A 461,373-nucleotide genomic window follows, 5' to 3' on the forward strand; every position below is an offset into this window, starting at 1 on the left:
CGATCCAACCGAAGCTTTCATGCAAATGGTTCCGCCTTATCGACAAATGGAAGGACCGCCAATGATGCACCAGCAACCGCCACCTCAATATCGACAGCAATATCAGCAACAATACCAACACCAATACCCGCAACAATATCAACAGCAATATCAACCATACATGCAGCAACATCCCGAGCAAATGATCCCTCCTCAAATGTATGAATCAAACGACACGCGCGGCGGTGCAGCAAATACAGACACATCAAGTAGCGGCATCGGTAGTTTTTTTTCGAATTTAATTTCGAATCCAACTAATATGATAAATAATATCGAAAAAGTATCACAAGTCGTTCAATCTGTAAGCCCTGTCGTCGAACAGTACGGTCCCATTATGCGTAACCTACCAAGCATTGTTAAAATTCTAACCTCTGGAAAAAGTACGGAAGAAAATCCAACCGAAGATCAAACTGAAGACGTAACAGAAAAGGTTGAGGTAGCAACTCCACATCCTCCATCCAAAAAAAGAAAAAGAAAAAAAATGGTGATTGAGCCAGTCATAGAAAAAGAAGTACGAGAGGAGCCTGTTCAAAAAATAGCAACAAAACCAAAACTATATGTGTAACAATCCTTTGTTTTCTATCCACTCCTCCTTTATAATGTAAAAGACTATGCACAAAAGTATCCCTTGTTTAGAAGGAGAGGATTACTCGTATGAAAATTGTTAAAATTTCCCCTCGTGGTTATTGCTACGGTGTTGTGGACGCGATGGTTATTGCACGTAACGCCGCATTAGATACATCATTACCAAGACCTATTTATATTTTAGGTATGATTGTTCACAACAAACATGTAACAGATGCGTTCGAAGAAGATGGCATCATCACACTAGATGGTCCAAGTCGATTAGACATTTTAGATAAAATCGATTCTGGTACTGTTATTTTCACTGCACACGGTGTTTCTCCAGAAGTTAAACAACGTGCAAAAGAAAAAGGTTTAACAACAATCGATGCCACTTGCCCAGATGTTACAAAAACACATGACCTTATTGAAGCAAAGAAAGCTGAAGGTTACCATGTCATTTATATTGGCAAAAAAAATCATCCAGAACCAGAAGGCGCAGTTGGTATCGCACCTGACATCGTTCATCTTATCGAAAGAGCCGATGATTTAAAAACATTAGAAATTCCAACGGATAAAATTTTAGTTACAAATCAAACAACGATGAGTCAATGGGATGTTCAACATTTAATGGAGGACATTCAGAAGAAATTCCCAACAGCAGAGTTCCATAAGGAAATTTGTTTAGCAACTCAAGTTCGCCAAGAAGCGGTTGCCAAACAAGCTGATGTTGCAGACTTAACAATTGTTGTCGGTGACCCGAAAAGTAATAACTCAAACCGTTTAGCACAAGTATCGCAAGAAATCGCTGGTACGAAAGCATACCGCGTTGCGGACGTAAGTGAAATCAAATTAGAATGGCTACAAGGTGTCGAGAACGTAGCTGTTACAGCAGGCGCTTCTACTCCAACACCAATTACAAAAGAGGTTATCGCTTTCTTAGAGCAATATGACCCAATGAATCCTGCTACATGGGAAAGAGTTCGAAAAGTACCGTTACAAAAAATATTACCTCGTGTAAAAGTGAAAAAAGAACAATAATAAAAACCGTTGCCTATATGAGCAACGGTTTTTTATTTTTCTTATACAAATGTAAATGGATCTGTATGTAACTGCGAAGCATGAATATGTACATTCAGTTTCTTTGCATCTGCTTTTTCTTGTAATTGCTTTTGTACACCTTGCTTCATTACCTTTTCAACGTTATGTCCTGGGTCGACGATATTTAAACCGAGCATCATCGCATCATGGGCAACATGATAATACATGTCACCTGTTACATATACATCCGCACCTTTAAATTTAGCTTGATTGATGTATTTGTTACCATCGCCACCAAGTACAGCTACTTTGCGCACTTTATCATCTAATTTCCCAACAACTCGCGCACCCTTTACATCTAACGATTGCTTTACATGTTCCGCAAACTGTCCAAGTGTCATTTCTTCTTGTAAATACCCTATTTTTCCAAGCCCTAACGTTTCACCTTTGTTATCAAGTGGATACACATCATAGGCTACTTCTTCATATGGATGTGCTGTTACCATTGCTTTAATCACTTTTCGTTGTAATGAAGCTGGAATAATCGTTTCGATCCGCACTTCTTCTACGCGCTCTAACTGTCCAGTTTCCCCGATATAAGGATTTGTCCCCTCTTGAGGTACAAACGTACCTGTACCCTCGCTATTAAACGTACAGTGACTATAATTGCCGATATGACCAGCACCTGCGTCTCCTAATGCTTTTCGTACTTCTTCTGCATGAGTTTCAGGCACAAACACAACAATTTTTTTCATTTCTTCTGCATATGTCGGTGCCAAAACTTCTGTATTTTGCAATCCTAACGCCTCAGCAAGTAAATCATTTACCCCGCCCTTAGCAACATCCACATTTGTATGTGCGGCATAGATTGCAATATCATTTTTAATACACTTTTCAATAATTTTCCCATATGCCTTATCTGTATGAATCGCTTTTAGCGGGTTAAAAATTAAAGGATGATGCGCAATAATGACATTCGCTCCTAATTGAATTGCTTCATCCACAACTTCTTCCGTTACATCTAACGCAATTAATACGTGCTGCACGGGTTTATTAAGCGCTCCAATCTGCAAGCCAATCTTATCTCCTTCCATCGCCAAATGCTTCGGATACATACTTTCAAATAACGAAATAATTTCATGGCCATTTGGAATTTTACTCATGATAAAACCTCCCCTATCATTTTCATTTTCGCTTCTACTTCCGCACGCTTCGCTTTTGTTTCTTCAGAATCAGCCGCACGTTCTAACTGCTTTAAAATATTTTGGAAGTTTTTTAATTCTCCTTCCCACTTTTCAACGAAAGCTTCACTTTTTTCTTTCATTAAAAATGGTCCCATAAATAATTCAGCCTGTTTATTTTCAGAGTAAGGAACCGTGATATTTCCTCGCTCCCCTACTAAAATCTCGTAAATTTTCCCATCTTCTTTTACGATTTTTTCATGGATAAGCTCCCATCCATTCGCAATAAACCATTCACGAATGTGATGCGCTGCAATATTCGGCTGTAAGATTAAACGTGTTACACCTTCTAATTTTTCTTTACCACTTTCTAAAATATCACGAATTAACGCTCCGCCCATTCCGGCAACCGTAATTACATCTACTTCTCCTGGCGCGATAACAGCTAATCCATTCCCTTTACGCACATCTACTTTATCTTGTAAGCCACTTTCAGCTACAGTTGCCTGCGCAGAGCGAAATGGTCCATCTACAACCTCTCCAGCAACTGCTTTAGTAGCAATATTATTTATAATTGTATAACACGGTAAATACGCATGATCCGATCCAATATCGGCAACTGTAGATCCTACTGGTATTTCACGCACAACTTCTTCTAATCGTTTTGAAAGCTTTACTTCATTCATGTATTTCCATTACTCCTTCTCTTGTCAGTCTGTCTCCATGATAATGAATTTATAGTAGTTGTTGCAAGCCTATAACAACAATTCACTTCTCTATCATTCATCGTATTTTAGAAAATATAGAAAAACAAGCCTTTTGCTTAAGCAAAAGGCTTGTCATACGGAACTTTATTTTTTCTTCGATAACCAATCAGCTACTTTAGCGGCTTGATCAGCTGGAACTATATTCGGTGGCATATTTCCTTTTCCTTTCGAAAGAATTTCTTTAATTTCATCCTTTGAAAGTTTCCCACCAATTTTTTGTAAATTAGGTCCTACCGCCCCTTGTAACTGATCACCGTGGCAGCTCGTACAGCTTTGCTTCACAATATCCTCTGGCTTGGATGCTGTTTGTGCTGGCTTCCCGCCATTTTTTGCATCAGCTAACTCTTTAGATTTATTTAGCCCCTGAAATGAAAATACAAACATAACGATAATACCCAATGCTGCAATAAGAGCGAACGGAATCAGCGGATTACGTTTCATATCTCTTCTCCCCCCTCTATACCCCTAAATAGTTAGATGATTCAGTCATTTCCATTGTACTTGAAAACGCTCTATCAGAAAAGAGTAAACTACTAATCGTTAAAAATATTCCATAAATTCAGTTTATTGTTTTTTATTGTTATATCGCTTATTATTTCGATAATTATTAACGTTTCTCATCATATTTTTCACTTTTCTACATATATTTTTGTATAGAATAAACAAAATTAATCGAAAAATCGAAAAATGAGCATTTGCAAATCAAAAGACAATTCTGTAAAATAAATTACAAGAAATTGTAATCGTTGCTGACAGCTAAAGTTTAACAAAAATTAACAAAATAAAAAAGTTTACTTCACAAAAGTGAAGTAAACTTAAAGGTAGCCTATTCTAAGAAATCCTTAAGACGCTTACTACGGCTTGGATGTCTCAATTTACGAAGTGCTTTTGCTTCAATTTGACGGATACGTTCTCTCGTTACGCCGAATACTTTCCCAACTTCTTCAAGCGTACGAGTTCGTCCATCATCTAAACCAAAACGAAGACGTAGAACATTTTCTTCACGATCTGTTAGTGTATCTAACACATCTTCTAATTGTTCTTTTAGCAATTCATACGCTGCATGGTCCGCAGGCGATGTTGCTTCTTGGTCTTCAATGAAATCACCTAAATGGGAGTCATCTTCTTCACCAATCGGTGTTTCAAGAGAAACTGGCTCCTGTGCAATTTTCAAGATTTCACGTACTTTTTCTGGAGCAAGATCCATTTCTTCACCAATCTCTTCAGGAGATGGTTCACGTCCTAAATCTTGTAATAATTGACGTTGTACACGAATTAACTTATTAATCGTTTCAACCATATGAACTGGGATACGAATTGTTCTTGCTTGGTCTGCAATCGCACGTGTAATTGCTTGGCGAATCCACCAAGTTGCATACGTACTAAATTTGAAACCTTTACGATAATCGAACTTTTCAACCGCTTTAATTAGACCCATATTCCCTTCTTGGATTAAGTCTAAGAAAAGCATACCACGGCCCACGTAGCGCTTTGCAATACTTACTACAAGACGTAGGTTTGCTTCTGCAAGACGACGTTTCGCTTCTTCATCGCCTTCTTCAATACGCGTTGCAAGTCGAATTTCTTCTTCTGCAGATAGTAAATCTACACGACCAATTTCTTTTAAATACATACGAACAGGATCGTTGATTTTAACCCCTGGTGGTACACTTAAATCATTGAGGTCGAATTCTTCTTCCGATTTTGCTATTTGGCGATTATTAGGGCCTTCGTCGTTGTCATTGTCGCCAACTAAGTCAATCCCTTGTTCACCTAAATATTCATAGTATTCATCCATTTGATCGGATTCAATTTCAAATCCATTCATGCGTTCTGCAATCTCTTCATATGTAAGAACGCCACGTTTTTTTCCGAGCTCAGTGAGTTGTTCTTTCACTTGCTCAAGGGTCATTTCAGTTTCAATTTGTTTAGAACGAGCTGGTTTGTCAGCCATCTGTTCCCCTCCTTACGCGAGATACAAACATTCATTATACTAAAAATTTATCAAAAAAGCTATTTTCTCGCTTTTTGATTTTGTAAATATGCTACATAATATTTAGCAGCCTCTACAGGATCTGTTTTTTCCATTTGTTTTATCTTGAAGATGATTTCCATCTTTTCAAGTTTTTCTTGATGACGTCTAAGCGTCTCCAAATGGCCTTGTAACACTTCTTCTGTGTATTCTGGATTAATAAATTCATCCGTCGAAATATCAGTAATAATATTTTTCAACTTTTCATCAGAGAGCCAACTTAAAAATGTTCCGACTGAAGGTTCATTTCCCTTTTCATAATATGCGTATAGTTCATATAAAATCCCTTTATGTTCTTCTGTATGAAAATCTTCTATGTGGGATTCCATACGAACGGCCACTTCTGGACTTTGCAACATATGGTAAATAATTTCTCTTTCTGCCCTTTCAAAACCTGTTAACTTCGGTTTTGTTTGAACAATTTGAGACGGCTTAGAAACCTGCTTTACTTGTTTTTGCTGTACCTTTTGTTCTTTGCGATATTGGTGCAATTGATTCAAAAGTGTTTCCATTGAATACGAAAATTCTTGCGATAATGACTTCAAATATGATTCTGCCTGCATCGCATCCTGTAACAACGATAACTCTTTTAAAACACTTTTCACATACTCTTCTTTGCCCGACTCATCTTGCAAATTTTTCCCTAAACGCAAATAATTTATTTTAAAACCAACAAAACTTATACTTGATTTCACAAGATTTTCAAAAGCAGTTGTCCCATATTGTTGCACATATTCATCAGGATCAAGCTTATCTGGCAAGGATGTAACTTTCACTTGGCAACCAACTTGCAACAATAATTGCCCTGCTTTCATCGTCGCTTCTCGCCCTGCTTTATCACCATCATAGCAAAGAACAACAGTTTCAACGTTACGTCGCAGAAGTTTTGCTTGTTCTTCAGTTAAAGCTGTTCCCATTGTCGCAACAGCTTCTTCCACACCACTTTTTACCGCAGCTAGTACGTCAGCATACCCTTCAAAAAGGACCACTTGCCCACGTTTTCTAATAAACGGCCTCGCTTGGTGGAAGTTATACAACAATTTACTTTTGTGAAAAATTGGTGTTTCTGGGCTATTTAAATATTTCGGAGTGTCATCTCCTAATGCCCTTCCACTAAACGCTATCACTTTACCTTGTAACGTATAGATTGGAAACATAACTCTTCCACGGAAGCGATCATAATGACTACCATCCTTCTCGCTTCTTATGAGAAGACCAGCTTGTTCCATACTTGATAGCGATAAACCTCTTTTTTGTAAGATTTTCGTTGCTGCATCCCAAGCAGGTGACGCATAACCAATTTCAAACTTCTCAATCATCTCTTTTGTAATACCACGTTTTAACAAATACGAAAGTGCTTCATTTCCTTCTTCTGTATTTACTAATAAATGATGATAATACTTTTTCAAAAGTTCATGAGCCTGTTGCATGATGACAGTGTCATCAGATATGTCTTCTTGTTGTCCTTGCCCTGATGTATACTCTGCAACCGCAATTCCATTTCTTTCACCTAGCTTTTGAACAGCTTCGGTAAAAGCCAGTCCTTCCATTTTCATTAGAAAGGAAAATACATTTCCACCTTCTCCACATCCGAAGCAATGAAAAATTTGCTTGTCAGATGAAACAGAGAATGAAGGAGAATTCTCACCATGAAACGGACAAAGGCCGAAATAGTTACGTCCCTGTTTTCTAAGTTGAACGTATTCACCAATCACTTCGACAATATCGGATGATGTCCGAATTTGTTCAACAACTTCTTCAGGAATTCTGTTCCCCATAACTCCATCTCCGTGTCGTATTTTGTATTCGATATAAATTAAAAAATTCCTTTATAATTCGACAATATTTTTTCTAAACTTATTAGAAAATGTTGTCGATCACGTTATCAAGCGATTTTGCAGACCCTTTTCTGCGTAAATTCGCAGATACGTACCTACTATATAAAATTGTATCCATTTGCTCATCTATTACAAATGTACCTCATGGAGACAATACATATGCACTTTTTCATAAGAAGACTAGCAAGCATCATATCCTATGTGATCACGAGATCTGTTTTTTGCATGTTGATACATATAAAGAAATCAACTTTTGCTTATTCAGCATCTACATAGATCCAAATTCCCTCGCTGCTTCCTTAAACGATGAGCATACGATGTGACAAACAAAATTTTGACATGAAATTTCGTTCCAGCTCGCACAATTGTCAGCCTTCACAGTATATGCATCTGCATCAACTCATACCATATTGATGTTTTGCATATTTCTGTATTCTACATCCCTTCTGCGAATCCTTCCATAATGTGCGTTTTCTTGTATAGATTTTGTCGATTTAACGTAATTACATGTCATTTCTTAAATCCTATCCCTAGTTTATTCTGAAAAATTAAAGTCTAAACGTAAAATATAGGTTTTTATCACAATTTTTTATTATAATATATTTTCTTCAACTACGCTACATATCCCTTTATTTTTTCATCTTCTATTTCAGGATAGCGAAACCCTACCTTTAGCATAATAAAAAGACCGAAAAATATAAGCATAACCACTTCGCTATCATCTATTACGAAATCAGCAGGCACTGTGTTTCTCACGAGCGAAAAAAGCACATTCACCTTTGGTAAATGTGCTAAAACATTTTTTGGTTTTGCACTGCATTCACAATAATGTTAGCTGTTTCTTCAATCGCTTTGTTCGATACATCAATTACTTGACAATTTATTTTACTAACTACATTCTCAAAGTGATCAATCTCTTCTTTAATACGATTAATATTGGCATATGTTGCTCCATCACTTAGTCCAAGTGATTTCAATCGCTCTTTTCGAATATGATTTAACTTCTCTGGCGTAATTTTCAAACCAAAGCATTTTTCTTTAGCCACTTGATATAATTCTTCAGGCGGATCTACTTCTGGTACTAGTGGTACGTTGGCAACTTTCAAACGTTTGTTATGAGCTAAATATTGAGAAAGTGGTGTTTTTGATGTGCGCGAAATCCCAATTAACACGATATCTGCTTTTAAAATACCCCGTGCATCTCTACCATCATCATACTTCACAGCAAACTCAATCGCTTCAATCTTTTTAAAGTATTCTTCATCTAACCTACGAACAACACCAGGCTCATATCTAGGCACTTGCCCGGTAATTTCTTCAATTTGATCGATTAGAGGACCAATAATATCATATGCCTCTACACCTTCTTTTGCAGCCTCTGTCACTAAATATTGGCGCATGTCAGGCTTTACTAACGTAAAACAAATAAGTGCTTGATTGCTCTTAGCAATCGAAATCACTTCTTTTAATGTCCCTGTATCTTCTACATACGGCACACGTCTAATATCAGGAGCAAATGGGAATTGCCCCATTGCTGCTCGAACAACCAAATCAGCCGTTTCTCCTACAGAGTCAGATACGACATATACGATTTTATTATCCATTACATTACCTCACTTTAAACAAATTACACTTATTCGTTATTTACTAAGTTTACAAACGCACGTGTAATATTTGTTTTTGTAATTCGTCCAACCACTTCTAAACCTTGTTTCGTATCTTTTACAACTGGCATCGCATCAATCTGTCTTTCTATTAATTCCATCGCAATATCATATAAAGAATCTTCTCTACGACACATCGCAATGTTTGGCATCCTTGTCATGATAATATTAACCGGAAGTGAGGTTAAATCCTGCTTCCCTAAGCTAGCTCGTAATAAATCTTTACGAGATACAACGCCTACTAATAGAGTCGATTGATCTACAACGAATAATGTACCTACATCCTCTAAAAACATAGTACAAATCGCATCGTATACCGATACATTTTTATCAATTACAACCGGTCTAGATTGATAATCTTGTACTTTAATTTTCTTAACAGCTTCAGATAATAACTGCCCCCCAGTTTTACCCGTATAAAAATAACCTACGCGTGGACGTGCTTCTAAATAACCAGCCATCGTTAAAATTGCTAAGTCTGGTCTTAGCGTTGCACGTGTTAATCCCAATTGCGCAGCAATTGACTCCCCTGTAATAGGACCGTGATCTTTTACAATCTGAATGATATGTTCTTGCCGTTTATTCAGCTCTATGATAATCACCACCTTTAATGCACAACGAAAAAAGTTATACTATCTCTTAAATATTATATACTAAATATGCTATTCGAAAAAGAAAGGATGTAAAAAGGACCGTATACGGCCCCAAATTATATTTGAAACTTATCAAGTTGTTCTAAGAAACGTCTTGATTTCAAATAAATCCCGCAATATTCATCATAATATGTATTCAATACTAAACGCATTTGTTTTTTTGTGCTATCCTTCACTGATACATTGCCAAGTCTATGTAAATCGAAGTGGTAGAAAAGACGTAATAATTTATGAACGGCTTCCCCCACTGGTATACGATACTGATCTTGCTCAGCATGACGTGAGCACAGAAAACCGCCCTCCCTAACAGAGAAGGCGACAAAATCTGTTTCTTGATGACAAATCGCACATGTATCAAAGTACGGGCGCATCCCTAATACCGGAAGCATTTTCGTTTGATAAATTAATGATAATACTTCTGGATCAACACCCTCACACATATAATGCAACGTTTGATATAACATTTCAAATAAATATGGATTATGTTTTTTATCTTCTGTTGCTTTATCAGTTAACTCAACAATAAATGATGCATAAGCAGTTAAAAATATATCCTCGCGAATTTCTTTCATAGTTGAAATAATCTCGCCTTGTTGCAAAGTTCCAAGTCCAGATCCCATTTGAATAAGAAAATGACCATGTGTCATAAGTTGCGAAACAGATGCTAACCGGCTTTTTGGTTTTTTCGCTCCTCTTGCCATTGCACTTACCTTACCCAATTCTCTTGAGAATATTGTAACAATCTTGTTCGTTTCTCCGTAATCTGTCGTACGGATAACGATGCCCTCAACTTTTTGAAACATGTTCGTCACCATCCAAGGTTTGAACAAAACGGGTCAAGAAATTGGAGAGTCTAGATGCGCTAGCTCCTCTTCATGTTGATCCATCTCATCGTTTACGTCTTTTTCCATTTCTTTCAAAAGCAAATACGTCTCAATGCTTCCTGTTTTGGAGAAAAACTTCCAGGTAAAATCTAGCATAAGAATCCACCTTTCTCAATAAGCGTAGCCTATAAACCAATTTCCTTTGTTGTTATTAAATTGACCCATTTTGTCCATTTTCATGTGAGAAAAATTTTTCCTAATTTATCAAAACTCGTAAAAACCAATAATCAGCGGATGAACAAAACATCCGCTGATTACAGCTTTACTCTATTTTAATACTCGTCTTCGCGGAAACCAAGGTCACGAAGCTGAGACATTTTATTACGCCAATCTTTTTGCACTTTTACCCATACTTCTAAAAATACTTTAGAACCAAGTAATGCTTCAATATCAAAACGAGCTCGCTTACCGACTTCTTTTAACATCTTCCCTTGTTTTCCGATAATAATCCCTTTTTGCGACGGACGTTCCACAACAATCGTTGCATTAATATAAACTGCCCCGCCCTCACGTTTTTGAATTGCATCGATAACAACAGCTACAGAATGCGGCACTTCTTCACGTGTTAAATGTAGTACTTTCTCACGAATAAGCTCTGCAATAATAAATCTCTCCGGATGATCCGTTACTTGATTATCTGGGTAGTATTGTGGTCCTTCCGGTAAATACTTTTTAATTGTACCAATTAGGGCCTCTACGTTATTACCGTCTAATGCAGAAATTGGTACGATTTCTGCAAAGTCATGTAATTTGCGATATTGATCAATTAGCTCTAATAATTGTTCTGGGTGAACTTGGTCAATTTTATTAATAACTAAAAATACTGGTTGTTTCGTTTCTTTTAACTTCTCGATGATGAATTCTTCACCACGACCAAAGCCTTCAACAGCATTCACCATAAATAAAACGATATCAACTTCTTTTAATGTCGTTTGCGCCATCTTCACCATGAAGTCGCCTAGTTTATGTTTCGGTTTATGTATTCCTGGTGTATCAATAAAAATTACTTGTGAATCATTTTCTGTATATACACCTTGAATTTTATTACGAGTTGTTTGTGGCTTGTCACTCATAATAGCAATTTTTTGACCAATAATACGATTTAAAAATGTAGATTTCCCAACATTCGGTCTGCCAATAATAGAGACAAAACCTGATTTATAACCTTTTCTATTCATGTAAATCCTCCGCTAAAAATGCTCCTGGTAACAATTCCCCGACTGTTGTCTCTTGAACGTCACCATGTAAATTTGATAGGTATACTTTCGTATCCTGTTTACATAATTCTACCATAACTTGTCGACATGCTCCACAAGGAGGTACTGGACGCTTCGTATCCGCCACAATTGCGATAGCTACAAACTCTTTATCTCCTTCAGAAACCGCCTTAAATAAAGCTGTTCTTTCTGCACAGTTACATAAGCCATATGAAGCATTCTCAACATTACATCCACGATATACTTTTCCATCCTGCGTTAATAATGCTGCACCTACTTGAAATTTAGAATATGGTACGTACGCTTGTTTACGCGCTTCGATTGCTTCTTGAATTAATTGTTGACCATTCATATTCCCGCATCCTTCCTGTTCACAGCTGTGAATAGATACACTCTCTTATTAAAGGCCTTTACGGCACCTTCAAAGCTTAAGAAAAGCTTTGGAATGCAACTATACCACATACGGTAAAAAGATAATAGCACCAATTATAACGGCTATTATCGCGAACAATAAAACCGCTCCCGCCGCGACATCCTTTGCGACTTTCGCAAACGGATGTATATCGGTAGTCGCTAAATCTACTGTTTTTTCCACAGCCGTATTTACCATCTCTAAACTCATTACAATTCCTATTACAATAAGTAATACCATCCATTCTACTTTTGTAATATGGAAATAAAAGCCGCAGCATATAACAACAACTGCGGCTAAATAATGAATTTTCATATTTCGTTCATGACGAAGACAAAAGAATATACCGACTATAGCATACCCAAAACTATCTATAAGTTTTCCTTTTTTCATCGTCCTAATCCAAATGCTTCTAAAATTTCTTTTTGTCTTCCGAACATTTCTTTTTCATCCTCTTCTGTCATGTGGTCATAACCAAGTAAATGTAAAAAGCCATGTAACGCTAAAAAGCCAAGTTCACGATCAAAAGAATGTCCATACTCTTCAGCTTGTTCTTTCGCTCTCGGAATAGAAATAATAAGATCACCTAACATACGCGGCATCTCTACACCTACAATTTCCATTTCTCCTTCTCCCATTTCTTCCATAGCAAAAGAAATGACATCAGTAGGCTGATCCTTATCTCGGTAATCACGATTAATCTCGCGAATGCGTTCGTTATCTACAAATGTTACTGATAACTCTGCACCATCCTCTATTTTTTCCATTTGAGCTGCTTTTCCTAATATCTCACGAATTAAATTCACATACTCTTCTTTCACTTCTTCTGTTTCATCAATGAAATCAATTAATAAACTCATTCTTTCTCCTTATCTTCCGGTGGTTCCGGATATGTAATACGCGAATGGAAAATACCATTTAACGTTTCACATAACGTTTTTCCAACGATTTGTAGTTCCTTAAATGTCAAATCACATTCACTAAATTGCCCATCTTGCAGGCGATCTTTAATAATACTTTGTACTAAATTATTAATTTGATCTGGCGTTGGGTGATTCATAGAACGTACCGCTGCCTCAACACTATCCGCAATACCAACGATTGCCGATTCTTTAGAAGTTGCTTTTGATCCCGGATAACGGAACATCTCTTCTGTATATTTTTCTTTATCTTCTTTAATCGCCTTATAATAAAAATATTTCAGGAGCGTTGTACCATGGTGTTGTCCAGCAATATCGATAATTTCTTGCGGAATATGGTATTCTTCAAGCATCTTTACTCCATCGGTTACATGAGCAATGATAATATCTTTACTCGTCACAGGATCTAATTTATCATGCGGATTTTCAATTCCCATCTGGTTTTCAATAAAGAATTGTGGTTGTACTGTTTTTCCTACATCATGATAGTAAGCCCCTACACGCGCTAATACACCATTTGCTCCAACTGCTTCACAAGCCGCCTCAGAAAGATTTGCTACCATTACACTATGGTGATATGTCCCTGGCGCTTCTAATAAAATTCTACGCAACAGCGGATGATTCGGACTTGATAATTCCATAAGCTTCATACTTGATACAATTCCAAGTCCACTTTCTAAATATGGTAATATCCCCATAGCCAAAACGGATGAGATAATTCCTGAAAGGGAAGCCATTAATAATTGGGTACCAATTTCAAGAGGCGAAAAATTCCCATTACGTAATAATAATAACGCCGCCAAGACGACTACATTTAAGATTGAAACGAGTATACCAGCTTGTAAAATCATCGTACGACGATTTTTTTCTCTTAAGAAAATGCTCACTGATAATGAACTTAATAAAACATAAATGCCTACACTATAATTTAGTGTACTTGTTACTCCTTCATTAAACATAATACTTCCGCACACAGAAAAAATCATACTTGTTAAAAATACAAATCGATCGCCAATCATTAGTTTTACAAGTATCGTTCCCATCGCAACTGGGACAACATACGCAATTCCTGCATATTCAAGCTTTTGAAACAAACTAATAATTTTCATTAAAACAATCGTGATAGACAAAATTGTAATATACGCTAAAATGTACGGTTTGTCTTCTCTTTTCCGCTGTAAAAATACTTCAAACTGTTTATGCATAAAGTATAGTAACACACCAATGAGCACCGCTAATCCAACATAAGGCTGAAAACTATTACCTTTTTCTAATAAACCGACTAATTTCAACTGATTATACATATCACTTGAAATTGTTTCACCTTCTCTAACAATAACTTGTCCTTGAAGAATATAAACAGGTGGAACTAAATCTTCTTCTGCTTTCTTCTTCTCTTTCGTTACAGCCGGGTCATAGAAATAATTTGCTGTAATCGCATATGATCCTAGCGCATTCACAGCTTCTTTCAATCCGCTATTCACATTCAGGCTTTTCATTTCATTAACAAATCGCTCTTTCGCTGCCATTTCTTCGGACATTTTAATATTTCCACCCATGATAACGCTAACAGACGTTAAAGCCGCATTCTTTGCTAATTCTAATTGATCCGGTTCTGCATTAATAAAGTATAATAAATTCTCATCCGATAATTCCTTCGTTAAATTAGATGGCAACTTCTTCTTCAACTTTTCTAATTTATTCGCATCGGTCATCTTTTTTTGCTCTTCAGGTCCAGCAGCTTTCATCTCCTGAATTACTTCATTCACCTTAGCAAAAACATCATTTACAATATCTACTCTATTTTGTTTATATTCACTTCTATATGTATATTGATCCCCGACTTTTTGAGCGGCCTCTTGTTTTTTTCTTTCCGTTATAACCTTATCTTCAATTTTAATAGGAGAATGAATTGTTTTTTTCGCAATAGAATACATATCAACATCTAATTGCTCTGGTTTCACATTATTCATAAGTGCGAAAAACAGCACTGCTCCTAATAAAACGTAAGAAATCCAACTTAGTTTTTTCGAATGTTGTAAATTACGAAACCACTTAGAAATTTCTTGAGATCTTAACATGATTTCAATACCTTCTCCTCTCTAGAAATAAAGTGAAACTATTTATAGCTTTCATTTCTTCTAGCCAACGATACTTTTAGGTAACATTTTTATACACCAGTACCTATAGTTTATTTCTCTTATCTTTTATGATAGTAAAAAATATGCCGTTCGCCAACCTTAATACAAAAAGAAATGATCCTGACAAATAGGATCATTCCATTTTATCATATGCCTCAATAATACGTTGTACCAGTGGATGCCTTACAACGTCCGTTTGTTCTAACGTAATGAATGAAAGACCTGATACACCAGATAAAATGTTAGCGGCTAGCGTAAGCCCTGATTTTACCCCCTTTGGTAAGTCTACTTGTGAAGGGTCCCCCGTAATAACCATTTTAGAACTAAAACCTAATCTAGTTAAAAACATTTTTATTTGTGCACCCGTTGTATTTTGCGCTTCATCTAAAATAACAAATGAATCATCGAGCGTACGTCCTCTCATATAAGCAAGAGGCGCGATTTCAATTACACCTCTCTCCATCATACGCTGCGTATATTCTTGTCCAAGAATATCGTGCAGAGCATCATACAATGGACGTAAGTACGGATCTACCTTCTCTTTCAAATCACCTGGTAAAAATCCTAAACTTTCTCCAGCTTCTACAGCCGGTCTCGTTAAAATGATTTTCTTTACATACCCTTGCTTTAAAGCTCTTACAGCCATTACTACAGCTAAGTATGTTTTCCCAGTCCCGGCAGGTCCTATTCCAAATACAATATCATTTTTCTTCATTGCATGAATATATCTTCTTTGTCCCATCGTTTTTACACGAATGGATTTACCTTTTGCCGTTTTAAAGATTTCTTCTTCATATAACTCTTCAAATTGAGCAATTTTCCCTTGTTGTGCGAGCTGAATTGCATACGCAACATCTCTTTCTGTAATTGACACACCTTTTCGAATAACAACAAGTAGTTGTTGTAAGATTTTTTCTACGAGTGTCACAGTTTCAACTGCTCCAGATGCATGAACAGTTTCACCTCTAGTTACGATTGATACATTCAGTTCCCGTTCAATTACTTTCAAATGAGCATCATTGACTCCAAAAAGAGCGATTGCTTCGTTAGTATTTTCCAATTGTTGGTTCATTTCTACTAATTGTTCTGCCATTACTCAGTCTCCTTGAATATCGGATTCGGATATTGGTTGTGGCTCTGCAATATTTTCAATCACAGTATAATGCAAAGTGACTTTTAGTTGATCCGCCTCAACCTCTTTACTCAAAATCTTATCACTTACAATCATAGCATGTTCATCCAATTTTTTCTTTAGTTCTTTTTCGGCCATTTCTTTCGCTACTTTCATTGCCTGTTTTTCTGTATATTCTCGGTTCGCCTCTTCCTCTTCTCGCACTACATCTTTTTCATATGCAATCGGCAGTGTAAAACCAAATAATTTCACATCATGTTTTACACTTTCCGTACGAGAACGTTTATACTTATCATGCTGAAATCCCCATATTTTTATTTTTGTACTCCCAAATGTAAGGTAATGCTCATTATACGTATTACCAGTATATACTTGAAATTGCGTCTTGAGTGGTACATTCACCTCAGATGTGTACCACGTTTCTCCATATACAATACCTTTCGCCGAAACAATGGTTGGACTCTCCTCATTACCGTATATCCCTGATACGAGAAGCTGCCCTTTTTCTACATGATCATTTTTTAAAACGACTGGTTTTCCAACTTCAACAAATGTTTTTGTAACAATCGCTTCTTTTTTTGCCACTAAATTTTGCGGCCTTTGTTCTTTTTCTTTTTTCGGCTCATTTTTTTCAACAATTTTAAAATGGTACGTCGTTCCCCTTACTTCTAGTCCTGCCCAAGTAATCGCATTAATATTGTCCGTCAAATGACGTTGTACATCTTCTACACTAGGCATTTGGAATTGTAATTTTCCTTTTTTAATACCCATTTTGTCCAATTCTTTCATCAATATATATTCTGTTTCAGGTTTCGCTCCCGTAATTTCAATTTTCCAAACCATATTCGATAATGCAATCATACCAAAGAAGAAAATTAAAAAACCAATTAAGAATCCACTATTTTTAATTAAGCGCTTATTCCAAAATGGAAAACCGTAACGCCCAATAAAATATAGTTTACACTCATTTTTTCTATAAATCGGCTTTATTTTTTTCACATCTCGTAATAGCATACAAAAGACTAACGTTTCATCGGCGATTTTCTTAACGTCCCAAACTAATAATTTTCTACGCACACATTCGTTAACAAACCGCTCCGCTCCTCTACCTTCAATTCGTACCTTCACATATCCAAGCCACTTTATAAACCATTTATTTTTCATCTACTACCTTCACTACCTTTCCAAAAGTAGACACACTACTTTTCACTTTAATTAGCAAAATAGCTCGTACGAAAATGAAATAAAGAGTTTTATTTTCCATAAATAGCGGGATAAAGTGAGACTTTAATCAGCCCTCACCAATTGGACTTTAATGGATAGCCCGACCCCCACCTAACTTCTTTGCTTTCGCTGAATTTTGAGGCGGGGGCTTACTGCCCATTAAAGCGGGATAAACTTAAATAGTAGGGACAAATCATTAGAATAAAGAAGAAAAACTTCACATACGGAAGTTTCCCTTACTTCTCTTTCTGTTCGTCTTCTAAAAACGTCACTTGCTCAATTATCCCTTCAAGCAAAAGTTCTTCCGGAAGGATTGTTTTAATAACAAAGGACTGCCCCTTAATCAATAACTGACCATGTTTTAACAACAATCTTACTTCTTTATCTGAAAACACTAATAAACCTCGATGATTTTCTATATAGATATGCACTTGCCCAACAAGCGTGATCCGAGGTAGATCCATTAGCACATCCACTGGTAGGTCTATTTGCTTCGTTAACCAATTCTTCATTTGTTCTAATTTTTTCATCCCAAAAGACCCCCTCTCATCCCATATGTATGAAAAAAGAGCTTGTAATATCACGTCCAAACTGAAAAAAGCATAAAAAAACGTCTCATACGAAATGAGACGTTTTTTTATGCTAATAGCTGGATAACCAGCTTATTCACAAGCGATCCATCTGTTTTACCTTTTACTTTCGGCATAACAGCAGTCATCACCTTACCCATATCTGCTTTAGACGTCGCACCAACTTCAGAAATAACTTGCTTGATTATATCAACTAGCTCTTCTTCCGTTAATTGCTCCGGCAAATATGCGCTTAAAATCTGAATTTCACTTTGCAGTTTATTAACAAGGTCTTCACGACCAGCTTTTTTAAATTCAAGGAGGGAGTCCTTATGCTGTTTTACTTCACGAGCTAAAACTGTTAGTTCCTCTTCTTCAGTAAGAGTATGCTGTAGTTTAATACCTTCATTTTGTAAAGCAGCCTTAACCATACGAATGACGGTTAATTTTTCTTTTTGTTTATTCTTCATCGCTTGTTTCATATCATCGTTTAAACGACCGAGAAGACTCATAACTTACACCCTCTCTTAGAATTTACGCTTTCTTGCCGCTTCAGATTTCTTCTTACGTTTTACACTTGGTTTTTCATAAAACTCGCGCTTTCTTGCTTCAGCAAGTGTACCAGTTTTAGAAACCGATCTTTTAAAACGGCGAAGTGCATCCTCCAAAGACTCGTTTTTACGAACGACTGTTTTTGACATTCTCTTTCCCTCCCTCCGAAACATCACACTTACATACTAACTCCAGCATGCAAAAAGAAACACTTCTTCAGCATGTCTTTTACGATTATAATACATTTTATCACTTCAGGTCAACTATTTGACAGAATAAAAGAAGAATAGATGCTCTTCCTTTTTCAAAAACTATGCAGATAGCTGTTATCTTTTCCCCTGAAGGCAACTATATTTTTGTCATTATACCTTTTTTCATGCAGAAACGTACGGAAAAACTACTCATTTCGTACATTTTCAGTACTTAACTTCTCCACTAAAAAAGAAAGCATGCAAATCGTTTCCGTTTGCATGCTTTTTTATCCCGATTGGTGCGGGCTAATAATGAGCGGGGAATGAATCCCACGCTCATTAAAGTTTCACTTTATGCGCTTGCTGATTCCTTTTTCACATCATCTTCAAGGACACGAACAAATTGCGCTTCGTTATATGGATAACCAGCTTTTGTGATTTTTACTTTCACTAATTTACCGATTAATTCTTCTGATCCTTCAAATACAATTTTCAAGTAGTTATCTGTATAACCTACATATAGGCCTTCACGGTCGCCCTCTTTAAATTGTTCTTCTGGAATAATTTCAAGTACTTCTCCTTCAAACTGTGATGCATACTCTTTCGCTAATTGATTAGATAGTTCAATTAAACGGTGAACACGATCATTCTTCACATCTTCAGGAACTTGATCTTCCATACGCGCTGCAGGTGTTCCTGTACGTTTTGAGTACGGGAATACGTGCAACTCAGAGAAGCGATTCTCTTTAATGAAATTGTATGTTTCCATGAATTCTTCTTCTGTTTCACCTGGGAAACCAACGATTACGTCTGATGTAATCGCAAGACCTGGTAACGCTTCTTTCAAACGATCTAAGCGCTCCTGGAAAAATTCCATCGTATATTTACGACGCATACGCTTTAATACAGTATTAGATCCAGATTGCAACGGAATGTGTAAATGACGTACAACTACTTCAGACTTATCTAACACTTCAATTACTTCATCTGAAATCTGACTCGCTTCAATAGAAGAAATACGAAGACGTTTTAATCCGTCTACTTCCGCTTCCATATCACGAAGTAATCCAGCTAAGTTATAATCTTTAATATCTTCACCGTATCCACCTGTATGAATACCTGTTAATACGATTTCCTTATAGCCTGCATCTACTAATTGCTGCGCTTGTTTAATAACTTCTTTCCCATCGCGAGAACGCATTAAACCACGCGCCCAAGGAATAATACAGAATGTACAGAAGTTATTACAACCTTCTTGTATTTTTAAAGATGCACGTGTACGATCCGTGAAGTAAGGTACATCCAGTTCTTCGTATACACGTGTTTTCATAATGTTGCGGACAGCATTAATTGGCTGACGCTCTTTACGGAATTCTTCGATGTATCCTAACATCTTTTCACGATCTTGTGTACCAACTACAATATCTACACCTGGAATCGCCATAATTTCCGCTGGAGATGTTTGTGCATAACATCCCGTTACACAAATAACCGCATCTGGGTTTTGACGAACAGCACGTCTAATAACTTGACGACTTTTCTTATCTCCCGTATTTGTTACTGTACATGTATTGATAACATATACATCAGCTTTCTTTTCATATTCAGTTCTTTCATATCCACCTTGTTTAAACAATTGCCAAATGGCTTCTGTTTCATAGTGGTTTACTTTACAACCTAACGTATGGAACGCAACAGTTGACATTGATCATCACCCCATCAATTCAAAATGATACGAAGCAGCACTTAACGCGTATAACGGCGCCGTTTCTGTTCTTAAAATTCTTGGTCCTAAACTACATGGTACAAATTTATGTTCACGAAGCGCTGTAATCTCTTCCTCAGCTAAACCGCCTTCTGGGCCAAATACAATCAATAGCTTTTGACCTGGTTTCATCATCGTTAAAGCTTTCGCAAAATTAGATTTCTCGCCTTGTTTCGCTTCCTCTTCGTAAGCAACAAGGCAAACATCATACTCACCACTCATTGACAGCAATTGTTTAAACGATGCTGGGGTGTGTACTTCTGGAATTTCACTTCTATGTGATTGTTCCGCAGCTTCTTTCACAATTTTTCTTAAACGCTCAACTTTTTTATCAGCTTTTTTCGCATCCCATTTTACGATAGAGCGAGATGCTTGAAATGGTAAGAATGCAGCTGCCCCAAGCTCAGTTCCTTTTTGAAAAATTAACTCTAGCTTGTCTCCTTTCGGCAGTCCACTTGCAATCGTCACGAAAACAGGAAGTTCACTTGACGTCTCTACCCATTCTACAATAGCCGTATGAATAAATTCACTGGTAATTTCATCAATTGAACATACGGCTGTTTTTCCGTTTACACAGCAATAAATGTGATCACCAGCTGACATACGCATCACTCTTGCTATATGATGTACGTCATCACCTACAATGCGAATACTTGTCTCATTTACATATTTCTCTTCTACAAAATAACGTTGCATATAATCACCTTAGTAGAGTTTCGTTCCTTTCGTAAGCCAATACTTACGAAAAGAACGAAACGTTATCATTTTTCATATAACAAACGGCAAGTCCCTCACCTTATAGTGAGAGACTCCCCTTTTCATTATAAACTAAAATCTATATTACGCATTTCGTGCAATAATTGCTACCCAATCTTCCATTCGCAACACTTCTTCAATTGTAAATCCAGCTTTTTCTAGCGCTTCAGAAATTACTTTTTCCTTTGCAGCAATAATGCCCGATGTAATAAATAATCCGCCTGACTTCACAACTCTTGCTGCATCTTCAGGGAATAAAAGAATAATTTCTGCTAATAAGTTAGCTACGATTAAATCAACAGGACCTTCAATACCCTCTAAAAGACTATTTTGTCCAACAGTCACGATATCATCTGTTTTATTTAAACGTACATTCATTTCTGCACTTTCAACCGCAACCGGATCTAAATCATATGCTTGAACAGAAGACGCACCTAGTTTTGCTGCTGCAATACTCAGCACACCAGAACCTGTTCCTACATCAATGATTGTGTTACCTGGCTGTACTGTTTTTTCTAAAGCACGGATACACATCGTTGTTGTTGGATGAGTTCCTGTCCCAAACGCCATACCTGGATCTAATTCAATAATTTTTTCTTCCGGAGAAGATGGTGTATATTCTTCCCAAGTCGGTACAATTGTGAATGTATCAGAAATTTGTACTGGATGGTAATATTTTTTCCAAGCAGTAGCCCAATCTTCTTCATTGACTTCGTTAACGGTAATATTTCCAGTACCAATTTCGATGTCGTAAGATGGAAGCACATCAATAGATGATTTTACACCTGCAATTGTTTCATGTAAAGAATCCGTTTGCGGGAAATATGCTTTTATTAACACACCTTCTGCCGGATACTCATCTGGGTTCAATGCATAAATTTCACCATATTGTTGCTCGCGCTCTTTCGTCAACTCCGCTGGGTCCTCAATCGCAACTCCACTAGCACCAGCTTCATGTAAAATATGAGAGACAGCTTCTACTGCTTCTTCTGTTGTATGAATACTAATTTCTGACCATTTCACAATTTACCAACTCCATTTTTTATTTCCATTATTCCCCTTTGAAAGCACGTTTAAGCTTTCCGAATAAACTATCATCCTGCTCTTCTTGTCCTGCAAATTCACGCAATAAATCTTTTTGCTGTGAAGTTAATTTCGTCGGTACAACAACACGCACGACTACATATTGATCTCCTTGACCGTATCCACGTACGTTCGGAGCACCCTTTCCTTTTAGGCGGAATTCTGTTCCTGTTTGTGTTCCTGCTGGAATTTTCAGCTTCACTTTACCATGAACAGTAGGAACTTCTACTTCATCACCAAGTGCCATTTGCGCAAATGTTAATGGCATTTCGCAAATAATGTGATCTCCTTCGCGCTCAAAGAATTCATGATTTCTTACATGAACAACAACATATAAATCTCCTGCTGGGCCGCCATTTACGCCCGCTTCACCTTTTCCAGATACGCGGATTTGTTGACCATTATCGATACCTGCTGGAATTTTAACATTGATTTTTTTACGTTTACGAACTTTACCAGAACCGTGGCATGTCGTACATTTTTCTTTAATGATTTGCCCAGTTCCTGAACAATGACCGCAAGCTTGACGGTTTACGATACGACCAAATGGTGTATTTTGTTCTACACTTACTTGCCCTGATCCTGAGCAATGTTTACATGTTTCTTTTGAAGTTCCTGGTTTTGCCCCGCTACCTTTACAAGTATCACATGGATCTTCTACTGGAATCTCAACATTTAACTCTTTACCAAAAATAGCTTCTTCAAAATCTAAAGTGACTTGATATTGTAAGTCAGCACCTTGGCGCGGAGCATTTGGATCACGACGTCTGCCGCCACCGCCGCCAAAGAATGAACTAAAGATATCTTCAAAACCGAAGCCACCACCGAAGTCTCCTCCGCCGCCAAAGCCACCGAAGCCTTGATTAGCACCAGCATGACCAAATTGATCATATTGCGCACGCTTTTGATCGTCGCTTAATACTTCGTATGCTTCTTGTACTTCTTTAAACTTTTCAATTGCATTTTCTTCTTTACTTACGTCTGGATGGTATTTTTTAGCCAAACGACGATACGCTTTTTTTATTTCATCTTTTGAAGCACCCTTGCTAAGTCCAAGGACCTCATAATAATCTCGTTTACTCATAAATTTACAACCCCCGAATCTTTCACATAAACGTAATTTTAACACCGAAAGAAAGTGCTTTGCAACAAAGTTTCCTCACTTACAGTATGCAAAGTAAAAAACTTAAGACCCTCACACATTCCTTCTCATTCGTGAAAAAAGCCAAAGCCAAGGCACGCTTGACTTTGACTTTTTGTCATCTTACTTATTATGTTTAAAGTTGAATTACTTGTCTTCTTTTACTTCTTCAAACTCAGCGTCTACTACATTGTCTTTCTTCGCGCCAGCATCTTGTGCTCCTTGTGCACCTTCTGCTTGCCCTGCAGCTGCTTGAGCTTGCTCATATAGTTTAACAGTTAGTTGTTGTACGATTTCTTGTAAAGCGTCTTTTTTCGCACGGATTTCCTCAAGCTCGTTCTTCTCAATCGCAGCTTGTAATGCTTCTTTCGCTTCTGTTGCTTTTGCAACTTCAGCTGCATCTACTTTACCTTCTAAATCTTTTACAACTTTATCTGTTTGGAATACAAGTTGGTCAGCTTCGTTACGAAGTTCAACTTCTTCCTTACGTTTTTGGTCAGCGTCAGCGTTTGCTTCTGCTTCTTTTACCATACGATCTACTTCTTCATCAGAAAGACCTGAAGAAGATTGGATTGTAATAGCTTGTTCTTTGCTTGTTCCTAAATCTTTTGCACGTACGTTAACGATACCGTTCGCATCAATATCGAATGTTACTTCGATTTGTGGAATACCACGTGGTGCTGGTGGGATATCCGTTAATTGGAAACGTCCTAACGTTTTGTTGTCAGCTGACATTGGACGCTCACCTTGTAATACGTGAATGTCTACTGCTGGTTGGTTATCAGCAGCTGTTGAGAATACTTGTGATTTACTCGTTGGAATTGTAGTGTTACGCTCGATTAATTTCGTGAACACACCACCCATAGTTTCAATACCTAAAGAAAGTGGAGTTACATCTAATAATAGTACGCCTTCTACATCACCAGTAAGTACGCCACCTTGAACTGCAGCACCTAATGCTACAACTTCATCCGGGTTTACACCTTTATATGGTTCTTTACCAGTTTCACGTTTAATAGCTTCTTGTACAGCTGGGATACGAGTAGAACCACCTACAAGGATAACGCGATCTAATTCACTTGCAGATAGACCAGCATCTTTTAAAGCACGACGAGTTGGTTCTAATGTTCTTTCAACAAGGTTTGCTGAAAGCTCTTCGAATTTCGCTCTTGTTAATGTTAATTCTAAGTGTAATGGACCAGCAGCCCCAGCACTAATGAATGGCAATGAAATTTGTGTTTGTGTTACACCTGAAAGATCTTTTTTCGCTTTTTCAGCTGCATCTTTCAAACGTTGAAGTGCCATTTTATCTTGGCTTAAATCAATGTTATTTTCTTTTTTGAACTCAGCTACTAAGTGATCAATGATAACTTGGTCAAAGTCATCTCCACCAAGACGGTTGTCACCAGCAGTTGAAATAACTTCAAATGTTCCATCTGCTAACTCAAGGATAGATACGTCAAATGTACCGCCACCTAAGTCATATACTAAGATTTTTTGCTCTTCATCTTGTTTTTCTAAACCGTAAGCAAGCGCTGCTGCTGTTGGTTCGTTAATGATACGCTCAACTTCTAAACCAGCGATACGACCAGCATCTTTCGTTGCTTGACGCTCTGCATCGTTGAAGTATGCAGGTACTGTAATAACAGCTTTCGTTACTGTTTCACCTAAATATGCTTCAGCAGAAGCTTTTAAGTTTTGTAAAATGATTGCAGAAATTTCTTGAGGTGTATATTCTTTACCTTCAATTTCTACTTTGTAGTCTGTACCCATATGACGTTTAACAGACATGATTGTATTTGGGTTTGTAATTGCTTGACGCTTTGCTACTTCCCCAACTTGACGTTCTTCATTTTTGAAAGCTACAACAGAAGGTGTTGTACGGTTTCCTTCTGGATTTGGGATAACCTTTGGTTCTCCACCTTCCATAACAGCTACACAAGAGTTTGTTGTACCTAAGTCAATACCGATAATTTTACTCATGGCGAATCCTCCTACTTTTATGTAAATTATTGATTTACTTTTACCATCGATGGGCGAATTACACGGTCTTTTAATTTATAACCTTTTTGGAATTCTTCCACAACCGCATTTGATTCAAATTCGCTGTCTTCTACTTGCATAACAGCTTGGTGTTCATGAGGATCAAACTGTTTACCAACAGCTTCAATCGCTTCTACACCTTCTTTTGTCATCGCTTCTAACAATTGACGATATACCATTTCCATCCCTTGTAATAAGGACTTCATTTGCTCATCAGTTGCTTCCACTTGCATCGCTCTTTCAAAATTATCAAGAGCTGGCAAAATATCTGAAACAAGACTTTGTGCTCTATATTTTTCAGCAGCCTGTTTATCCATTTGAACACGACGCTTATAATTTTCAAAATCAGCTTGTAGACGTAGCATACGGCCTTCCGTTTCCGTCAGTTTCGCTTGCAATTCATCTACTTTTTCTTGTAAAAGAGCAGCCTCACTTTTTTCTTCAACAGTTTCTTCGCTGTCTTCAGATGTTACGGCTTCTTCAACTTGTGCTTCTTTTACTTCTTCTTTCACTTCTTCTACAACTTGTTCGTTACGCTCTTCCACAATTTTCACCTCCTTAAAAGGTATTAGGTATCATGCATAGCATGATTACCTAAGTATAGTTATATATTACACACAGTGATGTATTGCTTATCACTTGAGCGAATGTATTCTTCTTTATTCTTTATTTTTTTAGTCCATCTGTAATTTGCCTTGTAAATAACTGCAACAAACTAATTACACGAGAGTATTGCATTCTCGTTGGACCTAAAATTGCAATTGTTCCAAGTTGTTCTTCTCCAATCGAATATGTTGCAGAAATCAAACTACAATCTTCCATGGCTGTCGCAGAGTTTTCCCTACCAATTTTCACTTGAATACCAACTTGTTTATGACGCAAAATATCATAAAACTCAGCTTCGTTATCAATCATGGTAAGTAAAGATCTAACTTTTTGAATGTCATGAAACTCTGGTTGCGAAAGCATATTTGCCTTCCCTCCAAAGTATATCTTTTCCGATAACGGAACTTGAAATGTACCATCCAATATTTTTATTGCACTATCGTAATTATGAACATACCCACGCAATACCGTAACAATCTCCTTAAAGATTTTATTATGGAGTTCCGACATTGGTACGCCTGATAGCTTTTCATTTAAAATATTAACCATTTTTTCTAAATCTGATAAATCAACAGATTCCGGAACGGTAATCGTTTTGCTTTGTACATGCCCTGTATCCGTTACAATAATAGCGACTGCGGTTTGACGATCAAGCGGAACAATTTGTACGTTTTTAAGTTTATTTGTGCTTAACTTCGGTCCAAGAACAATGGCCGTATAATTTGTAAGCTCTGATAAAATTTGAGCCGATTGCTGTGCAATCTTTTCCGCTTCAAAAATTCTTTCAGCAAATAAATCTTTAATTTGTACAATTTCATCGTTCGGTAAATTTTGCGGCGCTAAAAGATGGTCTACATAAAATCGGTATCCTTTTTCAGAAGGAACACGTCCAGAAGAACTGTGCGTTTTCTCAATAAATCCTAGTTCTTCTAAATCAGCCATTTCATTTCGTATAGTAGCTGAACTAAACGTAATTTCATCTTTTTTAGCCAACGTTCTTGACCCAACAGGTTGCGCTGATCCAATAAAGTCATCAATAATTGTTTGTAAAATTAAGAGCTGACGTTCCGTAAGCATCTCATCATCACCTCTGTTAGCACTCTTTGTCTTCGAGTGCTAAATCTATTAATAACTTACCAAAATTGACATTCAATTGTCAACGGAAACGTCACGAAATAATGAAACTTTTTCACGTTAATGGAACATTTAATTAGTCAATCAAAAATGATTGGAATACTTCATTCCCTAATAATTTCCCTTTTCGCGTTAAACGAACATATCCATCGCTCTCTTCAAGCAATCCTTGTTCTTGGTTGTTTTGTAACTGCTTCGCGAAAACTTGATCCATTTCCATATTAAATTTCTTTTGAAACGCTATTTTAGATACACCTTTTGTTTTTCGGAGTCCTAAGAACAATTCTTCTTCCATTTTTTCTTTCTCCGTCACCACGTGAACATCTAAATACGGAAATCCGGTTTCATCGATTTTATTGAAATATTGCTTGAGCGGCCCTACATTTTGGATACGTTCTCCATTTACATAACTATGCGCTCCAGCTCCAAATCCATAATACTCTTCATTATTCCAGTATGTGAGATTATGTCTACTTTCATTATTACCTTTTGAAAAATTACTAATTTCATACTGGGTATAGCCATGTTTCTCCATTTCATCCATTACCATTTCGTACATTTTCGCTTCGTGGTCTTCACCTGGAAGTCTTAATTTCCCTTTATTCATTAAGTTATAAAATACTGTTTTCGGTTCCACAATTAATGAATATGCCGAGAAATGTTGTACACCAAGCGTAAAAGCAATGTCTAATGTTTCTTTTACATCTTCTATCGTCTGTCCTGGCAGAGCATAAATAATATCTACATTTATATTTTTAAAGCCTACTTCCTGCGCTTCTCTAATTGCTACAAACGCATCTTCTCTCGTATGCTTACGTCCAATTTTCTCAAGCAATTCATCTCGAAATGTTTGCACCCCAAAACTAATTCGGTTCACTCCACCTTCTAGCAATACATTTAATTTCTCTTTCGGCAAATCACCTGGATTCGCTTCAAATGTTAATTCACAATTCGGGGCAAACGGACGTAAACGACGATTTATAATATTTAATAATTTCTTTGTCTGTTCCATATTTAATGCTGTTGGAGTTCCCCCGCCAACAAAAATCGTTTTCATACTATCAAACGGTACCTTTTGAACTGTATTTATTATTTCTTTCTCTAAATACTCTAAATATTGATCGACCGGCTGGCGTTCAATAAACACTTTATTAAAATCACAATAGTGACAAATATGCTGACAAAACGGAATATGAATATATGCAGCTTGCACCAAAAATAACTCCTACCTTTCTAAAAAGAAAACCTCCACGCTCGGGAGGCTTCTTTTACTTCTCTAACGTATTACGAATTTGTTCCATTCGCATTTTTCCCCAATCATACATCATTTCAACGATTGGTAAAAGCGACATGCCTAATTCCGTCATATAATATTCCACTCGCGGTGGAATTTCTGGGTATACTGTTCGATCAACAATCCCATCTTCCATTAACTCTTTTAATTGGTTTGATAAAACTTTATGAGAAATGCTCGGAAATAATCGCTGTAATTCACTAAAACGATGAGGCCCTTCCACACCAAGATGCCACAATATCACAACTTTCCACTTTCCACTAATAATAGAAAGCGTCAATTCCTTTTCACAATTAAAATTGCCATTTTGTATTTTTTCTTGAATATCTTTTCGAATATTTTCGGACATTAACAAACTCCTAACTTTATATGAACTAAAAAGCTCTCTCACTATTGTAAATGAGAGCTACTCAGATGTCTAAAAAGTAATTATACGTAAAAAAGAAGCCGCATAAACGACTTCTTTTTTCATTCCAACTATTAGTTGTCATCCATTTTCAGTACAGCCATGAATGCTTCTTGCGGTACTTCTACAGAACCAACAGACTTCATACGTTTTTTACCTTCTTTTTGCTTATCAAGAAGTTTACGCTTACGAGAAATGTCACCACCGTAACATTTCGCAAGTACGTTTTTACGCATCGCTTTAATTGTAGAACGCGCTACAACTTTGTTTCCGATCGTCGCTTGAATTGGCACTTCGAACTGCTGTCTTGGAATTAATTCTTTTAATTTTTCTACGATTACTTTACCACGGTCATATGCTGAATCACGGTGTACGATAAATGATAGAGCATCGACTTGCTCAGAATTTAAAAGAATATCCATTTTCACAAGTTTAGATGGCTTGTAACCAATTAACTCATAATCAAATGATGCATATCCTTTCGTATTTGATTTCAACTGATCGAAGAAGTCATATACGATTTCTGATAATGGGATTTCATATGTCAAAGTAACACGCGTTTCATCTAAATATTGCATATCAATAAACGTTCCGCGTTTACCTTGGCAGATTTCCATTACAGCTCCAACATAGTCATTCGGAACCATAATTGCTGCTTTAACAAATGGCTCTTCAACACGATCAATTGTCTGTGGATCCGGCATATTAGACGGGTTATCGACAATCATGTCTTCACCATTCGTTAAGAATACTTTATAAATAACACTTGGCGCTGTTGTAATTAAATCAATTTTAAATTCACGTTCAATACGCTCTTGAATGATTTCCATATGAAGAAGTCCTAAGAATCCACAACGGAAACCAAATCCTAGCGCTTGAGATGTTTCTGGCTCAAACTCAAGAGCAGAATCGTTTAATTCTAATTTCTCTAGCGCATCACGTAAGTCGTTGTAACGTGCAGAGTCAATCGGGTACAGACCACAGAATACCATTGGATTTAATTTACGGTAACCAGGTAATGGCTCAGCTGCTGGACGTTTCGCATGTGTAATCGTATCACCAACGCGTGTGTCACCAACATTTTTAATCGATGCCGCTAAGAAACCTACATCACCTACTGTTAACTCATCACGTTGCGTAGTTTTCGGTGTAAACACACCTACTTCTGTTACTTCAAATTCTTTTCCAGTTGCCATCATACGTACTTTATCGCCAACTTTTACCGTTCCATTTACAACACGGATATACGCAATTACACCGCGGTATGGATCATATAAAGAGTCAAAGATCATACATTGTAACGGTTCTTCTGAATCACCTGTTGGTGCTGGCACTTTTTCAACGATTTGTTCTAAAATCTCTTCGATACCAATCCCAGCTTTTGCCGAAGCAAGTACAGCTTCTGATGCATCTAACCCAATTACATCTTCCACCTCTTGGCGTACACGCTCTGGGTCTGCACTTGGTAAATCGATTTTATTAATAACCGGTAAAATTTCTAAATTGTTATCAAGCGCTAAGTATACGTTCGCTAACGTTTGCGCTTCAATACCTTGCGCTGCATCTACTACAAGAATTGCACCTTCACAAGCCGCTAAACTACGAGATACTTCGTACGTAAAGTCGACGTGTCCTGGTGTATCAATTAGGTGAAGAATATATTCTTCGCCGTCTTTTGCTTTATAGTTTAATTGTACTGCGTTTAATTTAATTGTAATACCACGCTCACGCTCTAAATCCATAGAGTCAAGCAACTGAGCTTTCATTTCACGTTGTGTTAACGCGTTTGTTTTCTCTAAAATACGGTCTGCTAACGTTGACTTTCCGTGGTCAATATGAGCAATGATAGAGAAATTACGAATTTTGGACTGTCTTTTTGCTCTTTCTTCTTTGTTCATCTATGTTCTCAACTCCTAATAGTCTCGCCAATATACACTAGCACTGATTATATCAATAGAGCAGCAAAGATTCAATGAAAACTCGTGCTGCTTACAATACAAATCATTCTATTTATATCTTATGCGAACAAACCATAAGAGACAAACCTTTTTCAAATTAAAGAACGGCTGTCTTACAAACCTGTAAAACAACCGTCCTCCGTTTGACTCTTAACTAAAAATCCCTTTTACTTTCCCAACAACTATATCTGTTCCAAACTTTGTTATTTCATAGGCAACGCTTGCTATCGCCCTACCCATTCCTTCTACAATATTAAAACTTTTTAAGCTTTCTAATTGTTTTTGTTTTTCAGTAGCGGAAAACGAACCTTCCAAAGTTTCTGATTCAGTGGCCTCACCTTTTGTTCCTGTCATATGAGCGATTTGTTCATACGACATTTGCTGATAACCTTTCATACTTTTCAACCCATGATTTGCAAGTGCCACCCCTGCTATTACCATAAGTAAGCATATAGCCACACTACATATACATAAAAGCGAAAAGCGGCTTACATGATTATCGTCACTTCCCATCAATGTGTATATGCTCCTGTATTATCTTGGTCAATTTGATGATGCAGCGCTGCATTTAAACCACTTGCTATTACATTTGCCATATCCTCTATGAAAGCATCCACTTCTTTCGGAGTCACCATTAAATTATGACCAAGAGGAGATAACACTTCATAAATTAATTTTCTCTTCTCTTCATCTTCCAGTGTACCTACAGCACCTAAAAACATATTCCGGCTCTTTTCATCCGGCATATCCTCTTCTGTTAATTTTTTCTTTTCTCCAAATGTAAAACCAGCTGGCAACAAAGATCGGGAAGGTTTGTTTCCCTCTTTCATCTCTCGGCCAAAATGTTTCAAAATAAAATCAATTGTATCGCTTGTAATCGAAACGGCATCCACCACAGTCGGAACACCAATTGCGATAACAGGAATACCTAATGTTTCTTTACTGAGTTCCTTACGTTTATTCCCAACACCCGATCCAGGATGAATTCCTGTATCAGAAATTTGTATCGTACTATTTACCCTTTCAATAGAACGAGCAGCTAATGCATCAATTGCAATGACAAAGTCTGGCTTTGTCTTCTCAATGATTCCATAAATGACATCGCTCGTTTCAATTCCTGTAATCCCCATTACCCCGGGCCGAATTGCACTAACAGGCCTAAAGCCTTCTTCTACACTTTCAGGCTGCAATTGAAATAAATGTCTCGTTACCAATACATTTTCTACAACTATCGGTCCAAGCGCATCTGGTGTTACATTCCAATTCCCAAGACCAACAATTAAACAGCTCGCTTCTTTCGTAACGCCAACCTCTTCTAAGAAATACGAAAATTCTTTTGCAAAAATACGCTCTACTTTTTGTTGCAGCTCCGTATCTTGTTGACGTATACCTTGTACTTCAAGCGTTAAATAATTTCCAGGTTTTTTACCCATCGATTCCGAGGCAACTTCATCAATCGTTACTTTTGTAATGGTAATACCTTCTTCTTCCCTCTCTTTTACAACAACTCCTTGTATCCCTTGTTGCTCTTCTTGGCGCTCTTGCAGCATTTGATGTGCCTCTACAGCAAGGTCCGTTCTAACACTATATTTACTTAAATCTAGTGGTTCTTTCATCGTATCTCCTCCGTCATTCATAGTAAATATCGTTAGATTTCCCAAAGTTATATAAGGTCATTCTTTCCTTTACGTGAAATTTCATGGATATACTATTGCAATTCTCTTCACCGTTTGATAGAATATCACTTGTTCTATGTTAAGAATCGAGTCATTCGATTGCACCAGGGAGGTGAAAAGTATGGCAAACATCAAATCTGCTATCAAACGCGCTAAACTTAGCGAAGAGCGTCGTGCACATAACGCTTCTATCAAGTCTGACATGCGTTCTGCTGTTAAAACTGTAGAAGCTTTAGTTACTAATAACGATCTTGAAAATGCTAAAGAAGCTTTCAAAACTGCTTCTAAAAAACTTGACAAAGCAGCTCGTAAAGGTCTTATCCACCAAAACGCTGCAGCTCGTCAAAAATCTCGCTTAGCGAAACAAGTAAACGCGTAAGGCGTTTAAAAAACGATCCATTCGGATCGTTTTTTTATATACAAAAAAGTTCACGCTCTTAGCACGTGAACTTTTTTTGTTTCATCACATATGATTTAACCGCATTAAGAAAAACTCGAGCACAAGTTTTTTATCCATTTTTCCCGTTTTCATACTATAATCAGCTTCCGCTAATTCCATTATCACTTTTTTTAATGCTTCAAAAGAGAAAAACTTCGTTTGATTCATCGCTAATTTTACACGATATGGATGCACACCAATATGAGACGCGATTTGATTTTGGCCGTAACCACGCTGCTGTAACTCTTTCACTTGATGCAGTAAACGGAATTGACTTACTAATAACGCAAGCAATTTAATAGGTTCCTCCTGCTGCGTAAATAATCCATCCAAAATTTGCATCGCACCCGCGATATCTTTTTTCACCACTTTTTCTGTCAAAGCAAACACATTTTGTTCAACTGATTTTGGTACAAGCTCTGCAACGAGTTTTGGTGTAATCTCTCCGCCCATACCGACGTATAACGTTAACTTGTCCATTTCCTTCGCCAACATTGTTACATTACTTCCCACAAGCTCTAACAACAAACTAACAGCCGCATGATCAATATGCACATGTACTTCATCCGCCCGAGCAACAATCCACTTCTGAACATCCTGCACTTGCATTGCATTCGCTTCTACTACATCCGCTGTTTTCTTTAATAGTTTTGTAATTTTTTTTCGTTCATCCAGCTTTTCGTAAGGCGCAACAAAAACAAGAATAGAAAAGGGAGAAGGTTCCCCGATATATTCTTCTAAAATTTTTATATTTTGTTCCAATTTTTCTTTTTGTGAAGTTAAAAAGAGTGGTGATTTTATTAATAACACTTTACGTTCTCCGAAAAAAGGAAGTGTACGTGCATCTTCAACCACATCTTCTAAATACGCTTCTTCTAAATCATATGTAACAACATTAAACTCGCGATCTTCCTCTTCAAGCGCTTCTGTTGTAATAAGCTTTACCGTTTCATTTATAAAAAACGCTTCCGTTCCATACAGTAAATATAACGGAGCAAACTGCTTCTTTTTAATCTTTTTATGTATATCACTCATACTTTTTCCTACTCCCTAACTTGGCAATATATATTTATACTAATGCCCTAGCTTTTGTTTTACAAGTACAAAGGAACAGGCAATATAACCCGTCCCTTTATTTATATTAAACGCCACGCAATAAGCCCCGGGTTTCTTATTGGTGTGCGGTAATCACCTTCCCTTTATTATTCGCAATAAAAATTCGAGTATAAGTGCCAACTGTTAACATGCTTGGAAACAAAAATTCACATTACTTCATGATCTAAAAGTAGTAAAAACGCTCTATTTCTCCTCACATGGAAATTGTAGATTTTTTTCTGACAATATTTTATACTAAAGTGGAATGTTGGGGAGGGATTCTAAATGAATGATTTTGAACAAAACGTTCAAAGTAAACGCAATGACGCTATTGATTCAGGGGTAGGATTTATCGTCTCATTTGGTTTTTTCGCAACACTTTTCATCATTGCAACTGTTATTAAATTTATCGGTTCTTAAAGACTGCTGCTTACTGGCAGTCTTTTTTATCTATTATGTGTTTCATCATATGTGATTTTGCTGCGAAAGGTTCCGTTTTCCCCTTTAAAAACATAGGAGATAGCCCCTTGCTTATCCGTACGCCATATTTCAATCCCCCTCTTCTCAAAACGCTCTATAACGTCCTTATGAGGGTGCCCATACCTATTACGCTCACCGGCAGAAATAACGGCTATATTAGGCTGTACGACACTCAGAAAAGTTGTTGTAGATGACGTATTACTCCCATGATGAGCAACCTTTAAAACATCCGCTCGCAACTCTGGATACGTAGCTACTAAAAACTTCTCACCTTCTTCTTCTAAATCACCTGTAAACAACCACGTTAGTCCTCCTAATTTTGCCAACATTACAATTGAAGCGTTATTTTCACTGCTCTTCTTCCCTGTTGGCGCTAATACGAAAAATTCCGCTCCATTTATGCTCCAACTTTCTCCTTCTCTCACTTCTCTTATTTTCACTTCCTTTTCTAAAGCCTGTTTCTTTACGATTTTTTCTAATTCCGCATCTTGTTCCTTTCGGCCAAATACAACTTCTTTTACGGTTATATTTGATAACAACTCTTGTGCAGCACCTATATGGTCCGCATCTCCATGCGTTATAATTAATTTATCGATCTTTTTAATACCTTCCTTTTGTAAATAAGGAATCAAAATATCATTTCCGACAGAAAATTCATGCTTTTTACGTTGCCATTCTTCCTTGTTTGGACGAATTGTTCCACCAGTATCAATAAGGTAAATCTCTTGATCATACGGGAGGCGAATTAATATTGCATCTCCCTGTCCAACATCGAGAAAGGTAACACTCCCACTTTCTCGAAAATACGGATATACATAATGGCATGTACTAATAAAAAGAAATACACCCGCAGATATAAACAGAATCCCCTTCGTCATTCGCCTTTCCCAAACCATCAATATACTAATAATACTCACGCAATATAGGGCTACAAGAAGTATAGGTGTTTGTCCGAAATTAAGACGGGTAAATGGTAAGTTTTCGCAATAACTTAAAAAATCATTAGAAAGATTCAAACCTATTGATAATACATTCCCAAGCCTTTTTGCCAGAAACGGAATGATCGGTATACATATCAAAATAACAATACTGCACGGCAATACAACGAGAGATAAAAACGGAACGTATAGGATATTTAAGAAAATACTATATGGAGAAAAATAACCGAAGTGATATAACAAAATCGGAGTACTAACGAGCTGTGAAATAAGAGAAATATAAATAGAATTTCGAATTACTCCATTACCACTCTCTAGTAAAAGCGGGGCAGATAAAAGTAAAGCAAAACTACCGACGAAAGAAAACTGAAAACCAATATTAAACACGAGATATGGATCAAATATAAGCATACATATAGCTGTTATACTTAAAGCATCTAAGCTAGATAAACGAATAGAACACATAAAAGCAATTAACATGAAAACTCCTGTTATAGAAGCTCTTATAACAGATGGTGACGCTCCTGCTAAAATCATATATAGAGGAATGCAGAAGATAAGACATACTGTCGCTACCTCCCTTGTCACACCGCTTCTTAGCAAAATAAAATACACGATTACCATTAACAATACGATATGCGATCCTGAAATCGCCAACAAATGCACGAGACCGAATTGTTGATATTGCTCTTCAACTTCAAATGTCATTTGTTGTCTATCACCAAATACTAATGCATTCATAAAAGCACCTGATTGTTCTGGAAACATTTCTGTAACTTCTGAGATTGCTTGTTGCCTCAAAAGAAGAATCCACTGCACCAGTGACAACGATATTTTATGGCATTCAGAAATATATGTAGCGTCCAATATGAAATGAATATTTTGCTTATATAAATAATCACGATAATTAAAACCATGAAAATTCCGAGCTATTTGTGGTTCTTTCCTCTCACCTTCGAATACACATGATACTCCTGCATGTAATTGTCGCATTTGTTTCTTTTCCGAGGCTGATTTCATTTTGTAACTTAACTGCACTATATTTTTATTCTGATCTTCAACTTGAAATGAGAGGCGATCGCCGTTAATAAGAGGTGTAGTATGTATCACTCCTCTTGTAGCTTCATAGGACTCTCTCAGAGGCTTGTTTTGCCCTTGAACATACGCGGTGTACATAGCGCCACTAAAACACGCTATCATACAATAAAAGAAGGTTTTACGCGAAGTACGATATAAACAAAAGAAAACATATACAACGAGACAACAAGTTAGCAATACAACTGAAGAGGAGAAGGCAATTGCAATCCCTATTATAAATGAGATTGCAACATAGCCCCATTGTCCTTGCAACTCATACCCACTCCTTATAGCATCATTTTTGCTTTCGTGAATACATGCTGTAATTCTTCCATTGATAAGTTCTCTTTTTCTAAAGATGCAAATAGTTCTTTTAACTCCATATGACGTTTTTGATCCTCTAATGCTGCAATATCATATTCTAGCGGAACGTGTTTCACCGTTACATTCGCTTTTTCAAATAACTCTACGGCATACGGATGATTTTTATAATCCTGTGCATAATAAACTGCTGTAATACCACTTTGAATAATCGCCTTACAACATTGTAAACAAGGAAAATGCGTAACATAAATTTCCGCTTCCTCCGTTTTCACACCAAATTTTGCACATTGTAATAAAGCATTCATTTCTGCGTGAATTGTACGAACACAATGATTGTCAATAACGTAGCATCCATCATCTATACAATGTACACCACCTTTAATTGAACCATTATATCCACCAGCAATAATTCGTTTATCACGAACAATTGTCGCTCCTACTGCAAGCCTTGTACATGTACTACGTAAAGATAACAAATGGCTTTGCGTCATAAAATATTGATCCCATGAAATTCGTTCCATATTCTTCACCTACTTTTTTGTCTACTTGTAGTGTAGCGAATGAAGAAAAACTTCGTCAATCTTTTACGGAATAATAATTTGATCTTTTATTTTCTCCAAAGACTTCACACCAATCCCATCAATCTCTAACAAATCTTCTATTTTTTGAAACGGACCATGTTCCTCTCGATATTTCAAAATACTTTCTGCTTTCCGAGAACCAATACCTGTAATTTTTTCAAGTTGTTCTTTAGAAGCTGCATTTATTTGAACTTTTCCCTCTCCCTTTGAAACAGCAGCTACTTCTTGCACTTGTTCGTTTTTATTCGGTACGTAAAGAATCATTTGGTCTTGTACCATTTGTGCTAAATTTACCTTCATCCTATCTGCCTCAGGCAAAAAACCACCTGCTTTTTCAATAGCATCCTTGACCCGGTCCCCTTCTTTCATTTCATACACCCCCTCTTTAACAACAGCCCCTTTCATATCAATTACAATTATTTTTTTCTGCTGCTTTGTATCCGATATTTTCGGTTTACTTTTCTTCTCTATATCTTTCGCTTGAACATCCGTTGCAATAACTGATCGCTCTGTATGCTCATTCGTTTTCCAGAAAATAAGAAAAAGCACAGTTCCAATAATAGCAACTAATCCTAACCATTTCTTTGGAAAATCCCACATCATTTTTCACCTCTAATCATAAATTTATAACATCATTCATATTGTTTAGGAGAAAGCTGTTACGAAGGAGGGATGAAACATTGAACATAGGAATTATAGGGACAGGAAACATGGGGAATATACTAATCGATGCATTTTTAGAAACCCGTGCTGTCAAACCTTCGTGCCTTACGATCATTAATCGGACGCCCGCCAAAGCATATCATATAAAGGAAAAACACCCTTCTGTTCATATAGCCAAAACTATTGATGAGGTAATCGAACGATCGCATCTTATTTTTATTTGTGTAAAGCCGATAGATATATACCCAATCTTACAAAAATACGCCGAACATTTTTCTGATGAAAAGTGCTTAGTTTCTATCACAAGTCCAATATCTCCATCACAATTAGAGACACTTGTACCTTGCCATGTTGCTCGTATTATTCCGAGCATTACAAACCGCGCCCTATCCGGCGCATCACTATTTACATTTGGAATTAACTGCTCTGAAGAATGGCAACAAAAACTATTTCGCTTATTCAAAAACATTTCTACTCCCCTTGTAATAGAAGAAGATATAACGCGCGTTTCATCTGATATAGCAAGCTGCGGCCCTGCATTCTTTAGTTATTTATTACAATGTTTCATTAATGCTGCTGTAGATAAAACAAATATTACACATGAAGAAGCCACTACTTTAGTAAGTGAAATGGTCGTCGGAATGGGGAAACTACTCGAAAAAGGAATTTTCACATTGCCTACTTTACAAGAAAAAGTATGTGTGAAAGGCGGCGTTACAGGAGAAGGTATTCGGGTTTTAGAAGAACATGTTGGAGATATGTTTCATAAATTAATCGAGCGGACACACGAGAAATTTGATGAAGATTTAAAATGCGTTGATCAGCAATTCAATAAACACACATAATAAATACGTCATCGTCATTCCAAATCCTTTTTATAAATACTTAATTTTTCACATTACATTTTACTTAAACTAGCATTTTCACAATTCACGTATGTCATTTTCTTATTATCCTAGAACTAAAATTACAGCTTCTTCACAAAACAAAAGCAACCTTCTCGGTTGCTTTTGTTTTATCCGTTTTTCTTCGCCATGAAGAAAATACGCTCTGTTTGTTCTGTAACTTCAAGTCGCTCAAAGTCACCAGTTACACGAAGCACTGTAAAACCAGCTTCTTCAAGCCATTTCGTTAACTCTTCAACCGGATATGCACGTTGTACGTGACATTCGTCAAAACGATGGTACACATCTTCTTCTGGGTCTTGAACAAAGAATGTTAAATCATGTTCTACACTGTTTGAATCTTCACCAGGGAAGCAATTCCAAATAAGAGATATTTCTTCTCCATTCACTGTGTATGTTTCATTTTGAAATACATGATGTATTTTATATAAAGAATGTACATCAAATAAAAACAAACCATCTTGACGTAAATGATGAAACACTCTTCGGAATGTTTCTTGCACTCCATCTTCTTGCAATACATAGTTTAATGAATCACAAAAGATCGTTACACAGTCAAACTCACCTGGAACATCAAGCTCCCGCATATCTTGTTGGTAAAAAGGAATAAAATATCCTGCCTCGCCTAGTTTTTGCTGTGCGACTGCTAACATTTCTTCCGAAAGATCGACACCGATTACATCGTAACCCTTTTGTACAAGCGGAAGCGTTACATTACCAGTACCGCATGCTACATCAAGAATCTTCGCCTCTTTCATATCCGCTTGCTGCAAGCTTTCCTCTGTGAATTCCACCCATTTATCATAAGGGACATCATTCATTAGTTCATCGTACAGCAACGCAAATTGTTCGTAGTTCATTGGCCTAACTCTTCTGTAATATCTTCACGTGGCACATCGCCCCATAGACGCTCTAAATTATAGTGATTACGCTCATCTTTATGGAATACATGAGCAACTACATCTCCAAGATCAACTAATACCCAGCGAGCTTCGTCAAAACCTTCCATACGTTGTACGTCGATTTGGAACTCGTGTGCTTTCGCTTTAATTTCACGTGCAATTGCTTGCACTTGCTTATCTGAGTTACCGTGACAAATAATGAAATAATCTGCAATTGGTGAAATACCTTGCATATTTAGGACAACCATATCTTCTGCTCTCTTATCATCAGCTGCTTTTGCTGCTAATACTAATAAATCTTTATCTTTCATTTACTCATTTCCTCCTTGATAACTGCATTGTATGTTTGGAATGTTAATGGATAAATCGTTTGATCTTTTTCCATTAAAAATTGAATTGTTCTCTTTAGCGCAAATAATAAAGCTTGATCTATATCCGTATATGCGAGTTTACGAGCTTCCTCCACCCCTGGAAACTTTCGCCCAGGCTCAATGTAATCAGCTACATAAATTACTTTATCTAACATCGTCATTTTCTCATGACCACTTGTATGATATGTAATAGCTTGCAGGATTTCAGGATCTGTAATACCTACTTCTTTTTCTACTAAGTATGCCCCAACAGGTGCATGCCATAACTCTTTGTTATAACAAAGTAAATCTTTCGGCAAACCTTCACTTTTAATGATCTCTTCCATCTCTGAAATCGCTCTACACTTCGCATAATCATGGAATATAGCTGCAACTTCAGCCTTTTTTTCATCCACACCGTATAATTTAGCAAGTTCAATTGCCGTCTCCATTACACCAATTGTGTGTATATAACGTTTTTCATGCATTTGTTGTTTCACAATATGAAGTGCTTCCTCACGATTCATACAACCCATTCCTCTCGATATATACCTGTACTTTTTCAGGAAGTAAATATTTGCATGTTTTCTTCTCTTTATATCTCTCACGTAATAAAGATGAAGAAACTGCAAACTCCGGAATTTCCACAGTGGTGATAGGATAAGGTGTATGCAATGTATAACCCGGTCTTGCAACCCCAACAAACGTTACAAGATCAAGTAACGCTTCAATGTTATACCACTTCGGTAAATACTCAACCATATCTCCACCAATAATAAAGTGAAACTGCACATCCGGATGCTTCTTCGTTAATTGTAGCATAGTGTCATACGTATAAGATGGGCCCTTCCTGCTTAGCTCTTCTAAACAAATAGAAAAATGTTCCTCTTCCTCAGTCGCAAGTTCTAACATTTGTAAGCGACTTTCTACACTTGTAATATTCCGCCCTTGTTTATGCGGCGGAATTTGGTTCGGTAAGAACCATACTTCTTCTAAATTCAAAGCATGATATACTTCATTTGCAATGAGCAAATGTCCATAATGTGGCGGATCAAATGTACCGCCAATGATGCCAATTTTTCTCAAAAGAAACGCCCCTTCCTTTTACATACAGCAACTCTCTTCATTTCCATCCGAAGAGAGTTTACTGTTAATAAAAGTTCAATTGGTTTCGATCTCTACACCATTACTAGTGATAAAAATAACATATACTATTTTTATCGAGGAAGTTTAATTTGCTTGTTTTCTCTTGATTCTTTGTATAAAACAATTGTACTTCCAATTACTTGAACGATTTCCGCACGTGCACCTTTTGCAAGCTCTTCTGCAACTTCACGGCGATCGAATTCACAGTTTTGTAGCACACTTACTTTAAATAACTCACGAGCTTCTAAAGTATCTGCAATTTGTTTAATCATATTTTCATTTACTCCGCCTTTTCCTACTTGAAAAATTGGTGTTAAATGATGTGCTTGTGCACGTAAAAATCTTTTTTGTTTTCCTGTTAACATATATGTTAGCCTCCAAGCTTTCTTATAACTAATTGTTTCATTCGTTCAATATTCGGTACGCAACCTGTCCACATTTCAAATGCAAGCGCTCCTTGATAAACAAACATATCAATACCATTTTGAATGATTGCACCTTGCTCTTTCGCCTCACATAAAATTTTCGTTTCAAATGGATTATAAATTATATCTGATACAATCGTTCCCTTTTTCAACGAAGAAATTTGTAACGGCGTATGTTCGACACGTGGATGCATACCTATCGTTGTCGTCTGAATGATAATATCATAATTCTCTTGTTCTTCTGTTGCTTCCTCTAACGATAAAGCAACAGAATGAACAGTAGCCGTACATGCAGTAATAAGTTCTTTCGCCTTATCTACTGTACGATTCGCTACATCAATCTCTTTCACACCTACATCAGCAAGTGAAAAATAAATAGCTCGACTAGCACCACCTGCGCCAAGCAATAAAATACGTTTCTCTTGAAGTGGTTCACTACTAATTGACTGTAGCGCTTTGACAAAACCAATTCCATCTGTATTGTAGCCAATCAATTTCCCATCCTTATGAACCACCGTATTTACTGCACCAATTTGTTTTGCTAGCGGGTCAATCTCATCCAAATAATCCATAATCGCAACTTTGTGCGGAGTTGTTACATTAAATCCTGAAATACCTAACGCTTTTAAACCTCTTACTGCTTCCCCTAGCACTTCCTCTTTAACAAGAAAGGCATGATAATGGGCATCCATATTCAAGTGTTCAAATGCATCGTTATGCATAACGGGTGATAATGAATGTCCAATTGGATTTCCGATTACACCATATAATTGTTTCATAAATCCCTCTCCATATTAAATTAAAGATTTACGCAATGAAACACTTACTCCTTTTGGTACGTGTGCAACAATTTTTGCTCCCGGTTCGTTCACAGTAACCCATCCTAATCCAGAGAATACAACATCCGTTTTTGGTTCACGAATATTAAACTCGTATTTCACTAGCTCTGGCATATTTTCTAATTCTTCTGGTGTTGGCGGGCTTAGTAAATCCCCTGCATGATTTTTATACAATTCATCTGCTTTCTCAAGCTTTGTACGATGGATTGTTAAACGATTTGAGAAGTGACAAGTAAATGCGCGACGACCGCCACTTACGTAATCAAAACGTGCCAATCCGCTAAAGAACAATGTTTGTTCTTCATTTAATTGGAATACCATTGGCTTAATTTCTTTTGTTGGTGTAATAAGCTTTAAGCTTTGTTTTCCAACATAATGAGCCATTTGATGGTGGTTAATAATACCTGGCGTATCATATAAAGAAGATTCTTCGTCTAACGGGATATCAATTAAATCAAGCGTTGTTCCTGGGAAATGAGATGTTGTAATTACATTTTCAGTCTCATCACTAAATTCTTTAATCATACGATTAATGAATGTTGATTTCCCTACATTTGTACATCCAACAACGTAAACATCTTTTCCGCCGCGGTAATACTCAATCGCATCTGCCAGCTCAGCAATCCCTTGTCCTTTCGCTGCACTAATTAAAAAGACATCTTCTGGCTTTAATCCTAGCTGCTTTGCACTATAGCGCATCCAATGCTTTACTTTATCATGTTTTACTGACTTAGGAATTAAATCCGCTTTATTCCCAACAAGTAATACTTTATTATTTCCCACGAAACGATGTAAGCCAGGTAACCAGCTACCATTAAAATCGAAAATATCTACAATTTTAACTACTAACGCATCCGATTTTCCAATACCGTTTAGAATACGTAGGAAATCATCATCTGTTAATGAGACATCTTGAATTTCGTTATAATGTTTCAATCGAAAACAGCGTTGACAAATTACTTGTTCTTTTTCTAAAGATGAGGCAGGAGCATATCCTACTTCATTTTTATCTTCTGTTTGAATTTCTACACCGCAACCAATACATTTAATTGTTTCAGTCAAACTTTATTCCTCCCAGTTAATTAAACCTTTTTTCTTCATGTTTCTCATAATTCTTCGTTCAATTTTTCGATTAAAGCGCGTTACTAATCCGTCTGTTTGTGCTACTGGTACAACTAAAATTGTATGCAGTCCAACTCGGTTTCCACCTAACACATCTGTCAGTAACTGATCCCCAATTACTACAACTTCATCTGGTTGCAACTGCATCTCTCGTATCGCACGCTTAAACGCACGGACAAATGGCTTACGCGCACTATGAATAAATGGAATGCCTAATGGATCAGCAAAATCTTTCACTCGTTGCTCATTATTATTTGAAACGACCGTTACTTGAATGCCTTGCTCTTTCATTTTCAAAAACCATTCTTCAAGTTGTGGCGTTGCATTTGGACGATCCCATTCAATTAAAGTGTTATCTAAATCAGTAATAACACCTTTAATTCCACGTTTCTTCAAATCTTCTGGTTGAACATGATATACATTTTTCACATATTCATTTGGTAAAAATAGTTTCAATTTCTTTCACCTCTTTGAGGAGTTTTCATAAAAATTTTTCGACAACATATTTCGATATATGGCCTGTGGATAAAATTGTACACATTTTCCACATTAATAGTTCAGTTAATTTGGAATTTACTAACAATCTATACACATTTTATCCACCTAGGTATGTGGATAACCACCCGTTTGTGACTGTCATATTTTTTTGGTACATTAAATGCAACAACGAATCAATCCTTATATTATTAGGAGGTGACTCACCTTGAAAACAAAACATATGGAACAGTTATCTACTGAGTTACTCACTGAGTCTTATTATAAAGCAAAAGAACTAAAATTAAATCCCGACTTCATTTTACTTATAAAACAAGAAATTATTAGACGCTCATTAGAGGACAAGCTTGTCAAATCGTCTTGATTACATATAAAGAGGAATTTTAATTAACTAACTTGTAAAAAGAGCCATCCTGCGATGGCTCTCGAATAAACAAGTACTCCCATCTAGGGAATTTCATCATTACGCATCTTTGTCCATAAATCTTGCTTACAGTTATAAAATCTTTTTTACTTATGAGCCAATCGAGTAGCAATCTTTTCACCAAGGCGAAGCTCTTGTCCACTCTTCAATTCTTGCACTACTTCTATCATATCTTTTTCAAACAATAACACAACTGTTGAACCGAATGTAAAGTATGCCATTTCTTCACCTTTTTGAACAGTGTCTCTTTCATGCAGCAGCTCAATACTATTTACAAACATAGCTCCTACTTTTACAAGCGCCATATGTTCACCGTCACTATTCACTTCTGTAACGGAGCGATAGTTTTTTGACAATGGTTCTTTCCCGTATTCCATACCAGCTGCATTTACCGGATATGATTTTCTACCGAGTACAAATCTTTCAGTCACAGAACCAGAAAGCGGACTATGAATACGATGATAATGACTTGGGCTTAAATAAATAACCATATATGTACCACCTGCATATCGCTGTGCACGTTCTTCATTACCTAGCATATCCACAATCGAATAACGCTTGCCTTTAATATCAAATGTTTTTGTGTCCTCAATAGGACCGTGATCAGCAAAAACACCATCAACAGGACTAACGATACTCGATGCATCTGTATCAATACTACGCTTTCCTTCTTTTAGCTTACGTGTAAATAATTCATGCAATGTTCTATATTCCTTCAAACCCTTTTCCATCTCATCTTGATTAATTTGAAACACTTTCGCATACGATGGAATAATGATAGAGCTCAAACGAGATTGTGCAAATTTACGTAATATATAAGAAGTAAAACGACCATTTGTAAGTTCGATCATAAGTCGATATAATGTACGTCGCAAATTGCGGAACCTCCTAATCAGTCTATAACTTTAGCTTCCCCTTCTTTTCCTTCTATATCATATGTAAAATTAGTTCTTATTCCCACATATCATATAGAACCGCCATATTATACATGCAGAAAACTAAGTACGGTATCATTCTTAAATTGTTTAGCACCTTCTAATATTACAGATAGAATCCGTCATTTTCAACAGTGAACATGGATTTCTTCTGAACACAACTCTTTTTCTTTCCTTATTTCCAAAAAGAAAAGCAGCCCATTTTAAAATACAGCTGCTTGTAATGTACATTATTCTTTTGCTTTTTTCTCTTTCTCTGCTCTTACAAATTCATGGAACATTTTCATTAAAGCGCGCTTTTCAATTCTTGATACGTAGCTTCTGGAAATACCAAGTGCCTTCGCAATCTCTCGTTGCGTCTTCTCCTTATCAAGCCCCAGTCCAAAACGCTTCACGATTACTTCTTTCTCTCGTTCGTCTAAAATATCGATATACTCTTTAATCTTTTCTAACTCCATACTAAGCTGGATCATATCAATTACATCTTCAGACTCTGATTTTAATATATCAATAAGCGATATTTCATTCCCCTCTTTATCTTGCCCGATTGGATCATGAAGTGAAACGTCCTTTTTCGTTTTCTTTAATACACGTAAATGCATCAAAATTTCATTTTCAATACAGCGTGCTGCGTACGTCGCAAGTTTTGTACCTTTTCCTGCCGAATAGCTCTCGATTGCTTTAATGAGCCCGATTGTACCAATTGAAATTAAATCTTCTGCATCTTCCCCTGTATTTTCAAATTTTTTAACGATATGAGCTACAAGCCGTAAATTATGTTCAATTAACAGATTCCTCGCTTGAGCATCACCTTGCTCCATTAACTCTAAGTACTTTCTCTCATCGTCTGATGATAATGGCTGCGGAAACGCATTGTTCTTCACATAAGAAACAAAAACAAACACTTCTCGAACCATATATCCAATTGCGGCGAATAGACTCAAACCTTTCACCTCCGCCAAAATAGTGGTCTTTACTAAGTGTATGTGGGCATGAGGTTGTTTGTGTCTGTACAGTTTATTTATAAAACTCAACACTTCCAACATTTAAAATATTTTATTGTTATATTATAATTATATAAAATTGTTATTTATATATGAATATGCTATTAAAGGGGACACTATTCATGCTCACATTAGATCGATTATTAAATGTAACAATTTATTTAGGGGTATTTTTACTTTTCATTTCATTCATTACTTTTGTTATTAAGAGAGGGCCTGATTTATTATTTTTTCAATTTGGAATTTCCTTGTTTTTTGGAGCTCAAATTATAATTGGAATGAAATTTTTTCATAACTATGGTTTCTCCTTTCACTCAAAATTAGAACTACTTATCTTTATTTTCTATGTAATTGGATTTATTACATGTATACTATCGTTCTTTCACTTTCAAAATCCCTATCGAATTTTTTTATTAATTTGTAGTTTTTTATTTTTAACTGGATCCAATTATTACTTTAAAGAAACATTTAAGTTTAGTGAAAAAATTCCAAAGCAACATAAAACTTTTTTAAGTACACAAGAAGAAGACTCTTTCCCAAAAGAAGTCCGTAAATTTTCAGAGGATTACAACAACATAATAAGGAATGATTTTTATGAAATACCGATGATTCCTACTGAATTACAGATTACAAGCAAAAAAGATTCTTCCCATAGTACATCTTTCTTAGTTGAACTTCATAATATGGAGGATGAAATTACTGATGACTCTGTACAATTAACTCCATCAGACCGTTTTTATATACTGTTAAATACACAAAAAACAAAAATATCAAAAATAGTATATGAAGGGCGAGATTTTTTCACATTAACAGTCACACTAAAGGCTCTTAATTTACAGCAGGAACCAGAAATTCATAATATGTTTTTAGAAATAGATAAACGTAGAGCAATGAATCTTCTTGATTTCGAAATTAAAGCCCACTCTAAAGAATGGAAAGTAACATTTAAAAGTGATAGTTCTCCTTCCAACCTTCCTATCACATTTACATTTGAAAAACGAACAGGCAAATTATAAAAATAAAAAGAGTTATTTTCTTTGAAAAATAACTCTTTTTATTTTACTTGCTCCAAATTTTCTCCCCAGTATGCGCATCAATATAACGAATTTCTCGACTACCGTCGAAGAATTCTTTATAATTTTCACCCGTTATTTGTTTATACAGCAATTGATATACCGTTTCCTCTACATCATGATCTATAGACCATTCTAATTTAACTCGGATAGCATCTCTGTATATTTCTAACGCTTCTTCTTTCGTTACTTTTGGTGTTGTTTCGTATGTAAGTAATTCTTTTATAAATTTGCTAGACTCTCCAGAGTAGTGCATCACAGCACCGTTTTCCGTATTGATGTTAATCATAAATTGGTTATACTCTGCCGGAATATCATTTATATATACAGAAAAAATAAATCTTTCAATCCCATCTTCAGCTTCTTCACGTTCCTCCCAAAGACGCAGATATTGTGTGATATCTGGAATAACTTGTTCCAAAAATTGAAGTGCTTTTTTTAAACATTCCTCTCTAGGCAGTATTTGCTTTACTTCTTTATCATCTGTCAATTTTATAAAACCAGTTAATTCATTGGTTAATTTATCAATTGTAACGCTAACTAAATTATTATATTTCAGCATCGGTAAATGCTTTTTAAAGAATTCATTCATTAAATATGAATTCTTTTCTTCTTTCTGTTTTTGTAATTCCTCTTTCGGAACAAATTTCATCCTTATTTCATTATTATTTTCCGTCTCATCTACTTTTGCAAAACTTTCTTTATCCCAGTCAAATAATTCGAATATGTCATCTTGCCGGTTACCTTCTTCTATTTTTTCAACAACTACTGTTGGCGGTAATTTATAATGTTCTGGCCCATATAAATCTTTACCTGTACTTGCATCAATACATGCATGGCTAGGATCTGGTTCATATACAAGATGGTACCCTTTTACTTCTTCTCCATTTTCATACTCACATGAGGAGTGTGTTAAATCTACAAATGCAAGTCTCATATCTTGTCTAGCCTTCAAATTTTCTAAGACGACGTTCTCCTCAACAATATCACTTGGCCATAACGGTTTTTTCTCGATAGCTTTTTGTCCATTATAATGAAAATGCATCACATCACCTAATGGATGTACTAGCACAACACACCCCGTATTCGGCAATGGATAGCCATTCACTTCTTGCATATAATTTACTTTTTTCCAACCGCGCCAATCATCCTTAACAGTTACATATGTATAAAATTCATATCCTTCTTTTGTATATTTTCTTAAGAATGTATTTGCAACCTCTCTTGCTTTATTCTCTTCTATCGCTTCCTTACCGCTCGAAAAAGCTTTTTCATCCTCTATCCTAAAGTCAATTAAATTACCAGTATGTCTATTCAACGTAATCTGTATCGTTCTCTCCCCATCCGCTTTATGCTCCCACCATAATAGATGATATGGGTCATCCACACCTTCTTGATCATCTACAACAAGCCTATAATCATCTGGAATGTTAATAATATGAGCCACTTGCTCTTTTCTTTCTTTATCTTTTTGATTCATCATACCGCTCCCTTTATTACAATTTAAGGTGATTATAACAAACAAAAGAAATATAAAGTGAAACTTTAATCAGCCCTCACCAATCGGGATTTTACGGGCAGTAAGACCCCCACCTACCTTCTTTGCTTTCGCTGAATTTTGAGGTAAATGTCTTACTGCCCGGCAAATAGCGGGATAAACGAAAAAAGACTAGAGATATCTCTAGTCTTCTACTTCGTTTCACGATGTAACGTTACTCGCTTTAATCGTGGACAATATTTTTTTAGTTCGATACGCTCTGGATTGTTTCGTTTATTCTTTTTAGAAATATAATTACGATCACCGCACTCCGTACAAGCTAGTGTAATATTTACACGCATATGTAATTCTCCTTTCTTTTAAAGATCGCAAACTAAATCGTAATGATTACGATTTATATATTATATAACTTCATTCTATTTGTCAATTGCAAAATAAAAGGGATCTAAATAGAACCCTTTTATTTAAGTAATCTATACCTTGTATTAAAATGTCTCATATGTAACAAACTCACTAATTGGTTTTCTATATCCTCGTGGGCGAATTTTAGTAGTATCACTTTTTCCTATCGTAATCATTAAAACAGGTACTACATGCTCTGGCATATTCAATTCACCTTGTACTGCTTTCTCATCAAAACCGATCATTGGACACGTATCATATCCATAATACTTAGCTGCGTACATAAAAGTCATCGCACTTAGCGAAGCATTTCTAATCGCTTCCTCTTCCATGAAGCGTTCTCCTTTTCCTTCATATAACCCTTTCGTTTGCTTAATTGTATCTTCATACTCACATTCATCAATCATCTTTAAAACCTTCATACCGAAATAAATATTTTCGACATTTTGGTATGCTCTCTTGTCACCACAAACAAGTATTACCGCAGATGCACTCGATACTTTATATTGTCCGAAGGCTAACTCTTTTAATCTTTCTTTGCGCTCTTGATCACGAATTACAACATAATGTGTATGTTGCAAATTGTAACAAGATGGAGAAAGCTTTGTGAGCTCAAATATTTTTTTAAAGTCCTCATCTGGGATTTCTATTCCTTGTACAAATTTCATTGCAGAACGTCTAGCAATTGCTAATTCTTCAAAGTTCACCGTATAGCCTCCTTAATAACTATAAATTCAAATATACATTAATTTATACAAATGAATAAATCAAATAAAAACACTTTAAATTATCGAGAATAATGATGATTTGCAAAAAAAAGACAAAAAGCTGAAACAATTAGTTCATACGAAATTCACACGAATCTATTACTATAGAAACTGTACATAGTGAACTTATTAACAATCACGTTTATTTATATAAAATTTTATTTGAAAGGAGTTGAAAGTATGAAAACTAAATATCGTTTTATGATCTCATCATTTGCTGCTTGCGCCTACATGATTTGGTGTTTAGTATAATAACAACCTCACTTGTAAATAGGAAAAGGTGTGTATATAAATGGAATATAATCAATCAACAGTTAACTACTGGAAAGCTTTTGTACTACCATATACATTTGCTTTAGAAGAGTTAAAAACTAAATTTGAAATTATGAACCGGGAAGCCCAATTTTTAGAGGATTACAACCCGTTTGAACATATAAAAACAAGATTAAAACAACCTGAAAGTATTATTAAAAAACTTGAGCGTAAAAATTTATTACCGACAGTTGAAAATGCGCAAACGCATTTACAAGACATCATTGGCATTCGTATTACATGTTGCTTCGTAGAAGATATCTATCATTTGAAAGAAGTCATTCAAAAGCGTGAAGATATGGAAATCATAGAGGTAAAAGATTATATCGCTAATCCAAAACAAAATGGATATAAAAGTTTACACATGATTATTAAATATCCTTTATCACTGAATTCTGGTACAAAAGAAGTCTTTGCAGAAATTCAGTTACGTACGCTCGCAATGGACTTTTGGGCAAGTTTAGAACATAAACTTTATTATAAATATGAAGGGAAAATACCTGATTATTTAAAAGATGAACTACATGATGCCGCAATGAAAGCTGAGGATCTTGATAATAAAATGGCAACCATTCGCCAAGATATTGATGATATCGAAGCATGCTCAGATCAAATTATGTTACCACTATAAAAAAAGGTTCTCGCCAATGAGAACCTTTTTGCGCTATTTACGGAAAATTTCACTTTATTTCTTCTCTATCGTGCGAACCTCTTCAATTTTCCAGCCATCCTCTTCTTTTCCAAGTGCATACTGTACTTTTTTCTGAAGAGTGATTTCTCCATCTATTTCCTTTTCTTTTGTTTCAACAACAACATACCCTGCTTTACTAGCTTTTATGTCTATATGTTCCAATTCAATTTTCTTATTTCCCTTTTGAAAAGCTGCTTCTTTTTGCGTTTTTAAGTCTTCGGCACTAGGCATCTTCTTTGAAAATAATTCTATATGTTCAGCAAGATTTTTTTCATTTGTTGTCCTTACAAATTTATCCATAACATCTTGAATCGATTTCTCTTCTTCTTTCGTTATTTGTACCTTTTCCTCAGCTTTTGTAGTAGTAGCTTTTTGTTCTATCTGATTCTCTTTGGATTGACATCCAACTAGCAATAATACACCTATTAGAAAGGGTCCTATCCCCCTGAAAAAAGCTCTCATCTTCCCATCTCCTAAAAAGAAAAGTGAGGCATTTCGCCTCACTTTCGTTTATAATTAGCGTCTTCCTTTATTCGGGTCGCCACCGCCAACAATATCAAAGACACGTTTCGCGATATTTGTATTCTCTTGAACGCCAGAGAACAAGTATTTACCAGGACCAAATGCATATACGTTTACATCCTCTCCTGTATGTCCACCTGTTGTCCATCCTGTAACCGAACGCTTATTGAAAATATCTTCAATCGCATTATCAATCTTTGTTACATCTTTTGAAGGAGCAATATCATTTACCGCTTTAATTTCTTCAGGTGTTAATTGTAAATCAATATATTTTTTCAATGTTTCTTCTACATTTGCACCGTTTGCAATCTCATTTGCCATAAAGTCTGGTGTGCGTTTTGCAGCTTTAATTGGATCTACTTTAAAGTTATACTCACCATTTGCACCTAAAGATAATCCACCAGTAGCGTGGTCTGCCGTTGCAATAACTAACGTATTTTTATCTTTTTTCGCAAACTCAATCGCAGCTTTAAATGCTTTTTCAAAGTCTTCCATTTCACTCATTGCACCAACGATATCATTATCGTGTCCTGCCCAGTCAATTTGACTTCCTTCAACCATTAAGAAGAAACCTTTTTTATTTTTGTTCAAACGCTCAATTGCTGCATTTGTCATTTCTTCTAATGAAGGTGTCTTCTCATTGCGGTCAATCATTTTATCTAAACCGCCTGGTGCAAATAAACCAAGAATTTGATCATTTTTATCATTTAACAATTGATCTCGATCTGTTACGTAACTATAACCAGATTTCTTAAATTCTTCTGTAAGATTGCGATCTTTTCTAACAAAGTTTTTTACGCCGCCGCCAAGCATAACATCTACTTTATGCTTCCCTTTAATTTTCTCATCAAAATAATCATTTGCAATTGCGTCCATATTTTTACGACTAATGTCATGCGCACCGAAAGCAGCTGGTGTTGCATGTGTAATTTCAGAAGTAGCAACTAGTCCTGTTGATTTCCCCTTTTCTTTCGCTTGTTCAAGAACAGTTTTCACTTCTGCTTTATCATTATCAACTGCAATTGCCGCATTATATGTTTTAATTCCTGCTGACATAGCTGTTGCTGCAGATGCAGAGTCTGTGATATTTTCATGTTCATCTTCTGGATATGTCTTTTGTGTTCCTACAAGATGTTTATCAAACTCTGTAGATTCCATCTCAAAAGTTTTTGGATTATCTTTCATATAACGATGAGCTGTCATATATGAAGGGCCCATACCATCCCCAATTAATACAATGACATTTTTAATCTTTGCATTGCTTCCGTTCTCATCTGCACTCACTTCACTAGAACGTGTAAAATTCCATGTTGCTACCGAAGTAACTGCTAATGATGCCACAACTGCAAATGGCCATGCTTTTTTCACAAACTTTTTCACTGTCTTGTCCCCCTAATTAGGTTATTCATTTCCCACTATCAAATTTAATAGAAGACTATTAAGAGAAAATTAGTTATATGTAAATTTTTTGTTAACTTATGTAAATATCAGTTATAATTTGTATAAGTTTGTCTTTTCATATCAACCATCTTCACCTTTACAATCAAAATATAAACAAGTTGGATTTCATTTAACGTAAATCTCTTATTTAACATTTTCCATCTACTTTTATGAAAATTAATAGAAATGTGGTGAGCATTTATGAAAATAATAAAGCTTGATGAATCTTTTATTTTTGATTTACTCGACCTTTGTAAAGCTATTGGATGGTTACAAAATAAAGCATTTATGAAAAAACAATTCGAAATGTATCTTTCTCTCGGTACACTTGTCGGTTATATGCATGAAAATAAACTGATTGCAGCTGGAGGAGTCTTTCCTTTTAAAGAAAGTTTTTCTACTATTGGCATGTTAATCGTCCATCCTCATTTTCAAGGCCGAGGCATCGGGCGTATTTTGCTTAATCACTGCTTAGAACACACTCTTACAAAACAACCAATTGCACTTATTGCAACAAAAGCTGGCGAGCCTCTGTATACATCATGCGGATTTCAAACAGTAACGACGATTCATCGTTTTGAAAAACAAACTACTAAGACACATATCACTCATACAAAACAAGTAAAAGAAAAAGATCTTATATCGCTTATTTCCTTCGATCAAATTACAACTGGTGCCGATCGTTCTTTACTTTATTCATTACTATTACCAAGAACGAGCCACTCTTTTAAAATTGAGAGACATAACTGTATAGAAGCTTTTTCCTTATGCATACAAAAAGATAGTATATTATGTATCAATCCACTTATCGCCAAACGAGAAGAAGATGCTATTCAATTACTACAAAACATATGTGAATGTTGGAATGGCACAGTAAGAATTGATGTCCCACATTCACAATTTTCATTTCGCAAATTTCTTCAAATAGAAAATTTCCAAGAAACGCTCCTTTCACCTCTTATGATAAAAAATGGTAGCAAACTTCCTGGAAATCGTAATATGCTATTTGCTATGATAGATACAGCGTTATGTTAGAAAGGGGACACCTAATTGAAGCGATTTAGCTATTTTATGGTAGGTTGTCTTACTCTTACACTATTAGTAGGATGTAGTGCAGCAGAAAAGCCAGTAGAACAAGTAAAACAAGTTAAAAATACACTTACAGCAAAACTAGCTACCGAGGAAAAAATGGTAGAAATAGATGGTCAAACCATTTACTTCAAAAAGATTGGCAATGAAAAACCACCTTTACTTATGATCCATGGATTTGGAGGATCGTCAGATGGTTTTCAAAAGATTTACTCAGACTTAGCAAAAGATCATACAATTATTTCTGTAGATGCTTTAGGATTCGGGCGCTCATCTAAGCCGATGGATTTTTATTATTCTTTCCCAACCCATGCAAATTTGTATTATAAATTAATGAAAAAACTAGGTTACGATTCGTTTGCAATATTGGGCCACTCAATGGGCGGAGAAATTTCTCTTAATTTAACATATTTATATCCAGAAGCCGTTACCCACCTTATTTTAACTGATGCTACGGGCGGTCCTCATACACTCGTTAATAAACAAGGATCACCAAGACCACAGTTGTCGACTGATTTAAATACCGTTTCTGCCATTGCAGATTATGATGAGAGCAAAGTGAAATTTAAACGTAATGATGAAGAACATTACAATAAAATGAAATTATGGCCTAGACGTCTTCAAATCAACGCAAATGAAATAAAACAACCGACCTTAATTATATGGGGAAGAAATGATAGTAGCGTTTCGTGGAAAGAAGGAGAAACGTATCATCAATTCTTAAAAAATAGCACTTTCCATATTATCGAAAAAGGTTATCACGCACCATTTCGTCAGGAACCACAGGAGTTTGTAGGGTATGTGAAAGATTTCTTTGGCAAAAACCCTATAATAACTGAAAAATAAACGGGTATCTCATTTTGAGATACCCGCTTTCATATATTAAGCAGCTTGCTTTTGGCGTTTTTGAGTTTTTGAACCTAATACTTTCGGAATAACGAAACCATCTATTCCAAATTTACCAGCATTCATACCAGAAACTAGAACGAACATTGATAGAATAACCATTTCAGGATTCACACCAATTGGCCCACTAAACATATAGGAAAAGTTCATTACAAGACCGAAAAAGACCGCTGTTTTTGTTAAACAGCCTACAATTAAACCAATTCCGACTAAAATTTCTCCCCACGTTACAAGTGTATTAAATAGATCAACGTTTGGAATTGCGAAATCTTGTAAAAATGATGCCCACCAAGATTGAACAGCCGGTTGTGCTCCTTTAGATTTTTCAATTGCACCTTGTAAATAACCCGTTGCATCGAATCCTTTTCCTTGTAGTTTACCGATTCCAGCCATTAACCATGTGTAACCAAGATATACTCGAATTACTGCTAATACAAAAGAAACTGCTTTGTTTTCTCTTAAAAATTGAATAACCATATCTTCCTCCTAAAGTTGTAATTAAGTTAGTTACAGGTAATATAATAACATTAGTTACTTATTTTTCAAACGTTAATTATGAATAATCCGTGACATGTGTAGGAAACATTAAAAACTAACGTTTATATAGTAACTTTTATTACCTGTAAAAACTTGAACATATCATACCACAGGTGATAATCATTTTCATTGAAAAAATTGTAAAAAAAATGTGAGTTAAATGTGAAACACATTTATTCGAATATAGAATAAACGTGTTTCACACTACTTATATAATCGAAATGTACGTGTCTCCTCATCAATTAAACTCGCTTCTTGAAACGCTTCTTCTAACGCTTTCCCATGGTTAATAACCCCATAAAATAAGCGTATAGTAAACATAAGTGCTGCATTTCCATCTACATAATCTATCGATCCAATATACGATTTCGCACCACTACGTAAGAAAGATTCTGCTAGTTTTTGTTCCCCTAACGTACACCCGCTATTTACAATATTTGTATTATGCAATTTTGCATATTTATAAATTTCTTCTGCACCAAAGTATCCTCTCGGTTCATCTTGTTCATATATATCTTCACCTAACTCTTCCATGACAAACTTTCCTTCCTCACCATGAAAGCAAAAGACGACATAATTAATATCGTTATATAAACCCTTTCCAGAAAGAATGTCGATGAATTCTTTCGGTCTACCAATCCAGTACGTTATAACTTTCGCCCCAAAGTATTCAAGTGATGCTCGGATTGATTGTGCCTCTAAATCAGAATTAAAGCCAACTACTAGTGCAACATTCCACATACACCCACCATCCTATAATTAGATCTCCTCAATCAAAATTTTAAGGGATACATCCATTTCATATATACCCGTTTCTTGCAAAAAATCAGCTCTAGTTAAAACGACTTTTTGTAAATATTGCCGATACGCAGTAATTGTCCCGTCGTGAGATACAATGCAAATTCTTTCAGCGCCCAGTTCATAACACCAAAGAAGAAATTCCTCTACTATTCGCTGAAAGCTATTTTCTGAAATAGTATTTATGCCTTCCGTCCATAGCTGTTTATTTGTACTTTTCTCTATCAAAAAATGTGGAAATAAATTTGTTATTACCCCCTGATCTACTATGTGATCACATGGTAATGTTGTCGCTCCTTCTCGATAAGGAAAAATACGTGGGGATACATATGGGTGGACAATTTTTTGACAAGCTACTTTCGCACTCCATATTGTTGCCGTTTGTAAAGTTCTAATTGTAGGACTAGCAATTAATATATCCGTTTCTTGCAAGGGTACATTGCATTGAAGTAATTTAGCCTGATTCCTTCCCTCATCCGTTAACGGTGGATGAGGCACTTGTAAACTTGATGGCGAATCTTTTGTATGTTCTCCTTCACCGTGCCGAACAAAGATGAGTTTCATCCCCATCCTCCTCTCACTATAAAATCCTCTTACATATTCCTTCCCTATTCCATCCTTTATTCCTGCTATATGAAACATCGATATGTAAAAAACATTTGACACAACGATTTGGAAAACATTACAATTATATGTGTAAAATACTTTTTACAAGAGAGAGGAGAAACATGCATATGAAATGGCTAACTATCTTAATTGGCATGATTATATGGGGATATATAAACGGATTTTTTAGCAGTGATAAAACTGCTAACCCTTGGATTACAGATGATGAACGCGAAACAAAAATTAAGCAAAAGGCAATTATTGCAAGCTGGTCCGGTGTTTTTATGTTTTGTACCATTAATCTCTTAAACAAATGGTTAGGTATAGAAACGAGTAATACATCACCATACTTACCAACTTCTGTCGCAACTATTTTAAAAGAAAATGTAGAGTTACAAATTTTATTTATATTATTTATTACGTATGGCATATTTTACGTATACTATCAAAGAAAACTAAGCGCTTAACTTTTTATCTCATGATTATCCTCCTAAATGGTTATAGTAATTAGGACAAGATGAAAGGAGCGATAGAAAAATGAGTAACTCGAATGACTTTTTAGATACACTGCATGAAAAACAAGCAAAAGATGAACAAAATAGAAAACGTCAAGGGAACGGAAACCCAGCGAAAAAAAAGCCAAATAAAACACATAAATAATAATAAAAAATCTGCTTAAAATTATCTTTTAGGCAGATTTTTTTATTGTTATTTCACCGATATAACATTTCCCCAATTCCATTTCTCATAATACCACTCTGGTACATCTATATTTTCAATCCACTTCATTTCATGCTTTCCATCTTTATGAGCAAGCCATACATCCGCTTTCTTACGGTCTGAACGTATCCATATTAATTGATTGCTCTTCTTCATAAAGATTGGATGATAATCACCCTGCTTATGAGGTGGCTTTGTGATTCGATGCTGTACATTGCTTGTACTATCAACCTCATATAAAGATGGTAGTGGCCTTTTTTCTGGCAATGTTTCAAATCCTCCCTCTTTTGCTCGAGAGACGATAATTACGTTATCGTTCTTCCATGCAAAATCCCAATCAACATATCCTTGCGGCGTAAATGTGTTCTGCTGAAGTGCTGGCAATTCTTTTACTTTTAAATGTTTATTCTCTAACGCAACTCTTCCGCTCCCTTCAATATAGGCCAATATATTGTTGGCTGGCGCCCATTTGAACCATTGTGTGTTTAATAACATTTGATCTACCTTTTCAAAACGACTGCCATCTGCACGAACTAAGCAAAGCGTATTGCTATCAGCTGACCATGAAGCTGTCGGTACTGCTAAAAATGAAATCCACTTTTGATCTGGCGACCACTGAAAGCCACTTGCAACTAATGCTAGGAAATCATCATGTTCATTTGGCAATGCATACAAATGTTTCATTTTATGAGGGTTCATATGGGCATCTTTTTGTACTTCATATAGCTGTGCTCCTGTCCATCCCGTTGGAAGCAAGTGTGCCTCAGAAGATACAAAAAACTTCTTTCCATCAGGGTACCATGCATAATCTCCTACACCTGCCGATACATTTTCAAAATCTGTATTCTTTTTTTGGGCATCAAACGTATTTAATGTATCCGCAAATACAAATGCAATTATATTTTCTTTTGGTGACCATTGATAATTCGATGCTTCTGAGTGAAACGGCGTAACTTTCTTTCCATCTTTCAGCCAATATAACTCAAGACTACTTTGTTTCTTTCCTTTTACATATGCCAGCCACTCTCCATCATGAGACCACTTTGGCCCTGTTATATACTCTCCTTTTGTAAGTTGCTTTTCTTTTCCATCAACTTTAATCCAGAGGTCATGATGACGAATAAAAGCAATTTTAAATTCATTATTTTCTGCGCTACTATTAATAGTTGAACATAAAAATACGACTAACATTGTACCAACGCTTACTATGAACCGTTTCATAACACCCCTCCATTCCCCTCATAGCATTCCTCAATGTCCACCTACAATATGTAAAAAATACCTATTCGACATAATCAGAAAAAATTTCCCAAGAAATTTTAAATTCATAGAGGATTGGTATGAATTATGTCGAAAATATAGTTTAGCTAACATCCGATTATGTAATTCGAGATCAATTTGTAAGATGTTTTTTCGGAATATTAGCACTTTTTATCAGGGGAAGTTTCAATGAAAAAAACTACATCTACACTATTAAGTATGGCGCTCGTCTTTTCCAGTTTTGGAGCTTTAAGCGCACATGCTGAATCGCTACAAAAGGAGAAGCAATTTAGTCCACAGTTAAAAACGAACATTGAACAATGGGGAGAAAACAAAATTGCGCAAAATGTTGAAACAAAAACATCAAAAGAAATTTCTGTCATTGTAGAATTGCAACATGCTCCACTCGCTTCACAAAGTAACATTCAGCATGCTCCAGATTTACAAAATAATCATGCACAGTCTTATCATACCGAGCTTAAAAAAGCACAAGAAGATACAACTAAGAAAATAAAAGAAAAAGCACCTGGTGCAAAAATTAAAGAAGTGTATAATACGTTATTTTCTGGATTCTCTATTTCAGTTCCTGGAGATCAAATTACCGCTCTTGCTTCTTTACCTGAAGTAAAAGCAGTCTATCCGAACTTAACATATAAATTACATGAAACATCAAAAAGTACTACTAATGAAGAAGCACCAAATATCGGCGGACCAACAATTGGTGCAACTGAAGCATGGAATTTAAAAGACCCATCTGGCAAACCGCTTGATGGAAAAGGTATGAAAGTAGCGATTATCGACTCTGGTGTAGACTATACACACCCTGACTTAAAAGCAAATTATATCGGTGGATACGACACAGTTGATGAAGATAATGATCCAATGGATGGTAACGTACATGGTACTCATGTAGCTGGAATTATTGCTGGTAACGGAAAAATTAAAGGCGTTGCTCCGAATGCTTCTATTTTAGCTTATCGTGTCATGAATGACGGTGGTACTGGTACAACAGATGATATTATTCAAGGTATTGAACGAGCAATTCAAGATGGTGCTGATGTGTTAAATCTATCCCTTGGACAAGATTTAAATGTACCTGATCAGCCTGTAACTTTAACGTTAGAACGTGCAGCAAAGCTTGGGGTTACTGCAGTCGTTTCCAATGGAAATGATGGTCCAAAACCTTGGTCTGTTGATGCACCTGGAAATGCAAGTAGCGTGATATCAGTTGGAGCATCTACAGTTTCTATTCCGTTTCCAACATTCCAAGTAGCTGGTTCCAGCAAAACATACCAAGGATTACCGTTATCAAAATCAGATTTCCCAATAGGAAATGATTCTCCACTTGTATATGTTGGCTATGGTAATCCAAGCGATTATGCAAAACAAGATGTGAAAGGAAAATTTGCACTTGTTTTACAAGGTACTTCTAGCACGTTAGTAAAAGCTGAACAAGCGAAGCAAGCTGGTGCAATTGGTGTACTATTCATTTCTATAGAAAAAGAAATCAATATTATGCCTGAATACTTTACACGTGAAAACCTAGCCCTTCCAGTTATGCAACTATCCAATGTAAACGGTGAAGAGTTGAAAAACTTAATTACAAAGCGTAAGAAAAATATAAAAATTGGTCAACCAAATCCAACCGAATTGATTGCTAACTTCAGTTCCAGAGGTCCGTCACAAGGAAGTTGGCTTATAAAACCAGATATAATTGCACCTGGCGTACAAATTACGAGTACAGTACCGAGAGGCGGCTATGAATCTCATAATGGTACAAGTATGGCTGCTCCACAAGTAGCTGGAGCGGTTGCCCTCTTGCGTCAAATGCATCCTGATTGGACGACAGAGCAATTAAAAGCATCCCTTGCCAATACCGCAAAAACTTTAAAAGATGTGAATGAAAATACATATCCTATTATGACACAAGGGTCTGGTTTAATTAACATCCCGAAAGCAGCTCAAACAGATGTATTAGTCAAACCTAACAATATGAGCTTCGGTCTTATTAAGCCAAACAGTGGGAAAGTAAAACTGACGCAAAATATTACGTTACAAAATCTATCTAGTAAAAAGAAAAGTTTTTCAACTCGTGTGGAATTGCTAGATACAAACACAAAAACAAAAGTAAAAACTTCTGTACCTTCATCGATTAGCATACAGCCGAATAGTAGTACCGAAAAACCATTTACTATCACTGTCGATAGTTCGCTACCCCAAGGTGTCTATACTGGAAATGTGTATATAAAAGAACAAGGTAAGAAGGAAGAAACTCGCATTCCATTTACATTTAGTATCGATCCTAAAGATTACAAACGTATAGATGGACTCGAAATTATTAATTCTACATTTAGTCCAAATGGTGACCAAATATTAGACGATAATCTCATCAACTACTATTTAGTTGCACCTGTGGATGATGTAACATTGCACGCAAATTTAGTTACAAAAGAACGTGTAACGTACCAAGGGATTATCCATCAAGCTAAAAATGAAACAGCTGGATACAAACCTTTCAAATGGAATGGTACAAAAGCAGATGGTACTCCGTTAGCTGACGGTCTATACCAAATCGAAGCAGTTGCCTCTAATTCTGGTGGGGAAACAAAACAAACTGCTGCTGTATTTCTGGATCGAACTGCACCTAAGTTAACATACGAAATTGACCAAGAAAACCTTGTAATCACAGGAAAAGTGGATGATATCTTACTAGATTGGATGACAGAATCTGGTTGGGTAGCACCTGGAATTCCAGTGAGACTACAGTATGAAATCAACGGAAATGGTGTATGGGAAAGTGCATTCCTAAATCCTTGGGAGAAAAATTACGGCATTTATTTAGATCGTACTCAATTACAAGAAGGTAAAAATACAATTCACATTGTAGCAACAGATGCAGCTGGAAATACATCTAATTTAAATGTTGATTTAGATGTGAAATAAGGTAGTAACCCGATTCTTTCGCCCCTATCGGATTTTCCGATAGGGGCTTTTTCTATTTCTCACAGAAACAAATATTAAATAATTCCGAATCTTATGATAAAATTTTATAAGCGCTTACAATTTTGAAAGGGGGTGATACAATCTATACGAAACCGATACTTAATTTTATTTTAAAAAAGGAGGATGTCTAAATGACAAAGAAAACAGAAATTCCATCGCATTTAAAACCATTCGTATCCACACAGCATTATGATCAATACACACCGGTGAACCACGCTGTATGGCGTTACATTATGAGACAAAATCATAGCTTCTTAAAAGACGTTGCTCATCCAGCCTATGTGAACGGACTACAATCATCTGGTATTAATATAGATGCAATTCCAAAGGTAGAAGAAATGAATGAATGTTTGGCGCCAAGCGGCTGGGGCGCTGTAACGATTGACGGACTTATTCCTGGCGTCGCATTTTTCGATTTTCAAGGGCACGGATTGCTACCAATCGCAACAGATATTCGCAAGGTAGAGAATATCGAGTATACACCAGCTCCAGATATTGTACACGAAGCTGCAGGACACGCACCTATTTTACTTGATCCTACATATGCAAAATATGTGAAACGATTTGGACAAATTGGTGCAAAAGCTTTCTCAACAAAAGAAGAACATGATGCATTCGAAGCTGTTCGTACATTAACAATTGTAAAAGAAAGCCCTACTTCTACTCCTGATGAAGTTACAGCTGCTGAGAATAATGTACTTGAAAAACAAAAGTTAGTTTCTGGCTTATCAGAAGCGGAACAAATTTCACGTCTTTTCTGGTGGACAGTAGAATATGGATTAATTGGAAATATAGATGCTCCAAAAATATATGGTGCTGGTCTCCTTTCTTCTGTTGGCGAAAGCAAATATTGCTTAACAGACGCTGTAGAAAAGGTTCCATTCTCTATAGAGGCATGTACAAGTACAACTTATGACGTAACAAAAATGCAACCACAACTATTTGTTTGTGAATCATTTGAAGAATTAACAGAAGCACTTGAGAAATTCTCTGAAACGATGGCCTTTAAAACAGGTGGTAAAGAAGGATTAGAAAAAGCAATTCGCTCTGAAAATCATGCAACTGCTGAATTAAATAGCGGCTTACAAATTACAGGTACATTTACCGAGACAATTGAAAACGATGCAGGTGAATTGATTTACATGCGAACGAGCTCGCCAACAGCATTAGCAATTCACAATAAACAGCTAGCGAATCATTCTACGTCTGTACACAGTGACGGGTTTGGAACACCAATTGGATTACTCACTGAAAATATTGCATTAGAAAATTGTACAGATGAACAATTACAATCATTAGGAATTACAATTGGAAATGTTGCTGAGTTTACTTTTGCAAGTGGTATTCATGTAAAAGGAACAGTAACAGATATTGTAAAAAACAATAATAAAATCGCTCTTATTTCCTTTATCAATTGTACAGTTACTTATAACGACCGCGTTTTATTTGATGCTTCATGGGGCGCATTTGATATGGCTGTTGGTTCAACAATCACTTCGGTATTCCCAGGTGCCGCAGATGCTGCAGCATTTTTCCCAATGGATGAAGAAATCCAAGAAATTCCTGCTCCACTTGTACTGAATGAACTTGAACGTATGTATCAAACAGTTCGCGATATCCGAAATGAAGGTATTTTACACGACGCGCATATCGAGCAATTAGTAGCAATTCAAGAAGTATTAAATAAATTGTATCCGAAAGAATGGTTACTTCGCCTTGAAATATTAGAATTGCTTTTAGAGCATAACAAAGGGCACGAAACATCAGCAGCATTATTACAACAACTTTCTACTTTCACAACGGATGAAGCTGTAACACGTCTTATTAACAATGGTCTTACGCTACTTCCAGTAAAGGATGTGAAAAATGATGCTACGATTAACTGAAGAGGAAGTTCAAGAAGAATTATTGAGGTTAGATAAATGGGTAGTAAAAGATGAAAAATGGATTGAAAGAAAATATATGTTTTCCGACTACTTAAAAGGAGTCGAATTTGTCTCTGAAGCCGCCAAACTATCAGAAGAACATAATCACCACCCATTCATCCTTATCCAGTATAAAGCAGTCATTATTACTTTGTCATCTTGGAATGCAAAAGGTTTAACGAAACTCGATTTTGAGCTTGCGAAGCAATTTGATGAACTATTTGTCCAAAATGAAAAAGCCATTATAAGAAAGTAAAAAAGAGAAGCCTTTATTAGGCTTCTCCTTTTATTTTGAAATGGATACAATGTCCAAATGGATCCTCTACTTGTAATATTCCATCTTTGTACGTAGCAATCTTGCCAATATTTTTTAAGCTTTCACATACTTGCTCTTTTTGTTTTTCATCTGCTAGTACAATTGTGAAATATTTCAAGCCAACAGAATTTGGCATTTGCGGTAGTATTCCTTCACCTTGCCACGTATTTAAACCGATATGGTGATGGTAGCCGCCTGCCGATACAAAGAGCGCCCCATTACGGGCTGGGATCGTTACTTCAAAGCCAAGACCATCCACATAGAAACGTTTCGCTTCTTCCAAATCAGCTACATGGAAATGAATATGTCCCATCACAGTACCAGCTGGAAACCCACTCCATTTACTTCCTTGCTGTAATAATTCTTCACCAGCTAACGGGTTACTAACAAATGGTAGCTCTCCATTCTCATCACGCCAAACTTCTTTTTGACGATCATGATAAATTTCAATCCCGTTTCCATCTGGATCAGCTAAATAAAGGGCCTCACTAAAGTAATGGTCAGCTCCGCCGTGCAGTGGATATACCATTTCTACAAGATGACGAAGGATATTCGCTAAATCCTGTCTGCTCGGTAATAAAATTGCGTAATGATATAAACCCGTTCTCCCTCTTTGCTTTGGTAAGGCTTCTTTCTTTTCTTCAATGATAAGGAGTGGTTCGTTATTTTCATTCCCAAATGTAACGACCATTTCATCTTCTTTTAGCACTTTCATACGTAGTACTTCTGTATAAAACTCTAGTGATTTCTTTATATTTGATACATATAAATGAACAACATCAAGTGTTGTATCGGGATGAAGTTGAAAACTCATCTTGTTAGCCTCCCATTTAAATTAGTTCTTCTTTGACATTTTCTCTTTTAAGAAATTATCTACAAAACCATCCGCTTTCGCAACAAATAAGTACGCACCCATTGCTAACAATGCAAGCTCTAATTCGAAACCAGGATTTTTTCCATCTCCTAATAAACCAGCTGACCATTTTACTTTTACAATTGCTCCAACCATAACTAGTGCAAATAATAATCCAATATATCTTACACCTAAACCTAGAATTAATAATAGACCGCCAACTAATTCAACTGTTGCTACACCGTATGCAAGTCCTCCTGGTAAACCAATGCTTGTGAACCACCCTGCAATATTGTCAATTCCCGATTGGAATTTTGTTAAACCGTGCATAAAGAACGTTACCCCTAACACGATACGAATAATTAAGTTACCAATATGTTGATTCATTTCCTTCTCTCCTTTATAGTTTTCTTATACAAAACTTTTATTTACATTACAAAACATACACTAATTTTTTTTATTCGTCAATTCATTTTCACTGGGAAAATATATATTTTTTTTGCTATGATACAAATAGTTGTTTATAAAAAGGAGCTTGATTTTATGAATATTGGTTCTGCAATACGTGAAATTCGTCAACGTAGAGGCATAACAATTGCACAAATTTGTGAGGGAACAGGTCTTTCTAAAGGGTTTATGAGTCAGGTTGAAAATAATAAAACATCACCATCTATCTCAACTTTAGAAACAATCTCCAATTTTTTAAACGTTCCTCTTCCCTATTTATTGTTAGAACAAAAAGATCGATTGAAAGTTGTCAAAAAGGTAGAGCGTAAATATAGTGTATACGGAAAAGATGAACAAAGAATTGAACATGTTGCAGAGCAAGGTGGCCTTCGCCTCAATCTCGTAGAAATTCCTGCTGGGTTTCCGAAAGAAAACACACCAAATGCCCATGAAGGAGAAGAATGTCACCTTGTATTACGCGGAAAACTAGAAGTTCAACATGGAGAAGATGTTGCAATTGTAGAAGAAGGAGATTCTTTCTCCTGGAATGCATGTGTTCCTCATATCGTTCGTAATATAGGAGAAGAAACTGCATTATTACTCATCTCTAGTCATGCAGAAAATCGAAAACGTGTTTATTAAAAAAAGAAGCCTGTAAATCAGGCTTCTTTTTATCCTCTTATAACTCCATAGCTTGTCCCAACTAGTACAGTCTTTTCGTGTTGATTACGATAAACTGACTCGATTGAAACCTTTTTGTATCCTTCCATCTGTTCAACATTCGTTAAAGTTAATTCACAAGTGATCGTATCTCCTGTAAAAACTGGTCTAATAAACTCACTTACTAATTCTCTTGCTATGTAATGTAATTCTTCGCCTACTTTCGTTCCAATACTAGCAGTCAATAAACCATGAACCATTAAACGTCCATTTTCATCATATTCCATATGATGCCTACCTTTATCCCCTGTAATATTTGCAAATTCAAAAACCTCTTCCTCAGTAAATCTTCTTTCGTATTTAAATACATCCCCAACTTTTATACTCATTTTTATCCCCCTAATAATAAACAGAATTTTCTTTCATTTTATCATAAAATGAATCTTAGTTCAGTTTATATTATTAAAATAGTAAGCCTTTTTCTGTTCTACTTTTTCTCCTTATCGGTGCCCCTCTTTTTTAGCTATTTGATATCCATAGTACGCACATGTTCCATTTCTCGATAACTCTCTCACCTCAAAACCACAACTTCTATAAAAATCAAAATTACTCGCAGAAGTATGCGCAAACCAGTCACCATGTGGCAATTTTTGCAAACAAAGAGCAACAAGTTTCTTACCTAGTCCCTTCCCTCTATATTCACATTTCACAACTAAATTTACTATGTTGGCGACCATGATTCCATCAGAAATGACTCTAACCATCGCAATCATCTCTTCTTCATCCCAAATTGTGAATGCCCATGTTGAATTTTCAAATGCTATCGTGAATTTTTCAATTTGCCAAGAAGGGATATTATCATTGCTCCAACCGGCATCTTCGAATAAAGTTTTAATTGCATATGCAGGTACACCATTCGTTCCCTCACGAATAATAAGTCCATTATGATAAATGTACATGTAATCCCCCCTTTATTTTTATATACCATTCTTCAAAAGATGCAATTCACCTTTTTTCATCCAATGCGCCTAATGGAATAAACGAGAACATCCATCCCATGAAATGAAGTTGTTTTCTCATAACTAAGCCCCGTTTTTCTAGCAACAAAGATTGAAGCGGGGTGATCCGGATTAATAAGAGAGATTAATTTATTCATTCGTAACGCTTGGAAGCCATAATCTCGAAATGCTGCCGCTGCTTCTTTCGCATACCCTTTTCCCCAATACTGAGGTAATAACCAATAACCAATTTCAATTTCCTCTTTTCCATCTATTTGCTGCTTTACTAATCCTGCATGACCAATTCGTATTCCCGTTTCCTTTTCAATCAATACAAATAAACCGAGACCGTTTTTATAGCTAGGAATCACCCACTCCTCCAAACTTTTTTTACACTGCATATATGTTTTTAACATCCCATTTCCAATATAGCGCATTACCTTCTCATTTCCCCATAGTGAAGCGTAGAACTGTAAATCATCCATTGTATATTTGCGAATTTGTAAACGATCTGTATGAAACATTTCTGCACTCCTTCCCACGAATTTGTACTTCATTACACGCTCACGTCTTGTATCCATACTAAATGTTACTATCTATTATAAATGAACTAACATTGAAATACAGAATATTCAATCTAAAAAGAATTAAAAAAGGCAGTAGACAAATATTGTCTACTGCATCCATATCATAACTAGCATAAAGAAAACTACAATTGAGGGGGGTGTAGGATTTTCAAATACACTAGATACTTATCCCGTTCTAACGGGCGGTAAACTTTCCAATTATATAAAAGTGAAAAGTTTACCGCACATAAGAACTTTGGCGGTCAGTAAGAAAGCACCGTTAAGTAGTCAAATACACGCTGTGCTTTTTCTCCACCCATTCGTGCATGTTGCAGAAGAGAAATACCATGTGGACCAGATGCACGTAATGCTTCTGGTTGTGCTACTAAAATAGCTTGTACAACTTCTAATTCCCCCAGCATAGCGGCCGCGAAAATATCCATTCGAGCACCCTTTTCTAATAAGTAAAGAGCAATATCTTTACGCCCTACATGTGCCGCTGCTCCTAACGCACTTTCCCAATCTGATCCACCCCAATTGTAAGAAGCATGAAGTAAACTTGGCGATTCAGCCAACAGTTCTTGTACTTTTTCTAAATCTCCGTGAGCTGCCATAACAAATTCCCTTACTAACTCAGTGGTAACACGTTCTTCTGTTCGCATTTTGCTCCTCCTTTTTTAGAAATTCGTTTCGGTGTAAAAAATGGCTTATCGCTTCCTTGAAAAATATCTACCTCTATGCCAAATACATGTTGAAACATTTCATGACATAACACTTCTTCTGGTATACCATCATACTGAAGCTTCCCTCGCTTTAATACGAGTAAACGATCACTATATTGAGCCGCTTGGTTAATATCATGTAAAACCATTATAATTGTCATGCCAAATTCCTCGTTTAGTCGTTTCACAAGTTCCATTACTTCCAACTGATGAACGATATCTAAAAAAGTTGTTGGCTCATCCAATAATAAGACATTCGTACGTTGTGCTAGCGTCATTGCAATCCAAGCGCGTTGTCTTTCCCCTCCTGATAAAGATTGTAAAAGACGATATTCATACCCTTCAAGATTTGTAACAGACAATGCCCAATCAACAATTTCTTCATCTTCTTTATTTAAGCGACCTCTCCATAACTTATGAGGGCCTCTTCCAAATTCGATTAATTCTTTCACTGTTAAATCTAATTGATGATCATGCATTTGTGGTAACATCGCTAATTGCTTCGCTACATCGGCACTTTTCATCGTATGAATACTTTTTCCATCTAAAACGATATCCCCTTCGCTTTGTTTAAGTAGTCTTGCTATTAAACGAAGCAACGTAGATTTCCCAGATCCATTCGGTCCAATCAAACTAACGACTTCTCCAGCTTTAATATGTACATTCATATTTTGCATTTGAAATCTTTCAGAATGTGCGTAAAACACTTTATTAACGGAAATCACGCTGTTTTCCCCCTCTATGAATTAAATATAAGAAGAACGGACCGCCTAAGAAGGATAATAAAATACCGACAGGCAATTCAATTGGATCAAACCAACTTCGAGCTATCGCATCCGCGAAAACAAGTAATATCCCTCCGCCAAGGCATGATAATGGCAGTAAATATTTATAGTCATTTCCAACTAATAAACGTAACATATGTGGTACGACAAGGCCGACAAATCCAATAAGACCAGAAACACTAACTGCTATTCCAGCTAATAATGTGCTTACTACTATTAAATAAAAACGACTTCTCTCCACGTTATGACCTAATAATTTCGCCATTTCATCTCCAAGCATTAATACTCGAATATGCTTGATACCGAAGAAGGCCAGTATAATAGCGAATATTGCATAATAAATAATCATGTTTAAATGTGCCCAACTTACACCGCCAATACCACCCGCTAACCACGGTAACACGGATTGTACTTTGTCACTATGTAATAACATTAATGCTGACGTCGCTGCACCTATTAATGCATTAATTGACACACCTACTAAGACAATTCTTGAAGGTGGCGCCCCTTTTTGCCATGATAAAGCATAAATGATCATCGCCGTTATGAAAGCTCCTAAAAACGCACCGAGTGGTAAAAACGCCATATGCTGAGGGAATAAAATCATAATTACAATTGCAACAAGGCCTGCTCCAGATGACACCCCGATAATACCAGGGTCTGCAAGAGGATTTCTCATCACCCCTTGCAGCATTGCGCCAGATGCAGCTAAACATGTTCCTACTATAAATCCAACGAGCACTCTTGGTATACGAAGGTCCCATACAATTCGATGAACTGTCGAACCTTCATCTTGTATCCCTGTTACAATATCTCGTAAAGAAAAGGATAGGCTTCCTGCGAAAAGACCGTAAAAAAGACATAAAACCGTTAATACAACTAAGGTAACTGCTATGATCCATCTTTTTTTCGCAAAAGGATGTTCCTTTTCCCTTACTACTTCACTACTTTCCATACTTATCATTTCCTTACATCTTGTATACTTTTATACATAAAGTCCATCGCTTCTGTAACTTTTGTTCCAGGATTTGATCCAAATAAGCCTGGTGGCAAAATAACTACGCGATTTTGTTTTACTGCATCTAAATTTTTCCACGCTTCATTTTTCATCATTTCACCTTCAAATGCTTTTTTAACGCTATTTGGATCTCCATGTGTAATTAAGTAAATCACATCAGGATTCGCCTCAATAATGCGTTCTACACTTAGCTGTGCATATTGCGGATATTCCTTCATTTCTGGAAAATCAGCGGCAATATTTTTCCCACCTGTTTTCTCTAAAATATCACCTGATAAAGAAGTTGGTAATGCTGCTAAATAAGTACCAGGTGCTCCATACACTAGCAATGCTTTCACATCACTCTTTTTCTCATATGTCTTCATTTGATTCGTAATTTTTTGGTTAAGTTCTTTTGCTTTATCTTCTTTTTTCATTATCGTTCCGTATAGTTCAATATTCTTTAGAATATCTTGTACAGAATTCGTAGAAGAAATCATTACTTTCGTTCCTTGCCCTTCAACCGTTGGAACATTCTTTTGGAACCCATTATTAGCAATAAGTACATCGGGCTTTAAGCTGGCAATTTGCTCAAAATTCGGCTGATGTGCATTTCCGATTACTTGTACTTTCTTTATATCCTCTGGAAGAGTTATTTTTGCATCCGGACGACCCACTATTTTTCCGCCTAAAGCATGAATAATATTCATGTCTCCCATACTTAATGTTGCAAAACTCTCTGGCACTTTATCGAATATTACCTTTCTTCCTGACAGGTCGGTAACTTCTATTTTCTCTTTTCCTTTTTCTGTTTTTGTTGCCGCTGCTTTTTCGTCTCCCTTTGCACTGCAACCTATTAATAAGAAAAAAATAGATAAAATCGCTGTAAATAGCGTAATAGATTTTTTCATTCTCCCACCTCTAATTGATAATGATAATCATTAACTACTATTCTACTTTAATTGATAAGGATTATCATTGTCAATATGAAACACATACATTTTCTAGAAAAAAACAAAAAGCGTTACAAAAAGATTCCTTCTTTTTGTAACGCACTATTTATCAATATTATTCACATTCGTTTCCCTCTAACTTGTCTCGCATCACTTTCACACGCTGAAAGAAAAAGAAAGATAAACTTAAAAATATAACGATGCTCCCCATCATAACAAAAAATTGTATCGTTTCTTTTGCTCCATTTGGAATCAATAAGCCAACCATTAACAATGTACTTACAGCGAGAAGAATTTGTCCGAACCGAGTATAATCTTCTATTTTCTCTTGTAATTCTTTCATTATATTCTCACTCCTCCATTTCACTGTATCATATTCTACTAAACTTAAAGACAAGTAAATACAGCCATTCTGGGAGATGTTTTCCAAAAGAAAAAGAGCCGCTTTATTGCGACTCTTTCATAACCATTACTCACCTTTATATGCTTTCATATAAATTTCTTTCAGCTCTGAAATGAGAGGTAATTTCGGATTAGCTGTTGTACATTGATCTTCAAAAGCTCTTTCTGCTAATAATCCAACAACCTCTTCAAATTGGTCTTTAGCAACTCCTTGTCCCGCAATACTCATATTTATATTTAAACTTTTTCCGAGATCAATAATTGCTTTGACGAGTGATTCTACACCTTCTGCCACCGAACTTGCTGGTAACCCGAGCATTCTCGCAATATGTGCATAGCGTTCATCAGCTACAAAATGCTCATATTTTGGGAACAATGCGTGTTTTCTTGGCTTAATAGCATTATAGCGAACTACGTGCGGCATAAGAATTGCATTCGCACGCCCATGCGGAATATGAAATTCTGGTCCAATTTTATGTGCTAAACTGTGATTAATACCTAGGAAAGCATTTGCAAATGCCATCCCTGCAATTGCAGAAGCATTATGCATTTTTTCTCGTGCTTCTTCATCATGTCCATCTTTAAATGCTCTTGGTAAATATTTAAATACGAGATCAATAGCCTTTAATGCTAATCCATCTGTATAGTCATTTGCTAAAACAGACACATACGCCTCGATTGCATGCGTTAATACGTCCATCCCAGTGTCTGCTGTTACATGTGGTGGTACTGTCATTACAAATTGTGGATCAACAATTGCTACATCTGGCGTTAATTCATAATCGGCAAGTGGATACTTTATATTATTTTTCTTATCTGTAATAACCGCAAATGGTGTCACTTCTGATCCTGTTCCAGATGTTGTTGGAATAGCAACAAACTGCGCCTTACTTCCTAATTCCGGATATTTACATGTACGTTTTCTTATATCTAAAAACTTCTGTTTAATTCCATAGAATGTTGTTTCTGGGTGCTCATAGAAAAGCCACATCCCTTTCGCTGCATCCATCGCTGAACCACCACCAAGTGCGATAATGACATCAGGCTGAAAACTTCTCATCATTTCCGCACCTTTAAACACAGTTTCATCTGACGGATCTGGCTCGACCTCAAAGAAAACTTCAACTTTCACATCATTTGCATGTTTACGTAAATAATGCGTAACCGTATCTACATATCCGTGCTCAACCATTCCTGGATCCGTTACAATAAACGCACGTGAAATGTTAGGCATATTTGCTAAATATGATGTCGCATGTTTTTCAAAATAAATTTTTGGTGGTAATTTGAACCACTGCATATTCTTTTTTCTATTTGCCAACCTTTTTATATTTAATAAGTGCGTCGCTGTTACGTTTTGAGAAACCGAGTTTTTCCCGTAGGAACCGCAGCCAAGCGTAAGTGATGGAATAAATCCATTATATATGTCACCGATTCCACCTTGTGATGAAGGGGCATTTATAATAAGGCGGCAAGCTTTCATACGTAATCCAAATTGCTTTTGCACTTCTTTATTTACAGAATGGATAACTGCTGAATGTCCTAAACCACCGAGGTTTAACATTTCTTCACAATATGTAAACCCTTCTTCTAATGAATTTGCTTTTACACAAGCTAATACTGGACTTAACTTCTCACGAGATAGTGGATATGCGGCTCCGATGCCTTGTATTTCAGCTACAAGCATTTTTGTATTTTTAGGTACAGTAATTCCAACTAATTCGGCAATATACTGTGCGGATTTCCCTACAATATCACTATTTACTGCACATGTATTTTCATTAATAACAAGCTTTTCTAATTTACTTCTCTCTTCCTCGGTTACAAAATAACAATCATTTGCAATCATTTCTGTTTTCACATCATCATAAATTTCCTTGTCTACAATAATTGCTTGTTCTGATGCACAAATCATACCATTATCAAATGTTTTAGATAAAATCAAATCATTAACCGCTCGTTTTATATGCGCTGATTTCTCTATATAACATGGTACATTACCAGGACCTACACCTAGCGCTGGTTTTCCAGTAGAATAAGCTGATTTCACCATACCAGCCCCTCCAGTTGCCAAAACAAGAGCAACACCTTCATGGTTCATTAATTGTTTCGTTGCTTCGACAGAAGGCTTTTCAATCCACTGTATACAATGTTTTGGTGCCCCCGCCTTCACCGCTGCATCATATACTGTTTTTGCGGCTGCAATAGAACAGTTTTGTGCTGAAGGATGAAATGCGAAAATAATTGGATTTCTCGTTTTTATCGCGATTAATGCTTTAAACATTGTTGTCGATGTTGGATTCGTTACTGGTGTTACCCCAGCTACTACACCGACGGGCTCCGCAATTTCTATTATTTCTTCATGAGGATCTTCGTGAATAATCCCTACTGTTTTATCTTTCTTTATGCTATGCCAAATATATTCAGTAGCAAAAATATTTTTAATACATTTATCTTCGTATACACCACGACCTGTTTCTTCAACAGCCAACTTCGCAAGCGGCATATGTTGATCAACACCTGCTAATGCCATTTCATGAACAATGTTGTCAATTTGCTCTTGTGTAAAACTTTCTAATGCTTGTAAAGCTCTCTGACCGTTATTCACTAACATATCAATCATCTCTTTTACTTCCTGCATTTCATTTACAACTTTCTCTTTGACTACCATGTAAATTCCTCCTATTCTGCTATCTTGGACTAAATAAGACCCTACAGGTCATAATTAGTCCTGATTAGCGCAAAAAAAATAGAATTGCTTTCCTACATGAACCTCATTGTTTGTGAAACATTTCACAAGTTTGTTCGTGGGTAACACTTCATGAACTTAATATACATGAATTTATTTTATTTGTGTTTGTCTAATTTGTGAAATATTTCACAAATTAATATAGTAAAAATGCACTGCCTATACTAGCAGTGCATTTTTACTATGCTAACGCTTGTGCTAAATCTTCAATTAAATCTTCTCCGTCTTCAATACCGACAGAAATTCGAATTAATGTATCTGTAATTCCTAATTCTTTGCGACGATCTGCTGGGATTGATGCATGCGTCATTTGAGATGGGATAGAAATTAAACTTTCTACTGCTCCTAAACTTTCAGCCAGTGTAAAGTATTGTAATCTCTCAAGTACTTTATTTAATGTTTCTTCGCTATCTACATCAAATGAGATAATCGCACCAAATCCATTTGCTTGTTCTGTTGCTAATTTATGGTTTTGATGTGACTCAAGGCCTGGATAATATACTTTATTCACTTTTGGATGATTATTTAAAAACTCAGCAATTGCGCGTGAATTCGTTTCATGCTCTTCCATTCGAATTCCTAATGTTTTTAAACCACGAAGTAGTAAGAAACTATCTTGCGGGCCAAGAATGCCTCCTGTTGAGTTTTGTACGAAGTGAAGGTCTTCTGCTAATTGCGGACTATTTACAACTACTAAACCTGCAACTACGTCACTATGACCTCCTAAATATTTCGTTGCACTATGAAGTACAATGTCTGCTCCTAAAGAAATCGGCGACTGCCAATATGGCGTCATGAATGTGTTATCAATAATTGTTAATAAATCTTTCTCTTTAGCAAGAGTAGATATTTTTTTAATATCAGTAATTTTTAGTAACGGATTCGTTGGTGTTTCTACATAAATCGCTTTCGTATTTGGACGAATCGCTTCTTCAACTTCCTCTAAGTTTGTTGTATCTACAAATGTATGCTCAATACCGAAGCGGTTTAACACTTTCGTAATCACGCGGTACGTTCCGCCATACACATCATCTGTTAAAATAACGTGGTCACCTTTTGAAAACAACATAATTGTAGCTGTAATAGCCGCCATTCCTGAACCAAATGCGAAACCAGCATGGCCGTTTTCTAATACCGCAATCATTTCTTCTAAAGCTGCACGTGTTGGGTTTCCTGTACGTGAATATTCATATCCTTGATGCTTACCAACTGCTTCTTGTTTGTACGTACTCGTTTGATAAATCGGTACATTTACAGATCCAGTTGAAGGTTCTCCTATGCGAATACCATGAATTAACTTTGTCTTTGCTCTCATTTTTTATTCCCATCCTTTGTATATGTCTTTACTTAAATAGCGCTCACTACTATCAGGAAAAATCGTTACGATATTTGTACCTGGCGCCGCTTTCTCTGCTTCAAGTAAACTTGCATGAAATGCTGCTCCTGAAGAGCTCCCAACAAGAAGTCCTTCTTTTTGCGCTAATTCTTTCACTCGTAAAAATGCATTTTGATCAGAAATCGTATGAATTTCATCAAAATAAGATGTTTTCAAAAATGGCGGGATGAATTCAAGGCCAATCCCTTCTGTTTCATGTGAGCCAGCTTTACCACCATTTAAAATAGATCCTTCTGGTTCCACAATAACCGTTTTTATATCTACATTTTTTTCTTTTAAATAAGATGCAGTCCCCATAAACGTACCGCCAGTTCCTGCTCCAGCAACAAATATGTTAATCTCTCCATTAAGTGCCGACCAAAGTTCAGGTCCTAATGTTTTAAAATATGCACGAGGATTTGCCTCATTTGCGAACTGACTTGGAGAGTATGAATTCGGTATCTCATTTACTAACTCTTTTGCTTTTGCAATTGCACCGGTCATTCCTTGCTCAGTCGGCGTATGCACGACCGTTGCGCCTAGTGCTTTCATTAATTCTTGTTTTTCAATGCTAAATTTCTCTGGTACACAAACGATAACGTGTAAATCATGTTGTAACGCTGCGAGTGCCAGTCCAATACCAGTATTTCCAGCTGTCGGTTCAATAATTGTTCCGCCCTCTGTAACAAGCCCTTTTTCTAGCGCATCTTCGATTAATTCTCTTCCTAATCGGTCCTTAACGCTTCCGCCTGGGTTATAAAATTCAAGCTTTGCAAATAAACGGACCCCTTCTGGAAGTGAAAAACGAGTAATTTCCACAATTGGTGTATGACCAATTAACTCATGAACTCCACGATATACATTCATCGTGTTCTCCCCCTTATTTGCCAATAAAGAAAAGGCAACTGTATGTATTTTCTTTATATGAGACAGTTGCCTTTTTGTTACATTACTTTAACTCTTCTAATACTTTTACGATAAAGTTTGTAGAATGAAGAGCTGCTTGATCTAAAAATTGATCAAATGAAACATTTGATTCTTTACCAGCAATATCAGAAAGTGCACGAATGATAACAAACGGAACTTCATATTGGTGGCATACTTGTGCAACAGCTGCTGCTTCCATTTCTACTGCATAAAGGTTTTCAAATTTATCACGAATGGCTGCAACTCGGTTCGGATCACTCATAAATGAATCACCTGTTGCAATCATACCTTTTACAACTTGAATATTTTCTTCTGCCTGCATACATTTTTCAGCTAATGCAACTAATGCTTCATCAGCTTTAAATCCAGGCGGCATTCCTGGTACTTGACCATACTCATAGTTAAATGCTGTTACATCTACGTCATGGTGACGAACTTCTGTTGAAATAACGACATCCCCAACATTTAGAGAATGATGGAATCCACCAGCTGAACCAGTATTAATGACTTTTTCAGGCTTATATCTTTCTAATAAAATTGTCGTTGACATCGCTGCATTTACTTTACCAATACCAGACTTTAACAAGATTACTTCATGTCCTGCTAATTGCCCTTTCGTAAATTCACAACCCGCAACCGTTTCTGTTTCTGCTTGTTCTAATTTATCACGTAAAATACGTACTTCTTCTTCCATTGCTCCAATTACAGCAATTCTCAATCTAATCCCTCTTTCTATTGCTTAGTTGCCTCCATTACCCACACGAAATGATTTAATCTCGTAAACGTTACATGGAAGCCATTGTTTTCAAAAATAGTCTGCATAACTGGAATACGTGTATAGTATTCCGTTTGCAAATCGTTTGCTAACTGATGAAAACCTCTTTGTTTTGCTGCTTCAACAGTTTTATCATATGCATCTTGATCTGCAAATATCGTATCAGCAAACACTATTTTACCACCTTTGTTTAGCAATTGACTATACTTCGCAATCGCTACATTTTTTTCATCATCTGTTAAATGATGAAATGCATAGGTGCTTACTATGGTATCAATGGAATTCGGGACTTCAAACGAAAGAAAATCACCTTCTGTAATGGAAAACTCTTTTGGCAATTTCTCTTTTGCAATCATGCGCATTTCACGTGACGGTTCTATACCGTAAACTGTGCGGCCAGCAAGTAATAATTTATTTGTTAAATTACCTGTACCGACACCAAATTCTAATACGTTACCAAATGACTTGTTAACTACATCCTCTAGAATGTCCTCATAATGGGCGAAAACTTCTTTATATTGTATATCTTCGCCTTGTACAAATGAGTCGTACGTATGAGCCCACTCATCAAATAAACCATTAAATTCTGTACCCATAAAAATTCCCCTTTTTCTTATCGGTTTTATCAGTATGATATTCCCTCTTTCTAAAAATGTCAATTGAAATGTACATGGTATTTCCTTCTTTTCTTTGTTACACTATAGTTGATTACATAGGAGAGGGGCCGTCTTCATGTCATTTACCTTTGAAATGTTAGAAGATAAAGTAGAATTTTTTGAAGCGGGAGACTTAGCTTCTTTAGAACGTAAAATCAGTGAACAAATCGATAATAATAAAGCACTTATGCTTGAAGTTCATCACATCTCGCATCAAATGGTTATGGATCCTGAAAGTAAAAGACCATATTATAGCGCGGTTGTTCATTTTAAATTAAAGAAATTACGCTAACTAAAAAAGAGAAGCTCCTAAGGAGCTTCTCTTTTTTAGTTTAGAGTTTGAACAAGTACTGGTTTCCAGCCTTCATTGTCTACCCAATCAATATTTACATAATATCTTTTACCTGTTTGTTTATCTTGTACGTTACCGTAAGCTTTATTCTTACCGTTATTTCCGATTCGATGAATAATTAATTGCTCTACTGGAACGTCAATTGCAGCTGAAATCGCTTGATTCATCTCATTCCAATCTGCTGTACCTTTTTTAAACGTCATCGCAGGTGTTGCACCTTGCTCTGTGCCTACTGGCTTCCAAGAAGGTTTCGTATAAGCGTCAGTTGCCTTCGGCTGTGTTTTTTCAGCTGGTACTTTCTCGTTAGCTTTTGCTTCTTCTTCAGCTTTTTTCTGTTCTTCTTCAGCCTTTAGCTTCTCTTCTTCTTCTTTCTTCTTAGCCTCTGTTTTCTCTTGTTCATTCTTCTTCGTCTCTTCTTTGCCTTTAGCTTTCTCAGACTTATTCTCTTTCGTTGTTTGCTGAGCTACCTTTTTATCGCTAGAAGACGCTTGCTCTTTCGTGTCAGGAACAAACAATTGATATGCTACAATAGCTACTGCTACTAGTACAATAGCGATTGCAATATTTAAAACACCGTTTTGACGACGTTTTTGTTGTTTCTGTTGGAATCTAGATCCTCCTGCCATTCTTCAAACCTCCATGCAGTTTTTCATACTTGCTATTGTAACATTAAATCTAGAAAGGTTGAACATTTACAATAATATTTTCATGAAATGAAAACATTTTACTATGAATTGCAAGATTACTTTTCATTCTCTAATTGATAGATTGATTCTACGATTGCTTTAAAAATAGGTGTAACTGCATTTACATTGCTACTCGTTTCTATATCCACGACAACTAAAGCATATCTTGGATTTTCATATGGAAAATAACCTGCAAACCAACGATTCTCTTTCGTTCCTTTTCCTGTTTGTGCTGTCCCAGATTTTCCAGCGACACTTAGTGGTAACGACTTGAATGCTGCTCCTGTGCCTTTCTCCGTTGTTACAACGCTCCTTAATAACTGTTGTAATGTTTTCACTGTTTCATATGAAAGCTGTTTCCCCCCTAATGTATGGTCTTCAAATGTATAAAAATCCGTTCCATTTTTGTACATTATTTTTTCAACAGCTTTCACTTCCATCTTTTCTCCACCTCTAGCAATCGTCGCCATCATATTTGCAATCGCTAGAGGTGACATACGTACATCTTTCTGTCCAATTGCTGTTTGCGCTACCGCTTTTTTACTATTCTTATTTCCTTCACTCTCCCAAATCGTAACACTTTTCTCCTCTGGCATTTGCTCAAAATGAGTTGTATGAAATACAGAACCTCTCCATCCAACCTTCTCAGCGCCTCCTAAAGCCTCTACATAAGTTTCTAACACCATCTTATCCTTTTGTATTAGCTCATTTCCTAACTCTGAAAATGTCCTGTTACAGCTTCTAGCAAAGCTCTCTTTAAAACTAAGTGTCCCCATCCTAACTTGTGGGTGATCTTCACCATATAAATCTTTATTACAATTAAATACGCGATTAAAAACATTTTCATTTTGATCAATCGCTGCGGCCGCAATTATTGTTTTAAAAACAGAACCGGGAAAGTGTGGTGTTAACATTTGATTTTCAAGTGTAGTTTTATATAAACTCTCATCTTTCACCTGTACAGATGGTTTGCTAACCATTGCTAAAATTTCATTTTTCTTTACATCAAGTAGCACTACTCCTCCCTTCTTAATTTCACTTGCTTCAACTACTTCTTCTGCTTTTTTCTGTAACTCGTTATGTAAAGTAGTTTGAATCGTCACTGGATAAAACGGATTTCCAGGCGATGTATATTTCGCTTGTTTTCCAAAAATCGGTTCTCCTTGCCGGTCCACTTGATACAATACTTTTGCCTCTCCATCGGTCAAAAGAAATTCATCAAATGATTGCTGCAATCCTGAAATGCCAATCGGTGTTTGTTTTGAAATTTTTCTAACTTCTCCGTATCGTTTTTGAAATTCTCGTTCATTCTCACCCACATCACCAATTAAATGATTCACCACGCTAGTTTGCCGCAAACGAACTTCAGCTGCTACAATGCCTAATACATTTAATTGATTCACCTTCTCCATCTGCTCTCGTTCCAAGCGAAGTGGTTCATTTCCTCTTTGCAGGATAAATGCACTTTTCTTATGTTTCATTTGACTTTCAATCTCTTGTCTCGACATACCAATGATATGCGCAATTTTCTCCAACATGTTATTTTTTAATTGTAGAAATGGAAAAACAATTAAAACAGGATACTTTTTCTCACCTATCTCCTTACCATTACGATCTATAAAATGGCCGCGTCCATCATCTACCGTAATGGATTGCGTCCGTTGTGTAACACTTTTTTCAATTAAGTTAATCTTACGATCCGTAAATGATTCCGTATCGATAATTTGTATTTGAATTAAACGACAAAGTAACATAAACATGACACATATAAAACAAATTAAAACAATTGTAATTCTCCGTTTTATTTCCATAAAAAAACACCTCGTCTAGTATAGTTTGGACGGAGTGTTTCATCTTTTATACAAATAAAAAAATCACTCGCTTTTACACGAGTGATTTTTAATTATTTTACAGAGATAATCTCTACTTGCATTTCTCCACCTGGAGTTTGGATTGCTACCTTCTCGCCAATTTGCTTACCTAATAAGCTTTTTGCGATTGGAGAATCGTTAGAAATTCTTCCTTCAAATGGATCTGCTTCTGCGCTACCTACGATTGTGTAAGCTTCTTCATCTCCATCTGGTAGTTCTTTAAATGTTACTGTTTTACCTAATGTAACAACTGTAGATTCTTCACCGTTATCTGTGATGATAACTGCGTTACGAATCATGTTTTCTAATTGTGTAATACGTCCTTCTACGAACGCTTGCTCATCTTTCGCTGCATCATACTCAGAGTTCTCAGAAAGATCTCCGAAGCTACGTGCAATCTTAATGCGCTCTACAACTTCTTTACGTTTTACCGTTTTTAAATCCTCAAGTTCATTCTCTAGCTTTTGCTTACCCTCTTGCGTCATAGGGTATGTTTTTTCTGTTGCCATATTTTCCACTCCTTTTATATACCAATCCCCCGAAAAAAAGAGGAGTTCCATATGAAAACTCCCCCGCTTATATGTAAAGCGGAGGTTTCTAGCACGCCTGTACTAGCGGAGTTGTCACATACAACCCCGTATTCCCAATTCTTCTTTATATAAAGAAGATATGTATGGAAAGTTGATATAAATATGCCCTCACCTATATATAGATGAGGTTGCATGTTTCATTGTATTCGATAGGAAGGGAAAAAATCCCTTCCTACCGTATATCTTTTACTATGCTATTACAAATTTACTTTTTGTTCAAGAATTGTTGCAATTTTTGTAACCATAATATCAATTGCAACGTGGTTTTGTCCACCTTCAGGGATAATAATATCCGCAAATTTCTTAGAAGGCTCAATAAATTGATTGTGCATTGGACGTACAACATTTACATATTGATCAATAACTGAATCCATCGTACGACCACGTTCTTTAATATCACGTTGCATGCGGCGCAGGATACGAAGGTCAGCATCTGTATCAACGAATAACTTAATGTCCATTAACTCACAAAGACGTGGGTCTTCTAAAATAAGAATTCCTTCTAAAATGATTACATCTTTCGGCTCAACTGGAATAATTTCATCTGAACGCGTATGCAATGTATAGTCATATACAGGTTTCTCTACTTGTTTATATGCAAGCAACTGCTGCAAATGTTCAATTAACAAATCATTATCAAACGCTAATGGATGATCATAATTTGTTTTTAAACGTTCTTCCATTGGTAAATGGCTTTGATCTTTGTAATAATAATCTTGCTCTAAGATTAAAATGGAATGACCTTTAAAATGGTCAAAAATCGCTTTCGTTACACTTGTCTTACCTGACCCTGAACCACCAGCAATTCCAATTACAACAGGCTTATTCGTCCCCATTCGACTATCACTCTTTCTTATTGAAGTATGCTTTTGCGCATCATATTATTCACATACACTGGTTGATCCACTTTGAATTTCACGATCTGCAACGGATGTCTCGCTGCATCTAATTCGTTTCCATCCTCATCCCAAATTTTCTCCACCGTCTGCGTAAAGTTTTCTATTTCTGGTCCAAAGAACTCCACTTCATGTCCTGGTTTGAAATGATTACGTTGCTCAATCGTTACGATGCCCGTTTCTTCATTATAATCTAACACTAAACCAGCGAAATCATACGTTGTTTTCTTACTATGATTTCCAAACATTTGCTCTTGATGTCCTGGAACCCCTTCAAAGAATGCAGGAGCTGTATCGCGATTTGCACATTTATCAAGCTCATCTAACCATTCTTGTTTAAACTCAAAGTTATCAGGATCCGCACAATATGCATCAATTACTTTACGATATACTGTCGCTACAGTAGCTACGTAATGGATTGATTTCATACGTCCTTCAACTTTTAAGCTATCAATTCCAATTTCAATCATTTTCGGAATTGATAAAATTAAATTTAAGTCTTTTGGACTCATTGCAAAGTGAGCATCTTCTTCTTGGAATAGAGGAAGCTCTTTTGCATCTTTATGTTGTGATACTGTTTGAACTAAATCATAGTCCCAGCGACAAGATTGACAACAACCACCACGGTTAGAGTCACGCGCTGTCATATGGTTACTTAGCGTACATCTTCCTGAATATGCGATACACATTGCACCATGGACGAATGCTTCAATTTCAATATCCACTTTTTCTTTAATCTCTTTCATTTCTTCATAGCTTGCTTCACGAGCTAATACAAGACGATGTAAACCTTCTTCTTTCCAATACTGTGCTGCTTTCCAGTTGGATAGTGATTGCTGTGTGCTTAAATGCACCTCAACAGAAGGCGCTACACGTTTACAAGTCTCAATGATAAGCGGATCAGCAACGATAATTCCCGTTACGCCAGCTTTTTCAATCCCTTTTAAATATTCCTCTAGCCCGTCCATATTTTCATTATGTGCAAAGATATTTGTTGTTACATATATTTTTGCTCCATATTTCTTTGCAAATTCCACACCTTCTGCCATTTCTTCCAGTGTAAAGTTACCTGCATTCGAACGAAGACCAAATTCTTGTCCACCTAAATATACAGCATCTGCCCCGTAATGGATAGCTACTTTTAATTTTTCTAAGTTACCCGCAGGGATTAACAGTTCAGGTTTCTTCACAATAACGCGTTTGCCATCGATCACTCGTGAAATTTCTTGTACAGTCATTTCCTACACCCTCCTCGTTTAGTAAACCGTCTCTTTAAAGAAGAATCCTGTATCTAACGGACGATTCACCGGTTGCATTTCTTCTATCTCTTTATATAAGTCGTCTTTCACGTCGTAATACGCATCACGATCTTCTACACATAAATCAATTGCTTTACGATATTTCTTCGTTACCTCAATAATGTATGCAGAGCTTTTTAGTACACCATCAACTTTTAAGCTATCAATTTCAGCATCAATTAGCTCTTCTAACTCATCAATGAAACAAATATCATTTGGACTCATAATGTGAGTACCATTTTCATCTTCATAAATTGGATATTTATTGTTACGCTCTGGGTCATATAAGAACATATTCTCTTCATATTTTTTCTTTTCAATGTCAAGATGACGTCCTTGATACTCAAAGTAGTTTCCTACTAGCGAACGCTTCGACTGGAACATACAAGTCATACCGTGAATTTGCACTTCAAGTTCCACTTCAGCATTTTCTTTTAATTCAACAATTTCATCTAAGCTAAGCTCGCGAGCTAATACAGCACGTTTTGCTCCTCTTTGTCCCCAGTAGTTACAAGTAAACCAGTTTGTTGCTGTTGTTTCTGTATTCCAGTGCAATTGCATATTTGGCGCTACTTCGCGAACCGCCATTAATACTGCTGGATCTCCGAAAACAATTGCATCTACATGTACTTCGTTTAAAAATGCAACATAGTCTGTTAATTCTTCTACTTTATCGTTGTGGAACATAGCGTTCATTGCTACGTATACTTTTACACCATTTTCATGTGCAATCTTCACAGCTTGTTTCACATCTTCACGTGAAAATTCCCCTGCTAAACGTAAACCAAACTTTTGCTCACCGATCATTACCGCATCTGCTCCTGCTTTCGCAAGAGGTTCGATATCCGCCACTGCTTTTGGTGTTACTAACAATTCTGGTTTCTTCATACCTTGGTCACCCTTTCTTTTTACTAACAGCTACTCCATCACCAATTGGGAAAATCGTTGTATCATATCCTTCATGGTTCATAAGCCATTCATTGTACGTCTTAATACGACGGATTAAACCACGTGTACGTCTGTTTTCAATTTTCTCTTTCGTCGTTACAAGGCCATGGTACATAACATTATCTGAAATAATTACGCCACCAGGATTTAATAACGGTTCATATAAGTCAAAAAAGCGACGATATTGTCCTTTTGCTGCGTCAATAAAAATAACGTCAAATGTTCCATGTTCTTCTACTTGCTCGCCTGTTTCTAACGCATCACCGTAAATAACGGAAATACGTTCTTTAACTGGTGAACGTTCTATATATTCAAGTGCTTTTTCATATCGATCGCGATTGCGCTCAACTGTCACAATGCGAGAATTTGGAATAGCTTGCATCATACGAATACTAGAATAGCCAATTGCTGTACCTAGCTCTAAAATGCTCTTCGGTCCAATTAAACGTAAAAATTGCAACATAAATTCCATTCCAAGTCGATCCATAATTGGCACATGATTTTCTTTCGCATAGTCTTCCATTTCAAGAATTAATTTATCTTTCGGATCAATAAATGATAATAGGTACTCGTTAACTGCATCCTCCATAATGGTCCTCCTTATTTACATGGAGAAGTGCCTCTATGACGTCTTTTCACACATAGAATGCAATAAAAATACAAGCCAGCTTTATCCTTAGCTTGTACGTCCCGTTTTGATATTAAAAACGATTCTTCTGCCAGTTTTTAACCCGATATATTTTACCACAAAAAAGAGGGATGTGCGACCTTTTTCGCTATCCCTCCCCATTTCACTGCTTTTTCGTAATATATTTTTGCTTTAGTGCATTATGCTCTTCCAATGTTTTCGCATAGTACACTTCACCAGTTGGTGCAGCTAAGAAATAATAATAATCTGTTTGCGCAGGCTCTAGCGCTGCTTCCACTGAATGTTTACCAGAGTTTGCAATCGGGCCCACCGGCAATCCTTTCACAACGTACGTATTGTACGGTGAGTTTATCTTTAAATCTTCGTATAATACACGTTGTTTATGCTTTCCAAGTGCATATAATACCGTTGGATCCGTTTGAAGCGGCATACCTTTCGCTAAACGATTATAAAAGACACTAGAGATCTTTTGACGATCTGTAAAGCCTGTTGCCTCTTCTTCAATAAGTGAAGACAATGTTAAAAGCTGATGCACATCCCAGTTTTTCGCTTTCATTTTTGCTTCGTTTTGAACAATGATTGCATTCGTTTTCTCAAGCATTTGGATAACAATTTCTTCTAAAGTTGTATCTTTTTTATAGAAAGAGTACGTCGCAGGATATAAATAACCTTCTAATGGATATTTAATATTGCTATCAAAGATTTTATCCGTTAACAGCTTGGGATACTTTTGCTGCATTTTTTGAATAAATGCTTTATCGTTTAATTGACGTACAACATCATCTTTATTCCACTTTAATTCGTTTGCAACCGTTTCTGCAATTTCAGTTACTTGTGCCCCTTCTTTTACCGTCACTTTATAAAGAGCTGGACGATGTACATTACCAGATGACATTTGCTCAATAACATCTTTTGCACTCATTGAAGGATTTAATAAATATGTACCCGCTTGTAAATTTTTAGATTTAGCCTTTGTATAAAAACTAAAAACTGTACCGTTTTTCACAGCACCTTTTTCTTCTAAAATCTCACCAATTTTACTAGTAGATGATCCCTTTGGAATTTCTACTTCAATCTCTTTTTTATTCCCGCTATCAACCGGTCCTAATGCGGATGAAATATACGCATAGACTGAACCACAAACTAAAAGCAGTGCAATTATCGAGAATAAAAAAATGCGTCTACGCTTCTTTTTCACTTGATTCTCTACCAAAACTCTTCCTCCTTATTCAATTGTAGGCCATATGTACATCTTTCTATACAAAACGATGAAAAATCACAATAAACTTACCTATCATTTTGACAGATACTTTATTTTTCTACAATCCGTCTCATTATACTACAAAGGATTACGCAGTTTCGACAAAAAATCTTTCATTTTACATATAAAAAAAGGTGGACTATATATCGTCCACCTTTTCAGTACTTATTATTCAGCTTCTTGCTCATCAGCTAGAGTGTTGAACATTTCTTGTACCATTTCCCACTCTTCTTCAGATTCGATTGGAAGTAAAGTTCCGCCCTCTTCTTCATTTTGCTCATAAGCCATTGCATCGTAAATTTGGTCTCCATCTTCGTCTACTTCACCGATTGGAGAGAAGACTACGTATGATTTTTTGCCAAATTTTTCAGCGTCAAAAGTGAAAATAATTTCACATAAATGTTCGTTACCTTTTTCGTCTACAATTGTAATTTGATTTTCTTCCATTTTGGTCACCTCTTATTTACTATCTAAAAATCCTTGTAAGATTACGACTGCAGCCATCTTATCAATTACTTGCTTTCGCTTCTTACGGCTTACATCGGCTGAAATGAGTAGACGTTCCGCTGCCATCGTTGACAAACGCTCGTCCCACATTACAACGTCTAATTGTAACAGCTCTCGTAGGTTTTCTGCAAATTGTTGGCACGCTTCACCACGCGGGCCAATTGTACCATTCATATTTTTAGGTAAACCTACTACTATCTTGTCCACATCATACTGCTTTACTAACTCAGAAATACGATCAAAACCAAAGTGACCTCGTTCTTCGTTAATCTTAATTGTTTCTAACCCTTGTGCTGTCCAGCCCATTTCGTCGCTAATTGCAACTCCGACTGTTTTTGTACCTACATCTAAACCTAATATCCGCATAAACTACTCCTCACGATGATGTTTCAAGTAAGACTTCACAAGCTCTTCAATTAATTCATCACGTTCAAGCTTGCGAATGATGCTACGTGCATCTTTATGGCGAGGTATGTATGCTGGGTCTCCACTTAATAAATAACCGACGATTTGGTTAATCGGATTATAGCCTTTTTCTTGAAGTGCATCATACACAGTTAAAAGTACATCATTTACATGGACACTCTGTTTTTCATCTTGAATGCTAAACTTCATTGTTTTATCAAAACCGTCCATTTCAAGCACCTCACTTATATAGTAAGTATAGGGAGAAGAACTTCTCCTCTCCCTACCATTGTACACTACTATCTCTTTATTTTGAAACAGATTTAACGTACTCTTGTACAAATGCTAAAGCTTCCTCAACTTGCGCTGGGTTTTTACCGCCTGCTTGTGCCATATCAGGACGGCCACCACCGCCACCGCCACAACGAGAAGCTACTTCTTTCACAAGTTTACCAGCATGGTAACCTTGGCTAATTAAATCTTTCGTTACGCCAGCTAAGATGTTTACTTTGTCATCATTTACAGACGCTAATACGACAACCGCAGATTCTAATTTATTTTTCAGATCATCCATCATCGTACGTAAGTTATTCATATCTGCAACATTTACTTTCGCTGCTAATACGTTCACGCCATCAACTGTCATTACAGAATCAGTTAAGTTTCCAGCTTCGATATTGCTTAATTTCGCAGCAAGAGATTCATTTTCTTTTTGCAATTGTTTCACTTCAGCAAATAGACCATCAACTCTTGTTAAAATGTCTTTTGGATTTGTTTTCATTTTTCCAGCTGCTTCTTTTAATAAACCTACTTGATCGTTCATTAATTCATAAGCAGACTTACCAGTTACTGCTTCAATACGACGAGTTCCTGCACCGATACCAGACTCAGCAACGATTTTGAAAATACCGATAGAAGCTGTATTATCAACGTGACAACCACCACAAAGCTCTAAGCTGTAATCGCCAACTTGTACAACGCGTACAACATCTCCGTATTTTTCACCGAATAATGCCATTGCGCCCATTTCTTTCGCTTCTTCGATTGCTTTTTGAGAAATCTCAACATCAATACTTTCCCAAATTTTCTCGTTTACGATACGCTCAATTTTTTCTAATTCGTCAGTTTGTACTTGACCGAAGTGAGAGAAGTCAAAGCGTAGACGTTCAGAAGTTACAAGAGAACCCGCTTGGTTAACATGTGTTCCAAGTACGTCTTTTAATGCTTGGTGTAGTAAGTGAGTTGCTGTATGGTTCTTCACAACGCTACTACGGTTTTTCGTATCGATAATAGCTTTTACAGCCGCATCTTTCGTTAATGTACCTTCTTCAACTACAACTTTGTGCAAGTTTTGGCCGTTTGGTGCTTTTTGTACGTCTTTTACAAGAACTTTCACGCCATCAGCAAGAAGATAACCACGGTCTGCAATTTGTCCACCGCTCTCAGCATAGAATGGTGTTACATCAAGCATTAATTGTCCTTCTTCACCAACTTGTAAGCTGTCTGTGTATTCACCGTTTTTCACAAGTGCAACAACATTACTTTCTGTTGCAACTGTACCGTAACCAACGAACTCGCTCGCTACTTTCACTTCTCCAAGGACACCGCCTTGAACTTGCATAGAATCAACATCTTGACGAGCAGCACGTGCGCGCTCACGTTGTTTTTCCATTTCATTTTCAAAACCTTCATGATCAACAGTCATACCAGCTTCTTCTGCATATTCTTCTGTTAATTCAATTGGGAAACCGTATGTGTCATATAGACGGAACGCATCTACTCCAGAAATAACCGTTGTTTTTTCTTCTTTCGCTTTTGCGATAACTTCAGCTAAAATTGCTTCACCATCATGAAGTGTTTCGTGGAAACGCTCTTCTTCATTTTTCACAACTTTTGCAATGAAATCTTTCTTTTCAAGTACTTCTGGATAGAAGTCTTTCATTACTTCTCCAACAACCGGTACTAATTCAAACATGAATGGACGGTTGATGTTTAATTTCTTCGAATAACGAACCGCACGGCGTAATAAACGACGTAATACATAACCACGGCCTTCGTTAGATGGAAGAGCACCGTCACCAACAGCGAATGTTACTGTACGGATATGGTCAGCGATTACTTTAAACGCCATATCTTTTTCTAAGTCACCATTACGATATTTCTCACCAGAGATTGTTTCTGTTGCACCAATCATCGGCATGAATAAGTCTGTGTCAAAGTTTGTAGGCACATCTTGAACGATAGATGTCATACGCTCTAGACCCATCCCTGTATCGATGTTTTTCTTAGGAAGTGGTGTATATGAACCGTCTGGATTATGGTTAAATTGAGAGAATACAAGGTTCCATACTTCTAAGTAACGCTCGTTTTCTCCGCCTGGATATAATTCCGGGTCACTAAAGTCATTACCGTACGCTTCTCCGCGGTCATAGAAAATCTCTGTATTCGGTCCACTTGGTCCTTCACCGATATCCCAGAAGTTCTCTTCTAAGCGGATGATGCGCTCTTTTGGAACACCCATTTTCTCATTCCAAATTGTGAATGCTTCTTCATCTTCTGGATGAATTGTAACGGATAGTAATTCTTTATCGAATCCAATCCATTTGTCGCTCGTTAAAAATTCCCAAGCCCAAGTAATTGCTTCTTCTTTGAAGTAATCACCGATTGAGAAGTTTCCTAACATTTCAAAGAATGTATGGTGACGAGCTGTTTTCCCTACGTTTTCAATATCGTTTGTACGAATTGATTTTTGAGCATTTGTAATACGTGGATTTTGCGGGATTACACGTCCATCAAAGTATTTTTTTAATGTTGCTACACCACTGTTAATCCATAGAAGAGATGGATCTTCATGTGGAACTAGTGATGCACTAGGTTCTACTGCATGTCCTTTTTCTTGGAAAAAGTCTAAAAACATTTGACGAATTTGTGCGCCTGTTAGTTGTTTCATTGTATTTTCCTCCTTAAATATAAAAAACTCCCGCCCCTATAAAAGGGACGAGAGTTAGCTCGCGATACCACCCTAATTATGAATTGATTGCTATAACAATCAATTCATCACCTCATGGTGCCGTAACGTGGCAAGACGGCAGTGATTAGCTGCTCTCAGGATTAGCTTTCTGTTACCCTTCATTTAAAGCTTCTTTCAGCCATATGGAAGCTTCTCTCTATAAATGGACTGTAACGTACTTGTTCCGTCATTGATTTAATGTATTATATGACTAAATATAATAGAATTCTCTTAAGTTTGTCAATGTAGATAATCATTTATATTATATCAATTGCTTATTAATCATAGCTATTCTACTATTCATTCTTAACAGCCTTTTCATATATTATGCATGTATTAATAAATTGCACTACTTCTACGAACTTTTCTGAACATTGTTTTTTTGTTATAATTAAATTATCAATAATAAAGGAGCGATTATAATGACAACCTTATTGAACGAAGCTAAAAATATGTTAACGACTGATGAAACAATATTATTTTACACAGCATGTTCACTAGAAATATTTATTTATCGTTCCGTCGCAAGGCCAGGATTGCTAATTTTAACGGACAAACGGCTCTTCTTTTATGGACCAGATGTAAGTAAGAACCCTTTATTTGAAGAGTACTCTTTCGCAAAAATTTCAAATTTAAAAGAGCAAAAGCGGCTTTTCAGCAATCAAATTGTATTTATGTATGATAATGAATGGAAAAAAATAAAACATATTCAAACAAATGATGTAAGCTCTCTCGTTCAAAAAATAAACGAGCAACTCTCTAAATAATGATAGCCCTCTACTTTTATAAGTAGAGGGCCTTCCTATTACACATCTTCTTTTTTCCAAAGAGGCCTTACATGAACGATCACTGTACGAATGACCGCTAAAATAGGAACTGATATTAATAACCCTACAATCCCTGCCACTTCTCCCCCAACTAATAATGCAAGCATAATAATAACAGGATGCATGCGAAGCGACTTACCAACGATATAAGGGGATAAAATGTTACTTTCTACGAATTGCAAAATAGCAATCGTAATCCCCGCTTTAATGAGTAAACTTGTTGATACCGTTGCTGCAATCATCAACGCTGGAATCGCTCCTAAAATAGGGCCAAAGTATGGGATTATATCTGTTATCCCGATGATGATGCCAAGTAATAATGGATATTTCATACCGATAAACCAAAAAGAAAGAACCGATACTCCTCCTAATACTAAACAAACGAATAACTGTCCTCGAATATAACTTCCAAGTGACTTATCAATTTCTTTCGCCAGCATTTGCCCCGTACTACGCCACTTACTCGGAACTAGTTTCCAAAAGATATGATAAAACTCGCCGTAATCTTTTAATATGTAAAATACAATGAACGGAATTAAGAAAATAATGAGTAACGAATCTAGTACACCACGAGCTGTGCTCATCACTTTATTTAAAAGTGCTTGTATCTTCGTCTCTACTCCGACAAAAATTTGTTTCACCTTTTCATGAATAAATGACGGGAAATTCGCTGTTTGTTCTGTAACACCATCCATCCAAGAATCATACATTTTTGTAAACTGCGGGAATTGTTCATTGATTTCTTGTAATTGCTTAATCACAACCGGCGTTCCTTTATAAATTCCATAACCAATCCCGCCAAAGAAAAGGATGTAAATAAGCAAAATAGCGAGTGTACGCGGCATCCCTTCCTTATGAATTTTTTCAATTAAAGGATGCAATAAATACGCAATGAAACATGCAATAAGAAACGGTGTAATGGCCACTTTACATACAAAAATAATCGGTGCCCATAGCGGCTTAATTTTTAAAAAGACGAGCAAACAAAGAAAGACAAGTAACAATAATCCTAAACGGTATATCCAAATGATTTTAAGATTCTTCACACGAAAAACCTCCTCCACCTTTATTGTGAAAATAAATAGGGTAGGTTATGTGCAAAAGTTTTAAAATCTTTTTGTGCAGACCATACTGTTTTGTAAAGACGCACATATATATACATAACAAGGACAACCACCCCTGAGAACGCGGCATGAAACAATATAATCAGGAGGGCTCATAATGGTTTTATTTATGCTCATATTATCTGCACTTTTTATGATTCTTGAATGGATTTGTATCGGGTTTGGTATTTGGAAAGGCTTCTTTGTTCGTTCCTCACGAAAAGAAAGGGCGAAGCAATTATTTCATTACGGCATGCTTGGCGTTGGATGTTACGGCCTATCTTATCTCTTCTCTGAAATTGGACTTTTATATTTGCATACAAATGCATAAAAAAACTCCCTTGTTGATGAAGGGAGTTTTTTACGCTTATAAATAAGATTTAATCATCTTACGTGCTTTTTTCATATTGCGTTTTGAAAAGACATCTTGTTTGCGAGCATATTGATATGCTGCCGCTCCAACACCTAATGCGATTAATGAATTGCGTAGATTCAAAGTAAATCCCCCTTTTCGTTATCCGATCGTTCTTTCATTCTCATCAAATAAATCATCAAGAGAACTTAACGAACCATCTTCTTCTACTTGATGCGTATGGATTTTCCCCTTTGAAACCGATAATTCGATATAACAATTCCAGCAATAAAATTGGTTGACACCTATTTTCCCAATGTCTTTTCCTTTGCAATTTGGACAAATAAACATATGGCGTTCATCTCCTTACAGTCTCCCGGATTCTATTCGCCATTATTTCCAAACTGCATTCATTTATACATTGCTGGAGCCTTTCAACGTTATACGTTTGAAAGTTTCACTATATAATTTTACCTTTTTACATGAAATCATACGGTGAAATGTTTTCCACGTCCATTTCTTCGCCATTAACCGTTACCATTTGTACTTCTCCTTGTGATTCTTGCAATCGGCTAGCTAAAGTCGTTTGACGCATTGCATCATCAAGGCGATTTACACCAGACTGAAAAGCAGCTTCCTCCCCGCAAATAATAAGGAACTTCTTACTTCTTGTAATACCAGTATAAATTAAATTACGACGTAACATACGATTATAACTTTTTACTATCGGCATAATTACAATCGGAAACTCACTACCTTGCGATTTATGAATGGAACAACAATACGCATGTGTAATTTGATTTAAATCTGGTTTTGTATATGTTACCTCAATTCCATCAAATGAAACGATAATCATATCTTGTTGCTCAACGTTTTCTTTCGCATAAAACACCGAAACAATTTCTCCGATATCACCATTAAAAACTTGACTCTCCGGCTGATTAACGAGTTGCAAGACTTTATCGCCTCTTCGATATACAACATCACCGTAAGCAATTTCTTTACTTTTTTCCCTTTTCGGATTAAACACTTCTTGCAACGCTTCGTTTAGTACATTAATACCGGCCGGTCCACGATACATCGGGGCCAATACTTGTACATCTCTTGCGCTAAAACCTTTTGTCTTCGCATTTTCACAAACCTTCTTAACAACCTCAACAATTTGAGCTCCTGTGCACCCGATAAATGAACGATCTTTTTGATTTTGCGCTAAATCTGGTGGGAGTGTTCCATTTTTTATCGCATGAGCAAGTTGAATTACTGATGAACCTTCCGCTTGACGATAAATTTCAGTAAGCTTTACTGTCGGAACTGCACCTGCATTCAATAAATCTTTCAGCACTTGTCCGGGTCCTACAGATGGTAATTGATCTTCATCGCCTACAACGATAACTTGAATGTTAGTCGGCAATGACTTAAACAGCTGATTTGCAAGCCAAATATCAACCATTGAAAATTCATCAATAATGAGTAATTTCCCTTGTACCGGATCTGTTTCATTACGCTGGAAAGACCCTTCTGGCGTCCATCCAAGTAAACGGTGAATTGTGCAAGCTGGAAGCCCTGTTGATTCACTCATTCGCTTCGCTGCTCTTCCTGTTGGAGCTGTTAATAGTATCGGAAATGGATTATCATCACTATATTCATTCGGATTTAACGATAGCCCGTGAAGTGACGCATACATTTCAACAATTCCTTTAATAACTGTTGTTTTTCCTGTTCCTGGTCCACCTGTCAATAACATCATCGGTTTATGAAGTGCCGTTTGAATTGCTTCTTGCTGAAGCGGCGCATATTGTACGTTCAGTTGTTCTTCAATTTCACCTAATGTTTTTAACACTTCTGCCTCTGGAAATGAAGGTGTTTCTTCTTGATTCATAAGCCTGCGAATGGACTTTACAACACCTTTTTCAGAGTAGAATAACGATGCCAAATACACTCGCTCTTCTTCGATGATGACTTTCCCTTCACTTTGCATCATTTCAATACAGCTTATAATGTCTTCCTCTGTCACTCTTCCTTCTTGATTATTTAAAAGTGACATCGTTTCTCTTACAAGTTGATCTTTTCTCATATAAACGTGACCAAGTTGTAATGACACATTCTCTAACGTATAAAAACATCCCGCACGTACACGATCATCATGATTACCCGATATCCCTAACGCACGTCCGATATCATCCGCTCTTCCAAATCCAATCCCATCCACTTCTTCAATAAGTTGGTACGGGTTATTACGAATTACTTCTAATGTCATCTCTTTATATTGCTGATAAATCTTAATAGAAAGCTTCGTTCCAAAACCGTAACCATTTAAAAAGCTCATTACTTTCTCTAATCCTTGATGTTCAATAATTGTCTCATATATTTCCTGAGCCTTTTGTTTATTAACAACACCATTTAAAGCCTCAGGATCATCCATAATTTTAGAAATAGCATGTTCTCCGAGATGATCTACAATTTTTTCAGCTGTACGCTTTCCTATCCCTTTAAATAAATCACTCGCTAAATATTGCACCATACCGGCTTTTGTTTGCGGCAATTCTTTCTTAAACGTTTCGACCATATATTGTTTTCCATACTTCGGATGGTCTTTAAAATGACCTGTCAACGTAAACACTTCATCTTCATGCATGCGAGGAAAATGACCGTTTATCATTACTTTCTTTTCGTCGTACGTTTCATTCGTTTCAATGACTTTCATACTGACAACGGAATAGAGGTTTTCTTCGTTGTGGAAAATGGTATGAAGAACTTGCGCTTTTATAAACTTTTTCTCTTCCTCAAACAAATCCATTGCATGTTGATTTCCCATCTTTCCTCTCCTTTCCGGTTTCGTTTCACTTTAATGAGCAGTACATCCCCCACCTATTTAGATGAGGGATAACTACTCATTAACTATATTTTCATCTTATTCAGCTTCTTGCTCTAATAAACGAACACCATTACCCGCTAAAAAGTGATCTGGCTGAATTTCAGTTGCTTTCTTAAATAAAGCGAGAGCCTTCTCATTTTTTTCCTCAAATACGTAGGCAACACCTAAATTATAATACGCATCTGCATGCTCTTCATCCATTTCTAATACCTTTTCAAAATAAGGTTTCGCCTCTTGAATATGTTCTAGTCGTGCAAAGCAAAGTCCGCACTGGAACAAAGCTTCTACATCGTTTTCATCTAATTCTGTTGCTCTTTGTAAAAACGGCAGTGCAAGACGATCATTTCCAAGTTGCACATGTGTAATACCTAACATAAACGTTACATCAGCTGATTGTAATCCAGCTTGCATCGCTTGTTCAAATACAGCTTTCGCCTCTGCAAATTGCTCTTGACCGTAATATACGTTTCCTAATCCATAATAAGCAGCCGCAGATTTATCATCTAACTCCAATGCACGTTTATAAAATAAAATTGCTCTCTCACTGTCACCTAGTACATCTAATAAGTTTGCAAAATTAATATATCCAAGCGCATCTTTCGGATTTTCTTCGATTGCTTCTGTGAAATTTTTAGCAGCTTCTTCCCAGTTTCCTTCTTGCATATATTGAATACCTGTTTCAAGTTTGTTTGACATGTCCTTCACCTCTACAACAAATTATAACAAAGAATGTATTTTCCAAGCGAACGAAAATTCGCCTTATGTAAAAGAAACCTCTAACCGCGAATCGGTAGAGGCTTCTCTTTTATCCTAAATAATCCAATTTCTTACCGCTACGGTACACTTCATCAATTGTAGCACCGCCTAAACACTCATCTCCATCATAGAAAACAACTGCTTGTCCTGGTGTAATTGCACGAATTGGCTCGTCACAAAGAATACGAACTGTATTTTCATCAACGATTTGAACCGTTACTTTATTGTCTTCTTGACGATAACGGAATTTCGCTGTGCACTTAAATTCTTTCTCTTTCGCTTTATTACTTACCCAGCCAACATTTGTAGCAATAACTTCGTCGCCATATAGAAGTTCGTTATGGAATCCTTGATCAACATATAAAATGTTTTCTTTCAAGTTTTTCCCAACAGCAAACCACGGATCACCGTTACCACCAATACCAAGGCCATGACGTTGTCCAATTGTGTAGTACATTAAACCGTCATGCTTTCCTTTCACTTCGCCAGATAACGTTTGCATCACACCTGGTTGTGCTGGTAAATAGTTACTTAAGAAATCTTTAAAGTTACGCTCACCAATGAAGCAAATACCAGTACTATCTTTCTTCGCCGCTGTCGCTAAACCAGCTTCTTTCGCCATTTCACGAATTTGTGGTTTCTTCAGTTCACCAAGCGGGAACATTGTTTTTGATAATTGCTCTTGGCTTAATTGATTTAAGAAATACGTTTGGTCTTTATTGTCATCAACGCCGCGAAGCATTTTATATTCGCCGTCCATATAAGCAACGCGTGCATAATGACCTGTCGCTACATAATCAGCACCGAGCGCAATGGCATGCTCTAAAAATGCTTTAAATTTAATTTCTTTATTACACATTACATCTGGGTTTGGTGTACGACCAGCTCGGTATTCATCTAAGAAGTACGTAAATACTTTATCCCAGTATTGTTTTTCAAAGTTTACTGCATAATACGGAATACCAATTTGGTTACACACTTCAATTACATCATTGTAATCTTCTGTTGCTGTGCAGACACCATTCTCATCTGTATCATCCCAGTTTTTCATAAAAATTCCGATTACATCATAACCTTGCTCTTTTAATAAAAGAGCCGCTACAGATGAATCGACGCCACCGGACATCCCGATGACAACGCGTGTTTCGTGAGGTAGTTTGTTCATCATGTCACCTCCCATGCTAATTTTGTGTTAATCGCTTCACGATTTTCACTGTTTCGTACGCCGCTTTCTCAACTTGCTCTTTCGTATTTCCAAGTCCGAAACTAAAACGTACGGATGAACGTATTTGATCGGAGTCTTTTCCGAACATCGCCACTAATACATGTGATGGATCAATCGAACCAGCTGTACAAGCCGAACCACTTGACACTGCAATGCCAGCTAAGTCTAAGTTCACAAGAAACGGTTCAATGTTCATTCCTGTAAAACTAATATTAAGCACATGTGGTAATCGATATTCTAAGTTTCCGTTTACCTCGAAAGTAATGTCTTCATTTTTGAAGACAGATACCATTATATCTTTAAACTCTTCATATTGGGCATTTTTTTGCTCACGAGTTTTTTCAGCTAGCAAAATTGCATGTTGCAACCCAACGATGCTCGGCACATTTTCAGTACCAGCACGGCGTTTTCTTTCTTGCTCCCCGCCTATTAATAACGGTTCAAATTTCACATTTGCACCAGCGTATAAGAACCCGACACCTTTTGGCCCGTTAATTTTATGAGCCGAAATTGATAATAAATCAATACAAAACTCTTTCACATCAATTTCTACTAAACCGTAAGCTTGTACCGCATCTGTATGGAAATAAGCTTGATGCTCTTTTAGCAGCTTACCTATTTCCGCAATTGGTTGCATCGTCCCAACTTCATTATTCCCAAACATAATAGATACAAGAATTGTCTCTTCTGTCAATGCCTTTTGTATGTCAGAAACTTGAACGCGTCCTGTTTCATCAACAGGTAAATATGTCACTTCAAATCCTTCACGCTCTAACAATTCACACGTATGCAAAATTGCATGATGTTCAATTTGTGTCGTTATAATATGGTTACCTTTATGACGGTTCGCACGCGCTACACCGATAAGCGCTAAATTATCAGCTTCCGTACCACCGCTCGTAAATATAATTTCATTCGGATTCGCATGAATGCTACGTGCACATGCGCGTCTCGCCTCATCTACTGCATGGCGCGTTTGACGTCCATAAAAGTGAATACTAGACGGGTTTCCGAATGTTTCTGTCATATATGGAATCATCTTTTCGACCACTTCTGGGTGAGTCGGAGATGTCGCAGCATGATCTAAGTAAATGCGTTCCATTAAATCTCCTTCTTTCCAAATCGTTTCACAAGGAATTAAATGTAAAACATATAGCCCCCGTGATTTTCTTCCTCATAACGTACTAAATCTTCTAATGTTGTACTATCTAACACTTCTTGCACCGCATCACGAACACGCATCCATAATTGGCGTTGTGCTGGTTCTTCTTCTTCTATCATTTCTACAACACTAATCGGACCCTCTAATACACGGATTACATCCCCAGCTGTAATATTAGCCGGCTGATCTGATAATACATATCCGCCATATGCCCCGCGTGTACTCTTTACTAGACGCGCGTTACGAAGTGGTGAAATTAATTGCTCTAAGTAATGCTCAGATAAGTCATGTGCCTGCGCAATTGATTTTAATGAAATCGGACCTTCACCAAACTTTTTTGCAAGATCGATCATAATTGTTAAGCCGTAGCGGCCTTTCGTTGAAATCTTCATCTATTTTGCACCTCTTTTCAAATTTTCACTTCTATTGGTTATATCTTATTTGTAAAAGAACACAATTTAAAATCCTATGAAATTATAGCATAATATAGTATTATAAGAAATTTCAACTTGTGTATCAAAATGATAACATAAAATCACATTGAAAAACTCGGAAATTATTACAATTGAAAGAAAAATGAAAATATTCATATTCATTTTTCCCACAAAACAGCATCCTATTTCAAATTCCACTAAAAAAAATGATACGATAGAAAGAGATTATACATTAAGGGAGACGGTAAAAATGAAACAACCACTCGCACATCGAATGCGCCCTACAAATATTCAAGAAATTATCGGACAACAACATTTAGTTGGTGAAGGAAAAATTTTATGGCGAATGGTCCAAGCAAATCATTTTCAATCTATGATTTTATATGGCCCTCCAGGCACCGGAAAAACATCCATTGCGAGCGCAATTGCAGGAAGTACCGGAACCCCTTTTCGCCTATTAAACGCTGTTACTCATAATAAAAAAGATATGGAAGTTGTCGTACAAGAGGCAAAGATGCATCGACACCTCGTTTTAATTTTAGATGAAGTACTTGTATAACGTTATCTGGTTTTAAATAAAAACTTTATAAAAAATATCAAACAAATCCTTACAAAAAAAGGATTTGTTTTTTTATCCACGAATATATAGAATGGATAAAAATAAATAGTAAATATTTTACACAGAATATAGATTATTAAAATTTTCTTTTGTTTATATAGGGGGAAGAGTGAAATGAGGTTTGAGCATGGCTATACATTTATAGTAAAAGAATATGACAACGTTCATTATATTAATGGAAGAGTAATAAAAGAGAGAGTTGTTGGTATAGGAATAAAGGACAAAAAAACAAATAGAGTATACCCTTCTCCTTTAACTCACTATATAAGAACATACTATAGAGGAACATCTAAATCTTTAAGTTCACAAAGAAATGCAGCATATGAATTGATAAAGTTTTTAAATTATATAAACAAGCAGATAGAAAATGAAGCAACAGAATTTGTGGATTTAAAACAGGAAGGCTTATTTGGATTAAGGCTTATTCATGGATCACAATTTATATCCTATTTATCATTAAAAGCCAGAAATGAAGAATTATCTTCTGATTATATATATAGGATAGAAAGCTACTTAATTAAATTCTATCAATGGCTATCCACTAACCAAATTATTTATGAAAAGATTAATGCAGAAAAAGATTCCCCTTTCAACAATCTAGAGTTAGGGACAATTTATCCTGGCCGAGACGAAAGAGTATCAGAAAAACTAGTGGATTTTGGTGAAAACAGATATGAACTAGTTCAAAGATTTATTAAGATTGCTCAAGACGTTGCACCCGATATAGCATTGGGGATTTGTTTTCAATTCTTTGGAGGTTTACGGACAGGAGAAGTCGTTAATCTAACTAAAGATGCAATCGAATCACCTTATTTTTGGGATGATACAAACTTAGGCGAAAGTAAATTCATTTTAAAAATAAGAGAAAGACACCTAGAATTATTCAAAGACAAAACAAACCTACAGCACGAAGGGGTAAAACGCCCTCGTAACCAAGCTTTATTAACAAACCCCTTACTTTCCCAAATATACAAAGAACATAAACAACATTTAGAAAGATTGAACAATCGGAAAAACATAAAAAATCAAAATGCATTGTTCATCGCCAAAAGAACAGGTGAAGCCATGTCGGGTAAAACTTATACAGAATTATTCAATAAAATCAAAAAGGTATTTTTACAGAGCCTAAGTGACGAAGGACGTGTGGATGATTATTTATTTCTTACCGACAAAAAATGGTCTACTCATATAGGAAGAGGTATTTTCACCAACTTTCTTCTTCAAATCAATGCTACTATTCCAGAAATCGCAATCGCTAGAGGAGATAAAAATTTAAGTTCGGTAATGAGTTATGTAGAAGAGAAAAACGCTCTACAACTAACAAAAGAAGCTATTGATAATATACGACTAGCGGCCGAAACACAGAATGCAGATATTAATAAAAAGAATATAGATACTTTTAATTTAGGGAAGTGAAAAAATGAAACTAGAAGCTACTTCTTATGTAGTTAAAGAACACGTTGCAAAAAAACTGGGTATTACTGCAGACAATGTTGAAAAAGTTGCAAAAGAATACAACATTGAAAAAATAAAAGAAACAGGTTCTGTATACACCTATTTTAAAAAAGAAGATGTATTATTTCTTATTGATAAACAAAATGAATTATGGGAACAAGTGCGCAATGATTACCTTACCACAGAAGAAACAATAAAAATACTCAGCATCGCTCATAAAACATTAGGACAAAAAGGTTTTAAAGAGCACATCCATTCAATATTCGTCCCTCCACTTTTATGTATAATTCGTGATGGACTCCATTTTCGTCAGGGTCGAACATTAATATATTTAAAAAAAGATGTATTATCTTTCAATGAAAAAAGAAAAAGAGAAAAAAATATAGAAAATATCATACATCAATCAGAAGCACCCATTTATGATGTATTACTAACTGCATTACAAGAAGCTGATATTGATTTCAATGATAACGGAAAGGAAACTGAACAATATTGGTTTACCTATGTAAAAAGAAAGAGTTCCAAAAGTAATGCTTCTCGTGCAACAACAAAAAAAGAAATACGCATGCTTTTTAATACCACCACATTACTAACTGAAATGACTAACTTGAAAGAGATTTTCACTTATACAGAAAGAGAATTAAATTTGGCAATATTTAATTCCAACGTAAACAAAACTGTACAAACAGAAATGTATAAGTTTTTAAGACAAGTTTCTGAAACAAGGGAAATTGCGGGTGTATCTACTAGTTATAATTTCAAAAAACTTAACAATGTTTATAAGAAACCAAATCGTATTCAAAATGAAAAAACTATTTATTCCATTGAAGAATATATTAGTTTAATAGATTATACAAAAGATATTGTCCAACATAAAAAACGAGCAATTGAGGATATTCAATTACAAATAAAGAAGGAGAAGCATTCACACCGAGACTCTTCTTGGCTATATGTACTATTACATTTAAATAATGCATGGAGACATTATGATGTAGCATCTTTTCCAAGAATTAATTTGCAACAAACACAAATTGGAAAAATGGAGACATTAGATGCATTGGAATGGATAGAAAAGAATAGTTTAAGTGAACAAGATATTATAACAATCATTAATCAAGTAAGAGCAATGTCATTTGTACATTCGAAAACAAAGAAAAAACGTCATTTCTTTTGTTCACAAGAACTTATGGCGGCCTTCGCACATGCTGCCGTATTATGCGAACTTCGCTGCCAAATTAGTCAGCCATTATCACATACATTAATAGATTTTAATAACCGCACAAAAACGTTTAAAGAAGTACTAAAAAAAGCTTTTTTTGAAGGATATGATAATAATTTTATTTTCAAATCTAAACAAATGAATCGCACATTAATTAGTTACGTTTATAGTGTGATCAAAAAGACAACCAATCGTAATCCTTTGGAAATCACCAAATTTATACGAAGCCATAGCAACGAAGAAACAACGAATATTTATATCGATATTCCCCAAGAGCAACTGGATTTTATAACAAACCAAATCTTTGACTTGGGTCACTTTGGCTATGCATATGATGCGTTAAGTGAATTGATACTGCAAGAACCAATTGATAATAGAGAAGAACGAACCCATACTTCTCTAGCATTAAAAGAGGTTTTTGGTAATGTATATCACATTGAACAAGTGGCTCGCTATTTAAATAGATTAAGCGAGGAACAACAAATCGTTTATAAAGTCATTCGAGGACTTTCACTTGAAGAAAGAAAAGAAATCTATAATTCTATAAAATTAGGGCAACAGCCTGCAAAAAAGGAATATTTTCAGTGCATTTATCAAACCTGTAAATTTCCGAATCGAGATTGTGAAAAATGCCAATTTGCGGTTCCAAATTTTTATGCATTATCACAATTAGAAGAAGAGTTTCAAATGAATTTCAATGAATTCAAAGAAAAGTTTGATTCAACAACTAAACAAGGTGAAAAAATTCGTCTTTCTAATCTTTTATATAATTACCTGTATTTAATAGAAAGTGCTGTGAAAAAATTCGGCAAAGACGAAGTATCTTCTTTCTTTAAAAATGGGTTAGAAGGGTTTAAAAAAGAGTTACTTTCAATTCCTAATCTTAAAGAGTATGTAACTATTCAACGTTGAGGTAGGTGTATAAGCATGTCTGTTATAGAAAGCAAAGCAATTGAAGAATCACTTGAAGAATTCAATGATTTTCATTTCGATGTAGATAATATGATTCAACAAGCAATTGAAATTTTAGGTGAACAAAAGTCGAAAGGATTACTGCTCGAAGGTACTTTCGAAGATGATGAGTGGCGTTTTATATGTGACACTCGTCATTCGAGAGTTTACTTTAATTTTGCAACTTTGAAAGAAAGAATGACATTCTGGAATGTAGATTCTACTCTTATCATTCAAGCTTTAAAATGCTGGGTCGCCACTTTAATTCCTTATCGTTCCTTAGAATCACTTAGCAAATACTATAAATATGTAGAGAATTTCCTTACATTCTCTCATGCGTGTAAGGAAGATTTATTAGAACGAACTAACGAACATCTTCTATACGAGTGTGACGATAGAACAAGGTGGAATCTATGTATTCCTACACTCAATTTCATTGATTTTTATGAAGAAATTGATGTTAAACAAACTTATAAAAAAATGCTTGTAGACATAAAAAAAGACATTAATGTTCAAAAGGTTGGTGGAATGGTTCGAAAGCTTCCTCCTTCAAACGATGTATTAACATTTTCATGGGTAGTTGAAAGCTTTTTTAAAGAACTTCCGAAAGGCAATAAACATTTTTTCAAGTACTATCCAATTTACTTGTGGTGGACATTAAGCAATTTGATTCCAATGCGTCCTGCAGAATTTTGTGATATTGATAGACATGCACTTAGCGAAGAAAATGGACGGTTTTATATACGTTTACCTCGCTTAAAACAGAAAAAAAACCATCATAAAATTCAAATCATTGATAAAATATCTATTCCTCAAAAATTGTATCGAGAAATAGAAGATTACATTACAATGACAAATAAATTTGGTTCATCAATAACATTAATTTCTGATGCATCAATTGAATTAAAAAGACAATATGATCGACCTGAATACTTTAAACAAAGATTTAGATATAACCATCTCCAACTTCTTTTAAATGAATTCTATGAGGAAATTGTAGAAAATATATATGAAGTAGCATATACACATAGAATTCGTCCTGGGGATACACGTCATTTTGCTTTTTTAAATTTAATGCGACAGGGCTACCACCCCATCGAAATCGCTCGCTTGGGTGGGCATACCTCTGTGCAATCACAATACCACTACCAACAGCATATGGAATATTGGGTAGACGTTGAAATTCTGCAATTGATGCAAAAATTCAAATTCCAGCAAGAAATAAATAAAGACGATTCTTCTACCTCCAGTTCACATCATAACTATTTAGATGATGATTTTGTAAGAGAAAAAGTATTAAAAAGTAATGATACAGGTTTCGAAATGGAACTTGACACAGGGTATTGTACAGACCCTAATGTATTTTGCCAAGTAGATAAATGCTATTTCTGTGAGTACTGGAAAATTAGTCAGGAAGAGTTTTTATTAAAAAAACAAAAAATAGAGCTTGAGTTAAGCAATTGTAAAAGTGAAGTCAGTTCACTCATAAAAACATTAAACAATCTTTATGGAATGGCTATAAGTGGGTCGTTTGAAGAGGATTTTTCAGAATTCAACCAGGAATTCAATAGAGATTTACTCATGACTAAAAATCAGTTAGATACAAGTGTGCACAAAATGTTGAACTTTTCTTCAAAGTTAGCAAATACAGTGAAAGGGACGAAATAAAAATATGGAACAAAGACGAGGCAGACCTAAAAAAACATTTCCTACAGAACTCATACAAGATATTATCTATCGTTACACTAAAGAACGAAAGATTACTGGAAAAATAGCGTATATGGATGTATATCGCTATTCCAAAGATTTGTTTGAAAATGGTGAGATTGAATACAACATTGGAGAGTTTTTTTGGCGCAAAGGTGAAGGACGCGACACAATTGACAAAACAAATCAAGTCATGCAACACCACATTCCTAATGAAGTTCAAGAAGATGAGTCAATTATTAACACAAACGATATCGTAAATAAGTTTTTCACAGGAAAAACTTCCGATAAAAATAAAATAATTGGAGCTTTAAAAATGAATGAATTAAAGCTCCAACAATATATTAAAAAGTGCAAGAAGTTGGAGAAAGAATTACTTGAAACAAAATTAGCTTTGGTACAAGCAAAAGAACAAAATAAAGACCTTAAAGATAATATAGAATCCTACCAAGACACCTTATTCCAATGGATGGAATTAAGCATGAACAAAGATATTCCACTAACAAATTTATTAACGGTAGGTAAAACACGAACACCAATCGCTGAAGAATTGTTAAAAAGTATGCTATCAGATAATCCTGTTGAGATTTTTAGTAAAATGAACGAACTCAAGAAAAATACTTCATTACGAGAAGTAAAGCAAAGTGAAGTAGTACCTTTAAATCCTCCAAAACAAAAAGAAGAAAGCATTTTGGATGATTTTGATTTCTAAATAGTTCTCCCCACCTATTCATAAATTGGTGGGGAGAACTATTTTTATTATTAATTTTGTTTTTTTAAATCAGTCAGTCTCTGGTAAATATGACCGAATTTCTTCTCTTCTCCAGCAACTTTTGGCTCATAATATATCGCATTTTTCAATTCATTCGGCAAATACTCTTGTTTCACCCATCCATTTGGATAATTGTGAGGATATAAGTACCCTTGACCATGCCCTAGTTTTTCTGCACCTTGATAATGGGAATCTTTTAGATGTGCAGGTATGTCACCTGTACGTCCTTTTTTCACATCGTCAATTGCTTTGTCCAAAGCTTTATATGCTGAATTTGATTTAGGAGATAAACATAATTCAATTGTTACAACGGATAAAGGTATTCTTCCCTCAGGCAACCCTATTCGCTCTACTGATTCTATTGCAGGTAAAACCCTTGCACAAAGTTCAGGATTGGCTAACCCAATATCTTCATACGCCATAACAAGTAATCTCCTACAAATAGAAACCAAATCTCCCCCTTCTAACAATCTTGCCAAATAGTGAAGGGCTGCATTTACATCACTACCTCTGACGCTTTTTTGAAAGCTGGATAGTAGATTATAAAAAATATCCCCTTTTTTATCATGAGAGAATCCTTTATTTTGAATACATTGTTTCACGGTATCTTTTGTCACAATAATTTTGTTATTTTCATCTTTTTCAGAACCGAATACAATATCTTCTAACAAATTAAGTGCAGAACGCGCATCTCCTGTTGTTTGAGCAATTAACGTTAGTAGCTCATCGGATATAGTAATATTCATTTTCCCTAAACCGTTTCCTTGATCTTCTAACGCCCTTCTTAATAGTTTTAGAATAGAAGACGGAGACAAAGTTTTTAATTGCTTTACTTGTCCAATTCTTGATAAAATCGCACCTCTCACACTATGGTAAGGATTTTCTGTTGTTGCCCCAATTAGAGTAAATACTCCCTCTTCTAATGCCTTGAGTAATGAGTCTTGCTGTGTGCGATTTAACAAATGAATCTCATCTATAAAACAAATCGCATTACGGGTTAATCTTGCTTCTTCGATAACAGCTTCTATTTCTTTTTTTCCAGCACTAATGGCATTTAGTGCATAAAATTCTTTCTTTGCTGTATTTGCGATTGCAAAAGCGAGAGACGTTTTCCCTGTACCTGGCGGCCCATAGAAAAGAAGGGATGGAATATGTCCATTTTGAAGCATACGATATAAGGCTGTTTTGGGACCTATTACATCGTCTTGTCCAACTACTTCATCGATTGTTCTTGGTCTCATTCTATGTGATAAAGGTTCATTGTAAAACATTATATATATCTCCCCTTTAGTTTAAAGAACACTATTAAATAAATTATGTCTTTAATAAATTTATCATAAAGTAGAATGCGTGAAAAATTTATTAAATCCTTATTTAAGGCTAATCAAAGTTAAAAAACGAAAAAGACCTCTTCATATGCTTTTGTTCAAAACATATGAAGAGGACCTTTTTAGTTATTTTTTATGCTAATAACTTGTCCACTTCTTCTTTTGTTATCTTATTGTGTACGCATAAATCTTTAATTACTTTTAATGCCCATTTTTTCCTTTGTTCTTCTTGGCTTTCAGCCCACTTGGCTAATCCTTTTTCTGCTACATAAAGATCAATTAACTTCGGAAAAGTTATACCATAAATAGCTCCTATAAAAAATGGTCTATCATCATCTATACCAATCATTTCTTCCTTTTCATTCGTATATAATGACCGATCAACATCTAATATACACTGACCTTCTGAATTAAAACGGAAAATCAATGTTAAAGAACCTATTTTAAATTTTACACCCATTAAATAAACGTCATTATTACAACCTAAACCCGACAAGGCGGTCAAAGACTCCGTTAATAAATCTGACCCCTCGTTACTGCTGTCATAAGAACTTCGATCTCCCAATAAAGAAAGTGCAGAAACATCCACAAGTTGCATGTTTACATCATTTTGTGAGTTTGTGTCGGTAAATTTAGCAAGAACAGATTCTTTTTTACCTAAAAGCCAATAAAAAAATTGACTACCAAAAGAAAATGGAAGAACCTTCTTATAAGTTATTTTCCCCCACGCCTCTATTTTATTACCTCGCTTTTGCCCCATTAGTACCGATCTAATACGACTCTCATTTGAAGCAGCGACTTCAAGTGTACAATATATACTACCAAACATCTCAAAGAATACTACTTTTGCTATATGATTGAATATACGATGGTTTCGCGGTAATACTTCACCATTTACAATAGAACGTTTTTCACCGTAACCAGTTTCAAAGATTGCGGTAACTTCTATATAGCGAAAAGCCTGTCCAAAAACATTTTTAGATTTTATTTGTATATCCGTTCCGCTACTCGGAATCCATTTATGTGTATACGTTTTCTCTTCTCTTGAAAGATGTTTGTATTTTTGTAAAAAATCAATCTCCTGCGAATAGTCTTTCTTCAATAATGGAATAATAGCTTCTAAGTTTGTTAATAAATTATCCATTTTCCAAACGGAGATGCGTGTAAATTTATCCGACATATACTCTGTTACCCCCTAAACACTTTTACCTCGTGAGTTTCAGTTTCATATTTTAATAACCTATTACATACAAAACGGTATAACCACTGTGGAGATCTTCCACTATTCTTTTTGATCTGAATAATAGGTTCTATCGTGTAAGTAGAAGCAGGTGGAAGTGTAATTTCTGAATGGTTTAAAACAAAAAACTCGTATTTTTTCATAATAGAAAAATCTTTTTTTCTTCTTGAAAGTTGGACAAAAATATCTCTTATAAATAAATCAAATCCTTTGTCTTCATTCATTTCAATTTCGTTTATTAACACATCATCATTAGCTTGCACATATATATCAGAAGGAGCTGCTTGTACACATACATACACATCATTATGTTTTAATACCCACTTCATCAATCTCCACCAAATACTTCCTCTTCTTTCTATGCTTACAGAAATCGAAATGGTTCTGCGATGTTGTGGCGTCTTGAGTTCTTCATCCTCAATGTCTATTACGGTACTTTTATCTTCTGTTCTCTTATTACTAAGAGCAATTTTCATAAAAAGAGGACGGAAGAAAAAGAAATTCCGCCAATAAGCCCAACCAATAAATACACCGATACCGTAATAACTAAATCGCGAAATTTATTCCCTAACCATTGGTCGAATCCTAAAAAGTAATAAAAAAAGACTAACACAATTGCTTGAACGACCTGTGTGATAAAAAATTTCTTCATGTATTTTATGCTCTCCTCTTACAGCAATGTCTTTTTAAGCCCTGTAATTAAAGCAATTGGAGAATTTATCAATAGGTCCTGCAATTCGTTCAAATTAGCATCAATTTCTGCAACTCCAAACTTTGTCACCCTAAATTCTCTACCTTGATATACAAATATTAAAGCTTTGATATCTGATCCTTCTTCTCGTATATCAGCAATAATATTAGAAACCTCTTTATAATCTCTTTGCTTTATTGCTTCTTTTAACTCTGCATTTAATTCATCGTCTATATATGCATCAAATTCAATAGAAATAATTCGAATGTTAAACTTATCAGAAGAACGAATTGTGTAATCATACAAGTTTTGTTGAATTTCAAACGGTCTCAATTTATATTTTTCAACTTTTTGTTTTTTTGTAAGCGCATATGGATCGTCGCTCTCGATGATAGCTACTAGCGGAGAATGCGATAAACGAAATATATTCTCATCTTCTATCACTTTATTCTTATCAATTAAGCGATACATATATAAAACGAAAGTTTTCATTCTCATCATCCCCCTTCCATAAACAGCTCTCATTTATATTTTAACTAAAATTTTACATCCTGTCACGAAATGTCATATTTTATCATCATAAATTTTGATAAAAATATACTTTTAATACTTTTATACTAACATCTTGTTCTTAATTATATGTATTTAAACGTAATATTTATTTGTTTCTATGAAAAAACATTTAACACTCCCAAAATTTTCACTATCTTCAGAATTATATGCTCTTAAAATCAGTAAATATGTTAGCATAAATATTATTATCACATTTTTAAATTGTAGGGGGAGCAATACAACGTCATAATTTAATGCTTACTGATACTGGATTAAGCAAAATAATCGAAAGTATTGAAGGGGAATTTACAAATAAACACTATTCTATTTCTGCTTTTTGGAATGAATATATGGCAGCAAAACAGTTTTTTTCTAATCGTTTTATAACTCTTATTGAAGTATATTAGAAATTACAGATACACTCTTCATTGGTCACTTTTAATTTCCCCTTGTGCCCCGTAGGTTATTTGTATTTCGCCCAACTCCTATTGGTCGAAATGGTTCGCTAACTCCTTCTAAAACCCCTATTTTTAACTCACTTTTAAGTACAAATACACATATACTATTATTGGACTGGGCATCCTGTATTTTGTTAGGATACTCTTTATTGGTAACACATATAATGTGTACTGTGGAGGTCCTGCATTAACACTGGGACACTTTTTACTGGTAACGCATATACTGTTACTGGGTTGGTCGTCCTGCATGACTAGGAGGGACTTTTTATGTCTCTTAATGAAGAGGACAATTTTCTAGAAGAAGACGAGGATGAAGGAATTGAATTAAAAACAATCCCAATTGCAGAGTATGTAAAACTACGACGCGAACAACGAAAACAAGAACAACAAGTATTTGAAGACAAACTAAAAGTCCTCAAAGAAAAAACAGCTAGATTAAAAAAAGAACTAGGATACTAATATTAAAATGCCTCCGAATAATTTAATTCGAAGGCATTTTTTCTTTTTATAAATTAATATTTTTTTCCATTGCCATAACATCAACAAATTCTCCGTCTAACTTACCTTGATTTTCAAAAACACCTACTTCACGATAACCCATAGAACGATATAAACTTTGTCCTAATGCATTAAAAGGAAATGTAAACAAAACAATTTTATAAAATGTATTTTGTACAGCAACCTCTTCAATCTTTTGTAATAGCCGTTTTCCTATCCCTTTTCCTCGTTGCTCTCGGTCAATATAAATAGATAAATCAGCAACACCGTTATACGCACAACGATGAGAATAGGGATTTAAAGACACCCACCCTACGATTTGTCCTTCCATTTCCGCCACTAATACCGCATATCGTTCTCCACGATTTACAAACCACTCTTCCATATCATGAATGGTCTTTTCATTTTCTTCTAATGTAGCAATTCGATCTTTTATTCCTTGGTTATAAATGCGTGTGATTGCTTCAATATCAGCACTTTGACACTTCCTTATCTCCATGTTCATACCCCTTTTTCAAATTTATAAGAAAATTATAAAGGAAAATAGTTGCATTTTGCAAATATTATTGTATAGTATAAATATAGCAAAGGAGGAATTCGTAATGAACGATGCAAGAGAACTATTTCAAGTATTCGCAAGACGTTTTGGTTTTTTAAATAAAAACTGTTGTAGTATTGGTGGGGTAGAGATTTCACTTGTTCAAAGCCATATTTTATACGAAATTAGCAAACGCGATCAACCCTCTATGCAAACCGTATCAGAAACTCTAGGCATGGATATTACAACATTTAGCAGACAAATCCAAACACTTGTGAAAGGAAAATTTGTTACAAAAACGCCTTCTCCACAAGACCGAAGAATTTATACCTTGTCCCTAACCACAGAAGGTACATTTGCTGTTGCTACAATCAATGAACAAATGAATCAATATTTAAATGAAGTGTTCTCAAAAATGAGTCCATTTGAAAAAGATATGATATTAAATTCTATTCAGTTGTTAAACAACGCAATGCAAGATACTGATGTTTGCTGTAAGCCACTTGCTTGAGCAAAGTATTTTGCTCTTTATTTTAAACTAATACTTGCAAAATGCAACTATTTTAAAAGGGGGAATTAACATGTGGGAAACCATTCTTCGCGATTTCTTTTCTATCGCACTTGAACTAACGCTCTTATTTGTTGGTATTTCATTCTTTATTCAAGTCATTCAAAGCTTTTTGCCATACGACAAGCTAGACGTATTGCTCTCTAAATCAAACTTTCTATACAGTTCTTTCATTGCTATCGTATTTGCTTTTATTACACCATTTTGTTCTTGTTCAACGATTCCAATTGTTGTGAACTTATTAAACAAAAAAATTCGATTTGGAACAGTTATGGTATTTCTGTTTTCTTCACCAGTCCTTGATCCAACGATATTAACACTTATGACCGCAACGCTAGGTGTAAAAGTGACGCTTACATATACGGTCATTACATCCCTATTATCCATTATCATTGGCTACACACTTGAAAAATTAGGATTCGAAACAGAAGTCAAACAGGTAATTATGAGTGGATATGAAGAAAAAACACAATCATTTAGCTTAAAAAATGCTTTTGTTGAAGTGTTTCAATTAATGAAGACAGTATATCCTTACCTAATCTTTGGTGCACTAATTGGAGCTGTTATTCACGGAGCTGTACCTACTGAATGGATTACAAACTATTTAGGAGGTGATAATTGGTGGCTTGTTCCGATTGCTGCTATTATTGGTATCCCATTATATATTCGTCTTTCTACGATGATTCCAATCTCGCAAATCATGATTGCAAAAGGAATGGCATTAGGTCCAGTTATGGCATTAATGATTAGTTCTGCGGGTGCAAGTTTACCAGAGATAACATTGCTAAACAGTATTTTCAAAAAGAAATTAGTCGTAGCATTTATTCTTTCAGTAATGAGTATGGCAACACTTTCAGGATTTTTATTTTATTTCATATAAAACAGAGGAGGAATTACCATGAGTATCTTTAAAAAACTATTTCAGAGCAAAGAAAAAGATTGTTGCAGTATTAAAATTGAGGAAGTAAAAGAAGAAAAGAATGATTCAACTTCTAAAAACACTGATAATAAATCAGAGTGCTGTAAATAAAATAATAAATATATAGTAAGAAAAACATCTGCCTATGCGTCAGATGTTTTTCTATTGCGTAATATCATTTCTTATATCATTACTCAATCATGTTTTAATTTACTTTTTTCCACACGAAAAAGAAAGGAATCCTGCTGTTTTGCACAACCACTTACAAAGAAATCCACTTGACCTTGTTCATTTTCTTTCTTAATTATTTCTGTGCAAACATCTTTTTCTATACCTTTATCGTTTCCAGCATATGCATCGTTTGAATTGTCGTGAGTATATTTCAAGACTTTCCCATCAAATTGCAAATCTTGAAATATGGGGTCTCCTTCATGTGTATAGCTTGTCACTCGTATCTTATCTTCTTTTTTATTAGAGAGGTTTGTTAAGAACTGTTCAAATCTTGTTAAATGAGCAACTTTGCTTTGTTGATACACAATGTCACCTCTTTTTACCGCTTCCTTGGAACTATAGCCTTTATTATTTGAACACCCGAAGGCAGTAATAACAATCAAAAATAGAATCACAGCGAAGAACAATTTTTTCATTTTCTCCTCCAAACTGATTATTTAGGTTCATCCTCTTAACCTTTTGATATAATATATTCCAACATGCATCCTTCATTGTTTTAATTCTAAAATATAATTACATTTCCCTTTAACCGTTTTAAATAATGATTTAATAACATTACCTTATTAAAAAGATACGAACTGGATTACAGACAATTACTTTTATTAATTTATCAGCAAAAAATAAAGACCAAATCGCATAATGATTTGGTCTTTATTTATATATGATTACTTTTGCTTCATAACAAAAGAACTATTTAATATTTAACAGCAGCTTTCTCCACCGCGGAAGACTAATCCTGACTCTTCACCTTTTCCTTCGAAATCAACAGTCAGTTTATCTACTGTATCTACAATCTTTTGATCTATTGCAATCTCTACCCCATTAATTGTTTGTACAATATCGTCTTCTTGTCCTGTAGCTAACGACATTCCCCAGCTCGGCCCGCAACATCCTGCACCTTCAAATGAAAAACGTAATGTGGATACACCGTGTTCTTTCATAACCTCTTCAATATATGCCTTTGCTCCATCTGTAATAATCATAGTATTCTCTCCTCTTCTTTTTTATTTTTACACTGTTAAGTGTTTCAAATTTTCATAGCCAACAATATCTTGTGCTTTCCAAGGAATCACCACATATTGTCCATTTGCTCTTTCTTCAACCTCACGCATCCATTCTATTTCGGATATCGCTCTACCATGTAAAATAGGGTCTTTTGTGTTTGTTGCATATAAACTTTGATTAATCACCCACCAAGTTGGTGTAATACTCGCACGTTTTAAATCTTCTTGTAAACGACTTGCTTCGAACACAGGTGTAGCTTCTGCTAACGTAACAATTACAACACCTGTTTCTTTCGGATTACGAAGACGTGGTAGTAATTGTTGTACTGAAACGGGCACTTCACCAGTAGAACGTTCAATTTCTTTATGATAGGAATGTGCCGCATCTAGAAGTAATAATGTATGTCCTGTTGGTGCTGTGTCGATAACAACAATTTCGTTATTTGCCTTTTCTACGATATTGGCAAACGCACGGAAGATTGCAATTTCTTCCGTACAAGGTGAACGTAAATCTTCTTCCAAATATGCTAATCCTTCTTCATCTAACAACTCGCTTGATTGATTTAGAATTTCTTCTCGGTAATTTTCTACTTCGACTTTTGGATCAATACGACTTACGGATAAGTTTCCGTGTAGGGATTCGTGGTGCATAACATGATCTAAGTGAGCTGCTGGATCAGTAGTCGTTAAATGAACCTTGTGTCCCTTTTCTACTAAACCAACCGCAATCGTAGATGCGACCGTTGTTTTTCCCACGCCGCCTTTTCCCATCGTGAAAATAACACGTTGACCTGTTTGGTGTATATTCTCAATCAAGTCTTTTAAAGGCTTTGTTTTTATATCTTCCACTTCTAACGTTTCTACATCAGATATAGCATTATCTATGAATAACCTGCGAAGATTTTCAATACCAGTGATGTTAAATGGCGCTAAAGGAACAGCATAAGTTGGAATTTGTTTTAATTTATTTGGTGTTTGTTCTAATGCTTTTGTTTGTCTCTCATAAAAGGCTTTTGATACTTCATCCTCTTTCACTTGATTTTGCATCATACCATTAATGAGTAACATTTGATTCTGTACACCAATGTCTCCAAGTTCTTTTGAAGCCCTTGCCGCTTCTTGTAATGGAGATATATCTGGACGGGTTACTAACACCAACGTTGTTTGTTTCCCGTTAGATAGAGCGTTAACTGTTGCCTCATAAAGCTTTTTCTTCTCACCTAATCCAGCAAGTGGTCCAAGACAAGAAGCACCATGTGTACTTTCTTCTAAAAACCCACTCCATGCCGTTGGAAGTTGAAGAAGACGTAATGTATGACCTGTTGGTGCTGTATCAAAAATAATATGATCGTACTGTTCTGTGAGTTCTTTATTTGTTAATAACGATGAAAACTCGTCAAATGCAGCAATTTCTATCGTACATGCTCCTGATAATTGTTCTTCCATTTGATTAATAACCGCTTCTGGAAGTTTACCACGATACGGACCCACCACACGCTCTTTATACTCGTTTGCCGCTGTTTCAGGGTCTAAATTTGCTACGAATAAATTGTTTACACTAGGAATTTCTACTGGATGATTCGTTAGTTCCATATTAAACACGTCTTGTAAGTTTGAAGCTGGGTCTGTACTTACAAGTAACACGCGTTTTCCTTTATCAGCTAATGTGACTGCCGTTGCACATGCAGTTGATGTTTTCCCCACACCACCTTTTCCAGTAAAAAATAAAAATGGTGTAAACTCCATCGTCTGTGGATTATATAAACGAGTCATGCCCATTCCTTCTTTCTCTTTACTTTTTCACGTTTAGCCCTAAACGTACACGAGGTTTTTGACTTAATTCTTCTTCTGTTAATCCTGTTAATGCAACAAACTCATCATTCGATAAGTGTGTTTGTTCTTTCACTACTTCACCATCAACAAGAGTAATAGGAAGTACTTCAGGACCTTTTTCCATTAACAATTTACTAATCATTTCATTTGAAGCAAATGCATCTGGTTCACTTGCTAGGTTATAACGTGTAATATCAAAACCTTTATTTTTCAAATTGTTTACAGCCACAGAAACTCGAATCAATTCAGGGTCTACACTTGGTCCACAAACACCTGTTGAACAACACATTGCTGGATCATAAATTTCAATTTTTTTCATGTTTCTTTCCCCTCCTATATAAGAAGCCGAGAACGAATTCTCGGCTATGTTTTTGATTACTCACCTGTTTCTGCAAATTTCTTAATGCGTGCACCAATCTCGTCACGCACACGCTGAAACACTGACCAATCTTGCCCTGCTGGATCATCAAATCCCCAATGCTCATGTTTTACATGTGGAGGAATTGTTGGGCATACGTCTCTCGCATGTCCACACAATGTCACAACAAGGTCTGCTGTATTTAAAATGTCACGGTCGATTATATCTGATGTTTGACCTGTAATATCAATATTTACTTCATTCATTGCTTTAATTGCATTTGGATTCACACCATGTGCTTCAATCCCTGCAGAGTATACATTCCATGTATCTCCTAAATATGTTTTTCCAAATCCTTCAGCAATTTGGCTACGGCAAGAGTTACCTGTACATAAGAAATAGATTGTTTTCTTTGTCATGTTTGTTCATCTCCTAATATTTCTGTTAGTTACAGCAGTTATCATCACAAGTAGTTGCACCATGAGGTAGGTCTACATGACGAATCATATCTTGAACCAATTCATAGTATTCACTTTCTATATTTATGGAGTAATAAATCCATTGTCCACGTCTTTCTTCTTTTACAAGCCCCGCATCTTTTAGCTTGCGTACATGCTGACTAATAGAAGGTTGGCTCATTTTAAATATATCTACAAAGTTACAAACACAATATTCTTGTTCATATACCATTCGCATTATTGCTAATCGCGTTTTATCTCCTAATAATTTCAGGATACTTGATACCTTTTCAATTTCTAATGTTGTTTTTTGCATATCTCAACCTCCTTTTCTACATCATAAGTATATAAGCATTTGCTTATATATTCAACCAAAAAGAACCCATTATTCACTAAAAAACGTTCTTATAAATTTATAAGAACGTTTTTATAAGGATTACCTTGACAATTCAATCCAATTAATTATTCTCAAAAAAAGGAGGGATGATTTTGAAATATATTTTATTATTCATTTTATTTTCTTTATATGCTTGTTTACTGTTCAGTTATTGTCGTATTAGGATTAATAACTTATATTTCAGTAGTTTATTCAAAGCAATGTATTACATTAGTATGTTATCCACATATTTTTTCATCCTCTATATTTATATCATTTATCAAAATCTAATATTTTTGGTTAGTTTCTTTTTATTGATATTTTTACACTTATTAATAACATTATATATAAAACTAAAATATTAATTACATGTTAGTAACATGTGCGATAACTAACCCTATCAAGGGTACTAGTGAGACAGCAGTAGTTATGACTCTATAATTATTTCGAAACTTCTTGCTTTCTTCCTGTAATACTTTTAAGGTACTGTTGTAGATTTGTAGTACATTTCCAGAATTCCCATAATGTTTGAGTGCATCCTTTAAATATTTATTAATTAACAATTCAGCATTTTGATCTGCAAACTCCTCATCTTTCGTTTTTATAGCAGCAAAATAACCACCCAATGTTACTGATACTAAGCTCATGACTACCAAAAAAACATACAATACATCATACGAGAATCCTTGTATATAAATATAACCTAAGTAAAAAAGAGCATAAATTATACTTATACCTGCAAAAGTAAAAAATAAGTATTGAAATAATAATAACTTTTTAAACCAACTGGGATTATTAATATTATTAACCAAATGCCCTACCTCATGTGCGATTGTTTTATAATTACCTGGTTTACTTCCCTCACTATCCATATCTGTTAAATTGAAAACTGATGTATGTTTAAGGCTATATTTTAAATGACTTTGTTTATTAGTCTTACCAATTTTATATGTAGCACTATTTTGATATTGCTGCACTAATATATAATCCAAAAATTCTTTTCCCTTCATGGATAACTCCCTTTACCGTTTTTAAATAATTATATCTCTTCCCTCCGATTAATAATATAAAAATCCGAAAAAACATTAGTTTCATATTTTACAATATTCATCTCTCTGACTAAAAATTTCTTGTCCATTCAAAATACTTGAAAAACATATAATCAAACGCTAATATAAGCGTATACTTATATAAGTGAACAACAATATGTATCAAGGAGGAGAATAGAGTGGGGAAAGTCAGTAAGAATTTATCTTTTCTAGACCGCTATTTAACGTTGTGGATTTTCCTAGCTATGGCATTAGGTGTATTCATTGGCTATGTATCACCAAGTTTTGTTAATCACCTAAATTCTTTACAAGTAGGAACAACGTCTATTCCAATTGCAATCGGACTCATTATTATGATGTATCCACCACTAGCAAAAGTTCGCTACGAGGAAATGTGGCGCGTATTTAAGGACTGGAAAGTGCTATTATTATCTTTATTTCAAAACTGGGTCATTGGACCGATTTTAATGTTTGTATTAGCAATCGTCTTTCTACAAGACTATCCAGAATATATGGTTGGTTTAATCATGATTGGTTTAGCACGTTGTATTGCTATGGTTATTGTTTGGAATGACCTTGCACAAGGCGACCGTGAATACACTGCTGGTCTTGTTGCCTTTAATTCCATTTTCCAAATCTTACTGTACTCTGTATACACATATGTATTCGTCACAGTAATACCGAAATGGTTAGGTATGGATAGCTTTGTTGTAGATATCTCAATGGGAGAAATCGCAAAAAGTGTTGGTATTTATTTAGGTATTCCATTTATTGCAGGTATGTTAACACGACTTATTTTTGTAAAAACAAAAGGGCGCGAATGGTATGAATCGACAGTCGTCCCTCGTATTAGTCCATTAACTTTAATCGCCTTACTATTCACGATTGTTGTGATGTTCTCTATTAAAGGTGAAATGATTGTTCAGTTACCAATGGATGTTGTACGAATTGCAATCCCATTACTTATTTACTTTATCTTAATGTTCTTTGTTTCGTTCTTCTTATCTAAGAAAATGGGAACAAGTTATCCTGTTGCAACTTCCTTATCATTCACAGCAGCAAGTAATAACTTTGAATTAGCTATCGCTGTTGCAGTCGGAGTATTTGGCATTCACTCAGGTGCAGCCTTCGCAGCAGTTATCGGCCCATTAGTAGAAGTCCCAGTATTAATTGCACTGGTTAATGTTGCTTTAAAATTACAAAAAAAATTTCTACAAGGTTAATTAAATAATCCTTCTAATAAAAAGGTTTCTCGATTATTGAGATACCTTTTTATATTGACAATATAATCATTTAGATATCACAAATATCCAATATTATACTTTAACAACCAAAAAACGCAGTCTAATTTTATCGGACCATAATTTTATCCGTCGAAATTTGGATAAAAATCATACAACCTTTTTAAAACAACATTTAACAATTTCATCCACATAAAATAAGTTATACAAAAGTACACCGTCTAGATAAAGCAAAACAGGATTTTCTATTACCTCATTTAGAAAGTGGACTCCTTACCTTAATTGGTGCGACGACGAGTAATCCGTTCCATGCTATTAATTCTGCTATTCGAAGTCGGTGTCAAATCTTCGAATTACATGCATTAACAGAAGATGATCTTTTAATTGGCTTAAAACGAGCACTTGAAGATAAAGAAAAAGGTCTTGGGGAATATGATGTAACTGTTACGCCTGAAGCATTACATCACTTCGCAAATGCATCAGGCGGAGATATGCGTTCCGCTTATAATGCACTGGAACTAGCTGTTTTATCTAGCTTTACAACTGATGACAAAGCTGCGGAAATTACGCTAGAAATCGCCGAAGAATGCTTACAAAAAAAGAGCTTCGTTCATGACAAAGGCGGAGATGCTCATTATGACGTATTATCGGCATTTCAAAAATCGGTGCGCGGAAGTGATGTAAATGCAGCACTTCACTATTTAGCACGTCTTATTGAAGCTGGTGACCTACAAAGCATCGGTAGACGTCTTCTTATTATGGCATATGAAGATATTGGACTTGCTAGCCCGCAAGCTGGACCGCGTACGCTAGCAGCTATAGAATCAGCGGAACGAGTTGGATTCCCAGAAGCACGCATACCACTTGCAAATGCCGTTATTGAGCTTTGCCTATCACCAAAATCAAACTCAGCTTATAAAGCACTTGACGCTGCCTTACACGATTTACGGAACGGTCAAACAGGCGATATTCCAAGTCATTTAAAAGATAGTCATTACAAAGGCGCAGAGGCACTTGGAAGAGGCATTGGATACTTATATCCACACGACCATCCAAATGGTTGGGTACCGCAACAATACTTACCTGATAAAATAAAAAACAAACAATATTATAAACCGAAAACGACAGGGAAATTTGAGCAAGCACTTTCTACTGTATATGAAAGATTACAAAGTTCGAATAAAACGAAAAATAAAGGGTAACATAAGCGAAAACGTCACCATTATGGAGGCTTCGCTTATGAAAACACGTCAAGATGCATGGACAAAAGAAGACGATCTCCTTTTAGCGGAAACTGTTTTACGACATATTCGCAGCGGCAGTACACAAATAAAAGCATTCGATGAAGTCGGCGATGCTTTAAACCGCACTTCCGCAGCTTGCGGTTTTAGATGGAATGCTGAAGTAAGACCGAATTATGAAGATGCGGTGCAGCTTGCGAAAAAACAACGTAAAGAATTAAAGCGTTCTGAAGCTAAAATAGAAAAAGATCAGTTCACAAAAACGAAACAACTCGTAATCGATGCTGAGTTTTCAGAAGATATTGTACCAAGTAAACAAGAACTTACAATGCAAAATGTCATCTCGTTTTTGCAAAACTTAGAGCACAATAATCCTTCACTCGCAAAGTTACAAACTGAAAATGAAGTATTACAAACTCAGCTCACTTCCTTGCAAAAAACGAATGATGAGCTTGAAACTAAATTAGCCGCACTCACAAAAAAACAACAAGCAATCGAAGAAGATTATGCAATGCTCGTTAGAATTATGGACCGTGCTCGAAAACTTGTTTCAGTTGAAGAACAAGAAGAACAAATCGCTCCCATTTTCAAGACAGATCAAAATGGAAATTTAGATATTATTTATTCTGCAGAGAATTAAAAAAGGATGTCACCTAGCCCAATTTTCCGGCTAAGTGACATCCTTTTTTTGTCTCTTCGGTGGATAGCATATTGGTAAATGAAATTATATCGACGATTTTTCGAATATATCTATCGTAACTTACAATATATCAACGATTTTTTAATTATATCGACTATTCGACAAGGAATATCGATTTACCGACAAATGCTGACAAAAAAAGTCGATTTGTTATAAAAATAAATACCTAAGATTAATTGGATATATTTTACTTAAATGTTAATATGAATATATACGATCGAAGGGAGATGATTGCTATTTCATTAATAGTCTTCAAAATAACGCTTGGCATTCTCGTCCTAATATTAGGTCTTTTTACCATTCATAGTTTAAAAAAGACGTCAGCTTATAAATCGAACAAATATGATTATTTTTTATTAGGATTACTTACACTTGAAGTATTAGTATTGCAAATATCAGCAGTTCTTTAAAATATAATAGAAAAGCATATATCCGAAATGGATATATGCTTTCACTTTATTCTTGCCCTACACGTTTCACTTCTACATTTTTAATGCGTTCACGTACAACGTGACTTGCCATAATTAAGCCTGCCACAGATGGTACGAATGCATTTGATGAAGGTGGTAATTTCGCTTTACGAATTTTTGCATTTTCGTCTGGTACAATTTCTTTACGTACCTCTTCACGAATTACGATTGGGTTTTCGTCAGAGAAGACAACTTTTACACCTTTTTTAATGCCCTCTTTACGAAGCTTCGTACGAATGACTTTCGCAATTGGATCTGTATGTGTTTTAGAGATGTCCGCAATACGGAAACGAGTTGGGTCCATTTTATTTGCTGCACCCATACTTGAGATAATTTTAATTTTACGACGTAAACATTGCTTAATTAAATGAATTTTGAACGTAATCGTATCAGATGCATCCACTACAAAGTCTAAACCGTACTTAAAGAACTCTTCATATGTTTCATCTGTGTAAAACATTTCTAGTCCAATTACTTCACACTCTGGGTTAATGTCTGCAATACGCTCTTTCATTAATTCTACTTTTGAACGTCCTACAGTAGATACTAAAGCGTGAATTTGACGGTTTACGTTTGTAATATCTACAACATCTTTATCTACTAATACGAGACGCCCAACTCCAGAACGTGCTAACGCTTCAGCTGCAAAAGAACCTACGCCGCCAATTCCTAAAATACCGACTGTACTATTTTTTAATATTTCAAGTCCTTCTTTACCGAAGGCTAATTCATTACGTGAAAATTGATGTAACATTCAGCTCTACACTCCTATTACAAAAATGGTCTACCATGTATTCTAGCGTTTTTCCGACTATTTGTATAGAAAAAGTTATAGAATTCCTAAAAATACATATTTCAAAAATAAAAACATAGTGTAAACCGGGATTTTGTTTCTTCCTAAATACACGTTTAAAAAGGAGGATTTAGATAACCGAGCAGATCGAGGCGCTGAAGCCAGGAGGAGCGCAGTGTAGCTTTACTACTCGAGCACCGGACTAGCATACGTAACGACGAGATGCGACAGTTATCTGAACCGGACTTTTTAAACTTCCTTCCAATACACGTTTAAAAAGGAGGATTCAGATAACCGAGCAGATCGAGGCACGTATGCTAGGAGGAGCGCAGTGTAGCTTTACTACTCGAGCACCAGACTAGCATACGTAACGACGAGATGCGACAGTTATCTGAACCGGACTTTTTAAACAACCTCTCAAAAAAAGCCTAGATGGTATTAGTATAACCATCTAGACCCTATTCTTACTTCTCTTCTTTTAAGCTTAATTTTAAGTTTAACTCTTCAAGCTGCGCTTCTGCAACTGGGCTTGGAGCTTCTGTTAATAAGCAGCTTGCGCTTGCTGTTTTCGGGAATGCAATTGTATCACGAAGGTTCGTACGACCTGCAAGTAACATAACAAGACGGTCTAAACCTAATGCAATACCACCGTGTGGTGGAGTACCGTATTCGAATGCTTCTAATAAGAATCCGAATTGCTCTTGCGCTTCTTCTTGTGAGAATCCAAGTGCTTTGAACATTTTTTCTTGTACGTCACGCTCGTAAATACGAAGTGATCCACCACCAAGCTCATAACCGTTTAATACAAGGTCATATGCTTGCGCACGTGCTTTTTCTGGTGCTGTTTCTAATAGCTCAACATCTTCACGGAATGGCATTGTGAATGGGTGGTGAGCTGCGAAGTAACGATCTGCATCTTCATCGTACTCAAGAAGCGGCCAATCCGTTACCCATAGGAAGTTAAATTTACTTTCGTCAATTAACTCAAGCTCTTTACCTAGACGTAAACGAAGTGCACCTAAGCTATCTGCAACAACGCTCTTCTTATCTGCTACGAATAGTAATAAGTCACCAGCAGTAGCTTCTAATGTATTCATTAACACGTTTGCATCTTCTTCACCGAAGAATTTCGCGATCGGTCCTTTTAAGCCGTCTTCTTCCACTTTAAGCCAAGCTAAACCTTTTGCACCGTATACTTTTACGAATTCAGTTAATGCATCGATGTCTTTACGAGAGTATTTGCTCGCAGCACCTTTTGCATTAATTGCTTTTACTTGTCCGCCGCTTTCTACAGCACTTGTAAATACTTTAAATCCACAACCTGCTGCAAACTCAGATAAGTCTGTTAGTTCCATTTCAAAGCGTGTATCTGGCTTATCAGAACCGTAACGAGCCATTGCATCAGCGTAAGTCATACGAGGGAATGGTGCACTAATCTCTACACCTTTCGCATCCTTCATAACTTTCGTCATCATGCGCTCCATCATATCTAAAATTTCTTCTTGTGTTAAGAATGAAGCTTCAATATCGATTTGCGTAAATTCTGGCTGACGGTCCGCACGTAAATCTTCATCACGGAAACAGCGTGCTACTTGATAGTAACGCTCAAATCCGCCGACCATAAGAAGCTGTTTAAATAGCTGTGGAGATTGTGGTAATGCATAAAACTCACCATCATGTACACGACTTGGTACTAAATAATCACGAGCTCCTTCTGGCGTGCTCTTCGTTAAAATTGGTGTTTCCACTTCTAGGAACTCTTCTGTGTCTAAGAAGTTACGAATTGTTTTTGTTACGTCATGACGCATTTTGAATGTATTGAACATTACAGGACGACGTAAGTCTAAGTAACGATATTTTAAACGCACATCTTCTGATGCATCTGTATCATCAGCGATAATGATTGGCGTTGTTTTCGCTGCATTTAATACGTTTACTTTCGTTGCTTGTACTTCAATACGACCAGTTGCCATATTGTCATTAATTGCGCCTTCACCACGCTCAACAACTGTACCTTCTACGTGTAATACGTATTCGCTACGAATTGTTTCTGCTACTTCTAGCGCCTCTTTTGATGTTTCTGGGTTAAATACAACTTGTACGATACCTGTACGGTCACGTAAGTCGATAAAGATTAATCCACCTAAATCACGGCGTTTTTGTACCCAACCTTTTAATTGAACTGTTTGTCCAACTGCTTCTACTGTTACTTTTCCACATGCATGTGTTCTTTCAGCCACTGTAAGTTCCCCCTATATTAATTTCTCTGCTACGTATGAAGCAAATACATCTAATGCTACTTCTTCTTGTTCGCCTGTTGCCATATCTTTTAAGTTGATGATACCTTTATCTAACTCATCTTCCCCTAATACAGCTACAAATTTCGCTTTTAGACGATCTGCTGATTTAAATTGTGCCTTCATTTTGCGATCTAAATAATCTTTTTCAACTGATAATCCAGCTTTACGAAGATCAAACGCAACTTTTGCAGCATGGTCTTTTGCTTTTTCACCAAGCGCTACAACGTAACAATCAATGCTATGTTCGATTGGCAATTCAATGTTTTCAGCTTTTAGTGCCATAATTAAACGTTCAATACTCATCGCAAAACCGATACCTGGCATTTCTGGTCCACCGATTTCTTGTACAAGTCCGTTGTAACGTCCACCACCGCTTAATGTAGTAATAGCACCGAAACCTTCTGCCTCACTCATAATTTCAAATACAGTGTGTTGGTAGTAGTCTAAACCACGTACTAAGTTCGGATCTTTTTCAAATGGAACATCCATCATCGTTAATAGTTCTTGAACTTTTTCGTAGTATACTGCTGAATCTTCGTTTAAGTATTCTGTAATAGATGGTGCTGTTCCCATTAATTCATGGTTACGGTCCTTCTTACAATCTAAAATACGAAGAGGGTTCTTTTCTAAACGAGATTGACAGTCAGAACAGAATTCGCCGATACGTGGCTCAAAGTGTGCGATTAATGCATCACGGTGTGCTTGACGGCTTGCTGCATCACCTAAGCTGTTTAATACAACTTTAATATTTTTTAAGCCCATGCCGCGGTAAAACTCTACAGCAAGTGCAATTACTTCTGCATCAATTGCAGGATCGTTACTGCCGATTGCTTCAATACCAAATTGTACGAATTGACGATAGCGACCTGCTTGTGGTCTTTCGTAACGGAACATTTGGCCGATATAGTATAATTTCGTCGGTTGTGTTGCGTCACCGAACATTTTATTTTCAACGTAAGAACGTACAACAGGTGCAGTACCTTCTGGACGTAATGTTAAACTACGCTCTCCACGATCTTGGAATGAGTACATTTCTTTTTGTACGATATCTGTCGTATCACCAACACCACGTAAAAATAGCTCAGTGTGTTCAAAAATTGGTGTACGAATTTCTTTGTAATTGTAACGACGGCAAATTTCGCGTGCTTGCCCTTCGATATACTGCCATAACTCAACAGTACCTGGAAGAATATCTTGCGTTCCGCGTGGGATTTGAATAGACATATTCAGTTCCTCCTCAAATTGTTTTAATCTTAATAAAAATAAAAAAACTCCCGCCTCTACTGTTTGAACAGTAGGGACGAGAGTATTATACCCGTGGTGCCACCCTAATTGAAGCACGTATGCTTCCACTTTTTTAATAACGCTTAAATGTGCGTTCATCCCTACTAAGCGTATACGCCGTTCAAGTTGAAACCTCTAGAGTGTCATTCAATCAGTCATCATGTAGAAATGTTTTCAGCCTAAGACATTTCTTCTCTTTCCATGTGTGTCTCATTTACTCTTCTCTATCAAAGGTTATATTCATATGTAAATATAAAATTACTATACGTTTGTTCAGTAGGATTGTCAAGTGCTCTAAGAGCGTTCAATCTGCTTCTTTAGACGCTTTACATCTTGAAGAGAAATGCCAAACTCAGAAGCAAGCTCCATTGAAGTATTGTTTTGCTCTTTTGAAATAAAATCATGAAAATTCACGTTAAACAGTTGATTTGCACCATTTGTAACAGAATGCCCTTTTTCATTCATACGCATACGTATATCCCTCACATTCAATATGGATGTTTTACTTTTTATTGTTCCATATTGATTAGAGAGTTATACATAAACGAAAAAGCTATTGACTCAAAATAAACATTAGTATTGGATTTATAACAATGAGCTAGTCCACTTGCTAGCATATGATGCTTCAAATAATATAACGATACGATACAATACCTACCCCAATTACGAGAATTTCTAACATTACATGTAATACAACTTGCGCGGCCATTTCTTCTATAGGAAGTAAAGCATACATTAAATTACTTCTACACTCTGATTCAATATACGGACCAATGCCTCTGGATTAGTTTCCATTACCCAATGCCCACCAACTTCAATAGAAAAAACCTCCCATTTTCTATCTCTTGCTTTTTTTGCTGATTCTAAAAAGATAGACGTCATTGGCCAATGTTCTGGATTATCCTTTACTTCTACGTATATATGCGGTATACATTGTGCTTTAAAGTTTTTTATTTCAACCGATTGTGTAAAAGCCAACAATGGCATCGCTGATTTTCTCTCATCTATTGTATTTCTAGGAAGAACACGCCATCCCTCCCCGTATACTTTTACTTCTTCTATAAAATGCGCGGCCATTTCCGGTCCAGAAATATCCATAACAGAATCACCATCTTCCGGAAGCATTGCATCCACGTATACTAGCTCCTTAATGAACTCGGGAATTACTTCTGCCACCCCTGTAATTACCATACCAGAATAACTATGTCCTACCAAAATTACATCTTTTAGACCCTGATATTTAATAGTATTAACAATGTCTTGAATAAATGTCTTCAACCCTATATTAGGTTGCATAAGATGTGTTCGTTCCCCTAGTCCAGTTAATGTAGGAGTATATACACTATGACCCTCTTCCCTTAAAAGTTCAGCTAGTTTTTTCCAAACATAACCGCCATCCCATGCTCCATGAACGAGTACAAATGTTTCCATAAGTTTTACCTCCCATAATCCCCCGATTATATCGTTTATTTTCTTAACTATCATAACAATAATTAACAAAATATACCATTAAAAACCATAAAAGAAGAGAGGGGCTCATCCCCTCTCTTCTTGCAACACTATTTACTTTCCACAATTAAGGTAACCGGACCATCATTGATTAAAGAAACATCCATCATTGCTCCGAACTTCCCTGTTTCTACATGCAATCCTTGCTTACGTACTTCTTCATTAAAGAAATCATATAAACGCTCTGCATAGTCAGGTTTAGCTGCATCCATAAAGTTTGGACGTCTTCCCTTGCGGCAATCTCCGTATAATGTGAATTGCGAAATGGATAGAACTTGTCCTTCTACATCAAGTACAGAATGGTTCATCTTTCCGCTCTCATCTTCAAAAATACGTAAGTTCGCAATTTTTTCTGCAATGTAAGTTGCATCTTTTTCTGTATCTTCATGCGTAATGCCAACTAGTAATGTTAAACCGAACGGAATTTGTCCTACGATCTCACCGTCTACTGTGACAGACGCTTCTTTTGATCGTTGTAAAACAACTCTCATCTTTTCTACACTCCCTATTAATGCATCATGCGTCGTACTGCATAAATTTCTGGAACACGTTTAATGCGTTCTACTACTTTTTTCAAGTGCTGTAAGTTACGAATAGAGATTGACATATTAATTGTTGCCATCTTATTACGGTCACTTCTACCAGAAACTGCTGAAATGTACGTTTTCGTCTCTGTAACAGCTTGTAATACTTCGTTTAATAAACCACGGCGATCGTAACCTGAAATTTCAATATCAACGTTATACTCAATTTCTTTTTCAGGGCTACCTTCCCACTCTACTTCTAATAAACGTTCTATAGCTTCTTCTGTATGAACATTTACACAGTCACGGCGGTGAATCGATACGCCTCGGCCTTTCGTAATATACCCAACGATATCATCACCAGGTACTGGGTTACAGCATTTTGATAAACGAATTAATAAATTATCTGCACCACTTACTTTAACGCCAGAATCCCATTTTCGAATTTTCATCGGTTTACGAACTTCTTTAACTTCAACAATCTCTTCTTCTTCACGTTGCTTACGGAACTTGTCCGTTAGTCGCGTAACAATTTGCGATGCAGTGATACCATTATATCCAACTGCCGCAAACATATCTTCTTCATTTGCAAAGTTGAATTTTTCAGCAACTCGTTTTAAATTGTCAGGCGCTAACACTTCTTTCATCTCATACTCTAGGCTACGCACTTCTTTCTCAACAAGTTCACGGCCTTTTTCAATATTTTCATCTCTACGTTGTTTCTTAAAGAACTGACGTATTTTGTTTTTTGCATGAGATGTTTGAGCAAGTTTCACCCAATCTTGACTTGGTCCATACGAATGTTTCGATGTTAAAATCTCAATGATGTCACCTGTTTTTAATTTATAGTCAAGTGTCACCATTTTCCCGTTTACTTTTGCACCAATTGTTTTATTCCCAATCTCTGAATGCACACGATATGCAAAGTCAATTGGAACAGATCCAAGTGGTAATTCCATTACATCGCCTTTCGGTGTAAAGACGAATACCATGTCAGAGAATAAATCAATTTTTAACGACTCCATAAACTCTTCTGCATTAGAAGCTTCATTTTGCCATTCTAATATTTGACGGAACCATGTAAGTTTCTTCTCTAATGTACCTGTTGTTTCTGCTGTTTTTCCTTCTTTATACGCCCAGTGTGCCGCGATCCCGAATTCTGCAATCTCATGCATTTCTTTCGTACGAATTTGCACTTCAAGCGGATCACCTTTCGGTCCAATTACAGTCGTATGAAGAGATTGATATAGATTTGCTTTCGGCATTGCAATATAATCTTTAAAACGACCTGGCATCGGCTTCCAGCACGTATGAATAATTCCAAGTACTGCATAACAATCTTTAATACTATTTACAACGACACGTACAGCTAATAAATCGTAAATTTCATTGAACTGTTTATTTTGCAGTGCCATTTTACGATAAATACTGTAAATATGTTTTGGTCTTCCAGAAATTTCAGGTTGAATTGCAACTTCGTCTAATTTCTCACGAATACCAGTCATTACTTCGTCTAAATACTCTTCACGTTCTGCACGTTTACGCTTCATTAAATTTACAATACGATAATATTGCTGTGGATTTAAGTAGCGAAGTGACGTATCCTCTAGCTCCCATTTAATAGTACTAATTCCGAGTCTATGTGCTAAAGGCGCAAAGATTTCTAACGTTTCATTCGCAATGCGACGCTGCTTCTCTTGAGGCAAATGTTTCAATGTACGCATGTTATGAAGACGATCAGCTAGTTTAATTAAAATAACTCGAATATCTTGAGCCATTGCAATAAACATTTTGCGATGGTTTTCTGCTTGTTGTTGCTCATGAGATTTATATTTAATCTTTCCAAGCTTTGTCACACCATCAACAAGCATAGCAATTTCTTTATTAAATTCCCGTTCAATATCTTCTAATGTAATCTCTGTATCTTCTACTACATCATGTAAGAAACCTGCTGATACTGTAGCTGGATCCATGTGTAAATCAACTAAAATACCTGCAACTTGAATTGGATGAATAATGTATGGTTCACCCGATTTTCTGTATTGTTCGCTATGCGCATCGCGTGCATATTCATAGGCACGTGCTACTAGCTCAATATCTTCATCCACTAAATATTGACTTGCTTTCTCGAGTACCTGTTCAGCTGTTAGTACCTGCTCATTTGCCATCGAATCACCTTTTATTGAAAATTGACTTTATCTTTATTAAATAGAATAAATTATATTCTATCATTATAACCCAATGATTGTGAATTGTGAAAAGGAAAAGATTTTACTGACATTTCACCATAATTTTTTGTTCAATTATACAAAAGTACCCGCTCCTCTCCAAGAGATTCACGGGTACTTCTTATCACCGTAGTTTTACCTATATAGCGATTAGTATTTTTCTAATACTAATACATCGTAACCATCTAACATTTTACGACCATCTAAGTAAGTAAGTTCTACTAAGAATGCAATTCCTGCTACAACTCCGCCTAGCTCTTCAACTAGCTTAATTGTCGCTTCGATTGTTCCACCTGTAGCTAATAGATCATCTGTAATTAATACGCGTTGGCCTGGCTTAATTGCATCTTTATGGATTGTTAAAACATCTTTACCATATTCTTTACCGTAGTCAACTGTAATTACTTCACGTGGTAATTTTCCTAATTTACGAACTGGCGCAAATCCTACTTCTAATGCGTAAGAAACTGGGCAACCAATAATAAAGCCACGAGCTTCTGGACCTACTACAAGGTCGATGTCTCTCTCTTTTGCATACTCAACGATTGCATCTGTTGCTGCTTTGTATGCTTTACCGTCGTTCATTAACGGTGTAATGTCTTTAAACACAATACCTTCTTTTGGATAGTCCGGTACAATTGCGATATGTTGCTTGAAATCCATATTTCTGAATCCTCCTCAGATCTAAAAGGTTTGTAAATACAAATCCTTTACCCTAACTGTTCTACTTCTTTATGATTACGAATCGTTTCAAACCATGTATATAGTTGCTGATATGTGCTATAAACCAATTCTTTTTCTAATTGTAAGTGGTTCATTTTCTCACGATATGTGTTCGATTCAATTAAATCACGCTTTTGTTTTTTGTCTGCCATAAAAATGACGCCATCTTTTATTGTAACAAATTCTAACTCAAAAAACACCTGTGTCATGAAATTTACTGTATCTTTTGACCAACCTTTATGTTGACATAGTTGTTCTCCATATTGTCTTAAAGAAAATGGTGATTTTTGGCTCAAGAATGAATAGTACCATTTAAAGTGATCCCTCGTTGGAACAGTACTAAATAAATGATTATTCTCTTGATAAAATAGCGTATAAATTCGCGACGGGAACCCAACTTTAAATAGATCTCGTAATTCATCTGTTCCTTTTGGTAAATCAAGTAACACGATGTATTGCTCATCTAACTCGGTTACTTCTGATGCATGCATCATATGCTCTTTATAGTCTTCTAAAGAAAATTTATGCAATACCTCTTTAGAAAAATACACCATCGTTATTTTTTCTTTCGGAAGTTCTGCTAAATTTGCTTCTACGTTACGCATACTACGCCAATCAAATAATTGCCATGCCTCTACAGCAATATCTTGCACCATTAATTGCGGCTTCTTAAAATTATTCCATTCATTAATAGACGCTTCCCCGATTACAGATACTTTTGCAACTGGAGAAATTTCTTTCGCATACGCTCCAAATCCAAACCCGATTGTATCCAGTGTTGCCTGTCCATCACGAAGAGCCATTTTTAAATGAGAACCGTCTGATCCGATTGCACGAATACTTTCTAACTCCGCATCTTTCACTGCAATACGTGGCTTTGGATTTCCAACACCAAATGGTGCTAACTTTTGCATATCTTCAATTGCTGCAAGTGTTACGTCCTCCACTTTGCAAAAAGCATCGACAGCTGTAATTGGAATAAAATCTTCTTCCGTTAAAATTGTATCTGCCTGTTCATTTAAACGGCGGCGTAATTCATCTACATCATTCATATGTAGCGTCATTCCCGCTGCCATCGGATGTCCTCCGAAGTGTGGCAATAACTCTCTACAATCTGACAAGTTTGCAAACAAATCAAATCCTGCAATACTACGCGCTGAACCTTTTGCAGTTTCTTTTACAGGATCAATGCATAATACAATCGTTGGACGATAAAAACGTTCAACTAATTTAGAAGCGACAATTCCAATTACACCTGGATTCCATCCTTCTTTTGCAAGCACTAATACTTTATTATCTTCAGGAGGGAAATTCGTTTCCACCTCAGCGATAGCTTCTTCTGTAATTTGTTTTACAATATCTTTTCGCAGTTTGTTCAGTTCATCAATTTCTTCAGCCAGCTCTTTCGCTTCTTCCGGATCCTCTGATAATAAAAGATGTACAGCCGGCGTAGCATCTTCTAAACGTCCAACTGCATTAATACGAGGTGCGATTGAGAAGCCAATACTCTCTTCTGTAATTTCACTTTGCGAAACGTTAGCAACTTTAAATAGCGCCTTTAGTCCAATATTTTTCGTCATGCGCATATGTTTTAAACCGCGCTTCACTAGCAATCTATTCTCACCGTGAAGTGATACTAAATCGGCTACCGTACCAATCACTGCAATTTCTAATAAATGTTCTGGTACACGGCCTAGTAGTGCATGTGCAACTTTAAACGCAACACCAACGCCCGCTAAATAGTGAAACGGATACACACCGCCATCTAATTTCGGGTGAATAATCGCAAGTGCTTCTGGCAATTCTGGTGGTGGCTCATGGTGATCTGTAATAATTAGATCTATCCCAAGTTCCTTCGCCACTTTCGCTTCATGTACAGCTGCGATACCAGTATCGACAGTAATAATTAATGAGAATCCTGCGCTATGCGCCCAACGAAATGCTTCTTCGTTTGGTCCATAACCTTCTGTAAAACGGTTTGGGATATAAAATTCTACATCTGCACCTAATTCTTGTAAGGCAAGATATAATACAGTCGTACTACTTACTCCGTCCGCATCGTAGTCACCAAATATTAATATTTGCTCTCCATTTTGAATCGCCTTATTTACACGTTCTACCGTTCTATCCATTCCTTCTAATAAAAATGGATCATGAAATTCTTGATTTTCTGTATTTAAAAAATCTAAAATCTTATCTTCTGTATCTAGTCCTCTACCGAGGAATAACGAAACGACAAGTGGTGATAATTGTAATTTACTTGCTAATTCACTCACTCGCTCGCCATTATATTCTTTTTCTTTCCAACGCGTCTTCGGTTGTAACACGAAATCACCCCTTAACCTGTTCATTATACAAGACAGATTAAGGGGTGACAATATCATGCAAACTACGATGCAATATCTATATACTAAAATGTTAATAATGTTTAATTTGGAGAATACGGATTTATATGTACAAACACATTTTGTACGTTATCTTGTTTCATAAGCGTTTCTTTCACATGCTTTCCAATGCGATGTCCTTCTTCTACAGTAATGTATGGATCTACAGAAACTTTAATATCAACAATAACGTAATGACCATGTTCCCTTGCGTATAACGAGCCGATTTTTTTCACACCATCTATTTGAAGTACGGCTTCTCTAAGCGGAATAACATCTTCCTCATGAAGAACATGATCAAGCGTTGCATGAATTGCTTCTGCCCCAATACTCCATGCCATTTTTGCAACAAGAAGTGAAACAAATAATCCTGCAATTGGATCGGCATACACAAGCCAATCTAACCCGAACTTACCACCAATAATCGCTGCACAAATACCGATTAAAGCTGCAATTGAAGAAAACACATCTGAACGGTGCTCATATGCATTTGCAATAATTGCATCACTATTTACCCTTTTCCCTAATCGGAATTTATATTGAAACATTCCTTCTTTCACGATAATTGAAAGAACGACAGCAAAAATTGTAATCCCTTTCGGCGGTTCTAGTTCCTGTGAAAAAGCTTTTATGGACGAAATCGCTATCTCGATTCCCACAATAAATAATAATACTGCAACAATAATCGCTGAAATCGATTCCGCTTTACCATGACCATACGGATGATCTTCATCGGGCGGCTGCTTTGCTGCTCGTAACCCAAACAGTACAGCTAGCGAACCAATTACATCTGATGCAGAATGCACCGCATCTGCTAATAGCGCTTTACTGTTCCCAATATAACCAATTACCGCCTTTATAATCGCTAATATAATATTACCAACGATCCCGACAATAGCACCAAACTCGGCCTGTTTAAAACGTTCATCTTTTTCCATCATTAAAATCCCTTCTTTTCTTAACCTATCTTTTTATCCCACTTTAATGGGCAGTAAGACCCCTACCTCAAAATTCAGTGAAAGCAAAAAATTTAGGGGGGATCAACTGCCCATAAAAGTCCGATTGGTTCAACTAATAATCAGTGGGGGATGAAGAAAACCCCCACTGATTAAAGTTTCACTTTATTGTAACAAAAACAGCGATAACATCACCACTTTCTTCCATTTCATCATTTCAAAGTAACTATCTTATTGTATCCACAAACGAAAAAAGAGATGCCTCATAAAGAGACATCATCTTTTTTATACTTGCGGTTCAGATTCTACTTTCTCAACCTTTTTCTTGTTTTTGCCCTTTTTCAAACGACGGTTTTCAAGCATTAACCAAATTTGAGAAGCAACGAAAACAGAAGAATACGTACCTACAACTAGTCCAACAAGTAACGCAAACGAGAAGTTACGTAGTGACTCACTACCGAAGATAAGCAGTGCAATTACTGGGAATAACACTGTTAATACGGTGTTAATCGAACGACCAAGCGTTTGGCGAATACTTGCATTTACGATTTCTTCTAAGTCTTTTATATCGCGAACTCGTTTTTTCTGTTTGTATAATTCACGGTTTCTATCAAACGTAACAATTGAGTCATTAATAGAATAACCGATGATTGTTAACACGGCAGCGATAAACGTTAAGTCTACCTCCAATTGGAAAATACTAAATATAACAATCATAACGAATGCATCATGTAATAATGCAAGCACTGCAGATAATGCGTACGTAAATCGGAATCGAATACTTACGTATAAAATGATAACTGCAGAAGCAATTAATACTGCGATAAATGCATTTCTTGCAATTTCTTTACCAATTGTCGGCGAAACTGTACTTACGTTTGGATCTGTACCATATTTATCGTGGAAGAATGTTTTTGTTTTCGCAATTTCATCTTTTGATAGAACACCTAATGTACGAACTGCGAATCCCTTATTGTCATCTCCAGTCGGTACAATGTTTTCTTCCTTCACGTCAATGTTCAATTCTTTAAAATCTTTATGAACATCAGACACAGTAACTGATTGTTTTGATTGCAGGTCGATACGTGTACCACTCGCAAAGTCAATACCAAGATTCATTTTGAAAATTGGTAAAATAATTGCACCTGCAATTACAACTACAATTGAGAAGATAAGGAATTTATGACCGACATTTACAAAGTTAATACGATCAAATTTCGTTGGTGGATGTACTACACCTTTTGTTAACGGAATAATATCCTTTTGTTTCACACCAAAGTATCCTGGTTTTTTATCGAAGTAACGGCTCTTTACAAGTAAACTTAGTAAGAAACGAGTACCGAATACGTTCGTAATAAAACCGACTAAAATACTTACAATTAAACTTGTTGCGAATCCTTTTACAGAGCTATTACCGTAAACGAATAATACACCAGCTGCTGCAAGTGTTGTAATGTTCGCATCTAAAATTGTTGCTAATGAACGATGGTTACCAGCACGGAATGCTGACATCATTGACTTACCAATTTTCAGTTCTTCTTTTAGTCTCTCGTACGTAATAATATTCGCATCAACTGCGATACCTACCCCGAGCACTAACGCCGCAATACCTGGCAACGTCAGAACTGCATGCATCCAGTTAAAGACAAGTAATGTAACGAAAATGTATAGACCTAACATAATAACCGCTACAAGTCCTGGTAAACGGTAGAATACAAGCATAAATAAGAAAATAAGAGCGATACCAATCGCACTAGCGAAAATCGTTTGCTCTAACGCTTGTTGACCAAATTTCGCTCCAACAGATGTTGAATACATTTCTTTTAAATCAACCGGAAGTGCACCTGCGTTTAATAAAGATGAAAGTTGTTTTGCACTTTCAACTGTGAAGTTTCCACCTACGATAGATACTTCAGCTTGGTTAAATACTTGACTTACTGTTGCTGCTGATAAGAATTTCGGATTCGGTTTTGCAGATTCTGCTTTATACGAATCTTTTCCTTCTTCAAAATCAAGCCAAATTACCATTAAATTCGTTGGTGGTGGCATTTTTGAAATTTTCTCAGTTACTTCACGGAATTTTTCAGCGCTTTTTAGTGTAAGACCTACACTCGCACGGCCTTGCTCATCAAATGTTTGCTTCGCTCCGCCGCCTTTTAAATCCGTTCCATCCATAAGAAGGTTGTCATCTACATCACGGAATGTTAATTTCGCTTGTGTTGATAACATTTCACGTGCTTTTTGCTGATCTTGTACACCAGCAAGCTGTACACGAATTCGATCTTGCCCTTCGATTTGAATGTTCGGCTCACTTACACCAAGAACATTGACACGATTTTCAAGAGCACCTACTGTACTTACAAGTACATCTCGATCGATTTTATCACCTTTTTTGGCTGGTTTTACTTCATACAGAATTTCAAAACCACCGCGAAGGTCTAGTCCTAGACTAATTCCTTTTGCTATGTCTTTTCCTGCCGCACCAATTACTCCACCGATTAATAAAACGATGAGGAAAAAGGCGGCAATTCTTGTACCACGCTTTGCCATATGTACCCTCTTTCCGCTACTAACACTTCAAATAAATCTTTTACGATTCACTTTTACACGTGTGCATACGCCTAGTTAGTAGACTTCCTTTCTATAATTTTGCTAGTTCCTCACCAGCTGTGTCGGTAAGTTTTTCACATTACCTACACTTTCATTATTTGTTTTCTCTCTTCACTACCTCCTTTATATATGATCTTAGACATAATTATTTCCTCATTATCAATACCTATCATTATACTGCAAAAGGAAGAACAAACCAATTGCAGTCGGTTATTTATTTTCATATTCATCAAATGACCAAAGCGGAGCTTGATATGCTTCAACAGTTAAATACGTCATATATTCATTAGCTGTTACTGTTAATACGTCATTAACTAATTCATACAATCTAACGTCACTGTCTATCTTCTTCCACTTTTTCACTTTAAGAAACTTCCAAATGTCATCATCTGTTACTCGGTCGTAGCCGAACATTTGGAACTCTTCTACTTTACTTTCTAAAACGACTTGTAACTGTCCGCGGTATGATTCTACCAAAGCCTCTCTATCTAACATATATAACATCTCCTTCTTATTTCAGCACGAAAAGTCGCTTTTAATCCCGCTCTAATGGACAGCAATAACTACTTTCAAGAGTACTCTCTTAAATGCTTGTCATTCTTGTCTCGTACGTGCATATAAATTATTGTAAATCATTCCACTGATTTTGAGAAGGTAGGAGAAGACCATGACGAGACAAAGCTTTTTAAAAGGCGCATTTATTTTAATGATAGCCGGCTTTATTACCAAAATTCTAGGATTTATTAATCGTATTGTAATGGCACGTATTTTAGGAGAAGAAGGCGTTGGCCTTTATATGATGGCCGTCCCTACATTTATTCTAGCAATTACATTAACACAAATCGGTCTTCCTGTCGCAATCGCAAAATTTGTAGCAGAAGCAGAAGCTGTGAATGATAAACAAAAAGTTAAAAAAATATTAACAGTATCATTAGCTGTTACATCTGTTATTAGTATCATTTTAACAATTGGAATTATGCTCCTCACACCTATTTTAGCAAAAACATTATTAACTGATGAACGAACGTACTATCCATTAATGGCCATTTTGCCTGTCGTTCCTGTTATTGCTGTTTCTTCTGTTTTACGTGGCTATTTCCAAGGGAAACAAAATATGAAACCTAGCGCTTACGCCCAAGTGATAGAACAAATTGTCCGCATTACCATTATCGCTATATGTATTCAATTATTTTTACCTTACGGCGTAGAATATGCTGCAGCTGGCGCTATGTTATCAGCCGTTCTCGGTGAAGTGGCATCGTTATTATTTTTACTTACTTTATTCCAGCGCGAAAAACATTTATCTATACGCTCTGGATTTTTCACTACTGTAAAGGAGAGCAAAGGAACATTTTATTCTCTTATGGATATTGCACTTCCAACTACAGGAAGTCGTTTAATCGGTTCCGTTTCCTATTTTTTTGAACCTATCGTCGTTATGCAAAGCTTAGCGATTGCCGGAGTTGCTGCCTCCGTCGCAACTCAGCAATACGGTATATTAAACGGGTATGCATTCCCGCTTCTTTCACTACCAGCCTTTATTACATACGCTCTTTCGACAGCACTCGTTCCATCAATTAGCGAGGCAATGGCAAAAAGACAACATAAATTAGTAGAACACCGCTTACAACAAGCTCTTCGAATCTCACTCATTACTGGCGGGTGGTCAGTCGTTATATTATACGTATTTGCTTCTCCTGTTTTAACTCTTATGTATGGGTCGGATAGTGCAACAGCGTTCATCCAGCTTCTTGCACCTTGCTTTTTATTTCATTATTTTCAAAGTCCACTTACCTCTGTCTTACAAGCTTTAAACTTAGCACGTGCGGCCATGATGAATACATTTATTGGTGCAATCGTGAAATTAATCGTTATTTTTGTACTAGCTTCAAGGCCAGAGTTTCAAATGATGGGGGTTGCCCTTGCAATTGCAGCAAATATCGTAACAGTAACATTTCTTCATTATGCTACTGTTTTAAAGAAAATTACATTTACCATTTACGCAAAAGACTATATTTTTGGCGGACTTGCCATCGGTATCGCAGGCTCCTTCGTTTTTTACCTTCATAAGTATATAGTTTTCTCTCATTCACTTGGCGTACAAACATTATGGGAAATCACTTTAACAACACTCGTTTATATTGTGCTCCTCTTCATTTTCAAGCTCATTCGAAAAGAAGAGTTAAGTCGTCTCCCTATCATTCGAAAACTTTCATTTTTGAAGTAAATAGGCTTACTATTCCATATAGTAAGCCTCTAGTTTTCTTTCAAATCAACAAAAAATTTTCCATTTTGAAAACTACAGTATAAAATTTGTGTTACATCGTTATAGCCTAAGTTTTTTAATTTTTCAACAAGCCACTCGTCTGTATGTTCAATCATTTGTAAATGATTCGATTGAATTTCTCCATCGATAATAAGGGGAAGAGTAAACTGCAATGCATCCTGCCCGCCTTTTTGTTTTTGAAAGACAGATAACTTCCCAGATGGTTCTAAAATAGCGTATTCTACATCCCTAATATCTCCGACTCCCTGCTCTCTTAATTGCATCATTAAATCATCTATATTATATCGCTGGTTTCTCATCTTTTTCCCATCAATTTTTCCAGCATTAATAATGATTGCTGGTTCTCCTTCTATTAAATGCCGAAATCGTTGAAACTTTAAAGAAATGACAGACAAAATGATCTGTATACACATAAGAAAGACCATCGGAACTAATTGATGCCAAAGTGATTTATCCGTATTTTCAATTGCGACTACAGCCATTTCACCAAGCATAATGAATACGACTAAATCTAATACACTTAATTCTCCTATCTCACGTTTACCCATAAGACGAAAAATAATTAAGATGATAATATACAACAGCATCGTCCGGCCAATTACTGATACCCATTCCATTTTTACATCTCCTTTTTACGTATAGACTCCCCTATAAAAAAGAAAATAGTCTAACTTAGGCAAAAGGAAAATATGCTTGTATTAAAAAGGGGGAATGTATAAATGGATGGAACAAAAAAATTATCAACTGCAATCGGCTTCGGTATCGTTATCCTATTAATTCTCGCAACAGTTACTAGCATGATTATGGCTCTTTTATTAAAATTTACAGATATGAATGAAGGAACATTAGCTGTTACTATTTTTATACTAGCACTTTTATCTATGCTTATATCTGGGTTTACTGCCGGCAAAAAAGCACAAGGGAAAGGTTGGCTAGTAGGCTTCTCAACAGGACTTACATTCACTATACTTGTTTTTCTAGTTAACTATTTAGGCTTCTCTCAAACTTTATCGAACTCGCAGTTACTTTACCAATTAGCATTAATGGGCGCGAGTACACTTGGTGGCATTTTCGGTGTAAATATGTCCAAACAAAATAACTAAAAAAAGGCCCTGCACATTTCATGCAGGGCCTTCCTCATTAGTTTTTCACAACTTCACGAATCGCATTACGATCGAAAGTTAAGTGTGAACCGCCAGATTTAATAACGATTTTCGTCTCATCTACTGATTCAATTGTACCGTGTAAACCACCGATTGTTACGATAGCATCACCTTTTTTTAACTCACTTTGCATTTGAGCAACTGCTTTTTGACGTTTTTGTTGCGGGCGAATTAATAAGAAATAGAAAATCGCAAACATCGCAACGATCATAACGATATTCATCATACCTGGATTCATCTTTTGTTCCTCCTTTTAAATTATGTATTAGAAGTTTTTAGCATTCGGTTTATTAAAGCCATACTGTTCAAAGAATTCTTCGCGGAAATCGCCAAGACGGTCTTCACGAATAGCTTGTCTCACCTGCTCCATTAAGTTTAACAGAAAATGAAGGTTGTGATAAGACGTTAAACGAATTCCGAACGTTTCATCACATTTCATTAAGTGACGAATGTACGCACGAGAGTAATTTTTACATGTATAGCAATCACAGTTTGGATCAAGCGGACCGAAATCTCTTGCGAATTTCGCATTTTTGACAACAAGGCGGCCTTCACTTGTCATACATGTACCATTTCGAGCGATACGAGTTGGAAGTACGCAGTCAAACATATCAATACCACGAATTGCACCATCGATTAACGAGTCAGGAGAACCTACTCCCATTAAGTAACGTGGCTTATTATCTGGAAGAAGTGGCGTTGTAAACTCAAGTACACGGTTCATAATATCTTTCGGCTCACCTACAGATAAACCACCTACCGCATAACCAGGGAAGTCCATTGAAACAAGGTCTTTTGCACTTTGGCGACGAAGCTCTTCGAACTCCCCACCCTGTACAATACCGAATAAACCTTGATCTTGTGGACGTTCATGTGCTTTTAAGCAACGCTCTGCCCAGCGGCTTGTACGCTCTACAGATTTCTTCATATATTCAAAAGTAGCTGGGAATGGTGGACACTCATCAAATGCCATCATAATATCTGAACCTAATGCATTTTGAATTTCCATCGCTTTTTCTGGTGATAAGAATAATTTATCTCCATTTAAGTGGTTACGGAAATGAACGCCTTCCTCTTCAATGCGACGGAAGTCACTTAAACTGAATACTTGGAAACCACCAGAGTCCGTTAAGATTGCACGATCCCAGTTCATAAATTTATGCAAACCGCCTGCTTCACGAATGATTTCGTGACCTGGACGTAGCCATAAATGATACGTATTACTTAAAATAATGCCAGAATCCATTGCTTTTAATTCTTCTGGTGACATTGTCTTAACTGTTGCAAGCGTACCAACTGGCATAAATGTTGGTGTATCAAATGAACCGTGTGGCGTATGTACACGTCCTAAACGGGCACCTGTTTGTTTACAAGTTTTAATAAATTCATAACGAATTGCTGTCATAATTTACTCCTTTTATTTGTTTCCCATTTTAGCGTGAGAGGCAACGAACATTGCATCACCAAAGCTAAAGAAACGATATTTTTCTTTTACTGCTTCATTATAAGCATGAAGTACATTATCTCTGTTTGCAAATGCACTTACAAGCATAATTAATGTTGATTTCGGTAAATGGAAGTTTGTAATTAAACCATCAATTGCTTTAAATTCGTAACCTGGGTACATAAAAATGTCTGTCCAGCCAGAAGCAGCACAAAGCTTGCCGTCATGATCTGTCGCAATTGTTTCTAACGTACGAGTTGAAGTCGTACCTACCGTAATAATACGTCCACCATTCTCTCTTACACGGTTTAATAATGCCGCCGTCTCTTCAGACATATGGTAATATTCTGCGTGCATATGGTGTTCTTCAATTGTATCAGCAGAAACTGGTCTAAATGTTCCAAGCCCTACGTGAAGTGTAATAAATGCTAACTCAACGCCTTTTTGTTTTAACTTTTCCAGTAACTCTTCTGTAAAATGAAGTCCTGCAGTCGGCGCTGCTGCTGAACCGATTTCTTTCGCATATACTGTTTGATAGCGATCGCGATCTTCTAGCGTCTCTTTAATATATGGAGGAAGTGGCATTTCTCCAAGTTCATCTAAAATTTCATAGAAGATGCCGTCATATGAAAATTCAAGCTGACGTCCACCTTGATCTGCAGTTCCTGTGCAAGTTGCTTTTAATTTCCCTTCGCCAAAAGAGATAACAGTTCCTTCTTTTACACGTTTCGCTGGCTTAACAAGCGTCTCCCACTTATCGCCTTCTTCTTGTTTTAAAAGAAGTACTTCAATGTGTGCGCCTGTATCTTCTTTCACACCATGCAGACGAGCAGGCATTACTTTCGTTTCATTTAAAACTAAGCAATCCCCCTCATGTAAGTAAGAAAGAATGTCTGTAAAATGTTTATGCTCAATATCGCCTGTTTCACGGTCTAACACCATTAATCTTGATGTTTCACGCTCTTCTAATGGGACTTGTGCAATAAGTTCTTCTGGTAAATGAAAATCAAACAGATTAATATCCATAACTATATCCACCTATTTCTTATTTGAATCGATTTATTATATACATAATAAAAGATAATACAATACTTAACACAATACATGTAATGATAGGAAAATAAAAGGTAACGTTTCCTTTTTTCACAAAAATATCGCCTGGAAGTCTTCCAATGAACTTCCAAGCTAAGCCAACAACGATAAGTAAGATCCCTGCTGTAATAAGCAATTTTGGCATCTCCGTCATACTTTTGGCATCTCCATTCCGAAATGCTCATATGCAAGTGGCGTTACAATTCGCCCCCTTGGCGTTCGTTGTAAAAAGCCAATTTGTAATAAATACGGCTCATACACATCTTCAATCGTATGAGATTCTTCTCCAATCGTTGCCGAAACCGTTTCTAATCCAACTGGACCACCACGGAACTTCTCAATAATACCAAGCAATAATTTATGGTCAATATGATCTAGACCTAATTTATCTACTTGCAGTAGTTCTAACGCCATTTGTGTAATTTCCATCGTAACCGTTCCGTTACCCCGAACTTGTGCGAAATCTCGTACACGTCGTAATAAACGATTCGCAATACGAGGTGTACCACGAGCACGTCTTGCAATTTCTAGTGCAGCTAACGAATCAATTTCAACTTCAAATACTTCTGCTGTACGTTCCACAATCGCAGAAAGCTGATCTACTGTGTAATACTCTAATCTTGAAAGTACACCGAAACGGTCACGTAATGGCGCTGATAATGCTCCCGCACGCGTCGTTGATCCAACTAATGTAAATGGCGGTAAATCTAAACGTACAGACCTTGCTGACGGTCCTTTTCCAATGACAATATCAAGGCAAAAATCTTCCATCGCAGGATATAGTACTTCTTCAATTGATCTATGCAAACGATGAATTTCATCAATAAATAATACATCCCCTGGTTGAAGCGATGTTAATACAGCTGCTAAATCACCTGGCCTTTCAATTGCCGGTCCTGAAGTTGTTCTAACATTTACGCCCATTTCATTGGCAATAATATTCGCAAGCGTCGTTTTACCAAGACCTGGTGGTCCATATAAAAGCACGTGATCTAACGTTTCTTCACGCATTTTCGCCGCTTCAATAAACACCTCTAAATTATGTTTCGCTTTATCTTGGCCAATATACTGACGGAGCGTCTGTGGCCGTAATGAATATTCTAAATCCGCATCTTCATATGCAGATTCCCCTGAAAGGAGACGTTCGTCCATTATACTCACCTCTTACCATTTAGTAAAAGACTAAGTGCCTTTTTAATATACTGATCCGTCGTTAATGATTCTTTTAATAACTCTGGTACAACGCGAGAAACTTCTCGTTCCGCGTATCCAAGTGCGCGCAGAGCTTCCAGCGCCTCATCAAGCTCAGCTGACGAACCTTTCTTCTCATCAAAACGTTCTTCGTCTGAGAATAAATCAACAAATGCATCTGGTACAACGTCTGCTAGTTTTCCTTTTAAATCTAAAATCATTTGGCGCGCTGTTTTCTTTCCTACGCCCGGGAACTTCACTAAAAACTTCTCGTCCTCATGTTCAATTGCTTGAACGACCTGTCCTGTTTGACCAGAAGCTAATATTGCAAGAGCGCCTTTTGGTCCAATACCAGACACACCTAACAACTTTGTAAATAATAAACGCTCTTCACGTGTTTTAAACCCGTAAAGCGCCATAATATCTTCTCTCACATAATGATATGTATAGACACGGATTTCTTGCTTACTTCTTTGAAATACATACGGATTCGGTGTGAAAATTTGATAACCAATTCCATTATGATCAATTACGACATATTCCGGTCCTACATACTCCACGTAACCTGTAACATATTCAAACAAAATACGATCTCTCCCTCTTAAATCATGTATTCCATTTTAACATATTTAATGATAGAAAAGCGAGACTGCCCCAACAAATGTTCTCTATTTGAAACTTCTGTTATTTTCATTGACAGAAAGGTTAAAGCACATTAATATACAGAGGTCGATAATGATTATCAATACTAATTAAAGGGGTTACATCAGGATGAAACGTAAGCTATTTATTTTATTTACTATTATGCTAGTTGTTCTTTCTATCGTTGGCTGTTCTTCTCAAAAAGAAGAATCAAAAGCAAAAGAACAACCGAAAACAAAAGTTGTAAAACATGCTAAAGGGGAAGCTACAATTCCAGTAAATCCAAAGAGAATTGTTGATTTATCGGGCTCAACAGAAGAATTATTACTTCTTGGACACAAACCTGTTGGTACAGCAAATACATATAAAGATAAAATCCAAAAGCATTTGACAGAAAAGCTAGACGGAGTAAAAGCAGTAGGTTGGTATTGGGCACCTAAAGTTGATTTAGAAGCTGTTACTGCTTTAAAACCAGACTTAATTATTTTGAACAATCGTCAATTAAAAATTTATGATCAACTAGAAAAAGTAGCACCGACAGTTGTTCTAGAAACAAACTTAGAAGACTGGCGCGGTAAGTTTAAAGAAGTAGGTAAACTATTTGACGAAGAAAAGAAAGCCGACAAATGGATTGCAGACTACGATAAAAAAGCCGACTCTTTATCTAAAAAGATTAAAGAGAAAACAAAAGATGAGAGCTTTATGTTCATCGCAGTTACACCACAAAACTTCCGTGTATACGGTAGCTTCGGGTACGGTGACATCATCTTTAACGACTTAAAACTTCCAGCAACAAAAGGTACAGATTTAAAACAAACGATGGCGCAAGTATCGCTAGAGGGTCTTGTTGCATTCCAACCTGACCAAATGTTTATTGTAAACTTTGGCGGTGAAGCTGATAAAGTTTACGAAGACTACAAAAACAGTGCCGTTTGGAAAGACAATAGAGCTGTAAAAAACAATCACGTATATGAAGTATCAAACGAAATCTTCAATACGAAAGCTTTCAATCCAATCGGAAAAGATATGCTAATCGATGAAATCGCAAAACAAATTTTAGATAAAAATAAATAAGAAAAAAAGCAGCTCACCATGAGCTGCTTTTTTTCTTATTTTGCACTGCATATTGTTTCATTTTTTCAATCGTCTTCACAAAACCTTCTTTTGATTTAATACGAATACCACGTTTCAATTTCGCACGCTCATAACTCTCAAGCTTTTTCATATCAATTTGAAAGAAGGAATGAATCGCATTATCGCTTTTCGGTACACCTTTGAAAATTTGTAATATCCCTTCCTCTGACACTCCAAAATAACCGCTCGTTTTTAATAACGGAGAAATATCGTCAACTTTCTTTTGTAATACGATTTGTACATCATCACGATCAACGAGCTGCCATTCTTTATATTGCTGTAAAAACTTTTCTAAGTCTGCTACTTTTTCTGTAAAGATTTCCTCACTTACTTCTCCATCAACATACATTCGCTCTAATAAAATTGTAACTTGAGGGTCTTTCTCTGTTACTTCTGGTACTGGCCCTTCCGCCTTCGCATTCGTTCCATAAACGAAACAAAACATCATAACGAAAGCTTGCATCGCAATCAGTATCCATTTCATTTCCGTTCACCTCTTTTAGGCAAGATCATACTTTCATTAGTAGTTTTTCCGGAAATGGGGGTTTTATCCCTAATTCATAGATTACTCTCATTAAGACTTATAGAGTCCAATGATTTCTACCTATTTCGAAACATATTGATTACTTGAAAGCTTTTTTATATCTTTATTGGATTGTACCGTCGCTATATAGACTCCAATTAATACGATTGCCATTCCAACTATCTGTTGCCACGTAACAGCTGCTCCATATAGGACAACTGATATACAAGTAGCTACAATAGGAGTTAGATTTAAATACATACTCGCTTTGCTTGCACCTAACTCTTCTACTCCTTTATTAAACACAATATATCCAATTAACGTCCCGCATATGACCATATACAACATTTCTATCCATCCCTGTAAAGAAAACGTCCCAACCTTTCCCCATCCATCTTCATATAGAGAAAGGCCTGCTAAAAACCCAGTACCCAATACCGTCATACTCATTGTAGTTAATAAAGGGGAGACACCACTCATAACTTTTTTCCTGTTAAGCTATATAACACCCCACAGATTAAAGCAGCTATAAATAAAAGATCGCCCTTATTAAATGACAAAGACATAAGTGTATTTATTGAACCGCTCGTAATAACAACTATTACACCGATAAGAGACAACATTAAACTTATTCCGACTTTTATACTCCAAGACTCTTTAAAAAATAATATTGCTCCTAAGGTTACAAAAACGGGCATTGTAGCAATAATAAGCGAGCCATTCAAAGTGGAAGTATAGTTAAGTCCCATAAAGAAAAAAACATTGTAGCCAAAAATACCTGTTAATGATACAAATAACAGCCCTTTCCAATTCTTTAATAACAAACTTGTATTCCACTCAGATTTCATAAAAACTATGCCCATTAAAATACAACCCGCTAAACCAAAACGAATTGTTGCCGCTGTAATCGGTGGAATTTCAGTAATAACATGCTCTGCTGTTGCAAAAGAGCCACCCCAAAATAAAGGAACAAGTAACATAATGACATACATACGATTTATTTTTTTCATTTTTATTACCCCTTTCAAGTAAACAAGTTCAAAAGTTTAAACTTGTTTACTTATTAGTTAAAAAAAATTAATAATTCGATTCTATTGCTTGAAGTAAATCCTTCACCTGTTTTAAAAATTCTCCGGCTATTATAGAATAAAAAATTTCTTTTCCATGTCGATCCGCTACAATTAGTTCTGCTTGTTTTAAAATTTTTAAATGGTGTGAAACAGCTGGTCTAGAAATCCCCATTTTATCTGTTATTTGCGTTACATTCATCTGTTTGTTTTCTAACAATAGCATAATAATTTGCTGACGATTCTCATCCCCCAACGCCTGAAATATAGGTGTTACGACCTGAAATTTCTCTAATACAACTTCTGTATTTCTACATTCAAAATTCTCCATATCCTATTCATCCCAACCTTTTATATATAAAAAACATGTAATATATTACCATTAAATAGTAACTCTTTCATTCGCAGTTGTAAATAACTTTATTTTCAGACTATTTGTCGATAAAAAAAGGAAGATTGGATTTCTCCATTCTTTCCTTTACATTCATACAAAATGAAAGACGCCTGCAAAGCAGGCGTCTTGATGCGTTTACGGCGAGAGACCAGGCGACCACATTCGCGTGTTTAGCACTTAAGCATATCTCTCGTCTTACGTAAATTAGCTCATCGCTTTGCTAATATAACATTAATAAAGTATAAGTGCAACATGTTTATAAAAATATTTTATTTCCTCTTTCATCCAAACAAATTATATGTAAATTATAAATTGATAAATGCAATATATATGTTACAATTAATGTAACAGCGAAATCATCATAAACAGGAGATGGATATTGTGAAAAAAATAAAAGATGAACGTCTCATTCTGCAAACATTAAAAAATATACGTATTGCCTTTCTTTTTCAATCACTTGGTATAATTGGAATTTTAGGCTATATCGGATTCACTGAAGGACTAGATCAAATTACGAAATCTCCATTATGGCTATTATTTATTCTTACGAGTATTGTGCTTAGTTATTTACAGTTAAGCGTTTCAATTGATGTAGAAGAAAGCAAAAAGGACATCCAATTAACTCCTTACTATAAACTTGTCTTTCGCTCCCTTATCGTTGGAATTATTATGGCTATTATTTATATTATTTTCAGTCCAGAAAGACCTCTCTTTGAAGCTATTTTAACAGGCAGCATTCTCTTCATATGCTTTTTATTATCTTACTCCGTTAGTTATTTTATAAAAAAGCGTCGTTTACAAGACAACAATGAATAAAGAGGAAGGGTTACCCTTCCTCTTTTATTTTGCTATCGCACTGTACCAGTTAAACCGTAACGAATGTCTCGGAACATATTCACTATGTCACGATTAAAATCGTTTGTAACTGTACCGTTACGCAAGCGTGTACTCATTGCATCGACACGAGTAAACATGTCATTTCTTACAGATACATATACGTTTCTGTTTCCAACTTCATTTGAAACCGCTTGACGAATTTCGTTCGCCATTGCCGTTTCATTTGTCACTGTGTTACGTGGTTTTACCGCAATCGCCACATCGTTTCCATATACAACTGTAGATACGCGGTCTACGTTATTCATACGTTTCACACGATTTGTAATTCTTTCTGCAGTTTTACCATCATTGTTAATGTATGAATTGTTCATTGTAATATTACGTGTTGGATGCGGATTAGCAATTTGACCGTTGTAATTTACATCACGGTAATAGTTATATCCTGTATCGTTACGACCATTTCTATATGTTACATAGTCTGTATAACGATCGTTACGCGTCACATTATCACGATACTGGTGTGTATCATTATAAGATGTACGCTCGTAATTGTAGTTACGTCCATCCATTGCATTGTTTTTTGGTGTACCACATGCAGCTAATGCACTAGTAACTAACAAAGAAGCAGCAATCACTTTTACTTTCGTATTCAATACAAAAACCCCCTCTGTTAGAATGAACTTCTCTTCTGAAAAGCTCCCTCTTATGATGAGTAACAGAGAAGGTTTTTACACTGTTAATATTTCACTGGGGATTTTCTAACATTTGGTGTAAATCTTCCGTTTCCAAAACCAATCTACATACAAAAAAGGTGGGAATCATCCCACCTTTTTTAAACTTCTTCTTCATCCTCTTCTTCTGAAACTGGCTCCCCAAATACATTTGGTGGATCTGGTTGATAATACATCGTTCCTGGCTGTGGTGCATATGCGGATTGAGTTGGTTGATAATATAAAGGATTCGCGTATTGTGGCCCTCCAGGTTGCGGACTATATAGCCTACTCTCTCCTCCGCATCCACAATCTTCCTCTCCTTGCACGAGCGGCGGCATATTATTATCTATCGGTATCATATTTGGATTTGGCATAGACGTATATTGCGGTCCAAACGGTGCTCCTTGCTGATATGGCATTTGATATGGATTTTGTTGTTGATAATACGGATTCGGTGGCATCATAGGCTGTTGGTACGTCATTTGATATGGCATCATATTCGGTGGTTGATTGTTATCCATGATTGGCATCATATTTGGCATTTGATTGTTATCCATAATTGGCATCATATTCGGCATTTGGTTGTTATCCATTATCGGCATCATATTTGGCATTTGATTATTATCCATAATTGGCATGATATTTGGCGGTTGATTGTTATCCATGATTGGCATGATGTTTGGTGGTTGATTGTTATCCATGATCGGCATCATGTTTGGTGGTTGATTGTTATCCATGATCGGCATCATGTTTGGTGGCTGATTATTATCCATGATTGGCATGATGTTTGGTGGCTGATTGTTATCCATAATTGGCATGATGTTTGGTGGCTGATTGTTATCCATAATTGGCATGATGTTTGGTGGCTGATTGTTATCCATAATTGGCATGATGTTTGGTGGCTGATTGTTATCCATAATTGGCATTATATTTGGCACTTGAATATTTGGTGGTATTACTTGCGGAATCACTACATTTTCTTTCGATACATTTGGCGACACTATGTTTCCTACATTTTCTTTCTTTACTTGCGGTGATACTATATTTCCTACGTTTTCTTTTTTTACTTGCGGTGATACTATATTTCCTACGTTTTCTTTCTTTACTTGCGGTGATACTATATTTCCTACGTTTTCTTTCTTTACTTGCGGTGATACTATATTTCCTACGTTTTCTTTCTTCACTTGTGGTGATACTATATTTCCTACGTTTTCTTTCTTCACTTGTGGTGATACGATATTCCCTACATTTTCTTTCTTTACTTGCGGTGATATTATATTGTCTTTTTTCGTTTGCGGAGAAATGATGTTATTAGGTTTCATTTTAGTAATTTGAGGAGCAATTAACTCGCTTCCTTTTTTAATTACATCTGAAATTTTATATTCTTTTTTCGTTTTTATTGGTGGTTGCGGCGGCTGCGGTAACACATTTACCGAAAACTTCGTATTTTCTTTTTCCGCTGGTTTTTGTTTTTCTATAACAGGTGGTTTTTGAATCACTGACGGTTTTTCAACTGGTTTTTCTTTTTGAATTGGCTGTTCTTTTTGCACCTCTTTTTGCGGTTTCACCTGTACTTCCTTTTGTGGCTTCACTTGTATTTCCTTCTGTGGTTTTACCTGTACTTCCTTTTGTGGCTTCACTTGTATTTCCTTCTGTGGTTTTACCTGTACTTCTTTTTGTGGTTTCACTTGCATTTCCTTCTGTGGTTTTACTTGCACTTCTTTTTGTGTTTGTTGCATGGCAGGCTCTTGTGTAATTGGTGCTGATTGATACGTAACTTCTTCCTCGTCTTCTATTCCAAGCGGCGTTGGCGTTGCTGCAAATTCTTTTTGTTGCACTTCTTTTACATATTGTTTTGGAGGTGCTGAACCTGCTCCAGCATGCTGTTTTACGTGTACACTGTTTGATGGTACTTTAATTTTCATACCTGGCATAATTAAATCTGGATTGCTAAGTTGTGTATTTGTTTTTTTCAACGTATCAAAATCCACTCCGTACTTTTTCGCAATTTTCCAAAGGGTATCCCCTTTTTGCACGATATGAATTTTCAAATTTTCCCCCTCCTGTATAACTTATCTATAAGTAACAAATCTCATGAAGTAACCCTTTCTAAATAACGTTAACCTCTTTTCACTTGTATCACTTCTTCGATTTTCGATATCATTAGAAGCGGAATAAGTATAAGATAATCGCAATGATTTCTTCAAAACAATGTATGCCCATTTTGTTCTCGTTATGATTATATGTACGAAAAAAAGCAACGGGAATCCGCTGCTTTACACACGCTCTAACATACGATTTAATGCAAGAACTGCCTCTTCAGTCACTTGTTTATCTACGCTAATGACGTTAATTTCTTCTCCTTTTTCTATCGTTTCCAGTGCCCATAATAAGTGCGGCAAATCAATTCGGTTCATCGTTAAACATGGACACATAAAGGGGTTAAGTGAAACAATTTCTTTATCTGGATGTTGTTGAATAATTCGGTTCACTAAATTCATTTCTGTACCAATCGCCCATTTACTTCCGGATGGAGCCGCTTCAATCATATCAATAATGTATTTCGTTGAACCTGCATAATCCGAAGCAGCTACAACTTCGTAGCAACATTCTGGATGTACAATAATGTTCATGTCCGGCTGATTTTTCCGTACGTTCTCAATGTTTTTCACTGTAAAATTTTGATGAACAGAACAATGTCCTTTCCATAAAATCACTTGGATTTCTTCTATATCTCCATCGTACTCTAATGAATCAGTATGTGGATCCCATACTGCCATTTTATCTAACGGGATACCTAAATCGTACGCTGTATTTCTTCCTAAATGTTGATCCGGTAAAAAAACGAGACGCTCTTTTTGTGTAAACGCCCAAGATACCATTTGTTTTGCATTAGAAGAAGTTACTGTTGCTCCGCCATTACGACCGCAAAATGCTTTAATTGCAGCCGTAGAGTTTACATACGTTAACGGAATCATCGTATCTCCAAATAATTTCATGAGCTCTTTCCATGCTCTTTCTGTTTGTTCAATATCTGCCATATCTGCCATCGAACAACCTGCACGCATATCTGGTAAGATGACAACTTGTTCATCTGTCGTTAACATATCTGCTGTTTCTGCCATAAAGTGTACACCGCAAAATACAATATATTTCGCCTCTTTATTGCTCGCTGCAACTTGCGCAAGCTGAAGTGAATCTCCTGCTGCATCAGAAAATTGTACCACTTCATCTTTTTGGTAATGATGGCCTGGAATAAATAGTTTTCCCCCCATTTTTTCTTTAATTTCACGAACCCGCTTTTCCATGTTTTCTGTTGACATCGTGTAATAACGCTCTGGTAACATCGTTTCAATCGGTTGTACTTTTTCTAAAATACTCATATTTCTTTCTCCCCCTCTAAACCACTTTCCTTACGCCTCAATATTGAAACTAATATCAAGTGCTTTCACTGAATGTGTTAACGCTCCAAGTGAAATATAATCTACCCCTGTTTTTCCGTATTTCGATAAATCTTCAATGGTAATACCTCCTGAAGCTTCTGTAACAATGGCACTTGGTACAATCTTTGAAAACTCTCGAATCTCATCTGGCGTACGGTTATCAAACATAATAATATCTGCACCAGCAGCTACAGCCTCTCTCACTTGCTCCTCTGTTTCTGTTTCCACTTCTACTTTCACCATATGTCCTAACTTTTCTTTCACTGATGTAACAGCTTTCGTAATAGAACCAGCAAAAGCAATATGATTATCTTTGATCATGACACCGTCATATAGGCCGAAACGGTGATTAAATCCGCCTCCGCACACGACTGCATACTTATCAAACATACGTAGCCCTGGCATCGTTTTTCGCGTATCACAAATACGTGTATGGCTGCTATCTAAGGCACGAACAGCCTCGTATGTCATTGTCGCTATCCCACTCATACGCTGGATAACGTTTAATATAACGCGCTCTGCCGTTAATAACGATGCGATTGGTCCTTGGACAGTTGCAATTATTTCGCCTTTTTCTACAAGATCTCCATCTTTTTTATGAAGCTCCACTTTAATTCTCTCATCAATTAATTTAAACCCTTCTTCAATGACTAAACGTCCCGCAAAGACTCCTGTATCCTTTGCAAGAAACGTTCCTTTTGAAAGTAAATTATCTGGAAAAATAAGCTGAGATGTTACATCTCTTTCTCCTATATCTTCTAGAAAAAATCGATTTAATGCTTCTTTAACCTTTATCGTATTCATAAAGCCCCTCTTCCCCTCATTACACAAGTTGTAGTTTTCTTTTCACTCGAACGATTTCTTTTTTTACGCTATTTCTATGTGGGTAATCACTTCGATAATGGCCACCAATGCTTTCTTCTCTTTGCAAAGCTGATACGACGATAAGCTCACAAACTGTTAACATATTCATAAGCGTTATCTCTTCATTTGTAAGAACATCATGTTGTAATATCATATTTCGAACACCGTACTTACTAAGCCATCTCTTTGCATAAGATAAACTTTGCTCTGTTCGCACAATCCCAACATATTTCATCATGCATTCTTGTATTTCTTCTTTCGTCGGCAAATGATTCAGAACGATAAACTTCTTTTCCTTCTCAGCAAAGTTGTTCAATCTGTCTTTTGTCGCTTTCGTTAAAAGATGCTGTCCTATTCTTTTTCCAAACACAAGACCTTCTAATAATGAATTACTCGCTAATCTATTTGCTCCATGAACCCCATTACAAGCTACTTCACCGACTGCATATAAATTTGGAATAGACGTCTCCCCATCAATGTTTGTTTTCACGCCACCCATATGAAAATGAGCACCGGGTACGACTGGAATGCGTTTTTTAGTAATATCAACACCATTCTTTTTACACAATGCTGATACAGTTGGAAAACGTTCTTCGAAATTTTGAATAGACTCGATATTCAAATACACTTTTTCACCCGACAAAAGCTGTTCATGAATCGCTCTTGCCACTACATCACGCGGTGCGAGATCATGATCTGGATGTATATCCATCATAAAACGCTGCCCTTTTCCGTTTATAAGGACAGCTCCTTCACCGCGGACTGCTTCAGAGACGAGACCGCAGCATCGCCCGCCCGCATATAACATCGTTGGATGGAATTGTACAAATTCTAAATCTACAAGCTCCCCACCCGCGCGGTACACCATCGCAAGTCCATCACCCGTAATTGTTTTGTCATTAGAAGTAAAAGCATACAAACCACCAATCCCGCCTGAGGCTAACACAGTATAATCTGCATCATAACGCTTCAACTTCCCTTCACTATCTCGCGTTAAAACTCCAGCACATTTTTCGTTTTCTATAATAAAATCAAGCACCATTTCCTGTTCCACTACCGTAACATGCGGAACTACTTCTTGAATGAAATGCTCTAATAAATTCTTTCCTGTTGCATCGCCACCTGCATGTAAAATACGCCGCTTCCGATGTGCACCTTCTTTTCCAAGGTGAGGGCCCGTTTCATCTCCATCAAATTTCATTCCATTTTCAATGAGATGATTCATTTCTTTCGGCCCTTCTTCAACTAAATAACGAACCGTATCTTCATTGTTATAATGACATCCTGCTACTAACGTATCTTCAAAATGATCATTTGGATTGTCATATGTAGCTACGGCTGCGGCAATTCCACCTTGCGCTAAATATGTATTATTATTACGATTTGTTTCCTTTGTGATAATAATCACATTCTTTTCGTGACAAATCTCTTTTGCAACACGAAGTGCCGCAACGCCACTTCCAATAATTAAGACATCTGCACTTGGCATAATTGTTGCCTCCTACTTTACACTTTTCAACTGTCTTGACACCTATATTTACATAGTTTTAAAATAATGACAAGAGTTTTTTTATAATTCTTATTTTCACTACCATTTAAAAAAATAAAAGAAATGTAACTCTTACTAGAGAGAGGAACTTACATGATGATATATCTTGATTATGCAGCTACTACACCTATGAGCGCGGAAGCATTACAAACATATACGAAAGCAGCATCGCAATACTTCGGAAATGAACAAAGTTTACACGATATTGGAGGAACGGCCTCTTCTTTACTACAAGTTTGTAGAAAAACATTTGCCGAAATGATTGGTGGAAAGGAACAAGGGATATTCTTCACGAGCGGTGGGTCAGAATCGAACTACCTTGCGATTCAGTCCCTTCTCAATGCCCAAAATAAGAAGCATATTATTACGACACCTATGGAACATGCATCCATTCGAAGTTATTTTCAATCCTTACAATCAAAAGGGTATACAATTACTGAAATTCCTGTTGATAAAAATGGACTCATTCGTTTAATAGATTTAGAAGAAGCCATTACAGAAGATACTGTTCTAGCAAGTATACAGCACGGAAACTCTGAAATCGGAACCGTTCAAAATATCGCAGAGATTGGGGCACTTTTAAAAAAATATAACGTTTTATTTCATTCAGATTGTGTACAAACCTTTGGTAAACTTCCTATCCATGTTTTTGAGATGGGGATTGATAGTCTTTCTGTTTCAGCACATAAGATATACGGACCGAAGGGTGTTGGCGCTTGCTATATCAATCCGCAAGTTCGCTGGACACAAATATTTCCGGGGACTTCTCACGAAAAAGGATTTCGTCCAGGTACAGTGAACGTTCCTGGCATCGCAGCTTTTTTAACAGCTGCTGAGAATATATTAAAAAATCAACAAGAAGAAAGTTTACGTTTTAAAGGGTTACGATCTTACTTTTTAGAGCAAATACGAACACTTCCACTAAAAATTGAAGTAGAAGGTCATTCTACTTCTTGTTTACCACATATTATTGGGGTTACAATAAAAGGAATAGAAGGCCAATATACAATGCTAGAATGTAATCGCCGCGGTATTGCCATTTCTACCGGAAGTGCTTGCCAAGTTGGTAAACAAGAACCTTCGAAAACAATGCTTGCAATTGGAAAAACGTATGAAGAGGCAAAACAATATGTCCGCTTCTCTTTCGGACAACAAACAACGAAAGATCAAATTGATACTACTATTCATGCACTACACACAATTGGAAATCAATTTTATAGAGGTGTTAAATCATAATGAAACAAAATGAACAAAAAAAGATTTTAGGTGAAGAAAGACGACAACTTATCCTTCAGTGGCTTCTCGCTGCAAATGAACCGTTATCCGGAAATGAGCTATCGAAAAAGACAAACGTAAGTAGACAAGTTATCGTGCAAGATATTTCCTTGCTTAAAGCACGAAACGAACCGATCATTGCGACTGCTCAAGGCTATTTATATTTAAAACCACAAGAAAAACAGCAAGCTTTCGAACGCGTAATTGTATGCCAACATAAACCAGCAGAAGTACGTCAAGAACTTACAATGCTTGTTGACCACGGCGTTACGATTAAAGATGTAAAAGTTGAGCATCCTGTATACGGTGACTTAACAGCATCCATCATGGTAAGTAATCGCTTTGATGTAGAGCAATATTTACAAAAAATCGAAAATACAAACGCTTCCTATCTATCGCAACTAACAGATGGTATTCACTTACATACAATTGAAGCGGATTCTAAAGAAAAATTAGACGCTGCTTGCGAGGCTTTAGATAAAGCAGGATTTCTCGTTTATTAATGTAAAGCACAGAGTTTTTTATCATTCTCTGTGCTTTTTTAATGATATAATATTGTAATCAATTGTAAAGGAGATCAAAGATGGGAATTGAACTCGTTCACTTTAGCATTGGCAAACCGAAACAAATGAAATATGGCGAAGATAAAGAAATGATAACAGGTATATGTAAAGATTCTACGGAAGAAGCTTTTCTCTCAAAAGATGGCTTCCTTGGTGATGACGTAGCGGATTTAAAACACCATGGGGGACCTGATCGTGCAGTTTGTGTGTACCCACACGAGCATTACGCACTATGGGAAGAAGAATTCCAAACAACACTCCCCGCTTCTGCATTTGGCGAAAACATTACCGTAACAAATATGTTAGAGCGTGATGTTTGCATCGGAGATACATACAAATTAGGTGAAGCAATCATTCAGGTGACACAAGCAAGAGTACCTTGTAGCACAATTTCAAAACGCCTCGGTATTCCTGGCATACTGCCGCGCATTGTAGCAACTGGATTTACTGGCTATCTATGCCGCGTTCTTCAAGAAGGTACTGTACGTAAAGATTCTAAAATTACTTTACTAGAACGTCAACCGAGCAATGTTTCTGTCTTGTTCTCTAACGAAATTTATTTTCATAATAGAAAAGATAGAGATGGCATCGAAAAGATTCTTGCTGTTCCAGAACTAGCTGATGTTTGGCGTGGTCAGTTAGAAGATCGTCTTGCGAAGTTAAAATAAAGAATCCCACCATTTATAGGTGGGATTTTATTGATCTATCACACGGTATAACCTAACTCCCCTTATAACCAATAAGAAGAATAACTCCCCAGCACCGTAACAGAAAAACCTAGTGCTTCAAGTTCCATCGTTACGCCTGGCAATAATACATCATCATATGCTTTATCGACATCGATTAAGAAAAAGTAATTTCCAAGTCCTGTTTTCATCGGGCGCGATTCGATTTTGGATAAGTTTAATTTTCTCCATGCGAAAGCTGATAACACTTGATATAGTGCCCCTGCATAATCAGCAGGTAACGTTATCATAAGCGTCGTTTTCTCTCCGCGGTTTTCTCCATTATTTGAGAGTATTGCTTTCTTTTTCTTATGGAGTACTAGGAAACGTGTATGATTATTTTTATGTGTATGAATGCTTCGCCTTACAATCGTTAATCCGTATTTCTCTGCAGCTGCTTCATTTGCAATGGCAGCGATTTTTTCTTCAGGATGTTCTTTCACATATTGCGCAGCAGCACTTGTTGATGTCATATCCCGGGCAGTTACCCCTTTTAATTCTTCATTTAAAAACTTATGACATTGGGCAATAGCGTGTGGATGAGAATGTACTGCATATACTTCTTCCCACACTTCTGCATACTGCGGATGTACAAGTAAATGTTGCTGAATGGGCACTGTAATTTCTCCTACAATAGAAAGTGGTTGCTCATGTACAAGATAATCAACCGTTATATTCACTGAACCTTCTATGGCATTTTCTAGTGGTACCACTGCATAATCTACATTTCCATTTGCAGCTGCATCCATACAATCTGGGATCGTTCGATACGGTACATGCTCTGCTTCCGGAAAAAAACGACTCACCGCCATATTTGTAAATGTTGCTTCTGGTCCTAAATATCCTACTCGAATCATCGTCTTTTCCCCTCTTTTTCGTTTTCTTACTGTTATACCATACTTTTTTATATTCTTCTATATAAATTTCGAATATTAAAAAAAGACTAGCATTTGCTAGTCTAAATGTTTCCTATATTCTCTTTGAGCAAAAAAGAAATAAACGATGCATGCAACAATATAAAATAGAATAAACAAGCCTACTTTTCGTAATGAACCATCCATAAAGATTGTATTATGAAATGTATATAACGCAACCGCACTATGCATACTTCCTACTATAATTGGCGCAAAAAATAGCATACACAATTGCCAGCGAGAAATCTTCCACACTTCTTCTTTCGTCATTCCAAGCTTAGAAAGCGCCCCGTACTGCTTTCGATCCGATGCAATATTATGAAACCATTTAAAGTATACGATACTACACGATGTAAGGAAAAATAATATACTAATGAATGAGCCTACAAATAGAGTAATATCGCCGCCCTTTTTCATAGTTACATAAAATTCCATATTACTTCGAAATGCATGATCTTTATCTTGTTTCATATGTTTCCGTAAATCTTCATTTAATTCTTTCGTATTTTCGATACTTGGTAATGTATAGCCTCTATATATCATTTTTTCAGAATCAGGAACCTGATTTGCTATACTGTCAAAGTCTTTATCATTCATGACGAAGAACAGACCGTTAATGTGCGAAGGATGATAGTTAAATTGGACCCCTTCCTTTTGACCGTTAAATACGAAGGAATAAGTTTGATTCATTACTTGTAGTTGAATCTCTTTTTGATCATATACATTCGGATGATTGTATTTATTATAATAAACAAGTGTGACTGTTCCTTTTTTAGGATGATACGTTTTCTGTTTTTGTTTTCTCGCCTCTTGATTGTATTCACTTTGTTTAATGAGTGGCGCTACTTCTGTTTCTCCCTTATTGGTCTGAAAAGATGCATACACTCCAACAAAACTCATAGATTGAAAGTCATCATATCTATATTGGTGCAGTAATTGTTCAACCGTACCTTCCTCAAAGACTTCATGGGTAGAAACACCTTTTTCTATGTATGAAAATGAGTGTGCGCCCCCATCTCGCCACATATCTTGCATGCTAGAAAAATATAAAAACACCGTACCTGTTGCTGTAACTACAAACGTCGTTGCCATAGACATCAGAAAGAAAAAGCGACCATTTTCCTTCATTCGATGTGACAATTGATTCACTATAAATAAATACGGATATGTATACATAATCTTTTTATTTCGTTTTATTATTTCTAATATTTGAGCAGTGCCGTGTGTAAAAGAAAAATACGTTCCGAAAGAGACAAGTATAGACACAGGGAAAAAATAGACCGCTATCGTTAGTATGGTCGCTTGTAACGCTAACGTATATCCTATACCTAAACAAATAAATCCAAATATACAAAGCCACATTGATGTTTTCTTCTCTTTTTTATCTGCTCGAAATTCTTTCAATAACCGAATGATTTTTATATTCCATATACGTAAAGCACTTATAAATGATAAGACAACAAATACGACCATATACGCAATAAATGTTCCCCCAATTGCTCTCAAGTCAAATATGACAGGGAGTTCTTTCGGAAGCCCCAGTAACATACTAAACACCATAAAGAAGAGCTTTAAAAAAATCATGCCAAGCCCAATACCAAAAATATTAGCAAATACCCCGATCAACATTTGCTCGGTCATAATTACGCCAATTACGTTAGATTTCGTTGCTCCCATTAACATATATAATCCTAATTCTTTCTTACGTGCCTCTATGAAAATAGAAGTAGAATACAAAATAAATATGACGAAAAAAGAAATGATAATAACATTACATATGATCAGTCCCCAGCGTACGTTTTGATACCACATCGTCTCTTGCATATACGGATGTACAATGACGGACATGTATGCAAAAGACGCAAATATCGCAAAACAACTACTTAAGAAAAATACTTTATAATTACGCCAATTTCCTTTTATATTTTGCAGCGCTAGTTGCCGAATGTTCATCTATCGTCCTCCTGTAACTTACTACATAGGCAAAAAGCTAGAGGTTCCCCTAGCTTTTTACGTGTTTTAAATATCCTCTTTGCGCGATCATAAAGTAAATCGCAGAAGCTAAAATGTATGCTCCAATTACAAGCGCACCTGATTTCCATAAATCGAGATAAAGCATTTTTCCTAACGTATGAAGAGCAAATCCACTATGAATAGCGCCGATGACAATTGGGATAAAGAAGATAACGCCCATTTGTCGAATTGCAATTTTACGAATTTCTTTATCTGTCATACCGATTCTCTTTAACGATTTAAATTGAATACGATCTTGTTCTTTATCGTTAAACCATTTAAAGTATGTCATACTACAAGCGAAGAAGAAGAATAGTACAGCTACGAAGAAACCGATGAACATTGTAATTGCACCACCTTCTCTTATAGCCTTATACGCAAACACTGAATTTCTCAATTCCCCTTGCTTTTCTGGTGCAATTTCCTTTTTCAAATCTAGCACAAGATCTTCGGTACTTTTCCAATCTTCAATATAATAACCATAATATTTCGTCTTTTCTTCATCTGGTACAAGCTTTGCATATTTCTCAAAGTCTTGATCATTCACAATAAGATATTCGCTATCGTTAAAAACAGAATATGACGTTGGCTCGTTTAATTGAACAGACTGCTTTTGTCCGTTAATCTTAAATTCATACGGTTTCGTACGATCTATTTTCATAAGTTCATTTGCTGCATCAACCATAACCATCGTCGCGCTACCTGGTGCATTATGAACCTCTGTAATTTGCTCTTTCTTTTGTTTACGCACTTCCGCGTTATATTCTTTTTCTGAAATAATCGCCATTGGTACTTCACGTTCACTGTTAAACAACATTATTTTCTGTGTTGCAGGTAGTTTTACATAGGTTACTTTTCGTGCATCTTCAAACCCATTTCTTTTTACAATCTCTTGTACTTTTTCTTCATTAATAAGGCTATGCGTATTTAATCCCTTTTCCTCATATGAAATAGCATGTGGCGTAAGCTCTATCGTTTTCGCACTCATATTTTCAAAATATACGTACAGTGTACCTACTGCTGAAGATACTACCGCCGTAATGATAGAAATTACAAATAAAAAACGAGCATTATCCTTCATTTTATAAATAAGATTGCTAAGTACGAACATATTTGGGTATGTATAAAAAGATTGTTTTCGTTTTTGCAATGCTTTTAATACAACTGTACTTCCTTGTGTAAATAGTAAATACGTTCCGCCAATGGTCAATCCTACAATTGGTAAGAAATATATAATAAAATTCATAATGGTTACTTGGAAACAAAGAACATATGCAGCAATAATACATCCTATACCAACTATACATAACCATGTAAATGCAAAAGGCTCTACTTTTTGTTTTCTTGCTTCTCTTAATAAATCAATAATTTGCAAGCGCCCTACTGTCCAAACACTAAACAATGATAGGATTAAAAAGAGAATAAAGTACACACCAGCTGTAATAAGAACTGCTTTACTATTCCATACGAGCGGTAGTGTTTTATCAATTTTTAGTAATACACTCAGTGCTTGGAAAAATAGTTTTGAGCAAAGCATTCCGACCCCAATACCAACTACAATTGCAATACTACCTAACATCAGTTGCTCTAATATAATCATTCGGCCGAGCTGCGATTTCGTTCCGCCTATTAATGTTAGTAGACCAAACTCTTTTTTTCTTGCTCGTAAAAACGTTGAATTTGCATATAAAATAAAGAGTGCCGAGAAGATGACGACAATATAATTCATCGATTCTAACCCTTTTGAAATCATCTCCCTCATACTAATATTACCGCCTACAACATCTGGATGATAAATGAAGGAAGCATACATGAAAAATACGACTATCGATAAACAACTACTTATAAGAAACGCTTTATAATTACGCCAATTTCCTTTTACATTATTAAGCGCGAGCTGGCGAAAGTTCATGATATTCCCCTCCTAGCATCGCAAGTACGTCCAGAATTTCTTGGAAAAAGGCTTGTTTCGTTCTTCCCTTATGTATTTCTGAGAAAATCTCTCCATCACGTATGAAAAGAATACGTTCGCAATAACTCGCCGCTACTGGATCATGCGTTACCATTGCAATTGTTACTTTCTTTTGTTCATGCAAATCTTGCAACGCGCTCATTAATGATTTTGCCGACTTAGAATCTAAGTTTCCAGTTGGCTCATCTGCTAAAATTAGCGTCGGTTCATGAATAATCGCTCTCGCAGCTGCTGCACGTTGTTGTTGGCCACCGGATACTTCATATACCTTTTTATTTAAAATGCCCTCGATATTTAAAAACTTTGCAATCTCAAGCACTTTTGCATCGATTTCATTTACAGATTTCTTCGCCATTACAAGTGGTAAAATGATATTTTCTTTAATCGATAACGTATCAAGTAAGTTAAAATCTTGGAAAATGAATCCTAAATGTGTACGGCGAAACTCCGCCAATTTTGCAGCACGCATTTGATTAATTTCTTCCCCATTTACAAGCACATGACCTGAAGTTTGCTTATCAATTGTTGCTAATAAATTTAAAAGCGTTGTTTTTCCGCTCCCTGAAGGACCCATAATCCCTACAAATTCGCCTTCTTCTATTTTAAAATTTATATCATTTAAAGCAGTCGTTGCTACTGAACCTTTCGATTGGTACACCTTCGTTAATCCTTTTACTTCAAGAACACTCATTTCTAATCCCCCTATGTGTTTTCTTCTTACATTTACTATAAGAAAAATAAGAAAAAGAAACGAGTGATTTCCCTTACAAAACGTTTTGTTATCTTACAGTTTTGTCATTTTTCTCATTAATGTATGATATTCTTCATCTTTTGCAAATTGGAACGTGAATGTTGTCCCTTCCCCTTCAGCCGATTGCACATACATACCGTGATGTAAATTATCACAAATTTCCTTCGTAATATATAAACCCATTCCAGTCGCTTCTCTCGTTTTCCGGCCATTTACCCCTGTAAAGAATGGATCAAATATACGCTTTACATCTTGCTCTGGAATACCGATTCCATTGTCCTTAATATGTAATAACACCTTTTGATCTTTCTCTTCAATTTGAAATTGAATTTCCTTTTTCTCTGCTTCCGAAATTTTTGTATACTTAATTGCATTTACAACAATTTGTCCTATAGCAATACTGAGCCATTTTCTATCAGAGGCAACCATACAAGTATCTTCCTCAAACATCACTTTCGGAAATACAGACGATTGAATGAAGGACTTTCTATTTTCATTAATAATACCTCTAATAATATCTATCACATTTACTACTTCTACTTTATAATCTTTCGCAAACTGCTCTAACCTTGCCATATGTAACGCTAAATCTAAACCATTTAGTATGCGATTATTTTCTTCACGAATACTTTCAACTGTTGCCCTTGCTTCACGATGCTCTTTACCAAACTTCTGTAATAGTAACTCAATAACAGATACCGGTGTTTTCATTTGATGAATCCATTGGTTCATAAATATCATTTGCTGTTGTTCTTTTGCATGTTGTTTATGAACTTCATTCATATATTGCTGTCTTAATAGCGTAAACGATTCAACGACCATCTCTTGCTCTGCCGTATAAGAAGTATCAATAAGTAAGGAATCATGTAATGTATTTCCGCCAGTAACATACTTTTTAATCCTCTTTAAAAACACACTCCGTTTTCGGTAATCGTAAATGAGATATACAGTAAAAACAACTGTCCCTAATAAAAGTCCGTATAACCACGTATTCCAATCAATAGATCGCTTTTCTAAAAGACTTTGCAACTGCAAAACGAGCCCAAATAAACAGAGGCTAACAATGTAAGAAAGAATTAAAGAAAAGCGGTCCATGAGGTAATCTTTAACCTTCATGGCCTTCTCCCCACTCTGTAAGAAGCGCATAACCGTATCCACGTTTCGTTACAATTGCATTTTTAATGCCTAGCTCCTCTAGTTTCTTTCTTACACGTTTTACATTTACGGTTAATGTATTATCATCAACAAAAGCTACCTCATCCCAGAGGGCTTCTAACAATTCTTCGCGCGTTACATATTGATCTGCTTGTTTCATTAAACACTCTAATAAGTAAAATTCATTTTTTGTCAGTTCTGTTTGTTGCCCTTGCCACTCAACAACGTGCTGAGATGGGAATAACAACAGTCCATTTACACCTAAACAATCGCTTTCTGCCGCAGAAGCATATTCACCATACCCACGACGAAGTGCACTTTTTACCTTAGCCATTACAATGTCTAAATGGAATGGCTTCGTAATGTAATCATCTCCGCCATTTTCAATTGCCATTACTTGATCCATTTCCCCCGTTCTTGCAGAAACAAAAATAATTGGTGCATTCGATACAGTGCGGATTTGACGACACCAATAGAAACCATCAAAATACGGTAAATTAATATCAAGTAACACGAGATGTGGATTTACTTTTACAAACTCATCTTTTATATGTCGTAAATCACTTGCTCGAAATGACTGATAGCCATACCTTTCTAAATGCTCCTCTAATATCCCCGCGATTTTTTCATCGTCTTCTACAATTAATATTTTATACATGTTCACTTTCTCCCCATAAAAAGTTCTTATAAAACCACTTCTTTTTCTATTATAAATTGAAAATTTAATTAGTGGGGATTTTTTCCTGTATAAATCAGACTTTTACGATATAAAAAAAGACTGCCATATTTCGGCAGTCTTAGTCGATAAATTCAAATTCATATTCAAGAATTTTTACAATATCTCCGTCTTTTGCACCACGTGCACGAAGCGCTTCATCAATACCCATTCCGCGCATTTGGCGAGCGAAACGACGTACAGATTCATCACGTGAGAAGTCTGTCATCTTGAATGTTTTCTCGATATCGTAACCAGAGATAACAAACGTGCCATCACTTTCACGTGTAATGTCAAATTTAACACCTTCAGTCTCAAGTTTGTACATTACACTTGTATCAGACTCATCCGCAACTTCATGTATTGGGAATTCAGGTGTTGTTTCTAATAAGTTCGCTACTTCAAATAGTAAATCACGAACACCTTGTTTCGTTACAGCTGAGATTGGGAAGATTTTTACTTCGTCTCCCACTTTCTCTTTAAATGCTTGTAAGTTTTCTTCTGCATCTGGCATATCCATTTTGTTTGCAACAACAACTTGTGGACGCTCCGTTAAGCGAAGATTGTATTCTTTTAATTCATTATTAATCGTTACGTAATCTTCATATGGATCACGGCCTTCTAAACCAGACATATCAATTACATGCACGATTACACGTGTACGCTCAATATGACGCAGGAATTGATGACCAAGTCCAACGCCGGCATGTGCGCCTTCAATTAGTCCAGGAAGGTCAGCCATAACGAAGCTGCGGTTATCACCTGTTTCAACAACACCAAGGTTTGGAACGATTGTTGTAAAGTGATACTCTGCAATTTTCGGACGTGCTGATGATACGACAGATAATAATGTAGATTTACCTACACTTGGGAATCCAACAAGTCCAACGTCTGCTAGTACTTTAAGTTCTAGAATGACATCACGTTCTTGACCTGGTTCCCCATTCTCAGCAATTTCTGGCGCTGGGTTCGTAGCTGTTGCGAAACGTGAGTTACCACGGCCACCGCGGCCACCTTTTGCAATTACAGCTGTTTGTCCATGTGTTACTAAATCCGCAAGAATTTGACCTGTTTTTTCATCTTTTACTACCGTTCCTGGCGGAACTTTAACGATTAAATCTTCAGCTTTACGACCGTGCTGCCCTTTACTCATTCCGTGCTGACCACGATCAGCTTTGAAATGACGTTGGTAGCGGAAGTCCATTAATGTACGTAAGCCTTCTTCAACAACGAAAACAACATCTGCACCTTTACCACCGTCGCCACCTGCTGGACCACCTTTTGGAACATACTTCTCACGACGATACGCAACCATTCCGTTACCACCGTCGCCGCCTTTTACATATATCTTGACCTGATCTACAAACATTATTTCACCACACTTTTTTCAATTGGTTGTAATATAACTGAGACTTCTTCGTCTCTTACTGTATAAGAAATGGAATACCATTTATTGTTTTGGTTCGCAAGCCAATTCTGTAGTTCTTCTACACTCGTTAGCTTACCACGAAAATCAAAAAAGAAACGAGCATTCTCCGCGTCACATTCAATTGTGATACAAACATAATTTTCAACATATACGTCTAAACTATGCTGAAGCATTGAGAAAAATTGATTCGTCCATGTACATACAGTCTCATCTAAGTGAGATAAGTTATGTAAATTCCCTAATACTTCGTACTCCAATAAGCACGGCTGCTGTTTCCAATTATATGTTAAAATCCACTCTGAAAATAAAGGCATTGATAGCCCCATCAGATTGGATTCTTGTCTCGCTTCTTGGACAAAACGATCGATGAGACTATGAATTTCTTCCACTTTTCCAAGGGAAAGGTTTCCTTTCACCATCTGCATACGATTGAGCCAATCATGTCTTGAATGGCGCAATGCATCTATAATTGTCCATTTTTTATTCATTTAGATACTCCTTAATATAGAAAAACTCTAACCTGCACTCAGGTTAGAGTTTTCCGTGAGTTCTTATGCTTCTTGAGCAACAGGATATACGCTCACTTGTTTGCGGTCACGGCCAAGACGCTCGAAGCGTACTACGCCGTCAACTTTCGCGTATAAAGTGTCATCGCCACCACGACCAACGTTAACACCTGGATAAATTTTTGTACCGCGTTGACGGTAAAGAATTGAACCACCTGTAACCGTTTGACCATCTGCGCGTTTAGCACCAAGACGTTTTGACTGAGAGTCACGACCGTTCTTTGTACTACCTACACCTTTCTTAGATGCGAAAAACTGAAGATCTAATCTTAACATACGTTACACCTCCTGCACTTTTTCTATTAAACGGATATACTTTCCGTAATCAAGTTCGATCGTCTTAAGCGAAACAACCAATCCTTCTAAAAGTATCTGTGCTTTTTCTGCTGTATGAACGTCTAAATCATTAGGCAATTCATACGTTAAGAATCCACCATCACTTCCGAGTTCAATAGTTGCCTGCACATTACAAAGTTCTTCCACAGCATTTATGGAACCAAACACAACCGCTGTAGTTCCAGCACAGACAAGATCTTGTCCATGTGGCGCATAATCGGCATGTCCAGTCATTTTAAATGATTGGATACTTCCTAATTTCGTGCGACTTATCGTAATTTTAATCATGTTAACCAGAATTAAGCGTTGATAGCTTCAACAACTAGCTTAGTGTAAGGTTGACGATGACCTTGTTTCTTACGATTGTTCTTTTTCGCTTTGTATTTGAAAACGATGATTTTCTTAGCGCGACCGTGTTTTTCAACTTTCGCAGTAACTGTTGCACCTTCTACAACTGGGCTACCAACTTTCACGTTTTCGCCACCAACGAAAAGAACTTTGTCAAAAGTAACAGTTTCACCAGCTTCAACATCTAATTTTTCAATGTAGATTTCTTGACCAGCTTCAACTTTGATTTGTTTTCCACCTGTTTCGATAATTGCGTACATACTTGCACCTCCTCTTAATTACTAAGACTCGCCAAAAACGAGGTAGACATAAATGCCTTTAAGGAACCTGTCTTGTGCGGTTGTAGCATATAGCCGTTTAGGTGCTATAAACTATAACATAAAGATGTTATCATGAATCATAGACTATTGTCAATGAAAGTTCTAATAACTATTTTTTCCGTTCTATAATTTCTTTTTTACTTCCAAAACGGATAATAGCGTACTTTTCGATCATATCATCTTTGAAATAAATTTCAAATGGAATATTTTTTTGTAATTCTTTTTGCAAAAATTGTTTTTGTAATTCTTTAGGTGCAGAGATTAATACTGCCTCATCTTCTATATTGCCATATGTAATTAGCTCTCTCTCTAGCTCATACGCAATCGTTTCATATGACATGACATAACCCGTCGCTTTGCACGGTGCACACTCTTCAAGTAATACGTCACGTAAAGAATGTTTTTTACGTTTACGTGTCATCTCTAAAATCCCTAACTCTGTGAACCCGAGCACTCTTGTATATGTGCGATCATTTTGCATAGCAGCGATGAGACATTCTCTTATCTTTTCTTTATCTTCTCTTCTTTTCATATTAATAAAGTCAATTAATATCATACCACCAATATCACGGAGTCTTAATTGACGCGCTATCTCTTCAGCTGCTACTTCATTTGTACGAAGGACTGTATCTTGTAAATTCTGTTTTCCAGTAAACTTACCCGTATTCACATCAATTACAGTCATCGTCTCCATTTGTTCCACAATTAAATAAGCACCATTTGGGAGCCAAACAATTTTTTGAAGTGCTTTCTCAATCTCACGCTCTATGCCAAAATGGTTAAATATTGAAGACTTTTCATTATAAAAAGATATTTTTTCTTTGCCGACTTTTTCTTCTAATTCTTTTACTATACTTCTTGTATCTACAACTACTTTTTCAATCGTTTCAATTGGATTCTCTTGAAATACACGATCTAAAAAGGTTGCTGGTCGATGGACTAGTAACGGTGCCTTTCCTTGGCCCTCTTTTCTTTTTAACTCTTCATATAACTGCTGTAACCTTTGCATTTCAGCTTGTATTTCTTCAATTTCTCCTTTTTCAGAAGCTGAGCGGAAAATATAACCTCCTTTCCCTTCTACTTCAATTTGGAGTAATTGTTGCCTTCTTTTATTGTTTTTTATTTTCCGAGAAACCGCACGCATTTCATCATATGGCATATAAACGACATATTTCCCGGTAAATTCTATATTTGCTGTCAATTTTGGCCCTTTCGTATCAATTGCCTCTTTTACAACTTGTACGAGTACCGCTTTTCCTTCATGTATATGATAAGAAGATGGTACATCATCGTACGAGAGATAAGCATGTTTTTCTAAACCTATATTTACAAAAGCTGCATTCATTCCAGCAATCGTTCTTACGATACGTCCAACATAAATATGCCCAACAATCTCTTGTTCTTCATTTCGTTTCCATAAAAACTCAACAATTTTCTTCTTCTCTTCAATTGCAACGCGTTTTTCCGATCCAGCGTAGTTTATATATAACGTTTTCAAAATACTTTCCTCACTTTATAATCTTCTTTGCTTTTACAATAATAAAAGGTTAGTGCTAACGTCAACACTAACCGATTAATTCTTCAACAGATGAAGTTGTTCGTTTTTCAGTAAAATACGCATAAAGCAATTCATTTTCATCCAATGTGTAATGTTCTTTATATTTTCCGCGGACGATAATAGAATGCTTATAGCCTCTACGAAATTTTGTGAATATCTTATATAAATGATCTTCTGATTGCACCTCAATCGGTGCAATCTTTTCAATTCCTCTTTTGTTCCCATAATAACGTTCTAATAAAAAACGCATAAAGGCATACCGTCTTTGCTTCCATTCTTGATATAACGACACCGCTAAAAATATGAGTAGTACCCACATCATAATATTGTTACTATTCCAAAGTAACTGCCATCCTAGTATGACACTAAAAAAAACACATGATAATTTCATCATCTTTTCATGTGCTTGTAAATAAGGAAAACGATATGATAGTACGTTAAACAATACTTTTCCACCATCAAGAGGCCAAATAGGTAGTAAATTAAACGCTAAAATAATTATATTATTCCACATAAAGAAATAATATAATTCCGCATGAAGCCAACCAGCTTCAAACAACATATAGCCTACCGCCATCATCCAAATATGTTGAATAGGTCCTGCAATTACAACAACTAGTTCCTCTTTCAATGATTTATTCCCATGTTCCTCAAGCTCAGCCACACCACCAAACGGCAAAAGTTGAATCTTCTTAATACGCCAATTATAATGTGCCGCTGCAAAAGCATGCCCAAGTTCATGGATGAGAACGATACAAAATAACAGTAGTAACTCTTTAAAACGTGCCGTGAAAATACCAATGACAATAATAACCCAAAACAACGGATGTACTGAAATCTTTGTTAAAACATCTCTATATTTAATCAAATGAAATCACCTGAATCGGATCAATAAATTTTTCATCCTTTTTTATTGCGAAATAAAACTTACCATTTTTATTATTCGCATCATTATTCACTGTTCCAATTTTTTGTTTCTTTGAAACGTAATCATATAATTTCACTGACATATCATTTAAATTTGCATACCATGACTCCGTACCATCTGCATGCTGAATTTGAACTGTATTACCAAGTTCCTCTTTCTTGCCCGCAAAAACTACTAGCCCTTCATTCACTGACTCAACAGTTGCATTTGTAGCTGTTTGTACAAATACACCTTGGCCATTTTTTTGAAACCCTTGCATCACCTTTCCGGAAGCAGGAATGGCATAATCTTTTTGCTGAATCTTTTCTTCTTTTTTCTCATTAGGCGAATAGAACACGAGCGGTTTTCCAAACTGTTTTTCGTACCATTTCGCTACAGTAGCAAACTGAAATTCTTCTTTCATCACTTTTTCTGTAACAGCTTTAGCACCGTCGAAAGAAGCTGGTGCATTCTTATATAAAATAGCGACAGAAAGAACTAATATTGCTGATAACAATACTTTGAAGAAAAACACTTCTTTTCGAAATAAAGGATGAATTTCCTTTTCTCCATCTTCAATAAACACTGTTTCACTATCAAAATTCCCTCCAGCAAAATACTGCTCTTCCTCCATCCTTTCTTGCTCTGCCTTCCTCTTCGCAATCCGTTTTTTAATTTCTTCTACACGTCTATTCTTCATACTGTCTCCTTTCTTTCGTTAAGCTAATGTACATAGAAACAGTTGTATACAGTTTGTACATATGTATGAGCTAGGTATGGAAGATATTCGTGTGAAGAAAAAGAAAGCACTCCGCAAATATGCGAAGTGCTTTTAACGGATTCCAAAGAAGTTTTTCACCTTTGTAAATACCGATACCTTTTCTTGTTCAAATGCTTGTAATGGGACATTCTCACCCAACAAACGTCTTGCAATATTACGATAAGCTAACGCTGCTTTTCCGCTCGGTTGCAACGCTACAGGCTCACCTGTATTTGTAGCACGAATAACTTCATCATCATCTTCGACAACACCAAGAAGCTCGATTGACAATGTACGTACGATTTCATCAACATCTAACATATCCTGTTCATGAAGCATATGACTACGCACACGATTAATAACAAGTTTCGGTGGTTCAATATCCTCTTTTTCTAAAAGCCCGATAATACGATCCGCATCGCGCATTGAGGATACTTCTGGCGTCGTAACAACAATTGCTTTATCCGCACCAGCTACCGCATTTTTAAATCCCTGCTCAATCCCCGCAGGACAATCAATTAATATGTAATCATAATCTTGACGTAATACTTGTATTAATTCATCCATTTGTTCAGGTGTTACCGCTGATTTATCACTCGTTTGTGCTGCAGGTAATAAATAAAGATCATCAAAACGTTTATCTTTAATAAGAGCCTGAGGTAAACGGCAACGCCCTTCAACGACATCAACAAGATCAAATACAATACGATTTTCCAGCCCCATTACTACGTCTAAGTTTCGAAGACCGATATCTGTGTCAATTAAGCACACTTTCTTTCCAGATAACGCTAGGGCTGTCCCAATGTTCGCAGACGTTGTAGTTTTACCTACACCGCCTTTTCCAGATGTAATTACTATTGCCTCTCCCACAGCTATACAATTCCCCTTTCTAACTTTGTTAAATTAGGTCTAAGATGAGTGAGAAGTTGCAGTCGATCGACAACAATGTGATTGTTCTCATTAATATACGCACATTCTGCCGCCTCCGCTCCGTCTTCTTTCTCTTCCGGAGCCCGCATTGCCACATCACTAATTCGAAGTTGCATCGGGTTCATAACAGATGCAGCGATTACAGCATCTGAATCCCCATAATAGCCCGCATGTGCAATTCCTCTTAATGATCCTACGACAAAAATATTCCCCCCAGCGATAACCGTTCCGCCTGGATTAACATCACCAATTAACAATAAATTTCCTTTTACATGTAAAACTTGTCCAGAGCGAACAATTTTGGAAATAGGGACGATTTCTGTTTCTTCTTTCCAAGCTATTGCTTCCTCTTTCGTTATAACATCACTTTCAATCGAATCCACAACGAGATTCTTTTTATTACGAATTAACGTACGAATCTCTTCTTGTTGGACTTCTGTTAAATAACGGTTTCCTACTTTCACATGCACTTCAATTAAAGAGCGTCCATCACCATCATAGTAATGTGTAGAAAGCTTTTCATCCAATTCCTTCAATAATTCAGAGAATGAACAACAATCATCTAAATGAAGGGTTATTCCGTCTTTTGTCCCTTTTATTGTTACATTTTGTTGCTTTTTTTCTTCCACTAAAGTTCACCCCACCGATTCAATTCGACATAAAATTAGAAAATCCTTTTTTCTTTTTCTTCCATCGCTTTTGAAAGACGCACTAAATATCGTCTCAGTGGGAAACAAACTATCAATAAGAAAATTGCATTTAGCAATAAAGTAGACAGGAGACGATCTGTGAAAAAGACATACGCCGACATATGAGTACGTCCTAACAAAGTTAAAAATCCATACACATAATACTCTAATGCTACTATGCTAGCTAGTACGATAGAAGTAACAATAAATAAATTCAATTGTAGTACCTTCATCACACTATAAACTAAATAAACTAAAATCGGATACGCAAAAATATATATACCAACAAGTTCCGTGTATACGGTATCAAATAAGAAACCAAATAATAGTCCGTAATAAATCCCTTGGACCGGACTATAGTACACAGTAATAAAACATAACACAATGATAAAGAAATGAGGTGATGCTATACTGTCTTTCCAAAAAACCTCTGTTGGAACAATAGTAGCAAACATATTTTCAAATAAAAAAGCAAAAAGGAGCAAAAGAGGAAGAGCTGCTCTTTTTAAAATCTTCATCATCTCTTCTCCCCCTCCTATTCTAATGGCGCTGAAGGCGTTTCACGTTTCGCAACTACAACATGCTCTACGTCATTTAAATCAGCGGCTGGCTTTACATAAGCTGTTTTTGTTAAACCGTATGGATCCTGCTGAACTTCAACGATTTTTCCAATTACAAGACCTTTCGGGAAAATATCACCGAGCCCAGATGTTACAACTAGTTGATCCTTATCTACCGGTGCATCAGAACCAATCTTTGTGAAAAGAAGTAAGTGCTTTTCTTTATCGTAACCTTCAATCAATCCAAAGATTTTCTCATTCCCTTGTACGATAGCAGAAACACGATTTGTTCGGCTCATAGAACTTAACAATTCTACTGATGATGTAAACTGAGATACACTTTTCACTCGTCCCACTAAACCTTGTGGAGTTAATACAGCCATATCTTTTTTTATTCCTTGCTGTGCCCCTTTATCAAGTCCAACTAAATCGTACCATTTATCTGGATTACGAGAAACAACAGTCGCTGGAATTTCAGTATAACCGCTATTTAACTTATCTTTACCCGTTAACTCTTGTAACTTCTTGTTATCATCTTCTAATTGTTTTACTTTCCCTGATAGACCTGCATAATTGTCTAATTTTGCTTTTAATTCTTTATTCTCTTCATACGTGCGCTTTACATCCTCTACATTTTCGAAGAATCCAGCTACGTATTTCGCTGGCTTTTGGAATACACGTTCTACAACACCGACAGTGTCTTTAACAAACTGCTCTGGCCATGTTAAACTGTTCCGTTCTTTCAATGAGATTCCAATCAATGCCACGAGAAGAATAATACTAACTAACAAAACAATTAATCTTTTGTTTAAGAAAAACTGTGGCACGTTCACACCCTCTTAATTTCATTGATTTTTATTTTGCAATATTATCGAGCAGCAGTTTTGAAAAGATCGATATTGTCTAATGCTTTACCCGTTCCAATTGCTACGCAATCTAATGGGTCTTCTGCAACAAGAACTGGCATATTTGTTTCTTCACTAATTACTTTATCTAAGTTACGTAGTAATGCTCCGCCACCTGTTAATACGATACCACGGTCCATAATGTCTGCCGCTAATTCAGGTGGAGTTTTCTCTAACGTATTTTTAACAGATTCTACAATGGCATCTACTGTATCTTTTAATGCATCTGCAATTTCTTCTGGCTGAATTAGTACTGTTTTTGGTAAACCACTTACTAAATCACGACCGCGAATTTCCATAGGCTCGATACCTTCTGGCTCGCCTGCAGAACCGATTTCTAATTTTAATGCTTCAGCTGTTCTTTCACCGATCATTAAGTTGTAGCTTTTCTTAATGTACTGAATGATTGAATCATCCATATCATCACCAGCAACACGAACTGATTGACTTGTTACAATACCACCTAAAGAAATGATTGCAACTTCTGTTGTACCGCCACCAATATCAACAACCATGCTACCAGTTGGTTCCCAAACAGGTAAGTTTGCACCAATTGCTGCTGCAAATGGTTCTTCGATAGGATAAGCATCACGAGCACCAGCTTGACGAGTCGCATCGATTACTGCACGTCTTTCTACAGCTGTAATACCAGATGGTACACATACCATTACATAAGGCTTACGTGAGAAGAATCCATTTGATTTTTGAGCTTGTTGAATGTAATATTTCATCATTGTTGCTGTCGTTTCGTAATCAGCAATTACACCGTCTTTCATCGGGCGAAGTGCCACAACGTTTCCTGGTGTACGACCAATCATTTGTTTTGCATCGCTACCTACAGCAACGATTTGTTTCGTATCAGTTTGTAACGCTACTACTGAAGGTTCACGTAAAACTACACCTTTTCCCTTTACATATACAAGCGTGTTCGCAGTTCCTAAGTCTATTCCAAGATCGCGAGTAAAGCCACCAAATCCAAACATATTATTTATCTTCCTTTCTTGTTTTCACGGACTCATTTTTTCTTACTTTATATTATAAAAACAGTACGTTTTTTATATCTTTATCCTTTTTGTAGATAATTTTCTACAAAAAACTCATAAATCACATTATAAAACAAAATAAGTAAAAAGCATAGTCTTAAATATGACCTTTTTCCTTTAAACTCACGAATTTATGGTCACCTATTATAATATGATCGAGCACTTCAATTCCGATAATCCGACCGCATTCTACTAAGCGTTTTGTTACTTCAATATCTTCTCGGCTCGGCGCAGGGTCTCCTGAGGGATGGTTATGAAGACATATGATAGAGGCTGCTGCACGGCGAAATGCTTCTTTAAAAACTTCCCTGGGATGTACAATTGAAGAGTTTAAACTTCCAATAAAAATCGTTTGCCTATGTATAACTTGATTCTTTGTGTTCAAATAGAGACATACAAAATGCTCCTGTTGCAAGAAGCGCATTTCTTCCATCATATATCTGGCGCAATCTTCCGGGCTTCGAATGCTGTATCTATTTTGATATTCTAAACGCACCATTCTTCTACCGAGTTCAAAAGCAGCGATGAGCTGTGATGCCTTCGCAACTCCAACACCATGTATACTCACTAACTCTTCTAGCGTTGCGTCTTTCAACATACGTAAACCATCAAAATGATGCAAAATTTTATCCGATAACTTTAAAACTGTTTCTTCTTTAGAACCTGTTCTGAGTAACACTGCAAGAAGCTCCCGATTGGATAAACTTCCAGCCCCTTCTAACAATAAACGCTCCCGTGGCTGTTCTTCTTTGACAACATCACGAATACCGTTCATTTCTCCACCCCTTTATTTGTTCTCTCAAAGAAAATCCCATGCAGTTTTACGCATGGGTTACATCAATATTAAATTGTTTTAATTCCCGAACAAGACGTGAAATTGGTAACCCAACTACACTATAGTAGTCCCCTTGAATATGTTGAACAAAAATAGATCCTTTACCTTGAATCCCATAACTTCCTGCTTTATCCAAAGGCTCTTTTGATGCAATGTATGTGTCAATTTCCTCTTCTGTTAATTCCCAAAACGTAACTTCTGTACGCTCGTAAAAAGTGACTGTTTTGTCCTTTGCTATAATTGCAACACCTGTATACACCTCATGTGTTTTCCCTGATAATAATTGCAACATTTCTTTCGCCTCAGCCCCATTAGATGGCTTTCCAAGAATACGCGACTCATATGTAACAATTGTGTCTGCACCTAACACAATATAATCACTGTTATTTTCTGCTACCGCAGATGCTTTTTGCAGGGCAAGGGACATAACAATATCAGAAGGCGATGAATACGCACCAATCGTTTCTTCTACTTCACTTACAACAATTTCAAATGGTACACCCGCTAACTCAAGCAATTCCTTCCTGCGAGGTGATCCTGAAGCTAAAATAATTTTTTTCATATTTTCTCCTTCCTTTCTCACATGAAGCAGAATCATTTATATCAATCGTATCAAAGGAATAGTTTGTCCACAAATAAAAGAAATATTATTTTCTCTAAACAAAATAATACTTCCTTACCAAAACACGATTATATTCCTGTCATAGAGAAAGCACTTTACTCTAAATTCAAAAGAAAAGAAAGAAGCCTCTACACTTCTTCCTTCGTCATTTCATTATCCTATTATTTCACCTTTTGTGAAACAATTTTTTCGTATGAAAGTATACCATCAATGATAACTTGATTTAATTTCGCTAATGATTCCTTATCATCTTTTCCATCCTTCACTGTTTGCACAGCTACCGACGTATACATATACAATTTCTTCGCTTCTTCCTGCTTCATACTTTTCCCTTCTTTTTCAATCGCTTTCCACTCTTTTTCGATTGCACTTATATCTTTTGCATTACTTTTTTCACTAGCTTGTACGCTAGAAGCATATTTTGCTAAATGAGTATATAATGGCTGTACTTTTGTTAAAAACGCCCCGATTTCTTTATCATCTTTAAGTAACGCTTTATCTGTTATATCCCAGTCCTTTTTCAATACGGAGACATTATCTTTTTTATACTGCGTCATTAATTGGTTTATGCCTTGTTCATCGCTAGCAATACCAACAACTAATGCATACTTATCACCGCTCGGTTTTAAGGCTGCTACACCTCCATTACCTTTCCACTCTTCAAGAGCGGCCTGTCCCTTTTCTTCAGAAGAATAGATTCCTCCTTGAACAAAAAATAATTTCATTGGATCTAATGACGTTCCTGTCTGTGCTTTTGTTTTTCCCTCTTTTGGTGCTGGTGTTTGTTCTGCCGCTCCACCCACCTTTGATTCTTCCTTTCGCATCTGCTTCGAAGCTGTTACTTCACTTCCTCCTGTCGCACCTTGTCCTTTCAGTAACTGTAGCATCCCCATCCCAAACGCCGTACCAATAATAATTGCAGTTGCAACGATTGCAATTAACGTATTGCTCCACTTCTTTCGATTTTTTTCCGTAGACGCTACTTTTGATTTTTGAAACGGAACAACGTTTTTTGGCCTTTCACTTTCTACTACCATCCAGTCAAATTCATCTTTCTTCTTCTCCTCATACTTCGCTTCTGTTCCATTCACTTTCACTGAGATCGTTCGTGATTGCTTGTCCATACACTCACACCTCACCTCTTATCGTTGTCCGCATCATATCATATTCATTTCACAAAAAAACGAGATATTTGTCAGAGGAATTCGCCAAATAACCCTATATATTTATCTTATATGTATGCATTTGACTTCATTTGTAGAACAAAAAAACTAGATAGTACAGACTATCTAGTTTTTTTCGCGAATATATTTTCGAACTTCCGAAATGAAATAAAGAGAACCTGTTATGATAAAAACATCATTTTCTCCAAGCATTTCAACCTTCGTATCAATTGCCTCTTTCCAATTTTCAAAAACTAATTTTGACTCTTCCTTTGCATACGATGCAAGCTCGCCTGCTGAAATAGCACGATCAAAGGCGAATGTTGTAAAAATAATTTCATCGGCGATGCTTTCTAATTGACCTACCATATTGTGCAATTGTTTATCACCAAGGGCAGTAAATAAAACTATTACATTTTTATCTTTGTAATGTGATTCTACCGTTTTCACAAGACTTTCAATACCTTCCGGGTTATGAGCACCATCTATAATAATATCCGGATTACTTTGCAGTTTTTCAAAGCGCCCCACCCAATACGCTTCCTGTAATCCCGTTCTTATTTCTTCTTCCTCAATTAAAAATGATAAGTATGTTTTTACATACATGACTGCCATAAGTGCAAGTGCTGCGTTTCCTACTTGATGGCTGCCTTTCATTGTGATTCGCACATCTTCAAAAGAGGCGAAAGGACAAGTGAAATCGAACTGTTCTCCATCTTCACTAGACTGTTTATGTAACGCTGTAAAATGGTTGCCCATCTCGTATAAGTTTGCCTGATTTTCCTTTGCAACTTTTTGAATGACTTGCAACGCTTCCTCATCTTGCACACCAGTAATAACCGGAACACCAGACTTAATAATTCCCGCCTTTTCATATGCAATTTCTCCTAATGTATTACCTAAAATATGCATATGATCGTGACCGATATTCGTAATAATCGTGAGAACTGGATGAATCACATTCGTAGAATCAAAGCGCCCTCCAAGCCCTGTTTCAAATAAAACAACATCACAGAAATTAACTTTACCGAAGTAACAAATTGCCATAACAGTAATAATTTCAAACTCAGTCGCTTCCCCTAAATCCGTTTCATCTAGTTTTTCAACGACTGGCTTTACCATCTTTACAAGTTCAGTAATCTCTTCATCTGCAATTGGTGTTCCATTCACACTAATACGCTCGTTAAATGTTTCAATATAAGGGGAGGTAAATGTTCCTACCTTATATTTTGCATTTTCTAACATGTAGCGCATATATGTTAACGTTGAACCTTTTCCATTTGTACCAGCAAGGTGAACACATTTTATGTGACGCTCCGGATTTCCGAGCTCTTCTAGCATCCATCTCATTCTTTCTAATCCCGGTTTAATACCAAACTTCAATCGGCTATGAATCCACCCTATCGCTTCTTCGTATGTATGTATCACGTATGCTTTCCCCTTTCAAAAAACAACCTTCATAACCCTATTATACGCAAAGAAAAGAGACTCACCAATATAGTGAGTCTCTAAAAAGCATTTTATTTCTCAAGATCTGCTAGACGTTGGCGAACTGCTTCGCGTTTTTCTAGGTAATCTTGCTCTTTCGCACGCTCTCCTTCAATAACTGCTGCAGGAGCTTTCGCTACGAAACCTTGGTTTGAAAGTTTCTTCTGTACACGTTCTACTTCTTTGTCGAACTTCTCAAGCTCTTTCTCAAGACGCGCTCTCTCTTCATCAAGATTGATAAGATCAGCTAACGGTAAGAATAACTCTGCACCTGTTACGATTGCAGTCATTGCTTTTTCTGGCGCTTGTAAGTCCGTTTGAATTGTTAATTCGCTTGGGTTACAGAAACGCTCAATGTAAGAGCTGTTTTTCGTAAGTTGAGCAAGTACAGCCTCGTCTTTTGCTTTAATTTGCATTTGAACTTTTTTGCTCATTGGCGTATTAACTTCTGCACGGATATTACGAACAGAACGAATGATATCAACTAGAAGGTGCATTTCTGCTGCAGCTTCTGCATCTTGTAAATCTTCGCGTACTGTTGGCCACGCTGCTACTGTAATAGATTCGCCTTCGTGCGGTAAATGTTGCCAAATCTTCTCTGTTACGAATGGCATGAATGGGTGTAATAGACGCATTGTTTGGTCTAATACGTAAGCTAAAATAGAACGAGTTGTTTTCTTAGCTGCTTCATCTTCACCGTATAGAGGAAGTTTCGCCATTTCAATGTACCAGTCACAGAAATCATCCCAAATAAAGTTGTATAATGAGCGACCAGCTTCACCGAACTCATATTTATCCATGTTACGTGTTACGCTTTCGATTGTTTCATTTAAGCGAGTTAAAATCCACTTATCTGCAACTGATTTTTCACCAGTTAAATCGATTTCTTCATATTTCATGTCATCCATGTTCATTAATACGAAACGTGATGCATTCCAAATTTTATTAATGAAGTTCCAAGTAGATTCTACTTTCTCCATGCTGAAGCGTAAATCTTGACCTGGTGCACTTCCCGTTGATAAGAAGAAACGCATTGCATCTGCACCGTACTTCTCGATAACTTCCATTGGGTCAATACCGTTACCAAGAGATTTACTCATTTTACGTCCTTGCTCATCACGAACTAAACCGTGAATTAATACATCTTTAAATGGACGCTCGCCTGTAAACTCTAAACCTTGGAAAATCATACGAGATACCCAGAAGAAGATGATGTCATAACCAGTTACTAGTGCATCTGTTGAATAGTAACGCTTGAAGTCTGCTGCATCTTCATTTGGCCAACCAAGTGTTGAGAATGGCCATAGTGCTGAACTGAACCATGTATCAAGTACGTCGTTATCTTGATTCCAGTTTTCAATATCTGCTGGTGCTTCTGTACCTACGTATACTTCACCAGTTTCTTTATGATACCAAGCTGGAATGCGGTGTCCCCACCATAATTGACGAGAAATACACCAGTCGTGAATATTTTCCATCCAACGTAAATATGTGTTTTCGAAACGCTCTGGTACGAACGTTACTTTCTCTTCTTCTTTTTGCTGAAGCGCTACTGCCTTCTCAGCAAGTGGAGCCATTTTTACGAACCATTGTGTTGATAAGTAAGGCTCAACAACTGCACCACTACGCTCACTATGACCTACTGAATGCATATGAGGCTCGATTTCTACTAATACGCCCGCTTCTTGTAAATCTTTTACTAACGCTTTACGGCACTCGAAACGATCCATACCGTTATACTTACCAGCTTTTTCGTTCATCGTTCCATCTTCGTTCATTACTAAGATACGTGGTAAGTCATGACGGTTACCTACTTCAAAGTCATTCGGGTCATGAGCTGGCGTAATTTTTACAACACCTGTTCCGAAATCTTTTTCTACATACTCATCAGCAATAATCGGAATCTCACGGCCTACGATTGGAAGTGTAACTGTTTTTCCGATTAAATGCTTGTAACGATCGTCTTCTGGATGAACCGCTACCGCTGTATCACCAAGCATCGTTTCTGGACGAGTTGTTGCAAGACGAATGTGGCCAGATCCATCTGTTAACGGATAGTTCATATGGTAGAATGCACCTTGAACTTCTTTATGAATTACTTCAATATCAGAAAGAGCTGTGCGTGTTGCCGGGTCCCAGTTGATAATATATTCACCGCGGTAAATTAAGCCTTTTTCGTATAATTGAACGAATACTTTATTAACCGCATCAGATAAACCTTCGTCTAATGTGAAACGTTCGCGAGAATAGTCTAGTCCTAAACCAACTTTCCCCCATTGTTGACGAATGTGAGAAGCGTATTCTTCTTTCCATTCCCAAGCCTTTTCAAGGAATTTCTCACGGCCAAGATCGTAACGTGAAATACCTTCTTCACGAAGTTTCCCTTCTACTTTCGCTTGTGTTGCGATACCCGCATGGTCCATTCCTGGAAGCCACAATACATCGTAACCTTGCATACGCTTCGTACGAGTTAAAATATCTTGAAGAGTTGTATCCCAAGCATGACCTAAGTGTAACTTACCAGTTACGTTCGGAGGTGGAATTACAATTGTATACGGTTGTTTCTTCTCGTCTCCTGTTGCTTCAAAATATTTGCCTTCTAACCACCACTGATAAAGGCCTTCTTCAACGGACATATGATCATATTTAGTTGGTAAATTCTTTTCCGTGTTTGACATTATTTTCCCTCCTTAAAATAAAAAATGCCCCTCATCCAAAAAAGGACGAGGGACATCGCGGTACCACCTTTATTTACAAACAAATTCAGGAATTTGCTTATACTCTTAATTTGATAACGGACAAATCCGTCTTTTCCTAATGAGAACTATTCCGTTCAGAAAAGATGCTCCAGGGCTACCTTCTAACATAACTATCTAGAGAATCTCCCAGCTAATGATTCTCCTCTCTGAAGACGTTTCTTGTTATACTCTTCCCCTTCAAGGCATTTATATGATTGTTAATTATTATATACAATAGTGTAAAAAACGAAACCTTATTCGTCAAGATAAATTTAATACTACAGCTTTTTGAGTAAAAAAAGAAGATAAGTAACATCCTCTACTTACCTTCTTTATCCGTTCCCTTGCTGGGCAGCTTGTAATTGCGAAAGGAAATATTCTATATTACTAACGAGCCAATGCGCTTGTTGCAAACTCTTTACCCCGAGAAGTTCATTTTCCTCATTACGACGCTCTCTTCTTTTCTTATAAGACTGGATTTGCCGAATAAATTGCGATGGATACGTCATATACGCAAACATGAGTAGTTGCTCTTCTTTCGTAAAAGGGAAATTTTTTTGATACATTTGATACCATTCAAACCGATCACTTCGCGCAATTGGATATGTGTTTAAAGACCGAGAATAAAACCCTACAATATCTTGCACAGGTGTTGCAAACTTCGATTTTTCTAAACTAATAAAATAGCCATTCCGTTCATAATCAAATAAAAAATGATTAAGCGATACGTTACCATGTACAAAAGTAATGCGCGTTGTTTCTTTTTCTTTCATTGCATCGTTCCACTCATTTAATTGCTTCGTCGCAAACTCACGCGCCCTCATTACATGATGATAGTACGTACAATATTGCAATTCAAACGGAGACATATACCACTTCGCTTCCGATTCTACAAGAAACTCTTCTAACATCTCTCCATCACTTTCCCAGCGATCGGATATATTTGTATAATGTTTTTCTAAATCCTCTTCTGTATACGTTTCTTCTTTTACCGTTTTTTGATGCAACGTTCCGAGAGTCTGAAACATTTTATGGTATTGATCATTATCCTCGCCGTTCCCTTCCGCACGCTCTAACCAAGGCATTAAATAATAATTATACGTACCGTCACTTAAAATATAATTTCCGTCCGTCGCATGATATATAGGTACATAATTTGAAAAACCTTTCTCCTTTAAATATTGAATATGATGCAAAAAGTTATTCCGCTCTAACTTCCTGCCTTCTATTTTCTTGAGCGCATATGGACCTTGATTCGTATAAATTTTCGTCACACTTCCGTGCTCTTCCATATGCTGCGTATCCAATCTATATTGCCTTACAATGGGTTCATAACGATTTCGTAATTCCATATCCATACGAATAACCCTTTCTATTCAAAACATAGCCTTTAGAAAAATAAGTGAGTGAAAACACTCACTTATTTCGCTTTTGCTCTTGAAACAGGAATATAAATAATTTGTCCTGTAGTTAAATATATATCTTCTGTTTGATTGACACGGTATAAGTTTTGTACAGATGTTTCATAACGTTCTGCAACAGATTCGATCGTATCTCCTTCTTGCACGAAATACATTCTTAACTTTGTAAATTCTTCTTCCGGTTCTTTCGTAAATAATTTCGTTAAATAAAGCGCATTTTCATCTCGCTGTGAATACGTTTCTTCTTCTTGCTCTTCTTGTTTTTTCGCTTTTTCTTTCTTGAAATCTTTTCGTCCGAACAATTCAAATTGCGGCGTTGTTTCTTTCTCCTCTTCACGCTCTACAAATTCATGTTCTTCTATTTCCTCTTCTTCTACTTCCTGCTCTTTTCTTTCTTCTAGTTGGAACGGTTCAAACGCGTAATCTTCCCACTCATCTGATTCCTTATAAGCTGGTTCTTCTACTTGCGGCGTCGGTCTATTTTCATCCTCTTGCGCTGAATCAACTTCCAACTCAGCATACGCCGTTTCTTTCTCTTCCTCTTCATCCTCGATGCGTTCTTCATCACATAATCCTGTAATAGATATATCCGCTAATAATTGTAAGCAACCATTTTCCTTTAATTCATAATCAAATTCCTCGATGGATACATATAGTTCTTCAATTACTTTCACACGGTTTCTTGGGATCGATATTTCAAGCGGAAAGGAATGAACAAGTTCATTAACCCCATCTTCTCTCGTTTCTACATAATCAATTGACTTCGCTGGCGATAAATCTCTTAATGAATAAGCTGAATCATCTTGCCTTGCAACATACTCTCCCGTTAAATCTAATTGCCCTCTCACAATAACCTCATGATCAAGCTCTTCTATCTCAACGTCTGGATCTAACGAAATTGACAAAAGTTCTTCGACTTCCTGTCCTTTTTGGAACCAAACAGATTCTTTTAATGAAAAACGTAATGAATGATCTGTTGCCACTTCTTTTCCCCCTCCCAAACTATATGTCATTACAGATTTATGTACGGAAAGCTGACTTTATGAATAAAAAATCGCTCTCCTTACGGAGAGCGATTTTCTTTATTCAATTAAGCTTTTAATTTTGACATTGCAATTTCAGCCGCTGCAATCGTCGCTTCAATATCAGCATCACTATGTGCTGTCGATAAGAATAAACCTTCGAATTGAGATGGCGGTAAAAATACCCCTTGTTCTACCATTTCACGATAGTAAGCCGCAAAGAACTCTAAGTTTGAAGATTTTGCTGCATCGTAATTAATAACTGGTTCATCTGTAAAGAAGATACCAATCATAGAACCCGCACGATTGATATGATGTGGAATGCCATGTTTTTCAGCCGCTTTACGTAAGCCAGCTTCTAACATTTCAGCTTTACGCTCAAATTCTACATACGATTCTGGCGTTAACTGTACTAACGTTTCATAACCTGCTGCCATTGCTAGTGGGTTACCTGATAAAGTACCTGCTTGATAAATCGGTCCGCTCGGTGCAACTTGGCGCATAATTTCTGCTTTACCACCGTATGCTCCTACCGGTAATCCACCACCGATTACTTTACCTAAACAAGTTAAATCAGGTGTTACACCGTAATAACCTTGTCCACAATTATAAGCAACACGGAATCCTGTCATTACTTCATCAAAAATAAGCAATGCGCCATTTTGCTCTGTTACTTCACGAAGACCTTCTAAAAATCCTGGTTGCGGAGGAACAACACCCATATTCCCTGCTACTGGTTCTACAATGACACAAGCAATATCATCACCGAATTGTTCGAAAGCGTATTTCACACTTTCTAAATCGTTATACGCTACTGTAATCGTATTTTTCGCTACACCTTCTGGTACACCAGGGCTATCTGGTAAACCTAGCGTTGCTACACCAGAACCCGCTTTAATTAATAACGAGTCACCATGACCGTGATAACAACCGATAAATTTCAAAATTTTGTTACGCCCTGTATAACCACGAGCTAAACGTAGCGCACTCATTGTCGCTTCTGTTCCAGAGTTAACCATACGCACAATCTCAATTGATGGAACACGCTCAATAACAAGTTTCGCTAATTTATTTTCAATTTCCGTTGGAGCACCGAAGCTCGTACCTTTTTCAGCAACAGCTTTTAAAGCCTCAACAACACGATCATTTGCATGACCATGAATTAACGGACCCCATGATAATACGTAATCGATGTATTCATTTCCATCGATATCATATACTTTAGAGCCTTTTCCACGCTCCATAAACAACGGATTCATACCGACAGACTTAAAAGCACGAACTGGGCTATTTACGCCACCAGGCATTAAATCTTGAGCCTCTTCAAACGCTGCAATCGACTTATCAAACTTTTTCATTATTTAGCGCCTCCTTCTTGTAACCATCTTGCTGCATCTTTCGCATGATACGTAATAATTAAATCTGCTCCTGCGCGTTTCATACTAATTAATTTTTCAAGTACAACTTCTTTTTCATTAATCCAGCCATTTTGCGCTGCCGCTTTAATCATTGAATATTCACCGCTTACGTTATAAGCAACGACTGGTAAATTAAAGTTATTTTTCACATCACGAACGATATCTAAGTAAGAAAGAGCTGGCTTTACAATTAAGAAATCTGCCCCTTCCATTACATCTGATTCTGCTTCACGGAATGCTTCCATGCGGTTCGCTGGGTCCATTTGATATGTTTTACGATCACCAAATTGCGGTGCACCATGCGCCGCATCACGGAATGGTCCGTAAAATGCTGATGAATATTTAACAGCGTACGACATAACTGGTACATGTCCAAAACCATTTTCATCTAATGCGTGGCGAATTGCTGTTACGAATCCGTCCATCATGTTTGATGGCGCAATAATGTCCGCTCCTGCTTTCGCTTGGCTTACAGCTGTTTTTGCAAGAACTGCAAGAGACTCGTCATTTAAAATAATACCATCTTCAATTACACCGCAATGACCATGGCTTGTGAATTGGCATAAACATGTATCCGCAACTACTACTAGATCAGGGAATTCACCTTTAATTTGCTGAATCGCACGTTGCACAATTCCATGATCACAATATGCTGATGATCCAACTTCATCTTTTTCAGCAGGTAAACCAAATACAATAACAGAACGAATACCTAAATCAACAACTTCTTGCATTTCAGCTTGCAATAAATCTAAAGATATTTGATATACGCCTGGCATAGAAGGCACTTCATTACGAACATTCTCTCCTTCTAATACAAAAATAGGGTAAATAAAATCTTCCGTATGTAAAAACGTTTCACGCACAAGCGCACGCATGCCTCCACTTTGTCTTAAGCGACGATGACGATTAAATTGTAAAGAGTTCATAGATTTCTATCCCCATTCTTTTATTTTATAGATTCACAAACACATTGTAGTAATGCTTCTACAGTGTACTCTTTCGGCATAATAATATGCGGAAAATAAAGGCTCGCCTCTTTTTCCGTAATAGGCCCTATACAAGCAATTGTACATTTTTTTGTCCATTCTCTCCAGTTTGTATCCTCAAGTAAACGAACAAAACTAGTAACAGTGGAAGGGCTCGTAAATGTAATAATATCTACTTTCCCTAACTTCAATGCTGCTATAAGCTCTTGCTTTTTCTCTACATTTTCTTTCGTACCATATACGATAAGCTCATCTAGAGAAACACCCATTTCACGAAGCGCAACTGGAATTACGTCTCTTGCTAAATTCCCTTTCGGAAATAAAATACGTTCGTTTCCACTTAATCTTTTTACAAACTCTTCTGCAAATACTTCTGCAACAAATGAAGTTGGAACAAAATCCACTCGATAGCCTCGCTTTTCTAACTCTAACTTTGTTTTCACACCTACTGCAGCAATTTTAGTCGTTACAGGTAGCTTCTGTCTCAAACGATCTAGAAAAAAAGCTACCCCATTTTTACTCGTAAAAATAACCCAGTCATACGAATGTAACTGCCCTGCTATATGTTGAATTTGCCTATGAGACATACCTTCCATACGCAAAAGCGGAATTTCCAATGGAATTCCGCTCTTTTTTTTCACCGCTACACTCATTTGTTTTGCTTGATGCTGGGCACGTGTAATCAATACCGTTTTGCCAGCGAGAGCGTTCATATTTATTGTTGCCCCTTATTTGCAGCAAGAATGAGTTCTTTTGCGCCTTGGTTAATTAAACGGTCCGCAGCCTCTAATCCTACTTTCTCTGGATCAGTTCCTACTACTGTCTCTTTCAATAAAACCGAACCGTCCATAGACCCGACAAGAGCTGTTAATTCGATTGCATCGTTTTCCGTAAGAGTTGCATATCCAGCGATTGGAACTTGGCATCCACCTTCAAGTTTATGAAGAAATACGCGTTCTGCTGCCACTGTTTTTTCTGTTACTCCATCATTCATATGAGCTAACAACTGCAGTAAATCTTTATCATCCTCACGACACTCAATCGCTAATGCACCTTGTCCTACAGCAGGTACACATAACGTCTCATCTAAATGTTCTGTAATAACTTCATTATCCCAGCCCATTCTTTGTAATCCCGCTGTCGCTAAAATAATTGCATCGTAATCTTCTTCTTTTAATTTGCGTAAACGTGTGTCGATATTTCCGCGAATCCACTTCACTTGTAAGTCTGGTCTCGCAGCGAGTAGCTGTGCACTACGCCTTAAACTACTCGTACCTAAAATAGCGCCTTCTGCTAACTCTTTAAACGACGCTCCGTTTTTTGAGATAAAAGCATCACGAGGGTCAACACGCTTTGGTGTACAACCAATCATTAATCCTTCTGGAAGTACGGCCGGCATATCTTTCATACTATGTACAGCCATATCAATTTCTTTCGTAAGTAGCGCATGTTCAATCTCCTTCACAAACAAGCCTTTGCCACCTACTTTTGAAAGAGTAACATCTAAAATTACATCGCCTTTTGTGACGATTTCTTTCACTTCAAATTCATATGGTAAACCTAGCGCTTTTAACTGATCAATAAACCAATTTGTTTGCGTTAATGCTAATTTACTCTTTCGTGACCCTACAATAATTTTGCGCATAATTTTCTCTCCTCATTATAAATACCAAAAGTGGAAGTTGGATAAACTGCTTAATAGAAAAATATTAATTAGCATTACGAGAAATGCTCCGATGTTCCACTGCACGATTTTCTTCCCTTGCAACACATCTGCCGCTCGTAAATATAGGCCAGCACAATATACAAATAGAACGACAAAGGACCCGATTACTTTCGTATCATACCAATGGAAATTGTCCAATTTTGTATATCCCCATATGCATCCTAATAAAATAGCTAGTAAGAAAAATGGAACAGAAAATAAATTTAATCCGTAAGACATCGATTCTAGCTTCGGTAAATTCCCTAACCTTCTTAATCTGGCATTCCATTTTTTCTTTTTTAATAGGCGATATTGCAATAAATACATAATAGAAAAAATGAACGATACAGTAAAAGTTGCATAAGAAATAATAGCCATACCGACATGTACATATACAAGCTCCGAAACTAATTGCTCTGCAAGTATCGGCGACATCTTTCCAAGCGGCGTAAAAATAGAAAAAGCGCTTACGCCAAATGCAACAACATTTGTAAAAAAGACTAAAAAATCGATTCTCATAAATCGATTAATGACTAACGACATCGTAATCAATAGCCAAACATAAAAATAAATACCTGATAATAAGGTTAAAAGGGGGTTCGTTTCTGAATCTGTAGCTCTAAGCAACATAAAAATAGAATGCAGAACCCATACAATCGAAAGTAACCAAAAAGCAAATCGGTTCGCCTTTCGGTTACTTTGGAAATAATCTATAAAATATAAACTAATGCTACAAGCATATAAAATAATTGCAATATGATAAATAATACTGTTATTTAAAAAACTCATCCGATCATCCTTCCAAATTATAAAGATGGAACGGATGGTGTCCACGCTCTTTTATGTTCTACTTCTTCCGCACGACTCTCTACGTCTTCCATTTCTAAATCGAAAATCTTTGCAAATAACGCTAATTTTTCGTCTGCTCCCTCTTCAGCAGCTATTTCTTTCGCTACCAAAATTGGGTCTTTTAATAATTGATTAATAATACTTTTCGTATGCTTACTAATTACTTTTCTCTCACGATCACTAAGATTCGGTATTTTTCGTTCCAGACTTTCCATCGTTTCACTTTGAATAGCAAGTGCCTTATCACGAAGAGCTGATATTAACGGAACGACACCAAGTGTACTTAACCACGTTTTAAATACAACAATTTCCTCTTCAATCATAAATTGAATTTTCTCTGCTTCTTTCAAACGCTCAGCACGGTTCGCTTCCACTACTCCTTGCAAATCATCAATGTCATACAAGAAAGAACCTTCTAGCTCATCAATTGCTGGATCAATATCACGCGGCACTGCAATATCAACCATAAATAATGGACGACCAGAGCGCATTTTCTCTACCTTTGTCATCATCTCTTTCGTAATGACATAATCCGATGCACCAGTTGAACTAATTAAAATATCAGCTTCTAATAATGCACATTGTAATTCACTTAAAGGTTTTGCGTGTCCCATATATTTCTCAGCCATTATTTCTGCTTTTGAAAGCGTTCTATTCATGACTGTTACTTTACGAGCACCACTTCCATATAAGTTTTGTAGTGCAAGTTCACCCATTTTACCAGCACCAAGAATAAGTACGTGACAATCTGTTAACTCGCCAAATATTTTCTTCCCAAGCTCAACAGCAGCATAACTAACAGACATCGCGCTTTCACCAATTGTCGTTTCTGAGTGAGCACGTTTCGCCAATGTAATAACTTGCTTAAACAATTCATTAAAAATTGTCCCTGTTGCTTTTACTTGTTGCGCTTCTAAAAAGCTATCTTTTATTTGACCTAAAATTTGCGTCTCTCCAACTACCATAGAATCTAAACCGCACGTTACGCGGAATAAATGATCGATTGCACCATCTTGTTCAAAAATAGTTAAATATGGTGCGACTTCTTCTATTTCAAGCTGAAACCAATCAGCTAAAAACTTCTTAATATAATACCGTCCCGTGTGTAATTGATCGACAACAGCATAAACCTCAGTGCGATTACAAGTTGATACAATGACATTCTCTAACACGCTCTTTTGATTTTGTAATGTAGTCATTGCTTGCTCTAGCTCTGCTGCCTGAAATGTGAGTTTCTCACGAAATTCTACAGGGGCTGTTCGATAATTTACACTAACAACAAGAATATGCACGCAGCATGTCCCCCTTCACCCGTTTTATCACTTTATCTACTATCATAATACAACTTTCCTCTTATGAATCTGACAATCGTGTGAACAACCGATTATTTTTTTATTTATTCTCCATATGTAAGAAAGGAGATTCAGTAAAATGAATAAAATTTTTCTACTTTATAATGATTATAAATTAATAACTCTATTTGTACGTTACCAAAAAAAGCCCTCATAATCAAGTGATGGAAACTATTCCATATAAATTATAACATCATCTTTCCTATCTTCTTTCATCATGAAGGAAAATATGTATGATTGTTCCAAATTGTAGCACAAACTTTCTCAATACAATGTATTTGACATTGTATTTCTTTTTCGTTATATTGATTTTACAAAATTAAATTGTGCACAACTTAATTAGAAAGGAGTCATTCATGACAGAAGATTCTTTGCATCTAGATAATCAACTTTGTTTTTCTATTTACGCTTGTTCTAGAGAGGTTACACGCTTTTACCGACCATATTTAGAAGAAATGGGCATTACGTATCCACAGTACATTACTTTACTCGTACTATGGGAGCAAGATGGATTAACAGTAAAAGAAATTGGAGAACGTCTATTTTTAGATTCCGGTACGTTAACACCTATGTTAAAACGAATGGAATCATTAAACCTTGTAAAACGCGTTCGTTCCAAAGAAGATGAGCGAAAAGTGTGTATTGAATTAACAGAACAAGGAAAAGATTTACAAGATAAGGCTTGTTCATTGCCGACAACGATGGCAACAAATTTAGGAATTACAGAACAAGAATATCGTTCTTTATTAATTCAATTAAATAAACTAATTGAAACAATGAAAACAATTAATGATAGAAAAGGGGAATAAACATGGATAAATTATATACTGCTTCAGTAACTGCTACAGGTGGAAGAAATGGAAAAGTAGTATCAGATGATGGCATATTAAATCTTGATGTGAAAATGCCGAAAGCACTAGGTGGTGCAGGCGGAGAGGCAACAAATCCAGAACAACTATTTGCTGCTGGTTATGCTGCTTGTTTTGATAGTGCATTACAACTTGTCATTCGTACGAAACGTGTGAAAGTAGAAAGTACAGAAGTAACTGCTCACGTTTCTATCGGAAAAGATACAGATGGTGGTTTCGGCCTATCTGCTGTACTTGATGTACATGTCGCTGGCGTTTCACATAGCGAAGCACAAGAACTTGTAGAAGCCGCTCACGGCGTATGTCCTTACTCTAAAGCAACACGAGGAAATATTGAGGTTACATTAAACGTACGCTAAAAGTGTATAAAGAAAAAAACGCGCGACATTCGTCACGCGTTTTTTGTTTTTGTAAATTTATGAATTGCTTTCCACGCTTCTTCTTTCCCAAGTCCTGTTTCAGAAGAGAATAGAACGACTTCATCGCCACTTTCAATATCAAGCGTTTCTTTTACAACTTTTAAATGCTTTTGCCATTTCCCTTTCGGAATTTTATCGGCTTTCGTTGCAATAATAATGGTTGGAATGTCATAATGCTTTAAGAAATCATACATCATTACATCATCATTTGTTGGTTTGTGGCGTAAATCAACTACTAATACAGCTGCATCTAATTGCTCACGTGTTGTAAAATACGTTTCAATCATTTTACCCCAAGCCGCGCGCTCTGTTTTAGATACTTTCGCATATCCGTAACCTGGAACGTCCACAAAGTGCATCATCTCATTAATTAAGAAGAAGTTTAATGTTTGTGTTTTTCCTGGTTTAGAAGAAATACGTACTAACTTTTTACGATTTAAAATTTTATTAATAAAGGAAGACTTCCCGACATTTGAACGACCTGCTAATGCAATTTCTGGTAAGTCACCGTCTGGATATTGTTCTGGTTTAACAGCACTAATTACAATGTCTGCTTTTGTTACTTTCATTGTTTCACTCCTACTAATGCGTGCTCCAATACTTCATCTAAATGAGATGCAAGCACAAACGTAAGGTTTTCTTTTACGCTCTCTGGAATATCATCTAAATCTTTCTCATTTTCCGCTGGTAAAATAATCTTTGTTAAACCTGCGCGGTGAGCACTTAATGTTTTTTCTTTTAAACCACCAATCGGTAATACACGACCACGAAGTGTAATTTCACCTGTCATCCCCACTTCTTTACTTACAGGAATACCTGTTAGCGCAGAAATAAGTGCCGTTGCCATCGTAATACCTGCTGACGGTCCATCCTTTGGAACTGCTCCTTCTGGAACATGAATATGAATATCATTTTTCTCATGGAAATCAGGATCAATCTGAAGCTCTTCTGCACGAGAACGAATATAGCTAAACGCTGCTTGTGCGGATTCTTTCATAACATCCCCAAGTTTCCCTGTTAAAATTAATTTCCCTTTACCTGGCGCTACGGACACTTCGATCGCCAGTGTATCGCCACCTGCTGCCGTATACGCTAAACCTGTCGCCATACCAACTTGGTCTGTTTTTTCAGCTTGCCCATAACGGAATATGTGCTTACCAAGTAAATCAACAACGTTTTTCTCTGTTACTACAATACGCTTACGTTCTGCTGTAACGATAATCTTTGCTGCTTTACGACAAACCTTTGCAATTTGGCGCTCTAATGTACGAACACCAGCCTCACGTGTATAATAGCGGATAATTTCAAGAAGCGCTTCATCACGTACTTGTAAATTACCTTTTCGTAAGCCATGCTCTTTTAATTGTTTCGGCAATAAATGTTCACGAGCAATGTGAACCTTTTCAAGCTCTGTATAGCCAGCAATCGAAATAATTTCCATACGGTCAAGTAACGGACCTGGAATACTGGAAAGTGTATTCGCAGTTGCTACAAACATAACTTTCGATAGATCATATGGTTCTTCAATATAATGATCACTGAAGTTATGGTTTTGTTCTGGGTCTAACACTTCAAGTAATGCTGCTGAAGGATCTCCACGGAAATCGTTAGACATTTTATCAATTTCATCTAATAAGAAGACTGGATTAACTGATTTCACCTTTTTCATACCTTGAATAATACGTCCTGGCATTGCTCCAACGTACGTACGACGGTGACCACGAATTTCAGATTCATCACGCACACCACCAAGGGATACACGGACAAAATTACGATTTAATGATGTTGCAATAGAACGCGCTAACGAAGTTTTTCCGACCCCAGGTGGTCCTACTAAACAAAGGATAGGCCCTTTTAATGAATTCGTTAACTTCTGTACCGCTAAATATTCAAGTACGCGCTCTTTCACTTTCTCAAGACCGTAATGATCTTTGTTTAAAATCTCTTCAGAATGAGCAAGATCAATCATATCTTCTGTTGCCTCTGTCCACGGAAGTGCTAATAACCAATCGATATAATTGCGAATAACACCGCTCTCCGCAGAACTTGCTGGTAACTTTTCATAACGATCTAATTCTTTCAGTGCGGCCTTCATTGTTTCTTCAGGCATTCCTGACTGTTCAATTTTCTCACGAAGTTCTTCAACTTCCCCGCCCTTACCTTCTTTATCGCCAAGTTCAGTTTGAATCGCCTTCATTTGCTCACGTAAAAAATATTCTTTTTGCGTGCGCTCCATTGAACGTTTCACTTTTTGTCCAATTTTCTTTTCTAAACTAAGTAATTCTTGTTCATCTTGAATAATTGAAATAAGTGTATGTAATCGTTCTTTCACAGATATGATTTCTAAAATCTCTTGTTTCTGCTTCGTTTTAATTGGCAAGTGAGAAGCAATTAAATCCGCTAATCTTCCTGGCTCTTCTACATCAGCTACCGTTGCAAATGTTTCATTTGAAACCTTTTTCGAAACTTTAATATATTGTTCGAAATGCTCCAGTAATGTGCGCATAAGAGCTTTCTCTTCTAAATCAGCTTCCACTTCTTCCGTTATCGTTTTAATAGAAACTTGCACTACATTTTCTTCTTCGATAAACTCTACTACTTCTGCTCTATGTAAACCTTCTACAAGGACACGAAGCGTACCGTTCGGCAATTTTAACATTTGCTTCACTTTCGCCACTGTACCTACACTATATATGTCATCTTCTTTCGGATCATCGATATTCATTTCTTTTTGCATTGCTAAAAAGATGATATTTTCATCCATTGCCGCCTGCTCTAGTGCTTGTATCGATTTATCACGTCCTACATCAAGATGCAGAACCATCGTTGGATATACGAGAACGCCTCTTAATGGTAGGAGGGGCACGATTCTTTCATTCGTATTCATACTAGACATAGCACCTCCATAATAAATTAAACTCCTGTTCAACTATTTTATATTACAATACATCTAGATGCAATTGCAGAGATTCTCCGCAACTGTAAATCCCTCGTTTTTTCTCCCTTATAAAAGAAAAAAGACTCCGCTTAAGCATACAAACTTAAACGAAGTCTGGCAAATACTATTATCGTTCATTCTCACATTGATTGTGCATCTGTTTCGTCTATCGTAGTATGTACATCGAGCTCTCGATGTATATTTTCCTGTATAAACGTTAGCTCAAATACTTCCTTCAACTTCCGAACAGGAATAATTTCAATTCCTTTTATTGTATACAAAAATGGTTGCATGTTTTCAGCAGGAATGATAACTTTCTTAGCTCCTGCCTTTTTCGCAGCTTTTATTTTTGCGTACACACCACCGATAGGTTTCACTTCCCCGTGTATACTTATCTCACCAGTCATCGCTACTTCATTATTCACATACGTATGATGCACTGCTGAATACACACCTGTTGCCATAGCAATTCCCGCCGAAGGCCCATCAATCGGGATACCACCTGGAAAATTAATATGTATATCGTACCCTTCTGGCAATACATCTAGAGATCGAAGCACTGTTAATACATTATCTACAGAACCTTTCGCCATACTTTTACGACGAATGGATTTCGTTTGACTACCAATACTTTCCTCTTCAACAATTCCGGTAACATTTACCGATCCTTTATCTTTCGCCTTGATTGCTGTTACTTCAATTTCTAATAACGCACCTGTATTTGGTCCGTATACAGCAAGTCCATTTACAAGACCGATTCTCGGAATAGGGTAAATGCGTTTTTCATACTTCGGTGTAAGTTGACTAGAGTGAACAACCCACTCTATATCTTCATCTTTAATGAAAGGACGTTCTTCATTTATTGCCATTCCAGCAGAAATTTGTACAAGATTAATCGCTTCTCGCCCATTTCTTGCATACATCCCGATCATTTCAATACCATTTTCACCGATTTGCATTTCCACTTTGTCAGCCGCATTCTTCGCTACTTTTTGAATTTCTTCTGTATCTAACTCACGGAAGAACACTTCTAAACAGCGCGACCGAATAGCAGGAGGTATCTCATCTGGCGAACGTGTCGTCGCCCCAACTAAGCGAAAATCGGCTGGTAAACCTTTTTGAAAAATGTCATGTATATACGTTGGAATCATCGTATTCTCTTCACTGTAGTATGCACTTTCCAAAAACACTTTCCGATCTTCTAGCACCTTTAACATTTTGTTCATTTGAATCGGATGTAATTCACCTATCTCATCAATAAACAAAATACCACCGTGAGCATCTGTTACCGCACCTTTTTTCGGTTGCGGAATACCTGCTTGCCCCATCGCACCAGCACCTTGATAAATTGGATCATGCACCGAACCAATTAAAGGGTCTGCAATACCACGTTCATCAAACCGAGCTGTCGTCGCATCCAGTTCAATAAATGTTGCATTTGTGCGAAATGGAGATTTTGGATTTCGTTTTGCTTCTTCTAATACGAGACGCGCTGCCGCTGTCTTTCCGACACCTGGCGGACCATATATAATCACATGTTGCGGGTTTGGACCACAAAGAGCCGCTTTTAACGACTTAATCCCGTCCTCTTGCCCTACAATATCTAAAAAGGATGTAGGACGCACCTTTTCCGCAAGCGGCTCTGTTAAAGAAATCTCGCGCATTTTACGAAGCTGTTCTAATTCTTTTTTCGATTCTCGATCAATTGAAACTTTTTGTGTTCTCTGATTTCGAAGTAAATGCCAAAAATACAATCCGACAATTACACCAAAAACAAGTTGAACAAGTAAAAATATATTTGTCCAGCTCATCATTTATTTCCTCCCGCAATGTTTTATCTCTTAGTATTTCCGCGGAGGAACATAGCTAAACATAAAGAAAAACAGCAATTATAAAAATTGCTGTTTCTCCTTCGCATTATGCAGATGTTTTTGTATCAAGTACAGTACCGTCTTGTAACACCAATTTTGGTGCTGCATTATCAGCTACTGTTTCTTTTGTAAGAATACACTTCTCGATATCTTTGCGAGATGGTAGCTCGAACATTACCTCAAGCATTAAGCCTTCAATAATAGAACGAAGTCCACGAGCACCTGTTTTACGTTCAATTGCTTTTTTCGCAATCTCAATTAGTGCGCCTTCTTCAAACTCTAACTCAACATCGTCAAGCTCCAATAGTTTTTGGAATTGCTTAACAAGTGCATTTTTCGGTTTCGTTAAAATATCAACAAGAGCATCTTCATCAAGCGGCTCTAGGTTCGCAATAACTGGAAGACGACCGATAAACTCTGGAATTAAACCAAATCTTAAAAGGTCCTCTGGTAATACGTGAGATAAAACATGCTTCTCATTTACATCAGCATTTTTCTTCTCAGAACCAAATCCAATTACTTTTTCACCAAGACGACGTTTAATAATTGGCTCGATGCCATCAAACGCTCCACCACAGATGAATAAGATATTCGTTGTATCAATTTGAATAAACTCTTGATGCGGATGCTTACGGCCACCTTGAGGTGGAACGCTTGCTACAGTACCTTCTAAAATTTTCAGAAGTGCCTGCTGCACACCTTCACCAGATACATCACGTGTAATTGATGGATTTTCGGACTTACGTGCCACTTTATCAATCTCATCAATATAAATGATTCCTTTTTCCGCTTTCTCTACATCATAATCAGCTGCTTGGATTAATTTAAGTAAGATGTTTTCTACATCTTCCCCAACGTACCCAGCTTCAGTTAAAGATGTTGCGTCCGCGATTGCAAATGGAACATTTAAAATACGCGCTAACGTTTGTGCCAGTAATGTTTTACCACTACCTGTTGGCCCGATAAGTGCGATATTACTCTTCGCTAATTCTACATCATCAATTTTGCTGTTAGAATTAATGCGTTTGTAATGGTTATATACCGCTACCGCTAGTGCTTTTTTCGCGTTATCTTGTCCGATGACATACTCATCTAAAATTTCACGAATTTCTACCGGTTTCGGTACATCTTTGAATTCTACTTCTTCGTCTTTCGCAAGCTCCTCTTGTACAATTTCAGTACAAAGTTCGATACACTCGTCACAAATGTAAACACCTGGACCTGCAACTAACTTTCGGACTTGCGTTTGTGTTTTACCACAGAAAGAACATTTTAATTGCCCTTTTTCATCATTAAATTTAAACATATTTTCACACCCCTTACAAAGTGCTAACCTCTTGCCTTCGTATGTACACGATAAATGTATCGTATGTAAATACATATTATGTCACTACGTGGCGAGAAATACAAATAATATGACTAGTTATGTACAAATAAAAAGTTTTTAAAACTTTTGAAATATGTATATTCGACTTATTAAGGAAGTTTTCCTTCTTCATCGAAAAGTTTTATAAATATATTTCTATATTTATAAAACAAGGCACGATTAAAATCGCGCCTTGTTATTTTATTATGCAGCGTTTTCTACTAAGAAGTCTACAGCTTTACGAACTTTAAGATCTTCAGCTAAAGCGTCTACGCTTCCAAGAGCTTGCTTGATAGCGTCTACTGGCATACCGTACATTTCAGCCATTTTTTCAACTTCTGCAGTTACTTCTTCTTCAGTAACTTCGATGTTTTCAGCTTCAATGATAGCTTCAAGAACAAGGTTGATTCTTACGCGTTTTTGAGCGTCTTCTTTCATTTGCTCTTTTAACTTGTCAGCATCAGTACCTGTGAATTGGTAGTAAAGCTCAAGGTTCATACCTTGTTGGCTTAAACGTTGCTCGAATTCACGAACCATACGATCTAACTCAGTGTCGATCATAGCTTCTGGAATGTCGATTTCAGCGTTAGCAGCAGCTAATTCTACTACTTCGTCACGTACTTTGTGCTCAGCTTCGTGCTTTTTGCCTTCTTCTAAGTTTGTGCGAAGTTTTGCTTTTAATTCATCAAGAGTTGCAACCGCTTCGTCAGCTTCTTTAGCGAACTCGTCGTTTAACTCAGGAAGTTCTTTTGTTTTGATTTCGTGAACTGTTACTTTGAATGTTGCTGGTTTGCCAGCTAATTCAGCAGCATGGTACTCTTCTGGGAATGATACTTCAACGTCTTTAGACTCACCAGATTTAAGACCAATTAATTGCTCTTCGAAACCTGGGATGAATGTACCAGAACCGATTGCTAGAGAGTAGTTTTCGCCTTTTCCGCCTTCAAATGCTTCGCCATCAACGAAACCTTCGAAGTCGATTACAGCTGTATCACCGTTTTCAACAGTTCCTTCTTCTTTAACAACTAGCTCAGCTTGACGCTCTTGTAAAGATTTTAATTCGTTCTCTACATCTTCGTCAGTTACAGTTGTTTCAACTTTTTCTACTGCTAAACCTTTGTACTCACCTAATTTAACTTCAGGTTTCACTGTAACTTTTGCAGTGAAGATAAGGTTAGCATTTTTTTCGAACTTCTCAATGTCGATTTCAGGATGAGCAACTGGGAAGATACCAGCTTCATCGATTGCTTCACCGTATGCTTTTGGTAAGATGATATCTAAAGCATCTTGGTATAAAGATTCAACACCAAAGCGTTGTTCGAATAACGGACGAGGCATTTTTCCTTTACGGAAACCTGGTACGTTGATTGTTTTTACTACTTTTTTGAACGCAGCGTCGATAGAGTTGTTTACTTCTTTAGCATCAACTTCGATTGTTAAAACGCCTACGTTACCTTCTAATTTTTCCCATTTTGCAGCCATTTATTCTTTCCCTCCAACTATAATAATGTATGCACATACCTCTATAGATTAAGATCTTCATTATCTCTTTTTTGAAATAACAAAAGTACAAATAATCCTCTAGCAAAAGCTTTCAGATATAATGTTCCAATCTACTAATTGCCTAAAAGACAACTACGGTATATTTTGTTCGAGAATAATATGAAACATATTAAGTAAGAGAATTACACTTCTCTTCTCTTACAAACAGGCAGATTTCTGCCTTTTGCAACCCTTACATTATAACATAGAATATGCTCGTTTCAAGAACCGAACGATTCTTTTTCATAATTATACGGGCAAATATCCTTCTCTTTCGACACGTAATAACCATTGATAGGCAATATGAAACTCTTCTAATTCAATATTATACGCTGTCATAAGCTCTTCTTCATCAATAGTCAACCCGAAACGCTTTCTACCAATTCTCTCTAAAACAGCAGCCCAAATCTCCACTTTATCCATTAATAGAGCGAATGGGAAAATGCTAATTTGCAATTCTTTCCAATATGTAACCATCGCATCAAATATATCAGGATAATTTTGCTCTAATCGACTTGATAATCTATGTATAATGTTATCGGATTGCTCCTCATTATGACCTGTAAATGCCGGAATTACCTTGATCGTATTCCCAAACTTTTCTACCTCTATCTCTTCTTCTATTTGATTTTCTATCATTTTATATAAAATAGAAGTTTTCAAATAAGGGTGCTGTTTTTCGTCTATTAAAAATTTCTTTAAAATAGGTAATGCAAGATCCAAGTCTTTTAACGAAAGTTGCTGAATCGCTCTTAGCTTTTGCCCAAAGTTTTCTCCAAATATTTCATTAGTAAATTCATCTAACTCAAAATTCGAATCAACTCGTGATGTATCTACTTCATGTAACATACCTTCTGCAAATAAAGCGAGCTGTGCTAATTTTTCCTTTTGCTCAGGCATTACATCTTTCGTTTGCAAAACTTTTTCAACAGTTTCAATAACGCCTTCATAATCATTTGTTTGAACTAAAATTGTCACATACGTTTCAAGAATATCACCAAATAAGACCGCTCCTGTTTCCAGTAACTGTTCACATTTCTCTTTCGCTTCTTCCATATGTTTTAATTCTAACAAACAAATAACCGAAGCTAGTTCCGTTTGTTCCGTTTCTGCATTATACTGACGTAATATTTCAAAGCAGCGCAATGCATCTTCGAATTTTCGCTCTTTCAGCGCTAAAAAACCTTCATCAATATAGCGCTCTGATAGTTGCGGAAACAATACGACCGTATTTTCTTTTTTATCCATACGTCCGCCTCTTTTTCTAGATTTTAATTATCTTTAAAGTAAATATATCAAATGAGTAATGAGAACACAACATCCCGAAACCCTTTGTTTGAAATATAGAAATATTTAATTTTTATATTTCAATACAAGTGAATTCCTACTCAAAATTAAAAATATGCAAATAAAAACCCTCAGCAATTCAAGCAGAGGATTCATCATTAATGGAAAGCTTTTATAATAGTGGGGTATATAACAAGGGTAATAATTTGGAGAACAATAATTGCCATAACAATCATGCTAAAGTAGAAGATTGGTTTACTTCGCTTCATTAAAAACATAATGATAAGCATCGTACAAGCAAACAAACTTAAGAAGAACAAACTCGTTGTCGAACTAAGTATACCACTCGGGACAAAGAACAATAACACTACACTACAAGTACCTATAATTCCAAATAACCATTCCATTCATTCACTCATTCCCTTTCCCTCTCATGGTAGTTTCCTCTAAGCGATTAAATGTTTTACAACATCAACTACATACGTTAATTTCTCATACGCTACAAATCCAAAAGCAACTGTTAAACCCGTTACGATTAATCCCTTCATTATTTCTTCCTCCTCGTTTTATCGTTGTTACCTTCATTATAGAGGATTAGCAATTTGTTACCATCGAACTACCTTACAGTTACCTTACAGAATTGTAAGATTTCAAAGAGAGATTGAAAAACACCCCATATCGCTTGAGGTGCTTTCACGGAATTTCTCTATAATCACTTGCAAAATTAACTTTTTTCTCTTGTTTATTTTTCGGAGAATCCACTCTTAAACTAATAGATTTACTAAATAATTTCGGATTGAAATAATAACAACAATCCGTTTGAGGACAATATACACAATACACGTCTATTTCTTCTTTATTCACTTCTTTTGTAGCGACTCCGCTTGCTGTAGAATAACTAGATCGGAATCTTACTTCCAGTATCCCTCTTGCATTCAACTCTCTATATTTCACTTGCACCCTTTTAAATACCCCGCCCTTATATACTACAAGATCAAAGGGCGAATGCTCTGTTTGTGGTATTAAAATCATATATCCTTTTTCATACAAATCAACTTGTGCCTTTAAAACAGCTAAATCTCCTTTTGTTTTTGTATGATGGTACACTTTTTCTCAGCACCTTTTTACATATTTTCAAAATAATATTCGTTCCTTTTCTTAACTTACCTCCCAACATTTTCTCATTAAAAGAAAACTCTTTGTTAAAACCATGTTAATATATTTTTGTATAATTAAGAATTTAATTTACAAGGGGGATTATATATGTTCAAAAAAGTAGCTGCTGATGTTTTAGGGTTAAGTGATGTAGGTTCTGTAATTACACCGAAAGATTATGACAAGGTCGATGCTGATGATTACGTAATGCATGAAGATGGAGAGAAAATTTATTTTCTAATTAAATCGAAATCAGATGAATATTGCTTCACAAACAAAGGATTACTTCACCTAGATGGTACAAGTGCGACAAGCAAAAAACGTACACTACGCCGCTTTAGCTATAGTAAATATCAAATTAAAAACGTAGCGCTTGAAACTGCGGGAACGATTGATTTAGATGTAGAAATTAAATTTCAAATGGGAGATGAACATTATTCAATTGATGTTCATAAAAAACATATCGAGGAATTAAAAGATTTATATAAAGCTTTACTTAAAATCGAAGAAATTTCATACGACAACGACATTACATTGCAGTATGCACATAAAAGTTTAGATATGGCATCTAACGCTTTTAGCCGTATTTCAAACGCACAAGTAAATTTAGCAGAGCAGTTTAAAGAAATGAATGAGATTGCCTTTAACTGGCTTGTTGATACGAAGAAACAATATAATGTGAAAGATTATGGTTTTGTATTTGAGAAGTTTATTAATAACTAAACAAGAAACCCTTGTTATCAAAAGATAACAAGGGTTTTTCAGCGTCCTAGAAGATGTTCAAACTCTCGGCCTGCCCATTTCCGTACTATTTTATATATTTTGATCGCAGTCTTAATATATCTTCCTCTTCTCGAATACCTGCCGATCCTTTCCTCACATTTTTTACGATAGTCCAATCCGGGTTGGTTTCATCACCGATGTTCTGTACTGTAAAGTTGCCATCACCATATTTTCGGTGACCTTCTGCCAATTTCTCCGTTAAATCGTTCTCATTTGATCTCGCCATCTTTGCGCCATCTCCCTTTTTTATACAACCTTCTTAAACTGTCTAACCAATCACAGGTCTAGTCAATTGGAGATTCTCGTTTTCCGCTTCTATTCATTGTAACACACTAACGGGGATAAGTTTCGATAACGGTTGCTCAATCGTACGAGGGCGGTAAAAAGTTTTATAATATTGTAAGTGAACAGTTAGGAGAATCTGGATATGGATTTGAGTTCCATCATAAACCTATTGATTCTTGAAATGAAATAAGAGGAATAGGGCGCATAAATGGCGCTCTTTTCTTCATGCACTTTAATCCGTTACACATAATAATTACCATATATTACGTCATATTTTTTACACCTTTTGCACATACATCAATTTGTAGACAAACAAAAAACCTTGTTATCAAAAGATAACAAGGTTTTTTTTAGCGTCCCAGGAGAGATTCGAACTCCCGACCGACGGCTTAGCTTACCACCATAGCTTTCGCTACCAGCAATTACTGTTTGTAGTCTGGACTATATCTTCACCATTTCAGGTGCGACACGTGTAGTCTCTACGGAACCTCACGATGATTTTCATCATACTTCAGAGTCTTTACCATTAAGTTTCACTTAATCATTCAAAACTCCTTAATCTTTTTCAAGATCGTAAGTTTCCTCGGTATTACCATCAGCCGAACTGTTAAGGCTTCACCGATATAGTGTCGTCCACTTTATAGGTTCTTGTTTCCCTATAAAGGCTCCTATTTTTCTTGAAGGCCGTTGCTCTATCCTGCTGAGCTACTGGGACATGGAGCGGGTGAAGAGAATCGAACTCTCGACCAGAGCTTGGAAGGCTCTTGTTTTACCACTAAACTACACCCGCATATGTTATTTTATTTTTCTTCGTTAGCGCCGTTGCCCTATCGACAATATTTATTATATGTATAACCATACATAAAGTCAACACCTTTTTTAAAAGAGGATAATTTTTCTTATCCTCTTTTAAAAACTGCTTGTTCAACTAGCTGTCCGTCTAGTGTTTCAAAACGAACTTCCATTTGATTTTCATCCATTTCTAATAAAGCAAATGTTTTTTCTACACGCTGACGCGGTAATAAAATACTGCCTGGATTAATAAATAAAACGCCGTCGATTAATTCCGCACCTAATACGTGAGAGTGTCCGAAGCATGCAACTTGCGCCCCTACCTCTTCAGCATGGTACGCTAATGTTTGTAACGTCATTTTCACGTTATGACGATGTCCGTGCACAACTATGAAACGAACACCATCTACATCAGTTACAATTTCGTCTTGAAAGTTAGCATAATCACAATTCCCTTTTACAACATGGAAACCTTGCAACTCTTCATGAGCAGGCGTTAGCTCTGAATCACCGCAATGAATCATGATATCTACTTTCCCTTCATACTTCTCTTTTAACTGCTGTAATTCCTTCACAGAGCTATGACTATCGCTTACGATTAAAGCTTTCATCAATCTCTCTCCCTTATTCTCCTAAAAACCATTCAGGGATTTTTTCTTCTAGCTTACGTAGAGCACGTCCGCGGTGACTAATAGCATTTTTCTCATCTGAACTTAGTTCCGCCATCGCTTTTTTATATTCTTCCACATAAAAAATCGGATCATATCCAAAACCGTTTTCCCCGCGGCGTTGTTCTAAAATAAAACCTTCGCACGTCCCATTTACAATGACAGGCTTTTTATCCCCTTCAGGGAAAGCCACTGCTAATGCACAGTAGAAACGAGCTTTACGCTTTTCAAACGCTACGTCATTTAATTCTTGTAAAACTTTATCAATATTCGCTTGATCATCTTTCGGCTCTCCAGCAAAACGTGCTGAATACACGCCTGGTTTCCCGTTTAAAGCATCTACAATAAGACCTGAATCATCCGCAATTACAATTGCATTCAATTGTCTACTCAAACTGTCCGCTTTTAAGATTGCATTTTCTTCAAATGTTTCACCAGTTTCTTCGACTTCTTCAATATGAGGAAAATCGTGTAATGATTTCACTTCTAAATCAAATCGCTCAAATAACTCAGCAAATTCACGTACTTTCCCCATATTTTTTGTCGCTACAACAACTTGTTTCATTTTTTCCACCTCTACTCTATATGAGATACGATGTCACCTAACGCTTCTTTTTGCATATCGATCAGTTGGAAAATGCCTTGTTCTGCAGCATCAAGTAATTCATTTAACTGCGCTCTACTAAACGTCGCTTCTTCTCCAGTTCCTTGCACTTCAACGAACTGACCTTTTCCAGTCATAATTACGTTCATATCAACGTCTGCTTTAGAATCTTCTGCATAGTTCAAATCTAAAACAACACCTTGCTCTTCAACAATCCCTACTGACGTTGCTGCTAAATAATCTTTTACTGGAATTTTAGATACTTTTTCTGCTTGTAATAACTTCTCAAACGCTAATACCATCGCTACGTATGCACCTGTAATAGAAGCAGTTCGCGTTCCACCATCCGCTTGAATAACATCACAATCAATCCAAACCGTTCTCTCACCAAGCGCTTCTAAGTCAACTACCGCACGTAATGCTCGTCCAATTAAGCGCTGGATTTCCATTGTACGTCCTGTTACTTTCCCTTTACTTGACTCCCTAATTGTACGTTGTTCTGTCGCACGTGGAATCATCGCATATTCAGCTGTTACCCAGCCCTTTCCTTCTCCACGCATAAATGGCGGGACGCGCTCTTCAATTGTCGCTGAGCAAATTACCTTTGTATCCCCAACCTCAATTAACACTGATCCTTCTGGATGTTTTAAATAATTCGTATGAATATGTATATGGCGTAATTCTGTTTTTTCTCTACCATCTACTCGCATAAAAATAACCTCCTCATAACTACTTGTTAGTATAGCCAAATTTAAATGTATGATATGTATACAATAAAAGAAGAGGAACCCAAAAAGCAATTCCCCTTTCTTACTTAAGTATATCAAATTATTGGCGATTAAAAACTACCTGTATTCACGTTTTCTGGACGATCTACAGGTTTTATTAACTTTCCGCCCTTTTCATCTATAAGATTTGCTTTACCATTTACTTCAATAGAAACGCTTTTCACGCCTTTCTTTTCTGTTAAAGATAAAACTAATGACTTCAATACGTAATTTGAAATCATATTTTTATCTGGGTTTATAAATATATTTTCATTAAAGTTTAATGTAAGATTTCCATCTTGTAATTTCGGATTCGTAATGAGCTTAACTCCTGGATTGAAATCGTTCAGAAGAGATTGATGAATCGGCCCTTTTACAAGTTCATCTACAATTGCTGCATAATCATTTTCTTTTCCTTCTACAACTCGGCGTGTTACTGGTACGTAGTATTGCTGTTTATTATTATTTTGTGCCATAAAATAAAGTGTTACTGGTTTTGTATTTGTTACATCCGCTACTTGCTCATCATCGAAGTTAATACCGTTCGCACGGCTCACCCCTTCACCAAGCGGTGTACCACCAACAGGCATCTTCGCTAATTTTTCACCATTTATTTGGAACTGCACTTGTTTTATTTCTTTAAATTGCGTCAACGTCCATGCAATAGATTCAACGATTTGACGTTCTTCCTCTTTTGCATAGTTTTTCATTTCTTTAGAAAAATCAATGACTGCCGTCCCATCTTTTTTCAAGTTTAGGGTCATCGATGTATTCGCCGGAATGACTGCACGGAACCCATTCGGTAACAAATTCGTTACCGGTCCATCTTTCACAAGGTACTCTAACGTTTGCTGAATAACCTCATTTGCTTTCGGAGTAGGTATAGCTAACGTTTGCGGTACAACATAGCCATTTTTATCAACAAGGTATAGTTCTCTATTCACCGTTTGTCCTTGCTTATCTTTCTTAGATACTTCTTTCTTTCCACCCTCTGTATACGTAACTTGTTTTGGCGGATCAATTTGCTCCGTTGCTTTCTCTTGATTTATAAAGCCACACCCTGTTAGTAAAACAGCGCTCACAGTAGCACCAACAACCCATTTAAAAGTGGATTTAGGCATGCCATTCCCCCCTAAAATCTAAGTTTGTACTATTATGTATACGAGCTGTTTCATGTTTTAGAACAAGCTGTGCTCCCTATAAACAAAAAAACTCCTGATTTCTCAGGAGTTCACTTATATGAATTCTATTATTATTCTTTTTCTAAATAAATATGTTTTACATTTTCAATCGGTTGACCGAACCATTTTGATGCAATTTCTTTAAATAGGCCTATTTTTCCTGTTGTTAAGAAGAGATGATCACTTTGTTCCTCTCCCTCATTCAACATTTTACTATGGTATAAAATGGTACTTACTTCACGTGCCGTTTCATCACCAGAACTAATGAGTTGCACTTTATCTCCCATTACTTGTTTAATAACAGGACCTAAAATTGGATAATGTGTACAGCCTAAAATAAGCGTATCAATATCAGTGTTTTTCAGCGGTTGCAACGTTTCTCTTACAACTTCATACGCCATTTCACTTTCGAAATTACCGCTCTCTACAAGCTCAACAAAAGGTGGACACGCTAAACTTTCTACCATAACACGATTATTAATAGACTTTAACGCTTCTTCGTATGCACCACTTTTCACCGTTCCAATCGTTCCAATAATCCCAACATGATACGTGTTTGTCATTTTTAAAGCTGTACGTGATCCTGGGTGAATAACTCCTACCACTGGAATTGGTAATTGTTTCTGCATCTCTTCTAATACAACTGCAGTTGCTGTATTACATGCAATAACTAACATTTTGATATTTAAATCTAGTAAATGCTCCGTCATTTCCCACGTAAATTGACGCACTTCTTCTCGAGAACGTGGACCATAAGGGCAACGTGCTGTATCCCCTAAATATATAATGCGCTCTTTCGGCAACTGACGAATTAGTTCCTTCGCCACTGTTAAACCGCCAACTCCTGAATCGATAACACCGATTGCTCTATTCAACTTCATCACCCGTTTTCTCATTCATCATCTTATTTTATCATTATATTTTTCACACTTTAAGTTCGCTCACTTAAACTGCTTCTATATGAAAATTTTCATTTGTACCTGTATAGACTAGGACCTTTTTTATTTTGCTCCTTTTTTTCATAATTTGCAAGACAGAAAAACAACCGACCTTCTATATGAAAGTCGGTTTCTTCTATAATAAAGTACATCTTTAATGCTCCATCTTTTTTTGGAAAGAAGACATTCCTATTAATAAGAAGAAATGAGCAGAAATTAACATGACGATTAAAATAAAATTGAAACGATAACTATTTGTAGATCCCATAATTTCGCTCGCAACAGCTGGTCCAAATGCCATACCGAAAAAGTTAATTAAATTATATAAGCCAAGACCGACTCCAACTTTAGCTGCATGTAATGTTTTCGGTATAAATGTGTTCAATGATACTTGAATGGCAGAATAACTCATAAATGTCAAAATAATCGCCAATACAATAACGACTATACTTCCATTCGGAATAAACCCTAAAATTAAAAAGCCAACAATCATAATGACAGACGCTACATAAATCATATTCACATTTCCAAACGAAGGGACAATCTTTCCAGTAATAAAACTAGACACAATACCAAAGAGTGATGCAACAAATAATACAATTCCGATAACAAATGGAGACAATCCGTGCTCTCTTCCTAACAGTAATGGCAACAATAATAAATTAGCACATAACGCCACATTAATTATAAATCCGACTGTTATTAAACGAAGAAATGCTTTGTTCGAAAACAACTCAATATCGATAAATGGATGCTCCGCTTTCTTCATACGAACCGTGAATAAAAATAAAGAAATTATCGATAACACAAATAGCCAACGATTCATATTGATACCTAGTAAAACAGTCGTAATGAATGCAAATAGTAACGCCGCTCCAATATAATCAAAATGAAACGTTTCATCCGTATGCTGCATTTCTTCTGGCATAAATTTTATAAGCAAGAAAATCCCCACTACTGAAATAACCATAAATAAAAATAAATATGGCCACCCTAGTGTATTTGTAATAGCCCCGCCAACTAAAGGGCCAATACCTACTGCTAATGCAATAGAAGAACTAATCATCGCTAACGCACCAGGCTTCTTATGAGGAATAACTAATTTGGCCACTGCAATCATACTAAGCGCAATAAACGCTGCACCCCCGCTCGCTTGCACTAATCTTGCAAGAATGGTAATCACATAAGATTGATTCATAAATCCAATAATAGAACCCACTACAAATATGATAATCGAAATAATTAATAGTTTTTTTACACTGTAACGATCAGCAAGCTTCCCATATATCATTGAACCAATACCGACAACTAAAGAATAACCTACTACAACCCAACTTACTTTCGATTGACTAATAGATAAATCATGAGCAATATCCTCTAACGCAACATTAAATAAAACCGCATTCATCGGTCCTAATAAAACGATAAAACATAATGTGAAAACAAACCATTTTGAATGATTGTTTATATCTTCCCCCATGTGTAACACCTCTCCTGATTGTAGTAATTGAAAACGAAAAATGAAGTTGTTTAGCTCTTCTATTATCACTAGACAACTTCATCAAATGTATACATTTATCGCGCGACAAATTGAATTCGAAACGAAACATGTACGTTGTTCGATATTCATGGAACTATCATAGTTTCAGTATTCCAGTTTGTCAACGAAAAATATACAAAGTAAACTAATTTAGTGTTTTTAGTTTACTTTGTTCAAAAATTATTATACACTAATTTCGAATCCGATATAAGGAGGGCTGGCATGGTTATTCAAATTTGCAATTTCTAGCTTAATAAAATAACGAATTTATATATAGAAGAAACATTACAGGAGGATTATGATGAAGAAAAAAATGTTAGTTGTATTAACGAGCTTTGAAAAATATCCAAATTTAAATCGAGCTACTGGTCTTTGGCTTGGTGAAGCTGTCCATTTCGTTAAAAAAGTTGAAGAAGCTGGTTACGAAGTAGATTATGTTAGCCCACAAGGTGGTTATACACCGATTGATCCGCATAGTTTAGCAATGGCGGAGAGCATCGATTGGGAATGGTATCAAAAGAAAGAATTTATGAATCGTCTCGGTTCTACAATGAAACCGAGTGAAGTAAATCAGGAAGACTACGCTGCGATTTATTACGCAGGCGGTCACGGTGTAATTTGGGACTTCCCTGAAAATAAAGAACTCCAAATGATTAGCCGTAGCATTTATGAAAATGGCGGAATTGTTTCCTCTGTTTGTCACGGAGCTGCCGGTTTATTTCATATCACATTAAGTAATGGGGAACGCTTAATTAGCGGTAAAAAAGTAACAGGATTCTCAAATGAAGAGGAAAAACTAGCTGAATTAGATCAATTCGTTCCATTTTTAACAGAAGATGAACTCATTAAAAATGGAGGACTTTACGAAAAAGCTGCACAGCCTTGGGAAGCTTTTGCTGTAGAAGATAATCGTGTTATCACTGGTCAAAATCCAGCTTCAGGCGGTCTAGTAGCTGAATTAGTATTACAACACATAAACAAATAACATGTAATAAAAAAGCAGATTTTCCATTACTATAGGAAAATCTGCTTTTTTTACGAAATCATTTGCAAAATAGCCATAACTTCTTTTTCAATTTCAGAATCATCAATTGCTTCTATATACTCCGGTTTAAACAGTTGATACTTCTTTAGTTGATAAAAATCAAGTATCGCTTTCTTTAACGTAATATCGTACTGAATACAAAAAGAATGATCTATTATACGTCTTAACATCACATCATCTTGCACCATAAATAATTGTGCGTTCATTTTATTAAAGTAACCTTGTTCCATACCAGCTTCAAAAAACATTTGCAAATTATGATTACGATTTTGTTGTGCAGCGACTAACCGATCAGATAAGTGCGGATATGCCTCTTTCAAATCTTGTAAAAAGACATCTGAAATGTATGTCACGCATTTTAAAGAGTGAATAAACGTCTTTTGGAAACGTTCTGCAAAAGACATACTTTCATCTTGATTATCCGCATCCCCTTCAAGAAGATAGTTCATAAAATCTTCTACCACAGCTTCAATAATCTCATCTTTTGAAGAAAAACGTTTATATAAAGTAGCTTTACTAATATCCATATACTTCGCAATTTCATCTATTTTCAATTGACTAAAACTCGTTTTTCTAATAACGGGCTTTATTTTATTAATATAAGTATTTGCACACGCAACTTTTCTCATTAAAAGAGCCTCCCCTTTTGTCCATACAAAATAGTATAGCAAATTCACGATTAATTATAAATGAAGTCACTATACTCAATACATCTTTTTAGTTTAAGGGGTCATTTATCCTATAGAAAAAGTGCCCGCTACCTTTATGAGTAACGAGCACTTTTTCTATACTTTATTTACAGCTCTTCTTATAGCTTTCCCTATTTCCATACTAGACTGCGGATTTTGCCCTGTAATTAAACGCCCATCTACTACGACGTGCGGCGTAAAATTTGGAGCAACATAAAACAAAGCCCCTTCTTCTTTCAATTTATTTTCTAACAAAAACGGCACTCGCTTTTCTAAATGTACAGCTTTTTCCTCATCATTTGTATAACCTGTTATATGCTTACCCGCACTAAAAAACGAGCCGTCCTTATTTTTCACACCGACTAAAGAACTTACTCCGTGACAAACAGCCGCTACAATTCGGTTGTTGTTGTACATATTCACAATTAAATTTGCAACATATGGATTACCTGGAAAATCTACAATCGCCCCGTGTCCACCACCAAATAAAACCGCATCATAATCCGAAAAATGAACATTTGAGATTGGTTTCGTATTTTGCAATAAAGAAGCGACATGCTTAAATTCACGAGGTATCCCGTTCGGAATAGAAACTCTATCAATCGGCACTCTACCGCCCTGTATCGACACAATATCAACATCAAACTTAGCCTTTTTAAACAAGTTATAAGGAGCTGCGAGCTCTTCCAGCCACAAACCAGTCGGGTGTCCATTCATATCATGAGCGCTTGTTGAAACTAACAATATCCTTTTCAACATATCCCCTCCTTACTACTTATTTATGTATGGAGTGTTCTTATCATTCATATAACGCATGAAACAAAAAAATAGCCGACTCTCTTATAAAAGTCGGCTTTCTTTTTATAACTCGAGCTCTCCCATACGAAGAAGCTCAACAACTGCTTGTGAACGTCCTTTAACCCCTAGCTTTTGCATTGCGTTTGAGATGTGGTTACGAACTGTCTTTTCACTGATAAAAAGTTCACCTGCAATTTCCTTCGTTGTTTTATCTTGAACCAGTAATTCAAATACTTCTCTCTCTCTCTTTGTGAGTAAAGGTTTAGATTGATACGCTTTTTCCTTCAACTGGTATAACCCTCCTTGCTTAAGCCAGAGCTGTGTATGTGTAAGTTGGGTGTTTATTTAGTCAAGATATTGTATGAACGAAATGTGCGGGTGGTGAATGAAAATGGGCTTTATTTCACATGTTATTTTAGACTTTTATACAGTGCGTTCACTCTTTGTATCCACTTACTTTTCGGTACGCCATATTTGTTCTAGTAATATGCTGACAACTGTACCTACGAACAAACCATTTCCAAATATATATTGTATGACAGACGGCAAGGACTGGAGCGCTCCAGACGGTAAAAACATAACGCCGCTACCAAATAATACTGCAACGCCTAAAATTGTTACATTCCTTTCATTAAGCTCCACTTGTTTTATATTATTTAACCCAATTCCAATTAACTGTACGAAAGAAGCCATTAAAACCGCAGATGCGACAGCGGATGGTAAAGATGCTAAATAACGAATAATACTTGGGAACAGCGACATTACGACTAGTAACATACATGCTAGTAAGAACGAACGTATATATTTTTGTTTCGTTAAACGTATAAATCCTGCCGTTGCCGGTAACGGCACGACACCTACAGTTGAAAATATGGAAGAAATGATGTGTGAAATGCCTCCAACCCACGTTCCATCCTTCAACTGTTTCTGTTCAATAGTCGCTTTTTGAATGGTAGCTTGATTAATCGCTATAATAGCTGCCACTGTATTTGAAACTAAAATACATACCATAACGAAACTTGATACTGCCATACCTGTATTCCATTTTGGAAGTCCCCAAGCAAATATTTGCGGAAGTTGCACAAAATGAGTTACTTGAGATGGAATCGTCACTTTTCCTGCAATGAGAAAAAGAATCCACCCACTAATTAATCCTATTAAAACCGCATAACTTTTGACAAAACCTTTCCCAAAATTAGATAGTATAATAACGAAAAGAAATATACTAAACGCAATTATCACTGTAAATGCATCAATTTGAGAAACAGTAGCAGTAATCCCTAGCATTCCTTTTAAAAATACACCGCTTAATTGTAAGCATAATAAAAGTAAAAACGTCCCTGTCACAAGTGGCGTAAATAAAAATAAAATACGTCCGATGAAACCAGTTACTCCTAGTCCTATTAAAATAACACCTGAGATTATCATTCCTAATTCTAAAATTTGCAATGTACTGTGTAATTGATCTTGCCCGACAGTTGCGTAAGCAAGTACGGTAAATACGCCAACCCATGATCCAGCTGGTCCATCCGCAATTGGAAGTCTATGTCCAAGCCACCCTTGTAAAAAAGAAGATATACCAACTACAAAAAATGTACGCTGCATTAAATAAAATATTTCCTCCGTCGTAAGATGAAATAATCCGCCAACGACAATTGGTAATGCGATTGAATTCGCTAATAAAAATATAAACCATTGCAAAGTTCCCATAATATGATTTTGGTTATGTTGATTGTCCAAATTTTTCATCCCTTCCATACATTTCACATAGAAATACACACTATACTATTACGTAGCTTTTCGAAACAAAACTTTTTGTCCCTTCGATTTCTTCCCGTATCCAAATGTCGCAGTGTACACTCCACAAACGATAAAAACAGCTCCGATTATTTGAATAGCTGTTACACTTTTCTGCAATATAATATAGCCTACCACCATCGTAACGAATGGTTCTAAATTTAAAAACATGGCTGCTGTTGATGCTTGTGCTTTTCTCAATTGATTATTCCAAGCCAATGTACAAATTCCATGCATAAGTATTGCTGTCACAATAAGAAGCGACCAACTCTCTATAGAGTATTTCAACGTTATGTGAGAAAAGGTAAAAGCAAGAAACGGTAGCATAATTAAAAAACCAAAAATTGAAGAAAAGAATGTAATCAAAAACATATCATCTCTGTTCCCAAATTTCCGAATTAAAACGATAGATAAAGAAAAAGATAGCATCGTTATAAAAATCCATATTAACCCTTCTGAAAAGACAAACCTCTGCCCAACACCAATTACAAAAAACACTCCAAAAGTAGCAATTCCCCCTCCTATTACTAACTTAGCTGTTAACGGTTCGTTTAAAATAAATACCGCTAAAATAGAAGTCATGACAGGAGTAAGTGCTAATATTAGCGCAGCTGTTGTTGGATCTGCTGTTTGTAACCCTTCATAAAAAGACCATTGATTAATCGCGACACCTATGACTCCAATTAATAATACACCTTTCATTTCATTCTTTTCTATATATAAGCCTTTCTTACACATAATAGCGTACGCTAGAAAAAACAAATTAATAAATAGTAAGCGAAGTGTCGTTAACAACACCGGATGAAATGTATTCACTAAAATCGCACCAAATATAAAATTACTCCCCCAAACTACTACACATATAAACAGTAATATATATGTACGTGTCATCTATTCCCCTCCTTTTCTCGTAAAAAAGAAGGATTCCTATTCTTTCATTAGGAACCCTTGAAAAAATATATATAAAGTGAAACTTTAATCAGTGGGGGTTTTGTTCATCCCCCACTGATTATTAGTTGAACCAATCGGACTTTTACGGACAGTTGATCCCCCACCTAACTTCTTTGCTTCCGCTGAATTTTGAGGTGGGGGTCTTACTGCCCGTTAAAGCGGGATAAATTAGGGAGATACGTAAATTAAATCAATACGCCTTGAACATGTTGCAAGGAACCTGCTACTATTTTTCCACCTTTCATCACAGCAGGTCGCTGTGCACGTCTAGCTATCGCTTCTGCTGAACAAGTAGCTTGTAAGAAAACAAAATCAGCTTTATCTCCTACTTTAGGCCAAACTTGATTTCCATCTTGATCCAATGGCGTTTTTCCACCTGTAATATAAGTTAAAGAAGAAGCTAAAGACTTTTCATCAATCCAGCGATACTTTTCCGCTAAACGCCCTACTCTTTCAAAAATATCAGCATTTCCAAATGGTCCCCATGAATCAAACATACTATCGCAACCTAAAGAAACGGAAACGCCCTTTTCTGTAAGTAATGGTACTGGCGGCATATTTCTGTTAATTGGTACTGTCGTAATAATAGACATTCCTCTTTCAGCTAATAAGTCTGCCATACCTGCTCCTTCTTCTTTAGATACATCTCCTAGGCTAAACGCATGACTGACCGCAACACGTCCGTCCCAACTAGCCTCCTCTGTATACTGAGCTAACTTTTTAATTGTATAAATACCTAAATGCCCTGCATCATGTAAATGCAAATCAACATCGGCATTTGCTTCTACAGCAATTTCCATCATATCAAAAAGTGATTTTTCAATATTATTATCTACAGTAGCTGGATCTACACCACCTACTAAAGTTGCGCCCATTTTCATCGCTTCTCTCATAAGAGAATGCGCTTCTGTACGAAGTAAACCATGCTGCGGGAATGCTACGATTTCATATGTAAACGCATCTTTCATATTCTCTAAAGTTTGACGTACAGATTCTAAGTTTTTAAGACCGATATACGGATCAATATTTACATGCGTTCGTATATGAGTCGAACCAGCATTTAAAATGTTGCTTAGTAATAACTCTGCTCTCTCTCCAGTTGTTTGAGCTAAAATTGGTAACTCTTGCTGTTCTAACTCTAATCTCTCAATAATATTTTTTACTGGTGTACATGCTTCCCATGGACCACCAAGTCTTGTCTTATCAAGGTGAAAATGATTTTCCACAAACGACGGAAGAACAAGCAATTCTTTCGCATCTTTCGTTTCATATTCCGTTTGAAGCGGTACATCCGCAAGTACAATCTTTGCAATCTTTCCATCTTGTATAAGTAAATGATGCAAAGCTGTTTCTGTACCTGTAACTACTTCATTATTAAACTTGTAACCTGTTTCTAATCGTACATTCGTTAACCAATACACATTTTGCATTTCAATCATCCTCTCAAACAAGATTATTTATAGCCGTTTTTTCCAAACTACCAGCAACAACATTCCCTTTATATAAAACTGCACAGCGCTCTGTTTGTCTTGCTACTACCTCGGCTGAACATGATGCTTCTGTAAAGACGATATTTGCTTCATCCCCAATTTTTGGCCATTGACGATTTCCTTGATCATCTAATATAGATTTCCCACCCGTAATAAACTGAAGTGCTTTCCCTAAAGAGCGCTCATCAATCCATCTAAATCTCTCCGCTAGACAATTTGCCTTTTGCAACATATCTCCTGTCCCAAACGGAGACCAATGATCAGTTATACTATCATTTCCTAGCGAAACTTTTACACCTTTACGATTTAATAACGGAACTGGAATTACATGTCTACTAATTGGAACTGTTGACGTTATATCAATACCTAATGCCGCAAGTCGTTCAGCCATTTCCTCCGCTTCTTCTACAGATACATCTCCAAGTCCAAGAGCATGACTAATCGTAACTCTTCCTTGCCACCCTGCTTCTTCTGTTAGTGCAGCTAATCTATTCATTGTAAATGTTCCAAGTTGATCCGCATCATGTAAATGAATATCAATGTCTGAATCAAACTCTACTGCAATATCCATAATTGTATTCAATGATTTTTCAATATTACCATCTACTGTGGCTGGGTCTACTCCACCTACTAAATGAGCTCCCATACGCATAGCATCTTTTACAAGCCCTACGGAATTACTTCTTAACAAACCATGTTGCGGGAATGCTACAATTTTTGCTGATAACTTATCTTTATATGTTTCCAGTGCCGCAATCGTTGCTTCTAAATTCCCAAGACCAATTACAGGATCAATATTGCAATGTGTTCGAATATTTGTCGCTCCATTTTCAAGAAGTAATTGCAACATTTTCTCCGCTCTACTCTTTGCAGTTTCTAATTGCTTCGGAAGAATAGTTTGCTCCTCATGAATACGAGTGAATATACTTTTTACTGGTGTACATGCTTTCCATGGTCCACCATAATACGTTTTATCAATATGAATATGCATTTCTTCAAATGCTGGTAATGCCAGTAAACCATTTGCATTTACTACTTCACCATCTTGCTCTGATACAATTCCAGGTAATATGTTCGTAATCTTTCCATCTTCAATAAATAAACTACAAATTTCTGTTTCTGTACTTGTAATTCGCGCTTCCTCATATACGTACCCACATTCAAGTTTTACATTCGTTAACCAATATTGTGATTTCACACTCACTTTGTCAATCTCCCTTCGCAATATGATTTTTCTACTTACAAACGAAACAAAAACAGATAAAAATTTCTATCAGTGTAAAATCATTTTTACACTGATAGAATTTTCTATTTTACTGTAGTTCTACACCTTCCAGTCGCAAATACCCAGATGGATCAATCCAAAATCCTTTTATATTTTTCGTAGTTGCCGCAATATGATTAATCCCTCGAATTGGTACTAGTAAAGCATCCTTTAATTCAATCTCTTGTAACTGTTTATACAATTCTTTTCTCTTCGTCTCATCTTTTTCTTTTCTAGCTTCTTCTATTAATTTATCTACTTCCGGATTACTATAGAAAAATTGGTTACCAGTTGCTCCGTGTGAACTAGAATGGAATAAATTATATTGATTATAGTCACCATCACCTGTTGCGTTTCCCCATCCTCCAACAAACATCGCATGTTCTGATTTATTCGTTGCAGCTAAAAACGCACCATATTCCATAACTTTAATTTCTACATCAACGCCAATCCCTTTTAATTGAGATTGAATTACTTCCACTAACGCCATTCTAACTTTGCTGTCATTCGTCCAAATTGTTGTTTTAAATCCATTTGGATAACCAGCATCTGCTAATAATTTTTTCGCAGTATTAATGTCATACTTATATCCTTTTACGTCTTTCGTATAACCGAACACTTTAGGAGTCATTACGGAGTTTATTTCAGTCCCAACATTGTTATATACCCCTTTTAAAATCCCTTTCGTTTCAATTGCATGTGCAATCGCTTGACGAACGAGCGGGTTGTCAAATGGCTTTTTCTGTACATTAAATCCAATATATTCTACACCTAAACCTTCATTTTCAATTAACTCCATAGATGGTGAATTTTTCACACGTTCTACTTCAGTTACAGGTAAATTCTCTGCAATGTGAGCTTCACTAGTTTCAATCATTCCAATACGTGTTGCATCTTCTGGTACTACTTTGAATACCACTTCATCAATCTTTGATTTTTCACCCCAATAATTTTTATTCTTTTCAAGGCGAATTTCTTCACCTGGTTTCCATGATTTAAAAGTATATGGACCTGTCCCAACCGGATGCTGCGCTAAGCCTTTCCCTTTTTCATCAATTGCCTTCGGACTTAAAATACTTCCTTCATTACTTGCGAAAATAGATAAAAGAGGTGAGTATGGGTATTTCAATACGAACTGTACTGTATATTCATCAATTACTTTTATTTCTTGAATCATGGAATAAACAGTTGCTCGATTTGAACCTACTTTCGGGTCTAATACACGTTCAAAGTTTTTCTTTACTGCCTCAGCATTAAATGGTGCACCATCTTGGAATGTCACTCCTTGTTGCAACTTAAATTCCCAATTTAAATCATCAATTTGTTTCCATTCCTTTGCTAACATCGGCTTAAAATCCATGTTTTTATCTCGCTGTACAAGATTTTCATATACTTTATGGTACACAACACTTGCGGAAGGGATGTTTGTAATAAAATGCGGATCTAAATTATCAGCATCTGACAGTCTAGCAATTGTTAAAACACCGCCTTCTTTTGTTCCATTGCTTCCTGATCCTTCATTTCCTGTCTTCGTATTAGATGAACACCCCGCTAGAAAAACTGAAAGACATAAAATTGTGATAAAACAAATCACAAGTCCCCTTTTGAATCTCATCGCCCTTCCCCCTCCACTTTCTTTTATCTCTACATCCTAAAGTGAAACCTTACATCTAGCTTTCTATCCCCTACTTTCTAATAGCAGATCATTCCACCACCCTTTCTTTTTCAATTTCGTCTATGTATTTGTAATTATAAATAACTTTGCGGAAAAAGTTTTTAAACATCTTTACTTCTATTTGCACTTTCTTTACTTATTGAATTTTCTGAATTATTTTGAAACATCTTTACTTCTATTTGCACTTTCTTTACTTATTGTTTTAAACCTGTTGACTCGTTTTAATTTTCTGATAATTTAATCATAAAGAAAGGGAGGTATGAAAAATGGAAGTTCGTCTTTCTAAAGAAGAAAATACTTCTTTGCAAACAATTCAAACGAAGAACACATCGAAATGGATCATTAGCTATCGAAAACTGAAAAAAAATAAGATGGCATTTATCGGGGGTATTATCGTTCTTTTCTATATTTTAATAGCTATATTTGCCCCATTGTTAGCACCCTACAATCCATTTGATATTCAGTTAGTTAACAAATTACAACCACCATCTATGGAACATTGGATGGGAACAGATGATAAAGGCAGAGATATTTTAAGCCGCCTTTTACACGGGACACACCTTTCGTTACTTGTTGGATTTTCTTCTGTATTTATAGGGGCATTGTTCGGCATTATTCTTGGTATCATTTCTGGTTATTACGGTGGATGGTTTGACACAATCATTATGCGAATCATTGATATTATGCTAGCTTTCCCTGGTATTTTACTTGCTCTTGCCATTGTAGGCGCACTAGGACCAAGTCTTGTGAACGTAATTATCGCTATTGGCTTTTTCTCAATCCCTATGTTCGCTCGTATCGTTAGAGCTTCTACATTAACAGTAAAAAAATTAGAGTATATCGATGCTATAAGAGCACTAGGGGCAAATGATTTTACTATTATTATGAAACACATATTCCCTAATATCTTATCACCTATTATCGTCCAAGCTACTTTACGCTTAGCTACAGCAATTTTATCTGCAGCTGGATTATCATTTTTAGGACTTGGAGCGCAACCACCTTCACCTGAATGGGGTGCCATGTTAAGTAATGGGCGCGACTTTTTATTTACCGCACCACATATTGCAATGTTTCCTGGAATCGCAATGTCTACACTCGTAATCGGTTTAAACATGTTTGGTGACGGATTACGTGATGCACTAGATCCGAGACTTAAAAAATAGAAAGGGGCATTATACATGCTAATGTTTATTTTTCGTAGAATACTACAATTAATTCCCGTTCTTTTCGGCGTTGTATTCGTCGTTTTCTTAATTATGCAAATGGTACCCGGTGACCCAGCTTCTCCTTATCGCTGGTGAAGGAGCATCAAAAGAAACTGTCGAGCAAATACGCCATCAATTAGGATTAGACAAACCCTTTATCATGCAATATTTCTCTTATATCGGAAATATATTACAAGGAGATTTCGGGGTTTCAATTCGTTCTAACCGCCCAGTGTTAGACGAAGTATTAATCCGCCTTCCAATCACTATTGAACTCGCACTGTGTAGTATCGTCATTACAGTTGTAATTGGGATGATTGCTGGTATCATCTCTGCTACAAAGCAATATTCTTGGACAGATGTTTCTATTATGATTATCGCTTTGTTAGGTGTCTCATTACCAAGCTTTTGGTTTGGACTTATGCTCATTTTCTACTTCTCTGTCCAAATTCAAATATTCCCGGTTTCTGGTTGGGGAACTTGGATGCACATGGTTTTACCAGCACTTACACTTGGTGCATCTGGCGCAGCAATTGTAGCACGTATGACTCGCTCAAGTATGCTTGATGTTATACGCCAAGATTATATACGAACAGCAAGAGCAAAAGGGGTAAAAGAAAGAGTTGTTATATATAAACATGCTTTGAGAAACGCATTAATTCCCGTTATTACTGTTGTTGGATTACAATTTGGTGCCCTTTTAGGCGGTACAGTTTTAGTAGAATCAGTTTTTGCTATAAATGGACTTGGAAGATTGATCGTAGACGCTATCCGAATGAGAGACTTACCAATGTTACAAGGAGGCGTATTAATCGCCTCGGTCATCTTCGTTCTAGTCAATCTTATTGTTGATATTTTATACCGTCATTTCAATAAACGTATTGAGCTTAATTAAGGGGGTGCACAAACATGAATAAAAAGGAAGAGGTATTACAAGTTAAAGATTTAAAAACACATTTCTTTACAGACGAAGGTGTAAGCAAAGCGGTTGATGGTTTAAATTTCTCTGTTTCTAAAGGAGAAACACTCGGCATCGTAGGTGAATCTGGTTGTGGGAAGAGTATCACTTCTCTATCCATTATGAGATTAATTGACCGAGAAAGCGGCAGTAAAATTGAGGGGAGCATTTTATTTAAAGGAAAAGATTTATTACAACAAAACGAAGCTGAAATGCGTGCAATTCGCGGAAATCAAATCTCAATGATTTTCCAAGAACCAATGACATCTTTGAATCCAGTATATTCTGTTGGGGAACAGATCGCAGAAGCAATTCGTATCCATCAAAAATTAAATAAAAAGGAAGCTTGGAATAAAGCCGTAGATATGTTGAAACTAGTTGGAATTCCTTCTCCTGAAAAGCGTGCAAAACAAGAGCCTCATGAACTAAGCGGAGGAATGCGACAACGCATTATGATTGCAATGGCACTTGCTTGCAATCCAGATTTACTCATTGCAGACGAACCAACAACTGCTCTTGATGTAACAATTCAAGCCCAAATATTATCACTTATGAAATCACTTCAAAAACAACTCGGTATGGGAATTATCATGATTACACATGACTTAGGAGTCGTGTCAGAAACATGCGATAGAGTCGCCGTTATGTACGCTGGAAAAATCGTCGAATATGCAGATATCGAGCATATATTTACTAGTCCAAAACATCCTTATACAATCGGACTTCTTCAATCTCTTCCAAGACTCGATACAGACCAAAAAGAGTTACAAACTATTCCTGGATCCGTACCGAGTCCATACCATATGCCGAGCGGATGTCGCTTTGCTGATAGATGCACACATGCAAAAGAACTATGTCACAATACTCTTCCAGAACTTCAACTCACACAAGATGGAAGTAAAGTTCGATGCTGGATGTTTACAGACCTTTGGGATAAATCATCTTCAGAAAAATTGGAGGTATTATAATATGTCTACTGCTACGCAAATAAATAAAAAAGAGTTATTACAAGTACAAAACTTAAAACAATACTTCCCTATAAAAAAAGGAATTCTAGGACGCTCTATTAACTATATTAAAGCGGTTGACGATATTAGCTTTACAATTTACGAAAAGGAAACTGTTAGTATTGTTGGTGAATCTGGTTGCGGAAAATCCACCACTGGGCGTGCAATATTACGCCTTGATGAAGCAACAAGTGGAAAAATTATTTTTCAAGACAAGGATTTACTAGAATTAAATAGCTCAGCAATGCGAAAGGTTCGAAAAGATTTACAAGTTATTTTTCAAGATCCCTTTGCTTCTTTAAACCCTAGGCAAACTGTAGGGAGCATTTTAGAAGAAGCTATAGCCATTCAAAACGTATGCCCAAAAGGTGAAAGAATGGCGAAAGTTATTGAGCTGCTCGGGAAAGTTGGTCTTCCACCTGATGCAGTGAAGCGCTATCCACATGAATTTAGCGGTGGTCAACGGCAAAGAATCGGAATCGCACGCGCCTTAGCTGTTAATCCAAAACTCATTATTTGTGACGAGGCTGTCTCCGCCTTAGATGTTTCAGTGCAAGCACAAGTTTTAAATTTATTAAAGCAGTTGCAACAACAATACGGGTTAACATATTTATTCATCTCTCACGACTTAGCTGTCGTTCGTCACATATCAGATCGCATCATTGTAATGTACCTTGGTACCATTGTGGAGATTGCCGACAAACATTCTCTTTTTAACAATCCGCAACACCCTTACACAAAAGCGCTTCTCTCAGCAATTCCTACCATTAGTGCAGGAACGAAAAAAGAACGCATTGAACTTAAAGGAGACCTCCCCTCTCCTCTAAACCCGCCAAAAGGCTGTCGTTTTCATACTCGTTGTCCGTATGCCATTGAAAAATGCGCTACGCAGCAACCAAGTTTTCAATCTATAAGCGAAGGTCATAAAGTAGCCTGTCATATCATTTGATCCGAGTCTGAATAATAGAAACATTTACAACGCTTTAGTATAATAATAAAAAACAAGATTGAGGTATGTATGTTAACTTATGAAGCATTTGCTGTATTAATAACTATACTTGTCTTAGCTCCAATTTTTGGAGCTATTATTTTATTATGTTTATTTATTTTTGAAAAACGAATCGATTTACTAGAAAGTGAAAAGAAAAAAATAGCACTGGAACGAGAGTTGCAACAGTCTTTATATCATCAACTTACGCAACAAATTCAGCCTCATTTTTTATTCAATACATTAAATACAATTTTGAGCTTAGCTCGTCTACAGAGAACAGATGAAGTTGTCAAATCACTCGAGATCTTTTCTCTATTTTTGAAAGGAAAATATAAAACAACAGATTTGTTAATTCCAATCTCTGAAGAACTGGCTTATACGAATTATTATATTGAGATTCAAAAAATGCGGTTTCGCTCGAGACTTTCAATAAATATTACTTCTTCTGAAGATTTACAGAATGCTTATATTCCACCTTTCGTTATTCAAACGTTAGTTGAGAATTCTTTTAAACACGGTCTTGAAAAAAGCTGGTCAAGCTATTTTAAATATTCATCTACACAATACAAATAACCGAATTACACTTCTAGTATCCGACAACGGTACTCAAAACGAACCATTTACTTCCCATACGGAAGAAAGCGGATACGGACTTGAAAATATAAAACAACGATTTCAGTTATTCTTTCAAGAACAAACTACATTCTCTTTCCTCTCTACAAAAGAGAATGGCACGAAAGTAGAAATCACATGGCCTTTCATCACAGAAAAAAACACAGAGGAGGTAATACAAAAATGAACGTGCTATTAGTAGATGACGAACCACTGGAACTGGAACAATTAGAATTTCTTATCCACCGTCAGTTCCCTAATTGGACATTACATCTAGCTTTAGATGCGGCTGAAGCTTTACGTATAAATGAAAAATTCTCAATTCATTTGGCACTTTTAGATATTCACCTTCCGGGCATATCCGGCCTACAACTAGGTGAGAAATTAAAAAATAATAACTCTAACCTCGATATCATTATTGTAACCGCATATCAAAATTTCGATTATGCAAAACAATCTATTCGTCTAGGCGTTATTGACTACATAACAAAGCCAATTATAGAGAAAGAACTCATCGATATATTACAAAAGTACAAAGGAGATGCTAATACCCCTTCCTACTCACGTATTATTCAAGATACATTAGACATCATCCATGAAACTTTTCATGACAAACTACACTTAGCAGACATCGCAACTAAAGTACATACAAATCCGACTTATTTAAGCCGAAAATTCCATGAAGAAGTAGGGGTTTCATTTTCCGGATATATCATGCAATATCGGATTGAAATGTCACAGAAATATTTAATGGAACACCCACATTGGTGTATCTCTCAAATCTCTGAAAGATCTGGTTTTAATAGTCAGCATTATTTCAGCACTGTTTTTCGTAAGATGACCGGAATGACTCCGAAAGAATATAGAGGCGAGGGATAAATTGTGAAGAAAAACAACTCAGCTTTCACACCTTTACAATTAGGCATTGGAACTGGTACTGTTCTTTTATTATCTAAATGGGTCGCAAGTATATCGACGCTCGCTTTACCTGAATCGATTATTAATTATGGGCTAATCGCTGGTATTCTTTATGCGATGATTGGCCCTTTTACTCTTATTTTATTGGGGATTTTAATAAAAAAAATACGTTCTACATTCCCAGAAGGAGAATCCATTCACGATTACTTATCTTATAAACTTTCTCGCAAAGGATATATAATTGTATGCTCTTTCCTTGTTCTATTAAGTATAGAAAGTATGTTCATTCAAACGAAAGTTGCTAGTATTTTACTTAATGTTTTTTTCCATATTCCATATACATTGGGTTCTTTCCTTTTCATTACCCTTTGTACAATATTCGTAATATTAAGTAACGCTAAGCTATTTACTAAAATGGCTATTATGCAAACTGTATTAATGTTTTCTACTATGATCATTATTCCAATTTATTTTTTTGTGCAAGATGGCATTACCCATGTATACGATGGAATCCGCTTATATCACCCGTACTTGCTATTTTATGAAAATAGAAATGGAATATATTTTCTTACTGCCGGTATTCTCATTGAAACAGGAAGAGTATTAATAAGCCCTGCATCTTGGGATAAAGCTTTCCGTATTCATCCTAAAAAAATTATTCCAACTTTTTTACTATCAGGATTTATATGGATTACTATCCCTTTGGCATTCGCTTCTCTAATTATGATAGTTATCTTTAGTGGGAGCTTAGATCATTTATACGATCTTCTAGTCCAGCTTCCAAAAAAAATAGAATTTACCATTTTATTTTATCTGCTCGTTATCGGTTCGTTAAGCGCAATAACTTCTAGTTTTATTTCTTGGATACATGGATTTACTAAACTCATTCGAGATTTTATACCGATGATACCTACAAAAATAAATTTCAAATTATATACAACTCATTTTATTTCTATCACTATCGGATTTTTAGCTTTTTTCATTACAATTACTACAAACTATACGATTTTAGAAATTATTTTTTTCTTTGGTATTCTTTATACATCTCTTATCATCACAATATTATTCGTTATTTTCAGCAAGCAAAAAATCAGCATCATTATACCGCTCATCTCGATTATTGGTGCTCTTACCGGTTATGTAGTTTACTTCTTAATCGGTCCTTTAACGAGCATTTGGGTTAGTATAGCGGTTACTCTTTCACTAAGTATTTGTTTTCTGTTTTCACATTGGATACATCAACAATTCAACTATAAAATGAAACAATAATATGAGGCCTTTTTGGTAGCTTAAATTTTGCTACCTAAGGCCTTTTTATTTTTATCGCAAACTATTATACTGCGCTATAAATTAGATTTATTGTTTATATGACCTCACATCTAAATTGTAAAATACGGTTCACTTTATAAAAAAATGTCATACAACCTCATAGTCTCCTCATAGATTTCCATATAGAATAGAAGTATATAGTTTGCTATAAAAAGGAGTTGATCGTAATATGTCAAAAAAATTATATAAATCCGAAACTGATAAAATGCTATTTGGTATATGCGGTGGTTTAGGAGAATATTTTGATATTAGCTCTACTCTCATTCGCATACTTTGGGTCATTGCAGTTTTATGTTTTGGGACGGGGTTTTTAGTTTATTTTATTTGTTTATTACTTATGCCACGCTCTTACTAATAACATTCTTTCGTATATTTGAGCATAGTGTATACAAAATCCCCTATAGATTTTTCTATAGGGGATTTTTTCATGAAGAATATTTCATCGTTAAATGTAATACCGCTACTTCATCTTCTTCATTCTTATAACTATGTTTCTTATTCGCTTCAAATTGAATAGAGTCAAACTCATTTAATTCGTAAACATCGCTTTCTACTTGAATCGATACTTTCCCTTTCATTACCGTTACAAGCTCAATAGCACCTTCATGATGAGCTTCTGGTTCATATATACTATTCGACCTTAAACAAGCACGGTGCATTTCCATACCCGTTTCTTTCGTATAACGGAACATTGTTTCTAAATGCCATGCTTGTCCTACGTCTACTGCAAATCCTTCTCCGCAGCGCGCAACCGCTACAGGTTCTCCAACAACCATCAATCTCGATAAAGGAATCGATAACCCTTTCGTTATTTTCCAAATGACAGCTAACGTCGGATTCGTTTCGCCTCTTTCAATCTTTCCTAATGTTAATTTACTAACCCCTGTTTTTTGAGCTAATTCTTCTAAACTTAATTTTTGTTCATTTCGAATTTGCCTTAATAACTGACCTACTTGCTGAATGACTTCTTTCGTTTGCATATCTTCATGTTCTTTCATCTATAAAACCACCTTAAAATATAAAATAGTTTACTTTTATCTAGATAAAGTATATTATACTATACATAATCATTAAATTCCGAAAGGAGTGCTATACTTCATGCGCGCAATTTTATTAGGCCTTTTATCATCAGCCTTTTTTTCCGCAACTTTTATTATAAATCGAGCGATGAATGTATCTGGAACGAGCTGGGCTTGGACAGCTTCCTTCCGTTTTTTATTTGCTCTCCCTATTTTATTCCTTATCGTTTTATTTCGCAAAAACTTAAGGGAGTTATGGGAAGAATTAAAGAAACATCCATTGGCTTGGATCGGGTGGGGTTCTGTTGCTGGGATTGGTTTCTATTCTTTATTAAGTTTTGCAGCTGTCTTTTCTCCAGCTTGGCTCGTTGCTGGAACTTGGCAAGTTACGATATTAGCAGGTTTACTACTCTCGCCATTATTTTTCGTTAAAATAGAAACGAAATCAGGAACAAAACTTGTACGCGGAAAAATTCCACTTCGTAGTTTATATGTCGCATTATTTATTTTACTTGGTGTAATTTGTATGCAAACAACTGCTGCAGGTCACATTACAATAACTCAGTTCATTTCAGGGTTTTTACCTGTCGTGTTAGCTGCTTTCTTATATCCGTTCGGTAACCGAAAAATGATGGAACTTGTTGGCGGGCGTCTTGATACATTCCAACGTGTATTAGGAATGGCAATAGGCAGTCTTCCTATAACAATTTTACTTGGTATATACGGATTTTCTACTACTGGTATTCCAACATCAAGCCAAATGCTACAAGGATTTTTGTTAGCATTATGTTCTGGCGTTATAGCGACAATGACATTTTTCTTTGCTACTGACTTAGCCAAAGATAATCTCGCTCTACTTGGAGCTGTTGAAGCAACGCAAGCTGGAACGATGGTCTTTACCGTGCTTGGCGAAATTGTTTTCTTAAATGGTTCATTTCCTGGCGGGCTTTCCCTACTTGGAATGATTATTATTATGTTAGGAATGGTTGCAAATAGCATTTTAAACCGTTCTGTTCCAGTCGTTAAACAGAAAAAAACAGCATAAAAAAAGAGTATGGTTCTGTAACAAAGAACTATACTCTTTTTTATTGTCTCCCTATTGCGCCTTATCAGAATAGTATTTCATTAACGGTTTATACTAAAACCTATGTTATAATACGGTTCATGCGCAACAATAGGAGGTAAATTATGTTAAAAAAAGCAATCGCTGAATTTATTGGTACGTTTGTACTAGTATTATTCGGAACTGGAGTAGCTGTCATTGGCGGCGGAATTGAAGGAATTGGAACATTAGGAATCGCTATGGCTTTCGGTCTATCTATTGTGGCTATGGCATATAGCATCGGAACAATTTCTGGATGTCACATTAACCCAGCAGTATCAGTAGCTATGTTCATCAATAAAAGAATGAACGCTATGGAACTTTGTTATTATGTATTAGCTCAAATTTTAGGTGGTTTATTAGGAACTGCAACGTTAGTAACAATTTTAAAATCTGCTAAAACACCTTTAGATAATTTAGGACAAAACGGTTTTGGAACTCTTGGTTTATCTGGAGCATTTCTAGTTGAATTTATTTTAACTTTCGTATTCATTTTAGTGATCGTTGCTGTAACAGGTAAAAAAGGAAGTTCTTCTCTAGCAGGATTAGTAATTGGTTTCACATTAGTTTTAGTTCACTTATTAGGTATTCCGTTAACTGGAACTTCTGTTAACCCAGCTCGTAGTATCGCCCCAGCTTTATTCGCTGGCGGAGAAGCCCTTTCTCAACTATGGGTATTCATCATCGCACCAATTCTTGGTGGTATCGTAGCAGCTATCGTAGGTAAATTCATTTTAAATACTGAAAAATAGAATTTTCAATATTTCTGAATAAAAAAAGGCGAGCCCTCATTATGAGGATGCTCGCTTTTTTACTCTTTCATTTTAGACTTTAAATTTGTAACTAGTTGATCTACCGTTACATTTGCAAGTACATTTTCCATCGCTTCTTGTGCTTGCATTAAAATAATTTCTAATACTGATTGAATATTAGCTCCTACTGGACATTCAATGTTGGGATTTTCATGGAAGGAAAATAGCTGTCCTTCTTCTACAACTTCCACTGCTTTATATACATCAAGTAATGTAATTTCTTCTAAATCACGAGCAAGTGTCGTACCACCTTTACCAGCTTGTACATCAACAAGTCCTGCTCTCTTCAACATTCCTGTAATGCGACGAATCACAACTGGATTTGTATTCACACTACCGGCAATCCATTCAGAGGTACAGCGAGAGTTTCGATCTATCGCAAGTAATGTCAGCATATGAACACCTACTGTAAAACGACTACTAATTCCCATCTGCACACCCTCCTTTTTATTCATTCTATTAAAAGACGACTCTTATTATTATATACTATTTTTAATTTATACATAAAGAAAAAGCATGATTTCATTAGGAAATCATGCTTTTCTCTCATTATTGACGCTTTATAAATTTCGCTAAGTCTTTAAATTTCACTTTGTCTGAGTAATTCATTACACCATTTACGTAAATGCGGCTTGTAACAGCACTTAATATACCGATTGTCGCTAAAAGCCCCGCCAATGTTATCATAATTTCTAACATACCAGTTTCGCCAGCTACAAAGCGAGAGAATGTAACCATCGGGGTAAAGAATGGAACATAAGAGCTTATAACAACGATAGTACTATTTGGGTCACCTAATGATTTAAGACTTATAAAGAATGCTGCAATTATTAAAATTGAAATCGGTAGCATTACACCTTGCAAATCCTCAGTCTTAGAAACAACCGCACCAGCAGCTGCATACATCATCGCATACAGGAAATATCCTGTAACAAAATAAATTAAGAACATACCGATTATTTTTGCATCTAACTTTGTAACATCAATTACGCCAAATAATGAACCATTTTCTAAATCTATCCACCCTAGTAAATAAGGAACTAAATAACCACATGCTAATATGATAAGTTGCAATAACGCCGTTGAAACAACCGCTAAAATTTTTGCATACATCATCGTAAGAGGTTTTACTTTCGGAATCATAACTTCCATAACGCGAGAAGCTTTTTCAGAAGCAATATTCATCGCAATTGTGCTTCCGAACGCAACAATAAACATATATAAAGCGAATATGAAGAAATATGCAATTCCGGCAGAGGCAGAACGATCTTTTATTGCTTCTTGTTTCACGGAAATGTCCGTTTGTAATTGTTGTGCAATTTCTGGTGAAACATTATGCTTAGCAACAGTTACCGCCATATATTGCCCCTTTAAATAACTACCTATAATTGTAGAAGTTGTTTCACTAGCGAACCCATTAAACATATACGTAATTTCTGGAACTCCATTCTTTTCAGTTACACGAAACAAGCCGTCTAACTCGCCTTCTTCTACTTGTTTATGTAGTTTATTGAAATCTTCTTTTGAACCAATTGTTAATTTAGCTGATGGTAATAACTTAGTTAACTCTTCTTTTTGGATTTTATATGTAGAACTCTCTGACACAACTGCAATTTTATCTTTATCCTTATTTTTATCATTATTTGAAGTAAGATGATTGAACGCAAAAATTCCAAAAACAATTAAAAATAAAATTGCGCTCATAATTAATGATTTTTTAGATAAAAATGCTTCTCTAAAATAAAATGAAAATACGTGAGAAAATTTACGCATCGTTATTTCGCCCTCTCTACAAAGATTTCGTTTAACGTCGGCTCTAACATCTTAAATTGTCGTAAGGTAACACCTTGTTCTTGTAATTGTTGTAAAATGTTTAGAGCTTCTGCATCATCTTGTACTCGCACATAAAGAAGGCCTTGTTGTTTTTCATACGATACATGTATAGATTCTAATCCCTTCTCATTCACTTCTGTATCTTCAATCGTTAAATTACGAAAACCATATTGTTTTTTAATATCACTTAACTGGCCTTTTACGACTGCTTCGCCTTTTTTCAAAATACATACATGTTGGCAAAAAGCCTCTACTTGTTCCATACGATGACTAGATAAAATAATTGTCTTTCCGCTCTGTACTTGTTCTTCAATAATGCTAGCTAACATTCCAGCATTCACTGGATCCAGTCCGCTAAATGGCTCATCTAAAATGAGAAGTTCTGGATTATGAAGAAGAGCAGCAATTAATTGAATTTTTTGCTGGTTCCCTTTTGAAAGCTCTCCTGCTGTTTTAAATTTATATTCTGGTATTGCTAATCGATCTAACCAATGATCAATAGCAAGATCTACTTCTTTTTTCGTCATTCCTTCTAATCTACCAAAATATCGCAACTGGTCTATTACTCTACTTTTAGTATATAAACCTCTTTCTTCTGGTAAGTATCCTATCGTTACCCCACTAGTCCCAAATGGTTTTCCATCCCATGTAATAGAGCCTTCATTAGGCGTTAATAATCCGAGAAGCATTTTGATTGTCGTTGTTTTTCCTGCACCATTTCGTCCAAGTAATCCTAACACTTCACCTTTTGGTAACGAAATTTGCAAGCCGTTAACTGCTTTTGATTCCCCAAATTGTTTCGTTAAGTTTTGAATTTGTAAACTCAAAGTATAAAGCCTCCCCTTTAGTATCATTCATACTCTCTTTCAAAGACTATGTTTATTCAGGATAAAATATAGCACTACACTCCATCCTCTTATTATGTAGCATCTCTCTAATCCATCATTTGTTTCATTTAGTTAAAATTGTAAATAAAATTACATAGTTTGTCAATTATTATTGTCATTTCGACAATTAAACTTGTCAAAATAATTCCCATCATTTTTTCTCATCTTTCTAATATAGGACATACTACTATATATACAAAAGACAATATGCAAATGTTCATACAAAAAATATTATTTTTCGATATATAATATTAACTGGTTTTCTAACATCAAGGAGGGTACATATGAAGATGAAAAGGGGCATTACCACTTTATTATCTGTAGCGGTTCTATCTACATCACTTGTAGCATGTTCAGGAACACAAGAGAAAACAGTGGCGAAAGAAGAGAAAGTAAAATTAACAGACCAGCAATTAATGGCTGATTTATGGTATCAAACAGCCGGTGAAACGAAAGCACTGTACTACCAAGGATACAATATCGGTCAATTGAAACTTGATGCAGCTCTTGCAAAAGGAACCGAGAAAAAACCCGCTATCGTACTTGATTTAGATGAAACTGTTTTAGATAACAGTCCTCATCAAGCAATGAGCGTAAAAACAGGAAAAGGCTATCCATATAAATGGGATGACTGGATTAATAAGGCTGAAGCCGAAGCCCTTCCAGGTGCAATTGATTTCTTAAAATATACAGAGTCTAAAGGTGTAGATATTTACTACATCTCAAATCGTAAAACGAACCAACTAGATGCAACAATTAAAAATCTTGAGCGTGTAGGCGCTCCTCAAGCAACGAAAGAACATATATTACTACAAGACCCGAAAGAAAAAGGAAAAGAAAAACGACGTGAACTCGTTTCTCAAACACATGATATCGTCTTATTCTTCGGTGATAACTTATCTGACTTCACTGGTTTTGATGGAAAGTCTGTAAAGGACCGAAACCAAGCAGTAGCAGATTCAAAAGCACAATTTGGTGAGAAATTTATTATTTTCCCTAATCCGATGTATGGTGATTGGGAAGGCGCTTTATATGATTATGATTTCAAAAAATCAGATGCAGAAAAAGATAAAATCCGTCGTGACAACTTAAAATCATTTGATGCAAAATAAAGAGGATGGCATTCGCCATCCTCTTTATTTTACTTTCTCTGTTAAAGGCAAGATAAACACTTCTACACGCCTATTTTTCGCCTTTCCTTCTTGTGTATCATTTGGAGCAATTGAACGGTATTCTCCGTAACCAATTGCACTAAATTTTTCTGGTTGTAATTCTTTATTTTGGAGCAATACTTGCATAAAATTAACTGCCCGCTGCGTACTTAATTCCCAATTTGATGCAAATTGGGAATTTGCAATAGGGACATTATCTGTATGACCAGATACTGTAATTTCACGAGGTGACGCTGAAACAAGTAAGCTAGACATTTCTTTCGCAATCCCTAGTGATTCTAACTTCACATCTGCTTTTCCGGAATCAAACAGTACATTCTCTAATATTGTCACCATTAATCCCTTTTCAGTTAATTTAGTTTGAAAAGAAGAGGATAATTGTTTCTCATTAATATATTGATCAATCTTTTTTTGTAATGCTTTCAATTCATCCATTTCTTTTTTTTCTTTTTCTCTAGCTTCTTCTTGTTTTTTTGCTTGTTCTGCCTCAAGGCTACTTGCTGATAATTCCTTTTCATCATTTGGCTTCTGATCACTTAAAAATTCTTTGTTACCTGTTCCACCTGCTAGTTCGCTTCGAAACGCTACTGCCATCTGTTTAAACTTCGCTGCATCTATACTACTCATTGCGAATAAAACGATAAACAGTGCAAATAACAACGTTAACATATCAGAATATGGAATTAACCACGTTTCATCGATATGTTCCTCATGTTTTTTCTTTTTGCCTCTTCTATTTTTCTTACTCCGCATTTTTCTCTGCTCCTTTTTCTAGCTTTTTACGCTCAGTCGCAGATAGTGAACCTAAAATGCGGTTCTTCATAATAAACGGATATGTACCTTCTTGTAACATTAATAAACAATCAATAATTAAACGCTTTTTTTCGATTTCAGCTGCAGATTTTTGTTTTAACTTATTAGCAAATGGATGCCATAATACATAACCTGAAAAAATACCAAAAATCGTCGCAATAAACGCACCTGAAATAGCATGTCCTAACTTTTCAATATCAGTTAAATTACCAAGTGCAGCTACAAGACCGATAACAGCACCTAAAACCCCTAATGTTGGTGCATATGTACCAGCTTGAGAAAAAATTGCAGCTCCCTTTGCATGCCTTTCCTCAATTGCTTCTAATTCAGCTTCTAAAATCTGTTCTAAATCTTCTGCAGATACGCCATCAATTACAAATTTCATACCACGTAAAAGAAATTCATCTTGAATTTTGTCTAATTGTTGCTCTAAAGACAAAATACCGTATTTTCTACTTTCTGATGTCCAATGAACAAATAATTCTAGCAACTGTTCATAACTTAAATCCTTTTTATTTGAACCAAAAAGAACTTTAAATAATTTTGGAACTCTTTTTAGTTGATTCATCGGAAAGGCTATACATACTGCAGCAAATGTACCGATAAAAATAATTAATGCTGCGGCAGGATTCAATAAGGCTGTTACGTCAGCGCCCTTGACGACCATCCCTACTACCACTGCTACAAATCCTAAAATAAGTCCAATAATTGTTGCAAAATCCATTCCCATTCACTCCTAGTCTATACAAGAAGTTCTTTATTCTCGATAATCGCTACATCTTCTTATGTATATATATTACATAAAAAATTCATTTCATGAAAGATAAGAAATGAATTAAATGAAAAAATACTACAATTTCACACATTTTCTGACATTTTCTTTGCATTTCTATTACGTTACGATTCTTATATTTCTTTTTCATTAAACTAGACTTATAATAAGAAACGATACACATTTTATTAAGAAAGGACTGTGATTACAAGGCATCATGAAAAAGATAATTATTATTTCTGCCACTACTATTGTAATCGGTATCACTTCTTTCGCTTACTTTAGTTCTAAATCACCATTACAAAATAATGCGAAAGCTGTCGAAAGTCAACAGCATAGTAACCACCAAAAAGAAGAGATTCCTGCTTTTCCAAAAGCTGATCATAATGCAAAGAAGCTAGACAATGATTTTTCCGTTGTAACAAATCCAGAGTCTAATCTTGTATTAGTTAATAAACATCGAAAACTACCAGACGGATACATACCTGAAGACTTAACGAGACCAAACGTACCATTTACTAGTCCAAAAGATAAAGAAAAAACATTGCTGCGCAAAGATGCTGCAAATGCGCTTGAAAGTATGTTTGAAGTGGCAAAGAAAGAAGGACTTGAACTTACAGCTGTATCTGGTTATCGTTCATACAAACGCCAAAAATCATTACATGATACATACGTTAGACGCCAAGGAAAAGCTGAGGCGGATTCAGTAAGTGCCATTCCCGGTACGAGTGAACATCAAACTGGTTTAGCAATGGATATTAGTTCAAAATCTGCTAAATTCCAATTAGAGCCTATTTTTGGAGAGACAAACGAAGGTAAATGGGTTGCAAAACATGCTCATGAATTTGGCTTTGTCATTCGTTATTTAGAAGATAAAACAGAAACAACAGAATACTCATATGAACCGTGGCATTTGCGCTACGTTGGAAATCCATACGCTACATACATATATAAACATCATTTAACATTAGAAGAGGCGCTGGAAGACAAAAAATAAGAGAGCAATTTGCTCTCTTATTTTTCTTTCACTCTATCATTGTATTAATTTTTCCTTCCACTCTTCAGGCCACGGTTCACCTCTTCCCGTTTTTTTCGACGCTTGGACCATCATTCCACGACCAACTAAACAAACCTCTCCTTCTGCATTCTTCACCATATAATGCAAATCTAATGAAGAATTTCCAACTGATCCCGCTTTTACATACACCTTCAACTGTTCATCAAAATATATTTGTTTAATAAAATTACATTGTAAATCCGCAACAACAATCATCGTTTCTGAAGATTCATGCGTCCATTCTTGCATAAATCCAAGTTCTTTAAACAATGCGATACGCGCTTCTTCAAAATAGGTGAAGGCAACGACATTATTTACATGTCCAAACATATCTACTTCACCAAAACGAACCTTTACAGGATTGTAAAACGAAAAACCACTTTCCCATTGCTCAAAGTCTTCAATATAAGAAATCCTCTTCATTGTTCCCTCTCCTTTTCGTTTTAAAATAAACAGAATAAACAGAAAAATATAGTTATAAATATTGCCCCTTCGAAATGAAGAGGCAATATTTTTTAATAGTTATTGTCGCTACCAAAGAAATCTTTGAACGATTGAATTGTTGTATCACGGTTTAACGCCGCAATTGAAGTTGTTAATGGAATACCCTTTGGACATGATTGCACACAGTTTTGAGAGTTACCACAGTTTGCAAGTCCTCCATCACCCATAATTGCACGTAAGCGATCTGCTTTATGCATTTCACCCGTTGGATGTGAGTTAAATAAACGAGCTTGTGATAACGGTGCTGGTCCAATAAAGTCCGATTTACTATTTACGTTTGGACATGATTCTAAGCAAACACCACATGTCATACATTTTGAAAGCTCATAAGCCCATTGACGTTTCTTCTCTGGCATCCTTGGTCCTGGTCCTAAGTCATACGTACCATCAATTGGAATCCAAGCTTTAACACGTTTTAGAGCATTAAACATGCGACTACGGTCAACTTGTAAGTCACGAACAACCGGGAATGTCTTCATCGGTTTTAAGCGAATTGGTTGTTCTAATTGATCGATAAGCGCTGTACATGATTGACGTGGTTTTCCGTTAATCACCATCGAACATGCACCACATACTTCCTCTAAACAGTTCATATCCCATGCAATCGGAGTTGTTTTGTTTCCTTTTGAATCAACAGGATTACGACGAATTTCCATAAGCGCCGAAATAATATTCATATTCGGACGATACGGAATTTCAAACTCTTGGTCAAACGCTTGCGCATCTGGTCCGTCTTGTCTCGTAATGATGAGGCGGATTGTTTTCTCAGACATGTTGTTTATCCCCCTTCTCTTCACTCTTAGCAGCTACATCGTGTTTTGAAGAATAATCACGTTTACGTGGTTTAATTAATGAAATATCCACGTCTTCGTAATGGAATGCCGGTGCATTTCCTTCTCCTTCAAATTTCGCCATCGTAGTTTTTAAGAAGTTTGCATCATCACGATTTGGGAATTCAGGTTTGTAATGCGCCCCACGGCTCTCATTACGGTTATATGCACCAATTGTAATAACACGTGCTAATTCAAACATATTTGCAAGTTGGCGTGTAAATGAAGCACCTTGGTTGCTCCATCTCGCTGTATCGTTAATGTTAATACGTTTGTAGCGAGCCATTAACTCTTCAATTTTTGCATCTGTTTCTAATAATTTTTTATTTTCACGAACTACTGTAACGTTATCTGTCATCCATTCTCCAAGCTCTTTATGAAGAACATACGCATTTTCGTTACCATCGAGCGTTAAAATATTGTTAAATTTCTCTGTTTCGATTAATTCATTTTGTTCATACACAGTAGATGGAACAGCATCTGATGATTTAGAAAGACCTTTCATATATTCAATTGCATTTGGTCCTGCTACCATACCACCGTAAATTGCTGATAATAGTGAGTTCGCTCCAAGACGGTTACCACCGTGCATAGAATAATCACACTCACCTGCTGCAAATAAACCTGGAATGCTTGTCATCTGCTTATAATCAACCCATAGCCCGCCCATTGAATAGTGAACAGCTGGGAAGATTTTCATTGGTAGTTTACGAGGATCATCACCTGTAAATTTCTCATAGATTTCAATAATTCCACCAAGTTTAATATCTAGTTCTTTCGGATCTTTATGAGAAAGATCTAAGTACACCATGTTTTCACCGTTAATACCTAGTTTTTGCTCTACGCAAACATCAAAGATTTCACGCGTTGCGATATCACGAGGTACAAGGTTTCCGTAAGCCGGATATTTTTCTTCTAAGAAATACCATGGTTTACCATCTTTATATGTCCAAACACGTCCACCTTCACCACGTGCAGATTCACTCATCAGACGTAATTTATCGTCTCCAGGAATTGCCGTTGGGTGAATTTGAATGAACTCACCGTTTGCATAATATGCGCCTTGTTGATATACAGCAGAAGCTGCTGTACCTGTATTGATAATGGAGTTTGTTGATTTTCCGAAGATGATACCAGGGCCCCCTGTTGCCATAATCACGGCATCAGCTCGGAAACTTCTAATCTCCATAGTTTGTAAGTCTTGTGCAACGATTCCTCGGCACACACCTTCATCATCAATAACAGCTCGTAAGAAATCCCAACCTTCATATTTCGTTACAAGTCCTGCTACTTCGTGACGACGTACTTGCTCATCTAATGCGTATAGTAATTGCTGTCCAGTTGTTGCACCAGCAAATGCTGTACGGTGATGTTGCGTTCCACCAAAACGACGGAAATCAAGAAGTCCTTCTTCCGTACGGTTGAACATAACACCCATACGGTCCATTAAATGAATGATACCAGGTGCTGCTTCACACATTGCTTTAACTGGTGGTTGGTTCGCTAAGAAGTCCCCACCATAAATTGTATCGTCAAAGTGGATCCATGGAGAATCCCCTTCACCTTTCGTATTTACGGCACCGTTAATTCCACCTTGGGCACATACAGAATGCGAACGTTTTACTGGTACTAAAGAGAACAGTTCAACATTTACTCCTGCTTCCGCCGCTTTAATCGTTGCCATTAAGCCAGCCAAGCCACCGCCGACTACTATAAGTTTCCCTTTCATGCTCTCCCACTCCTTACTGGTTTGCTAGCTGTGGATCGATGAACGCTAATAATGCACTCACACCTACATAAGATAGACCTAAGAAAATAGCTAATGTTACATAAGTAGAGATTCTTTGTGAACGTGGAGATACTGTAATTCCCCAGCTGATGCAGAATGTCCATAGTCCATTTGCAAAGTGGAAAATTGTTGAAACAACACCAACTAAGTAGAATGCAAACATAGCTGGATTGTTTAAAATATCTGCCATCATGTCATAGTTTACCTCTTTACCTAACGCTGCTTGAATACGAGTTTCCCAGACGTGCCAAGAAATGAAAATCAGTGTAACGATACCTGAAATTCTTTGGAAGACGAACATCCAGTTACGGAAATAACCGTAAGAAACCGCATTGTTCTTAGCTGTAAATGCAATATATAAGCCATATATAGCATGGTACAGTATTGGTAAAAAGATAATGAAAATTTCTAGCGCATACCGGAATGGAAGGAGCTCCATAAAGCCTGCAGCTTTGTTAAAAGCCTCTGCTCCTCGTGTTGCAAAGTTGTTTACAATTAAATGTTGCGTCAAAAAGACACCAACCGGGATGACCCCCATTAATGAGTGCCACTTACGAAACGTATACTCGCGGCCTTTCATGTCCCCATTACCCCCCTTGAATGATTGACTGCTGTTTTCAGATTAGTTTATGGCAATAATGTTTTTTCACTATTGGCATAAGAAAAACTGAAAAAATTATTCGAAATATTTCAGCATAATTTGATACCAAGTTCATTTTACTCCTATTTTTGTCGAAGCGTCAAGAAAACGTATACATAATTTGCATATAATTTGCCAATTCTTTTTTTCTTCTTATATATTCAGATTTTCCCAAAGAAAAATCTGTTTTTATAAATGAGAAATGTTATATAATAATCCCTATAGAAAGAGGGGAATATTGTGAGTAAAAATACAATCGATACAACATCTTTAGAAGATGTTTCATTGAACGCCTTCGCTTACGAATTGCTACGTGAAGAATTACTACCTGATTTAATCGGTAACGATCTAGATGGTATTTTATACTGGTCCGGTAGAAACCTTGCAAGAAAATATCCACTAGACACAATTGAAGAAGTCATTCAGTTCTTTGAAAAAGCTGGCTGGGGCACTTTAAGCATTATTGAACATAAGCGTCGTGAAATGCAGTTTCAACTTAAAGGCACACTCATCGCTGAACGTCAAAAACAAAAAAGACATTCTTCTTATCAATTAGAAGCTGGGTTCATCGCTGAACAAATTCAAAAGCAACGAAACGTCGTTGCAGAGTCCTACGAAGAAAAGAAAAAACGTTCAGACTCTATTACATTTCTCGTAAAATGGGATATAAAAGATCTCATTGAAGTGTAGCATTACCCGCGGTCAACTAGACATATCAGTTTAGTTGACTTTTTGCATTTTCATTCATTTGAATTTATTTTAAATCTTCAGAAATTATACCAAAAAATAGAAGACGTTGTAAACTACAACGTCTTCTTATCCGCTAAATAACTATAAATCGTCTCTGCGACATTTTTCGGCATACCCGCTTCGACAAATTCTGTTACAGAAGCCTCTTTCATCTTTTTTAGCGATCCGAAATGTTTTAACAATATCTTTTTTCGTTTATCTCCAATTCCAGGAATATCATCGAGTGCCGATTGAATGACAGATTTCCCGTGTAATTGACGATGGAATGTAATTGCAAATCGATGCACTTCATCTTGAATGCGCTGTAATAAATAAAATTCTTGGCTATTTCTCTCAAGCATCACAGGTTCAGGTGGATCTCCAATAATTAAATGAGATGTTTTATGTTTGTCATCTTTTACAAGACCTGCCATCGGAATATATAAACCGAGCTCATTTTCTAAAACATCACTTGCAGCCGCCAGATGACCTTTTCCGCCATCAATAATGATTAAATCTGGTAAAGGTAACCCCTCTTTCAGCGCCCTTGTATAACGGCGTCTCACAACTTCTCTCATAGACTCATAATCATCTGGTCCTTGAACTGTTTTAATTTTATATTTCCTGTATTCTTTCTTAGCTGGTTTCCCATCAATAAAAGCAATCATTGCCGAAACAGGATTTGTCCCTTGAATATTTGAGTTATCAAACGCTTCAATACGATAAGGCGTTTCAATTCCGAGCTGCTTCCCTAAATTCTCTACCGCTTTAATCGTTCGCTCTTCATCACGTTCAATTAAATAGAATTTCTCTTCCAAGGCAATCTTCGCATTTTTATTTGCCAGTTCTACAAGATCTTTTTTCTTACCGCGTTTCGGCTGTGTCGCTTCCACTTCTAAAAAGCGTTCTACTAACTCTGAGTCTATACTTCCTGGAACGACAATTTCCTTCGGCTTAAAATGACTGCTGTTTTCATAAAATTGACCGATAAACGTTAAGAACCCCTCTTCTGGTTCATCGTAGATTGGAAACATAGAAACATCACGTTCGATTAGCTTTCCTTTTCGAACGAAGAAAACTTGAACACACATCCACCCTTTATCAACTGCATAGCCAAACACATCACGGTCCACTAAATCACTCATAATCATCTTTTGTTTTTCCATAATCGCATCGATATGAGCGATTTGATCACGTAACTCTTTTGCACGTTCAAACTCTAGTTTCTCTGAAGCTTCATACATTTTTGTTTCTAATTCCGAACGAACTTCTTTATGTCCACCATTTAAAAACTTAATAATTTCATCTACAATTTCTTTATTTTGTTCTTCCGTAACTTCTTTCACACAAGGTGCTAAACATTGACCCATATGATAATATAAACAAACTTTATCGGGCATATTTGAGCACTTACGAAGCGGGTACATACGATCTAGCAGTTTTTTCGTTTCATGAGCTGATTGTGCATTCGGATAAGGACCAAAATACTTTCCCTTATCCTTTTTTACATTTCGCGTAATAAGTAATCGCGGTTGTTTCTCAGCTGTAATTTTAATAAAAGGATATGTTTTATCATCTTTTAATTGAATATTATATTTTGGGTCATGTTTTTTTATTAAGTTTAACTCCAAAATGAGCGCCTCTAGATTTGAGGAGGTTACAATATATTCAAAATCTACAATTTCCCCTACTAGCCGAAGTGTTTTTCCATCATGCGAACCAGTAAAGTACGAGCGCACACGATTTTTAAGCACTTTTGCCTTTCCGACATATATAACCGTTCCTTGCTTATCTTTCATTAAATAACAACCAGGTTGATCTGGTAAAATAGCCAACTTCTCTTTTAAATGTTCGTGCACTCGTTACCCTCCATTTCTACATGCTTAGCATTTTTATTTTCACATGAAAACATACTATGCCAAAACACCCAACATACGTTCTTTCATTGTAACGGAAAGGTGTAAAAAAGGAAAATAAAAAAGGCTACCAAATGGTAGCCTTTTTATTTTAGAAGTGTTTAGAAACTAATTCTACTAACGCTTCTTTCGGTTTGTAACCTAACGCTTGATCAACTACTTTACCGTCTTTTAATACGAAAAGAGCTGGAATGCTCATTACTTCGAATTGACGAGCAGTTTCTTGATTTTCATCCACGTCTACTTTTACTACTTTTACTTTTTCGCCTAGTTCTGCATCAATTTCCTCTAATACAGGAGCGATCATTTTACAAGGTCCACACCAAGGTGCCCAGAAATCTAATAATACAACACCTTCGCTAGTTTCTGCTGCGAAGCTTTGGTCATTTGCGTTTACAATTGCCATTTTATTTCCTCCTTCAAGTATATTCTACCAAGAGTATATCATTAACTTATATACGTGGCGAATAATATGTATCGTTATGTATTGTAACAAAAAAGTGTTCCTTTATACTATATAAAAATACGGATTAAATACTAAAAAGATGAGAGACAGGGGATCTCTCACCTTTTTCTATATATAGGGGTACTTCACTTGGAACTCAAGGGTACTCAAATCATGAATGTACTTTTAACTTTTTAAACTCTTCTGTTAAAAGAGGTACCACTTCAAATAGATCGCCAACAATACCGTAGTCAGCTACTTTGAAGATACTTGCTTCTGGGTCTTTATTAATCGCAACGATTATTTTTGAGTTAGACATACCAGCTAAATGCTGAATCGCTCCAGAAATACCGCATGCAATGTATAGGTCTGGCGTAACAACTTTACCAGTTTGACCAATTTGTAATGAGTAATCGCAATACTCAGCGTCACAAGCACCACGAGATGCTCCAACAGCGCCGCCTAATACATCAGCTAACTCTTTTAATGGCTTGAACCCTTCTTCACTCTTCACACCGCGTCCGCCAGCGATAATCACTTTTGCTTCAGAAAGATCAACGCCTTCTGCCGTCTTACGGACGACATCTTGAATGATTGTACGTAAGTCTTTCACATCTACTGTAATAGAAGACACGTCACCACTGCGAGACTCATCTTTTTCAAGCGTTGCGATGTTATTTGGACGCACTGTCGCAAATAAGATGCCGTCTGTTACAATCTTCTTCTCAAACGCTTTACCAGAGTAAATTGGACGAGTAAAGATAACATTTCCACCTTCAACTTCTAAAGCAGTTACGTCAGAAACTAGACCAGCTTCAAGCTTCGCTGCTAATTTTGGTGATAAATCTTTCCCAAGTGCTGTATGTCCAAATACAATTCCTTCTGGATTTTCTTCAGCATATACAGCTAAAAATGCTTGTGCATAGCCATCAGATGTATATGATTTTAATTTATCATTTTCAACTGTCACAACGCGATCTGCACCGTAATGAATCAATTCATTTGCAAAAGAAGCAACGCTATCTCCAACTAGAAGACCTACTACTTCACCGCCTTCTGCAATTGTTTTTGCTGCTGCTACCGCTTCAAACGAAACGTTACGTAGCGATCCATCACGAACTTCACCCATTACTAATACTTTACGAGCCATAGATTTTCCCTCCTGCATATATAATTTCGTATTTTATTAGATTACTTTCGCTTCTGTATGGAGCAACGATACAAGTTCTTTTACTTGATCTTGCAGCTCGCCTTGTAACACTTTTCCTGCATCTTTCTTAGGAGGCAAATAGATTTCAATTGTTTTTGTCTTTGCTTCCACATCATCTTCTTCTAAATCTAAATCATCTAATTCTAATTCTTCTAGTGGCTTTTTCTTCGCTTTCATAATACCTGGAAGCGATGGATAACGAGGTTCATTTAAACCTTGCTGTGCTGTTACTAAAACTGGTAATGAAGTTTCAATCACTTCTGTATCACCTTCAACATCGCGCTCAATCTTCACGTTTGTACCGTCAATTTCAAGTTTTGTAATTGTCGTTACGTACGGAATATTTAACGCTTCAGCTACACGCGGACCAACTTGTCCAGATGCACCATCAATTGCAACGTTTCCGCCTAAAATTAAATCTGCATCTTTATCTTTTAAATATTCAGCAAGCACTTTTGCTGTCGTGAACTGGTCACCATTTTCTACATCATCTTCAATATTAATTAATACCGCTTTATCGCAGCCCATCGCTAACGCCGTACGAAGTTCTTTCTCACTATCTTCGCCACCAACTGTTACGACAGTAACTTCTCCACCTTGTGCGTCTCTTACTTGAATTGCTTCTTCAATTGCATATTCATCGTAAGGGTTGATGATGAATTCCGCTTCGCCATCGTAAATTGCACCGTTTTTAATTACGATTTTTTCTTCTGTATCAAATGTTCGTTTCATGAGTACGTAGATGTTCATTCCATTTACCCCCTTGTTTTTCAGAAAGATTCTATCAATTTTAATTTTCTGTTAATTTATATTAAAAAAATAATTGAACTACCTGCCGCTAAATGAAGGCTTACGTTTTTCTAAAAACGCCGCTACACCTTCTCTTCCATCTTCACTCGTAAATACTTCACCAAAGATTTGAGCTTCGCGTTGTACACCTTCATAATAATGAGACGATTTCGTCGTTTGCAATAACTCTAGTACAGCACGAGTCGTCGCTGGGCTTTTTCCAGCAATCTGTTTTGCAACTTTAAGCGTATCATCTAAAAATGTTTCTTCAGCAAAAACTCCGTTAACTAGTCCCCATTTTAATGCTTCTGCACCAGTAATCGGTGTACTTGTTAACATCATTTCACAAGCTTTCGCTTTCCCAACATAACGTGGTAATCGCTGTGTACCTGCAAATCCAGGAATTAATCCAAGTGTTAATTCAGGTAAACCAAGTTTTGCACTTTCAGTTGCAAAGCGCATGTGGCAAGACATAGCAAACTCAAGGCCGCCGCCAAGTGCCGCTCCATGAATTGCCGCGATAACTGGTTTTGAACATTTTTCAACGCGCTCAAACGTAACTTGTCCAAGCTGCGCTAATTCAGTCGCTTGCTTCGCTTCAGTAACAGATGTAAATTCTTTAATATCTGCTCCCGCCGAGAAGAAGCGCCCTTCACCGTGAATAACAACAACACGAATGTTATCATCCTTCTCCACTTGATCAATTAATTCAGTAACGTCATGCATAACTTGTGAAGACATCGCGTTAGCTGGCGCATGATTTAACGTAGCCACCGCGATATGATCTTCAACTCTTACAGATAGGAATTTCAACATGATCCCTCCCATTATTGACGATAACCACAAGCTGCAATAAGTAGCCCATGTACCGTTTTTGAAAGTGCGACCAGATCATACTTATGATCGCTCATTACCCAATTGGTCACAACTTCATCTACTGTTCCAAAGATCATTTGTCTTGCCACGCGAACATTTAAATCCGCTTGGAATTCACCTTGCTTTATACCAGTCTCTAAAATCTCATCAATAACTTGTAAGTAGCCTTTTAATACTTCATTTATTTTCAGGCGTAAGTCTTGATTGGACTGTCTTAGCTCTAATTGCGTAACGATAGCAAGAGGATCATTTTGCGACAACAGCAAGAAGTGCGTTTCTACCAACATGAATAACTTCGATACAGCGCTTTCAATTCCTGCTGTTTTTTGACGAATTGTTTCGACAAATTCTCCCATCTTCTCTTGGAATAAGGATATTAATATATCTTCTTTATTTTTAAAATATAAATAAATCGTGCCATCAGCTACCCCAGCTTGCTTTGCTATTTTAGAAACTTGCGCTTGGTGGTACCCATTCTCCGCAATCACAATGACTGCCGCATCAATAATTTGATTGTATTTCGGTCTATTTTTCTTCACTTTACTGTCCCCTTCAAGAAGATGACTGAATGAATAGTCATTCATATTCTTATAATACTGACTATTTAGAAAAGTGTCAATCCCATTTTTTCAAAAAGAAAGGGCCTTAGCCCGTTTGCTCATCCTCATTCTTTCTTTTCTCTTCCTCAATTAGGACACGGCGCAAAATTTTCCCAACTGTCGTTTTCGGCAGTTCATCTCTAAACTCATATACTTTCGGAACTTTATAGGCCGCTAAATATTTACGAGCAAACTGATTTAATTCTTCCTCAGAACACTCTGTACCTTCTTTTAACACAACAAACGCTTTAACTGTCTCTCCCCTATACGGATCGGGAACTCCAATTGTCACTACTTCTTGCACTTTTTCATGCTCATATAATACTTCTTCTACTTCACGAGGATACACATTAAATCCACTCGCAACAATCATATCTTTCTTACGATCTTTCACATAGAAAAAGCCATCTTCATCCATGTAGCCAACGTCCCCTGTATGGAGCCACCCATCTTGCAGTACAGCTGCTGTTTCTTCTGGCTTATTCCAATATCCTTTCATAATTTGAGGGCCTTTTACTACAATTTCACCGATTTCTCCCGGTGGTAATGCCTCACCAGTTTCAAGCGACATAATCATTGCTTCTGTATCTGGCCACGGAACTCCAATGCTACCTGGCACTCGCTTTTCCCATAAAAAATTACTATGTGTAACTGGAGATGATTCTGTTAAACCATATCCCTCTACGAGTTTACCCCCTGTAACTGTTTCGAACTTTTCCTGTACTTCTACTGGCAGTGGTGCTGATCCACTAATACAAGCACGAATAGACGAAATATCGTATTCTTTTAAAAGCGGGCTATTTAAAAGAGCGATATAAATAGTTGGTGCCCCTGGGAACAATGTCACTTTATGCTTCTTAATCGCTTCAAAAACCATTTTCATATCAAATTTTGGAATAAGAACCATTTTGTATCCTTGCATAATACTTAAATTCATGACAGCCGTCATGCCATACACGTGGAAAAATGGAAGAACCCCAAGAACGACTTCTTCTCCTTCTTTGCAATTATATAACCATTGAACTCCCATCAAAGTGTTAGAAACGAGGTTTTTATGCGTTAACATAACGCCTTTCGGAAATCCAGTTGTTCCTCCTGTGTACTGTAAAAGAGCTAAATCATTTTCAGGATCACAAGGCACCTCAACATCCGTATTCACTTCTTTTTCTACTGAGTTCCAAAGGTGAATCGTTTCACTCTCTGATACTTTCACAACTAAATTTGACTGTTTTTTCTGCACAAATGGATACAATAGATTTTTAGGGAAGGGCAAAAAGTCCGCAATACGAGTTACGATAATATGCTCAATTTTTGTAGCAGATTGAACATTCGTTACTCTTGGGAACACTAAATCGAGGCAAAGAATGACTTTTGCTCCCGAGTCATGAAGTTGATATTCTAATTCTCTTTCTGTATATAATGGATTTGTTTGGACTACGATACCTCCCGCAAGTAATGTACCGTAATAACCGATTACAGCTTGCGGACAATTCGGCAACATAATGGCAACTCGATCACCCTTTTCCACACCGAGCTTTTGAAGATAATTTGCAAATCTCTTCACCTTATCATGAAAGTCTGAAAATGTAATATCCTTCCCTAAAAAGTGAAGCGCTTTCTTTTCTGGGTAGCGAGAAGCCATCTGTTCTACATATTTATGAAGCGGCTGAATATCATAAGAAATTGTACTTGGAATTTCCTCTGGATAATTTTTCAACCATGGTTTTTCCACCTTCATTCCCCCTTCAAATACATAAAAATAAATGAATGTTCATTCATGAGGTTGTTTTCATTATATTATAGTCACCATAACGTTACAATCATAATATTCTGACTTTTATATAACTATGCTTCACTCCATTAACTTCTTATTATATGTACAAACTCTCCTAATCTATAAAAAAATAAGAGAGTTATTATTTAGCTTAATCTTATTATCGTTAACACAGCTCCTGGTGTAGTTGTTGATAATGTTGCAACAGCTAACAAACCAAATAGTTGCAAACTAATAGCATCTCCTGCTGCAAGAGTTGTAATAATTGTTGCGCTAAATGATGTAGTTGCTAACGCAGGAGAATTGATCGTTCCAGCAAGTGGTGCTCCATTAATTGTAATACGAGAACTGACTAATAATGAAGCCGTTATATTAATCGTATATGAAATATAATAATTCCCAGCATTTGCAACCGTAAATACTGTATTTCCCCCGGAAACCGTAATACCAGGACCGATATTTTGATTATTCGGAAGCGGGACATTCGTTCCACCTAGAAGTACCGATATCGCTGTTCCTGACGTATTATTTGCAAATGCATACGTCGCCGTGATACTTGTACCTGTTACTCCCGTCGGACCCGTTGACCCTGTTATTCCCGTCGCTCCCGTTGGACCTGTTGATCCTGTTATTCCTGTCGCTCCCGTTGGACCCGTTGATCCTGTTACTCCTGTCGCTCCCGTTGGACCCGTTGATCCTGTTATTCCCGTCGCTCCCGTTGGACCCGTTGATCCTGTTACTCCTGTCGCTCCCGTTGATCCTGTTACTCCCGTCGCTCCCGTTGGACCCGTTGATCCTGTTGGGCCTGTCGCTCCCGTTAATCCTGTTGCCCCCGTCGGACCCGTTGGACCAACTTTAGGCACTGTCCCATCGCAACTAAAACAGCATGAATCAACATGTACACCATTTTGATTATTACAACTACAATATCCATTTGTATTATTGAGCCATGAAGACATGTTGATCACTTCCTTTACATTCGATCTTTTAAGTACAATCAACGAGTTAGAAAACAACTATCTAAATAACAAAGACATACTTTGCCTAGTGGGGATAAACGCAGATTTATTCCATACATTCTAGTAATTATTACATGCGATTTGCTCTCCTTTTGCTTGTACTTTCGCCTTCTTGCTCAAACGAAATTCTTTTTCTCCATTCTGCATATACATATAAATTTCAATCCAATTGGTATATTCATTGGTGGATTACTTGCAGTTGGAATTTTACTTTTCTTTTCATGAAAATTAGAGTTTAGCTCAACACCCCTTACTTTAATAGGAATCGGTATTTCAACTCCCGGCTCAGCGATTATTCACCCCTTTATTGTTAACACAGATTTGAACGTTGCTGTACTTGGATCAACTTATTTCCTATGGTTAATAAGGAAGAGTGGAAAGAAGATTAATTAAAAAAAGAGGCTTCTTATGTGAGAAGCCTCTTTTTTCATTCATTCTCATAAGCCCAAAGGAAACTATCTTTTTTTCACGAATTTAACCTATGAACATAACTAGGGGGGATAAATATGTATCAAACTATTGAAGGTTTCTTGCAATCATGGACATACGAGGCTGAGTCTACTCAAAAGATGCTCGATGCATTAACCGATGAGTCTTTATCACAAGAAATTGCACCTGGGCACTGGACGTTAGGCAGAGTCTCTTGGCATATCGTGACGGCAATACCAGTTATACTATCTGGTACGGGACTTAAATTTGAAGGAGAAACGAAAGATTATCCTGTTCCAACTTCAGCAAAAACAATTGCAGATGGATATCGTAAAGTGAATACAGCTTTTGTTGAAGCACTTCAAAGTAAATGGGCTGATAAAGATTTAGCAACTATTAATGACTTCTTTGGTCGTCCTATGCCAAATTCTATATTTTTAATGACACTTATTAATCATCAAAATCACCACCGCGGACAAATGACGGTATTAATGAGGCAAGCTGGCTTAACAGTCCCTGGCGTATATGGCCCTGCAAAAGAAGAATGGGCTGCCGCTGGAATGGAAGCTCCTAAAATGTAACAGCAGAAAAAGACAAGGTGTTTACACATCTTGTCTTTTTCTGTAACTTGTTTCATGTGAAACTATTTTACGTATTCTTATCATACAGTTATATCTTCCTTCTCTATATTTTTAATTCCGTAATATGCAATGGCAACTCCAATTGCTGCCAATGCTAGTTGAAGGGGAAGAAAAGTTGCTGTAGAAAACTCTGGGTTGCTATTCATTGCAATTGAGACAACGATAAGAGATGAAACAATTGTAGTTGGCACTGAACGTTTACGCATTCCGAAATATAGAGGGATTAAACTCATTCCCGCAGTTGCAATGGCTAAAGGAACCAGTTTTATTCCTTCTTGCACCAATTGATCTACTGTGAATGAATTAGGAAGAATTGAAAAATAGCTATCTATCCCAAAGAAAATTCCTACTACTAAAATGTTAGATACAATAACTGTTATAAATGTTACTATCGCTGTAATAGCCAACTTACTAGCCATCATTTTCTTTCGGTTAATAGGATAAGAAAACATAAGTAGTATTGTTTTATTTTTATATTCGCCAATTATTAACCTTGCGATTAATACACTACCAAAAATAATAAATGTTGCTCTTACTATTGTGCTAGCCATTAACAATATCGTCTCTGGATTCCTTATTTCTGCATCACCTTCTACTTGAGCGATGATGCTCACAAAGATCATTACTGCCAGTATAACAATATTCGCAATAATTGCCCTCTTCACGTACCAACCAAGCTTAAACTTTTTCAATTCTAGCTTCATTAAATGTAGCATGATAGTCCTCCTTCCTCCTAAGATTTAATCAATATAAATGACTCCTGTTTCACTTAAAATCTTCGCTTCATTTTTCGCATCACCAATTGTTCCTACTTTTATTTTTTCTGTACTTTTATCTTTCTTAAGTCCTTTTAAATCTACTATTACGTCAGCCGAATTACTTTTAGCCATAAGCTTCAATGATGCCGGGACACCTTTATACCGTACGCCAATATCCCCTGATTTTGTTTCTATAAATAATGATTTTCCTTCTATCATATCTTTCAGCAATACTTCCCCAGATGTTGAAGTGATGTTCATATTTGAGTTACTTACATTTGTTATATAGTTATCACCAGTCGTAGACTTTATATTTAATTCTTGTACTGAACTATCTTTTACAACTAACTCTCCACTTTGCGATATGAATTCACCTTTCTCGGCTGATAATCCTACAATCATTCCATCCCCAGATTTGCCTTTTGTCACGATGCTTTTTACTACTATATCGTTTATTTTCACATCACCCGATTTATTATTTACTACAATTTTACCTATCTCTTTCTTCGGAATAGCTATACATATACTATTTTTCTTTCTAAACGTAAAACCATTAAAAAATTTGGCTGCCTTTTGTTTTTGCTTAATCACAATTTTATTTTCGTCATTTTCTATTTTGACGGGATCTATCTCTTTATCTACTTGTTCACCTTGAGCGGAAATTACTATTTTATTAGCATCTGTACTTTTAAATTCAATATCCCAGTTTTCATTGTCTACTTCTATTTCTTTTATATTATTTATCTCAAAAGACTTTTCTTTCTTAAAATCTTTCCCCTGAAATACCTTAATACCAAAAACTACACTAGCAATTGTAATGAATACTATTGCAATTACTATCATTTTTTTCATTATTCATACCCCAGTTCGTTTTTGTTTTAAGCTTACTTCACGCCACATCGATCTTGTCGATTTTACGAAATGATAGATAACTAATGAAAATTCCTAATAAACAGAGCACGATTGGGATAGCTATAAAATCAAACATACTTACTTGACCGTTTCCAGCACCAACGTTACCACTAATCAGCATACCAATTATTACTGCCGAAGTAATCGTTGTCGGTGTCGATTTCTTTCTCATTCCAAAAAATAAAGGAATTAAACTTATACCAGATATCATAAATGCACTTATAATAGTACCTGGAACGATAGCTATTATTTCGCCTATCGTAGCAGGTGTTTCAATCAGTCCCATCATTGGACTCACAAAATATACGAGCAAGCTAATAATGAAAGTCGCGATAATCGTGCTCACAAAACAAAAACAGAAAACAATTGTTAGTTTCGCACTCATTAGCATTTTCCTTTGCAGTGGATACATAAATGATAGTTGTATCGTTTTGTTCTTATACTCATCAATTACTAAACGTGATAAAATGACCGAACTAAAAATAATGAATGTTACCCTAATAAAAATATTTACTAAAGCCATGTTCTGTGTGAAGTCAGAGAAGAGCACGTCTTCCTCGGCTTTCATTCCCACTGCCATAAGGCTTACTACAGCGAAAATTGCTATAATACAAATTGCTACACTTTTAAAGTAACTAGATAATTGATGTTTCTTCCATTCGAGCTTCATTAATCTAAGCATACAAAACCACTCCTCCATTCTTTATATAACTGTCTTTATGCTGCTAACATTCTAATTCCAGCAGTAACTACGCTTAACATTCCTATCATTAGTAGAATTAACAACCATTTCCGCTCTGGTTTCCTATAATATAAAATCCCGCTTATGAACATTACGACCAATCCACTTACTAGATTCACTAACAATCCATTAAGCATGAATGCCCTCTCCATCCATTACATTTAAGAAATATTCCTCTAAGGAACTATGTTTCTTATTCATACTTTCAATTTCCACATCGTTCATAATAAGCGCTTTTGAAATGGCTTGCTGAGACACTTCTGTATCATACACACGAATCATATTTCCACTCATTATTTTATAATTTTTTATGCCAAGTTTATCTTCTAAAATATAAGCTGCACGCTTCACATCAGGAACAGTGATTTCAATGTACTCTGTTTGTTTTCCGTTAATACTCTTCATTGAAACTTCTTTTATTAGTTTTCCATTTTGAATTACACCAATTGTATCCGCCATTAGCTCCATCTCACCTAAAATATGACTAGAGACTAATAATGTAATGCCATATTCTTTGCAGAGCATTTTAAATAAGTCTCTTAATTCTTTAATACCAATTGGATCTAAACCGTTAATTGGTTCATCTAAAATGAGTAATTCTGGCTTTGTTACGATTGCCCTTGCAATACCGAGTCGTTGTTTCATTCCTAATGAAAAATCTTTTACTTTTTTATTATCTATACCTTGCAGCTTCACTAAATGTAAAGCATGGTCAATTTCATTTTTATCGTAATAGCCCATATATTCACAATGTAATTCTAAGTTTTCTTTCGCCGTTAATTTATCATAAAAGATTGGGTATTCAATAATTGTCCCCATTCTTTTTAATACTTCATAAGATGTATCTGTTAATTTCTCACCGAAAATTTCAATCTCACCACTTGTCGGTTTTATTAAATTTGTAATCATTTTCATAATCGTTGTTTTACCAGCACCATTCGGTCCTAAGAAACCGTATATTTCTCCTTTTTTCACATGCATGTTAACGCTAGAAATAACTTCTTTTCCTTTAAACACTTTCGTTAACTGATTCGTTTTTAATATATAGGTCATATCACTTTCCCCTTTCGCACTACTTTATATTTCTATAATAGACAACGGAAATCTCTTTTTTCTTACCCGTTTCTTACAAATTCCTTACGCTGCAAAAAAGCTTGTAGAATCTACTTCTCTACAAGCTAAAACTGCATCTTTTTTAATGCAACTGTAAAAATTGTTTTTTCATACGGCTTACTAGAAAGATGAATTTTTCCATCCATCGCTTCCACAAGCCTTTTCGTAATCGTTAACCCTAAACCGCTCCCTTGGTACAATCTATTTCTTGAATCTTCAAGTGTGTACATACGCTCAAACACTTTATCAATATGCGATTCATCAATTCCTTTTCCTGTATCCCATACGTCTATATACACATTCGTTTCATCATCTCTTAACGTCATACCAAGTGTCTTTCCATCGTCTCCATATGTAATCGCATTTGATATAAAATTGTTCAATACCCTACCTAATACTTCTACATTTCCAAGTGCATATATATTTCTTTCTGGTATATCAATATGAACATGAAAACCTTTCGACGTCACTAAATCATAAAAAGATAAAATCTTCTCACGACAAACTTCATTCATATTCACTTTTGTCATCTCGATTGCTTTGTCACCAGATTCTAATTTTGCTAAATCAAAAAACTTATGAATTAGTTCCATCACTTCTAGTGTTTTCGTATGCACTTTCTCAAGTAATATTTGTTGTTCTTCTTCATTTATCGTTTTATCCTTATTTAACATTTCTGTATATCCAAGAATAACTGTTAGTGGCGTCTTCAAATCATGTGAAATATTTGAAAGCATTTTTCTCATCGAAATTTCTACTTTCGCATGATCTGCATTCGTTTTCTGTTTTGCATCTAACAATTGATTAATTGCCACTAACAATTTTTGCAATTCTAGATCATCTGTCATAACAAGTAACTTCTCACCTGTTTTTTCATTAACAATACTTTCTAACTTTTCATATGTGTATCGCAAATTTTTGCTACTATTTTTCCTCATTTTATATTGTATATAAATGACACATAACAATATAAAAATAATACCTATTAACAAATTGACCATATTACATCACTTCCAACTTATAGCCGATGCCCCATAACGTTTTAATGTATTCTGGATTAGATGGATCACTTTCGATTTTCTCACGCAATCTTCTCATATGAACATTAATAACGTTATCGTCACCGTAATACTCTTCGTTCCAAATTAGCGTATATATTTGTGCTTTTGTAAATACACGATTTTGATTCTTTACAAACAGTTTTAAAATCTCAAATTCTTTTAAAGTAAGTTTGAGAGGCTTCCTGTTTTTTTCCACAGTAAAATTAATTGGATCAATCGTTAAATCACCAATTTGAATCGTCTTTTCTGTTGTTTCTGTAGCCGAATATTTCGTAGACCTGCGAATACCTGCTTTTACACGCGCGGCTAATTCAATCATAGAAAATGGCTTACAAATGTAATCATCTGCTCCAAGCCCTAATCCGACAGCTTTATCAACATCTGTATCTTTTGCCGACATCATTAAAATCGGAACAGCACTTTTTTCTCGAATGATTCGCACAACCTCTAAGCCATCTAACTTTGGCATCATAATGTCTAGGATAATCAAATCAAATGAACCTTTTAAATATGTGTTCACGCCCTCTTCTCCATCAGACGCGATTGTAACTTGAAAGCCCTCTTTTATTAAATACTTTTCCACCATCTCTTGAATTGAGAGATCATCTTCAACTAATAATATATGATGTGACATATGTCTATCCCCTTTTTACAAACGTTAACAATTCAATTGTATCGTAACTACTACAGACTTGAAACAAATATATGAATTTTCAAACCAACTTCCCTTCCTTCCTTAACAATGATATGATGAAATTCACTACGATTGTTCATAATTAACTTTATATAAAGGAGACTTATCATGTCAGAAAACAAAAAAGTAAGCTTAGCTGATTTAATGCGCGAACAACTTGCAAAGAAAAAGCAAGGTAACGGTAATGGTCAAAATGCCAAAAACCAAAGCCAAGAAACAAAAAAGTTACAAAACCAACAAACGAAAAAGACAAACAACCAACGTAGACGTACAGGTGTATAAATGAACGGACAAAAACGTTCTAATATCGCACCCGGCCTTGAAGTTGATATTGTATTAAAACAAGATCAACGAACTGGCAAATTAACACGTGGCATTGTAAAAGATATTTTAACGAACTCCCCTTCTCATCCGCATGGCATTAAAGTGCGATTGCAGGACGGGCAAGTCGGTAGAGTACAAAATATCGTTCAATAAGAAAAGGAGCTCAAGTAAACTCGAGCTCCTTTTTCTTTATTATCCTTTAATTTTCTCGATGAAAACTACTTTTAAATAGTCTCCTTCTTTAAATTGATCGATTGTACGGAAATCTTCTGGTAAAGAATGTTCTTCTAATATTTTATATTTACCATTCATTTCTTTAAAGGCTGTATCGATAAAGCCTTTAAACTTTTTCATATCGAATGCGCTACAATTTGTTGAAGCAACGATAATCCCGTTATTTTCTGTAATGGCAATTGTTTCTTTTAATAAGTTTTTATAATCTTTCGCTGCACTAAATGTATATTTTTTTGAACGCGCAAAGCTTGGAGGGTCAAGTACGACCATATCAAATTTCATTTTTTTCTTCGCTGCATATTTGAAGTAAAGAAATACATCTTCTACAATGATATCTTGCGCTTCATAATCAACTTCATTTACACTAAACTGCTCAATCGTTTTACTTAAACTACGATTTGCAAGGTCGACACTCGTCGTTTTGCTTGCTCCGCCAAGCGCTGCAAATACAGAGAAGGCACCTGTATAAGAGAACATATTTAACACTGTTCTTCCCTTCGCATATTTATCACGAATTTGTTTTCGCACGTTACGCTGATCTAAAAATACACCAACCATCGCTCCGTCATTTAAATAAACAGCGAAATTCACACCATTCTCTTTTACGATAAGCGGGAACTCACCGCGCTCTCCTGCTACGAAATCATCGCCTTCAATGTATTTCCCTTTCGTATCAAAACGCTTCTTCTCATAAATGCCTTTAAAGTTTGCTACTTTTTGAAGAGCTGCTATAATCTCATCTCTGAAAGTATAAATCCCTTCGCTATACCAACTTACTACATAATAGCCGTCATAATAATCGATGATTAAGCCTCCAAGCCCATCACCTTCACCGTTTAGAGCGCGGAATGCTGTCGTATCACTTGATTTATAAAATTGCTTTCGTTTATGTAAGGCAGATTTAATTTTACTTTCAAAGAAAGATTGATTAATTTGTTCACTCTCTTTTCTCGTTAAAATCCAGCCGTATCCTTTATTTTGTTTTCCATAATAACCTTTTCCGACAAAATGGTTCTTCTCATCTACCACTTTAATGATTGTTCCTTCTTCCTGAACATCATTTAAATTTTGAATCGCATCTTTTAAAATAAGCGGATATCCACTTTTAATTTCTTTTATAAATTTCGGTTTTATTTTTACAGTTACTTCTGATCGCATATAAAAACTTCCTTTCCATTTGCATGCTTTCTCTATAGGAAGCACTTAAAAAACGAGACTGAAAAACAGCCTCGTTTCACTATACCATATTATTGCTTTGCTAGTACAACTAGCTCATCCCCTGGCATAACAGCTATATATTTATACAATGTTGAAAAAGTAAGACTACCATCTCTATGGCGAATAAATAATATTAAATCCTCTGAATCGATTTCTTCTTTATTAATCTTTTGTTCTTCTGCAACTTGTATCGTTTTAAACGTATAACCATCTTCAATTTTTCTATTTAATTCTTCATAAATTTCATTTTGACCAAACAGTAAATGAGCTTTTTTCGAAAGGGAAATGCGTTCTTGTTCAATCTTTTCTACATCATGGATTGGAAGTAAAAATGTATTATGATGTCCAAACTGTGGTACGTATGTATTTGCGACTAATACATTATAAGAATCCGTATCTGTAACTGCAATTAAGTATTCATACTGATTCATATCAACTTCAAATTGTAACTGTTCAGAGAGTACTTGACCATTATATGTATTAAGCCCTTTCACCTTTGCACATTGCAAATGCTCTTCTGATACATCTACAATTAAGCTCGGAATACCCATCTCTTTACAGTGCAATGCAAAAGCAGATGAGAATGTACTCGCACCTGAAATTAAAATTCCCGGTGGCTCCGTATTCGCCAATCCCAATCTTTTCGCTAAAAATCCAATTGAAAATCCATGAGCACAAACAGTCGTAATAACGAGTGCAAATGTAAGTGCCGTTAATATAGAAGCATCTTTATAACCTTCTTGTAATAACTCCGTCGCAAAGTAACTTGAAACCGTTAATGCAACAATACCTCGCGGCGCAATCCAGCCAACTAGCGCCCGTTCTGCTTTTGTTAACTCTGTGCCGATTGTCGATATCCAAATCGATAAAGGGCGTACAACAAATAGCATCATAAGTACGAAGCTTATAATAGGCCAGCTGAAAATCTCCATAATCGTTGTTCTTGGAAGGGATGCTGTTAATATGATAAAAACAGTCGACGTTAGTAGCACAGAAATATTTTCGTTAAAATGACGAATATCACCGATAGAAGAAATATATTTTTTCATCCGCGCAAGCGTAATCCCCATTACTGTCACAGCTAGCATACCTGTTTCATGCATCACTTCATCCGCAATGCCAAAACATAACAGTACCGTAACTAGCAAAATTGGGGCTTTTAAATATTCTGGTACTTTTCCCTTTAAAATCATATAGCTCATAAAAATACTAAATACATAACCGAGTACCATTGCAAATAATGAACCTGCAAAGAAGTACAGCAACGTATGTAATTGTACATTTTCTTTCGTTAAGAAATTTACAATTTGAAAGGCGAATACAGCAAGCAAAGCGCCAAATGGATCAACGATAATCCCTTCCCATTTTAAAATTGCAGCTGTTCTTGGTTTTAATCGCGCTTGGCGTAACAACGGAATAATTACCGTTGGACCTGTCACAATAAAAAGTCCTCCAATAATAAATGCAATCGCCCAATCTAATCCAGCGACGTAATGAGCTGCAAGTGAGCCAGCAATCCACGCGATAAACGCACCAAACGTAACGATACGAAATACTGGTTTTGATAGCCCCCTCAGTTCACGTATATCTAAACTTAAACTACCCTCAAACAATATAATCGCAACAGAGAGTGATACGAGTGGACTAAAAACATCCCCAAGCACCTCTTTTGGATTAATAATACCGAAAACCGGACCAATTAATAATCCAGCAACTGCCATAACAACAATCGCAGGAAGCTGGAAGCGCCATGCAGTCCATTGTGAAGCAATACCTAATGTAATAATAATAACGATACTAAGTAAAAGTGATTCAACCATAATGCCCTCCTTGTTCATAGTATTGCGACAGCAAAGTATAAACCATACTTTACTTCTATATATTTTCGATTGATTCTATTTACATAATATATAACTAAGTTAAATATATAGTCAACAGGAGGATATTATACTACATAAAGTGAAACTTTAATCAGCCCGCCCTCCACCTAACTTCTTCGCTTTCGCTAAATTTTGAGGTGGGGGTCTTACTGCCCAACAAATAGCGGGATTAAAAATATTATCATAATTTAAGATTACCATTGACAATGATAATGATTTTCATTATCATTTAATGTATATGAATTCTCGAAAATAAAGGCTACAACTTATAGGAGGAATAAACATGATTATTGTTACAAATACAGCTAAAATTACAAAGGGAAATGGACATAAATTAATTGATCGTTTTAATAAAGTAGGTCAAGTCGAAACAATGCCAGGATTTTTAGGATTAGAAGTTCTTCTAACGCAAAATACAGTTGATTATGACGAGGTAACAATTAGCACGCGCTGGAATGCAAAAGAAGATTTCCAAGGTTGGACAAAGAGCCCAGTATTTAAAGCTGCTCACTCCCATCAAGGCGGAATGCCAGATTATATTCTTGATAATAAAATCTCTTACTATGATGTAAAAGTTGTACGTATGCCAATGGCTGCAGCACAGTAAAAACTGTTTTTTTAAAGTATAGAATATGAGAAGTGTTACCACTTCTCATATTCTATACTTTTTTATTTACTGTCTTTTTACTAGTTTCGCATGTACGACTAATCTTCCTGCTTCTGGATCAAGTGCATAGTCACATGTAGAAAGTGTTATAATTTCATCATTAGCCGTCAATTTCGTATCCGTTTTGTAAAGGGATTTATCTTGAATTTGCTTTAAGAATGCTGTATACGCTGCATCGCTTTCAAAATCCGTTTCAATGTAATAAAAGTCCGTCGTTGTCGTATATACTGAAAAAACTTCAACGTCGTATCCTTCAAATAATGTATCGTAATACAATTTACGATGGGACATGAAGAAATCTTCATCCAACATCTTTTTTAAACTTCCAAACATAGAACCGTCCTTCATACGATGACCATATAAAATAGTATTTCGGTTTTGAGATTTCACATCATTACGATAATCCATAAAAATACTTCCCGCTCTCATATCCTCGCCTTTATAATTACGAAATAAATAGTAATCATTATCCTTCGCTTGAACGATTGGATAATTGATTTGTGTATCATCCATCGTAATCCATCCCACTATTTCTGGATTAATTTTTTGGAGAGCTTGAAACTGTTTACGTACTTCCCCATCTTCTGATTTTTCTTCCATTGGACTTCTCTTATAAATATGTTGCGCTTCAGCCATTACTTTACGATTTTCATAATAATCCATGAAAATCCCACCCAATTCATACATTGAATAGAAAAAGATTCCTAAAAATACAATTGTAAGTATTCGTTGAAAAAAAGAATTCTTTTTCCGTTCTTTCTTACTATTCAAATTATCACCTCAAAACGGATTATGCCCAGCCTTTAAATTCCCATTGGTACCATGTATAACCCTGTATCTTCGTCTTGTTTTACAACGACATCTACACCATATATTGCTTTAACCATTTCTTCTGTTATTACCTCATTAGGATTACCTTTCGTAACAATTTCCCCATCTTTCATAACGATAATATGATCACTATAACGAATGGCTTGATTAATATCATGTAGTACCATCACAATCGTTAATCCATACACTTCATTTAACTCTTTCACTAACTCTAATATTTCTAGCTGATAATAAATATCTAAATATGTTGTCGGTTCATCTAAGAAAAGCATTGGTGTACTTTGAGCTAATGTCATCGCGATCCAAACTCGCTGTCTCTCTCCGCCCGATAAAGCATGAATTGGCTTTTCACGCTTACTTTGCAAATTTGTACATGTTAGTGCACGCTCAATTGCTTCTCTATCTTCATCAGTTTGCGAAGAAAAAACATTTTTATATGGCATACGCCCAAAGCTTATTAGTTTTTCCACTGTAATATCTGCTGGCGCCTCATTTTGTTGATGGACAACAGCTAACTTTCTAGCAAACTCTTTCGGTTTATACTCACTAATCGTTTTTCCATCAAGTATTACTTCCCCACTATTAGGAGCATGATTTCTAGACATAACACCAAGTAATGTTGATTTTCCGCAACCATTCGGACCAATGATTGTTGTAATTTTCCCAATCTCTATTTCACTACTAACAGACTTTAAACGATTTGTTACATTATCGTATGAAAAGGTTACATTTTTAATTTCCATGAACTTTATCACTCTTTCTAAGCAAGAATATTAAGAATGGTCCACCAATAACTGCCATAATCGTCGCCGCTGGAATTTCGTTAGGTGGTACAATTAACCTTCCAATCGTATCCGCCGTCAAAATTAATAACGCTCCTGCAAGAGCAGAAAATGGAATTAATACTTTATGATCTGAACCGACTAATTGCCTTGAAATGTGCGGAACGAGTAATCCTACAAAAGCAATAACACCTGCAATCGCTGTTGATACTGCAGCTAAGAGTACTGCAATAGCAGAAATAATAAGACGAACTCTCGTCACGTGCAAACCTAAGTTTTTCGCAGTCTTATCTTGTAGCGATAATAAATTACACCAAGCTCCTACAAACAGTGCAAGAACCAAACCAATTGTTCCATACGTAACCATTATTTCTACATCGCCCCACGTCTTCATCGTTATATTAGAAGTCGTCGTTTGCTTAATACTCTTAATGAAATATCCACAAATCGTAATGAAAGATTCATTTAATCCAGTAAACATCGCATTAATAGCTATACCAACTAAAATAATACGAAGTGGACTTAACCCTGACTTCCATGAAAAGGCATAAACGAGATAACACGCAAACGCACCACCTAAAAAGGCGAATACTGGTGTCCAGAAAAAGAATTGCGGGAATAACGTAATAATAACAAGTGTCATAAAACTTGCTCCTGAAGATATACCGATTACCCCAGCATCGGCAAGTGGATTTTTCATTACAGCTTGAAAAAGAACACCAGAAACAGCAAGAGCCGCCCCAGTGAACAGTGCAATAATAATGCGCGGGAAACGTAAATCTTTAATGACCTCAACATCTTCATTTGCCCCTGTAAATATCCCTTGTACAAGGTCAACGATACCAACCTCTAAACTCCCTTTCATCGCTGACAATGACGTCATAACAATAAGCAATACAGTAACAATGAAGAAACTCCAAGTTTTTTTATTCATTTCACTCTTCCTTTATATGAAAATGCATCACGGATACATCATTTTCTTCAATTCATCTAAAGCTTCGATTGCTGCTAAATTTCCTGTCGTTCCAAATAAACGCTCTTCTAAATCGTAAACACGATTATTTTTAACTGCAGCGAAGTGTTTCCAAATATCATTTGTTTTAAATTCTTTATCAAACATTTTTACAACTTCATCAGGCATACCATGAGCTGCTCGTAAAATAATATCCGGATCAGCTTTCTTTAAATACTCTGTATTAGAAGCTAAATATTCTACTTGTTCACCTTGTACAATATTTTTACCACCTAGTTGTTTCACTAAATCACCAATATAGGAATGCTCAGTTGCTACTAAATAGCTCCCCGGTACACCTAATAAAATAAGCACTGTCGGTTCTTTCTTTCCTTTTACTTCTTTTTGAATGCTAGCAACCTTTTTATCTAACTTCGTTACAACTGCTTCAGCCTGCTTTTCGCGTCCATATTGCTTACCTAAATTACTAATGGAATTTTGCATATTTTTTAAACTAGTTAAGTCCACAAAATTTGCTTTCATACCTACACCGTCAAACACTGGCTTTAATTCATATTCAAGTGTTGTCACGGATAATACTTCTGACGGCTTTAACGACTTTACTTTTTCCATATCAGGACTCATCGGATTCCCGACTTCAGGTAAACCTTTATATCGCTTCGGTAAGGTTTTAGAACTAGTTGGAACACCAACTAAATCTACTTCTAACACATCCATAATTTCAGTAACAGCGACTGTCGTTGCAACAATTCGCTCTTTACTTTCACTCTTTACTTGCTTCGCAGTTTCTTTTTTAGGTGATGAGCACCCAGCTATACTCACTAATAAAATGATAGCCATTAGTACACTTGCAATTTTCCTCACTCTCAATCACCACTCCTTTCCAAACAATATGAAACAAGTCTTGATGCACGCGAACATGCATCAAGACTCCAAAAATTACAATCTACCTGCTCTATATTTACGAACTAGTAAAGCAAGTGAACCTAGCAGTAACATCATGTATAAACCAAGTTGTGCTGTATCTGCAGTTTTTGAGTTTTTCTCTTTTTTCGAATCATTATTTGTAGCTTCGTTTTTCTTTTTACCATCTGCATTTCGGTTAAAATCAGGAGTTCCTACTGTTTTTACATTATCTACTTTTGGTGTAGTTACTGGGTTTTTCGGTTCATTCTTTGGCTCTTCTTTTACCGTTCCTACAGCGCCAATCTTCGTCGTATCAAATTGAATTTGTACGTCGTAGAAATGATGGTAATTCATTGAATCGATATCTACTTTTACTTTTGCATTTAATTTTGCAAATAAATCATTAGCTTCAAATTCTACGACTCTTGTATTGGCAGCCTTATCTTCACTTACTACTTTTGCATCTGCAAATCCACCATTATTTTCTGTTTGGAATTTCGTAATCCAGTCACTATTTTTCAGTGTCATTGCAACATACTTCTTGCCATCTTTCACTGTTAATCTTGCTGGACTTACAACATATTGATTCATCATTGAAATTTCTTCTGTCTTATCTTTTAACACTTTAAAAGCAATATCGTACTGACCATCTTTTAAATTTTTCGGATCAACTGTTGGGTTTTCATTTAGATTATTCGTTCCATCTTGGTTGTCGTTTCCGCCTTGGTTGTCGCTTCCGATTTGATTACCATTACCATCTTGGTTAGTATCTCCACCTTGGTTACCTAAAGCTTTAATACTTCCTTTATCGAATGCAAATTGAATATCATAGAAATGATGATAATTCATTGCATCGATATCTACCTTCACTTTTGCATTTAACTTTTTCGATAAATCATCTACTTCCACTTCTACTACTCTTGTATCTTTCTCTTTATTTGTACCTAATACTTGCGCATCGACGAACGCACCATTCTTTTCAAACTCAAACTTCGTAATCCATGAGCTATTTGTTAATGTGAAGGATACATATTTCTTTCCATCTTTCACTTTTAATACACCTGGATTCTTCGTATATGTGTTCATCATTGAAATTTCTTCTGTTTTATCTTTTAACACTTTAAAACCGATACTGTATTCACCGTCTTTAAGAGCGTTTGGATCAATTGCTGTGTTATCGTCTTGGTTGTTGTTTCCACCTTGGTTGTTATTTCCGCCTTGATTGTTGTTTCCACCTTGGTTGTCATTTTCGCCTTGGTTGTTGTTTCCACCTTGGTTGTCATTTTCGCCTTGGTTATCGTTTCCATCTTGGTCGTTACTTCCGCCTTGATTGTTGTTTCCACCTTGGTTGTCTAACGGTTGAATACTATCGTTATCAAATGCAAATTGAATATCATAGAAATGGTGATAATTCATTGAATCAATATCTACTTTCACTTTTGCATTTAGTTTCTTAGATAAATCAGCTACTTCCACTTCTACTACACGTGTATCAGCTTTCTTATCTTCACTTAATACACTTGCATCAACAAATGAATTATTCTTTTCAAATTCAAACTTTGTAATCCATGAGCTATTTGTTAATGTGAAGGATACATATTTCTTTCCATCTTTCACTTTTAATACACCTGGACTCTTCGTGTACGTATTCATCATTGAAATTTCTTCTGTTTTATCTTTCAATACTTTAAAACCAATATTGTATTCACCATCTTTAATGGTATCTCCGTCTGATTGTTTATCTCCGTCTGGTTGTTTACCTCCGTCTGGTTGTTTGTCTCCGTCTGGTTGTTTGTCTCCGTCTGGTTGTTTGTCTCCGTCTGGTTGTTTATCTCCGTCTGGTTGTTTGTCTCCGTCTGGTTGTTTACCTCCGTCTGGTTGTTTGTCTCCGTCTGGTTGTTTGTCTCCGTCTGGTTGTTTGTCTCCGTCTGGTTGTTTGTCTCCGTCTGGTTGTTTGTCTCCGTCTGGTTGTTTGTCTCCGTCTGGTTGTTTGTCTCCGTCTGGTTGTTTGTCTCCGTCTGGTTGTTTGTCTCCGTCTGGTTGTTTGTCTCCGTCTGGTTGTTTGTCTCCGTCTGGTTGTTTGTCTCCGTCTGGTTGTTTGTCTTCACTTTTAATAGCTTCCAATTTGTCTTGTTCAAATACAAGTTGTACGTCATGCGTTTGTTTATAATTTCTTGATGCCATCTCAATAAATACTTTTGTATTAAGTTTTTTCGATAAATCAGCTACTTCAAACTCTACTACTCTTGTATCTTTTTCTTTATCTTCACTCACTACTTTTGCATCAACAAATGCACCATCTTTTTCCGTTTGGAAATTTTTAATTAATGAGCTACTTTTTAACGTTACAACCGCTTTTTTCTTACCATTTTCTACTTTCAATACTCCTGGATTTTCCATGTAACTATTCATTTTAGATTCTTCATCTGTTTGATCTTTTAACACTTTGAAAGGAATGCTGTACGCACCATCTTCAATTGTGTTAGAATTTGGTTGTTGATCTGGGTCAGGCTTTTGGTCGGGCTTCTGACCTGGATCCGTAGTTTCATTTGGATCTGGCTTATTAGCTGGGTCCTCTTTTTCATCTGGTTTTTCTACATGAATTGGTGTAATGCTATTTTGATCAAATGCAATACGAACATCATATTCATGATGATAGTTCAGAAAATCAATATCTACTTTTACTTTCGCTTTTAATATCTTCTCTACATCTTCCACATCGAATTCTACTACTCTTGTATCTTTTTCTTTATCTTCACTAATTACATTTGTCTCAACAAGTTGACCTGCTTTGTCTGTTTCAAATTTCGTAATCCATGAACTATTTTTTAATGTAAAGGACACTTTCTTTTTCCCATCCTTCACTTTTAAAGTTCCTGGACTTACAGAGTATTCATTCATCATGGATACTTCATCCGATGCGTCTTTAAGAACTTTAAAACCGATTGAGTATTCACCGTCAGCTAATTGAGTAGCTGCTTGAACTGCAAGTGGTTGTAGTGTTGATACGAATGTAAATATCATTAAAAACATAGCAACAACAATCTTAAGATACCTGTTCAATGAAATAACGCTCCTTTTTATTTATTTATTAAACTTCACGTTACGAATTAAGAAAACACCTGAAATAAGAATTAACACCGCAAATAATCCGATACGTGCTTCATCGCCTGTTTTAGGATTATCTGTTTTTTCAGCTTTACCATTTTCATTTTTTGTATCTTTATTTGTCTCTTTGTTCGCTTCTTTTGTTGTTTCTTTATTCTCTACTTTTGCTTTCTCTTCTTTAACTTGTGTACCTGTTTTCGTTTGATCATTGTTTTTTGTTGTAGCAGCCGCGCCGTTATCTCCACCTACAGCTTTTACATTTGCATCAAAAGCAAAACGAATTGTATAGTGGTGGTCATAGTTTGCACTTGGTACGACAACATGAATTTTTACTCCTAATGGTTTTGATAAATCATCAATTTTAAATTCAACCGTTCTTTTATCAGCAGCCTCGTCCTTGCTAACTACTTTTGCATCAACAAAATTCCCGTTTTCAGGTGCTTTAAATTCTGTAATCCAAGCACTATGATTCATCGGGATTTGCACTCTCATCTCACCATTTTTCACAATTAGCTTAGCTGGTTTTTCAAAATAATCATTTGCCATTGAAGCTGAATCATTTTCTGCTTTTTGAATGACATAGTTAATGTCATACGTACCGTCAGCTAGTTGTGCTGAAACTTTCCCATATGGCATGATAAGAAAAGCTAGCATACATACGAACGTTATAATAAAAGCGGGTAATACAGAAATCTTTCTCATTTGGCTTACTTCCTCCTTGTTTATCTTTCATCCATACTCTTTGAAAATGATAATTATTCTCATTATATTAGAAAAAAATAATAATCTTCTATCCTTATTTAATTGTAATTTGTTTATGTAATACAGATATTATTGATTATCATTCTCAATTCATGTTAAAAATAATATCCCTCTCTATTCTTTATAAAGAGCGATTCTTATTTTAACATAAGTCTCTATTTATTTTGTTGATTATCATTCTCAATGAATCTCAAAAAAAATAAAACTATCCATCTTCCTACTTGATCACCTCTATCTACAAAAATAATATTGTTATAGAAAACCTTATACCTTTCACTCCTCACTTTCCTTCCAATATTTCCACAACTAAGTCAATCTTAGCCTACTCATAATTTTTTTGTCAACTATATTACGTATAAAACTTTAAATATCTGAATTTCCTTATATGTGGCTTTTTCTACAAAAAAAAGAGGCTTTCTTTCATAAAAAGCCTCTTTTCTCTATTTTTCTACAGCAACTTCTTGCTTTTGAAACAATGAAATGACATATCCAATTACAATACCTACTAGAGCAGGAACGAACCAACCAATCCCAACACTATATAATGGAATTTTATTTAAAATTGGTGTTAATGCTGCAATCTCAAGATTTGCATTGTGTAATCCATCAAAGAAGCTAATCATGAATGCTCCTACAATACCACCTACATACATGACTAAAGGAAGACGAATATAGTTTTCAAACAGTGATAATATAATTAGCACGATACCAATTGGGTAAATTGCGATTAAGATTGGTAATGCTAATGCATTTAACTGAGTTAAACCAAGATTCGCTACCATAAATGCTAATACACAGAAAATGAAAACAACTTTTTGATAAGAAAGCTTCGGTAATAAAGAAGAGAAATATTCTCCGCAAGCTGCGACAATCCCTACTGAAGTTGTTAAACATGCTGCTGAAATTGCGATTCCTAATAATAAAGTTCCGTAACTACCGAATAAATGATTTACAACGTTTGTTAAAATAATTCCGCCGTTTGCCCCCATTCCAAGAGAGACACTAGAAGCTCCGAGATAAGCAAGCGCTAAGTAAACGAGTAGTAAACCAAGTGCTGCAATAAATCCTGCAAAAATTGTTACTTTTGCAATGCTATTTTTATTTGTAATACCTTTTTCTTTTAACGCATGAATTACAACATTTCCGAATACAAGTGCTGCAAGTCCATCTAAAGTTAAATATCCGTCAATAAAACCTTTAAATAGCGGAGCACTATATGCTTCTGTCGGTGCACCAAATTCACCCATTGGTGTAATAAGTGCTTTACCTACAATAATTGCAATAACAGCTAATAAAATCGGAGTTAATACTTTACCGATGCGGCCCACTAATTTTGATGGGTTTAAAGCTAAATAGAAAGTGAGAGCAAAGAAAATAAATGTAAAGATAACAAGTGGATACGATTGACCAGCTATTTCACTTGGTAAAAATGGTGCAACACTCATTTCATAAGCAACCGTTCCTGTACGCGGCACACTTACGAATACGCCTAAACATAAATAAATTGCAGTAATAAAAACTAGTGCGAATATAGGGTGTACACGCCCTGCTAGCTCATTAATATCTCCCTTTAAAGCTATAACGATAACTCCTAATAAAGGCAATCCAACGCCTGTTACGACAAAACCAAATAGCGCGATCCATACATCTGTTCCAGCGCCTTGTCCTAATGCTGGTGGAAAAATCATATTACCCGCACCGAAAAATAGTGCAAATAACATTAAACTTATTGCAAACATCTCAGAAAACTTTAAAGATGATTTCATTTCTACTAACCTCCTACATAATTATAAATTAACAAAATATTCTGAATTAAAATCCGTCATATATCCTCTTTCAAGCATACTTCCCCGTAAAAGAACGCAAAAAACACCCGTCCCTAACAAAGGGACGAGTGTTGAAATCGTGGTTCCACCCTTATTCTAATAAAATGAATTTATAGCGAAATAAGCTCATTTTATAGCTCGTGTAAATTGATAACGGTTTTATCCGCCAAGAATTACAATGCATCATGTATGCAGTTCACTCTTGAAGTTTAGAGGTGGTAAGCTTGTCTTTTCGTATTAGGAAGCTCACAGCCTAAGGCTTCCCTCTCTGAGAATCGTAAAAAACAACTCATGTCCTCATCATTACTTTTATAAAATATCTTGTCGAAACTTGTTGTTTTTTATTATATGGGCTATTTTTTAAAAAATCAATAGTTTTATTTTTTCTGACAAAAAAATATAGGGAGAAAATTCCCCCTCCCTATAACTGCCCTATTAAAATTTCTAACTCTTCAGCTGTAACGCTCCGCCACTTTCCAACTTCAAGCTCATTTAGCTCTATATTCATAATGCGTACTCGCTTTAACTTTGTTACAGTAAACCCGAAAGCTCGACTCATTCTACGAATTTGTCTGTTCATTCCTTGCGTTAAAACGATGCGAAATGTAGACTGATCCACTCTCGTCACTTTACATGGCTTCGTCATTCCATCTTTGATCTTTACACCGCTGGACATCTCATCAATAAACCAGTCCGTAAAAGGTTTATCGACTGTGACAACATATTCCTTCTCGTGCTCATGATCACCATGTAAAATTTGATTCGCAATCGCACCGTCATTCGTTAATAAAATAAGGCCTTCTGACGCTTTATCTAATCGCCCAACTGGAAAGATTCGCTCTGGGTAATTGATATAATCAATAATATTATCTTCAATATGATCAGCTGCTGTACAAGTAATGCCAACTGGCTTATGAAAGGCGATATACACCTTTTCTTTCTCTTCTTTTGCAAGAACCTGTCCATCAATCGTTACTACATCACCATCGCCTACGAGTGCACCGTGCGTACATATTTCGCCGTTAATAGCCACGCGTCCAGCTTTAATAAGGCGATCTGTTTCACGTCTGGAGCATGATTTTGCTTCGCTTATGTATTGGTTGATTTTCATAGCTTATTCCTTTTCATATATATTAAAAGCGTCAATCTATGGCAATATCATTATGCCACGATTGACGCTCGTTTACTTCGCAAAAACAACTAAATAAATAACCCCAATCACCAAAAATATTCCGCAACAAGCTAACAATACTTTTGCAAGTTTGTCCATAAACATATAATGGTTTCCCCTTTGTTTCGTTGTTTTCTATTTTAATTCGACAACTGTTACGCCTAGGCCTCCCTCGCCCATGTCACCGTAACGGAATGTTTTCACACCACGATGCTTCTTCAAGTAATCTTGAACACCTTGGCGAAGTGCTCCTGTTCCTTTACCGTGAATGATTGATACACGAGGATAGCTTGCAAGCTGGGCATCGTCTAAATATTTCTCGACGCGCGCCATTGCATTTTCAAATCGTTCACCACGAAGGTCAAGTTCTAATGAAACATGATAATCTCTACCTTTTACTGTTGCAACTGCTTTTTTCTCTGTTTGTTTCGGTGTATTAATGTATTCCATATTAGATTCTTTTACTTTCATCTTCAGAATACCAATTTGTACGCTCCACTCTGTATCGCTTACTTTTTCAAGCAATTGACCTTTTTGACCGAACGTTAATACTTTTACTTCATCACCTGCGCGCAACTGTTGTTTCGGCGCAGTATTTTTCACATTTACTTTTTGTTTCTTCACAAGCTCTGGTGCTGCGCCTTCTAGACGGCTCTTCGCTTCAATTAACTCGTGATCTTTCACGTTTGCAAGCTGTGCTTTACGCAACTGACGAAGTTCTTGAATAATGCCTTCTGCCTCTTTCTTTGCAGCTTCGACTTTTTCTTCCCCTTCTTTTTGCGCTTTTAATAATCGTTCATCACGCTCTTCGTTAAATTCAATAATTTGACGTTGTAATTCACGATGCAGTTTTTCAGATTGCTTACGAAGTGCTTCTGCTTCGTTCCAGTCACGCTCTGCATTCTTTTGACTTTCTTCTAACTTCGCAATCATATTTTCAATTTTGTTTGTATCTGTACTAATGTGATTGCGTGCTTGCTCAATGACACGATCAGATAACCCAAGGCGTTTCGAAATTTCAAAGGCATTACTACGTCCTGGTACACCGATTAATAATTTATACGTTGGACTTAATGTATTTACATCAAACTCAACGCTCGCATTGATAACTTGCTCACGATTATATCCGTATGCTTTTAATTCTGGGTAATGCGTCGTAGCAACAACGCGAGCACCGCGATTACATACTTCATCTAAAATTGAAATGGCAAGTGCAGCCCCTTCTTGCGGGTCTGTTCCAGCACCTAATTCATCGAATAAAACTAAGCTTTCAAAATCAGCTTTTTCTAAAATATCAACAATGTTCACCATATGTGAGGAGAACGTACTTAAACTTTGTTCAATCGATTGCTCATCACCGATATCAGCAAATATATTTTTAAATACACAAATCTCTGACTCATCCATTACTGGAATGTGAAGACCAGATTGCGCCATTAATACACAAATACCAACTGTTTTCAGCGTAACTGTTTTACCACCTGTATTCGGTCCTGTAATAACAATTGTCGTGAAATCTTTACCTAACATAATGTTATTTGGCACAATAACTTCTGGATCGATAAGCGGATGACGTGCTTGTTTTAAATCCATGTAACGCTCGTTATTTACGATTGGTTTCGTTGCTTTAATTCGCTTCGCATAGAAAGCTTTCGCAAAAATGAAGTCAAGATTTGCAACTACTTCTACGTTTGATAAAACGATATCGGCTTCTACTGCCACTTCTTCTGTTAACATTAATAAGATGCGTTCGATTTCTTGTTTTTCTTTCACACGTGCTTCTTGGAGCGCGTTATTTAACTCTACAATGACTTGCGGTTCAATAAATAACGTTTGTCCCGAAGCTGATTGATCATGAACAATACCGCCATATACGCCGCGGTATTCTTGTTTTACTGGGATTACGTAACGTTCATTACGAATCGTTACAATTGAGTCAGACAGCATCTTTTGCGCGTTTGAAGAACGCGTCATATTTTCTAACTTTTCACGAATACGGCTTTCCGCAGTACGAATTTGAGTACGAATACCACGCAGTTTATCACTTGCGCTATCGACTACTTCACCGCCATCACCGATGCAATTTGTAATTTTCTTTTCTAAATCATATAAAGATACAATTTGAGCGACATGAGTTTCTAAAATCGGAAGCTCGACACCATTATCAACCATATCTTCAATGAAACGTTTCATATTGCGACTACCATACATCGTATTCGCAATATCAAGTAGTTCATTCGGACTTAACATACTTCCAATCTTTGCACGCTTCACATTGGAGCGAATATCCGTAATACCACCTAATGGCGCACTACCTTTTAAACGAATGACTTTCGCTGCTTCATCCGTTGTATCTTGCATCTCTACAATTTCTTCAAAATCAGTGCTCGGCACTAAGTTCTTCACTTTGTCACGACCAAGTGAAGATGCTGTATGTTCAAGTAATTGTTCTTTTACTTTATTGTATTCTAATACACGCAACGTTCTTTCTAACATGTTGCAGGTCCCCCTTGTGTTACTTATTACGTTTAATATAGTCTAATAAACGTTCAATATCCCACGTGTTAATCACGTTATCTTTTTGAATCCAACCTTTACGTGCTGCCGCTACACCTGTTTCCATATCTTCTAACATTTCAAGTGTATGAGCATCCGTGTTAATCGCTACTTTTACACCAGCATCTTGTGCTTGTTTTAATAATTTCGCGCTTAAATCTAGACGGTTTGGATTCGCATTTAATTCTAAAACTGTATTTGTTTCTTTTGCGAGTTCGATTAATAAGTCTGTATCTACATCATAACCTTCACGGCGTCCAAGGAGACGTCCTGTCGGATGGGCAATCATTGTGACATGCTTATTCTCTAGTGCAGCACGAAGACGTTTCATAATCGTTTCACGGTCTTGTGAGAAGCTAGAGTGAATTGCTCCAATGACATAATCTAGTTCTGCTAATACTTCATCATCAAAATCAAGCGAGGCATCCGGTAAAATGTCCATTTCAATTCCGCGTAAAATTGTAATGTCTGGATACTTTTCGTTCATACGTTCAATTTCTTTCGCTTGTTCACGAAGGCGCTCTTTCGTTAAACCGTTCGCTACTTTCAAGTATTGTGAGTGATCAGTAATTGCCATAAACTTATATCCACGAGCACGGCACGCTTGTACCATCTCTTCAATAGAAAAAGCACCGTCACTCCATGTTGTATGCATATGTAAATCACCTTGTATGTCAGAGAACTGAATTAAGTTTGGATACTCTTTAATTAATTCAATTTCTTTTCCATCTTCACGAACTTCTGGCGGGATAAATGGAAGACCGAAATGAGCAAAGAATTCTTCTTCAGTCTCAAATGTTTTCACTTCCCCTGTTTCCAAGTTCTCTACACCGTACTCACTAATTTTCTCGCCTTTATCTTTTGCGATTTGACGCATTTTTACGTTATGGTCTTTGGATCCTGTGAAATGGTGAAGAGTTGTAATAAACTCTTCTGGTTTTACTAAGCGAAAATCAATTGAAATATCATATTCATATTGAAGACGAACAGAAACTTTCGTATCCCCGCTCGCGATTACTTCAATCATATTATCAAATTGTAGTAAATGCTCACGTACTGCAGCTGGTTCTGTCGTTGCAATAATAAAGTCTAAATCTTTTACTGTTTCACGAACACGGCGCAAACTACCAGCGCGAGAGAAACGAATTACCTCAGCAATATTCGACAATTTCTCCTCTATTTCCCCGGCAATAGGCAATACCATCGCGATTGGTAAACGCTCTGGACGAGATCCTACTTGATCGATTGCTTCTAATATTTTCTCTTCTGTTTTTTTGCCGAAACCAGCTAAAGCTTGTACTTTATTTTCCTCACAAACCGCTTTTAGCGATTCCATATCAACAACACCAAGTTCTTTATATAACTTAGCTACCTTTTTACCACCTAGGCCTGGCAATTTTAATAACGGTAATAAGCTACTTGGCACTTCTTGTTCAAGCTCTTGTAATACTTCAGATGTTCCCGACTCTATATATTCTTGAATAACTGCTGCTGTTCCTTTTCCAATGCCCGGAATCTTCGTGAAATCTTCAATCTCAGAAAGACTACGATCATCACTTTCTAATGCTGCTGCCGCTTTACGAAATGCAGATATTTTAAATGGATTCGCGCCCTTTAGTTCCATAAAAAGCCCGATTGTCTCTAATAATTTGATAACTTGTTTTTTATTTACTTTCATCATTGTCCCGCCTTTCTTTCATAGAAAAAAACTTCTCTTTCCGAAAAAAGAGAAGTTATACTCTGCTACCTGTCTGCCATAGTTCCTTCACCTTTTCAGAGAGAATCGGTGTATCGTCTACAATTATTTTGCTAATTGATGATTGTTGTAATGGTGTTTGTAATTGTTCAATCGGAAGAATGTTTCCAATGATAATTAAGACAAACAAAATAATATATACTTCTAAAAATCCGAGGAGTGCCCCCGCAAACGCATTTACTTGCTTTAAAACCGGTATTTCTGCAAACATATTTAACAAATTACCAAGTAATGAAAGTGCAATTTTTGTGATAATAAACAATATGATAAACGCAAGCGCTTGATAAAATACTGTCTCAATATTATTTGCATCAATCCATTCTGGAACAGATACATTTTTATCAAATGGATACGGAATAAATTTCGCAAGTGCTGGCGCTAAATCTTTACAGTACCAGTATGCAACAAGGTATGCGATAATAAAGCTTGTTAACTTTACAAGTTGCAGAATAAACCCTCTGCGTAAGCCGAGGAAAAATCCCATAACAAGCAGTAAAATGATAATAATATCAATCATGTTATTCCATTCCTTTTTTTGTCATACTTTCTTTCAATTTCTCATGTTCTTCTTTTAATTTTATGTAATCGTGTATGACGTTTACCGCCGTCAATACCGCTAGTCTACTCGTGTCAAGCGAAGGATTCTTGGCATTGAGTTCGCGCATTTTATCATCCACAATCGCTGCTACCATGCGGATATGACTTGTACTTTCATCGCCAACAACTGAATATTGCTGACCATAGATTTCTACATTAATTCGACTTTTCTTTCCCTTTTGTTGTGACAACTCACCGGCCTCCAATCACGTACAGAATCCTAAAGTTTATCATACCATGAACCTTCATAATATGGAAACAGAAAGAACAATCCGATATGATAAAAATAACAATATAAAAAAAGGGGTGACCATTATGTCAAATTCTATCGTAATTCAAACAAATTCTACAGTAATTGAAGACATGAAACAACAATATAAACATTCGCTTAGCCCGAAAACTCCACAAGGCGGAATCTTCATGGCAAAAGTGCCATCTTGCACAATCACAGCGTATAAATCTGGAAAAGTAATGTTCCAAGGTGGACGTGCTGAAGCAGAAGCTTCTCGTTGGCAAACTGTCTCTCAAACACCGAAAACAGCTGTAAAAAGATCTGTTGATTCACACCGTTATGCACCGCCTGCTTCCATCGGTACAATGTCGATCGTAGGGTCAGATGAAGTGGGGACTGGTGATTTCTTCGGACCGATGACAGTCGTTGCTGTATATGTGGATGCGAAGCAAATTCCACTACTAAAAGAACTTGGTGTAAAAGACTCTAAAAACTTAAATGACGAACAAATTACTGCCATTGCAAAACAACTTCTACACGTTGTTCCTTACAGCTCTCTCGTTCTTCATAACGAAAAATATAACGAGCTATTTGATAAAGGAAACAACCAAGGTAAACTAAAAGCTTTGCTACATAATAAAGCTATTACAAACTTATTAGCTAAAATGGCACCTATAAAACCTGAAGGCGTCTTAATCGACCAATTCACACAGCCTGATACATACTACAAATATTTAGCAAAACAAAAACAGGTACAACGTGAAAATGTTTACTTCGCAACGAAAGGCGAAAGCGTCCATTTAGCAGTAGCCGCCGCCTCCATTTTAGCTCGTTACTCATTCGTAAAACAATTTAACGAACTAAGCAAAAAAGCTGGTATGCCCCTTCCAAAAGGTGCTGGTAAACAAGTTGATATCGCCGCCGCTAAATTAATTCAAAAGCTTGGTAAAGAACGATTACCTGAGTTTGTGAAACTGCATTTTGCTAATACGGAAAAGGCGTTTCGCTTACTAAAATAGTATCGACAAAAACAGGAGCCTACAAACTCCTGTTTTTTGTTTCATCCTACTATTATCCTTATAGTTTTGTTATAATTATAATATACAGATTATTCTAACATAGGAGGGGATCCCTATTGCTACTTCTACAAATGATTCTAAATATTTTACTAGGTAATCCACACGAAAGACAGTTCGAAATTAGGGAAAACATTCATCTACTAAGCGAACAACGAGAGTTCAACGATTTAATAGAGCGCTATGGTCGATCTTTCTTATTAAACTTTCGGATTCGAAGATTTATCGGGAAACACGATGCCCGCTTGTTAATACATAATCCAGCAAAACTACAACACTTCTGTGAGGAACTTGAATGTATGATTAGAAAAAGGAGGTTTTTCATATGAACGCTGTAAAAGTTAAAAAGGTATTATATGCTTTCGTACACATCGTAGGTCCTCTATCTTACCTCACTATTTCTACCATTTGGGGAGCTTTTTTCACTACTAAATCTACATTTGAAAATATATCTGATAATCTTGGCGTGATGGCCATCTATTACGTGTTCATGAGTTTACTGTGGTTTTTCTATTTCGATCGATTAGACAAAGATGTAGATAAAGTGAAACTTTAATCAGTGGGGGTTTTGTTCATCTCCCACTGATTATTAGTTGAACCAATCGGGCTTTTACGGGCAGTTGATCCCCCACCTAACTTCTTCGTGTTCGCTGAATTTTGAGATGGGGGTCTTACTGCCCGTTAATGCGGGATAACATTACAAAAGAGATTCATGATAAAAAGATGTAACACATAAAAAGGAGAGTCGCCAAGACTCTCCTTTTTATGTTAGCTTTGTTTCTGCTTCTTATTAGATGAAGATACTTTATGAGAACCTGTTTCATGCGTCGTCGTTCCTTGTCCTTCTACTTCTGGAGAACCGAGGCCCGATCTTGAATGATCTTTTTTCACTTTTTTACTCATTTATATTCACCCCTTCGCGTTACTTTTTGCTACGAGGCAGTAAACTATACAAAATAAAAAGCGAGAGGAAATCCTCTCGCTTTTTTCATATTTTAGAATTCAGAAGAACCTGGAGTTCTTGGGAATGGAATTACGTCACGGATGTTAGCCATGCCAGTGATGTACATTAGGAAGCGCTCGAAACCTAGACCGAATCCAGCGTGTTTTGTACCGCCGTATTTTCTAAGTTCTAAGTACCACCAGTAGTCCTCTTCTTTCATGCCTAATTCTTTAATTCTGTCTACTAAAACGTCCATTCTTTCTTCACGTTGACTTCCGCCGATTAATTCACCGATGCCAGGAACTAGAAGGTCAGTAGCAGCTACTGTTTTACCGTCGTCATTTAAGCGCATGTAGAATGCTTTAATGTCTTTCGGATAGTCCGTTACGAATACAGGGCGTTTAAAGATTTCTTCTGATAAGTATCTTTCATGCTCTGTTTGTAAGTCAATACCCCATTCTACTGGGTATTTGAAGTCAGCACCTGATTCTTGAAGTACTTTAATTGCTTCTGTATAAGTGATGCGACCGAAGTCAGAGTTAATTACGTTGTTCATGCGCTCTAAAACTGTTTTATCAACGAAGCTGTTGAAGAATTCCATTTCTTCTGGTGCATGCTCTAATACGTATTTCATTGCATATTTCAGCATATCTTCTGTAAGGTTCATTACGTCACCTAGTTCAGCGAATGCAATCTCAGGCTCAACCATCCAGAACTCAGCAGCGTGGCGAGTTGTGTTTGAGTTTTCTGCACGGAATGTAGGTCCGAATGTGTATACATCACGGAATGCTAATGCATAAGCTTCAGCGTTCAGCTGTCCACTTACTGTTAAGTTTGTTTCTTTGCCGAAGAAGTCTTTTGATTCATCAACTTGTCCGTCTTCGCCTTTTGGTACGTTGTTTAAATCTTGCGTTGTTACACGGAACATTTCGCCCGCACCTTCTGTATCACTACCAGTAATGATTGGTGTGTGAACATGTACGAATCCACGCTCTTGGAAGAATTGGTGAATCGCAAATGCTGCGATAGAACGTACGCGGAACGTTGCAGAGAATGCATTTGTTCTTGGACGTAAGTGAGCAATTGTACGTAAGTATTCAAACGTATGACGTTTCTTTTGAAGTGGGTAATCAGAATCTGATAAGCCCTCAATATCAATTTTTTCTGCTTTAATTTCAAATGGTTGTTTCGCTCCAGGCGTTACAATTACTTTACCTTCTACTTTAACTGAAGAGCTAAGTGGAAGCTTTGCAATTTCTTTAAAGTTATCTAATTCTGTATCGAAAACGATTTGAACGCTTTTGAAGAAGCTACCGTCGTTTAATTCGATGAAGCCAAATGCTTTTGAATCACGTAAGTTACGAATCCACCCTGATACTTGTACTGTTTGACCTGCGTATTTATCTGTATCTCTATACAGACTTTTTACTAATGTGTTTTCCATAGTGAAATTCTCCTTTGCTGATATATTTAAATACAAAAAAACCTTTCATCCATAAAGGGACGAAAGGTTAAACTTCGCGGTACCACCCAATTTGTCATAAAGACCAACTTTAACTCGTATGTAATACATACTTCCCGGTTTGTAACAGGCCGGATTCCCGTCTAAGTCTACTCTTGAATACAAGATTCAATTTCGGTTAGCAACTCCAAGGTGTTCTTCACATATACCGCCTCATCAGGCTCTCACCGTCCCTGACTCGCTTTGGATTATAGTATATACTACTTTTCCTTATCATCGTCTTTCATTTTGTTAAACTAAAATTAATGTACTACATTCGAGAGAAAGATGCAAGATGTCGGAAAATATATTAGCGATTTTTGTAATATATCGATCGTAACTCCAAATATATCAGCGATTTTTATAATATATCGATCGTAACTCCAAATATATCGGCGATTTTTGTAATATATCGACCGTAACTCCAAATATATCGGCGATTTTTGTAATATATCGACTTACCGACATTTTCCGACAACCAATCCACTAAAAAAATTGCCGGAATAGATCCGGCAATTTCTTATTATTTACGTAACTCCGCACCAAATTTCTCTTCTACCGCTGTTAACACGCGGTTATGTGCTTCTGTTACTTCTTCGTCTGTTAACGTACGCTCTGCATCGAAGTAGTTCATAGAGAATGCAAGTGATTTCTTGCCTTCTTCCATTTTTTCACCTTCGTATAAGTCAAATAGTGTTACGTCTTTCAGAAGTTCTCCACCAGCTTCAGCAATAACTTGCTTCATTTCGCCAGCTTTTGTTTCTTTCGTTACGACAACAGCCATGTCACGTGTCATAGATGGGAAACGTGGAATTGCTGAGTAGTAAGTTTCTTCAGCGTCTGCACCGAATACTTTTACAAGAGATAGTTCGAATACGAATGTATTTTTCACATCTAATTGTTTTTCTGCTTCTGGGTGCAATTGACCGATGAAACCAATTACTTCGCCTTCTAATACGATGTCAGCTGTACGACCTGGGTGCATACCTTCACGTTTTGCTGGTGCATATGTGATTTGGTTTGAAACGCCAAGTACGTCAAATAGACCTTCTAGTACACCTTTCACAACGAAGAAGTCTACTACTTTTTTCTCACCTTGCCATGCATGGTGAAGAGCAAGACCTGTCATAACACCCGCAAGATGTTGTTCTTCTTTCGGAAGTTCTCCTTCTTCTGTCGGTAAGAAGATAGAACCTACTTCGTATAAAGCAACGCTATCGTTTTTACGAGCGACATTGTATGAAACTGCTTCTAACAATTGTGGCACTAAGCTTAAACGAAGTTGGCTGCGTTCTTCACTCATTGGAAGTGCAAGAGCTACAGGCGCTTTTTCGTTTGGCTCCACCATATATTGTTTCGCTTTGTCAGCGCTTGTTAATGAATACGTAATTGCTTCATATAAACCAGCACCTTCTAAGAAGCGACGTACTTTACGACGTTTCGTTTGCGCTGCTGTTAATTTACCACGAGTCATTGTTCCAGAAGGTAATGTAACTGGAATGTGGTCATAACCGTATAGACGGCCCACTTCTTCTACTAAGTCTTCTGAAATTGTAATATCAGGACGACGTGCTGGTACATTCACGTGGAATGTTCCTTCTACTTCTGTGAATGGGAATTTCAAGTTTGTGAATATTGTACCCATTTCACTCGCAGAAATATTTGTGCCTAATACTCGGTTTACTTTTTCAGCAGTAACAGATACTGTACGCTCCTGTACTTGTAAGTTATCAACTTCTACGACACCTTCAAGCGCTTCTCCGCCAGCATATTTCGCCATTAAAGCGGCTGCGTGTTGAATTGCTTCAAATGTACGTGTTGGATCGATTCCTTTTTCGAAACGTGCACTTGATTCACTGCGAAGACCTAAGTCTTTTGATGTACGACGTACTGTTTGACCTGAAAAGTATGCAGACTCAATTAGAACGTTTACTGTCTCATTTGTAACTTCTGAATCCGCTCCGCCCATTACACCAGCAACAGCTAACGCTTTTGTGCCGTTTGTAATAACAAGGTGGTGGCTTTGTAACGTACGTTCTTGATCATCTAACGTTTCAATTTTTTCGCCTTCTTTTGCAAGACGAACAACGATTTCTTTTGAACCTAATTTATCGTAATCGAATGCATGTAACGGTTGACCGTATTCCATTAGAATGTAGTTTGTAATATCAACTACGTTGCTAATCGGACGAATGCCAGCTGCCATAAGGCGAGTTTGCATCCACATTGGTGATGGACCAATTTTTACGTTCTTCACCATTTTTGCAATGTATAATGGATTTTCTTCTTTCGCTTCTACACTTACAGAAATGTAATCGGCAGTTTTTTCTGCTGTTTCTTGTAAGTCGATAGCTGGAAGTTTTACTTCACGGCCGTAAATAGCAGCTACTTCATATGCAACACCTAACATGTTTAAGCAATCTGCACGGTTTGGTGTTAAACCAAGCTCAAGTACTTCATCATGTAAGTTTAAAATTTCAAGTGCATCTGCACCAACTTCAGCGTCACTTGGGAAGATGAAGATACCATCTGCGTATTCTTTTGAAACTAACTTTCCATCAATGCCAAGCTCTTGAAGAGCACAAACCATACCGTGAGAAGCTTCACCACGTAGTTTTGCTTTTTTAATTTTGAAATTACCAGGAAGTACAGCGCCAACTTTTGCAACTGGTACTTTTAAACCTTTTGCAATGTTAGCAGCACCACAAATAATTTGAACTGGTTCTTCTTCACCAATATCGATTAAGCATTTGCTTAACTTATCAGCTTCTGGGTGTTTTTCACATTCTAATACGTGACCAACTACAACACCTTTTACACCTTTATTTAATACTTCAACACCTTCTACTTCAATACCACTTTTCGTGATTTTGTCTGCTAGTTCTTGTGCCGTTACATCTTTAATATCTACATACTCTTGTAACCAACGATATGATACGAACATACTTATCCTCTCCTTCCCTTACGCTCGTTTGAATTGTTGTAAGAAACGTACATCATTTGTATAGAAATGACGAATGTCATCTACGCCGTATTTCAACATTGCGATACGCTCTGCGCCCATACCGAATGCGAAACCTTGATATTCTTTCGAATCATAACCAGCCATTTCAAGTACGTTCGGGTGAACCATACCTGCGCCTAAAATTTCAATCCAACCAGTTCCTTTACAAGTGCCGCAACCTTTGCCATGACACATCATACAAGAAATGTCCATCTCTACAGATGGCTCTGTGAATGGGAAGAAACTTGGACGAAGACGGATTTCACGATCTTCACCGAACATCTTTTTCACGAATACTTGCAGTGTACCTTTTAAGTCACTCATGCGAATGTTTTTATCAATTACAAGACCTTCAATTTGCATGAACTGGTGTGAATGCGTCGCATCATCGTCATCACGGCGATACACTTTACCAGGACAAATAATTTTAATTGGGCCTTTTTCTTTATTATTTTCCATCGTACGTGCTTGCACAGAAGATGTATGTGTACGTAGTAACGTTTCTTCTGTAATGTAGAATGTATCTTGCATATCACGCGCTGGGTGATCTTTCGGTAAGTTTAATGCTTCGAAGTTGTAGTAGTCTTTTTCTACTTCTGTTCCTTCCGCTACTTCATAACCCATACCGATGAATACATCTTCAATTTGTTCAACAACAGCTGTTAACGGATGGTGACAACCTGTTTCAACAGGACGACCTGGCAATGTAACATCAATTGTTTCAGTTGCTAATTTCGCTTCAATTACTGCTTTTTCTAAGTTGCTGATTTTGTCGTCTAGACGCGTTTGAATCGCTTCACGTACTTCATTTACTAATGCTCCCATACGTGGACGCTCTTCTGCTGATAATTTTCCCATGCCGCGTAATACTTCTGTAATTGGACCTTTTTTTCCTAAATACGCTACGCGTACGTCGTTTAAGCCTTTTAGCTCTTTCGCTTCTTCAATAAGCTCTAACGCTTTTTGCTTTAGCTCTTTTAAACGTGCTTCCATTTGGAACCCTCCTAATTTTAAAAATAAAAAAACCTCGCTCCCAAAAAGGGACGAGGTAAATTCGCGGTACCACCCTAAATTGACAGAACATGTCTGCCCACTCATTAGTTATAACGATCAATTCTGACCGGAACGCCTTTACATATACATGGTCCTGGCGTCAACTCCAGAGGTGAATTCACTTCCGTCTACCATAAGAATGCTTTCAGTCTACGGCATTCTCTCCCTATATGGCGATTTTGTAAGCTACTCTTCTCTATCAACGTTTTTCGTTATTTAACTTTTAATATAATGTACTTCAACTTATTATAAGAAGTTTTTTATTTGTTCGCAACCGGGCTTTGCAAATAATACGTTAAAATCCCTGCTGCAACTGCAACATTTAATGATTCTGCCCCGCCGTAAATCGGAATATACAAGTTTCGATCCGTTTTTGCAAGAATTTCTTGGCGTACGCCGTTTCCTTCATTTCCTACAATTAATGCAAAGCTACCAGCTGGTGTTACTTCCCCGTACGGAACTCCATTTTCAAGAGCTGTTCCATATACAGGAACGTTATTTTCTTTTAGCTTGTCTACCCATTCTTCTAAGTTCCCTTTTACAATTGGTAAGTGAAAAATAGAACCTTGTGTAGAACGGAGTACTTTACTATTATAAACATCAACACAACCTTCTCCAAGCACAACGGCATGAATACCAGCTGCATCAGCTGTACGAATAATTGTCCCTAAGTTACCTGGGTCTTGCAGGCCATCTAATAAAAGAAACTTCCCATCAGCAAGAGCTACTTCCTTCTCATGCTTTTCACAAACAGCAAATACACCTTGCGTCGTTTCTGTTTCACGAAGTACTTTTACGATTGCTTCCGGTACGATATACATTTCTACATCATTAACTGTCCAATCTTTCGGAAGGTCTGTCTGATCTGAAACGATAAGTTCTGTTACAACTCCTGCTTTTAAAGCTTCCTCCACTAAATGGAATCCTTCTACAAAAAATAAACCTTTTTTATCGCGCTCTTTCTTCGTTTGCAGCTTTTTCCACTGCTTCACACGCGGATTTTGTACTGAATCAATGTTTTTCATAATATGTATTTCCCTCTCTTCTTGTCTTATCATTATAGCCTATTTTTCATACATATTTACATAAAAAAGAACAAAAACTAACGTCAGTTTCAATTCTGAAGAAGAGGTGAAAACAATGAGTTTTAATTTACGCGGTGCTGTATTAGCAAATGTATCTGGTAATACACAAGATCAATTACAAGAAACAATTGTCGATGCAATTCAAAGCGGTGAAGAGAAAATGCTTCCAGGTCTTGGTGTCTTATTTGAAGTCATTTGGAAAAACGCTGATGAAAATGAAAAGCATGAAATGTTAGAAACACTAGAGCAAGGATTAAAAAAGTAAACAATTTGAAAATCACCTTTGCATAAGCCAAGGTGATTTTTTTCTTCTCCTAAACATTTCTACTTTACTAACGCTACTCGATGGAGTACAATGTTCAAAATACATTTAAACCGATCGATTTTTCTTCATATACACCATTAGATAAAAGGAGTGAATGTTTTATGCACCGTATTACGCTTGAACAAATTTTTAAACACCACATTACACAAAAATACGTAAATCGTTCTGGGATGGTCCACGCGATCGCTGTCGCTTACCATGCGTTTCACTTAGCTAAAAAGCATCACGCCTCAGTCGATGCTGCGACAAAAGCTGGTTTCCTTCATGATATCGGACATCATACGTGGTACACAGGCGGCGAATGGGACTATGATTTATATAAAAAGAATGATATACACGCAATTAAAGGAGCAGAAAGAGCTCATAAATTGCTTATTAGATTAGGAGAGCATCCTAAACTAGCAAAAGAAATTTCTATCGCCATTCTTCTTCATACAGATTCTTTCTTAGTACAGCAAGAAATCGAAAGAACATCTCTGCAAAACATTATTAAATGGGCAGACGAAGCAGATGAAGAACCGGGCGGGGCGCATCATTATCGAACAATTTCTTATGAAAAAGCACTAAAAGCAATTCAACAGTTAGACCGATTGGTAGAACGTGAATTACAAATAGAGCAATCAAAATCCAACAACAAAGCAGAACATAGTTACCAATAAGAAAGAGGCATCACTATAGGGTGATACCTCTTTTATTATTTTATGGAAAATACACCTTTATATGTAATATTTAAATGTTACATTCAAAAATCAAATACTTTATAATTAAATATACAAATATAAAGAGGTGATTTTACAAATGCAACCCGCTACACAACTTTCTAATGAACAGAAATACTCTATGTCATGGTTACAATTTATTAGCTCCGTTTTATTCGCTTTTTTCGGAACCGGACTTATTACTGTGTTCCTCGCAATGCCATTAACAATTTATACAGCTGGTCTCACAAATAAAAAACAAATTGCCCTGTACGAATCTATTGCCAATACCGCAAGTACCGTATTACAACTAGCCGTACTGTTATTCTTCATTTTTAAATTCGAACCCGCAAAAAAATTACTACTAAAATCTTTTAACTTTAAAGCACTGAAAGAATGGCGCACATACGTATATTTACTTCTTTTCTTCGTTATAAACATCGTACTCAATTACATACTGTTAAATTATGTGTTCCAAAATGCAACGAAGCAGCAATCTTCCGCACTAAGCTTAGACGTCTTTAAGCAATATCAAATATTATTGCTTCTCAGCTTCGCCATACTCACACCCATTTTTGAAGAACTTATTTTCCGTGGTTTTATACTTCGCTTCTTCTCAGAACGCTTTCCATTTTGGATCGCAGCCATCGTAACAAGTTTCTTCTTCGGTATCGCTCATACATACTCACTTGGGGTTATGGTAATTACTTTCTTCATGGGATTATTAATGGCTATTTTATGTAAAAAAACAAAATCCATTATTCCAGCTATGTTATTTCATATTATGAATAATATGTTGGCGTTCTTGAGTTAAAAAGAGGTATCATCGCGATACCTCTTTTATTAATTCGTATGACCACTACTCATTTCTATCAAATTATACATATTCATTAATAATATCCAAAATAAACCTCATGTAGTAAAATATAACTGATTACACAGAAGGAGATTATATATGTTGAGCTTACTTTGGGTTATTTATATGCCACTTCTTGTTTTATGCGGATTTTTTGGTGGTATTTTTTTAATTGTTACTAGCGTGAAACACCGTAAATTATTTGTCGGTTTAATGGGGCTACTTAGCTTTTCCTTTGTCACACTACCTTTTGTTTTTTGGGGCATGGGAATGGAGGGCAATACAATCCTTCCTATTTCAACTACTTTATATTGGATACTGTTTTCTTTAACTGGATTATTAGCTGGAGTAAGTGGATTACAAGCAAAAATTAAAAGTATCCGTAATATGGGATTCATTATTTTTATCGCTGGTATATTAGGGGTTATCTTCTGGTTACTCATGACTGTGGGTGATTCATACTATATATAATATTTTTTGAAACTCACAAATCGGAGGTAGTACAGAAGTGTTCGGAATATTAACTTGGATGATTTTAGCTCTTACTTTGATGTTATGCCAATTCATCGTCGGTATTTTTTTAATTATTGGTGGCATGAAACATCGGAAATCACTTACCACTATAGCTGGTTTCATTAGCATATTCCTTATCGTTGTTCCTATCATTTGTATAGGTTCTGGAATAGATTTAGAGGGGATGGTTCCAATTTCGGGAACTTTATATTGGTGCTTCTTCTCTTTAGCTGGACTATTAGCTATTATAAGCGGAAGACAAATATCGAGTATTCGTTCTATGGGGACGATTTTGTTTATAGCAGGGCTTTGCTCCGTAACTGGTTATCATCTTTTATATGTAACTGCATAAAAAGCACAAAAAAGCAGGGAAATTAATTCCCTGCTTTTCTATTTGGTTTATTGCCTGATGGTAAGAAGAACGATAACACCCAAGCAATCCCTGCGAGTATCGTTGCAATTAAGAAGGCATCGTTAATACCGTTAATTGCAGATAACTTTGAAATTTGTCCGAATAATAGTTGCGTGCTCATCGCATCTCCTGCTTGTGCTGATCCAGCAATCGCTGCTAAGCTTTGCCCCATGCCGTGTACTTTATCAACTAAAATTGGGTTTGACGTTGTTAACATATTTCCATAATCTGCTACGTGCGCAGTCGTTTGTTGCGTCATAAGCGTGATTAATATCGCTGTTCCAATTGAACCAGCTACTTGCCTTGACGTATTTTGCGTTGCTGTACCGTGAGAAATTAATTTCATCGGTAGCGCGTTCATACCAGCTGTCATAATTGGCATCATAATGAATGACATACCAATTGAGCGTATAATATAATCCGTCATAATAACGCTATACGGTGTATCCATCGATAATTTTGTAAATTCATATGTCGCATACGTCGTAATTGCCAATCCAATTATCGCTAATGGACGAATGCCATATTTATCGAATAATTTACCCGCTACTGGTCCCATGATCCCCATAATTAATGATCCTGGAAGAAGTAGTAAACCAGATTCAATTGGCGTAAAGCCACGAATGTTTTGCAGATATACAGGAAGTAATAACATACCTCCGAATAATGCCATTGTAACAATTGCGTTAATTACTAAAGTGAAAGTAAATACTGGATATTTAAATACTTGTAAATCAAGCATTTTATTGTCCGTTGTTAACTCTCTCCAAATAAATAACGCTAAACCAATTACACCGATAATAAGTGAAATAACAACTTCTGCACTAGTCCAACTATTATTTCCAGCTTCACTAAATCCGTACAATAAGCTTCCTAGTCCAATACTTGAACTAACAACACCGAATATATCTAATTTTGTTTTAGACACTGGCTGAGCTAGTGTAAAGAATTTTAAAGATAGGAACGTAATAATTAAACCGATAATAAACATCGCATAGAACATTAAGTTCCAGCTGTAATTTTCAATTACCCAACCTGTTACAGTTGGTCCGATAGCTGGTGCTAAAATCATTGCTACGCCTAGTAATCCCATCGCTGCTCCGCGCTTATGAGGCGGGAATAATGTCATGAAGATATTCATACCAACCGGCATTAAAATACCCGCACCAACCGCTTGAATAACGCGGCCCGTCATCATCATTGTAAAGTTTCCTGAAGTAGCACAAATGATAGATCCTACCGTAAAGAATAACATTGCTGCTACGAATAATTTACGATACGTAAATCGTGAAACTAAAAAGGCACTAATCGGTACTAAAATACCATTTACAAGCATGAAGCCTGTAATTAACCATTGTGCTGTTGAAGTTGATACGTTAAATTCATTCATTAACGGAGGCAATGCAACGTTAATGATTGTTTGGTTTAAAATAGAAACGAACATGCCGAGAATTAATACAGCTACCACTGCTTTTACGTTCACATTCTCTACAGGCATAGACATTTGTTTTTTCGGCACTTCTTTTTCTTGTTTTACTTCTTCTTGCTTTCCTGTTTCCAACTCAACTACATTAGAAATTTCCGGTTCTTGCTTTCGTTCAATGTCTTTCTCTTCTGTTTCAACTTTACTTACTTCTATTTTACTTACGGCTGGGACTTGTTCTTCTCCCATTTTCGTTTTTTTCTTTCGTAAAAGACGATTTACAAGGAAGAAGACGATTATACAAAATAGTGCATATCCTGCAATTACAATTGAGGACATCTCATCTCCCCCTTACTTATGAATACGAACTGTCACATTCATGCCAGGAACAATATTTACTGATTTGCTATGATCTAAAGAAATTTTAACTGGTACTACTTGTGTTACTTTCGTATAGTTCGCTGTTGCGTTGCTTGATGGTAACATAGAGAATGTGTTCGCTGTTGTTAAGCCAACTTGTTCTACTTTTCCTGTTAACGTTGTATCTGGGTATGCATCTACATACACATCTACATCTTGACCTTTTTGAACATCATCAACATCTGTTTCTTCAATATTTGCTGTTACCCATAAATTGTTCATATCAAATGCATAAGCGATTGGGCTACCTGCTCCAACGAAAGCATTTGTTGTTGCGTTTGATTGTACAACTGTTGCATTTTGTGGAATTGTTACATCTACTGTTTGTTCTCCATTCGCTGCCGCTACAGTGACAGCACCTAATTTATCATTCTCGTTGTAGTTCTTACCTACTTCAGCTTTCCAGTCAGTTAATTTCCCTGCTACTGGTGATGCAATCGGAATTACCTTTCCATCAATTTTTGCATTGTCTGTTTTTAAGTAATTTTCCGCTTGATTGTAATAGTAATAACCGCCAATACCGCCACCAACTAGTACAATTAATGTGATAATGTTGATAATCACCATTCTTCGAAACTGATTCATTGCATTCCTCTCCTTATATCGCATATAATTTTTTTCTAGACTATTTACGTCCTTATTGTTTAGATTGTTTAATTGTTAATTATATTAACTTTTAAACAAAAAAATCACACCATCTGCGGTGTAAATCGAAATTTATCTACCTGCAAGCGGTGCTGATTTCTGAAGGACTATCGTTTATAATTATAAATAATTATTTCAAATCTACAACCGACAATTTACGTATGAAATGTCGCTTAAACAACAATATAATACCAATATGTTGTTTAAATACAGAAAATTAAACGAGGGGAAATAAAAATGTCTATTAAAAATACAAATGATCCACGTGTAAAACGGACGAGACAACTCATACAGGATGCTTTTGTCGCTTTAGTAGGCGAAAAAGGGTTTGAAAATGTAACTGTTCAACATATTGCAGAACGTGCTCCTGTAAATCGCGCTACGTTTTATAGCCATTACCACGATAAATATGACTTACTAGACAAAAGCATTGAAGAAATGTTAGAGAAGCTAACAGAAGTTATTAAACCGAAAAATAGAAATAAAGAAGATTTTCAACTTACATTTGATTCACCACATCCAAATTTCTTGTCTTTATTTGAACATATCGCAGAAAATGCGAACTTCTATAACGTCATGCTTGGTGATAAAGCTGCCGGAAACTTTACGTATAAAATGATGAAAGCCATTCAAACACATTTAACATTAAGCCTCTCTATTGCACAGCCTAACGATGAAAAACTAATGGTTCCACGTGACATTCTCCTTAGTTATGTTACTGGTGCCCATCTCGGCATGATTATGTCATGGCTAAAAAAAGGGATGATATATACCCCGCATTTTATGGCCATGCAATTAACTCGTTTAATCATTTTAGGGGCTCATACTGCCGCAGGATTAGAACGACCTTTTTAAAACACAAAAAAGCGAAGGAGAGGCTCCTTCGCTTTTTCTATTAATTAAATGTAATGTTATGTACAGCCTCTTTATCAAGACGTTTAATAACTTCTACAATTAACTTCACTGCATTTTCATAATCATCACGGTGTAACATTGCCGCATGAGAATGAATGTAACGGGTTGCAATCGTAATTGCCATAGACGGAATACCATTTACAGCAATATGAATTGCACCTGCATCCGTTCCACCGCCCGCTACTGAATCATATTGGTATGGAATTTGTAATTCATCAGCAACATCAACTACAAAGTCACGTAAACCTGTATGGCCAATAACAGAAGCATCATATAAAATGATCTGTGGTCCATCACCCATTTTACTTTGCGCTTCTTTTGACGTTACACCCGGTGTGTCACCAGCAATACCAACATCTACCGCGAACGCGATATCTGGTTTAATATAGTTTGCAGATGTTTTTGCACCACGAAGACCGACTTCTTCTTGTACAGTCCCTACGCCATATACAACGTTTGGATGCTTTTCATCTTTTAATTGTTTTAATACGTCAATTGCAATTGCACAACCAATTCGGTTATCCCATGCTTTTGCAAGTAACATTTTTTCGTTCTTCATCACTTGGAATTCAAAGTAAGGTACAACTTGATCTCCTGGTCGTACGCCCCACTCCATTGCTTCTTCTTGGCTAGAAGCACCAATATCGATGAACATGTCTTTAATTTCAACTGGCTTTTTACGCGCTTCTGGAGGTAAGATATGCGGTGGTTTTGAACCGATAACACCTGTTACATCTCCTTTACGCGTTACAATTGTTACGCGCTGTGCAAGCATAACTTGTGACCACCAGCCACCAACTGTTTGGAAACGAAGGAAACCTTTGTCATCAATTTGCGTAATCATAAAGCCAACTTCATCTAAATGACCTGCAACCATAATTTTCGGGCCGTTTTCTTCCCCTACTTTTTTCGCAACTAAACTTCCTAAATTATCAGTAGAAAGTTCGTCCGCAAACGGCTCAATATATTTCTTCATTACTTCGCGTGGTTCACGCTCGTTACCCGCAATACCACGTGCATCTGTTAATTCTTTTAGCATTGTCAATGTCTCGTCTAATTTTGTCATTGCCAACACCCTCCTTTTTCTTCAGTCACTTCATTATACAAAAGGAAATTGAAATATTCAAAAATTAACTTAGTATCCTTGTGTTTGACGCTGATGATTTACTTCGTTTTTATCTAAATATGCCTTTTCAATCTCTTCTTGTTCAAACTCAAGTGCTTGTCCAAGTCGAAGGTAGCTTGTAAATAATTCAATATAGTTCGTAATAGATGGTTGATCTGTAAAACGAATCACCTTCGCATACGTGTCTAAGAAAATTTCTACTTGTGTTTTATTCGTCTGTGCACACTTATAGAATAAGAAGTTTTTATCAATACCTAAATCAATTCCGATTGATAAAATAAAATGTAAGCCATCTACGTATTCTTCTAGTATGACTTCACGTTCTGATGCTGGTTTGTTGCTCCAATATTTAAAACAACGTGTTTCATTTGCAAGTTCTCCAATTTCTACAAGAAGAGCTAACATTTTCTCTTTTAACAATTTTTTCGGTTGTAAGTCATGTTCTTTCGCAATACGGTCATCTAATTCTTTTTGTAATTTAAATAGTTGTAGTAAGTCCACTCTATTGTCCTCCTCCAACATCGCATTTTACGCAACAATGTTGTTTCATCTCAAAGTTCATTATTATTTTTCGTTTCTTATTAATAAGTCAGCCATTTACCTCTTTACACAAAATAGCTTGTCCTTAATTTACAAATACGTTTCAATCATCACGATTAGATTGTTCACTCCGATTGGTGATAGTTAATAATTATCCAGGAATTGCCCACTATTAAAAATATTATTTTATCTGATGAAAGTTCCATATCATCTTTCCATTATAGCAGTGTCGTTTCAGGTAGGAAAGATACTCTTCTTTCCAGAGGATGATAATTAAAAGAAGCCAGGAGAATTCTCCTGACTTCATATGCATATTCTTCTATATTGCTATAACTTTTATATTGATTTTGTCATATCGATAACGACACACTTCTCTTTGCATACAAATAAAAAAACCTTAGAAGAAAAATCTTCTAAGGTTTCAACTAATTAATTAGTTAATGTTGTTTTTTGCAACTGTTGCTAATTCAGCGAAAGCTTTTTCGTCATGAACAGCTAAGTCAGCAAGCATCTTGCGGTTAACTTCGATGCCAGCATTTTTAAGACCGTGCATTAAGCGGCTGTAAGAAAGACCATTCATACGAGCTGCTGCGTTGATACGTGTAATCCATAATTTACGGAAGTCACGTTTCTTTTGACGGCGGTCACGGAATGCATACATTAGAGATTTCATAACCTGTTGGTTAGCAACCTTGAATAATGTATTTTTTGAACCGTAGTAACCTTTTGCTAATTTAATTACTTTTTTACGACGTTGACGAGTAACTGTACCACCTTTTACTCTTGGCATAATATTACCTCCTAATTGTTCTATATATCAGCCGAACTTATTTTAAGTTGTCAAGCATTTGACGAATGCGTTTGAAGTCACCAGCGCTTACTACACCAGCTTTACGTAGTTTACGTTTAGCTTTTGTAGATTTGTTAGCGAATAAATGGCTTGTGTAAGCGTGAGAACGTTTCAGTTTACCTGATCCAGTCTTTTTGAAACGCTTTGCAGCGCCGCGATGAGTTTTTTGTTTAGGCATAGGTATTTCCTCCTCTATCTATTACTTATCGTTTTTCGGTGCTAAAACTAAGAACATACTGCGTCCTTCCATTTTAGGCTTAGATTCGATTGTACTAACTTCAGCACAAGCTTCTGAGAAGCGATCTAAAACACGTTGACCGATTTCTTTATGAGTAATGGCACGTCCTTTAAAGCGAATTGACGCTTTAACCTTGTCGCCTTTCTCTAAAAACTTGATAGCATTACGAAGTTTTGTGTTAAAGTCGTGTTCATCAATTGTTGGACTTAAACGAACTTCTTTCATGCTAATTACTTTTTGATTTTTGCGCTGTTCTTTTTCTTTTTTCTGTTGCTCAAAGCGGAATTTACCGTAGTCCATAATGCGGCATACTGGCGGTTTCGCATTTGGAGCAACTAATACTAAATCAAGATTAAGATTTGCAGCTAAGTCTAAAGCGTCATTACGAGACTTGATTCCAAGTTGATCGCCATTTGCACCAACTAAACGTACTTCGCGTGCACGAATTTGCTCGTTAATCATCATATCCTTGCTAATAGTAAGCCACCTCCAAGGTTTTCTCAGAACATAGTTTGTAGTCATAGAACCCGACAAAAAAAGTGCGGGCATACGACACCCACACTTGTAAAATCTTAAGTAAGAAATACATTTACCTGTAAACTGCGAATGCGTCCATCAGGTGAGAAGCGGGTGCTTCTACTTGTTCCACAAAACAATATTCTATTATCCTTGATGAGTTTATCATAGGACATGACGTCTGTCAAGAAGACGCAATGTGTTTTACTAACAACAAGAAATATTGTAACAAACAACTAACATACTTGCAATACTTTTTTACGATAAGTGTTACATGGTTTTTTTTTCTAATTTCCCTTACTCATATTACATAGAAAAGCCGCGGTATACCGCGGCTTTTTCTTATCGTTTTCCTTCTACTTTAATCATATCAACAAAAGCATCTAATGCGATTGTTTCTGATTTTTGTTCACCGTATTTACGTACGTTTACGCCGTTTTCAGTTACTTCATTGTCACCTACTACAAGCATGTACGGAATTTTTTGCATTTGTGCTTCACGGATTTTGTAACCAATTTTCTCTTCACGAGTATCTAATTCAACACGGATACCAGCACGGCGTAATTCGTCTTGTACTTTCTTCGCATAGTCTAAATGTACTTGCGGAGAAACTGGAATTACTTGTACTTGAACTGGAGCTAGCCAAGTTGGGAATGCACCTTTGTATTCTTCAATTAAGAAGGCTACGAAACGTTCCATAGTAGATACAACACCACGGTGAATTACAACTGGACGGTGTTGTTTACCGTCTTCACCAACGTAAGATAGTTCAAAGCGTTCTGGAAGTAAGAAGTCTAATTGTACAGTTGAAAGTGTTTCGTCTTTTCCAAGAGCAGTACGAACTTGAACGTCAAGTTTTGGACCGTAGAATGCCGCTTCACCTTCAGCTTCATAGTAATCAAGACCCATTTCATCCATAGCTTCTTTTAACATACCTTGTGCTTTTTCCCACATCTCATCATCAGCATAGTACTTTTTAGTATCTGCTGGGTCGCGATAAGATAGACGGAATGAGTAGTTCTCTAAACCGAAATCTTTGTACACTTCTAGAGTTAAGTTTACAACACGTTTTAATTCTTCTTTAATTTGATCTGGGCGTACGAAAATGTGAGCATCGTTTAAAGTCATTCCGCGTACACGTTGTAATCCAGATAACGCACCTGACATTTCGTAGCGGTGCATTGTTCCAAGTTCCGCAATACGGATTGGTAATTCACGGTAGCTGTGAATATCGTTTTTATAAACCATCATGTGGTGAGGGCAGTTCATCGGACGAAGAACTAACTCTTCATTATCCATTTCCATTGATGGGAACATACCATCACGGTAGTGGTTCCAGTGACCCGAAGTTTCATAAAGCTCTCTGCTTCCTAGTACTGGAGTGTATACGTGATCATAGCCTAAGCTTGCTTCTTTATCAACGATGTAACGCTCGATAATGCGGCGGATTGTTGCACCCTTTGGTAACCAAAGTGGTAAACCTTGTCCTACTTTTTGGCTATTAGTAAATAGTTTTAATTCTTTACCTAATTTACGGTGATCGCGCTCTTTCGCTTCTTCAAGCATACGTAAATGCTCATCTAATTCTGCTTTCTTAACGAATGCAGTACCGTAAATACGTTGTAACATTTTATTATTGCTATCGCCGCGCCAGTAAGCACCCGCAACGCTTAATAATTTAAATACTTTAATTTTCCCTGTAGATGGAAGGTGGACACCACGGCAAAGGTCGAAGAATTCGCCTTGCTCATAGATTGAAATAACTGCATCTTCTGGAAGATCGTTAATTAAATCTAATTTTAACTCATCGCCGATTTCTTCAAAACGACGAATTGCTTCTGCACGTGGTACTTCATGACGAACGATTTCTAAGTTCTCGTTCACAATTTTTTGCATTTCTTTTTCGATTTTCTTGAAGTCTTCAACTGTAATTGCTTCTTCCATATCAATATCGTAGTAGAAGCCATTTTCAATTACTGGACCAATGCCAAGCTCAACCTTAACATCTTTATATAAACGTTTTAACGCTTGCGCTAAAAGGTGAGCTGTTGAGTGGCGTAAAATATATAAGCCATCTTCAGAATCTAATGTAATGATAGAAACTGCACCATCTTCTTCGATTGGTGTAACAAGATCAATCATCTCATCATTTAATTTTCCAGCCACAGCTTTTTTCTTTAAGCCTGGGCTAATAGAAGCTGCGATTTCTTCAGTTGTTACGCCTTTTGGAAACTCCTTCACAGCTCCATCAGGGAAAGTAATTTTAACTACATCTGCCATCACTGGTCACTCCTCTTTTTCTCAAAATAAAAAACACTCATCCCGTAAAAAGGGACGAGTGTTGAATTCGTGGTTCCACCCTTGTTCCAATTAACATAATTGTTAATTGCTCAAGTTCAACATAACGGTGTTGTCCGTTAGCAATTACTAGAAAAACCGTTCACTGCTAAAGTTTAGAGGTGGTAAGTAATAATCCCGTACTAGGAAGCTCACACCCTAAGGCTTCCCTCTCTGAAAATCGTAGAAAACTACTCATGTCCTCATCATGACATTTCAATATATTTCATTTATGTAGGTAATTATATGCTCAAAAACTTAGAAAATCAAGGGCGTTACCTTTATTTTTTAAATTTTTCACATTGCGCTCAAACTCATGTAATCCATGTAATTGTACCCGTTCTTGAAATACATTTCGCAAAGTAATAATCATATTATGGTCTTGTTCTTTCGTATACAAATAAATTTTTTTCGGCGAAATAGAAAGAAGTGGTGCAATTACTTTCGTATCAATATATACATCCTTTTGTTTTAATAAGTCTTCATCTATATATTGAACCAATTTCTCTTGTTTTAAACGTCTACCTTTATCATCATAGAAAATAAAACTTTCATCAAAAATAAGATGTACACATGACAAACGTGATTTCCGGCTACGGACTTGTTGCCGGAGCGTCTCAATAAACATTTGATATTCTTGTTCTAACTTATACTCATCAATTGCCACTTCAGCAAGCTTAGCTACCATTTCCCTATATGTACGAAGACGAAAACGAACATATGATGAAAACGAGAATGAAAGCGGATCACAAAGCCAGTTATTTAAAGAGGATTTAATATATGATTCAAATGTGTGACGTGTTAATTCACGAGCAATTCCTTTTCTTCTTCCTTTTAAAATCTCTTGTGCCATATGCAATATTTGATGGCACTCTTCCTCTTCTTCATAAAAAAACTTCTCTTTTAAGATTGTATATATCCACTCATTTTGTTTCACATTCACAATGAAATATACCATTACTGGCAATAAAATCTTTTCAATATAATTTGATTCACATACTGGTATGTGAATCACCACTTTTTGTTCCTGTAAATACACACTCGTTTCCTTATATAACAGTTCCGCTCTTTTCAATAGTTGTCTATATACGTGCATAGCATCATTTTTTTCTTCGAAGCAAATTTCAATCACTTTTGTCCCCCCTTTTATCCCTGCTCTAAAGGACTGTATCTATACGTTACAAATCCTATAAGAGTCCGTCCCGCGTGAAAGTTCACTCTTAGTAGAATTACATTTCTTATTGTTAGAAAATCCACTCGATATGGCTTGCTAATTTTATATATATTAAGGGAGGGAGAAAAAAATGATACAAGCTACTAGGAATTTTCAATAAGAACTTTTCATTTTATCATTCGGCTACTTTAAAAAGCGTTTAACTACAAAAGAAGAGCAAGCTTCTCAGCTTGCTCTTTACTTATGACGACGGTTTTTCCCGCCAATCGGAATTGGTTTCGCCAAATATTTAATTCGCTCCATAATACGAGCTGCTTTCATTTCTTCCGCTTCACCGCGCTGCGTATATGTTAAATGATGTTCTAGTTGTTTAAAATCAAAGTTAGACGTAAAGAACGTCGGTAAGTTTTCTAACATACGGAATTGCAAAATTGCACCGAGTACATCATCACGCACAAAGCTTGACATCGCTTCTGCTCCAATATCATCTAACATTAAAACTTGTACGCGTTTCACCGCATCAATCTTTTCCCCAATCGAATTATCTTGAATTGAACTTTTAATTTCACGTAAAAATTCAGGGAAATATACGAGCATTGAACTTATTTTCTTTCGAGCCAGCTCATTCGCAATTGCTCCTAATAAATACGTTTTCCCTACACCAAATTTACCGTACAAATATAAACCTTGTACTTTTTTACCAGGTTCATATGTACTTAAAAATTCATTAGCTGCACCAATTGCATCAATACGCGCATCTAAATCTGAAGGGTCTAAGTTTTCCATCGTTGCTTGTAAAATATCAGTTGGCATATATACACTTTGAACGAGCTTTTCATATTTCTTCCTCTCGTCATATGCTACTTTTCTAACGCAACGATCATATTGAATATCAATCATCTTCCCTTGGATAACGAGCTTTGGCTCATATCCTTGCAGCATGTTTTTACACGAACCTAGATCCGGACAATCCGCGCAACCTACACTTTGTCCAATATATTCGTATAATTTCACAAGACTGCGTTCAATCATAGACGTTGTTACTTCCCCTTTATGTTCGTCTATAAATTCTTTCACACGCGGATGTGCCATTACTTCCGCCTTTAATACTTCATATCTATTTTTAAAATTTTCATTTTCCATTAACTTTGCAAATGAATTTTGAATATGCTCCATTTTCTCACCTCAAAGAGCGTTCATTCTCTTCTATTAATCACGCTTATATTTTTTTAACACTTCTTCTAATCGTTTTCGTTCGTCCTCTAACGTACTCGCACCTTTTTCAGCACTTACATCTTTTTTCACAGTTTCTTTCTCTTGTTCTTTCGGCTCTTCTTTCAACCAATCTGGTACCATTTCTTTTCGTACCGTTTTCTTCGACGTACGGCCTTTCTTCTTCGTCTCAGCCCATTCTTGATATTGACGGTTTTCTTCTTTCGCTAACGCCATTGCTTCAGCTACTGTGCCGACCTTTTTACGTGCCCAATGTCCAGCAATCTTCTCCACATACGTTTTCGCAAGTTTCATATCTGAGCGTAGCATAACGTAATAAATAAGTACATTCACAACACCTGGTGTTAACTTTTGATTCATCATTACATCTTCAACGATTTGCAAGTCAGCCTTCGTTGCCTCTGCACCGCCAGAGATTTCTTTCAATAGTTGTTTTGGTGAGATTTCCTCTAACTGTTTGATTAACATCTCTTCTTGCGTAGAAGGCTCTTTTTCTTTCATCATACGTGCAGCGTGAGGCTGTACTCTTTCACTTAATACAGGTAACGCTTGGCCGTTTTCGAACTGATACCAATCACGCGCTCCTTTTCTAAGCCTTTCGATATCAATTGTCTGCAGCTCTGTCACCGCACCAAGAACGATATTTTGCATCGATAACACATCTACATCATACACGTAAGCAAGTGTAATGACACATTCTCGCACTTGATCTGTAATCGCCTTTTTAGGAACAAGAGCGGACAAGCCATCTACAAATAAGGAGAAATCAAAGAAATCATTCCAAACTTTTGGAGCGTCTCCCTTTTCATTACTTGGCATAGCTGTCGTTTTTGGAATACGAAGGTCTTCTTGCGCATGCTCAAGCTGCCCTGGATTAAACGAACCAAACACATCATTAAAAGAACGCGTAACATTTTCATAAGATGCAAAATCAAATTCTTCTTCTAAGAAATAATGCTTTACTTGATTATATTTTGTCCGACTCAATCGATTGTATAAAAAGATACTTAAAACAATATCATCAAAAAACTGCTTCGGAGATAAAGGTGGTTGCAGCTCATATATAAACATTCGAATATCTTTTTCTTTCTTAATATATACTTTCAAAAGTCCAATTGCCTCTAACTTTACTCGTTCCTCATATACTTCAGGAAGCTGCATTTGCATGGTCACCATAAGGGAATGATGCGTATTCTCTTTTCCAAATACACGATCTTGTTCTAACTCTCCCCATAGCGTCATGTACAAGCTAAAAGCTCTACTACCTATTAACGGCTGATATAACATCGTTAACACTTTTCGGTCGTAATTATGCAATAATCCTTTCGCACTTACTTTATAACGATCAATCGGCAATAGCTCCATCCATGACTGTTTTTCCATTCTTGCTTTCCTTTCTCTCATCCAATCTTCACTATATAATTTATTAGCGAAAAAGAGCTATTAGCTTTCGCTTCTAGCTCTCTTATCTCATTACTTACGGTATGTAAAGAGAATACGATACAGATTCTACTCTCTTTCTTTTTGCAGTATATCTTTTAATTCTTCAATAAATACATTTAAATCTTTAAATTGGCGATATACAGAAGCAAAACGCACGTAAGCAACATCATCGATATCACGTAGTTCTTCCATAACAATTTCACCAATCATATCACTTTTCACTTCTGATATACCTAAATTACGAAGTTCACGTTCCACACTTTGAGTCACTTCTTCTAATTGTCTTAAAGATACTGGTCTTTTTTCACACGCTTTAATTAAGCCACGTAAAATCTTTTCTTTATTAAACTCTTCTCGTGTTCCTTCTTTTTTTACAACGATAAGAGGTGACTCTTCCACTCTTTCAAATGTCGTAAAGCGGCTTAAACAGCTTTCACACTCTCTCCTTCTTCGAATAGAGCGCCCCTCGTCTACCGGACGCGAATCTAACACTCTTGTACCATTATGAGAACAGGATGGACAACGCAATATATTCACTCCTTTACACTATACTCTTTATTTTTTCTCTACTTACTTCATCTGACAATATATATACATTATTATATAACTCATTTTAACTCTCTTACCACTTTAAGTTTAAGCGCATTATTATCTCGTTTAAAAAAATACGATGATAGATGCGTTGTTAACTTATTCGTAAGAGCTCCATTTATTCAACTAACGAGTACATTATATTTTCCCTTTTTTATAAACTAAAAAAGAGGTGCATTATACACCTCTTTACATTTTAAATCAATTATGTTCTTTTTTAAAGAGCTTTTGTTTCTCTCTGCTTAATTTCGAAGCTACCAGTGCCTCGAGGAAGCTCGATGCTCTCACGCGTTTTCGCGTTTAAACCTTCTGCAATATATTCTGCAGCAACATTTGGATCAATACGATCCCCACAAGTATAAACATCAATACTTGCGTAACCGTGCTCCGGAAAGCTATGAATTGTTAAATGTGATTCCGAGATAATTACTACTCCACTTACACCTTGTGGTGCAAATTTATGGAAAGCAACCTCACGCACTTCAGCACCAGCTCTTAGTGCTGCATCCACAAATAATTGTTCAATATACGGCATGTCATTAAGCTTGTCGAAATCGCAATCCCAAAGTTCAGCGATCACGTGACGACCCATCGTATCCATAGTATCCATTCTACAGTTCCCCCTTGTAAATTTATTCTAACTGTTCGAATTGAAAACTAATTTGCAATTTGGCTTGCTCCACTACCACGGGGGAAAGTTAGTCCAGAGAGGTCCTAACCCTTTAAGTAGTGACTACGTACCTCAGCTCTTAAGTTTACGAGTGTTAGTATACTTTGTTTATTTTCATTTTGCAACAACAGTTTTTTCGATTTTCTGTCATATTTTCCTCTTTACTTTTCCCTAAAAAAAATAAATGATTCACAAATACAGTAACCCCAACGTTTCGTGGTATGTCCACTTTCAAAAATATACTCCTATAATTTTTTTCCTTTTCAGAAAAAAATAAAAAAGAGGGCAAATCTTCCACTTGCCCTCTCCCTTATTCACTTAAATATGTTGCACATTTTCTTGCTTCGCTAATTCGTCAACAACTAACGTTACAAGATCTACAACACGACGAGAGTAGCCCCACTCGTTATCATACCAAGCCAGCACTTTCACTTTACGATCACCCATTACCATTGTAGATAAACCATCAATGATAGCTGAGTGTGTATTTGTATTAAAGTCAATAGATACTAAAGGCTCTTCGCTGAATTCTACAATGCCTTTTAACGCACCGTTTGCAACAGTTTTGAATGCATCGTTAATAGCTTCAACTGTCACATCACGTTTTACATCTACTACTAAGTCAACAAGAGACACGTTTGGTGTTGGTACACGAAGTGCCATACCGTGAAGTTTTCCATTTAAATGCGGAAGAACTTTTGCTAGCGCTTTCGCAGCACCTGTCGTTGTCGGAATAATTGATTGTCCGCAAGCACGTGCTCTTCTTAAATCTTTATGTGGGTTATCAATATTTTTTTGGTCATTTGTATAAGCGTGAACTGTCGTCATTAAACCGTTTTCAATTCCAAACTGCTCATCTAACACCTTCACAACAGGTGCTAAACAGTTTGTTGTACAAGATGCATTTGAAATAACAGTATGTTTTGTAATATCTAATTGGTCTTCGTTCACACCTACTACAATTGTTACATCTTCATTTTTACCAGGCGCTGTTAAAATAACTTTTTTCGCTCCAGCTTCAACGTGAAGAATTGCTTTTTCTTTTGAATTAAATTTACCAGTTGCTTCAATTACAACTTCAACACCTAAATCTGTCCAAGGCAATTCCTTTGGATCGCGGTTGTTTAAAAGGCGAATCATTTTCCCATCAACTAATAAGTGATCTTCAAATGCTTCTACTGTTCCGTCAAACTTGCCGTGAACTGTATCATATTTAATTAAATGTGCTAACGTTTCAGATGGATAGCTTGCATTGATTGCTACAATTTCGAATGCGCTTTCTTTTATTGCCTGACGAAATACCATTCTCCCAATACGTCCAAATCCATTAATTGCCACACGAGTCATAATATGTTATCCCCCTTGAATGCGTTATACTATTTATCTCCAATCCCAATAATAGTATAACACAAAAAGGGGATATGTCACTAAGCATTTTCATTAATTTCACAATTTTTTAGTCAATAATGTTCCATTTCTTTAAAATCCCCTGTAATTGTGTTTTCGTTCCCATAATTGTGCCATCATTATTTATCACTTCATCTGCATGTTTCACTTTTTCTTCTAACGGCATTTGAGATTGAATACGAGCTGTCGCTTCTTCTTCTGAAAAATTATTTCGCTTCATTAAACGTTCTAATTGCGTATGTGGCTTAACTGCTACAACTAAAACGCGGTCAACGAGACTTGTTAATTTACTTTCAAATAAGAGAGGAATATCTAACACAACCGCTTGCATACCTTCTTTTATGTACATTTCCTTTTGCCTATTCATTTCCTCACGCACTGCAGGATGAACAATTTTGTTTAACTGCAATCGTTTCTCTTCATTATAGAAAACGACACTTCCTAGTTTTGGACGATCTAGTTCTCCATCTTCTTGTAATACTTCTGTTCCAAACACTTCTACAATTTTGTTATATGCTGGCTTTCCTCGTTCTACAACTTCTCGCGCAATAATATCTGCATCAATAACTGGTATATTTAGCTCGCGAAACATTTGAGATACTGTACTTTTTCCGCTTGCAATACCTCCCGTTAATCCAATTACTACTGTCATCATATAATCCTCCTCATAATTAAAGGCGCGAAACTAATGTTCCACGCCCGTACTTACATTTTCCAAATTCCAATAATAATGAGTAATACCCCAGGCAGGAATGTAAATTTTTGCAACCATTTCATATTTGATAAAACCGTTCCAAGTTTCATTCCAATAAATAAAAACAAAGAACTCATCACTGCAACTAATATCGCCATCATAGCAGGTGCATACCCTAATAAAGATGCACCAATTCCAGCACCAAATGAATCTACAGAAAGAGCGATACCAAGAAGTAACGCTTCTCCTGCAGAAATGGTGCCTGATTTATCGAAATCTGCTACAGTCGGTTTCCGTAAAATTTGAATGACTAACCCAAGCGAGGCAATCTCTAATTTCCATACCTTCTCCTCTTGCTTCGGTTCTTCTTTTTTCTCACTTCGAAAAAATTGGTATAATACCCAAATTCCTATTCCAATAAGAACAAGCCCACCGATACGCGTTGCGATAACAGGTGAAAATACTTTCGCGATCATATGTCCAATTCCCATTGAAACAAGCATAACAGCCGCTGAACACATTCCGATAATTACAATTGATCTTAGTGGAATTCTTACGCTTCTTAAACCATATGTTAGCCCTACACTACAGCTATCTAAGCTTAATGTAAAAGCTAATAAAATAAGAGATAAATAAAGGTACATCGGTAAGCTCCTCCCTTATACATAGCTCTGCTGTATGTATATGACAAATGCCTATCCGATGTTATCTCTTTTCTATATTCTTGGCTGACAAATTGGGCAGTAATGCGTTCCTCTTCCACCAACAACTGTTTTTTCTAATATCGTACCGCAAGTCACACACGGTTCTCCTTTTTTTCCATATACATTTAGCAGTTCTTGGAATGAGCCAATTTGCCCTTGTGAGTTGATATACGTTCGAATTGTACTTCCGCCACGCTTCACTGCTTCACCTAACGTTGTAACAGTCGCCTCATAAATTCGCTCAATTTCTTCTACTGTTAAAGACGACGCTTCTCGTTCTGGATGAATTTGAGAACGGAATAAAACTTCATCTACATATATATTTCCAAGTCCTACCAAAAGGCGCTGGTCTAATAATACAACTTTTATTTTACGATTTGTCTTTTGCAATCTCTCTTGTAAATACTGTGGTGTCAATTCAGCATCAAATGGCTCCGGACCTAAGTCAGCAAGAGGCATTTGATTCATTTCCTCACCTTTTTTAAAGAGATGCATCGTACCAAACTTTCTCACATCTTTATAATGTAATTCAGTTCCATCTGTAAATAAGAAACGGACGTGCGTATGCTTATCAATTGGCTCATCCTCTTGATGCAGTAAAAACTTACCTTCCATACGCAAATGTGAAACAATGACATAATTTGTTACATATAAAAGCAAAAACTTTCCTCTTCGCTTTATATTTTCAATCGTCTCGCCTTTTAGCATTTCTTTAAAGATTTCTGCATCATCCGGTCGTTTTACGATTTTCGGATAAGTAACAATAACATCTTCAATCGTTTTTCCTGTTACAAGATTTTCAAGTGTCCGTCTGACGTTTTCAACCTCTGGTAATTCAGGCATTTCATCACTTCCTTATTTTGCGTCGTACCAAGTTGGACCGTAAGAATAATCAACTTTCAACGGAACTGCGAGTTCAATTGCATGCTCCATTACTTCTGGTACAAGCTTCTCTAATTTTTCAATTTCTTCTTTTGGTGCTTCAAATATTAATTCATCGTGTACTTGCAATAGAAGACGCGCTTGTAATCCTTCTTCTTCTAAACGATCTGCCATAATAATCATCGCTTTTTTAATAATATCTGCTGCAGTACCTTGAATTGGTGTATTCATAGCTGTACGCTCAGCAAAGCTACGCAAGTTAAAATTACGACTCGTAATTTCCGGAATGTAACGGCGGCGATTTAATAATGTAGCTACATATCCTTTTTGTTTCGCATCTTTTACGATGTCATCCATGTATTCTTGTACACCAGGGAAACTTTCTAAATACTTTTCAATAAATTCCGCTGCTGCTTTTCTTGTAATTCCTAAGTTTTGTGAAAGACCATAATCACTAATACCATACACAATTCCGAAGTTAACAGCTTTCGCTTGTCGTCTCATATTTGAAGTTACTTCATCTTTTTCAACGCCAAATACATCCATAGCTGTTTTTGTATGAATATCCATGTCATGTTGGAACGCGTCGACTAGCCCTTTATCATTTGCAATATGAGCTAATACACGAAGTTCAATTTGTGAATAATCCGCTGCGTACATAATCCATCCTTCTTCTGATGGAACGAATGCCTGACGAATCTTTCTTCCTTCTTCTAATCGAATCGGGATATTTTGTAAGTTTGGATCCGTTGAACTTAATCGGCCCGTTTGCGTTAATACTTGATTGAAACGAGTATGGATTTTAGATGAATCTTCATGTACAACTTTTAATAAACCTTCAATATAAGTTGAATTTAGTTTCCCTAATTGACGGTAATGTAAAATGTTTGGAATAATTTCATGGTGATCCATCAGCTTGTCTAGTACATCAGCTGACGTAGAATAACCTGTTTTCGTCTTCTTAATAACCGGTAAGTTTAAATTCTCAAACAGAATAACACCAAGCTGCTTCGGTGAATTAATATTAAATTCTGTTCCCGCCAGCTTATAAATTTCCTGTTCCATTTCCTTTAATCTACCTGCAAGTTCTTCTCCCATATTACGAAGACGTTCTGTATCAACTTTTACACCTTTTACTTCCATATCAGCTAATACACGTGCAAGTGGTAATTCTAACTCTGTAAACAGTTCATATTGCTCATTCTTTTCTAACTCTTCAACGAATGTTTGCTTCACATCATATAATACATGCACTTTACGAGCTACATGCTCCGCTACTATCTCTAACTCTGGAACAGCACGCTTCGCACCTTTTCCGTAAACTTCTTCATCAGATTTCACAGCATGTGTTTCTTTCATTTTCGCTACAGTACGGAAATCTTTATCTGTATCAGCCGGGTCAAGTAAGTAAGCAGCAATTAATAGATCAAAGTCAATCCCTTGCATATCTATACCGTTCCATTTCAGTGCAACGATCGCACGCTTCGCATCAAATGTATACTTTCTCATTTCTCCATCTGCAAGCCACTCTTTAAAAGCATCTGACTTAAGTGCAATGTCTGTCTGAATAAAGTAACATCCGTTTTCATTTTGAATACCGAAACCTTGAATATCTGCTTTATGATAATTATCTTCTTGTACTTCAACGATAAGCGCACTATCTTGCTGAAGCATTTCTTCTGTAACTTCTTCCACAATATCAAATGTAATATCATCTAATTCAGCTGGAGCCGTTTCTTCTGGAGTAACACCTAATTTATTTAAAAGAGATGTGAATCCTAAATTCTCGAACATTGGAATGACATCACTTGGCTCATATCCTTTATACTCCATATCATCCACATGCACAGTAATCGGTGCGTCTGTAATAATCGTTGCAAGATCTTTACTCATAAGAGCTTGGTCTTTATTTGCTTCCAGCTTTTCTTTTAATTTCTTCCCGCTTACTTGATCTATATTTTCATACACTTCTTCAACCGTTCCAAACTGTGTTAACAATTTAATCGCAGTTTTTTCACCAACTCCTGGTACACCTGGAATATTATCTGATTGGTCTCCCATTAAACCTTTCATATCGATAATTTGCTTCGGTGATAAGCTGTATTTCTCAAATAAAGCTTCTTTCGTATATTCATCTACTTCCGTAATCCCTTTTCGAGGAATACATACAAGCGTGTTATCAGAAACAAGTTGAAGTAAATCTTTATCTCCTGAAATAACTTTTACACTAGCTCCTTGTTCACTCGCTTCTTTCGCTAGCGTTCCCATAATGTCATCCGCTTCATAATTTTCTAATTCATAACGCGGTACATTGAATGCATCAAGCATCTCACGAATAAATGGGAATTGCTCTGATAACTCAGGCGGAGTCTTTTGACGTCCTCCTTTATACTCACTATACGTTTTGTGACGGAACGTTGTTTTACCCGCATCAAATGCAACTAACATATGCGTCGGTTTTTCTTCCTCTAATATTCTCATTAACATCATTGTAAAACCGTAAATTGCGTTCGTATGTATACCTTTGTCGTTATTTAAAAGCGGTAGTGCAAAGAAAGCACGATACGCGATATTATTACCATCTACTAATACGACCTTTTTTTCCAAATCAGAAACCTCCCCATACAAATTTGAAATGATTTTTTTCACAGAAAAAAACCGTTTCTTTCCTCTCTCTATATTAACATGACTAATAGAGAGAAGAAAAATAACGGTTATTTTCTTTCATATATAAAACAGACTTATATTGGCATAAAGGGAAGTGACGAGAATAGCTTAACTATTCTCGTCCAAAATTACTCCTTGGATGAAGGGGTTTTCATGTATTATATTAACAGAGCTTTATTAATATTTAATTAAGCCATTGTTAATATATTGTAAACATCCTTCATCCTATTTTTCAGTTGCTGATTTTGGTAAAACAACTGTAAAGGTTGTCCCTTCTCCTACTTCACTATCCACTGTAATCGTACCGTGATGGGCCTCGACTAAATGCTTTACGATTGATAACCCAAGACCTGTACCACCAGTATTTCTACTCCTCGCTTTATCCACTCGGTAAAAGCGTTCAAAAATACGTGGAATTTCATCTTTACTAATACCAATTCCAGTATCCGACACTTTTATATAAGCATTATATTTATCTTCTGCTAATTCTACAGAAACAACGCCTCCAGCCGGTGTATATACGATTGCGTTATTCATTAAATTAATAAAGATTTGCTGCAAACGACTTGGATCTCCAATGACAGAGACACGTTTTAATGCATTTACTTGTAAAGAGATTTCTTTTTCTCCCGCTTTATTATCAAGCACCATATGAATATCTTCAAGAAGTCCCTTCATATCAACGGTACCCATATTCAATTTAAATCCTTGTTGCTCAATCTTTGATAAATCTAATAAATCTTCAATTAATCCTTGCATACGTTCACTTTCTTTTAAAATAATGTGCAAGAAATGTTCGCAGAATTTTTTATTATCCATAGCACCGTCTAAAAGTGTTTCTGAAAAACCTTTAATAGAAGTAATCGGCGTTTTTAGTTCATGAGAAACATTCGCTAAAAAGTCTTTTCTCATTTGTTCTAACTTTTTCAGCTCAGTAATGTCATGGAATACAAGGACAATCCCTTTCCATTCATGGTTCGTCCCGATAATCGGTGCTCCATATACCTCGAAATGCTTTCGCTCAATTCCAAGTGGCAATAACATTTGTTTGCGCACTTTCACTTCTGTCATAAAGATTTCTTCCACAAGCTCTATAATTTCCGGATGATGAAACGACTCATAATATAAACGATCTAAATATTCTTCATCTGTGACGTGGAAAGTTTCCTTATACGAACGGTTTACAAGGTTGATATAACCGCGGCTATCAATTAAAATCATTCCGCTTCCCATATTTTCAATTAACGTATGCAGACGATCTTGTTGCATTTCTTGCTCAAGTGTCATCTCTTGTAAATTACGAGCTAAAATATTAATCGCTTTACTTAACATTCCCGTTTCATCCGAATGACTTTCATAAGCGCGTGCTTTATAATTACCCTTCGCTAATTCGATGGCAACTTTCGTAACGGACTCAATCGGCCTAATATATTGCCCTGTAATTTTCATACCTAAAAATACGACTACAAGACACGCAATAACAAATCCGATAATTAATAATCCCCACGTTTTTTGATGAACGTCTTTCAAAGGCTCAATTGTGCTCTTCACAAAAATGTATCCTTGTTTCCCTGCTACATCTTGCACGAACACCGCATGGTAAAATTCATTATTTTGATCTGTTTCTTTCGTAATGACTTTATTTCTTTGTTTCGTTGTTTCAGAGGAAAGTTCTTTTATTATCCCTTGGCTAAAAGCAGACGGTTCTCCCCCGCTATATTGAACTTTCTTTTTCTCATCTACAAAGGCAATAGAAGCCTGAATTTTTTCTTCTAGCTTTTTAAATATATATGGATTTTTTAAAACATCATCAAAACCTTGTTCTTCTGCTAATACCGCAACATACTCTGTCTCTTTTACCATTCTCTCTTTCGCATGATCTATATAATAGTTTTCAAACACGGTTTCCAGCAATAAACCGAGTCCGACTAAAATAAAAACAATAAGAGAAACAAATGTAAAAAGAAGCCTGGAACGAAATTTATTCATCCCCTTTTGGCTCCTCTAATTTATATCCTAAACCACGTATCGTTTTAATGTACGTCGGTTTTTTCGTATTTTGTTCAATTTTATCGCGCAAATGGCTAATATGAACGTCAACAATTCGTGTATCACCAGCGAAATCATAATTCCATACAGCACTTAATAATTGATCACGCGTTAATACGCGACTTTTATTTTTCGCAAGATAAACAAGTAGTTCAAATTCTTTTGGTGTTAATTCAAGCTTTCTTCCTTGGAAATAAGCCTCATAAAACTCCGGTAAAATTTTAAGTTCAGCAATTGTAATGCTCTCTTCATCTGACGATTCTGTAACTTGCTCTTCTTGTTGTAATTTCGTGCGGCGTAAAATTGCCTTCACACGCGCGACAACTTCCCTTGGACTAAATGGCTTCGTCATATAATCATCCGCCCCAAGTTCAAGACCTAGCACCTTATCAAACTCATCATCTTTTGCTGTCAACATTAAAATCGGCGTCATAACGCGCTGCAATCGTAATTCTTTACATACTTCCATACCATCCATTTTTGGAAGCATTAAATCTAATATAATTAAATCTGGACGTTCTGTTGTCGCTTTTTGAAGCGCCATTTCTCCATCCATCGCTGTTATCACTTCAAAACCAGCTTGTTGTAAATTAAATTCGATTAAAGTTAAGATAAACTCCTCATCATCAACTACTAAAATACGATTGTTCATTCTTTTCCTCCAAGTTATAGACTTGAAACCTTCTTCATCCTAGTATTTTCCCCGTTATTCTCATCATACTAGAAAACAAGGTCCCTCTCAATATAATTGTCTATTCATGGATTCGGATTGCGCAATTAACTTGTAGTGATCCATACTTTATACACTTCTATATCTTTATTAAATTCAATACTCGTATGGATATGATATTCTCGACTTTGCGCTAAGAAAAAGATACAGCATACGCTATTTTATAATCTAGCGTTTCATATCCATCAAATAGTCTTCCATACATTTCATTCGCAACCCCGTCCGCCCATACTTCAGCTTCTCTTATCGTTTCAAAGATAACGTCTTCTCTCTTCCACTTCATCTTAAAAAAACCCTTTAATTGACTTTAATTACCAATTAATATATTATTAATTTTAATATATTAATAAATGCAATAAAGGAGCTATTATGCGAATATTACTATCTATTTTAACTTTATTAGTAACATGTTTCCTTACTTTTAACGTACCGAGCTGGGATACGATTAAAACGGGGTGTTCAGATTTTGCTGAAGGGTTCAAAGAGGGATTCTTCAACTAAAAATAGCGCTAGCCCCCTTATGAAAGGCATGCTAGCGCTATTCACATTTTCATGTTTTAAAAATTATCTAATGCTTTTTCCATAATAGAGACTGATTTGTAAGGTGGTGTTACTGTTAATGAGCCTTTCACAACAGTATCCCCTTTTTCATCATGAGCAGATACAAGCATATCAATTGTATGTTCCTCCTCAGAAACAGCCACAACTTCAAAGTGGATTTGTAACGTTTCATAATGGTGAACATGCTTCACGAACGTAAGGTCCTTTCTCGTAATATGACTACCTGGACCTGGTAAATATTTCGTAACTGCCGTTGTAATCATTCCAGTTAGCATAATGCTTGGTACAATCGGCTTTTCATACGGAGTTTGGGATGCGTAATCATGCTGAATATATAATGGATTGGCATCATTCGTTAACCCTAAGTACAATAACAAATCTTTATCCTCAATTTTTTCAGTGATAGATAATTTCTCTCCTACTGTAATTTCATCCATTTTACGACCAATTTGAACTTTTTTCTTTAACATGTTACAACCCCCTCCGATTTTTTCACCTTATTATCCTACTAAAAGCGATACTTGATCCGACATTTACTATGATGAGGGCAATGTATAGTATAAATCTACAGTTTCATTATAGGATATTACAAATGATAGCGTTTTCATGTTATTTCAAAAAAACATTTGTATAAATAGTAGAAAAAGATTCGGGGCCCCGAATCTTTTTCTACTTATATTTAATGATTAAACAAGAACCTTCATAACATTACGTACAGATTCTACAGAGCGATCTAACGCTTCTTTTTCATCTGCAAGAAGTTCTAATTCAATAATTTTTTCAATTCCGTTACCACCTAGAATTACTGGTACCCCTAAGTAAAGGTCACTATAACCGTATTCACCTTCAAGGTACGCAATAGCCGGTAATACACGGCGTTGATCTTTTAAGATTGCTTCTGTCATTTCAACTAAAGAAGCAGCTGGTGCGTAATATGCACTACCGTTTCCTAATAAGCCTACAATCTCGCCGCCACCTTTACGGGTACGTTCTACGATTGCTTCTAAACGCTCTTTCGGAATTAACGTTTCTAACGGAATGCCACCTGCATAAGAATAACGTACAAGAGGTACCATATCGTCACCGTGTCCACCAAGAACAAATCCTGTAATGTCTTTCACAGAAAGATTTAATTCTTGTGCGATGAATGTACGGAAACGAGCTGTATCTAATACGCCCGATTGACCGATAACACGCTCTTTCGGGAATCCAGCTTCTTTAAATACAGAATATGTCATTGCATCAACTGGATTTGTTAACACAACAATAATTGCATTTGGTGAATGTTTTGCAATGTCGCGCGTAATACTTTTCATAATTTTGGAGTTTGTTGCTACTAAATCATCACGGCTCATACCAGGCTTACGCGCAATACCTGCTGTAATCACAACAACGTCAGAATCAGCAGTATCTGCGTAATCAGATGTTCCAATAATGTTAGCATCAAAACCTTGTACTGGGCTCGCTTCTAACATATCTAACGCTTTCCCTTTTGTTGGATTTTCCAGCTGTGGAATGTCCACTAATACAACATCTGCAAGTTCTTTTTGTGCTAATAAGAATGCTGTTGTTGCTCCTGTAAATCCTGCACCGATGACTGAAACTTTCTTGCGTTTGATTGTCATAATTTACCCCCCACTTTAATTATGCGTTTTTGATTATCGCTACATCCATGTTTTTAATAAGTTCATTAGCGAACTCAGAACATTTCACTTCTGTTGCACCTTCCATTAAGCGTGCGAAATCATAAGTTACTACTTTTGAAGCAATTGTTTTCTCAACTGAAGCAGTTACTAATTTCGCAGCTTCGTTCCATCCTAAGTGTTCTAATAATAATACACCAGAAAGAAGAACTGAAGATGGGTTTACTTTATCTAAACCTGCATATTTTGGAGCTGTACCGTGCGTAGCTTCAAAGATAGCATGTCCAGTTACATAGTTAATGTTTGCACCAGGTGCAATACCAATTCCACCTACTTGTGCAGCAAGTGCATCAGAGATGTAGTCACCGTTTAAGTTCATTGTTGCAACAACATCGAACTCACGTGGACGAGTTAAAATTTGTTGTAAGAAGATGTCTGCAATAGAATCTTTTACGATGATTTTTCCAGCCACTTCAGCGTCTGCCATCGCTTTATTCGCTGCATCTTTACCATCTTTCTCAACGATACGATCATATTCAGCCCAAGTAAATACTTTGTCGCCGAATTCTTGTTCCGCTACTTCATAACCCCAGTTTTTGAAAGCACCTTCTGTAAATTTCATAATGTTTCCTTTATGAACTAATGTAACAGAAGAGCGTTTTTCGTTAATTGCATATTGAATTGCAGCACGAACAAGACGCTTTGTCCCTTCTTCTGAGATTGGTTTAATACCAATACCAGATGTTTCTGGGAAGCGGATTTTATTAACACCCATTGCTTCTTTTAAGAAAGCAAGAACTTTTTCTGCTTCTGGAGATCCTTGCGCATATTCAATTCCAGCATAAATGTCTTCTGTATTTTCACGGAAAATAACCATATCAGTATCTTCCGGACGTTTTACAGGTGAAGGAACACCTTCAAAATAACGAACTGGACGTAGACATACATATAAATCTAATTCTTGACGAAGTGCTACGTTTAGAGAACGAATACCACCGCCAACTGGAGTTGTAAGTGGACCTTTAATCGCGATTAAATATTCACGAATTAAATTTAAAGTTTCTTCTGGTAACCACTCGCCTGTTTGGTTGAATGCTTTTTCCCCTGCAAGCACTTCTTTCCAAACGATTTTCTTCTCACCATCATAAGCTTTTTCAACTGCTGCTTCTAGTACACGAGATGCAGCTGCCCAAATATCAGGACCAATTCCATCTCCTTCGATAAATGGAATAATCGGATTGTTTGGTACATTCATAACACCATTAGTTACAGTAATTTTTTCACCTGTCGTCAATGTGATAACCCCCATGTTTGAAATTTCATATGTATGAAACTGAGGGAATAACCCCTCAGTTCAAACCGTTAGTCAAATTAAAATATTCTAATCATTACATCTTTCCGAAAAAATCAGACTTTTGAAAGCGTATTTTCACTATCAAAATAGTGTTATTCGCTTATCGTTGTGCAATTGGAACATACACTTGATGTGTTGGTCCATTATAATCAGCACGCGGACGGATTAAACGGTTATTTTCATATTGTTCTAGAATATGAGCTAACCAGCCTGACATACGGCTAATTGCAAAAATAGGTGTAAATAAGTCATGGTCAATTCCTAAACAATGGTATACAGAAGCTGAATAGAAATCAACATTTGGTGGAAGACCTTTTTCTTTTGTTACAATGTCTTCAATTTTGATAGACATATTATACCATTTCTCTTCTCCTAAAAGCACGCATAATCTCTTAGACATTTCGCGTAAATGTTTTGCACGCGGATCACCCTGCTCATATACACGGTGGCCAAAGCCCATGATTTTCACTTTATTTTGAAGAGCATTATGAATATATGATTCTACATTTTCTTCTTCGCCAATTTCAGTTAACATCTTCATTACATTTTCATTTGCCCCACCGTGAAGAGGACCTTTTAACGCACCGATTGCTGCTGTAATGCCAGAATATACATCTGAAAGTGTAGCTACACAAACGCGTGCAGTAAATGTAGAAGCGTTTAACTCATGATCTGCGTGAAGTACAAGCGCCTTATCAAAAGCTTCAATTTCAACTTCATTTGGCTCGCGATCATTTAACATGTACAAGAAGTTTGCAGCTAATGATAAATCATTTCTAGGCTCAACAACATCTAAACCTTTACGGATTCTTGCGTAAGCAGCAACTAAAGTACCCACTTGAGCCTGTAATTTAACCGCTTTCAAATAATTGGACTTTTCATCCATAATTTCAGCGCTCTCATCGTATAATGATAGCATGGAAATTGCAGTTCGTAAAACAGACATCGGATGTGCGATTTTTAAATCTACTTGTTTCAAATATGCTAAAATCTCACCTGGAACTTTATAGTATTCCGATACAATCTCATTAAATTTCGCTAGTTCTTGCTCGTTAGGAAGCTTGCGATGCCATAATAAGTACACTACTTCTTCAAATGTAGCATTCTCAGCTAAATCATCAATATTATACCCAACATAAGTTAATGTATCATCAATAATAGAGCTCACAGATGATGTTGTTGCTACTACCCCTTCTAAACCTCGAATAACAGTCATGACATTCTCTCCTTTTCCTGAAAATTCTCCCAACCTTGCTCCTTATATCTATTTGCTCCCCTTTTGAATTATGAACGCCCGTTCACTCTTTAGGCAAGCAAAATGCACGATCATGCAAATTTGTTGCGATGTTCCCCCTCTTATTGTCCATTGTCTACATGGAAAGCATGAGCGTGAATGTCTCCCCGAATCCTCACGCTCAAAACAACAAGTTAGTGAGGAAAATGAATTCCGAAGAGTTTTATGATAAAAACAACATAAAACAATATCATTATAAAATTGTTTTATGTTGTTTTTATTTTATCTGGTGTAAAGTCTCTGCTGTTATGTAACTTTTCAAAGTTTCTAATCCTATTATAAACAATTATCTGACTTTTGTGAACAGAAAGAATTCAAAAATTTTATATTACTATAAAATTCCTTATTTAAACATCTGTATAATACTCATTACTGCATAGGCAATTCCAGCCCCAATTAATGGACCTACAGCGACCCCATTAAATAAAGCAACTGCTATAATTGTCCCGAAAACGAGCGCAGTTGTAATATGAGGATCTGTCGTTAATAATTGTACGCCACCTTTTGCTAACAGAGCAACTGCTACCCCTGAAGCTAAAGCAATCCATGCATAATACGATTTCGCTGCTTCTCCAAGTTGCTTAAATCCTATTTCCCCCGTCGCAATCGGTACGAGTACTGCTATTGTAATAACCGTAACACCGAGGTTAATCCCTTTCGTTTGTAGATAAGGAAAGACTTTATCCCCTAGAAATGTAAATTTTAATAGAAATAACACACCAATAGCTACAGTAAGCGATTGGTTTTTCGCAATAAGTCCTATAATAAGTAGTATGAATAAAAATAACGTTGACTGACTAATCATGTTTGCACTTCCTTTCTGAAAATAATGAACTCATTTCCAAACAAAAATACCTTTAAACCTATCGTTATACATGCTATATCGATGCCTATTCAACATGAATCACTTCATTTTTTTACGCATTTTAAAATGACAAACTGAGACTTTCACCATCCAAATGTAAGCATGTATACATTTTAAAAAACGGGCGTCTCTCCTTTCTTTTCTAATTAGAAACAGGTAAAATAAAAAGAAGAGAAAATGAAGTTTTTACCATATAGTAGAAGCATCAACACCAAGCTTTCACAGTCACTCACGTACTGAAAAAGCAGGAAAATCCATCATTCCACTATAACATAAAGTGAAACTTTAATCAGTGGGGCACACTCGTTACAAGTTGAACGAAATAGGATAATCCAAATTGGAATGGGAGGTATACATCTTTGAATCGAAACTTACTATATATGATATTGCGACTCGTATTTGTCATTATAGCGACGGTAGCCGGGTTCTATGCATTACTATATATGTCAGGGCTTATCTACCCTTTTATTATCGCTTTCGCATTTGCTTATTTAATTAATCCTGTCGTCAATTTCCTGAATCAAAAACTACAATTTCCTCGCGCACTCGCAGTACTCGTTAGCTTAATTCTCGTATTTGGAGCTATCGTCGGACTCGTTACATATCTTGTAACAGAAGCAATATCTGCCACAACATACTTACTACAACTTGTTACAGTAAAATTTCCGGATATCGTTGCATTCGCTCAGCAGTTTGCACTTAATCATATTATGCCTCTCTACGATGATTTAATCTCTAAATTTAATCATCTTGGGGAACCGCAGCGCTATACGATTACACAAAACATTCAAAACTTAGGAACCGAAGCAACGACGCAAATGAAAGAACTTTTAACCGCTATTATAAGCGGGTTAACAAATTTCATTAGTGCACTACCAACTACTTTAACTGTACTTGTATTCGTTTTATTAGCCACTTTCTTCATTAGTTACGATTGGCATCGCCTTGCTCAGAAAGTAAGAAAGTTTTTGCCCAACCGTGTTCATGGCTATGGAAAAACTATTTTTGTGGATTTAAGAAAAGCTTTATTCGGTTTTGTTAAAGCGCAACTTACACTCGTATCTATGACAACTGTTATTGTACTAATCGGACTTTTAATATTACGCGTACCATACGCCATTACTATCGCGATTATTACAGGGGTTGTAGATTTACTCCCGTATTTAGGAACAGGAGCTGTCTTCGTTCCTTGGGTTATATACGTATTTTTCACTGGCGACACTGCTTTTGCCATCGGTCTTCTCATTTTATACATCGTCGTGATTGTCCAAAGACAAATTATGGAGCCAAAGGTACTTTCATCTAATATCGGCCTTGATCCATTAGCAACACTGATTGCTCTATTTGTCGGCTTTAAGCTCTTTGGCTTCTTAGGATTAATCATCGGTCCAGTCACCTTAGTACTACTTAATACATTGCACAAAGCTCGTGTATTCCATGATTTGTGGAAATATATTAAAGGCTCACCTTCAAAATAATAGTTTCTAATTCATACACAACAAAAAACTTACATGTAATCAGTGGGAAATTCCCACTGATTATTCCTTGTACTTATTTTTCATACTCATTACATAAAACAAGAGAATTGCACTCAAAAAAGATAATTCTCTTGTTTTTTCGCATAAAAAACGCATATTTTGTGGTGTTTTTACATATTTATTCTATTAATTTTATAATTATTACTTACATTTATTACTTTTTATGTAAATGAATAAATATACAAAAAAGCACAGAATAAGACTTAAACTGACCATTTCCCTGCTCTTATTTAACTTTTTTCGTTCCAATTCATTCTTTTACATACAAAAACAATCTTAAGTTCAGATTCCCACTTTAAACACACTGATTAAGAGCTAATAACTCCTCAAATCGAAAAAATACACAACAAATACAACAAAGTAAAACTTTAATCTACAAGGATCCTATCCCCATCGATTATTAACCGTCACATTCGCCGCATATTAAAACACATCTTTCATTAACTGAACTTTAACCACTCTCTCATCCTTTTACAGACAAAAAAATAGTGCTTAGATTGCTATAATCTAAGCACTATTTCTGCACAATAATAGTTGAGTTTTTTCTAAACTTCCATTCCATCCACTTCATAACAAACGGCTTCAATAAAGCCCTCGTCATAGGGATAACAAAGATGAAACCTATTATATCCGTTACATATCCAGGAAGCACTAAAAGAATACCCCCTACAAAGATAAAAATACTATCTAAAACCGCTGCTCCTGGCATTTCTCCTCTATTCAACTTAGATTGAATCTCTCCAAGTACTTTAAACCCTTGTCTTTTCGCCAAATACACACCTACAACGCCTGTAAATACGATCATAGCGAACGTAGACCACAAACCTATTACATGACTCGATCCAATTAAGACTGTAATCTCAATAGCCGGTATTAATATAAACAAGAATAGTAACCACTTCATAGTTCTACACTCCTTTCATATCCTATCACTTTAAACACCCTCACAACGTCCATATACACCATATAAAAGCTAAACGCACTTTCACATCAAACTTCATAACAAACAGCTTTTAAAAGCAATTTCAGACGTTTAAAGCTAGTTTCACCTCATTTTTGTGTAAAAAAAAGAGAAGGACTCCGATCCTTCTCTCCGTATTACTTATAGCACTTCCGCATGTCCATTATAAACAATTCCGCGTGCTGCATCAACTGTTACTTCTTGGCCATTTTTTAAAGTTGCTGTTACGCCGTTTACACCAACGATAACAGGAATACCGATTGATACACCTACAACAGCCGCATGGCTTGTTAGGCCGCCTTCTTCTACAACTAGAGCAGCAGCTTTTTCAATTGCAGGAATCATATCTTTATCAGTGCTTGTTGTAACAAGGATATCACCTTCGTTTACGTTTGCTACAGCTTCAGCAGCTGTTTTCGCTACAACTACTTTACCTTTTGCAGCTTTACGACCGATTCCTTGTCCTTTAGCAACTTCTTCACCAACAACGTGGATTTTCATTAAGTTTGTTGTACCAGTTTCAGCAACTGGAACACCAGCAGTGATTACTACAGTGTCTCCAAGTCCGATTAGACCTGCATCCATACCTGTTTGAATCGCTGTATCTAACATTTCGTCAGTAGAAGCTGCACGCTTCTCAGCCATAAATGCTTGTACACCCCAAACAAGTGCAAGACGACGTCCTACTTGCTCGTCAGATGTTACAGCTACGATTGGAGATTTTGGACGGTATTTAGAGATCATTTTCGCAGTATATCCACTTTCTGTTGGAGCTACGATTGCAGCTACATCAAGAGCAAGTGCTGTATGCGCAACAGATTGGCTAATTGCATCTGTAATTGTTGGAGTGAACTCTTTAATACGTTTTTTGAACATATCTTCATATTGTAATGATTTTTCAACACGTACTGCAATGTTAGCCATCATTGTTACTGCTTCTACTGGGTATTGTCCAGCAGCTGTTTCACCTGAAAGCATGATTGCGTCTGTACCATCGAAGATTGCGTTAGCTACGTCACTTGCTTCCGCACGAGTTGGACGTGGGTTACGTTGCATAGAATCTAACATTTGTGTTGCAGTAATAACTGGTTTACCTAACACGTTACATTTTTTGATTAGACGTTTTTGTACTAATGGTACTTCTTCTGGTGGAATTTCTACACCCATATCACCACGAGCTACCATTAAACCGTCAGAAACCTCTAAGATTGAATCGATGTTGTCGATACCCTCTTGGTTTTCGATTTTTGGTACGATTTGGATGTATTGAGCGTTATGCTCTTCTAGTAATTCACGGATTTCTAATACGTCAGCTGCTTTACGTACGAATGAAGCTGCGATGAAATCAACTTTTTGCTCGATACCGAAGATGATATCTTTTACGTCTTTTTCAGTGATACCAGGAAGCTTAATGCTTACGTTTGGTACGTTAACACCTTTTTTATTTTTTACAGTTCCGCTGTTAAGAACTTTTGTACGGATGTTTCCGTCAGCTTTTTCGATTACTTCTAGCTCGATAAGACCGTCATCGATTAGAATACGAGAACCTGGGTTTACATCGTCATAAAGACCAGCATAAGATACAGAGAACTTCTCTGCAGTACCTAATACTTGCTCAGTAGAAATAACTACTTCTGCACCTGTCACAAGCTCAGCTTGTCCGTCTACGAAGTCGTGAGTACGGATTTCTGGACCTTTTGTATCAAGTAAGATACCAACTGTTTTACCAGTTTTCTTTGAAGCTTCACGAATGTTTTTAATACGAGCGCCGTGTTCTTCATGGCTACCATGAGAGAAGTTTAAACGAGCAACGTTCATACCTGCTTCGATTAATTGCTCTAATTTTTCAATACTTTCACTAGCAGGACCTATAGTACATACAATTTTAGTTTTACGCATATTGCACCTCCGAAAATTATGAAACCGTTCCCAAATATCCGACATTACGCCGATTAGATGGATAATTCTTTAGATAATTGACACATATCTTTATCGATTGTATGTTTTTGAGCTAACGCTTCGATAATGTCATGATCAACAAGTTTATTATTTTGAATACCTACACAACGTCCACCTTTACCAGCAATTAACAATTCAACTGCTCTTGCACCAAGACGACTTGCTAATACACGGTCTTGTGCACTTGGTGATCCACCACGTTGTACGTGACCTAATACAGTTACACGAGTATCAAAGTTTGTTGCTTCTTCAATGTGCTTACCGAAGTCAATTGCACTTCCAACACCTTCAGCTACAACGATAATACTGTGTTTTTTACCACGTTCACTACCGCGTTTCAGACGAGCGATAACCTCATCCATGTCATACTCTTCTTCTGGAATTAAGATTGTCTCCGCACCATCAGCTAAACCAGCCCATAATGCGATATCACCAGCGTGACGTCCCATTACTTCGATAACATATGTACGTTCATGAGATGTAGCTGTGTCACGAATTTTATCAATTGCATCAATAACAGTATTTAAAGCTGTATCGAAACCAATTGTAAAGTCTGTTCCAGGGATATCATTGTCGATTGTACCTGGTACACCAACACATGGGAATCCTTGTTCAGTTAATTTTTTAGCGCCTTGGTAAGAACCATCTCCACCAATAACAACAAGTCCTTCGATACCGTGTTTCTTTAATTGCTCGATACCTTTTAGTCGTACTTCTGGGTCTTTAAACTCAGGACATCTTGCTGTATATAATTTCGTACCACCGCGGTGGATAATATCGCCAACAGAACCTAGTTCTAATTTTTCAATGTGACCAGAAATTAATCCAGCGTATCCATGGTAAATACCATATACTTCAATATCATGGAAAATCGCTTTACGAACAACTGCACGAATGGCAGCATTCATACCAGGTGAATCTCCACCACTTGTTAATACACCAATACGTTTCATTTGTACTCACCTCATAAAGATTATTTGCCTTATAATAAAATAACACGAAAAAATATAAAAATACAATGGAGAAGATGTGTCTTTTCATAATAAAAACGTGCATTCGCGAAGTGGAACGCACGCTTTTCTTATTTTATCCAAATGGAAGCGTTTGAAAACGAAACTTGCCCAATTTTCATATATTTTTCATAACGTTTTTCGATTAATTCATCTTTCGAAATTCCGTTTAATTGTTCAAAAGTTTTTCTAAGCATTAAATCTATATTTTCTGACTGTTTCAAAACATTACGGTGTGCTCCACCTTTTGCCTCTGGAATAATTTCGTCAATTACACCTAATTCTTTCAAATCTGCTGCTGTAATTCTCATCGCCTCTGCAGCTTCCTTTGCTTTTCCTGCATCTTTCCAAAGAATTGCCGCTGCACCCTCTGGCGTAATAACAGAATAAGTGGAATTTTCTAGCATATGAATGTAATCTCCTACTCCAAGACCTAGTGCACCACCACTACCACCTTCGCCGATAACGATACAAATAACAGGCACCGTTAAGCCTGCCATTTCAAATAAATTGCGGGCGATCGCTTCACTTTGACCACGTTCTTCAGCAGCTTTACCAGGATAAGCTCCTTTCGTATCAATAAAACAAATAATTGGACGATTGAACTTTTCCGCCTGCTTCATTAAACGCAATGCTTTTCGATATCCTTCTGGGTGAGGCATCCCAAAATTACGGCGAATATTTTCTTTCGTATCTTTTCCGCGTTGATGCCCGATTACAGTTACAGGCATCCCTTTATACTTCGCAATGCCGCCGACAATCGCTGCATCATCGCCAAATAGACGATCTCCATGACATTCAAAAAAATCAGTAAATAAGTGCTCAATATAATCGAGCGTTGTCGGTCGTTCTGCATGACGAGCAATTTGAACACGGTCCCATACTTTCATATTGCCGTATATATCTTCCTCTAAATTTTCTAGCTTGTCTTCCAAAATACGAATCTCCTCACTGAAGTCCATCTGGCTGTTTTTCGTATAGTCTTTCAGTTCACGAATCTTATTTCTTAGCTCAACAACTGGTTTCTCAAATTCTAGCTCTGCCATACAGCCATTTCCCCTCCTTGATGAACTTCTAAAATCTTACGAAGCGATTCTCTCATATCATCACGATGTACCACCGCATCTAATTGACCATGTTCTAGTAAGAATTCTGCCGTTTGGAAATCTTCCGGTAGTTTCTCACGCACCGTTTGTTCAATTACACGTCTACCAGCAAATCCGATCAGCGCCCCTGGTTCTGCAAGATTATAATCACCAAGTGAAGCGAAACTCGCTGAAACCCCGCCCGTCGTTGGGTGAGTCATAACAGAAATAAATAATCCTCCTGCATTACTATGCTTTTTCAAAGCTACGCTTGTTTTTGCCATTTGCATTAAACTTAATATCCCTTCTTGCATACGGGCACCACCCGAAGCAGTAAAGATAATAAATGGAACTTGTAAGTCGTATGCCTTTTCAACCGCACGGGCAATTTTTTCTCCTACAACAGAGCCCATGCTCCCCATTCGAAAACGAGAATCCATTACTGCAACAACAACAAGCATGTCATCAATTGTTCCTTCACCAGTTACAACCGCTTCGTTCAAGTCAGTCTTCTTACGATCGCTCTCTAGTTTCTCTTCATAATCTGGAAACTCGAGTGGATTTAATGAAACCATTTCTTTGTCATACTCACGGAATGACCCTTCGTCCAATATACTATCAAGACGTTCCCATGCATTCATAGGATGATGATATCCACAATTCACACATACTTTTAAATTTTTTAGAAGCTCTTTCGTATACATGATTTTTTTACATTTCGGACATTTTGTCATAACGCCGTCTGGTACATCTTTTCGTACTTGTTCTGAAGGTATTGCAGCGTACTTTTTCTTTTTCACGAATAAATCTCTTAGCACAATTTGACCCCCTTCGTTGAGAGCTAAGGTTAGCGTAAGAAGAAAATTGGGCTAACACCAAAGTTTGATGTTAGCCTTATCTTCTCAATCTGTCTAATAACCTCACTCTTTACGTTTAACTTTAACCGCTACGCGATAGAATGTTTGTCATAACGTGTCATGGTCATTTCGACAAATTTTATACATTACGAGTGAAACTGTATATTCTCTACTAATTCATCGTAAATTTTTAGTGCATCATTTTCTTGTTTTTCTTCCAAAATAGCGTAAAGCTTTCTATACATATCGATAGAATCTCCTGAAACTTTACAAGAAAGCGTTGATACGTAATCATTTACGATCATCCAAATGCGATATAGTAAATAATTATCGACTTGTTCAATAAGTGTTTTAAAGAACGTTTGGTGAAGCATTGGAACTGAGTTTTCATTTCCTTCAAGCACTTGATGTAATTTACTTAGCACTTTAGAAAACATTTCTTTCGGTAAATTACATACAATTCGAATCATATCTTTCTCAAGCAATCGTTTTGTTTGTAATAAATCACGAATTGTTTTCTCATCTTGCAGCAAGAACGGAGCAATCAATTGTACAAGACCATTATCGTAAAAGTTTCGAATAAACGTCCCTTCACCACGTCTCGTTTCAATTAATCCTACAAGTTCTAAAGCACGCAACGCTTCTCTTACAGAGGAACGTCCTACGTTTAAACGTGAACTTAACTCACGCTCAGACGGCAAACGATCCCCTGCTACCAATCCATCCTCTTCCATAATGGAACGGATTTTTTTTACAATTTCGAGATATACTTTTGTATTTGATGATGTCAATGGAAATTCCTCGCTTATTCTTTACCAATCAGCGCTAATTGTTTTGTTTTCTCAGCAACTTCATTTGGATCTACTTGACGGCGAGCTACTCCTGTCTCCATTGCAGCTTTTGCAACGTAAGCTGCTACTTGAGGCGCTACACGCGCGTCAAACGGTGCTGGAATGATATAGTCTGCATTTAACTCATCTTCTGCTACAAGCTCAGCAATAGCTTGTACAGCTGCCATCTTCATTTCTTCGTTAATTTGTGTCGCATGTACGTCAAGTGCACCGCGGAAAATACCAGGGAACGCTAGTACATTATTTACTTGGTTTGCGAAGTCAGAACGACCCGTTCCAACAACAGCTGCGCCCGCTGCTTTTGCCAATTCTGGCATAATTTCTGGAACTGGATTCGCCATTGCAAAAATAATTGCATCGTCATTCATTGTACGAACCATCTCTTCTGTTAATGCACCTTCTGCAGATACACCAATGAATACGTCCGCACCTTGTACAACATCAGCTAAAGAACCTTCGATACGATTCTTATTTGTATATTTTGCCACTTCATCCTTCACCGGATTCATACCTGTAGGACGACCATCATAGATTGCCCCTTTACGGTCACACATAATAATGTCGCGTACGCCATAGCGATATAAAAGTTTAATAATTGCAATACCTGCTGCACCTGCGCCATTTGCGACAACTTTAATGTCAGACATTTTCTTTCCAACTAGTTTTAGCGCGTTCACAAGACCCGCTACTGTTACGATAGCTGTTCCGTGTTGATCATCATGGAAGATAGGAATATTTGTTTCTTTTTTCAAACGTTCTTCAATAATGAAGCAGTTTGGTGCTGCGATATCCTCTAAGTTAACGCCGCCAAAAGTTGGCTCCATTAATTTTACAGTTTCAACAATTTTATCTACATCGTTTGTATTTAAGGCAATTGGGAATGCATCTACACCAGCAAAGCTCTTGAATAATACAGCTTTACCTTCCATTACTGGAAGAGATGCTTCAGGTCCGATGTTACCAAGACCAAGTACAGCCGTTCCATCTGTCACAACTGCTACCATATTTCCCTTCATTGTATATTCATATACCTTACTTTTATCGTCATAAATTTCTTTACAAGGTTCTGCAACCCCTGGAGAATATGCAAGACTTAAATCTTTTGCATTTTCTACTTTTACTTTTGATACAGTTTCTAATTTTCCTTGATGCACTTTATGCATGTGAAGTGCTTCTTCACGAAGTGTTGACAAACTATCCACTCTCCTCAAATTATTCTTGCTGATATCAATTTCTCCAAGTGGTCTGACCACGAACACTACTACTATAATAATCGAAGTGTAGGGAAATTGTCCATTATATTTTCACAACCACATTTTCTTCCCCGACAATTTCACGAAGTGCTCCTAAACATTCTTCACTTGGATGAATCGATAAACTTCGTGATAATTGTACCATTTTATGTTCCTTTTCATAATAAATTAGTACTTTCGCAAAACCCGAATAGTCAAACAATATTTTAGTAACCTGATTTAAAAGCTTTTTCTCATATTGAGATGGCAATTTCACGTAAACAGACGCATCTTTCTTTTCTTCATACACATCCATTTCTTCTAACGGATATAGTCCATTTACAATCCATTGTAGCTTATGATTTCTAAGCTCAATCATGCCGTCAACTAAAACAATTGCTCCTTCTTGTAACTTATCTGAGAAATGTATATACGTTTCGGGGAAAAGAACTGCTTCCATTTCATCATTTTGATCACAAAATGTAATAAATGCCATCTTTTGCAACTTTTTCGTACGAATCACTCTCACGCTTGTTATGTAAACGATAGCTCTTTGTACTTTTTTCTTATGTCGCATCGCCTGAGCGAGAGTTGGAATTTCTAATTCTTTCGCTAACTTCACATACTGCGCTGTCGGATAACTTGATAAATAAAAACCTAGTACTTCCTTCTCTTTATTTAACTGTTCAATAAAAGAGAGCTCTTCTCCTTGTACGTATTTTGATTTCGGAACAGCATCTCCTAAATCACGTGCAAGATTGGCATACTCTAACGCTCCTTTAAGACTTTTCCATAAATTCGTTCTCGAAACACCGAAATCGTCAAAACACCCAGACCAGACGAACGCCTCTAAATTTCGCTCTGTTACAAACTTTGATGGCATGCGCAGACAAAATTCAAATAAATCTTCAAACATTTTTTTCTCTCGTTCTTCGATTAATGCTGTCACTGTAGCCATTCCGATGTTTCGAATGGAAAGTAAACTGTAACGTATTGCATTTCCTTCTATTTGGAAATTGTAACCACTTCTCTGAAGAGACGGCGGCAAAACATGAAAACCTTTTCGCTTCGTTTCGCGTATATACTGCACAATCTTATCTTCATTTCCAATTGCACTCGATAATAGTGCCGTCATAAATTCCAGCGTATAATTCGCTTTTAAGTAAGCAAGCTGATATCCAATCATACTGTAGGCTACAGCGTGACTTCGGTTAAATCCGTAATTTGCAAATCTTACAATTAAATCGTAAATTTTCTCTGAAGATGTCTTGTCATAACCATTTTGTAAACACCCTTGCACAAAATGCTTACGTTCCTGATCTAAAATATCACGATTTTTTTTACTCACTGCACGGCGTAATAAATCGGCTTCTCCGAGCGAGAAGCCCGCCAACTTCGACGCGATTTGCATAATTTGTTCTTGGTATACAATTACACCGTATGTTCTTTCTAAAATCGGCTTTAAGTCCGGATGTAAATATTCAATTTTTCTCTTTCCATGTTTTGATTCAATAAAGGTTGGAATTTGTTCCATCGGTCCTGGTCTATATAACGAGTTAACAGCAACAATATCTTCAAATTCATTCGGCTTTAACCCGCGAAGTACATTTCGCATACCACCTGATTCAAGCTGGAATACACCTGTTGTATCCCCTCTACCTAACAATTGGAATGTCTTTTCATCTTGAAGTGGTAAATTTCTTATATCGATTTCTTTTCCTGTTTTTTGCACGATAAACTTTATAATATTTTCAAGTAACGTTAAATTACGTAATCCTAAAAAGTCCATCTTGAGCAACCCAAGTTCTTCTAATGCATCAGCTGGGTATTGCGTAACATACACATCGTTATGCCCTTCTTGAATTGCAACACTTCCGGTTAATGGCTCTTGGCTCATAATAACGCCAGCTGCATGAATAGACGTATGACGCGGTAAGCCTTCTACACGTTTTGCAATTTCAAACACACGTTCATGCAAAAGGTTTCCTTGTATAAACTCACGGAGTGATTGCGATTCCTCATATGCATCTTTTAACGTTATACCAAGCTTTGATGGGATAAGTTTTGAGAATATGTCGATATCTCGCGGCGGAAGACCCATTACACGCGCAATATCTCTAATTGCCGCTTTCGCTGCCAGCGTCCCAAACGTTACAATTTGCGCAACACGAAGCTGACCATATTTATCCTTCACATATCGAATCATCTCATCACGTCTTATATCCGGAAAATCAATATCAATATCTGGAAGTGTCACACGCTCTGGGTTTAAAAACCTTTCAAATAATAGATCGTATTCAATTGGATCAATATCTGTAATTTCTAATACGTAAGAAACGAGTGAGCCAGCCGCTGATCCACGACCTGGTCCTGTTAAAATATGATTTTCATGCGCGTACTTCATAAAATCCCAGACAATGAGGAAATAATCACTAAATCCCATGCTAGAAATCACGTTTAATTCATGATTCAAACGCTTTATATGTACTTCTTTCGGCGTACCATAACGTTTTTGTAATCCTTCTTCACAAACGCGGCGCAAATACATATCATTCGTCTCGTTAGATGGAACAGGGAATTTCGGTAATTGATTTACATGAAACGGTATTTCTACTCTACAACGTTCTGCAATTTCTACTGTGTTATAAATCGCTTCTTCTACGTGAGAAAATAGGGCTTCCATTTCATCTGATGATTTTAAATAATATTGATCTGTTTTCAGCCTCGGCCTATCAGGATCCGTCATTTTCGTTCCACTTTCAACAGATAATAAACATTCATGAACAAGTGCGTCACTTTGATTGATGTAGCGTACATCGTTCGTCGCTACAACCGGAATATTTATCCTATTCATAAATGCAGGTAATTTTTCTTGCAGAAGCAGTTCATCTTGAATCGCATGATGCTGTAAACTCATATAAAAACTGCCGAACATATTTTGATACATACGAGCTACTTCTTCAGCTTGACTCTCTTTGTCTTCTAATAATAATTGTTCGATTTCCCCATCTTTACCTGGTGAAATAGCAATTAATCCTTTCGCATAATGTGCAAGCCATTTCTTAGGAATACCTTCTTTTGACTTCGTCATAATGCTACTAGAAATCTTTAATAAATTTTGATAACCTATTTCATTTTCAGCAAGTAAGACAAGCGGATAAGACTTTTCTTCTTCTTCACTAAAAATAGAAGCTGTTAAGCCGATAATAGGATGTATACCATGTTTCTTACATGCTTTATAAAATGGAATAACGCCATACATAACATTTTCATCCGTAATAGCTAGTGATGAATAACCGAGCTCTTTCGCCCTAACTACAAGTTCATCAATTTTACAAGCACTTTTTAATAAACTAAAAACGGTTTGACATTGTAAATGCACAAACTTCACTGTTGTACCCTCTCTTTACCTATTTGACTACTTTTATTATAGGTGAAGAGGAAAGAGGAAATCAAAACATACTTCTTATACTTTGTCCATATATATGAAGAAGAAAGGGGAATGACGATGGATGTAAGAGAACACACTTTTTTCTCTCTGCTTATTATTAGTTATTTTATTGCCTTTGGGGTTATACTTGGTGGTTCATTAATTGGTGGATTTGGTGCATTTCTTATCGGAAAACCAACCCTCACTTACATTAATCAATTCGCTCAAAATTTAAGAATTTGGGCACTCGTTGCAGCGATCGGCGGAACATTTGATACTTTTTATAGTTTTGAAAGAAGTTTCTTTGGCGGGGATATGAAAGATATCGTAAAACAAATTCTCCTTATTTTTTTCGCAACAGGTGGTATGCAAACTGGTCTTATTATTATTAAATGGCTAACGCAGGAGCATGTATGAGAGTACCAAGTGCCAATACAGCAAAAAGATGGTATTTAGTTTTAGCTGGGGCTGCTGTTGGGGGTGTATTGAGCTGGTTTATTTTTTTGTACATATACGGTGTTTTTCAAGAAGAACAAGCTAGTAAAATAGCAGAACAAAGAGAAATTATAGAAAAACAAGAAGCAAAACTCCACGTCCTTCTCGAAGATCAAGAAAAATTAAATACTGAAAATAAACGGCTCTTAACCATTCAAGAGATTAAAATAAAACTTATAAATCGAGAAAAATACGATTTAGACAACCTTACAATTGAAAATATGACTACTTCTATCCATAATGACCTCCAGCATCTTTTAACGAAAAACATACAAAGTATCGCAAAAAATAAAGACCTACTCAAAAAGGTAATCGAAAACAAGACGTACAAACATTACGATCGGCTATACCGTTTTAAAGTCGATACAATATCTTTTGATACCGTGCTTGAAATTAGCATTACGATAGAGAAAGAAAAATAAAGAAGGAGGGGTTTAGCGCCACTCCTTCTTTTCGTTCTAACATATAATTTCTTATTTACAAATCTCACGTAAATCAGCAAATAGACGATCCGCTTCCTCCCAAGAAGATGCTTTTGCACCAGAAGCCATCGGATGTCCTCCGCCGTTATATTGCATTGCTAATTTATTTATAACTGGTCCTTTTGAACGAAGGCGAACACGAATCACATCGTCTTCCTCTAAAAATAGAACCCATGCCTTTAATCCATCAATATTACCAAGTGCTCCAACAACGCCGGATGCCTCAGAAGGAAGTACATCAAATTCTTCTAATACTTCTTTCGTTAATTTAATGTAAGCTGCTCCTTCTTCTACCATCGTAAAGTTTTGTAAAATATAACCGTTTAAACGAGCGATTTTTTCTTTTGTCTTATACATTTCATTGTATAAGTCTGTGAATTTCACACCCATGTCAACAAGCTCACTTACGTAACGAAGTGTTTTTGCTGTTGTATTCGGGAATAAGAAACGACCTGTATCCCCAACAATACCCGCTAAAATAAGACGAGCTGCTTCTTTTGTTATTTTTAATCCTTTATCTTTTCCATAATTATAAAACTCATAAATCATTTCACTTGTAGAACTTGCTGTCGTATCTACCCACGTAATGTCTCCGTATGGATCTTCATTTGGATGATGATCAATTTTGATTAACATCTTCCCTTTTGTATAGCGTTGATCGTCAACACGTTCTTGGTTTGCTGTATCACAAACGATAACGAGCGCATTTTCGTATACACTATCTTCAATATCATCCATTACTCGTAAATATGCTAATGACGGTTCATTGTACCCAACCGTATAAATATTTTTCTCTGGAAACGATTCTTGTAGAATTGTACTAAGACCGCCCTGTGAACCTAACGCATCTGGATCCGGACGCACATGACGATGAATAATAATTGTATCAAACTCTTTAATTGCTCCTAAAATTTGCTCATGCATATGTATAATCTCCTTTTTATTCAACTTCTTCACTTTAACGTGCAGTAAAAGCCCAATGAATGTGGGCTAATCATTAGCACGGACACATCCCCACACTAATGAAAGTCTCACTTTATCCTCCATTATAACGGAAAGTATTTCATACATGCGAACAATTGCTTTATAATAAAAATTAGAAAGTTTAGATATTTCTTTTTTCTCTACTATTTTTTCATAAAGCGATGGGAGTGTGCATGATGCCAGTATTAGTCTTCTGTATTATCGTCTCATTTATGTTGTACCTCTTCTACAAAACAAAATACTTTCGTACAAACCGCCCAATGGAGAAAGGTTGGCTCTCAGGAAAATCCGCAATGGCACTCGGTTCATTCGTCTTATTCTTCGGGATAAACCAATTCTTTTTAGAACTTTCAACCGCTCGTATTATCGTTGGTATCTTATTCGTTCTATTTGGCAGTGCAAGTGTATTTAATGGATTTCGCCAATACAAACATTTCTTACCATTAGCAGTTGAAGAAGCCGAAGTCTATGAAGCAACGTAAAAAAGCATCAACATTGTGATGCTTTTTTACGTCCTCTAACTTTCAAAATCATATATGCGACAAACGCAGAAGGAATATTGAATGGATTGCCTTGCACATGGAGATGTAACTGTTCTTCCCCAAAAGACATTTTTTCATATAGCTCTCGCTGAGATAATCCTGTTTTTTTCTTTTTTCATGTAAACCTTGTAAGTATAAATATTGAATCGGTATCATCACAAGGAAGTAAAATAGTGCGATACTACCAAAAAAGAGTACTGTCGATGACATCATGCATACCACCTTTCAGAAATCCATTTTCTTACAATTAAATTATAACATAGTCTAGAATCCAAATGAATTAATATTCTGTTTTTTTATCAGACAATTGTCTTACTGTATAACTCCTCTTCCGCATACTGAATATATCGGCGAATGAAATAATCAGGATTCTTTTTAATAGGTTCAATATCAAGTCTTAATGGTATTTTCCCTGCCATATAAAAGATTCTTAAAGCAGTTCCAAGTCGAATGGCTGCTTCCGAAATATTTCCCCCATATCCCATCATGAAGTTCCCCCATGCTTCTTCTAACTGTCCAGAAGCAATTAAATGCAATCTAGGAACACCACTATCAAACTCTTTATACCCAAATCCACATTCATCAAAATCGAGTAAATACCAATCCTCTTTGTCTACAAGAATATTTCCAAAATGCATATCTCCGTGAACAAATTGTTTTTCTCCCAATTGAATTGAGTTTGTAAGTTCTTGTATTCTTTCTGCAATTCTCAAGCATTTATTTTTATCCTCATAAGATAAAAAAGAAGCATGTAATAAACATTGTAAAGGCTCATGAATCATCTTTTTCTCGCCATATATAGGTCTTTCATAACCCCTCCAAGTTTGCGGCACACTTTTAAGTACTCCATTTGCTTTTTCATGAAACATTCGCATGAGTGATCCAAGTTTTTCATAATCTTTATCCTTTGGTTCTATAATTTCACTTCCATTTATAAACCTAAAGACAACAAAATACTGGATACTTCCCTCATCTTTCATAACAGGTGTGATCCAGTCACCATCTTTATTTACAACTACTTCTGGTACTAACATTTGTTTTTGTATCGCTATTAACCAATGTATTTCAGCTTCTATTTGCTCGGCTGTATAACGTCCTTCTCTATACTGCCTAACTACAAATTTATTTTTGTCCGATTCGAACATATATGTTTGATTTTCTCCCCCATGCAACAATGAAACTTTCATAAGACTATTTAAATTATATTGCTTACATAACTGCTCTTTAATGTGAAAATCCATTCTTCTCCCCCCTAGTACATATAGTGCAGCATAGTTTCCCTTTAATAATTAGTAGTGTAAGCTTTTCTATCGACTAACAACCAATTCTCTAACCTGATATAGATTAGCTAAAGTCTCCAACATATACTGCTATTTTTGCACTTCACTACCCAAACTCTTACGCAGCTTAAATAACAGCTTCAAAATCCAATAAAACAAAATAAAGTTAAAGAAAAAGCCTAATGGATTAAAAGATATTTCCCATCCACCATAATAAACAAATGTTTCAGCTGGTACACCAAAGTATAGAAAATCGCCCTTATTTTCTCCAGCTGTAGAGATAAAGGAACAAACAATAGCGAAAATCAAACTTACTACATACAATTTCTTTTTCTTTATATCCATTCTTCGATGTGTTAACACATGAAAAGTTATTGCAAATACTACCCCTAAAAAGAGAATTATTACTCCCATTCGACACCTCCACAATTATTGTTCAAGCATCTTCAAATGATTGCACGCTTCTATTTATAAATATGAAACAGAACGTAATTTACCTTTTTCTTTTGCAATTCAAAACATAATAGATTCAGTTGATAACTAAATTTTAAAAAGCTCTACTATACCTTCTTAAAAAAAATGGAACAAACCAAAGCGGCTTGCTCCATCTTTTTATTTATCGATCAATTGCACCATAAGTAATGCTTTCCCAACAACATTACCTTCATGATGTACTTCTACATCAACCTTACCAAATTTACGTCCTATTTCTAATACTTTCGGATGAACCGATACAACATTGTCAATTTGAACTGGTTTTACGAAATAAATTGTTAAGTTCTCAACAATTAAATCGCTCTTCTTTTGCGCACGAATAACGCGATTCGTTGCTTCTGTCACAATCGTTGCGAATACACCGTAAGATAGCGTTCCGATTGAATTCGTCATTTGCGGTGTCACTGAAAATTGATATAGATGCTCATTTTTCGCTTCTTTCGGCGTCATAAATTGATTCGTTACAATATCATCGATTGTTTCACCGACTTGCGGTTGACGCTGAATCATTTGCAACGCCTGAAGTACATCTTGACGGCTAATAATACCTTGCAACTTATTTCCTTCATCAACAACTGGAAGTAACTCAATACCTTCCCACACCATCATACGCGCCGCAGCTGCGACAGACATTTTTCCATTTACCGTAATCGGATGCTTTGTCATCACTTTATCAATTGGTGTTTCTTTCGCTACACCGATCATATCTTTTGAAGTTACAATACCTAACACCTTTTTATTTTCATCAACAATCGGATATCTTCCGTGCATCGTCTCTTCGTTATACGCATGCCATTGCTGCACTGTATCATCTGGCTTTAAATATAACGTTTCTTCAATTGGCGTTAAAATATCTTCAACGAGTACAATTTCTTTCTTAATAAGCTGATCGTAAATCGCACGGTTAATTAACGTTGCAACTGTAAATGTATCGTAACTACTTGAAATAATCGGCAGTTTTAATTCATCTGCTAATTTCTTCACATGATCTTCCGTATCAAATCCGCCCGTAATTAACACCGCAGCTCCGGTTTCTAACGCTAATTGATGTGCGTTCGTACGATTACCGACAATAAGTAAGTTTCCAGCTTCTGTATAGCGCATCATCGCTTCTAATTTCATTGCTCCGATTACGAATTTATTTAACGTTTTATGTAGTCCTTCTCTGCCTCCAAGTACTTGACCATCGACAATGTTAACGACTTCTGCATATGTCAGCTTTTCAATATTTTCTTTCTTCTTTTGTTCAATTCGAATTGTTCCGACACGTTCAATCGTACTAACATACCCTTTATTTTCTGCATCTTTAATTGCACGATAAGCTGTACCTTCACTTACACTCAAATCTTTTGCAATTTGCCTTACAGAAATTTTATGCCCTACTGGCAGGCTATTAATATGTTCTAAAATTTGGTTATGCTTGGTAGCCAAATGGTTTCACCATACTTTCTTTTCCCTAAATTCTTCATGTGTTGTATTTTCAGTATACTATATTTTCAAAACTGTTACACTCTCTCTTTGTATATCTGTACTATTTTTTTTATAACAAAATACACCTTACATTACACCACTTCTTCTATTACAACAATGTAATGGTATTGTCATCTCGTTCGATAGTTTGTCCAGCCACTTCCATATACAATGAAGACAAGAAATGAAACAAAGGAGCGGATATATGATGAAAAAATTATTAGAAGTTGTAGGTGCTGTATTGTTAGCTTTCGTAGACGGAAAAAAAGTTGCAATGGAATTGAATGAAACACCTGAACAGCCACTTCCAAAAAGAAAAGAATCATCAAAACAAGTACAACCTTTACAAGCTGTCCTACACACGTAAAAAACCCTTCACTTGTCTTTTCAAATGAAGGGTTTCTTTTCTATAGTGTAATACTTTCTCCAGCTTCTAATACTTTCCCTGTACAATTTTGTAGCTTTTCTACAAATTGATATGGATCTTGTTCAATAACCGGGAACGTATTGTAATGCATCGGTACAACAGTTTTCGCCTGAACCCATTTTGCTGCTAAAACAGCATCTTCTGGTCCCATTGTGAAATTATCACCAATTGGTAAAAATGCTACATCAATGTTATTTAATTCCCCAATTAATTTCATATCAGAGAATAGAGCAGTATCCCCTGCATGGTACAAAGTCTTCTCTTCTGCTGTAAATAAAATACCCGCTGGCATACCTGTATATGTAATCGTCTTATTTTCTTCATCAATATAACTAGAACCGTGGAATGCTTGTGTAAACTTCACTTTTCCGAAGTCAAATTCATGTGAACCACCAATATGCATCGGATGTGTTTTTACACCTTGCCAACTTAAGAATGTCGCTAGTTCAAACGGTGCCACTACAACTGCATTATTTTTCTTCGCAAGTTCTACTGTATCTCCAACATGATCACCATGACCGTGTGATAAAAGAATCGCATCTACTTTTACATCTTCAGCCTTTAAATCTGTTTTTGGATTTCCTGTTAAAAACGGATCAATTAAAATTACTTTTCCATTCGTTTCAATCTTTATAACTGAATGCCCGTGATAAGATACTTTCATTATTACATTCCTCCCCTTATTACATTCTCACTTTTTATTCTACATGATTTTTCAATTCCCTGTCTTTTCTAACATCGATTTACTTGTCATAACGCTTTCTTCCGAGTTAAAGTTATATTTGTAATTAAATATCTCGGGGGTGCCAATCGATGAATGCTAGATTAGAAAATTTAATGCAATGGCTAAAAGAAAAAAACGTTGAAGCTGCGTTCTTAACTTCTACACCGAACGTCTTCTACATGACAAACTTCCACTGTGAACCACACGAAAGACTTCTTGGTATGTTTGTATTCCAAGAAAAAGAACCTATTTTAATTTGCCCTAAAATGGAAGAAGGCCAAGCACGTAACGCTGGCTGGGCACATGAAATTATCGGATTTACTGATACTGACAGACCATGGGATATGATTGCAAAAGCAATTAAAGACCGCGGTATCAATGCAAATGCAGTTGCAATTGAAAAAGAACATTTAAACGTAGAGCGTTACGAAGAATTAACAAAATTATTCCCAAATGCAGCTTTCACGTCAGCTGAGGAAAAAGTTCGTGAACTTCGTTTAATTAAAGACGAAAAAGAACTTTCTATTTTACGCGAAGCAGCTAAAATGGCAGACTATGCTGTTGAGGTTGGTGTAAATGCAATTAAAGAAGATCGTAGCGAACTAGAAGTATTAGCAATTATTGAACACGAATTAAAAACAAAAGGCATACATAAAATGTCATTTGATACGATGGTATTAGCAGGTGCAAACTCTGCTCTTCCACACGGTATTCCAGGTGCAAACAAAATGAAACGCGGCGATTTCGTACTATTTGATTTAGGCGTAATCATTGACGGCTATTGCTCTGACATTACACGTACAGTGGCATTTGGCGACATTTCTGAAGAACAAACTCGTATTTACAACACTGTACTTGCTGGACAACTACAAGCAGTTGAAGCATGTAAACCAGGTGTTACACTTGGTGCAATCGACAACGCTGCTCGTTCTGTTATCGCAGATGCAGGTTACGGCGACTTCTTCCCGCACCGCCTTGGTCACGGACTAGGAATTAGCGTACACGAATATCCAGATGTAAAAGCTGGTAACGAATCTCCATTAAAAGAAGGTATGGTCTTCACAATCGAGCCAGGTATTTACATACCAAACGTAGGTGGCGTTCGTATTGAAGATGATATTTATATCACAAAAGACGGATCAGAAATTTTAACGAAATTCCCGAAAGAATTACAATTTGTAAAATAATAAAAAAGGCAGCGTGAGTGCTGCCTTTTTTATTTCTCTACTATTTCAAACTTCTCTACAATCATTTTTGCGGGATAGCTTTCAAGCATTTGAGAAGACCATACTTTTATTTTATCCCCTGTTTTTAATTGATCATATGCATCTTTATCCTTAAAAATTAGGACTATATCTGATGGATAATCTTGATTCATTTTTTGTTCTATATAATTTTGCAACTCTATTTTTGTCTTAAACGTTTTATCACCGACAAAAAACACCGTGTCATTTCTTAATATAATATATCCTTCTTTAGTTATTGCTTTTACCGCTACTTGTTTTGTAGTACACGCTGATATTACGAGTAGAAATGCACTTAAAAATATATACATAGAAATTTTCATATGCCTATTCATTCCTAACCCCTTATCCTACACTATTTCTGCTTTAACACCATCTTCTCTTCATACTTATCATCCCATTTAATCACAATCTCTATCGGTTCATCTTTAGATAGAGGCACACAACTTACACAAGAAGACTTCATTTCAATCTTTGCTCCTTTATGATTTTCTGACGTTTGTGTCATTGTGCTAAAGGCTCCATTAATAGCAATCTCTAAATTTTTAAATTCTGTATTTCCATCTCCGCCCTTATACCGAAATGTAAACATTCCATCTTCACTGTCATCCTTAATATGGCCTTTATATTGTCCCGTCCAACTTTTGCTCTCGCTAGAAAAAGTAACATACCAAATCGAGCAGCTTCCTAAAAAGAAAATACTAATGAAAAAGAATAATGCTCTCTTCATCATGCCCCTCCATTCAAATGCACTTATTTATTGTCTATTTCTTCCTTCTATTATACTATTAAAATACAGAATTTTCTAAAATAGGAGGTTTATATGTTACAACAACAGTTAGAAGAAATTCGTAATAATAATTACATGCTGGATAACAAAGTTAACATTGATTCTTTAAGTTCCAATATGCTTGAACATATCGGTGTTACTGATAGCTATTTAAGAGACAAACTTATTTACTCTACTTTTTATCATCTCATCAAAAAGGAATACCTTTCACACACGCAATTACAGAAACTACTATTAGAAAGCATCAGTGAAAAATATTTATTGTATAAGATTCATTCGGCTGATGAAGATGCGGTATTTACGCGAGCATTTACAACATTATTAATTGCCCTCATTATTGATGCTGATACAAATCATAATTTCTTATCACGGACTGATATTTCAAATGTAAAAGATCAACTAATTCTATATATGAACAACGAACATGATTTCCGGGGATATGTGCAAGACCACGGCTGGGCACATAGTATCGCTCATGCTTCCGATACATTTGAAGCGCTTGTTCGTAGTCCTAAACTGGAAACTTTATATTACGAAGAAATATTACAAACTTTATTAAACAAAGTCTGTGTCCATTCTATTTACTACAAATATGAAGAAGACGAGCGTCTCGTTTATCCGATTGTGGCAATGCTACAAAATGGTCTAAAGGAAGAAGTACTCCTATTAGCCCTTCATGACTTAGTAGCTCAATTACCCGTCAAAAAACAAACATTACATATTGAATCGTACGAGTACTTATACGGAAATGTAAAATCTTTCTTACGTAGTTTGTTTTTCCGACTACGCACACTGTCTATATGTGAAGAAACCGAATGCAAAATTGAAAAATTGCTACAAGAACTTCCAAAATATTATTAAAAAAAGAAGGCCACTTAAAAAGTACCTTCTTCTATTTCACTAATATTTAATTGAAATTTCACGATCCAAACTGAGAAAAGGTGGACAAGAAGCGCAAACGCCATACATGCTCCGCTTAAAAAAGTTAGTATAGGATGCGAATACACGTGCCCTAATCCATAAGATATTGCCACGAAAAACATTGTTATGTAAATATAAATCGCTCCATGTATTTGCCTCATATAAAACCTCCTTTCCCCATATTATAACATAAATTTTCTGATTATTCACATTAATAGACTGTAATTAATATTTCTCAACTGTTACACCTCTAACAGCAGCCTTAATATATGGTGCTCCTTGTAAACTTTGTAAATCCTCTGTTTTTCCTGTTACGACTACACCGTATATTGGTAGGTCTTTTGGTTTTGTGTTTTTTATTTCTTTATAGTTTATCCTAAAAGATTCTTAATATCCCACTTTTATTTTCACTTAAAGATATCCAAATACAGCTTTTCTACATTTTTATCATAATAAAAAGCACATCTATTTTGATGCGCCCTTCACATATACTTTAGTAACATATAAATCATTTTTTGAAACAAAAACTCTCACTCAGATGACCATTTTACGGTTATAAAATACCAATCTATTATTTCATCGCATCCTTCACACCATCTTGAATCATAACGACTTCTGTTTTCATATCAACAGAGGAGACTTCCTCATCAATACATTCATACCAAAATTCCAAATGCTTTTTATCAATTTCATGATGAGAATTTTCGACAAGAGCCCCGCCTTCTCCTTGCACAGAATACCAATATAAGTACTCTTCTCCATCTCTTATTTCCCGGAAAATTGTCTCAACGTACATCTTTTCGTCGTTTAATGTCAAAAGCACTTCTTTCATATTGTCATTCAGAAGCTGCATCCATTCATCTACACGATGACTTTTACCAGGCTTCACTTTAAATCTCGTTAATTCCACATTCATTTTTATTCCCCCGTTTTCTTCCGTACAAATAATCTATATTCTATTGGATTATGAAAACTTAATTTGCTAGCTAATTTTCGCGAAGAAGTATTGTCTACATAACAATCCCAGCACGGTGTAATATCATTTTGCATGCAATGCTCAATGAACCGCGTCGCAACAGCTTGAGCTAACCCTTTCCCTTGATATGCTTTATGCGTCACAATATCAATTTCAGCAAATCCGTTTCCACTAAATATTGAAACACATTCCGCTACAATCGTTCCCTCTAGTTCTATACAAAATCCAAAACCATCGTTTAAAAATGTTTCTTTTGATCCCCAATATTCTTTGTAGTACTCTTCTGTAAATTCACTGCTTCGTTCTATATATCTTCTATCAATACGCTTCACTTCATATGTATTTTTGTTACAATTTCGTTTTCTCTCTTCAAAGATTACGCTTTGAAACTTCATTCGCGGGATGTTTCGAAGTACATGACTAAAACGTTCTTCTATCATCATTTCCCACTCGTCACTCGAAGAGAACAATGTAAATCTCTTCTCTGTTTTTTCAATAGCCTTTTTTATAAAAGAAAATAAATCTTCGTTGTAATTTTGATCATCAGTATGACCAAATAAATAATAAATGCCATTCGCTGTACGAATTAGTCCTGCTGTTAACTTCTCGTTTACAAAAACATCACCATCTATCACTTGATCACATACCGCATAAGCAAACGTCGTCGTTTTTGTATGGCTTTCTAAAATCGGAAGGATTTTTCTATACTCAGCTACAGATAATTTTTTCATAATTGCTCCACTTTAATCGTATCCGCCTCTATATGTTCAAAACAAAGATTTACCGTTCTCTTTAATGCTCTCGTTCTATGAATCGTACATGCTGGAATTAAAATAGAATCATTCGGCTTTAATACCGCTGTTTCTCCATCTTCAAAATCAATAAGTAATTCTCCCTCTAACACAATAAATAATTCATCTGAATTAGAATGATAGTGCCAATCATATTCACCAGTAAACACAGCGATTCGTAAGCAATGACTATTTACATTTGAAACGACGAAGTTTTTATGTTGCTCTTGAATGTCTTTTGTTATCTCTATTAAATTTATTTTTCCCATAGAATCTCTCCCCTTTACACCCCTTTATATACTTATCTTAAAATTAACATAAGAGGTATTTTACTAACAAGAAAAAAATCCCATATTCTGAAATCAAAAAAGATCCCTAATCTTTCCTAACTATAAGAAAAATTAAAGATCTTTTTTTATTTTATCGGAAATGTACTATCTCCAGCAGAAAGTACACCTTTCATATAACCTTTTGCAAAATCAGGCAATCCAATAATAAGTACTGCGGTTACAATTCCAATACCAATACCTCTTAGTTTCGGATTATTCTTCTTTTTACCTAAAATCATTGTAATAATTCCTGCTATAAGCAAAACAAATGACAAAATATCATAAATATACCCTATGTTGTGCCTCCCATTCTCATCCTAATTTCTTATTATATATATTATAAGATGTTTTCATTTTAAATAAAAGCCCTCCTAAAAAAAGGAAGGCTACATATATTTTAATTATGATAAAGCAGGAGCTTTTTCAAGAAGCTCTTTCGCATCAGCGTATTGTAAACCGTGAGCTTCTGCAACTGCTTCGAATGTTACGTATCCATCTAATGTGTTAATACCTTTTAGTAATGCAGTGTTGCCTAAGCAAGCATCTTTGTAGCCTTTGTTCGCAATTTGTACTGCATATGGTACTGTTACATTTGTTAATGCAAGAGTTGATGTACGTGGAACCGCACCTGGCATATTAGCAACTGCATAATGAACAACGCCATGTTTTTCGTAAGTTGGGTTGTCATGAGTTGTAATACGGTCAGTTGTTTCGAAAATACCACCTTGGTCAATCGCGATATCTACAACGACAGAACCTGGTTCCATTGATTGAATCATTTCTTCTGTTACAAGTTTTGGCGCTTTTGCACCTGGAATTAATACTGCACCAATAACAAGATCAGATTCTTTTACAGCTTCTGCGATGTTGTATGGATTAGACATTAACGTTTTTACTTGGTTACCGAAAATGTCATCTAGTTGACGAAGACGTTCTGCACTTAAGTCGATGATTGTTACATCTGCACCTAAACCTACTGCAATCTTCGCTGCGTTTGTACCAGCTTGACCACCGCCGATAATTGTTACTTTGCCGCGTTTTACCCCTGGAACGCCTGCAAGTAAAATACCTTTACCACCCTTGTTTTTCTCAAGGAATTGTGCACCGATTTGTGCAGACATACGACCTGCTACTTCACTCATAGGTGCAAGTAATGGTAATGAACGATTGTCTAATTGTACTGTTTCGTATGCAATTGATACAACTTTGTTATCAATTAATGCTTTCGTTAATTCTGGTTCTGGAGCTAAGTGTAAGTATGTGAATAAAATTAAACCTTCACGGAAATAACCGTATTCACTTGCTACTGGCTCTTTTACCTTCATAACCATATCTTGATTCCATGCTTCTTCAGCAGTTTCAACAAGTTTCGCACCAGCTTGTACGTATTCTTCATCCGTAAAGCCAGATCCTAAACCTGCTCCTTTTTGAACAAAAACTTCATGACCATTTTGTACTAAATGTACTGCTCCCGCTGGCGTCATTGCCACGCGGTTTTCATTGTTTTTAATTTCTGTTGGAATACCGATACGCATTATTAGTTCCCCCTTGAGTTATGAAATGACCCCTGAATCATTTTTTAAAGCGCTTTCTACGCTCTTATATTTTAACATAATATCTCAATATTTGACAAAAAATAATACAAGTTTTCCGATAGATTTAATTTTATATTAAAGGACAGTATTATCCGCACCTCTTTGCATAAAGGATAAACTGTCCAATTATTCGAAACTTCTCTTTATTTTTCTCTATCGATGTCTATGAATAACATCAACTGCACCAGTCACTTCAATAATTGTACCGGTAATCATATCGGAATCGTCCTCACATAAAAACGAAATCGTTCTTGCAATATCTTCACCTGTTCCAGATCTACCAACTGGTGTGTTACGTTCTTTCAACTGACGTGCTTCTTGAATCGTCGCTTCTTTCATTTCACCAATAATATCACCAGGACATACCATGTTTGCAGTAATACCATATTCAGCTTCTTCGTAAGCCACTGTTTTCGTTAATGAAACAAGTCCTACTTTCGCTGCGGCAAAAGCTGAACGATAAATCCATCCCGGTGCGCTATCCGCCCCTTGAAATCCGTAATTAATAATACGGCCAAAGTTCTGTTTTCTCATAATCGGAACGACAAGTTTCAACAAATGAAACACCGCTGTTAAATTACCCTGAATCATTTCATTCCATTCATCTTCTTCATAATCGACTAACTTTTTTCGTTCAAATACATATGGACCAGCATTATTAATTAAGAAATCGATTTTGCCAAAACGGCTTATCGCTTCTTCTACTATTTTATGTAAATCTTCCTTTTTCGTGACATCCGCTTGCACGAATTGTAGACGCTCTTCCATATTTTTATATGTTTCTTTCATCTTTTCCATAGCCGTGATATCGCTATGATATGTTACTGTTACTGAATAGCCTTTAGCCAATAATTTTTCTGTTACTTGCTTTCCTAAACCTTTCGTACCGGCTGTAATGAGCGCGTGTCTCACAAAACGGCCCCCTTTTAAATTGCTATAGTTCATATGTAACAAGTTCTCGCACCAATTACAACTAAAATGAATCAAAACAGAGTTTTCGAAATTCTGTAACGTTTCCGACAAGCACATTACCAAAATTTGTTTTATAATAAAGTTGTAAACGGTAATAAAAATGATTGGGAGGAATTTACTATGAATAATACATATACAAATATTTTAATCGCGGTGGATGGTTCTAAAGAAGCAGAAAAAGCCTTTAAAAAAGCAATTCAAGTCGCAAAACGCAACAATGCAACATTAACTATTGCTCATATCGTTGATGTAAAAGCATACTCAGCAGTAGAAGCTTATAGCCGTGCAATTGCTGAACGTGCAAATCTATTTGCAGAAGACTTATTAGAAGACTACAAAAAAACTGCGCTTGAAGCTGGCCTTGAAAAAATTGAAACTGTATTAGAATTTGGTAATCCTAAATCAAAAATTTCAAAAGAAATCGCTCCAAATCATAAAGTAGATTTAATTATGTGTGGTGCAACTGGTTTAAATGCTGTTGAGCGTTTCCTAATTGGTAGCGTCTCTGAACATATTATTCGCTATGCGAAATGCGATGTCCTTGTTGTTCGTGGTGATGAGGAGCAAGGTGAGCTTTAATTTATAAATAAAACACCAAGTCCACACGGGCTTGGTGTTTTTCATTTCACATATTTTACTAGAAATACAAGACAAGCTATAACAACAACGGTAATTGCCAATATATAAGGAGGTAGAAACTTTAAAGACCATAATGCCATCATAATCGTAGCTACTGTTAAATAAGATTGCCTTGCATCTTCTGTCATTTTTTTACGAAGGCAGAATACATACAAATAACCGATTGGCGGCGTAATAAAGCAAAGAACATATATAATTTTAGATTTCAAATACCATTTTTGTTCCCCAAGTTTCTGTATATCTTCTTCTATTCTCTTATGCTCTTGTTCTCTCGCTTCTTCTACAAGCGGATCTTCCTCTTCTCCTCGCTTTTCTTTCATATAAGGAAGAAAATGCATGAAAAAATAGTATGCAAATACGAACGCTCCAAATCCAATATTTACTCTTTCTAATGGAATATGTTCACTAAAACAAGCAGCGGCAATCACTAAAGAAAAACAATACGTCGTTATCCAAAATGAACGTTTTCTCTTTTTCGTTCCATTTCTTTTTTATCTTGTACATGTTTTCTTTTCGAAAGCCATATCGAAATACAGCAGTCTACTACAAATAGAATAAAGATAAATATCCCGATATGTACTGTTTCTACATCCTCAAATGAAAAGATATTTGGGAATGCAACGTGCAATACAATTAGCGTATACAAAATTAACCCTATAAAATAAATACGTCTCATTTTCCATCCCTTTCTTATTTCCTAACATTACATTAACATACATTTTTTAGAAATAAACGGACAAAATATATATGTTTAGAAAAGGAGGGTGCTACATGGATGATTCTGAACGTATTATTTTAGATGTGAATGGGAAAGAAATCGAAATGTTAGATACGATTCGTACTCATTTTAAAGAGAAACATGGAGTTGAACTAAGTAACGGTGCATTGCTTAGAGATTTGATGGATATTGAGTATATTCGAATTACGGAAGATCGACATAAGTATGATTAATGTTAGGTTGTAAAAATTATAAAAAAGGTACACTTCCCTCTACTAAGGTTAGCGTACCTTCTTTCTTATCAATCAACTTCCCACAAACTCTCCAACTAACCCCTTCGCCTTCTCCAAAGCCTTTTCAATCTGTTCAAATCCTGTTCCACCAGCACTGTTTCGACGCTTTACAGCTGCATATGGTGACAGCACTTCATACAAATCTTCTTCAAATAACGAGCTCATTTCTTTATACGTTTCAAGTGGTACATCTACTAAATAAATTCCTTTTTGTGTACAGTGCAGCACTAGCTTTCCAACAATTTCATGAGCTTGACGGAATGGTAGTCCTTTGTTTGCTAAGTAGTCAGCAATTTCTGTTGCGTTAGAGAAATCTTGCGTTACAGCTTGCCCCATTTTTTCTTTGTTTACAGTCATTGTCTCTAACATGCCTGCCATAATATGAAGGCATCCTTCTACTGTTTTTACTGTATCAAACATTCCTTCTTTATCTTCTTGCAAGTCTTTATTGTAAGCGAGCGGCAATCCTTTCATTACTGTAAGTAAGCTAAATAAATTACCGTACACTCTGCCTGTTTTACCACGAATAAGTTCCGCCATATCTGGATTTTTCTTTTGCGGCATAATGCTGCTTCCCGTTGCGTATTGATCGCTCATTTCAATAAATTGAAACTCTTGGCTACTCCATAAAATAAGTTCTTCGCAAAAGCGTGATAAGTGCATCATAAGCATAGATGAGTTACTGAGGAACTCCAATATGAAATCGCGATCGCTTACTGCATCTAAACTATTTTCATAGATTCCATTAAATCCAAGAAGCCCCGCACTATATTCTCGGTCAATCGGGAATGTTGTCCCAGCTAACGCTCCTGCTCCTAATGGTGAAATGTTAATACGCTTTAATGAATCTTCATAACGATTCACATCACGCTCTAACATCCAAAAATAAGCGAGAATATGATGCGCAAATGAAATTGGCTGGGCACGCTGCAAGTGCGTATAACCAGGCATAATCGTCTCAATATTATTTTCTGCTTGATGAACAAGAACCGTCTGCAATTGTTTTGTAGCTTTTATAATATGCTCTACTTTTTCATTTAAATATAAGTGCATATCTGTCGCTACTTGATCGTTACGACTTCGGCCAGTATGAAGTTTCCCGCCTACTTCACCGATTTTTTCAATTAACATCTTTTCGATATTTAAATGAATGTCTTCCGCTTCAACGGAAAAATGCAATTTATTTTGTTTCGCTTCTTCTAATAAATATTGAAGACCTATCTTTATTTTCTCTGCTTCTTCTTTCGTAACGATGCCTTGCTTTGCTAGCATCGTTACGTGCGCAATACTCCCGTTTATATCTTGATTTACTAATTGTTGATCGAAGGAGATGGATGCCCCGAACTCTTCAACCCACGCTTCCGCTTCTTCTGTAAAACGTCCGCCCCAAAGTTTGCTCACGCTTCCACCTTCTTTTGATTCACTTGGCTGTATACTTTCGTCGGTAAACCGAATAATGAAATGAATCCAACTGCTGCATCATGATTAAATTCATCCTGAGCAGTATACGTTGCTAATTTTTCATCGTATAAAGAGTACTCAGATTTACGTCCTTCTACAATTGCATGACCTTTAAATAATTTCACACGCACCATGCCTGTTACATTCTTTTGCGTTTCTTGTAAGAAAGCATGAAGCGCTTGTTTTAAAGGCGAGAACCATAAACCGTTATAAATAAGCTCTGTTATTTTTTGCTCAATCATCGGTTTAAAATGTGCTACTTCTTTTACGAGTGTTAAATCTTCAAGTTCTTTATGCGCCGTAATTAATGTCATTGCTGCTGGGCATTCGTATACTTCACGCGATTTAATACCGACAAGACGATTTTCTACGTGATCGATACGTCCAACGCCATGTTTTCCAGCAAGTGCATTTAACGTTTTAATAAGTTCTGAAAGTGGGTATGCAGTACCATTTAAAGTCGTCGGTACGCCTGCTTCAAAGCCGATTTCTACAAACTCTGGTTTATTCGGTGTATCTTCTAATGCTAATGTCATCTCATATGCATCTTCTGGCGGTGCTGCCCATGGATCTTCTAAAACGCCACATTCATTACTGCGTCCCCATAAGTTTTGATCGATTGAAAATGGGCTGTCTAAATTAATCGGAATTGGTACATCGTTTTCTTTTGCATAGGCAATTTCTTCTTCACGTGACCATTTCCATTCACGTACAGGCGCAATCACTTCTAAGTAAGGATTTAACGCTTGAATAGAAACTTCAAAACGAACTTGATCATTCCCTTTCCCTGTACATCCGTGTGCCACTGCAGTCGCTCCTTCTTGTTCTGCAATCTCTACTAATTTCTTTGCGATAAGTGGACGAGATAACGCCGAAACGAGAGGATATTTCCCTTCATATAACGTGTGTGCTTGCATCGCCATCAATGCATATTCGTTTGCAAATTCTTCTTGAACATCAATCATATATGATTTAATTGCACCTACTGAAAGTGCCTTTTCTTTTACAAATGCTAAGTCTTTACCTTCCCCTAAGTCTAAACAAAGCGCGATAATATCATAATTCTTCTCTTGTAACCATTTAATTGCAACGGAAGTATCAAGGCCTCCAGAATATGCTAATACAACTTTTTTCTTCTCCATTTTGCATCCCCCTAAAGAATAAATATTCATTTTCTTTTATAATAATTCACACTTTAACACCTTTTACAAAATGTATCAAGAGTCATTTTCAAATTTTTTCAAACAATTTCGTCGAACTTCTTTCTGTTTTTTTGTACAATATAAGCAGGAAAACGGGGGTGAACTTATGGAAAAGTATTTCTTATACGATGAACATCTCGGAATTGAAATTCCGCATTTACAAGAAGACTGGGAAGATATCCCCGAAAAAATGCAACATGCGATTTTATTAAAATGGGAACAAGTTCGCGGAAAGATTCCTGATCGTATAAAAGAACTCGAACATTATATTAATGCAAAACAGCATCATTTAAATAACGAAGAAGACTTCGAAATTTCTTGCAAACTGAATTCAGAAATTGCCGATCTCGCTTCCATCATTAATGACCTTTGGCTTTGGTATCGACTCACTCAAAATGTATCTGAGGGGAAAGCACACCAATAAAAAAAGCATGCCCCTCAATTACTTTGGGTCATGCTTTTTTGTCGTAACACGATTTACAATATATTTCTTGTGCTGTTTTTGCCAAACACACATCAAATGGACCAACTAATATACTTCTTTCTTTCGGCAACTTTCCAAAAGCAACAAGCTCTTCTTCATATTGAATCTTTTTCTGACATGAAACGCATATTAACTCTTTTCTTTTAAACATGTCTTTTAGCATATTCTCACTCTCCTCTTCATCTATCTATATTAATATACTCTCATAATAGTTAAAACTTGTAAAAAAATGACACATTATAAAGTAAATGATTCATATACTATGTACAAAAGGAGGCCTTACACTTATGCGCGCTTTCGTTATTATCGCTTTAACTTTTTTAAGTGTGATTAGCTGGGATGCGTTTTTTAAAGATAAAAAGGATACAACTGAATAACACCCATTTTTCTTACTTATTGGACAACCCGTTAAAAACTGTCCAATTCTGCGAAATAACTTAGGCTTTTCTACAAAAATATTTAAACATAACAATTTTTGTAGATTTCCTCCGTTTATTGTCGGTTTCCATCCGCATACATTTTTTGAAAGTATGATATAATAATATAAATCTTGAAGGAAGGGATTTTGATATCATGATCGCTCGAAGGAGCATGTGGCATCGTATTGACGAATCATACACGTAGCGTATTTTCCAGCTCAGATACTTTAGTCTAGCGAAAAAAATACGAGAGTGGGGAAATTATGATTGCCCGAAGGATAATTTGGCAAAAAAAAGACTCTTCTTACACATAGCGTTTTGTTTAGGGCTTAATTGTTACTAGCTAAACAAAACAAAGAAGAGCAGGATTGCTAAATGAAGAATCCTACTCCACGTTTTGTTTAGTCGTTTTAAGACTTAAACTAAAACGAAAGTAGGGAGAATTGATGGACGAGAGGATTATTCGTTATTTCTTCAGCGACATATAGCGTAGTTAGTTTTTTCGTAAACTAACTGAAGCTACATGTGAGCTCGTAGTTAGTTTACAACACAAAAAAGGACTACTAACTACGGAAAGAAGGAATAACGATGAGGAACATCCAAAGTCGACAAATTATTAAAGAAGTTTTTATGGTTTTAATCGGTTCATTTATTTTAGCAGCAGCGCTATATCACATTCACTTCCAAAACCACTTAACAGAAGGTGGCTTTGTAGGTATCGCACTATTCATCCAAAATTTTTATGATATTTCACCATCTATTTCAACTGTAATGATGGATATCCCAATTATTCTACTATGCGCTTCATTGTTAGGTAGAAAAATGGTTGGCTATTCATTCTTAGGTTCAATTTCATTCGGAGTATTTTATTCTCTTATGGAAAATTATTCTCCATTTACGGTCGATTTATCAAACAATTTATTTATAGCTGCAGTAGTTGGCGGTGCGTTAGCTGGTATTGGACTCGGTTTTATATTGCGATTTGGCGGTGCAACCGGTGGAGACGATATTTTAACAATTGTATTAAGTAAAAAAACACGTTTTACAATTGGGCAAATTTTCTTCGTCTTTGACGCGATTGTTCTTGCGCTTTCATTATATTATTTAAATTGGACAGAAATTGCTTTTACTATTCTTTCGATTGCCGTACAGGCAAAAACATTGGATTTAATTTATTATCCAAAAACAGAAAAAGCAGAAGAAAAGCAGCCAGTATCTATTCCAATGTCCAAAAAGCATGCAACAAATTAAAAAAGCGAAAGGCTTCGGCCTCTCGCTTTTTTTATGCTCTTTTTTCCTTCTCGACTATGTGGCGCACTTGATAAAATCTATTTGCAAATTCAGTAACGTTTCTTGTTAAACGATAATTCACTGTAGACCCGATTGCCATTCCAATTACCGGAATACCTTGGAATAATTTACGACGAAGAGCATAAATCGAAAATGTTTTCAAAATTTGTTTTAAAATAATTTCAGTCGAAGCTGGTTGTAACACCGCTTCATCTCCTTCGTAGAAGAAGGAATCTTCTTGTTCTAGCTCTTGCAGTAAATTGTACCATGCGTATTGCTGAAGTCTTCCTGGTAGTAATGACGCATGAAATACCTTTAACGCAAGCATCATTTCATAAGGCTTGTTCACATCATGCCCAAATGACGTTGCAATAAGTTGGACAGCCTTCACATTTAACGCAATCATAACCGGAAAATCAGCTGTTAATAATAATAAACCTCCAGCACCCGTTGCTCCGCCTTGTACGAATGAATATAGGCGATGGCGTGCTGTTTGCTGCTCTGCTATGTATGTTAATTGATCGATAGATAATGCTTTTAAATCCTCTAGTTGCTCAATCGATTCATCAAATAATCTCGATGTTCCTAAAATACGATTACGCGCCTCTAACTGTGATTGTGAACTTTGAATCAATGCATGCAAATGAAAGAGCCATCCATCTGCTTTCGTAAAGAAATCTTTTCGTTTTTTCTCAGGTAGTTTCGCAATTGTATTATGTACCCATTTATCAAACAGTTTTTGAAAATCAGTCGCTTCTTGCTCAACTAATTGCGATTCCCATTCTTTTATATTGTCTAAAATGGCTTGTTCTCGCTTCGATCGCATCGTAACAACCACCTCGTTCGATTTTTTTCTATTGTAACATATTTCTGCTTATTCTTTGCAAATATGCTTGTCTATCTTTATTCACATACCACTTTTAGTGACATAAAATATTAACAAAAAGGATGAGATAAATCACATGAATCTATCCGATATAAAAAAAGAATATCATGCAGTATTCAGTTTAGGACAAAACTGCTGGCCTGCTTGGGCGTTATATCAATTCAAATTATCACCATTTTTTGGCGTTATTGATTTTATGCTAAGCCCATCATTAGAAAAGGTGAATATATTATTACAAAATCGATTTGACCGTTTTTTACAGTTAGAAAACTTATCCTTCATCTCATTTTGGGATGATGATGCGAAATTAAGACTACGGGATAATCTATATGAAATCGACTCCTGCCACGACTTTAAAACAGATGTAAACACACCAACTTCTTGGCCTTCTTATACAGAAATTAAGTTAAATTATGAGCACCGAATTAATCGTTTTCTAACAACAATTGACACAGCACAATCCATATTATTTATTCGAACTGGAGGAACATACGAAGAAGCACGTTCCTTAGAACACATTTTATCTCAAATCGTTACACATACATTCTCTGTCCTATTACTCATTCCTGAAGATGTACCAACTGTTACGGAAGAAGATTGGGGATTGCAAAATATTTGCGTTATAAAATGTCCTATTATGGATGTATTTCAGTACAATGAAACATTTTGGAATGACTTATTTAATGGCATCGTAATTCGACCACATTCTTAAATACACGACACTTTTATTACGCAATACATTATAATCATCCTTATACAAAATAAAGTGAAACTTTAATCAGCCCTCACCAATCGGACTTTAACGGACAGCCCGACCCCCACCTAACTTCTTTGCTTCCGCTGAATTTTGAGGTGGGGGTCTTACTGCCCGTTAAAGCGGGATAAATAAGGAGTGATTGTATATGTATCCACGTGCAAAAGCTTTCGGTCTTGCTTTACATCACGAGCGGCTTCTCGTACAAGAATATCATACAAGCGATGAAACATATTACCGGCCTCTTGGCGGTTCAATTGAACTTGGTGAAAAATCAGCACATACCGTTATTCGTGAATTTCAAGAAGAGCTTCATACAGAAGTGGAGATCACTGCTTATTTAGGTTGCTTAGAAAACATCTTTCATCTTGATGGAGAAATTGCTCATGAAATCATTCAGTTATATTCTTTACGCTTATTAGACACGTCACTATATGGAATGGAAGTACTGAATATACAAGATGAACAAACAGTATCGTATGCGAAGTGGATTCCCATTACAGCATTCATTCAGGAGAAAAAAGCACTATATCCAGATGGAATTTTAAACTATATCCAAAAGAAAAAAGACGAAATCCTATAGGACTTCGTCTTTCTTTTCATATATTAACCGATGTTTCCAAGACGTAGTACGTCACGAGCGATCATAACTTCTTCGTCAGTTGGAATTACAATAATTTTTACTGGAGAATGCGGGAAGTTGATGAATGCTTCCTCACCGAATACGTTATTGCGTTTTGCATCGAAGTATACGCCCATGTATTCAAGGCCTTCTAATACGCGTTCACGAATAATCGCACTGTTTTCACCTACACCAGCTGTGAAGATGATTGCATCTACACCTTTCATACGAGCAGTGTAAGAACCGATGTATTTGTGGATACGGCTTACGAATACATCAAGTGCTACTTTCGCACGGTGATCGCCTTCTTCTTCTTTCGCAATGATGTCACGTAGGTCACTAGAGTAACCAGTAAGACCTAACATACCACTCTTCTTGTTTAATACGTTAACTACTTCTTCTACTGTTTGGCCTGTTTTTTCCATGATGTATGGAATTAACGCAGGGTCAATGTTACCAGAACGTGTACCCATTGTTACACCAGCAAGTGGAGTGAAGCCCATAGAAGTATCGATAGATTTACCGCCTTCTACTGCTGCGATACTTGCACCGTTACCTAAGTGACAAGAAAGTAAGCTTAAGCTTTCAAGTGGACGACCTAATAGTTCAGCCGCACGTTCAGTTACATATTTATGAGAAGTTCCGTGGAAACCGTATTTACGGATACCGAATTTTTCATAGTACTCATATGGTAAGCTGTATAGGAATGCAGATTCCGGCATTGTTTGGTGGAATGCTGTATCGAATACTGCTACTGCTGGTACGTTTGGTAATACTTCTTGGAATGCTTTAATACCAACAACGTTTGCTGGGTTGTGAAGTGGTGCTAAATCGCTTAATTCTTCGATATCAGCTAATACTTCATCAGTAATTAGAACAGAGTCAGCAAATTTTTCGCCGCCGTGAACAACACGGTGACCGATACCGCCAATCTCATCTAGAGATTTAACGATTCCGTTTTCAGTTAATTTTTTAAGAAGCATATTAACTGCTACTGCGTGATCTGGAATGTTTGTAATTTCTTTTTGTTTTTCGCCATCTACAGTAATAGTGAAGATACTATCTTCTAAACCGATACGTTCTACTAAACCTTTTGTTAATACTGTTTCACTTGGCATTTCAAATAATTGGAATTTTAAGGAAGAGCTTCCTGCGTTAATCGCGATGATTTTTGACATCTAGTCTTTCGCCCCTTTTTCTCTTGGTAGTTGTGTGGATGTTTCCACAAACCGCTCGATTTTATCTGATCAAATTTACTAAATATGAAAACGTTTCATCATTAGTAAATTTTATACTCACGATTTTAATTTAAACATCGTACGACATATATTTCAAGTGAAAAAATTGTAACACCAAGAAAAAAAATATATTACAGATTTCAAAAAAATTCAGTTAAATCTTGTATATATTTAAAAATATGACATATCATATAAAACTGTACTACATGAATTACTAACCCTGTTACATATACCTAGCCTTATTTATGCGTTGCAAACCAAGTATTTAATTGGTCCATAATGTCCTCCATCGCCTTCATGTTGGAGAATTTAGGTAACTCCACTAATAACGCCTGTTTTGGCATCGTTACACTAGGACCTTTCTTTTGGAGAACAAATATACTTTTTGCATTTTTCTCGTTTTTAAACATGGAAACAGGTAGCTGTAATAACCCCTGAATAAAGCATGTTTCTTTAATAAATGCATGTAATTTCGGTGCTTGATCACTTTCAAAAATGAAGTTCGGTACTAGGAAGAATAAGTATCCGCCTTCTTTCGTATGCTTCACACTTTGTTCAATAAATAGGTGGTGGGCATATGACATTCCTTCATCTGCTTTTAACTTATATTCACTTGCACCGATTTCATTTGGATAGTAACCAACCGGTAAGTCTGAAACGACTGCATCAACTGGATCGATATAAAGCGGTGCTAGTCCATCTTGATGGAAGAATTCGATTGCATGCTTTTGTAAATTCGCATTTACTAAAGCAAGTTTAATTAGCACTTCGTCCACTTCTACACCAAATCCACTCATCGTAACGTTTTCTTGAGCACTATTGAAAACTGTCGTCATCAAGTTACCTGTTCCAATTGCAGGGTCTAACACAGTAATTTCATTTTGACCCTTCATAAATTTATGGAATAAGTAACTCATGAACATACCAACTGCATCAGGCGTCATTTCGTGATTCGCTTGTACGCCTTCCTTCATTCCTTTTAAGATGGCTAACTGAAATGCTTTACGAATTTCTTCACCTTTATATGTTTCTTCATTAAACGTACTATATTCACGATTCAGCCTTTCAATTGCTGATTCTGATAATTCCTCTTGTAAAATCGCTCCTTCAAACAAGTTATCCCCTGTTTCTACAAGCGCCTCTAAATATGTTACATCTAATTCTTTACGTAAAACTACCGCAGAAGAATCAAAAATAGAAAATAAAGTTTCTACTGTCTGACTCACGTACATTCCTCCTTCTCTCTTTTACACATAACTTATATCATACCATAATCTGATTTTTTCCCAAAAGAAAAAGCGACCTCTTTTTAAGAGCTCCCTTTTTAGTGATGTATGATGTAACGTCTTCTCTCGTATATCGATTCCATATAGCAATATATGAGAGAAGACGACCTCTTACAAAGAGGTCATCTTCGTTCACATTATTTTGCAGCTTTTGCTGCTTCTAATGCTGCTTCATAGTTTGGATGGCTTGTACCTTCGCTTACGTATTCTACGTAAACTACTTTGTCATTGCTATCTACTACGAATACTGCACGAGCAAGTAAACGAAGCTCTTTCATTACTAAGCCGTAAGCTTCACCGAATGAAAGGTCACGGTGGTCAGAAAGTGTAACAACATTTTCTAAACCGTTTGCTGCACACCAACGTTTTTGAGCGAATGGTAAGTCAGCGCTAATCGTTAATACTTTCGCGTTTTCAATACCTGCTGCATCTTGGTTAAAACGACGTGTTTGTGCATCACATACACCTGTGTCGATAGAAGGTACAACACTAATTAATTTCACTTCACCTTTGTATGTTTCTAAACTTACTGGAGATAAGTCATTTGCTAACACTTGGAAGTTTGGCGCTTGATCGCCAACTTTAACTTCTGTTCCAACTAAAGTCATTGGGTTACCTTTAAAAGTTACGTTTGCCACTTGAAAATCCTCCCTTATTTAAACAAAATATGTACAATGTAAATGATAGTTTGTCCCTATCGATAATGCAAATAAAATCGCTTTATTTACAAAAAAATTAAAGAAGCTAATCTATTGATCAGCTTCTTTATTCGTTAAATTTGAAATTCAGGATCGTCTTCTTTTCGTTTATCCATCATTTCTTTCACTTTATCAACAGCTTGTGGCGCTAATTCAATTATTTTATCGATGACGTGTGTTTGCTTATCTAAGTGCAACACTTTTACGCCTTCTCCATTTATAACAAGAAAAGCAACAGGATTAATAGAAACTCCTCCACCGCTTCCCCCGCCAAATGGATGGCGGCCTGAATGTTCTATTTTACCAAATTCACTTCCACCAGCCGCAAATCCGAAGCTAACTTTTGAAACGGTAAGAATTACACTTCCATCAGCAGCTTTAATTGGATCGCCGACAATTGTATTTACATCAGTCATTTGTTTTAAATGCTGCATTGCAGTTGTCATTAAACCTTGAATTGGATGGTCCATTCTATATCCCCCCTATGCTTGAACAGATTTTTCTGTCGTACCAGATCTTTGTCTTCTCATAAACACGAGTAATTTCACCGCTGTTTTTATAGTACGGAATATACGAAAAGATGCTGTTAACTCACATCTTGATGCAAATCCTTTCCCTTGAAAAACAGGAGTAATTTCAAATTCTGGTACGTCGACAATATGCATATATTGTCCTACAACTCCAGCAGCCATTCCTTTTGTCCCCCATGCATATCCTGTGACAATTCCAGTACTAGCTGCGTCGCCTGCTCCAATTTGTGTATGCCATTTCCAACCATTGATTTTCACTCGTTTGAGAAAATCTTTAACAATAGTATGAACTTCTTGAAGCTTTTTTATCAGTTCCCCCATACTATCAAGTTGTGCCATAATTTTATTGTCTAGTCCGCCGTCCTCTTCAGCTTTTTCGATTTTTTGTCCTGTTTTCTTCTGCTGTTTCTCAATTCTTTCCAACACATCAAATGTATATCGAATCATCCATATTTTCACTTGAAGCAAACATTGCTTTTCCATTTCTGAATATAAAAATGTCACTTTAAGCTTTATTTTCGACAATAGTATAAACAAAATAAAAAGGAGAAGAATTATTATTCCAATTACGAGCCACTTCATACGTATCATCCTTTCACTCCGTACCCATTATCGACAACTTTATTCATCATTAAACAGCGTTTCATAAGATTGAATATAAAAATTTTTCTAAAAATAAAAAGGTATTTTGACAATTTATATCGAAATATATTATTTGAACATATCGTCAGGGAACGGACTCTAATGATATGTAGCACGAAGCATAGAAAATTTAACTGCAGTGGAGGGATACATAATGGCAGATCGTCGCAATTTATTTTTCTTTTATGGTGATGACAAAGCAAAGCTCGTTGAAAAAATGAAACCAATCTATCGTATTTTAGAAGAGAATGGATTCACCATATTAGATCATCCAAAAAATGCAAACGCTATCGTCAGTGTTGGAGATGATGCAACTTTCTTACAAGCCGTTCGTAAAACTGGTTTTAGGGAAGATTGTTTATACGCAGGGATTTCTACGAAAGATGAAATTTCATTCTACTGCGATTTCCATATTGATCACGTTGATACAGCCCTTCAAGAAATTACAAAAAATGAAATTGAAGTGCGAAAATATCCAACAATTGAGGTAGATGTAGATGGTAGCACATCTTTCCATTGTTTAAATGAGTTCTCATTACGTTCTAGCATTATTAAAACGTTCGTTGTAGATGTTCACGTTGATGATTTATATTTCGAAACTTTTAGAGGTGACGGTTTAGTTGTTTCTACCCCAACAGGAAGTACAGCTTACAATAAATCGTTACGTGGTGCAGTTGTTGATCCGCTTATCCCTTGCTTCCAAGTAAGTGAATTAGCATCTTTAAATAACAACACATATCGTACACTTGGTTCACCGTTCATTTTAAATCACGAACGTACATTAACTTTAAAACTAAGACCAGACGGTAACGATTATCCTGTTATCGGCATGGATAACGAAGCGCTTAGCATTAAACAAGTGGAAAAAGCTGTTGTACGCTTAAGCGATAAACAAATTAAAACAGTTAAATTAAAAAACAACTCTTTCTGGGAAAAAGTACAGAGAACGTTTTTATAGTATTAAAATAACCGTAGAATTATGGTGGCCCATAATTCTACGGTTATTTATTTACCCCGATTGGTGCGAGCAACAACCTCTCGCTATCCGGCCGATATTCTTGTCAGTTTTTGTCGGTAAGTCGATATATTCTAATAATCGCTCATATATTTGGAGTTACGGTCGATATATTTCAATAATCGCTGATATAATTCAGGTTACGGTCGATATATTCCGATAATTGCTCATATATTTTTACGCACCTTTTCTATAGACGACTTTGCCATCTATTACGGTCATCTCTGCTTGTACTTCTTTTATTTCCTCTGCCTCTATTTCAAAAATATCGCGGTCTAATATTGTAAAGTCTGCCTCATATCCTTTTGTAATTTGCCCTCGCTTCGCTTCTTTTCCGATTGCATAGGCACTTCCTGTTGTAAATAAAGAAACAGCCTCATATACCGTTAATCTTTCTTCTGGCATATAACATAAACCGTCAATAAAACTTCTACGTGTAACAGCGCTATATATGCCTAGAAACGGATTTACTTGCTCGATCGGAGCATCAGATCCCCCGTTACAGTGTAATCCCGCTTCCAGTAACGTCTTCCAAGCATACGCATAACGAAGACGGTGCTCGCCTAGTTTTTCAATGACTGATGGAAAATCTGATGAAACAAAGACTGGTTGTATATCAATAATGGCTTGCAAGTTTTTCATTCTTTCAATCAACTCTTCACGAGCTAGCTGACAATGAATAATACGGTCGCGTAATCCTTTTGCTGGCGGATACAATTCAAGCGCATCAATGACATATTCAAGCGATAAGTCACCGATAGTATGAATCGCAACTGGCATATGTAAGTCTCGTGCTTTCTTCACTAATTCCGCAAGTTCTTCACGTGAGAAAATGGCAACTCCATTTGTTTCTCTCGCATCTTCATACGGTTCACTTAATAAAGCTGTTCTTCCGCCAAAAGAACCGTCAGAAAAAATTTTCATTGCCCCAAACTCAATATAATGCTCATTTTCATATTCTTTTCGTTCATGTGCTACTTCATGGTGAACGAGTAAATGTGCTTTAAATGGCATTTCTTTTATAACATGAGAAAACGCATTATGCGTTTTTCTAAATCCACCGTAATAATTTAAATCTTCCGTATGCCCGCCAACGAGTCCATATTGCCAGCAGTCTTTAATTGCTGTTTGCAAAGCACTTTGTAAGTAGGCTTCATCAATTTCAGGCTGGACATGTTTGATTAACTCTTGGCCTTGTTCATATAAAAGTCCTGTTAATTTATTGAATGAGTCCCGTCCAACTTTCCCGCCTTTTGGATCTTCTGCCTTTTCTGTTATGTTCGCTTCTTGCAGTATGTATGAGTTCACCCATGTAACATGGCGACAAACTCTCTTTAATAAAATGGGATGTTCTTTCGAAATTTCATCTAAATCACGCACGTGAACATCTTTCGTATCCTTAAAATTATTTTCGTTCCAGCCCTCTCCGATAATCCAAGAACCTTTCGGCGCTTCTTCTACTCGCTTCCGAACGAGAGTCAGCACTTCTCTATAAGATGTGCAGTTTGATAAATCTAAACGAAGTAACCTCTCCCCGTGACCAATAAGATGCATATGGCTATCAACGAGACCTGGAATCATCGTTTTGCCTTTTAAATCGCGCAATTTAGCCACAGCATATCGGTTTTCTAACTCTTTTTTACTTCCAACATCAACAATCATACCGTTTTCAACGTAAATAGCGTCCACTTTTTCATTTTCTTCTCTCATTGTGTAAATGTTGCCACCATACCAAATTTCCCCCATATATTTCATCTCCTTTATTTTTTATTGTATAAAAAAAAGCACCATTTCAAAACATGGTGCTTTTCTAAACATTACTTTTGTTCAGTAGTAGACGTTGTAACTTGCCATTCAATATTAAATTTATCTTTTACTTGTCCGTATGCTGGGCTCCAGAACGTTTCTTGAAGGGGCATAATAACTTCGCCACCTTCTTGTAACTTATCGAATACTTCTTTCGCTTTTTCTGCGTTACTAATTTGAATTGCGATTGTTACTTGAGATCCAATTGCATGCCCTTGACCTGGGAATGTATCAGAAATCATAAAATCCGTATTACCAACTTTTAAAGTAGCGTGTAAAACGCGTTCTTTCGCTTCAGCTGGAACCGGGTATTCTGGATTTTCAGGCATATCACCAAAAGTTTGCATGACTTCCACTTTTGCATCTAACGCCTCTTTATAAAACTGTACAGCTTCTTGCCCACTACCATCTAAAACTAAGTACGGATTAATACCTAAAATCATACGGACACCTCTTTTTCAATTTATAAAATCGAACTTGTGTTCGTTTTTATATTATCATTGTTTGCCATTTCATTCAACTATTTCCTTCACTGTTTTCAAATTTATTTTGACGGAATCTCCATCTCTTGTTTTCTAAGCTCAATACGGCGGATTTTTCCAGAAATCGTTTTTGGTAGTTCATCTACAAATTCAATTTTGCGAGGGTATTTATATGGTGCAGTAAGTTCTTTGACGTGTTGTTGGAGTATTGGAATTAATGTTTCTTCGTTCTTTTCTATATTCTCTCTTAATACGATAAATGCCTTCACGACACTTCCGCGAATTTCATCAGGACTTGCGACAACCGCACATTCTCTCACGTAAGGGTGCTTTACGAGCGCATCTTCTACTTCAAACGGCCCGATTGTATAACCAGAGCTAATAATAATATCATCACCGCGCCCTTCAAACCAGAAATAGCCGTCTTCATCTTTTTTCGCTTTATCACCTGTAATATAATAATCACCGCGGAATTGCATCGCTGTACGCTCATCGTCTTTGTAATATTGTTTAAAGAGGGCCGGCGTTTCAATGTGAACTGCAATATCACCAACTTCGCCTACTTTCACTGGAATACCTTCCTCATTTACAATATCAACGTGGTTACCCGGCGTCGGTTTCCCCATTGATCCTGGTCTATTATCCATTCCTTTCATTACACCAACAAGCAATGTGTTTTCCGTTTGCCCATAGCCGTCTCTTACTGTAATATGAAAGTGCTTTTGGAACGTTTCAATGACTTCTCTATTTAACGGCTCACCTGCGGATACAGCGCTATGTAACGCTTCTAAATTGTATTCACTTAAATTTTCTACTTTTGCCATTAATCTATACTCAGTCGGCGTACAACAAAGCACATTCACCTTATTATCGTCTAATAAATTTAAATACGTTTTTGGTTCAAACTTACCGTGGTATACAAATCCTGTTGCCCCCGAGCCTAGAGTTGCTAAAAACGGGCTCCAAATCCACTTCTGCCAGCCTGGACTAGCTGTTGCCCACACAACATCATTCTCTTCAATTCCGAGCCAATTTGGAGCGCTCGTACGTAAATGAGCGTATGCCCACGCATGTGTATGAACAACACCTTTTGGATTTCCCGTCGTTCCTGACGTGTAAGATAAAAAGACCATATCTTCTTTATCTGTCTTCGCCATTTCTAACATGTCACTTTCTGTTTCTAACGCTGTTTTTAAATTGATCCATCCATCTACTGGCTGCTCGCTCAGAACGAATTTTTGAAGGGATTCCATCGCTTCTATATCATCAAACTGTCCAATGTACGGCTCATAACTTACGATTGCTTTTACTTCCCCATGTCCAATGCGGTACTCGATATCCTTTTTGCGTAACATTTCCGAACTCGGAATTACGACAAATCCTGCTTTAATGGCAGCGATATACGTCATGTATGCTTCAATTAAACGCGGCATCATAATGAGGAGCTTGTCCCCTTTTTGCAGACCACTCTTTATAAAAGCGTTTCCAATTTTATTTGCACCTTTCATTAACTCCGCGTATGTAACTTCTCGGCGATTCCCTTTATCATCTTGCCAAATTAAAGCAAGCTTCTCTTTATCACCTGTATATTTCTCTATTTCAGAAACTAAATTATAAGACGGTGGTGCCAACAATTCCTCTCTCTTCATAAACATCCTCCTTTTTCTTTATGCCTCCCTTATATAATAAAGAATTTTCTGTCAATTTTGAACCCTCATCTTTTGACAAATTTTTTAGTTCTGTCGAATATATCGAACACAACTTAGAATATATTAACAAAAAATTAAATATATCAATTTACCGACAAATGGCGCCACAACATAAAAAAGAAAGAGCGGGAGAACCCGCTCTTTCTAAGCCATCATATGGGATTATTTTTGGTAACCGCCTAATTGTTGCTCAGCTAGTGAAACTAGACGTTTAGTGATTTCACCACCAACAGAACCGTTAGCGCGAGCTGTTGCATCAGCTCCAAGTTGAACACCAAACTCTTGAGCGATTTCGTATTTCATTTGGTCTAATGCTGATTCAGCACCAGGAACCGCTAATTTATTTGTGCTACGTGCCATGTTATATCACCTCCTTGTGAGTATAGAGTGTGATAAATAACATGACTTCATACACGGTTTACATATGGTAATTTATGGTTTTAGAAAAGTTCTTCGAATTTTTCTTCTTCCGCCACTACTTCTACCGTTTGTAATACCATAGTTTCTTTGTTCGCTACAGCTTCATCGATTAATGGTGTGAAATCGTATTTCGCTTCAAAACGATTCGCTTTTTCACGCTTCGGCTTCGTCGCTGGGCTTGCTGGTGTGAATACTGTACAGCAATCTTCGTACGGACGAATTGAAATATCATATGTGCCGATTTCTTCAGCGATTTTAATAATCTCTAATTTATCCATCGTAATAAGCGGACGAATAATTGGATAGTTTGTTACTTCGTTAATCGTATGCATACTATCTAACGTTTGACTTGCTACTTGTCCAAGACTTTCACCAGTCGTGATTGCTAGAGCGTTACGCTCCTCTGCGATACGCTCTGTAATACGCATCATCATACGGCGCATAACTGTCATTGAGTAACTAGATGGGATTTCTTTATTAATCGTTTTTTGCACTTCTGTAAATGGAACAAGGTGAAGTGTTACACGTTTACAGTATTTCGTTAACTCTTGTGCTAAATCGATTACTTTTTGTTTTGCGCGCTCACTTGTGAAAGGTGGGCTATGGAAGTGAACTGCTTCCACAGATACGCCGCGTTTCATCGTTAAGTACGCTGCTACTGGGCTATCAATACCGCCAGAAAGAAGTACCATTACTTTTCCGCCAACGCCAACTGGTAAACCGCCAGCTCCCATACGCTCATCGCACATAATGTAGCTATAGCCACTGCGAATTTCTACACGTACATTTACATCTGGATTATGAACATCTACAGTAATATCTTCTGTATTTTCTAGAATGTGTCCACCAATCTCAGGTAATAATTCCATCGTTCTCATTGGGAAATGCTTATAAGAACGGTGTACAGTAATTTTAAATGTTTTCACATCGCCTTTTACTTGTAAGAAAGCTGCTAATGCACCTTTTTTAATGTCTTCTAATTCTGATGGTACTTTCATCGCTAAGTTAAACTTATGAATACCAAACACATCTTTTAATCTTTCAGATACCGCTTCATGATCTTCGCCATTTAATTGGATATACATACGATCATGTGTTGCATCGATTTTAATATTTGGGAATTTTTTCAGTTTGAACTTTACGTTATCTTTTAATGTGCTTACAAATTTAGAACGGTTCTTACCTTTAGTCGTCATCTCTCCATAACGAACTAAAATATATTCATATGTCATCATATTCCTTTACCTCATCACTTCATATAATTTTGGCATCGTCTCTTTCACAATACCTTCAAATTGCTTTACTTCTTCCATCGTGTTTTCTGGTGCTAAACTAATGCGAATAGCACTTGCAGCAGCGGCATGTTGTACTCCCATTGACACTAACACTCTGCTCACTTCATTTGCTTTTGAAGAACAAGCAGATTTCGTTGATACATATACACCGTGCTCTTCTAAAGCATGAACGACCACTTCTGGTTTTAAACCTACAAATGATACATTTAAAATGTGCGGTGCTGCATATGCAAGCGACGTATTAATCGTTACATCTTCCATCTCTTTAAAGAAACGAACAAGCTCTGCTTGTAAACTTTGCAAATGAGCTACCTTTTCTTTCACTTGCTCCATTGTCATGCGAAGTGCTTTCACCATCGCTACAATGCCAGGTAAGTTCTCTGTACCAGAGCGATACTTCAGCTCTTGTTGACCACCTGATAAAATTGGATCTAACCTTACGCCATCACGTACATAAAGAAGACCCGTTCCTTTTACACTATGGAATTTATGTCCAGATATTGAGCAAAGATCAATATGAGAAGCGTATAAATTAAGCGGTACTTTTCCTATCCCTTGTACATGGTCCACATGGAATCTTATTTTCGGATAATTCGATAATAACGTTCCAATTTCAGCAACAGGCTGAATTGCTCCAGTCTCGTTGTTCACGTGAATAATTGACACAAGAATCGTATCTTCACGAAGCGCTCGTTTTACATCCTCTACCGATACAACACCATGCTCATTAACCGGTAAATATGTTACATCAAAACCGAGATCTTCTAATTGTTTATATGCTTCAAACACAGACGCGTGTTCAATATTTGTTGTAATGATATGTTTACCGCGCGAACGATTCCTCATCGCTATTCCTTTAATCGCAAGGTTATTCCCTTCCGTTCCACCTGATGTGAAAATAATTTCAGAAGGCTTAACGTGAAGAAGCTGCGCTGCAATTGTTCTTGATTGTGTTAATAGACGCTCTGCCTCTCCTCCAAGCGAATGAATAGAAGAAGGATTCCCAAAATATTTCCCCGCAACCGTTACGTACGATTGAAGAGCTTCTGGATATGGCTTTGTCGTCGCACTATTATCAAAATAGATCATCGTTCTTCCCCTTTCAGCGCTGTCACATCATATAATCATATCACAAATACGTGTCATTACGCTAAGACTACTCAAAGGTTCCGTTATATTTTAAAACGAATAACCTTACTGTATTCCGCTATTCATTATAGCAACATCGCCTGCAAAATTACACAAAAAAACAAACCCTTATGAAAGGGTTTGTTCATTGTCTACATATTCAGCTATTTTTTGAACAACGCCAGGCTCAAGTTGCTCTAGTACAGAAGCCGCTTGTTCTAAAGCTGCATCGTATTGATATTCACGGAATAATTTCTCCGCATAATTTAAGCTCTCTGCAAGGTTTTCATCATGACTGCGGTAACGATTACCGTATTGAATTAATTTTTCAACTAAATACGCTTGTCCAATTAACTCTTCTGTCATTTCAGCAACACCATTAACAGTTGTGTAAGCTTCTTCTAAACTGCTATTTACAGCATTCATATTTAACGGCTTCACTTCTAATTGCTCATATACAGCTTGCATTGCCATTTGTCCTCTTTTTAAATCTTCCATAATGCTCTCTGGAAGACCTGGCAAATTCGACTTTTGCATAAAGCGTTTCGTTTCGAAAATAGTATTTCGCATTTCTTGTAACTTCTCACGCGCTTCAAATTCTTCTTTGCGCATCGTTTGCAGCATTTCTTTATATTCTGCATGAAGTACTTTTAATGTTTCACATTGCTCATAAATCTCTTCTAGTTCCTCACGAATAATAGAGAAGGCAATATCTTGTTCCGCAACCCGTAATTGCAACATTTCAAAACGTTTCATTAAAATGTGCATTTGCTTTTCAATTACTTTTTGATACTCAATGTCCTTATCTTGTAACTGATAGCTTTGTTTCACGAGCTGTGTTTCTGCTTTTGTTTCAATCGTTTCAATGCGAATTTCTTCTAAGTCTTCATAAACAGAAAGTGTTTTTTGCTCCACATAATGTCTCGCATGTACTTCTTGTTCTAGTTGATCATAGAAGCTATCTAAACTTGTTTTTAAGTTTTCTACTTTTTCAGCCGCTTCTGTTATGTGAAGCTCCTGTATATCCATTAAACATATTTGTAGTTGTTTCTTCATATCGCGAACTTCTTTAGGAATTTCCAAATACTCTAATACATAACCTTGTCTTACCATATCATTATGTCCGTGTAATAAATCTTCCAACTGAACCGGTAACGTCGCTTGACACTCTACCAATAAATCTGGAATTTGGTGAATAATGATTTCTAAATCTGCTAAACCTTCTTCCAAACTAATAACAATTTCTCTCGCTTTTAAATAGTCGCCATTGTTTGTTGCTTCTTCAAAGGTTTTAAATTTCTCAGATTCAGCGTCTAGCATCTCTTCGATTTTCTGCTCTGCTGCTCCATACATATGTCTATGAGCAAGAACACTCTTCTTCATACTACGATATGTATCACGTAACCCTTCGATTTCCGAGCTATTTTTTTCATGGCTTTCTAACAATTGCTGTAATTCATTTAAAATGTCTGTAATACGATTATCAGCGTCATCTAAACCACTTATGGATTCATTCATCGCATGCTTTGCTTTTCGGAAGGAGAATTGCGAGGCGAATTTTCGCGCTTGCGCTAAATCTTTTTCAGCTTTCGGAATGGTTGTTGATACAATTTCATCCCATTCTTCACGCCATTTACCAAACAGTTCTTCTGTTTGACCCGTCATATTTAAATCTTTCACCCGTTTTAGCTCATCTGCCACAGGTTTATCTTTTATCTCTTGTTTCCACTGCTCAAGTGCTTCAATATCTTTATATGAACGATTTCTTATCACAAGCTCTATCATGAGCAGCACTAGAATAGAGCTTACTACAATGATAACGATCGTCAGGATAGAATCCATGCAAAAAAGCCTCCTAGTTATATCTCTTTTTTTGTCCGTTCCGTTTATGAAATGGAAGGCATTATGTATAAAAAGGGAATTCCCCTATATTTAACAACTAACAATGTACTAATCATACCATGTAATGGTTTGTTTTTGACCTAGTTTTTTTTAAAATTTCATGTTTCTTTCAATGCAATTGTAATCTTTCTCAATATTCCGTTTGGATTACCTCTCATCATCAAATGAATGCAGCAAAGGGCCTTCTTCCATATGAGATGCGAAATATATTTTACGTACAATTGTCGGTTCAATAGAAATCGCATGCACATTTCCTTGTCTTACCGCTTGCTCTACTGCTATTTCTGGAAGTAACGTGATGCCAAGTCCAGCACTGACCATCGCAAGCATCGGTTCTGCATAAGAAGTTTCAAATGCAATAATCGGTTTCGCACCTATCCCTTGAAACAGATTCGTAATCATTTTCCTTACATCGCAGATTTCTGGGTATACGATTAACTTTTCATTTTGCAAATCTTCCATTCGAATTACTGTTTTCTCTTTATAAAGATGATCATTTGAAACGACACACACAATTTTTTCTTCTCGTATTTCTTTTATACACGTAGCACCTTCTACTACTGAATCGATGAACATCGCTTCAATCTTCCGTTCTTTAAAAAGTCCTATCAGTACTTTCGTATGCTCAATTTTCCATTCTATTTCGAACCCGTCACCTAATATATCTTTACATTTCGCTATGTAATGTGCTGCTAAACTTGGCAATATGCCTATAGAAATGTTCCGCTTCTCTTGAAATTTCTTCATTTCGGCTTTCACTTCATGTATGTGTCCCAAAATCGGTAACATTCTTGTTATGAATAACTCTCCAGCACTTGTTAATTCGACTCCTTGCGCGGAACGTTTTAATAAAGTAACCTCTAAATCCGCTTCTAACCTTTGAATTTGTTTACTAAGCGCCGGCTGAGAAATATGTAAAATCTTACTCGCCTTTGATAAACTTCGCGTATTCTTCACTTCAATAAACGATCGTACTGCCTCTAGATCCATCGTACACACCTCTAACAAAAAGTTATAACTGTCATAAAAAATCGATATTTCCTTCTATAAACAATTACTCTTTATACTTATTTCATCAACTTACTATAACGAAATGTAAAGGGGAAAGATACTCTTGAACAAAAAACAAATGCTACTCGGGTCCCTCCTATGCTTACTTGCCGTAACGGCTTGGGGATTTATGTTTCCTGTCATGGCAAACGCCTTACAGTTTATCGATCCGTTCTTCTTCACAACGATTCGCTATGGATCAGCAGCTATTATTTTTCTTATTCTGCTATTACTTACCGAAGGGACAAAGTCACTCCGCTTAGAAAAGAAAACACTTTCGTTACTCTTTTACGGAACAGTCGGTTTCGCAGGATATGGTTTTCTCGTTTTCTATGGACAACAACTTGCCGGACCGTCTGGAGCCATCCATGCCGCGATGATTCAGTCTCTTATGCCACTCATCGCTTTATTATTGCAGTGGATAACAAAAAATAAACGCCCACAAAACTATACATTCCTTTGTATGTTTGTTGCATTATTCGGTGTTATGCTTGTCATTTCAAAAGGAAATATTCACTTATTATTTGGAGCTGCCAGCCATCTCTCAACAAATATACTTATGCTGTGCGGCGTTACTTGCTGGGTCATTTATACAAACGGTGGTGCTAGTTTTCAATCTTGGTCGCCACTTAGGTATACGACGTTAACTTGTTTATTTGGCTCAATTTCACTCATCACTATCGTCACTTTTTTAACTTATACAAACGTCGTTACTGTACCTTCACTATCGACAATTATGAACGTTCGTTTTGAACTCTTATATATGTCTATTATTGCAGGCGTTATCGCAGTATTTTGCTGGAACGCAGGAAATCGCTATATTTCATCTATTAATGGCATATTATTTATGAATTTAGTTCCTATACTTGCACTTATCGGTTCCATCTTTCGAGGTTATACAGTCGACAAAATTGAAATTGTGGGCGCCTCATTAACAATTATCGCGCTATTATGCAACAATTTATGGCAAAGAAAAGAAAGCACAAAAATCCCCACCTCAGTTCGTTAGGTGGGGATTTTTCACATATGAACAGCTCTTGGCCATTCATAATACATATTCGTTATACATAATGTTTGTTCTATCCATTGTTCAATTTCTTTCGTGTACATTTCTAAGAAAAAGGTCTCAGATGGAAAAGAATGTAGCACTTCTGATATATATTGCGGATATAAAAACGGCATATTCATCATGCCTTTTAATTGCGTCATAAACATTGTAAAAGATACCTTTTTAAATTCTTGTTTCATTTGTCCTTGTCTAATCATTTGCTCTATATAATATCTTTCTTTAGAAAAATAAACGGTCATCACTTCGCGAATTAATGTCGTATCAAGCGACAGCTCTCGGTAAAAGAAACGTGTCAGCTCCCTATTATCAAATTGATATCGTAAAATCCCGCGCACCATTTGCACCATCACATCTTTAGCCGACAAATATTCTCTCTGTTCAAAGGACGTTTCAATCACATGAATATACCCTTCTAAAAAATTAGTAATAAGCTGCTCTAATAGGCCTTGCTTTCCAGCAAAATAATATGAAATATTCGCTACATTCACATCCGCTCGCTTTGCAATGTCTCGCACCGACGTTCCATCATAACCTTTCGTGTTAAACAACGATATTGCCGCATCAATTACTTTTTGTTTCGTCTGTTTCATGCGCTCACTTCCTCTCACTGAACAGCTATAGTGTAAATTTCTTGACTTTTAAGACAAATTCCTTTAATTTTCTATCGACAAAGTCATGTGAAACACATCGTATTTTGCTAATATTTTACACATCTCGATAAAAAAGGAGCTGTTTCCATGTTTACTAAAGAAAGTTATACAGGATCTCGCGTGCAGCAATATGAGACAGTAATAAAACAACTGGATGCATTATTAACTGGCGAATCAAACGTAGTCGCAAACTTATCAAATGCGTCCGCATTATTAAACCAATTTTTGGATCGTGTTAATTGGGTTGGCTTTTACGTAACAGAAGGAAATCAGCTTGTTCTTGGACCATTCCAAGGAATGCCTGCTTGCGTGCGCATTCCATTTGGACGAGGCGTTTGCGGCGTTGCAGCTGAAACGAAAACAACACAGCTTGTAGCAGACGTTCATCAATTCCCAGGACACATCGCTTGCGACAGTGCTTCAAATTCAGAAATCGTCGTACCGATTATTAAGGATGGGAATGTCATTGGTGTACTTGATATTGATAGCCCTGAAAAAAACCGTTTCGACGAAGTAGATCAGCGCTATTTAGAAAAGTTTGTGGAAACACTCCTAAAACATATGTAACAAAAAAGAGCTAGTTATCGATTAAGTACATGACGTACAAAACCGATAGCTAGCTCTTTTTTTATTGATTACTAACAGTAGATATTTTCTTTAACGCTTGCTCTAAATCAGAAACAATATCCTCCCACGATTCTAAACCGACAGATAAACGTATTAAATTATCATAAATGCCCATTTCTTGTCTTAACGCAGCTGGAATCGCGGCGTGCGTCATCGTTGCTGGGTGCTGAATTAACGTTTCTGTATCTCCTAAACTTACCGCAATTGTAATAAAGTGAAGGTCATTAATAAACGCCTGCGTCTCTTCTTTCCCGCCTTTAATTGAAAAAGATATAACACCGCCCCCACGTTTCATTTGGCGAGATGCTAACTCTCCTTCTGGATACCAAACACCTTCTACCGCATCATGATTTTTTAGGAACGATACAATTTTTTCTGCATTATCACAATGACGATCCATTCTTACTGCTAGTGTCTTTAATCCGCGTAACAATAACCATGCGTCAAACGGTGCCATAATACCGCCGATATCTTTTCGCATCGGGCGGATTTTTTCAGCTAACGCTTTCGTTTTACAAATTGTTACACCCGCCACAACATCACCGTGACCACCAATATATTTTGTCGCACTATGAACAACCGCGTCACAGCCAAGTTCAAGCGGTCTTTGTAAATAAGGTGAACAAAACGTATTATCAACAATAACAAGTAACCCATTTCGCTTCGCAACCCGAATCACTTGTTTTAAATCAATTAATTTCATTGTCGGATTAATCGGTGTTTCAACGAAAATAAGCTTTGTATTCGGGCGAATTTTATTTTCCATATCAGCCTCTGTCTCCATATCACAAAACGAATGCGTAATCATAAATTTTTCTTCTAACACTTCTAAAAAACCGTATGTGCAGCCGTATAATCCATTTGAACAAATAATATGATCTCCAGCTTTTAGAAAACCAATTAACGTTGCGGAAATAGCTGCCATACCGGATCCGAAAGCAAGCGCTTCTTCTCCTCCTTCTAACACCGCCATACGTTCTTCGAATAATTTCACAGTCGGATTTCCAAGTCTTGAGTAAATATAAGATGGATCCACTCCCGCAAAACTTGCCTCTCCTTGCTGCGCAGTCTCAAATGTAAATGTAGACGTTTGAAATAAAGGCGGTGTTAAACTTCCTTTATGTTCCTCTGATGTATAACCGTGATGAATTAACGCTGTCTCCATATGCTTCTTTTTCATAAAAACATCCCCTTTTATGTTTTTATTGCCGCATATTCATCATTAAAACTTTGATGAACGTTTTACTTCATTTTATGTAAGCGTTTTATTTGTGTTTCTATCTCTTCTTTTATATCGTTTTAAATTCCTTCTTGTTCATTTCCAAAATTTATATGCATAAAACAAAAACGTACTCGCTTGACGAAACTCTGGGTAAAAGATATAATAGCGTTTGTGTAAAATAAAAAGGCAGCCTTGTAATGTGAGTTTATCGTTTGTATTTTGTTCCTCTACGGAGGTGTATCTCGTAACTCCCTGCTGCTGGAGCGAAGGTACATGAAAACAAAATGCCCGTAAATATCGATTACGTCTGTTTTTATTTTACGTAAATAAAAACATTTTAAAGGAGGAGTCAACTATGGCTCGTTATACAGGTCCAGCTTGGAAACTGTCTCGTCGTCTTGGAATCTCTCTAAGCGGCACAGGAAAAGAATTAGAAAAACGCCCTTACGCACCAGGTCCTCACGGTCCTAACCAACGTAAGAAACTTTCAGAATACGGTTTACAATTACAAGAGAAACAAAAACTTCGTCACATGTACGGCATGACTGAGCGTCAATTCCGTCGCACATTTGACCAAGCAGGTAAAATGCCTGGTAAGCACGGCGAAAACTTCATGATCCTTCTTGAAGCTCGTCTTGACAACTTAGTTTACCGTATGGGCTTAGCTCGCACTCGTCGTGCAGCTCGCCAATTAGTAAACCACGGTCACATCATGGTTGATGGCGCTCGCGTAGATATCCCATCTTACCGTGTAAAACCTGGTCAAACTATCAGCGTTCGCGAAAAATCTAGCAACCTTGTTGTTGTTAAAGAAGCGATCGAAGTTAACAACTTCGTACCAGAATACTTAACTTTCGATGCTGACAAATTAGAAGCTACTTACACTCGTCACGCTGAGCGTGCTGAGTTACCAGCTGAAATCAACGAAGCATTAATCGTAGAGTTCTACTCTCGTTAATGACAAAAAGCCAATCCTGTGGATTGGCTTTTTTCGTTTATATATAAAATAAAGTTATTTATTTTCCTCTTTCTGAACATATACATAAGCATCTTTCTGCTCTTTATGTACATCCACCTTTGAATTCTCTGCAAGCTGACCCGCATTTAGCAAAGAAAAAATAATGAGCGCTTCTAGTGACATTTTGTTTTACCACTCCTTTCTAGTTGTTATACATTTATCATACCGCTTACATGTGATTTCCGTATGAACTCGAAAAGGAGATTACAACAAAATGGTTACAAGTATATGAATGCACGCTATAATAACCATAAAATAGGAGGTTGATTCATTTTGACAATAAACCAAATGGTTCAGTTAGGCAGTGCATGTATGTTGTTTATTACTTCCGCGCTTATTAATTGGTATCAGGGAAGTAATTTAATAGATGATCCTGATGAATGGAAATATAGCGCTAAGTTTACGAATTACTTCAAAGGCACCGTTTCAAATTACGAAGATATTTATCAAATCGATTTTTTTATATACGCAGCAAAATTTTATCCAACAGCATTTATCGTTATGCTAGTGAGTTTACTTTATATGCTCATATTAATTCTTTATATTCTATTCAAAAGAAAAGATGCGGCGTTTTAAATCCATACATAAAAACCCCGAATCATAAACTTTTCAGCCTACAATTCGGGGTACTATTTGTTTATATTCGTTTCGGATTAGTAACGAATTAAGAAATATTTCTTTTTACCGCGGCGAATGATTGTGAATTTACCTTCGATGCGGTCTTTTTCTGTTACAACGTAGTCTAATGCTTGTGTACGCTCACCGTTTACGTAGATTGCACCGTTCGTTACATCTTCACGTGCTTGACGTTTTGATGGAGAGATTTTGCTTTCTACAAGTAAGTCGATTAATACTGTATCTTCTGCAGTGCGTTCTACAGATGGTACGTCTTTGAATCCTTGCTCGATTTCGCTTGCAGTCAATTCTGCTACAGAACCGCTGAATAATGCAGCTGAAATTTTAATCGCTTGCTCTAATGCTTCTTCGCCGTGAACAAGTTTTGTCATTTCTGCACCTAATGCTTTTTGTGCTGCACGTTTTTCTGGTGCTTCAGCTACTTGCTTTTCAAGCTCAAGAATTTCTTCATGAGATAAGAATGTAAAGTATTTTAAGTATTTAACAACGTCTCGGTCATCTGTGTTAATCCAGAATTGGTAGAACTCGTAAGGAGTTGTTTTCTCTGGGTCTAACCAAATTGCGCCGCCTTCTGTTTTACCAAACTTCGTACCATCAGACTTAGTAACAAGTGGAATTGTTAAACCGAATGCTTTCGCATCTTCTTCTGATTTACGGATTAATTCAAGACCAGCTGTAATGTTACCCCATTGGTCACTACCACCGATTTGTAGGCGGCAATTATGGTGTTGGTATAAGTTTAAGAAGTCGTATGATTGTAAAATCATGTAACTAAACTCAGTAAATGAAATACCAGTCTCTAAACGAGATGCTACTGTATCTTTTGCTAGCATATAGTTTAAACCGAAGTTTTTACCGATATCGCGTAAGAATGAAATGACATCTAAGTTACCAAGCCAATCATAGTTGTTAGCCATTGTTGCTGGGTTTTCCACGTTTTCGAACTCTAAGAAGTTTGAAAGTTGGTTTTTAATGCTTTCTGTGTAGTAAGCAACTGTATCTTTCGTATTTAATGTACGCTCTGCTTTTTTACCACTTGGATCACCGATCATACCAGTACCACCGCCAACAAGTGCGATTGGTTGGTGACCAGCTAATTGGAAACGACGTAACATTAATACTGGTAACATATGACCGATGTGTAAGCTATCCGCTGTCGGGTCGAAACCACAGTATAATTTAACGCTTTCTTTTTCTAATAATTGCTCAAGGCCCTCAGCGTCTGTTTGCTGATTAATTAGACCGCGAAATTCAAGATCTTGTAAAATACCCATATCCTACATACTCTCCTTTAAGTTCATTACTGGCGTGAAGGTTAAAAACATAAAAAAATCGCCCCTTCAAATAAGGGACGATTTTGATTATCGCGTTACCACCCTAGTTGCAGACCAAAAAAAGCCTACCACCTTATTTACATAACGGCTTAGCACCGTCTCTTCCCTTTTGAATACAATTCAATCGAAAAAAGATGCTCTAGGGGCGTAATTCGCGATCATCTATGTGCTGATTTTCACCGGCCATCAGCTCTCTAAAACAGGGAAATGATCACTACTTCTCCCTTTCCACGCTCAATTATTCATATACTTTTCTTTATACCATCATTTATATAGGCGTGTCAAATAAGGTCGGGTTTCTCTTCTTGCCAATCCTTTACAACGTCATAAAGAGTATCGTAATAAGAGAAAGAATTGGAACCCCAACTAATAACGATACGTGAAACACAACTGATAAATCATTCCCAATTGTCGCTTCCACAGGATCTTTCGCCGGGGAACCAAGAAACCCGATTAATCGATCGAATCGACTTACCGTTTTTGGAAAGTCCGGTACTTCTACATGGTCACTATCTAAATGCTGTTTTAATTTATATTCACTCTTAAAGGGATTTTCGCTCAATTTCGTCCACCTCCAGCAATTGTTTCAATTTCTTTATCCCGTTATGAAGTCTCGACTTCACCGTTCCGACTGGAATATCTAATACCTCTGCAATTTCTTTTTGCTGCATATCATGATAATAAGAAAGGATTAGGACCGCTCTTTGCTCTTCTGGAACTTTCAAAATTGCTTCTCTTACTGTGAGCCGATCTTCGTGAGAGAATTCTTTTTCCGGAATCGGCGCTAAAAACGGCAAAAGCGTACGCCACTTTTTTCTCCTATTTAATTTATTAATCATAAGACGATAACCGATTTGAAATAAATACGTTTTTATTTTTCCTTTTTCAAGTTCATACATATGTTTCTTTCGTTCTAACGTCAAAAACGTATCTTGCACGAGATCGATACTTAATTGTTCATCTCGGTTAAATCGATATAAAAATGTGTATAGCGCTGGTTTGATTAAAACGTATAGTTTTTCCCCAGCCTGCTTATCTCCACTTTGATACGCAAGCATGAGCTCTTCCTCAATCCCAATCTGCGCCATGGTTTTTGATCTCCTTTATTCCTTTTAACGTTAATGAAATACGGGAAATTAAATAGCAGCTTGCGACAATAATCCATACTTGTGATTGATTCGTAAAAAATTGAACGTACGGGTTTTGAATTGTATGGCCAGTTGAAACTAAAATATTTAATGCTTGCACACATATGCATGCATACACTGCAAGACAAGCCGAAATCGTATCAAATACATTCCAGCGAAAATATACTTTTGTTTTCATAAAATCAATTTTATATCCATTTTTTCTTACTATATGTTTTCTATCAAATGGAATAATAATTGAAAACATAACAATCATCATAACGCCAGCTGTAATCATTGATACTTTAAATCCGATTGGCATCGGTAATAGCAAACCACAAGAAAATACGACTATAACTCCAATTAAAGCAAAAGTAAGAAGTAATTTATTAGACATAGAAAAGCCTCCCTCATCTATTCTTTCATAAATGTATACAGACGAGGAAGGCACTTCGTTCAAATATTATTTTATTTTTTTATAATCTTTGCAGGATTCCCGTCAACTACTACATGATCTGGCACATCTTTTCATACAACTGGATCAGTCGGTATATATATTTCTCCTAGTATCATTTTTTCTTTTTCTGTTTTCATTTTCTTCCCTCTTTATATGTAGGTTAAAGAGAGAAGAAAAAGAAAGGCCTGAACATTATTTCGTTCAGACCTTTCTCTCTTAATCTTCCATCGTTGATAAGTCACCTGTTGGTAAGTTTAACTCCCACGCTTTTAATACGCGGCGCATAATTTTACCGCTTCTCGTTTTCGGTAATTTATCTCTAAATTCAATTTGTCTTGGCGCTGCATGAGCTGCTAGACCTTTCTTTACAAATTGACGAATTTCTTCTTTTAATTCTTCAGATGGTTCGTACCCTGCACGAAGCGCGATAAATGCTTTAATAATTTCGCCGCGCACCGGATCAGGAATACCAATTACACCAGCTTCTGCAACAGCAGCATGCTCGATTAATTTGCTTTCTACTTCAAACGGACCAACGCGCTCACCTGACGTCATAATTACATCGTCAATACGTCCTTGGAACCAGAAGTATCCATCCTCGTCCATATAGGCAGAATCACCTGATACGTACCAATCGCCCGGCATAAAATAAGACTCATATTTTTGCTTGTTATTCCAAATTCCACGCATCATAGCTGGCCAACCTTTACCAATTGCTAAGTTACCCATTGTGTATGGAGGCACTTCATTTCCTTCATTATCAACAATCGCTGCTTTCACACCTGGAATTGGTTTACCCATTGAACCTGGACGGATTTCCATGCAAGGGTAATTACAAATAACTTGTCCACCTGTTTCTGTCATCCACCACGTATCATGAATACGAAGTCCAAATGCGTTCATACCCCAGCGAATTACTTCTGGATTTAACGGTTCACCAACGCTTAATACGTGGCGCACTTGTGATAAATCGTATTTTTTAATTGCATCTTGTCCAGCACCCATTAACATGCGAAATGCTGTTGGTGCGCTATACCAAACTGTTACACCGTAATCTTGCAGCGCTTCATACCACGCTTCTGGACTAAAGCGTCCGCCTAAAATAACATTTGATGCTCCGACTAACCACGGCGCGAAAATACCGTAAGCAGTTCCCGTTACCCAGCCTGGGTCAGCTGTGCACCAATATACATCGTCTTCTTTTAAATCTAATACCCACTTCGCCGTTTGATAGTGCTGAACCATTGCGTTTTGCGCATGAAGCACACCTTTTGGCTTACCAGTAGAACCAGACGTGTAATGTAGAATCAAACCGTCTTCACGGCCTAACCATTCAATATGTAATTCTTTTGAAGCTTGTTCGAATAAAGGATTGAATGCTACCGTTTTACCGCCTTCTTCTACATTATCTCCAACAAGAAAGACTGTTTTTAAAGCAGGTAAATCATTTAATGGTACACGCTCTAACAATTCAGGTGTTGTAATTAACACTTTTGCTTCGCTATCTTCTAAACGATCGCGAACTGCGCCTTCCATAAATGCTTCAAATAGCGGACCAACAATTGCTCCCAACTTCACTGCACCAAGAAGTGCGAAATATAACTCTGGGGAACGCGGCATAAAAATAAAAACGCGATCGCCTTTTTCTACATCGCCATAATTTTTTAGGACATTTCCTGCTTTATTAGAAAAATCCTTCATTTCCTTAAATGTATACTTCTCTTTTCGAGATCCATCTTGATAATAAAGGGCTACTTTATTCTTCCGATCGGATTTCGCATGCTTATCAATTGCCTCATACGCCATATTCACTCGGCCTGTTTCATTCCAAGTAAAGTTTTTATTAACCTCTTCCCAGTTAAAATTCGCGTATGCCTCATCATAATTCGGCAAATTATTTTCTCCTTTAATGACAGGAAGCGTTTCTACTTTCATACTTTACATCCCCCTCCTATGTATTCTATTATCTATTATAATAACATTTTTTAAAATTTTCAGTATATTTGTTGATTTTTAGACAAATTTTTAATGACAAATTTCGATTCACATCGCATATATTATAAAGTACGATATGAATAGATTCACAAACCCTCAAGGTGGTGAGCAATACATTGATCCATAAAAAAATATATAATGCTAGAAACTTAAAAACAGCGAAAGGCACTTTAATTATTGAAGGGCCTGTCTCTACACATAACTTAGAAATGTATGAATTTCATCCAGATTTAGTTGCGTTTCGTCCTGCCGAGCAGCAATATAAAGCAATTGTCGAAATTTCTAAATTGCCAGAAGCTCGTCTCATTATTGCTAGACATGACCAAACGATTGTTGGATATGTTACATACTTGTATCCTGATCCACTTGAACGATGGTCAGAAGGAAAAATGGAAAACTTAATTGAGCTTGGGGCAATTGAAGTGGTCCCAGCCTTCCGCGGGAGTTCTGTCGGAAAGAACTTACTAGAGGTTTCTATGATGGACGATTATATGGAAGATTACATTATATTGACGACTGAATATTATTGGCACTGGGATTTGAAACAAACAGGCTTAAATGTTTGGGAGTACCGAAAAGTAATGGAAAAGATGATGAATGCTGGCGGGTTACAATGGATGGCTACAGATGATCCTGAAATTTGTTCACATCCTGCTAACTGTTTAATGGTCCGCATCGGTAAACGCGTTGATACGGATTCTATTCAAGCATTTGATCGTCTACGTTTTCACAATCGTTTTATGTATTAATAAAGGGGGCAACTGGAATGATTGTAGAAGAAATTATGAATCAAGATGTGGTGACACTACATCCAAACGATACAATCGAAACAGCAATCCGAACGATACGCACGAAAGGCATTCGGCACATTCCAATTGTCGATCAAAATAATCATGTCGTAGGCATTATTTCTGATCGGGATGTAAGAGATGCAAGTCCGTCTATTTTAGATGAACAAGTTTCACTCGATATGCTGAAGCAACCGCTCGAACTGATTATGAAACATCCTGTTATGACTTGCCATCCTCTCGACTTTGTTGAGGAAATTGCTACTTTATTTTTTGAAAATAAAATTGGCTGTCTTCCTGTTACAAAGGCAGGAAAGTTAGTTGGAATTATTTCTGAATCTACTGTACTGCACACGTTAGTGAAATTAACAGGAGCACATCAACCGAGTTCACAAATTGAAATTCAAGTAAAAAATGAACCTGGCATTCTCGGAAAAGTCGTTGCTATTTTTAGTGAGTTACAAATAAATATCGTGAGCGTTCTCGTCTATCCAGCAAAAGATGAGAATGATAAAGTACTCGTTTTCCGCATTCAAACGATGAATCCGCTAAAAGTGATTGATGCACTTGAAGCAGAAGGCTACCGCGTATTATGGCCAAACATCATGGGGATGCAAGCATGAGTAGCGCGTTTATTTATTCGGAGGACTTTCGGGGCTATTCATTTAGCCCTGATCATCCTTTTAACCAACTGCGCGTCACACTTACGTACGATTTATTACAAAAGGGTGGTTTCATCTCTCCTTCTCAAATCATCTCACCACGGATGGCTACAGATGAAGAGATTGCCTACATTCATACAGAGGAGTACATAAATGCGGTAAAACGTGCTGGAGAAGGAAAGTTAGAAAAATCAATTGCAATGACATATGGACTCGGAACAGAAGATACACCGATGTTTCCAAATATGCACGAAGCAAGCGCATTACTCGTTGGCGGTACATTAACAGCTGTTGACGCTGTTCTTTCTGGAAAAGTAAAGCACGCGCTTAATTTAGGTGGCGGCTTACATCACGGCTTCCGCGGCAAGGCATCTGGCTTTTGTATTTATAACGACAGTTCCATCGCAATGAAATATATTCAGAAGAAATACGGTTTACGCGTTTTATATATTGATACAGATGCTCATCACGGTGATGGTGTACAGTGGTCCTTTTATGACGATCCTAACGTATGCACCATTTCACTACATGAAACTGGTCGATATTTATTCCCTGGAACTGGCGCTGTAAACGAACGAGGACAAGGTAATGGCTATAGTTATTCTTTTAACGTTCCACTCGATGCTTTTACAGAAGACGAATCGTTTTTAGATTCCTATCGAACTGTCGTAAGAGAAGTGGCCGCATACTTTAAACCGGATATTATTTTAACGCAAAATGGTGCTGACGCACATTATTACGACCCACTTACACACCTTTGCGCAACGATGAATATTTACCGCGAGATACCGAAGCTCGCTCGCGAAATCGCTAACGAATATTGCGAAGGTCGCTGGATTGCTGTCGGCGGCGGTGGCTATGACCACTGGCGCGTCGTCCCAAGGGCTTGGGCACTCATTTGGCTCGAAATGAACAACATCCAAAACATCTCAGGTTATCTCCCTCCAGAATGGATTGAAGCTTGGAAAGGACAAGCAGAAACAGAACTTCCTCTCACGTGGGAAGATCCAGACAACATGTATAAACCTATCCCCCGAAAACCAGAAATTGAAGAAAAGAACGCATTAACTGTAGCGAAATCCCTTGAAATTATTCGGAATAATATGAAAAAATCTTTGTACTAAACGAAAAGGAGGCTCGTTTTTGAATAGCCTCCTTTTATTTATTGTCGATTTCTATCGGTAAGTCGATATATTTTAATAATCGCTGATATATTCCTAGTTGCGCCGATATATTTTGATAATCGCTGATATATTTCGAGTTGCGCTGATATATTTTTATGTACTAACGGACTTTATGGGAAAAGGTCGTGATATTATGTGGAAACAACAAATGGTCAACACGAAACGCGGCACATTCGAGCTTTTTACTAAAGGCAGTGGCGAACCACTTTGCATTACACATCACTATTCCCAATTTAATGAGACTGGTGATTACTTTGCGGATGTTTTCACTTCTACGCATCGTGTATTGCTCATTAATTTACGAGATGCTGGTAACTCCGCAAAAGCCAATTCAGAAAAAGAATTAAGTATGATTGAAACCATTCACGATTTAGAAGCGATACGAGAAGCTTTACAACTTCCAATATGGCATTTCGCTGGCCACTCAACAGGTGGTATGCTTGGACTTCTATACGCAATCACATATCCAAAATCCTTACAATCACTAGTCGTCGTTGGAGCCGCAGCAAGTAACTATACTGAAACACCATTTTGTATTTATCATCCGGAACATCCTCAGTTTCATTATATGCAACAGCTCATCGAAAATTTAAAAAGCCCTCACCTTACAAATGAGGAACGGAAAGAACTATCTACTGAGAGAACAAAATTATCATTGTATAAACGAGAAAACTACAACTCTTGTTTTGATAAACCAATCAAAACAACAATGTCCGCTAGCCGGATGAACGCTTTTGCTCATGAATATCCATCATTTGATTTACGAGAGCATTTACCTTCTATAAAAACAAAAACAATAATTATGTGCGGAAGACACGATGTACAGTGCCCGATTCAGTATTCTATTGAGATGCATGAGGGCATACGTAATTCTATTTTTGTGACATTTGAAGAGAGTAATCATTATCCTTTTTTAGAAGAAGCTGCTCAATTTATTTCTACTACTCAAGAATTTTATAAATCATTACACTAGTACCGTTATTATTAAAGAAAGCTCACAGCCTCTATAAGACTATGAGCTTTTTTCAAAAGAAATATTTCAACTAGTAACAATTAAAAGAAGAACACACAAAACCACTAAACCTAAATCAATAAATACTGCCTTTTTATCTCCTTCTTTTAAACTTATTAGAAAACTAGAAACTATTTTAATTGCAAAAAAGACCATCATAAACAACCCACCGAAATGATCATTCGTAGAATCTTCCTCATAAAACATTTGTATTGCGCCTATTAGTAATAAAACAAGTATGATATTAGTTCCAATCTTTAAAATCTTGTTTGATTTATTATCTTTTAATATATCCCCCAAAATGTAGCACGCCCTCTCACACTCTCCTATGTTTTATCTCTTTTTATATTTTAACATAAATTACCTATTCTTCCCTTTTGATCACATAAAAAAACCTGCCAAAGCTTTGACAGGTTCCCTACACGTTAAAACGATAACCAGCTCCCCATACCGTTTCAATATATTGCGGGTGAGCTGGATCTCTTTCAATTTTTTCACGTAGCTTTCTAATATGAACGACAACAGTTGCTAAGTCACCAGCGGAGTCTAATCCCCAAATACGTTCAAATAGCTGTTCTTTATTTAATACTTGATTTGGGTTTGTGACAAAGAATGTTAATAAATCAAATTCCTTCGTTGTAAACGCAACTTCTTCATTGTTTATAAAAACTTTCCTCGCCCTTTGATCAATAGAGATTCCGTGAATATATAGCGTATCGCGTTGCTTACTTACATTTCCTAATAATCTTTCATAACGAGAAATATGTGCTTTTACCCTTGCGACTAATTCACTCGGGCTAAACGGTTTCGTTATATAATCATCCGCTCCTAAACCGAGCCCGCGAATTTTATCTATATCTTCTTTTTTTGCTGAAACAAGTAAAATCGGAATATCTTTTATAGCTCGAATTTGCTTACAAATTTCAAATCCATTCATTTTCGGAAGCATAATATCTAAAATAATTAAATCGTAGTCTTCTTGCAGGGCCATTTGTAAACCTGTTTCTCCTGAATGTTCGACATCAACTTGAAAATCATTAATTTCTAAATAATCTCGCTGTAATTCTGCAATGCTTACTTCATCTTCTATTAGTAAAATTCTTTTCAATTTACTCACCACATTTCTCTACTTTTTCCAATGAGAAGAAAATGCTTGTGCCTTCCCCAAGCTCGCTTTCCGCCCAAATTTCCCCGCCATGTTCTTCAATAATTTGCTTCGCTATCGCTAAGCCAAGTCCACTTCCACCTGTACTAGAATTTCTCGATTGCTCTGCACGATAGAAACGTTCAAAAATATAAGGAAGTGTATCAGATTCTATACCTGATCCGTTGTCCATTACTTTCACAATCACTTTATTGTTATCACTCGATACTGTTACAGTAATTTTCTTTTCTTCTTTATCCATGTATTTCACACTATTATGAATTAAATTTGATATCACTCTATTTATCTTTTCGCAATCAGCCTTTACATAAAGTGGTGATGCATGTAATTGTAAGTTAACTTCTATACCTTCTTTACTTAAATCCATCTGCATCTCTTCTATTAATTCTTGCATAAACATATTTAATTCAACCGTTTCAAACTGAAAGGGAACTCGATTCAAATCGAGCTTTGAGAATAAAAATAATTCATCAATGAGTGTATCCATATGTCTTGCTTTCGTATGGATAGTTGTCAAATACTTATCCATTTTTTCTGGCGTATTTGCTACTCCGTCTTTTATTCCTTCTACATATCCAATAATAGATGTAATCGGTGTTTTTAAATCGTGAGAGATGTTTGAAATGAGCTCTTTTCGATTTTCTTCATACTGCGTTTGCATCTCTATCGATTCTTTTAATTTCTTCCTCATTTCCTCAAATCCTTGATTCAATTGCCCAATTTCATCGTGCGATGTAACTGGTATTTGAAAATCTAAATTTCCTTCTTTAATTTTTTCAGTCGCATCTTTCAATACAAAGATTGGTTTTATAACACTTCTTGAGACGAGGTAACTTAATAATCCAATAAGTAAAATAGCTAACAGTAAAAGTGATACGAACAAAATCGGAAATAACTTTTGTGTAAGATCTACAAATGAACTTTGCTTCTTTAATACAAATATACTCCCCTCTTCTTCCTGAGGAAAATAAAAATCAAACTTTACATATCGATAAAATGTATCGCCGAGTTCCGTTGTACCACGACTATTAATATTTGCTGATTCAAATTTCGGAAGAGCTTCCTTTAAAGCCCCACTTTCAAGTACTTTTGTAGCATAAGAAATGGTTTCTCCCTTTCTTACAACAATTTTCACCCCTTCTTTTTCAAGTGATGAAACGAATGATTCATCTAATAGTTGCGATTGATGTTTCTTTGCTGCCGTCTTTAACTCAATATACACATTCTCTTCTTCTGACGTAAGCGGCTTTTGAATATAGGAGCTTTTATAGAAATTTTTCACTGCTTCCAAATCACCTGTTATCGAAAAAACGATTAAAAATCCCGCGATTAATATAAGCGTAATGGAAACGAGAATGACAGCGATATAAGAAAATAAAAACCTTGTTTTAATAGACATATGTTACATCCTCACTTTATCAAACCTTATTACTCATAAGCATAAAAATATATGTTCAAATACTCAAGCGATTTTATAGTAATTTTAGCGTCAGTTTATAAAAATTTAATGTTCTTCTTTTACAGTTGAAATGAGGAGGTTGAAATTCCATGTTCAAAAAAACAGTAAGCATGATATGTTGCGTAATTTTTTTGCAAGGTTGCTCGCAAGAACAAGAAGTTAAAAAGGAGATGATAAACATGGAGACAGCGCTACTAACAGCTACTGAGAAACAAGAAACGAATACTGTTATATCGTTACTCAAAAAAGGGGCTGACATAAATATAACAGACAATAAAGGACGCACCCCTCTTATGATTGCTACATACAAAAATGATGTAAAAACCGCAAAAGCGCTTATCGACGCTGGTGCTGACGTAAATATCCAAGATGATATGAAAAACAATCCCTTTCTATACGCCGGGGCAGAAGGTTACTTGGATATTTTAAAACTAACGATTGATGCCGGCGCAGATCCAACACTTACGAATCGTTACGGCGGAACAGCCCTTATCCCTGCCTCAGAACATGGTTATATTGATGTTATAAAAGAACTCCTCACGCGAACAAATATCGATGTAAACCATGTCAATAATCTCGGGTGGACAGCTTTAATGGAAGCCATCGTACTAAGCAACGGAAATGAAACACAACAACAAGTTATCCGCCTTCTTATTGAGCACGGTGCAGATGTAAACATTCCAGATAATGATGGTGTTACTCCGCTAGAGCATGCTCGTGCTCATCACTTTGAAGAGATAGAGAAGATTTTGTTAGAAGAACATAAGTAAAACGCTAATTTTTGCCTTCCTCCCTCACCCTATGCTACATTTAACCCGTTATATCAATATGAATAGGGTGGGAATACAAATGAACAAACCTAAAATTGGAATGATTGGACTTGGAAGTATTGCACAAAAAGCTTATCTTCCAACACTTACAAAAGAAACAGATTGGAATTTTGTAGGGGCGTTTACACCTAACGCAGAGAAAAGGAAACAAATTTGTCAGCAATACCGCATTCAAGACTTCCATTCTATTGAAACGTTAGCTTCAGAATGTGATGCAATCTTCGTTCATAGTTCAACTGCTACTCATTATGAAATCGTTTCTGAACTTCTGAAAAAAGGAATCGATGTTTACGTAGATAAGCCGCTAGCTGCTACAGTGGAACAGGCTGAAAAACTAGTCGAGTTAAGCGAAAAATATAACCGAAAGTTAATGGTCGGATTTAATCGCCGCTTCGTTCCTATGTATGTTGCGGCAAAAGAGCAAGCTCATCATATTTCATGGATTCGAATTGAAAAGCATCGTACAAATAAAGTCGGGCCCTATACGTACGACTTTACGATGTTAGATGATTACTTACATATTGTAGATACTGCTCGCTGGTTAGCTAACGATGAGCTTAACGTCGTTCATAATATGATGCAAATCAATGAAAAGAATGAACTTCTTTACGGACATCATACATATACAACTGCAAATGGAATGTTACTTTCTACCGCAATGCACCGCAATGCCGGTACAAATTTAGAACAAATTGAACTTGTAACGGCGGGAAAAATCATTCGCGTAAAAAACATGAACACATTTGAAGTTGAGCAAGAAAATGCAGTTTCTCAAATTGGTTCCCCATCATGGGATACGACGTTAAAACAACGTGGTTTTGAAGATGCTGTTCATCATTTCATTGAATGTGTGCAAGGAGATACAAAGCCTGTTGTAGATGGATTAGAAGGATTAAAAACGCAGCAACTTTTGCAATCTCTGCTGAATAATGTAAACAAAAATTAAAACGGATACATTTTTCAGAATTTACTTTCATTCCCATTCCCTCTTTATTTCTCTCGAAAATTTCTATAGAATATGTTGATAGGAATTATAAATTTCATAATGAATCGTGGAAAGGATGGGATTAACACATGTGGAACGAGTTTAAGAAATTCGCGTTCAAAGGGAATGTCGTTGATTTAGCTGTCGGGGTTGTAATCGGTGCTGCATTCGGTAAAATCGTTAGTTCTTTAGTAAAAGATGTTATTACACCATTACTTGGTATGGTATTAGGTGGCGTTGACTTTACAGATTTAAAACTTACATTCGGTAAGTCATCTATTATGTACGGTAACTTCATCCAAACAATTTTTGATTTCTTAATTATTGCAGCGGCTATCTTTATGTTCGTTAAAGTGTTCAACAAACTAACATCTAGAAAAGAAGAAGAAGAAAAAGAGGAAGAAATTCCAGAACCAACAAAAGAAGAAGTTCTTCTTGGCGAAATTCGCGACTTGCTAAAACAGCAAAACTCTTCTAAAGATAGAGCATAATTGAACGGATAAAAAGGCATGTCCCGAGAGGGACATGCCTTTTCTATATGCTATAACGTTTCCGAATTCATATGAATAAATAAAATAATACCAGCAACCATAAGTACCATAATACTACTTGCAAATAGTGTAATCCCCATAAACATTAAACTTGTGCTCATATCCACCGATACACTTTCAATAAAAATAGAAATTACATACGTGATAAGGGCAATTCCTGCAAGAATACTTCCTGGAACAAATCGCTTTAAACCATTTTGTTTTAACGTCATATATGCAAAAATAGCAGTCATACAAAGCGTAATTATCCAAAGAACGATCATCTCTTCTCCCCCCTCACAAGCCTTTTCTTTCTATTATACATGACATTGCCCTATAATAGTTATTTTTACACTTATGTGACATATAACAAGGAACAATACTATTTTGTAGCGAAGTCACCAATAAGCCATATACTCGGGAGGATTTCAATTGGAAGATGATATTGTAGGATATTTTAAACAAGTAGAGCGATTCCATTATATTACAATTGACTTAGACAAAAAGTTTTTTTATATGGAAATTGTACAAATAGAAACAAATATAACTTCGCTAAAAATATCACTTAACTTAGATAAAGATGAAACTATTATTGCTGGCAATGTGAAACAATATGATCCTTCTAGGTTAGAACAATTCATACAAAGCTTTAAACACACTGCACAAACATGTCTTGCACATAATTTACGAAGTCCTGAAGAACTTTTTGCATTTTGGAAAGGAAATTGACCACTAGAAACAAATGGATATTATTCGTATAATTTGATATAATTACCATATATAAATATTCTTTATAAGGGAGTGTTCATAATGATTTGGATTTCACTAATCGTATTAGCCTATTTCATCATTCTCGTCCCAATACAGTATAACTACATTAAAATACTCAAAGAAAAACAGAAGAAAATGAATATGTCACAAAACGAACTATATGACAACATGTCTTATGAAGAATCCCAAATACATTACCATTACCAAAGTAACGTATTTACAATACCTGCTTCACTTGTGGCAAGTATTATTTATAGAGTGAAACATGCAGCATAATATGTACGCTGTAAAATTATTGTTTGAATCTGTTCATTCTGGTGAGCCTGATCCTACGAAAATGGATGAGCATTACGAAGAAAATCACGATACACTTTTTGAAGAAAGTATTATTCTTGTTAAGGCACACAGTTTTGAAGAGGCCCATGCACTAGGTGAACAAATCGCTATACAGTCTGAGCATACGTACGATAATATGTACGGTGAGCAAATAACATGGACGTTTCGAACACTGTTGCATGTGTTTGAATTAGACGATACACCATTTGAAACTGGAAAAGAATTATACGCAAGATTTTTACACGTTAAGAAAAATGAAACGGTGGATACTATAGTTCAAACATACTATCCTGAATATAAATAAAAGCTCACAGCAATCGCTGTGAGCTTTTTTTATACTTACTTCGTTGAATCTCTAAATTGGATACGGTGAGGTAAGATAACAGTGTGATCTTCCACTTTTTCTTTGTTCATATACTTTGTTAATAGACGCATTGCTACTGCACCGATATCATACATCGGTTGTACAACTGTTGAAAGTTGTGGACGAACCATTAATGCAAGGCGTGTATTATCGAAACCAAGTACTTCTACATCAGTTGGTACATTTAATCCAGTGTCTTGTGCTGCGTGGATTACACCTAGTGCCATTTCGTCAGAAGATACGAAGATCGCTGTTGGCTTTTCATCAAGGCTCCAAAGCTTTTCGAATGCTTCGATACCTGAGTCATATGTGTAATCTCCATCGATTACAAGATTTTCATCATATGAAATACCTGCTTCTTCTAGAGCTTTTTTATAACCTTGTAATTTCTTCGCGCTTCCCGCTTTATCAATGAAAGGACCAGAGACGAAACCGATACGCTTATGTCCTTGTTCAATAAAGTGCTTCATTGCGTCGTAAGCTGCTTGTGTATAATCAATGTTTACTGATGGCGTTTCATTTTGCTCATCAAATGACGCTGCTAATACGATTGGTACTGGAGACTTTTTAAATTCTTCAATGTGAATGTCTGTAATATCTTCACCCATGAAAACAATTCCGTCCACTTGTTTTCCAAGCATCGTATTTAATAAATGGAACTCTTTCTCTTTGTTTTGGTCAGAGTTACTTAAAATGATGTTATATTTGTACATTGTTGCGATATCTTCAATTCCACGAGCAAGTTCTGCATAAAACGTATTTGAGATATCAGGAATAATAACACCTACTGTAGTTGTCTTCTTACTTGCTAATCCACGTGCTACCGCATTTGGGCGGTATCCTAAACGATCAATTGCTTCTAATACTTTCTTTCTTGTTGTAGGCTTTACATTTGGGTTACCGTTCACAACGCGTGACACGGTAGCCATTGAAACGTTCGCTTCGCGCGCTACATCATATATTGTTACGTTCATCTCATCGCACACTCCTTCTATTTTTGCTATCTATTTTTATGTATCGGTTACTTGAATGAAAAAAAGACATCAACTCTATTTGCAGATGCCACCAATCGTCCCGAGTTCTTCCTTTTACTAATGATACGATAAAAACGCAGGGTCATACAATATTTTCCCGCAAAAGTTTCGAAAAAATTCGCTTCTTTTCTCGTATTTTCGTATTTTTCATGAAAAAAAGGGTATTTTTTGTAAAAATATAGATGTTTCATAAGTAGAAATCTTATTTTAAGCAGTACACTAACTAGTAATTGAAATTTATATCAGCGATTTTTTGAATATATCGACTTACCAACAAAAATCGACAATGATAGGCATTTGATGCGCTGGATCTGGAAGTACTCTACAATTGGCAATAGAAGATCCCATCCCCCTGTAGAATGCGTTACATCGACAATGCAAGGGGGAAATTGAGATTAGTACAGCGGAAATATGGAGCGTATTACGTGACGCCCTGTCCCATCGTCCCCTTTCATTTACAGTAAAAAAAGACAGTTTAAACACTGTCTTTTTTTATAAGAAGGAAACAAACGGTTTATCGCTGTTTTTCTCTTTTATAACAATTGCCTCAATTTTATTCTCGGACTTTATCTGCAATTGTACTTTTGCATCTTTCGGTAATTGGTCTAACATACTTTGAGCGGCGAGTTGAGTAAGAGCCATTAATTCTGTTTTACCGTTATATTTAATAACAATATCCATATTTAATGTATCCATTTGATTTTTCTTATAAGAAACTTTAGCATTTACTGGGATAAAGTCTCCAGGAGAAAAACCTTTCATTGCCTCAGCAAATTTATTTATTTTTTCATTATCTTCTCCATGTGCTTGTGTAAATTCATCGGAAGGATATGAATACGCTTTTTCTTCAATTGCATTCCAATTTCCAAGGTTCGTATCATTCTTTTGAACGGTAGCACTAGCAATATACGTGCCATTTTTTAAAGAACTTGTACTTTCTTGCTTAAAGATAGCAAACGTAATTGGGGATTTATTATACTTGTCATTTTTATGAATAGCTTCAATAAGTTGCTTAGCAACTTCAGTCCCCTTAGACATTGCCTCTTCATTGGATACACTTGAAGACATAGCTAACCCAATTACAACGCCAGATAAACTTAATTCATTTGAATTCTGTTTCCCGAAATAGTCTTGTTCTATAATATTTGTCAAAACGGGTGCTTCTACTTTTGCGACTAGTTCATCAACTAACTTCTCAGGAATATACTGATTTAATTGAAGCACATGGTTTTCTGTATCAAATTGCTCTTTTGCAATATTCATTAAACCATTTTCATACTCTGCTAAATCTAATTTAGAATTTGTTTTTACATTAGCTGTATTTATAACCTTTTGTTCTTTTAAAGGAATTACAGTTCTATAATAATCTTTAGAAACAGCAGTTCTCGGAATCATGCTTTTTTCTTTCGTATCTTTCTGTATAACTTCATCCTTCTTACTAATCGTATCATTACTACAAGCTCCTAGTAATAAACTTACGACTGCGAAGGATAATGCCATTTTCTTCATTACTTAAAACCTACTTTCAACAATCTAGTTATTTAGTTTGAACTATTAACAGTTTACCATTAAATATATTTCAACAAAAACAAAAAAAAGAAGCAAGCACCTTTTGCTTGCTTCTTTTTACTTAATATTCTCTTCTAAAGCATCTTTTTTTATGTTCCAATGAGACGTATTCCATACTACCATCCCATCTTTTATGTATAACACTTGCGGAGATTCATGTTTAATGCTGTACTGTTCTGCAACACGATTCGAAACATCTCTCGCATCTTGTACGTATAAGTAATACGCTGGTACCGCTCTTTCTTCACTACAATAAGCTTGAAATTCTGTATAGGCACCATGACTAATCGGGCATGTCGTACTATGTTTAAAAAGAACATAAGGCTCGTTTTTTTCTACTAGTACTTCAAGCTCTTCAATTGTTTCAAGTTTTGTCATATTCATTACGATTCACCTCTCATACGAAGTCTAGAGCGCTTTTCTTTCTTTTCAGCTTTTTTCTCGAGTCTTTCTAATTTACGTTCTTCTTTTTCAACCTTTTTCTCTTGTCTTGTCGCACGATAATGATTGTATACTTCAATTGCTGCGCTACTCCACTGTACAACTTGCGCTACTTTATCTGCATTATTTTCAATTTCATCCGTAACAGACTCTGATACATTACGAAGTTTCGTATTTAAAGAATGGATTGTCGTTCCAATTCCATCTACACCCGATACTACTTTATTTAATGATTGTGACTTCTGTTGAATGTCATCAGCTAACGCATTTGTTTTATGTAATAATTGCTCCGTCTCTACGCTAATCCCTTGCATTTGCTTTTCTAAACCTTCTAACGTGCTTGCAACGTTTTCTAACGTCTTCTGAACCGATAACAACGTTCTGCATACATACACTACTAATACAGCGAAAGCAACCGCGATAATAGCTGCACTTACATATAAAAGAACTTGCATTTCATCACTTCCTTTATCTTTTTCATACTTTCCCCTATTATACAATCATTTTCCGTTTCGTTCTAATCCCTATCTTTCCATTAGAATTTTCATACTTATTCGTTAACTTTAACATAAATGATTCAACAAATTCCACTAAGTAGGTTACAATAGGAGAGGATACATAATTAGTAGGGAGGCTTTACATATGAAAGATCCACGCATTGAAAAGTTAGCATACAATTTAATTAACTACTCTATTCGCTTACAAAAAGGCGAAAAAGTATTAATTGAAAACTTTGGCTTACAAAAAGAACTTGTAACTGCACTTGTTAAAGAAGCATATGCAGCTGGTGGTTTCCCATTCGTTTCTTTAAAAGATCATCAAGTAGATCGCTCTTTATTAATGGGTGCTACTGAAGAACATTTTGAACAAATCGCAGCCTATGAAGCAAACGTAATGAAAGATATGGACGCTTATATCGGTCTTCGCTCTGGCGATAACATTAACGAACAAGCTGACGTGCCAAGTGAAAGAATGCAAATTCACGGTCAAACAGTTGGTAAGAAAGTTCATAGAGACATTCGCGTTCCAAAAACACGCTGGGTTGTTCTTCGCTACCCAAATGCTTCTATGGCACAGCTTGCGAAAATGAGCACAGAAGCTTTCGAAGACTTCTACTTCGAAGTATGTAACTTAGACTACGGTAAAATGGATAAGGCGATGGATAGCCTTGTTACATTAATGAATAAAACAGATAAAGTGCGCCTAACTGGACCTGGAACTGACTTAACATTCTCTATTAAAGACATTCCAGCAATTAAATGCTCAGGTCATTTAAACATTCCAGACGGTGAAGTATACTCTGCACCAGTTCGTAATTCTGTTAACGGTACAGTTTCTTACAACACGCCATCTCCTTACAACGGTTATACATTTGAAAATGTACAACTTAAGTTCGAGAACGGCCAAATCGTTGAAGCAACTGCAAACGATTCAGAACGCATTAACAAAATCTTCGATACAGACGAAGGCGCACGCTACGTTGGTGAGTTCGCAATTGGCGTAAACCCATACATCTTACATCCAATGGGAGACATCCTATTCGATGAAAAAATCGATGGCAGCTTCCACTTCACTCCTGGACAAGCTTACGACGATGCATGGAACGGTAACAACTCGAACATTCACTGGGACTTAGTATGCATCCAACGCCCTGAATACGGCGGCGGCGAAATTTACTTCGACGACGTACTAATCCGTAAAGACGGACGCTTCGTTGTACCTGAATTAGAAGCTTTAAACCCAGAGAACTTAAAATAATGAAAAACGCTCGGGATTTTTTCCGAGCGTTTTTTTATCTTCACTCTATATTGAGCTACTTTTCTCACTTTTTGTTTGCTGGAAGTGAAAATAATACAAAAGCGCCACTGCAATAGTACCAATCAATATAGGAACATATAAAGGCAGATCCCATTTCATATATACTCTAGTGCAACCAACAAGTACAAATAATATTTCCAAGCAAAACAAAGGTTTTACATATTTCATTTCTTCCCTACCATTTCTATTTTCACATGTGGATTCTCTTTCTCAATAAGTGCCAAAAATTCAGTCATATGTTGCGGCATCGCAACCATATGTACTTTATATGCATTCGTCGTAATTTCAAGGTAGTTTCCAACTTGACGAACAACTCTTATATCTTTTAATACAACATCATCATTTAAAATACCGTACTTTAATACACCATCTTCTACTTTATGCTTTTTAATAAATACTTCCCAAACGAGTGGTACATTAACAAGGAAGCATAAACTCATCCCAATTAACGCTGTCATCCACTGCTCTTTATTTGCGACAATCATGACGAGTGGATACACAAACATAAAAGCTAACGTGAGACAAACGAAAATGACTACTGACTTACTTCTTTGAATCGGAAAGTTCATACACGCACCCCCTAACCTAAATTATACCACTTTTTCCATTTTAGTTCATAAAAAAAGGCCATTTCTATATGACCTTCTTAAACAATATATCTATAAAATTTCTTATCCACCTGCAACACTGGAAAACTTTTTGGCAACTCATCTATACTCACACTTTCAAAACCATTCTTTTCATAAAAGCGATGCGCCGCTAAAAATTTCACTGTCGTTCCTAAGTAAATATCCTTCAGCTTTTTATTCTCAGCCCACGAAATTGCTGTTTGGAGCAACTTATGTGATGCACCCCACTCTTTTCCCCGAAATTCTTTTTTTACGAACATTTTTCTTAACGCTACTTGATGATTCCCAATATCTAATAAAGCTACTGTTCCAACTACTTTACCATCATAAATTGCTACCCAAAAGTTGCCATGATTCCTTTGATAAAATGTTTCTATTTCAAGCAGGTCCGGCTGCTCTTCTTTCGTAATGGGGACATTGTACTCTTTCTGCTGAATATGAACGATAAGATTTACTACTTCCTCTTGAAATGTACTTTCATACGGAACAATATGAATCTTCTCGTTCATCGGATCTCCTTCCATTCTGAAGCTAGTAAACTATATACCGCGATATCGTGAAAATGATCGTATAGCCATTCATCATCTCTTAAAATACCATCTAACTTAAACCCTAAACGTTCTGGAATAGCGCGGCTTTTCACATTTTCAACACCGCATCTAATTTCCATTTTATTTAATTTTAAATTCTCAAATGCATAGTGAAGTACAGCCTTCACGCTACGCGTCATAATACCTTTCCCACCAGCATCTTCTGCAAGATAATATCCGAGACTTGCCGCTTTCTTCCCCAGCTCACTGGATGAATACCTACCATCCCAACGAGCTTTCCTTTATAACGTATACCACTTTCAAAACCGTCTCCCTCTGCAAACTTCTTTAACCACATCGGACAAATCTCATTATAAGCATCAGCAGATTTCGTCCCATCTACCCAAGGAAGCCATCTTCTTAAATGATTACGGTTTTGATTTATTAATTGATATAGTTCCTCTTTATGATGTTTTTCTAGTAATTGTAGTTCGATTTCGTCGTCTACTCGGAGTGTGAACATGTTTTTTAGCTCCCCTTTTTATTTTTCTTATTATTCTAACATTTCTAAACGAAAAATGTTAAATATTCACACTTTCTTTTGATTTTATTTGTATAAAACCTGATGAACACATTACTCCCGTAATAACTAATATCATCCCTATACATTGTGCGGGTGCTATATTTACTCCCTCTAAAAAAGAAATAATCATTGTAACTACAGGCACTAGATTAAAAAATAAAGATGTTCTCGCTGCACCAATTTGAGCAATTCCATTATTCCACCATAAGTAACCTAGCACACTCATTCCGATTGCCATAAAGAGAATTGCTCCCCAAGCTAATAGGGTGATTTCAAAAAGTGGCACTGTACTTTTTTGCGTAAAAGACATGATGGTAAAGGCAAGAGCACCAATAGTCATTGTATAGGTTGTAGTCTGTATTGGGCTCCCAGTTTTAATAAACTTTCTGCCTAGTACACCGTATAACGCCCAGCAAATATTTCCTAATAAAATATAAAAATCCCCTTTTGAAAATGATAAATTTTGTATTGCGATAAACGAACCTTGCGTAAGCACAAAAACAACACCAATTAGTGCAAGTAACATTCCAATACCTTGACGCTTTACTATTTTCTCCCGTAAAATGACACTTGCTAACAGCGTCGTAACAAGCGGGTTTGTCGCCATAATAAGTGCACCATTCATAGCTTCTGTATGTTTCATTCCTAAAAAGAAAAAGAAGTTAAAACCGAATACACCAACAATGCCTAACAAAAGGTAATAGATCCTGTTTTGCCTCCATACCTCCACCTCAAAATCTTTTCGTATTTTTAACAGACATAACATCACAAATGCAGCAATCCCAAAACGCCATGCTGCTATATGAATCGCTTCGAAATACTGCACCGCATATTTCGAAGCATTAAATGTTCCACCAGTAAATATCGCAAATCCTAATAACTGCGCATATACTTTATTTTTCATTGTCGGCCTCCAAGTCTTTTCCTTCTAGAAAACCGTAATAGATTTCTAACTTCTCTTCTGTTAGCTGGACAACTTTTCGCAATTGTTCTTGCTGTTCTTTTAATCTTTCTAAATGAGTTGTTAAAATTGAAATTCTCTTTTTTACTTTCGCTGGCACTTCCTCTTTCCTCTGCCTAATTTCCTCTATAATGCATCCATCACTTGCAAACTCAGCCATCTCTTCTAATGACATTCCAGTTTGTTTTAATGAACATAAAAATTTTAATAGGCGCACATCACCTTCTGTATATTGACGAATCCCGCTATTTCGCGTTGGTGGTGGTAATAATCCTAATTTCTCATAGTAACGCAAAGTATGAATACCCATCCCTGTTAATTCTGCTACTTCACCGATTTTATACATGTTCTCTCCCCCTTGTTTTTACATATTCATCTTACAACCTAGAGTTAGCTCTAGGTCAATACAGAAATAAAAATCGAACACAACAAAAAAGACGCACAGCTAAGCTATGCGTCTTTTCTATTACTTCTCTGCAACTTGAACTTCTTTTACGTAAGCTGCTTCGAATTTTTGGATGTCTCCTGCGCCCATGAAAATGAGAACGCCGTTTTTATGTTTCTTTAATACATCCGTTGTTGTATCTGTAATTAATTCTGCACCGTCAATACGCTTTTGCAGATCTTCGATTGTTAATTCACCTTTGTTTTCGCGCGCTGATCCGAAAATATCACATAAGTATACTTGATCCGCTTTGCTTAGGCTTTCAGCGAACTCATCTAAGAACTTTTCTGTACGTGAGAATGTGTGTGGCTGGAATACAGCGACAATTTCACGCTCTGGATGTTTTTGACGAGCGGCTTCAATCGTTGCATTAATTTCTGTCGGATGGTGTGCGTAGTCATCAATAATAACTTGCTCTCCCATCGGCTTCTCATTAAAGCGACGTTTTACGCCTTCAAAAGTTGTTAACTGATGCTTAACTGCTTCTACATCAACATTTTCATAATGGCAAAGCGCGATTACTGCTAATGCATTTAATACGCTGTGATTGCCATATCCTGTAATTTTGAACGTGTCATAGTACGTATTACGAACGAATACATCGAAAATAGTACCATCTGTTCTCTTTTGAATGTTACGTGCTTGGAAATCATTATCTTCTCCAAATCCATAGAAAATAACAGGTACTTTCGCTTGAATTTTTTGAAGTTCTTCATCATCTCCACATGCAATAATGCCTTTTTTCACTTGCAATGCCATCTCTTGGAATGCACTGAATACATCATTGATATCTGTGAAATAATCTGGATGATCAAAATCAATGTTTGTCATAATCGCATAGTCTGGATTGTAAGACAAGAAATGACGACGATACTCACAAGCTTCAAATACAAAATACTTACTATTTTCTACCCCATGCCCTGTTCCATCTCCAATAAGGTAAGATGTAGGGTGTGCACCTTGCATTACATGGGCTAACAAACCAGTTGTTGATGTTTTTCCATGTGCACCAGTTACAGCAACACTTGTGTATTGGTTCATAAGGTCACCTAAGAAGTGATGGTAACGATGTACTGGGATGTTTAATTCTTTTGCTGCTACGATTTCTTCATGCGTATCAGGAAATGCATTTCCTGCAATAATCACTTGTCCTTCTTTTACATTACTTTTATCAAAAGGAAGAATCGAGATACTACGCTTTTCCAACGCTGTTTGTGTAAAGAAACGCTTTTCATAATCAGACCCTTGAACAGTATGCTTCATGTCATGAAGAATTTGCGCTAATGAACTCATTCCTGTTCCTTTAATTCCTACAAAATGGTAAACTGTCATCTTAAAGAACCTCCAACATTTCGAACTAATACAACGGCCTATCTATAAGACAGTATATGAATCTTTTCTTATTTTGGTAATCATCATACATTTTTGATGTAGTGAAGTTATTCTTCCCTTCACTTATCAGGATAAACTCGTACGTACTTCTTTTTTATGTCCATAACAAATCCATTATAGCAAAAAAGAAGCCGCTATACTATGATAACAGAAAAACTGATAGGGTCAATCACCTATCAGTTTTTCTCTCTCTTACATATCTTCTCTTTTTTCTAATTGAACACGTTCTAGACGTGGGTTTGGACGATATTTACGACCAGCTTTCGCCTCTGGTTTTCCATTTAATTCTACGTTATCACCAGTAAAGCCAATATTCATTTTTAATAAGCTACTTCCTACTCCGTATATATCAACAGGTACGTTTTGAGCTTCAAATTCACGAATACGTTTCTCATCAAATCCACCAGTTACAACGATGTCTACATGCTGGAATCCTTCTTCATCAAGTGCTTTACGAAGTGCGAATACAAGCGATGGGTTTACACCACGTGGATCGAATGTTCCAAGTACTTCTGGGTGGCGAATGAAGTATTGATCAATCATCGTGCGAGACGTATCTACACGTACACCTTTTAATGTTGATCCAAATTCACGTGCTACGCGAAGTGCATCTGTAATGACATCATTGTTGTAATCAATTAATACAACTAATTCATCTTCTGGGAATTTTTTATGATATGCTTTTGCCGCTTCCACAACATCACCATTAAACATTTGAATTAATGCGTGAGGCATTGTCCCCATACCACTTTTGCCCCACCATTCATTCATCGCATGCGTCGCTTGTGCGCTCATACCACCGATGTATGCTGCATAACCGTCACCAGCTTGTTGTGTATAATGATCATCACGGTCTCCCATGAAAATAACTGGTTTTTCTTTATCTACGCTACGTGCAGCTTGGACAACGTTATATACGTTTGTCGCAACCGATGTACGACGAGCTAAAATCCCATCAATAACACCTTCTAAAAATCCGAAATTTTCATAAGGACCATGAATTGTTAACACTGTTTCAAATGGACTAATTTTATCGCCATCTTTTAAAGAGTTAATCTCAAGTTCCTCAGGATTTTTAGCGAATGTTTGTAGCAATGCAATAACTTCATCTGTTCCGCAAAGAACTGCATTTTCCTTTTGGAAAAATTGCATCGTTACAACACTTTTCGGGCGAAATTCTTCGATGATTTCTCTAGTCTTTAAAAAGTAAACGGCAGAGAACCAACCTTCTCCAACGCGTTCGTCAAATTTAAATGTTTTATTTGTTAGTCTATTTATTTCACCTTTTAATTTTAATTCAATTTCTTTCATGTCGCTTTACTCCCTACTTTACTATCCAACATTTTCTCTTAGTATACAGCAAAACCGTTTACTATACATTTGTTTCCTGCATAGCGGCAAATTCATCCTCAGAAATAAGGACATCTCTTGGCTTCGTTCCTCTTGCTTCAGAAATAATTCCTTGCGATTCCATCTCTTCAATGAGACGTGCCGCGCGATTATAACCGATGCGGAATTTTCGCTGTACAGAAGATGTGGACGCTCCCCCTTGTTCTACAACAAATTGACATGCATCAAGGAACAATTCGTCTTCCGACTCAGCTTGTTCTGTTTTCGCTAATAAATCCTCTTGCTTAAATAAGTAATTCGGCTTCATTTGCTTTTTCACATGATCAACTGTCTTTTCAATCTCATCATCCGATACATATACACCTTGTACACGAACTGGCTTAGACGTACCGTTCCCTAAGAATAACATATCACCACGGCCAAGTAATTTCTCCGCGCCCCCAATATCAATAATCGTACGCGAATCAACTTGAGATGATACAGTAAACGCAATACGCGTTGGAATGTTCGACTTAATTAAACCTGTAATAACATCTACAGATGGACGCTGCGTCGCTACTAATAAATGAATACCACAAGCACGTGCTTTTTGCGCAATACGACAAATCGCTTCCTCAACATCACCAGGTGCTACCATCATTAAATCGGCTAGCTCGTCAATGACAATAACGATATAAGGTAATGTCTCTCCCGGAATTTCTCGCTCACTTACAATCGTATTGTAACGAGTTAAATCACGAGCTCCTGCGTGCGCAAATAATTCATAACGGCGCTCCATTTCTTCAACTGCCCATTTTAATGCAGCTGTCGCTGCTTTTACATCCGTAATAACAGGTGCTACAAGATGTGGAACAGAATTGTATGGTGCAAGCTCAACCATCTTCGGATCGATTAACATTAACTTCACTTCATGTGGTTTCGCTTTATATAAAATGCTCGTTAAAATGGCGTTAATACACACACTTTTACCTGAACCTGTTGCACCTGCAATAAGTCCGTGTGGCATTTTTCGAATATCCGTTACAATTGGATCACCTGAAATATCAAGTCCAAGCGCAACCGTAAGCGGTGATTCACTCTTTGTAAACACAGGACTTCTTAAAATTTCACGAAGAAATACTGGCTTACTTTCTTTATTGGGAACTTCGATTCCAATCGCACTCTTCCCTGGAATCGGCGCTTCAATACGAATATCTTTCGCAGCTAAACTTAGCTTAATATCATCACTTAAGTTTGTAATTTTATTTACTTTTACACCTGGGTCTGGCTGTACTTCAAAACGAGTTACTGCTGGACCTTGCGATACATTAATAACATGTGCGCCAACGTGGAAATTATTAAACGTTGTATCTAATAATTCTTTCTGTTCTTCCAACCATTCCGTATTATCTAACGCTGCTTGCTGCGGAATCGATAGTAATGTTAATGATGGAATCGTATACGTCGGTGGCGTTTGCAATACATTGCGCACATCATTCTCTCTTTGATTTACAACATATGCTTTCTCTTCTACTTCCGTACTTGAAATTGGCTTTTGTACTTGCTCTGCCACTACTTGTTGTACTGGCTGCACTTGTGGCTCCACTACTTGCTGCATTGGCTTTTCTTCCACTTGTGGTTCCACTACTACTTGTTGCATTGGTCTTTCTTCCACTTGTGGTTCTACCACTACTTGCTGCATTGGCTTTTCTTCCACTTGTGGTTCCACTACTACTTGTTGCATTGGTTTTTCTTCCACTTGTGGTTCTACTACCACTTGCTGCATTGGTTTTTCTTCCACTTGTGGTTCCACTACTACTTGTTGCATTGGTTTTTCTTCCACTTGTGGTTCCACTACTACTTGTTGCATTGGTCTTTCTTCCACTTGTGGTTCTACCACTACTTGCTGCATTGGCTTTTCTTCCACTTGTGGTTCCACTACTACTTGTTGCATTGGTTTTTCTTCCACTTGTGGTTCTACCACTACTTGCTGCATTGGTTTTTCTTCCACTTGTGGTTCCACTACTACTTGTTGCATTGGTTTTTCTTCCACTTGTAGTTCCACTACTACTTGTTGCATTGGTTTTTCTTCCACTTGTGGCTGTTCTTCTACTTGATGTACAGGCTTATTCTCTACTCGTTCACTCATAGAAGGTTGCATTGCATTTGTTCTAGACGTATGTCTTTCCATTAATCGCGCTCTATCTTGTTTCAACATAACAACATTAAATGGTACGTGACGCTTTTTCTCACGTTTTGGTTCTTCTTTTTGTACAACTGGTTGTTCTTCTGCAACTGATTGTTCTTCTGCAATCGGTGCTTCTTCTACAACCGATTGTTCTTCTACGACCGATGTTTCTTCTGCAGCTGGTTGTTCTTCTGCAATCGGTGCTTCCTCTGCAGCTGGTTGTTCTTCTACGACCGGTGTTTCTTCTGCAACTGGTTGTTCTTCTGTAATTAAAACATCCGCAAAGCTTTGAACATCTTTTTTCGTTTGTTCATCAGCCTCAGCAACATGTATGAATTCATTCTTTTGTTCAATTGCTTCATTTAACACCATTTCTTGTTGCATTTCTTCAAGTGCTACAGGTTCTACTTCTTCTGGTGCTTCTGTTTCTGCAATTACTTCTACTTCTTTTCGCTCTTCCGCTTCCGCAATTGCTTCTACTTCTTCTTGCTCTTCTGTTTCCGCAATTACTTCCACTTCTTCTGGTGCTTCCGCTTCCGCAATTACTTCCACTTCTTTTTGCTCTTCTGTTTCCGCAATTACTTCCACTTCTTCTGACTCTTCTGCTTCTGCAATTACTTCCACTTCTTCTGACTCTTCTGCTTCTGCAATTACTTCCACTTCTTCTGACTCTTCTGCTTCTGCAATTACTTCCACTTCTTCTGACTCTTCTGCTTCTGCAATTACTTCCACTTCTTCTGACTCTTCTGCTTCTGCAATTACTTCCACTTCTTCTGACTCTTCTGCTTCCGCAATTACTTCTACTTTTTCTGACTCTTCTGTTTCTGCAATTACTTCTACTTCTTCTGACTCTTCTGTTTCTGCAATTACTTCCACTTCTTCTGACTCTTTTGTTTCTGCAATTACTTCTACTTCTTCTGACTCTTCTGTTTCCGCAATTACTTCCACTTCTTCTGGTATTTCTACAACAATTGTTTCTTCAAGTTTTTCTTCTGCTTTGACAATCACTGATTCTTCTGGTGCTTGTTTTTCTACTTCAATAGTAGGTTGTTCTATTTCTGTACTACGTTTAATTTCTTCTGATAATATTGTATCCTCGTGCTCTACTTTAGAATCTACTAATTCCTCTTGTAGAATGTTTTTGTCCACTACATCACTTTCTTGCTTCGCATCTTCCATGCGCTCAGCAATTGTTTCATGAAGTAATTCAGCCGCTGGAACTTCCTGCGGTGCACTCATTTCTTGAACCACTTCTTTTTCTTCCACTATAGGCTCTTGGCGTTCGATTTCATAACCGTTTTTCTCTAGCCATTGATCAACAACTGACTTTTCTTCCTTTTTACTCTCTTCATATTGTTGCTCTCCTTGCTCGTTAGCAGCTCTATGACTAGAAGAAGTCGGTGCTTGTCCTTCTGAGAAATCAGATAATGTATATCCTTTTTTCTCTAACCATGCATCAACGACTGATTTGCCCTCTACAGATATTTCAAGGTCTTCTCTTTCCTTTACTTCCTCCTGCTTTTCTTCCTTTTTCTCTACTGAAGGACGGTTATATCCGTAAATTGGCGAAATCATTTCTGTTGGACGAAATGGTCTACGGTTACTTTCTTGCGCTGGTGTAGATGCTTTCTTTACGACAGGCTCTCGCTCCGGTTCATATTGTATTTCCGGCTCTTCATATGTAGAAACTACCTTCTCCACATACTGTCGTCTGCTTCTTTCCACTTTGATTCCTCTTTGAATAGGCTGATTCTCATATGTTACAGCTTGAACAGGTTGTTCTTCAAAACGCCCTGTTTCTATAACATCCTCTTCATCGAACCCATTATCCGGTACTAATGGAAAACGGCATTTACCTGCATTCCTACTTGCCATTTGTGCTTCTCTTGCTTCAGTGTAGTGGTTTACACGAGGAATTTTCGGCTGACTTTCAACTTGCTTTTGTACTTCTTTATTCATCGCTGTTTGTTCTTCCTCTTTGTTAAACAGCTTTTTCATCCAATCTAACATGCTTACCACTCTTTCTACTAAATAGTAACATCCTTTATTGTATCAGCATTCGGCAAAAAGTGCAGGTAAAATTAAGCATGTCATATTTATCCATAATATTCTAATTTACGAGTGTTTTCATATAGAAAAACGCATTCTTACATGTAAGAATGCGTTCAAGCTTTACTCTTCCGATACTCATCTACACTATCCGTTACACTTTGCACCGGTCTCAAAGTTTTTTATAATTGTTTTATAATCTCATCTATATTTCCAATATGAACGGGTTGCCACAATTCTGTACCACGCTCTGCCGTATACACTGGATACGCATCATCATCGATATTCACGAAAACTGGGTCTCCCATATCTGTTTCATATCCAATAACAATCCATTCATCTTTCCATTTTCCGTGTTCTTTACTTAGTAATGAATTTTTATGTTTATCATATCGATAACCAATTTGTCCTTTTTCTAATTCATTTTCACTAAACAAATATATCTCATAAGTACCTAACTCGATATCTTGCTGTTTTGAAGTTTCAATTCGTTTCAGAAGTTCTGCGATTTTTGGTTGTTGTTTCATACGTCTATCCCCTTCTTTTTTCTAAATTTTAACTAGTTTGTTTATAAAATACAATATAGATTCAAAGAAAAAAGGTGACATCCTTATAATATGAACGATTTTTTGAATATATCTGTCACAACTCGCAATATATCAACGATTCAATAGAAAACATAGATTACCCGGCGCAAAATGAAAATAAAGAAAAGAGAGGCTGCCCAAAAGGACAACCTCTCTTTTCTTATATCAATTAAAATTTAAACTCTTGTCCAACTTCAAAGCTATCTTCTAATACAAGAATACCTTTTTCTTGTGGAGCATCTGGAAGCTCTAATTCACGTGCTGAACAAATCATTCCAGCAGAAGGAACTCCGCGAAGCTCAGCTGGCTTGATTAACATACCGCTTGGCATTACAGCGCCGATTTTTGCAACGACAACTTTTTGTCCTGCATCAACGTTTGGTGCGCCACATACGATTTGTAATGTTTCTGTACCGATTTCTACTTTACAGATGTTTAGCTTATCGGCATTTGGGTGTTTCTCTTTTTCAGCTACATAGCCTACAACAAATTTCGGAGAAAGATCTGCTTCTACTGTTTCTTCAAAGCCGTTCTTCGCTAAAATTTCGTTAATTTTTTCTACAAGTTCTTTCGTTAATGTAAGGTTACCTGTTTCTTTTACTTCTAAGTAAGAAGATGCATTAAAGATGTTGAATCCTGCTGTTTCGTTGCTTTCACGGTCATATACGCGTGCAACATCTCCTTTGCGATCAAAAGTACGGTTCTCTAAAGTAATATCTTGTAAGGCAACAATTAGAGTGTCACCAATTCCTTCAAGGTTGTAAAAAACGTTCACTTCGTTCATCCTTTCTCTTTTCCATCTGTCTTCTTCCGATTCTTCGCTAAAATAAAGATTGGTTCAAAGTCCCCATCTTCATATACGAATGAAAGTGATGTAATCGGAACATGCCCTTCGGCAAAAAATTTCATTGTCATTTGTGCAATAATATCATAACCGATTTCGTTGACGATATCAGCAATAATTAATACATCTTGGTGAGGAACAGCAACAACCATGTCACCAGAAATCTTTTCACGCATCGATTGTAGTAATGATTCGTTTAAAATACGAGTGGCATCATACCCATCATTTGTGTTTAAAAAGTAGAATGTATTACCTGCCACTGTGTCTTGTTTAAATTCATAACCTAATGAGCGAGCGTTGAATAATGCCATTTCACGCACTTGTTGCTCTGTAAGCCCTAATTTTTGTAATAAACGCTCATCAATAAGACGATATGTTTTATTCGAATCTAGCGCATAGTAAATACGTGTTTCCGCCGTATGATCCGTCATAATAAACGGATTTCCTTCTTCTGCTTGTTTCGGGAAAGAAGTAGAGCGAATAACAGGTAAAATTTTCGCCGCGCTATTTTCTTCCTTATGCATCGCAATTAACGCTTCTTGTACGTAGTAGGCAACCTCTTCAATCGCCTTTTCTTTATTCACTTCCCATTTTGCTACAACTCCTGGAAGCGATACGTTAATACCTTTTTTTGAGTCTTTCTGTTCTATACGTAGAACTTCTTTCTCACTATCATACTGAAAGTCCCATTCCGGGCGAGATAATCTCTTCATTAACTCGTCTTTCATCTTTTTACTTGTCATCTTCATCTCTTTTTCCTCCCTTCCAAAAAAATAACCTCCCCCGCGAAGGTAGAGGTTGTTTTACAATTCAATTGGCAAATTGCCTTATTTTAAACCTTCAATGAACTCTTCGATTTGTTCTTGTGTTTTACGATCTTTGTTTACATAGCGACCTGTTTCTTCACCTTTATTGTACGCTACAAAGCTCGGAATGCCAAATACGTCTAATTTTACGCATAGATCAATAAACTCATCACGATCTACGTAGTAAAATGAGAAATCACTATATTTCTCTTCTACTTCTGGCATAAATGGATCTACGAAGCGGCAGTCTGGACACCATTCTGCTGAGAACATAAAGATTACATTCTCTTCATTTTTTAACTCTTGGAATTGCTCCATGCTTTCTAATGATTTCATCTATATTTCCTCCTCTAACGAGTGCATTTTTTCATGTTATAATCTTTCCTTTATACTACCATACATCGCGCACGGTGCAAGGTTTATGCTTGCTTTTCATCATACTTATATTGCCCAACAAGTAACTTAACAACGTGTACAAATAATTCCGTACGGTCCACATAATCATCCGTAAAAATACCGATAGCACCTTCATGACTACGAATATCTTTTCTCTGTACAAACTCTTCCATCACTTCACTTAACTCCTTGCCCTGTTCAAGAGGTGCTAAAAAATCATCCGGTAACGTAATACGCGCCCCGCCGGCAACGAATGTTTTACCATCACTTGTTGCTAGTGCGCCCCAATTACACATAAATAAACCGTACTCCGTTTTCATTACGCCGCCTTCTAGTCCAATGCCAATTTGAGCTTCCCCTTCCTCTAGCGCTCGCTTCGCTCTATTGATCGCTCCTTGCATCGTCTCTTCATCTGAAAACGGTTGTGCTGCTACTCCTGAAGGAACAGAAAGAGATGTAATTTCGGCATCTTTCCAAACCTTCTCCACAGCTCCAACCTTCGTTTTATTCTTCGATCCAACTACTACTTTCATTTCATTCACCTCTATAAAAATTTATCATTTTGTTCTACTTAAATTAAACATCAATCACTACCATACATCACCGGGCCATCTATTCAACCTAAAAAAAGAAGGTGGATTTCCTCACCATTACCGTCTTCGAACACAAAAACAGCCTTCCTCTCTTTTCCTACTCAGGGTCTTAATACACCATTCGAACACCAATTAGGCACTGACCGCTCCCACACATGGATGGGTCATCTATTCAATCCAAAAAAAGAAAGGCTCTTCAGCCCTTCTTCTCTACGCGTTATTTTTAATTGTCTCTAACGTCGTTTTATCTGTTGCTCTTACAAGCTTCGTAATTAGTTCTTTCGCTGCTGCATAGTCATCAACATGTAAAATAGAAGCATGTGTATGAATGTAGCGTGCGCAAACACCAATTACTGCTGATGGGATACCTGAGTTACTTGTATGTACACGGCCCGCATCTGTACCACCTTGTGAAATAAAGTATTGGTACGGAATGTTGTGTGTTTCTGCTGTATCTAAAATGAATTCGCGCATTCCTCTATGCGTTACCATCGTACGGTCATAAATACGAAGAAGAGCACCTTTTCCTAATTGACCGAACTGTGTTTTGTCACCAGATGCATCGTTAGCTGGACTTGCATCAAGCGCATAGAAAATATCTGGTTGAATCATATTTGCAGCAGTTTGAGCACCGCGAAGACCAACTTCTTCTTGTACAGTCGCACCAGAGTACAATGTGTTTGGTAATGTTTCGTCTTTTAATTCTTTTAGTAATTCGATTGCAAGGCCACATCCATAACGGTTGTCCCAAGCTTTCGCCATAATTTTCTTTTCGTTTGCCATCGGCGTAAACGGGCAGATTGGCACGATTTGTTGTCCTGGTTTTACACCAATCTCAATCGCATCTTCATAGCTATCTGCGCCTATATCAATTAACATATTTTTTATATCCATCGGTTTTGCACGTTGCGCGTCACTTAATAAATGAGGAGGAATAGAACCAACAACCCCAATAACAGGGCCATTCTTCGTCATAACTTGAACGCGCTGAGCTAATAGTACTTGGCTCCACCAGCCGCCTAACGGTTGAAAACGAAGCATTCCGTTTTTCGTAATTTGCGTAATCATGAAACCTACTTCATCCATATGACCTGCTACAAGAACACGCGGGCCAGTTTCGTCCCCTTTTTTCAGACCAAATACGCTACCTAAACCGTCTTGTACAATTTCATCTGCATATTTGCTTAATTCTTGCTTCATAAAACGGCGTACATCATGTTCGAAACCTGATGCACCTTGTAATTCTGTTAACGTACGAAATAATTGTAATGTCTCTTTATTCACGAAGTCCCCTTCTTTCAAACCTTAGTAGAATACCTCTTTTATTGTAACGAAATTTTCGAAATGTTTCTAGTTTCTTCTTTTTTAGCTGTATTTGCTTTATAATTATTATCGGTACACTATTTTTATTTTATAGAATTGAGGTGAATATATGAGCTGGAAAGGTTTAGTAGCAGGTCTTGGCGTTGGGTTCGCAGCTGGTTATTTCGTTGCAAACAAAGTACAAGAACAATCCCATATTTCTTCAGAAAAAGCATTGAAAATGGTAAAACAAGCATTAAGTCATAAAGGTGAAATTACTGGCTCTTGGGTACATATGGTTCCAGAGACATTTGAAAAATATGATGTCGCATACGAAGTGTATCGCGGCGGTCTTACAACGATGTTAAATGATATACAAGAACGATTTGAATTTTTAGTTGATGCTAAAACAGGTACTGTTTTAGAGGTTATAGCAGCATAAACAGGAGGGTTCCCATTAGGTGAACCTCTTATTTTTTAATTGCAGATAGTGCTTGAAATTATATCGGCGTTTTTTCGAATATATCGGCTGCAACTCCAAATATATCAGCGTTTTTTGAAATATATCGACCGTAACTCAAATTATATCGGCGATTTTTGAAATATATCGACTTACCGACAAAAAACGACAACAAAAAGGAGACTGCTCCAACAGACTGCTGGAACACCCTCCCATTTTTATGCTTCTATACCCGTTTTCCGTTCTATTTTTTCTACGATATGACCTTCCTCATTCCACTTTACTGCGCGATAATACGCGTCATGATAAAAAGTGAACCAAGCATCGTTTTCAGCACCATACTTCATCCACTTTTGCTTATTTTCAATCGATGTCATCGGATAATCATCATAAGCCATGACCCATAATACATTTTGATGGGCGTGCGTCGGCAATAGGTCTGCTAAATGCAGCATCGTTTCCCCTTTGCTTTCTAAAGCGATCACTGCGTGTCCGTCACTATGGCCGCCCGTATGCGCCATTTTTATTTCATCCGTAATTTCTATTTCTTGCTGAAACGTAACAACTTGGTCTACAATTGGCTCCCAATTTTCCTTCCAATATGTATTACGGGATCTAATATTTGGATTTCTCATTTCATTCCACTCTGTTTCACTTACGTAAACTTTTGCATTTGGAAAAGTTGGTACAAGTTGATCACCTTCCCATTTCGTTAAACCAGATGCATGATCAAAGTGAAGGTGCGTCATTAAAACGTAATGAATATCTTCAGGCTTTAGTCCCATCTTTTCTAAAGAATTCTCAACTGACGACTCTTCCGTTACACCTTGATTCCGCTTCATCTTTTCATTCAATTTACCATTTCCTATACCAGAATCAATGAGCATGTTGCCATCTTTCGTTTGTAAAAGTAACGGATCTGTTCGTAAATAAATATGATTTGTATCATTATGTTTATATTTACGTGACCAAAGTACTTTCGGCACAACGCCAAACATTGCTCCTCCATCTAAATGTGTGTTCCCACCTTTTAGCCACGTCACTTTTATATCTCCAATTTGTAACTGTTCCATTTTTCATCCCCCTTTTCTTACAATACTAACATAAAATTCTGATTATTTTAGACACAAAAAAACCTATGCATTACTGCATAGGCTCTGTACGATATTTTGCTTCTACTCGGTAAATGCGATGACCTTTACTAGAGAATTTCTCTTCGTACTCAGTCATAATGTTACCTTCAAAGTCGCTGTTATGAAGATCTAAGCTTAAGTAAGTTAGTAACATACCATACTCCGCCATACTCATTAGAGAATATTCAAATAAACCTTGGTTATCTGTTTTGAAATGAATTTCTCCGCCTTCTACTAACACTTCTTCATAATTGCGTAAAAACGTTTTGTACGTTAAACGACGCTTCGTATGACGTTTCTTTGGCCATGGATCTGAGAAGTTTAAATACACGCGATCGATCTCACCTTTTGCAAAGAAAACTGTTAAATCTTCAGCATCTTTATTAATTAACTTTAAGTTCGGTAATTCTTCTTCAATTAATTTATCAAGTGCGTCTACAACAACACTTGTGAATTTTTCAATTCCAATATAATTAATATGTGGATTGGCTTTTGCCATATCATACATAAAGCGGCCACGACCTGTACCTACTTCGATGTGAATGGGTTGCTCATTTCCAAATACTTCTTTCCAGTTACCAGCGCGCTCCTCTGGGTTTCCAATTACGATATGTGAATACTCATTAATTCGATCCATTGCATATGGTTTATGTCTTAAACGCATAGATGTTTCCCTCTCTTTACATAGCTATTTTAAAGGAATAATTCCTTCTTTCTGTTTTTAATCAATCTACCAAACAAAAAACCAAGTACGTACGAGCACTCGGTCCGTTTCTTTCAAGTATAAGATGTACCATTTTGATAAAAACTACATACAGCATTAAACATTCCATGACGAAACAGCTTTTTCTCTTACTTTTCTAAGAAGAGAAAAACAATCGAAAGGATGATCCGTTCATGCCAATTAATCAACAACATCAATTAGAAGTGCTGAAAGATATTTTAGTCAATCACCAAAGTGATTGTTGCGGGACAGTTTCTGAATGCGAGCAATTAGAGCGTCTCATTCAATCGTTACTCGCAAACGATAATATAAGTAGTGACGCTAAAGCAATGCTAAACGATGTATATTCTTATAGTCAATCGGGTAAATCTTCCTCTAATTTGGACAACCACATTTCCAATAATCAAGAACAACTTACTCAGTGGATTGCTGGAATGGACAATTTTTCTTAAGTATTACTCTGAAGCAAGTAGTTGCTGTAAATATTGATGCCAATATTCAGCTTCTGCTTGCTGTTTTTTTGTTGTATGCCATTGAATAGACAAAATCGTTTGTGCTATCACATACCATCTCATACGTTTAAGCAGCGATTCATCCATTTCAATATCATAGTAACCGAGCCACTCACTCCATTCTTGGCGCGGAATGTACCAATATAATAACATACCGAGGTCTAGAGCTGGGTCAGCAATTACAGCTCCATCCCAATCAATTAAAAACAACTCATCTTCATCCGACAATAGCCAATTGTTATGGTTTACATCACAATGGCATACAACGAATTCATTGTATTCAATATCTTTTAATGAATCCATTAAATATTGAAGACCTTGCTGAATTGTTTCCTCATCCCTTATATCTCCTCTTAAAACAAGTTGCAGTTGTTGTAATAACTCTTGTGCGTGAAGCGGCTGCTTCCCAAGTCTCTGAATCATCTGCACAAGTGCTTTAGAGGAGTGTATTTTCTTCAAAAGTTTCGCAACACGTTCTAGTTTCATATCCTCTGGCTCTAACTTCTGTCCCGGAAGCCATTTTTGAGCAGAAATTACATCACCGTTCGTTACCCTTCTTGTCCAAAGTAATTTTGGAACAATTCCTTCTGCTGACAATACCGCTAAAAAGGGCGATGTATTCCGCTTTAAAAATAACTTCTGTTGTCCGTTTTGCGCAATATATGCATCGCCCGTTACTCCACCAGCCGGTACAAGACTCCACTCTTTTCCTAATAATTGTTCCAACCATTCCATATTCATTACCCGTTAACAAATCCTTATCTTTTATAGTTATGAAAAGAAAAACCGCAACATTTCTACACATGTTGTGGATTCATATATATTTTACTGTAAATGAAAAGAAAACTTGGCATAAGCCAAAAATTCTCTATTTTATTTTACAAAACCAGCCATAGAATGACAACTTATCAAAATCGTCACCTTTGTCAATTCTACATTTATTACATTCTCATCGTCAAGTAGCGATTTGTCACATTATCGTCAATATATACGTGCTAATTGGAGCGAGCCTAAGTTCCTTTCCTCTAAATGAAGAAATTGGCTCTATTTTCGCTTGCTTTTCGTTTACTAACACATGCCACGTTTCTTCTTTCGGCAGTTGCACCGTTTTCGCTTCTAAACTGCTATTAAATAAAACGACAATTTCTTTCCACGGTCCAAATGACTCTACATTTTCTAAATGATATGCAAGTACTTCTGGAGATGTTTGCAAAAAAGTCATATACTTTTTTATTAGGTCTGCATTTTGTAACCGGAATGCTCCGTGCTCTTTACGAATCGCAATTAAACCTTTTATATAGTTAACGGTCTCTATTTCTTTCTCTTTTCGATCCCAATCTAATTGATTAATTTCATCATTTGCATTATAACTATTTTCATTTCCTTGCTTCGTACGATAAAACTCTTGCCCAGCATGTAAGAAAGGGATGCCTTGCGACAGAATCACCATTGCAGTTGCTAGCACGTGACGTTTTTTCAAAATCTCTTCCGACTCTTCATTACTGCGCATTAGTTTATCCCACATCGTCATATTGTCATGACATTCTACATAGTTAATGCTTTGCACAGGCTCTAGAAACAAACCTGTTTCTTTCATACTCAAAAGGCTTCCTGATGCAATATACTGCAAATGATTACAGTCTACATACCCACCAAATGCAAAACCACGTTTATTTATATGAAAGGTACTCCCTTTTATCCCATCACGAAATTGATCATTAAATTGCGCAATATGCGGCATTTTCTTTGCGTTATTTAACGTTGCTTTTTCCTCTAGAGGAAGTGGTGTTTGTAGATCCCATCCTTCTCCTAATAGCAGTGCATCTCGCTTTATGTTTCGCACTTCTTTTTCTATTATATTGATTGTATCAACATCTAAAATTCCCATTAAGTCGAACCGAAATCCATCAACATTGTACTCTGTAAGCCAATATAAAATAGACTCTACAATGAATTTCCTCATCATTTTCCGTTCAGATGCTATATCATTTCCGACTCCCGTCCCATTAGAGGGCATACCATTTTCACCATGACGAAAATAATATCCTGGAACAAGCTTTTCAAATGACGATAGCTCTCTTTCATACACATGATTATATACTACATCTATAATCACTCTAATACCGTGCTCATGAAATGTTTCAATCAGCTGTTTACACTCTACGATCCTGTTATACGGGTCAGAAGGATTTGTAGCATAAAATCCCGTTGGTGCGTTGTAATATAATGGATTGTAACCCCAATTATACGCAGAGGAAGGGTTTGCCTCATCTACACCACCGAAACAATATAAAGGTAATAGTTCAACATGTGTAACACCTAAATCTTTTATATGAGACAAACCTGTTAACGTCCCATTTTGTCCTGTTGTTCCTTCTTCCATTAGCCCTTTATATGTTCCTTTTTTACTCACTCCACTATTCGGATGAATAGTAGCATCACGAATATGCAGTTCATACAATATGGCGTCTGTCATTGCTTGTAAAGGTGGTAATTGCCCTCGCTTTGTTACATTCGTCTTTTCCAAATCAATAACAACGCCGTACTTCCCATTTACAGTCACTGATTTTGCATAAGGATCCACAGCTTCGTTCCATATTAAATTTATACAAACAAGAAATGTATACTTTTCTCCGGCTAAATCGCCTTGTAATGTATGAGCCCATACCCCATTTTCTTCTCTGTGCATTTCGTGATCGGTATATTCTTTATCACTTTTATAAATTCTTACTTTCGCAAGCCTCGCAGTTGGAGCCCATACTTTAAATGTAGTTGCTTCCTTTTGGTGTACTGCCCCTAAATCTGTACCTTCGTAATAATACTTTTCATCGAAAATCGCTGTTCTTATGACAGCACCTATTTGTAAATCTGTTTCTTCATTCCGTTCATCTCGTACTGTATAATACTTCCCCACATCTAGCGGCTCTTCTATAAAGCACTCATACTTCGTTGCATCCGGAAGCGCAATTGTATGAGCAATCGGTAAATCTTTCACGTTACTTCCTTCTTGCAAACGAAATGTCCGACTTGTTCCATACGCATGTGGGAGCAAAATTGTAATTTTGTTCATTTCATCTAAATAGGCATCAAATGGACGTTTTACTTTCAACATAAAAAAATCACCATCATTCTTAAAGTTAAAATGAAACGAGCTGCAAATGATAAGGCTTTTCTTATCAGCGAAGCCCTATACAGTAACACATTGTTCTTTATAGTATATTCACCTGTATAAAAAACGTTTTCATACATTCTATTTTTGTAATTTTATTTCAGCAATTGCTTTATATTTCGGTGTCTCCTTTACGTGAGATTCGTATAAAGTAATCGTATCCGCTTGAAATGATATTTCAGGCACTTCCTTTATATGTTCTAAATTAAACTTTTCTTCTCCTACCCATTTACGTGCAACAGTAATATGCGGATGATATGGGCGTGTTTCTAAAGAAAATCCATTCTCTTCACACATAACATGTACTCGCTTTTGCAATTGAAACAAATCTTGATTTCCTCTTACCTTTGCCCAAAAAATACGCGGCCTGTCTTCCATACCAAACGTTGAAAATCCTTGTAATGTGAACGATAGTTCTTTCATTTGTATAAGTGTTTGTAATCCATTCTTTATTCCTTCTAATTGTTCCTCTGTCGCACTACCTAAAAACGAAAGGGTAACATGATAGTCTTCTTTATGTACCCATGAACGAAATGGTAATTCCTCTTGCATTTCCTCTTTATAGTTAGACAGCATTTCTTTTATATGATTTGGTAACGTAATCGCGACAAAATAATGCAGTTCCATGTACATCTTCTCCTTCTTTCTATTGTTGCTTTTCTTTCTTATCTCATTCCATTAAAAAGAATCCAACTTCCCTACAAGTCTAACCAAGTTCAGGTCGCGTTAATAGATGAAATGATATCGACATTTCGACAAGGAACATCTGCTTACCAACAAACGACACGTAATAGAAAACCGTCCCAAAGAATGTATCGGGACGGTCTTTTATTATTTATATATCCATTACTTCGCTAATTCATAAATTGCTTGCGCGTAAATTGCTGTTGCTTTTAATAAGTCTTCAATTTCAATATACTCATCTTTTTGATGCGCAAGTTCTTCTTTTCCAGGGAACAATGGGCCAAATGCAACACCAGCTTTTAACGAACGAGCGTAAGTACCACCGCCAATTGCTAATAGTTCTGCTTTTTCACCTGTTTGTTCTTCATATACGCGCTGCAACGTACGAATTAATACGTGGTCTTTATCAACGTGATGCGGACGAGAGTTTGAATAATCAGCTACTTCAAATCCATGAGTACCCACATATTCTTTTAACTTTGCAATCATTTCTTCAAAGTTAGTCGTAACTGGGTAACGTACGTTTAATCCTAAATTGCCACCATTTTCTTTCGTATAAGAAAGGCGACCAACATTCACTGTTAACGGACCACTAACCTCATCTTTATAAGCGATAGTAGCCTTTTCACCATAAATATCACCAATAAATGTTGCTGCTACAAATGTCGCAAACGATTCCCCTTTTCCATCAAGAGCAACTTTCGTTAAGAAGTTTGCCAGTAATAAACCTGCATTTTCTCCTTTTTCAGGAGTAGATCCGTGAGCTGAAACCCCTTTAATTTGCAACGTTACTGTATTACCTTCTACAATTGCTTCACCTATTTTTTTAGCAGTTTGTAAATACTCTTCATATGCTACTGTAAGTGCACTTACATCCTCTCCTGTAACAACCGCTTCTGCAAAATCAGGAACCATATTTAAACGGCGACCTGACTCAAATGAAACAAGTTCATATGTACCTTTCTTCTCTTCACTACCATTTTGCACAACTTGTATATCAGAAATTCCTTTTTCTGCATTAATAATTGGAAAGTCCGCGTCTGGCGCAAAACCGATTGTTGGCATTTCTTCGTTTTTAAAGTAGTGATCTACACATTTCCAATTGCTTTCCTCATCTGTTCCTAAAATCATACGAACACGTTTTGAAAGAGGTAAACCTAATTCTTTCACAATTTTCATCGCATAATAAGCTGCCATCGTTGGGCCTTTATCGTCAATTGCACCACGTGCAAAAATCTTTCCATCACGAATATCTGCACTATATGCAGGAGTCGTCCAGCCATCGCCTTCTGGTACAACGTCAACGTGACAAAGAATACCTACTAATTCTTCTCCTTGTCCCATTTCAAGATGACCTGCATACCCTTCTAAATTTTTAGAAGTAAAGCCTTCCGTTTCTCCTTTATGTAACATGAAAGATAAAGCTTTTTCTACACCTTCACCGAATGGTGCGCCCTCTTTCGCCGACTCTTCTTCCCATACACTTTTAATTTGTAAAAATTGTTGTGTATCACGAATTAAATCATCTTTTCGTTTTGCAACTTCTTCTTTCCAATTAATTGCTGACATCACGCATCCATCCTTCACTATATTGTTTCTTTCATCATAACAAACCGAAATCTCTTATGCCATATACGAAAACCAAATACCGAACAATTGTAATATTTCAGATATTTCTTATTAGTTTTTCTTTTATTTTTTCAAAAAAATTTGCAGGAATTTGGCGTTTTACGTAGAATTTTATGTGTTAGTTGACTGACCATATATACAATGTCAACTACCAATATTTTTCTATATGAATATTTGTTAAATTTCTGTAAAATTTAAGTAGATTAAAGCATGAATTTTATCATGTAGAGTACAATGGTAGTAACGACCTTCTTTCCTGAATGGGGTCAAAAAAACTAGTAGAGGAGTGGTTTTCTCTTGAAACCTACAACTACTCGTATGCTAACACGCATTAAATCAATTTATATGTACATCAATGAAAACGGAACGGTAACGACGAAAGACCTTGTAGATGAGTTCGGGATCACACCGCGAACGATACAACGTGATCTAAATGTGTTGCAGTTTAATGAACTCGTGTATAGCCCTTGCCGCGGTAAGTGGACAACAACAGGAAAGAAAGTGAGAATGACCTCATAACGAAAAATAATTGTATGTAAATAAATACATACCCCTTTCTAACTCATTAGAAAGGGGTCTTTTCTGCGCCTAAAAATAGCACTATTTCTCAGTATCTACTTGATATGTTTTTAACATCTCTACTTCTTCATCTGTTAGCTCTCGGTATTGTCCAAGTTCTAGCTCTTCATCTAACACTAACGGCCCCATCTCTGTTCTCTTTAAGTAGACTACTTTTTTCCCTACCGCTTCAAACATACGCTTCACTTGATGGAACTTTCCTTCTGTAATGACAAGCTCGATTTCAGAAATATCATCGCTTTTTAATATTGTAAGTGCACCTGGCTTTGTTTCATAGCCATCATCTAAAATAACACCTTTAGCAAACTCTTTTACATCCTCTTCCGTTACTACTCCTGCAACGTGTGCATAATATTTTTTCGGCACATGCTTTTTCGGAGATAACAATTGATGTGATAACTTCCCGTCATTTGTTATTAATAAGAAACCTTCTGTATCAATATCAAGTCTTCCCACTGGGAACGGATTAAAAATCGCATCTTCTAACTCTAATAAATCTATTACTGTTTCATGATTATCATCTTCTGTAGCTGAAATAACGCCTTGTGGTTTATGCATCATTAAGTAGACAAACTCTTTATATTCCACGACTTCACCGTGAATCATAACTTCTTGTTCTTCTACATTTACATGAACCTTTGCATCTTTCACCGGTATTCCATCAATTTTCACAACGCCGTCTTTCAATAATTTCTTTACTTCTTTTCTACTTCCATATCCCATATTTGCTAATAATTTATCTAATCTCACGTTTTTCACCTTCTTTATTTATCATAGAAAAGGGGACGTAATTACGCCCCTTTTGATTTCAACTTTATTTTAAATCTATTGCCAAGTTTACGCTGGATTTTCTCTAACGCTTCTCCGCCGAATACTCTTTCAAGTACTCCTGTGCGAATTGCTAACAATCCGTAAACGAGACCGCCAAGACCTGCACAAATCGCAACTGTAATAAGAGCGCCAACTCGGCCATCCGGCGAAATCATGAAGGATAGAACCCATTGTGATAGTTTTACGACCACAACCATTACAAATGTTAATACTGCAATTTGGAACGTTCTCTTATATACAACACCGAATGAATAGTGTGCGTATTTTTTAATTTGTTGATTTGTGTACCAAACAGAAGCTAAGAAACCAACAGCTGTTGCTAGAATCGCCCCTACTGTACCGAAATAACGAATAAAGATTACGTTACATACAAATTTCAAAATAACACCCATTATAAGTGCGATAATCGCATGCTTTTGTTGGTTAATACCTTGCAGAATTGCCGCTGTTACTGTAAATAAAGCAAATAACAACGCAACCGGTGCATACCACATTAATACTTGTCCACCTAATGGATCTGAATCGTAAAATGCAGTATAAATCGGATAGGCAAGTGATGAAATACCGACAACTGCTGGCAATGTTAAGAACATATTTGCCTGGAATGTTTGTGTAATTTGTAACTTTAAATAACGGTATTGCTTTTCAGTAAATGATTTTGTAATCGCTGGTACGAGCGTTAAACTAAACGCTGTCGCAAGTGATACAGGAATCATAATTAATTTATGCGTCCACATTGTGAAAATACCGAGCGCTCGCTCTGCAATATCACCTTGGCCAATCGCTTGCATAATTGAGTTAAATGTCAATGTATCAATTTGTTGATATAAAGGAATTGTTAACCCAATTACAACGTAAGGAATCGCATATGCAAATAATTCTTTAAATAATTGAACAGTACTCACTGTCGATTCTGGTACAGTTTGTTCAATTAAATATTGATCCAAATGTTTTTTACGTTTTAGCCAGTACCAAATGAGTACACCGAGCGCTCCAACTGCTGAAACGAATGCAGCAAATGTCGCTACCCCAACTGCTGTTGCAACTGTACCACCAAGTACTTTAATAACGATAAAACTACCCGCTAATAAAAAGACGATACGAATAATTTGTTCAATAATTTGCGAAACAGTAGTTGGTCCCATCGATTGGTGACCTTGGAAATAACCACGAATTAAACTCGCTGCCGGCACAACAATAAGCGCAAAACTTACAAGACGAATAATCGTCGTAACTTCTCCTATATTACTGTGTACACTTTGTTTACCAAGCATTGCTTCTGCAAACAACGGCGCCGTCATGTACAGTACTAGGAATGAAAGAACTCCTGTTACTATCATCATAACCATTCCCGAGCGGAACATTCTCCGGCTCGTTTTATAATCGCCAAGCGCATTATATTTGGAAACGAATTTTGAAACAGCAAGCGGCACCCCTGCCGTTGCAATACTTAAAAAGATCGTATATGGAATGTATCCATATGTATAGAGCGTTCCGCCTTCTGTCCCTACTAATGCATGAAACGGAAAGACGTAAATCATGCCTAAGAACTTCACTAAAAATGTCCCTAACGTAACGATAAGCGTTCCGCGCAGAAATTTCGAATCGGACATACAAAAATCCTCCTACATCTACATAAAGTGAAACTATAATAAATTGAACTATTCGAGCATTCGAGAACTATTAGACTTCCCCTAACTCTTAAGGTTTTAGTCCTATGGCCCACAAATAGCAGGATAGTGCTGAACTCTAACTTTTGTATTGTACCACAATTCTCTCCTTAAGCAGTACTTCACTCTATTTTTCTTTTAAGGGAAAACATGCTATTCTTTTAGGCAGGAAATGTAGAAAATGAGGTCGATATATTATGCATTATGATGTTATTGTCATCGGCGGTGGGCCTTCTGGGCTAATGGCTGCAATCGGTGCTGCAGAAGAAGGCGCAAGCGTCTTACTTCTTGATAAAGGAAATAAACTAGGGCGTAAACTTGCGATTTCTGGTGGCGGCCGCTGTAACGTAACGAACCGTCTACCACTTGATGAGATCGTTAAACATATACCAGGAAATGGCCGCTTCTTATACAGCGCTTTTTCTATTTTTAATAATGAAGATATTATTACATTCTTCGAAAATCTCGGTGTAAAACTGAAAGAAGAGGATCATGGCCGCATGTTCCCTGTTTCAAATAAAGCCCAATCGGTAGTAGACGCACTTTTAACACGATTAAAAGATTTAGGTGTAAAGATCCGCACGAATACACCTGTTGAAACGATTGAATATGAAAATGGTCAAACGAAAGCAGTCGTACTAAAGACTGGCGAAGTGCTAGAAACAAATCACGTCGTTATCGCTGTTGGCGGAAAATCTGTTCCTCAAACTGGTTCTACTGGAGACGGATATGCTTGGGCAGAAAAAGCTGGTCATACAATTACAGAATTATTCCCAACAGAAGTACCAATCCTGTCAAACGAACCATTTATTCGAGACCGTTCACTACAAGGCCTCGCTTTACGAGATGTAAACTTAAGCGTATTAAACCCGAAAGGAAAGGCTATCATTTCTCACAAAATGGACATGCTCTTCACCCATTTCGGCCTATCTGGTCCTGCTGCCCTTCGCTGTAGTCAATTCGTTGTAAAAGCACTGAAAAAGTTCAAAACGAATACAGTGCAAATGAGCATCGATGCATTGCCAGAAGAAAATAGTGAACAACTATTCCAGCGCATGCTGAAACAAATGAAGGAAGATCCGAAAAAAGGAATTAAAAACGTGTTAAAAGGTTATGTTCCTGAACGTTACTTCCTATTCTTATTAGAAAAAAATGAAATTGATGGCAGCGAGCAAGCTGGACAAGTTTCTCACGAGAAGATTCGTGCACTTGTGAAAGACTTTAAAGAATTTACTGTAAATGTAAATGGTACGCAGTCAATTGAAAAAGCATTCGTTACTGGCGGCGGTGTATCCGTTAAAGAAATTAACCCGAAAGAAATGTCGTCTAAATTCACGAACGGCTTATATTTCTGCGGGGAAGTTCTTGATATTCACGGTTATACTGGTGGCTATAACATTACATCTGCTCTCGTTACTGGTAGAATTGCCGGAACAACAGCTGGAGAAAATGCAAAAATGCAATATTAAACTGAGAAACAGGGATTCCTGTTTCTTTTTTTATAGGTACATGAAATTATATCGGCGATTCTGTAAATATATCAGCGATTCTGCTACTTATATCGGCGATTTTCCAAATATATCAGCGATTCTGCTACTTATATCGGCGATTTTTCAAATATATCGACTTACCGACAAAAAACGACAAATATCCCCTCCCCTTAACTTTCCATTGCTTTTTTGTTGCTTTATTTACCTTAGTACCTTTATATTTTATATTGTTGAATATTTGAAAAAGGGTAAGGGGAAAACATATGAGAAAAAAAGTCATGATGTCTTTAATGCTAATGACGTTTCTTTCTGCTGTAGAAGGAACGATTGTTAGTACAGCGATCCCTCGTATAACGAGTGATTTATCCGGCGTTGAACTTGTTAGCTGGGTTTACGCAATTTACATGCTTGCCACAGCGGTTTCAACTCCAATATACGGAAAGCTAGCTGATTTATTTGGCCGTAAAAAAGTTTTACTTATTGGAGCTACAATCTTTTTAGTCGGTTCTGCACTTTGCGGTGTCGTTACATCGATGGAACAACTTATCGTCTTTCGTGCCCTTCAAGGTTTAGGTGCTGGTGCTGTCATGCCAATTACTATGACAATCATTGGTGACTTATATGACGAAGCGAAAGACCGCGCAAAAGCACAAGGATGGATAAGTGCTGTTTGGGGCGTCTCAGGTGTTATCGGGCCATTAGTAGGTGGATTTTTAGTTGATTCTCTATCTTGGCGCTACATCTTCTTCTTAAACGTTCCATTTGGAATTATCGCTTGCTTAATGATTGCCATTTACTACAAAGAATCTATTAAGCCTGCTAAGCACCATATCGACTATCTTGGTGCAACAGTATTCTCACTAAGTACGATTGCTCTACTATACGCATTATTAACAGGTAGCAGTAAGCAAAACTGGGGAGATATAACAATTATCGGCCTATTAATCTTCGCCGTCGTTTCATTCATTATTTTCTTATTCATCGAGAAAAAATCTCCGGAACCATTAATTCCGCTAGCACTTTTCTCTAACCGTACATTATCTACGATTAATATATTAACGCTTATCGCTGGCGCAATGATTATTAGTATTACAATGTACCTTCCAATTTGGAGCCAAGGTGTATTAGGAAAAAATGCAACAGAAGCCGGACTTATTTTAATGCCAATCCCTGTTATGTGGACATTTGGAGCTATTTTCTCTGGTAACTTAGTAGGAAAATTAAAAACGAAACAAATCATTTTACTTGGGGCTAGCATTTTATCAGTCGCTACGTTCTTATTATTTACATTATCAACACATTCACCATCGTTCCTTATTTATGTGGCAGTCGGATTATTCGGCTTAGGAATGGGGCTTGTGACACCGATTTACATGGTAACAATTCAAGCAGCCGTACCAGCTCATACACGTGGAACAGCCGTTGGTTTAAACACATTTATTAATACATTTAGCCAAACGTTAGGTGCGGCAATATTCGGTACAATCTTCAATACGATGATTCACGCACGTGGTATTAAAAACCTTGATCTTGTATCTGGCGGACATGGAGGTACTACAACAAACGTAGTAACCGAATCGCAATCCGCATTAGCATCAAGTGTACACGTCATTTATATGAGTACTTTTGTATTGGCAGTATGTACATTAATTATCGCTTGGCTTTTATTAAAGCCCGCTACACAAACGAGTGAGCAATAAGAAAGAGGATGACCAAAATGGTCATCCTCTTTTACTCTTCATTCTCCACAATATGTTTCAGCATGGACAATTTATTATCCCAAAAACGTTCATAATACGAGAGCCACTGTTGTAATTCCTCTAATGGTTCTGGATGCAAGCGATATATTTTCTCTCTTCCGCTTTTTCTTCCACTTACTAAATTCGCTTCTGAAAGAATATGAAGGTGCTTTACAACCGCAGTACGACTCATCGGAAAATGATCCGTTATTTTGGAAATCGGTAACTCTTTATCACTTAATAACCGTATTACTTCTCGGCGGGTTGGATCAGCAATTGCTTGAAACACATCATATTTCGCTGCTGATGAGGACACTTAGTCTTCGACAACCTTTTTCAGTTTTTCATTTACAATCGCTACCCAGCCTCCGCTCATTCTGTCGCGAATAATAGAGCTCTTCGCATTCGCTTTCGGAAGAATTTCATCAGGGTGTTTCCAGCCGCCGTGAATTAACGTAAATTCTGTTTTATTATCTCCTAGGTCTTTCAGATGAAATGAAACAACCCAGCCATCTGTATCCCATGAAAAAGATAGATGATTTGGCTCATCGATTTCTAATACTTTACATGGTGATGGTCCAAATGGTGATTGTACATGAAATTCATGTCCTACCTCTAATACGAAATCATTTGGCATAAACCATGAGGCAATCCCTTCTGCAGTTGATACTACATTCCACACCTTTTGAATAGACGCGTTAAAAACGATCGTTTGTTTAATGTCAGTTAATGTATGTTGTTGTTCCATTTCCATTCTCCTTTATTCGGCATTCAAATATAACACCTTTTGGTTACACTTCGATAATATAACACCTTTTAGTTTCATGTCAACGCTAACTCTTTTTTACTGTTGAGAAATTCTCAACATTTTTTCAACAGGACAAACACCCTCCGAACATTTCCTCATAATATACTCACAAAGGCAACAAAAAATAAAAACTTCTCTCAACATGAAACTCCATCATTCATCTTGGAAGAAGCGCCTTACGTATATCATGCGTATTTCGTCTCTCCTCCTTCCCTCAGGGACACTACGCGAGATATGAAAAATCAGAAGGAATATGCCCACCATTTGAGTAGGTAGTTATTTCTCTTCTCCTCAACATTTCCTTAGGAGCGAAATGACTACCTACTCACTTTTTTCAAACAAAAATAAAAAGGGGTTGAACGCTATGTTCTATTGCATTAACTGCTCTGATATTCACCATGAAAAACATCCGAATGATAAAGTATTCAAAAACGGTTTTTATATTGATCCATTTTTAGGTGATCGTTATCACCTTGGTATGTGTAAAGATGCCCAAAATCATGAGACAGGGGAGCCTCTTTTAACGACAAAGAAATTAGGCGCAACCCAATCTATTATGAACGTATTACCGACACATGTTGTCCCAACATAAAGCATAAAAAAGAGCTGGCTCATCCAGCTCTTTTTATGCTTTATAAACGATCATTGCTGAAAAACAATAAATTTGGTTTTCGTCATCGTTAATAGAAACACCGACTTGGTACTTAATGTCTACAAAGTTACTATCATCAATCTTTTTCAAAAAAACATTTACAGCGTCTTCTAAGTCTTTTTCGTGACTTTCATCAAACACTTTTACACGAATCATGTTAACACCATCCTAGATCGCAGCCCTCCGCCGCTTGATTATTGCCACGGTGCGTATCTATGATGCGATAAAACTTTCCGTCTTCATATATATATCCGTCTTCTAACACATATTGTTTACCTTCAGTATAGACATAAAACTTACCTATCATAAATTTACTCGTATACAATTCCAAATAATCTGGTCTAAATTTAGCTACCACTTTATTTGTAATATCAATTTTTATTGTGCGCCCCACCTTCTCTCCCTCCTTTGCAAAGAACGGATTTAGGTATATTGTATTAGCGATTTTACATTTTATGCTTAAAAATAAGTGGATATGCCTCCTTTCTCCACCTGTACTATTTTTCTAAAAAAATCATCCATAAATAAAAGCAAAAAAAATATATATAAAAAGAGCTTTTACTTATTGACTCAAATATAATTATTATGGTATTATATAAAATTTTACATTTACATTCACTTATGCTATCATTAAAGATGGTTACCACATATGGAGGTGGATGATTTGTTTCAAATTGGTGATAAAATCGTTTATCCAATGAACGGCGCAGGAGTCATCGAAGCCATTGAAGAGAAAGAAATATTAGGAACAATACGTCAATATTGTGTAATACGTATCATTAGTAAGGATATGCAAGTAATGCTTCCGATGGATCAATTACAAAAATCAGGTATTCGTTATATCGTAGATAAAGGTACGTTAGATGATATACTTCTTGAATTTCAAAACGGGGAATCAGATACATCACTTTCCTGGAAACAAAGATATACAATGAATATGGAAAAAATGAAAAACGGCAATCTGCAAGATAGTGCAGAAGTTGTTCGGGATTTACTTCGCCGCAATAAAGAGAGAGCTTTAAATGCGAGCGAAAAACAAATGCTAGATAACGCCCGAAAAATGATGATTAGTGAAGTTGCACTCGTGCAAAATGTTTCTGAACATCAAGCAACAGAATATCTTCAAGATACAATTAATCACTAAATTTAAAATAGCTGGCCGCTATTTTTTTTTGTAAAAAAAGGACGAAGAGTTTTATCTCTTCGTCCTTTTCTATTACCCACGCCCAGCTTGAAACGATGGATATAACGTCATTCCACCATCTGCAAATAGCGTAATGCCCGTTACATAACTCGCCTCTGAAGAAGCGAGCCAAGTTGCTACTGCTGCAATTTCTTCTGGTTTTCCGATGTAGCCCATCGGTATCATACTTTCTACGTCAGCACGTTTTTTAGGATCAGCAAACTTCTCTGCATTGATCGGCGTATTAATTGCACCTGGCCCTATATTATTTACTCGAATACCTTTTGGTGCATATTCTAACGCTAACGTTTCTGTCATCAGTTTAATACCACCCTTACTTGCTGCATAGTGCACAAATAATGGCCACGGAATTTTCTCATGAACACTCGACATATTAATGACAGATCCTTTAATATCATGTTCTACAAAATATTTAATCGCTTCACGGCTTCCTAAAAAAGCACCTGTTAAATTTGTGTTAATTACCCTATTCCAATCTTCAAGCGGCATTTCATGCGATGGTACCGCATTTTCTATCCCTGCATTGTTAATCATAACGTCAAGTGTACCAAACTCTTTCACAGCAGATTGAATGAGATTCGCCACATCTGATTCGACCGTCACATCACCTTTTACAGCAATCGCTTCTCCGCCTACTTGTTTAATTTCTTCTAACACATCATTCGCTTCTGATTCTCGTGAGCGATAGTTAATCACTACTTTTGCTTTCTCCGCAGCAAACCTTACTCCCATCGCCCTTCCAAGACCACTTGCTGATCCTGTAATAACGACAACCTTTCCTTCTAAATCACTATACATTTCCATACCTCCTTTAACTTTTTGCTATACCTAGCATAATTCCGGCTGCGATAATAAAAACGATACCGACAACAATACCCGTTAATTGGCGTTTCGTTTTTCTTTCACCTAATATAAGAATCCCGCCAAGCGTCGAAATAATAATTCCCATTTGCGATAGCGAGAAACTTGTTGCCACTCCAACACGCGGCTGTGAAATGAATAAAAACATATTTCCAGCTGCCCAAATTAATCCTGGAATAATATTTCGTATTGCATATTTATTAAATGGATGATGTTTAAAAGTAAGCAAAATCCCCCCTAACACCATACCAACTGCTTGTGGCAACAAAGCTGACCAACCATCTACTTTAAATAGTCTAATCACTACTACATAAACTAAATAGCCGACTGTTGAAATCAATAAAATGATAATGCCTTTTTTAAAATTCCCCGCTTGCTCTGCACTCTTTTCTTCTTCACTTTGAAGCGATGTTAAAATAACACCGATAATAATACAAACGAGGGCCAAAACACCAAGGACAACTGATATTGTCGTGGACCACTCATGAAATACAATGACTCCAAATAAAGTCGTCGCAACTAATTGAAGTCCTGTTGAAATGGGCATCGTCCTTGAAACGCCCATTAAATCAATACTTTTTAATTGATTCGCCTGACCAAGCGCCCAAAATAAACCTGACACAATACCAACTCCGATAACAGTAGGAGTCAATACTGGTTTCATAAAAATATAAACAACAATCGAGAAAATAAGCGCGCCAAGCGTTGTTCCGAGCGTTTGACTATACGGTCCCCCGCCCAGTTTTACGTTAAATAGCACAATACTTCCCCAAAATATAGCTGGTAAAATCGCTAAAAATATATCCATCGCTCATTACCTTTCTTTACTAAATGTCATAGGTTATCACTCTGAATCAGTAGAGTGAGCTTTTATTTTTTCTTTTTCCCTTTCACAAATCTTTTCTGCAATAGCACCAGAAACATTCTTTTCTCGCTCCACTTTCTTTATCCTTACGTGATCTAAATAATCTTCCAAAGTAAGCGTAACTTTATCATTTGGCGGATTATGTGCTCCTTGAAATGTAAGAAATTGTAGCGTCACTTCATATCTAGGAACGAACTCACCATTCTTGCCGAGACGCTTTATATTGATAACTGAAGCACATTCATATTGGTCTTCTGTCACTTGTCTTATCACAGAATAATATCGATTTAATAATGCACTTTCTAAAAGTTGTTCATTCGATTCTTTTGCCAAAGAATAACTTGGCAAAAAGGAAAAGATAGAACATATCATTGTTAGCATTACACATAATTTTTTCATAACGCCCTCCTTGTTCTATACGTTAGTGTTCTCAAAAACGCCATAAAAAAACGACTTTCCCTATATAGGAAAGTCGTTTTAATGAATCCAATATTAACCACCGCTCACTGGTGGGATTAGTGCAACAACATCACCAGATTGAATTGTATCATCTTCATTTGCATATTCTTCATTAATCGCAACCATAATTGGTTCTGTGACTGGTACATTATATTCTTTTGCAATAACATCTTTTAACTCTGCAACCGTAATACTTTCTTTCTCTATTTGTAATTCACTTCTTCCTGCTTCTTCCTGCAAGTTCGCAAATAACAATACTCGAATCATACTTATAGCTCCTTCCCAGGCTCTCCCGCCGGATATGGCGTTTTTTCTAATTGATCGCCAATCCAAGAGTCTCCATCTTCCCAAAACTCCTTTTTCCAAATTGGAACAATTTGTTTTATGCGTTCCATAATGTATTCATTTGCTTCATAAGCCGCTTTACGATGCGGCGTTGAAACAGCCACAACAACCGCAATATCAGAAATTTGCAGTGTACCGATGCGATGTGTAATCGCAACGTGTGTACCTGGCCACTTCTCTTTCACTTCTGATCCGATTTTCTCTAGCATCTTTTCTGCCATCGTTTTATAAGCGACATATTCTAAGTATAATGTACGACGCCCTTTCGTAAACTCTCTAACCGTTCCAATAAATGTTGTAACAGCACCACATTCGCGGCGAATAACCTTATTCGCTACTTCTTCAATTGAAATTTCTGTATCAATTACTTCATAATACGTATTTTTCATTTCGCACTCCTTACCGTTTGTAAAAACCAGTCTATGTACAATTTTTCTTCTGTTATATGAAATACTTTATATTCTTCTCGTAAGTTTGCAGGAGCATCATACCACGTAATAACTGCTACTATATTTTCTACTTTATGTAAAAGTTCAACGTCTTCCGCAGAACGAAGTAACACCACTTTTGGATAGCTCTCTTTTTTATAGCCCTCAATTAAAATTGTATCCACTTCAAAAAACTCGTATAAACGGATAATTTCTTGCAAGGACCATTCCTCTCTTAATGATGACAATGAAAGTAACCCAGCACCTTCTACACTACTTACGACAGCACCGGCCTTTCTATGCCTTTCACTATCTTTTTGCGCTACTTCTGGAAACCCTCCATGCCCGTGATGTTTAATCGTAGCAACTTTCATTTCGCTTTCAGTTAATACATGTACAATTTTCTCAACAAGTGTTGTTTTCCCGCTATTTTGATACCCTACTATTTGTAAGATTGAAGGGGCTTTGCCCATGGCCAATCACATCCCTCAGCGTGCTCTAACAATAATACAGACACTTTCATCCCTGCCTCAAAGCCTCTCGTTCCTCCAGGCAACACAATAAAAGCATTCGCATCTGCAAGTGAAGATACCGCACTCGATTTATCTAAACCGACCGGCATCGCTTGTAATGCCCCGTCCACAATTGTCACCTTTGCTCTTACAAAACGAGTAAACGGATTCGGCTTTGGAAAATCTTTTTGTAAAATAGCATCTGCTCTATATACGTGAGGTTCTTTCGCATTCAAATATGTTTTTATAACTGGATGCACAAATAGCTCAAATCCTACGTAACAAGCTGACGGATTCCCTGATAAACCGAAAAGTAACTTTCCATCAACTTCAGCTACGGTCGTTACACTTCCTGGTCTCATCGCTATTTTATTGAAGAGTACATTCGCTTGTAATCTTTCATAAATAGCTGGCAAGTAGTCATAATCTCCTACCGACACACCGCCTGTCGTAATTAAAATATCAACTTCATCCATCGCTGATTGAACAGCTGTAAAACATGCACCTAACTCGTCGGCAAGTTGGCCATAATATCGGACTTTACCTCCAGCTTTCATAATTTGAGCAGCAATCATATAAGAGTTACTATTTCTAATTTTCCCCGGTTGTAACGACTCATGTACTTCTAACAATTCACTTCCTGTCGTCACAATACCAACAACAGGCTGTTTTACAACTTTCACAGTACTATATCCAAACGTCGCTAATAAGGCCGCAACACCTGGATTAATTGCAACACCTTTCTGAACGAGAACTTGATTTTGTTTTATATCTTCCCCTTTAAATGACACATTGTCGCCACTATGAAAAGGACGCTTTAACTTCATATATGTTTTTCCGTCCTTCTCAAAACCTTCCGTCAGTTCTAGCATTACGACTGCATTACAATCTGCTGGAATAGCTGCTCCTGTCATAATACGAACCGCCTGAAAAGATCCTACTGTATCTAGAAAAACAGACCCCGCTCCGATTTCTCCTATTACTTCAAACTCAATTGCATTCTCTTGATTTGCTTCTTTCGTATCTTCCGCTCGAATTGCGAAACCATCATAAGGAGAACGATCAAAATGAGGAACGTCATGATCAGAGACAACATCCTCCCCAAGAATTCTCCCGTAACTTTCCGTAATAGAAACTTCTTCTACTTCACCAATTTTCGCATATTCCATTACTCTCTCTACTGCCTCAGCAACTTGAATCGGAATTCGTTTTTCTACCATCGTTTCTCACCCCATATTTGCAATTTTTTTTATCTCGATTAAACTTTATATATTAAATAGAAATTACTTCAAGGAGGAATTCCATGTCTTCATTCACACACTTTAATGACCAAGGACGCGCGAAAATGGTTGATATAAGCGATAAAAAAGCAACCGTTCGAACAGCAATTGCGTGCTCTAGCATTGTCGTTACAAAAGAAATTTACGATAAAATCTCTCATAATGAAATCGGGAAAGGTGACGTATTAGCAGTTGCACAAATCGCTGGTATTATGGCTGCGAAACGCACTTCTGATATTATCCCAATGTGTCATCCTTTATTATTAAAAGGTGTTGACGTTTCTTTCGATTGGAAACAATCTGATGAACAATATCGATTACTGATTGAAGTAAAAGTTAAAACAGAAGGTAGCACCGGTGTTGAAATGGAAGCTTTAACAGCTGCTTCCGCTACTGCCCTTACTGTGTATGATATGTGTAAAGCTGTTGATAAAGGTATGATTATTGGCGAAACGTACTTACTTGAAAAAACAGGTGGAAAAAGTGGAGATTATACGAGAAAGTCTTGATTTTCTCTCTGTTGAACCTAAAGGGTTTCTCTTTAGGTTCAACCTATGTATCTTGTATATAAACGTTTTGCTACATTTATATCATTCGTCCCATGAATAAAAGCTCTGCCATCTGTAAATAAAACAAAACGAAATTCCTCTACCAGAAACGATACTAAATACGGAGTAGCCTTTACATCCACACTTCTTTGTAAGCGCTTTTTAATTTCTTCTAAATTAAATTCATTCCGCACACCTGGACGGATTTGTACTGTATTTCGTCCACATAACACTTCTGTTTTCGTTTGTGCTTCAAATGTTAAACTCGGATATGTACGTAATCTTCCGCAAGATAAACACGTTTCTTTTTTCTGTCTATTCACTTTAAATGCCATCTGTTGATTATTCCAAAGATCAAACGATAACATCGTTTCGCGAAGCGCCCCATAGTCTTCTACTAATATTTTCAACGCTTCTGTTATTTGATGCGCAACTACTAATTGCACCGCCGGCTGTATAATACCAGCCGTATCACATGTTGCTCCGCTTGCTGGATGCTCCATTAAACAGCGGAAACACGGTGTTTTTCCTGGTACAATTGTATACGTTACTCCGTAGCTTCCGACACAACCACCATATATCCATGGAATATTATACTTTTGTGAAATATCATTAATAAGAAGACGCGTTTCAAAATTATCTGTCGCATCTAATATTAAATCTACACCCTTCACTAACTCTTCCATTTCCTGCACTGTTACATCAGTCACAACCGGATTTATTTCCACCTCAGAATTAATCGCTTTTAAATGCTCTGCCGCTGCTACCGCCTTCGGTTTATACTGCTTTGCATCTTCTTCTGTATATAATTGTTGCCTTTGTAAATTACTCCACTCTACATAATCACGATCCGCAATTGTTACTTTTCCAACACCTGCTCTAACAATCGCTTCTGCATTTGCTGCACCAAGAGCTCCCGCACCAATAATAAGCACATGCTTCTCTCTAATTTTTCTCTGTCCTTCTTCTCCAACACCAGAAAATAATATTTGCCTTGAATATCGCTCCTGCATACGATAGCCCCCTTTCTTATCCTCCTATATAAGACATTTCAATTTTCGGACGATTTTTTGCACTTTCTTCTGTCCGTTCATCCGAATACCTATCTTTTCTATTCATCCATACATCTTGTATAACACGTAATAACTCCTCATCTGAAAGATTCCCTCTAAGAAGCTCCCTTAGATCGAGTCCTTCTGTCGCAAATAAGCAAGTATAAAACTTTCCATCTGCTGAAATTCTCGCTCTCGTACAAGAGGAACAAAAGGACTCAGAAACAGAAGTAATAAAACCGACTTCAATATTTGTTCCGACGTAACGATATCTCTTCGCAACTTCACCAAAATAATGCGCTTCAGCTTGCTCAAGCGGATACACGCGATGAATCATCTCAATTAACTCTCGCTTCGTAACGACTTGATCAAAGTTCCATCCATTTGTACTACCAACATCCATAAACTCAATAAACCTAAGCGAGATTCCTTGCTCTTTAAAATACGCAGCCATCGGAAGTACTTGATGATCATTCATCCCTTTTTTCACAACCATATTTACCTTTACATCAAGCCCGGCCTCTTTTGCAGCTATAATTCCCTTTATAACAGGTTTCGTATTAATATTCCGGCCATTAATAGCCTTAAATATATCATCATCTATTGCATCCAAACTAACATTTACTCTATGTAATCCAGCTTCTTTTAATACTTTTGCTTGCTTTGTTAAATGAATTGCATTGGTCGTTAACCCTATATCTAACAGCCCGTCAATTTTCACGAGACGTGCAATAAGTTTTGTTAAATCTTTACGAAGTAGTGGCTCGCCACCAGTAAGTCTAATTTTTCGTACACCAATGCTAACAAATAGTTTTGCCAAACGCTCAATTTCATCAAACGTCAGTAAAAACTCATCTTTCAAAAAAGCATAATCTGGCCCAAACACTTCCGCTGGCATACAATATGTACATCTAAAATTGCAACGATCAATGACAGATATACGCAAATCTTGAAGTGGGCGTCCAAAAAAATCTGTAACCATCTCCTGCATCGCCACCCTCCCTTTCTGCCAAATTTCTTTCTTTTCATTCTATTATAATATATTTTCGAACTGCGATGTTTTTGCTCATGTGAATAAAGTAAAACTTTCCTAATCAATGAGACTACATACAAATAAGGAGATAAAAAACCTTGAAGCATAGAAGCCTCAAGGTTTTCTTCTTATTAACTCAATCTAATAATCGTTAGAGTAGCTCCTGGCGTTGCCGTAGATAATGTAGCCAACGCAACTACTCCAAATAATTGTAAGCTAACGGCAGCTCCAGCAGGCAAGTTAGCAATGATTGTTGCACTAAATGAACCAGTAGCCACTGTCGGAGCATTTATCGTTCCCGCAAGTGGGCTACTATTTACAGTTATACGGGAACTCACAAGTAAACCTGCTGTTAAATTAATTGTATAGGCTATATAATAATTCCCTGCATTCGCAACTGTAAATACAGTATTCCCACCACTAACAGTTATTCCCGGTCCAATATTTTGATTGTTTGGTAACGGAATATTCGTGCCACCTAACAAAACAGAAATAACACTTCCTGATGTATTATTTGCAAATGCGTACGTTGCAGTTGTACTAACTCCAGTCGCCCCGGTCGCTCCCGTTTCTCCTGTTGGACCGGTACTTCCCGTTAGACCGGTGTTTCCTGTCGCTCCCGTACTTCCGGTTGGACCCGTTTCTCCTGTTGCTCCGGTGCTTCCGGTTGGACCTATGTTTCCTGTTACTCCGGTACTTCCGGTTGGGCCCGTTTCTCCTGTTGGGCCGGTACTCCCCGTTGGACCGGTGTTTCCTGTTACTCCGGTATTTCCGGTCGGGCCAGTACTTCCCGTTGCTCCGGTGCTTCCTGTTGGACCCGTGTTTCCTGTCGCTCCGGTGCTTCCTGTTGGACCCGTTTCTCCTGTTGGGCCGGTACTCCCCGTTGGACCGGTGTTTCCTGTTACTCCGGTGCTTCCGGTTGGACCTATGTTTCCTGTTACTCCGGTACTTCCGGTTGGGCCCGTTTCTCCTGTTGGGCCGGTACTCCCCGTTGGACCGATGTTTCCTGTTACTCCGGTATTTCCGGTCGGGCCAGTACTTCCCGTTGATCCGGTGTTTCCTGTTACTCCGGTATTTCCGGTCGGGCCAGTACTTCCCGTTGATCCCGTGCTTCCGGTTGGACCCGTGTTTCCTGTCGCTCCGGTGCTTCCTGTTGGACCCGTTTCTCCTGTTGGGCCGGTACTCCCCGTTGGACCGGTGTTTCCTGTTACTCCGGTACTTCCGGTTGGACCCGTTTCTCCTGTTGGGCCGGTACTCCCCGTTGGACCTATGTTTCCTGTTACTCCGGTACTTCCGGTTGGGCCCGTTTCTCCTGTTGCTCCGGTGCTTCCTGTTGCTCCGGTGCTTCCGGTTGGACCCGTTTCTCCCGTTGCTCCGGTTACTCCCGTATTTCCGGTTGGGCCGGTTACTCCCGTTACTCCCGTGCTTCCTGTTGGACCTGTGCTTCCTGTTGGACCTGTGCTTCCCGTTGCTCCTGTATCTCCTGTTGCTCCTGTACTTCCCGTTGCTCCAGTTACTCCCGTATTTCCGGTTGGGCCCGTACTTCCCGTTACTCCTGTATTTCCGGTTGGGCCTGTTACTCCCGTTGATCCCGTACTTCCGGTTGGGCCGGTGCTTCCTGTTGATCCCGTTGCTCCCGTATTTCCGGTTGGGCCTGTTACTCCCGTTGCTCCCGTACTTCCGGTCGGGCCGGTGCTTCCTGTTGATCCCGTGCTTCCTGTTGATCCCGTACTTCCCGTTGATCCCGTATTTCCGGTTGATCCGGTACTTCCCGTTGGACCCGTATCTCCCGTGGCTCCCGTACTTCCGGTCGGGCCTGTTACTCCCGTTACTCCCGTATTTCCGGTTGGGCCGGTTACTCCCGTTACTCCCGTATTTCCGGTTGGGCCGGTTACTCCCGTTGAACCCGTGCTTCCTGTTGGGCCGGTGCTTCCTGTTGATCCCGTACTTCCCGTTGCCCCTGTATTTCCCGTCGCTCCCGTACTTCCCGTTGCTCCCGTATTTCCGGTTGGGCCTGTTACTCCCGTTGAACCCATGCTTCCTGTTGGGCCGGTGCTTCCCGTTGGACCAGTGTTCCCCGTCGCTCCGGTATTTCCAGTTGATCCGGTACTTCCCGTTGGACCCGTATCTCCCGTTGAACCCGTGCTTCCTGTTGGGCCGGTGCTTCCTGTTGATCCCGTACTTCCCGTTGATCCCGTACTTCCCGTGGCTCCCGTACTTCCCGTCGCTCCCGTACTTCCCGTTGCTCCTGTACTTCCTGTTGCTCCTGTACTTCCCGTTGCTCCTGTACTTCCCGTTGCTCCTGTACTTCCTGTTGCTCCTGTACTTCCCGTTGCTCCCGTATTTCCGGTTGGGCCTGTTACTCCCGTTGATCCCGTGCTTCCCGTCGCTCCCGTACTTCCGGTTGGACCTGTTACTCCCGTTGATCCCGTGCTTCCGGCTGATCCCGTACTTCCGGTCGGACCCGTATCTCCCGTTGCCCCGGTATTTCCTGTCGCTCCCGTACTTCCCGTCGCTCCCGTACTTCCCGTCGCTCCCGTACTTCCCGTTACTCCTGTACTTCCGGTTGGGCCTGTTACTCCCGTTGAACCTGTGCTTCCCGTTGCTCCCGTACTTCCGGTTGGGCCTGTTACTCCCGTTGATCCCGTGCTTCCCGTCGCTCCCGTACTTCCGGTTGGACCTGTTACTCCCGTTGATCCCGTGCTTCCCGTTGCTCCCGTACTTCCGGTTGGGCCTGTTACTCCCGTTGATCCCGTGCTTCCCGTCGCTCCCGTACTTCCGGTTGGACCTGTTACTCCTGTTGATCCCGTGCTTCCGGTTGCTCCGGTACTCCCCGTCGGCCCTGTCGTCCCTGTCATTCCAGTTGGCACTGGAGGAAAAGTAGGACCAACAAGATCTGGTGATAACTTAAAATTAGAATGTATCGACCTTTTTATTTTTAAATTTTCATCATTTCCTTCCACTACTCCCACCACCTTCAACAGCAAAATACAATTACAAAATATGCTTCACATAAAGTGAAACTTTAATCAGCCCTCGCCAATCGGACTTTTATAGGCAGGCCGCCCCCCACCTACCTTCTTTGCTTTCGCTAAATTTTGAGGGGGAATCTTACTGCCCATTAAAGTGGGATAAAAAATCACCTTCTATTTGAATTGTATTTTCCAAAGAGGTTTCCAATACTATTTTTCAAACAATTACTCCGCTTTTCACGCTACATAAGCTCTTCTTACAAATAATAAACTCCCCTATGATTTTAGGGGAGTCCAGCAACTGAATCCATATTATCTGTATTAGGGACAGCTTGTGCTATACCCGATGCATTTACACTTTGCCCCATATTTGTTCCTGTTACAGTACCAGCAGGAGTACCTCTCGTATACGTTGTTGTGACAGAATCTCCTGGCTGTAAACAAAGCTTCGTCTCCGTCCCTATTACTGTAACAACATCAATCCAAGTACACCCCATCGAACCACTATACGATTTCGAAGCAGTAAATGACGTATCACTCAGATTATCACCAGTAAATATATTCCCAGTGTTATTCACAATAACGAACTCTTTTATATGAGCAGGCATAATTACACTCTACCTTTCTTCTATGAGCCTAATGTACGTGTACTCGTTGCTAATGGCGGAAGAAACACCGATGTTCGAATTACCGCTTCTGGCTGTCTTTTCCCATTTAAAAAAATAGCCGCACTCGATCCTCCAGCACCTGCATACACTTTCGCTACAGCTAAAGGTGAGATATCATAACAATCGCCGACATTAACAGCCCCTGTATTATTTATAATTTTTACTTTCCGTAAGTTAATCCCCATTTACCTATCCCCCTTTTGTACACTGTATGCAAAAGAAAAAAACTTGAAACAGACTCGTTTCAAGTTTTTTAAACTACTTATTTGATTTCGCCTTCATATTGAAGCATACCGCCAACCATGTTCACTGTTTTAAAGCCTTGCTCATTTAAATAATGGCATACATTTTCACTGCGCATTCCCGAGCGACAAATAAAGATATATTCATTCTCTTTATCAAAGAAATCTACTTTATTTGGGATATCCCCCATTTTAATATGTACAGCTTCTGGAATTTTCCCTGTTGCTACTTCTTCATCTTCTCTTACGTCTACTAAAAATAACGTTTCTCCGTTTTCTAAACGCTCTTGTACTTCTTCTGTAGTAATTGTTTTCACTTCTGTCATATTTCGTTCCTCCTTATATACAATAAAACCTTTAATCTCTTCTTTAAACAATCATTTCTCATCAATTTTAGCACGCGAAAGAAAGAACGCAAAGAACGGAGAATTTATTTCTCAATTTTCTCGTAAAACTTATCCTTTACAAACATAACTCGTGCATTGTATCCTCAATATACTTGTTTTATGAAGGGAGTCGATTAAAATAACACTTTTTCTTTTCATTATGAGCATTGTGTTCTTACTCGCTGCAATTATTGCACTTAGTATGAAAAATAATAAAAAGATAAAATCACCACAAGAAATGTCATTCTTATTTCTATTACTTAGTATTGCATTCTTCGGTATAGCAATTGCCACATATATTTTCCGCCTACAAATCATGTAAAAAAAGGTGCCTACTACATACATTGCACCTTTTTCACATCATTTATTTTCTACACAAAACTAGATACTTTCCGATTTAAAAACTCATACACTTTCTTTTCAAATAAATGAATATCAAATACTCCCGCCATATGCCCATTTATACTTTCTATCTCATATACTTCTGCATACTTCCCTTGTTTTTGCAATAGGTCTACCATTTTATAATTATAACGTGACGGCTGAAGCAAATCTTGTTTACACGGAATCATAAGTACATTTGCTTCTACATTAGACAGCGCCTCTTCTAAAGACGAAAATCCATGCGCAATGTCATGTAATAAAACTGCTTTCGCAGTGTACATCCACGAATTTGCATCTACTAACTCTATACTTCTATATGTCAATTTATTTATCTCTTTCTCAAATGATGTTAATGAAGAAACCTTTTCATACGGTTCTACTTCTATACTATTACGAGGGAAGGTTGTTTCATAAAAATGCTCATCAAACGCGTTCATAAACATCATTCTATTTGCTAACTGAAGCCCCTTCATTGGCTGCTCTTCTCCATATTTCCCGCCCTTCCAACTTGGATCCAGCTTGATAGCCTCAATTGCATTTTGCGCTACATTTACCGACGTAATAATTGGATTTTGCGGGTTCGTAATAACACCAATCATCCGCTCTACCATATGAGGATAATGAACAGCCCATTGCTGCGCAATCATCCCGCCAGCTGACGGTCCCATTACAGCATGTAGCCTTGCGATTCCCATATCTTTTATTAACTCATATTGCATACGAGCTACATCAAGAAATGTAAAAACCGGAAAGTCCATCGCATATTCATCTCCAGTTTTCGGATTAATCGATTTCGGTCCCGTTGTAATTACATAAGGGTTCTTCACCTGCACATTACAAAGATTATCAGTGCATATAACAAAGTATTTATTTGTATCAATTGCTTTTCCCGGTCCAATTAAACCATCCCACCAACCAGACTCCTCATCATGCGCTGTATATTTTCCTGCCGCGTGACTAGTTGCACTAAAATAATGACAAATCAAAATCACATTGGATCTCTCTCTATTTAAAGTACCATACGTCTCATACCCCATTTGAACAGGAATTGTCCTACCATTTTCAAATGTAAACTCCTTTAAAATAAACTTCTCCTTTTTTACAATTTTCACAGACTCGCCCTCTTCTCGTCATAGTATGAACTGCTTACTAAAAGATTTTTTCTATGCAAACCCATCTCCTCCTTCTTTTCATAAATAAATGAATAATATACAAAATTAGCCACAAAATAGCACTATATTACACAATTAAAGAGGGCATACATATGATTTGGAATTGGCTACGTAAGAAAAAAAAATCAAATACAACAGAGAAAAACGAAACAGATAATTCGGAGCAAAAACCTAACAATCAAGAGGACGACAACAAAGAACAGACTAGAAGTACGAAACATAATAAAGGTAACAATAGCGAGCAAAAAAAGAGGAACACAAGGAATCTTCTCAAGATAAGCAGCAAAATCAATCGAATCAAAATCAGCAACAAAGTGCTAAACAAGATGAATCTTCTCAAGAGCAACAGAAGCATTCTAAGCAGAACAACTCCGATCAGGATCAACAGCAACACTCTAAGCAAAACGACTCCAATCAAGGGCAACAGAAGCATTCTAAGCAGAACGACTCCGATCAGGGTCAACAGCAACACTCTAAGCAAGACGACTCCAATCAAGAGCAACAGAAGCATTCTAAGCAGAACGACTCCGATCAGGGTCAACAGCAACACTCTAAGCAAGACGACTCGAATCAAGAGCAACAGAAGCATTCTAAGCAGAACAACTCCGATCAGGATCAACAGCAACACTCTAAGCAAGACGGCTCGAATCAAGGGCAACAGAAGCATTCTAAGCAGAACGACTCCGATCAGGGTCAACAGCAACACTCTAAACAAGACAACTCAAATCAGGATAAGCAACAAAATTCTAAAGGGAATAGTATTTATGATTTTTCGAAACCAGAAAAAGATCGTATTCATTCTTTACAAGATTTAATAGAGAAGCTGAAAAAGTCTAGTGATTTTGTGAATTATCATACATCCGACGACGAAACGATGCCTTATTGGATTTCTTACTATCGTCCTTCGCTTGATGGAGAGAAATTACAAAAATATTTAATGCCCACTCTTTTAGAACGACCTAACGCATCACTAGAAGAGCTGAAGGAACATATTCCGATGAGCGGCATTACAATTACGAACGATTTACAAAAAATTGAGGACATGGTTTTAAAGGGGCATGCGATTGTTCAAGTAAATCAACAAGATCAAAAATGTATGCTCGCAAATATTGCAATTGATAATTATCGTGCACCAACTCCTCCTTTAAATGAATCGACTGTTATTGGTCCGCAAGAAGGTTTTGTAGAAGATATTGATACAAACATAAATTTAGTACGAAAACGTCTTCCTGTTTTAGATTTACAAACAAAAGAGATGATTATCGGTGAGTTTTCCAAAACAAAAGTTGTCATGATGTATTTAGACAACCTTGCTGAAAAAGATAATGTTGATTTTCTAGAGGAGTCTTTACGTGCTCTTGAATATGATCAAATTAATGATAGTGCTTATTTACAAGAATTGATGGGAGAAAAGTCGATTTTCCCTCTCTATATCAATACAGAACGCACTGATAGAGTTACAAAAGCACTAATCGATGGGAAAATCGCTATTTTTGTGGACGGTTCTCCAAGTGTTTTACTAACACCTGTATCCTATTTCGATTTTTTCATTTCACCAGAAGACTACAACGTCTCTTGGCTATACGCTACATTCTCAAGGGTTTTACGTCTTATTTCCGTTTTATTCTCTATATGTGCTACACCGTTATACGTTGCAGTTTTAAATTATCATTATGAACTCATTCCGAGTGATTTACTTGAAACTTTAATTTTATCAAGGGCGCAAGTACCATTCCCGCCTTTAATCGAAGCACTCTTTTTAGAACTCGCAATCGATTTACTGAGAGAAGCTGGGGCAAGGTTACCGATGAAAGTTGGTCAAACGCTCGGTATTGTAGGCGGTATCGTAATCGGACAAGCATCTGTACAAGCTGGTTTAACGAGTAATATTTTATTAATTATCGTTGCCTTATCAGCACTCGCTTCCTTTATTACACCTATTTATAAAATGGGTAATGCGGTTCGATTACTACGTTTCCCGTTTCTCATATTTGCAGAAATAGGAGGACTTTTCGGGATTTCACTTGGATTTATCTTCTTATTTACGCACCTATTTAGACTTACTTCTTTACGCAAGCCGTACGCTTTGTTCTACCCAACAAGACAACAATCTGTTAAAGATTCTTGGATCCGTTTCCCTTTAACAATGATTGATACACGGGATGTACAAGCAAGGCCACAACATGTAAAAAAAGCAGCGAAAGGAATTTCAACAAAACATAGATCAGACTTTGATGATTAAGAAATGAGGTGCATTCGATGAGTAAAGTTCAAGAAAAATATCAAATATCTCCTATCTTCGTTTTCTTCTTAATTCACGGTGCACAGTTCGGTGCTGGCGTTCTCGGCTTCGCTCGAATCATCGCAAAGGCCGCTGGATATGACGGATGGATGGGCGTTGTAATCACAGGACTCTGTATCCATCTCCTTATATGGATGATGTATTTTTTATTAAAAGAAACAAATGGAAATTTAATTGATTTACAAAGGCAAACGTTTGGAAAGTGGATAGGAAATGTCTTTAATATCATCTTTGCAGCTTATTTTTTAATCGTCAGTATTTCGGTTATTCGAACGTATGTTGAAATTATTCAAGTATGGATGTTTCCTACCGCTTCCACCTTTATGTTAACACTCTTTTTGTGCTTAGTTAGCTATTACATTATCTCTTCTGGATTTCGTGTAATTACCGGTATTTGCGTCATCTCTATTGGTGGTACATTAGGATATTTATTTCTAAGTTTATTCGTTTTGAAATACTCACATTGGGATAATTTACTACCTATATTTACACATTCTTTTTCAGACATTTTAAAATCCGCTCAACTGTCAATCTACAGTATGACCGGTTTTGAGATTTACCTCATGGTGTATCCATTTGTGAAAAAGCCTATGCAATCTCATAAATACGCTCAGCTCGGAGCACTATTTTCAAATCTTCTATATCTATTTAGCACCCTTTTAGCCTTTTCTTTTTTTAGTGAAAAACAATTGTTAAAAACGATATGGGCCCAACTTTCTATGACCCAAGTCATTCAATTACCATTTATAGAAAGACTCGAATATATTGCAATTTCAGGCTATGCACTTGTTATTATTTCAAGTTTTATCCTCCCTTTATGGGCGTCAATGAGAGCAACTCACGAAATATTTCGTGTAAAACAACGAGGTATTTTAATTGCTTTTTTCTTTATCACGCTTATTGTTTCACAACTTTTAACAAACAGGCACGATATTAACAATTTTATTAGTAATGCAGCAAAAGTTAGTTTTTGGCTCATTTATGTATACATCCCAATCCTATTTATCATTGTGTGGGTGAAAAGAAAATGGAAAAAATCAAAAGCACAAGCAAATTAATACTTATTTCTTGTATAACATTCTTCAGTCTAACGGGATGTTTACAAAAAAACATTATCGATGATGTACAACTTATTCAAGGAACCGTATTTGACGTTGCAAAAGATAATAAAGTAAAAGTGACATTCGTTTGCCCCATTCAGAAAAAGGGAAATAAAGTTCAAGTTTTTGAAGGAACTGCAAATGCGGTAAAACAAGTAAAAGCAGATACATCGTTAGAATCTTCTCAACCTTTTGCTAGCGGACAAATGCGTGTCGCTCTATATACGATAAGACTTGCTAAAACAGGAATGGCTACTTCATTCGATACATTACTTCGAGATGTGAATATAGGGAACGCTTTATATGCTGCTTTATTAGAGGGGAATGGTACTGAACTTTTAAAAGGCAAATATTCGACTTCATACAACGTTGCAATTTATATAAAAAAATTGCTAGAACATAATATGGAGACCGGTCCTTTACCAACGGATAACCTACATGTAGGAGCATTCCGTTATTATCAAGAAGGACAAGACTACTATATTCCCATTTTAAAGAAGCATGGTGATAAAATAAAAATTACCGGAATTGGTCTTTTTAAAAAGGATAAATATATCGGTAAAATTGCGGAAAAAGATATGTTCATCTTTAAAGAACTATTAGAGAAACATAAATTAGATTCACATGAATTTAAAACGGATTCTGCATACGTAGTGGTTAACAACATTCGTTCCATTCCATATTACGATATAAAGATTAAAAACGGGAAGCCTTCTTTTTTCATTCACGTTCATCTTGATGCACGTATTCAAGAACTATCAAAACAAATTAACTTAGAAAATAATAAAAACACAAAAAACATTGAAAAAGATGTTCAAAAGCAATTAGATAAACAAGCTGCTAAGTTAATTAAGCAGTTTAAATCTTTAAATGTCGATCCCCTCGGGCTAGGAGCAAAATATAAACACCATTACCGTCCCTTCAAATTAGAAGAGTGGAGAAAAATGTACAAAGATGTTCCAATTCATATAAAATACACTGTAAATATTACAAATTCTGGTGTAATTGAATGAGAAATGATTGAACTCCTCTTCCCGGCATGATACAACGGAAAGAGGAGTTTTTATTTTAGATAGAGAGAGAAGATATTTATGGGGGAGCTTATGTCTAAAAAATTAGTAAAGCCTATTTTAAATGGTATTTTATTTCTCGGCGTCTTTTTATTTGCTCATACATACTTAAAAAATGTTTCCTTCACACGTTATTTACTTGTCGTTATACCAATGTTGCTCGTTGGTATGTTTGGCATCGATCTTATTTTATCCATTTTAATTAAGAAAGAAGAATAACAGGCGAGCATCTTATTTTCTATAAGATGTTCTTTTCATTTCATAATCACCTTATGTTACAATGAGATTCGGCACTAAGCGAGAAAGGATGAAACAACATGACAAACGAAAAAGGTTTAGATAAAGGGTACGAACTTGTTGCAAAAATGCATGAAGTATTCGGACATCCCGTAACAAATACTCCAACAAAATTAACAGAAGAACGTGCAAAAATCCGTGCGAGTTTTATGCAAGAAGAGCTAGAAGAATTTCTAGAGGCAACGACTGTTGAAGATCAATACGATGCACTAATTGACCTTATTTACTTTGCATTCGGCACGTTTGCCGAAATGGGCGTACGTCCTGATAAAGGATTCGAAATTGTAAATAACGCAAACATGGCAAAACTATTCCCTGACGGGAAACCTCGATTCCGCGAAGGTGACGGCAAAATTCTAAAACCAGAGGGCTGGCAAGCACCAGAACCACAACTTCGTGCTGAAATCGAACGTCAACGCCAAGAAGCTGAAAAAAACTGCTAGGATTTCCTAGCAGTTTTTTATTATGTCTTTTTTTCTGGCAATCATTAATGTCCCACGTGTCCAGCGTGCCCTGCTGCTCCACTAATACTAGCCGCTCCTGCCGCTGCCCCCGCTCCTCCTGCTCCAATTCCACCTGTCCAAGGAGAAGATTGTTGTTGATACTGTTGGTATTGTTGATGTTGTTGATGTTGTTGGCCTTGGTAACCTTGATGACCATGTTGACCTTGGTGGCCGTGATGGCCTTGATGGCCATGTTGACCTTGGTGGCCGTGGTGACCTTGATGGCTATGTTGACCTTGGTGGCCGTGGTGACCTTGATGGCCATGTTGACCTTGGTGGCCGTGGTGGCCATGGTGACCATGGTGGCCATGGTGATCTTGATGAATTTGATAAAGAACAGCCTGCGGATGTATATGATGGTGTCCGTGGTGATGTACTTGTTGTTGATGATGTCCATGATGACCGTGGTGACCTTGGTGGTGATGGTGTCCATGATGGCCATGGTGACCTTGGTGGTGGTGATGTCCATGATGGCCATGGTGACCTTGATGATGGTGTCCATGATGACCGTCGTGGTGGCCATGGTGACCGTAAAAACCTTGTGGATAACCACCTACTCCGCCTGCCACAACACCTACTCCCGGTACCGGAAATCCTGTTTGTACTCCTCCAACGAAAGATGGGAATGTAGTTGGTACGCCTACTGGTACTCCTCCCGCTGCTCCGCCTACAAATGTTGGGATTCCTGTTTGCACTCCGGCTACTGATGATGGAAAGCCTCCTGTTACTGTAGGCATTCCAGTTTGTGCTCCAGCTACTGATGTGGAAAATCCTCCAGGTGTTCCACCCATCCAGCTCGGAATTCCGCCATACCCTTGTTGTCCGCCTCCCATTAACATCATTTGTTCATAACTATCCGATCCACCTCCGAAAAAGCCATGTGGTGCATTATTGTCCATCCCTTTCATTCCTTTCACCTCTTCTACTCAATTTAGCCTACCTTTTTTATCATATTTCCTATAGAAAAATAGGTGTTTGTCTGTATTGGAATTCCGCTCTTTTATTTGTACGTAGTGGAATAATTGAAAGCTTAGACTAAGGTGATCCAGAAATTATTTTCTACACAAAAAAGCTCAGAGCATAAATACTCTGAGCTTTTATTTAGAATACATTAGTTTGCAACAACGTTAACAAGTTTTCCAGGAACTACAATTACTTTACGAACTGTTTTCCCTTCAATTTGGTCCTTAATTGCTTCAAGTGCAAGTTGTTCCATTTCTTCTTTTGATGCGTCTTTACTCATTGTTAGTTTTGCGCGAACTTTACCCATAACTTGAACAACGATTTCAACTTCATCTTCTACAAGTTTAGACTCATCAAATGTTGGCCAGCTTGCATATGTGATTGTTTCATTGTATCCAAGTTTGCTCCATAGCTCTTCCCCGATGTGAGGTGCAACTGGTGCAATCATTTTTACGAAACCTTCTACATATTCTTTCGGAAGCGTTTCAGCTTTGTATGCATCGTTGATGAATACCATCATTTGAGAAATCGCTGTGTTGAAGCGAAGCTCTGCATAGTCTTCTGTTACTTTCTTCACTGTTTGGTGGTAAGCTTTTTCAAGCTCTTTATTTGGTGCATCAGTAATTTTCTCACTTAATTCACCGTTATCTTGAACGAATAGGCGCCATACGCGGTCTAGGAAACGACGAGCTCCGTCAAGACCATTTTCAGACCAAGCGATTGAAGCATCTAATGGTCCCATGAACATTTCGTATAGACGAAGTGTATCTGCACCGTGGCTTGCTACGATATCATCAGGGTTTACAACGTTACCTTTTGATTTACTCATTTTCTCGTTGTTTTCACCTAGAATCATACCTTGGTTGAATAATTGTTGGAACGGCTCTTTCGTTGGAACTACACCGATATCGTATAATACTTTATGCCAGAAACGAGCATATAGTAAGTGAAGTACAGCGTGCTCTGCTCCGCCGATATAAATATCAACTGGAAGCCATTGTTTTACTTTTTCAGGATCTACAAGTGCTTCGCTATTGTTTGGATCGATGTAACGTAAGTAATACCAGCAGCTACCAGCCCATTGTGGCATTGTGTTCGTTTCACGACGACCTTTTTTACCAGTCTCAGGATCAACAACATTTACCCACTCGTCAATGTTAGCAAGTGGTGATTCACCTGTACCTGAAGGACGGATGTTGTCTGTTTTCGGAAGAACTAATGGTAATTCTTCTTCTTTTACAGCTGTCATTGTGCCATCTTCCCAGTGAATAACTGGAATTGGCTCACCCCAGTAACGTTGACGGCTGAATAACCAGTCACGTAGACGGTATGTTACTTTTTGATTTCCTGCGCTCGTTACTTCAAGCCATTCAATCATTTTTGCGATTGCTTCTTCTTTATTTAAACCATCAAGGAATGCTGAGTTTACGTGTTCACCATCACCTGTGTATGCTTCTTTCGTAATGTCTCCGCCTTTTACAACTTCCTTCATTGGAAGATTGAACGTTGATGCAAATTCATAGTCACGCTCATCATGAGCTGGAACTGCCATTACAGCACCTGTTCCGTAAGTTGCAAGAACGTAATCAGCGATCCAGATTGGTAATTTCTCACCATTTACTGGGTTAACTGCGTAAGCACCAGTGAATACACCAGTTTTCTCTTTCGCAAGTTCTGTACGCTCTAAATCACTCTTCATTTTTACAGAATTAATGTAAGCTTCTACAGCTTCTTTTTGTTCAGCAGTTGTAATGTCAGCAACAAGTGCATGTTCTGGAGCAAGTACACAGTAGCTTGCACCAAATAATGTATCAGGACGCGTTGTGAAAACTGTGAACTTCTCGTCTGTACCATCGATGTTGAAATGTACTTCGGCACCTTCAGAACGACCGATCCAGTTACGTTGCATATCTTTTAAGCTTTCTGGCCAATCAAGCTCATCTAGATCTTCTAATAGACGATCTCCGTAAGCTGTAATTTTTAACATCCACTGTCTCATCGGACGACGCTCAACTGGATGTCCACCGCGCTCACTCTTACCGTCAATGATTTCTTCGTTTGCAAGTACTGTACCAAGTGCTGGGCACCAGTTTACAGGTACTTCATCAACGTAAGCTAAGCCTTTTTCAAATAGTTTTAGGAAGATCCATTGTGTCCACTTGTAGTAGTTTGGATCTGTTGTATTTACTTCACGGTCCCAATCGTAAGAGAAACCTAATGATTTAATTTGGTTACGGAATGTATTAATATTATGCTCTGTAAATTCAGCTGGGCTGTTTCCAGTATCAAGTGCATATTGCTCTGCTGGAAGACCGAATGCATCCCATCCCATTGGATGAAGAACGTTATATCCTTGCATACGCTTCATACGAGATAAAATATCTGTTGCTGTATAACCTTCTGGATGTCCTACGTGTAAGCCTGCACCTGATGGATATGGGAACATATCTAGTGCATAAAATTTTGGTTTTTCTGTCTCATCTGGCGTACGGAATGTTTTATTCTCTTCCCAGTACCCTTGCCACTTCTTCTCAATTTCTTGATGATTAAAGCTCATGAGATACCCTCCTTGAAATTCTATTTATTTTCACCGCCCAAAATACAAAAAACCTCTCATCCCTAGAAAGGGACGAGAGGTTATAGATTCCCGCGGTACCACCCTAAATTAATGTACAAATATACATTCGCTTAGATCCGTAACGTGGATTAACGGCAATTGCTACTATTAGTTTCACAACTGCAACTCAAAGGCGAGTTCATAACGAAACGTGGATTGACTTGCACCGACCGTCAACTCTCTAAACCAGCTTCTATTACTACTACTCCTTCTCACTGTTATTACACATATGAGTTAATTTGAACTACCCTCCACTTCGTATCTCTAAAGAGCTTACTTAAAGCGGGGCTTCTCGGTTAATCGTTACTTTTACTAACTAACGAATTCGTCTTAAGACAGCCGAGCTATCTCCCTTGTTCTAAAGGTTGTTTTATTTAAATATATTCTAAAACATGTGAACATGTTCCGTCAAACTAAACTGCAATTTTTTCTTCAACTGTTTCTTCTACTTTTACTCGTTTATCATAAATACTCGTTGCGATAAGCGCTACTACAAGCATTACCATGATTGCTATAAACAATACTTCCATATTGTATAAATCCACAATTGCTCCGCCAACGACCGGCCCGAACATTTTCCCTACAGTCGCCGCACTATTTACAACACCTTGATAAAACCCTAACTTATCTTTTGGCGCAAGTATATTTGCAATCGTTGGAACTGCTGGCCATACGAATAACTCACCAATTGTTAATGTTACCATCGCAACGAGGAACATCGTAAATTGCTGCGCTTGACTTAATACAATGAATGACACTGCAAAAATAAGAATCCCAATCATAATTTGTTGTTTTAACGAACGCTTCATCCAGCGAATTAACATACTAACTAGTGGCTGTGCACAAACGATCATCGCTCCGTTTATCGTCCATAATAAACTATAGTGACGAAGACTAATATTTAACTCTTGCATATGTGTTGCAATTGCTCCTTGCCATTGTACGTATGTAACCCAGCATAAAGCATATGCTACACATACGATAAGAAGTGCTTTGAATCCAGGTGTAAGCGACCAACCTTTTTTCGTTTCCACTTCTTTTTGTACTCCTGGCTCTTTTTTGTCTTCCATACCACGGAATCCAATAAAAGCAATTAAGAAGAAAACAAAGTATAAAATAAAGTTTGCTAAGAAAATATAATCAAAACGATACGATGCAACTAATCCACCACACGCTGTTCCGATCGCAATACCAACGTTTTGTCCAACATACATCGCATTAAATGCTCGTCTTCCGCCCTCTGGCCAAACCGTACCAACCATCGCATACATCGATGGGAAGACCATTCCAGAACCAAAACCGATTAACGCTAGCCATACAACATATAATGGCCAACCGTGGAAGAACACAAGACCTAAAATCGATACGAGTGTAATGACAATCCCTACTAAAGTTGATTTATAACCGCCCCATTTATCAAATAAAACACCGCCGAGCAAGTTTCCGATTACACCAGTAAGCGAATTGATCATTAATACCATTCCGGCCACAGATAAAGATTTTCCTAGGTGATCATGCAAATAAATTGTATTAAAAGGCCATAAAAAAGAAGCACCCGTGACATTAATAATCATCCCAGCTACTAATAGCCATACTTTCCTTGGCATAGTCTCCCCTCCTATTCTATTTTTTCGTTCATCTATAACAGTAAAATTGTAGTCGTTTTTAAATAGGAAGGCAACTGATTAATAGTTGATGAAATTCAGATAATGGTTTGTCGGTAAATGAAATTATATTGATTGCTGTTTGAAAATATATCGGCGATTTTGGAAATATATCGACGATTCTCGAAATATATCAGCGATTATTAAAATATATCGACTTACCGACAAAAAACGACAACAGCAACACTATATAAAGAGGCTGCATGAAGTTCATGCAGCCTCTTTATACTATCCGACTTCCTTTTCTCGCTTTGCACGTTCTTTCGCACTCCATTTAAATACCTTATCTAGTAGAGAGTATATTCTCCCAGACTCTTTCGTTAATAACGGTCCTAACGATGCCAATATTAAAACATATAAAGCAGAGAACGGTTTAATCGCTGCCATTAAGCCACCCGCAATGCCGATATTAGCAACAATAATGGAGAACTCTCCACGCGATACAAGTGTTAAACCGATATTCGTAGAAGCCTTATGCGATAACCCGGCTTTACGTCCCGCCATCATTCCAGCTGTAAAATTACCGATGAGTGTAATGAGCACTGCTCCTAATGCCAACCACACTGCTCCTCCAAGGGAAAACGGATCTATGCTTAAACCGAAGCTGAAAAAGAATATGGCTCCAAAGAAATCACGGAATGGGACAACGAGTTTCTCAATTCGATCACTATGCTCTGTTTCAGAAAAGACGAGTCCTAACAATAACGCTCCAATTGCCTCAGCGACATGAATCGTTTCTGAAAATCCTGCTACGAAGAATAAAATAGCGAATATTACGATAATAAAAATTTCATTTGAGGAAATATCTAATATTTTATTTAAAAACGGCGTAGCTTTTCTAGCGATTACAAAGAATAGTAGCATATACCCTACTGCGATTAACACCGATGTAAGAGCACCTACAAATGATGTGGCACCACCGAGTACTAACCCTGAAACGACCGATAAATATACAGCTAAAAAAATATCATCAAACATGATGATTCCTAATATTAATTCAGTCTCTTTATTACCAGATCTTCTTAAATCAACAATGACTTTTGCAACAATTGCACTTGATGAAATTGTAATGATTCCAGCAATAATTAACGTCTCTAATAAGGGAAATCCCACCACATATCCATAAAGCAAACCTAATAAGAAATTAAGTGATATGTGAACAGTCCCCCCAAAAGCAATCGACTTTCCTGATTTAATTAATTTTTTAATTGAGAATTCTAAGCCTAAGTAGAATAGGAGGAATATGACGCCAACACGGCCGAGGAATGAAATAACTTCTCCGCTTTCAATAAACCTTAAATCGATAAGTCCTAAATCGGGGGCATGAGGCCCCACTAACATACCGAGTATAATGAGAAACGGAATAATCGAGAACTTTAACTTCGCAGCGAGGATGGCTGCAAAAGCTACTAATACTAACGCAGTTCCAACTTCAAAGATTAAAGTATCCATCGATTATGAATCACCTCCTGCTGAAAGCAATTCATTAATAATTCTTTTCACTTCATGTCTCGCGCCCGATAACACGAGCATATCGCCAGCTTCAATAATAGAGTCTGGTCCTGGATTAAAGAATTTCTTCATATTCTTTTTTAAAATAGCAATAATCGTTACGTTATATGTTTTTCTGACATGTAAGCTACCAATTGTTTTTTGTACGACTGGTGCGTTATTTTCCACCTTAAACCATTCAATTGATAGTCCTTCAAAAGCCATCTCAATTGTGTCTAAAGCTTGCGGTCTATATACCATTCCGCCTAATATAGCCGCAATTTGTCTCGCTTCAGAATCACGAAGAGAAATACTTGAAATACTTTCATCATGATCTGCATCAAAATGATACATTTCTCTTCGGCCATCATCGTGAATAACAATAACCAGCTTTTCATTACCTTTTGTAATTACTTCAAACTTACATCCAATGCCCGGTAATTCACTCTCTCGAATATTCATATTCCCGCCTCCTAAAGTTTTTAGTTACGGCTTTTACAAATCAACATCAATCTCGGTTTTAAATTCTTCATCTTTTGAGATTCCTAAATACTTTAATGTCTCTGAAGGTGTCGCGTGATGAAAATGCTTTTGCAATAGTGCAATCGCTATCCCTCTTTTGTATGCATGAAATCCAAACGTTTTTCTCATTGAGTTTGTTCCGATTTTACCAACAATCCCAACCGCTTCAGCAGCATTATGAATGACACGATACGCTTGTTGACGTGTAATTGAATTTTTCGTTTTATTAGATTGAAATACGTAGTTTTCTCTTTTCACATCAATAGATTGTACGTACTCTAAAAGTGCTTCTTTTACTTTTGTATTTAAATAAATATCTTGTTTAAACTTTTCATCTTTCACAGGAAGAGAATAAAACTCTTTAACAGTTCCATCTTCATTTAATACCTCTTCAAATTTCATACTAAGTAGCTCAGTAATCTTTAATCCTGTGTTAATTCCAATAACAAATAAAAGATAATCTCGCTGTGAGTGCTCTTTTAAATACTTTTTCATCGCCTCAATTTGGCTTATATCTTTTAATGCCTCTACAACTTCCATACATGTATTCTCCTCATCTTATGAACGGTAATTTTCTCATCATGTTGTCCATTTTACCTTATCACGCTATGAGATTTCCATGTATTATCCATTATTTTTACAATATACTTTTAGGTTCGGAAATTTATAATTGTGCAAATACAATAGGGGGTAGGAATAATAGTGGGATACAAGTTCAGCCTCTTTCTACAGATCGGATTCCTCCTTTCCTTATCCAGTTGCTTCTACTTTTATATTATGTTACTTATTTACATTATATTATATATTTCAGTAACATTAAAGTATTTTTTCTGAAAATAATAAAAACCGAGCAATTTCGCTCGGTTTTTATTAATCTTCTTTCGGAAGAACAATTCCTTTATACAATTGAACTGTAATGAAGTAATAAATCGTGTAAATAACTACGAAAATTATGATTGGTACCCAAATACGGAAGTACGGATCGATTAAAATAAATCCGAAAATATTCATACCAACTAATACGTGAGCAATACCTACAATTGCTGGGAATAAGAAGACTAAGAATAACTCTTTATAAATGGATTTCGTTAATAATTCACGGCGCACCCCGATTTTACGAAGCATTTGATAACGTGTAATATCTTTTGATGCACCAGAAAGAATTTTGAACATTAAACAACTTGCCATCATTGCTAAGAAAGCAATTCCAAGGAAGAATCCCATAAACACTGTTCCGCTCGCAACGCCATAGAACATGTCGTAAGCTTGATATTTACTATCTAATCTTTCAGCTTTTACATTTTTATATTTATCTAGCTGCAACTCGTCAAGTTTTTTCCATTCTTTTTTATGCGCTTCAAAATCATCTGTTTTTCCAGTAAATACAATTCCTTCTTTACCATTTACAGTATCGTACATTTTTTGATCTACAATTTTAATTGCATGATCTTCATGTACGTAGAATGGCTCGATTGTTCTGAAAGCCTCGTCCCATTCTTGTGGAAGTTCTTTAGCACTCGCACCTTTTTCATTCATTTCTCTAGAAACTGCACCCACTGGTAGTTCCTCTGAAACTTTTTTCGTGTTCACTATATCCTTCATTGATTTGATATTTGACATATCTTTTACTAAAGGACGATTTTTCTCTAAATCTTCTTTTACATAATAAACGTATTTATCATCTACTTTGTAACGATATTCGCTTTTCTCTTTAAATGTAATATCGTCTAAAATTTTCTTTTCTTCAGCAGTTGGATTATGAACTACTGAATCATATATTACGAAACCATCAACCATTTTTATAACGTTATTTTTAAACGCCATACCACCTGAAATGGCACCGGCTCCAAGCGCAACTAACATCGCTACTGTTGCAAGTACCTTTGTTAAGCTATTAATACGGAAGTTTAATTGTGCAAATGTAAAAGCGTTAAGCCCTTTTTCACTACGCTTTTTATTACTTTTTAACTTTTTAATAATAACAGGAAGAAGTGATCCAAATAACATGTAAGTACCAGCTGTTGTTGTCACTAATGCAATAAGGATTCCCATTTCTCTTAGTTTTTCCATGTAAATCATCGATGCATAGCCAATGCCTAATAAAATAACCGCTAGGAATGCAACTACACCTGTCATTTTTCCTTTTACCGCAACACGTTCTGTTTGTGCATCTGCATGTACAAGTTGCAGTACAGAAATACGTGATAACTTAATACTATTCATAATTGCTGATAATACAAATAGTGCTAAGAAGAAAATGCAAGTAACGGTCATTGATGGAAGGTAAAATGCTTTATAGCCTTCACCAACAAACTCTAATTGTTTCATTAATAACTGTCCGATACCTTCTGCAAGTCCTACACCAACTGTAATACCGATCGCAAGAGACGCAGCGCCTAATACGATTGTTTCGATAAACATAAGTAATGTAACTTTATGCTTTTTTGCTCCTAACATCATATACATACCAAACTCTTTTTGACGAAGAGATAATAAGAAAGAGTTCGCATATAAAATATAGAAGAACGTTATAATAGCAAGTAAAAATGAACCTGCTTGGAATACAAATCCAATTGATCGAATAACTGAGTTGGATTCAATAAACGCTTTATTTAGTGCTAACGTTTGGAACATATAAAAAATTGAAATCGACATGACAAGACCAACAAGTAAGACGATATAATCTTTCAGCTTACTTTTTAGTCCTGACATGGAAAGTTTGAATAACATGCCTTAGAACCTCCTTTCTTACGCTTTTTGTGTGCCTAAGTCTGCTAGCACATCTAAAATCTCTTTATAAAACTCTTCACGTGTACCGCCTCGATGAATTTCTTTATATAGCTCACCATCTTGAATGAATAAAATACGCTGACAGTAACTTGCACTATACGGATCATGTGTAACCATCATAATAGATACGCCTTGCTCTTTATTTAAGTTTGTCATCGCATCAAGTAAACTCGCTGCATTTTTAGAATCAAGCGCTCCTGTTGGCTCGTCCCCTAAAATAATTGCTGGCTCATGCACTAACGCACGTGCCGCTGCTGAACGTTGCTTTTGTCCACCAGATACTTCAGATGGATACTTTTGAAGAATAGCTGAAATGCCTAACATATCTGCTACTTTTTCTACTTTTGGCCCAATATTTCGCGACGAGACACCTTGAAGAGAAAGTGGAAGTGCAATGTTTTCGTAAATAGATAAATTCTCTAATAAGTTAAAGTCTTGGAAGATGAATCCTAACTTTTGTGAACGGAAATCTGAAAGCTCACCTTGCTTCATTTTTGTAATATCCGTTCCCGCAATTTCAACAACACCGCCCGTTGCTTTATCTAGCGTTGAAATTACATTTAATAATGTCGTTTTACCAGAACCAGATGGTCCCATAATGCCAACAAACTCACCCTCTTGAATTGAGAATGATACACCTTTTAATGCATGTGATTGGTTCTCACCTTTTTTACCGTACACTTTTTGAACGTTTTTCACGTCTACAACTGGTTTCGTCATATATATCCTCCTACGCTTGTTTTTCCATTACCTATTTTGCGCCTTTTGGAGATGAACTGCTATTTGTTAACATTACAATTACCTTACACTTTTGTAAGATAAAAAAGGTGTGTTTGTAAGCTTGGCTATTAATACTAGTGAAATAGTGAATCGGTAACTGAAATTATATCGGCGATTTTCAAAATATATCGACTTATCGACAAAAGCTGACAATAAAAATAAGCTGTTCCACAAAAGGAACAGCCCACTTCTCTCTTTATCCCACTTTAATGGGCAGTAAAACCCCCACTAATTAAAGTTTCACTTTATTTCTTTAAAGGCGTTACCGTCCAATACGTAATAACACGCCAAATCCATTCTAATGGACCCATTTTAAAGATTTTCATCCAAATCACACTAAACACAATTTGAATTGCATAAATTGCAATACACACATATAACGTCTGCATGTAAGTTAAGTTACCTGCAAAGTTACATACACTTCCTGCGATTAAAATCATTGCAGTTTGTCCAATATAATTCGTTAAAGCCATACGACCATAATATTTCAGTGGCGCTAACAATGTTTGAACTAGTTTTAATTGAAGTAGTAAAATTAATGCTCCAACATAGAAAGCTGAAATGATTGGTCCAACTGCAAGCCAATTTTTAAAAATTGGCTTGCAGCATCCATTGTTCCGTCCTCATTCATTAGTATCATATTTACAAATGGATCAGCAGGCACGTGCCCGTATTGATACCATACAGCTACGACACTTAAAACAAACATAACACCTGTAAAAATAGCGACTTTCTTTATATTTTGCGCAAGATTTTCAAATGCACGATATTGTCCTGCAGCAAGCCCTAATAAAATTAAGCCAAGTGGCAATAGTTCCTTAGCACCCATTACGCTAAAGGCAATTGTTAAAATAAGACCAATAACTAAGTTCACTTGTTTTTTCACTTTATAAAATGGTAAAGCGATCAACCCGCAAATTGCATATAACGTTAATGCTTCTCCAGGCTGAAACATTTGATGAATCAAACCGAAAATAAATAGTGCAACTAAGCGGCTTAAAAATAAAACATATCCATTTTTCCCCTTTGCAATTGCTCTAGAGATAAAGATATAGAATCCCACTCCAAATAAGAATGAGAAGATTGAGAAGAAACGACCTTCTACAAATAAGTATAAAAACCTTTGATAACTAGCATCCACTGTATTAGGATCTGGAATTTTAATGTTAAGTAGTGCAAGAATATTTACTAAAATAATCCCCAGTAATGCGAAGCCACGAATGTAATCTAACTCATCAATTCGTTTGTTTGTCATATTGTTCCCCATAAAGCAACTCCTTGTATAAAATTTAACCCTTCCTTACTCTACTGGAGAAAACGGCTCGCAACTATCGACAAACCTTACAGAAATCTTACATTATTGTCATATAACAAAATAAAACCAGGTCATATTGCGACCTGGTCTACTCTGATTGTTTCGATCTTTGAGGTTGTCCTTTTTTACTGTTACGCTGTTTCACTTGAACAACTGGATCAAGCTCATTCGAAAACTCAGCGTTATGTCCATTTTGCGTTTTTTGCTCTGGGTTATTTTGATCTGATCGTTTCGCCATTACATTCACTCCTTATTAGTGCGGTGTAATAATCATTTGATGTTGCAATTGGCGAATTGCCATACGTGCTCTATTTAATTGCTCACGTTGCTCATCATTCGCATGTTGTTGCATCGTTTGTAAATCGTTATACGCTTGCTCTAATTGTAACTGCGCATCCGAATACTCCATCGTATTGTAATGCTCTTGTCTCATGCCTTGGTCTAATTGTTCTTTCGCATATTCCACCGCTTGTTCCGCTTGTGTAATATACGATTCAAGTGATTGACGCTCTGCCATAATTGTCCCTCCTTGCTTCAATTCCCCTTTAGTGTGTCCCTTCCATATGAACCTTATGAGTATGTTATAATGGATTTTGTTTCATTTTGACTCGGCTTAGGAGGGAAAGTAATGAAGGTTCAAAACCCTTTTCCATATACGAACGACAATAAACGTTATCATACATGGAATTACCATTTACGAAATGAATTTGGTGAAAAAATCTTTAAAGTTTCATTAGATGCTGGCTTCGATTGTCCGAACCGTGACGGTACAGTTGCTTATGGCGGTTGTACATTTTGCAGTGCTGCTGGATCTGGTGACTTCGCTGGCGATCGCCGCGATGATGTTATAACGCAATATCATGAAATGAAAGAAAAAATGCACTCAAAGTGGAAAGATGGAAAATGTATCGCTTATTTTCAGGCTTACACAAATACACATGCACCACTTGAAGTATTAAAAGAAAAATTCGAACCGCTTCTAGCTGAAAAAGACGTTGTCGGTCTTTCTATCGCAACTCGTCCAGATTGTTTACCAGACGATGTCGTTGCATATTTAGCGGACTTAAATAAACGCACATATCTTTGGGTTGAACTCGGACTACAAACTGTTCATGAACGAACTGCAAACCTTATTAACCGCGCTCACGATTATCCGTCTTATGTGGAAGGCGTAAATAAATTACGTAAGCATGGTATTCGAGTTTGCTCTCATATTATTAACGGCCTTCCACTTGAAGATTACGACATGATGATGGAAACAGCTCGTGAAGTAGCAAAGCTTGACGTACAAGGAATTAAAATCCACTTACTTCACTTACTAAAAGGAACGCCAATGGTGAAGCAATATGAAAAAGGACAACTCGAGTTCCTTTCTCTTGAGGATTACGTAAGTCTCGTTGTTGATCAACTTGAAATCATTCCAGAGGACGTAATTGTGCACCGCATCACAGGTGACGGTCCACCTGATTTAATGATTGGTCCAATGTGGAGCTTAAATAAATGGGAAGTATTAAATTCCATCGATGCAGAATTTGTACGCCGCGGAAGCTGGCAAGGAAAATATGCAAATGAGGAGAAACAAAAATGAAATTAGAACGTGTATTACCGTTTGCTCGCACTCTCTTGCAAACGGCAGTAAAAGAAGGCGATTACGCTGTAGATGCAACTTTAGGAAACGGGCATGACACATGCTTCCTAGCTGAAATCGTTGGCGATAACGGAAAAGTATTTGGATTTGATATTCAAAAAGAGGCAATTGAAAGCTCAACAACTCGTTTAAAAGAAAAAGAACTTTTCGAACGTACTGTTTTAGTTCACGATAGTCACGATACACTTCTATCCGTATTACCAGAAGATGCAAAAGGAAAAGTAACAGGCGCAATTTTCAACTTAGGTTACCTTCCAGGCGGAGACAAACATATCGTTACAAAACCGAACTCAACAATTTCAGCGATCGAACAATTACTAGAAGTAATGGCACCTGAAGGAATCATCGTCCTTGTTATTTACCACGGACATCCAGAAGGACAAGTAGAACGGGACGCTGTTCTCAAATTTGCCGAAGAATTAGACCAAAAACAAGCACACGTACTGCGCTACGGCTTCATTAACCAACAAAATAACCCGCCATTTATTGTAGCGATTGAGAAGCGATAAATATATCGACGATTTTTCAATTATATCTATCGTAACTTCGAATATATCAACGATTTTTTCGATATATCGACGATTCGACACACTATATCGACTTATCGACAAAACATAACAAAAAAAGACGTGCACTCACTGCACGTCTTTTTGTTATTCTCCTATATAATGGATATATACACTGTATAGGAGGATAGAACTTTGCTAGTAGAACTAAAGGGAATTCAAAAGAAGTATGGCAAATCACTTATACTAGACAACATTGATTTATCCATTCCAGAAGGAGAAGCACTCGCCATTATTGGCGGGAACGGGACTGGAAAAAGTACTCTACTCAAAATAATTGCAGGCTTTATTTCACATACGGCAGGGACAATTCAAAGGAAAGAACATATACAAATCGGCTATGTACCTGAACATTTTCCTGAAGGGATTCGTTTTACATTAGAGGATTATCTATTTCATCTCGGCCGCATTCACGGTTTATCAACAAAATATGTAAAAGATAAAATTCCGCTGCTTCTTGAAAGGTTTCATTTACTTCATGCAAGGCATTCCGTTATACGAAACTTTTCAAAAGGTATGAAACAAAAAACCGGTATTATGCAAGCGTTACTTACGGACGTACATTTATTAATTTTAGACGAACCGCTTTCTGGGCTCGATCCTAACTCTCAGCAAGAATTAGAACATATTTTACTCTCATTAAAACAACAAGGTATATCTATACTCTTCACATGTCACGAAAAACAGCTACTAGAAAACTTCGCCGACAGAATTGTGACGTTAGCAAATCATACAATCACAGAAAATATCTCTGCACAAAAAGGAGCAGAACAAGTCTATATTGAAGCAATTGTTCACGAAACATTTTCAGCGATAGAACTACAAAAACAATCCGGTTTTATACACGTTGCACACAATTCAAATCAAAACCTTATTCAATTACAAATTGAAAAAGAATATACAAACGAAATGCTTCAGTTTTTATTGCATAAAAAAGCATCTATCACACTGCTACAACCTAACTTTTAAATCGAAAGAAGGTTTATTATGTTTGCTCTTATTCGTTACCATTTTCTCGACTATACAAAATCGTATAAGTACGTCCCTCCTATTGCGATGTACTTCATGAGCTTACTTTTTGTATATGCATATAAACCGACTCCTATTGTACCGACATATTTAGAAACAGCTCTCGCGCTTTATTTATTATCTGCCTGGATTACGGTCACAATTTTTCATACGGAAGATCCTGTACAAGAACAAATTACGATTTCTCACACAAATAATATTTCCGCACTATATGTAGGGAAATATATTACAGCTTTTCTCATTTGTACTGTTTTATCTTTTATATCCGTAATCTACCCAATTATTTTGCAAATGTTTAATGAAAAAATGACAGTTTCTTTATTTTTAGTCGGATTTCTCGCTCATATGTCTTTCTCTATACTTGGAATTTCAATCGCATCTTTATTTACTAGAAATATGATTCCAAAAGCAAGCACCGCTTGGCTTAGTCTTACATTTATATTGCTTATAACGATTGCATCTATCCGGTTTAAAAAAGAGTTACTATGGTTTTTACCACCTGTCGAAAGCTTTCTAATGCTTGGACAATACAAATATAATATACTGACTCACACGCTATGGCTCACAGCTTGGGCTATCGTATATTCATTTTTATTATTTACCTTATTTCTTTTTATCGTTCGCAAAAAACGTTTTTAATTACATATTGAAGGAGACGAAACAATGATCGGAATACTAGCAGGAATGGGGCCAAAATCAACTGGACCATTCGTCGATACAGTTGTAGCAAAGTGCCAAACAATATACGGAGCAAAGCATGACATGGACTTTCCTCATATGATGATTTACTCGTGCCCAACACCGTTTTACATGGATCGCCCTATTGATCATGAAGCGATGAAAAAAGCGATTATTGAAGGAGCACAAAAACTCGAGAGTACTGGCGCAAGCTTTATCGCTATGCCGTGCAATACAGCGCATCTTTATTTTGAAGAATTACAGCAATCTCTTTCTATTCCTATTTTGAATATAGTTGATGAAACGTTACAAGCGATTCCTGAAACTGCAAAAAGAGTCGCTCTTCTCGCAACAGAAGCAACTGTTCAAGCTGGTATTTACCAAGATGGGATTGCAAAGCGGAATATAGAATACATTCATCATGAAACATGGCAGGAAATGATTAATCAAATTATTACTTGTATTAAATCTGGAGAGATTGAAAAAGCTCACGAATTGTGGAATGCGCTCGTTTTACAATTGAGAGAGGAAGTCGATACCGCCATTATCGCATGTACCGATTTGAATGTGGTGGCGATTGAGGATTTTGTTGATTCCTCTCAATGTCTTGCGAAAGCGGTTGTTAGGATGTATCTATCAAATACAAAGAGATCTTCATAAACATAGAAAACATCACTTTTGAAATGTGTTTTTTGTTTGATAAAAATCCCCAAAACTTTTAACTTTCTTCACAATTCTTTCAAAGTATCCACACTTAATCTCGCTATATTAAAATGAGGAATCTATTCATATAGGGAAGGTTAGGGGAACTAAGAGCATGAAAGTAAATCGTTCGCTTCATTACATTTTTTGGCGTTGGCATTTTTATGCTGGGCTTTTTATTACGCCGCTTCTTATTACGTTGTCACTGAGCGGAATTGGGTATTTATTTCGGGAAGAGGTTGAGGATTTCATCTATAAAGATTTATATTTTGGGAAGAGTGCTCAAACAGAATTTATTTCGATGGCTGATTCTATTTCCTTAACAGAGAAAAAATATCCACATTATAGTGTGGCGAAAATTAGTGAGTTTAATGGGGATTATAATACGAGACTTACGATTGCAAATGAGTATACTGGGCAACAAAAATATGTGTATTTAGATAGCAATAATCAAATTGTTGGGGATCAAAACGCAAGTGAAACGTTTGCCAATATTATGAGGGAATTACATAGTTCTCTTTTAGTTGGTGGCACTGTCGTTAACTACATTGTAGAACTTGCGGCATGTTGGACAATCTTCTTAATTGTGACTGGATTGTACATGAGTATACGCCGATTCAAAAATACACCGGCATCCAATAAGCGAGAAAAAGCA

At 36.6% G+C, this 461,373-nt stretch carries 470 protein-coding genes, 1 tRNA gene, 15 pseudogenes and 11 other annotated features (2 of these 497 only partly in view); of the genes and pseudogenes, 121 read left to right on the top strand and 365 right to left on the bottom strand.

Features of this window, described 5'->3' with window-relative positions; translation table 11 throughout:
• Both vrrA and ACTT1L_RS07980 read left to right on the top strand, forming a co-directional pair.
• Positions 1-604: the 3' portion of a VrrA/YqfQ family protein gene (gene vrrA, locus ACTT1L_RS07975; RefSeq protein WP_000484140.1), read on the top strand. The gene continues 134 nt to the left of window position 1, outside the view; the window shows 604 of its 738 coding nt (coding positions 135-738); the start codon falls outside the window, past its left edge; the stop codon is at positions 602-604.
• A gap of 89 nt (positions 605-693) precedes the next feature.
• Positions 694-1,644 (top strand): 4-hydroxy-3-methylbut-2-enyl diphosphate reductase, encoded by a 951-nt coding sequence (locus ACTT1L_RS07980; protein WP_000706669.1) that lies wholly within the window; start codon positions 694-696, stop codon positions 1,642-1,644.
• Between the two features lie 41 nt (positions 1,645-1,685).
• Here ACTT1L_RS07980 and ACTT1L_RS07985 read toward each other — a convergent pair whose 3' ends face one another.
• The 31 genes from ACTT1L_RS07985 to gpr form a co-directional block, all read right to left on the bottom strand.
• Positions 1,686-2,807, bottom strand: coding sequence for a Nif3-like dinuclear metal center hexameric protein (locus tag ACTT1L_RS07985; RefSeq protein ID WP_000036211.1), 1,122 nt, complete (start codon positions 2,805-2,807; stop codon positions 1,686-1,688).
• Positions 2,804-3,511, bottom strand: coding sequence for a tRNA (adenine(22)-N(1))-methyltransferase (locus ACTT1L_RS07990; RefSeq protein WP_001006536.1), 708 nt, complete (start codon positions 3,509-3,511; stop codon positions 2,804-2,806). Before ACTT1L_RS07990 ends, ACTT1L_RS07985 begins: the two co-directional genes overlap by 4 nt.
• Positions 3,512-3,676: 165 nt before the next feature.
• A complete protein-coding gene (gene cccA, locus ACTT1L_RS07995) occupies positions 3,677-4,033 on the bottom strand; it encodes a cytochrome c550 (protein WP_000828145.1) in 357 nt (118 codons plus the stop codon).
• A 385-nt stretch (positions 4,034-4,418) separates the two neighbouring features.
• On the bottom strand, positions 4,419-5,546 hold the full coding sequence (gene rpoD / locus ACTT1L_RS08000; protein WP_000764060.1) for an RNA polymerase sigma factor RpoD: 1,128 nt from the start codon (positions 5,544-5,546) through the stop codon (positions 4,419-4,421).
• Between the two features lie 59 nt (positions 5,547-5,605).
• Positions 5,606-7,402, bottom strand: coding sequence for a DNA primase (gene dnaG / locus ACTT1L_RS08005; protein ID WP_000528216.1), 1,797 nt, complete (start codon positions 7,400-7,402; stop codon positions 5,606-5,608).
• 851 nt (positions 7,403-8,253) lie between these two features.
• Positions 8,254-9,066, bottom strand: a complete 813-nt coding sequence (locus ACTT1L_RS08010; RefSeq protein WP_000368943.1) for a pyruvate, water dikinase regulatory protein — start codon at positions 9,064-9,066, stop codon at positions 8,254-8,256.
• Between the two features lie 29 nt (positions 9,067-9,095).
• Complete coding sequence (locus tag ACTT1L_RS08015; protein ID WP_000583759.1) at positions 9,096-9,728, bottom strand: helix-turn-helix transcriptional regulator; 633 nt, start codon at positions 9,726-9,728, stop codon at positions 9,096-9,098.
• Positions 9,729-9,835: 107 nt separating this feature from the next.
• A complete protein-coding gene (gene recO / locus ACTT1L_RS08020) occupies positions 9,836-10,582 on the bottom strand; it encodes a DNA repair protein RecO (RefSeq protein ID WP_000487010.1) in 747 nt (248 codons plus the stop codon).
• Between the two features lie 33 nt (positions 10,583-10,615).
• Positions 10,616-10,759 (bottom strand): YqzL family protein, encoded by a 144-nt coding sequence (locus tag ACTT1L_RS08025; RefSeq protein WP_000883924.1) that lies wholly within the window; start codon positions 10,757-10,759, stop codon positions 10,616-10,618.
• Between the two features lie 176 nt (positions 10,760-10,935).
• Positions 10,936-11,841, bottom strand: coding sequence for a GTPase Era (gene era / locus ACTT1L_RS08030; RefSeq protein ID WP_001080241.1), 906 nt, complete (start codon positions 11,839-11,841; stop codon positions 10,936-10,938).
• A complete protein-coding gene (locus ACTT1L_RS08035) occupies positions 11,834-12,232 on the bottom strand; it encodes a cytidine deaminase (protein WP_001014347.1) in 399 nt (132 codons plus the stop codon). Before ACTT1L_RS08035 ends, era begins: the two co-directional genes overlap by 8 nt.
• Before the next feature lie 99 nt (positions 12,233-12,331).
• On the bottom strand, positions 12,332-12,685 hold the full coding sequence (locus ACTT1L_RS08040) for a diacylglycerol kinase family protein (RefSeq protein WP_000715482.1): 354 nt from the start codon (positions 12,683-12,685) through the stop codon (positions 12,332-12,334).
• Positions 12,682-13,152 carry an rRNA maturation RNase YbeY gene (gene ybeY, locus ACTT1L_RS08045; protein ID WP_000054692.1) on the bottom strand — a complete coding sequence of 157 codons (471 nt, stop codon included), beginning with the start codon at positions 13,150-13,152 and terminating at the stop codon, positions 12,682-12,684. Before ybeY ends, ACTT1L_RS08040 begins: the two co-directional genes overlap by 4 nt.
• Positions 13,149-15,293, bottom strand: a complete 2,145-nt coding sequence (locus ACTT1L_RS08050; protein WP_000946450.1) for an HD family phosphohydrolase — start codon at positions 15,291-15,293, stop codon at positions 13,149-13,151. Before ACTT1L_RS08050 ends, ybeY begins: the two co-directional genes overlap by 4 nt.
• A 193-nt stretch (positions 15,294-15,486) precedes the next feature.
• Positions 15,487-16,446: a PhoH family protein gene (locus tag ACTT1L_RS08055; protein ID WP_000840516.1), complete on the bottom strand. Its 960-nt coding sequence runs from the start codon at positions 16,444-16,446 to the stop codon at positions 15,487-15,489.
• Between the two features lie 3 nt (positions 16,447-16,449).
• Positions 16,450-17,649, bottom strand: a complete 1,200-nt coding sequence (gene yqfD / locus ACTT1L_RS08060; protein WP_000792485.1) for a sporulation protein YqfD — start codon at positions 17,647-17,649, stop codon at positions 16,450-16,452.
• A gap of 296 nt (positions 17,650-17,945) precedes the next feature.
• A complete protein-coding gene (gene yqfC, locus ACTT1L_RS08065; RefSeq protein WP_000732266.1) occupies positions 17,946-18,239 on the bottom strand; it encodes a sporulation protein YqfC in 294 nt (97 codons plus the stop codon).
• A 107-nt stretch (positions 18,240-18,346) separates the two neighbouring features.
• A complete protein-coding gene (locus ACTT1L_RS08070; protein WP_000054571.1) occupies positions 18,347-18,790 on the bottom strand; it encodes a GatB/YqeY domain-containing protein in 444 nt (147 codons plus the stop codon).
• 15 nt (positions 18,791-18,805) lie between these two features.
• On the bottom strand, positions 18,806-18,979 hold the full coding sequence (rpsU, locus tag ACTT1L_RS08075; RefSeq protein WP_000048061.1) for a 30S ribosomal protein S21: 174 nt from the start codon (positions 18,977-18,979) through the stop codon (positions 18,806-18,808).
• Between the two features lie 394 nt (positions 18,980-19,373).
• Positions 19,374-20,726 carry a tRNA (N(6)-L-threonylcarbamoyladenosine(37)-C(2))-methylthiotransferase MtaB gene (gene mtaB, locus ACTT1L_RS08080; RefSeq protein WP_000108677.1) on the bottom strand — a complete coding sequence of 451 codons (1,353 nt, stop codon included), beginning with the start codon at positions 20,724-20,726 and terminating at the stop codon, positions 19,374-19,376.
• A 6-nt stretch (positions 20,727-20,732) separates the two neighbouring features.
• Complete coding sequence (locus ACTT1L_RS08085) at positions 20,733-21,482, bottom strand: 16S rRNA (uracil(1498)-N(3))-methyltransferase (protein WP_001190152.1); 750 nt, start codon at positions 21,480-21,482, stop codon at positions 20,733-20,735.
• 144 nt (positions 21,483-21,626) lie between these two features.
• Entirely contained in the window at positions 21,627-22,565 is a 939-nt protein-coding gene (prmA, locus tag ACTT1L_RS08090; protein WP_000872108.1) for a 50S ribosomal protein L11 methyltransferase, read from the bottom strand.
• A gap of 28 nt (positions 22,566-22,593) precedes the next feature.
• A complete protein-coding gene (gene dnaJ / locus ACTT1L_RS08095; protein WP_000043935.1) occupies positions 22,594-23,709 on the bottom strand; it encodes a chaperone protein DnaJ in 1,116 nt (371 codons plus the stop codon).
• 204 nt (positions 23,710-23,913) lie between these two features.
• Entirely contained in the window at positions 23,914-25,749 is a 1,836-nt protein-coding gene (gene dnaK, locus ACTT1L_RS08100; protein ID WP_000034690.1) for a chaperone protein DnaK, read from the bottom strand.
• A gap of 26 nt (positions 25,750-25,775) precedes the next feature.
• Positions 25,776-26,354, bottom strand: a complete 579-nt coding sequence (gene grpE, locus ACTT1L_RS08105) for a nucleotide exchange factor GrpE (RefSeq protein ID WP_000392720.1) — start codon at positions 26,352-26,354, stop codon at positions 25,776-25,778.
• A 121-nt stretch (positions 26,355-26,475) separates the two neighbouring features.
• Entirely contained in the window at positions 26,476-27,492 is a 1,017-nt protein-coding gene (gene hrcA, locus ACTT1L_RS08110) for a heat-inducible transcriptional repressor HrcA (RefSeq protein ID WP_000954950.1), read from the bottom strand.
• A gap of 133 nt (positions 27,493-27,625) precedes the next feature.
• Positions 27,626-28,765 (bottom strand): radical SAM family heme chaperone HemW, encoded by a 1,140-nt coding sequence (gene hemW, locus ACTT1L_RS08115; RefSeq protein WP_025991619.1) that lies wholly within the window; start codon positions 28,763-28,765, stop codon positions 27,626-27,628.
• Positions 28,766-28,817: 52 nt separating this feature from the next.
• A complete protein-coding gene (locus tag ACTT1L_RS08120; protein WP_001293546.1) occupies positions 28,818-29,192 on the bottom strand; it encodes a winged helix-turn-helix transcriptional regulator in 375 nt (124 codons plus the stop codon).
• A gap of 131 nt (positions 29,193-29,323) precedes the next feature.
• Positions 29,324-31,147 (bottom strand): elongation factor 4, encoded by a 1,824-nt coding sequence (lepA, locus tag ACTT1L_RS08125; protein ID WP_001030957.1) that lies wholly within the window; start codon positions 31,145-31,147, stop codon positions 29,324-29,326.
• 210 nt (positions 31,148-31,357) lie between these two features.
• On the bottom strand, positions 31,358-31,720 hold the full coding sequence (locus ACTT1L_RS08130) for a YqxA family protein (RefSeq protein ID WP_442821964.1): 363 nt from the start codon (positions 31,718-31,720) through the stop codon (positions 31,358-31,360).
• Positions 31,720-32,823, bottom strand: a complete 1,104-nt coding sequence (gpr, locus tag ACTT1L_RS08135) for a GPR endopeptidase (RefSeq protein ID WP_000662638.1) — start codon at positions 32,821-32,823, stop codon at positions 31,720-31,722. The genes ACTT1L_RS08130 and gpr overlap by 1 nt, the downstream gene beginning before the upstream one ends.
• A 181-nt stretch (positions 32,824-33,004) precedes the next feature.
• Here gpr and rpsT point away from each other — a divergent pair, with 181 nt between their 5' ends.
• Positions 33,005-33,262, top strand: a complete 258-nt coding sequence (gene rpsT, locus ACTT1L_RS08140; protein ID WP_001274011.1) for a 30S ribosomal protein S20 — start codon at positions 33,005-33,007, stop codon at positions 33,260-33,262.
• A gap of 84 nt (positions 33,263-33,346) precedes the next feature.
• Here the strand turns inward: rpsT and holA are convergent, their stop codons facing one another.
• On the bottom strand, positions 33,347-34,357 hold the full coding sequence (gene holA, locus ACTT1L_RS08145) for a DNA polymerase III subunit delta (RefSeq protein ID WP_442821859.1): 1,011 nt from the start codon (positions 34,355-34,357) through the stop codon (positions 33,347-33,349).
• Between the two features lie 345 nt (positions 34,358-34,702).
• Between holA and ACTT1L_RS08150 the strand changes: the two genes are divergently transcribed.
• The gene (locus ACTT1L_RS08150) at positions 34,703-34,837 is read left to right on the top strand and encodes a YqzM family protein (RefSeq protein ID WP_000997609.1); all 135 of its coding nucleotides are present in this window, start codon (positions 34,703-34,705) and stop codon (positions 34,835-34,837) included.
• Between the two features lie 26 nt (positions 34,838-34,863).
• Here the strand turns inward: ACTT1L_RS08150 and ACTT1L_RS08155 are convergent, their stop codons facing one another.
• The 3 genes from ACTT1L_RS08155 to ACTT1L_RS08165 form a co-directional block, all read right to left on the bottom strand.
• Positions 34,864-37,185, bottom strand: coding sequence for a DNA internalization-related competence protein ComEC/Rec2 (locus ACTT1L_RS08155; RefSeq protein ID WP_061185414.1), 2,322 nt, complete (start codon positions 37,183-37,185; stop codon positions 34,864-34,866).
• A gap of 14 nt (positions 37,186-37,199) precedes the next feature.
• Positions 37,200-37,757: a ComE operon protein 2 gene (locus ACTT1L_RS08160; protein WP_000439783.1), complete on the bottom strand. Its 558-nt coding sequence runs from the start codon at positions 37,755-37,757 to the stop codon at positions 37,200-37,202.
• 63 nt (positions 37,758-37,820) lie between these two features.
• Positions 37,821-38,420: a helix-hairpin-helix domain-containing protein gene (locus tag ACTT1L_RS08165; protein WP_000989939.1), complete on the bottom strand. Its 600-nt coding sequence runs from the start codon at positions 38,418-38,420 to the stop codon at positions 37,821-37,823.
• Positions 38,421-38,497: 77 nt separating this feature from the next.
• Between ACTT1L_RS08165 and comER the strand changes: the two genes are divergently transcribed.
• Complete coding sequence (gene comER, locus ACTT1L_RS08170; protein WP_442821860.1) at positions 38,498-39,325, top strand: late competence protein ComER; 828 nt, start codon at positions 38,498-38,500, stop codon at positions 39,323-39,325.
• A gap of 170 nt (positions 39,326-39,495) precedes the next feature.
• On the opposite strand, the gene ACTT1L_RS08175 is transcribed toward comER, so the two are convergent.
• The 8 genes from ACTT1L_RS08175 to ACTT1L_RS08210 all read right to left on the bottom strand — a co-directional run bounded on the left by ACTT1L_RS08175 (position 39,496) and on the right by ACTT1L_RS08210 (position 44,625).
• Positions 39,496-40,245 carry a class I SAM-dependent DNA methyltransferase gene (locus ACTT1L_RS08175; RefSeq protein ID WP_001105568.1) on the bottom strand — a complete coding sequence of 250 codons (750 nt, stop codon included), beginning with the start codon at positions 40,243-40,245 and terminating at the stop codon, positions 39,496-39,498.
• Positions 40,242-40,598 (bottom strand): ribosome silencing factor, encoded by a 357-nt coding sequence (rsfS, locus tag ACTT1L_RS08180; protein WP_000653200.1) that lies wholly within the window; start codon positions 40,596-40,598, stop codon positions 40,242-40,244. Before rsfS ends, ACTT1L_RS08175 begins: the two co-directional genes overlap by 4 nt.
• Complete coding sequence (yqeK, locus tag ACTT1L_RS08185) at positions 40,595-41,164, bottom strand: bis(5'-nucleosyl)-tetraphosphatase (symmetrical) YqeK (protein ID WP_001078246.1); 570 nt, start codon at positions 41,162-41,164, stop codon at positions 40,595-40,597. The genes rsfS and yqeK overlap by 4 nt, the downstream gene beginning before the upstream one ends.
• A complete protein-coding gene (gene nadD / locus ACTT1L_RS08190; protein WP_001226058.1) occupies positions 41,154-41,723 on the bottom strand; it encodes a nicotinate-nucleotide adenylyltransferase in 570 nt (189 codons plus the stop codon). Before nadD ends, yqeK begins: the two co-directional genes overlap by 11 nt.
• A gap of 131 nt (positions 41,724-41,854) precedes the next feature.
• Positions 41,855-42,148 (bottom strand): ribosome assembly RNA-binding protein YhbY, encoded by a 294-nt coding sequence (gene yhbY / locus ACTT1L_RS08195; RefSeq protein WP_000955224.1) that lies wholly within the window; start codon positions 42,146-42,148, stop codon positions 41,855-41,857.
• 5 nt (positions 42,149-42,153) lie between these two features.
• Positions 42,154-42,987 carry a shikimate dehydrogenase gene (gene aroE / locus ACTT1L_RS08200; protein WP_061132137.1) on the bottom strand — a complete coding sequence of 278 codons (834 nt, stop codon included), beginning with the start codon at positions 42,985-42,987 and terminating at the stop codon, positions 42,154-42,156.
• A 15-nt stretch (positions 42,988-43,002) separates the two neighbouring features.
• A complete protein-coding gene (gene yqeH, locus ACTT1L_RS08205) occupies positions 43,003-44,109 on the bottom strand; it encodes a ribosome biogenesis GTPase YqeH (protein WP_000140795.1) in 1,107 nt (368 codons plus the stop codon).
• A 3-nt stretch (positions 44,110-44,112) separates the two neighbouring features.
• Complete coding sequence (locus tag ACTT1L_RS08210) at positions 44,113-44,625, bottom strand: YqeG family HAD IIIA-type phosphatase (protein WP_000765311.1); 513 nt, start codon at positions 44,623-44,625, stop codon at positions 44,113-44,115.
• A 247-nt stretch (positions 44,626-44,872) separates the two neighbouring features.
• Between ACTT1L_RS08210 and ACTT1L_RS08215 the strand changes: the two genes are divergently transcribed.
• Positions 44,873-45,028, top strand: coding sequence for a sporulation histidine kinase inhibitor Sda (locus tag ACTT1L_RS08215; protein ID WP_000850094.1), 156 nt, complete (start codon positions 44,873-44,875; stop codon positions 45,026-45,028).
• A 146-nt stretch (positions 45,029-45,174) separates the two neighbouring features.
• On the opposite strand, the gene ACTT1L_RS08220 is transcribed toward ACTT1L_RS08215, so the two are convergent.
• Complete coding sequence (locus ACTT1L_RS08220; protein ID WP_001254997.1) at positions 45,175-45,963, bottom strand: phosphatidylserine decarboxylase; 789 nt, start codon at positions 45,961-45,963, stop codon at positions 45,175-45,177.
• A gap of 290 nt (positions 45,964-46,253) precedes the next feature.
• Entirely contained in the window at positions 46,254-46,967 is a 714-nt protein-coding gene (gene sigK / locus ACTT1L_RS08225) for an RNA polymerase sporulation sigma factor SigK (RefSeq protein ID WP_000051382.1), read from the bottom strand.
• 182 nt (positions 46,968-47,149) lie between these two features.
• Between sigK and ACTT1L_RS08230 the strand changes: the two genes are divergently transcribed.
• On the top strand, positions 47,150-48,043 hold the full coding sequence (locus ACTT1L_RS08230; protein WP_061132136.1) for a hypothetical protein: 894 nt from the start codon (positions 47,150-47,152) through the stop codon (positions 48,041-48,043).
• Positions 48,044-48,086: 43 nt separating this feature from the next.
• On the opposite strand, the gene ACTT1L_RS08235 is transcribed toward ACTT1L_RS08230, so the two are convergent.
• The 3 genes from ACTT1L_RS08235 to ACTT1L_RS08245 all read right to left on the bottom strand — a co-directional run bounded on the left by ACTT1L_RS08235 (position 48,087) and on the right by ACTT1L_RS08245 (position 50,707).
• Positions 48,087-49,580 (bottom strand): YcdB/YcdC domain-containing protein, encoded by a 1,494-nt coding sequence (locus ACTT1L_RS08235; protein WP_061132135.1) that lies wholly within the window; start codon positions 49,578-49,580, stop codon positions 48,087-48,089.
• A gap of 209 nt (positions 49,581-49,789) precedes the next feature.
• On the bottom strand, positions 49,790-49,939 hold the full coding sequence (gene rpmG, locus ACTT1L_RS08240; protein ID WP_001265617.1) for a 50S ribosomal protein L33: 150 nt from the start codon (positions 49,937-49,939) through the stop codon (positions 49,790-49,792).
• A 144-nt stretch (positions 49,940-50,083) separates the two neighbouring features.
• Positions 50,084-50,707: a nitroreductase family protein gene (locus tag ACTT1L_RS08245; protein ID WP_001008505.1), complete on the bottom strand. Its 624-nt coding sequence runs from the start codon at positions 50,705-50,707 to the stop codon at positions 50,084-50,086.
• A 352-nt stretch (positions 50,708-51,059) separates the two neighbouring features.
• Here ACTT1L_RS08245 and ACTT1L_RS08250 point away from each other — a divergent pair, with 352 nt between their 5' ends.
• Positions 51,060-51,710 carry a GTP pyrophosphokinase gene (locus tag ACTT1L_RS08250; RefSeq protein WP_000456216.1) on the top strand — a complete coding sequence of 217 codons (651 nt, stop codon included), beginning with the start codon at positions 51,060-51,062 and terminating at the stop codon, positions 51,708-51,710.
• A gap of 54 nt (positions 51,711-51,764) precedes the next feature.
• Here ACTT1L_RS08250 and ACTT1L_RS08255 read toward each other — a convergent pair whose 3' ends face one another.
• Together ACTT1L_RS08255 and ACTT1L_RS08260 are read right to left on the bottom strand one after the other, a co-directional pair.
• A complete protein-coding gene (locus tag ACTT1L_RS08255) occupies positions 51,765-52,232 on the bottom strand; it encodes a hypothetical protein (protein ID WP_001201015.1) in 468 nt (155 codons plus the stop codon).
• 54 nt (positions 52,233-52,286) lie between these two features.
• Entirely contained in the window at positions 52,287-53,672 is a 1,386-nt protein-coding gene (locus ACTT1L_RS08260; RefSeq protein ID WP_000714927.1) for an alkaline phosphatase, read from the bottom strand.
• Between the two features lie 261 nt (positions 53,673-53,933).
• Here ACTT1L_RS08260 and ACTT1L_RS08265 point away from each other — a divergent pair, with 261 nt between their 5' ends.
• The gene (locus tag ACTT1L_RS08265; RefSeq protein ID WP_074543037.1) at positions 53,934-54,767 is read left to right on the top strand and encodes a GNAT family N-acetyltransferase; all 834 of its coding nucleotides are present in this window, start codon (positions 53,934-53,936) and stop codon (positions 54,765-54,767) included.
• Positions 54,768-54,782: 15 nt separating this feature from the next.
• Positions 54,783-55,667 carry an alpha/beta fold hydrolase gene (locus ACTT1L_RS08270; protein ID WP_263703802.1) on the top strand — a complete coding sequence of 295 codons (885 nt, stop codon included), beginning with the start codon at positions 54,783-54,785 and terminating at the stop codon, positions 55,665-55,667.
• A 36-nt stretch (positions 55,668-55,703) separates the two neighbouring features.
• On the opposite strand, the gene ACTT1L_RS08275 is transcribed toward ACTT1L_RS08270, so the two are convergent.
• The 3 genes from ACTT1L_RS08275 to ACTT1L_RS08285 all read right to left on the bottom strand — a co-directional run bounded on the left by ACTT1L_RS08275 (position 55,704) and on the right by ACTT1L_RS08285 (position 57,626).
• Positions 55,704-56,204, bottom strand: coding sequence for a DoxX family protein (locus tag ACTT1L_RS08275; protein WP_442821861.1), 501 nt, complete (start codon positions 56,202-56,204; stop codon positions 55,704-55,706).
• A gap of 264 nt (positions 56,205-56,468) precedes the next feature.
• Positions 56,469-57,005, bottom strand: a complete 537-nt coding sequence (locus tag ACTT1L_RS08280; protein ID WP_442821862.1) for a delta-aminolevulinic acid dehydratase — start codon at positions 57,003-57,005, stop codon at positions 56,469-56,471.
• 18 nt (positions 57,006-57,023) lie between these two features.
• Positions 57,024-57,626, bottom strand: coding sequence for a histidine phosphatase family protein (locus ACTT1L_RS08285; RefSeq protein ID WP_442821863.1), 603 nt, complete (start codon positions 57,624-57,626; stop codon positions 57,024-57,026).
• A 170-nt stretch (positions 57,627-57,796) separates the two neighbouring features.
• Here ACTT1L_RS08285 and ACTT1L_RS08290 point away from each other — a divergent pair, with 170 nt between their 5' ends.
• The gene (locus tag ACTT1L_RS08290) at positions 57,797-58,135 is read left to right on the top strand and encodes a phosphoglycerate mutase (protein ID WP_442821864.1); all 339 of its coding nucleotides are present in this window, start codon (positions 57,797-57,799) and stop codon (positions 58,133-58,135) included.
• Positions 58,136-58,205: 70 nt separating this feature from the next.
• The gene (locus ACTT1L_RS08295) at positions 58,206-58,328 is read left to right on the top strand and encodes a DUF4023 domain-containing protein (protein WP_000071861.1); all 123 of its coding nucleotides are present in this window, start codon (positions 58,206-58,208) and stop codon (positions 58,326-58,328) included.
• A 48-nt stretch (positions 58,329-58,376) separates the two neighbouring features.
• On the opposite strand, the gene ACTT1L_RS08300 is transcribed toward ACTT1L_RS08295, so the two are convergent.
• On the bottom strand, positions 58,377-59,609 hold the full coding sequence (locus tag ACTT1L_RS08300) for an eIF2A-related protein (RefSeq protein WP_442821865.1): 1,233 nt from the start codon (positions 59,607-59,609) through the stop codon (positions 58,377-58,379).
• A gap of 228 nt (positions 59,610-59,837) precedes the next feature.
• Between ACTT1L_RS08300 and ACTT1L_RS08305 the strand changes: the two genes are divergently transcribed.
• The 3 genes from ACTT1L_RS08305 (at position 59,838) to ACTT1L_RS08315 (ending at position 64,832) form a co-directional block, all read left to right on the top strand.
• The gene (locus ACTT1L_RS08305) at positions 59,838-62,591 is read left to right on the top strand and encodes a S8 family serine peptidase (protein ID WP_442821866.1); all 2,754 of its coding nucleotides are present in this window, start codon (positions 59,838-59,840) and stop codon (positions 62,589-62,591) included.
• A 191-nt stretch (positions 62,592-62,782) separates the two neighbouring features.
• On the top strand, positions 62,783-64,537 hold the full coding sequence (locus ACTT1L_RS08310) for an aromatic amino acid hydroxylase (protein WP_098672150.1): 1,755 nt from the start codon (positions 62,783-62,785) through the stop codon (positions 64,535-64,537).
• Positions 64,518-64,832 carry a 4a-hydroxytetrahydrobiopterin dehydratase gene (locus tag ACTT1L_RS08315; RefSeq protein WP_000979545.1) on the top strand — a complete coding sequence of 105 codons (315 nt, stop codon included), beginning with the start codon at positions 64,518-64,520 and terminating at the stop codon, positions 64,830-64,832. The genes ACTT1L_RS08310 and ACTT1L_RS08315 overlap by 20 nt, the downstream gene beginning before the upstream one ends.
• 16 nt (positions 64,833-64,848) lie before the next feature.
• Here the strand turns inward: ACTT1L_RS08315 and ACTT1L_RS08320 are convergent, their stop codons facing one another.
• Both ACTT1L_RS08320 and ACTT1L_RS08325 read right to left on the bottom strand, forming a co-directional pair.
• A complete protein-coding gene (locus tag ACTT1L_RS08320; protein ID WP_000009821.1) occupies positions 64,849-65,706 on the bottom strand; it encodes a VOC family protein in 858 nt (285 codons plus the stop codon).
• Between the two features lie 21 nt (positions 65,707-65,727).
• Positions 65,728-66,132, bottom strand: a complete 405-nt coding sequence (locus ACTT1L_RS08325) for a DoxX family protein (RefSeq protein ID WP_001071557.1) — start codon at positions 66,130-66,132, stop codon at positions 65,728-65,730.
• A gap of 156 nt (positions 66,133-66,288) precedes the next feature.
• Here ACTT1L_RS08325 and ACTT1L_RS08330 point away from each other — a divergent pair, with 156 nt between their 5' ends.
• On the top strand, positions 66,289-66,834 hold the full coding sequence (locus ACTT1L_RS08330; RefSeq protein ID WP_001020702.1) for a helix-turn-helix domain-containing protein: 546 nt from the start codon (positions 66,289-66,291) through the stop codon (positions 66,832-66,834).
• Between the two features lie 29 nt (positions 66,835-66,863).
• Here ACTT1L_RS08330 and ACTT1L_RS08335 read toward each other — a convergent pair whose 3' ends face one another.
• The 13 genes from ACTT1L_RS08335 to ACTT1L_RS08395 all read right to left on the bottom strand — a co-directional run bounded on the left by ACTT1L_RS08335 (position 66,864) and on the right by ACTT1L_RS08395 (position 78,697).
• Positions 66,864-67,241: a MaoC/PaaZ C-terminal domain-containing protein gene (locus ACTT1L_RS08335; RefSeq protein WP_000025011.1), complete on the bottom strand. Its 378-nt coding sequence runs from the start codon at positions 67,239-67,241 to the stop codon at positions 66,864-66,866.
• Positions 67,242-67,352: 111 nt separating this feature from the next.
• Complete coding sequence (locus ACTT1L_RS08340; RefSeq protein WP_000276116.1) at positions 67,353-67,811, bottom strand: GNAT family N-acetyltransferase; 459 nt, start codon at positions 67,809-67,811, stop codon at positions 67,353-67,355.
• A 56-nt stretch (positions 67,812-67,867) separates the two neighbouring features.
• Entirely contained in the window at positions 67,868-68,407 is a 540-nt protein-coding gene (locus ACTT1L_RS08345) for a GNAT family N-acetyltransferase (RefSeq protein WP_442821965.1), read from the bottom strand.
• Between the two features lie 272 nt (positions 68,408-68,679).
• Positions 68,680-69,078 carry an ankyrin repeat domain-containing protein gene (locus tag ACTT1L_RS08350; RefSeq protein WP_001258470.1) on the bottom strand — a complete coding sequence of 133 codons (399 nt, stop codon included), beginning with the start codon at positions 69,076-69,078 and terminating at the stop codon, positions 68,680-68,682.
• On the bottom strand, positions 69,045-69,863 hold the full coding sequence (locus ACTT1L_RS08355) for an ABC transporter ATP-binding protein (RefSeq protein WP_000626533.1): 819 nt from the start codon (positions 69,861-69,863) through the stop codon (positions 69,045-69,047). Before ACTT1L_RS08355 ends, ACTT1L_RS08350 begins: the two co-directional genes overlap by 34 nt.
• Entirely contained in the window at positions 69,850-70,878 is a 1,029-nt protein-coding gene (locus ACTT1L_RS08360) for a FecCD family ABC transporter permease (RefSeq protein WP_000445967.1), read from the bottom strand. The genes ACTT1L_RS08355 and ACTT1L_RS08360 overlap by 14 nt, the downstream gene beginning before the upstream one ends.
• A gap of 5 nt (positions 70,879-70,883) precedes the next feature.
• The gene (locus tag ACTT1L_RS08365) at positions 70,884-71,831 is read right to left on the bottom strand and encodes a helical backbone metal receptor (protein ID WP_061132125.1); all 948 of its coding nucleotides are present in this window, start codon (positions 71,829-71,831) and stop codon (positions 70,884-70,886) included.
• A 157-nt stretch (positions 71,832-71,988) separates the two neighbouring features.
• Positions 71,989-72,216 (bottom strand): YrhC family protein, encoded by a 228-nt coding sequence (locus ACTT1L_RS08370; protein WP_000661441.1) that lies wholly within the window; start codon positions 72,214-72,216, stop codon positions 71,989-71,991.
• Between the two features lie 126 nt (positions 72,217-72,342).
• Positions 72,343-74,946: a bifunctional acetaldehyde-CoA/alcohol dehydrogenase gene (gene adhE, locus ACTT1L_RS08375; protein ID WP_076873208.1), complete on the bottom strand. Its 2,604-nt coding sequence runs from the start codon at positions 74,944-74,946 to the stop codon at positions 72,343-72,345.
• A gap of 259 nt (positions 74,947-75,205) precedes the next feature.
• The gene (locus ACTT1L_RS08380) at positions 75,206-76,339 is read right to left on the bottom strand and encodes a bifunctional cystathionine gamma-lyase/homocysteine desulfhydrase (RefSeq protein ID WP_001201911.1); all 1,134 of its coding nucleotides are present in this window, start codon (positions 76,337-76,339) and stop codon (positions 75,206-75,208) included.
• Positions 76,340-76,342: 3 nt separating this feature from the next.
• The gene (locus ACTT1L_RS08385; RefSeq protein ID WP_001103856.1) at positions 76,343-77,266 is read right to left on the bottom strand and encodes an O-acetylserine dependent cystathionine beta-synthase; all 924 of its coding nucleotides are present in this window, start codon (positions 77,264-77,266) and stop codon (positions 76,343-76,345) included.
• Between the two features lie 82 nt (positions 77,267-77,348).
• Positions 77,349-78,044: a 5'-methylthioadenosine/S-adenosylhomocysteine nucleosidase gene (gene mtnN, locus ACTT1L_RS08390; RefSeq protein ID WP_001217039.1), complete on the bottom strand. Its 696-nt coding sequence runs from the start codon at positions 78,042-78,044 to the stop codon at positions 77,349-77,351.
• Positions 78,045-78,058: 14 nt separating this feature from the next.
• Positions 78,059-78,697: a class I SAM-dependent methyltransferase gene (locus tag ACTT1L_RS08395; protein ID WP_000536319.1), complete on the bottom strand. Its 639-nt coding sequence runs from the start codon at positions 78,695-78,697 to the stop codon at positions 78,059-78,061.
• Between the two features lie 136 nt (positions 78,698-78,833).
• Here ACTT1L_RS08395 and ACTT1L_RS08400 point away from each other — a divergent pair, with 136 nt between their 5' ends.
• Positions 78,834-79,049: a YrzA family protein gene (locus ACTT1L_RS08400; protein ID WP_000010984.1), complete on the top strand. Its 216-nt coding sequence runs from the start codon at positions 78,834-78,836 to the stop codon at positions 79,047-79,049.
• A gap of 35 nt (positions 79,050-79,084) precedes the next feature.
• On the opposite strand, the gene ACTT1L_RS08405 is transcribed toward ACTT1L_RS08400, so the two are convergent.
• From ACTT1L_RS08405 to alaS, 12 genes are all read right to left on the bottom strand, one after another.
• Positions 79,085-79,735: a YrrS family protein gene (locus tag ACTT1L_RS08405; protein WP_000897107.1), complete on the bottom strand. Its 651-nt coding sequence runs from the start codon at positions 79,733-79,735 to the stop codon at positions 79,085-79,087.
• 116 nt (positions 79,736-79,851) lie between these two features.
• A complete protein-coding gene (locus tag ACTT1L_RS08410; RefSeq protein WP_048557576.1) occupies positions 79,852-81,606 on the bottom strand; it encodes a peptidoglycan D,D-transpeptidase FtsI family protein in 1,755 nt (584 codons plus the stop codon).
• 92 nt (positions 81,607-81,698) lie between these two features.
• Positions 81,699-82,175, bottom strand: a complete 477-nt coding sequence (gene greA, locus ACTT1L_RS08415; protein WP_000179963.1) for a transcription elongation factor GreA — start codon at positions 82,173-82,175, stop codon at positions 81,699-81,701.
• 278 nt (positions 82,176-82,453) lie between these two features.
• Positions 82,454-83,092, bottom strand: a complete 639-nt coding sequence (udk, locus tag ACTT1L_RS08420) for a uridine kinase (protein ID WP_000537087.1) — start codon at positions 83,090-83,092, stop codon at positions 82,454-82,456.
• 17 nt (positions 83,093-83,109) lie between these two features.
• Positions 83,110-84,390, bottom strand: a complete 1,281-nt coding sequence (locus ACTT1L_RS08425; RefSeq protein ID WP_000217969.1) for a peptidase U32 family protein — start codon at positions 84,388-84,390, stop codon at positions 83,110-83,112.
• 18 nt (positions 84,391-84,408) lie between these two features.
• Positions 84,409-85,338, bottom strand: coding sequence for a peptidase U32 family protein (locus ACTT1L_RS08430; protein ID WP_000742781.1), 930 nt, complete (start codon positions 85,336-85,338; stop codon positions 84,409-84,411).
• 7 nt (positions 85,339-85,345) lie between these two features.
• Positions 85,346-85,987 (bottom strand): O-methyltransferase, encoded by a 642-nt coding sequence (locus tag ACTT1L_RS08435; protein WP_000389089.1) that lies wholly within the window; start codon positions 85,985-85,987, stop codon positions 85,346-85,348.
• Between the two features lie 202 nt (positions 85,988-86,189).
• Positions 86,190-87,260, bottom strand: a complete 1,071-nt coding sequence (mltG, locus tag ACTT1L_RS08440) for an endolytic transglycosylase MltG (RefSeq protein ID WP_000230081.1) — start codon at positions 87,258-87,260, stop codon at positions 86,190-86,192.
• A 216-nt stretch (positions 87,261-87,476) separates the two neighbouring features.
• On the bottom strand, positions 87,477-87,755 hold the full coding sequence (locus ACTT1L_RS08445) for a DUF1292 domain-containing protein (protein WP_000392247.1): 279 nt from the start codon (positions 87,753-87,755) through the stop codon (positions 87,477-87,479).
• A 12-nt stretch (positions 87,756-87,767) separates the two neighbouring features.
• Positions 87,768-88,181, bottom strand: a complete 414-nt coding sequence (gene ruvX, locus ACTT1L_RS08450; protein ID WP_001221191.1) for a Holliday junction resolvase RuvX — start codon at positions 88,179-88,181, stop codon at positions 87,768-87,770.
• 3 nt (positions 88,182-88,184) lie between these two features.
• Positions 88,185-88,451 carry an IreB family regulatory phosphoprotein gene (locus ACTT1L_RS08455; RefSeq protein ID WP_000348590.1) on the bottom strand — a complete coding sequence of 89 codons (267 nt, stop codon included), beginning with the start codon at positions 88,449-88,451 and terminating at the stop codon, positions 88,185-88,187.
• 76 nt (positions 88,452-88,527) lie between these two features.
• The gene (gene alaS / locus ACTT1L_RS08460; RefSeq protein WP_000811837.1) at positions 88,528-91,170 is read right to left on the bottom strand and encodes an alanine--tRNA ligase; all 2,643 of its coding nucleotides are present in this window, start codon (positions 91,168-91,170) and stop codon (positions 88,528-88,530) included.
• A gap of 40 nt (positions 91,171-91,210) precedes the next feature.
• Positions 91,211-91,430, bottom strand: a binding site (T-box leader).
• A 222-nt stretch (positions 91,431-91,652) separates the two neighbouring features.
• Here alaS and ACTT1L_RS08465 point away from each other — a divergent pair.
• Entirely contained in the window at positions 91,653-91,997 is a 345-nt protein-coding gene (locus ACTT1L_RS08465; RefSeq protein ID WP_076873210.1) for a PH domain-containing protein, read from the top strand.
• A 38-nt stretch (positions 91,998-92,035) separates the two neighbouring features.
• Here the strand turns inward: ACTT1L_RS08465 and ACTT1L_RS08470 are convergent, their stop codons facing one another.
• Positions 92,036-93,103 carry an AI-2E family transporter gene (locus tag ACTT1L_RS08470; RefSeq protein ID WP_000793117.1) on the bottom strand — a complete coding sequence of 356 codons (1,068 nt, stop codon included), beginning with the start codon at positions 93,101-93,103 and terminating at the stop codon, positions 92,036-92,038.
• Positions 93,104-93,278: 175 nt separating this feature from the next.
• On the opposite strand from ACTT1L_RS08470, the gene ACTT1L_RS08475 reads away from it, so the two are divergent.
• Positions 93,279-93,491 carry a hypothetical protein gene (locus ACTT1L_RS08475; RefSeq protein ID WP_000242547.1) on the top strand — a complete coding sequence of 71 codons (213 nt, stop codon included), beginning with the start codon at positions 93,279-93,281 and terminating at the stop codon, positions 93,489-93,491.
• A 36-nt stretch (positions 93,492-93,527) separates the two neighbouring features.
• Here ACTT1L_RS08475 and ACTT1L_RS08480 read toward each other — a convergent pair whose 3' ends face one another.
• The 7 genes from ACTT1L_RS08480 to cymR form a co-directional block, all read right to left on the bottom strand.
• Positions 93,528-93,656, bottom strand: a complete 129-nt coding sequence (locus ACTT1L_RS08480) for a YrzQ family protein (RefSeq protein WP_001053553.1) — start codon at positions 93,654-93,656, stop codon at positions 93,528-93,530.
• An 18-nt stretch (positions 93,657-93,674) separates the two neighbouring features.
• Positions 93,675-93,863, bottom strand: a complete 189-nt coding sequence (locus ACTT1L_RS08485) for a hypothetical protein (RefSeq protein ID WP_000469281.1) — start codon at positions 93,861-93,863, stop codon at positions 93,675-93,677.
• Positions 93,864-93,990: 127 nt separating this feature from the next.
• Entirely contained in the window at positions 93,991-96,327 is a 2,337-nt protein-coding gene (gene recD2 / locus ACTT1L_RS08490; RefSeq protein ID WP_442821867.1) for an SF1B family DNA helicase RecD2, read from the bottom strand.
• Positions 96,328-96,423: 96 nt separating this feature from the next.
• Positions 96,424-97,083 carry a tetratricopeptide repeat protein gene (locus ACTT1L_RS08495; RefSeq protein ID WP_000066391.1) on the bottom strand — a complete coding sequence of 220 codons (660 nt, stop codon included), beginning with the start codon at positions 97,081-97,083 and terminating at the stop codon, positions 96,424-96,426.
• Positions 97,084-97,192: 109 nt separating this feature from the next.
• Positions 97,193-98,308, bottom strand: a complete 1,116-nt coding sequence (gene mnmA / locus ACTT1L_RS08500) for a tRNA 2-thiouridine(34) synthase MnmA (protein ID WP_001038008.1) — start codon at positions 98,306-98,308, stop codon at positions 97,193-97,195.
• Between the two features lie 16 nt (positions 98,309-98,324).
• Positions 98,325-99,470, bottom strand: a complete 1,146-nt coding sequence (locus ACTT1L_RS08505; protein ID WP_000439903.1) for a cysteine desulfurase family protein — start codon at positions 99,468-99,470, stop codon at positions 98,325-98,327.
• 35 nt (positions 99,471-99,505) lie between these two features.
• Positions 99,506-99,922 carry a cysteine metabolism transcriptional regulator CymR gene (gene cymR, locus ACTT1L_RS08510; RefSeq protein WP_000704116.1) on the bottom strand — a complete coding sequence of 139 codons (417 nt, stop codon included), beginning with the start codon at positions 99,920-99,922 and terminating at the stop codon, positions 99,506-99,508.
• 292 nt (positions 99,923-100,214) lie between these two features.
• Here cymR and ACTT1L_RS08515 point away from each other — a divergent pair.
• The 5 genes and pseudogenes from ACTT1L_RS08515 to ACTT1L_RS08535 all read left to right on the top strand — a co-directional run.
• Positions 100,215-100,514 (top strand): annotated as a pseudogene (locus ACTT1L_RS08515) (AAA family ATPase); the annotation flags it as partial.
• Between the two features lie 183 nt (positions 100,515-100,697).
• Complete coding sequence (locus ACTT1L_RS08520; RefSeq protein ID WP_229163700.1) at positions 100,698-101,999, top strand: hypothetical protein; 1,302 nt, start codon at positions 100,698-100,700, stop codon at positions 101,997-101,999.
• Between the two features lie 4 nt (positions 102,000-102,003).
• On the top strand, positions 102,004-104,169 hold the full coding sequence (locus tag ACTT1L_RS08525) for a hypothetical protein (protein WP_229163701.1): 2,166 nt from the start codon (positions 102,004-102,006) through the stop codon (positions 104,167-104,169).
• Positions 104,170-104,184: 15 nt separating this feature from the next.
• Entirely contained in the window at positions 104,185-105,876 is a 1,692-nt protein-coding gene (locus ACTT1L_RS08530) for a site-specific integrase (RefSeq protein ID WP_229163702.1), read from the top strand.
• Positions 105,877-105,880: 4 nt separating this feature from the next.
• Positions 105,881-106,627 (top strand): hypothetical protein, encoded by a 747-nt coding sequence (locus ACTT1L_RS08535; protein WP_229163703.1) that lies wholly within the window; start codon positions 105,881-105,883, stop codon positions 106,625-106,627.
• 50 nt (positions 106,628-106,677) lie between these two features.
• Here ACTT1L_RS08535 and ACTT1L_RS08540 read toward each other — a convergent pair whose 3' ends face one another.
• From ACTT1L_RS08540 to ACTT1L_RS08560, 5 genes are all read right to left on the bottom strand, one after another.
• Complete coding sequence (locus ACTT1L_RS08540) at positions 106,678-107,958, bottom strand: replication-associated recombination protein A (RefSeq protein ID WP_229163704.1); 1,281 nt, start codon at positions 107,956-107,958, stop codon at positions 106,678-106,680.
• A 190-nt stretch (positions 107,959-108,148) separates the two neighbouring features.
• On the bottom strand, positions 108,149-109,195 hold the full coding sequence (locus ACTT1L_RS08545) for a hypothetical protein (RefSeq protein ID WP_229163705.1): 1,047 nt from the start codon (positions 109,193-109,195) through the stop codon (positions 108,149-108,151).
• 8 nt (positions 109,196-109,203) lie between these two features.
• Positions 109,204-109,584, bottom strand: coding sequence for a hypothetical protein (locus tag ACTT1L_RS08550; protein ID WP_442821868.1), 381 nt, complete (start codon positions 109,582-109,584; stop codon positions 109,204-109,206).
• A gap of 143 nt (positions 109,585-109,727) precedes the next feature.
• Positions 109,728-109,907, bottom strand: a complete 180-nt coding sequence (locus ACTT1L_RS08555; RefSeq protein WP_442821869.1) for a hypothetical protein — start codon at positions 109,905-109,907, stop codon at positions 109,728-109,730.
• An 18-nt stretch (positions 109,908-109,925) separates the two neighbouring features.
• Positions 109,926-110,438: a hypothetical protein gene (locus ACTT1L_RS08560; protein WP_000847608.1), complete on the bottom strand. Its 513-nt coding sequence runs from the start codon at positions 110,436-110,438 to the stop codon at positions 109,926-109,928.
• A gap of 785 nt (positions 110,439-111,223) precedes the next feature.
• On the opposite strand from ACTT1L_RS08560, the gene ACTT1L_RS08565 reads away from it, so the two are divergent.
• A complete protein-coding gene (locus ACTT1L_RS08565; RefSeq protein ID WP_073515859.1) occupies positions 111,224-111,415 on the top strand; it encodes a hypothetical protein in 192 nt (63 codons plus the stop codon).
• Positions 111,416-111,461: 46 nt separating this feature from the next.
• Here the strand turns inward: ACTT1L_RS08565 and ACTT1L_RS08570 are convergent, their stop codons facing one another.
• Positions 111,462-111,953, bottom strand: coding sequence for an arsinothricin resistance N-acetyltransferase ArsN1 family A (locus ACTT1L_RS08570; RefSeq protein WP_229163706.1), 492 nt, complete (start codon positions 111,951-111,953; stop codon positions 111,462-111,464).
• A gap of 103 nt (positions 111,954-112,056) precedes the next feature.
• Here ACTT1L_RS08570 and ACTT1L_RS08575 point away from each other — a divergent pair, with 103 nt between their 5' ends.
• From ACTT1L_RS08575 to ACTT1L_RS08585, 3 genes are all read left to right on the top strand, one after another.
• Positions 112,057-112,503, top strand: a complete 447-nt coding sequence (locus tag ACTT1L_RS08575; RefSeq protein ID WP_229163707.1) for a MarR family winged helix-turn-helix transcriptional regulator — start codon at positions 112,057-112,059, stop codon at positions 112,501-112,503.
• A gap of 70 nt (positions 112,504-112,573) precedes the next feature.
• Positions 112,574-113,440 carry a permease gene (locus tag ACTT1L_RS08580; protein ID WP_048540287.1) on the top strand — a complete coding sequence of 289 codons (867 nt, stop codon included), beginning with the start codon at positions 112,574-112,576 and terminating at the stop codon, positions 113,438-113,440.
• Positions 113,441-113,458: 18 nt separating this feature from the next.
• Positions 113,459-113,590: a hypothetical protein gene (locus ACTT1L_RS08585; RefSeq protein WP_267496471.1), complete on the top strand. Its 132-nt coding sequence runs from the start codon at positions 113,459-113,461 to the stop codon at positions 113,588-113,590.
• An 83-nt stretch (positions 113,591-113,673) separates the two neighbouring features.
• Here ACTT1L_RS08585 and ACTT1L_RS08590 read toward each other — a convergent pair whose 3' ends face one another.
• The 7 genes from ACTT1L_RS08590 to ACTT1L_RS08620 all read right to left on the bottom strand — a co-directional run bounded on the left by ACTT1L_RS08590 (position 113,674) and on the right by ACTT1L_RS08620 (position 118,749).
• Positions 113,674-114,126 carry a DUF4362 domain-containing protein gene (locus ACTT1L_RS08590; RefSeq protein ID WP_229163708.1) on the bottom strand — a complete coding sequence of 151 codons (453 nt, stop codon included), beginning with the start codon at positions 114,124-114,126 and terminating at the stop codon, positions 113,674-113,676.
• 285 nt (positions 114,127-114,411) lie between these two features.
• Positions 114,412-114,693 carry a HesB/IscA family protein gene (locus ACTT1L_RS08595; RefSeq protein ID WP_229163709.1) on the bottom strand — a complete coding sequence of 94 codons (282 nt, stop codon included), beginning with the start codon at positions 114,691-114,693 and terminating at the stop codon, positions 114,412-114,414.
• Between the two features lie 27 nt (positions 114,694-114,720).
• Positions 114,721-116,487: an arsenical pump-driving ATPase gene (gene arsA, locus ACTT1L_RS08600; RefSeq protein WP_229163710.1), complete on the bottom strand. Its 1,767-nt coding sequence runs from the start codon at positions 116,485-116,487 to the stop codon at positions 114,721-114,723.
• Positions 116,488-116,506: 19 nt separating this feature from the next.
• A complete protein-coding gene (gene arsD / locus ACTT1L_RS08605) occupies positions 116,507-116,866 on the bottom strand; it encodes an arsenite efflux transporter metallochaperone ArsD (protein ID WP_229163711.1) in 360 nt (119 codons plus the stop codon).
• A gap of 56 nt (positions 116,867-116,922) precedes the next feature.
• Positions 116,923-117,324 (bottom strand): arsenate reductase (thioredoxin), encoded by a 402-nt coding sequence (gene arsC, locus ACTT1L_RS08610; RefSeq protein WP_229163712.1) that lies wholly within the window; start codon positions 117,322-117,324, stop codon positions 116,923-116,925.
• Between the two features lie 25 nt (positions 117,325-117,349).
• Positions 117,350-117,679 (bottom strand): ArsR/SmtB family transcription factor, encoded by a 330-nt coding sequence (locus tag ACTT1L_RS08615; RefSeq protein WP_061157637.1) that lies wholly within the window; start codon positions 117,677-117,679, stop codon positions 117,350-117,352.
• A 425-nt stretch (positions 117,680-118,104) separates the two neighbouring features.
• Entirely contained in the window at positions 118,105-118,749 is a 645-nt protein-coding gene (locus ACTT1L_RS08620) for a hypothetical protein (protein ID WP_442821870.1), read from the bottom strand.
• A 218-nt stretch (positions 118,750-118,967) separates the two neighbouring features.
• Between ACTT1L_RS08620 and arsB the strand changes: the two genes are divergently transcribed.
• From arsB to ACTT1L_RS08640, 4 genes and pseudogenes are all read left to right on the top strand, one after another.
• Entirely contained in the window at positions 118,968-120,011 is a 1,044-nt protein-coding gene (arsB, locus tag ACTT1L_RS08625) for an ACR3 family arsenite efflux transporter (RefSeq protein ID WP_347408034.1), read from the top strand.
• A 227-nt stretch (positions 120,012-120,238) separates the two neighbouring features.
• Positions 120,239-121,231: pseudogene (locus tag ACTT1L_RS08630) on the top strand (replication-associated recombination protein A); the annotation flags it as partial.
• Between the two features lie 37 nt (positions 121,232-121,268).
• A complete protein-coding gene (locus ACTT1L_RS08635; RefSeq protein ID WP_000857699.1) occupies positions 121,269-121,910 on the top strand; it encodes an RsfA family transcriptional regulator in 642 nt (213 codons plus the stop codon).
• A gap of 287 nt (positions 121,911-122,197) precedes the next feature.
• On the top strand, positions 122,198-122,380 hold the full coding sequence (locus ACTT1L_RS08640) for a hypothetical protein (RefSeq protein ID WP_033673903.1): 183 nt from the start codon (positions 122,198-122,200) through the stop codon (positions 122,378-122,380).
• 46 nt (positions 122,381-122,426) lie between these two features.
• Here the strand turns inward: ACTT1L_RS08640 and ACTT1L_RS08645 are convergent, their stop codons facing one another.
• From ACTT1L_RS08645 to ACTT1L_RS08700, 12 genes are all read right to left on the bottom strand, one after another.
• Entirely contained in the window at positions 122,427-123,194 is a 768-nt protein-coding gene (locus ACTT1L_RS08645) for a tRNA threonylcarbamoyladenosine dehydratase (RefSeq protein WP_000903179.1), read from the bottom strand.
• A gap of 503 nt (positions 123,195-123,697) precedes the next feature.
• Entirely contained in the window at positions 123,698-125,473 is a 1,776-nt protein-coding gene (gene aspS / locus ACTT1L_RS08650) for an aspartate--tRNA ligase (RefSeq protein WP_000840908.1), read from the bottom strand.
• A gap of 12 nt (positions 125,474-125,485) precedes the next feature.
• Positions 125,486-126,757, bottom strand: a complete 1,272-nt coding sequence (gene hisS / locus ACTT1L_RS08655; RefSeq protein ID WP_000027087.1) for a histidine--tRNA ligase — start codon at positions 126,755-126,757, stop codon at positions 125,486-125,488.
• Between the two features lie 69 nt (positions 126,758-126,826).
• Positions 126,827-127,057, bottom strand: a binding site (T-box leader).
• A gap of 54 nt (positions 127,058-127,111) precedes the next feature.
• The gene (locus tag ACTT1L_RS08660) at positions 127,112-127,288 is read right to left on the bottom strand and encodes a hypothetical protein (protein WP_001242605.1); all 177 of its coding nucleotides are present in this window, start codon (positions 127,286-127,288) and stop codon (positions 127,112-127,114) included.
• A 264-nt stretch (positions 127,289-127,552) separates the two neighbouring features.
• Positions 127,553-128,248 carry an alpha/beta fold hydrolase gene (locus tag ACTT1L_RS08665; protein WP_000447389.1) on the bottom strand — a complete coding sequence of 232 codons (696 nt, stop codon included), beginning with the start codon at positions 128,246-128,248 and terminating at the stop codon, positions 127,553-127,555.
• A 128-nt stretch (positions 128,249-128,376) separates the two neighbouring features.
• Positions 128,377-128,817, bottom strand: coding sequence for a D-tyrosyl-tRNA(Tyr) deacylase (locus tag ACTT1L_RS08670; RefSeq protein WP_001266956.1), 441 nt, complete (start codon positions 128,815-128,817; stop codon positions 128,377-128,379).
• A gap of 17 nt (positions 128,818-128,834) precedes the next feature.
• Positions 128,835-131,018: a GTP diphosphokinase gene (gene relA, locus ACTT1L_RS08675; protein ID WP_001262809.1), complete on the bottom strand. Its 2,184-nt coding sequence runs from the start codon at positions 131,016-131,018 to the stop codon at positions 128,835-128,837.
• Between the two features lie 210 nt (positions 131,019-131,228).
• Positions 131,229-131,741: an adenine phosphoribosyltransferase gene (locus ACTT1L_RS08680; RefSeq protein WP_000346214.1), complete on the bottom strand. Its 513-nt coding sequence runs from the start codon at positions 131,739-131,741 to the stop codon at positions 131,229-131,231.
• 47 nt (positions 131,742-131,788) lie between these two features.
• Positions 131,789-134,128 carry a single-stranded-DNA-specific exonuclease RecJ gene (gene recJ / locus ACTT1L_RS08685; protein ID WP_000941265.1) on the bottom strand — a complete coding sequence of 780 codons (2,340 nt, stop codon included), beginning with the start codon at positions 134,126-134,128 and terminating at the stop codon, positions 131,789-131,791.
• A 101-nt stretch (positions 134,129-134,229) separates the two neighbouring features.
• On the bottom strand, positions 134,230-135,123 hold the full coding sequence (locus ACTT1L_RS08690; protein ID WP_033674155.1) for a cation diffusion facilitator family transporter: 894 nt from the start codon (positions 135,121-135,123) through the stop codon (positions 134,230-134,232).
• Between the two features lie 303 nt (positions 135,124-135,426).
• Positions 135,427-137,691 (bottom strand): protein translocase subunit SecDF, encoded by a 2,265-nt coding sequence (gene secDF / locus ACTT1L_RS08695; RefSeq protein ID WP_001119080.1) that lies wholly within the window; start codon positions 137,689-137,691, stop codon positions 135,427-135,429.
• Between the two features lie 270 nt (positions 137,692-137,961).
• Positions 137,962-138,246 carry a post-transcriptional regulator gene (locus tag ACTT1L_RS08700; protein WP_000886980.1) on the bottom strand — a complete coding sequence of 95 codons (285 nt, stop codon included), beginning with the start codon at positions 138,244-138,246 and terminating at the stop codon, positions 137,962-137,964.
• A 172-nt stretch (positions 138,247-138,418) separates the two neighbouring features.
• Between ACTT1L_RS08700 and spoVB the strand changes: the two genes are divergently transcribed.
• A complete protein-coding gene (gene spoVB / locus ACTT1L_RS08705; RefSeq protein ID WP_442821871.1) occupies positions 138,419-139,978 on the top strand; it encodes a stage V sporulation protein B in 1,560 nt (519 codons plus the stop codon).
• A 29-nt stretch (positions 139,979-140,007) separates the two neighbouring features.
• Here spoVB and ACTT1L_RS08710 read toward each other — a convergent pair whose 3' ends face one another.
• A complete protein-coding gene (locus ACTT1L_RS08710; RefSeq protein WP_000455393.1) occupies positions 140,008-140,655 on the bottom strand; it encodes a DUF421 domain-containing protein in 648 nt (215 codons plus the stop codon).
• 102 nt (positions 140,656-140,757) lie between these two features.
• Here ACTT1L_RS08710 and ACTT1L_RS08715 point away from each other — a divergent pair, with 102 nt between their 5' ends.
• Positions 140,758-141,141, top strand: a complete 384-nt coding sequence (locus ACTT1L_RS08715) for a TIGR04086 family membrane protein (RefSeq protein ID WP_000349147.1) — start codon at positions 140,758-140,760, stop codon at positions 141,139-141,141.
• A 37-nt stretch (positions 141,142-141,178) separates the two neighbouring features.
• Here the strand turns inward: ACTT1L_RS08715 and yajC are convergent, their stop codons facing one another.
• From yajC to ruvA, 6 genes are read right to left on the bottom strand one after another with little or no spacing between them, the layout of a single operon-like run.
• The gene (gene yajC / locus ACTT1L_RS08720; protein WP_001068066.1) at positions 141,179-141,439 is read right to left on the bottom strand and encodes a preprotein translocase subunit YajC; all 261 of its coding nucleotides are present in this window, start codon (positions 141,437-141,439) and stop codon (positions 141,179-141,181) included.
• A gap of 27 nt (positions 141,440-141,466) precedes the next feature.
• Entirely contained in the window at positions 141,467-142,606 is a 1,140-nt protein-coding gene (gene tgt, locus ACTT1L_RS08725) for a tRNA guanosine(34) transglycosylase Tgt (protein ID WP_000125362.1), read from the bottom strand.
• A gap of 12 nt (positions 142,607-142,618) precedes the next feature.
• Positions 142,619-143,671, bottom strand: coding sequence for a tRNA preQ1(34) S-adenosylmethionine ribosyltransferase-isomerase QueA (queA, locus tag ACTT1L_RS08730; RefSeq protein WP_000354031.1), 1,053 nt, complete (start codon positions 143,669-143,671; stop codon positions 142,619-142,621).
• 19 nt (positions 143,672-143,690) lie between these two features.
• Positions 143,691-143,891: a DUF2905 domain-containing protein gene (locus tag ACTT1L_RS08735; RefSeq protein WP_000138162.1), complete on the bottom strand. Its 201-nt coding sequence runs from the start codon at positions 143,889-143,891 to the stop codon at positions 143,691-143,693.
• Positions 143,888-144,889, bottom strand: coding sequence for a Holliday junction branch migration DNA helicase RuvB (gene ruvB, locus ACTT1L_RS08740; protein WP_442821872.1), 1,002 nt, complete (start codon positions 144,887-144,889; stop codon positions 143,888-143,890). Before ruvB ends, ACTT1L_RS08735 begins: the two co-directional genes overlap by 4 nt.
• Positions 144,890-144,894: 5 nt before the next feature.
• On the bottom strand, positions 144,895-145,512 hold the full coding sequence (gene ruvA / locus ACTT1L_RS08745) for a Holliday junction DNA helicase RuvA (protein ID WP_000464508.1): 618 nt from the start codon (positions 145,510-145,512) through the stop codon (positions 144,895-144,897).
• Between the two features lie 187 nt (positions 145,513-145,699).
• Between ruvA and ACTT1L_RS08750 the strand changes: the two genes are divergently transcribed.
• On the top strand, positions 145,700-146,644 hold the full coding sequence (locus ACTT1L_RS08750; protein WP_000823601.1) for an iron-hydroxamate ABC transporter substrate-binding protein: 945 nt from the start codon (positions 145,700-145,702) through the stop codon (positions 146,642-146,644).
• A 13-nt stretch (positions 146,645-146,657) separates the two neighbouring features.
• Here the strand turns inward: ACTT1L_RS08750 and ACTT1L_RS08755 are convergent, their stop codons facing one another.
• From ACTT1L_RS08755 to ACTT1L_RS08765, 3 genes and pseudogenes are all read right to left on the bottom strand, one after another.
• Positions 146,658-147,188 (bottom strand): BofC C-terminal domain-containing protein, encoded by a 531-nt coding sequence (locus ACTT1L_RS08755; protein ID WP_000871180.1) that lies wholly within the window; start codon positions 147,186-147,188, stop codon positions 146,658-146,660.
• A gap of 120 nt (positions 147,189-147,308) precedes the next feature.
• A pseudogene (locus ACTT1L_RS08760) lies at positions 147,309-148,237 on the bottom strand (DMT family transporter).
• A 67-nt stretch (positions 148,238-148,304) separates the two neighbouring features.
• Positions 148,305-148,625, bottom strand: coding sequence for an ArsR/SmtB family transcription factor (locus ACTT1L_RS08765; protein WP_000426918.1), 321 nt, complete (start codon positions 148,623-148,625; stop codon positions 148,305-148,307).
• Positions 148,626-149,069: 444 nt separating this feature from the next.
• Here ACTT1L_RS08765 and ACTT1L_RS08770 point away from each other — a divergent pair, with 444 nt between their 5' ends.
• Positions 149,070-149,504 (top strand): branched-chain amino acid ABC transporter substrate-binding protein, encoded by a 435-nt coding sequence (locus ACTT1L_RS08770; protein WP_139339163.1) that lies wholly within the window; start codon positions 149,070-149,072, stop codon positions 149,502-149,504.
• Between the two features lie 32 nt (positions 149,505-149,536).
• On the opposite strand, the gene ACTT1L_RS08775 is transcribed toward ACTT1L_RS08770, so the two are convergent.
• The 5 genes and pseudogenes from ACTT1L_RS08775 to nadB form a co-directional block, all read right to left on the bottom strand.
• Complete coding sequence (locus ACTT1L_RS08775) at positions 149,537-150,178, bottom strand: YhcN/YlaJ family sporulation lipoprotein (protein ID WP_001093544.1); 642 nt, start codon at positions 150,176-150,178, stop codon at positions 149,537-149,539.
• A 1,954-nt stretch (positions 150,179-152,132) separates the two neighbouring features.
• Positions 152,133-152,289 (bottom strand): annotated as a pseudogene (gene safA, locus ACTT1L_RS08780) (SafA/ExsA family spore coat assembly protein); the annotation flags it as partial.
• Positions 152,290-152,514: 225 nt separating this feature from the next.
• A complete protein-coding gene (nadA, locus tag ACTT1L_RS08785; protein WP_076873217.1) occupies positions 152,515-153,621 on the bottom strand; it encodes a quinolinate synthase NadA in 1,107 nt (368 codons plus the stop codon).
• A 30-nt stretch (positions 153,622-153,651) separates the two neighbouring features.
• Positions 153,652-154,485 (bottom strand): carboxylating nicotinate-nucleotide diphosphorylase, encoded by an 834-nt coding sequence (gene nadC / locus ACTT1L_RS08790; protein ID WP_001092219.1) that lies wholly within the window; start codon positions 154,483-154,485, stop codon positions 153,652-153,654.
• A gap of 19 nt (positions 154,486-154,504) precedes the next feature.
• Positions 154,505-156,034, bottom strand: coding sequence for an L-aspartate oxidase (gene nadB / locus ACTT1L_RS08795; protein ID WP_001138551.1), 1,530 nt, complete (start codon positions 156,032-156,034; stop codon positions 154,505-154,507).
• Positions 156,035-156,187: 153 nt separating this feature from the next.
• Between nadB and ACTT1L_RS08800 the strand changes: the two genes are divergently transcribed.
• The 3 genes from ACTT1L_RS08800 to ACTT1L_RS08810 all read left to right on the top strand — a co-directional run bounded on the left by ACTT1L_RS08800 (position 156,188) and on the right by ACTT1L_RS08810 (position 158,600).
• Positions 156,188-157,330: an IscS subfamily cysteine desulfurase gene (locus ACTT1L_RS08800; protein WP_000973747.1), complete on the top strand. Its 1,143-nt coding sequence runs from the start codon at positions 156,188-156,190 to the stop codon at positions 157,328-157,330.
• Positions 157,330-157,872 (top strand): transcription repressor NadR, encoded by a 543-nt coding sequence (locus ACTT1L_RS08805; protein ID WP_000812272.1) that lies wholly within the window; start codon positions 157,330-157,332, stop codon positions 157,870-157,872. Before ACTT1L_RS08800 ends, ACTT1L_RS08805 begins: the two co-directional genes overlap by 1 nt.
• Before the next feature lie 80 nt (positions 157,873-157,952).
• Positions 157,953-158,600, top strand: coding sequence for an MOSC domain-containing protein (locus ACTT1L_RS08810; protein ID WP_000510674.1), 648 nt, complete (start codon positions 157,953-157,955; stop codon positions 158,598-158,600).
• A gap of 62 nt (positions 158,601-158,662) precedes the next feature.
• Here the strand turns inward: ACTT1L_RS08810 and pheA are convergent, their stop codons facing one another.
• From pheA to hemA, 32 genes are all read right to left on the bottom strand, one after another.
• Complete coding sequence (gene pheA / locus ACTT1L_RS08815) at positions 158,663-159,514, bottom strand: prephenate dehydratase (protein WP_048557567.1); 852 nt, start codon at positions 159,512-159,514, stop codon at positions 158,663-158,665.
• Between the two features lie 96 nt (positions 159,515-159,610).
• Complete coding sequence (locus tag ACTT1L_RS08820; protein WP_001026342.1) at positions 159,611-161,524, bottom strand: ABC transporter permease; 1,914 nt, start codon at positions 161,522-161,524, stop codon at positions 159,611-159,613.
• 49 nt (positions 161,525-161,573) lie between these two features.
• The gene (locus tag ACTT1L_RS08825; protein WP_001011383.1) at positions 161,574-163,496 is read right to left on the bottom strand and encodes an ABC transporter permease; all 1,923 of its coding nucleotides are present in this window, start codon (positions 163,494-163,496) and stop codon (positions 161,574-161,576) included.
• Positions 163,471-164,247, bottom strand: a complete 777-nt coding sequence (locus tag ACTT1L_RS08830) for an ABC transporter ATP-binding protein (protein WP_000114533.1) — start codon at positions 164,245-164,247, stop codon at positions 163,471-163,473. Before ACTT1L_RS08830 ends, ACTT1L_RS08825 begins: the two co-directional genes overlap by 26 nt.
• Positions 164,248-164,340: 93 nt before the next feature.
• Positions 164,341-165,423 (bottom strand): HAMP domain-containing histidine kinase, encoded by a 1,083-nt coding sequence (locus ACTT1L_RS08835; RefSeq protein WP_071741867.1) that lies wholly within the window; start codon positions 165,421-165,423, stop codon positions 164,341-164,343.
• A complete protein-coding gene (locus ACTT1L_RS08840) occupies positions 165,413-166,120 on the bottom strand; it encodes a response regulator transcription factor (RefSeq protein ID WP_000276715.1) in 708 nt (235 codons plus the stop codon). Before ACTT1L_RS08840 ends, ACTT1L_RS08835 begins: the two co-directional genes overlap by 11 nt.
• A 139-nt stretch (positions 166,121-166,259) precedes the next feature.
• On the bottom strand, positions 166,260-167,546 hold the full coding sequence (obgE, locus tag ACTT1L_RS08845) for a GTPase ObgE (protein WP_000497115.1): 1,287 nt from the start codon (positions 167,544-167,546) through the stop codon (positions 166,260-166,262).
• Complete coding sequence (locus tag ACTT1L_RS08850; protein ID WP_001037006.1) at positions 167,546-168,094, bottom strand: sporulation initiation phosphotransferase B; 549 nt, start codon at positions 168,092-168,094, stop codon at positions 167,546-167,548. Before ACTT1L_RS08850 ends, obgE begins: the two co-directional genes overlap by 1 nt.
• Positions 168,095-168,157: 63 nt before the next feature.
• Positions 168,158-168,448, bottom strand: a complete 291-nt coding sequence (rpmA, locus tag ACTT1L_RS08855; RefSeq protein WP_000944958.1) for a 50S ribosomal protein L27 — start codon at positions 168,446-168,448, stop codon at positions 168,158-168,160.
• 3 nt (positions 168,449-168,451) lie between these two features.
• On the bottom strand, positions 168,452-168,796 hold the full coding sequence (locus tag ACTT1L_RS08860; protein WP_001993153.1) for a ribosomal-processing cysteine protease Prp: 345 nt from the start codon (positions 168,794-168,796) through the stop codon (positions 168,452-168,454).
• 11 nt (positions 168,797-168,807) lie between these two features.
• Complete coding sequence (gene rplU / locus ACTT1L_RS08865) at positions 168,808-169,116, bottom strand: 50S ribosomal protein L21 (protein WP_000270908.1); 309 nt, start codon at positions 169,114-169,116, stop codon at positions 168,808-168,810.
• A 14-nt stretch (positions 169,117-169,130) separates the two neighbouring features.
• Positions 169,131-169,208 (bottom strand) — a sequence feature (ribosomal protein L21 leader region).
• A 77-nt stretch (positions 169,209-169,285) separates the two neighbouring features.
• Positions 169,286-170,674, bottom strand: a complete 1,389-nt coding sequence (locus tag ACTT1L_RS08870; protein ID WP_071741869.1) for an Rne/Rng family ribonuclease — start codon at positions 170,672-170,674, stop codon at positions 169,286-169,288.
• 67 nt (positions 170,675-170,741) lie between these two features.
• Entirely contained in the window at positions 170,742-171,602 is an 861-nt protein-coding gene (gene spoIVFB / locus ACTT1L_RS08875) for a stage IV sporulation intramembrane metalloprotease SpoIVFB (RefSeq protein WP_000599049.1), read from the bottom strand.
• Entirely contained in the window at positions 171,595-172,341 is a 747-nt protein-coding gene (gene spoIVFA, locus ACTT1L_RS08880; protein WP_000797467.1) for a stage IV sporulation protein SpoIVFA, read from the bottom strand. The genes spoIVFB and spoIVFA overlap by 8 nt, the downstream gene beginning before the upstream one ends.
• 132 nt (positions 172,342-172,473) lie before the next feature.
• Entirely contained in the window at positions 172,474-173,271 is a 798-nt protein-coding gene (gene minD / locus ACTT1L_RS08885; RefSeq protein ID WP_000503311.1) for a septum site-determining protein MinD, read from the bottom strand.
• A gap of 2 nt (positions 173,272-173,273) precedes the next feature.
• Positions 173,274-173,960 (bottom strand): septum site-determining protein MinC, encoded by a 687-nt coding sequence (gene minC, locus ACTT1L_RS08890; protein ID WP_000391517.1) that lies wholly within the window; start codon positions 173,958-173,960, stop codon positions 173,274-173,276.
• Positions 173,961-173,995: 35 nt separating this feature from the next.
• Positions 173,996-174,541 (bottom strand): rod shape-determining protein MreD, encoded by a 546-nt coding sequence (gene mreD / locus ACTT1L_RS08895; protein ID WP_000975746.1) that lies wholly within the window; start codon positions 174,539-174,541, stop codon positions 173,996-173,998.
• Positions 174,542-174,555: 14 nt separating this feature from the next.
• Positions 174,556-175,407 carry a rod shape-determining protein MreC gene (gene mreC / locus ACTT1L_RS08900; RefSeq protein ID WP_001135483.1) on the bottom strand — a complete coding sequence of 284 codons (852 nt, stop codon included), beginning with the start codon at positions 175,405-175,407 and terminating at the stop codon, positions 174,556-174,558.
• A 41-nt stretch (positions 175,408-175,448) separates the two neighbouring features.
• On the bottom strand, positions 175,449-176,468 hold the full coding sequence (mreB, locus tag ACTT1L_RS08905; protein ID WP_000466737.1) for a cell shape-determining protein MreB: 1,020 nt from the start codon (positions 176,466-176,468) through the stop codon (positions 175,449-175,451).
• Between the two features lie 157 nt (positions 176,469-176,625).
• Positions 176,626-177,303, bottom strand: a complete 678-nt coding sequence (radC, locus tag ACTT1L_RS08910; RefSeq protein ID WP_001013381.1) for a DNA repair protein RadC — start codon at positions 177,301-177,303, stop codon at positions 176,626-176,628.
• A 46-nt stretch (positions 177,304-177,349) separates the two neighbouring features.
• On the bottom strand, positions 177,350-177,925 hold the full coding sequence (locus ACTT1L_RS08915; protein WP_061132104.1) for a Maf family protein: 576 nt from the start codon (positions 177,923-177,925) through the stop codon (positions 177,350-177,352).
• A gap of 221 nt (positions 177,926-178,146) precedes the next feature.
• Positions 178,147-179,109: a stage II sporulation protein B gene (locus ACTT1L_RS08920; protein WP_442821873.1), complete on the bottom strand. Its 963-nt coding sequence runs from the start codon at positions 179,107-179,109 to the stop codon at positions 178,147-178,149.
• A 165-nt stretch (positions 179,110-179,274) separates the two neighbouring features.
• Positions 179,275-180,576 (bottom strand): bifunctional folylpolyglutamate synthase/dihydrofolate synthase, encoded by a 1,302-nt coding sequence (locus tag ACTT1L_RS08925; RefSeq protein ID WP_000582084.1) that lies wholly within the window; start codon positions 180,574-180,576, stop codon positions 179,275-179,277.
• 92 nt (positions 180,577-180,668) lie between these two features.
• Entirely contained in the window at positions 180,669-183,314 is a 2,646-nt protein-coding gene (locus tag ACTT1L_RS08930; protein WP_000072229.1) for a valine--tRNA ligase, read from the bottom strand.
• 38 nt (positions 183,315-183,352) lie between these two features.
• Positions 183,353-183,585 (bottom strand) — a binding site (T-box leader).
• Positions 183,586-183,706: 121 nt separating this feature from the next.
• Positions 183,707-184,732, bottom strand: coding sequence for a spore coat protein YsxE (ysxE, locus tag ACTT1L_RS08935; RefSeq protein WP_000367001.1), 1,026 nt, complete (start codon positions 184,730-184,732; stop codon positions 183,707-183,709).
• Between the two features lie 62 nt (positions 184,733-184,794).
• Entirely contained in the window at positions 184,795-185,778 is a 984-nt protein-coding gene (spoVID, locus tag ACTT1L_RS08940; protein WP_000179732.1) for a stage VI sporulation protein D, read from the bottom strand.
• A gap of 107 nt (positions 185,779-185,885) precedes the next feature.
• The gene (gene hemL, locus ACTT1L_RS08945; protein ID WP_000712926.1) at positions 185,886-187,175 is read right to left on the bottom strand and encodes a glutamate-1-semialdehyde 2,1-aminomutase; all 1,290 of its coding nucleotides are present in this window, start codon (positions 187,173-187,175) and stop codon (positions 185,886-185,888) included.
• Positions 187,175-188,164 carry a porphobilinogen synthase gene (hemB, locus tag ACTT1L_RS08950; RefSeq protein ID WP_001087058.1) on the bottom strand — a complete coding sequence of 330 codons (990 nt, stop codon included), beginning with the start codon at positions 188,162-188,164 and terminating at the stop codon, positions 187,175-187,177. Before hemB ends, hemL begins: the two co-directional genes overlap by 1 nt.
• A 20-nt stretch (positions 188,165-188,184) precedes the next feature.
• Positions 188,185-188,937, bottom strand: coding sequence for a uroporphyrinogen-III synthase (gene hemD, locus ACTT1L_RS08955; RefSeq protein WP_098671540.1), 753 nt, complete (start codon positions 188,935-188,937; stop codon positions 188,185-188,187).
• Between the two features lie 2 nt (positions 188,938-188,939).
• Complete coding sequence (gene hemC, locus ACTT1L_RS08960) at positions 188,940-189,869, bottom strand: hydroxymethylbilane synthase (protein WP_001226412.1); 930 nt, start codon at positions 189,867-189,869, stop codon at positions 188,940-188,942.
• Between the two features lie 15 nt (positions 189,870-189,884).
• Positions 189,885-190,718 carry a cytochrome C assembly family protein gene (locus ACTT1L_RS08965; protein ID WP_000008993.1) on the bottom strand — a complete coding sequence of 278 codons (834 nt, stop codon included), beginning with the start codon at positions 190,716-190,718 and terminating at the stop codon, positions 189,885-189,887.
• 17 nt (positions 190,719-190,735) lie between these two features.
• A complete protein-coding gene (hemA, locus tag ACTT1L_RS08970; RefSeq protein ID WP_000547851.1) occupies positions 190,736-192,070 on the bottom strand; it encodes a glutamyl-tRNA reductase in 1,335 nt (444 codons plus the stop codon).
• A 416-nt stretch (positions 192,071-192,486) separates the two neighbouring features.
• Between hemA and ACTT1L_RS08975 the strand changes: the two genes are divergently transcribed.
• Both ACTT1L_RS08975 and ACTT1L_RS08980 read left to right on the top strand, forming a co-directional pair.
• A complete protein-coding gene (locus ACTT1L_RS08975; protein WP_000133920.1) occupies positions 192,487-192,939 on the top strand; it encodes a MarR family winged helix-turn-helix transcriptional regulator in 453 nt (150 codons plus the stop codon).
• 2 nt (positions 192,940-192,941) lie between these two features.
• On the top strand, positions 192,942-193,358 hold the full coding sequence (locus ACTT1L_RS08980) for an organic hydroperoxide resistance protein (protein ID WP_000359781.1): 417 nt from the start codon (positions 192,942-192,944) through the stop codon (positions 193,356-193,358).
• 32 nt (positions 193,359-193,390) lie between these two features.
• Here the strand turns inward: ACTT1L_RS08980 and ysxC are convergent, their stop codons facing one another.
• The 8 genes from ysxC to ACTT1L_RS09020 form a co-directional block, all read right to left on the bottom strand.
• Positions 193,391-193,987: a ribosome biogenesis GTP-binding protein YsxC gene (gene ysxC / locus ACTT1L_RS08985; RefSeq protein ID WP_000869113.1), complete on the bottom strand. Its 597-nt coding sequence runs from the start codon at positions 193,985-193,987 to the stop codon at positions 193,391-193,393.
• A complete protein-coding gene (gene lon, locus ACTT1L_RS08990; RefSeq protein WP_071741879.1) occupies positions 193,984-196,314 on the bottom strand; it encodes an endopeptidase La in 2,331 nt (776 codons plus the stop codon). The genes ysxC and lon overlap by 4 nt, the downstream gene beginning before the upstream one ends.
• A gap of 182 nt (positions 196,315-196,496) precedes the next feature.
• A complete protein-coding gene (gene lonB, locus ACTT1L_RS08995; protein WP_029141203.1) occupies positions 196,497-198,167 on the bottom strand; it encodes an ATP-dependent protease LonB in 1,671 nt (556 codons plus the stop codon).
• A gap of 106 nt (positions 198,168-198,273) precedes the next feature.
• On the bottom strand, positions 198,274-199,533 hold the full coding sequence (gene clpX / locus ACTT1L_RS09000) for an ATP-dependent protease ATP-binding subunit ClpX (protein WP_000472282.1): 1,260 nt from the start codon (positions 199,531-199,533) through the stop codon (positions 198,274-198,276).
• A gap of 264 nt (positions 199,534-199,797) precedes the next feature.
• Positions 199,798-201,075 carry a trigger factor gene (gene tig, locus ACTT1L_RS09005; RefSeq protein ID WP_000729258.1) on the bottom strand — a complete coding sequence of 426 codons (1,278 nt, stop codon included), beginning with the start codon at positions 201,073-201,075 and terminating at the stop codon, positions 199,798-199,800.
• A 309-nt stretch (positions 201,076-201,384) separates the two neighbouring features.
• On the bottom strand, positions 201,385-202,383 hold the full coding sequence (locus ACTT1L_RS09010; RefSeq protein WP_000358268.1) for a hypothetical protein: 999 nt from the start codon (positions 202,381-202,383) through the stop codon (positions 201,385-201,387).
• A gap of 197 nt (positions 202,384-202,580) precedes the next feature.
• Positions 202,581-202,829, bottom strand: a complete 249-nt coding sequence (locus ACTT1L_RS09015) for a hypothetical protein (protein ID WP_001983650.1) — start codon at positions 202,827-202,829, stop codon at positions 202,581-202,583.
• A gap of 286 nt (positions 202,830-203,115) precedes the next feature.
• Complete coding sequence (locus tag ACTT1L_RS09020) at positions 203,116-203,529, bottom strand: group I intron-associated PD-(D/E)XK endonuclease (protein WP_000274735.1); 414 nt, start codon at positions 203,527-203,529, stop codon at positions 203,116-203,118.
• A 156-nt stretch (positions 203,530-203,685) separates the two neighbouring features.
• Between ACTT1L_RS09020 and ACTT1L_RS09025 the strand changes: the two genes are divergently transcribed.
• Positions 203,686-204,300: a PH domain-containing protein gene (locus ACTT1L_RS09025; RefSeq protein WP_000475206.1), complete on the top strand. Its 615-nt coding sequence runs from the start codon at positions 203,686-203,688 to the stop codon at positions 204,298-204,300.
• A gap of 85 nt (positions 204,301-204,385) precedes the next feature.
• On the opposite strand, the gene ACTT1L_RS09030 is transcribed toward ACTT1L_RS09025, so the two are convergent.
• The gene (locus tag ACTT1L_RS09030) at positions 204,386-204,586 is read right to left on the bottom strand and encodes a hypothetical protein (RefSeq protein WP_000124456.1); all 201 of its coding nucleotides are present in this window, start codon (positions 204,584-204,586) and stop codon (positions 204,386-204,388) included.
• Positions 204,587-204,738: 152 nt separating this feature from the next.
• Between ACTT1L_RS09030 and ACTT1L_RS09035 the strand changes: the two are divergent.
• Positions 204,739-204,825, top strand: a pseudogene (locus ACTT1L_RS09035) (DUF6572 domain-containing protein); the annotation flags it as partial.
• A gap of 536 nt (positions 204,826-205,361) precedes the next feature.
• On the opposite strand, the gene ACTT1L_RS09040 reads toward ACTT1L_RS09035, so the two are convergent.
• From ACTT1L_RS09040 to ACTT1L_RS09070, 7 genes are all read right to left on the bottom strand, one after another.
• Positions 205,362-205,435, bottom strand: a tRNA-Gly gene (locus ACTT1L_RS09040).
• A gap of 109 nt (positions 205,436-205,544) precedes the next feature.
• A complete protein-coding gene (locus ACTT1L_RS09045; protein ID WP_000645498.1) occupies positions 205,545-206,048 on the bottom strand; it encodes a metallophosphoesterase in 504 nt (167 codons plus the stop codon).
• Between the two features lie 13 nt (positions 206,049-206,061).
• A complete protein-coding gene (locus ACTT1L_RS09050) occupies positions 206,062-206,670 on the bottom strand; it encodes an XTP/dITP diphosphatase (protein ID WP_000815935.1) in 609 nt (202 codons plus the stop codon).
• 11 nt (positions 206,671-206,681) lie between these two features.
• Positions 206,682-207,419 (bottom strand): ribonuclease PH, encoded by a 738-nt coding sequence (gene rph / locus ACTT1L_RS09055; protein WP_001261765.1) that lies wholly within the window; start codon positions 207,417-207,419, stop codon positions 206,682-206,684.
• Positions 207,420-207,547: 128 nt separating this feature from the next.
• Positions 207,548-208,597, bottom strand: coding sequence for a spore germination protein GerM (gene gerM / locus ACTT1L_RS09060; protein ID WP_001126762.1), 1,050 nt, complete (start codon positions 208,595-208,597; stop codon positions 207,548-207,550).
• 131 nt (positions 208,598-208,728) lie between these two features.
• Entirely contained in the window at positions 208,729-209,538 is an 810-nt protein-coding gene (gene racE, locus ACTT1L_RS09065) for a glutamate racemase (RefSeq protein ID WP_000773996.1), read from the bottom strand.
• Between the two features lie 211 nt (positions 209,539-209,749).
• Complete coding sequence (locus tag ACTT1L_RS09070; RefSeq protein WP_442821874.1) at positions 209,750-211,075, bottom strand: MFS transporter; 1,326 nt, start codon at positions 211,073-211,075, stop codon at positions 209,750-209,752.
• Between the two features lie 361 nt (positions 211,076-211,436).
• Here ACTT1L_RS09070 and ACTT1L_RS09075 point away from each other — a divergent pair, with 361 nt between their 5' ends.
• Positions 211,437-212,120, top strand: coding sequence for a type 1 glutamine amidotransferase domain-containing protein (locus ACTT1L_RS09075; protein WP_442821875.1), 684 nt, complete (start codon positions 211,437-211,439; stop codon positions 212,118-212,120).
• A gap of 50 nt (positions 212,121-212,170) precedes the next feature.
• Here the strand turns inward: ACTT1L_RS09075 and ACTT1L_RS09080 are convergent, their stop codons facing one another.
• From ACTT1L_RS09080 to ACTT1L_RS09115, 8 genes are all read right to left on the bottom strand, one after another.
• On the bottom strand, positions 212,171-212,809 hold the full coding sequence (locus tag ACTT1L_RS09080; RefSeq protein ID WP_001233027.1) for a TetR/AcrR family transcriptional regulator: 639 nt from the start codon (positions 212,807-212,809) through the stop codon (positions 212,171-212,173).
• A 156-nt stretch (positions 212,810-212,965) separates the two neighbouring features.
• Complete coding sequence (locus tag ACTT1L_RS09085; protein ID WP_000919613.1) at positions 212,966-213,628, bottom strand: type 1 glutamine amidotransferase domain-containing protein; 663 nt, start codon at positions 213,626-213,628, stop codon at positions 212,966-212,968.
• Positions 213,629-213,730: 102 nt separating this feature from the next.
• Complete coding sequence (gene gerE, locus ACTT1L_RS09090; RefSeq protein WP_000659484.1) at positions 213,731-213,955, bottom strand: spore germination transcription factor GerE; 225 nt, start codon at positions 213,953-213,955, stop codon at positions 213,731-213,733.
• Positions 213,956-214,120: 165 nt separating this feature from the next.
• Positions 214,121-215,425, bottom strand: coding sequence for a purine/pyrimidine permease (locus ACTT1L_RS09095; RefSeq protein WP_000398838.1), 1,305 nt, complete (start codon positions 215,423-215,425; stop codon positions 214,121-214,123).
• Between the two features lie 30 nt (positions 215,426-215,455).
• Positions 215,456-216,355 (bottom strand): DMT family transporter, encoded by a 900-nt coding sequence (locus ACTT1L_RS09100; RefSeq protein ID WP_442821876.1) that lies wholly within the window; start codon positions 216,353-216,355, stop codon positions 215,456-215,458.
• A gap of 245 nt (positions 216,356-216,600) precedes the next feature.
• Positions 216,601-217,845, bottom strand: coding sequence for an amidohydrolase family protein (locus tag ACTT1L_RS09105; protein WP_442821877.1), 1,245 nt, complete (start codon positions 217,843-217,845; stop codon positions 216,601-216,603).
• Positions 217,846-217,858: 13 nt separating this feature from the next.
• Positions 217,859-219,109, bottom strand: a complete 1,251-nt coding sequence (locus ACTT1L_RS09110; protein WP_442821878.1) for an amidohydrolase family protein — start codon at positions 219,107-219,109, stop codon at positions 217,859-217,861.
• A gap of 109 nt (positions 219,110-219,218) precedes the next feature.
• Entirely contained in the window at positions 219,219-220,784 is a 1,566-nt protein-coding gene (locus tag ACTT1L_RS09115) for a glutathione ABC transporter substrate-binding protein (protein ID WP_001211304.1), read from the bottom strand.
• Positions 220,785-221,110: 326 nt separating this feature from the next.
• Here ACTT1L_RS09115 and nikC point away from each other — a divergent pair, with 326 nt between their 5' ends.
• The 8 genes and pseudogenes from nikC (at position 221,111) to ACTT1L_RS09155 (ending at position 228,222) form a co-directional block, all read left to right on the top strand.
• On the top strand, positions 221,111-222,010 hold the full coding sequence (gene nikC, locus ACTT1L_RS09120; protein ID WP_442821879.1) for a nickel transporter permease: 900 nt from the start codon (positions 221,111-221,113) through the stop codon (positions 222,008-222,010).
• Between the two features lie 15 nt (positions 222,011-222,025).
• Positions 222,026-222,947: pseudogene (gene nikB, locus ACTT1L_RS09125) on the top strand (nickel ABC transporter permease).
• Positions 222,948-222,961: 14 nt separating this feature from the next.
• Positions 222,962-223,978, top strand: a complete 1,017-nt coding sequence (locus tag ACTT1L_RS09130; RefSeq protein ID WP_442821880.1) for an ABC transporter ATP-binding protein — start codon at positions 222,962-222,964, stop codon at positions 223,976-223,978.
• Between the two features lies 1 nt (position 223,979).
• Positions 223,980-224,966, top strand: a complete 987-nt coding sequence (locus tag ACTT1L_RS09135) for an ABC transporter ATP-binding protein (protein WP_442821881.1) — start codon at positions 223,980-223,982, stop codon at positions 224,964-224,966.
• Between the two features lie 69 nt (positions 224,967-225,035).
• A complete protein-coding gene (locus ACTT1L_RS09140) occupies positions 225,036-225,581 on the top strand; it encodes a sensor histidine kinase (RefSeq protein ID WP_442821882.1) in 546 nt (181 codons plus the stop codon).
• Positions 225,582-225,803: 222 nt separating this feature from the next.
• Complete coding sequence (locus tag ACTT1L_RS09145; RefSeq protein ID WP_001101757.1) at positions 225,804-226,499, top strand: response regulator transcription factor; 696 nt, start codon at positions 225,804-225,806, stop codon at positions 226,497-226,499.
• A gap of 3 nt (positions 226,500-226,502) precedes the next feature.
• The gene (locus tag ACTT1L_RS09150) at positions 226,503-227,807 is read left to right on the top strand and encodes a hypothetical protein (RefSeq protein WP_000740013.1); all 1,305 of its coding nucleotides are present in this window, start codon (positions 226,503-226,505) and stop codon (positions 227,805-227,807) included.
• A gap of 229 nt (positions 227,808-228,036) precedes the next feature.
• Entirely contained in the window at positions 228,037-228,222 is a 186-nt protein-coding gene (locus tag ACTT1L_RS09155) for a PspC domain-containing protein (RefSeq protein WP_000038791.1), read from the top strand.
• Between the two features lie 70 nt (positions 228,223-228,292).
• On the opposite strand, the gene ACTT1L_RS09160 is transcribed toward ACTT1L_RS09155, so the two are convergent.
• Entirely contained in the window at positions 228,293-228,865 is a 573-nt protein-coding gene (locus tag ACTT1L_RS09160) for a helix-turn-helix domain-containing protein (RefSeq protein ID WP_000658051.1), read from the bottom strand.
• Between the two features lie 100 nt (positions 228,866-228,965).
• On the opposite strand from ACTT1L_RS09160, the gene ACTT1L_RS09165 reads away from it, so the two are divergent.
• Both ACTT1L_RS09165 and ACTT1L_RS09170 read left to right on the top strand, forming a co-directional pair.
• On the top strand, positions 228,966-229,931 hold the full coding sequence (locus tag ACTT1L_RS09165) for a DMT family transporter (RefSeq protein ID WP_061132084.1): 966 nt from the start codon (positions 228,966-228,968) through the stop codon (positions 229,929-229,931).
• Between the two features lie 143 nt (positions 229,932-230,074).
• The gene (locus ACTT1L_RS09170; RefSeq protein ID WP_000913198.1) at positions 230,075-230,740 is read left to right on the top strand and encodes an MIP/aquaporin family protein; all 666 of its coding nucleotides are present in this window, start codon (positions 230,075-230,077) and stop codon (positions 230,738-230,740) included.
• A gap of 59 nt (positions 230,741-230,799) precedes the next feature.
• Here ACTT1L_RS09170 and ACTT1L_RS09175 read toward each other — a convergent pair whose 3' ends face one another.
• The 3 genes from ACTT1L_RS09175 to ACTT1L_RS09185 all read right to left on the bottom strand — a co-directional run bounded on the left by ACTT1L_RS09175 (position 230,800) and on the right by ACTT1L_RS09185 (position 233,460).
• On the bottom strand, positions 230,800-231,231 hold the full coding sequence (locus ACTT1L_RS09175; protein WP_000512998.1) for an Rrf2 family transcriptional regulator: 432 nt from the start codon (positions 231,229-231,231) through the stop codon (positions 230,800-230,802).
• 118 nt (positions 231,232-231,349) lie between these two features.
• Positions 231,350-232,573, bottom strand: a complete 1,224-nt coding sequence (locus ACTT1L_RS09180) for an ABC transporter permease (RefSeq protein WP_001224962.1) — start codon at positions 232,571-232,573, stop codon at positions 231,350-231,352.
• Between the two features lie 2 nt (positions 232,574-232,575).
• Entirely contained in the window at positions 232,576-233,460 is an 885-nt protein-coding gene (locus ACTT1L_RS09185) for an ABC transporter ATP-binding protein (protein WP_000058124.1), read from the bottom strand.
• Positions 233,461-233,804: 344 nt separating this feature from the next.
• Between ACTT1L_RS09185 and ACTT1L_RS09190 the strand changes: the two genes are divergently transcribed.
• On the top strand, positions 233,805-234,632 hold the full coding sequence (locus tag ACTT1L_RS09190) for a 5'-nucleotidase, lipoprotein e(P4) family (RefSeq protein ID WP_076873230.1): 828 nt from the start codon (positions 233,805-233,807) through the stop codon (positions 234,630-234,632).
• A 24-nt stretch (positions 234,633-234,656) separates the two neighbouring features.
• Here ACTT1L_RS09190 and motB read toward each other — a convergent pair whose 3' ends face one another.
• Both motB and motA read right to left on the bottom strand, forming a co-directional pair.
• Positions 234,657-235,445 carry a flagellar motor protein MotB gene (gene motB, locus ACTT1L_RS09195; RefSeq protein ID WP_001256745.1) on the bottom strand — a complete coding sequence of 263 codons (789 nt, stop codon included), beginning with the start codon at positions 235,443-235,445 and terminating at the stop codon, positions 234,657-234,659.
• Positions 235,435-236,229, bottom strand: coding sequence for a flagellar motor stator protein MotA (motA, locus tag ACTT1L_RS09200; protein ID WP_000344858.1), 795 nt, complete (start codon positions 236,227-236,229; stop codon positions 235,435-235,437). Before motA ends, motB begins: the two co-directional genes overlap by 11 nt.
• Positions 236,230-236,494: 265 nt before the next feature.
• Between motA and ACTT1L_RS09205 the strand changes: the two genes are divergently transcribed.
• Complete coding sequence (locus ACTT1L_RS09205) at positions 236,495-237,274, top strand: M15 family metallopeptidase (protein ID WP_074543105.1); 780 nt, start codon at positions 236,495-236,497, stop codon at positions 237,272-237,274.
• Between the two features lie 36 nt (positions 237,275-237,310).
• Here the strand turns inward: ACTT1L_RS09205 and ACTT1L_RS09210 are convergent, their stop codons facing one another.
• From ACTT1L_RS09210 to sdhC, 4 genes are all read right to left on the bottom strand, one after another.
• A complete protein-coding gene (locus ACTT1L_RS09210) occupies positions 237,311-237,757 on the bottom strand; it encodes an acyl-CoA thioesterase (protein ID WP_000822738.1) in 447 nt (148 codons plus the stop codon).
• A 92-nt stretch (positions 237,758-237,849) separates the two neighbouring features.
• Positions 237,850-238,611: a succinate dehydrogenase iron-sulfur subunit gene (gene sdhB / locus ACTT1L_RS09215; RefSeq protein WP_001291826.1), complete on the bottom strand. Its 762-nt coding sequence runs from the start codon at positions 238,609-238,611 to the stop codon at positions 237,850-237,852.
• A complete protein-coding gene (gene sdhA, locus ACTT1L_RS09220; protein ID WP_071741889.1) occupies positions 238,604-240,397 on the bottom strand; it encodes a succinate dehydrogenase flavoprotein subunit in 1,794 nt (597 codons plus the stop codon). The genes sdhB and sdhA overlap by 8 nt, the downstream gene beginning before the upstream one ends.
• Positions 240,398-240,410: 13 nt before the next feature.
• Complete coding sequence (sdhC, locus tag ACTT1L_RS09225; protein ID WP_000678352.1) at positions 240,411-241,037, bottom strand: succinate dehydrogenase cytochrome B558; 627 nt, start codon at positions 241,035-241,037, stop codon at positions 240,411-240,413.
• Positions 241,038-241,337: 300 nt separating this feature from the next.
• On the opposite strand from sdhC, the gene ACTT1L_RS09230 reads away from it, so the two are divergent.
• Positions 241,338-241,787, top strand: coding sequence for a YslB family protein (locus ACTT1L_RS09230; RefSeq protein WP_000042220.1), 450 nt, complete (start codon positions 241,338-241,340; stop codon positions 241,785-241,787).
• Between the two features lie 113 nt (positions 241,788-241,900).
• Here the strand turns inward: ACTT1L_RS09230 and uvrC are convergent, their stop codons facing one another.
• The 8 genes from uvrC to ACTT1L_RS09270 form a co-directional block, all read right to left on the bottom strand.
• Positions 241,901-243,685 (bottom strand): excinuclease ABC subunit C, encoded by a 1,785-nt coding sequence (gene uvrC / locus ACTT1L_RS09235; RefSeq protein WP_000544272.1) that lies wholly within the window; start codon positions 243,683-243,685, stop codon positions 241,901-241,903.
• A 148-nt stretch (positions 243,686-243,833) separates the two neighbouring features.
• Positions 243,834-244,148 carry a thioredoxin gene (trxA, locus tag ACTT1L_RS09240; RefSeq protein ID WP_001018943.1) on the bottom strand — a complete coding sequence of 105 codons (315 nt, stop codon included), beginning with the start codon at positions 244,146-244,148 and terminating at the stop codon, positions 243,834-243,836.
• Between the two features lie 211 nt (positions 244,149-244,359).
• Positions 244,360-245,337, bottom strand: coding sequence for an electron transfer flavoprotein subunit alpha (etfA, locus tag ACTT1L_RS09245; protein WP_000101965.1), 978 nt, complete (start codon positions 245,335-245,337; stop codon positions 244,360-244,362).
• A 36-nt stretch (positions 245,338-245,373) separates the two neighbouring features.
• Entirely contained in the window at positions 245,374-246,147 is a 774-nt protein-coding gene (gene etfB, locus ACTT1L_RS09250) for an electron transfer flavoprotein subunit beta (RefSeq protein ID WP_001029030.1), read from the bottom strand.
• 78 nt (positions 246,148-246,225) lie between these two features.
• A complete protein-coding gene (locus ACTT1L_RS09255) occupies positions 246,226-247,002 on the bottom strand; it encodes an enoyl-CoA hydratase (protein WP_000911295.1) in 777 nt (258 codons plus the stop codon).
• Between the two features lie 11 nt (positions 247,003-247,013).
• Entirely contained in the window at positions 247,014-247,601 is a 588-nt protein-coding gene (locus ACTT1L_RS09260) for a TetR/AcrR family transcriptional regulator (RefSeq protein ID WP_000742222.1), read from the bottom strand.
• A 106-nt stretch (positions 247,602-247,707) separates the two neighbouring features.
• Complete coding sequence (locus tag ACTT1L_RS09265) at positions 247,708-249,393, bottom strand: long-chain-fatty-acid--CoA ligase (RefSeq protein ID WP_000414715.1); 1,686 nt, start codon at positions 249,391-249,393, stop codon at positions 247,708-247,710.
• Between the two features lie 188 nt (positions 249,394-249,581).
• Positions 249,582-250,394 (bottom strand): BclA C-terminal domain-containing protein, encoded by an 813-nt coding sequence (locus ACTT1L_RS09270; protein ID WP_086717697.1) that lies wholly within the window; start codon positions 250,392-250,394, stop codon positions 249,582-249,584.
• A gap of 219 nt (positions 250,395-250,613) precedes the next feature.
• Between ACTT1L_RS09270 and ACTT1L_RS09275 the strand changes: the two are divergent.
• Together ACTT1L_RS09275 and ACTT1L_RS09280 are read left to right on the top strand one after the other, a co-directional pair.
• Positions 250,614-250,805 (top strand): annotated as a pseudogene (locus tag ACTT1L_RS09275) (hypothetical protein); the annotation flags it as partial.
• Positions 250,806-250,960: 155 nt separating this feature from the next.
• A complete protein-coding gene (locus tag ACTT1L_RS09280) occupies positions 250,961-251,464 on the top strand; it encodes a DinB family protein (protein WP_076873235.1) in 504 nt (167 codons plus the stop codon).
• An 80-nt stretch (positions 251,465-251,544) separates the two neighbouring features.
• Here the strand turns inward: ACTT1L_RS09280 and ACTT1L_RS09285 are convergent, their stop codons facing one another.
• The 7 genes from ACTT1L_RS09285 to ACTT1L_RS09315 form a co-directional block, all read right to left on the bottom strand.
• The gene (locus tag ACTT1L_RS09285) at positions 251,545-252,240 is read right to left on the bottom strand and encodes an ABC transporter permease (RefSeq protein WP_074543109.1); all 696 of its coding nucleotides are present in this window, start codon (positions 252,238-252,240) and stop codon (positions 251,545-251,547) included.
• A 24-nt stretch (positions 252,241-252,264) separates the two neighbouring features.
• Positions 252,265-253,134, bottom strand: a complete 870-nt coding sequence (locus ACTT1L_RS09290) for a DUF4097 family beta strand repeat-containing protein (protein WP_076873237.1) — start codon at positions 253,132-253,134, stop codon at positions 252,265-252,267.
• Between the two features lie 37 nt (positions 253,135-253,171).
• The gene (locus ACTT1L_RS09295; protein WP_000945219.1) at positions 253,172-253,876 is read right to left on the bottom strand and encodes an ABC transporter permease; all 705 of its coding nucleotides are present in this window, start codon (positions 253,874-253,876) and stop codon (positions 253,172-253,174) included.
• 35 nt (positions 253,877-253,911) lie between these two features.
• The gene (locus ACTT1L_RS09300; protein WP_000931773.1) at positions 253,912-254,073 is read right to left on the bottom strand and encodes a hypothetical protein; all 162 of its coding nucleotides are present in this window, start codon (positions 254,071-254,073) and stop codon (positions 253,912-253,914) included.
• Positions 254,066-254,989, bottom strand: a complete 924-nt coding sequence (locus tag ACTT1L_RS09305; RefSeq protein WP_098671950.1) for an ABC transporter ATP-binding protein — start codon at positions 254,987-254,989, stop codon at positions 254,066-254,068. The genes ACTT1L_RS09300 and ACTT1L_RS09305 overlap by 8 nt, the downstream gene beginning before the upstream one ends.
• Positions 254,990-255,114: 125 nt before the next feature.
• Positions 255,115-256,050 carry a HAMP domain-containing histidine kinase gene (locus tag ACTT1L_RS09310; RefSeq protein WP_000247662.1) on the bottom strand — a complete coding sequence of 312 codons (936 nt, stop codon included), beginning with the start codon at positions 256,048-256,050 and terminating at the stop codon, positions 255,115-255,117.
• 1 nt (position 256,051) lies between these two features.
• Positions 256,052-256,744 (bottom strand): response regulator transcription factor, encoded by a 693-nt coding sequence (locus tag ACTT1L_RS09315; RefSeq protein WP_046198137.1) that lies wholly within the window; start codon positions 256,742-256,744, stop codon positions 256,052-256,054.
• A gap of 168 nt (positions 256,745-256,912) precedes the next feature.
• Between ACTT1L_RS09315 and ACTT1L_RS09320 the strand changes: the two genes are divergently transcribed.
• Together ACTT1L_RS09320 and ACTT1L_RS09325 are read left to right on the top strand one after the other, a co-directional pair.
• Entirely contained in the window at positions 256,913-257,086 is a 174-nt protein-coding gene (locus tag ACTT1L_RS09320; RefSeq protein ID WP_001293578.1) for a hypothetical protein, read from the top strand.
• On the top strand, positions 257,087-257,281 hold the full coding sequence (locus tag ACTT1L_RS09325) for a YwbE family protein (protein ID WP_001014310.1): 195 nt from the start codon (positions 257,087-257,089) through the stop codon (positions 257,279-257,281).
• Positions 257,282-257,320: 39 nt separating this feature from the next.
• Here ACTT1L_RS09325 and ACTT1L_RS09330 read toward each other — a convergent pair whose 3' ends face one another.
• Together ACTT1L_RS09330 and ACTT1L_RS09335 are read right to left on the bottom strand one after the other, a co-directional pair.
• A complete protein-coding gene (locus ACTT1L_RS09330) occupies positions 257,321-258,520 on the bottom strand; it encodes a class I SAM-dependent rRNA methyltransferase (RefSeq protein WP_001255958.1) in 1,200 nt (399 codons plus the stop codon).
• Positions 258,521-258,609: 89 nt separating this feature from the next.
• A complete protein-coding gene (locus ACTT1L_RS09335) occupies positions 258,610-260,400 on the bottom strand; it encodes a cation:proton antiporter (RefSeq protein ID WP_324630057.1) in 1,791 nt (596 codons plus the stop codon).
• A gap of 343 nt (positions 260,401-260,743) precedes the next feature.
• On the opposite strand from ACTT1L_RS09335, the gene isdG reads away from it, so the two are divergent.
• Positions 260,744-261,067, top strand: coding sequence for a heme oxygenase (gene isdG, locus ACTT1L_RS09340; RefSeq protein ID WP_074543111.1), 324 nt, complete (start codon positions 260,744-260,746; stop codon positions 261,065-261,067).
• A gap of 66 nt (positions 261,068-261,133) precedes the next feature.
• Here the strand turns inward: isdG and srtB are convergent, their stop codons facing one another.
• From srtB to zapA, 12 genes are all read right to left on the bottom strand, one after another.
• Positions 261,134-261,898 (bottom strand): class B sortase, encoded by a 765-nt coding sequence (gene srtB / locus ACTT1L_RS09345; protein ID WP_001086113.1) that lies wholly within the window; start codon positions 261,896-261,898, stop codon positions 261,134-261,136.
• A gap of 32 nt (positions 261,899-261,930) precedes the next feature.
• The gene (locus ACTT1L_RS09350) at positions 261,931-262,701 is read right to left on the bottom strand and encodes an ABC transporter ATP-binding protein (protein ID WP_000403755.1); all 771 of its coding nucleotides are present in this window, start codon (positions 262,699-262,701) and stop codon (positions 261,931-261,933) included.
• The gene (locus ACTT1L_RS09355) at positions 262,691-263,674 is read right to left on the bottom strand and encodes a FecCD family ABC transporter permease (RefSeq protein ID WP_001036821.1); all 984 of its coding nucleotides are present in this window, start codon (positions 263,672-263,674) and stop codon (positions 262,691-262,693) included. The genes ACTT1L_RS09350 and ACTT1L_RS09355 overlap by 11 nt, the downstream gene beginning before the upstream one ends.
• A gap of 27 nt (positions 263,675-263,701) precedes the next feature.
• Positions 263,702-264,583 (bottom strand): heme ABC transporter substrate-binding protein IsdE, encoded by an 882-nt coding sequence (gene isdE / locus ACTT1L_RS09360; RefSeq protein ID WP_002163510.1) that lies wholly within the window; start codon positions 264,581-264,583, stop codon positions 263,702-263,704.
• 69 nt (positions 264,584-264,652) lie between these two features.
• Complete coding sequence (locus ACTT1L_RS09365) at positions 264,653-267,652, bottom strand: NEAT domain-containing protein (RefSeq protein ID WP_442821966.1); 3,000 nt, start codon at positions 267,650-267,652, stop codon at positions 264,653-264,655.
• Between the two features lie 51 nt (positions 267,653-267,703).
• Complete coding sequence (isdC, locus tag ACTT1L_RS09370; protein WP_061132075.1) at positions 267,704-268,429, bottom strand: heme uptake protein IsdC; 726 nt, start codon at positions 268,427-268,429, stop codon at positions 267,704-267,706.
• Positions 268,430-268,929: 500 nt separating this feature from the next.
• Positions 268,930-270,255, bottom strand: a complete 1,326-nt coding sequence (gene brnQ6 / locus ACTT1L_RS09375) for a branched-chain amino acid transport system II carrier protein BrnQ6 (RefSeq protein WP_442821883.1) — start codon at positions 270,253-270,255, stop codon at positions 268,930-268,932.
• 117 nt (positions 270,256-270,372) lie between these two features.
• Positions 270,373-270,628, bottom strand: a binding site (T-box leader).
• A 108-nt stretch (positions 270,629-270,736) separates the two neighbouring features.
• Positions 270,737-271,426: a 23S rRNA pseudouridine(2604) synthase RluF gene (locus ACTT1L_RS09380; RefSeq protein ID WP_000700722.1), complete on the bottom strand. Its 690-nt coding sequence runs from the start codon at positions 271,424-271,426 to the stop codon at positions 270,737-270,739.
• Between the two features lie 195 nt (positions 271,427-271,621).
• Positions 271,622-273,982 (bottom strand): endonuclease MutS2, encoded by a 2,361-nt coding sequence (locus ACTT1L_RS09385; RefSeq protein WP_071742023.1) that lies wholly within the window; start codon positions 273,980-273,982, stop codon positions 271,622-271,624.
• Between the two features lie 19 nt (positions 273,983-274,001).
• Positions 274,002-275,720: a DNA polymerase/3'-5' exonuclease PolX gene (gene polX / locus ACTT1L_RS09390; protein ID WP_000867555.1), complete on the bottom strand. Its 1,719-nt coding sequence runs from the start codon at positions 275,718-275,720 to the stop codon at positions 274,002-274,004.
• Positions 275,721-275,775: 55 nt separating this feature from the next.
• A complete protein-coding gene (locus tag ACTT1L_RS09395; RefSeq protein ID WP_000565413.1) occupies positions 275,776-276,315 on the bottom strand; it encodes a CvpA family protein in 540 nt (179 codons plus the stop codon).
• A gap of 1 nt (position 276,316) precedes the next feature.
• A complete protein-coding gene (gene zapA, locus ACTT1L_RS09400; protein ID WP_000082701.1) occupies positions 276,317-276,586 on the bottom strand; it encodes a cell division protein ZapA in 270 nt (89 codons plus the stop codon).
• Between the two features lie 124 nt (positions 276,587-276,710).
• Here zapA and rnhC point away from each other — a divergent pair, with 124 nt between their 5' ends.
• The 3 genes from rnhC (at position 276,711) to ACTT1L_RS09415 (ending at position 278,259) form a co-directional block, all read left to right on the top strand.
• Entirely contained in the window at positions 276,711-277,646 is a 936-nt protein-coding gene (gene rnhC / locus ACTT1L_RS09405) for a ribonuclease HIII (protein ID WP_000071600.1), read from the top strand.
• A gap of 116 nt (positions 277,647-277,762) precedes the next feature.
• Positions 277,763-278,032 carry a hypothetical protein gene (locus ACTT1L_RS09410; protein ID WP_046198149.1) on the top strand — a complete coding sequence of 90 codons (270 nt, stop codon included), beginning with the start codon at positions 277,763-277,765 and terminating at the stop codon, positions 278,030-278,032.
• Positions 278,029-278,259 carry a hypothetical protein gene (locus tag ACTT1L_RS09415; RefSeq protein ID WP_048557713.1) on the top strand — a complete coding sequence of 77 codons (231 nt, stop codon included), beginning with the start codon at positions 278,029-278,031 and terminating at the stop codon, positions 278,257-278,259. Before ACTT1L_RS09410 ends, ACTT1L_RS09415 begins: the two co-directional genes overlap by 4 nt.
• 212 nt (positions 278,260-278,471) lie before the next feature.
• Here the strand turns inward: ACTT1L_RS09415 and ACTT1L_RS09420 are convergent, their stop codons facing one another.
• From ACTT1L_RS09420 to ACTT1L_RS09440, 5 genes are all read right to left on the bottom strand, one after another.
• Positions 278,472-278,606, bottom strand: coding sequence for a YuzL family protein (locus tag ACTT1L_RS09420; RefSeq protein ID WP_000039589.1), 135 nt, complete (start codon positions 278,604-278,606; stop codon positions 278,472-278,474).
• A 92-nt stretch (positions 278,607-278,698) separates the two neighbouring features.
• A complete protein-coding gene (asnS, locus tag ACTT1L_RS09425) occupies positions 278,699-280,090 on the bottom strand; it encodes an asparagine--tRNA ligase (protein WP_000432166.1) in 1,392 nt (463 codons plus the stop codon).
• Between the two features lie 52 nt (positions 280,091-280,142).
• Positions 280,143-280,394, bottom strand: a binding site (T-box leader).
• 276 nt (positions 280,395-280,670) lie between these two features.
• Positions 280,671-283,091 (bottom strand): phenylalanine--tRNA ligase subunit beta, encoded by a 2,421-nt coding sequence (gene pheT, locus ACTT1L_RS09430; RefSeq protein WP_071742020.1) that lies wholly within the window; start codon positions 283,089-283,091, stop codon positions 280,671-280,673.
• Positions 283,092-283,109: 18 nt separating this feature from the next.
• On the bottom strand, positions 283,110-284,144 hold the full coding sequence (pheS, locus tag ACTT1L_RS09435) for a phenylalanine--tRNA ligase subunit alpha (protein WP_000388219.1): 1,035 nt from the start codon (positions 284,142-284,144) through the stop codon (positions 283,110-283,112).
• Positions 284,145-284,187: 43 nt separating this feature from the next.
• Positions 284,188-284,416: a binding site (T-box leader), on the bottom strand.
• 48 nt (positions 284,417-284,464) lie between these two features.
• Positions 284,465-285,262, bottom strand: a complete 798-nt coding sequence (locus tag ACTT1L_RS09440; protein WP_001993769.1) for a TrmH family RNA methyltransferase — start codon at positions 285,260-285,262, stop codon at positions 284,465-284,467.
• A gap of 82 nt (positions 285,263-285,344) precedes the next feature.
• On the opposite strand from ACTT1L_RS09440, the gene sspI reads away from it, so the two are divergent.
• The 5 genes from sspI to ACTT1L_RS09465 all read left to right on the top strand — a co-directional run bounded on the left by sspI (position 285,345) and on the right by ACTT1L_RS09465 (position 288,033).
• On the top strand, positions 285,345-285,554 hold the full coding sequence (sspI, locus tag ACTT1L_RS09445) for a small acid-soluble spore protein SspI (RefSeq protein WP_000009513.1): 210 nt from the start codon (positions 285,345-285,347) through the stop codon (positions 285,552-285,554).
• Between the two features lie 161 nt (positions 285,555-285,715).
• Complete coding sequence (locus ACTT1L_RS09450) at positions 285,716-286,273, top strand: HD domain-containing protein (protein WP_000554791.1); 558 nt, start codon at positions 285,716-285,718, stop codon at positions 286,271-286,273.
• 139 nt (positions 286,274-286,412) lie between these two features.
• Positions 286,413-287,126, top strand: a complete 714-nt coding sequence (locus ACTT1L_RS09455) for a CPBP family intramembrane glutamic endopeptidase (protein ID WP_001182127.1) — start codon at positions 286,413-286,415, stop codon at positions 287,124-287,126.
• 141 nt (positions 287,127-287,267) lie between these two features.
• Positions 287,268-287,639, top strand: a complete 372-nt coding sequence (locus ACTT1L_RS09460; RefSeq protein ID WP_000950045.1) for a hypothetical protein — start codon at positions 287,268-287,270, stop codon at positions 287,637-287,639.
• Between the two features lie 37 nt (positions 287,640-287,676).
• Positions 287,677-288,033 carry a hypothetical protein gene (locus tag ACTT1L_RS09465; RefSeq protein WP_000467061.1) on the top strand — a complete coding sequence of 119 codons (357 nt, stop codon included), beginning with the start codon at positions 287,677-287,679 and terminating at the stop codon, positions 288,031-288,033.
• 22 nt (positions 288,034-288,055) lie between these two features.
• Here ACTT1L_RS09465 and ACTT1L_RS09470 read toward each other — a convergent pair whose 3' ends face one another.
• Both ACTT1L_RS09470 and ACTT1L_RS09475 read right to left on the bottom strand, forming a co-directional pair.
• Positions 288,056-289,855 (bottom strand): DHA2 family efflux MFS transporter permease subunit, encoded by a 1,800-nt coding sequence (locus ACTT1L_RS09470; RefSeq protein WP_000095286.1) that lies wholly within the window; start codon positions 289,853-289,855, stop codon positions 288,056-288,058.
• Between the two features lie 12 nt (positions 289,856-289,867).
• Complete coding sequence (locus ACTT1L_RS09475) at positions 289,868-290,521, bottom strand: HlyD family secretion protein (RefSeq protein WP_001071404.1); 654 nt, start codon at positions 290,519-290,521, stop codon at positions 289,868-289,870.
• Between the two features lie 297 nt (positions 290,522-290,818).
• Here ACTT1L_RS09475 and ACTT1L_RS09480 point away from each other — a divergent pair, with 297 nt between their 5' ends.
• Complete coding sequence (locus ACTT1L_RS09480) at positions 290,819-291,436, top strand: TetR/AcrR family transcriptional regulator (protein WP_000023670.1); 618 nt, start codon at positions 290,819-290,821, stop codon at positions 291,434-291,436.
• A 40-nt stretch (positions 291,437-291,476) separates the two neighbouring features.
• On the opposite strand, the gene ACTT1L_RS09485 is transcribed toward ACTT1L_RS09480, so the two are convergent.
• From ACTT1L_RS09485 to ACTT1L_RS09575, 19 genes and pseudogenes are all read right to left on the bottom strand, one after another.
• The gene (locus tag ACTT1L_RS09485; protein ID WP_000163568.1) at positions 291,477-292,562 is read right to left on the bottom strand and encodes a M42 family metallopeptidase; all 1,086 of its coding nucleotides are present in this window, start codon (positions 292,560-292,562) and stop codon (positions 291,477-291,479) included.
• Positions 292,563-292,631: 69 nt separating this feature from the next.
• Positions 292,632-293,123 carry a dUTP diphosphatase gene (locus ACTT1L_RS09490; protein ID WP_000365050.1) on the bottom strand — a complete coding sequence of 164 codons (492 nt, stop codon included), beginning with the start codon at positions 293,121-293,123 and terminating at the stop codon, positions 292,632-292,634.
• 472 nt (positions 293,124-293,595) lie between these two features.
• Complete coding sequence (rplT, locus tag ACTT1L_RS09495; protein ID WP_001138362.1) at positions 293,596-293,952, bottom strand: 50S ribosomal protein L20; 357 nt, start codon at positions 293,950-293,952, stop codon at positions 293,596-293,598.
• A 37-nt stretch (positions 293,953-293,989) separates the two neighbouring features.
• Positions 293,990-294,190 (bottom strand): 50S ribosomal protein L35, encoded by a 201-nt coding sequence (gene rpmI, locus ACTT1L_RS09500; protein ID WP_001125945.1) that lies wholly within the window; start codon positions 294,188-294,190, stop codon positions 293,990-293,992.
• A gap of 21 nt (positions 294,191-294,211) precedes the next feature.
• Positions 294,212-294,715, bottom strand: coding sequence for a translation initiation factor IF-3 (infC, locus tag ACTT1L_RS09505; protein ID WP_000973214.1), 504 nt, complete (start codon positions 294,713-294,715; stop codon positions 294,212-294,214).
• Positions 294,716-294,777: 62 nt separating this feature from the next.
• Positions 294,778-294,898, bottom strand: a sequence feature (ribosomal protein L20 leader region).
• Positions 294,899-295,108: 210 nt separating this feature from the next.
• Complete coding sequence (gene thrS, locus ACTT1L_RS09510; protein ID WP_000786083.1) at positions 295,109-297,046, bottom strand: threonine--tRNA ligase; 1,938 nt, start codon at positions 297,044-297,046, stop codon at positions 295,109-295,111.
• A 47-nt stretch (positions 297,047-297,093) separates the two neighbouring features.
• Positions 297,094-297,322, bottom strand: a binding site (T-box leader).
• Between the two features lie 31 nt (positions 297,323-297,353).
• Positions 297,354-298,235, bottom strand: coding sequence for a putative sporulation protein YtxC (gene ytxC, locus ACTT1L_RS09515; protein ID WP_000569618.1), 882 nt, complete (start codon positions 298,233-298,235; stop codon positions 297,354-297,356).
• A 279-nt stretch (positions 298,236-298,514) separates the two neighbouring features.
• Positions 298,515-299,453 (bottom strand): primosomal protein DnaI, encoded by a 939-nt coding sequence (gene dnaI, locus ACTT1L_RS09520; RefSeq protein ID WP_000400101.1) that lies wholly within the window; start codon positions 299,451-299,453, stop codon positions 298,515-298,517.
• A gap of 33 nt (positions 299,454-299,486) precedes the next feature.
• On the bottom strand, positions 299,487-300,893 hold the full coding sequence (locus ACTT1L_RS09525) for a replication initiation and membrane attachment family protein (RefSeq protein WP_000415042.1): 1,407 nt from the start codon (positions 300,891-300,893) through the stop codon (positions 299,487-299,489).
• Positions 300,894-301,019: 126 nt separating this feature from the next.
• Positions 301,020-301,481, bottom strand: coding sequence for a transcriptional regulator NrdR (nrdR, locus tag ACTT1L_RS09530; protein WP_001203687.1), 462 nt, complete (start codon positions 301,479-301,481; stop codon positions 301,020-301,022).
• 280 nt (positions 301,482-301,761) lie between these two features.
• The gene (gene speD / locus ACTT1L_RS09535; RefSeq protein ID WP_002003660.1) at positions 301,762-302,145 is read right to left on the bottom strand and encodes an adenosylmethionine decarboxylase; all 384 of its coding nucleotides are present in this window, start codon (positions 302,143-302,145) and stop codon (positions 301,762-301,764) included.
• A gap of 387 nt (positions 302,146-302,532) precedes the next feature.
• Positions 302,533-303,561: a glyceraldehyde-3-phosphate dehydrogenase gene (locus tag ACTT1L_RS09540; protein ID WP_000198972.1), complete on the bottom strand. Its 1,029-nt coding sequence runs from the start codon at positions 303,559-303,561 to the stop codon at positions 302,533-302,535.
• A 109-nt stretch (positions 303,562-303,670) separates the two neighbouring features.
• Complete coding sequence (gene coaE / locus ACTT1L_RS09545) at positions 303,671-304,273, bottom strand: dephospho-CoA kinase (protein ID WP_000219295.1); 603 nt, start codon at positions 304,271-304,273, stop codon at positions 303,671-303,673.
• A gap of 53 nt (positions 304,274-304,326) precedes the next feature.
• Positions 304,327-304,959: a sporulation membrane protein YtaF gene (ytaF, locus tag ACTT1L_RS09550; protein ID WP_000281751.1), complete on the bottom strand. Its 633-nt coding sequence runs from the start codon at positions 304,957-304,959 to the stop codon at positions 304,327-304,329.
• Between the two features lie 72 nt (positions 304,960-305,031).
• Positions 305,032-305,862 carry a DNA-formamidopyrimidine glycosylase gene (gene mutM / locus ACTT1L_RS09555; protein ID WP_001114483.1) on the bottom strand — a complete coding sequence of 277 codons (831 nt, stop codon included), beginning with the start codon at positions 305,860-305,862 and terminating at the stop codon, positions 305,032-305,034.
• A 12-nt stretch (positions 305,863-305,874) separates the two neighbouring features.
• Positions 305,875-308,508: a DNA polymerase I gene (polA, locus tag ACTT1L_RS09560; RefSeq protein WP_000412813.1), complete on the bottom strand. Its 2,634-nt coding sequence runs from the start codon at positions 308,506-308,508 to the stop codon at positions 305,875-305,877.
• Positions 308,509-308,793: 285 nt separating this feature from the next.
• Complete coding sequence (gene phoR / locus ACTT1L_RS09565; protein ID WP_001032115.1) at positions 308,794-310,557, bottom strand: sensory box histidine kinase PhoR; 1,764 nt, start codon at positions 310,555-310,557, stop codon at positions 308,794-308,796.
• The gene (gene phoP / locus ACTT1L_RS09570; protein ID WP_001065225.1) at positions 310,550-311,269 is read right to left on the bottom strand and encodes a two-component system response regulator PhoP; all 720 of its coding nucleotides are present in this window, start codon (positions 311,267-311,269) and stop codon (positions 310,550-310,552) included. Before phoP ends, phoR begins: the two co-directional genes overlap by 8 nt.
• Before the next feature lie 125 nt (positions 311,270-311,394).
• Positions 311,395-311,630 (bottom strand): annotated as a pseudogene (locus tag ACTT1L_RS09575) (hypothetical protein).
• Between the two features lie 86 nt (positions 311,631-311,716).
• Between ACTT1L_RS09575 and ACTT1L_RS09580 the strand changes: the two are divergent.
• A complete protein-coding gene (locus ACTT1L_RS09580; protein WP_002022497.1) occupies positions 311,717-311,848 on the top strand; it encodes a hypothetical protein in 132 nt (43 codons plus the stop codon).
• A 56-nt stretch (positions 311,849-311,904) separates the two neighbouring features.
• Here the strand turns inward: ACTT1L_RS09580 and ACTT1L_RS09585 are convergent, their stop codons facing one another.
• From ACTT1L_RS09585 to ACTT1L_RS09605, 5 genes are all read right to left on the bottom strand, one after another.
• Positions 311,905-312,378 (bottom strand): MaoC family dehydratase, encoded by a 474-nt coding sequence (locus ACTT1L_RS09585; RefSeq protein ID WP_000914178.1) that lies wholly within the window; start codon positions 312,376-312,378, stop codon positions 311,905-311,907.
• A 216-nt stretch (positions 312,379-312,594) separates the two neighbouring features.
• Complete coding sequence (gene mdh / locus ACTT1L_RS09590) at positions 312,595-313,533, bottom strand: malate dehydrogenase (RefSeq protein WP_000153232.1); 939 nt, start codon at positions 313,531-313,533, stop codon at positions 312,595-312,597.
• Positions 313,534-313,552: 19 nt separating this feature from the next.
• Complete coding sequence (gene icd / locus ACTT1L_RS09595) at positions 313,553-314,845, bottom strand: NADP-dependent isocitrate dehydrogenase (protein WP_000206898.1); 1,293 nt, start codon at positions 314,843-314,845, stop codon at positions 313,553-313,555.
• Positions 314,846-315,005: 160 nt separating this feature from the next.
• Positions 315,006-316,154, bottom strand: coding sequence for a citrate synthase (gene citZ, locus ACTT1L_RS09600; RefSeq protein WP_000503660.1), 1,149 nt, complete (start codon positions 316,152-316,154; stop codon positions 315,006-315,008).
• A 388-nt stretch (positions 316,155-316,542) separates the two neighbouring features.
• Positions 316,543-317,004 carry a DUF441 domain-containing protein gene (locus tag ACTT1L_RS09605; RefSeq protein ID WP_000625507.1) on the bottom strand — a complete coding sequence of 154 codons (462 nt, stop codon included), beginning with the start codon at positions 317,002-317,004 and terminating at the stop codon, positions 316,543-316,545.
• Positions 317,005-317,423: 419 nt separating this feature from the next.
• Between ACTT1L_RS09605 and ytvI the strand changes: the two genes are divergently transcribed.
• Positions 317,424-318,542, top strand: a complete 1,119-nt coding sequence (gene ytvI / locus ACTT1L_RS09610) for a sporulation integral membrane protein YtvI (RefSeq protein ID WP_001081394.1) — start codon at positions 317,424-317,426, stop codon at positions 318,540-318,542.
• A gap of 574 nt (positions 318,543-319,116) precedes the next feature.
• Here the strand turns inward: ytvI and ACTT1L_RS09615 are convergent.
• From ACTT1L_RS09615 to dnaE, 8 genes are all read right to left on the bottom strand, one after another.
• Complete coding sequence (locus ACTT1L_RS09615; protein WP_442821884.1) at positions 319,117-319,506, bottom strand: FxsA family protein; 390 nt, start codon at positions 319,504-319,506, stop codon at positions 319,117-319,119.
• A gap of 198 nt (positions 319,507-319,704) precedes the next feature.
• Positions 319,705-321,462, bottom strand: a complete 1,758-nt coding sequence (pyk, locus tag ACTT1L_RS09620; protein WP_001232661.1) for a pyruvate kinase — start codon at positions 321,460-321,462, stop codon at positions 319,705-319,707.
• Between the two features lie 53 nt (positions 321,463-321,515).
• Positions 321,516-322,475 (bottom strand): 6-phosphofructokinase, encoded by a 960-nt coding sequence (pfkA, locus tag ACTT1L_RS09625; protein ID WP_000821160.1) that lies wholly within the window; start codon positions 322,473-322,475, stop codon positions 321,516-321,518.
• 128 nt (positions 322,476-322,603) lie between these two features.
• Complete coding sequence (accA, locus tag ACTT1L_RS09630) at positions 322,604-323,578, bottom strand: acetyl-CoA carboxylase carboxyl transferase subunit alpha (protein ID WP_000818794.1); 975 nt, start codon at positions 323,576-323,578, stop codon at positions 322,604-322,606.
• A complete protein-coding gene (accD, locus tag ACTT1L_RS09635; RefSeq protein ID WP_000942861.1) occupies positions 323,566-324,435 on the bottom strand; it encodes an acetyl-CoA carboxylase, carboxyltransferase subunit beta in 870 nt (289 codons plus the stop codon). Before accD ends, accA begins: the two co-directional genes overlap by 13 nt.
• A gap of 185 nt (positions 324,436-324,620) precedes the next feature.
• The gene (locus ACTT1L_RS09640) at positions 324,621-325,265 is read right to left on the bottom strand and encodes a FadR/GntR family transcriptional regulator (RefSeq protein ID WP_000204431.1); all 645 of its coding nucleotides are present in this window, start codon (positions 325,263-325,265) and stop codon (positions 324,621-324,623) included.
• 14 nt (positions 325,266-325,279) lie between these two features.
• A complete protein-coding gene (locus tag ACTT1L_RS09645; RefSeq protein WP_001970845.1) occupies positions 325,280-326,488 on the bottom strand; it encodes an NAD(P)-dependent malic enzyme in 1,209 nt (402 codons plus the stop codon).
• A 133-nt stretch (positions 326,489-326,621) separates the two neighbouring features.
• Positions 326,622-329,948 carry a DNA polymerase III subunit alpha gene (dnaE, locus tag ACTT1L_RS09650; RefSeq protein WP_442821885.1) on the bottom strand — a complete coding sequence of 1,109 codons (3,327 nt, stop codon included), beginning with the start codon at positions 329,946-329,948 and terminating at the stop codon, positions 326,622-326,624.
• Between the two features lie 42 nt (positions 329,949-329,990).
• Here dnaE and ACTT1L_RS09655 point away from each other — a divergent pair, with 42 nt between their 5' ends.
• Entirely contained in the window at positions 329,991-330,404 is a 414-nt protein-coding gene (locus tag ACTT1L_RS09655) for a YtrH family sporulation protein (RefSeq protein ID WP_001998397.1), read from the top strand.
• The gene (gene ytrI, locus ACTT1L_RS09660; protein WP_001265735.1) at positions 330,401-330,904 is read left to right on the top strand and encodes a sporulation membrane protein YtrI; all 504 of its coding nucleotides are present in this window, start codon (positions 330,401-330,403) and stop codon (positions 330,902-330,904) included. Before ACTT1L_RS09655 ends, ytrI begins: the two co-directional genes overlap by 4 nt.
• A gap of 51 nt (positions 330,905-330,955) precedes the next feature.
• Here ytrI and ACTT1L_RS09665 read toward each other — a convergent pair whose 3' ends face one another.
• A complete protein-coding gene (locus ACTT1L_RS09665) occupies positions 330,956-331,888 on the bottom strand; it encodes a DHH family phosphoesterase (RefSeq protein ID WP_000545147.1) in 933 nt (310 codons plus the stop codon).
• 236 nt (positions 331,889-332,124) lie between these two features.
• Here ACTT1L_RS09665 and ACTT1L_RS09670 point away from each other — a divergent pair, with 236 nt between their 5' ends.
• The gene (locus tag ACTT1L_RS09670) at positions 332,125-332,430 is read left to right on the top strand and encodes a YtpI family protein (protein WP_001144765.1); all 306 of its coding nucleotides are present in this window, start codon (positions 332,125-332,127) and stop codon (positions 332,428-332,430) included.
• A gap of 7 nt (positions 332,431-332,437) precedes the next feature.
• Here ACTT1L_RS09670 and ACTT1L_RS09675 read toward each other — a convergent pair.
• From ACTT1L_RS09675 to ACTT1L_RS09690, 4 genes and pseudogenes are all read right to left on the bottom strand, one after another.
• Positions 332,438-332,700 (bottom strand): annotated as a pseudogene (locus ACTT1L_RS09675) (DUF3949 domain-containing protein).
• 89 nt (positions 332,701-332,789) lie between these two features.
• On the bottom strand, positions 332,790-333,731 hold the full coding sequence (locus ACTT1L_RS09680; protein WP_442821886.1) for a phosphotransferase enzyme family protein: 942 nt from the start codon (positions 333,729-333,731) through the stop codon (positions 332,790-332,792).
• Positions 333,732-333,860: 129 nt separating this feature from the next.
• Positions 333,861-334,184, bottom strand: coding sequence for a hypothetical protein (locus ACTT1L_RS09685; RefSeq protein WP_000538208.1), 324 nt, complete (start codon positions 334,182-334,184; stop codon positions 333,861-333,863).
• Positions 334,185-334,382: 198 nt separating this feature from the next.
• A complete protein-coding gene (locus ACTT1L_RS09690; RefSeq protein ID WP_000201583.1) occupies positions 334,383-335,696 on the bottom strand; it encodes a CBS domain-containing protein in 1,314 nt (437 codons plus the stop codon).
• A gap of 244 nt (positions 335,697-335,940) precedes the next feature.
• On the opposite strand from ACTT1L_RS09690, the gene ACTT1L_RS09695 reads away from it, so the two are divergent.
• Positions 335,941-336,102 carry a hypothetical protein gene (locus tag ACTT1L_RS09695; RefSeq protein WP_000976310.1) on the top strand — a complete coding sequence of 54 codons (162 nt, stop codon included), beginning with the start codon at positions 335,941-335,943 and terminating at the stop codon, positions 336,100-336,102.
• Positions 336,103-336,142: 40 nt separating this feature from the next.
• On the opposite strand, the gene ACTT1L_RS09700 is transcribed toward ACTT1L_RS09695, so the two are convergent.
• Complete coding sequence (locus ACTT1L_RS09700; RefSeq protein ID WP_442821887.1) at positions 336,143-336,826, bottom strand: metal-dependent hydrolase; 684 nt, start codon at positions 336,824-336,826, stop codon at positions 336,143-336,145.
• Between the two features lie 149 nt (positions 336,827-336,975).
• Between ACTT1L_RS09700 and pepQ the strand changes: the two genes are divergently transcribed.
• Complete coding sequence (gene pepQ, locus ACTT1L_RS09705) at positions 336,976-338,073, top strand: Xaa-Pro dipeptidase (RefSeq protein WP_442821888.1); 1,098 nt, start codon at positions 336,976-336,978, stop codon at positions 338,071-338,073.
• A 29-nt stretch (positions 338,074-338,102) separates the two neighbouring features.
• Here the strand turns inward: pepQ and ACTT1L_RS09710 are convergent, their stop codons facing one another.
• Positions 338,103-338,465, bottom strand: coding sequence for a DUF3221 domain-containing protein (locus ACTT1L_RS09710; RefSeq protein ID WP_001079371.1), 363 nt, complete (start codon positions 338,463-338,465; stop codon positions 338,103-338,105).
• 20 nt (positions 338,466-338,485) lie between these two features.
• Complete coding sequence (locus ACTT1L_RS09715) at positions 338,486-338,863, bottom strand: hypothetical protein (RefSeq protein WP_076856081.1); 378 nt, start codon at positions 338,861-338,863, stop codon at positions 338,486-338,488.
• Positions 338,864-338,953: 90 nt separating this feature from the next.
• Between ACTT1L_RS09715 and ACTT1L_RS09720 the strand changes: the two genes are divergently transcribed.
• Positions 338,954-339,781 (top strand): DUF2785 domain-containing protein, encoded by an 828-nt coding sequence (locus ACTT1L_RS09720; protein ID WP_000941484.1) that lies wholly within the window; start codon positions 338,954-338,956, stop codon positions 339,779-339,781.
• 14 nt (positions 339,782-339,795) lie between these two features.
• Here ACTT1L_RS09720 and ACTT1L_RS09725 read toward each other — a convergent pair whose 3' ends face one another.
• The 8 genes and pseudogenes from ACTT1L_RS09725 to ACTT1L_RS09760 form a co-directional block, all read right to left on the bottom strand.
• On the bottom strand, positions 339,796-340,002 hold the full coding sequence (locus ACTT1L_RS09725; protein WP_001248905.1) for a hypothetical protein: 207 nt from the start codon (positions 340,000-340,002) through the stop codon (positions 339,796-339,798).
• A gap of 64 nt (positions 340,003-340,066) precedes the next feature.
• Positions 340,067-340,259, bottom strand: a pseudogene (locus ACTT1L_RS09730) (anti sigma factor C-terminal domain-containing protein); the annotation flags it as partial.
• Between the two features lie 153 nt (positions 340,260-340,412).
• The gene (locus ACTT1L_RS09735; protein WP_071742017.1) at positions 340,413-340,757 is read right to left on the bottom strand and encodes a DUF6176 family protein; all 345 of its coding nucleotides are present in this window, start codon (positions 340,755-340,757) and stop codon (positions 340,413-340,415) included.
• 2 nt (positions 340,758-340,759) lie between these two features.
• Positions 340,760-341,548, bottom strand: coding sequence for a GNAT family N-acetyltransferase (locus ACTT1L_RS09740; RefSeq protein WP_442821889.1), 789 nt, complete (start codon positions 341,546-341,548; stop codon positions 340,760-340,762).
• The gene (locus tag ACTT1L_RS09745; RefSeq protein ID WP_061535705.1) at positions 341,545-341,877 is read right to left on the bottom strand and encodes a cupin domain-containing protein; all 333 of its coding nucleotides are present in this window, start codon (positions 341,875-341,877) and stop codon (positions 341,545-341,547) included. The genes ACTT1L_RS09740 and ACTT1L_RS09745 overlap by 4 nt, the downstream gene beginning before the upstream one ends.
• A 146-nt stretch (positions 341,878-342,023) precedes the next feature.
• A complete protein-coding gene (locus tag ACTT1L_RS09750; RefSeq protein ID WP_000540687.1) occupies positions 342,024-342,233 on the bottom strand; it encodes a hypothetical protein in 210 nt (69 codons plus the stop codon).
• Between the two features lie 105 nt (positions 342,234-342,338).
• Positions 342,339-343,472 (bottom strand): alanine dehydrogenase, encoded by a 1,134-nt coding sequence (ald, locus tag ACTT1L_RS09755; RefSeq protein ID WP_001219405.1) that lies wholly within the window; start codon positions 343,470-343,472, stop codon positions 342,339-342,341.
• A 213-nt stretch (positions 343,473-343,685) separates the two neighbouring features.
• Positions 343,686-344,477: an SDR family oxidoreductase gene (locus ACTT1L_RS09760; RefSeq protein ID WP_025991611.1), complete on the bottom strand. Its 792-nt coding sequence runs from the start codon at positions 344,475-344,477 to the stop codon at positions 343,686-343,688.
• Between the two features lie 147 nt (positions 344,478-344,624).
• Between ACTT1L_RS09760 and ACTT1L_RS09765 the strand changes: the two genes are divergently transcribed.
• Positions 344,625-345,083 carry a universal stress protein gene (locus tag ACTT1L_RS09765; RefSeq protein WP_001066673.1) on the top strand — a complete coding sequence of 153 codons (459 nt, stop codon included), beginning with the start codon at positions 344,625-344,627 and terminating at the stop codon, positions 345,081-345,083.
• Between the two features lie 41 nt (positions 345,084-345,124).
• Here ACTT1L_RS09765 and ACTT1L_RS09770 read toward each other — a convergent pair.
• Positions 345,125-345,819: pseudogene (locus ACTT1L_RS09770) on the bottom strand (hypothetical protein).
• A gap of 95 nt (positions 345,820-345,914) precedes the next feature.
• Here ACTT1L_RS09770 and ACTT1L_RS09775 point away from each other — a divergent pair.
• A complete protein-coding gene (locus tag ACTT1L_RS09775) occupies positions 345,915-346,094 on the top strand; it encodes a hypothetical protein (protein ID WP_000342760.1) in 180 nt (59 codons plus the stop codon).
• A gap of 72 nt (positions 346,095-346,166) precedes the next feature.
• Here ACTT1L_RS09775 and argH read toward each other — a convergent pair whose 3' ends face one another.
• Positions 346,167-347,555 (bottom strand): argininosuccinate lyase, encoded by a 1,389-nt coding sequence (gene argH / locus ACTT1L_RS09780; RefSeq protein ID WP_000041273.1) that lies wholly within the window; start codon positions 347,553-347,555, stop codon positions 346,167-346,169.
• Positions 347,552-348,757, bottom strand: a complete 1,206-nt coding sequence (locus ACTT1L_RS09785; protein WP_061132055.1) for an argininosuccinate synthase — start codon at positions 348,755-348,757, stop codon at positions 347,552-347,554. The genes argH and ACTT1L_RS09785 overlap by 4 nt, the downstream gene beginning before the upstream one ends.
• Positions 348,758-348,923: 166 nt before the next feature.
• Between ACTT1L_RS09785 and ACTT1L_RS09790 the strand changes: the two genes are divergently transcribed.
• Positions 348,924-349,241 (top strand): hypothetical protein, encoded by a 318-nt coding sequence (locus ACTT1L_RS09790; RefSeq protein WP_000417212.1) that lies wholly within the window; start codon positions 348,924-348,926, stop codon positions 349,239-349,241.
• Between the two features lie 28 nt (positions 349,242-349,269).
• Here ACTT1L_RS09790 and ACTT1L_RS09795 read toward each other — a convergent pair whose 3' ends face one another.
• A complete protein-coding gene (locus tag ACTT1L_RS09795; protein WP_442821890.1) occupies positions 349,270-349,464 on the bottom strand; it encodes a hypothetical protein in 195 nt (64 codons plus the stop codon).
• Between the two features lie 844 nt (positions 349,465-350,308).
• Here ACTT1L_RS09795 and ACTT1L_RS09800 point away from each other — a divergent pair.
• On the top strand, positions 350,309-350,971 hold the full coding sequence (locus ACTT1L_RS09800; protein ID WP_001244531.1) for a YitT family protein: 663 nt from the start codon (positions 350,309-350,311) through the stop codon (positions 350,969-350,971).
• Positions 350,972-351,002: 31 nt separating this feature from the next.
• On the opposite strand, the gene ACTT1L_RS09805 is transcribed toward ACTT1L_RS09800, so the two are convergent.
• Positions 351,003-351,836, bottom strand: a complete 834-nt coding sequence (locus tag ACTT1L_RS09805) for an EcsC family protein (protein ID WP_001256869.1) — start codon at positions 351,834-351,836, stop codon at positions 351,003-351,005.
• 136 nt (positions 351,837-351,972) lie between these two features.
• Here ACTT1L_RS09805 and ACTT1L_RS09810 point away from each other — a divergent pair, with 136 nt between their 5' ends.
• Together ACTT1L_RS09810 and ACTT1L_RS09815 are read left to right on the top strand one after the other, a co-directional pair.
• Positions 351,973-352,608, top strand: a complete 636-nt coding sequence (locus ACTT1L_RS09810) for a DUF1796 family putative cysteine peptidase (protein WP_001053724.1) — start codon at positions 351,973-351,975, stop codon at positions 352,606-352,608.
• A gap of 190 nt (positions 352,609-352,798) precedes the next feature.
• On the top strand, positions 352,799-353,233 hold the full coding sequence (locus ACTT1L_RS09815; RefSeq protein WP_163072511.1) for an NUDIX hydrolase: 435 nt from the start codon (positions 352,799-352,801) through the stop codon (positions 353,231-353,233).
• Positions 353,234-353,256: 23 nt separating this feature from the next.
• Here the strand turns inward: ACTT1L_RS09815 and ackA are convergent, their stop codons facing one another.
• The 5 genes from ackA to ACTT1L_RS09840 all read right to left on the bottom strand — a co-directional run bounded on the left by ackA (position 353,257) and on the right by ACTT1L_RS09840 (position 357,615).
• A complete protein-coding gene (gene ackA / locus ACTT1L_RS09820) occupies positions 353,257-354,450 on the bottom strand; it encodes an acetate kinase (RefSeq protein ID WP_000034576.1) in 1,194 nt (397 codons plus the stop codon).
• Between the two features lie 299 nt (positions 354,451-354,749).
• On the bottom strand, positions 354,750-355,736 hold the full coding sequence (locus ACTT1L_RS09825) for a class I SAM-dependent methyltransferase (RefSeq protein WP_000084357.1): 987 nt from the start codon (positions 355,734-355,736) through the stop codon (positions 354,750-354,752).
• A gap of 197 nt (positions 355,737-355,933) precedes the next feature.
• A complete protein-coding gene (gene tpx / locus ACTT1L_RS09830; protein WP_000024528.1) occupies positions 355,934-356,434 on the bottom strand; it encodes a thiol peroxidase in 501 nt (166 codons plus the stop codon).
• A 134-nt stretch (positions 356,435-356,568) separates the two neighbouring features.
• On the bottom strand, positions 356,569-356,964 hold the full coding sequence (gene ytfJ / locus ACTT1L_RS09835; RefSeq protein ID WP_000350002.1) for a GerW family sporulation protein: 396 nt from the start codon (positions 356,962-356,964) through the stop codon (positions 356,569-356,571).
• Positions 356,965-356,976: 12 nt separating this feature from the next.
• Positions 356,977-357,615, bottom strand: a complete 639-nt coding sequence (locus ACTT1L_RS09840; protein ID WP_000620650.1) for a DUF2953 domain-containing protein — start codon at positions 357,613-357,615, stop codon at positions 356,977-356,979.
• A 205-nt stretch (positions 357,616-357,820) separates the two neighbouring features.
• Here ACTT1L_RS09840 and ACTT1L_RS09845 point away from each other — a divergent pair, with 205 nt between their 5' ends.
• Complete coding sequence (locus ACTT1L_RS09845) at positions 357,821-358,624, top strand: NAD kinase (RefSeq protein WP_000785168.1); 804 nt, start codon at positions 357,821-357,823, stop codon at positions 358,622-358,624.
• A 234-nt stretch (positions 358,625-358,858) separates the two neighbouring features.
• Here the strand turns inward: ACTT1L_RS09845 and ACTT1L_RS09850 are convergent, their stop codons facing one another.
• The 8 genes from ACTT1L_RS09850 to ACTT1L_RS09885 all read right to left on the bottom strand — a co-directional run bounded on the left by ACTT1L_RS09850 (position 358,859) and on the right by ACTT1L_RS09885 (position 368,413).
• A complete protein-coding gene (locus ACTT1L_RS09850; RefSeq protein WP_250669814.1) occupies positions 358,859-360,427 on the bottom strand; it encodes an amidohydrolase in 1,569 nt (522 codons plus the stop codon).
• Between the two features lie 71 nt (positions 360,428-360,498).
• Positions 360,499-360,930, bottom strand: coding sequence for a VOC family protein (locus tag ACTT1L_RS09855; RefSeq protein ID WP_250669813.1), 432 nt, complete (start codon positions 360,928-360,930; stop codon positions 360,499-360,501).
• A gap of 101 nt (positions 360,931-361,031) precedes the next feature.
• Positions 361,032-362,618: an acyl-CoA synthetase MbcS gene (mbcS, locus tag ACTT1L_RS09860; RefSeq protein ID WP_000817740.1), complete on the bottom strand. Its 1,587-nt coding sequence runs from the start codon at positions 362,616-362,618 to the stop codon at positions 361,032-361,034.
• 222 nt (positions 362,619-362,840) lie between these two features.
• A complete protein-coding gene (locus ACTT1L_RS09865) occupies positions 362,841-363,038 on the bottom strand; it encodes an alpha/beta-type small acid-soluble spore protein (protein WP_000124489.1) in 198 nt (65 codons plus the stop codon).
• Positions 363,039-363,118: 80 nt separating this feature from the next.
• Positions 363,119-364,333 carry a tRNA uracil 4-sulfurtransferase ThiI gene (thiI, locus tag ACTT1L_RS09870; RefSeq protein ID WP_000989282.1) on the bottom strand — a complete coding sequence of 405 codons (1,215 nt, stop codon included), beginning with the start codon at positions 364,331-364,333 and terminating at the stop codon, positions 363,119-363,121.
• 6 nt (positions 364,334-364,339) lie between these two features.
• The gene (locus ACTT1L_RS09875) at positions 364,340-365,482 is read right to left on the bottom strand and encodes a cysteine desulfurase family protein (protein WP_250669812.1); all 1,143 of its coding nucleotides are present in this window, start codon (positions 365,480-365,482) and stop codon (positions 364,340-364,342) included.
• Between the two features lie 168 nt (positions 365,483-365,650).
• Positions 365,651-367,363, bottom strand: a complete 1,713-nt coding sequence (gene ezrA, locus ACTT1L_RS09880) for a septation ring formation regulator EzrA (RefSeq protein WP_442821891.1) — start codon at positions 367,361-367,363, stop codon at positions 365,651-365,653.
• A gap of 207 nt (positions 367,364-367,570) precedes the next feature.
• Positions 367,571-368,413, bottom strand: a complete 843-nt coding sequence (locus ACTT1L_RS09885; RefSeq protein ID WP_061132049.1) for a LysR family transcriptional regulator — start codon at positions 368,411-368,413, stop codon at positions 367,571-367,573.
• A 124-nt stretch (positions 368,414-368,537) separates the two neighbouring features.
• Between ACTT1L_RS09885 and ACTT1L_RS09890 the strand changes: the two genes are divergently transcribed.
• Positions 368,538-369,482 (top strand): DMT family transporter, encoded by a 945-nt coding sequence (locus ACTT1L_RS09890; RefSeq protein ID WP_071742011.1) that lies wholly within the window; start codon positions 368,538-368,540, stop codon positions 369,480-369,482.
• An 11-nt stretch (positions 369,483-369,493) separates the two neighbouring features.
• Here ACTT1L_RS09890 and refZ read toward each other — a convergent pair whose 3' ends face one another.
• Positions 369,494-370,132, bottom strand: coding sequence for a forespore capture DNA-binding protein RefZ (refZ, locus tag ACTT1L_RS09895; RefSeq protein ID WP_000814932.1), 639 nt, complete (start codon positions 370,130-370,132; stop codon positions 369,494-369,496).
• A 147-nt stretch (positions 370,133-370,279) separates the two neighbouring features.
• Between refZ and ACTT1L_RS09900 the strand changes: the two genes are divergently transcribed.
• On the top strand, positions 370,280-370,759 hold the full coding sequence (locus ACTT1L_RS09900) for a GAF domain-containing protein (RefSeq protein WP_000494346.1): 480 nt from the start codon (positions 370,280-370,282) through the stop codon (positions 370,757-370,759).
• Positions 370,760-370,820: 61 nt separating this feature from the next.
• On the opposite strand, the gene megL is transcribed toward ACTT1L_RS09900, so the two are convergent.
• Positions 370,821-371,999 (bottom strand): methionine gamma-lyase, encoded by a 1,179-nt coding sequence (megL, locus tag ACTT1L_RS09905; RefSeq protein ID WP_000726590.1) that lies wholly within the window; start codon positions 371,997-371,999, stop codon positions 370,821-370,823.
• A gap of 397 nt (positions 372,000-372,396) precedes the next feature.
• On the opposite strand from megL, the gene rpsD reads away from it, so the two are divergent.
• The gene (rpsD, locus tag ACTT1L_RS09910) at positions 372,397-372,999 is read left to right on the top strand and encodes a 30S ribosomal protein S4 (RefSeq protein WP_000135319.1); all 603 of its coding nucleotides are present in this window, start codon (positions 372,397-372,399) and stop codon (positions 372,997-372,999) included.
• Between the two features lie 54 nt (positions 373,000-373,053).
• Here rpsD and ACTT1L_RS09915 read toward each other — a convergent pair whose 3' ends face one another.
• The gene (locus ACTT1L_RS09915; RefSeq protein WP_000050944.1) at positions 373,054-373,182 is read right to left on the bottom strand and encodes a hypothetical protein; all 129 of its coding nucleotides are present in this window, start codon (positions 373,180-373,182) and stop codon (positions 373,054-373,056) included.
• 150 nt (positions 373,183-373,332) lie between these two features.
• Between ACTT1L_RS09915 and ACTT1L_RS09920 the strand changes: the two genes are divergently transcribed.
• A complete protein-coding gene (locus tag ACTT1L_RS09920) occupies positions 373,333-373,635 on the top strand; it encodes a YjdJ family protein (protein WP_000154634.1) in 303 nt (100 codons plus the stop codon).
• A gap of 77 nt (positions 373,636-373,712) precedes the next feature.
• Here the strand turns inward: ACTT1L_RS09920 and tyrS are convergent, their stop codons facing one another.
• The 5 genes from tyrS to acsA form a co-directional block, all read right to left on the bottom strand.
• Positions 373,713-374,969, bottom strand: coding sequence for a tyrosine--tRNA ligase (gene tyrS, locus ACTT1L_RS09925; protein WP_000512096.1), 1,257 nt, complete (start codon positions 374,967-374,969; stop codon positions 373,713-373,715).
• A gap of 70 nt (positions 374,970-375,039) precedes the next feature.
• Positions 375,040-375,269 (bottom strand) — a binding site (T-box leader).
• A 76-nt stretch (positions 375,270-375,345) separates the two neighbouring features.
• Positions 375,346-375,591, bottom strand: a complete 246-nt coding sequence (locus ACTT1L_RS09930; RefSeq protein WP_001293796.1) for a hypothetical protein — start codon at positions 375,589-375,591, stop codon at positions 375,346-375,348.
• A complete protein-coding gene (locus tag ACTT1L_RS09935; protein WP_048557724.1) occupies positions 375,572-376,117 on the bottom strand; it encodes an RNA polymerase sigma factor in 546 nt (181 codons plus the stop codon). Before ACTT1L_RS09935 ends, ACTT1L_RS09930 begins: the two co-directional genes overlap by 20 nt.
• Complete coding sequence (locus ACTT1L_RS09940) at positions 376,098-376,553, bottom strand: hypothetical protein (RefSeq protein WP_000066453.1); 456 nt, start codon at positions 376,551-376,553, stop codon at positions 376,098-376,100. Before ACTT1L_RS09940 ends, ACTT1L_RS09935 begins: the two co-directional genes overlap by 20 nt.
• Before the next feature lie 276 nt (positions 376,554-376,829).
• A complete protein-coding gene (acsA, locus tag ACTT1L_RS09945; RefSeq protein ID WP_000862052.1) occupies positions 376,830-378,548 on the bottom strand; it encodes an acetate--CoA ligase in 1,719 nt (572 codons plus the stop codon).
• A 176-nt stretch (positions 378,549-378,724) separates the two neighbouring features.
• On the opposite strand from acsA, the gene acuA reads away from it, so the two are divergent.
• The 4 genes from acuA (at position 378,725) to ACTT1L_RS09965 (ending at position 382,215) form a co-directional block, all read left to right on the top strand.
• Positions 378,725-379,357 (top strand): acetoin utilization protein acetyltransferase AcuA, encoded by a 633-nt coding sequence (gene acuA / locus ACTT1L_RS09950; protein ID WP_000581400.1) that lies wholly within the window; start codon positions 378,725-378,727, stop codon positions 379,355-379,357.
• A gap of 17 nt (positions 379,358-379,374) precedes the next feature.
• Positions 379,375-380,019: an acetoin utilization AcuB family protein gene (locus ACTT1L_RS09955; protein WP_000634568.1), complete on the top strand. Its 645-nt coding sequence runs from the start codon at positions 379,375-379,377 to the stop codon at positions 380,017-380,019.
• On the top strand, positions 380,016-381,182 hold the full coding sequence (gene acuC, locus ACTT1L_RS09960; RefSeq protein WP_076868242.1) for an acetoin utilization protein AcuC: 1,167 nt from the start codon (positions 380,016-380,018) through the stop codon (positions 381,180-381,182). Before ACTT1L_RS09955 ends, acuC begins: the two co-directional genes overlap by 4 nt.
• Before the next feature lie 172 nt (positions 381,183-381,354).
• A complete protein-coding gene (locus tag ACTT1L_RS09965) occupies positions 381,355-382,215 on the top strand; it encodes an alpha/beta fold hydrolase (protein ID WP_142243781.1) in 861 nt (286 codons plus the stop codon).
• A 66-nt stretch (positions 382,216-382,281) separates the two neighbouring features.
• On the opposite strand, the gene ACTT1L_RS09970 is transcribed toward ACTT1L_RS09965, so the two are convergent.
• From ACTT1L_RS09970 to ACTT1L_RS09980, 3 genes are all read right to left on the bottom strand, one after another.
• Entirely contained in the window at positions 382,282-382,554 is a 273-nt protein-coding gene (locus ACTT1L_RS09970; protein WP_220779949.1) for a hypothetical protein, read from the bottom strand.
• A 118-nt stretch (positions 382,555-382,672) separates the two neighbouring features.
• On the bottom strand, positions 382,673-383,362 hold the full coding sequence (locus ACTT1L_RS09975) for a response regulator transcription factor (RefSeq protein ID WP_001993852.1): 690 nt from the start codon (positions 383,360-383,362) through the stop codon (positions 382,673-382,675).
• 1 nt (position 383,363) lies between these two features.
• Entirely contained in the window at positions 383,364-384,818 is a 1,455-nt protein-coding gene (locus tag ACTT1L_RS09980) for a sensor histidine kinase (protein WP_000023851.1), read from the bottom strand.
• Positions 384,819-384,967: 149 nt separating this feature from the next.
• Here ACTT1L_RS09980 and ACTT1L_RS09985 point away from each other — a divergent pair, with 149 nt between their 5' ends.
• The 3 genes from ACTT1L_RS09985 (at position 384,968) to mscL (ending at position 387,184) form a co-directional block, all read left to right on the top strand.
• On the top strand, positions 384,968-385,648 hold the full coding sequence (locus ACTT1L_RS09985) for an ankyrin repeat domain-containing protein (protein WP_220779948.1): 681 nt from the start codon (positions 384,968-384,970) through the stop codon (positions 385,646-385,648).
• Between the two features lie 79 nt (positions 385,649-385,727).
• The gene (locus ACTT1L_RS09990) at positions 385,728-386,654 is read left to right on the top strand and encodes a Gfo/Idh/MocA family protein (protein WP_220779947.1); all 927 of its coding nucleotides are present in this window, start codon (positions 385,728-385,730) and stop codon (positions 386,652-386,654) included.
• Between the two features lie 128 nt (positions 386,655-386,782).
• Entirely contained in the window at positions 386,783-387,184 is a 402-nt protein-coding gene (gene mscL / locus ACTT1L_RS09995) for a large-conductance mechanosensitive channel protein MscL (protein ID WP_000267020.1), read from the top strand.
• Positions 387,185-387,234: 50 nt separating this feature from the next.
• On the opposite strand, the gene ACTT1L_RS10000 is transcribed toward mscL, so the two are convergent.
• On the bottom strand, positions 387,235-387,507 hold the full coding sequence (locus tag ACTT1L_RS10000) for a DUF3917 domain-containing protein (protein WP_000636593.1): 273 nt from the start codon (positions 387,505-387,507) through the stop codon (positions 387,235-387,237).
• Between the two features lie 148 nt (positions 387,508-387,655).
• Between ACTT1L_RS10000 and dhp61 the strand changes: the two genes are divergently transcribed.
• The 3 genes from dhp61 (at position 387,656) to ACTT1L_RS10015 (ending at position 388,634) form a co-directional block, all read left to right on the top strand.
• Positions 387,656-387,952: a protein Dhp61 gene (dhp61, locus tag ACTT1L_RS10005; RefSeq protein WP_074540374.1), complete on the top strand. Its 297-nt coding sequence runs from the start codon at positions 387,656-387,658 to the stop codon at positions 387,950-387,952.
• 81 nt (positions 387,953-388,033) lie between these two features.
• Positions 388,034-388,270 carry a DUF3949 domain-containing protein gene (locus ACTT1L_RS10010; protein WP_000637881.1) on the top strand — a complete coding sequence of 79 codons (237 nt, stop codon included), beginning with the start codon at positions 388,034-388,036 and terminating at the stop codon, positions 388,268-388,270.
• A gap of 1 nt (position 388,271) precedes the next feature.
• The gene (locus ACTT1L_RS10015) at positions 388,272-388,634 is read left to right on the top strand and encodes a DUF4288 domain-containing protein (protein ID WP_220779946.1); all 363 of its coding nucleotides are present in this window, start codon (positions 388,272-388,274) and stop codon (positions 388,632-388,634) included.
• 35 nt (positions 388,635-388,669) lie between these two features.
• On the opposite strand, the gene ccpA is transcribed toward ACTT1L_RS10015, so the two are convergent.
• The 4 genes from ccpA to ACTT1L_RS10035 form a co-directional block, all read right to left on the bottom strand.
• The gene (gene ccpA, locus ACTT1L_RS10020) at positions 388,670-389,668 is read right to left on the bottom strand and encodes a catabolite control protein A (protein WP_001103296.1); all 999 of its coding nucleotides are present in this window, start codon (positions 389,666-389,668) and stop codon (positions 388,670-388,672) included.
• A 552-nt stretch (positions 389,669-390,220) separates the two neighbouring features.
• Positions 390,221-391,237: a CamS family sex pheromone protein gene (locus ACTT1L_RS10025; RefSeq protein ID WP_000738019.1), complete on the bottom strand. Its 1,017-nt coding sequence runs from the start codon at positions 391,235-391,237 to the stop codon at positions 390,221-390,223.
• Between the two features lie 117 nt (positions 391,238-391,354).
• The gene (gene ytxJ, locus ACTT1L_RS10030; RefSeq protein ID WP_001057466.1) at positions 391,355-391,681 is read right to left on the bottom strand and encodes a bacillithiol system redox-active protein YtxJ; all 327 of its coding nucleotides are present in this window, start codon (positions 391,679-391,681) and stop codon (positions 391,355-391,357) included.
• The gene (locus ACTT1L_RS10035; RefSeq protein WP_001197726.1) at positions 391,681-392,193 is read right to left on the bottom strand and encodes a DUF948 domain-containing protein; all 513 of its coding nucleotides are present in this window, start codon (positions 392,191-392,193) and stop codon (positions 391,681-391,683) included. Before ACTT1L_RS10035 ends, ytxJ begins: the two co-directional genes overlap by 1 nt.
• A 187-nt stretch (positions 392,194-392,380) precedes the next feature.
• Here ACTT1L_RS10035 and ACTT1L_RS10040 point away from each other — a divergent pair, with 187 nt between their 5' ends.
• Positions 392,381-393,496: an aminopeptidase gene (locus ACTT1L_RS10040; RefSeq protein WP_048557788.1), complete on the top strand. Its 1,116-nt coding sequence runs from the start codon at positions 392,381-392,383 to the stop codon at positions 393,494-393,496.
• A gap of 45 nt (positions 393,497-393,541) precedes the next feature.
• Here ACTT1L_RS10040 and ACTT1L_RS10045 read toward each other — a convergent pair whose 3' ends face one another.
• The 15 genes and pseudogenes from ACTT1L_RS10045 to ACTT1L_RS10115 form a co-directional block, all read right to left on the bottom strand.
• Positions 393,542-393,724, bottom strand: a complete 183-nt coding sequence (locus tag ACTT1L_RS10045; protein WP_000878351.1) for a hypothetical protein — start codon at positions 393,722-393,724, stop codon at positions 393,542-393,544.
• On the bottom strand, positions 393,721-394,125 hold the full coding sequence (locus ACTT1L_RS10050) for a PH domain-containing protein (protein ID WP_001010634.1): 405 nt from the start codon (positions 394,123-394,125) through the stop codon (positions 393,721-393,723). Before ACTT1L_RS10050 ends, ACTT1L_RS10045 begins: the two co-directional genes overlap by 4 nt.
• Positions 394,126-394,202: 77 nt before the next feature.
• Positions 394,203-394,694: a GNAT family N-acetyltransferase gene (locus ACTT1L_RS10055; protein ID WP_220779945.1), complete on the bottom strand. Its 492-nt coding sequence runs from the start codon at positions 394,692-394,694 to the stop codon at positions 394,203-394,205.
• A pseudogene (locus ACTT1L_RS10060) lies at positions 394,691-395,238 on the bottom strand (GNAT family N-acetyltransferase). The gene ACTT1L_RS10055 and the pseudogene ACTT1L_RS10060 overlap by 4 nt, the downstream one beginning before the upstream one ends.
• A 58-nt stretch (positions 395,239-395,296) precedes the next feature.
• Positions 395,297-396,202: a DMT family transporter gene (locus ACTT1L_RS10065; protein WP_071742004.1), complete on the bottom strand. Its 906-nt coding sequence runs from the start codon at positions 396,200-396,202 to the stop codon at positions 395,297-395,299.
• Positions 396,192-396,605 (bottom strand): MerR family transcriptional regulator, encoded by a 414-nt coding sequence (locus ACTT1L_RS10070; RefSeq protein WP_000276595.1) that lies wholly within the window; start codon positions 396,603-396,605, stop codon positions 396,192-396,194. Before ACTT1L_RS10070 ends, ACTT1L_RS10065 begins: the two co-directional genes overlap by 11 nt.
• 120 nt (positions 396,606-396,725) lie before the next feature.
• Entirely contained in the window at positions 396,726-398,036 is a 1,311-nt protein-coding gene (gene murC / locus ACTT1L_RS10075; RefSeq protein ID WP_000219470.1) for a UDP-N-acetylmuramate--L-alanine ligase, read from the bottom strand.
• Positions 398,037-398,288: 252 nt separating this feature from the next.
• Positions 398,289-399,407, bottom strand: coding sequence for a nicotinate phosphoribosyltransferase (locus tag ACTT1L_RS10080; protein ID WP_000658369.1), 1,119 nt, complete (start codon positions 399,405-399,407; stop codon positions 398,289-398,291).
• 61 nt (positions 399,408-399,468) lie between these two features.
• A complete protein-coding gene (locus ACTT1L_RS10085) occupies positions 399,469-403,623 on the bottom strand; it encodes a DNA translocase FtsK (RefSeq protein WP_442821892.1) in 4,155 nt (1,384 codons plus the stop codon).
• A gap of 221 nt (positions 403,624-403,844) precedes the next feature.
• Positions 403,845-404,189: a hypothetical protein gene (locus tag ACTT1L_RS10090; protein WP_000813335.1), complete on the bottom strand. Its 345-nt coding sequence runs from the start codon at positions 404,187-404,189 to the stop codon at positions 403,845-403,847.
• A 229-nt stretch (positions 404,190-404,418) separates the two neighbouring features.
• Positions 404,419-405,033, bottom strand: coding sequence for a YtpR family tRNA-binding protein (gene ytpR / locus ACTT1L_RS10095; protein ID WP_001006759.1), 615 nt, complete (start codon positions 405,031-405,033; stop codon positions 404,419-404,421).
• Positions 405,030-405,842: a DUF1444 domain-containing protein gene (locus ACTT1L_RS10100; RefSeq protein WP_000784613.1), complete on the bottom strand. Its 813-nt coding sequence runs from the start codon at positions 405,840-405,842 to the stop codon at positions 405,030-405,032. Before ACTT1L_RS10100 ends, ytpR begins: the two co-directional genes overlap by 4 nt.
• A gap of 78 nt (positions 405,843-405,920) precedes the next feature.
• A complete protein-coding gene (locus ACTT1L_RS10105; protein ID WP_000838188.1) occupies positions 405,921-406,235 on the bottom strand; it encodes a thioredoxin family protein in 315 nt (104 codons plus the stop codon).
• Positions 406,236-406,318: 83 nt separating this feature from the next.
• Positions 406,319-406,828 carry a DUF84 family protein gene (locus ACTT1L_RS10110; RefSeq protein WP_074543141.1) on the bottom strand — a complete coding sequence of 170 codons (510 nt, stop codon included), beginning with the start codon at positions 406,826-406,828 and terminating at the stop codon, positions 406,319-406,321.
• Positions 406,829-407,098: 270 nt separating this feature from the next.
• Positions 407,099-408,172 (bottom strand): M42 family metallopeptidase, encoded by a 1,074-nt coding sequence (locus ACTT1L_RS10115; protein ID WP_002170155.1) that lies wholly within the window; start codon positions 408,170-408,172, stop codon positions 407,099-407,101.
• A gap of 148 nt (positions 408,173-408,320) precedes the next feature.
• Between ACTT1L_RS10115 and ACTT1L_RS10120 the strand changes: the two genes are divergently transcribed.
• Positions 408,321-408,632 (top strand): PepSY domain-containing protein, encoded by a 312-nt coding sequence (locus ACTT1L_RS10120; RefSeq protein WP_000118540.1) that lies wholly within the window; start codon positions 408,321-408,323, stop codon positions 408,630-408,632.
• A 236-nt stretch (positions 408,633-408,868) separates the two neighbouring features.
• Here the strand turns inward: ACTT1L_RS10120 and ACTT1L_RS10125 are convergent, their stop codons facing one another.
• The gene (locus ACTT1L_RS10125; RefSeq protein WP_071743053.1) at positions 408,869-409,723 is read right to left on the bottom strand and encodes a YtnP family quorum-quenching lactonase; all 855 of its coding nucleotides are present in this window, start codon (positions 409,721-409,723) and stop codon (positions 408,869-408,871) included.
• Between the two features lie 70 nt (positions 409,724-409,793).
• On the bottom strand, positions 409,794-410,447 hold the full coding sequence (gene trmB, locus ACTT1L_RS10130; protein WP_001239380.1) for a tRNA (guanosine(46)-N7)-methyltransferase TrmB: 654 nt from the start codon (positions 410,445-410,447) through the stop codon (positions 409,794-409,796).
• A gap of 233 nt (positions 410,448-410,680) precedes the next feature.
• Here trmB and ACTT1L_RS10135 point away from each other — a divergent pair, with 233 nt between their 5' ends.
• Positions 410,681-410,959 carry a YtzH-like family protein gene (locus tag ACTT1L_RS10135; RefSeq protein WP_001122234.1) on the top strand — a complete coding sequence of 93 codons (279 nt, stop codon included), beginning with the start codon at positions 410,681-410,683 and terminating at the stop codon, positions 410,957-410,959.
• Between the two features lie 3 nt (positions 410,960-410,962).
• Here ACTT1L_RS10135 and ACTT1L_RS10140 read toward each other — a convergent pair whose 3' ends face one another.
• The 4 genes from ACTT1L_RS10140 to pepV form a co-directional block, all read right to left on the bottom strand.
• Positions 410,963-411,760, bottom strand: coding sequence for a phosphotransferase family protein (locus ACTT1L_RS10140; protein ID WP_001055736.1), 798 nt, complete (start codon positions 411,758-411,760; stop codon positions 410,963-410,965).
• A gap of 229 nt (positions 411,761-411,989) precedes the next feature.
• A complete protein-coding gene (gene pulA, locus ACTT1L_RS10145; RefSeq protein ID WP_000921716.1) occupies positions 411,990-414,131 on the bottom strand; it encodes a type I pullulanase in 2,142 nt (713 codons plus the stop codon).
• 138 nt (positions 414,132-414,269) lie between these two features.
• On the bottom strand, positions 414,270-414,815 hold the full coding sequence (gene thpR, locus ACTT1L_RS10150) for an RNA 2',3'-cyclic phosphodiesterase (RefSeq protein ID WP_000418993.1): 546 nt from the start codon (positions 414,813-414,815) through the stop codon (positions 414,270-414,272).
• A gap of 219 nt (positions 414,816-415,034) precedes the next feature.
• Positions 415,035-416,441 (bottom strand): dipeptidase PepV, encoded by a 1,407-nt coding sequence (gene pepV, locus ACTT1L_RS10155; protein ID WP_086707813.1) that lies wholly within the window; start codon positions 416,439-416,441, stop codon positions 415,035-415,037.
• 357 nt (positions 416,442-416,798) lie between these two features.
• Here pepV and ACTT1L_RS10160 point away from each other — a divergent pair, with 357 nt between their 5' ends.
• Positions 416,799-417,020 (top strand): DeoR family transcriptional regulator, encoded by a 222-nt coding sequence (locus ACTT1L_RS10160; RefSeq protein WP_000805512.1) that lies wholly within the window; start codon positions 416,799-416,801, stop codon positions 417,018-417,020.
• Positions 417,021-417,101: 81 nt separating this feature from the next.
• Here ACTT1L_RS10160 and ACTT1L_RS10165 read toward each other — a convergent pair whose 3' ends face one another.
• Together ACTT1L_RS10165 and ACTT1L_RS10170 are read right to left on the bottom strand one after the other, a co-directional pair.
• Positions 417,102-417,830, bottom strand: a complete 729-nt coding sequence (locus ACTT1L_RS10165) for a pseudouridine synthase (RefSeq protein WP_001234931.1) — start codon at positions 417,828-417,830, stop codon at positions 417,102-417,104.
• A 41-nt stretch (positions 417,831-417,871) separates the two neighbouring features.
• Positions 417,872-419,524, bottom strand: a complete 1,653-nt coding sequence (locus ACTT1L_RS10170; RefSeq protein ID WP_071743047.1) for a putative polysaccharide biosynthesis protein — start codon at positions 419,522-419,524, stop codon at positions 417,872-417,874.
• 254 nt (positions 419,525-419,778) lie between these two features.
• On the opposite strand from ACTT1L_RS10170, the gene ACTT1L_RS10175 reads away from it, so the two are divergent.
• Both ACTT1L_RS10175 and ACTT1L_RS10180 read left to right on the top strand, forming a co-directional pair.
• The gene (locus ACTT1L_RS10175; RefSeq protein WP_000558878.1) at positions 419,779-421,050 is read left to right on the top strand and encodes an NAD(P)/FAD-dependent oxidoreductase; all 1,272 of its coding nucleotides are present in this window, start codon (positions 419,779-419,781) and stop codon (positions 421,048-421,050) included.
• Between the two features lie 284 nt (positions 421,051-421,334).
• Positions 421,335-422,771 carry an MDR family MFS transporter gene (locus tag ACTT1L_RS10180; RefSeq protein ID WP_001228033.1) on the top strand — a complete coding sequence of 479 codons (1,437 nt, stop codon included), beginning with the start codon at positions 421,335-421,337 and terminating at the stop codon, positions 422,769-422,771.
• Between the two features lie 31 nt (positions 422,772-422,802).
• Here ACTT1L_RS10180 and ACTT1L_RS10185 read toward each other — a convergent pair whose 3' ends face one another.
• Positions 422,803-423,126 (bottom strand): ArsR/SmtB family transcription factor, encoded by a 324-nt coding sequence (locus tag ACTT1L_RS10185; protein ID WP_000098837.1) that lies wholly within the window; start codon positions 423,124-423,126, stop codon positions 422,803-422,805.
• Positions 423,127-423,558 carry an SRPBCC family protein gene (locus ACTT1L_RS10190; protein ID WP_442821893.1) on the bottom strand — a complete coding sequence of 144 codons (432 nt, stop codon included), beginning with the start codon at positions 423,556-423,558 and terminating at the stop codon, positions 423,127-423,129. It abuts the gene before it with no gap.
• Positions 423,559-423,982: 424 nt separating this feature from the next.
• Between ACTT1L_RS10190 and ACTT1L_RS10195 the strand changes: the two genes are divergently transcribed.
• On the top strand, positions 423,983-424,210 hold the full coding sequence (locus ACTT1L_RS10195) for a DUF3973 domain-containing protein (RefSeq protein WP_000498984.1): 228 nt from the start codon (positions 423,983-423,985) through the stop codon (positions 424,208-424,210).
• 33 nt (positions 424,211-424,243) lie between these two features.
• Here the strand turns inward: ACTT1L_RS10195 and ACTT1L_RS10200 are convergent, their stop codons facing one another.
• Together ACTT1L_RS10200 and ACTT1L_RS10205 are read right to left on the bottom strand one after the other, a co-directional pair.
• A complete protein-coding gene (locus ACTT1L_RS10200; protein ID WP_000621751.1) occupies positions 424,244-424,426 on the bottom strand; it encodes a sporulation protein Cse60 in 183 nt (60 codons plus the stop codon).
• Position 424,427: 1 nt separating this feature from the next.
• Positions 424,428-424,664, bottom strand: a complete 237-nt coding sequence (locus tag ACTT1L_RS10205) for a DUF2553 family protein (RefSeq protein ID WP_000533800.1) — start codon at positions 424,662-424,664, stop codon at positions 424,428-424,430.
• A 255-nt stretch (positions 424,665-424,919) separates the two neighbouring features.
• Between ACTT1L_RS10205 and ACTT1L_RS10210 the strand changes: the two genes are divergently transcribed.
• A complete protein-coding gene (locus tag ACTT1L_RS10210; RefSeq protein ID WP_001998466.1) occupies positions 424,920-425,414 on the top strand; it encodes a CarD family transcriptional regulator in 495 nt (164 codons plus the stop codon).
• Positions 425,415-425,486: 72 nt separating this feature from the next.
• Here the strand turns inward: ACTT1L_RS10210 and ACTT1L_RS10215 are convergent, their stop codons facing one another.
• From ACTT1L_RS10215 to moeA, 7 genes are all read right to left on the bottom strand, one after another.
• Complete coding sequence (locus ACTT1L_RS10215; RefSeq protein WP_061185362.1) at positions 425,487-426,272, bottom strand: glucose 1-dehydrogenase; 786 nt, start codon at positions 426,270-426,272, stop codon at positions 425,487-425,489.
• A 13-nt stretch (positions 426,273-426,285) separates the two neighbouring features.
• Positions 426,286-427,143 carry a glucose uptake protein GlcU gene (glcU, locus tag ACTT1L_RS10220; RefSeq protein WP_071743045.1) on the bottom strand — a complete coding sequence of 286 codons (858 nt, stop codon included), beginning with the start codon at positions 427,141-427,143 and terminating at the stop codon, positions 426,286-426,288.
• Between the two features lie 36 nt (positions 427,144-427,179).
• A complete protein-coding gene (locus ACTT1L_RS10225; RefSeq protein WP_000732111.1) occupies positions 427,180-427,599 on the bottom strand; it encodes a DUF3888 domain-containing protein in 420 nt (139 codons plus the stop codon).
• Between the two features lie 93 nt (positions 427,600-427,692).
• On the bottom strand, positions 427,693-427,926 hold the full coding sequence (gene moaD, locus ACTT1L_RS10230) for a molybdopterin converting factor subunit 1 (RefSeq protein WP_000621789.1): 234 nt from the start codon (positions 427,924-427,926) through the stop codon (positions 427,693-427,695).
• A gap of 2 nt (positions 427,927-427,928) precedes the next feature.
• On the bottom strand, positions 427,929-428,393 hold the full coding sequence (gene moaE, locus ACTT1L_RS10235) for a molybdopterin synthase catalytic subunit MoaE (protein WP_000799835.1): 465 nt from the start codon (positions 428,391-428,393) through the stop codon (positions 427,929-427,931).
• Entirely contained in the window at positions 428,390-428,905 is a 516-nt protein-coding gene (gene mobB / locus ACTT1L_RS10240; RefSeq protein WP_000513637.1) for a molybdopterin-guanine dinucleotide biosynthesis protein B, read from the bottom strand. Before mobB ends, moaE begins: the two co-directional genes overlap by 4 nt.
• Entirely contained in the window at positions 428,875-430,164 is a 1,290-nt protein-coding gene (gene moeA / locus ACTT1L_RS10245; RefSeq protein WP_061536623.1) for a molybdopterin molybdotransferase MoeA, read from the bottom strand. Before moeA ends, mobB begins: the two co-directional genes overlap by 31 nt.
• 83 nt (positions 430,165-430,247) lie before the next feature.
• On the opposite strand from moeA, the gene moaC reads away from it, so the two are divergent.
• Positions 430,248-430,733: a cyclic pyranopterin monophosphate synthase MoaC gene (gene moaC / locus ACTT1L_RS10250; RefSeq protein WP_000094141.1), complete on the top strand. Its 486-nt coding sequence runs from the start codon at positions 430,248-430,250 to the stop codon at positions 430,731-430,733.
• Positions 430,734-430,771: 38 nt separating this feature from the next.
• Here the strand turns inward: moaC and ACTT1L_RS10255 are convergent, their stop codons facing one another.
• The 6 genes and pseudogenes from ACTT1L_RS10255 to ACTT1L_RS10280 form a co-directional block, all read right to left on the bottom strand.
• Complete coding sequence (locus tag ACTT1L_RS10255; RefSeq protein WP_001158102.1) at positions 430,772-431,785, bottom strand: molybdopterin-synthase adenylyltransferase MoeB; 1,014 nt, start codon at positions 431,783-431,785, stop codon at positions 430,772-430,774.
• A gap of 16 nt (positions 431,786-431,801) precedes the next feature.
• Positions 431,802-432,815 carry a GTP 3',8-cyclase MoaA gene (gene moaA / locus ACTT1L_RS10260; RefSeq protein ID WP_001157135.1) on the bottom strand — a complete coding sequence of 338 codons (1,014 nt, stop codon included), beginning with the start codon at positions 432,813-432,815 and terminating at the stop codon, positions 431,802-431,804.
• A 173-nt stretch (positions 432,816-432,988) separates the two neighbouring features.
• Positions 432,989-434,092 (bottom strand): annotated as a pseudogene (locus ACTT1L_RS10265) (BclA C-terminal domain-containing protein); the annotation flags it as partial.
• A 2,021-nt stretch (positions 434,093-436,113) separates the two neighbouring features.
• Entirely contained in the window at positions 436,114-436,437 is a 324-nt protein-coding gene (locus ACTT1L_RS10270; RefSeq protein ID WP_001110853.1) for a hypothetical protein, read from the bottom strand.
• 20 nt (positions 436,438-436,457) lie between these two features.
• Positions 436,458-436,682, bottom strand: coding sequence for a spore germination protein (locus ACTT1L_RS10275; protein ID WP_000512463.1), 225 nt, complete (start codon positions 436,680-436,682; stop codon positions 436,458-436,460).
• 77 nt (positions 436,683-436,759) lie between these two features.
• Entirely contained in the window at positions 436,760-437,065 is a 306-nt protein-coding gene (locus ACTT1L_RS10280; protein WP_000141219.1) for a rhodanese-like domain-containing protein, read from the bottom strand.
• A 199-nt stretch (positions 437,066-437,264) separates the two neighbouring features.
• Here ACTT1L_RS10280 and ACTT1L_RS10285 point away from each other — a divergent pair, with 199 nt between their 5' ends.
• Positions 437,265-437,447 carry a hypothetical protein gene (locus tag ACTT1L_RS10285; RefSeq protein WP_000171893.1) on the top strand — a complete coding sequence of 61 codons (183 nt, stop codon included), beginning with the start codon at positions 437,265-437,267 and terminating at the stop codon, positions 437,445-437,447.
• 49 nt (positions 437,448-437,496) lie between these two features.
• On the opposite strand, the gene ACTT1L_RS10290 is transcribed toward ACTT1L_RS10285, so the two are convergent.
• A complete protein-coding gene (locus ACTT1L_RS10290; RefSeq protein WP_442821894.1) occupies positions 437,497-438,621 on the bottom strand; it encodes an alpha/beta fold hydrolase in 1,125 nt (374 codons plus the stop codon).
• A gap of 152 nt (positions 438,622-438,773) precedes the next feature.
• On the opposite strand from ACTT1L_RS10290, the pseudogene ACTT1L_RS10295 reads away from it, so the two are divergent.
• The 5 genes and pseudogenes from ACTT1L_RS10295 to ACTT1L_RS10315 all read left to right on the top strand — a co-directional run bounded on the left by ACTT1L_RS10295 (position 438,774) and on the right by ACTT1L_RS10315 (position 443,893).
• Positions 438,774-440,923: pseudogene (locus tag ACTT1L_RS10295) on the top strand (spore germination protein).
• Positions 440,924-440,940: 17 nt separating this feature from the next.
• On the top strand, positions 440,941-442,041 hold the full coding sequence (locus ACTT1L_RS10300; protein ID WP_000049063.1) for a spore germination protein: 1,101 nt from the start codon (positions 440,941-440,943) through the stop codon (positions 442,039-442,041).
• Entirely contained in the window at positions 442,011-443,096 is a 1,086-nt protein-coding gene (locus ACTT1L_RS10305) for a Ger(x)C family spore germination protein (protein WP_000411398.1), read from the top strand. Before ACTT1L_RS10300 ends, ACTT1L_RS10305 begins: the two co-directional genes overlap by 31 nt.
• A 90-nt stretch (positions 443,097-443,186) precedes the next feature.
• Complete coding sequence (locus tag ACTT1L_RS10310; protein WP_000038783.1) at positions 443,187-443,372, top strand: hypothetical protein; 186 nt, start codon at positions 443,187-443,189, stop codon at positions 443,370-443,372.
• A gap of 98 nt (positions 443,373-443,470) precedes the next feature.
• A complete protein-coding gene (locus ACTT1L_RS10315; RefSeq protein ID WP_000180554.1) occupies positions 443,471-443,893 on the top strand; it encodes a hypothetical protein in 423 nt (140 codons plus the stop codon).
• A 44-nt stretch (positions 443,894-443,937) separates the two neighbouring features.
• Here the strand turns inward: ACTT1L_RS10315 and ACTT1L_RS10320 are convergent, their stop codons facing one another.
• The 11 genes and pseudogenes from ACTT1L_RS10320 to ACTT1L_RS10370 form a co-directional block, all read right to left on the bottom strand.
• Positions 443,938-444,861: a hypothetical protein gene (locus tag ACTT1L_RS10320; protein WP_076873767.1), complete on the bottom strand. Its 924-nt coding sequence runs from the start codon at positions 444,859-444,861 to the stop codon at positions 443,938-443,940.
• 203 nt (positions 444,862-445,064) lie between these two features.
• Entirely contained in the window at positions 445,065-447,473 is a 2,409-nt protein-coding gene (gene leuS, locus ACTT1L_RS10325; RefSeq protein ID WP_000009457.1) for a leucine--tRNA ligase, read from the bottom strand.
• 65 nt (positions 447,474-447,538) lie between these two features.
• Positions 447,539-447,758: a binding site (T-box leader), on the bottom strand.
• A gap of 188 nt (positions 447,759-447,946) precedes the next feature.
• Positions 447,947-449,140 carry an MDR family MFS transporter gene (locus ACTT1L_RS10330; protein WP_001137564.1) on the bottom strand — a complete coding sequence of 398 codons (1,194 nt, stop codon included), beginning with the start codon at positions 449,138-449,140 and terminating at the stop codon, positions 447,947-447,949.
• A 285-nt stretch (positions 449,141-449,425) separates the two neighbouring features.
• Positions 449,426-450,649: a cation:proton antiporter gene (locus ACTT1L_RS10335; RefSeq protein ID WP_000380205.1), complete on the bottom strand. Its 1,224-nt coding sequence runs from the start codon at positions 450,647-450,649 to the stop codon at positions 449,426-449,428.
• 3 nt (positions 450,650-450,652) lie between these two features.
• Positions 450,653-451,150, bottom strand: coding sequence for a cation:proton antiporter regulatory subunit (locus tag ACTT1L_RS10340; protein WP_001026041.1), 498 nt, complete (start codon positions 451,148-451,150; stop codon positions 450,653-450,655).
• Between the two features lie 33 nt (positions 451,151-451,183).
• On the bottom strand, positions 451,184-451,750 hold the full coding sequence (locus tag ACTT1L_RS10345) for a tyrosine-type recombinase/integrase (protein ID WP_000454218.1): 567 nt from the start codon (positions 451,748-451,750) through the stop codon (positions 451,184-451,186).
• 330 nt (positions 451,751-452,080) lie between these two features.
• Positions 452,081-453,940: an FtsX-like permease family protein gene (locus ACTT1L_RS10350; protein ID WP_442821895.1), complete on the bottom strand. Its 1,860-nt coding sequence runs from the start codon at positions 453,938-453,940 to the stop codon at positions 452,081-452,083.
• 18 nt (positions 453,941-453,958) lie between these two features.
• A complete protein-coding gene (locus ACTT1L_RS10355; protein ID WP_075311174.1) occupies positions 453,959-454,720 on the bottom strand; it encodes an ABC transporter ATP-binding protein in 762 nt (253 codons plus the stop codon).
• Positions 454,721-455,025: 305 nt separating this feature from the next.
• Positions 455,026-456,047: pseudogene (locus ACTT1L_RS10360) on the bottom strand (DUF418 domain-containing protein).
• A gap of 136 nt (positions 456,048-456,183) precedes the next feature.
• Positions 456,184-456,333, bottom strand: coding sequence for a hypothetical protein (locus tag ACTT1L_RS10365; protein WP_001129345.1), 150 nt, complete (start codon positions 456,331-456,333; stop codon positions 456,184-456,186).
• Between the two features lie 15 nt (positions 456,334-456,348).
• Positions 456,349-456,612: a YtzC family protein gene (locus ACTT1L_RS10370; RefSeq protein WP_000840869.1), complete on the bottom strand. Its 264-nt coding sequence runs from the start codon at positions 456,610-456,612 to the stop codon at positions 456,349-456,351.
• 111 nt (positions 456,613-456,723) lie between these two features.
• On the opposite strand from ACTT1L_RS10370, the gene ACTT1L_RS10375 reads away from it, so the two are divergent.
• The 6 genes from ACTT1L_RS10375 to ACTT1L_RS10400 all read left to right on the top strand — a co-directional run.
• The gene (locus tag ACTT1L_RS10375; protein ID WP_061536613.1) at positions 456,724-457,683 is read left to right on the top strand and encodes a TIGR01212 family radical SAM protein; all 960 of its coding nucleotides are present in this window, start codon (positions 456,724-456,726) and stop codon (positions 457,681-457,683) included.
• Positions 457,680-458,252, top strand: coding sequence for a class I SAM-dependent methyltransferase (locus tag ACTT1L_RS10380; protein WP_000764489.1), 573 nt, complete (start codon positions 457,680-457,682; stop codon positions 458,250-458,252). Before ACTT1L_RS10375 ends, ACTT1L_RS10380 begins: the two co-directional genes overlap by 4 nt.
• 192 nt (positions 458,253-458,444) lie before the next feature.
• The gene (locus ACTT1L_RS10385) at positions 458,445-459,278 is read left to right on the top strand and encodes an ABC transporter ATP-binding protein (RefSeq protein ID WP_000959708.1); all 834 of its coding nucleotides are present in this window, start codon (positions 458,445-458,447) and stop codon (positions 459,276-459,278) included.
• An 18-nt stretch (positions 459,279-459,296) separates the two neighbouring features.
• Positions 459,297-459,977 carry a hypothetical protein gene (locus tag ACTT1L_RS10390; RefSeq protein WP_061132017.1) on the top strand — a complete coding sequence of 227 codons (681 nt, stop codon included), beginning with the start codon at positions 459,297-459,299 and terminating at the stop codon, positions 459,975-459,977.
• Between the two features lie 24 nt (positions 459,978-460,001).
• Positions 460,002-460,676 (top strand): aspartate/glutamate racemase family protein, encoded by a 675-nt coding sequence (locus tag ACTT1L_RS10395; RefSeq protein ID WP_076873764.1) that lies wholly within the window; start codon positions 460,002-460,004, stop codon positions 460,674-460,676.
• 157 nt (positions 460,677-460,833) lie between these two features.
• Positions 460,834-461,373: the start of a PepSY-associated TM helix domain-containing protein gene (locus ACTT1L_RS10400; RefSeq protein WP_442821896.1), read on the top strand. The gene runs 762 nt beyond the window's last position; 540 of the gene's 1,302 nt are visible here — the first part of the coding sequence; it begins with the start codon at positions 460,834-460,836; its stop codon lies beyond the right edge, outside the window.

The sequence above is a fragment of the Bacillus sp. FH genome, assembly GCF_052216825.1.
Classification (GTDB): domain Bacteria; phylum Bacillota; class Bacilli; order Bacillales; family Bacillaceae_G; genus Bacillus_A; species Bacillus_A paranthracis.

Excerpts from the sequence above, each read along its gene's own strand:
- ACTT1L_RS07980 (WP_000706669.1), top strand. The coding sequence starts at position 694 with ATGAAAATTGTTAAAATTTCCCCTCGTGGTTATTGCTACGGTGTTGTG.
- ACTT1L_RS07985 (WP_000036211.1), bottom strand. The coding sequence starts at position 2,807 with ATGAGTAAAATTCCAAATGGCCATGAAATTATTTCGTTATTTGAAAGT.
- ACTT1L_RS07990 (WP_001006536.1), bottom strand. The coding sequence starts at position 3,511 with ATGAATGAAGTAAAGCTTTCAAAACGATTAGAAGAAGTTGTGCGTGAA.
- cccA (WP_000828145.1), bottom strand. The coding sequence starts at position 4,033 with ATGAAACGTAATCCGCTGATTCCGTTCGCTCTTATTGCAGCATTGGGT.
- rpoD (WP_000764060.1), bottom strand. The coding sequence starts at position 5,546 with ATGGCTGACAAACCAGCTCGTTCTAAACAAATTGAAACTGAAATGACC.
- dnaG (WP_000528216.1), bottom strand. The coding sequence starts at position 7,402 with ATGGGGAACAGAATTCCTGAAGAAGTTGTTGAACAAATTCGGACATCA.
- ACTT1L_RS08010 (WP_000368943.1), bottom strand. The coding sequence starts at position 9,066 with ATGGATAATAAAATCGTATATGTCGTATCTGACTCTGTAGGAGAAACG.
- recO (WP_000487010.1), bottom strand. The coding sequence starts at position 10,582 with ATGTTTCAAAAAGTTGAGGGCATCGTTATCCGTACGACAGATTACGGA.
- ACTT1L_RS08025 (WP_000883924.1), bottom strand. The coding sequence starts at position 10,759 with ATGCTAGATTTTACCTGGAAGTTTTTCTCCAAAACAGGAAGCATTGAG.
- era (WP_001080241.1), bottom strand. The coding sequence starts at position 11,841 with ATGAATAGAAAAGGTTATAAATCAGGTTTTGTCTCTATTATTGGCAGA.
- ACTT1L_RS08035 (WP_001014347.1), bottom strand. The coding sequence starts at position 12,232 with ATGAATGGTCAACAATTAATTCAAGAAGCAATCGAAGCGCGTAAACAA.
- ACTT1L_RS08040 (WP_000715482.1), bottom strand. The coding sequence starts at position 12,685 with ATGAAAAAAGGAAAACTTATAGATAGTTTTGGGTATGCTATAGTCGGT.
- ybeY (WP_000054692.1), bottom strand. The coding sequence starts at position 13,152 with ATGAGTTTATTAATTGATTTCATTGATGAAACAGAAGAAGTGAAAGAA.
- ACTT1L_RS08050 (WP_000946450.1), bottom strand. The coding sequence starts at position 15,293 with ATGTTAAGATCTCAAGAAATTTCTAAGTGGTTTCGTAATTTACAACAT.
- ACTT1L_RS08055 (WP_000840516.1), bottom strand. The coding sequence starts at position 16,446 with ATGGCAGAACAATTAGTAGAAATGAACCAACAATTGGAAAATACTAAC.
- yqfD (WP_000792485.1), bottom strand. The coding sequence starts at position 17,649 with ATGAAAAATAAATGGTTTATAAAGTGGCTTGGATATGTGAAGGTACGA.
- yqfC (WP_000732266.1), bottom strand. The coding sequence starts at position 18,239 with ATGAAAAAATTAGAACAAATGAAGAATTGGTTAACGAAGCAAATAGAC.
- ACTT1L_RS08070 (WP_000054571.1), bottom strand. The coding sequence starts at position 18,790 with ATGAGTCTTCTCGGTCGTTTAAACGATGATATGAAACAAGCGATGAAG.
- rpsU (WP_000048061.1), bottom strand. The coding sequence starts at position 18,979 with ATGTCAAAAACAGTCGTTCGTAAAAACGAGTCTTTGGAGGATGCACTT.
- mtaB (WP_000108677.1), bottom strand. The coding sequence starts at position 20,726 with ATGTCAACTGTTGCGTTCCATACGTTAGGTTGTAAAGTAAACCACTAT.
- ACTT1L_RS08085 (WP_001190152.1), bottom strand. The coding sequence starts at position 21,482 with ATGCAACGTTATTTTGTAGAAGAGAAATATGTAAATGAGACAAGTATT.
- dnaJ (WP_000043935.1), bottom strand. The coding sequence starts at position 23,709 with ATGAGTAAACGAGATTATTATGAGGTCCTTGGACTTAGCAAGGGTGCT.
- dnaK (WP_000034690.1), bottom strand. The coding sequence starts at position 25,749 with ATGAGTAAAATTATCGGTATTGACTTAGGTACAACAAACTCTTGTGTA.
- hrcA (WP_000954950.1), bottom strand. The coding sequence starts at position 27,492 with ATGCTTACGGAACGTCAGCTCTTAATTTTACAAACAATTATTGATGAC.
- ACTT1L_RS08120 (WP_001293546.1), bottom strand. The coding sequence starts at position 29,192 with ATGTCCGAAAATATTCGAAAAGATATTCAAGAAAAAATACAAAATGGC.
- lepA (WP_001030957.1), bottom strand. The coding sequence starts at position 31,147 with ATGAACAAAGAAGAAAGAGCAAAAAGACAGTCCAAAATTCGTAATTTC.
- ACTT1L_RS08130 (WP_442821964.1), bottom strand. The coding sequence starts at position 31,720 with ATGGGAAGTGACGATAATCATGTAAGCCGCTTTTCGCTTTTATGTATA.
- gpr (WP_000662638.1), bottom strand. The coding sequence starts at position 32,823 with ATGAAAGAACCACTAGATTTAAGTAAATATAGTGTTAGAACGGACCTT.
- rpsT (WP_001274011.1), top strand. The coding sequence starts at position 33,005 with ATGGCAAACATCAAATCTGCTATCAAACGCGCTAAACTTAGCGAAGAG.
- holA (WP_442821859.1), bottom strand. The coding sequence starts at position 34,357 with ATGAGTGATATACATAAAAAGATTAAAAAGAAGCAGTTTGCTCCGTTA.
- ACTT1L_RS08150 (WP_000997609.1), top strand. The coding sequence starts at position 34,703 with ATGAATGATTTTGAACAAAACGTTCAAAGTAAACGCAATGACGCTATT.
- ACTT1L_RS08160 (WP_000439783.1), bottom strand. The coding sequence starts at position 37,757 with ATGGAACGAATTTCATGGGATCAATATTTTATGACGCAAAGCCATTTG.
- ACTT1L_RS08165 (WP_000989939.1), bottom strand. The coding sequence starts at position 38,420 with ATGATGTGGGATTTTCCAAAGAAATGGTTAGGATTAGTTGCTATTATT.
- ACTT1L_RS08175 (WP_001105568.1), bottom strand. The coding sequence starts at position 40,245 with ATGAACTACGAACAATTTGCGTTGCTGTACGATGAACTAATGAATGAT.
- rsfS (WP_000653200.1), bottom strand. The coding sequence starts at position 40,598 with ATGAAAGATAAAGATTTATTAGTATTAGCAGCAAAAGCAGCTGATGAT.
- yqeK (WP_001078246.1), bottom strand. The coding sequence starts at position 41,164 with ATGAATCGTGAGGAAGCACTTCATATTGTGAAACAACAAATGCATGAA.
- yhbY (WP_000955224.1), bottom strand. The coding sequence starts at position 42,148 with ATGTTAACAGGAAAACAAAAAAGATTTTTACGTGCACAAGCACATCAT.
- aroE (WP_061132137.1), bottom strand. The coding sequence starts at position 42,987 with ATGAAACAATTATATGGTGTAATCGGAAATCCAATTGGACATTCATTA.
- ACTT1L_RS08230 (WP_061132136.1), top strand. The coding sequence starts at position 47,150 with ATGCTCACATTAGATCGATTATTAAATGTAACAATTTATTTAGGGGTA.
- ACTT1L_RS08235 (WP_061132135.1), bottom strand. The coding sequence starts at position 49,580 with ATGAATCAAAAAGATAAAGAAAGAAAAGAGCAAGTGGCTCATATTATT.
- rpmG (WP_001265617.1), bottom strand. The coding sequence starts at position 49,939 with ATGCGTGTAAATATTACACTAGCTTGTACGGAGTGCGGTGATCGTAAT.
- ACTT1L_RS08250 (WP_000456216.1), top strand. The coding sequence starts at position 51,060 with ATGGAATATAATCAATCAACAGTTAACTACTGGAAAGCTTTTGTACTA.
- ACTT1L_RS08255 (WP_001201015.1), bottom strand. The coding sequence starts at position 52,232 with ATGAGAGCTTTTTTCAGGGGGATAGGACCCTTTCTAATAGGTGTATTA.
- ACTT1L_RS08265 (WP_074543037.1), top strand. The coding sequence starts at position 53,934 with ATGAAAATAATAAAGCTTGATGAATCTTTTATTTTTGATTTACTCGAC.
- ACTT1L_RS08275 (WP_442821861.1), bottom strand. The coding sequence starts at position 56,204 with ATGGTTATTCAATTTTTAAGAGAAAACAAAGCAGTTTCTTTTGTATTA.
- ACTT1L_RS08280 (WP_442821862.1), bottom strand. The coding sequence starts at position 57,005 with ATGTGGAATGTTGCACTAGTAGTTGGCTTTAATTCTGATTTAGAGGCA.
- ACTT1L_RS08285 (WP_442821863.1), bottom strand. The coding sequence starts at position 57,626 with ATGAAACTCATCTTTGTTCGGCACGGTGAAGGAGAACATACAAAAGAT.
- ACTT1L_RS08290 (WP_442821864.1), top strand. The coding sequence starts at position 57,797 with ATGAAATGGCTAACTATCTTAATTGGCATGATTATATGGGGATATATA.
- ACTT1L_RS08295 (WP_000071861.1), top strand. The coding sequence starts at position 58,206 with ATGAGTAACTCGAATGACTTTTTAGATACACTGCATGAAAAACAAGCA.
- ACTT1L_RS08300 (WP_442821865.1), bottom strand. The coding sequence starts at position 59,609 with ATGAAACGGTTCATAGTAAGCGTTGGTACAATGTTAGTCGTATTTTTA.
- ACTT1L_RS08305 (WP_442821866.1), top strand. The coding sequence starts at position 59,838 with ATGAAAAAAACTACATCTACACTATTAAGTATGGCGCTCGTCTTTTCC.
- ACTT1L_RS08310 (WP_098672150.1), top strand. The coding sequence starts at position 62,783 with ATGACAAAGAAAACAGAAATTCCATCGCATTTAAAACCATTCGTATCC.
- ACTT1L_RS08315 (WP_000979545.1), top strand. The coding sequence starts at position 64,518 with ATGATGCTACGATTAACTGAAGAGGAAGTTCAAGAAGAATTATTGAGG.
- ACTT1L_RS08320 (WP_000009821.1), bottom strand. The coding sequence starts at position 65,706 with ATGAGTTTTCAACTTCATCCCGATACAACACTTGATGTTGTTCATTTA.
- ACTT1L_RS08325 (WP_001071557.1), bottom strand. The coding sequence starts at position 66,132 with ATGAATCAACATATTGGTAACTTAATTATTCGTATCGTGTTAGGGGTA.
- ACTT1L_RS08330 (WP_001020702.1), top strand. The coding sequence starts at position 66,289 with ATGAATATTGGTTCTGCAATACGTGAAATTCGTCAACGTAGAGGCATA.
- ACTT1L_RS08335 (WP_000025011.1), bottom strand. The coding sequence starts at position 67,241 with ATGAGTATAAAAGTTGGGGATGTATTTAAATACGAAAGAAGATTTACT.
- ACTT1L_RS08340 (WP_000276116.1), bottom strand. The coding sequence starts at position 67,811 with ATGTACATTTATCATAATGGACTTATTATTCGTGAGGGAACGAATGGT.
- ACTT1L_RS08345 (WP_442821965.1), bottom strand. The coding sequence starts at position 68,407 with ATGAAGTACAAATTCGTGGGAAGGAGTGCAGAAATGTTTCATACAGAT.
- ACTT1L_RS08350 (WP_001258470.1), bottom strand. The coding sequence starts at position 69,078 with ATGCGAACAGAAGAACGTGTTACCACTGAGTTAGTAAGGGAATTTGTT.
- ACTT1L_RS08360 (WP_000445967.1), bottom strand. The coding sequence starts at position 70,878 with ATGGAAAGTAGTGAAGTAGTAAGGGAAAAGGAACATCCTTTTGCGAAA.
- ACTT1L_RS08365 (WP_061132125.1), bottom strand. The coding sequence starts at position 71,831 with ATGAAAAAATCTATTACGCTATTTACAGCGATTTTATCTATTTTTTTC.
- ACTT1L_RS08370 (WP_000661441.1), bottom strand. The coding sequence starts at position 72,216 with ATGAAAGAATTACAAGAGAAAATAGAAGATTATACTCGGTTCGGACAA.
- adhE (WP_076873208.1), bottom strand. The coding sequence starts at position 74,946 with ATGGTAGTCAAAGAGAAAGTTGTAAATGAAATGCAGGAAGTAAAAGAG.
- ACTT1L_RS08380 (WP_001201911.1), bottom strand. The coding sequence starts at position 76,339 with ATGAGAGCAAAGACAAAGTTAATTCATGGTATTCGCATAGGAGAACCT.
- ACTT1L_RS08385 (WP_001103856.1), bottom strand. The coding sequence starts at position 77,266 with ATGAATGTATATCGTGGAGTTCATGAGTTAATTGGTCATACACCAATT.
- ACTT1L_RS08395 (WP_000536319.1), bottom strand. The coding sequence starts at position 78,697 with ATGGGTACAGAATTTAATGGTTTATTTGATGAGTGGGCTCATACGTAC.
- ACTT1L_RS08400 (WP_000010984.1), top strand. The coding sequence starts at position 78,834 with ATGTCATTTACCTTTGAAATGTTAGAAGATAAAGTAGAATTTTTTGAA.
- ACTT1L_RS08405 (WP_000897107.1), bottom strand. The coding sequence starts at position 79,735 with ATGGCAGGAGGATCTAGATTCCAACAGAAACAACAAAAACGTCGTCAA.
- ACTT1L_RS08410 (WP_048557576.1), bottom strand. The coding sequence starts at position 81,606 with ATGGAAATAAAACGGAGAATTACAATTGTTTTAATTTGTTTTATATGT.
- greA (WP_000179963.1), bottom strand. The coding sequence starts at position 82,175 with ATGGCAACAGAAAAAACATACCCTATGACGCAAGAGGGTAAGCAAAAG.
- udk (WP_000537087.1), bottom strand. The coding sequence starts at position 83,092 with ATGGGGACGAATAAGCCTGTTGTAATTGGAATTGCTGGTGGTTCAGGG.
- ACTT1L_RS08425 (WP_000217969.1), bottom strand. The coding sequence starts at position 84,390 with ATGACTGTACAAGAAATTTCACGAGTGATCGATGGCAAACGCGTTATT.
- ACTT1L_RS08430 (WP_000742781.1), bottom strand. The coding sequence starts at position 85,338 with ATGAAGAAACCAGAATTGTTAGTAACACCAAAAGCAGTGGCGGATATC.
- ACTT1L_RS08435 (WP_000389089.1), bottom strand. The coding sequence starts at position 85,987 with ATGGAGGATGCAGTTAACGAGTACCTATTATCATTTATTGATCCGAAA.
- ACTT1L_RS08445 (WP_000392247.1), bottom strand. The coding sequence starts at position 87,755 with ATGGAAGAAAATCAAATTACAATTGTAGACGAAAAAGGTAACGAACAT.
- ruvX (WP_001221191.1), bottom strand. The coding sequence starts at position 88,181 with ATGCGGATATTAGGTTTAGATGTAGGTACAAAAACAGTCGGAGTTGCA.
- ACTT1L_RS08455 (WP_000348590.1), bottom strand. The coding sequence starts at position 88,451 with ATGGACGGTTTTGATAAAACAATGAAGTTTAGCATTCAAGATGAAAAA.
- alaS (WP_000811837.1), bottom strand. The coding sequence starts at position 91,170 with ATGAAACAACTAACAGGCGCACAAATTCGTCAAATGTTTTTAGACTTT.
- ACTT1L_RS08465 (WP_076873210.1), top strand. The coding sequence starts at position 91,653 with ATGACAACCTTATTGAACGAAGCTAAAAATATGTTAACGACTGATGAA.
- ACTT1L_RS08475 (WP_000242547.1), top strand. The coding sequence starts at position 93,279 with ATGGTTTTATTTATGCTCATATTATCTGCACTTTTTATGATTCTTGAA.
- ACTT1L_RS08485 (WP_000469281.1), bottom strand. The coding sequence starts at position 93,863 with ATGTTTATTTGTCCAAATTGCAAAGGAAAAGACATTGGGAAAATAGGT.
- recD2 (WP_442821867.1), bottom strand. The coding sequence starts at position 96,327 with ATGGGAAATCAACATGCAATGGATTTGTTTGAGGAAGAGAAAAAGTTT.
- ACTT1L_RS08495 (WP_000066391.1), bottom strand. The coding sequence starts at position 97,083 with ATGTCAAACAAACTTGAAACAGGTATTCAATATATGCAAGAAGGAAAC.
- mnmA (WP_001038008.1), bottom strand. The coding sequence starts at position 98,308 with ATGAACAAACTACCTCACGAAACACGCGTTGTCATCGGGATGTCCGGT.
- ACTT1L_RS08505 (WP_000439903.1), bottom strand. The coding sequence starts at position 99,470 with ATGGAACGCATTTACTTAGATCATGCTGCGACATCTCCGACTCACCCA.
- cymR (WP_000704116.1), bottom strand. The coding sequence starts at position 99,922 with ATGAAGATTTCAACGAAAGGCCGCTACGGCTTAACAATTATGATCGAT.
- ACTT1L_RS08520 (WP_229163700.1), top strand. The coding sequence starts at position 100,698 with ATGAGGTTTGAGCATGGCTATACATTTATAGTAAAAGAATATGACAAC.
- ACTT1L_RS08525 (WP_229163701.1), top strand. The coding sequence starts at position 102,004 with ATGAAACTAGAAGCTACTTCTTATGTAGTTAAAGAACACGTTGCAAAA.
- ACTT1L_RS08530 (WP_229163702.1), top strand. The coding sequence starts at position 104,185 with ATGTCTGTTATAGAAAGCAAAGCAATTGAAGAATCACTTGAAGAATTC.
- ACTT1L_RS08535 (WP_229163703.1), top strand. The coding sequence starts at position 105,881 with ATGGAACAAAGACGAGGCAGACCTAAAAAAACATTTCCTACAGAACTC.
- ACTT1L_RS08540 (WP_229163704.1), bottom strand. The coding sequence starts at position 107,958 with ATGTTTTACAATGAACCTTTATCACATAGAATGAGACCAAGAACAATC.
- ACTT1L_RS08545 (WP_229163705.1), bottom strand. The coding sequence starts at position 109,195 with ATGTCGGATAAATTTACACGCATCTCCGTTTGGAAAATGGATAATTTA.
- ACTT1L_RS08550 (WP_442821868.1), bottom strand. The coding sequence starts at position 109,584 with ATGAAGTGGGTATTAAAACATAATGATGTGTATGTATGTGTACAAGCA.
- ACTT1L_RS08555 (WP_442821869.1), bottom strand. The coding sequence starts at position 109,907 with ATGAAGAAATTTTTTATCACACAGGTCGTTCAAGCAATTGTGTTAGTC.
- ACTT1L_RS08560 (WP_000847608.1), bottom strand. The coding sequence starts at position 110,438 with ATGAAAACTTTCGTTTTATATATGTATCGCTTAATTGATAAGAATAAA.
- ACTT1L_RS08565 (WP_073515859.1), top strand. The coding sequence starts at position 111,224 with ATGTCTCTTAATGAAGAGGACAATTTTCTAGAAGAAGACGAGGATGAA.
- ACTT1L_RS08570 (WP_229163706.1), bottom strand. The coding sequence starts at position 111,953 with ATGGAGATAAGGAAGTGTCAAAGTGCTGATATTGAAGCAATCACACGC.
- ACTT1L_RS08575 (WP_229163707.1), top strand. The coding sequence starts at position 112,057 with ATGAACGATGCAAGAGAACTATTTCAAGTATTCGCAAGACGTTTTGGT.
- ACTT1L_RS08580 (WP_048540287.1), top strand. The coding sequence starts at position 112,574 with ATGTGGGAAACCATTCTTCGCGATTTCTTTTCTATCGCACTTGAACTA.
- ACTT1L_RS08585 (WP_267496471.1), top strand. The coding sequence starts at position 113,459 with ATGAGTATCTTTAAAAAACTATTTCAGAGCAAAGAAAAAGATTGTTGC.
- ACTT1L_RS08590 (WP_229163708.1), bottom strand. The coding sequence starts at position 114,126 with ATGAAAAAATTGTTCTTCGCTGTGATTCTATTTTTGATTGTTATTACT.
- ACTT1L_RS08595 (WP_229163709.1), bottom strand. The coding sequence starts at position 114,693 with ATGATTATTACAGATGGAGCAAAGGCATATATTGAAGAGGTTATGAAA.
- arsA (WP_229163710.1), bottom strand. The coding sequence starts at position 116,487 with ATGACTCGTTTATATAATCCACAGACGATGGAGTTTACACCATTTTTA.
- arsD (WP_229163711.1), bottom strand. The coding sequence starts at position 116,866 with ATGAAAAAAATTGAAATTTATGATCCAGCAATGTGTTGTTCAACAGGT.
- arsC (WP_229163712.1), bottom strand. The coding sequence starts at position 117,324 with ATGACAAAGAAAACAATCTATTTCTTATGTACAGGTAACTCTTGCCGT.
- ACTT1L_RS08615 (WP_061157637.1), bottom strand. The coding sequence starts at position 117,679 with ATGCAAAAAACAACATTAGAAATTGAAAAGGTATCAAGTATCCTGAAA.
- ACTT1L_RS08620 (WP_442821870.1), bottom strand. The coding sequence starts at position 118,749 with ATGAAGGGAAAAGAATTTTTGGATTATATATTAGTGCAGCAATATCAA.
- ACTT1L_RS08635 (WP_000857699.1), top strand. The coding sequence starts at position 121,269 with ATGAAAACACGTCAAGATGCATGGACAAAAGAAGACGATCTCCTTTTA.
- ACTT1L_RS08640 (WP_033673903.1), top strand. The coding sequence starts at position 122,198 with ATGATTGCTATTTCATTAATAGTCTTCAAAATAACGCTTGGCATTCTC.
- ACTT1L_RS08645 (WP_000903179.1), bottom strand. The coding sequence starts at position 123,194 with ATGTTACATCAATTTTCACGTAATGAATTAGCCTTCGGTAAAGAAGGA.
- hisS (WP_000027087.1), bottom strand. The coding sequence starts at position 126,757 with ATGTCTATTCAAATCCCACGCGGAACGCAAGATATTCTTCCAGGTACT.
- ACTT1L_RS08660 (WP_001242605.1), bottom strand. The coding sequence starts at position 127,288 with ATGCGTATGAATGAAAAAGGGCATTCTGTTACAAATGGTGCAAATCAA.
- ACTT1L_RS08665 (WP_000447389.1), bottom strand. The coding sequence starts at position 128,248 with ATGGAAACATTTGTACTCGTTCATGGAGCATGGGATGGCGGTTATGTT.
- ACTT1L_RS08670 (WP_001266956.1), bottom strand. The coding sequence starts at position 128,817 with ATGAGAGTTGTTTTACAACGATCAAAAGAAGCGTCTGTCACAGTAGAC.
- relA (WP_001262809.1), bottom strand. The coding sequence starts at position 131,018 with ATGGCAAATGAGCAGGTACTAACAGCTGAACAGGTACTCGAGAAAGCA.
- ACTT1L_RS08680 (WP_000346214.1), bottom strand. The coding sequence starts at position 131,741 with ATGGATTTCAAGCAACATATCGCAATTGTACCGGACTATCCAAAAGAA.
- ACTT1L_RS08690 (WP_033674155.1), bottom strand. The coding sequence starts at position 135,123 with ATGGAAAAAGATGAACGTTTTAAACAGGCCGAGTTTGGTGCTATTGTC.
- secDF (WP_001119080.1), bottom strand. The coding sequence starts at position 137,691 with ATGGCAAAGCGTGGTACAAGAATTGCCGCCTTTTTCCTCATCGTTTTA.
- ACTT1L_RS08700 (WP_000886980.1), bottom strand. The coding sequence starts at position 138,246 with ATGTTAGATAGAGAGGCTTTGGTAGAATCATACCGCGGACAGTTACAA.
- spoVB (WP_442821871.1), top strand. The coding sequence starts at position 138,419 with ATGACGAGACAAAGCTTTTTAAAAGGCGCATTTATTTTAATGATAGCC.
- ACTT1L_RS08710 (WP_000455393.1), bottom strand. The coding sequence starts at position 140,655 with ATGGAATGGGTATCAGTAATTGGCCGGACGATGCTGTTGTATATTATC.
- ACTT1L_RS08715 (WP_000349147.1), top strand. The coding sequence starts at position 140,758 with ATGGATGGAACAAAAAAATTATCAACTGCAATCGGCTTCGGTATCGTT.
- yajC (WP_001068066.1), bottom strand. The coding sequence starts at position 141,439 with ATGAATCCAGGTATGATGAATATCGTTATGATCGTTGCGATGTTTGCG.
- tgt (WP_000125362.1), bottom strand. The coding sequence starts at position 142,606 with ATGACAGCAATTCGTTATGAATTTATTAAAACTTGTAAACAAACAGGT.
- queA (WP_000354031.1), bottom strand. The coding sequence starts at position 143,671 with ATGGATATTAATCTGTTTGATTTTCATTTACCAGAAGAACTTATTGCA.
- ACTT1L_RS08735 (WP_000138162.1), bottom strand. The coding sequence starts at position 143,891 with ATGACGGAGATGCCAAAATTGCTTATTACAGCAGGGATCTTACTTATC.
- ruvB (WP_442821872.1), bottom strand. The coding sequence starts at position 144,889 with ATGGACGAACGTCTCCTTTCAGGGGAATCTGCATATGAAGATGCGGAT.
- ACTT1L_RS08750 (WP_000823601.1), top strand. The coding sequence starts at position 145,700 with ATGAAACGTAAGCTATTTATTTTATTTACTATTATGCTAGTTGTTCTT.
- ACTT1L_RS08755 (WP_000871180.1), bottom strand. The coding sequence starts at position 147,188 with ATGAAATGGATACTGATTGCGATGCAAGCTTTCGTTATGATGTTTTGT.
- ACTT1L_RS08765 (WP_000426918.1), bottom strand. The coding sequence starts at position 148,625 with ATGGAGAATTTTGAATGTAGAAATACAGAAGTTGTATTAGAGAAATTT.
- nadA (WP_076873217.1), bottom strand. The coding sequence starts at position 153,621 with ATGAGTATTTTAGAAAAAGTACAACCGATTGAAACGATGTTACCAGAG.
- nadC (WP_001092219.1), bottom strand. The coding sequence starts at position 154,485 with ATGAATACGATAAAGGTTAAAGAAGCATTAAATCGATTTTTTCTAGAA.
- nadB (WP_001138551.1), bottom strand. The coding sequence starts at position 156,034 with ATGCCAAGTGCAGATGTCTTAATTATTGGAAGTGGCGTTGCGGCACTT.
- ACTT1L_RS08800 (WP_000973747.1), top strand. The coding sequence starts at position 156,188 with ATGATGATATATCTTGATTATGCAGCTACTACACCTATGAGCGCGGAA.
- ACTT1L_RS08805 (WP_000812272.1), top strand. The coding sequence starts at position 157,330 with ATGAAACAAAATGAACAAAAAAAGATTTTAGGTGAAGAAAGACGACAA.
- ACTT1L_RS08810 (WP_000510674.1), top strand. The coding sequence starts at position 157,953 with ATGGGAATTGAACTCGTTCACTTTAGCATTGGCAAACCGAAACAAATG.
- pheA (WP_048557567.1), bottom strand. The coding sequence starts at position 159,514 with ATGATTCGAGTAGGATATTTAGGACCAGAAGCAACATTTACAAATATG.
- ACTT1L_RS08820 (WP_001026342.1), bottom strand. The coding sequence starts at position 161,524 with ATGAACATTCGGCAACTAGCGCTGCAAAATATAAAAGGAAATTGGCGT.
- ACTT1L_RS08825 (WP_001011383.1), bottom strand. The coding sequence starts at position 163,496 with ATGAACTTTCGCCAGCTCGCGCTTAATAATGTAAAAGGAAATTGGCGT.
- ACTT1L_RS08830 (WP_000114533.1), bottom strand. The coding sequence starts at position 164,247 with ATGAGTGTTCTTGAAGTAAAAGGATTAACGAAGGTGTACCAATCGAAA.
- ACTT1L_RS08835 (WP_071741867.1), bottom strand. The coding sequence starts at position 165,423 with ATGAAGGTTAAAGATTACCTCATGGACCGCTTTTCTTTAATTCTTTCT.
- ACTT1L_RS08840 (WP_000276715.1), bottom strand. The coding sequence starts at position 166,120 with ATGTATAAAATATTAATTGTAGAAGACGATGAAAAAATCGCGGGGATA.
- obgE (WP_000497115.1), bottom strand. The coding sequence starts at position 167,546 with ATGTTTGTAGATCAGGTCAAGATATATGTAAAAGGCGGCGACGGTGGT.
- ACTT1L_RS08850 (WP_001037006.1), bottom strand. The coding sequence starts at position 168,094 with ATGAATAAAAAATGGACAATTATAGATGCATTGCGCCATTCAAGACAT.
- rpmA (WP_000944958.1), bottom strand. The coding sequence starts at position 168,448 with ATGTTAAGATTAGATCTTCAGTTTTTCGCATCTAAGAAAGGTGTAGGT.
- ACTT1L_RS08860 (WP_001993153.1), bottom strand. The coding sequence starts at position 168,796 with ATGATTAAAATTACGATAAGTCGCACGAAATTAGGAAGTATCCAATCA.
- rplU (WP_000270908.1), bottom strand. The coding sequence starts at position 169,116 with ATGTACGCAATTATCGAAACAGGTGGAAAACAAATCAAAGTTGAAGCT.
- spoIVFA (WP_000797467.1), bottom strand. The coding sequence starts at position 172,341 with ATGAAGAATAGACGTGTAGAAGAAATTAAAAAACGGATTGCGAAGAGG.
- mreD (WP_000975746.1), bottom strand. The coding sequence starts at position 174,541 with ATGATGAAGATTTTAAAAAGAGCAGCTCTTCCTCTTTTGCTCCTTTTT.
- mreB (WP_000466737.1), bottom strand. The coding sequence starts at position 176,468 with ATGTTTGGATTTGGTGGCTTTACTCGCGATCTTGGAATAGACTTAGGA.
- radC (WP_001013381.1), bottom strand. The coding sequence starts at position 177,303 with ATGAACGGTATTCGTGATGTTGTCAAAGAAGAACAGCCACGGGAGCGT.
- ACTT1L_RS08915 (WP_061132104.1), bottom strand. The coding sequence starts at position 177,925 with ATGAAAAAAATTATTTTAGCTTCAGGATCACCTCGCAGGAAGGAATTG.
- ACTT1L_RS08920 (WP_442821873.1), bottom strand. The coding sequence starts at position 179,109 with ATGGACAAGCAATCACGAACGATCTCAGTGAAAGTGAATGGAACAGAA.
- ACTT1L_RS08930 (WP_000072229.1), bottom strand. The coding sequence starts at position 183,314 with ATGTCAAACACGGAAAAGAATTTACCAACTAAATATGATCATATGTCC.
- ysxE (WP_000367001.1), bottom strand. The coding sequence starts at position 184,732 with ATGGATATGGAATTACGAAATCGTTATGAACCCATTGTAAGGCAATAT.
- hemL (WP_000712926.1), bottom strand. The coding sequence starts at position 187,175 with ATGAAAAAGTTTGATAAGTCGATTGCAGCGTTTGAAGAGGCTCAAGAT.
- hemB (WP_001087058.1), bottom strand. The coding sequence starts at position 188,164 with ATGAACTCTTTACAATTTAATCGTCATCGTCGCTTAAGACAAAGTGGA.
- hemD (WP_098671540.1), bottom strand. The coding sequence starts at position 188,937 with ATGAACGCTCTCGCTGGCAAAACGGTATTGATTACACGTGCCCAGCAT.
- hemC (WP_001226412.1), bottom strand. The coding sequence starts at position 189,869 with ATGCGCAAAATTATTGTAGGGTCACGAAAGAGTAAATTAGCATTAACG.
- ACTT1L_RS08965 (WP_000008993.1), bottom strand. The coding sequence starts at position 190,718 with ATGAGTTTTTTAAATAACAGTATTATTTATCATATTGCAATTATTTTA.
- ACTT1L_RS08975 (WP_000133920.1), top strand. The coding sequence starts at position 192,487 with ATGACAGAAGATTCTTTGCATCTAGATAATCAACTTTGTTTTTCTATT.
- ACTT1L_RS08980 (WP_000359781.1), top strand. The coding sequence starts at position 192,942 with ATGGATAAATTATATACTGCTTCAGTAACTGCTACAGGTGGAAGAAAT.
- ysxC (WP_000869113.1), bottom strand. The coding sequence starts at position 193,987 with ATGAAAGTAACAAAAGCAGACATTGTAATTAGTGCTGTTAAACCAGAA.
- lon (WP_071741879.1), bottom strand. The coding sequence starts at position 196,314 with ATGTCTAGTATGAATACGAATGAAAGAATCGTGCCCCTCCTACCATTA.
- lonB (WP_029141203.1), bottom strand. The coding sequence starts at position 198,167 with ATGAGCTGGACAAATATATTTTTACTTGTTCAACTTGTTTTTGGTGTA.
- clpX (WP_000472282.1), bottom strand. The coding sequence starts at position 199,533 with ATGTTTAAATTTAATGATGAAAAAGGGCAATTAAAATGTTCTTTCTGT.
- tig (WP_000729258.1), bottom strand. The coding sequence starts at position 201,075 with ATGGCTGCAAAATGGGAAAAATTAGAAGGTAACGTAGGCGTTTTAACA.
- ACTT1L_RS09010 (WP_000358268.1), bottom strand. The coding sequence starts at position 202,383 with ATGGATAAAAAAGAAAATACGGTCGTATTGTTTCCGCAACTATCAGAG.
- ACTT1L_RS09015 (WP_001983650.1), bottom strand. The coding sequence starts at position 202,829 with ATGGAATGGTTATTTGGAATTATAGGTACTTGTAGTGTAGTGTTATTG.
- ACTT1L_RS09025 (WP_000475206.1), top strand. The coding sequence starts at position 203,686 with ATGTTCAAAAAAGTAGCTGCTGATGTTTTAGGGTTAAGTGATGTAGGT.
- ACTT1L_RS09030 (WP_000124456.1), bottom strand. The coding sequence starts at position 204,586 with ATGGCGAGATCAAATGAGAACGATTTAACGGAGAAATTGGCAGAAGGT.
- ACTT1L_RS09045 (WP_000645498.1), bottom strand. The coding sequence starts at position 206,048 with ATGAAAGCTTTAATCGTAAGCGATAGTCATAGCTCTGTGAAGGAATTA.
- ACTT1L_RS09050 (WP_000815935.1), bottom strand. The coding sequence starts at position 206,670 with ATGAAACAAGTTGTTGTAGCGACAAAAAATATGGGGAAAGTACGTGAA.
- rph (WP_001261765.1), bottom strand. The coding sequence starts at position 207,419 with ATGCGAGTAGATGGTAGAGAAAAAACAGAATTACGCCATATACATATT.
- gerM (WP_001126762.1), bottom strand. The coding sequence starts at position 208,597 with ATGCCTAAATCCACTTTTAAATGGGTTGTTGGTGCTACTGTGAGCGCT.
- racE (WP_000773996.1), bottom strand. The coding sequence starts at position 209,538 with ATGAAGTTGAATAGAGCAATCGGTGTTATCGATTCAGGAGTTGGCGGT.
- ACTT1L_RS09070 (WP_442821874.1), bottom strand. The coding sequence starts at position 211,075 with ATGGGGGAAGATATAAACAATCATTCAAAATGGTTTGTTTTCACATTA.
- ACTT1L_RS09075 (WP_442821875.1), top strand. The coding sequence starts at position 211,437 with ATGAAGAAAAAAATGTTAGTTGTATTAACGAGCTTTGAAAAATATCCA.
- ACTT1L_RS09080 (WP_001233027.1), bottom strand. The coding sequence starts at position 212,809 with ATGAGAAAAGTTGCGTGTGCAAATACTTATATTAATAAAATAAAGCCC.
- ACTT1L_RS09085 (WP_000919613.1), bottom strand. The coding sequence starts at position 213,628 with ATGTTGAAAAGGATATTGTTAGTTTCAACAAGCGCTCATGATATGAAT.
- ACTT1L_RS09095 (WP_000398838.1), bottom strand. The coding sequence starts at position 215,425 with ATGGAAGGGATGAAAAATTTGGACAATCAACATAACCAAAATCATATT.
- ACTT1L_RS09100 (WP_442821876.1), bottom strand. The coding sequence starts at position 216,355 with ATGACACGTACATATATATTACTGTTTATATGTGTAGTAGTTTGGGGG.
- ACTT1L_RS09105 (WP_442821877.1), bottom strand. The coding sequence starts at position 217,845 with ATGCAAAATGTGTATTGGTTAACGAATGTACGATTAGAAACAGGTTAC.
- ACTT1L_RS09115 (WP_001211304.1), bottom strand. The coding sequence starts at position 220,784 with ATGAGATTCAAAAGGGGACTTGTGATTTGTTTTATCACAATTTTATGT.
- nikC (WP_442821879.1), top strand. The coding sequence starts at position 221,111 with ATGGAAGTTCGTCTTTCTAAAGAAGAAAATACTTCTTTGCAAACAATT.
- ACTT1L_RS09130 (WP_442821880.1), top strand. The coding sequence starts at position 222,962 with ATGAATAAAAAGGAAGAGGTATTACAAGTTAAAGATTTAAAAACACAT.
- ACTT1L_RS09135 (WP_442821881.1), top strand. The coding sequence starts at position 223,980 with ATGTCTACTGCTACGCAAATAAATAAAAAAGAGTTATTACAAGTACAA.
- ACTT1L_RS09140 (WP_442821882.1), top strand. The coding sequence starts at position 225,036 with ATGTTAACTTATGAAGCATTTGCTGTATTAATAACTATACTTGTCTTA.
- ACTT1L_RS09145 (WP_001101757.1), top strand. The coding sequence starts at position 225,804 with ATGAACGTGCTATTAGTAGATGACGAACCACTGGAACTGGAACAATTA.
- ACTT1L_RS09155 (WP_000038791.1), top strand. The coding sequence starts at position 228,037 with ATGTCAAAAAAATTATATAAATCCGAAACTGATAAAATGCTATTTGGT.
- ACTT1L_RS09160 (WP_000658051.1), bottom strand. The coding sequence starts at position 228,865 with ATGAAAGAACATGAAGATATGCAAACGAAAGAAGTCATTCAGCAAGTA.
- ACTT1L_RS09165 (WP_061132084.1), top strand. The coding sequence starts at position 228,966 with ATGCGCGCAATTTTATTAGGCCTTTTATCATCAGCCTTTTTTTCCGCA.
- ACTT1L_RS09170 (WP_000913198.1), top strand. The coding sequence starts at position 230,075 with ATGTTAAAAAAAGCAATCGCTGAATTTATTGGTACGTTTGTACTAGTA.
- ACTT1L_RS09175 (WP_000512998.1), bottom strand. The coding sequence starts at position 231,231 with ATGGGAATTAGTAGTCGTTTTACAGTAGGTGTTCATATGCTGACATTA.
- ACTT1L_RS09180 (WP_001224962.1), bottom strand. The coding sequence starts at position 232,573 with ATGCGTAAATTTTCTCACGTATTTTCATTTTATTTTAGAGAAGCATTT.
- ACTT1L_RS09190 (WP_076873230.1), top strand. The coding sequence starts at position 233,805 with ATGAAGATGAAAAGGGGCATTACCACTTTATTATCTGTAGCGGTTCTA.
- motB (WP_001256745.1), bottom strand. The coding sequence starts at position 235,445 with ATGCGGAGTAAGAAAAATAGAAGAGGCAAAAAGAAAAAACATGAGGAA.
- motA (WP_000344858.1), bottom strand. The coding sequence starts at position 236,229 with ATGGATTTTGCAACAATTATTGGACTTATTTTAGGATTTGTAGCAGTG.
- ACTT1L_RS09205 (WP_074543105.1), top strand. The coding sequence starts at position 236,495 with ATGAAAAAGATAATTATTATTTCTGCCACTACTATTGTAATCGGTATC.
- ACTT1L_RS09210 (WP_000822738.1), bottom strand. The coding sequence starts at position 237,757 with ATGAAGAGGATTTCTTATATTGAAGACTTTGAGCAATGGGAAAGTGGT.
- sdhB (WP_001291826.1), bottom strand. The coding sequence starts at position 238,611 with ATGTCTGAGAAAACAATCCGCCTCATCATTACGAGACAAGACGGACCA.
- sdhA (WP_071741889.1), bottom strand. The coding sequence starts at position 240,397 with ATGAAAGGGAAACTTATAGTAGTCGGCGGTGGCTTGGCTGGCTTAATG.
- sdhC (WP_000678352.1), bottom strand. The coding sequence starts at position 241,037 with ATGAAAGGCCGCGAGTATACGTTTCGTAAGTGGCACTCATTAATGGGG.
- trxA (WP_001018943.1), bottom strand. The coding sequence starts at position 244,148 with ATGGCAATTGTAAACGCAAATGACCAAAGCTTCGCAGCAGAAACTAGC.
- etfA (WP_000101965.1), bottom strand. The coding sequence starts at position 245,337 with ATGGCTCGTAAAGTATTAGTAATGGGTGAAGTTCGTGATGGATCGCTA.
- etfB (WP_001029030.1), bottom strand. The coding sequence starts at position 246,147 with ATGAACATCTACGTACTCATGAAACGAACATTTGATACAGAAGAAAAA.
- ACTT1L_RS09255 (WP_000911295.1), bottom strand. The coding sequence starts at position 247,002 with ATGTTGAAATTCCTATCTGTAAGAGTTGAAGATCATATCGCGGTGGCT.
- ACTT1L_RS09270 (WP_086717697.1), bottom strand. The coding sequence starts at position 250,394 with ATGTCTTCATGGCTCAATAATACAAATGGATATTGTAGTTGTAATAAT.
- ACTT1L_RS09280 (WP_076873235.1), top strand. The coding sequence starts at position 250,961 with ATGTATCAAACTATTGAAGGTTTCTTGCAATCATGGACATACGAGGCT.
- ACTT1L_RS09285 (WP_074543109.1), bottom strand. The coding sequence starts at position 252,240 with ATGCTACATTTAATGAAGCTAGAATTGAAAAAGTTTAAGCTTGGTTGG.
- ACTT1L_RS09290 (WP_076873237.1), bottom strand. The coding sequence starts at position 253,134 with ATGAAAAAAATGATAGTAATTGCAATAGTATTCATTACAATTGCTAGT.
- ACTT1L_RS09295 (WP_000945219.1), bottom strand. The coding sequence starts at position 253,876 with ATGCTTAGATTAATGAAGCTCGAATGGAAGAAACATCAATTATCTAGT.
- ACTT1L_RS09300 (WP_000931773.1), bottom strand. The coding sequence starts at position 254,073 with ATGCTTAATGGATTGTTAGTGAATCTAGTAAGTGGATTGGTCGTAATG.
- ACTT1L_RS09305 (WP_098671950.1), bottom strand. The coding sequence starts at position 254,989 with ATGACCTATATATTAAAAACGAATCAGTTAACGAAAGTGTTTAAAGGA.
- ACTT1L_RS09310 (WP_000247662.1), bottom strand. The coding sequence starts at position 256,050 with ATGGTCAATTTGTTAATAGGTATTATTTTTATATTGTTATGTGTCATT.
- ACTT1L_RS09315 (WP_046198137.1), bottom strand. The coding sequence starts at position 256,744 with ATGTCACATCATATATTATTAGTTGAAGATGATCTCTCAATTCAAGAG.
- ACTT1L_RS09320 (WP_001293578.1), top strand. The coding sequence starts at position 256,913 with ATGTCAGAAAACAAAAAAGTAAGCTTAGCTGATTTAATGCGCGAACAA.
- ACTT1L_RS09325 (WP_001014310.1), top strand. The coding sequence starts at position 257,087 with ATGAACGGACAAAAACGTTCTAATATCGCACCCGGCCTTGAAGTTGAT.
- ACTT1L_RS09330 (WP_001255958.1), bottom strand. The coding sequence starts at position 258,520 with ATGCGATCAGAAGTAACTGTAAAAATAAAACCGAAATTTATAAAAGAA.
- ACTT1L_RS09335 (WP_324630057.1), bottom strand. The coding sequence starts at position 260,400 with ATGGTTGAATCACTTTTACTTAGTATCGTTATTATTATTACATTAGGT.
- isdG (WP_074543111.1), top strand. The coding sequence starts at position 260,744 with ATGATTATTGTTACAAATACAGCTAAAATTACAAAGGGAAATGGACAT.
- ACTT1L_RS09350 (WP_000403755.1), bottom strand. The coding sequence starts at position 262,701 with ATGGAAATTAAAAATGTAACCTTTTCATACGATAATGTAACAAATCGT.
- ACTT1L_RS09355 (WP_001036821.1), bottom strand. The coding sequence starts at position 263,674 with ATGAATAAAAAAACTTGGAGTTTCTTCATTGTTACTGTATTGCTTATT.
- ACTT1L_RS09365 (WP_442821966.1), bottom strand. The coding sequence starts at position 267,652 with ATGTTTTTAATGATATTTACATTCGTATCAACACTACAACCACTTGCA.
- isdC (WP_061132075.1), bottom strand. The coding sequence starts at position 268,429 with ATGAGAAAGATTTCTGTATTACCCGCTTTTATTATAACGTTCGTATGT.
- brnQ6 (WP_442821883.1), bottom strand. The coding sequence starts at position 270,255 with ATGAAATCATCTTTAAAGTTTTCTGAGATGTTTGCAATAAGTTTAATG.
- ACTT1L_RS09380 (WP_000700722.1), bottom strand. The coding sequence starts at position 271,426 with ATGAAAATCAACCAATACATAAGCGAAGCAAAATCATGCTCCAGACGT.
- ACTT1L_RS09385 (WP_071742023.1), bottom strand. The coding sequence starts at position 273,982 with ATGTTAGAAAGAACGTTGCGTGTATTAGAATACAATAAAGTAAAAGAA.
- polX (WP_000867555.1), bottom strand. The coding sequence starts at position 275,720 with ATGAAAGTAAATAAAAAACAAGTTATCAAATTATTAGAGACAATCGGG.
- ACTT1L_RS09395 (WP_000565413.1), bottom strand. The coding sequence starts at position 276,315 with ATGATTGATATTATTATCATTTTACTGCTTGTTATGGGATTTTTCCTC.
- rnhC (WP_000071600.1), top strand. The coding sequence starts at position 276,711 with ATGTCAAATTCTATCGTAATTCAAACAAATTCTACAGTAATTGAAGAC.
- ACTT1L_RS09415 (WP_048557713.1), top strand. The coding sequence starts at position 278,029 with ATGAACGCTGTAAAAGTTAAAAAGGTATTATATGCTTTCGTACACATC.
- ACTT1L_RS09420 (WP_000039589.1), bottom strand. The coding sequence starts at position 278,606 with ATGAGTAAAAAAGTGAAAAAAGATCATTCAAGATCGGGCCTCGGTTCT.
- asnS (WP_000432166.1), bottom strand. The coding sequence starts at position 280,090 with ATGGAAAACACATTAGTAAAAAGTCTGTATAGAGATACAGATAAATAC.
- pheT (WP_071742020.1), bottom strand. The coding sequence starts at position 283,091 with ATGTTCGTATCATATCGTTGGTTACAAGAGTATGTAGATATTAAAGAT.
- pheS (WP_000388219.1), bottom strand. The coding sequence starts at position 284,144 with ATGGAAGCACGTTTAAAAGAGCTAAAGCAAAAAGCGTTAGAGCTTATT.
- ACTT1L_RS09440 (WP_001993769.1), bottom strand. The coding sequence starts at position 285,262 with ATGATAAGACAAGAAGAGAGGGAAATACATATTATGAAAAACATTGAT.
- sspI (WP_000009513.1), top strand. The coding sequence starts at position 285,345 with ATGAGTTTTAATTTACGCGGTGCTGTATTAGCAAATGTATCTGGTAAT.
- ACTT1L_RS09450 (WP_000554791.1), top strand. The coding sequence starts at position 285,716 with ATGCACCGTATTACGCTTGAACAAATTTTTAAACACCACATTACACAA.
- ACTT1L_RS09455 (WP_001182127.1), top strand. The coding sequence starts at position 286,413 with ATGCAACCCGCTACACAACTTTCTAATGAACAGAAATACTCTATGTCA.
- ACTT1L_RS09460 (WP_000950045.1), top strand. The coding sequence starts at position 287,268 with ATGTTGAGCTTACTTTGGGTTATTTATATGCCACTTCTTGTTTTATGC.
- ACTT1L_RS09470 (WP_000095286.1), bottom strand. The coding sequence starts at position 289,855 with ATGTCCTCAATTGTAATTGCAGGATATGCACTATTTTGTATAATCGTC.
- ACTT1L_RS09475 (WP_001071404.1), bottom strand. The coding sequence starts at position 290,521 with ATGAATCAGTTTCGAAGAATGGTGATTATCAACATTATCACATTAATT.
- ACTT1L_RS09480 (WP_000023670.1), top strand. The coding sequence starts at position 290,819 with ATGTCTATTAAAAATACAAATGATCCACGTGTAAAACGGACGAGACAA.
- ACTT1L_RS09485 (WP_000163568.1), bottom strand. The coding sequence starts at position 292,562 with ATGACAAAATTAGACGAGACATTGACAATGCTAAAAGAATTAACAGAT.
- rplT (WP_001138362.1), bottom strand. The coding sequence starts at position 293,952 with ATGCCAAGAGTAAAAGGTGGTACAGTTACTCGTCAACGTCGTAAAAAA.
- rpmI (WP_001125945.1), bottom strand. The coding sequence starts at position 294,190 with ATGCCTAAACAAAAAACTCATCGCGGCGCTGCAAAGCGTTTCAAAAAG.
- infC (WP_000973214.1), bottom strand. The coding sequence starts at position 294,715 with ATGATGATTAACGAGCAAATTCGTGCACGCGAAGTACGTTTAGTTGGT.
- thrS (WP_000786083.1), bottom strand. The coding sequence starts at position 297,046 with ATGGCAGATGTAGTTAAAATTACTTTCCCTGATGGAGCTGTGAAGGAG.
- dnaI (WP_000400101.1), bottom strand. The coding sequence starts at position 299,453 with ATGGAGCATATTCAAAATTCATTTGCAAAGTTAATGGAAAATGAAAAT.
- ACTT1L_RS09525 (WP_000415042.1), bottom strand. The coding sequence starts at position 300,893 with ATGGAAAAACAGTCATGGATGGAGCTATTGCCGATTGATCGTTATAAA.
- speD (WP_002003660.1), bottom strand. The coding sequence starts at position 302,145 with ATGGATACGATGGGTCGTCACGTGATCGCTGAACTTTGGGATTGCGAT.
- ACTT1L_RS09540 (WP_000198972.1), bottom strand. The coding sequence starts at position 303,561 with ATGACTCGTGTGGCAATTAATGGATTTGGACGTATTGGGAGAATGGTA.
- coaE (WP_000219295.1), bottom strand. The coding sequence starts at position 304,273 with ATGACAGTAGTAATTGGATTAACGGGAGGTATTGCAAGCGGAAAAAGT.
- ytaF (WP_000281751.1), bottom strand. The coding sequence starts at position 304,959 with ATGTACCTTTATTTATCTCTTATTTTATTAGCTTTTACATTAAGCTTA.
- mutM (WP_001114483.1), bottom strand. The coding sequence starts at position 305,862 with ATGCCTGAATTACCAGAGGTTGAAAACGTCAGACGGACACTTGAAAAT.
- phoR (WP_001032115.1), bottom strand. The coding sequence starts at position 310,557 with ATGAATAAATTTCGTTCCAGGCTTCTTTTTACATTTGTTTCTCTTATT.
- phoP (WP_001065225.1), bottom strand. The coding sequence starts at position 311,269 with ATGAACAATCGTATTTTAGTAGTTGATGATGAGGAGTTTATCTTAACT.
- ACTT1L_RS09580 (WP_002022497.1), top strand. The coding sequence starts at position 311,717 with ATGCGAATATTACTATCTATTTTAACTTTATTAGTAACATGTTTCCTT.
- ACTT1L_RS09585 (WP_000914178.1), bottom strand. The coding sequence starts at position 312,378 with ATGTTAAAGAAAAAAGTTCAAATTGGTCGTAAAATGGATGAAATTACA.
- mdh (WP_000153232.1), bottom strand. The coding sequence starts at position 313,533 with ATGACAATCAAACGCAAGAAAGTTTCAGTCATCGGTGCAGGATTTACA.
- ACTT1L_RS09605 (WP_000625507.1), bottom strand. The coding sequence starts at position 317,004 with ATGATTAGTCAGTCAACGTTATTTTTATTCATACTACTTATTATAGGA.
- ACTT1L_RS09615 (WP_442821884.1), bottom strand. The coding sequence starts at position 319,506 with ATGAAGTGGTTACTATTCTTGTTTATATTAATACCGGCTATTGAGATT.
- pyk (WP_001232661.1), bottom strand. The coding sequence starts at position 321,462 with ATGCGTAAAACTAAAATTGTATGTACTATAGGTCCTGCTAGTGAAAGT.
- pfkA (WP_000821160.1), bottom strand. The coding sequence starts at position 322,475 with ATGAAACGTATTGGTGTATTAACAAGTGGTGGAGATTCACCTGGTATG.
- accA (WP_000818794.1), bottom strand. The coding sequence starts at position 323,578 with ATGGCAGAGCTAGAATTTGAGAAACCAGTTGTTGAGCTAAGAAATAAG.
- ACTT1L_RS09645 (WP_001970845.1), bottom strand. The coding sequence starts at position 326,488 with ATGCATAAAGTGCATCAAGGAAAATTAGAAACTGTATCAAAAGTAAAA.
- ytrI (WP_001265735.1), top strand. The coding sequence starts at position 330,401 with ATGAGAGTACCAAGTGCCAATACAGCAAAAAGATGGTATTTAGTTTTA.
- ACTT1L_RS09665 (WP_000545147.1), bottom strand. The coding sequence starts at position 331,888 with ATGCATGAGCAAATTTTAGGAGCAATTAAAGAGTTTGATACAATTATT.
- ACTT1L_RS09670 (WP_001144765.1), top strand. The coding sequence starts at position 332,125 with ATGCCAGTATTAGTCTTCTGTATTATCGTCTCATTTATGTTGTACCTC.
- ACTT1L_RS09680 (WP_442821886.1), bottom strand. The coding sequence starts at position 333,731 with ATGGATTTTCACATTAAAGAGCAGTTATGTAAGCAATATAATTTAAAT.
- ACTT1L_RS09685 (WP_000538208.1), bottom strand. The coding sequence starts at position 334,184 with ATGGGAGTAATAATTCTCTTTTTAGGGGTAGTATTTGCAATAACTTTT.
- ACTT1L_RS09695 (WP_000976310.1), top strand. The coding sequence starts at position 335,941 with ATGATGAAAAAATTATTAGAAGTTGTAGGTGCTGTATTGTTAGCTTTC.
- ACTT1L_RS09700 (WP_442821887.1), bottom strand. The coding sequence starts at position 336,826 with ATGAAAGTATCTTATCACGGGCATTCAGTTATAAAGATTGAAACGAAT.
- pepQ (WP_442821888.1), top strand. The coding sequence starts at position 336,976 with ATGAATGCTAGATTAGAAAATTTAATGCAATGGCTAAAAGAAAAAAAC.
- ACTT1L_RS09710 (WP_001079371.1), bottom strand. The coding sequence starts at position 338,465 with ATGAATAGGCATATGAAAATTTCTATGTATATATTTTTAAGTGCATTT.
- ACTT1L_RS09715 (WP_076856081.1), bottom strand. The coding sequence starts at position 338,863 with ATGATGAAGAGAGCATTATTCTTTTTCATTAGTATTTTCTTTTTAGGA.
- ACTT1L_RS09720 (WP_000941484.1), top strand. The coding sequence starts at position 338,954 with ATGTTACAACAACAGTTAGAAGAAATTCGTAATAATAATTACATGCTG.
- ACTT1L_RS09725 (WP_001248905.1), bottom strand. The coding sequence starts at position 340,002 with ATGAGGCAAATACATGGAGCGATTTATATTTACATAACAATGTTTTTC.
- ACTT1L_RS09735 (WP_071742017.1), bottom strand. The coding sequence starts at position 340,757 with ATGAATGTGGAATTAACGAGATTTAAAGTGAAGCCTGGTAAAAGTCAT.
- ACTT1L_RS09740 (WP_442821889.1), bottom strand. The coding sequence starts at position 341,548 with ATGAAAAAATTATCTGTAGCTGAGTATAGAAAAATCCTTCCGATTTTA.
- ACTT1L_RS09745 (WP_061535705.1), bottom strand. The coding sequence starts at position 341,877 with ATGGGAAAAATAAATTTAATAGAGATAACAAAAGACATTCAAGAGCAA.
- ald (WP_001219405.1), bottom strand. The coding sequence starts at position 343,472 with ATGCGTATCGGTATTCCAACAGAAATTAAAAACAATGAAAACCGCGTG.
- ACTT1L_RS09760 (WP_025991611.1), bottom strand. The coding sequence starts at position 344,477 with ATGAACTATAGCAATTTAAAAGGGGGCCGTTTTGTGAGACACGCGCTC.
- ACTT1L_RS09765 (WP_001066673.1), top strand. The coding sequence starts at position 344,625 with ATGAATAATACATATACAAATATTTTAATCGCGGTGGATGGTTCTAAA.
- ACTT1L_RS09775 (WP_000342760.1), top strand. The coding sequence starts at position 345,915 with ATGGATGATTCTGAACGTATTATTTTAGATGTGAATGGGAAAGAAATC.
- ACTT1L_RS09785 (WP_061132055.1), bottom strand. The coding sequence starts at position 348,757 with ATGGAGAAGAAAAAAGTTGTATTAGCATATTCTGGAGGCCTTGATACT.
- ACTT1L_RS09790 (WP_000417212.1), top strand. The coding sequence starts at position 348,924 with ATGGAAAAGTATTTCTTATACGATGAACATCTCGGAATTGAAATTCCG.
- ACTT1L_RS09795 (WP_442821890.1), bottom strand. The coding sequence starts at position 349,464 with ATGCTAAAAGACATGTTTAAAAGAAAAGAGTTAATATGCGTTTCATGT.
- ACTT1L_RS09800 (WP_001244531.1), top strand. The coding sequence starts at position 350,309 with ATGAGGAACATCCAAAGTCGACAAATTATTAAAGAAGTTTTTATGGTT.
- ACTT1L_RS09805 (WP_001256869.1), bottom strand. The coding sequence starts at position 351,836 with ATGCGATCGAAGCGAGAACAAGCCATTTTAGACAATATAAAAGAATGG.
- ACTT1L_RS09810 (WP_001053724.1), top strand. The coding sequence starts at position 351,973 with ATGAATCTATCCGATATAAAAAAAGAATATCATGCAGTATTCAGTTTA.
- ACTT1L_RS09815 (WP_163072511.1), top strand. The coding sequence starts at position 352,799 with ATGTATCCACGTGCAAAAGCTTTCGGTCTTGCTTTACATCACGAGCGG.
- ackA (WP_000034576.1), bottom strand. The coding sequence starts at position 354,450 with ATGTCAAAAATCATCGCGATTAACGCAGGAAGCTCTTCCTTAAAATTC.
- ytfJ (WP_000350002.1), bottom strand. The coding sequence starts at position 356,964 with ATGGACCATCCAATTCAAGGTTTAATGACAACTGCAATGCAGCATTTA.
- ACTT1L_RS09840 (WP_000620650.1), bottom strand. The coding sequence starts at position 357,615 with ATGATACGTATGAAGTGGCTCGTAATTGGAATAATAATTCTTCTCCTT.
- ACTT1L_RS09845 (WP_000785168.1), top strand. The coding sequence starts at position 357,821 with ATGGCAGATCGTCGCAATTTATTTTTCTTTTATGGTGATGACAAAGCA.
- ACTT1L_RS09850 (WP_250669814.1), bottom strand. The coding sequence starts at position 360,427 with ATGGGGGAAATTTGGTATGGTGGCAACATTTACACAATGAGAGAAGAA.
- ACTT1L_RS09855 (WP_250669813.1), bottom strand. The coding sequence starts at position 360,930 with ATGATTTTAGGTATTAATCCGTACTTAGTTTTAGATGGTAGTGGGCAA.
- mbcS (WP_000817740.1), bottom strand. The coding sequence starts at position 362,618 with ATGAAGAGAGAGGAATTGTTGGCACCACCGTCTTATAATTTAGTTTCT.
- ACTT1L_RS09865 (WP_000124489.1), bottom strand. The coding sequence starts at position 363,038 with ATGGCACGTAGCACAAATAAATTAGCGGTTCCTGGTGCTGAATCAGCA.
- thiI (WP_000989282.1), bottom strand. The coding sequence starts at position 364,333 with ATGATGACATATGAATATATTTTAGTTCGTTATGGAGAGATGACGACT.
- ACTT1L_RS09875 (WP_250669812.1), bottom strand. The coding sequence starts at position 365,482 with ATGATCTATTTTGATAATAGTGCGACGACAAAGCCATATCCAGAAGCT.
- ezrA (WP_442821891.1), bottom strand. The coding sequence starts at position 367,363 with ATGGATTCTATCCTGACGATCGTTATCATTGTAGTAAGCTCTATTCTA.
- ACTT1L_RS09885 (WP_061132049.1), bottom strand. The coding sequence starts at position 368,413 with ATGGATCTAGAGGCAGTACGATCGTTTATTGAAGTGAAGAATACGCGA.
- refZ (WP_000814932.1), bottom strand. The coding sequence starts at position 370,132 with ATGAAACAGACGAAACAAAAAGTAATTGATGCGGCAATATCGTTGTTT.
- ACTT1L_RS09900 (WP_000494346.1), top strand. The coding sequence starts at position 370,280 with ATGTTTACTAAAGAAAGTTATACAGGATCTCGCGTGCAGCAATATGAG.
- megL (WP_000726590.1), bottom strand. The coding sequence starts at position 371,999 with ATGAAAAAGAAGCATATGGAGACAGCGTTAATTCATCACGGTTATACA.
- rpsD (WP_000135319.1), top strand. The coding sequence starts at position 372,397 with ATGGCTCGTTATACAGGTCCAGCTTGGAAACTGTCTCGTCGTCTTGGA.
- ACTT1L_RS09915 (WP_000050944.1), bottom strand. The coding sequence starts at position 373,182 with ATGTCACTAGAAGCGCTCATTATTTTTTCTTTGCTAAATGCGGGTCAG.
- tyrS (WP_000512096.1), bottom strand. The coding sequence starts at position 374,969 with ATGGGTATTTTACAAGATCTTGAATTTCGCGGTCTAATTAATCAGCAA.
- ACTT1L_RS09935 (WP_048557724.1), bottom strand. The coding sequence starts at position 376,117 with ATGGCGCAGATTGGGATTGAGGAAGAGCTCATGCTTGCGTATCAAAGT.
- ACTT1L_RS09940 (WP_000066453.1), bottom strand. The coding sequence starts at position 376,553 with ATGTCTAATAAATTACTTCTTACTTTTGCTTTAATTGGAGTTATAGTC.
- acsA (WP_000862052.1), bottom strand. The coding sequence starts at position 378,548 with ATGAAAGTAGAAACGCTTCCTGTCATTAAAGGAGAAAATAATTTGCCG.
- ACTT1L_RS09955 (WP_000634568.1), top strand. The coding sequence starts at position 379,375 with ATGATTGTAGAAGAAATTATGAATCAAGATGTGGTGACACTACATCCA.
- acuC (WP_076868242.1), top strand. The coding sequence starts at position 380,016 with ATGAGTAGCGCGTTTATTTATTCGGAGGACTTTCGGGGCTATTCATTT.
- ACTT1L_RS09965 (WP_142243781.1), top strand. The coding sequence starts at position 381,355 with ATGGGAAAAGGTCGTGATATTATGTGGAAACAACAAATGGTCAACACG.
- ACTT1L_RS09980 (WP_000023851.1), bottom strand. The coding sequence starts at position 384,818 with ATGTCTATTAAAACAAGGTTTTTATTTTCTTATATCGCTGTCATTCTC.
- ACTT1L_RS09985 (WP_220779948.1), top strand. The coding sequence starts at position 384,968 with ATGTTCAAAAAAACAGTAAGCATGATATGTTGCGTAATTTTTTTGCAA.
- ACTT1L_RS09990 (WP_220779947.1), top strand. The coding sequence starts at position 385,728 with ATGAACAAACCTAAAATTGGAATGATTGGACTTGGAAGTATTGCACAA.
- mscL (WP_000267020.1), top strand. The coding sequence starts at position 386,783 with ATGTGGAACGAGTTTAAGAAATTCGCGTTCAAAGGGAATGTCGTTGAT.
- ACTT1L_RS10000 (WP_000636593.1), bottom strand. The coding sequence starts at position 387,507 with ATGATCGTTCTTTGGATAATTACGCTTTGTATGACTGCTATTTTTGCA.
- ACTT1L_RS10010 (WP_000637881.1), top strand. The coding sequence starts at position 388,034 with ATGATTTGGATTTCACTAATCGTATTAGCCTATTTCATCATTCTCGTC.
- ACTT1L_RS10015 (WP_220779946.1), top strand. The coding sequence starts at position 388,272 with ATGTACGCTGTAAAATTATTGTTTGAATCTGTTCATTCTGGTGAGCCT.
- ccpA (WP_001103296.1), bottom strand. The coding sequence starts at position 389,668 with ATGAACGTAACAATATATGATGTAGCGCGCGAAGCGAACGTTTCAATG.
- ACTT1L_RS10025 (WP_000738019.1), bottom strand. The coding sequence starts at position 391,237 with ATGAAGAAAATGGCATTATCCTTCGCAGTCGTAAGTTTATTACTAGGA.
- ytxJ (WP_001057466.1), bottom strand. The coding sequence starts at position 391,681 with ATGAATATGACAAAACTTGAAACAATTGAAGAGCTTGAAGTACTAGTA.
- ACTT1L_RS10035 (WP_001197726.1), bottom strand. The coding sequence starts at position 392,193 with ATGCAAGTTCTTTTATATGTAAGTGCAGCTATTATCGCGGTTGCTTTC.
- ACTT1L_RS10040 (WP_048557788.1), top strand. The coding sequence starts at position 392,381 with ATGAAAGATCCACGCATTGAAAAGTTAGCATACAATTTAATTAACTAC.
- ACTT1L_RS10045 (WP_000878351.1), bottom strand. The coding sequence starts at position 393,724 with ATGAAATATGTAAAACCTTTGTTTTGCTTGGAAATATTATTTGTACTT.
- ACTT1L_RS10050 (WP_001010634.1), bottom strand. The coding sequence starts at position 394,125 with ATGAACTTTCCGATTCAAAGAAGTAAGTCAGTAGTCATTTTCGTTTGT.
- ACTT1L_RS10055 (WP_220779945.1), bottom strand. The coding sequence starts at position 394,694 with ATGAACGAGAAGATTCATATTGTTCCGTATGAAAGTACATTTCAAGAG.
- ACTT1L_RS10065 (WP_071742004.1), bottom strand. The coding sequence starts at position 396,202 with ATGAAAAATAAAGTATATGCGCAGTTATTAGGATTTGCGATATTTACT.
- ACTT1L_RS10070 (WP_000276595.1), bottom strand. The coding sequence starts at position 396,605 with ATGTATAAAATCGGTGAAGTAGCAGAATTAACAGGGATGGGTATTCAT.
- murC (WP_000219470.1), bottom strand. The coding sequence starts at position 398,036 with ATGACAGTTTACCATTTTGTAGGAATTAAAGGAACAGGAATGAGTTCA.
- ACTT1L_RS10080 (WP_000658369.1), bottom strand. The coding sequence starts at position 399,407 with ATGAAAGAAATTGAATTAAAATTAAAAGGTGAAATAAATAGACTAACA.
- ACTT1L_RS10085 (WP_442821892.1), bottom strand. The coding sequence starts at position 403,623 with ATGTTAGATTGGATGAAAAAGCTGTTTAACAAAGAGGAAGAACAAACA.
- ACTT1L_RS10090 (WP_000813335.1), bottom strand. The coding sequence starts at position 404,189 with ATGAAACAACAACCAAAAATCGCAGAACTTCTGAAACGAATTGAAACT.
- ytpR (WP_001006759.1), bottom strand. The coding sequence starts at position 405,033 with ATGAACGAAGTGAACGTTTTTTACAACCTTGAAGGAATTGGTGACACT.
- ACTT1L_RS10100 (WP_000784613.1), bottom strand. The coding sequence starts at position 405,842 with ATGAAGATGACAAGTAAAAAGATGAAAGACGAGTTAATGAAGAGATTA.
- ACTT1L_RS10105 (WP_000838188.1), bottom strand. The coding sequence starts at position 406,235 with ATGAAATCATTAGAAAGCATGGAGCAATTCCAAGAGTTAAAAAATGAA.
- ACTT1L_RS10110 (WP_074543141.1), bottom strand. The coding sequence starts at position 406,828 with ATGAAAGTAGTAGTTGGATCGAAGAATAAAACGAAGGTTGGAGCTGTG.
- ACTT1L_RS10120 (WP_000118540.1), top strand. The coding sequence starts at position 408,321 with ATGAGCTGGAAAGGTTTAGTAGCAGGTCTTGGCGTTGGGTTCGCAGCT.
- ACTT1L_RS10125 (WP_071743053.1), bottom strand. The coding sequence starts at position 409,723 with ATGGAACAGTTACAAATTGGAGATATAAAAGTGACGTGGCTAAAAGGT.
- trmB (WP_001239380.1), bottom strand. The coding sequence starts at position 410,447 with ATGCGTTTAAGACATAAACCATATGCAATGGATCGAATTAATGAGTAT.
- ACTT1L_RS10135 (WP_001122234.1), top strand. The coding sequence starts at position 410,681 with ATGCCAATTAATCAACAACATCAATTAGAAGTGCTGAAAGATATTTTA.
- ACTT1L_RS10140 (WP_001055736.1), bottom strand. The coding sequence starts at position 411,760 with ATGAATATGGAATGGTTGGAACAATTATTAGGAAAAGAGTGGAGTCTT.
- pulA (WP_000921716.1), bottom strand. The coding sequence starts at position 414,131 with ATGTTGAAAGTAAAACGTCCATTTGATGCCTATTTAGATGAAATGAAC.
- thpR (WP_000418993.1), bottom strand. The coding sequence starts at position 414,815 with ATGGAACTGCATTATTTTGTCGCGATTACGTTACCAAATCATATAAAA.
- pepV (WP_086707813.1), bottom strand. The coding sequence starts at position 416,441 with ATGTCAGCAATTAATTGGAAAGAAGAAGTTGCAAAACGAAAAGATGAT.
- ACTT1L_RS10170 (WP_071743047.1), bottom strand. The coding sequence starts at position 419,524 with ATGTCCGATTCGAAATTTCTGCGCGGAACGCTTATCGTTACGTTAGGG.
- ACTT1L_RS10175 (WP_000558878.1), top strand. The coding sequence starts at position 419,779 with ATGCATTATGATGTTATTGTCATCGGCGGTGGGCCTTCTGGGCTAATG.
- ACTT1L_RS10180 (WP_001228033.1), top strand. The coding sequence starts at position 421,335 with ATGAGAAAAAAAGTCATGATGTCTTTAATGCTAATGACGTTTCTTTCT.
- ACTT1L_RS10190 (WP_442821893.1), bottom strand. The coding sequence starts at position 423,558 with ATGGAACAACAACATACATTAACTGACATTAAACAAACGATCGTTTTT.
- ACTT1L_RS10195 (WP_000498984.1), top strand. The coding sequence starts at position 423,983 with ATGTTCTATTGCATTAACTGCTCTGATATTCACCATGAAAAACATCCG.
- ACTT1L_RS10200 (WP_000621751.1), bottom strand. The coding sequence starts at position 424,426 with ATGATTCGTGTAAAAGTGTTTGATGAAAGTCACGAAAAAGACTTAGAA.
- ACTT1L_RS10210 (WP_001998466.1), top strand. The coding sequence starts at position 424,920 with ATGGAGGTGGATGATTTGTTTCAAATTGGTGATAAAATCGTTTATCCA.
- ACTT1L_RS10215 (WP_061185362.1), bottom strand. The coding sequence starts at position 426,272 with ATGTATAGTGATTTAGAAGGAAAGGTTGTCGTTATTACAGGATCAGCA.
- glcU (WP_071743045.1), bottom strand. The coding sequence starts at position 427,143 with ATGGATATATTTTTAGCGATTTTACCAGCTATATTTTGGGGAAGTATT.
- ACTT1L_RS10225 (WP_000732111.1), bottom strand. The coding sequence starts at position 427,599 with ATGAAAAAATTATGTGTAATGCTAACAATGATATGTTCTATCTTTTCC.
- moaD (WP_000621789.1), bottom strand. The coding sequence starts at position 427,926 with ATGATTCGAGTATTGTTATTTGCGAACTTGCAGGAAGAAGCAGGAAGA.
- moaE (WP_000799835.1), bottom strand. The coding sequence starts at position 428,393 with ATGAAAAATACGTATTATGAAGTAATTGATACAGAAATTTCAATTGAA.
- mobB (WP_000513637.1), bottom strand. The coding sequence starts at position 428,905 with ATGGGCAAAGCCCCTTCAATCTTACAAATAGTAGGGTATCAAAATAGC.
- moeA (WP_061536623.1), bottom strand. The coding sequence starts at position 430,164 with ATGGTAGAAAAACGAATTCCGATTCAAGTTGCTGAGGCAGTAGAGAGA.
- moaC (WP_000094141.1), top strand. The coding sequence starts at position 430,248 with ATGTCTTCATTCACACACTTTAATGACCAAGGACGCGCGAAAATGGTT.
- ACTT1L_RS10255 (WP_001158102.1), bottom strand. The coding sequence starts at position 431,785 with ATGCAGGAGCGATATTCAAGGCAAATATTATTTTCTGGTGTTGGAGAA.
- moaA (WP_001157135.1), bottom strand. The coding sequence starts at position 432,815 with ATGCAGGAGATGGTTACAGATTTTTTTGGACGCCCACTTCAAGATTTG.
- ACTT1L_RS10270 (WP_001110853.1), bottom strand. The coding sequence starts at position 436,437 with ATGCCTGCTCATATAAAAGAGTTCGTTATTGTGAATAACACTGGGAAT.
- ACTT1L_RS10275 (WP_000512463.1), bottom strand. The coding sequence starts at position 436,682 with ATGGGGATTAACTTACGGAAAGTAAAAATTATAAATAATACAGGGGCT.
- ACTT1L_RS10280 (WP_000141219.1), bottom strand. The coding sequence starts at position 437,065 with ATGACAGAAGTGAAAACAATTACTACAGAAGAAGTACAAGAGCGTTTA.
- ACTT1L_RS10300 (WP_000049063.1), top strand. The coding sequence starts at position 440,941 with ATGAGTAAAGTTCAAGAAAAATATCAAATATCTCCTATCTTCGTTTTC.
- ACTT1L_RS10305 (WP_000411398.1), top strand. The coding sequence starts at position 442,011 with ATGGAAAAAATCAAAAGCACAAGCAAATTAATACTTATTTCTTGTATA.
- ACTT1L_RS10310 (WP_000038783.1), top strand. The coding sequence starts at position 443,187 with ATGTCTAAAAAATTAGTAAAGCCTATTTTAAATGGTATTTTATTTCTC.
- ACTT1L_RS10315 (WP_000180554.1), top strand. The coding sequence starts at position 443,471 with ATGACAAACGAAAAAGGTTTAGATAAAGGGTACGAACTTGTTGCAAAA.
- ACTT1L_RS10320 (WP_076873767.1), bottom strand. The coding sequence starts at position 444,861 with ATGAAAGGGATGGACAATAATGCACCACATGGCTTTTTCGGAGGTGGA.
- leuS (WP_000009457.1), bottom strand. The coding sequence starts at position 447,473 with ATGAGCTTTAATCATCAAGAAATTGAGAAGAAGTGGCAAGGGTACTGG.
- ACTT1L_RS10330 (WP_001137564.1), bottom strand. The coding sequence starts at position 449,140 with ATGCCAAGGAAAGTATGGCTATTAGTAGCTGGGATGATTATTAATGTC.
- ACTT1L_RS10335 (WP_000380205.1), bottom strand. The coding sequence starts at position 450,649 with ATGGATACTTTAATCTTTGAAGTTGGAACTGCGTTAGTATTAGTAGCT.
- ACTT1L_RS10340 (WP_001026041.1), bottom strand. The coding sequence starts at position 451,150 with ATGAATATTCGAGAGAGTGAATTACCGGGCATTGGATGTAAGTTTGAA.
- ACTT1L_RS10345 (WP_000454218.1), bottom strand. The coding sequence starts at position 451,750 with ATGGAAGTTGTAGAGGCATTAAAAGATATAAGCCAAATTGAGGCGATG.
- ACTT1L_RS10350 (WP_442821895.1), bottom strand. The coding sequence starts at position 453,940 with ATGTTATTCAAACTTTCCATGTCAGGACTAAAAAGTAAGCTGAAAGAT.
- ACTT1L_RS10355 (WP_075311174.1), bottom strand. The coding sequence starts at position 454,720 with ATGACGAAACCAGTTGTAGACGTGAAAAACGTTCAAAAAGTGTACGGT.
- ACTT1L_RS10365 (WP_001129345.1), bottom strand. The coding sequence starts at position 456,333 with ATGGCGAAACGATCAGATCAAAATAACCCAGAGCAAAAAACGCAAAAT.
- ACTT1L_RS10370 (WP_000840869.1), bottom strand. The coding sequence starts at position 456,612 with ATGGCAGAGCGTCAATCACTTGAATCGTATATTACACAAGCGGAACAA.
- ACTT1L_RS10375 (WP_061536613.1), top strand. The coding sequence starts at position 456,724 with ATGAAGGTTCAAAACCCTTTTCCATATACGAACGACAATAAACGTTAT.
- ACTT1L_RS10380 (WP_000764489.1), top strand. The coding sequence starts at position 457,680 with ATGAAATTAGAACGTGTATTACCGTTTGCTCGCACTCTCTTGCAAACG.
- ACTT1L_RS10390 (WP_061132017.1), top strand. The coding sequence starts at position 459,297 with ATGTTTGCTCTTATTCGTTACCATTTTCTCGACTATACAAAATCGTAT.
- ACTT1L_RS10395 (WP_076873764.1), top strand. The coding sequence starts at position 460,002 with ATGATCGGAATACTAGCAGGAATGGGGCCAAAATCAACTGGACCATTC.